Here is a 445757-nt window from a genome sequence, read left to right on the forward strand (position 1 = left end):
GATCGACCAGGTCGATGCGGCCCGTATCGTGGTGCGCGTCAACGAGGAAGAGGTCGGCGACAACGACGCCGGCGTCGACATCTACACGCTGACCAAGTACACCCGTTCCAACCAGAACACCAACCTGAACCAGCGTCCGCTGGTGAACGTGGGTGACGTGGTGGCGAAGGGCGACACGCTGGCCGACGGTTCGTCGACCGACCTGGGCGAGCTCGCGCTCGGCCAGAACATGCTGATCGCCTTCATGCCCTGGAACGGCTACAACTTCGAAGACTCGATCCTGCTGTCCGAGCGCGTCGTGCAGGAAGACCGCTACACCTCGATCCACATCGAGGAGCTGTCGTGCATCGCGCGTGACACCAAGCTGGGCGCCGAGGAAATCACCGCCGACATCCCGAACGTGGGCGAGCAGGCGCTGGCGCGCCTGGACGAGAGCGGCATCGTGTACATCGGTGCCGAGGTCAAGGCCGGTGACATCATGGTCGGCAAGGTCACGCCGAAGGGCGAAAGCCAGCTGACCCCGGAAGAGAAGCTGCTGCGCGCGATTTTCGGCGAGAAGGCGTCCGACGTGAAGGACAGCTCGTTGCGCGTGCCGCCGGGCATGGACGGCACCGTCATCGACGTGCAGGTGTTCACCCGCGACGGCATCGAGAAGGACAAGCGCGCCCGCCAGATCGAGGAGACCGAGGTCAAGCGGATCCGCAAGGATCTGGATGACCAGTTCCGCATCCTCGAAGGCGCGATCTACAGCCGCATGCGCACCCAGTTGCTCGGCAAGTCCGCGATGAGCGGCCCGGGTGGCCTGAAGCGTGGCACCGAGATCACCGACGCCTACCTGGACGGCCTGAAGAAGGACGACTGGTTCAAGATCAACGTCAAGGACGAGGACGTCACCGAGTTCCTCGAGCGTGCGGCCGACCAGATCAAGCGCCACCGGGAAGAGTTCGACAAGCGCTTCAAGGAGAAGCAGGGCAAGATCACCCAGGGCGACGACCTCGCGCCGGGCGTGCTGAAGATGGTCAAGGTGTTCCTGGCCGTGAAGCGCCGCATCCAGCCGGGCGACAAGATGGCCGGTCGCCACGGCAACAAGGGCGTGGTGTCGAACGTGGTGCCGGTGGAAGACATGCCGTACTCCGCCGACGGCGTGCCGGTCGACATCGTGCTGAACCCGCTGGGCGTGCCGTCGCGCATGAACATCGGGCAGATTCTGGAAGTGCATCTGGGCTGGGCTGCCAAGGGCCTGGGCAAGAAGATCCAGAAGATGCTCGAGGCGCAGGAGAAGGTCGCCAAGATCCGCGAGTTCCTCGACCAGATCTACAACACCCACGTGGCCGGTGCCGTGCAGCACGTCGACCTGAAGTCGCTCACCGACAAGGAGATCTTCACGCTCGCCACCAACCTGCAGGTGGGTGTGCCGATGGCGACGCCGGTGTTCGACGGTGCCGAAGAGACCGAGATCAAGGCGATGCTGAAGCTGGCGGATCTGCCCGAGTCGGGCCAGACCACGCTGTACGACGGCCGCACCGGCGAGGCGTTCGATCGCCCGGTCACCGTGGGCTACATGCACTACCTGAAGCTCAATCACCTGGTTGACGACAAGATGCATGCGCGCTCCACCGGTCCGTACTCGCTGGTCACCCAGCAGCCGCTGGGCGGCAAGGCGCAGTTTGGTGGCCAGCGCTTCGGCGAAATGGAAGTCTGGGCGCTGGAAGCCTACGGCGCGGCTTACACCCTGCAGGAAATGCTGACGGTGAAATCCGACGACGTGCAGGGCCGCAACCAGATGTACAAGAACATCGTCGACGGCAACCACGAGATGTCCGCGGGCATGCCGGAGTCCTTCAACGTGCTGGTGAAGGAAATCCGCTCGCTCGCCATCAACATCGATCTGGAAGAGGTCAAGTGACTGGCGGGATTCGGGCATCGGGACACGGGATTTGCGAAAGCAGACCCGGCTCCCGGTCCCGGATCCGGCGAACCTGATCCTGTTCGAATCGCGGACCTCGACCCAAGACAAGCTCCGACCGGAGATTCAAATGAAAGACTTGCTCAACCTCTTCAACCAGCAGCGCGCGACGCCCGACTTCGACGCGATCAAGATCGCGCTCGCGTCGCCGGAGCTGATCCGCTCGTGGTCGTACGGCGAAGTGAAGAAGCCGGAAACCATCAACTACCGCACGTTCAAGCCCGAGCGTGACGGCCTGTTCTGCGCTGCCATCTTCGGTCCGGTGAAGGACTACGAGTGCCTGTGCGGCAAGTACAAGCGCATGAAGCATCGTGGCGTGGTCTGCGAGAAGTGCGGCACCGAAGTGACGCTGGCCAAGGTGCGCCGCGAGCGCATGGGCCACATCGAGCTGGCCAGCCCGACCGCGCACATCTGGTTCCTGAAGTCGCTGCCCTCGCGCATCGGCCTGATGCTGGACATGACCCTGCGCGACATCGAGCGCATCCTGTACTTCGAGGCCTTCGTGGTGATCGATGCAGGCATGACCGCGCTCGAGCGCGGCCAGCTGCTCAGCGAAGACCAGTACCTCGAGGCGACCGAAGAGCATGGCGACGAATTCGACGCCCGCATGGGCGCCGAGGCCGTCTTCCACCTGCTGAAGTCGCTGGACCTGCCGGGCGAGGTCATCCGCCTGAAGGAAGAGATCACCTCCACCAATTCCGAGACCAAGCTGAAGCGCCTCACCAAGCGCGTCAAGCTGATCGAGGCGTTCCTGGAATCCGGCAACAAGCCGGAGTGGATGGTGCTGACCGTGCTGCCCGTGCTGCCGCCGGACCTGCGTCCGCTGGTGCCGCTGGATGGTGGCCGTTTCGCCACCTCCGACCTGAACGACCTGTATCGCCGCGTGATCAACCGCAACAACCGCCTCAAGCGGCTGCTCGAGCTCAACGCGCCTGACATCATCGTGCGCAACGAGAAGCGCATGCTGCAGGAATCGGTCGATGCGCTGCTCGACAACGGCCGCCGCGGCCGTGCCATCACCGGCACCAACAAGCGTGCGCTGAAGTCGCTGGCCGACATGATCAAGGGCAAGCAGGGCCGCTTCCGCCAGAACCTGCTCGGCAAGCGCGTGGACTACTCCGGCCGCTCGGTGATCGTGGTCGGTCCGACCCTGCGCCTGCACCAGTGCGGTCTGCCCAAGAAGATGGCGCTTGAGCTGTTCAAGCCGTTCATCTTCGCCAAGCTGCAGGCGCGTGGCGAAGCCACCACCATCAAGGCGGCCAAGAAGCTGGTGGAGCGCGAGGAAGCGCAGGTCTGGGACATCCTCGAAGAGGTGATCCGCGAACATCCGGTCATGCTGAACCGCGCGCCGACCCTGCATCGCCTCGGCATCCAGGCGTTCGAGCCGAAGCTGATCGAAGGCAAGGCGATCCAGCTGCATCCGCTGGTGTGTACCGCGTTCAACGCCGACTTCGACGGCGACCAGATGGCCGTCCATGTGCCGCTGTCGATCGAGGCGCAGCTGGAAGCGCGCACCTTGATGATGTCGACCAACAACATCCTGTCGCCAGCCAACGGCGAGCCGATCATCGTGCCGACGCAGGACGTGGTGCTGGGTCTGTATTACCTGACCCGCGAGCTCATCAACGCCAAGGGCACCGGCATGGTGTTCTCCGGCATCGGTGAGGCACGTCGTGCATACGACAACCGCGCAGTGGAATTGCACGCCAAGGTCAAGGTGCGCATGAAGCTGGTGCACATCGCCGAAGACGGCACCCGCACGCAGCAGACCCGGATCGTCGACACGACGGTGGGTCGTGCCCTGCTGGCCGAAATCATGCCCGAGGGTCTGCCGTTCGAGCTGGCCAACACCGAGCTGACCAAGAAGAACATCTCGCGCCTGATCAACTCCAGCTACCGTCTGCTGGGCCTGAAGGACACGGTCGTGTTCGCCGATCAGCTGATGTACGCCGGCTATCGCTACGCGACCCGGTCGGGCATCTCGATCGGCATCGACGACATGCTGATCCCGGACGAGAAGAAGCCGATCCTGGAAGAAGCCGAGAAGGAAGTCGTCGAGATCCAGCAGCAGTACCAGTCGGGTCTGGTCACCGCCGGCGAGCGCTACAACAAGGTGGTCGACATCTGGTCGCGCACCAGCGAACTGGTCGCCAAGGCGATGATCGACGGCATCGGCACCGAGAAGGTGAAGGATGCCGACGGCAAGATGGTCAACCAGAAGTCGATGAACTCGCTGTACATCATGGCCGACTCCGGCGCCCGTGGCTCGGTGGCGCAGATTCGCCAGCTGGCCGGCATGCGCGGCCTGATGGCCCGTCCGGATGGCTCGATCATCGAGACCCCGATCAAGGCCAACTTCCGCGAAGGCCTGAACGTGCTGCAGTACTTCAACTCGACCCACGGCGCTCGAAAGGGCCTGGCGGATACCGCGTTGAAGACGGCGAACTCCGGTTACCTGACCCGTCGCCTGGTCGACGTGGCGCAGGACGTGGTCATCACCATGGATGACTGCGGCACCGAGGACGGCATCCTCATGCAGCCGATCGTCGAAGGCGGCGATGTGGTCGAGCCGTTGCGCGAGCGCGTGCTGGGTCGCGTGGTGGTCGAGGACGTCTACGCCCCCGGCGACGACGACCAGCCGATCGTCACCCGCGACACCCTGCTCAACGAGGCCCTGGTCGAGAAGCTCGACAAGGCCGGCGTACAGCTGATCAAGGTGCGTTCGCCGATCACCTGCGAAGCCGAGCATGGCGTGTGCAAGCTGTGCTACGGCCGCGATCTGGCCCGTGGCCATCTGGTCAACATGGGTGAAGCCGTGGGTGTGGTGGCCGCGCAGTCGATCGGCGAGCCCGGCACCCAGCTGACCATGCGTACGTTCCACATCGGCGGCGCGGCTTCGCGTGCGGCGGCGGTGGACAACGTGACGGTGAAGACCACCGGCTCGCTGAAGTACAACAACCTGAAGTCGGTGCAGCACAAGGCCGGCCACCTGGTCGCGGTGTCGCGTTCGGGCGAACTGAGCGTGATCGACGCCAGCGGTCGCGAGCGCGAGCGCTACAAGGTGCCGTACGGCGCCACCATCGCGGTCAAGGACGGTGCGGCGGTCAAGCCTGGCCAGACCGTGGCCAACTGGGACCCGCATACCCATCCGATCGTCACCGAGGTGGCCGGCGTGGTGCGCTTCATCGACTTCCTCGATGGCGTCACCGTGCAGAGCCAGACCGATGAACTCACCGGCCTGGAGTCGGCGGTGGTCACCGATCCGAAGCGCCGCGGCGCGCAGGCGAAGGACCTGCGTCCGATCGTGCGCCTGGAAGATGCCAAGGGTCGCGAGCTGAAGCTGCCGGGCACCGACATCGCCGCGCAGTACTTCCTGCCGGCCGGTGCGATCGTGTCGATCCAGAACGGTGCCGAAGTGGGCGTGGGCGACGTGGTGGCCCGTATCCCGCAGGAATCGTCGAAGACCCGCGACATCACCGGTGGTCTGCCCCGCGTGGCCGACCTGTTCGAGGCACGCAAGCCGAAGGAACCGGCGATCCTGGCCGAGCGCTCGGGCATCATCAGCTTCGGCAAGGACACCAAGGGCAAGCAGCGCCTGGTGATCAAGGACGTCGACGGCAATGAGCACGAAGAGCTGATTCCGAAGTGGCGCCAGGTCATCGTGTTCGAAGGCGAGCATGTGGAGAAGGGCGAAACCGTCGTCGACGGCGAGCCGAGCCCGCATGACATCCTGCGCCTGCTGGGCGTGGAGCCGCTGGCCTCGTACCTGGTCAAGGAAATCCAGGACGTGTACCGCCTGCAGGGCGTGAAGATCAACGACAAGCACATCGAAGCGATCATTCGCCAGATGCTGCGCAAGGTCGAGATCGTCGAGCCGGGTGACAGTCATTACCTGCGCGGCGAGCAGATCGAGCGCGTGCGGATCAATGGCGAAAACGATCGTGCCGAAAGCAAGGGCGAGCGTCCGGCGCAGTATCAGTCGATCCTGCTGGGCATCACCAAGGCCTCGCTGGCGACCGAGTCGTTCATCTCGGCGGCCTCGTTCCAGGAAACCACCCGCGTCCTCACCGAGGCGGCGGTTCGTGGCACACGCGATACCTTGCGTGGCCTGAAGGAAAATGTTATTGTCGGCCGTCTAATTCCGGCAGGTACAGGCTTGGCGTACCACGCATCGCGTCGTCGTCAGGGCGGTTTGTCCGCCTCGGATCTGGAAACTCTCTCCAGCGCCACGCCTGCAGCTTCGTTCGCCGAGGCTCCGGTCGGTAGTGAAAACGGTGTCGAGTAAGTCCCTCGGGGGCGTTGCTCGCTGACATACGAAATGAGGTGCATGGACGCACCTCGTGTTCGGGTCCAGGACGACTGAGCGTTGGCTTGCCTATGGCAAGCTGCTCATGTTAAATTCCCGCTTCTTGGCAGACCGAGCTTGATCGGGCTGCCTTTATGTTTTCAGGAACAGCTACGCATGACGACAGTCAATCAGTTGGTGCGCAAATCGCGCAGCCCCAAGACCTACAAGAGCGGGTCGCCGGCCCTGCAGAGCAGCCCGCAGCGTCGTGGTGTCTGCACCCGCGTCTACACGACCACCCCGAAAAAGCCGAACTCGGCGTTGCGCAAGGTTGCCAAGGTGCGCCTGACCAACGGTTTCGAGGTCATCAGCTACATCGGTGGCGAAGGTCACAACCTGCAGGAGCACTCGGTGGTGCTGATCCGCGGCGGTCGCGTCAAGGACCTGCCCGGTGTGCGTTACCACACGGTGCGCGGCAGCCTGGACTGCGCTGGTGTCACCAAGCGTCGTCAGTCGCGCTCGAAGTACGGCGCCAAGCGCCCGAAGAAGTAATGTCGCGCGGCCCTCGCTGGCCGCTTTACAGGCGGGCAGGAATGTCCGCGAAAATAACGGACAACAAACATGTCGCGTAAAGGTTCACATCCCGCCCGTCTGGTTCTGCCGGATCCCAAGCATGGCAGCCAGCTGATCGCCCGCTTCATCAACATGGTGATGAAGAGCGGCAAGAAGTCGGTCGCCGAGAGCATCGTCTACGGTGCCCTGCAGCACATTGGCGAAAAGAACGCCGAGCCGGTGGCTCTGGTCGAGAAGGCGCTGAACAACATCGCTCCGGCGGTCGAAGTGAAGTCCCGTCGTGTCGGCGGCGCCACCTATCAGGTGCCGGTCGAGGTGCGTCCGGGTCGCCGCATGGCGCTGGCCATGCGCTGGGTCATCGATGCGGCGCGCAAGCGCGGCGAGACCTCGATGCCGCGCAAGCTGGCTGCCGAGCTGCTGGAAGCCTCCGAGAGCCGCGGCGGCGCTGCCAAGAAGCGTGAAGAAACGCACCGCATGGCCGAGGCCAACAAGGCCTTCTCGCACTACCGCTGGTAAGTGCGTTTTCCGTGCCGCCTTCATCAGCGGCACGAGTTGGCTGATGGCTCTGTGCCTCGCCGATGGCGGCAAAAGGATCCGGCGCCCATGCCGGACTTTTCATAAAAGCTGCAGCCGGATGGCTGCGTGAATCCTGGGCAGGATCGCCCGATACAGGTAGATATCCATGGCACGTACCACTCCCCTCGCGCGCTATCGCAACTTCGGCATCATGGCGCACATCGACGCCGGCAAGACCACCACGACCGAGCGCATCCTGTTCTACACCGGTGTCAGTCACAAGATTGGCGAGGTGCACGACGGTGCGGCCACGATGGACTGGATGGAGCAGGAGCAGGAGCGTGGCATCACCATTACGTCGGCGGCAACGACGGCGTTCTGGAAGGGCATGGACGGCTCCATGGAGCAGCACCGCTTCAACATCATCGACACCCCGGGACACGTCGACTTCACCATCGAGGTGGAGCGCTCGCTGCGCGTGCTCGACGGCGCGGTGTTCGTGCTGTGTGCGGTCGGTGGCGTGCAGCCGCAGTCCGAGACGGTGTGGCGCCAGGCCAACAAGTACCGGGTGCCGCGGCTTGCGTTCGTCAACAAGATGGACCGCACCGGTGCCAACTTCGACAAGGTCGTCAGCCAGCTGAAGGCCCGCCTGGGTGCGCACCCGGTGCCGATGCAGGTGCCGATCGGCGCCGAAGACGGTTTCGAGGGCGTGGTCGACCTGCTGAAGATGAAGGCGATCATCTGGGACATGGAATCCCAGGGCATGAAGTTCGAGTACCGCGACATCCCGGCGGATCTGGTCGACGCCGCCACCGAAGCGCATGCGTTCATGGTCGAGTCGGCGGCCGAAGCCACCGAAGAGCTGATGAACAAGTACCTGGAAGGCGGCGACCTGTCCGAGGCCGAAGTCATCGCCGGTCTGCGTCAGCGCACGCTGGCCAACGAGATCATCCCGGTGTTCTGCGGTACCGCGTTCAAGAACAAGGGCGTCCAGGCGATGCTCGACGCAGTGGTGCAGCTGCTGCCGTCGCCCGCCGACCGCCCGCCGGTGGCCGGCATCGACGAGGACGACAACGAGGCCAGCCGTCCCGCGGACGACAAGGCGCCGTTCTCCGCGCTGGCATTCAAGATCATGACCGACCCGTTCGTGGGTTCGCTGACCTTCTTCCGTGTCTATTCGGGCACGTTGAACTCCGGCGATGCCGTGTACAACCCGGTCAAGAGCAAGAAGGAACGCGTGGGCCGCATCCTGCAGATGCACGCCAACGAGCGTCACGAGCTGAAGGAAGTGTGTGCTGGCGACATCGCCGCCGCGGTTGGCCTGAAGGACGTGACGACCGGTGACACGCTGTGCTCGCAGGAACACATCATCACCCTGGAGCGGATGTCGTTCCCGGAGCCGGTGATCTCGATGGCGGTCGAGCCGAAGACCAAGTCGGACCAGGAAAAGATGGGCATCGCCCTCGGCCGTCTGGCCGCGGAGGATCCGTCGTTCCGCGTGCGTACCGACGAGGAATCGGGCCAGACCATCATCTCCGGCATGGGCGAGCTGCACCTGGACATCTTGGTCGACCGCATGCGCCGCGAGTTCAACGTCGAGGCGAACGTCGGCAAGCCGCAGGTGGCCTACCGCGAAACGATCCGCCTGGCGGACGTGAAGTCGGACTACAAGCACGCCAAGCAGTCGGGCGGCAAGGGCCAGTACGGTCACGTCGTGATCGAGATGTCACCGATCAGCGAAGCGGATCGTGCAGACGAGAAGATCGCCGCGCTGATCAAGGACGACTTCCTGTTCATCAACGACATCACCGGTGGCGTGATTCCGAAGGAATTCATCCCGTCGGTCGAAAAGGGCCTGCGCGAGACGATCACCAGCGGTCCGCTGGCCGGCTTCCCGGTGGTGAATGTGAAGGCCAAGCTGGTCTTCGGTTCCTACCATGACGTCGACTCGTCGGAAATGGCGTTCAAGCTCGCTGCGTCGATGGCGTTCAAGCAGGGCTTCAACAAGGCCAGCCCGGTGCTGCTCGAGCCGATCATGAAGGTCGAGATCGTCACCCCCGAGGACTACATGGGCGACGTGATGGGCGACATCAGCAAGCGTCGCGGCATGCTCACCGGCCAGGAAGACACGCCGTCGGGCAAGACCATCAACGCCGAAGTGCCGCTGGGTGAAATGTTCGGTTACGCGACCACGATTCGTTCGCTGACGCAGGGCCGGGCTACCTTCACCATGGAATTCGATCACTACGCCGAGGCGCCGACCAACGTCGCCGAACAGGTGATGAAGAAGGCGTAAGCCGTGCGATCTTCTTGATCGCGTTAGCAGGGATCAAGGCGCGGCACCCGTGTCGTCGCCTCCAACGGCGCCCCTTCGTGGACGCATTATCAAATTCAAGTTATCTCAGAGGTTTGAGTCATGGCAAAGGGTAAATTCGAACGCACCAAGCCGCACGTCAACGTCGGCACGATTGGTCACGTGGACCACGGCAAGACGACGCTGACGGCCGCACTGACGAAGGTCGGGGCGGAACGTTTCGGTGGCGAGTTCAAGGACTACAGCGCGATCGACGCGGCGCCGGAAGAGAAGGCGCGCGGCATCACGATCTCGACCGCCCACGTGGAATACGAGTCGCCGCTGCGCCACTACGCGCACGTGGATTGCCCGGGCCATGCCGACTACGTGAAGAACATGATCACCGGTGCGGCGCAGATGGACGGCGCGATCCTGGTGTGCTCGGCCGCTGACGGCCCGATGCCGCAGACGCGCGAACACATCCTGCTGTCGCGCCAGGTGGGCGTGCCGTACATCGTGGTCTACCTGAACAAGGCGGACATGGTGGACGACGCCGAGCTGCTCGAGCTGGTAGAGATGGAAGTGCGCGAGCTGCTGTCGAAGTACGAGTTCCCGGGCGACGACACCCCGATGATCCACGGTTCGGCCAAGCTGGCGCTGGAAGGCGACCAGAGCGACATCGGCGTGCCGTCGATCATCAAGCTGGTGGACGCGCTGGACAGCTACATCCCGGAGCCGGTGCGCACGATCGACAAGCCGTTCCTGATGCCGGTGGAAGACGTGTTCTCGATCTCGGGCCGCGGCACCGTGGTGACTGGTCGTATCGAGCGCGGCATCATCAAGGTGGGCGACGAAATCGAAGTGGTCGGCATCCGCGACACGCAGAAGACGACCGTCACCGGCGTGGAGATGTTCCGCAAGCTGCTGGACCAGGGTCAGGCGGGCGACAACGCCGGTCTGCTGCTGCGCGGCCTGAAGCGTGACGACGTGGAGCGCGGCCAGGTGCTTGCCAAGCCGGGCACGATCACCCCGCACACCGACTTCGAGGCCGAGGTCTACGTGCTGTCGAAGGACGAGGGTGGCCGTCATACGCCGTTCTTCAAGGGTTACCGTCCGCAGTTCTACTTCCGCACGACCGACGTGACCGGTGCCGTGACCCTGCCGGAAGGCGTGGAGATGGTGATGCCGGGCGACAACGTGAAGATGGTGGTGAGCCTGATCCACCCGATCGCGATGGACGAAGGCCTGCGTTTCGCCATTCGCGAAGGCGGCCGCACCGTCGGCGCCGGCGTGGTGGCCAAAGTCATCAAGTAATACGCTCTTATGAGTAGTCCGGCATGGATGCCGGTTTGATCTTCGCCATCAGGGAGGATGGCTGAAGTAAATTCACGGGACGGGCGGATGCAAATGCCGCTCGCTCCCGGTGCCTTGACCGGCCGGTGAGGCGACGATCTCCGGATCGCGCTGCACCCCTTCACTTGTTGAAGTTTTGTCGGTATACTTGGCAGCTCACTCGTCAGCCAGACATGTTTTGGCTGACCTACCGCGAAATGAGACACAGGATGTGTTTCGAGTTCGCTGGCCGTGGATCGGCCCTCGCAAGTCGACGTGATGACGGGGAGAAGCCTGTCGACACGTCGTTTTGCGCGAGATTCGGATTGTGCCAGGCGAGCGTTCCGTTGCTCGCCTGGCGTTTTTCAGAGGGGTCATGCAGTTCACCGCGCGGCGCCGATGCAGTGGCAAAAGGTAGTGCGGGGCGGTGAGAAGCCGCTTCGTTTCACATTACGTTCTTTAGACAACAGGACACGGTTATGGCGAACCAGAAGATTCGGATTCGGCTGAAAGCGTACGATCATCGACTGATCGACCGCTCCGCCAGCGAGATCGTCGAGACGGCAAAGCGCACGGGTGCCACGGTACTCGGCCCGATTCCGCTTCCGACCAAGATCGAGCGTTACACCATTCTGACGTCGCCGCACGTCGACAAGGATGCACGCGACCAGTACGAGACCCGTACCCACAAGCGTGTGCTCGACATCGTCGACCCGAACGACAAGACCGTGGACGCGCTCATGAAGCTTGATCTCGCCGCTGGCGTCGATGTTCAGATCAAGCTCGGTTGAGCGACAGACAGGATACGAATATGAGTATCGGATTGGTTGGCCGCAAGTGCGGCATGAGCCGGCTCTTCACTGAAGATGGCCGCTCGATTCCGGTGACGCTGATTGAAGCGACGCCGAACCGGGTGACCCAGCTGAAGACGGACGATAACGATGGCTACAGCGCCGTCCAGGTTTCCGCGGGCAGCAAGCGCGCAAACCTCCTGACGCAGCCGCTGAAGGGCCACTACGCGAAGGCGAAGGTCGAGCCGGGTCGTGGCTTGTGGGAATTCCGCGTGTCTGCCGATGACCTCGGCAAGTACGAGGTGGGCGCCGAGATCAAGGCTGACGACGTGTTCACCGTCGGCCAGATCGTCGATGTCGCCGGCGTGTCCAAGGGCAAGGGCTTCCAGGGCACGATCAAGCGCTGGAACTTCAAGATGGGTGATGCCACCCACGGTAACTCGCTGTCGCATCGCGCGCCGGGCTCCATCGGCCAGCGCCAGACTCCGGGCCGCGTGTTCCCGGGCAAGAAGATGTCCGGCCACATGGGTGCGGTCAACCGCACGCAGCAGGGTCTGGAAGTGGTCAAGGTCGACGCCGAGCGTCATCTGATTGCGGTGAAGGGCGCGGTGCCGGGTGCAACCGGTGGCGACGTCATCATCCGCCCGACGACGAAGAGCTGAGGAGAGACGCCATGGAACTCAATGTTATTGGCGCCAAGCCGCTCAGCGTGTCGGACGAAGTGTTCGGCGGCGAGTACAAGAAGGCCCTGGTCCACCAGGTCGTGATCGCCTACCAGGCGGCCGGTCGTGCAGGTACCCAGTCGCAGCTGTCGCGCGGCCAGATGTCCGGCACCACCAAGAAATTCAAGAAGCAGAAGGGCGGTGGCGCCCGTCACGGCGACTATCGCGCTCCGATCTTTGTCGGCGGCGGTCGTGCGTTCGCGGCAAAGCCCCGCAGCTACGAGCAGAAGGTCAACCGCAAGGCTTACCGCGTGGCGATCCGCTCGATCTTCTCCGAGCTGGCCCGTCAGGGTCGCCTGAAGGTCGTCGAGAGCTTCGGCGTCGAGTCCCCGAAGACCTCGTTGATGGTTGCCAAGCTGGCCGAGCTGGAAGTTTCCGGTCGCGTGCTGCTGGTGTCCGAAGACGCCTCCGAGGCAGTGTTTCTGGCTGCCCGCAACATCCCCTACATCCATGTGCTGGATGTGATGGGTCTGAACCCGGTCAGCCTGGTCGGTTCCGACCATGTGGTGATGACGGTTGACGCCGTGAAGAAGGTCGAGGAGTGGCTGGCATGAACAACGAACGCATTCTCGACACGCTGCGCGCGCCGCACATCTCCGAGAAATCGGCGCGTCTCGCCGAGCACAACCAGTACGTATTCGTGGTCGCCCCCACGGCAACCAAGGCCGATGTCCGTTCTGCCGTGGAGAAGCTGTTCGACGTCAAGGTCGAACAGGTGAACCTCGTCAACACCAAGGGCAAGGTCAAAGCCTTTCGTCAACGCGCTGGCAGCCGCCAGGGCAAGCGCAAGGCCTACGTGCGTCTTGCCGATGGCCAGACCATCGACGTCGCCGCCAAGGCCTGAGCCAGGAGTTCTGTGAGATGGCACTAATCAACCACAAGCCGACCTCGCCGGGTCGTCGCGACGCAGTCAGCGTCAAGACGGAAGGCCTGTACAAGGGCGCGCCGTACGCGGCGTTGACCGAGTCGCAGTCCCGCACCGGCGGCCGCAACCACCACGGTCGCATCACCGTGCGTCATCGTGGCGGCGGTCACAAGCAGCATTACCGCATCATCGACTTCAAGCGCGACAAGGAAGGCATCGCCGCCCGCGTCGAGCGCATCGAATACGATCCGAACCGCACCGCGCACATCGCGTTGCTGTGCTACGCCGACGGCGAGCGTCGTTACATCATCGCGCCGAAGGGCGTGCAGGTGGACGACCGCCTGGTGTCCGGTCGTGACGCGCCGATCAAGGCCGGCAACTGCCTGCAGCTGCGCAACATCCCGATGGGCAGCACCATTCACTGCATCGAACTGCGTCCGGGCAAGGGTGCGCAGATCGCCCGCAGCGCCGGCGCCTCCGTGCAGCTGGTGGCCCGTGAGTCCGGCTACGCCACGTTGCGTCTTCGCTCCGGCGAGATGCGTCGCGTCTCGGTCGATTGCCGCGCCACCATCGGCGAAGTCGGCAACGGCGAGCACAGCCTGAAGAAGCTCGGCAAGGCCGGCGCCAAGCGCTGGCTGGGTATTCGCCCGACCGTTCGCGGTGTGGTGATGAACCCGGTCGACCATCCGCACGGTGGTGGTGAAGGCAAGACCTCCGGCGGTCGTCATCCGGTCAGCCCGTGGGGCACGCCGGCCAAGGGTTACAAGACCCGTAACAACAAGCGCACGCAGCAGTTCATCGTGCGTCGTCGTACCAAGTAACAGGAAGCCGACATGCCTCGCTCTTTGAAGAAAGGTCCGTTCGTCGACCTTCACCTCGTAAAGAAGGTGGAAGCTGCGGTTTCCGCCAACAACAAGCGCCCGATCAAGACCTGGTCGCGTCGCTCGATGATCCTGCCGGAAATGGTCGGCTTGACCATCGCCATCCACAACGGCCGTCAGCACGTGCCCGTCCTGATCAACGAGAACATGGTCGGGCACAAGCTCGGCGAGTTCGCGGTGACCCGCACGTTCAAAGGCCATGTCGGCGACAAGAAGGGCAAGTGATGAGCACTGAAGCCAAAGCGATCCTGCGCGGCGCCCGCATTTCGGCGCAAAAGGCACGCCTGGTGGCTGATCTCGTCCGCGGGCTTCCCGTGGGCCGGGCCAGCGACGTGCTCACCTATACCAACAAGAAGGCCGCACACCTTGTCCGCAAGGTGCTGCTGTCGGCCGTCGCCAACGCCGAGAACAATCTCGGTGCCGACGTCGACGAGCTGAAAGTGGCCAGCATCTTCGTCGACGAAGGTCCGGCGATGAAGCGCATGTATGCCCGCGCCAAAGGCCGCGGTTCGCGCATTCTCAAGCGCACCAGCCACATCACTGTGGTTGTTGGTAACTGACCGGGGACATAGACGATGGGTCATAAAGTTCATCCCACCGGTATCCGCCTCGGCATTGCCAAGGACTGGAACTCGAAGTGGTACGCCAACAAGGGCGATTACGCGAAGTATCTCGTGGCCGACATCAAGGTCCGCGACATGCTGAAGAAGAAGCTGGCTGCCGCCGGCATCTCGAAAATCCAGATCGAGCGTCCGGCCAAGACCGCACGCGTGACGATCCACACCGCCCGTCCGGGCGTGGTGATCGGCAAGAAGGGCGAGGATATCGAGAAGCTGCGCAAGGAAGTCAGCGACATGATGGGCGTTCCGACGCACATCAACGTCAATGAAGTGCGCAAGCCCGAGCTGGACGCGCAGCTGGTTGCCGAGTCGATCGCGCAGCAGCTTGAGCGTCGCATCATGTTCCGCCGCGCGATGAAGCGCTCGGTCGGCAACGCGATGCGCCTGGGCGCCCTGGGCATCAAGATCAACGTGTCCGGTCGTCTGAACGGTGCCGAGATCGCCCGTTCCGAGTGGGCTCGCGAAGGTCGTGTGCCGTTGCACACGCTGCGCGCCGACATCGACTACGGCACGGCCGAGGCGAAAACCACCTACGGCATCATCGGCATCAAGGTCTGGGTCTACAAGGGCGAGATCTTCGATCTGGCCGCTGCCAGCCAGGAGTCGAAGGATGAGCCGTCGCAGCCGCGCCGCGAAGGTGGCGAAGGTCGTCGTAACGATTCGCGTCGCGAGGCCGGTGACGGCCGCCGCGAGCGGTCTGCGAAGTAAGGAGAGTTGCCATGTTGCAACCTAAGCGAACCAAATACCGCAAGCAGTTCAAGGGCCGCAACGACGGTCTGGCTCAGTGCTCCAACCTCGTCAGCTTTGGCGAGTATGGCCTGAAGGCGACGACCCACGGCGCGCTCACCGCGCGCCAGATCGAAGCCGCCCGTCGTTGCATCACCCGCTTCGTCAAGCGTGGCGGCAAGTTGTGGATCCGCGTGTTCCCTGACAAGCCGATCACCAAGAAGCCCATCGAAGTCCGCATGGGCGCCGGCAAGGGCAGCGTCGAGTTCTGGGTCGCTCCGATCCAGCCTGGTCGCATGCTTTACGAGATCGAGGGCGTCGACGAGACGACGGCACGCGAGGCGTTCCGCCTGGCCGCCGCCAAGCTCTCGGTGCAGACCCAGTTTGTGACCCGGGCGGTGATGTGATGGCCAGCAAAGATATCAACAACCAGTCGGCCGACGAGCTGAAGCAGCATCTGCTGGACCTGCGCAAGGAGCAGTTCAATCTGCGCATGCAGAAGGGTTCCGGCCAGCTTACCCAGCCGCACCAGCTGCGCCGCGTTCGGCGCGACATCGCCCGCACGAAGTTCGTGCTCGGCAGCAAGAAGTAAGGGACGGCCGACATGAGCGACAACCAGATTCAATCTGACAAGAAGCAGGCGCGTACCCTCGAAGGTCGCGTCACCAGCAACAAGATGGACAAGACGGTTACCGTCCTGGTCGAGCGTCAGGAGCAGCATTGGCTGCTCGGCAAGATCATCCGCCGGTCGACCAAGCTGCATGCGCAGGACGACCTGGGTGCGAACGAGGGTGACCTCGTGCGTATCGCCGAGTGCCGTCCATTGTCCAAGACCAAACATCACCGCGTGGTCGAGATCATCACGCGCGCCAACGTCTAAGGGAGGGTGCAGACATGATCCAGATGCAAAGCACGCTTTCCGCAGCGGACAACAGCGGCGCGAAGGAACTGATGTGCATCAAGGTGCTCGGCGGCTCCAAGCGTCGTTACGCCGCGATCGGTGACGTCATCAAGGTCACCGTCAAGGATGCGATTCCCCGCGGCAAGGTCAAGAAGGGCGAGGTGTACAATGCCGTGGTGGTTCGCACCGCCAAGGGTGTCCGCCGTCCCGATGGTTCGCTGATCCGTTTCGACGGCAATGCAGCGGTCCTCCTCAACAACAAGCTCGAGCCGATCGGCACCCGTATTTTCGGACCGGTCACCCGCGAGCTGCGCAGCGAGAAGTTCATGAAGATCGTCTCGCTTGCGCCCGAAGTGCTCTGAGCGGAGTCAAGATATGAACCGTATCCGCAAGGGTGATCAGGTCCTCGTGATCACCGGCAAGAACAAGGGTCAGCGCGGCGACGTGCTGCGTGTTGCAGGCGAGCGTGTATTCGTCTCCAACGTGAACCTGGTCAAGCGCCACACCAAGCCGAATCCGCAGGCCAATCAGGCCGGTGGCATCGTCGAGCGTGAGGCCTCGATCCATCTCTCCAATGTGCAGCTGTTCAACCCCGCCACGAACAAGGGTGAACGCGTCGGCACCAAAACGCTCGAAGATGGGCGCAAGGTCCGCGTGTTCCGTTCGAATGGCGAGGTCGTGGACGCGTAAGGAATCACGATCATGACCCGCCTCGAAAATTTCTACAAAGAGAAGGTAGTCGCCAAGCTCACCGAGCAGTTCGGCTACCAGAACGTGATGCAGGTTCCCCGCATCACCAAGATCACGCTGAACATGGGCGTGGGCGAAGCTGCCGGCAACAAGAAGATCCTGGAGAACGCCGTGGCCGACATGGCCAAGCTCTCGGGTCAGAAGCCGATCACGACCAAGGCCCGCGTTTCGGTGGCCTCGTTCAAGATCCGCGACGGCTGGCCGATCGGCTGCAAGGTCACCTTGCGTCGCGCCCAGATGTGGGAGTTCATGGATCGCCTGATCAACATCTCGCTGCCGCGCGTGCGCGACTTCCGTGGTGTCTCGGCGAAGGCCTTCGACGGCCGTGGCAACTACAACTTCGGCATCAAGGAACAGATCATCTTCCCTGAGATCGACTTCGACCAGGTTGACGCGCTGCGCGGCATGGATATCTCCATCGCCACCACCGCCAAGACCGACGAAGAGGCGAAAGCCCTGCTGGCAGCGTTCAGCTTCCCGTTCCGCAACTGATAGGCGTTATCCATGGCCAAGACATCAATGGTGAACCGCGATATCAAGCGGACCAAACTCGTCGAGAAGTTCGCCGCCAAGCGCGCCGAGCTCAAGGCGATCGTGCTGAGCCCCAAGGCCTCCTACGAGGAGAAGATGGAAGCTCAGACCAAGCTGCAGAAGCTGCCGCGCGATGCGAGTCCGGTGCGCCAGCGTACCCGTTGCGCGCTGACCGGTCGTCCGCGTGCGGTCTATGCGAAGTTCGGCCTGGGCCGCAACAAGCTGCGTGAAGCGACCATGCGCGGTGACGTGCCGGGTCTGCGCAAGGCCAGCTGGTAACCCAACAACGTTCCGCACTGACATGCGGGCAGATTGCCCGCCTCGTCGTGGCCAGCCGCAACGGTTGTTGCGGTTGCCGGATGCGACTACCGCATCGTTATTCGCCAAAACCTGAAATTGCTGTTATAGTCGGCGGTCTGCGCAACGCAGGCTGGCGTCTTGCCAGCTCACAATCTGATTGATTTCCGGTTTTATCGGATATCGGTGCACTCTGAAGGATGTTTTCATGAGCATGACTGATCCCATCGCCGATCTGTTCACGCGCGTCCGCAATGCCCAGGCCATGGGCAAGCCGACCGTGCGTATGCCGTCGTCGAAACTGAAGGTGGCGATCGCCGACCTTCTCAAGAACGAGGGCTACATCCTCGACGCCAAGACTTCCGCCGAGGAAGGCAAGCCGGTGCTCGAGATCAAGCTCAAGTATTTCGAGGGCCAGCCGGCCATCGAGCGCATCTCCCGTGTCAGCCGCTCCGGCCTGCGTGTGTATCGCGGCAAGGACGAGCTGCCGAAGGTCCTTGGTGGCCTGGGTATCTCGATCATCTCGACTTCCGCTGGTCTGTTGACCGATGCGCAGGCCCGTGCCAAGGGCCTGGGCGGCGAAGTCATCGGCCAAGTGGCATAAGGAGTCTTTCGATGTCACGTGTTGCCAAACAACCCATTTCCCTGCCGAAGGGCGTCGAGCTGACCATCAGCGACGATCAGATCTCGGTGAAAGGCCCGAAGGGCACCCTGTCCGTGCACCATCTGCCGGGCGTCACCGTGGCGGTCGAAAACGGTGTGGCGAACATCAGCCTGGACGAGGGCGCCGACGACAAGTTCGGTGGTACCGCTCGTGCGCTGCTGGCCAACATGGTCACCGGCGTGTCCACCGGCTACGAGCGCAAGCTTGAGCTGGTCGGCGTCGGCTACCGCGTCTCCATGGCCGGCAAGTCGCTGAACCTGAGCCTGGGCTTCTCGCACCCGGTCGTCTTCGATGCGCCGGAAGGCATCAGCATCGAAACCCCGACCCAGACCGAGGTCCTGATCAAGGGCGCGGACAAGCAGGTGGTGGGCCAGGTCGCTGCCAAGATTCGCGGTTTCCGTCCGCCGGAACCCTACAAGGGCAAGGGCGTGCGCTACTCCGGCGAGAAGATCACCCTGAAGGAAGCCAAGAAGGCATAAATGCGCTGTCCCTGCGCGAAGACCGGCCATCCGTGGCCGGACTCTTCACCTGAAGCAGTTACCAGCCATTTCAAGCCGATCCGCTTTCGAGGAATACAGAAATGAACAAGAACGAAAATCGCCTGCGCCGCGCCAAGTCCACGCGTTCGCACATTCGCAAGCTGGCTGTCGCCCGCCTGTCGGTGCATCGCACGGGCCAGCACATTTACGCCCAGGTGTTCGACGCCTCCGGCACGAACGTGGTGGCTGCCGCCTCCACCGTGCAGAAGTCGGTCTCCGAGGGCCTGAAGGGCACCAAGAACCTCGCTGCCGCTGCGGCAGTGGGCAAGGCCGTCGCCGAGCGCGCCATGGCAGCGGGCATCGAGTCGGTCGCGTTCGACCGTTCGGGCTTCCGCTATCACGGTCGCATCAAGGCGCTGGCCGAAGCCGCTCGTGAGGCAGGTCTGAAGTTCTGAGTAGCACCGGGTCGGGTCATCCCGATTGCCACCGCGTCACCTACAACTCCAAGCGGCTCAGCCGCAAGCAAAGTCCCGGTGTTCCGGGCACATGGAAAAGAACATGTCTTCTACCGATCGCGAAAATTCCGACGGCCTGCTGGAAAAGTTGATTGCCGTCAACCGTGTGGCCAAGACCGTCAAGGGCGGCCGCCAGATGAGCTTCACCGCACTGACTGTTGTCGGTGACGGCGAGGGCAAGGTGGGTTTTGGTTATGGCAAGGCGCGTGAAGTGCCGGTGGCCATTTCCAAGGCCATGGAGCGCGCCCGTCGCCAGATGGTCGACATCGAGCTGAACAACGGTACGTTGTGGTACGCCGTCAAGGCGAATCACGGCGCGGCCCGCGTCTACATGCAGCCGGCCTCCGAAGGTACCGGCGTGATCGCCGGCGGCGCCATGCGTGCCGTGCTGGAAGTGGTTGGCGTGAAGAACGTGCTGGCCAAGGCCGTCGGTTCGCGCAACCCGATCAACCTGGTGCGCGCGACGATAAAGGGCCTGCAGGCGGTCGCCTCGCCCAAGAAGATCGCCGCCAAGCGTGGCAAGACCCTGGATGAGGTGTTGGGTAATGGCTAAGAAGAACGAAACCGCCGCCGCCACGGTGCGCGTGCGCCTGGTCAAGGGCCTGCGCGGCGTGCAGGCGCGTCATCGCCTCAGCGTCAAGGCGCTGGGTCTGGGCAAGCTCAATGACGTCCGCGAGTTGAAGGACAGCCCGCAGGTTCGTGGCCTGATCAACACGGTCTACTACCTGGTCCGGGTCGAGGAGTAATCATCATGCGTTTGAATGACATCAAGCCGGCCGCCGGTTCCCGCAAGTCGCGTCTGCGCGTCGCTCGCGGTATCGGCTCGGGCATGGGCAAGACCGCCGGTCGCGGTCACAAGGGTCAGCATGCCCGCGCGGGCGGCACCCACAAGTTCGGTTTCGAAGGCGGCCAGATGCCGCTGAATCGCCGGATGCCGAAGATCGGTTTCCGTTCCAAGAAGCTGGTCGCGAGCCAGGAAGTGTTCCTGTACCAGCTGGCCAACCTCAAGGCTGACGTGATCGACGTCGTCGTGCTGCATCAGGCAGGCCTGATCAACAGCCGTGCGAAGCGGGTCAAGGTCGTCCTCAAGGGTGAAATCGGTCGCGCGGTGAAGCTGTCTGGTCTGCTGGCTACCGCCGGCGCCAAGGCAGCCATCGAGGCGGCCGGCGGCAGCGTGGAGTAAGGCCGGTGGCAGCAGCCAAGGGCAACGCACTCGGCAAGCTCGGCAAACTCACGGAGCTTCGCCAGCGCATCTTCTTCGTGATTGGTGCGCTGGTGGTGTTCCGGCTCGGTTCGTTCATTCCGGTTCCCGGCGTCAACCCCGAGGCGATGACCAGCCTGGTCAGCGGCAACGGCCTTATGGACATGTTCAACATGTTCTCGGGTGGTGCGCTGGCGCGGTTTTCGGTGTTTGCGCTGGGCGTGATCCCGTACATCTCGGCATCCATCGTGTTCCAGATGATGGGCGCGGTCGTGCCAAGCCTGCAGACCTTGCGCAAGGAAGGCGAGTCCGGCAAGCGCAAGATGACCATGTACACGCGCTATGCGACGGTGGCGCTGGCGGCTTTCCAGTCGTTCGGCATCGCGGTGGCATTGCAGGGTCAGGTCGCGGCGGGTGGTGCTCCGGTCGTCTATACGCCTGGTTTCGGTTTCGTCCTGTCGTCGGTGGTGGGTCTGACCGCCGGCACGATGTTCCTGATGTGGCTGGGCGAGCAGATGACCGAGCGCGGTGTCGGCAACGGCATTTCGCTGCTGATCTTCGCCGGCATCGTGGCCGGTCTGCCTGGGGCGGTGGTGCATACCCTGGGCATGGCCAGCAACGGCGAGCTGTCGTTGATCAAGCTGTTGATGGTGTTCGGCCTGGCGCTGGCGGTGACCGCCTTCGTGGTGTTCATGGAGCGGGCGCAGCGGCGGATCACGGTGAACTACGCACGGCGGTCCGGTGGGCAGAAGGCCTACATGAACCAGAGCTCGAATCTGCCGCTGAAGATCAACATGGCGGGCGTGATCCCGCCGATCTTCGCCTCGAGTCTGCTGATGTTCCCGGCGACCGCGGTGAGCTGGTTCAGCACCGGCCAGCAGTCGCGCTGGGTGCAGGATCTGGTGCAGGCCCTGAGCCCCGGCAATCCGCTGTACGAAATCGTGTTTTCGGTACTGGTGATCGGTTTTGCGTTCTTTTACACCGCGATCGTTTTCAACGCGGACGAGACCGCCGACAACCTCAAGCGATCGGGTGCCCTGATTCCGGGTATCCGCCCGGGCAAGGGAACGGCCAACTACATTGATGCGGTGATGACTCGTCTGACCGGTGTCGGTGCGTTGTATCTGGTGCTGGTGTGTCTGGTGCCGTCGTTCATGCAGAGCGCCTGGCATGTTCCGTTCTATTTCGGTGGCACGTCGCTGCTGATCGTGGTGGTGGTGGTGATGGACTTTACCTCTCAGGTGCAGGCGCACCTAGTCAGTCACCAGTACGAAAGTCTGCTCAAGAAGGCCAATCTTCGTCGCAACTAGTGGCTGCTGGTGTGGACGCGGTTTTGGTCAAAGGTAGGAAGCTGGCGGCGCCCCGGTGCCGCAGGGCTTTCCAGTCAGGGTAATTCAGGTTAAAATTGCGCGTTTACCGCGCACGAAACGCATCGGAGAAAGTACATCATGGCGCGCATCGCGGGTGTCAATTTGCCGGTCCAGAAGCATGTCTGGGTTGGTCTGCAGAGCATTTACGGTATCGGCCGCAGCCGAGCCAGGAAGGTCTGCGTGGATGCTGGCGTGGTTCCGACCACCCAGATCAAGTCCCTCAGTGAAGGCGAGGTGGAGAAGATCCGCCACGAGATCGCCAAGTACACCGTCGAGGGCGATCTTCGCCGCGAGGTGGGCATGGCCATCAAGCGTCTGATGGACCTGGGTTGCTACCGTGGCCTGCGCCACCGTCGTGGCCTGCCGGTGCGCGGTCAGCGCACGCGTACCAACGCACGTACCCGCAAGGGTCCGCGTCGCGCGATCAAGAAGTAATTGAACAGTGCGATCATTCCTGATCGCGACGATCAAAAAGCGGCCTTGCATGGTCGCACTGATTACTAAGAGCCTCAAAAATTATGGCTAAGCCGGTTAAAACCAAGAAGAAGATCAAGCGCGTTGTCACGGATGCCGTGGCCCACGTGCAGGCCTCCTTCAACAACACCATCGTGACCATCACCGATCGCCAGGGCAATGCCTTGTCGTGGGCTACTGCCGGCGGCGCCGGTTTCCGTGGCTCGCGCAAGTCGACCCCGTTCGCAGCGCAGGTTGCCGCCGAAAAGGCTGGCCGCGCTGCCGGCGACTACGGCGTGAAGACGGTGGAAGTGCGCATCAAGGGCCCCGGCCCGGGCCGCGAGTCGGCGGTGCGTTCGCTGAACGCGTTGGGCTACAAGGTGCTCAACATCATCGACGTCACGCCGATTCCGCACAACGGCTGCCGTCCCCCCAAGAAGCGTCGAGTCTAAGGAGTAACCCATGGCCCGTTATCGTGGAGCTACCTGCAAACTCGCCCGTCGCGAGGGAGCGGATCTCAGTCTGAAGAGCCCGGCGCGCGCGCTGGATTCCAAGTGCAAGCTGGAAAACAAGCCCGGCCAGCATGGTGCGAACAAGCGCATGCGCATGTCCGACTATGCCGTGCAGTTGCGTGAGAAGCAGAAGGTCAAGCGCATCTACGGCGTGCTTGAGCGCCAATTCAGCAACTACTACACCAAGGCGTCGACGACCAAGGGCAACACCGGTGAAAACCTGTTGCGCCTGCTCGAGAGCCGCTTGGACAACGTCGTCTACCGCATGGGCTTCGCGGTCACCCGCGCCCAGGCCCGCCAGCTGGTTGCCCACAAGGCGATCCTGGTCAACGGCAAGAAGGTGAACATTCCTTCCTACCAGGTTCGTCCCGGCGACGCGATCGCGCTGACCGAGAAGGGTCGCACGCAGCTTCGTGTACAGGAAGCCGCGACCGTGTTCGACACCATGGATCTGCGTCCGATCTGGGTCGAAGTCGACGCCAAGAAGTTCGAAGGCACGTTCAAGTCGGTGCCGGATCGCGGTGATCTGCCGTCCGACATCAATGAAGCATTGATCGTCGAGCTTTACTCGAAGTAATTACCGGAGTTCTGCATGGCAGTTTCGTCAACTAGCGTGCTGCGGCCTCGTGGCCTCAGCGTCGAACAGCTCGGAGCCAACCGCGCCAAGGTGGTGGTCGAGCCGCTCGAGCGTGGCTTTGGCCATACCCTGGGCAACGCGCTGCGTCGCGTGCTGCTCTCGTCGATCCCTGGCAGCGCCATCGTCGAGGTTGAGATCGATGGCGTGCTGCATGAATACACCACCCTGGAAGGCCTGCAGGAGGACGTGATCGAAGTCCTGCTCAACCTGAAGGACGTGGCGATTCGTCAGCACACGGGTGATGAAGTCACCCTGACCCTGTCCAAGAAGGGCAAGGGCGTGGTCACGGCCGGCGACATCGTCGTCGACCACTCGGTGGAAATCATCAACCCCGAGCACGTGATCTGCCACCTGACCAAGGACATCGCGCTCAACATGCGCCTGAAGGTGCGTCGCGGCGTCGGCTATCAGCCGGCCAGCCAGCGCCAGCATCCGGATGACGAGGCGCGCCCGATCGGTCGCCTGCAGCTGGATGCGTCGTTCGCGCCGGTGCTCCGCGTGGCTTACGAAGTGGACGCCGCTCGTGTCGAGCAGCGCACCAACCTCGACAAGCTGGTGCTGGACATCGAGACCAACGGCACCATCGGTGCGGAAGACGCGGTGCGCAAGGCCGCCGAGATCATCAACGACCAGCTGTCCGTGTTCGGTGACTTCTCGCGTCGCGAGAGCGCCACCGACAAGGCCGAGAAGAGCGGTTTCGATCCGCTGCTGCTGCGTCCGATCGACGATCTGGAGCTGACCGTGCGTTCGGCGAACTGCCTGAAGGCCGAGAGCATCTACTACATCGGCGACCTAGTGCAGAAGACCGAAGTCGAGCTGCTGAAGACGCCGAACCTGGGCAAGAAGTCGCTGACGGAAATCAAGGACGTGCTGGGCGGGCGTGGGCTCGCGCTGGGCATGAAGCTCGAGAACTGGCCGCCGCCGGGTCTGTCGCACGGCATGCAGTTGGGTTGATCGTCGATTCGCGATCATTCGTGATCGCGTGCGATGCCGGTGTACTGGCGGGTTCGAGTCTCGGCTCATCCCGCCAGGCGCCACCAGCGGCCTTCATGGTCGCATTGTTTTTTTGGCGATCCCGTTTGATTGCCGGTCATTGCGCTTGGCGAGCACGGTTCTGCGTGCTGCGCCGGTCGCCAGAGGCGGTCGTCCATGACGACCGTGCTTTCGAACAAGAGCCCGGTTCAAAAAGGCTCCTCATAGCGGGTAACCGCGGGAATCCGGACATGCGTGCCGGCTTTTCATAACAACAGACCTTCAAGAGTATCCAGTCATGCGCCATCAAAAATCCGGACGCAAACTCAATCGCACCAGTTCGCATCGCGAAGCGATGTTCAAGAACATGGCGTCGTCGCTGATCAAGCACGAGCTGATCCGCACCACCCTGCCCAAGGCGAAGGAACTTCGTCGCGTGGCCGAGCCGCTGATCACGCTGGGCAAGGTCGATGGCGTCGCCAACCGTCGTCTCGCTTTCTCGCGCCTGCGCGACAAGGAAGCGGTCGGCAAGCTGTTTGTCGAGCTGGGGCCGCGCTACAAGGAGCGTCCCGGTGGTTACCTGCGCATCCTCAAGTGCGGCTTCCGCGCCGGCGACAACGCGCCGATGGCGTATGTCGAGCTGGTCGGCCGTCCGCAGGTCGAGGCCGTCGACGCCGAGTAAGCCGCCCCGGCTGAGCAGCCGTGGCATGCAAAGTGAAAACCCGGCCGGGCAACCTGCCGGGTTTTTTTTTGTGCGATCCGGTCGGGTGCGCATGCGCTTTTGCGCCAAATGCCGGGGACAGGCTGACAGCGCACCGGCGAACCGGTAATGTCACGGGTTCCGCAACGCAACAATCCGCCATGAATCCATTCCGCTGGTCGTATCGCCTCACTTTCTTCGTCGGCTTCCTGGTCTGCGCGGCGCTGCTGGCGTTTGCCCTGTACGCCGAGTACGGGCTGGGCATGACGCCGTGCCCGCTGTGCATCTTCCAGCGCATCGCCTTCCTGGTGATGGCCTTGTTCTTCCTGCTAGGCGCCATCCACGCGCCGAAGGGCAGGGCGCGCTGGGCATACACGGGGCTGGTGCTGGCGGGCGCCGTGGGCGGCATCGCCACCGCCGGTCGCCATCTGTGGCTGCAGAGCCTGCCGGCTGACCAGGTGCCCTCCTGCGGCCCCGGCCTGGGCTACATGCTGGATGCGTTTCCGTTCGCCAAGATGCTGAAGCTGGTGTTCACCGGTTCGGGCGAGTGCGCCAAGGTGGAGCCGATCCTGGGCTTGCCGATGCCGGCCTGGACCCTGTTGTGGTTCGTGTTGCTGGCCGTGCTGGCGGTCGTCGCCACCCGTCGGCGTCGGGTGACGTCGTCCAGGTGAATGCTCTTGTCGCCCCTGAAGGCCATGCCATGAATCCCGTCGTGTCTGATGTCCACATCCCGGATCACTGGGCCCCTGATTCCTGGCAGCAGCGCGTGGCCCTGCAGCAGCCACAGTACGACGATGCGGCCGAGCTGGCCGCTGCCGGCGCCCACCTTGCGCAGTTGCCGCCGCTGGTGACTTCGTGGGAGGTGCTGGCGCTGAAGCAGTCGCTGGCCGAGGCGCAGGAAGGTCGGCGTTTCCTGCTGCAGGGCGGTGATTGCGCGGAGAGCTTCGCCGACTGCACCAGTCCGGTGATCTCGAACCGGCTGAAGGTGCTGTTGCAGATGAGCCTGGTGCTGGTGCACGGGTTGAAGAAGCCGGTGCTGCGCGTGGGCCGTTTTGCCGGCCAGTACGCGAAGCCGCGTTCGACCGACATGGAAACCCGCGACGGCGTGAGCCTGCCGAGTTTCCGCGGCGACGTGGTCAACGGCCCGGAATTCACGGCCGCGGCGCGTCGGCCCGATCCGCAGCGGCTGATCACGGCGCATGCGCATTCGGCGCTGACCATGAACTTCGTGCGGGCCCTGATCGACGGCGGCTTCGCCGATCTGCACCACCCGGAATACTGGGACTTGGCCTGGGTCGAGCATTCCCCGCTGGCCGCCGAGTATCGGCAGATGGTCGCCGGCATCGGCGATTCGCTGCGCTTCATGGAGACTCTGGCCGGTCCGATCGCGGGCTTCTCCAAGGTGGATTTCTTCACCTCGCACGAAGCGCTGCTGCTGCATTACGAACAGGCGCTGACCCGCCAGGTGCCGCGCCATCCCGGCTTCTTCAACCTGTCCACCCACTTCCCGTGGATCGGCATGCGCACTGCCGCGCTGGATGGGGCCCACGTGGAGTATTTCCGCGGCATCCGCAATCCGGTCGCGGTCAAGGTCGGTCCCTCGGTGACCCCGGAGCAGTTGCTGCCGCTGATCGACGCGCTGAACCCGCACGACGAGCCGGGCCGGCTGACCCTGATCCATCGCATGGGCAACGCGAAGATCGCCGCCGCGCTGCCGCCGCTGCTGGAAGCGGTGAAGCGTGAAGGTCGCCGCGTGCTGTGGGTGGCCGATCCGATGCACGGCAACACCGAGAGCACCTCGAACGGCCACAAGACCCGGCGTTTCGACAACATCCGCGGCGAACTGGAGCAGGCCTTCGACCTCCATGCGGCGGCCGGCACCCGGCTGGGCGGCGTGCACCTGGAGCTGACCGGTGAAGACGTCACCGAATGCATGGGCGGCGCCCGCGACCTGTCCGAGAGCGACCTCGATCGGGCCTACAAGTCGATGGTCGATCCGCGTCTGAACTACGAGCAGTCGCTGGAACTGGCGATGCTGATCGTGCGCAAGTCGGCCGGTTCCTCCGTGCACGCCGACGCTTGAGCGCCTGACAGTTGTCATGGCGCGGAACTGGCAGTCTGCACTGAAGAGCGTCTTCCGAACGCGCGAATAATGCCTCCAGCGAACAACGGAGGCGCGAGCGATGAGCGAATCCATGGGCACCACCCCGCGAGTCGATCCCTGGACGCTGGCCGGCCTGGCGCTGCTGCTGTTGCCGCTGCTGACCATGGCGCACGAGCTGGGCGGCCACGCGCTCACCTGCGTCGCCAGCGGGCATCTGCCCAGCCAGCTTGGCGCGTACTACATCGAATGCCCCGGCACCGGTCCCTGGGCACGACGCCTGGTGGCAATGGCCGGCACCGGCATGGACGTGCTGCTGGCCGTGTTGGCGCTGCTCGGCTGGCATCGCGTGCGGCGGCCGCTGCCGCGGCTGGTGCTGTGGATCGTGTTCACCGTGAAGGGCATGGTGGCCGCCGGTTACTGGATGTTTTCCGGCGTCTCCAACCTGGGCGACTGGGGCCCCGCTGCCGGTGGCGGCATCGGTCCGCTGCCGTGGCCCTGGCTGTGGCGCGCAGTGATGTTCGCGATCGGTCTGGCCGTCTATATCGGCGTCGTGAAGCAGTCGATCCGGATGCTGCGGGCGATGCTCGGTGGCGGCGACGTGGCCGGTCGCACGCAGTGGCGCATCGCCATGGCGATCTACCTGATCGGCGGCGTGTCGGCGGTGCTGGTCAGCCTGTTCAATCCGCTGGGCATCGTGATCACCCTGATGTCGGCGGTCGCCTCGTCGTTCGGCGGCACCGCGGGCCTTTTCAACGTCGCCTGTGCGAAGCCCTGCGACGAGCCGCCGCGGGGATTCGTGATCGACCGGAGCTACGCCATCTTCGTGGCTGGTGTGCTGATGACGCTGGCCTTCGCGGCGGTGCTGGGGCCGACGGTCTACCTGCGCTGAGGGATAGGTCAGTCCACCGTCTCCAGCGACGGCTCCCGTTCGCCGACGTGACCTTGGTCCGGCCGCGGGAAGTGGTACCACTGCGCGTGTGGCGAGGCCCGCCGGCACGACAGGCACTGGGTCACTTCCCAGTAGTGCCCGCAGCCGGGGCAGCAGCCTGCCGTCCAGATCGTGTTCCACAAGGTGCCGCAGCCCGAGCCGGGTTCGCGCGAGGTGCAGCACCACCGGCTGTCCGGCCGCGGCTCCCACGCGCAATGCGGACAGTGGATGTGCGGTTGGTGTTCCATCGGTCGCGACTCCGGGCCGGCGCTTCAGCGGCCCGGCAGCACCGGTTTGCCTTCCACGGTGTCGAGGAACCGCGGCGGCTGCCAGGCTTGTGCATGCTGTTCGAAACCATAGGCGATCGCGATCAGCGTCGGTTCGCTCCACTGCGCACCGAACAGCACGATGCCGACGGGCAGGCCGTGGGCGAAGCCTGCCGGCACGGTGATCGACGGATAGCCCGAGACGGCCGCCGGCTGCGAGGCACCGCCCACGGTCGGGTCGCCGCTGACGATGTGGTCACCCAGCACCGGATCGGTCATGAAGGCCGGCCCCCACGACGGCGCCAGCAAGGCATCCAGGTGCTGCGACTTCAGCGCTGCGTCGATGCCTTGCGGGCCGGACAGCCGCTTCGCCCGGGCCAGCGCATCGGTATATGCCTTGTCGCCGAGCGGGCCCTTCTCTTCCGCCTGTTCGAACAGCTCCTGGCCGAACCACGGCATTTCCTCGCTGGCGTGCGTGCGGTTGAACGCGATCAGGTCGGCCAGCGTCTTCACGCTGAGGCCTTGCCGGGTGGCGAGGTAGGCATTGATGTCGTGCTTGAAGTCGTACAGCAGCACGGTGATTTCCGGATCGCCGAGCTCGGCCAGGTGCGGCAGCTTCACCGGGTCGACGATGATCGCGCCCTGCGCCTTCATCAACGCGATCGACTTTTCGAGCACGCGATCGGCATTCGGCTCGGCCCCGGCCAGCTGGCGCACCACGCCGATGCGCTTGCCCTTCAAGCCGTTCGGATCGAGGAACTTCGTGTAGTCGGTGGCGTGCCTGTCTGCGTCGCGGGTGGCCGGGTCGCGCGGGTCGCTGCCGGCGATCACCGAGAGCAGGGCCGCGGCGTCCGCCACGCTGCGCGCCATCGGGCCGGCGGTGTCCTGGCTGTGGCTGATCGGCACGATGCCGCTGCGGCTGACCAGGCCCAGGGTCGGCTTGATGCCCACGATGCCGTTCATCGCCGCGGGGCAGATGATTGAACCGTCGGTCTCGCTGCCGATCGCCACCGTGGTCAGCCCGGCCGCCACCGCCGCCGCGGAGCCGGCGCTGGAACCGCAGGGATTGCGGTCCAGCACGTAGGGATTCTTCGTCTGCCCGCCGCGGGCGCTCCAGCCGCTGCTGGCGTGGTTGGAACGGAAGTTCGCCCACTCGCTGAGGTTGGTCTTGCCCAGGATCAGCGCGCCGCCCTTGCGCAGCCGTTCGACCAGGCCGGCGTCGTGGGGCGCGGGTGCGCCGGCCAGCGCCAGCGAGCCGGCCGTGGTCAGCATGCGGTCGCCGGTGTCGATGTTGTCCTTGAGCAACACCGGAATGCCGTACAGCGGGCCGCGTTCGTCACCAGCACCGCGGGCCGCGTCCAGCGCGCCGGCCAGTTGCAGCGCATCCGGATTGGTCTCGATCACCGCGTGCAGGCTCGGGCCGGCGCGATCGATCCGTTCGATCCGTTGCAGCAACTGGCCCGTCAACTGGCGGCTGTCCAGCGTGCCGGCCTGCATGCGCTGCTGCAGCTGATCGATCGAGGCGTAGGCGGTGTCGGCAGGCGGTGTCGCCGGAACTTCCGCGGCCAGCGCAGGACCGGCGAGCATGGCGGTGACGAGCGTGGCGAGATGGACGGCTGAACGATTCACGGTAACCCCCGGTCTGGTGGAAGCGGCTGCTGTCGCAAGACTGCAGCTTAGCGCCGCTGCGGCTTGGACGTCGCAGCGGCGCGCGTACAATGGGCGGATGACCAAGACCCGTCGCCCGCTCCGTCCCCGCTGGTTTGCCGTTGCCTCCCTGTTTGCATTCGCGCTGATCGGCGCCAGCGCCAGTCGCGCCGCCGACGCGCCGGTGATTCCCGACACCTTGCAGCAGCGCATCGCCGCCTGCACCAGCTGCCATGGCGTGCACGGCGAAGGCACCCCCGGCAGCGGCTACTTCCCGCGCCTGGCGGGCAAGCCGGCCGCGTACCTGGCGCGGCAGCTGCAGGACTTCCAGAACGGCCTGCGCAAGTACGCGCCGATGGAATACACGGTGCGCCAGTTGCCGCCGGCGTACCTGCGCGAGATCGCCGAATACTTCGCGGCGCAGCAGGTGCCGTACAGCCGCTCGCCGCTGCCGCCGGTGTCGGCGGCGGCGCTGCAGCGTGGCGAGGAACTGATCGGCAAGGGCGACCCGGCCCGCAGGATTCCCGCGTGCAGCAGTTGCCACGGCAGCCAGCTGACCGGCGTCGAACCGTCCACGCCCGGACTGGTCGGCTTGCCGTATGACTACCTCAGCGCGCAACTGGGCTCGTGGCGCACGCATACCCGCTCCACCGTGGCGCCGGACTGCATGGCCACGGTGGCGAGCCGGCTCAGCCCCGCCGACATCACCGCCGTGGCTGCCGCGCTGGCCAGTCGCGAGCTGCCGGCCGACACCCATGCGCAGCCGGCCGGCTCGGTGACCCCGCCGCTGGCGTGCGGGGTGCTCGGCGCCACCGGGGACGACTCATGAAAGCGCTGCGTTGGCTGCTGCTGGCGGTCGTGCTGCTGATCGTGGCGCTGCTGGCCTGGTGGTGGTTCGGTGGCGGCCACGCGCCCACGCCGCGTTCGGCCAGCAAGGTTTCCGCGGCCACGCTGGCGGACCCGCAGCGGATCGCGCAAGGCCGGTACCTGGCCATCGTCGGCGACTGCGCCGGTTGCCACACCGCCCAGGGCGGTGCGCCGCTGGCCGGCGGTCGGGTGATTGTCACGCCCTTTGGCGACATCCCGGCGCCGAACATCACGCCCGATCGCGAGACCGGCCTGGGCGACTGGAGCTTCGAGGACTTCTGGCAGGCGCTGCACGTCGGCAAGGGTCGTCACGGCGAGCTGCTGTATCCGGCCTTCCCCTACACCTCGTATACCCATGTGAGTCGCGACGACGCGCTGGCGATGTTTGCCTGGTTGCAGTCGCTGCCGCCGGTGCACCAGCCCGACGGCCAGTCCTCGCTGGCCTTCCCGTACAGCGTGCGCAACAGCCTGAAGGCCTGGCGCGCGCTGTACTTCCGCGAAGGCGGGTTCACGCCCGACCCGGCGCGATCGGCCGAATGGAATCGCGGCGCCTACCTGGTGCAGGGACTGGGTCATTGCAATGAATGCCATGCGGCCCGCGACTCGCTGGGCGGCACGCCGGCGGACGTGCACCTCACCGGCGGCCAGATTCCGGTGCAGAACTGGTACGCGCCGGATCTGGGCACCCGCCGCCACGGTGGCCTGGAAGGCTGGAGCGCACAGGACATCGTCGACCTGCTGAAGACCGGACAGTCGGCCAAAGGCGCAGCCTTCGGCCCGATGGCCGCGGTGGTTTCCGGCAGCACCCAGCACATGAGTGATGCCGACCTGCATGCGATCGCCAGCTACCTGCAATCGCTGCCACCCCGCGCCGCGGCCGCCGAACAACCGGTGCTGTTCGATGCCAAGGTGCTGACCGAACAGGGCGGGAAGGTCTACACCCAGCATTGCGCGGAATGCCACGGCAAGCGCGGCGAAGGCGTGGCCGGCGTCTATCCGCCGCTGGACGGCAACTCCTCGGTGACCGAGCCCAGCGGCATCAACGCCACGAGGATGGTCCTGCTCGGCGGCTTTGCCCCCGCCACCACGGCGAACCCGCGGCCGTACTCGATGCCGCCGTTCGCCCAGCAACTGAGTGACCAGGAAGTGGCCGCGGTGGTGACCTATCTGCGCCGCAGCTGGAGCAACCAGGCTTCGATCGTGCGCGCCGAGCAGGTGCGGGCTTCGCGGCACACGCCCGTCGATTGACCGGCCGGCTCAACCGCTGGCGCGAGCCGCGCGATAGTGCGCGGCCAACGCCCGCCACGGGCCGATGTCCCAGTGCCCGCGCGCCTGGCCGGACGGGGAAGGCAGCACGAACAGTCGGGTCTGGCCCAGGGTTTCCTCCTGCATGCCGTAGCCCACGGCGTGGCCGAGCGCGGCGCGTGCCGCGTTCTTGCTGGTGAAGGCGAGCAGGCGCGGGGCATGGCGTTCGACCCTGGCGCGCAGCGCCGGCGCGTCGAAGGCATCGCGTGGCAGGTCGGCGTCGTTGCCGCTGTGGCGCTTGGCCAGGTCGGTGAGGCCGATGCCGTAGCCCGTCAGCAGCGGGAATTCGGCCGGTGCCAGCAGGCGGGGCGTCAGCCCGGCCTCGAACAGGGCGCGCCAGAACAGGTTGCCGGGGTGGGCGTAGTAGGCGCGCTCGGCGGCCGAGCGCCGGCCCGCCGCGGTGCCGCAGAACACCAGCGCCAGGCCCGGTTGCAGCAGGTCGGGCAGGATCGGATCAGTCCGTCGCGGCATGGTCGTCGAGCAGGAAGTCGGTGAACTGGAAGCGTTCGTCGCGCAGCACCGACTCGCCGCGGCGCAGCTTCAGCGGCTGGCGGAACAGCGGTCCGGCGTAACTGAGCGTGTGGAACTCGCCGCGCTCGCCGCAGGGATCGACCCCGGCCGGCAGCGCGTCGAGCAGGGCCGCGTCGTAGTCGCGGCCGCAGAAGGCGGCGTCCAGCTGCCGGGTGTCCACGCAGCACAGCACGGCGCGATGGCCCTCGCTGACGAAGCGCCGCGACAGGGCCGCAGTGTCCTCGCCCCACAGCGGGAACACGGCGCGCCAGTTCTCGCGGCCCAGCTGGCGCACGCGGTAGTCGCGCACGTCCTCCAGGAACAGGTCGCCGAAGGCGCAGTGGCGGATGCCCGGCCAGCGCATGCGCGCCTCGACCAGTGCCTGCGCGTGGGCCTGCTCGTAGGCCTCGTTGCTGCCGGGCCAGTCCAGCATCACCTCGAGCACCGGCAGCCCCAGCGCATCGGCCTGCGCCAGCAGCACCTCGCGCGGGGTGCCGTGCATGGCCACCCGCTGGTAGTTGCGGTTGAGCGTGGTCAGCAGCCCGACCAGCTGCCATTGCGGGTCCGCCCGCAACCGCTGCAGCGCCAGCAGGCAGTCCTTGCCGCCGCTCCAGGCCAGCAGAATGGGTGTCGTCATGCGTTCAGCTCCGGGGAACGGGCGGGTGTCCATTTTGCGTCATCCGCGCCGACGGGACGGATTCCATGGCTTGGTTCATCGACAGCCCGCGGCCGCACCGCTATAAAGATGCTCTGTCCGGGGAGTATGCAGTGAGCGAAGAAATCCTGATCAACGTGACCCCGCGCGAGACGCGGGTCGGGGTGGTCGAGAACGGCATGTTGCAGGAAGTGCACGTCGAACGGGCATCGAAGCGGGGCTATGTCGGCAATATCTACAAGGGACGCGTGCAGCGGGTGATGCCGGGCATGCAGGCGGTGTTCGTGGAGATCGGGCTGGAGCGCGCGGCGTTCCTGCATGCCTCGGACATCGTGCGGCCCGCCGCGGGCGACGGCGGCGAAGGCAATGGCCACGGCCACGTTCCCTCGATAAGCGAACTGGTGCACGAAGGCCAGGAGATCGTGGTGCAGGTGGTCAAGGACCCGATCAGCAGCAAGGGCGCCCGGCTGTCGACCCACCTGTCGATCCCGTCGCGCTACCTGGTGCTGCTGCCGTATGCGCGCACCCTGGGCATCTCCGCCCGGATCGAGGACGAGACCGAACGCCAGCGCCTGCGCGACGTGCTCAATCCGCTGATCGGCGACGACACGCCCGGCACGAGCCGGCTGGGCTACATCGTGCGCACCAATGCCGAAGGGCAGAGCGCCGAATCGCTGGCCTTCGACGTGACCTACCTGGGCAAGGTCTGGCGCGTGGTGCAGGAGAACATCGCCAAGGCGAAGATGTGCGAGCGTGTCTACGAGGAGTTGTCGCTGCCGCTGCGCAGCCTGCGCGACATGCTCAACGACGACATCGAGAAGGTGCGGGTGGATTCGCGGCTCACCTTCGACAACGTGGTGAAGTTCGTGCACAAGTTCATGCCCAGCCTGGACGACCGCATCGAACACTATGACGGCGAGCGGCCGATCTTCGACCTGTACGGCGTCGAGGACGAGATGCAGCGCGCGCTGAAGAAGGAGGTGCCGCTGAAATCCGGCGGCTACCTGATCGTCGACCAGACCGAGGCGATGACCACGATCGACGTCAACACCGGCGCCTACCTCGGCACCCGCAACCTCGAGGAAACCGTCTACCGCACCAACCTGGAAGCGGCGCAGGCCGCCTCGCGGCAACTGCGCCTGCGCAACCTGGGCGGCATCATCATCATCGACTTCATCGACATGGTCGACGAGGAACACAAGCGCCAGGTGCTGCGCATGCTGGGCAAGGGGCTGGCGCGCGACCATGCCAAGACCACGGTGTACCCGATGTCGGCGCTGGGCCTGGTCGAGATGACCCGCAAGCGCACCACCGAAAGCCTGGCGCGCCAGTTGTGCGAACCGTGCCCGGCCTGCAACGGCCGCGGCCTGCTGAAGACCGCCGAGACGGTGACCTACGAGATCTTCCGCGAGATCACCCGCGCGGTGCGCCAGTTCAACGCGCAGCAACTGCTGGTGATGGCCAGCCCAGCGGTGGTCAACCGGATACTCGAGGAGGAATCCAGCGCAGTGGCCGAACTGGAAGAGTTCATCTCCAAAAGCATACGCTTCCAGGCCGAAGAGCATTACTCGCAGGAACAGTTTGATGTCGTCTTGCTGTAAATCCCGCGGCGGCGCCCCCGGCCGGGGTTGCCGCGCGTGAACGTGTCGTGGCAGCGACGGCTGCATCGCTGCGCCCGCGCGTCGGGCTGGGTGGTCGGGATCGCGCTGATCCTGCTGGCCGTGGTGGCGGCGCTGGCGCAGCTGTTGCTGCCGCTGCTGGCGCGGCACCCGGAGTGGGTGGCGGCGCAAATGAGTGCGCGACTGCAGCGGCCGGTGAGCTTCGATTCGATGGAAGGCCGCTGGACGCCGTCGGGCCCCGAATTCCTGCTGCACGGGATGAAGATCGGTGCGGCGGCGGGCCAGGCCGGCGCCGTGCTGCAGCTGCCCGAGTCCGAACTGAAATTCGATTTCGGCGGCTGGTTGTTGCCGTCGCGGCACCTGATCAACCTGCACGTGCGCGGCCTGCAGCTGGACCTGCAGCGCCAGGCCGATGGCTGGCATGTCAACGGCATCGGCGTGGCCGGTGGCGACCAGCGCGAGCCGCTGTCGCTGGGCCGGATGTCGGCCGACCTGTGGCTGGAGGACCTGCGCGTGTCGGTCACCGACGCGGTGCTGGACAAGCACTACACGCTGCTGTCGAAGCGGCTGCGGCTGAGTCACCAGGGCCAGCAGCTGCGTTTTGGCGGCGTGCTGCGGCGCGAGGGCGTCGACGCCGCCGTGCACAGCGCGGGCCGCTTCCGCGAGGATGGCAGCGCCGGCCAGGTCTGGGTCAGCGTCGACGGCGCCGAACTGAAGCCCCTGCTGGACGGCATCGACATGGGCGGCTACGCGGTGCAGCAGGGCCACGGCAGGCTGGGCGCCTGGATGGACTGGCGGCAGGGGCAGCTCACCCGCAGCCTGGTCCGCTTCGACCTGGACACGCTGGCCGTCAGCGCGCCCGGCGGCGGCCAGGCTGGCGTCAGCGCCCTGCACGGGCTGGCCGGCGTGAGCCAGACCGCCGATGGCTACGAACTGCGCTGGGCCGGCGACGATGGCAGCGCGCTGGCGCTGAGCCTGCACCAGCCGGGCAGCGCCGGATTCGCGGTGAACGCGGTCGCGCGCAAGTTGCAGCTGGCGCCGCTGCTGCCCTGGCTGGCGCTGAAGCCCGGGCTGGCGCCGGCGCTGTCGCAGTGGCTGGGCAAGGGCCAGCCGCATGGCGTGGTGGACCGGCTGCGCCTGCAGTGGAGTCGCAGCGCCGGCCTGCGCGCGCTTGATCTCTCCTTTGCCGAGGTGGGCATCGAGGCGGTCGGCAAGCTGCCGGGAATCAGCCGTCTGGACGGCCAATTGCGGGGTGACGCCGAAGCGCTGTCGCTGACCCTGCCGAGCCAGCCCGCCACGCTGAATCTGCCACAGGCCTTCCATCAGCCGTTCGTGCTGTCCTCGCTGGGCGGCACGCTGGCGTTCTGGTCGCAGGATGGCCAGTCGCACATCGGCATCGACGCGCTGGATTTCGCCGGCGCCGGTTACGCCGGGCAGGCCCGTGGCGAACTGGTCTTGCCGGCCGGGGGCGGCGCGCCGTTCGTGGATCTCTACGCCAGCCTGGACCACGCCGACGTCACCGCCGCCAGGCAGTTCTGGCCGTTGTCGATGTCGCCCGGCACCGTCGAGTGGCTCGATCGCGGCTTGCAGTCGGGCCAGCTGGACGAGGCGCAGGTGCTGGTGCACGGCGACCTGCACGACTGGCCGTTCCGCCACAACGAAGGGCGCTTCGAGGCGCGTGCGGTGATCAGCGACCTGACCCTCGACTACGGCAAGGACTGGCCGCATGCCGAAGGCATCGACGCGGTGGCCAGCTTCATCAACGGCGGCATGCTGGTCGAGGCCGGTGGCGGCCATGCGCTGGGCGTCAAGGCGGAACATGCGGTGGCGCTGATCCCGGATTTCGGCGATCCGCTGCTCGACCTCAACGTGCAGGGCAGTGGCAGCGGCGCCAGCCTGATGGAGTTCGTGCGCAAGAGCCCGATCGGCAGCCGCGAAGCCGACACGCTGGCCAAGCTGAAACTGGGCGGCAGCGGCAGCTTCGGCTTCCACCTGGTGCTGCCGCTGAAAAGCGGCGAGGGTGCCACGCCGCAGCTGGACGGACAGGCCCGGCTGAAGGACGCCGACCTCAGCGCGCCGGAGTGGAAGCTGCAGCTGGACAAGCTCAACGGCCCGCTGAAATTCGACCTGCACGGCATGCAGGCCGGTCCGCTGGACGCCGGCTTCCGCGGCCAGCCATCGAAACTGCAGCTGGCCATCGCCGGCGCCAACAGCGATCCGGCGACGGTGCTGTCGGCGCAGTTGCAGGGCAACTATCGCGTCGACGAGCTGCTGGCGGACTACCCGACGCTGGGCTGGCTGGGCAAGCTGTCCGACGGGCGCGGCCCGTTCGACATCGGCTTCAGCATCGCCCATGTCGCCGGCAGCGACGCGCTGAGCCAGACCCTCAGCGTCGATTCGCCGCTGCAGGGCATCGCGCTGGACCTGCCCGCGCCACTGCACAAGCCCGCCGCGGACGACCTGCCGCTGCACCTGACGCTGAACCTGCCGATCGCTGGCAGCGAGCTGCGCTTCGGCCTGGGCGACACCTTGCGCGGTTACCTGCGCCTGGCCGACGGCGACCAGCATCCGCTGGCCGGCACCCTGTCGCTGGGCACGCAGATGCCGACCACGCTGCCCGATCGCGACCTGCGCATTCGCGGCCACGCCAGCCAGCTCGACGTCACCGGCTGGGTGCAGCACGTGGCGGCAGGCAGCGGCAGCGGCGGTCCCGGGCTGGAAAGCCTCGACATCAGCACCGACCAGGCCGAGTGGTTCGACAGCCGGCTGGGACCGTTGAAGCTGCAGGCCAAACCGCAGCCCGACCTGCTCAGCGTGGACGTGGACGGCCCGGCGATGGCCGGCAACTACAGCGTGCCCACGCGCGAGCTGGACAAGCGCGGCGTCACCGCGCGACTGACCCGCATGTACTGGCCCAAGAGCGCCGCGTCGCAGACCACCGCCGGCAAGCACAAGGCCGCCGGCCAGACGGTGGCGGCAACGCCGGCCGCGGCGCCGGCCGCGCCCGCGGCGGTGCCGCCCGACCCGGCCAATACCGGGGTCAATCCCGCCGCGCTGCCGCCGTTCCACCTCTGGGTGGGCGACCTGCGCCTGGGCGACGCGAAGCTCGGCGAGGCGCGGCTGGAATCCTGGCCCACCGCCGAGGGCATGCACATCGAGCAACTGCGCGCGCTGTCCAGCCGGGTGCAGATCAACGGCAGCGGCGACTGGAACGGCAATGCCAGCTCCAGCCACACCCACATGCGGATCAACTTCGCCGCCGAGGACCTGGGCAACATGCTGGCCGCGCTGGGTTTCGACGGACTGGTCAATGGCGGCAAGACCCGCGACCAGCTCGACGCGAGCTGGCCGGGTTCGCCCAGCGGACTGTCGCTGGCCACCATGGACGGCACGCTCAGCATCCAGGTCAACGACGGCCGCATTCCCGAAGCCGCCTCGCCCGGCGTGGGCCGGTTGCTGGGGCTGGTTTCGCTGGCCGAGCTGCCGCGGCGGCTCACCCTGGATTTCGGTGACGTGTTCGGCAAGGGGCTCGCGTTCGACTCGATCAGCGGCGACTTCAGGCTCGCCGACGGCAACGCGACCACCAGCAACCTGCGCATCGAAGGGCCGGCCGCGAATATCAGCGTGACCGGCCGCACCGGCCTGCGCAGCAAGGACTACGACCAGCAGATGCTGGTGGTGCCGCATGTCGGCAACAGCCTGCCGCTGGTCGGCGCGGTGGTGGGCGGCCCGATCGGCGCAGCCGCGGGCTTCGCGGTGCAGGGCTTGCTGGGCAAGGGCCTGAACCAGGCCGCCAGCGCCCGCTACAAGATCACCGGCAGCTGGGACGAGCCGGTGATCACCCTGGTCGAGAAGCACGGCACCGCACCGCCGCCGTCCGCACCCCTGCTCAACGCGCCGGCCGGCCAGCCGGCGGCAGCGGGCAGTGCGATCACGCCGCCGACCACACCGCAGATCCCGCTGCCGCCCGCCGCCGCTGGCAGCGTCGCGGCGCCGGCGGCTTCTTCATCCGTGCAGCCCTGAAGCGGCGGGGCTTCAGGCCGCCGGACCGTCGTCGGCCTGCTTGCCCCGGAACGGAAACAGCTGCTGCTTCACGAAGCCATCCGGCATGTAGTCGCCGACCACGCCGTAGCGCTCGGGGAACTTGTTCTTCGACTTCACCGCGGTGCCGAACAGGTAGTCCAGGAACGCGTAGTGCGCGGCGTAATTCCTGTCGATCGCCTCGTCGTCCGAGGCGTGGTGCCAGTGGTGGAAATCCGGCGTCACCAGCACGTACTTCAGCGGCCCCCACGGCAGGTGCACGTTGGCGTGGTTGAACACCGCCTGGAAACCCACGATCAGGATGTAGCCGTTCATCGCCGCCTCGGAAAAACCGAGGATGTACAGCGGCGCCAGCACGCACACGCGGGTGAAGATCAGCTCCAGCATGTGCTGGCGCGAGCCGGCCAGCCAGTCCATCGTCTTCACGCTGTGGTGCACCGCGTGGAAGCGCCACAGGAACGGCACCTCGTGATACGCGCGGTGCGTCCAGTATTGCGCCAGGTCGGCCACCAGCACGCACAGCAGCAGCTGCGGCACGAACGGGATGTCGCGCACGGCCTGCTGGAAGTGGCTGCTGACCAGCCAGCCGAACAGGTGGTGCAGCAGGAAGTTCACCGTCAGCAGCGCCAGCCCCACGATGAAATGGTTCACCGCGAAATGCTTCAGGTCGGTCTGCCACTCCTTGCGGAAAATCGCCTGGCCCTTGTACAGCGGGAACAGCTTCTCGATCACCACGAAGATCAGCGTCGAGCCCAGCAAATCCAGGATGAACCAGTCCAGCCCGATGTACGGCGTGTGGTCGGGGAACTCGCCCACCGGCACCCGCGAACCGCCCAGCGCCACCGCCGCGATCACCAGCACGAAGGCCATGATGTTGAGGTTGCGCTGGCGATTGAGAATGACGTTGCCCAGCGACATGCCGCCGGCCACCAGCAGGCCGACCAGCAGCACCTGGCGCAGCACGTCCACCGAATACTTGTGGCGCAGGTCGGGCGTGGTCAGGTATTGCGGAAAGTGGAACGCCATCACCGCCAGCAGGCACAGGAAGCCCAGCGACAAGGCGATCACGCCGCTGATCTTGCCCAGCCCCGGCTTCAGCTCGCCGTCGCGATGCAGCAGCTCGCGGGTCTCGGCCACCGGTTGCACGGCCCGCTCGATGGCCTCGCGGGCCGCCTCACGCTTGGAATGTTCGCTCACGGGTGATCCTTCACTGATGGGCCGACTGGCGTTTCCGCATGGTAGTGGAAGACGGCGGCGCAGGCTTTAAAGCGCGGCGCCGCAGCCCCATGTGGGATAGTTCCGGAATTACCGCAGACCGACCGCATCCCATGGATTCATTGATCGCCCTCGCCGAAAGCAAGCTGTTGTCCCCCGGCGGCATCGCCACCGGCGACCTCGACCGCGTGTTCGCCCAGCTGATGGGCCCGTCGATCGACGCCGCCGACCTGTACTTCCAGCATTCGCGCAGCGAGTCGTGGACGCTGGAAGAGGGCATCGTCAAGGACGGCAGCCACTCGATCGAGCAGGGCGTGGGCGTGCGCGCGATGTCCGGCGAAAAGACCGGCTTCGCCTATTCCGACGAGATCGTGCTGCCGCAGTTGCTGGAAGCGTCGAAAGCCGCCCGCGCGATCGCCCACGACGGCAACGGCGCCGGCAAGCCGCTGGCGCTGCACAACGCGCGCGCGCTGTATCCCGCGATCGACCCGGTCGAGAGCCTGCCCAACCCCGACAAGATCGCCCTGCTGCGCGAAGTCGACGCGTATGCCCGCTCGCGCGATCCGCGCATCAAGCAGGTCATCGTCAGCCTCGCCGCGACCATGGACACCATCCTGATCGCCGCCTCCGACGGCACCCTGGCCGCCGACGTGCGCCCGCTGGTGCGCATCAACGTGCAGGTCATCGCCGAAGCGAACGGCCGCCGCGAGCAGGGCTATTCCGGCGGCGGCGGTCGCTACGGCTACCGCGAACTGATCGAGAACGGTCGCGCGCTCGCGTTCGCCGACGAAGCGGTGCGCCAGGCCCTGGTCAACCTCGACTCCGTCGACGCACCCGCTGGCAACATGACCGTGGTGCTCGGCCCCGGCTGGCCCGGTGTGCTGCTGCACGAGGCGATCGGCCACGGCCTGGAAGGCGACTTCAACCGCAAGGGCAGCTCCGCGTTCTCCGGCCGCATCGGCCAGCGCGTGGCCGCGAAAGGCGTCACCATCGTCGACGACGGCACCCTGGCTGGCCGCCGCGGCTCGCTCAGCATCGACGACGAAGGCACGCCCACCGAGTGCACCACCCTGATCGAGGATGGCATTCTGAAAGGCTATATGCAGGACAAGCTCAACGCGCGCCTGATGGGCATGGCCCCCACCGGCAACGGCCGCCGCGAATCCTTCACCGCGCTGCCGATGCCGCGCATGACCAACACCTACATGCTGGCTGGTCAGCACGATCCGCAGGAAATCATCCGCTCGGTGAAGAATGGCCTGTACGCGCCGAACTTCGGCGGCGGCCAGGTCGACATCACCAACGGCAAGTTCACCTTCTCGGCCAGCGAGGCGTATCTGATCGAGGATGGAAAGATCACCCGTCCGGTGAAGGGCGCCACGCTGATCGGTTCGGGTCCGGAAGTGCTCCATCGCGTGTCGATGATCGGCAACGACCTGGCGCTGGATGAGGGCGTGGGCGTGTGCGGCAAGGACGGCCAGAGTGTGCCCGTCGGCGTGGGTCAGCCGACCTTGAAGATTGATTCGATGACGGTGGGCGGCACCGCCTCCTGATCATCGCAGCAGCCGTAGGAGCGCACCCTGTGCGCGATGCTCTTTTAGTCGACCTTGTGCACCGCTCACCGTAGGGTGGGTACTGCCCGCCGGCCCTTCCGCGCGTCACCTCGTCCCCGGCAACGCTCGCGGGAGCGCGCCCTTGCCTTGTCTGCCATCGACGCGGGTTCGAAAGTAGTTGCGAGCGAGTGTCCGGCCGGCGTGGAAGTTCCGCGAGTCGTCCCCCGGGTTGCTTGATCGAAGTCAACATGAGTTGCACCCATCGGCGCAGGCTGACGACGTTGTCCTTCCTGACGATGGAGCGAATGCGCATGAACGAGCACTGCAAGGGCCGCGCCGGGAGCCGATTCGCGTCCATGCGCCTGCCACGGCGCTGGATGCTGCTGGTCGTGCTGGCGTGGCTGGCGGTCGTGCCCACGCTGGCATTGGCGGTTCCCACCTATGCGCGGCAGACTCAGCTCCCCTGCGCGGCGTGCCACGTCGGTGCCTTCGGTCCGGAACTCACCGCGTTCGGGCGCCAGTTCAAGCTGATGGGTTACTCCATGAAGGTCGGCGACGGCAAGCAGGTGCCGCTATCGGCGATGTTGGTGGAGTCGTTCACGCATACCCGGAAAGCGCAGACCGATATTCCTGCCACGGGCTTCGGCCGCAACGACAATGCCGAGTTGCAGCAGGCTTCGGTATTTCTGGCCGGACGGCTGAGCGAACACATGGGCGTGTTTGCGCAAGCCACCTATTCCCAGAACGGCGGTTTGCTCGGCTGGGACAACATGGACGTGCGCTACGCGCGCATGTTCAGTCGTGGCAACCATACCGGCATCTGGGGCATCTCGGTCAACAACAACCCCACCGTCAGCGACGTATTCAACACCGCACCGGCCTGGATGTATCCCTACCTGTCGGCGGATCTGGCGCCAGGCGCACCGGCGCAACCGATGCTGTTCGGTGGTCTGGGTGGCCAATCCATCGGCGCCAGTGCCTACGTGCAACTGGATGGCGCCTGGTACCTGGAGGCCGGCGGCTATCGTTCGCTGTCGCCGTCGTTCCTGCGTCACGTCAACGCCGGTTACGACGGTCGCCTCAGTGGCATCGCGCCGTACGCGCGCGCGGCCTATACATGGCAACTGCCCAACGGTGATCTCTCCATCGGCGGATTCCTGCTCAGCATGCGTCGGGGTCTGGTCGGCGCGAACCCCGTCGGTGACGCAGTGGCGTTGACTGGCCCCTCTGATCGCTTTCGCGATGTCGGAGTGGATTCCAGCTACCAGTACACCAAGGGCGATCACAGCGTCTCCGTGGACGCGCTGTATGTACGTGAGCAGCAACGGCTGGACGCCACCTACGCCGACGGCGGCGCCGACCACCTGCACAACAGCCTGCAGGCATTCAACCTCAAGGGCAGCTACTGGTATCGCGACACCTACGGCGTGACGCTGGCCTCGTTCGCCGACAATGGCAGCAACGATGTCACGCTGTACGGCAACAACGGCTCACCCGATACGCGTGGCGAATCCGTCGAGTTCAACTACAACCCGTTCGGCCAGTCCGCTTCGTGGCGGCAGCCATGGGCCAACGTGCGACTGGGCTTGCAATACACGTATTTCACGCGCTTCAGCGGGCTGGTGCACAACATCGACGGGGCGGGGCGCAGCGCCAGCGCCAACAACACGCTGTACTTCTACGTCTGGCTGGCGATCTGAGCAGCCAAGAGCTTTCGTCTGCCTGCGGCAGCCGAGCCACCTTTCTCTGTTTGGCCAGAGAAACGTGGCCCACTGCGCCGCAGGAGCGGCGCGAACGGCGAAGCCGGCCCGAAGGGCGGAGGGCAGGATGCCCGGAGTAAAGAGAGGCCACCCCGCTTCCGCGCCTTGCGGACATCGGGCAACTGCTCCTGCGTTGCCTCAACTCGGGCATCCATGCCCTCGCCTGTCCGCAAGGTTCGCGAGTCGGGGCCGGGCTTTTCGAGCGGGCTCCTGCCCGCGCGAAAAGGCGTTGCCATCCTAGGCAACGCCCGCTACGCGGCCTGTCGCCCCCGCCTCGCCGCTGCAGAGGGGCCCCCGGGTAGAGCAGCGGGCCATCGTGGCCCGCACTCGGTGCGCAACCGCTGCGCGGTTGCGAGAGCGGGTCGGCGCATATTTGACCGACCGCTATTTCTGGTTCGAGATTTGCGTAGTGGAAGTCCACCCGTTTTGAGGGGCTATGATGTTTTCATATCAAGGGGGCCGACATGGAACAGGCGATAGCAGCGGTAACTAACTTGCGTGATCAGTGGTCGGGGCTGCTTGCGGCACGGCCGAGCGAAATTGATTTGAGCACGATCGGTTTCAATGCCCCCACTGAGTCGCTCACGGCTCTATTCCAAGGGTGGCTAGATACGCTCACGTTTCTTTCAGGCAAAGCAAATCGGCTAGATCCGACCGAAGGTGCTTTAGCCAACGCGCAGTTGACAAAATGGATAAGCGAACTGGCCAATAACGTTGCCGCCGCCAGAGGCAATGGTGGCCCGTGGCTGATCCAGCAACCTCTATTTCTCGACCGGCTGGTTTCTATTTCTGGGGTTGTCTCCCTGCTTGCAGGGCGACGTACAGAGATTGCCAAGCATCTTGCCAAGCGACTAGCCGACGGGAGCGTTGAAGGCGCGAGCACGTTGCTTGAAGTGGCACCGAAGGCGGCTGCATTCCTGGAAAAGAGCTCTGATATAACGATGGCGCTGGCCGAAATTGAAGTTCAGCAGACCAAAATGCAGAAAGAGCTCAAGACGTGGGACGACACGGCTGCAGGTTTTAGCGACGTACAGCAAGAGATTGAAGATGCGCAAAAGACCGTGTTGGGGCGCAATGCCGAGGTCGAGCAACTTTACAAAGACATCGTCGGCTACCGCTCGCAGGCCGAGCTAAAGTCGACCGAACTTGAGAAACGTATAACGGAGCTGAATTCCGAAGTAGAAACGGCAAAGTCTGAGGCAAGTGCTGCCGTCGCATCGTTGCAAGCTGCACTCATCGATGCACGTAAGCAAGGTCTCGCCGGTGCGTTTACTGATCGAGGAGCCCAAGTAAAGAGTGAGCGTCGTACATGGGGAATCGTATTCAGTGGTGCCGTTGTTGTTCTTTTGGTTCTCGCGCTCGCATTTGTTAGTGATCTGACCACATTCACTTACGAAGCTCTTATCGTAAATCTCTTGAGGCGACTCGCGGTTGCGGGCCCCATGATATGGGTTGGCTGGTATGCAGCCAAGCAGATTGGTCGTCTGGGTCGTGTGCAAGAAGACTACGAATACAAAGCGGCGACCGCGCTTGCCTTCCAGAGCTACAAGGCGGAGGTCGCTTCGGTCGGAGACGGCGCCCTGACGGCTGAACTACTTCAGCGGGCCATCGCAACATTCGGCGAGAATCCCGTAAGACTCTATGGGACTGAACACCACGATCCTGTCTCCCCCGTCAGTGAACTCCTGAAACAGATAGACAAGGATGAGACGTTCAAGCTTCTCAAGAAATTTTCAGAGATCGTGAGATAGCCTTCTGACACACCAACATCAAAAGGCCTCGCACTGCGGGGCCTTTTAATTTCTATCCGGTCACTTGGCGAGGATGTCGAGCGCTGGAAGGCGGTTGACGATCTTCATGGTTTCCAGGCTGACGGTGATCACGAGTTATCGCAGGGCTGCTTCGGTTAGCCGGGTGCCGCCGGTGAAGTCTTCGGGGCATAGACTGATTCGACCGACTGCTCTGCCACGCGCGAGGCAATGGGTGTTGCGGTAAACAGGCCGGCCTGCGGATTGGTGGAGCCTGGCTGCCATTCTTCGGGAGTTGCGCGATCATGCAGGTCGATGCGCAACTCGTCGCTGCATCCGTCAAGGAATGTATCCCAGTCTTGCGTTGATTTCAGGGTGAACGATGCGGCAGAGCCGTGGATCAGCACGACGGCCTTGCCGGCGCGTATCAGACGCAACACATTCAACACGGTGCCGGGACTCTTGCCGTCCCAGATCATCAGGCCGAAGTCGGCCGCCGCAGCCATCTCGCGATCCTTGGCGGCATAGAACTGGAATCCCCTGGCCGACTTGGGCGGCGCGACCGGATGCAGGTCCCACTGCCCGAGGTTGTTGCGCGGTCGATCGCCGGAGCAATACACAGTGACCTTGCGGTAGCCAGCTTCGTGCAGAAATTTTTGCGCTGCTTTGTCGGCACCGTTGGCATCGCCGAGGACAACGTCATGGCCCTTGCTTATGACGTTGTTGATCCGCTCCCTGACCTGGCTGGACAGGTGCGATACGTGACGCGAACCTCCGATAAAGATCGTGCTCACTGATGGTTCTGCGTGCAGGTGATGGCATTCATGGTTGACTCCGCGCGGAACAAATCCTCGAACAACAGTGCGCTGTGTGGCGTGCGCCCACGTTGTAGAGCCCGTCCAATAGTCGACGTGATGATAGCCCGCGCTGCGCCGTGCTCACCGTTATCGGGACTGCCCTCAGCAATAGAGTCACATCCGCGCACGGCGTCTGCCGTGCGCAGATGCTTCGGCTCCGCTCTGGCTGTCGCCTTTCGGCTTCATCATCGAGTGCGGGCCACGATGGCCCGCTGCTCTACCCGGGGCCCCCCTGCAGCGGCGAGGCGGGGACGACAGGCCGCGTAGCGGGCATCGGCATGGATGCCGATGCCTTTTCGCCAGCACAGGGATGTGCTGTCGAAAAGCCCGGCCCCGACTCGCGAACTTTCCGGGCAGGAGGCCCGGAAAGCGCGGAAGCGGGGTGGCCTCTCTTTGGGCCACGTTTCTCTGGCCACACAGATAAAGGTGGCTCGGCTGCCGCAGGCAGACGAAAGCTTTTGCTCTGAATGCCATAGGCAAAGCAAGAGCATCGCGCACAGGGTGCACTCCTACAAAAAAGCTGGAGCGCGGAGCGAGTCAGAGTTAGCGACGTGAGGTAACGCGCGTCAGAGCCGGCGGGCAGTGCCCGCCCTACGCCGGCCGATGCACGAATCGGCGAGCAAAAGCGCAGCGATCAGCCTTCGGCCGAATCATCCTTCTGCGCCAGATCCTTCAACAGCTGAAAGATATCCCGGTACGCCTTCGGCGGCTTGTTCGGCGTGTCCTTCTCGACGCGCGCCTGGCGCACCAGCGAACGCAGGTGCTGGCGATCGACCTGCGGATGCTCCGCGATCAGTTCGGACAGGGCGGCTTCATCCTCGGCGATCAGTCGATCGCGCATGGACTCCAGACGATGCATCGCGGCGGTTTCCTGGCGCTGCTTCTCGCGGTTCTCGCCGAGCTCGGCGCGCACCGCGGCGAAGTCGTCGTCGTCGTAGCGGCGCATCACCTTGGCCAGGAAGGCGAGCTGGCGCTTCTTCGCGCCGTGCGAGCTGATGCGGCGGGTCACGTCGATCTCGTGGCGCACGTCGTCGGGCAGGGGCAGCTTGGCCAGGCGGCTGGGCGGCAGGTCCACCAGCTGCTGGGCCAGCGCCAGCACCGCCAGCGCATCGCGGCGCTGCTGGGTGCGGCTGGGACCGTAGTCCGCTTCTTCTTCGAGTTCGTACTGGTTGCGGCTGCGGCTCGGGCTCACGGTGTCATTCCAGGATGGGGTGGATCAGCGCTGCGGGTCTTCGCGGTCCGCGGCGCCTGGTGTGTGGTCGAGCGCCAGCGTGGTCTCGGCCTGCTCCAGCGCGAAGCGGGGCAGGGGTTCGCCATCCAGTTCGACGGTTTCGCAGAACATCGTCGCCGGGCGCACCCACAGGCCGAAGTCGCCGTAGAGCGCCTGGTAGACCACCAGCGGCTCCATCGTTTCGCTGTGCTGCGCGGTGCCCAGCACGCGGTAGCGCTGACCCTTGTAGTGACGATAAATGCCGGCGGCAGGTTGCATGGACGTGCTCCGCAGCTCTTTCAATCCGCGCTCGCGCCCCCAATTCGGGAGCCGGCGGTCGCGAACCGCTTATTCTACCCGCCTAATCCCCAGGAATGCCCAACGTGAGCGAAGTTGCCCTCAGCCAGACGCCGGATCGCAGTGAACAGGACATGGAGCGACTGGCCGATCTTGCCGCTGACGTGATCCGCCGGGCGCGCGCCGCGGGCGCCAGCCAGGCCGAGGTGGCGGCCAGCATCAGCAGCGGCCTCAACGTGAACGTGCGGCTGGGCGAGGTGGAGACGGTCGAGCACACCCGCGACCGCGGCTTCGGGCTGACCGTGTATTTCGGCCAGCGCAAGGGTTCGGCCAGCACCGCCGACCTCAACCCCGATTCGATCCAGGCCACGCTCGACCAGGCCTGCGCGATCGCCCGCTACACCGAGGAAGATCCCGCCGCGGGGCTGGCCGATGCGGCGCGCATGGCCACCTCGTTCCCCGACCTGGACCTGTGGCATCCGTGGAGCATCGACAGCGCGCAGGCGATCGAGCTGGGCATCGCGATCGAGGATGCCGGCCGCGCCCACCCGGGCATCAGCAATTCCGACGGCGCCAGCGTGCAGGCCGGCGAGGGCTTGTCGGTGTATGCGAATTCGCACGGCTTCGTGGGGCGCGAGCGCGGCACCCGGCATTCGCTGTCGCTGGCGCTGATCGCCGGCGACGACGACGGCATGCAGCGCGATTACTGGTACGACAGCGTGCGTGCCGCCGGCGATTTCATGACGGCGCAGGCGCTGGGCGACCAGGCGGCCGAACGCACCCTGGCGCGGCTGGGCGCGCGCAGCCTGTCGACGCGGCAATGCCCGGTGCTGTTCGTGCCGGAGCTGGCGCGCGGACTGATCGGCCATCTGCTGAATGCGGTCAGCGGCGGCGCGCTGTATCGGCAGGCCAGTTTCCTGCTCGACCAAGTCGGCAGGCCGGTGATGCCCGCGTGGCTCGACATCAACGAGCGGCCGCATCTTGCGCGCGGCCAGGGTTCGGCGAACTTCGACGCCGAGGGCGTGGCCACCGTCGACAGTGCGCTGGTCGAAAAGGGCGTGCTGGCGCGCTACATGCTGAGCAGCTATTCGGCGCGCAAGCTGGGCCTGTCGTCGACCGGCAACGCGGGCGGCATCCACAACCTGGTGGTGGACGCGGGCGCGGCCGATGGCGAGCGATCCGATTTCGACGGCATGCTGGCGCGGCTGGGCACCGGTCTGCTGCTGACCGAGGTGATGGGGCAGGGCGTGTCCACCGTCACCGGTGATTATTCGCGGGGCGCCGCGGGCTTCTGGGTCGAGAACGGCGTGATCGCCTACCCGGTGGAAGGCATCACGATTGCCGCCAACCTGCGCGACATGTTCAACGGCATCGTGGCCGTGGGCAGCGACGTGGACATCCGCTCGCACCTGCTCACCGGCTCGATCCTGCTCGACCGCATGACCGTCGCCGGCGAATAGCCACCAACTGCATGCAACGCCGCTCGTCTCCCCCCCCCTACATGCAGGGGAGGAGCAAAGCGCTGCTTGTCTCCCTCCCCTGCAAGCAGGGGAGGGTTGGGGTGGGGTCGCTCTTGATCGTGGTTTTTTCGCCACCCTGCGCAACCTCCTCCCTGCCTCCCCCTGCACGCAGGGGGAGGAGCAGAGCGCGGCTCGTCTTCCTCTCCTGCACGCAGTGGGGAAGGAGCAAAGCGCCGCTTGTCTCCCTCCCCTGCGTGCAGGGGAGGGCCGGGGTGGGGTCGCTCTGCCGGTCTTTCGCAGATTCCTGCGGCAAAGCGCCTCCAGCCTTGCTAGCATCGGTGCAACCGGCAAGCGGCCGGCGAACTTTTGACGTAGAAGGAGATGCGCATGAGCGTTCCACCCGAATCCGTGATTCCGCCCCCGCCGAGCGAACCGCCGATGGCCGGTGCCCCTTCCGCCGAAGAGCGCCAGTGGGCGATGTTCGCGCACCTGTCCGCGCTGATCGGTCTGATCATTCCGTTCGGCAGCATCGTCGGGCCGCTGGTGATCTGGCTGATCAAGAAGGACACCATGCCGTTCGTCAACGACCAGGGCAAGGAAGCGCTGAACTTCAACATCACCGTGGCGATCGCCGCCATCGTGGGCTGGATCCTCTGCTTCATCCTGATCGGCTTCCTGGTGCTGGCCGTGGTGTTCGTGGCCTGGCTGGTGCTGGCAATCATCGGCACGATCAAGGCCAATGAAGGCACGGCGTACCGTTATCCGTTCACGCTGCGGCTGGTGAGTTGAGCCTGCGGCAGGCATGAGGAAAGGGCGGCGCAAGCCGCCCTTTTTTTGTGGCCGTCATTTCCAGCCGTTGATGAAGCCGGTGATGACCAGGGCGTTGGTGAAGTCGATCAGGAACGCGCCCACGATCGGCGCGACCAGGAAGGCGCGTGTCGCCGGGCCGTAACGCTCGGTCAGCGAACTCATCACCGCCATCGCGTTGGCGGTGGTGCCCAGCATGAAGCCGATGAAGCCGCTGGCCATCACCGCCGCGTCGTAGTCGCGCCCCATCAGTTGCAGCAGCGGCCAGCAGCAGAACGCCACCACGATCAGCGACTGCACGCCGAGGTTGACCAGCAGCGGCAGCGCCAGCCCGCTGAGTTCCCACAGGTGCAGGTCCATCAGCGCCATCACCAGGAACAGCGACAGGCAGGTGTTGCCGATGATGTCGATGGTCGGCATCGACAGGCCGAACCAGCCGTGGCGGTCGTCGATGTTGCGGATCAGCGCGCCGACCAGCATGGCGCCGATGTAGGCCGGCAGGGTCAGCCCGAGCTGGCCCAGTCCGCCGCTGATCCAGGCGCCCAGTCCCATCGCGAGCAGCAGCCAGACGAAGTTGCGCAGTCCCGCATAGGCGGCCTCCCCGACCCGCGGCGCGCTGGCGGGAGGCTCGTCGGCCAGCGCCACGGCGACCGCGCTGGCCGTGCGGGGCGAGCCGATCGGCGTGCGCAGCTTCATCCGCTCGATCAGCATCGTCGCCACCGGCGCGCCGATCACCGAACCGAGCACGATGCCGGCCATGGCGTTGGCCAGGGCCACGCTGGCCGCGCCATGGACGCCGGCCTCGGCGAACACGGGAGCAAACGCCATGCCGGTGGCCGGGCCGCCGGTGAGCGTCACCGAGCCGGTGATCACGCCGAACAGCGGCGGCAGGCCGAAGGCGGTCGCCAGGCCGATGCCGACCAGGTTCTGCACCACCGCCAGGCCGCTGGCCAGGCCCAGGAACAGCAGCAGCTGGCGACCGCCGATCCTGAGCAGGGACGTGCTGGCGTTGAAGCCGATCGCGGTGAAGAACGCGATCATCAGCGGCTGCTTGAAGGTGGTGTCGAAGCGCACCGGGGCCACCTCCCACTGGCGGCAGGCCAGCAGGGCCAGCGCCACCAGCAGGCCGCCGATCACCGGCGCCGGGATGCTGAAGCGCGCCAGCAGCGGCACGCGCTTGCGGATCGCATAGCCGACCAGCAGGAACAGGCCGCCGCAGGCCAGGCTCTGGATCGCGTCGAGGTTCAGCATGGCGTGCTGCCCGGCCGCGGCATCGTCAGCCGCCCCAGAAGGCGGGCGCGGGCGGCAGCAGGAAACCGTCGTGCAGGCTCACCCCGTCGGCGTAGTCGTGCTGCAGCCAGAGCGGGCCATCCAGGTCGATGAACTCCGCCTCGCGGGCGATTTCCAGTGCCGGGGTGATGCCCAGCGACGAACACACCATGCAACCCACCATGATCTTGAATCCGTCGGCACGCGCGGCGCGCAGCAGTCGCCAAGCCTCGGTGAGTCCGCCGGTCTTGTCCAGCTTGATGTTGACCGCCTGGTAGCGGCCGCGCAGTCGCGGCAGGTCGGCGGTGACGTGGCAGGCTTCGTCGGCGCAGATCGGGATGCGGCTGTGGAAACCCAGCAGGGCCTCGTCGGCATCGGCGGGCAGCGGCTGTTCCAGCAGTTCCACGCCGGCGCGTTCCAGCAGCGGCTGCAGGTCGCGCAGGATCTCGATGGTCCAGCTTTCGTTGGGATCGACGATGAGGTGCGCGCGGGGCGCGGCCTGCCGCACGGCCTCGATCCGCGCGGCCGGGTCGTCGGCGTCCACCTTGATCTTGATCAGCCCGGCGTCGGCGATGCGCGCGGCCGCCTCGCCCATGCGCGCGGGCGTGTCGATGCTGAGGGTGATCGCGCTGCGCAGGGTGGCGCGTGGCGGTCGTCCCAGTTGCACCCACACCGGCACCGAGCTCAGCTGCGAATCGAGGTCCCACATCGCCGCGTCCAGCGCGTTGCGCGCCGCGCCGGGCGGCAGCCGCAGCTGCAGTTCGTCGCGGCCCATGCCGGCGGCCAGCTCGGCCCTCAGCGACTCGATCTCGTCGAGCACCGAGGCCATCGATTCGCCGTAGCGCGCATACGGCACCGATTCGCCGCGCCCGGTCCGTCCTGCCTGGTGCAGTTCCACCGTGACCACGTCGGCGGCGTACTTCACGCCGCGCGCGATGCGGAAGGGTGCCACCAGCGGGAAGCTGCGCTCGCTGATGTTCAGTTCGCGAAGCATGCGAGCAACTGGTCCACGATCGCTTCGACACCCATGGTCACCGGGTCCTGGCAGGGCAGCTGGAGCAGGTCGCTGATTCGCTTGCAGGCGTCGGCGGCTTCGCCCGCCGCCATGCCGGAGGTATTCAGCGCGACGCCCACCGGCTTCACCGCCGGATTGGTGAGGCGCGCGGCGACCAGGTTCGCCTCCAGGCACGGCTTCAGCTCGGGCAGCGGGTAGTCGGGCAGGCCGCGCATGTGGCGCCGGGTGGGTTCGTGGCACAGCACCAGGGCGTCGGGCTGCGAGCCGTGCAGCAGGCCCAGCGACACGCCCGCGTAGGAGGGATGGAACAGCGAGCCCTGGCCTTCGATGAGGTCCCAGCCGCCATCGTGGCGCGCCGGCGAGATCCACTCCGCGCCCCCGGAGATGAAGTCCGCGACCACCGCATCGATCGGCACGCCGGCGCCGGCGACGAAGATGCCGGTCTGGCCGGTGGCGCGGAAGTCCGCCAGCAGGCCGCGCTGGCGCATCGCGCGTTCCAGCGCCAGCGTGGTGTACATCTTGCCCACCGAACAGTCCGTGCCCACGGTGAGCAGGCGCCGGCCTGCCCGCGGCCGGCCGTTGCCGACCGGGATGCCGGGCGCGGGATCGCGGGCGTCGAACAGCACCCGGCCGTTGCGCTGCGCCGCGGCCACGATGTCGGGGTTCTCGCGCAGCTTGTGGTGCAGGCCGGCGACCACGTTGAGGCCGCTGTCGAGCGCCTCGATGGCGGCGGCCACGATCTCCGGCGCCATCGTGCCGCCCGCGTTCGCGGTGCCGATCAGCATGGTGTTCGCGCCGAGGTCCTTCGCCTCGGCCATGCTCATGTCGGGCAGGTCCAGCGTGGGCTTGCAGTCGGGATGGCGCAGCTGGCCCACGCACCATTCCGGGCGCCAGTAGGCCACGCCCCTGGCCGTCTTGATGGCCAGGTCATCGGCCGCGTTGCCCAGGTACAGCAGGTACGGCGGACGCCATTGCGCGGAAGGCTTCGCATCGCCTTGGGTGGACATGAAAGAGGACTCCAGGTGGCGGCGGCGCCGTCGATCAGGGGGAAGTGGAAGGAGGCGGAAGATCGGGCACGTGAACCCTGGCTGGGCAACCGCCAGCAGCTCGCGGTGTCGCAACCGGCCTTGCGGCCGGCTGCCTCAATGGGCGGTTTCGACCTTGCCCAGGCCGTTGGGATTGCGCGGGTCGCTGGCGGCGGTCTTGGTGTTGCTGGTCTTGTCCCACACCACCACGTTCATGTTGCCCCAGGTCTCGGTGTCGTTGATCTCGTAGCCCATCGCCTTCAGCTTGGCCAGCACGTCGGCGGGGATGTCGCTGCCCTTTTCGATGTCGATGCGGTCGGGCAGGAACTGGTGGTGGATGCGTTTCTGCGCGGTGATCTGGCCCGCGTCCTTGCCGTCGACGAAGGCGAGGATCGCCTCGAACACCTGGGTGATGATGGTGGAGCCGCCGGGCGAGCCGATCACCGCGAGGCGGTCCTTGCCGACCACGATGCTGGGCGACATCGACGACAGCATGCGCTTGCCGCCGACCGGCGCGTTGGCGCTGCCGCCGATCAGGCCGAACGCGTTGGGCTGGCCCGAGACCAGGGCGAAGTCGTCCATCTCGTTGTTGAGCAGGATGCCGGTCTTGCCCGCCACGAAGCTGGAACCCAGGGTCGTGTTCACCGTGGCGGTCATCGAGACCATGTTGCCGTCCTTGTCGATGATCGAGTAGTGCGTGGTGTGCATGCCGGGGCTCTTCGCATGCACCGACGGCAGCCACGCCGACTTGGTCGCCTGCTCGGGCAGGATGCTCTGGCGCAGGCCGTCCGCGTAGTAGGGCGACAGCAGCATGTCCAGCGGCATCTTCACGAAGTCGGGATCGCCGAGGTATTCGTTGTGGTCGCGGAACGCGCGGCGCATCGCCTCCACCAGGTAATGGATGCGGTGTGCTTCATCCATGCTCTTGAGGTCGAGCGGGGCGAGGATGTTGAGCATCTCGGCGATCGCCACGCCGCCGGAGGAGGGCGGCGGCGCGGTGATCACCTTGTAGCCGGCGTACTGCAGCTCGATCGGCTGGCGTTCCTTCGCGCGATAGTTCGCCAGGTCGACGAGTGTCCAGGTGCCGCCGGCGGCGCGCACCGACTTCACCAGTTCCTTCGCCACCGCGCCCTTGTAGAAACCGTCCGCGCCGTTGGCGGCGAGCGCCTTCAGCGTGCGTGCCTGGTTCGGATCGCGGAACAGGTCCGCTTCGACCGGCGCCTTGCCGCCCGGCATGAACTTGCCCGACGAGGCGGGGTAGCGGCGCAGCACTTCGGCCTTGTAGCCGATCGAACGAACCAGTGCACCACTGGGATGGAAACCCTGCTCGGCGATCCGGATCGCCGGACTCAGCGACGCCGCCAGCGGCAGCTTGCCGTACTTGCCCGACATGTAGGCGACGCCGGCGGGGAAACCGGGGATGCCGGCAGCCAGCGGGCCGTTGAGCGAGGTGTCGCGGTTCGGCGTGCCGTCCGCCTTCAGGTAATCCTTCTCGCTGACCGCCTGCGGCGCCATCTCGCGCGCGTCGATGAAGGTGTCCTTGCCGGTGGCCGCGTCGTGGATCACGGCGAGGAAGCCGCCGCCCATGCCGGACGCTTCCGGCTGCACCACCGACAGCGTGCTGCCCACCGCAATCGCTGCATCCACCGCGTTGCCGCCGCGCGCCAGCACTTCGAAGCCGGCCTCGGTGGCCAGTGCGTTGGCGCTGGCGATGGCGGCGGTCTTCGACGCGGTGGTCGTCGATGTCGCGGCGTCCTGCGCGTGGGCCAGGGCGCCCAGCGCCGGCAGCAGCGCCAGCGCCAGCAGGGTGCGGCGCCAGCGCGACCGGCTGCGCGTCGTGGTGCGGCGGGCGATTCCGGCATCGCTGCGCAGCGTGTGTTGTTCGGTCATTCGTTCACTCTCCACGATGAGGTTCGAGCATAGTCACGGGCGGTCGCGTGCCACCAATGAAAAGACGCTTGCCTTGCATAACTGATGGTTGGGGCATGCCGGCGATGGCCGTCTGCATGGAGCGTCGGCGAAGGTCCCGGCGTGCAGCGGGACCTTCGCCGCAGCGGGCTTGCCTACCAGTGGTACTGCACCTTGCCGTACACGTAGGCACCCATGAAGCCGAACGGCGAGCTGGACGAATACGGGAAGGCACCGTTCTGGTCGTCGCTCTGCGGCACCTTCTTCGGATAGGTGTCGAGCACGTTGTCGCCGCCCACGGTGAAGGTCCAGCGGTCGCGGTTGTAGCTGACCGCCAGATCGAGCAGCCATTTGTGCGGGTAGACGATGTCATTCAGATAGCTGGTCGAGCCGTACGTCGTGATGCGGCCGTAGCGCGTCAGCGTGCCGTTGAAGGCCCAGTGGCCGAGGCTGTAGGTTTCGTTGAGGATCAGCTTGCTGCGCGGCGCGGTGTCGGCCAGCAGGCCCTTGATCGCGCTGCGGTTGAGGCGCTGGAAGATCACGCCCAGCGAGTCCAGCACCGGAGGGTTCGGCTTGACGTCGGTGACCTTGTTCTTGTGGTAGCCGTAGCTGAGCGTCGACATCAGGCTGCCGTTGTCGCCGAAGTCGCTGCGGTAGCTGGTCACCACATCGGCACCCTGGGTGCGCACCGTGCCGGCGTTGGTGAAGTAGGACAGGCCGCTGTACTGCAGGTTGGTGACGCCGTTGGCGGCCAGGTAGGCGACCACCGAAGGCGTCGACAGCGAAAGCGAGCTGGACAGCGCGATGCGGTTGGTGACGGTGATCTGGTAGGCATCGAACGACATGTTCAGCGCGTTGGTCGGGTTCCACACCACGCCGGCGGTGAAGTTGCGCGACTTCTCCGCCTTCAGCGGCTCGCTGCCCAGCAGCTTTGCCAGCGGGTTGTCCACCGGCACCAGGCCGCGCAGGTAGATGCCCGGCGGCAGACCCAGCGAGTTGCCGGCGCCGTAGGCGGCGGAGGTGGTTTCCGAATAGTGCTGCTGGCCCAGCCCCGGCGCGCGGAAGCCGGTCGAGGCGCTGCCGCGCAGGGCGAACGAGTCGGTGAAGTCGAAGCGGCCGGACAGCGCAGCCGAGGTGGTGGTGCCGAAGTCCGAATAGTCCTCGTGGCGCAGCGCGGCGGAGAAGCCGAAGCGGTCGGTGAGGTTGCCTTCCAGCTGCAGGTATTCGGCAACGTCGTGGCGCGCCACCGAGATCGCGTCCTGCGGGCCCCAGCCGGCAAAGCCCTGGGCGCCGCCGCGCACGCCGGAGGTGCCCACGTAGTACGAGCCGAAGTCGCCGGCCTCCACGTCGTAGCTCTGCCGCAGGTACTGCGTGCCGAAGGACAGGGTCAGCGGATTGGGCAGCCAGCCGAACGCGACTTCCCTGGAGATATCGATGTCGAAGGTCTGCTGCTTGGCGGTGAGGATGCCGTCGTGGAAGCTGGTCGGGCTGCTGCCGAAATCATTGAGCATCGCGTAGTTGGTGGAATTGCGCGTGCTGTAGGAGACGCGGTTGCCGCCGTAGTTGCCGCTGACGTCCCAGCGCCAGCCGTTCCAGGTGCCGCGCAGGCCGGCCACCAGCGAGGTATCCGCCGAGTCGCCGTGCTCGCGCGGCAGGAAGCCGTCCGGATAGACCAGGCCGATCAGCGGGTTGTTCGGGTAGGCGGTGTTGCTGCCGTAACGATAGAAGCCGCGCGGTTCGCCCACGCGGCGGCCGTAGTGACCGAACGCATAGAACTGCACGCCGGGCGTGATGTCGTACTGCGTGTTGAGGAACAGGTTCTTGTTCTTGAACGAGACGGTGCCGAAGTGGAACTTCACGCCGAGCTGGGCCAGGCCGGGGCGGCGGTCGACACCGGCGCGGTTGCTGGGGCTCTGGTTGCTGTCTTCGGCGGTGATGCGCAGCCAGCCGCTGTCGCCGCCCAGCGGAATGCCGAAGTTCGCCGCACCCTGCCACTGGCGACCATCGCCGGCGGAGAACTGGCCGCCGCTGACCTGCACGTCGCCGCCCTTGGCGCCCTTCTTCAGGATGATGTTGACCACGCCGGACAGCGCGTCGGAACCGTACTGGGCGGAGGCGCCGTCACGCAGCACCTCGATGTGATCGATGGCCGACAGCGGGATCGTGTTGAGGTCGATGCCCTGCGAGCCCTGGCCGATCTGGCCCAGGCTCAGCACCAGCGCGCCGGGATGCCAGCGCTTGCCGTCCACCAGCACCAGCACCTGGTCCGGCGACAGGCCGCGCAGTTCGAACGGGCGCTGGAACGCGAACGTGTCGGAGGCGGGCGCGAACGGGAAATTCAGCGAGGGGATGGCGCGCTCGAGCGCCTGGGTCAGGTCGATCGTGCCGGTCTGCTTCAGCACGTCGGCGGAGATCACGTCGATCGGCGTCAGCGACGAGCTTTCCGTGCGGTTGCCGGCGCGGGTGCCGGTAACCACCACCGGCCCGAGGTCCTTCGCCTTGGTCGGCGTGGCGGCGGGCGCCCCGCCTTGCGGATCGGCCTCCTGTGCCGTGGCGGCGCTGGCCAGTACCAGCAGGATCGCGGCAGACAGCAAGGTCGGAACGAGCCGACCGGAACGCTTGTTCATGAACATTCTCCCCGGATGTTTTGCAACAGGATGCTGTCGGCCCGGGCGGTGAGACCGTCCGGTCGGCGGGCGACGACTTCGCAGCGAATCGTTGACTTACTGCATCGGGAATCGAGGCGGCCCCTTCCGCCCCGTGGGTGCTGCCGCCGGCTCGGGTGCATGCCGCGTCGGCGTGTCGCCACCGCGCGGACTGGCCCTGCATCTGATCGAGGCGTGCTCCGCTCGGACATCCACTCTCCCCCTCACGACACGGATCGAGGATAGTCACAGCCCCGCGCCGGCCTCCAATGAAAAGACCGGCACCAGGCATAACCAAAGGTTGTGGGTGTGGCTGAGGCCGGAGCGCCGCGCCGGGCGCCTCAGGCCTGGCCCAGCATCTGCTGGGCCAGCTGGCGGACGAGGCCGAGGAAGCGCTTCTGCAGCGGATTCAGCGGGCTGTCCAGCCGATAGAGCGCGTGGAGCACCACGTCCAGCTGCAGTTTCAGCGGGCGCGTCTGCACGGTTTTCCCGCCGCCCCACGATGCAGTGAACGGATCGACCAGGGCCAGGCCCTCGCCTTGCGCGACGAGCGAATACGCCAGCTGGTAGGTCTGCACCCAGACTGCGGTGCGCGGTGCCGGCACCACCTGGCTCAAGTGGCCTTGCAGCATGCGGCCCAGCGCATCGTGCACCGCGATGCCGACCATCGGCTGGTCGGCCAGCGCGGTGACCGGCAGCGGCTGCGCCAGTTCCTCCGGCGACCACCAGCCGGGCGGGGCGATGACCATGATGTGGCCGCGGCACAGCGGCTCCTGGTGCAGGCCCTGGTGGCCGGCGTTCTGCAGGGTGAGCCCGATGTCCGCTTCGTGGAGCATCAGCGATTCGCACATCTCCGCCGAGTGCTGGGTGAACAGTTCGGCGGTGGTGTTGGGAAAGGACTTGCGCAGCAGGGTGGTCGCGTCGGGTACCAGCGCATGCGCCAGGGTCGGCGTGCAGGTCACCCGCAGCGGCGAGCTTTCAGGGTCGCCGATGTTCGCCGTGAGGCGCTGCAGGTCGTGCAGATCCTGGATGATCTTGTCGACGCGATGACGCAGCAGCAGTGCTTCCTGGGTCGGCTGCAGGCGTCCGCGCACCCGGCTGAACAGGGCGAAGCCCAGTTGCTGTTCGGCATGCTGCAACGCCTTGCTGGCGGCAGGCTGCGAGATGTTCAGCAGGTCCGCCGCCCCGGTCAGGCTGCCGGTGGTCAGCACCGCATGGAACACTTCGATGTGGCGCAGACGCATCGGTTGACGACCCCTTGCCGCGATGGCGACAGTGTCCGAGTGCAGCACAGGAACCGTTGTGCAGCAAGTTGCCGCGCGCGGCGAACGGCTCAGCGCACCCGCAGCGCGGAATACAGGGCCAGCTCGCGCAACAGCTCGCCGCGCGTGCCCAGCGGCGCGATCGCGGCCAGGGCCTGCTCGGTCAGTTCGGCCAGCCGGGCGCGCGAGGCGTCGAGGCCGATGATCGACGGGAAGGTGGGCTTGTCGGCGGCGGCGTCCTTGCCGGCGGTCTTGCCGATCACCGCCGACTCGCCTTCCACGTCGAGGATGTCGTCGCGCACCTGGAAGGCCAGGCCGACCGCGTGGGCGTAGCGGTCGAGCGACTGCAACATGCCGTCGTCGGCGCCGGCGGCCAGCGCGCCCAGCTGCACCGATGCGCGGATCAGCGCACCGGTCTTGCAGGCGTGCATGTGTTCCAGTTGGTCCAGGCCCAAATGCCGGCCGACCGCGGCGAGGTCGAGCGCCTGGCCGCCGGCCATGCCCTCGGCGCCGCAGGCCCGGCCCAGTGCACGCAGCATGGCGATGCCGGTGGCGGCCTCGACCTGGCGCGCGGCGTCGTCGGCGAGGATCTCGAACGCCAGCGCCTGCAGCGCGTCGCCGGCGAGGATCGCCATCGCCTCGCCGAACACGATGTGGCAGGTGGGCCGGCCGCGGCGCAGGGCGTCGTCGTCCATCGCAGGCAGGTCGTCGTGCACCAGCGAATAGGCGTGGATCAGCTCCACCGCGCAGGCTGGCGCATCCAGCGTGGCGCTGTCATGGCCCAGCGCCTGCGCGGCAGCGTAGACCAGCAGCGGACGCAGCCGCTTGCCGCCGCTCAGCACGGCGTAACGCATCGCGCGGTGGAGTTCGGCGGGGGAATGTCCGGCGGACGGCAGATGCCGATCAAGCGCCTGTTCGGCGCGCTGGATCAGGGACTGCAGGGCAGGGCCGAGCTCGGCGTGATCAGAGTTCGGGTTCAAACGGCTGGGCGCTGTCGGGGGCATCGGGATCAAGCAGCAGGCGCACGCGCAATTCGGCTTGTTCCAGCGACTGCTGGCAATGACGGAACAGACCGATGCCGCGCTCGAACGAGGCCAGCGAATCGTCCAGGCTCATGTCGCCACCTTCCATCTTCGCGACCAGTTGCTCCAGCTCGTCGAGCGAGTGTTCGAAGTCGGCGACGGGCGGGGTCTTGCTGGTTGCGGGAACGGTCTTGGCCATGGCCCGCAACGCTAACGCAGCAAGCCCCCCGAATCAATCCGGAAAGCCAATCCACCACCGAAACCCGACCCACCGAGCCAAGCCGAAGCACGAAGCCCGACTCCCGCTCGGCACGTCAGCCTCCTCTCCCGCCCGCGGGAGAGGATTGAGGTGAGGGCCGCCCCGCCCCGACTCACCGCCCCGCCCGCCAAAGCGGCCACGCCCCCACCTTCCGAAACAGCTCCGCCCCCTGGCCACTGAGCCAACAATCCGCCACCGCCACCAGCTCATCGCCGGCAAGGATCAGCGGACAACACGCTCTCCGCCACGGCGGCATCCGCGCCTGTTGGAACAGGTCGCGCAATTCCCGGGTATGCGCGTCGCCCTCCGGCTTGATGCGCTCTCCGCCGCGCCGCAGCCGCACGCGCAAGGGTTCGGCGAGGCGGACGGCAGGATCGTCCAGGGTCAGTTCGCCCCCATCGGGCAGGGCCAGAGGCTCGCCATGCCAGTCAGTCTGCCACCGGTCATCGATGTCGACGGCGGCCGGCAGCGCCCACAGCCGGCCCTTCCAGATATGCAGCTCGGTATCGTCCCAGCGAATGCAGGGCAGCCGGCCGGCACGTGCCGCGCATTGACGCTCGATCTGCCGGCGTTGCGCCGCGGTGGGCGCGCTGCGACCACGCGCGTGCAGCCAGTGGTCGAGCAGCGGTTCGCGCAGCGCCGGCGCCAATGCCAGCCAGCCAGGGGCGTCCAGGCTGCCGCTGGATGCGTCGTGCAGTTCGTCGAACGCGGCCAGCCATTGCGTGCGCAATGTGTCCGCCGCCGCGCGGCTCAATGCGGCGCTGTGCAGGATCGAATCCGGCGCCTGCGGCCAGAAGCGCAGCAGCCGTGGCAGGATCTCGTGGCGCAGGCGATTGCGCGCCAGGTGGATGTCGGCATTGGACGGATCGTCGATGCAGGCCAGCCCCTGTGCCGCCACGTAGTCGTGCAGCTGCTGGCGGGACAGTTCCAGCAACGGGCGCCACAGCTGCCCACGACCGAAGCGGCGCAAGACACGCATGCCGCCCAGCCCCTCGGGCCCGGCGCCGCGCAGCAGTTTCAGCAGGACCGTTTCGACCTGGTCGTCGCGGTGATGGGCGAACAGCAGCAGCTCGCCTTCGCGCAGCCCGGCCGCCAGCGCGGCGTGGCGCGCCTCGCGTGCGGCCGCTTCCAGGCCGCTGCCGCTGCCGCGTCGCACCTGCACCGGCAAGACCTCGCAGGGGATGTCGAGCGTGGCGCAGAACGCCCGGCAATGTTCCGCCCAGAGCCCGCTGTCCCCATGCAGGCCGTGATCGACATGCAATGCCCGCAGCCCGCGTTGGCGCGCCGGCGCCAGTTGCGCCAGCGCATGCAGCAGGGCGGTGGAGTCGGGGCCGCCACTGAAGGCCACGCACAGCGGTGCGGGCGGCAGGGTTTCGAGCGCGCGGCGCAGGTGCCGGTGCAGCGTGTCGCTCACTTCCGGTTGCTCATTTTTTTGCGATGCGCTGGCGCACGTAGATGTGCTTGCCGTTGCCGATGTGGCGTTCCTCGGCGTCGAACAGGCCGATGCCCTTGATCAGTCCGCTGAGCTTGGCGTAGCCGTAGTTGCGCGAATCGAAATCGGGCGACTGCTTGTTGATGATGCTGCCGATCGCGCCCAGGCCGGCCCAGCCGGTGTCGTCCGAGGCGGCCTCGATGGCGCCGCGCAGCAGGTTCATCAGGTGGGTGTCGCCGCGCAGTTCCTTGGCCGAGCGCTGCTTCGGTGCCGCCTCGGCCTCGGCGGTCGCCGCGGTGCCGGCCAGCACTTCGGTGTAGATGAACTTGTCGCAGGCGGTGCGGAACGGTTCGGGCGTCTTGCGCTCGCCGAAGCCGTACACGGTCAGCCCCGATTCGCGGATGCGCGAGGCCAGCCGGGTGAAATCGCTGTCGCTGGACACGATGCAGAAACCGTCGAAGCGCCCGGCGTAGAGCAGGTCCATCGCATCGATGATCATCGCCGAGTCGGTGGCGTTCTTGCCGACGGTGTAGCGGAACTGCTGGATCGGCTGGATCGAGTGGCGCAGCAGCACTTCCTTCCAGCCGTTCAAGTCGGGCTTGGTCCAGTCGCCGTAGATGCGCTTGACGTGGGCGGTGCCGTATTTCGCGATTTCAGCGAGCAACCCTTCGACGATGGCCGGGCGGGCATTGTCGGCGTCGATCAGTACGGCGAGCTTGTCGTGGGCCATGGCGTTTCCGGTGAAAAGTTCGGTGACGCGATGGTATCGCGCCCTGACCCGGCGTTGCGGTCCGTCCGGACCCCTGAGCGACTCGCCGGTCTTGCGCCAACGCCACGGCATTGCCACGCGAGCGGGCCCCGCATGCTCCGCGCACGCTCCAGCCCTTGTGCTGCCGGCAATGGCGGGGCGCCGTGGCGATGGCTGTGCTGTCGGTTCCGTCAGCGGCCGTTGACCGGGACAGCCGGCAGAAAGGCTGATGCCGGCGCGGCGGTCATGGTCGCGATGTCCATGGCCGGCTTGAGCTGCATGCGCTGGGCTACCAGCCGGTAGCCGACGCTGTAGCCGGCCCATTGCGGGATCTGCTGACGAGGGTCGCCGAACATCACCGCCCGCATCATTGCGAAATCGGTGCTGTCCGCGTCGCCGCGCAGCCGTGGCCACAATGCCGCGAACTGGCTATCGGTCAGGGCTTCGTCCCACGGCGCGAACGTGTCGGGATAGAGCAAGTGGGCGAAGTAGTCCGCGCGCCCCTCGAAGACCATGTAGTCGAGCAGGGAGAACGGCTTGGCGGGATCGAAATCATGGCTCGCCCAGTAACTGTGGTGCAGTTCGTGCGCCAATGCGTACGGCAGCATGCGCGCCCAGTCTGCATCGACCGACACTTTGAGCATGATCCGGCCGCTGCCTGCGGTCAGGCCGGTCACGCCATGCATTGCCTTGGTGATGAATTCGCTGTGCGCGTCGACCAGTTCGACGCACAGGTTCAGTGGTGCTGCCTGGGGGAGTGTCGCGTTGGCTTTGCGCCATGCCGCCGTGGCCAGGGCCTCGAAACGGGCCTGGTCGAAACGCTTCGACAGGGCTTCGCGTTCCTTGGCCGAAAACGAGGGGTTCGGGGCGAAAGTGGCGGCGAGACTCGCGAACTGGCCGCCCTCCGAGCACTGCGCCACCCAGCGCTGGCCGAGCGCTTGCAAGGATTTGGTGTCCAGCGGATGAGCCGGGCTGGACGTCAGCCCGGCATCGAAATAATGAAAATGGATCGGGGCGGGCCCGGTCGCCGCCTTGGCGAGCGGCGCGGCTTGTTCGCTCCGGGGAGATTGGGCACGTGCGTCACCCGGTAGCTGGCATACGCAGGCGGCAACGAGTACGAACGTCAGACTGATGAATTTCATGCTCGCATTCCCCTTGCGGCCGTCATGTCCAGGATCAAAATGCGCTCGATGCTTCAGGAGCCCATGGCGTGATGGGCGAGAGCGCTGGCGAACTCCCGCCCATTGCGCACATGCGTGCGGACACCAGCGGGTCACTTCAGTTCAGTCGCGTCCGCACGAATGCATTGGCGCCTGACGGATCATGGTATCCAAGCCATTTTGCTGGCGCTACGTGACTGCCGGCATGTTCCGGCCATGCCGGAGACGACGCCTCGGCCGAGGCCGGCGCGCCCCTGCGACAGGGTTTCGCGCCTATCCCTGGTATGCGCCGTAGCTGCGCAGGCGCTGGTAGCGCTGTTCGAGCAGGTCGGGTACGGGCATCGCCTGGAGTTCGTCGAGCTGCTTCAGCAGCACGGCCTTCAGGCGGATCGCCATCGAGCGCGGGTTGCGGTGGGCACCGCCCAGCGGTTCGCGCACGACCTTGTCGACCAGGCCCAGTTCGAACAGGCGCGGGGCGGTCATGCCCAGGGCCTCGGCGGCGTCCTTCACCTTGTCGGCGCTCTTCCACAGGATCGAGGCACAACCTTCGGGCGAGATCACCGAATAGGTCGAATACTGCAGCATGTTGGTGCGGTCGCCCACGCCGATCGCCAGCGCGCCGCCGGAGCCGCCTTCGCCGATCACGGTGCAGATGATCGGCACCTTGAGTTCGGCCATTTCCAGCAGGTTGCGGGCGATCGCCTCGCTCTGGCCGCGCTCCTCGGCACCGACGCCGGGGTAGGCTCCGGGGGTGTCGATCAGGGTCAGCAGCGGCAGGCCGAAACGCTCGGCCATCTTCATCAGGCGCAGCGCCTTGCGATAGCCTTCCGGGCGCGGCATGCCGAAATTGCGGCGTACCTTGTCCCTGGTGTTGCGGCCCTTCTGGTGGCCGATGATCACCATCGGCCGACCGTTCACGCGGCCCAGGCCGCCCACGATGGCGGCGTCCTCGGCGTACATGCGGTCGCCGGCCAGCTCGTGGAATTCCTCGCAGATCACGCCGATGTAGTCGAGCGTGTAGGGACGCGCCGGGTGGCGCGACAGCTGGGTGGTCTGCCACGAGTTGAGGTTGCGGAAGATCTCGGCGGTCTTGATCTTCAGCTTCTCGCGCAGGCGGCCGACCTCGTCCTCGATATTGAACGCCTGGCCATCGCTGGCGTGGCGAAGCTCTTCGATCTTCGCGTCCAGTTCGGCAATGGGTTGTTCGAAATCGAGGAAGTTGGGGTTCATTCGCTGCAATTCACGGTACTGAAGCGCTCCAGTATAGCGTCCCGCAGCAAAACGCGAGAACGCCGCCGTATGGCTGTGACGGGGTCGACACCCGGCCTGCCACGGGCAGCGCGATTGCGCTATCGTCCGCCCCGTCACGCCCCCGCACCCGCCACCGGATCATCTGCATGTCAAGCAAGCCCATCGACAACGCGAAACTCGACCGCATCGTGGCCGAGGCCCGGCACGCCGCCGAGCAGCGCGAGCTGGGCTACCGCGAGCGCGCCCTGAAGATGTATCCGTGGGTGTGCGGCCGCTGCGCCCGCGAGTTCACCCGCACGAACCTGTCCGAGCTGACCGTGCACCACCGCAACCACGATCACGACTTCAACCCGCCCGACGGCAGCAACTGGGAACTGCTGTGCGTGTATTGCCACGACAACGAGCACTCGCGGCACATCGACCACGTGCGCGGCGGGGTGATGGCGGTGGAGGAAGCGCCGCCGGCGACGGGCAACCCGTTTGCCGACCTGAAGGCGATGATGGAGCGGGGCGGCAAGTAATCCCGCGAAGGCCTACCGGCGTCGATAGATGCCGTCGAAGCGGACGTTGAGTCCGCCGCATTGGTGATTGTCGCTGACCACCAGAAACTTCCCGACCAGGAAGGCGCTCACCTCGCACGCATCGTCGACAAAGGTTGCGTGATGGCCGCTGGGCCGTGCCTCCCCGCCCATGGCGCCCAGGTTGGGGCCGCCGGGGAACTGGTCCGGCGGCGGGTCGGCCATCGGGTAATAGGCTTCGCCGTCGGCACGCAACATGCCGTTGTCATGGCGGATCGTGATGCGGTTGTCCCCCTGCACCCAGTCGCCTTCCCATGCCGACGGTGATGGCTGCGCCAGCACCGGCCGCAGGCGGTTGCGCGGCAGCCAGCCGGCGTGTCCATCCTGGTTGTCGGGAAACATGACGCAGGCGTAGTCGCCGCGGACGTCGCCCGCCAGTACCTGGTCACCCGGGATCAGGTAGGCCTTTTCCCGGCAGCGATCCGCCGTGGAAGGGCAGTCGTCGGTGCCCGCGACGAAGTGGGCGCGTCCGTCGCCGACGACTTCGGCGAGTGTCGTCCGGTCGGTGCTGCCGTCGCCTCCCTCGCACAGAAACGGCGCGTCGGGATGTGCCTGCTGCGCATGGACGCCGCCGAAAGCGACCAGGCCGAACAGCGCGAAAGTCCATTTGTGGGCAACGGTCATCGGTCTCTCCATGCGTGCTCGCAGACAGTGGTTACATGCGCCCCGGCGGTATCTCAATCCTGCTGCTTGACGATGCGCAGGCGGGCGGCTTGCACGCCGGGCAGTGCGCGGACGGCGCGCAGCAGGTCGGGGATGGCGTCGACGCGCCAGGCTTCGCCCAGTTCCAGGTCGGCCTGGGCGCTGCGGTTGCGGTAGCCATGCAGGGTGACGCTGGCGCGACCGCCGCGGTAGCCGGCCAGGGTGCGCTGCAACTGGGCGGCAAAGTCGGGGCCGATGCCGTTCAATTTCAGCTGCAGCAGGCGTGCATGCTTGCGACAGGCGTCTTCCAGCGACAACGCGCTGCGTGCACGCAGCTGGAAGCCGCCGCCGGAGAAGTCATCGATGCGCAGGCCGCCATCGACCACCAGCATCTGGTCGCGGGTGAGCAGCGGCGCCATCTGCTGGTACAGCTCGCCGAAGAAGCTGACCTCGATGATGCCGGTGCCGTCTTCCAGCCGCACGAAGGCGTCGCTGTCGCCGCGCTTGCGCACGGCGGTGACCATGCCAGCGACGGTCCATGGCGTGTCGGGGCCGCGGCGGAAACGGTTGTTGTCGCCGTCGTCGTTCTTGCGCGGTTTCGGCGGCTGGTAGCGATCGACGATCTCGCCCAGCGGACAGGTCGACAGCTGCGCCAGCTCTTCCTTCCACGGGTCGGTGGGGTGGCCGGAAAGGTAATGGCCCAGGGTGTCGCGCTCGCCTTGCAGCTTCTGTTCCAGCGGCCATTCGGGCACGGTCGGCAGGTCAATTTTCACTACTGGCGTGGTATTGCCCATCGCCGCGCCGAACATGTCGTTCTGGCCGGACTGCCTGTCGCGCAGGTGCTGTTCGGCGGCCTTGATCGCGTCGGGCAGTTGCAGCATCAGGCTGGCGCGGTTGGCCGCCAGCGCGTCCAGCGCGCCGGCCATGATCAGCGCTTCCAGCACGCGCCGGTTGAGCCGGGTCGGATCGACGCGGCGACAGAAGTCGGCCAGGTCGGTGTATTTGCCGTGCGCGCGCTCGGCCACGATGGCCTCGCACGCGCCCTGGCCGACGCCCTTGATCGCGCCGAGGCCGTACTGGATCACCTTCGGTTCGATCGCCACGAACATGTACTCGGACGCGTTGACGTCCGGCGGCTGCACGGCGATGCCGATGGCGCGCGATTCGTCCAGGAAGGTCACCACCTTGTCGGTGTTGTCCATGTCCGAGGAGATCGTGGCGGCCATGAATTCGGCCGGGTAGTGCGCCTTCAGCCAGGCGGTCTGGTAGGAGACCAGCGCGTAGGCGGCGGCGTGCGACTTGTTGAAGCCGTAGCCGGCGAACTTCTCCATCAGGTCGAAGATCGCGTCGGCCTTTTCGCCGGAAAGGCCGTCCTTCGCCGCGCCCTCGCGGAACTTGGCGCGCTCCTTGGCCATTTCCTCGAGTTTCTTCTTGCCCATCGCGCGGCGCAGCAGGTCGGCGCCGCCGAGCGAGTAGCCGCCCACGATCTGCGCCATCTGCATCACCTGCTCCTGGTAGACCATGATGCCGTAGGTCTCTTTCAGGATCGGCTCGACGCGCGGGTCGGGATATTCCACTTCCTCGCGGCCGTGCTTGCGCGCCACGAAGCTGGGGATCAGGTCCATCGGGCCGGGGCGGTACAGCGCCACCAGCGCGATGATGTCCTCGAAGCGGTCGGGCTTCGCGTCCTTCAGCATGCGCTGCATGCCGGAGGATTCGAGCTGGAACACGGCGACGGTCTGCGCCTTCTTCAGCAGCTCGTACGACGCCGGGTCGTCCAGCGGCAGCGCCGAGATGTCGAGCAGGGCCTCGCCGGCTTTCGCGCGGCGCGCGTTGATCGCCTTGACCGCCCAGTCGATGATGGTCAGCGTGCGCAGGCCGAGGAAGTCGAACTTCACCAGGCCGACCGCCTCGACGTCGTCCTTGTCGTACTGGGTCACCACGCCGCCGCCGCCGGCTTCGCAGTACAGCGGCGCGAAGTCGGTCAGCGGGGTCGGCGCGATCACCACGCCGCCAGCGTGCTTGCCCGCGTTGCGGGTGAGGTTTTCCAGGCTCAGCGCCAGGTCGATCAGGGCACGGGCGTCCTCGTCCTGCTCGTACGTTTCGCAGAACTCCTTGACGACGCGGTCGGTCTCCTTCTTCGATTTCTCGGAGCGGCCGAGCGCGTCGGAAAGTGTCAGGTCGAGCGGTCGCGGCGGCACCATCTTGGCCAGCCGGTCGACCTGGCCGTACGGCATGCTGAGCACGCGACCGGAATCGCGCAGCACGGCCTTGGCCGCCATCGAGCCGTAGGTGATGATCTGGCTGACGCGGTCGCGACCGTACTTGCGCGCCACATAGTCGATCACCTCGTCTCGGCGATCCATGCAGAAGTCGATGTCGAAGTCGGGCATCGACACGCGTTCGGGGTTGAGGAAGCGCTCGAACAGCAGGTTGAACTGCAGCGGGTCGAGATCGGTGATCTTCAGCGCCCAGGCCACCAGCGAGCCGGCGCCCGAACCGCGCCCGGGGCCGACCGGGATGCCGTTCTGTTTGCCCCAGTTGATGAAGTCCGCCACGATCAGGAAGTAGCCGGGGAAACCCATCTTGACGATGACGTCCAGCTCGCGTTCCAGCCGGGCGTGGTAGTCGTCCAGCGTGTGATCGGCTGCCAGCGGCGCGTGTTCCAGGCGCTCGCGCAGGCCTTGCCGCGACAGCTCGCGGATATGGCTGTCGAGGTCGTGGCCCTCGGGCACCGGGAAGTCGGGCAGGTAATACGTGCCGAACTTCAGTTCCAGCGTGCAGCGCTTGGCCAGTTCGACGCTGTTTTCCAGCGCCTCGGGAAGATCCGCGAACAGCGCGGCCATCTCGGCGGGCGTCTTCAGGTATTGCTGGTCGCTGTATTCGCGGGGGCGCTTGGGATCGGCCAGCACGCGGCCCTGGTTGATGCACACGCGCGCTTCGTGCGCGGCGAAGTCGTCCTGCTTGAGGAAGCGCACGTCGTTGCTGGCCAGCACCGGCAGCGCCAGTTCGCCGGCCAGGGCCAGTGCGGCGGTGTTCCAGTTTTCCTCGCCGTCGCGGCCGCAGCGGGTCAGCTCCAGGTACAGCCGGTCGGGAAACAGCCGGGCCAGCGGACGCAATCTGGCCTGTGCCGCGTCGATGCCCTGGCCGATGGCGAGGCGAGCGGTCTCGCTGTCGCGTCCGAGCAGGGCGATCAGGCCCTCGGTGGCGCCGGCGGTGAGCCACGACGCGTCGACCAGGGCGCGTCCGCCATGCTGGCCCTCCTGCCACGCGCGCGAGACCAGCCGCGACAGGTTGAGATAACCGTCGCGGTTCTGGCACAGCAGGGTGAGTCGCCACGGACGCGGGTCGTCGCTGGAGGAAATCCACAGGTCGCAACCGCCGATCGGCTTGATGCCGGCGGCGCTGCAGGCCTTGTAGAACTTCACCAGCGCGAACATGTTGCTGTCGTCGGTCAGTGCCACCGCCGGGATGCCGTCGCGCACGCAGGCGGCGACCAGCGCCTTGATGCGGATGGTCGAGTCGACCAGCGAATATTCGCTGTGCAGGTGCAGGTGGGTGTAGCTGACGGTCATGCCGGTTTACGCACTGAATTCATGCAGGCTACCCGGCGGCCGGGGCAGCGGCAAGATTGACTTCCGCGCGGTTTGCGCGAAGCGCGCTGGCGCCCCGCCCGATCGGCTCAAGGCCCGATCAACTCAAGGCCTGGCGACGGCCGCCGTCGCGGCAGGCTGTTCGAGCAGCAGGGCGTTGATCTCGCCGACCAGCGTGTCCAGCATGTCGGCACCGTAGCCGACATGGACGTGGGCGATGCTGCCGTCGCGACGCAGCATCACCATCACCGGAATGCCGCTGACGCCGTAGGGCTTGCCGATCGCGCCGTCACGGTCCCAGGTGACCAGCAGTTCGGGCAGGCTCCTGCGCAGTACGCGCGAGGTTCGCACGAAGGTGTCGCGGTCTTCGCGGTGATTGACCGCCACCACCTGCAGCGGCAGGCCGCGCCGGGTCGCCAGCAACTGCAGCTTGGCCAGCACGGGAATCTCTTCCATGCAGTAGCCGCACCAGGTGGCCCAGAAACTGATCACCACGACCTTGCCGTGCAGCGAGGAGACGGTCACCTCCTGGCCTCGCTGCGTGGTGCCCAGCGTATCCGGCGGCGTGTCGCCCGGCTGGAGCCGCGGCCTGTCGCCGGCCACGGCATGGCAGCAAAGCAGCAGGCCAAGCAGCAGGCCTGGCAGCATGATCGCGATTCGGCGCATCTCTTCCATTTCCCCCTGGGCACGCGCCAGCGTAGCAACATGCCGCGGAGCGAGGAAGTCGGGCCGCGTGGCCTGATCGGGACGGCCTTCCGGCTCAGCGGATGAAGAAGCGCTCGTCCTCGCCGGCGGTGTCCACGTAATGATCGAGAGCCTGTACCCGCAGCGGCTGCAGGTTGTAGTCGGCGTGCGACAGCGGGGGTTCGTCGATGCGCTCGGTCGTGTCGGGAAGCGGGTTCCATGCGGACGCCGCGGTCGATGGCGACGGGGTGGTCGGGTGGCTTTGCGGATGCATCATGGCGTGACTCCTGCGTTCCCTGGGAACGCGTGCGAGTTCGCTGGCGAGCGGGCCGGCAGGTCAGTACGGGCCGGTGCAACGGGCGCATCCGTGCTGTGCGGGTTTCCTTGGAGGTAATGATGCGCGCGCGCGGGGGAAAGTTGCATAGACCGATGGCCTATGCGGATCAATCTCATCGGGATGCGCGATCGTGGCTGGAACGGGAACAAGCGCCCCGGTCGGTCAGAACAGCCTTGCCTGATCCAGCAGCAGCCGCACCGGGGCGAAGCTGCGGCGGTGCTGGGCGCAGGGACCGAGCATCTGCAGCGCGGCCAGGTGCGCCGGGGTGGGATAACCCTTGTGCGCGGCGAAGCCGTAGCCGGGATGGAGGTTTTCCATGGCCACCATCAGGCGGTCGCGGCTGACCTTGGCCAGGATCGAGGCGGCGCTGATGGCCGGTTCCAGCGCATCGCCGCCGACGATCGCCCGGCCGGGGCAGGGCAGGTCCTTCGGCAGCCGGTTGCCGTCGACCAGGGCTTCGTGCGCACCCGGTGCGAGGCCGGCAACGGCGCGGCTCATGCCGGTCATGGTGGCCTGGAAGATGTTCAGGCGGTCGATCTCGTCCGGTTCGATCAGCACCACGCACCAGGCCCGCGCGCGCTCGATGATCAGGGGGTAGAGCGCCTCGCGTTTCGCCTCGCTGAGCTTCTTCGAATCGTCCAGACCGGCGATCGGGCGGGACGGGTCGAGGATCACCGCGGCGACGGCCAGCGGGCCGGCCAGCGGGCCACGTCCCGCTTCGTCCACGCCGGCCACGAACAGGCTCGCCTCCATCGGGTTCCGCGCTTCTTCTTGCGTTTGCCTCCACCCCCCTGAGGGAGAGGATTGAGGTGGGGCGCAGGTACTCGCGGAACGCTCAGCCATGGCCGGGATTCCGTGCATCGATCAGTTCGGCGATGGCTGCCGCGGCGCGATCGCCGGCCTGATCGTCCAGTCCGCCACGCAGCGCCTGGTGCAATTGCTCGAAGGCGGCGACCACCGCGCCACGCCGTTCGCTGTCCTTGAACAGCGACAGGGTGGCGGCAGCGAGCTTCTCCGCGGTGCAGTCGTCCTGCATCAGTTCCGGCACCAGCAGGCCGCCACCGATATCGATGCCGCTGGCGCGTGCGAGGATGTTCGGCAGCGAGTAGATGTCGGTCTTCAGCATCTTCAGCGCGCGGGCGATGCGATAGCTCATCGGCGCCACGCGATAGCCCACCACCATCGGCCGCTTGGCCAGCATCGCCTCGAGCGTGGCGGTGCCCGACGCCAGCAGCACCACGTCGGCCGCCAGCATCGCCTCGTGCGCATGGCCGTCGAGCAGCAGCGGGCGGGATTCACCCTGGGGGACGCGGGCGAGCAGCGCGTCGAGCTTCGCGCGGACCCGGGCATTGGCCGCGGGAATGACCACGCGCAGGCCCGGGACGGCCGCGGCGACGCGACTGGCGGCCTCGATGAACGGCTGGCCCAGCCGGCTCAATTCGGAAAGCCGGCTGCCGGGCAGCACGGCGAGCACGGGCGCAGCTTGCGGCAACTGCAGCACGTCGCGCGCGCCCACGCGGTCGGACACCAGGGCGAAACGGTCGGCCAGCGGGTGACCGACGAAGCGCGCATCGATGCCGTGCTTCGCGTAGATCGCCGGTTCCATCGGGAACAGGCAGAGCACCCGATGGGCGCTGCGGCCGATCTTCTCGGCACGCTTTTCGCGCCACGCCCAGACCGAGGGGCTGACGTAATGCACGGTCAGCAGGGCGGCCTGTTTCAGGCGCTGTTCGACGCCGAGGTTGAAATCCGGCGCGTCGATGCCGACCACCACGTCGGGCTTCAGCTCGAGCAGGCGCGCGACCAGCGCCTTGCGCAGGCGCAGCAGCCGGGGCAGGTGGAGGATGACTTCACTGAAACCGAACAGCGACAGCTCGTGGATGTCGTACCAGGACTCGAAGCCTTCGCGCTGCATGCGCGCGCCACCGATGCCCACGAAACGCGCCTGCGGATAGCGTCGGCGCAAGGCGGCGATCAGGTCGGCGCCGAGCTGGTCGCCGGAGTCTTCGCCGGCAATGATGGCGATGGTTTGAGAGCCGGGAATGGGGAATCGGGAATCGGGAATCGGGGGCGCCGCGGATTCCGGCTGCTTCGTGGAAGTCATGGCGTCAGCACGAACGCAGGCGAAGAATGCTGGTGGCTGCTTTGGCTTGTAACCATTCCCGATTCTCCATTCCCGATTCCCGCGCAGCGCAAGTGTCAGCGCGCGAGCGCGCGCTCGCTGTGGTCGAGGAACTCCAGCATGGCGCGCACGTCGTCGCTTTCGCGGGCCTGCTCGGCCAGCTTTTCGCGGGCTTCGGGCAGCGACAGGCCGGCCATGTACAGGGTGCGGTAGGCACGCTTGATCGCGGCGATCCGCGGCGCGTCGAAACCACGGCGCTTCAGGCCTTCGCTGTTGATGCCCCGCGGCCGGCCGTGCTGCTCGTTGGCCATCATCACGAACGGCGGCACGTCGTGGCCGACCAGGCAGCCCATGCCGATGAAGGCATGCGCGCCGACCTTGCAGAACTGGTGCACGCCGGAGTAGCCGGACAGGATCGTCCAGTCGCCGATGCTGACGTGCCCGGCCAGCGCCGAGTAGTTGGAGAACACCACGTTGTTGCCGATCTGGCAGTCGTGCGCGATGTGCACGTAGGCCAGCACCCAGTTGTCGTTGCCGAGTCGGGTGATCGCGCCACCGTCACCGGTGCCGCGGTTGATGGTGGTGAATTCGCGGATCAGGTTGCGGTCGCCGATCACCAGTTCGGTGCGTTCGCCCTGCCATTTCTTGTCCTGCGGATCGCCGCCCAGCGAGGCGAACTGGTTGATCCGGTTGTCGCGGCCGATCCGGGTCGGCCCCTCGATCACCACATGCGGCCCGATCACGGTGCCTTCGCCGATCTCCACCTCGGCACCGATCACGCTGTACGCGCCGATGCTGACGTTGGCGCCGATGATGGCGGAGGGGTCGATCAATGCGGTGGGATGGATCATTTGCCCGACCTCGCGGCGCACATCAGTTCGCAACTGGCCACCTCCTTGCCATCGACCAGGGAGCGAGCCTCGAAAATGCCCATGCCGCGCATCAGCCGCTTCAGGCTGACTTCCATGCGCAACTGGTCGCCGGGAACCACCGGGGCGCTGAAGCGCGCGTTGTCGACCTTGACCAGATAGAACAGCGGGCTGACCTTGTCGCCCTTCATGTGGCGGCTGACCTGGGTCAGCAGACCGGCGGCCTGCGCCATCGCCTCGATGATCAGCACGCCGGGCATCACCGGATGGCTGGGGAAATGGCCCTGGAAGAACGGCTCGTTGATGGTCACGTTCTTGATCGCGACCACGCTGACCTCGGGCACGATCTCGATCACGCGGTCCACCAGCAGGAACGGGTAGCGGTGGGGCAGCAGTTCCCGGATCTGCTCCACATCGATCGGCAGGGTCATGAAGTCGCTGTTTTCACTCATTGTCGCTGTCCTTCTCCAGCGTCGACAGGCGACGCGCGTACTCGTCCAGATGTTTGAAGCGTGCCGCGTTCTTCCGCCACTGGCGGTTGTCCTGCAGGGGCACGCCCGATGAATATTCGCCAGGTTCGCGGATCGAATGCGTGACCAGGCTCTTGGCGGTAATGGTAACCCGGTCGGCCAGTTCCAGATGGCCGAGCACGCCGGCGTTGCCGCCGATCATGCAGTAACGGCCGATCCTCGCACTGCCGGCGACCGCCGCGCAGCCGGCCATCGCAGTGTGCGCGCCGACATGCACGTTGTGGGCGATCTGGATCTGGTTGTCCAGCCGCACGTCTTCTTCCAGCACGGTGTCGTCCAGCGCGCCGCGGTCGATCGTGGTGTTGGCGCCGATCTCGCAGTCGTCGCCGACGCGCACGCCGCCGAGCTGGGGCAGCTTGATCCAGTGGTCCCGCTCGAAGGCCAGGCCAAAGCCGTCCGAGCCGATCACCGCACCGGGGTGCACCAGCACGCGCTGGCCCAGCGTGACCCGGGTCACCAGGGTGACCCGGGCGACCAGCCGCGAATGCGCGCCGACCGTGCAGTCCTCGCCGACGATGCAGTGCGGACCGAGTACCACTCCCTCCGCGATCACCGCGCGCTCGCCGATCACGCAGCCCGGTCCGACGCTGGCGCCGGGATCGACCTGCGCGCTGTCGGCCACCACGGCACTGGGGTGGATGCCCGCTGCGGCGGCAGGCATCCGTTCGAACAGGGCGGCAAGTTTCGCGTAGGCCACGTAGGGGTCGGAGGCGACCAGCGCCGCTGTCGGGCACGTGGCGAGGTCCGCTTCGCGCAGCACCACCACGCCGGCGCGGGTGGCCGCCAGCTGGCTGCTGTACTTGCTGTTGGACAGGAAGCTGAGCTGACTGGGGCCGGCGCCCGCCAGGGTGCCGACACCGTCGATCACCCGCGCGCCATCGCCGCTTGCGACCAGGCCGAACCGCTCGGCCAGCCCAGCCACCGTGTAATGGATTGTGCTCATGCTTGCTCCGGAACCTGCCGGCCATTGTAGAGGGTGGCGGCGCGGCGTGCAGTCGAACCATCCGGCAAAAGAAAGCGCGGCAGGGCCGCGCTTTCCGGTTCGCCTGGGGATGGAATCAGAACTGGCTGCCGAAGGTGAACTGGATGCGTTCCTCGTAATGGCGATCGGCGTCCTTGGAGCGGAACGGCACGGCCAGGCTGATGATCAGCGGGCCGATCGGCGCCTGCCACTGCAGCGAGATGCCGGTCGACGCGCGCAGTTCGGAGGCATCGAAGCTCTTGTAGTCCTTGAACACGTTGCCGACGTCCATGAACCAGGACACGCGCGCGGTGTTGACGTCCTTCAGGAACGGCAGCGGCAGGAAGACCTGGGCCGTGCCCAGAACCTTGAACGCGCCGCCGATCGGCTGGGAGTAGTAGGCGCCGTTGTTGCACATGCCCTTGGCATCGGGCGTGCTGCCATCGATGCACACGCGCGGACCCAGGGTGTTGTCCTGGAAACCGCGTACGTCGCGCACGCCACCGGCGTAGTAGTTCTGCCAGAACGGAAGATCCTGGCGCATGTCGGTGATGATGTGGTTCTGGTTGACATTGTCGGCCTTGCTGGCCGCGGCCAATGCATCGTAGGCATCGTCGCTGAGGCCGTTCTTGCCGTAAGTCTTGCCGTAGCCGACCTGGCCATCCAGGTACAGCACGAAGCCCTTGCCGATCGGCCAGTAGTGGTTGAGTTCGGTGCTGAGCTTCCAGTACTGCACGGTCGAGCCGGGCAGGGCGACGTCGGTCGAGGCCGAGATCAGGCCGCCGCGGGTCGGCGCCCAGTAGCCGTTGCGGGTGTCGTGGTTCCAGCCCAGCGTGCCGGTCCAGGTGTGGATCGTCTTGTTGCCGATCTCGTTCTGGTAGTCGATCAGCACCAGCGGGCTGTAGCCCGGGTACAGGTTGACCTTGTTGCTGCTGATGCCCAGGCCCACGCGCAAGCCGTCGGTTTCGCTGATCGGGATGCCGAGGTAGGAAGAGAAGCTCTTCGCACTGGTGGCGTAGTTGGCGAAGTCGGTGTTGCCGTAGTCGGTCTTCGAGTACGAGGCGCTGTAGCCGATGCCGATGCCGCTGTCGGTGAGGTAGGGGTTGTAGTAGTTCATCCCCAGGCGCGTGTAGTACGTGCTGCGCTCGCCGCTGATCGAGAAGCTGTCACCGGTGCCGAACAGGTTGTTCTGCGACACCGAGGCATTCAGGATGATGCCCGAATACTGCGAGTAGCCGATGCCGAACTGCATGCTGCCGGCGGACTGCTCCTCCACCTTGACGGTGACGTCCACCTTGTCCTGGGTACCCGGCACGCGGGACTTGTCGATGTCGACCGTCTTGAAGTAGCCCAGCCGCTGCAGGCGGACCTTGGAACGGTCGATGGCGGCCTGCGAATACCAGGAACCCTCCAGCTGGCGCAGCTCGCGGCGCAGCACGCCGTCCTCGGTGCGCGTGTTGCCCTGGAAGATCACCCGGCGCACGTAGACGCGCTGGCCGGGCTCGATGTACATGGTCAGGTCGACCGTGCGCTTTTCCTTGTCCAGCTTGGGAATCGGCGTGACCTTGGCATAGGCGTAGCCGATATTGGCCAGCACGGCCTTGATCGCCTTGCTGCTGGCTTCGATCGCGCCGCGATTGAAGGTGTCGCCCGCCTTGGTGAAAACCAGCTGGCGCATGGTCTTTTCAGGCAGGATCAGGTCGCCCAGCAGCTTCACGTCGCTGACCTTGTAGATCTCGCCTTCCTTGATGCTGGCGTCGATGTACATCGAACGCTTGTCCGGCGCGATCGCCACCTGGGTGGAGTCGACGCCGAAGTCGGCGTAGCCGCGATCCATGTAGTAGGACTGCAGCTTCTCGAGGTCGCCGGACAATTTTTCGCGCGAGTACTGGTCGTCCTTCGAATACCAGGACATCCAGTTGCTGGTGTCCGATTCGAAACCGTCGCGGATTTCCTTGTCGCTGAAGGCGTGGTTGCCGAGGATGTTCAGTTCCTTGATCTTTGCGGCCTTGCCTTCGCGGATCTCGATCTCGACGGCGACGCGGTTGCGATCCAGCCGGGTCACGTGGGGCTCGACCGAAACGTTGTACTTGCCGCGGTTGTAATACTGCCGGATCAGCTCCTGCTGCACGTTGTCCAGCGCCAGCCGGTCGAAGGTCTCGCCCTCGGTGAGGCCGATTTCCTTCAGGCCCTTCTTGAGGTCGTCGGTCTTGATGTCCTTGTTGCCGCGCAGGGTCAGCTTGGCGATCGAGGGGCGCTCGACCACCTTGATCACCAGGATGCTGCCTTCGCGATCCATCTCGACATCGCTGAAGAACTTGGTCTGGTACAGCGCGCGGATGGCGCGTTGTACCCCGTCGTTGGTCAGCTGGTCGCCCTTGTTGATCGGCAGGTAGTTGTAGACGGTACCGGCGGAAATGCGGCTGAGGCCGTCAATGCGGATGTCCGACACCACGAAGGGGTCGAACGCGAACGCATTGGCGGAGAGGGAGGCAAGCAGGATCAGCGCGGCGATACGCTTCATCGTCGATTCCGTTGGTTATTTCGATGAAGCGGCCAGCGCGGCCGCCCCGATCAAGAGCATGGGGCAGGGACGAACCCCTTCCCGAAAAAGAAACGCGCCCTGCCGAGACAGGGTGCAACCTGAAACACCGCTGCAGCTTGCCGCGGCTGGCGCAGTCAGGCCTGACATCGTGATCCCGTTGTCGCCGTGCGTCGGCATCACGACGGCAGCATGCGATGGATGTCGTTGTAGAAAGCCAGTCCCATCAGGGTGAACAGCAGGGCGATGCCGATGTACTGGCCGATCACCATCGTCTGTTCGCTGACCGGACTGCCCTTGACCAACTCCACAAGATAATACAGCAGGTGCCCGCCATCCAGGACCGGGATCGGCAGCAGGTTGAGGATCGCCAGGCTCAGCGAAACCAGCGCCAGAAAGTTGAGGAACCAGGGCAGGCCCATGCTGGCGGACTGGTTCGCCACCGAGGCGATGCCGATGACGCCGGACAGATTGTTGGTCGAAGCCTGGCCGCTGATCATCTTGCCGATCAGGTTGAAGGTCTGCGCGGTATTGCGCCAGGTGGCGTCGAGCGAGGCGGAAAATGCCTTGAGTGGCCCGTAACGCAAGGTGACCTGTTCGGGGCCGGGGCCGTTGACGCCGATGATCCAGGTGACCGGCTGGCCTTCGATCGACTCGTGCCGCGCGTCGACCGCCAGCTCCAGCGGCTTGCCGCCCCGCTCGATCGCCAGCTTCAGGTGCGCCGATTTCGCTGCCTCGATCGGCACCAGCTTCTGGAAGGTGGCGTAGTCGTTCACCGGCTGGCCGTTGATCGAGACGATCCGGTCGCCGTCCTGCATGCCGCCCAGCGATGCCGGCTTGCCGGGCAGGACGTGGTCGGCGATGGCCGGGGACGAGGCCAGCTTCAGTCCCAGTTGATCCAGATAGCTGGCCACGCCTTCGCCGGGGGGAAGCTCATCCAGTGGCAGCACCAGTTCGCGCTGGCGACCATTGGTGCCCCGAACGGTCAGCGGCAGCGGCGAACGTCCCAGCAAGGCGTTGACCACGCCGTCCATCGCATCGGTGTAGGTGCCGACCTCTTCACCATCGACGCGGAGAATCCGGTCGCCGGGCTGGATGCCGGCCCTGGCCGCGATGCTCTGCGGCGTGGCGGTGACCAGCGGGGCGGCATCGGGCCGGCCCAGCATGAACATCAGCCAGAACGCGGCGACGGTGAAAATCAGGTTGAAGCCCGGGCCCGCGGCGATGATGGCGATGCGCTTCCACACCGACTTGCCGGTGAACTCCCGCGACTGCAACGCCGGGTCGACCTCGCCCTCGCGGGCGTCCAGCATCTTGACGTAACCGCCCAGCGGAATCGCGGCGATCTGGTATTCGGTGCCGTCGCGCCCGATGCGTTTCCAGATCGCGTTGCCGAAGCCGACCGAGAAGCGCAGCACCTTGACCCCACAGCGGCGCGCGACCCAGTAATGGCCAAACTCATGGAAGGTCACCAGCACGCCGAGCGTGACCAGCAACCAGAACACCGAGCCGAAGAAGGAAGTCATCAAGTACCGGGGCAGAAAGTCATCGGAGCAAGAATATCAGCAAGCATCGCGCAGGACGCGCCGGGCGGCCTCCCGCGCCATGCGGTCGCGTTCACAAAGCGTTCCAACATCGACCACGGCTTGCGCCGGCAGTTCCGCAAGTACCGCCTCGACCACGTCGGCGATCGACAGGAACGGCAGCGCGCCGCCGAGGAAGGCTTCCACGGCGACCTCGTTGGCCGCGTTAAGGATGGCCGGGGCGTCGCCGCCGGCACGCAAGGCCTGGAAGGCCAGCGCCAGGCAGCGGAAGGTGGTCAGGTCCGGCGGCTCGAACTGCAGCGGGGCGCAGCGGGCCAGGTCCAGCGACGGCACGCCGGATTCGATCCGCTCCGGCCAGGCCAGGGCATGGGCGATCGCGGTGCGCATGTCCGGATTGCCCAGCTGGGCCAGCACCGAGCCGTCGACATACTCCACCATCGAGTGGATCAGGCTCTGCGGGTGCACCACCACCTCGATGACCTCGGCCGGCGCGGCGAACAGGTGGTGGGCTTCGATGACTTCCAGGCCCTTGTTCATCAGGGTGGCCGAGTCGACCGAGATCTTGCGCCCCATCACCCAGTTCGGGTGCTTGCAGGCCTGGTCCGGCGTGATGCCGGCCAGTTCGGCCCGGGTGCGGCCGCGGAACGGGCCGCCCGAGGCGGTCAGGACCAGCCGGCGCACGCCGCTTCGAGCCAGCTCGGGTCGGCCACCGGGCAGGCACTGGAAGATCGCATTGTGTTCGGAATCGACGGGAATCAGCGCGCCCTTGCCGGTGGCGACGGCCTCCAGCAGCAGCGGGCCGGCCATCACGATGGATTCCTTGTTGGCCAGCAGCAGGCGCTTGCCCGCGCGCGCGGCGGCCAGCGTGGACTCCAGCCCTGCAGCGCCCACGATGGCGGCCACCACGGTGTCGCACAGCTGGCCGGAGGCGGCCGCGGTCAGCGCGGCATGGCCGCTGGCCACCTCGCAACGCACCCCCGCGGCGGTCAGGCGACGGGCCAGTTCCCCTTCCAGCGCCGGATCGGCGATCACCGCCAGTTCGGGCCGGTGTTTCGCGCACAAGTCGACCAGGGCTTCGACCTGGCGGTGCGCCGTCAGCACCGTGGCGCGAAAGCGCCCGGGATGACGGGCGATCACGTCGAGCGTGCTGCCGCCGATCGAGCCGGTGGCGCCCAGTACGGCAATGTCGTGCATGTCAGATGTCCAGCAGCAGCAGGCCGGCGGCGAACACCGGCAGCGCGGCGAACACGCTGTCCAGTCGGTCCATCAGGCCGCCGTGGCCGGGAAAGATGCTGCCCGAATCCTTCACCTGGGCGTGCCGCTTCATCAGGCTTTCCAGCAGGTCGCCCACGATCGATATCGCCACCGTGGCAGCGGCCAGCAGCGCCAGCGCCAGCAGCGCGCCCCCGCGCACGCCGAGCAGCCAGCCTCCCACATCGGCGACCAGCACGCCGGCCACCATCGCGCCGTACGCACCGGCCCAGGTCTTGCCGGGACTGATCTGCGGCGCCAGCTTGCGCTTGCCGAAGGTGCGGCCGCTGAAATACGCCCCGATGTCCGAGGCCCACACGATCACCAGGGCCAGCAGGGTCCACCAGTGACCGTGCGGCAGGCGGCCGTGGATGCTGGTGAGTGCGACCCAGGTGGGAAAGATCACGAAGGCGCCGGCGATCAGCTTCAAGATCAGGTTCTCGCGCGTGGGCGCGGCGCCAAACGCGAAATGGCGCAGCCACAGGCAGGCCACCACCCACCAGGCCACGCCGACGGCCAGCAGCCACGGCGTCCATGCGCTGCCCCGGGCAAGCCAGAGCAGGATGAAGACGCCGGCGGCCGCGAGCAGCAGCACGATGCGCGCCGAACGGTTCTTCAGTCCGCTCAGCTGGGCCCATTCCCACCAGGCGGCGAGGAAGGCCAGCGCGACGATCGCACCGAAGATGCCGGTGGTCGGCAGCAGGATGATCAGGATCGCCAGCGGCGCGAGCACCAGGGCGGTGAGAATGCGCTGAAGCAGCATGGGAATCCTCTAGGAAACTGGGGTGACCTGCTCGCCGGTACGGCCAAAACGGCGCTCCCGGCGGGCATAGTCTTCGATGGCCCGGCGCAGGCAAGCCTGGTCGAAATCGGGCCACAAGGTATCGGTAAAGTACAGCTCGGCGTAGGCGACCTGCCACAGCAGGAAGTTGCTGATGCGGCATTCGCCGCCGGTGCGGATGAACAGGTCCAGCGGCGGCAGTTCGGCCAGGCTCATCCACTGGCCAAGACGGGCTTCGTCGATCTCTTCGGCGCGCAATTCGCCGCGAGCCACCGCGGCGGCGGCCTGGCGGCTGGCCTGCACGATGTCCCAGCGGCCGCCGTAGCTCACCGCAATGTTCACCTGCAGCCGGTCGTTGCCGGCGGTGCGCGCCATCGCCGCCTGCATCCGCTCGCGCAGGTTCGCCTCGAAGGCGTCGAGATTGCCGATGAAGCGCAGCCGCACGCCGTGGCCGTGCAGTTCGTCCACTTCCTTGTCCAGCGCCCGCACGAACAGCCCCATCAGCGCGCCCACTTCTTCCTGCGGGCGTTGCCAGTTTTCGCTGGAGAACGCGAACAGGGTCAGCGCCTGCACGCCTTCGCGCAGGCAGGCCTCGATCACTTCGCGCACGGCCTTGCGGCCGGCGTTGTGGCCGAAGCTGCGGGGGCGGTGGCGGGCCTTGGCCCAGCGGCCGTTGCCGTCCATCACGATGGCGATGTGGCGCGGAACGGCTTCGGCGCCGGGCATGGGGAATGCGATGGCGCTCAGAGCGCCATCAGCTCCTCTTCCTTCGCCTTGACCACGGCATCGACGTCTTTCACCGCACGATCGGTGAGCTTCTGGATCTCGTCGTCGGCGCGACTTTCGTCGTCCTCGGTGATCAGCTTCTCCTTGAGCAGATCCTTGACCTGCTGCAGGGCGTCGCGACGGACGTTGCGGATCGCGATCTTGGCGTTCTCGCCCTCGTGGCCGACCAGCTTGGCCAGTTCGCGGCGGCGCTCCTCGGTCAGTGCGGGCATGTTGAGGCGGATCACGGTGCCGGCGGTGGTCGGCGTGATGCCCAGGTCCGAAGCCATCAGGGCCTTCTCGATCGGCGCCACCATGTTCTTTTCCCATGGCGTGATCAGGATGGTGCGCGCATCGGACAGCGAGACCGACGCGACCTGCGCCAGCGGCATGTCCGAGCCGTAATAGGACACCTTGATGCCGTCCACCAGCGAGGTGCTGGCGCGGCCGGTGCGGATGCGGGTGAGGTCGTGCCTGAGCGAGTCGATGCTCTTGCCCATGCGGGTCTGCGCATCGTTCTTGATGTCATTGAGCATGTCGTGCTTCCCGGTGAATCGTGCAACGCGTGATTATAGCAGTGGCCGCCGTGGCGGCTTGTTGCGGCGCGGTCAGCCGCCGTCGACCAGGGTGCCGATCGACTCGCCGCGCATGATCCGCATCAGGTTGCCGGCCACGGTCATGTCGTAGATGCGCAGCGGCATCTGCTGGTCACGGCACAGGGCGATCGCGGCGGTGTCCATCACCGCCAGCTTGCGCTCGATCACGTCGTCGTAGCCGAGCCGATCATAACGGGTCGCGTCGGCATGCTTGGCCGGGTCGGCGGTGTACACGCCATCGACCTTGGTCGCCTTCAGCAGCAGGTCCGCGCCGATCTCCACCGCGCGCAGGGCGGCCGCGGAATCGGTGGTGAAGAACGGATTGCCGGTGCCGGCGGCGAACAGCACGATGCGGCCTTTCTCGATGTGGCGAATGGCGCGGCGGCGGATGTAATCCTCGGCCACGTCGTGGATCTGGATCGCGCTGGTGACTCGCGCGTAGCCGCCGCGCTTCTCGATCGCGTCCTGCATGGCCAGCGCATTCATCACGGTGGCCAGCATGCCCATGTGGTCGCCGGTGACCCGGTCCATGCCGGCGGCAGCGAGGCCGGCGCCGCGGAAGATATTGCCGCCGCCGATCACGATGCCGATCTGCACGCCGGTCTTCTGTACCTCGATGATTTCATCGGCCAGCCGGCCGATCACCTTGGGATCGATGCCGTAGTCGGCATCGCCCATCAGGGCTTCACCGGAGAGCTTGAGCAGGATGCGGCGGTACTTGGGCTGGTCGCTCATGGGGGCTCCGGATTGTGTGGGGTAAACCGGCTTATTGTAGCGGCAGCTGCCCATGGTCGGGGCGTTCGCCGTGGCCATCCGCGAAATTTTCCGCGAATCGGGAAGCGGGGCCCCGGGTTCAGGTGGTAGTAAATGGAAAAGGCCGCGATTGCTCGCGGCCTTTTCGTCGTGCAACGACTTGCGGGGGGTTCAGCCCTGCATCGCCTTGGCCACTTCGGCCAGGTAGTCTTCCTGCACCTTCTCGATGCCTTCGCCAACCGCCAGGCGAGCCACCGAGATGACGTCGGCGCCTTCCTTCTTCAGCGCTTCAGCCACGGTGACGTTGGTGTCCAGCACATAGGGCTGGCCCAGCAGGGTCACTTCGGAGACGATCTTCTGCACCTTGCCGGAGATGATCTTCTCAAGGATGTCGGCCGGCTTGGCCTTTTCCTTGTCGGACATCAGGCTCAGCGCGATGTCCTTTTCCTTGGCCAGGAATTCCGCCGGGACGTCCTCGGCGCGGATGTGCGCCGGGTTCATCGCGGCGACATGCATCGCGATGCCCTTGGCCAGCTCCTCGGAGCCACCCTTGAGCGCCACCAGCACGCCGATGCGGCCGCCGTGGGTGTAGCTGCCGATCACGCCGTCATTCTTGACGACCGCCATGCGGCGCACGTCGATCTTTTCGCCGATGGTGGCGATCAGGCTCTTGGCGGCTTCCTCGACGTTGCTGGCACCCGGGAAGGGAGCAGCCTTCAGTGCGTCGATGTCGGCGGCGCCGGAGTTCAGCGCGACGTCGGCGACGGTGTCGCTGAACTTCAGGAAGCTCGCGTCCTTGCCCACGAAATCGGTTTCGCAGTTGATCTCGACCAGCACGGCCTTGCCGGCGCTCTGGGCGGCCACGATGCGACCTTCGGCAGCGATGCGGCTGGCCTTCTTGTCAGCCTTGGCCAGGCCGGACTTGCGCAGCCATTCCATCGCGGTTTCGATGTCGGCGTTGTTCTCGACCAGGGCCTTCTTGCATTCCATCATGCCGGCGCCGGACCGCTCGCGCAGCTCCTTGACCAGTTGTGCGGAAATATTGCTCATCGTCAATCCTCTAATGCTTGGATGGCGCGGTGGCGAACGGCGCCGCCGCGCGGTGATCTCGGGCAGGGCCTGACGGCGGTCGGTGACCGCCGTCGGCGCGCTTACCTGGCGTCGTTGCGCGAACCACGACCGCCGTCACGGCCACCATCACGACCGCCTTCGCGGCGCGGGGCGGACTTGCGCGGGGCGGCTTCGCGACGCGGGCGGTCGATCTTGGCGACCGGGTTGCCTTCCTCGTCCAGCTCGACGAAGTCGTTGCCGTCGCCCTGGGCGGCGGCCGGCGCGGCGGCCTTGCCTTCCAGGATCGAGTCGGCAGCGGCGCGGGCGTACAGCTGGATCGCGCGGATCGCGTCGTCGTTGCCCGGGATGGCGTAGTCGACCAGTTCCGGGTTGTAGTTGGTGTCGACCACGGCGATCACCGGGATGCCCAGCTTCTTGGCTTCCTGCACGGCGATGTCTTCGTGGCCGATGTCGATCACGAACAGCGCGTCGGGCAGGCGGTTCATGTCCTTGATGCCGCCCAGCGAAGCCTGCAGCTTGTCGCGCTCACGGCGACGGGCCAGCACTTCGTGCTTGACCAGCTTGTCGAACGAACCGTCGGTCTCGGCCGCTTCCAGCTCCTTCAGGCGCGAAACGGACTGCTTCACGGTGCGGAAGTTGGTCAGCATGCCGCCGAGCCAGCGCGAGGTGACGAACGGCATGCCGGCGCGTGCGGCTTCCTCGGCCAACGGCTCGCGGGCCGAACGCTTGGTGCCGACGAACAGGATGGTGCCGCGCTTCTGCGCCAGGCCCGACAGGAAGTTCATCGCGTCGGTGAACAGCGGCAGGGTCTTTTCGAGATTGATGATGTGGATCTTGCCGCGGGCGCCGAAGATGTACGGAGCCATCTTGGGGTTCCAGTAACGGGTCTGGTGACCGAAATGGACGCCGGCTTCCAGCATCTGACGCATGGTGACTTGTGCCATGGGGTGTCGCTCCGATTGTCGGTTCCCTCGAGAAGGAACCTGGGGGTTGGGACCTCCACGCATCCCCGGCTTCGACCGCGACTGGCCCGATCTTGATGGTGGGCAAGGCGCGGCACCCCGAAGGCGGTGCCGATGCGTGTGTGGCGTTGGTTTGGGTGTTGTACCGCGGAGGGTTACAATTCCCGTTCGCTTTGCGCTGGCCACTGCAGATATCGAGCTGTGGGGCCTGCAAAACTCCGAAATTGTAGCCGGTACGCCGGTAGTGCGGCAAGTCGCTGGATTTATTTGGCTTTTGCCGCCACATGAGTGGAACCGATGGCCATTACCCTGAAATCCCCGCAAGACCTCGAAGGCATGCGCGTCGCCGGCAAGCTGGCCGCTGAAGTGCTGGCGATGCTCAAGGACTACGTCAAACCCGGCGTCACCACCGAAGAGCTGGACCGGCGTGCCTACGAGCACATCGTCAACGTGCAGAAGGCGATCCCCGCCAATGTCGGCTACCACGGCTTCCCCAAGACCTTGTGCGCCTCGGTCAACCACGTGATCTGCCACGGCATCCCGAACGAGGGCAAGGTGCTCAAGGATGGCGACATCGTCAACCTCGACGTTACCGTGATCAAGGATGGCTGGCACGGCGATACCAGTCGCATGTACATCGCCGGCACCCCGTCGGTGCTGGCCAGGCGGCTGGTCGACACCACCTTCGAGGCGATGATGCGCGGGATCGAGGCGGTGCGCCCGGGCGCCACGCTGGGCGACGTCGGCCATGCGATCCAGCAGCATGCCGAGGCGGCCGGTTTCAGCGTCGTGAAGGAGTATTGCGGCCACGGCATCGGCAAGATCTACCACGACGAGCCGCAGGTGCTGCACTACGGCAAGCCGGGTACCGGCATCGAACTGAAGAAGGGCATGACCTTCACGATCGAGCCGATGATCAACGCCGGCAAGCCGCAGACCCGCCAGTTGCCCGATGGCTGGACCGTCGTGACCAAGGACCACTCGCTGTCGGCGCAGTGGGAGCACACCATCGCGGTAACCGACGACGGCTTCGAGATCCTCACGGCGTGGCCGGATGCGTGAAGCGGTAGCGAGTGCCGAGGAGTGAGCGGGAGTCAGGCGCGCGGCGCTGGCGCCGAATGCCATGGAGACATGGCAGACTGTTTTCTCTCACTCCTCTCCACTCGTTTCCCGCTCCCATGAATTCAGCGCTTCCCCCTTTGCCGCGCCTGCCGGTGGCGGTGCCCCGTTCGGGTGTCTCCACCGAGGCAAGGCGTGCGCTGCGGCAGTTGCTGGGTGATGTCGATCGGGCGCTGGCCACCGCGTTCCGCGACGGCGCCGATGCCAGCATGCTGGCACGCCGTCGCGGCGAGTCGGTGGCGCGTGTCGTCGCCCACGTGTGGATGGCCTGCCTGGGCGAGGTTGCTGGCACCGCATTGTTCGCGGTCGGCGGTTTCGGCCGCGGCCTGCTGTTCCCCTGCTCCGACGTGGACCTGCTGGCCCTGGCGGAGGCACCGGAGCCGGCGCGCCTGCGGGCCCTCGAACAGTGCTTCGCCACCTTGTGGGACATCGGCCTCAAGGTCGGTCATGCCGTGCGTGATCCCGCCCAGTGCCGCGCGCTCGCGGCCCGGGACGCCAGCGTGTTCACCAGCCTGCTGGATGCGCGTCGGCTGGCGGGAGATCCGGAAATGGAAGGCGTTTTGCGCGCGATCGTCGATGATCCGGCGCTGTGGCCGCCACGCGAGTACCTGGCCGCGCGGCTGGCCGAACGCAACGCGCGCCATGCGCGTTACGACGACACCGCCTACAACCTCGAGCCGAATCTGAAGGACGGCCCCGGCGGCCTGCGCACGCTCGATTCGCTGCGCTGGATGGGGCGACGGCTGGCGCACGCCAATGATCTCGCCGACATGGTCACCGAGGGCCTGCTCGACCCGGCGGAACAGTCGGTGCTGGAGGAGTCCGAGGCGACCCTGCGCCGCTATCGCTATGCGCTGCACCTGGAGGCCGGGCGCGCCGAGGAGCGGCTGCTGTTCGACTACCAGCGGGCGCTGGCCGAACGACTGGGCTTCGAGGACGAACACGCCAAGAACCTGGGCGTCGAGCAATTCATGCAGGGCTACTACCGCGCGGCCAGCCAGGTGGAGCGGCTGGGCGTGCAGGTGGCCGAACGGTTCGAGGAAATGCTGGAGGCGCCCGGCGAGGCCTTGCCGGTGGGCGAGGCGTTCGTGCGCTACGGCACGCGGCTGGCGGCGATCGACCCGCAGCTGTTCATGCGCCGTCCGGCCGCGCTGGTGGAGATCTTCATCGCCCGGCTGGACCAGCCGGGGGTGGTCGGCTTCACCGCCGATTCCATGCGCCGCATCCATCAGGCCACCGCCGTGCATGGCGATGCTCTGGCCGACGATCGCGAGGTGCTGGCCGCCTTCCTGCGACTGCTGCGTCGCGGCGCGCCGGCGGTGGAGGCGTTGTGGCGGATGAACCGGCACGGCCTGCTGGCGGCGATCCTGCCCGCGTTCGGCAAGGTGTTCGGGCGCATGCAGTACGACCTGTTCCATGTCTACACGGTCGACGAACATACCTTGCGCGTGCTGCGCAACCTGGCGCGGTTCGCCGACCCGGCGGCGCAACGCGAGTTCGCACTGGGCTGCGAGATATGGGCCAGCCTGCCCACGCCAGAAGTGCTGCTGCTGGCGGGCCTGTTCCACGACATCGCGAAGGGGCGCGGTGGCGATCACTCGCTGCTGGGCGAGGAGGATGCGCGAGCCTTCTGCAGCCGTCTGGGGCTGCCGCCCGCCGATGTCGAGCGCGTCGCCTGGCTGGTGCGCCACCATCTGCTGATGAGCACCACGGCGCAACGTCAGGACATCACCGACCCGGACGTGGTGCACCGTTTCGCCGAGGTGGTCGACAACCGCGAGCAACTGGGGCAGCTCTACCTGCTGACCGTGGCGGACATCATCGGCACCAGTCCGCGCTTGTGGAACGGCTGGAAGGACCGCCTGTTGGCCGACCTCTACACCGGGACCCGCTATGCATTGCGCAGCGATGTCCAGTTGCCCCGCGATATCGGCCAGCGCGTGCGCGACTGTTCCGAATATGCACTGGCGCTGCTGCTGGACCAGGGGTTTGCCGAGGCCGACGTGATCCGCGTGTGGGCCGACTTCCCGCAACTCAGTTTCCTGCGCCACCGGCCGGAGCAGATCGCGTGGCAGACCGCTGCCATCCTGCAGGCCGATGGAGCGGTGCCGCTGGTGGCGGTGCATCCACTGTCGGTGCGCGGCAGCACCGAGCTGTTCGTCTGCACGCCCGACCGGGATGGCCTGTTCGCCACGGTGACTGCCGTGCTGGATCGTCTGCGCTTCTCGGTGATGGAGGCGCGCATCCTCAGTTCGTCGACCGGCATGGCACTGGACACCTTTCTACTGCTCGATGCAGACAGCCAGCAGCCGGTCAGCGCGGCCCGCGCCCAGGAATTGCAGCAACGGCTGCAGCGCGCGCTGGCGCAGTCGGCGGGCGTGCAGCCGAGCAAGCGCGGCATGTCGCGCCATCAGAAGCATTTCCAGATGACCCCGCGGATCAGCTTCCACGCCGCCGGCGACCGGACCCAACTGGCGCTGGTCGGCACCGATCGGCCGGGCCTGCTGGCCGCGGTGGCCCAGGTGATGTCGAGCACCGGGGTGCGCGTGCACGACGCCCGCATCGCCACGTTCGGCGAGCGCGTCGAGGACTTCTTCCAGCTCACCGACCGGCATGACGAGCCACTCGATGCAGGCATCCAGCAACGGTTGCTGCAGGCCCTGCTGGAACGCATGGGACCCGCATCGGCCTGAGCGGCGGGGCCGCGTTATCATGCCCCTCGCTGCATGCCGCAGCGGCCATCCGTTTCCGTCATGACCTACCTGCTGATCAAGTCGCTGCACCTGCTGTTCGTGATCGCCTGGATGGCCACGGTGTTCTATCTGCCGCGGATACTGGTGAACCTGGCCGAAAGCGCCGGCGAACCCGTGGTGCAGGCGCGCTTGCAGCTGATGGGCCGGCGCCTGTACAAGTTCGGCCACAACATGTTCGGCCTCGCCTTCGTGTTCGGCCTGACCCTGTGGCAGGGTTGGCGGGTATTTCCGCAAAGCTTGCCGAACGTCGCCTCGGGCATGCACTGGATCGACGCCAAGCTGACCCTGGTGGCGCTGCTGCTGGCGTATTTCATCTGGGCTGGCCGCATGCTCAAGAACAACGCGAAGGGTGCGGCGCTGCCGTCATCGAAGGCCCTGCGCTGGCTCAACGAACTGCCGGTGCCGCTGCTGCTGGCTGTGATCTGGCTGGTGCTCGCCAAGCCGTTCTGAGCAGGAGTGAGTGGAGAGGAGTGAGAAGTGAGAGTTGCTTCGACCCGGCTCTTCTCTCACTTCTCACTCCTCTTCACTCACTCCTCGCGCCCTGGTATTCCCGATACCACTCGGCAAATTTCGCCACGCCGTCCTCGATCGAGGTGCTCGGCGCATAGCCCACGTCGCGGCGCAGCGCCGACACGTCGGCCCAGGTGTCGGGCACGTCGCCGGGCTGCATCGGCAGCAGGCGTTTTTCCACGCTGCGCCCCAGGTTCTGTTCCAGCAGTTCGATGAAACGCAGCAGCTGCACCGGCTGGTCGTTGCCGATGTTGTAGACGCGATAGGGCGCGTTCGACGTGCCCGGATTCGGCAGCTCGGCGTCGTAGGCGGGGTCGGGCGTGGCCGGCTGATCCAGCGTGCGGATCACGCCTTCCACGATGTCGTCGATATAGGTGAAGTCGCGGCTGTGGTGGCCATGGTTGAACACGTCGATCGGCTCGCCGCGGCTGATCCGGTCGGCGAACAGGATCGGCGACATGTCCGGCCGACCCCACGGTCCATACACGGTGAAGAAGCGCAGGCCGGTGGTCGGGATGCCGTACAGATGGCTGTACGTGTGCGCCATCAGCTCGTTCGCCTTCTTGCTGGCGGCATACAGGCTGACCGGGTGGTCGACCGCATCCTCCACCGCGAACGGCAGTTTGCGGTTGGCGCCGTAGACCGAGCTGGAGGAGGCATAGACCAGGTGCTCGACGCCGCCGTGGCGACAGCCTTCGAGAATGTTGACGAAACCGGCCAGGTTGCTTTGCACGTACGCGCGCGGGTTGACGATCGAATAGCGCACGCCGGCCTGGGCGGCCAGGTTCACCACGCGCTGCGGCTTGAAGTCGGCAAACGCCTGATCCACCGCCTCGGCATCGGCCAGGTCGGCGCGCTGGTGGCTGTAGTTGGGGTGGTCGATGAAACGGGCCAGGCGCGCTTCCTTCAGTGCCGGGTCGTAGTAGCTGTTGTGGTTGTCGAAGCCGTGGACCACGTCGCCGCGTGCCAGCAGGCGCTGGGCCAGGGCGGCGCCAATGAAGCCGGCGGTGCCGGTAACCAGGATGCGCATGGAAAGTCCTCGGAAGATCGGGCTGCATTCTATCGCGCACCTCGCGCGCGCCGCCCCGAAAGCGGAGGATTGACAGCCGATTTGGGCTAAACTAGCGTTTCTCCAATCCACAAGATCAAGGTGGCCCGCGTCACGCCGGCCGAGTGTGCGACATGGCAACTACCCGCTGCTCCCGCTGACCCCGCCACGCCTTGTGCTTTTTGAAGAAGGGCGGATGCCCTTTTTTGCTTTTCAGAGAACGCTTCCCATGATCGAGATCACGCTACCCGACGGCAGCAAGCGGCCGTTCGACCATCCCGTCACCGTGCAGGACGTGGCCGCCTCGATTGGCGCCGGCCTGGCCAAGGCGACCCTGGCCGGCAAGGTCGACGGCAAGCTGGTCGATGCCAGCTTCCCGATCGAACACGACGCCAGCCTGCAGATCGTCACCGAGAAAAGCCCCGAGGCGCTGGAGATCCTGCGCCATTCGACCGCCCACCTGATGGGGCAGGCGGTGCAGCGGCTGTTCCCGGGCGCGCAGGTCACCATCGGTCCGGTGATCGACAACGGCTTCTACTACGACTTCGCCTACGAGCGCCCGTTCACCCCGGACGACCTGCCGAAGATCGAGGCGGAGATGCACAAGCTCGTCGCCGAGCAGTTGCCGGTGACCCGCAGCGTGAAGTCGCGCGACGAGGCGGTGGCGTTCTTCCGCGGCCTGGGTGAGAACTACAAGGCCGAGATCATCGAAGGCATTCCGGCCGACCAGGACCTGTCGCTGTATTCGCAGGGCGAGTTCACCGACCTCTGCCGCGGTCCGCACGTGCCGAACACCGGCAAGCTGCACTCGTTCAAGCTGATGAAGGTGGCCGGCGCGTACTGGCGTGGCGATTCCAACAACGCGATGCTCAGCCGCATCTACGGCACCGCCTGGCTCAACGACAAGGATCTGAAGGCCTACCTGTTCCAGCTGGAAGAGGCCGAGAAGCGCGACCATCGCAAGATCGGCAAGCAGCTCGACCTGTTCCACCAGCAGGAGGAAAGCCCCGGCATGGTGTTCTGGCACCCGAACGGCTGGGCGATCTGGCAGCAGGTCGAGCAGTACATGCGCGGCGTGTACAAGAAGAGCGGCTACCAGGAGGTGCGTTGCCCGATGGTGCTGGACGTGTCGCTGTGGAAGCGCTCGGGCCATTGGGACAACTACGCCGAGAACATGTTCTTCACCGAGTCGGAGAAGCACACCTTCGCGCTGAAGCCGATGAACTGCCCCGGCCACGTACAGGTGTTCAACACCGGCCTGCACAGCTACCGCGAGCTGCCGATCCGCTACGGCGAGTTTGGCGGCTGCCATCGCAACGAGCCGTCCGGCGCGCTGCACGGCATCATGCGCGTGCGCGCGTTCACCCAGGACGACGGCCACATCTTCTGCACGCCCGAGCAGGTCGAGGCGGAGGTCACCGCGTTCCATCTGCAGGCGATGAAGGTCTATGCCGACTTCGGCTTCACCGACCTGGCGATCAAGCTGGCGCTGCGCCCCGAAAAGCGCATCGGCTCGGACGAATTCTGGGATCGCACCGAGGAAATGCTGCGCAATGCGCTGGGTGCCGCCGGCGTGGCGTGGGAGGAGCTGCCGGGTGAGGGTGCGTTCTACGCGCCAAAGATCGAGTACCACCTGAAGGACTCGATCGGTCGCGCCTGGCAGGTCGGCACCATGCAGGTCGATTTCATGATGCCGGAGCGGCTGGACGCCGAATACGTCGACGAACACTCGCACAAGCGGCATCCGGTGATGCTGCACCGGGCCATCGTGGGTTCGATGGAGCGCTTCATCGGCATCCTGATCGAGCACCACGCCGGCCTGCTGCCGGCCTGGCTGGCGCCGGTGCAGGCGGTGGTGTTCAATATCACCGACGCGCAGGCCGATTATGTCCGCGAAGTCACGCAAACCCTTGTCGACAAAGGTTTCCGGGTACAATCGGATTTGCGCAACGAGAAAGTCGGCTATAAAATCCGCGAACATACGATGCAGAAAGTGCCGTACCTGCTCGTGGTCGGTGACCGCGAGAAAGAAACGGGGTCGGTTTCTGTGCGTACCCGTTCCGGTGAGGACCTGGGCAGCATGAAGCTGGCCGATTTCATCGAGCGACTGGAGACCGAAACCCGGCGCTGAGCGAAAACGCTCAGCCCTGGCGGTCAGTGACATTACTTCTTCTGGAGGATCGTGGTATCGCAACCACCGACAACAAGGGCAATCGTCGTAACCTGGAAATCCGTGTGCCGCGGGTGCGTGTCATTGGTGCCGATGCGGAACAGCTTGGCATCCTGACCCGTGACGAGGCACTGGCGCTGGCGCAGGAAGCCGGCATGGATCTGGTCGAGATCCAGCCCAACGGCGATCCGCCGGTCTGCCGCATCATGGATTACGGCAAGTTCAAGTTCGAAGCCCAGAAGAAGGCGCAAGCCGCCAAGAAGAAGCAGAAGCAGGTCGAGATCAAGGAAGTGAAGTTCCGTCCGGTCACGGACGTGGGCGACTACCAGATCAAGCTGCGCAACATGCTCCGCTTCCTGGAAGAGGGCGACAAGGTCAAGGTCACCATCCGCTTCCGCGGTCGCGAGATGTCGCACCAGGATCTGGGCCAGAACCTGGCCAAGAAGATCCAGGAAGACATCGGCGAGAACGGCCAGGTCGAGTCCTTCCCGCGTCTGGAAGGCCGCCAGATGGTCATGATGATCGGGCCCAAGAAGAAATAGGCTGCTTGCTTTTGTGGGAGTTCGCTGGCGGGCGATGCTCTTCGTGTCGCTGGGCTTACAGGCGTCGTTTCCATGAACTGTGGGCGAACTCCGCACCCTCACCTCGATCCTCTCCCGAAGGGAGAGGAGGCCATCGTCAGCACTTCGTGCTGGCGTTTGGCTTGATGAACCCGTATGATCACGGGTTCGACCCGCCTGGATGGGTCGTGCACCGATCATGGCAGGACGGAAAGCGTGGCTCTCGGGGTCACCGCCAGATCAGTCAGAAACCGGGACGTCCACATCGGAGTCGTCCCACTCAAGGAGCATTCCATGCCCAAGATCAAGACCAACCGGGCGGCTGCGAAGCGTTTTCGCAAGACCGCATCGGGCAAGATCAAGTGCGGTCACGCGTTCAAGTCGCACATCCTGACCAAGAAGTCGACCAAGCAGAAGCGTGGTCTCCGTGCACCGAACCACCTGAAGGCGTGTGATGCGCCCGGCGTGGCTCGCATGCTGCCCTACTTGTAAGGAGATAGACCATGGCTCGTGTAAAGCGTGGCGTCACCGCCCGTCGTCGCCACAAGAAAATCATCGGCCGCGCGAAGGGTTACTACAATGCCCGTCGCAAGGTCTTCCGCGTAGCCAACCAGGCCGTCATCAAGGCTGGCCAGTACGCGTACATCGGCCGCAAGCAGCGCAAGCGCCAGTTCCGTGCCCTGTGGATCGTGCGTATCAACGCCGCCGCTCGCATGTTCGGCCTGTCCTACAGCCGCCTCATCAATGGCCTCTCCAAGGCCGGCATCACGGTGGACCGCAAGGTTCTCGCCGATATCGCCGTGCACGACATCAAGGCTTTTGGTGTGATCGCCGAGAAAGCAAAGGCCAGTCTGGCTGCTTGATCGTCGGGCGCTCCTGCGCCAGCACGATATGATGTAAAGCAAGCGGGGAGGAGGCCACAGCCTCCTCCCCGTTTTCGTTTGGACAAAGGTTTTTTGCGGTTGCCTCCTCCCCACCTTGGGGGAGGGCCGAGGTGAGGGTACGGGTACTTGCCCTGACTTCAACCGGAGCGTGCTCCGGTCAGGCGACAACGCAAGAGTGGCTCCTCAACCCACCCTCTCCCTGAAAGGGGAGTGGAAGCAGCGAGAAGTGCATCACTATGGACGATCTGGACAGTCGCGCTGCAAAAGCGCTGATGGATATCGACAAGGCCGACACGCTGGATGCGCTCGAGGGGCTGCGCGTGGGCCTGCTGGGCAAGAGCGGCATCGTCACCGCTGCGCTGAAGACGCTCGGTGCACTGGCGCCGGACGAGCGCAAGGCGCGCGGCGCCGAGGTGAACCGGGTCAAGGAGCAGTTGGCCGATGCGCTGGCGGTGCGCAAGCGGGTGCTGGAGCAGGCCGAGCTGGAACGTCGGCTCGCCTCCGAGAAGCTCGACATCAGCCTGCCCGGGCGCGACGGCGAGCGCGGCGGCATCCACCCGATCACCCGCGCGCTGGAGCGCATCAGCGCGATCTTCGCGCGACTGGGCTACCAGCGTGCCGACGGTCCGGAGATCGAGGACGACTGGCACAACTTCGAGGCACTGAACTTCCCGCCGCACCATCCGGCGCGCGCCATGCACGACACCTTCTACTTCGGCGACGGCCGCCTGCTGCGCACGCACACCTCGCCGGTGCAGATCCGCTCGATGGCCGGTCGCCAGCCGCCGATCCGGATCATCGCGCCGGGCAAGGTCTATCGCAGCGATTCGGATCAGACCCATTCGCCGATGTTCCACCAGATCGAGGGATTGCTGATCGATGAAACCTCCAGTTTCGCCGACCTCAAGGGCACGCTGGCCGAATTCATCCGTGCATTCTTCGAGCGCGATTTCGAGATGCGCTTCCGTCCCAGCTACTTCCCGTTCACCGAGCCGTCGGCCGAGGTGGACATCCGCTGGGACGCCGAGGATGGCTCGACGCGCTGGCTGGAGGTTCTGGGCTGCGGCATGGTCCACCCGAACGTGCTGAAGAACTGCGGCATCGATCCGGAGCGTTATACCGGCTTCGCCTTCGGTCTCGGCGTGGAGCGCTTCGCGATGCTGCGCTACGGCGTTTCCGACCTGCGGGCGTTCTTCGACAACGATCTGCGGTTCCTCAGGCAGTTTGCCTGAGAAGTGAATCGGGAATAGGGAATTTGGGAATGGTAAAGGCAGCGGCCTGCGATCTTCCGATTCCCCATTCCCTACTCCCCATTCCCGGACTTCAAACATGAAATTCTCCGAAAACTGGCTGCGCGAACTGGTGGATGTGCAGGCTGACCGAGCCGAACTGGCCCATGCATTGACCATGGCCGGTCTGGAAGTGGAAGAGCTCACGCCGCTGGGCGACGACCTGGCAGGCGTGGTGGTGGCTGAGATCGTCGCCGCGGAAAAGCATCCCGAGGCGGATCGCCTGCAGGTCTGCAAGGTGGAGGCAGGGCAGGGCGAGCCGCTGCAGATCGTCTGCGGCGCGCCGAATGCGCGCGTGGGCATCAAGGTGCCGCTGGCGATGGTCGGTGCGAAGCTGCCCGGCGACATTTCCATCAAGGCGGCGAAACTGCGTGGCGTCGAATCGTCCGGCATGCTGTGCTCGGCGAAGGAGCTGGGCATCGATGCCGATGCGTCGGGCTTGCTGGAGCTGCCGCTGGACGCACCGATTGGCCAGCCATTGGCGGATTACCTGGGACTGCCTGACGCCAGCTTCGAGCTGAAGCTCACCCCGAACCGTCCGGACTGCCTCGGCCTGGTCGGTCTGGCCCATGACGTGGCCGCTCTTTTCGGGAGCGCCGTGAAGGTGCCGGCTCAGGTCAGCGTGCCGGTCACCAGCGAAGCGCGCCGTGGCATCCGCCTGGAGGCCGGCAAGGATGCGCCGCGCTACCTCGGTCGCATCATCGAAGGCATCGACCCGGCCGCGCGCACGCCGCTGTGGCTGGCCGAGCGCCTGCGCCGTGCCGGCCTGCGTCCGATCAGCGCGGTGGTCGACGTCACCAACTACGTGATGCTGGAGCTGGGCCAGCCGATGCACGCGTTCGACAATGAGGCACTCGAAGGCGACATCGTGGTGCGCCACGCCCGCGCCGGCGAGACGCTGAAAATCCTCGATGGCAGCGAGGCGAAGCTCGATCCGGGTTTCGTGCTGATCGCCGACGAGGCGAAGGGTCTGGCGGTGGCTGGCGTGATGGGCGGCCACGATTCGCGGGTCACCGACACCACGGTCGACATTTTCCTGGAATCCGCGCACTTCGCGCCGGCCGCCATCATGGGCCGCGCGCGCAAGCTGGGCCTGCACACCGATGCCTCGCACCGCTTCGAGCGCGGCGTCGACCCGGAGTTGCCGCGGCGTGCGCTGGAACGTGCCAGCGAACTGCTGCTGGCGATCGCCGGCGGCAAGGCCGGGCCGGTGCTGGTGGCGGAGAACCTGGCCGACCTGCCGACGCCGGCGGCGGTGACCTTGCGCCGTGCGCGCCTGCAACGCGTGCTGGGTGTCGCGGTGGCCGATGCCGAGGTCGCGCGCATCTTCACCGCCCTGGGCATGCAGGTGGTGACGGTGGCCGCAGGCTGGCAGGTCACCGCGCCGAGCAGCCGCTTCGACATCGAGCGCGAGGAGGATCTGGTCGAGGAAGTCGCCCGGATCTTCGGCTACGACAACATCCCCACGGCCACGCCGGCTGGCGCGCTGACCCTGGCGGTCGAGCCGGAGGCAAGGATCAACGAGCTGGCCTTGCGCGAGCAACTGGCCGCTCGCGGCTATCACGAAGCGGTCAACCTGTCCTTCGTGGCGGCCGAGCTGCTGGCAAGCTGGGGTTTCCGCCAGAACCTGGTGCCGCTGGCCAACCCGCTGTCCGCCGACCTTGCGGTGATGCGGCCATCGCTGCTGCCCGGGTTGATCGAGGCCTTGCGCCACAATCGCGCACGCCAACAGGAGCGGGTGCGCCTGTTCGAGGTGGCGCGGGTGTTTGCCGCCGGCGATCCTCCGCTCGAAACTCCCAGCCTGGCCATCGTGGCCTGTGGCAACGCGCGTGCCGAGCAATGGGGCGAGCCGTCGCGGGCACTGGATTTCCATGACCTCAAGGGCGACCTCGACGCCCTGATCGCCTGGGGTGGCGAGCCGCAGCGCTGGTCGGTGCATGCCGACGGCCTGCCGGACTGGCTGCATCCCGGACGCGCTGCCCGGGTGGCCCGCGATGGCGAGACGGTGGGGTATCTCGGCGCGTTGCACCCGCAACTGGCCAGGACGCTGGACCTGGGTGCTGACGTGCACGTGCTGGAACTGGCGCTGGAGCCCGTGCTGCAACGCCGCGTGCCGCAGGCGCGAGCGGTGCCACGCTTCCCGCTGGTGCGTCGCGACATCGCGATCGACGTGCCGGAAACGGCGCCCTGGTCACAGATCGGGCAGGTGGTTCGCAGCACGCTGGGCGAGCGGCTGAAGGAACTGCGGCTGTTTGACCGTTACAGCGGCAAGGGGGTCGAAGCAGGCCGAAAAAGTCTCGCTATGGGCTTGATTTTGCAGGACGCTTCACGCACCCTTACTGACGACGACGCGGACCGTTGCGTACGAGAAGCGATAGCTGCGTTGGAGCAAACATGCAAGGCGAAGTTGCGAGGATGAGATGGCGCTGACCAAGGCGGAAATGGCCGAGCGGCTATTCCTCGATGTGGGCCTCAACAAGCGTGAGGCGAAGGAATTCGTGGACGCCTATTTCGAGGTCGTTCGCGGAGCGCTGGAAAACGGCGAGCAGGTGAAGTTGTCCGGTTTCGGCAATTTCGACCTGCGCCTGAAGAACCAGCGACCAGGGCGCAATCCCAAGACCGGCGAGGAGATTCCGATCTCCGCCCGCCGCGTGGTGACGTTCCGACCGGGACAGAAACTCAAGGTAAGAGTCGAGGGCTATGCTGGATCAAGGGAATAACACCGAACTGCCTGCCATCCCGGCCAAGCGCTATTTCACCATCGGTGAGGTCGGCGAGTTGTGCGGTGTGAAGCCCCACGTCCTGCGTTACTGGGAGCAGGAGTTTCCGGCCCTCAACCCGGTCAAGCGTCGCGGCAATCGTCGCTACTACCAGCGCCACGACGTGCTGATGATCCGCCAGATCCGCTCGCTGTTGTATGACGAGGGTTTCACCATCACCGGCGCGCGCGCGCGGCTGGAGGGCCCGCAGGCCCGGATGGAAGCAAGCATGTCGCACCAGATCGTGCGTCAGGTGCGGATGGAGCTGGAAGAAGTTCTGACCCTGCTGCGTCGCTGAAGGCTTCCGAACATGCCGTGCAAGCTGCTAGACTTGCCAGCTTGCCGTTTCGTCGGGGCGTAGCGCAGCCTGGTAGCGCATCTGCCTGGGGGGCAGAGGGTCGTCGGTTCGAATCCGGCCGCCCCGACCAATTGGCAAGAAATTAAAAAAGCGCCCTTGGGCGCTTTTTTGTTGGGAACGGGGAACGGGGAACGGGGAACGGGGAACGGCAGAGCATCGCCGCTTCGCATCTGTTCCCCATTCCCTGTTCCCCGTTCCCCGCCTCACTCAATACAGCACCCGGCTGCGCAAGGTGCCCGGAATCGCGGCCAATTGCGACTTCAGCTGGTTGGCCTGTGCCTCGTCGGCGCTGACGTCGATCACCACGTAGCCCACTTCGCTGTCGGTCTGCAGGAACTGGGCGTCGATGTTGATGTTGCCGGCCGAGAACAGCTCGTTGATCCGCGACAGCGTGCCCGGCACGTTGCGGTGGATGTGCAGCAGGCGGCGGCTGTGCGGGTGTTCGGGCAGGGTGACTTCGGGGAAGTTCACCGCCGACAGGGTCGAGCCGTTGTCGCTGTAGCGGACCAGCTTGCTGGCCACCTCGATGCCGATGTTGTCCTGCGCCTCCAGCGTGCTGCCACCGATGTGCGGGGTCAGGATCACGTTGTCCATGCCCAGCAGCGGCGACACGAACGGGTCATCGTTGCCCTTCGGTTCGACCGGGAACACGTCTACCGCGGCGCCGGCCAGGTGGCCGTCGCGCAGCGTCGCGGCCAGCGCGTCGATATCCACCACGCTGCCCCGCGAGGCGTTGATCAGCATTGCGCCCGCGCGCATCCTCGCCAGCTGTTCCTGGCGGATCATCAGCTGCGTGGCCGGGGTTTCCGGCACGTGCAGGGTGACCACGTCGGAACGCTCGAGCAGGTCGTCCAGGCTGGCTACGGCACGGGCGTTGCCCAGCGATAGCTTGGTCTCGATGTCGTGGAAGATCACCCGCATGCCCAGGCTTTCGGCCAGCACGCCGACCTGGGTACCGATGTGGCCGTAGCCGACGATGCCCAGCACCTTGTCGCGTGTTTCGTAGCTGCCGCTGGCCGACTTGGACCAGCCGCCACGATGGCACTGCGCATTCTTCTGCGGAATGCCGCGCAGCAGCATGATGGCCTCGGCAATCACCAGCTCGGCCACGCTGCGGGTATTGGAGTAGGGCGCATTGAACACCGGCACGCCGGCCCTGCGTGCGGCGCCCAGGTCCACCTGGTTGGTGCCGATGCAGAAGCAGCCCACGGCGATCAGCCGCTTGGCGTGGCCAAGCATCTCGTCGGTCAGCTGGGTGCGTGAGCGGATGCCGACGATGTGCGCGTCGCTGATGCGTTGTCTCAGCTCGGCTTCCGGCAGCGACTTCGCATGCAGTTCGACCTGGCTGTAGCCCGCCCGATGAAACACGTCGACCGCACTGGCGCTGACCCCTTCCAGCAGCAATACCTTGATGTCCTGGCGGGGGTAGGAAGTCTGCATGGTTCGTTCCCTGGGAGTGAGAGGCGGGTCAGGCCAGAGTAGGCGAGGATTTGCGGCACCGCAACACTGGACTCGCCAGCGTGCGGCTGGCAGTCTTTGCGGACACTTGGAGCCGAAGCATGTCCGATCCCCGTCTTGCCGACCTGTCATGTCGTCTGCCCGAGCTGCGCCTGCTCACGGCCGCAGGCGACCTCGAACATTACGGACGCGACTGGACCCGCCGCTGGATTCCCGCCCCCCTGGCGATCGCGTTGCCGGCCACGGTGGACGAGGTGCAGGTGATCGTGCGCTGGGCGAACGAGCATGCCGTGGCGATCGTGCCTTCGGGCGGGCGCACCGGTCTTTCCGGTGGCGCGGTGGCGGCGAACGGGGAGCTGGTGCTGAGCCTGGAACGGATGAACCGGGTGCTGGATTTCAACGCGGTCGATCGCACGCTGACCGTGCAGGGGGGCATGATCCTGCAGCAGGTGCAGGAGGCGGCGCGGGGGCACGGCCTGTTGTATCCGGTCGATTTCGCCGCCCGCGGATCGTGTTCGATCGGCGGCAACATCGCCACCAATGCCGGAGGCATCCGGGTGATCCGGCATGGCAACACCCGCGAGTGGGTCGCCGGGTTGAAGGTGGTGACCGGCGGCGGCGACCTGCTCGAACTCAACCGCGGCCTGGTCAAGAATTCCAGCGGCTACGATTTTCGCCAGCTTTTGATCGGTTCGGAAGGCACCCTGGGCATCGTGGTGGAGGCGACGCTGAAGCTGACCGATCCACCGCTGCCGTCACAGGTGATGCTGCTGGCGCTGCCGGACATGGATGCGCTGATGGAAGTGTTCGCCCTGTTCCGCGCGCAGCTGTCCCTCCAGGCGTTCGAGTTCTTCACCGACCAGGCGTTGCAGCACGTGCTGGCGCACGGGGCGCAGCGGGCGATCGATGGCGAGCACCCGTATTACGTGGTCACCGAGTTTGATGCCGTCGACGAACAGCAACGGGAAGCCGCGCTGGGCGTGTTCGGGCAGGCGCTGGAGCGGGGCTGGGTCAGCGATGGCGTGATCGCCCAGAGTGAGGCCCAGGCGGCTGCGTTGTGGCGCCTGCGCGAGGGGATTACCGAAAGCCTGGCGCCGCGACGGCCGTACAAGAACGACGTGTCGGTGCGCATCAGCGCGGTGCCGGGTTTCCTGTGCGAGATGCAGGCCTTGCTGGCGAACGAATACCCCGGCATCGAGGTGATCTGGTTCGGCCACATCGGCGACGGCAACCTGCACATCAACGTGCTGCGGCCACACGACCTGGACGAGCCGGCCTTTCTTGCCCGCTGCGAGAAAGTCACCCGGCTGCTGGCGAACACCCTGCATTGCCACGGCGGCAGCATCTCGGCCGAACACGGCATCGGCCTGGTCAAGCGGGCCTATCTCGAAAGCACCCGCAGTGCGGCGGAAATCGCCCTGATGCGGGGCGTGCGCAAGGTGTTCGACCCACGGGGCATCCTCAACCCCGGCAAGCTGTTCACCGAGAGCTCGTGAGTTTTCAGGCTCCCGCAGGCACCGGTTCAAGGCTCAAACTGCGCCCATGCTAATCTCGACGGCTGTTCGTTGATCACGAGGAGCCCTCATGCCGTCGCCGCTGCTGCGTTCGCTGTATCCCGAAATCGAGCCGTTCGACAGCGGCATGCTGCGGGTGTCGCCGCTGCACACCTTGTACTACGAGCAGAGCGGCAACCCGAACGGCAAGCCGGTGGTGTTCCTGCATGGCGGCCCGGGCGGCGGCACGAATCCGAAATGCCGGCGCTTCTTCGATCCGGCGATCTACCGCATCGTGCTGTTCGACCAGCGCGGCTGCGGCAAGTCGACGCCGCATGCCGAGCTCACCGACAACACCACCTGGGACCTGGTCGCCGACATCGAACGCGTGCGCGAGCACCTGGGCATCGATCGCTGGCAGGTGTTCGGCGGATCGTGGGGTTCGACCCTGGCGCTGGCCTATGCGCAGACGCATCCGGACAAGGTCACCGAGCTGGTGCTGCGCGGCATCTTCATGCTGCGCCGCGCCGAGCTGGAATGGTTCTACCAGAGGGGCTGCGACGCGCTGTACCCGGACGCGTGGGAAACCTATCTCGCCGCGATACCCGAAGTCGAACGCGGCGACCTGATGAGCGCCTACCATCGTCGCCTGACCAGCGAGGACGCGAAGATCCGTACGGACGCGGCGCGTGCGTGGTCGGTATGGGAGGGCGCCACCAGCTTCCTGTGGCAGGACAAGTCGCACATCGAATCCAGTGCCGAGGACGAATTCGCGCTGGCGTTCGCCCGCATCGAATGCCACTACTTCGTCAATGGCGGCTTCTTCGAGCACGACGACCAGCTGCTGCGCAACGTCGACCGCATCCGCAACATCCCGGCGGTGATCGTGCAGGGGCGCTACGACGTGGTCTGTCCGCTGCGCAGCGCCTGGGACCTGCACCGTGCCTGGCCGGAGGCCGAGCTGCACATCGTGCAGGACGCCGGCCATTCCGCGTTCGAGCCGGGCATCCTGCACGAACTGGTGGAAGCGACCGACCGCTTTGGAAGTTGAGCGCCATGGGCGCTCCTCATCTTTTCCTCTTCCACCGGGGAGGGGGCAGGGTGAGGGTCGGGGTGGCGAAAAGGTGATCGAAGTTTTCTTGGCAACCCAAAGCCGACGGGCGGGTCAGTCGTTCGCCGGCAGCTGCTTGGTGCCGAAGATCTTGTCGCCGGCGTCGCCGAGGCCGGGCAGGATGTAGCCGTTCTCGTTGAGGCGCTGGTCGATCGAGGCGGTGTAGATCTCGATGTCGGGATGGGCGGCGGTGATGCGATCCAGGCCTTCCGGCGCGGCGACCAGGAACAGTCCCTTGATGCGCCTGCAGCCAGCGGCTTTCAGCATGTCGACGGTGGCGACCAGGGTGCCGGCGGTGGCCAGCATCGGGTCGACGATCAGTGCGATGCGCTCGTCCATGCGGCCGGTGAGCTTCTCGTAATAGGTGACCGGCTTCAGTGTCTGTTCGTCGCGTTGCAGGCCGACCACGCTGACCTTGGCCGCGGGGATCAGGTCGAGCACGCCCGGCAGCATGCCCAGGCCCGCGCGCAGGATCGGCACGATGGTGATCTTGCGGCCCTTGATCCGGTGAACCTTGATCGGCCCGGCCCAGCCCTCGATCTCTTCCTCGACGGTTTCCAGGTCCTTGGTGGCCTCGTAGGTCAGCAGGGCGGCGACTTCGGAGGCCAGTTCGCGGAATTCCTTGGTGCTGATGCCGGCACGGCGCATCAGGCCCAGCTTGTGCTGGATCAGCGGGTGGCGGACTTCGACGATCTTCATGGGCAGAGGCTTCACTGGCGGGCGCGTGGCGCAACAACCAGTGAGCTTAACGAAGCGCCGCTGCCCACGCACGCATGCAGCGTGGGCAGCGGCGGGCAGGCGTCAATGCGTGGCGGGGGTGGCGTCGCTCTTCAGACAGCTGCTCATGAACGTCTTGCGCTCGGCACCCTTGAGCGCCTTGGTTTTGGCGTCGGCGTTGCAGGTCTTCATCTTTTCCTGCTGGGCGGCCCTGGCCGACGGTGCCGCCGCCGCGCTGTGACCTTTCAGGCAGGAGCTCATGAACGCCTTGCGCTCGTCGCCCTTCTTGCCGGTGGCCTGCTTGTTGCAGTCCGCCATGCGCTGCTGTTGCGCGGTGCGTGGCTTGGCCGGCGCGGCGGTGCCCGCTTGCGGCGTGGCGGCGAAGGTGGCGCCGGCGAAGGCGAAGGCAGCACTGATTGCGAGCAGACGTAGTGACATCGACATCGTTGAGTCCTCCCTGGGTAACCGGCTGCTGCCGGCCCGGGCAGTCTAGGCAGGAGATACCTTCCGCGTCTGCAGGCAAGATCTTGCGTGCATGAAGTATTCAGCTGAAGCGCCATGTCGTGCCTGGCCGGCGCCGGCGTGGGCCGATGGCTGCGCCCGTCCACAAAAGACGAGGCCGCGCCGGACAAGCCGGCGCGGCCTCGAAGTCAGGAACAGCAGGCTCAGGCGGCTTCGGCCTTGGCCTTGCGCGGTCCTTCCAGCAGTGCCTTGCGCACGTGGGACACGATCAGGTCGATCTCCGCGCTGGTCACCTTGAAATGCGGGGTGAAGCGCAGCGAGTTGGTGCCGCCGTGGATCACGCCGACGCCGTGCTCGCGCATGTACTCCTCGGTCGAGTCGGCGCCGTAGCACTTGTACTCGGGCGCCAGTTCGCAGGAGAACAGCAGGCCGGTGCCCTGCACCTTGGTGATCAGGCCGCCCAGTTCGTTCTTCAGCGCATTGAGCTTGTCCACGAATTCCTTGCCGCGCTCGCGGATGTTGCTGCGCACCTCGTCGCTGAGCTCGCCCAGGGTGGCCAGCGCCACGTCCAGCGCGCGGGGGTTGGCGGTCATGGTGTTGCCGTAGATGCCCTTGCGGTACAGCCCGGCGGTGTGTTCGGTGACGGCCAGCACCGACAGCGGATACTGCCCGGCGTTGAGCGCCTTGGAGAAGGTTTCCATGTCCGGCGGCGGCAGGCCCTCGAAGCCGGGGTAGTCGACGAAGGACAGCACGCCATGGGCGCGCAGGCCGGCCTGGATCGAGTCGATCAGCAACAGGCTGCCATGGGCGGAGGTGAGTTCGCGTGCCGCCTTGTAGAACTCGGCGGTCACCGCGCGGCCAGGGTCGCCTTCGCCCATCACCGGCTCCAGGAACATCGCCTCGATGAACCAGCCATGCTTGTCGGCATCGGCGAAGGCTGCTTCAAGCTGGGCCACGTCGTATGGCGCCACCGTGATCACGCTGTCCTCGTGGCGGTAGCTGGCCAGGTTCTGCTGGTAGGCCTTGCGGCTGGAATCGGAGTACAGCGCCGGCTTTTCGGTGCGGCCGTGGAAGGCGCCCTTCACCGCCAGGCGCTTGATCGTGCGGCCGGCATAACGACCGCCTTCGTCGGTCATCGCCTTGGCGTTGACGTCCGCGATGCGGCAGGCCAGGGTGACCGACTCGGAACCGGAGTTGAGGCACATGTAGCTCGTGTACGGGCTGCCGCCGCGGCTGCGGCCGAGTTCCCTGTCCAGCGCCCTGGTGAACTGCAACTGCGCCACGCTGGGCGACATCACGTTGGCCATCACCTGCGGGCGGCCCAGCGCAGCGAGAATCGCCGCGTCGTTGTGGCCGAAACCGAGCATGCCGTAGCCGCCGTTGTCGTGCACCACGGCACCCTTCAGGGTGACGATCCACGGGCCGCGGGCCGCGGCCGGCAGATAGGGGTTGATCGCGTCATCGGGATAGAAGTTGACGAAGCCCGCCTGCGCCTGGGCCAGCTGTTCGGTTTCGTCCAGCTTGAGGAAGTCGGCCAGATCGGCACGCAGTTCATGATGGCGGGCGACCGCTTCGGCAATCGCCTGGACCAGCAGCGGATCGTTCGCCGCCATGCGTTCGATGCTGGCGTCGTCCAAGCCGGTGGTACGCGGCTTGCCGCCGAAATCGCGCAGTTCGCGCAGCTGGTTGATCACACCCATGATGAATCCTCCGTAGCTCCGCCGGGCGGCACGCATGGCCGGATGGCGGATTGGTGAATGCGTGGCGAAAAACGCGAGCGTCTGCGTTTTTCCAATGACTTCAGTCGTTTGAGATCGCCGCACGGGGGCTTTCAGGGCGGCCTTATCCCTCACAGGATACCTTGGCCGCTCAGCCACCGTAACCCCCGGGGCCAGGTGACGGCTGTCATCCCGGATGGCTGACGAGGGCGACTGCCGCCAGCCGGCGGCGGCGCGCAGCATGCATGGCACTGGAGGATTTCCCATGCCGCATGCCGAAAAACCGATCGCCCGCCTCGCCGGCGCCGTCAAACGTTATGGCTCGCTCACCGCGCTGGACGGTGCCGAGCTGCAGGTTCATCCGGGCGAGCTGCTGGCCCTGCTTGGCCCCAATGGCGCCGGCAAGACCACCGCCATCGCCTTGCTGCTGGGCCTGGTCCGCGCCGACTCCGGCAGCGTGCAACTGTTCGGCGAGGACCCGCAGTCGATCGAGCCACGCCGCCGCATCGGCGTGATGCTGCAGCACGCCGAGCTGCCGCCTACGCTGCGCGTGGGCGAGTTGCTGCGACTCACCGCCAGCTACTACCCGAACCCCCGCTCGCTGCAGGAATCGGCTGCGCTGGCAGGCATCGGCGACCTGCTCCGGCGTCCTTACGCGAAACTTTCCGGCGGCCAGCAGCGGCGCGTGCAGTTTGCGCTGGCGTTGTGTGGCCGGCCCGAGCTGCTGTTCCTGGACGAGCCCACCGTGGGCATGGACATCGATGCGCGACAGAAGCTGTGGGCGGCGATCCGCCAGCTGATCGATGAAGGCTGCGCGGTGCTGCTGACCACGCACTACCTGGAGGAAGCCGAGGCGCTGGCCGACCGGGTCTGCGTGATGTCGCACGGCAAGGTCATCCACGAGGGCACGGTGGAAACGCTGCGTGCCCGGGTCGCGCAGAAGCGCATCCGCTGCCGTACCACGCTGCCGGCCGAGCTGATCCGCGACTGGCCCGGGATCGGCGAGGTCCGCCAGGAAAACGGCCGCACCTACATCGTCACTGCCGAAGCGGAGCCAGTGGTGCGGCGCCTGCTGGAAGCCGATCCGCAGCTCGGCGAGCTGGAAGTGCAGCGCGCCGGCCTGGCCGAGGCGTTCACCGAACTGACCCGCGATGCCGACGAGGCATCGACCAATCCGCAGCGCGAGGCCGCCTGAAATGGACATCGTGATGACTGAAGCACCTGTTTCGTTCCCCGCCACCATGCCGCGCCGCCGCGTGCTTGGCGCGTATCTGGAGGAGGCGCGCAGCGAATGTCTGCGCTACATGCGCAGCCCGAGTTTCATGCTGCCGATCATGCTGTTCCCGGCGATGTTCTACCTGCTGTTCGGGGTGTTGATGGCCAAGTCCAACGGCGCCGATGCGGCGCGCTATCTGCTGGCCAGCTATGGCGTGTTCGGCGTGATGAGCCCGGGGCTGTTCGGCTTCGGCGTATCGCTGGCGCTGGAACGCGACAGCGGCCTGCTGACCTTCAAGCGCGCGCTGCCGATGCCGCCCGGCGCCTACCTGATCGGCAAGATGATCATGGCGATGGCCGCTGCCGCCGGGGTAGTCGTGTTGCTGCTGGCGATGGCTCTCACCCTGGGCCACGTGACGCTGGCCGCGTCGCAGGCCGCCGCGTTGCTCCTGGTCGGGGTGCTGGGCGTGCTGCCGTTCTGCGCTCTCGGCATGTTCGTGGGCACGCTGTTCAAGGGGCAGGGCGCGCCGGGCGTGCTGCAACTGGTCTACCTGCCGATGTCGTTCATGTCCGGCCTTTGGTTCCCGCTGCCGATGCTGCCGAAGTTCCTGCAGCAGATCGCGCCGATCTGGCCGAGCTATCACCTGGACATGCTGGCGCTGGCCGCCGTGGGCATGAACACGCAGCCTCTGCTGGGCCACGTGCTGGTTTTGCTGGCGTTCGCCGCGGGCTTCCTGCTGCTGGCGGCGCGGCGCCTGCGTCGGCACGGTTGAAGTAGCATGCAGGGCAGCCCGCATTTTCAGCGAAGCACCACGCCATGATCCCCGCCTTCATCGCCCGATGGTTCGTTCCGGCCCCGGATTCCGCCGTGGCCGAGGATTTGCGACGCGGCAAGTCGCCGTGGGCCGACAGCGTGCACCTGCTGTGGTCGCTGTGGATCTTCATCACGCCGATGTTCGATCACGGCCTGCGTGGCTACACGCAGACCTGGCTGCTGTTCACGCTGGTCTCGTATCCGGTGTTCCTGCTGTTGTTTGCCAAGCTGCAGCTGGCTTCGCGGCGGACCGCCCATTTCTATGCCTGGGGCATGGCGGTGCTTTGCTTCGCCCTGTTGCGCTGGTATCCCAGCGGCCTGAGCTATTTCGTCTACGCCTGCGTCATGCTCAGTCATTGCGACAGGAGGCAGTTCCGGAACTATGTCCTTCAGGTGCTGGCGATCAACGCGATCTACGTGGCACTGGCCTGGTGGATCGGCTACCCGTCCGTCTTGATGGTGATCATGCCGGTCACCGTGTTCGTGATCTGCATCATCGTCACCGTCGAGCAGCTCCACAAGGAAAAGGATGCCGCGCTCAGTCTTTCGCATGACGAAGTGCGCCGGCTTGCCGCGACCGCGGAGCGCGAGCGGATCGGCCGCGACCTGCACGACCTGCTGGGCCACACGCTGTCGCTGATCACGCTGAAGCTGGAGTTGTCGCGCAAGCTGTTCGACCGCGACGTCGAGGCGGCCAGGCGCGAAGTGGAGGAGGCCGAGAAGGTCGCCCGGCACGCGCTGGCCGAAGTGCGCAGCGCCGTCACCGGCATCCGCGCCACCGACCTGGCGGCGGAACTCGCGTCGGCGCGACTGCTGCTGGAATCGTCGCGTGTGCACCTGGAATACAACGCCCCGTCGATCGACATGCCGGCCGAGATCGAGCGTGGGCTCTCGCTGGTGCTGCGCGAGGCGGTGACCAATATTGCCCGCCATGCGGCGGCCACCTGCGTCCAGGTCGAGCTGCGACGCGAACACGCGGCCGTCTGCCTGCAGGTCAACGACAACGGTCGCGGTGGCATCGCCACCGATGGCAACGGCATCAGCGGCATGCGCGAGCGCGTGCGCGCCCTGGGTGGAACCCTGGAGGTGCAATCGCCGCTCGGCGGCGGCACCCGGTTGCGGGTGGTGGTGCCGGTGCCCGTGCTGCGTCTGGTCGAGCCGTCGCGCGCGGCACCGGCAGCCCCGCCAGCGCAGACCGGCTCCGGTTATCCTGCGGCCTGACCGGCCATCGCGCCGGCTTTCCCTTTACGATAGACGGGCAAAACCATGATTCGTGTGTTGCTGGCCGAAGACCAGGCGATGGTGCGCGGGGCGCTGTCGGCCCTGCTCAAGCTGGAACCGGATATCGACGTGCTCGGCTCGGCGGCGGACGGCGAGGCGGCGTGGCGTGACATCCAGAAGCACAAGCCCGATGTGCTGGTCACCGACATCGAGATGCCCGGGCTGACCGGGCTGGAGCTGGCCCAGCGCATCCAGCGGCAGGAGTTGCCGATCAAGGTGGTGATCGTCACCACCTTCGCCCGCCCCGGCTTCCTGCGCCGCGCGCTGGACGCTGGCGTGTCCGGCTATCTGCTGAAGGATGCGCCAGCGGAGAACCTCGCCGATGCGCTGCGCACCGTGCATCGCGGTGGTCGCGCCATCGATCCCCAACTGGCGCTGGAAGCGTGGTCGGAAGCCGATCCGCTGAACGACCGCGAGCGCCAGGTATTGCGCCTGGCCGGCGAAGGTCAATCGGCCGGCGACATCGCCGCGCAATTGAATCTGTCGCATGGCACCGTGCGCAATTATCTTTCCGAGGCGATCGGCAAACTCGGCGTGGCCAATCGCATCGAGGCTTATCGACTGGCACGGCAAAAAGGCTGGTTGTAGGAATTATTCGGGTATTCGACAAAATCGCTTGCACTCCGAAAATGATCCGCGTATTGTTCGCGTCCTTCGCCGCCGTGGCGATAATCCGATGAAGAAACTTTCCATGTCATTCCGTCTCGTTCCCGCAAACAAGCCAGGCATGTCGCGCGACCATCGCGACGCGGGCCTGTTTGCGCGCGATGAAAGGCACGACCTGGCAACCGCTTTCCGATAATCGACTGATCCCTTCGCGGAGATCGGTCACCCCGATCTCCCGAGGCAACGCGAACGCCCTCGGGTCGCCATGCCCGGGGGCGTTTTGTTTTGGCGTTCGCCGGGGATGCGCATGCATCGAACCACCTTGCAGGAATTCGCTACGCCCTGAAGCATCCGGCTCGTGCAGCCGAGGCAGGGGCACGGCTGCAGACCGGCGCATGTGCGCTGCGTCCCGATGCTTCGGCGCGGGCTGTGTGCGGATCGGATTCCACACGAACAGGGTCGTCAAGGCCCGCACGAATGTCCGGTTGGCGACAGCCGGGCATGTGGAACGTCAGCCACAAGGGCTTTCAGCGGCGCGGGTTCCCAAGACCCGCCCGGTGCGCGCGGCTTTGCCGGCAGCGTATGCCGGGGCCTGCGGGGAGATGTTCCGCGATGACGTTGGCTCAGTGGTAGAGCGGCAGCGAACGCTGCAGGTCGCCGGTTCGAATCCGGCACGTCAGCCACTGGATAGCTCAGATGGGTAGAGCATCGGTCTCATAAACCGAGTGTCGCGGGTTCGACTCCCGCTCCAAAACCATGACCTGTCACGTCATGACACCAGGAACGAAAGTTCCGACCAGGAAACGCCTCGTGTGGAACGCGGCACGCCCGTCAGGGATGAGGGCGGACCGAGTGACGCAGCGAGGATTGAGCCGGGCCGGCCCCCTGCAGGCGGACGGTCGGTCGTCGAACGACATCGCGGCAATGCATCGCCGTGATCAGCTGATGACCGACTCTCTTCCGAAGCGTGCGGGCTTCGCTGGATCCATCGTCGGGAGGCGTTTCCGCCTTTTTAAATAAAGCTTTCGGTTATTGAAGATAATCGCGCGTTTATCCTGGAAGGGAGGGGTGATTGCACCCCGAAGTAAATCACGGTCCGCATCGATCCGGCGGCCCTGATTCATTCAGTACGGATCGAAACCGGGAATATCGACAAGGAGTATCGCCATGTTCTGGCTCAAGCAAATCGTGATCGGCGACGGCGAGCGCGGTCTGCTGTATCGCAACCGTCGTTTCGAGCGCGTGCTGTCGCCGGGCGTGCATCGCCTGTTCGACCCGCGCAAGCGCATCGCCGTGACGGTGCACAACCTCACCCGCCCGGAATACGCCGGCAGCGATGCCGAGGTGTTGACGGCGCAGATGGACGGCCCGCTGGCCGAGTGCTTGCTGGTGGCCGACATCGGCACCGACCAGGTCGGCCTGGTGCTGAAGAGCGGCAAGCTGGAAGACGTGCTGGCGCCGGGTACGCGCAAGCTGTACTGGAAGGGCATCGTGCCGGTCGAAGTGCAGGCGGTCTCGCTGGTGGAAACGCTGGAGATCGATGCGCACGTGGCGAGTCGTCTGCGTCAGCTTGGCGTGCTCGGCAAGGTGGCGGTGACGGTGGACGTGCCGGCGGAATCGACGGGCCTGCTGTTCGTCGACAACAAGCTGGTGCGCACGCTGGCGCCGGGTGCCTGGGCGTTCTGGAATTTCCGGAAGAACGTGGCGGCGGAGGTGATCGAGCTGCGCGTGCAGTCGCTGGAAGTGTCGGGCCAGGAACTGCTGACCCGCGACAAGGTGAGCCTGCGGGTGAACCTGGCCGCCAGCCTGCGCGTGACCGATCCGGTCGCCGCGCGCACGAAGGTGGCCAAGTATGGCGACTACCTCTATCGCGAGCTGCAGTACGGCCTGCGCAAGGCGGTCTCCGGCAAGACGCTGGACGAGCTGCTGGGCGACAAGGCCTCGCTGGATGCGGACATCTTCGCCTACGTGCGCGGCCGTGTCGTCGAGCTGGGCATCGAGGTGCTCGGCGTGGGCGTCAAGGACGTGATCCTGCCGGGCGACATGAAGGACATCCTCAACAGCGTGGTGCAGGCGGAGAAGGCGGCCCAGGCCAACGTGATCCGCCGGCGCGAGGAGGCGAACGCCACCCGTTCGCTGCTCAACACCGCGCGGCTGATCGAGGAAAGTCCGGTGCTGATGCGTCTGAAGGAGCTGGAGGCCTTGGAAAAGGTCACCGAGAAGATCGACAAGCTGACCGTGTTCGGCGGCCTGGACGGCGTGCTGAACCAGTTGGTCAGCCTCAGGCAGTAACCTCGTGGCGCGCGCACGGATGCGCTCGCCACGATCCATTCAAGGAAAGATGTGATGAGCAACCAACAATACGAACTGCTGCACGCCGAAGGCAGCGCTACGCCGATCAAGGGCTGGGTGCACGGCGTGCCGCTGGAAGACTCCGCGAAGCAGCAACTGCGCAACATCGCCACGCTGCCGTTCGTCGGCCCGTGGGTCGCGGTGATGCCGGACGTGCATCTGGGCAAGGGCGCCACGGTGGGTTCGGTGGTGCCGACGCGGGGCGCGATCATCCCGGCCGCGGTCGGCGTGGACATCGGCTGCGGCATGGCCGCAGTGCGGACCACCCTGCGCGCCGGCGACCTGCCGGACAACCTGGCCCAGCTGCGCTCCAGCATCGAGCGCGGCGTGCCGGTCGGCAACGGCCGTGGCGGCGAGCATGGCAAGCCGTCGGACGGTATCCACACGATGCTGGTCGAATCCCGGCTGGCCGAGCGGCTGGAGGCGATCAAGGCGAAGCACCGCAAGATCCGCACCGACAAGGTCGACCGGCAGCTCGGCACGCTCGGCGGTGGCAACCACTTCATCGAGGTCTGCCTGGACGAATCGGGCGCGGTGTGGGTGATGCTGCACTCCGGTTCGCGCGGCACCGGCAACCTGATCGGCAGCTACTTCATCGAGCGGGCGCGCGAGGAGCTGGCGCAGCGCGTGCTGGGCTTCGACCTGCCGGACAAGGACCTCGCGTTCTTCCTGGAAGGCGAGCCGCTGTTCGACGACTACGTCGAAGCGGTGTCCTGGGCGCAGGATTACGCCCGGGCCAACCGCGAGGCGATGATGGCGCGGGTGCTGGCCGAGATGCGCCACCGGCTGCCCAAGTTCCAGCTGGAACAGATGGCGGTGAACTGCCACCACAACTACGTGCAGAAGGAGACGCACGGTGGCGAGGAACTGCTGGTGACCCGCAAGGGCGCGGTGAGCGCCCGCGCCGGCGAGCTCGGCATCATCCCGGGCAGCATGGGCACGTGCAGCTACATCGTGCGTGGCAAGGGCAGTCCGGACAGTTTCCACAGCTGCAGCCACGGCGCGGGCCGGGTGATGAGCCGTACCGCGGCGCGCCAGCAGATCACCCTGGCCCAGCATCGGGAAGCCACCGCCCACGTCGAATGCCGCAAGGACGCGGCGGTGATCGACGAGTCGCCGGCGGCGTACAAGTCGATCGACGCGGTGATGGCCGCGCAGACCGATCTGGTCGAGGTGGTGCACACGCTGCGCCAGGTGCTGTGCGTGAAGGGATGAGCGCTGCCCCGCGAGGGGCGGCGTTTTTTTGCAGACGTGCCCCGGCGCGCCTGCTGCGGGATAATGCTCCGTTTCCCGATGCCGGCCACACCCGCCTTGAAGAAGTCCGATTTCGATTTTGACCTGCCGCCCGAGCTGATCGCCCAGGCCCCGCTGCCCGAACGCTCGGCCAGCCGGATGCTGCTGCTCGACGTGGCGGCGCAGTCGCGGGAAGACCGCATGTTCCGCGAACTGCCGGACTTCCTGCGGCCGGGCGACCTGCTGGTGTTCAACGACACCCGCGTGCTGCCGGCGCGGCTGTACGGGCGCAAGGACACCGGCGGCGCGGTGGAGATCCTGATCGAGCGGGTCACCGGTGCGCACGAGGCCACCGTGCAGCTCGGCGTCAGCAAGAAACCGAAAGAGGGCGGCCGGATCGAGCTGGCCGACGGCAGCCATGCGGTGGTGCTGGGCCGCGACGAGGGCTTCTTCCGGCTGCGTTTCGAGGCACCGGAACCGCTGGAAAAATTGCTGCTGAAACTGGGCGAGATGCCGCTGCCGCCGTACATCGAGCGGCACGCCGACGCCAGTGACATGGAGCGCTACCAGACCGTGTTCGCCCGCGAGCCCGGCGCGGTGGCCGCGCCGACCGCGGGCCTGCACTTCGACGAGGCGACCCTGGCCCGGCTGCGCGAGCGCGGCGTCGAGTTCGGTTACGTCACCCTGCACGTGGGCGCGGGCACGTTCCAGCCGGTCCGTGCGGATGACCTGAAAGACCATCACATGCATACCGAGTGGCTCAACGTCGGGGCGCACCTGATCGGCCAGATCCGCCGCACTCGCGCGAACGGCGGGCGGGTGATCGCGGTGGGTACCACCGTGGTGCGCGCGCTGGAAAGCGCCAGCAAGGACGGCGAACTGCATCCGTTCGCAGGCGAGACGCAGATCTTCATCTTCCCCGGCTACCGCTTCAGCAGCATCGACGGCCTGCTCACCAACTTCCACCTGCCGCAGTCGACCCTGCTGATGCTGGTGTCGGCGCTGGCCGGGCGCGAGTACATGCTCGACGCGTATCGCCACGCGGTGGAGCAGCGGTACCGGTTCTTCTCGTATGGCGATTCGATGCTGATCCTGCCGAAGGGCGTCTAAACCCGCGATAATGGCCGGATGACTTCCCTCCAGTTCAACGTTCACGCCACTGACGGCGCCGCCCGCCGCGGCCGCCTGACTTTCGCCCGCGGCACCATCGAGACCCCGGCCTTCATGCCGGTGGGCACCTATGGTTCGGTCAAGGCGATGACCCCGCGCGACGTCACCGAGACCGGCGCCGAGATCATCCTGGGCAACACGTTCCACCTGTTCCTGCGGCCGGGGCTGGAGATCGTCGGGAAGTTCGGTGGGCTGCACCGCTTCATCGGCTGGGACAAGCCGATCCTCACCGACTCCGGCGGCTTCCAGGTGTTTTCGCTGGCGCACAAGCGCAAGATCACCGAGGAGGGCGTGACGTTCGCCTCGCCGGTGGACGGTTCGAAGGTGTTCCTGTCGCCGGAAGTGTCGATGCAGATCCAGAAGACGCTGGATTCTGACATCGCGATGATCTTCGACGAGTGCACGCCGTATCCGGCCACCGAGAAGGTGGCGTCCGACTCGATGGAGCTCTCGCTGCGCTGGGCCGCGCGTTCGCGCCGCGCGTTCGACGACCTGAAGAACCCCAACTCGCTGTTCGGTATCGTGCAGGGCAGCGTCTACGAGAACCTGCGCCGGCGTTCGGCCGCGGGCCTGATCGACATCGGCTTCGACGGCTACGCGGTCGGCGGCCTGGCGGTGGGCGAGCCGGAGGCCGAACGCAACCACGCGCTGGACTTCACCGTGCCGCTCTTGCCGGTGGACAAGCCGCGCTACCTGATGGGCGTGGGCCGTCCCGAGGACATCGTCGAGGCAGTGCGCCGCGGCATCGACATGTTCGATTGCGTGATGCCCACGCGCAACGCCCGCAACGGCTTCCTGTTCACCGCCGAGGGCACGCTGCGCATCCGCAACGCCAAGTACGCCACCGATACGGCGGTGATCGAGGAAGGCTGCGACTGCTACAGCTGCAGCAATGGCTTCAGCCGCGCCTACCTGCGCCATCTTGACCGCTGCAACGAGATCCTCGGCAGCCAGCTGGCCACCATGCACAACCTGCGCTATTACCAGCGGCTGATGGCCGGGCTGCGCGAGGCGATCGCCGGCCAGGCCCTGGAAGCGTTCGTGGCGGAGTTCTACGCCCGTCGCCGGGTAGCCGGGACGGGGTCAGGGTCAATTTCCGCAGGCGAAAAGTGACCCTGACCCCCTGAAGGACCCTCGCGGCCGCTGCCGTGCACGCTCCGGGGGTGCATGGCATAATCGGGAATCTTTTCCCAGGCGTTCTGTCGAAAACCTCGACAACGCCCAGACTTGCGAGACAGACCCATGAGTTTTCCGATCTCCCCCGTGCTGGCCCAGGCCGCGGCTCCGCAGCCCGCCGGCGGCGGCATGTCCATGATCATCATGATGGTGGTGCTGTTCGGCCTGATGTATTTCATGATGATCCGTCCGCAGGCGAAGCGGCAGAAGGAGCATCGTGCGCTGATCGCGGGCCTGGCCAAGGGCGACGAGGTGGTCACCAACGGCGGCATCGCCGGACGGGTGGACGAAGTGGGCGAGACCTTCATCACCGTCGAGATCGCCAGCAACGTCAAGGTGAAAGTGCAGAAGGGCGCGGTGCAGCAGGTGTTGCCCAAGGGCTCGCTGAAATCCGTCTGAAGAAGTACCGGACGCCGCCAGGGGGCCTGGGCGGCGACTTGCGACGTGGCCATTCCCGATTGTTGCTACCGCCGCGGCCTGGTGCCGCGGCTTTGATGGATGCAAGGCATGAGTGATTTTCCTCGCTGGAAGTACGCGCTGGTCGCGCTGGTGATGTTGTTCGGCGTGATCTACGCGCTGCCGAACGCCTTCCCGCCGGTGCCGGCGGTACAGGTCACCGCGAACCGAGATGCGCCGCCGATCAACACCGCCTTCCAGCAGAAGGTGGAAGCCGGGCTGAGGGCGAAGAAGGTCGCCGTGAACGAGGTCTTCGTGGAAGGCGACCACCTGCTGGTGACGTTCGCCAACTCCGACGTGCAGAAGACCGGCTCCGACGAGATCAAGGCGCTGGTGGGCGATGGCTACACGGTCGCGTTCAAGCTGCAGTCCAACGTGCCGCACTGGCTGGGCGTGATCGGTGCCCGCTCGATGCCGCTGGGCCTGGACTTGCAGGGTGGCGTGCACTTCCTGATGCAGGTCGACCAGAAGGACGTGATCGAGAAGCAGGAAAACAGCTACGCCGATGACGTGCGCAGCCTGTTGCGCCAGAAGAACATCCGCTACGAGTCGGTCACCCGCAGCGCGGTCGATGGCCAGGGCATCTCGGTGATCCTGCGCTCGGCCGAGGACCGCAAGACCGCGTCCGACGCGATTGCCAACGAATACACCGACCTCAACGTGTCCGACGGCGCCAGCACCGGCGACCGCTTCATGCTGAAGGTGACGGTCAAGCCGGAAAAGCTGCGCGAACTGGCCCGCGGTGCGATCACCCAGAACCTGGGCACACTGCGCAACCGCATCAACGCGCTGGGCGTGTCCGAGCCGCTGATCCAGCAGCAGGGCGACAGCCGCATCGTGGTCGAGCTGGCCGGCGTGCAGGACCCGACCGAAGCGAAGAAACTGATCGGCGCGGTGGCCACCCTGCAGTACCGCCCCGGCATCGGCCAGCCTGGCGATGCGCGTGCGGTGGAAGCAGCGCGCACCGGCAACATCCCGCCGGATGCCAACCTGTATTACATGCGTGGCGACAACCGCCCGGTGCTGGTCAGCAAGCAGATCATCGTGACCGGCAACCAGCTGATCGACGCCTCTTCCGGCATCGACCAGAACAGCGGCACGCCGAAGGTCGACGTGACCCTGAACGCCGCGGGCGCCCGCAAGATGGGCGACTTCACCAACGCCAATGTCGGCAAGCCGATGGCGGTGGTGTACGTGGAGCAGGTCTACGAGACCAAGGTCGTCGACGGCAAGGAAGTGCGCGTGCCCAAGATCACCGAGACGGTGATCAACGACGCGACCATCCAGGGCGCCTTCAGCAAGCAGTTCCAGACCAGCGGCCTGGGCAGTCCGAAAGAGGCATCCGACCTGGCCCTGCTGCTCAAGGGCGGCGCGCTGGCCGCACCGATGGACATCGTCGAGGAAGGCGTGATCGGCGCCAGCCTCGGCCAGGACAACATCGACAAGGGCTTCAAGGCGGTGCTGCTGGGCCTGGCGCTGGTGCTGCTGGCCGCGGCGATCTACTACAAGCTGTTCGGCCTGGTGGCGGACATCGCGCTGTTCTTCAACCTGGTGATCCTGGTGGCGGTGATGTCGCTGATCGGCGTCACCCTGACCATGCCCGGCGTGGCCGGCATCGTGCTGACCCTGGGCATGGCGATCGATGCGAACGTGCTGATCTGCGAACGCGTGCGTGAGGAACTGCGCAACGGCTCCAGTCCGCACGCCTCGATCCGCGCCGGTTACGAGAAGGCCTGGTCGACCATTCTGGATGCGAACGTCACCCACCTGATCGCGGCGCTGGCACTGACCACGATGGGTACCGGTGCGATCAAGGGCTTCGGCGTGACCCTGCTGATCGGCATCCTGACTTCGCTGTTCACCTCGGTGACGTTGACGCACGCGTTCACCGCGGCGATCCACGGTCATCGCAAGCTCAAGACGCTGTCGGTCTAAGGAATCCCCATGGAAATTTTCAATCACGACAGCGATATCCACTTCCTGGGGATGCGCAAGTACACCGTGGCCATCGCCATCTTCCTGATGGTGGCCTCGATTGGCCTGATCGCGTTCAAGGGCCTCAACTACGGCCTGGACTTCACCGGCGGCGTGTCGATGGTCGTCGACTACGGACAGTCGGTGGAAATCGCCGACGTGCGTGGCGCGCTGGAGAAGGGCGGCATCCACAACGCGATGGTGCAGAGCCTCGGCGGTACCCGTGAGGTGTCGATCCGTCTGCAGCCCAAGGACGATCCCGGCGCCGTCGATGCTGCCGGCAAGTTCAACCTCGACAAGATCGCCGCCGACGTGCTCAAGGTACTGCACGTGAGCCGCCCGGACGCGAAGCTGAAGAGCCGCGACTACGTCAGCGCCCAGGTCGGCCAGGAACTGCGCAGCGACGGCACGGTGGCCGCCGTGTTCGTGATCCTCGGCATCATGGCCTACCTGTGGATCCGCTTCGAGCGTCGCTTCGCGATTGCCGCGGTGGCCACCGAAGTCCATGACACCCTGGTCACCCTGGGCATCCTGGCGCTGGTCCAGCGCGAGTTCGACATGACCGTGCTGGCCTCGGTGCTGGCGGTGATCGGCTACTCGATCAACGACAAGGTGGTGGTGTTCGACCGCATCCGCGAACTGTTCCGCCTGGCGCGCAAGGCCGAGCCGGAGGAGATCCTCAACCGCTCGATCAACAACACGCTGTCGCGCACCATCATCACCTCGCTGTTCACCGGCATCACCATGGGCGCGCTGTACTTCTTCGGCGGCACCGCGGTGCACGGCTTCGCCGTCACCATGCTGATCGGCATCGTGGTCGGAACGCTGTCCTCGATCTTCGTCGCCAGCCCGATCCTGCTGTGGCTGGGCGTGTCGAAGAAGGACCTGATGCCGGTGACCAAGGAAAACCCCGAGCTGGCGCGGCGTCCCTGAAGCAACCATCGCTCGCGTTGCGAGCGATTCCAAATGATCTTCCCCTGCATGCAGGGGAAGATGCCCGCAGGGCAGCCGAACGAAAACGGCCCGGTGCAATCCGGGCCGTTTTTTTTGCATGAGACGCGCCTCACCTTACCCCCGTAACCCGTCCTCCAGCTCCGCCAGCCGCTCCGGCGTGCCCACATCGGTCCACGCGCCCCGATGATGCGTACCGTCGATCTGCCCCCGCGCCATCGCCTTCACCAGCAGCGGCCGCAGCCTGAATCGTGGCGGCTTCGCATCGGCGCCTGCTGCGGCGCCGACCGCCCCGGCCCAGTCGTCCAGCAACTCGCGGCGGAACACGCCGATGCCGCTGTAGGTCAGCCGGGGTTCGCCGTCGCCGTGCACTTGTCCCGTCGCATCCAGCCGGAAGTCGCCGCCGGGATGATGGGCGGGATTGTCGGTCAACAGCAGATGCGCAAGGCCGCGAGGTTCGGCGGGCAGCCGGTCGAAGTCGGCGTCGCACCACACGTCGCCGCTCACCACCAGGAACGGCTCGCTGCCCAGCAGTGGCAGCGCATTCAGCATGCCGCCACCGGTTTCCAGCGGTATCGGCCCTTCGTAGGCGTAGCGGATGCGCAGGCCCCAGCGCGAGCCGTCGCCCAGGGCCTCGGGAAACTGTTCGGCCAGATGCGAGGTGTTGATCACCACGTAGTTCACGCCGGCGGCGGCGAGCTTCTCCAGATGCCACGCGATCAGCGGCTTGCCGCCGACGCGGAGCAGCGGCTTGGGCGTGTGGTCGGTCAACGGGCGCATGCGTTCGCCGAGGCCGGCGGCAAAGATCAGCGCGTGCCTCATGCCGCTGTCGCCTGGCGCAGGTCGCGTGCGCCGACCTGGCGTTGCAGGAAGGCCACGAAGTCGGCCAGCTCGGGGTAACGCGCCGCCACCTCGATCACGTAGTCGTAGACGCGGGGCAGGTCGTCGAGATAGCCGGACTTGCCGTCGCGGTAGTACAGCCGGCAGAAGATGCCCAGCACCTTGACGTGCCGCTGCAGGCCGATCAGGTCGAACCAGCGCAAAAAGCGTTCGCGACTGACCGCCGGTTCGATCAGGCCGGCGCCGAGCAGGCGCAGGCGATGGCCTTCGGCCCAGGCCTCGACCCGCGCGCGGTCCCACGCGATGTAGCAGTCGCGCAGCAGCGAGGCGAGGTCGTAGGTGATCGGCCCGTGCAGTGCGCCCTGGAAGTCGATGATGCCCGGGTTGTCATGCGCGGTGATCAGCAGGTTGCGGCTGTGGTAGTCGCGATGCACGAAGCACCGCGGCTGCTCCAGCGCGCTTTTCAGCAGCACGGTGAAGGCCGATTCCAGCACGTCCCATTCCTCGCATTCGGGCGTGCAGCCGAGGTGCCGGCGCAGGAACCACTCCGGCATGATCTCCAGTTCGCGTTGCAGGAAGGCGTGGTCGTACGCAGGCAGGCCGTTCGTGTCCGCCTCGCGCTGCATGCGCAGCAAAGCTTCCAGCGCGTCGCCGTAGAGCGCGTCCACCGTGCCCTCGTTCAACGCGGGCAGGTAGAGCCGCGAGCCGAGATCCTCGATCAGCAGCAGGCCCTGTTCGAGGTCGTGCGCCCGCACCTGTGGCACGTGCAGCCCGGCGGCGGACAGGCGGGCGCCGATTTCCAGCCACGGGCGCGGGTCCTCCTGCGCCGGCGGCGAATCCATCACGATCCAGCTCTGGCCGGCATGCCGGGTGCGCCAGTAGCTGCGGAAGCTGGCGTCGGCCGAGGCGGGTTCGAGGGTCAGCGAGGCATCGTCGAGGACGCTTCGTGTCCAGGCGAGACGGGTGGTGGCGCGATCGGCGATCAGGGTCATGGCAACGCTGGGCTACGGGAGAATTCCAGCTTAGCGATCCGCTGCCGTCGTGACGAGACGGCAGGGCTTTATTGACCGCGATGGCTCTAATCAGTACCATTTCAGTCCTGATTCAAACCCGTTCCGAGCGCCCCATGCTCCGCGTCAGCCGACTGACCGATTACGCCACCGTGGTGATGACCTGCATCGCTGCGCACCCGACCGAGGTGCTGAGCGCGGTGCAGATCGCCGACGAGACGCGGCTGGAGCTGCCCACCGTGAGCAAGTTGCTGAAGGCGCTGGGCCACGCCGCGCTGGTCGAGTCGTTCCGCGGCGTCAACGGCGGCTACCGGCTGGCGCGTGCCGCCGCCGACATTTCGCTGGTCGAGATCGTCGAGGCGATCGAGGGCCCGATCGGCATGACCGAATGCAGCATGGCCGAAGGCCAGTGCGACCGCGAGGCGCAATGTGGCGTGCGCGGCAGCTGGCAACTGGTCAACAACGTGCTGGACAACGCGCTGCGCGCGGTCAGTCTGGCCGACATGCTGAAGCCGCAACCGCCGCGGCCGTCGCGACGGATCGCCGCCGTGGCCATCAGCGACATCGCGATGCCGGCCAAATCCCGCCGGGTCACCACCGAATGAACGAGATCATGAACGAGCAGAGCAGCACCGCCACCGCGTTGCGCGACAACGCCGCCGTTGCCGAGGCACTGGGCCGCAGCTACAGCGCCGGCTTCGTCACCCAGATCGAGATGACCGGCCTGCCGCCCGGCCTGGACGAGGACACCGTGCGCGCGATCTCGGCGGTCAAGGGCGAACCGGAGTGGATGACGAACTGGCGGCTGGACGCGTTTCGCCATTGGCAGACCATGCCCAAGCCCGACTGGGCCAAGCTCAACATCGATCCGATCGACTACCAGGCGATCAGCTACTACGCCGCGCCGAAGAAGCAGCCCAAGTCGCTGGACGAAGTCGACCCGGCCCTGCTGGAAACCTACGAGAAGCTGGGCATTCCGCTGCACGAGCGCGCCGCGCTGGCCGGCGTGGCGGTGGATGCGGTGTTCGACTCGGTCTCGGTCGGCACCACCTTCCGCAAGCAGCTGGCCGACGCCGGCGTGCTGTTCTGCTCGATGAGCGAGGCGATCCGCGAGTATCCCGGGATCGTGCAGAAATACCTGGGCAGCGTGGTGCCCACCGGCGACAACTTCTTCGCGGCGCTGAACTCGGCGGTGTTCTCCGACGGCAGCTTCGTGTTCATTCCGAAAGGCGTGCGCTGCCCGATGGAATTGAGCACGTATTTCCGCATCAACGCGCAGAACACCGGCCAGTTCGAGCGCACCCTGATCGTGGCCGAGGAGGGCGCCCACGTGTCCTACCTCGAAGGCTGCACCGCACCCAAGCGCGACGAGAACCAGCTGCACGCGGCGGTGGTCGAGCTGGTGGCGCTGGAGAAGGCGCAGATCAAGTATTCCACCGTGCAGAACTGGTACCCCGGCGACGAGAACGGCGTGGGCGGCATCTACAACTTCGTGACCAAGCGCGGCGACTGCCGCGGCGACGATTCGAAGATCAGCTGGACCCAGGTCGAAACCGGTTCGGCGATCACCTGGAAATACCCGTCCGTGGTGCTGCGCGGTGATCGTTCGGTGGGCGAGTTCTACTCCGTCGCGCTGACCCATCACTTCCAGCAGGCCGACACCGGCACCAAGATGGTCCACCTGGGCAAGCACACCAAGTCGAAGATCGTCTCCAAGGGCATCAGCGCCGGCAGGAGTTCCAACAGCTACCGCGGCCTGGTGAAGATGGAGAAGGGCGCCGAGGGCGCGCGCAACTACACCCAGTGCGACAGCCTGCTGATCGGCAAGCAGTGCGGTGCCCACACCTTCCCGTACATGGAAGTGAAGAATCCCAGCGCCATCGTCGAGCACGAGGCGACCACCTCGAAGATCTCCGACGAGCAGATGTTCTACTGCCGCAGTCGCGGCATCGCCGAGGAAGACGCCGTGTCGATGATCGTCGACGGCTTCTGCAAGCAGGTCTTCCGCGAGCTGCCGATGGAGTTCGCGGTGGAGGCGAAGAAGCTGCTTGAGGTGTCGCTGGAAGGTGCGGTGGGCTGACTTCGTGACACGACATTCCCACGGGCGTCATTCCCGCGACAGCGGGAATCCATTTTGACTTTGTCGCAAGAATGCCCATGGATTCCCGCGTTCGCGGGAATGACGGCAGTCGAAGCAGTAAAAGGTACGAGATCATGCTGAAAATCGAAAACCTGCACGCCCGCGTCGAGGGCAAGGAAATCCTCAAGGGGCTCAGCCTCACCGTGAACGCGGGCGAGGTGCACGCGATCATGGGGCCGAACGGCGCGGGCAAGTCCACCCTGGGCAATGTGCTGTCCGGGCGTGACGGCTACGAGGTGACGGCGGGCACGGTGAGCTACAACGGCATCGACCTGCTGGCGCTGGAACCGGAGGCGCGGGCGGCGGCCGGCGTGTTCCTGGCGTTCCAGTACCCGGTGGAGATTCCCGGCGTCAACAACACCTATTTCCTGCGCGCGGCACTCAATGCGCAGCGCAAGCAGCGCGGCGAGAAGGAGCTCGATTCGATGGCCTTCCTCAAGCTGGTGCGCGAGACGCTGAAGGTGATGCAGATCTCCGACGAGCTGCTGCACCGTGCCGTCAACGAAGGTTTTTCCGGCGGCGAGAAGAAGCGCAACGAGATCTTCCAGATGGCGGTGCTGGAGCCGCAGCTGGCGATCCTCGACGAGACCGACTCGGGCCTGGACATCGACGCGCTGAAGCAGGTGGCGCAGGGCGTCAACACGCTACGCTCACCCGGTCGCGCGTTCCTGATGATCACCCACTACCAGCGCCTGCTCGACTACGTGGTGCCGGATTTCGTGCACGTGCTGGCCGACGGCCGCATCGTCGAGAGCGGCGACAAGTCGCTGGCGCTGCGGCTGGAAGAACAGGGCTATGCCGGCGTGAGGCACGGAGCGGTGGCATGACCCAGCCGGCCACCTTGCCCCTGGTCGAGTCCCTGCTCGACGCGCCGCTGCCGGCCAGCGGCATTGCCTGGCTGGATGCCGCGCGGCAGGAAAGTCGCGACGCGTTCGCCAGCACCGGCCTGCCGGATACCCGGGTCGAGGCGTGGAAGTACACCGCCTTGCGCGGCCTGGCCCAGCGCCGCTTCGCCCACGGCGACGCGACCGCGTCCGGCCGCGCCGTCGATCCTTCGCTGCTGGCCCTGCCCGGCGTCGAGGGCGCGCGACTGGTCTTCGTCAACGGCGTGTTCCGCGCCGACCTGTCGACGCTGGACGCGCTGCCCGACGGACTCACCCTGCAGCCGCTGTCGCGCGTGTTGAAGGACGACGCCGAGCCGTTGCGCTTCGGCTGGTCGCGATCCGCTACCCGTGCCGAGGCGCACGGTGCCGCCGATGCCTTCGCGCGGATCAACGCGGCCAGCGCCGCCGACGGTATGGTGCTGCGCGTGGCCGCCCGCGCCACGATCGCGGCGCCGGTGCAGCTGGTCTTCATCGGTGCGGACGGCGAGGGGGAACTGGCCTGGCATGCGCGCAACCTGATCGAGCTGGGCGAGGGCGCGTCGCTCACCCTGATCGAGCAGCACCTCGGCGACGGCGGTCAGGCGCAACTGGCCACCTTCGTCAGCGACATCCACGTGGGCGCGGGCGCGAAGCTGCATCACGTCACGCTGCAGAACGCGGCGTCGGCGGCGAACCTGATCCGGCACAGCCACCTGCGCCTGCAGGCGCGCAGCGAAGCGACCCTGCACGTGGTCGAGCTGGGCGGCGCCCTGGTGCGCCACGACCTGCAGGTCGAACTGCTGGGCGACGGGGCGAAGCTGCACACGCGCGGCGTATTCATGCCGCACGGGCGCCAGCACATCGATACCCAGCTGGCGATCCGCCACCAGGCGCTGAACACCGCCTCCAGCTCGAACTGGCGCGGCGTGGCCAACGATCGTGCCCGTGGCGTGTTCCGCGGCGCCATCGTGGTGGCGCCTGGCGCCGACGGCAGCGACGCCAGCCTCAGCAACAAGAACCTGCTGCTGTCGGCGGGTGCCGAGATCGACACCAAGCCCGAACTGGAGATCTACGCCGACGAAGTGCAGGCCGCCCACGGCGCCACGGTCGGCCAGCTCGACGAGCGTTCGCTGTTCTATTTGCGCTCGCGCGGCGTCCCGCTGGCCGAGGCGCGCGCGCTGCTGACCGCCGCGTTCTGCCGTGCCATGCTGGATGACCTGCCGAACCCCGAACTGCGCGAACACCTGGCGGGCCTGCTGATCGCGCAGTTGCCTGCCTGATGACTTTCTCCTCCACCTGCTCGCAGGGGGAGGCCGGGAGGGGGTAAGGCTTTTGACTTTCAGATCAAGAGCGAACCCCACCCCAGCCCTCCCCTGCGAGCAGGGGAGGGAGCCAACCGGATTCCCTTGAATGAACACCACAGCCAGCCCCGCCACCGTCTTCGACATCCAGCGCATCCGCGCGGACTTCCCGCTGCTGTCGCGCACGGTGCATGGCAAGCCGCTGGTGTATTTCGACAACGCGAACACCAGCCAGAAGCCCTTGCCGGTGATCGAGGCGATGAACGAGCACTACCGCGAGCACAACGCCAACGTGTCGCGCGCGGTGCACCAGTTGGGCGAGGAAGCCACCGCGGCGTACGAAGGCGCGCGCGACAAGCTGGCGCGCTTCATCAACGCGCCGTCCCGCAACGAACTGGTTCTTACCTCCGGCACCACCCAGGCCACCAACCTGGTGGCCTACAGCTATGCCCTGCCGCGGCTGCAGCCGGGCGACGCGATCCTCACCACGGTGATGGAGCACCACGCCAACATCGTGCCGTGGCAGCTGGTCGCCCAGCGCAGCGGCGCCACGGTGAAGGCGGCGCCGATCGACCAGCGCGGCGAGCTGATCCTCGAACAGTACGTCGCGATGCTGACGCCGGAAGTGAAGCTGGCCTGCGTCACCCAGGTGTCCAACGTGCTGGGCACGGTCAACCCGGTGCGCGAGATCGCCCGCGAATGCAGGAAGCGGGGCATCGCGCTGCTGGTGGACGGTTCGCAGGCGGTGCCGCACCGGCCGGTCGACGTGCAGGCGCTGGGTTGCGACTTCTACGCGCTGACCGGGCACAAGATGCTCGGTCCCACCGGCACCGGCGCGCTGTGGGCCAGGCGCGAGCATCTCGATGCGATGCCGCCGTTCTTCGGTGGCGGCGAGATGATCCGCGAGGTGCGTTTCGACGGCACCAGCTTCGCCGAGGCGCCGCACAAGTTCGAGGCGGGCACGCCGAACATCGCCGGCTTCGTGGGCCTGTCCGCCGCGATCGACTACTACCAGTCGGTGGGCTTCGAGGCGATCCATGCATGGGAGCAGCAGTTGCTGGCCTACGCCACCGAGCGCCTGCGCGAGATCCCCGGCCTGCGCATCATCGGCGAGGCGGCCGAGAAGGAACCGGTGATCTCGTTCCTGATCGATGGCACCCAGGCGACCGACCTGGCCACCCTGCTGGACCTGCAGGGCGTGGCGGTGCGCTCCGGCCACCACTGCGCGCATCCGCTGATGCAGTTCTTCGGCGTGCCGTCCACCTTGCGTGCCTCGCTGGCGTTCTACAACACGCGCGAGGAGGTCGATGCCTTCATCGTGGCCCTGCTCAAGGTGCGCAAGCTGCTGATGTGACGCCAGTCCGCAAGCATGGCTCTTCGGGGCCGCTCAGGGCATCATGGTCGGCAGTTTTCCCTGCGTAGTCCATCCATGCTTGCCTTCCTGCCTTCCGTGCTGCGCATCCCGCTGGCGATGCTGCTGCTCCTGCTGAATATCCTGTTGCACGTGCTGCCGCTGTTCGCCCTTGCGCTGCTCAAGGTGGTCATTCCGCTTGGCTTCGTGCGGCGCCCGCTCTCGCGCGCGCTGGTGCTGATTGCGGAAAGCTGGATCGGCGTCAACAACGTTCTGTTCGGCGTGTTCACCCGCATCCGCTGGCAGGTCGAGGGGCTGGAAGGCCTGCACCACGACCGGAGCTACCTGGTGCTGAGCAACCACCAGAGCTGGGTCGACATTCCGGTGCTGCAGAAGGTGTTCAACCGCCGCATTCCGTTCATGCGCTTCTTCCTGAAGCAGGAACTGATCTGGGTGCCGTTGCTGGGGCAGGCATGGTGGGCGCTGGATTTCCCCTTCATGAAGCGCTATTCGCGGCAGACCCTGCTGCGGCATCCCGAACTGCAGGGCAAGGATCGCGAGGCCACCCGCAAGGCCTGCGAGAAATTCCGCCACATGCCGGTGTCGGTGATGAACTTTGCCGAGGGCACGCGCTTCACGCCGGCCAAGCACGACGCGCAGTCGTCCCCGTACCGCTACCTGCTGCGGCCCAAGGCCGGCGGCGTGGCCTTCGTGCTCGACGCGATGGGCGAGGCGCTGCACGCGATCGTCGACGTCACCATCGTCTACCCGGAAGGCCCGTGCACGATGATGGACCTGATCGCCGGACGCGTGCACGACATCCGCGTGCACGTGCGCGAGCGCACGATCGCTGCCGGCCTGATCGGCAGCTACGACGAGGACGCGGCCTTCCGTGGCCGGGTCAAGGCATGGATGAACGGCTTGTGGCGCGACAAGGACGCCCAGGCTGCACGCATGCAACCGCCCACCGCGGGCGTGGGCAGAGGAGACTGACATGCGCATCCTGATCGTGGGCGCCGGCGCCACCGGCGGCTATTTCGGCGGACGCCTGCTGCAGCACGGACGCGACGTGACCTTCCTGGTTCGCGAAGCCCGCGCCCGGCAACTGGCGCAGTACGGCCTGGTGATCCGCAGCGCCACCGGTGACGCCGAGCTGGCGGCACCGCCCACGCTGACGGCGGGCGAGCTGCGCGATCCGTTCGACCTGATCGTGCTCGGCTGCAAGGCGTACGGGCTGGAGCAGGCGATGACCGACATCGCCCCGGCGGTCGGGCCGCAGACGGCGATCCTGCCGCTACTCAACGGCATGCGCCAACTTGACCTGCTGGACGCGAAATTCGGCGCCGGACACGTGCTGGGCGGCCAGTGCGTGATCTCCGCCACGCTCGACGCGCACGGCGCGGTGCAGCACCTCAACACGCTGCATGGACTCACCTTCGGCGAGCGCGACGGCAGCGCCTCGCCGCGGATGCAGGCCATCACCGCGGCCCTTGCCGATGCGGGATTCGACTCGCGCCCCAGCAGCAACGTGGTGCAGGAGATGTGGGACAAGTGGATCTTTCTCGCCACGCTGGCCGGCATTACCTGCCTGCTGCGCGGCGCGGTCGGCGAGATCGTCGCCGCTCCCGGCGGTCGCGCGGCGACGCTGGCCCTGCTGGAGGAATGCCGCGCGGTGGCGGAGCGGGCAGGACATGCGCCCGGCGAGCGCGTGCTGGAACGGGCCCGCGGCATCCTCACCGATCCGGCATCGACACTGGCCGCCTCGATGCTGCGCGACCTGCAGCACGGCCACCCGATCGAGGCCGACCACGTGATCGGCGACATGCTGGCACGCGCCGAGCGCGCAGGCGGCGAGGCTTCGTTGCTGGCCGTCGTCTACGCGCATCTGAAGGTCTACGAAGCGGGGCGCAAGCCGAACGCGTCCGGCTGAGCGGCAGGCTGCTCCAGATCATGGTGGAAACGCCGGGCCACGCACTATGATTCGTGCATGACCGAACAGACGTCTCCCGTTTTCCGCCTGGCATCGAGTGCCGATGTCGACACCATCGTGGCCCTGGTCGAATCGGCCTATCGCGGCGAGTCCGGCCTGCGCGGCTGGACCACCGAATCGCACCTGCTCGACGGCCGGCGCACCGATGCAGCCGACGTCGCTGCGTTGATCGGACGCCCCGACAGCCGCATCCTGCTCGCCGAATGCGATGGCCGGATCAAGGCCAGCTGCCACATCGAGCGCCAGGGCGACGCCGGCTATTTCGGCATGTTCGCGGTCGACCCGAGCGGACAGGGCAGCGGCCTGGGCAAGCAGGTGCTGGCCGAGGCCGAGCGGATCGCGCGCGAGGAGTGGCGCTGCCGTGCGATGCGCATGACGGTGATCGTGCAGCGCGAGGAGCTGATCGCCTGGTACGGCCGTCGCGGTTACCGCCGCACCGGCGAATACCAGCCGTTCCCCTATGGCGACGAGCGCTTCGGCATTCCCCGTCGCGACGACTTGCGCTTCGAGGTGCTGCGCAAGGACTTCGACGAGGTGGCGGCATGAATGGCTGGGTGAAAGTCGGCACCCGCAGCGACTTCCTGCCGGGCGAATACAAGGTGGTATGGGACGGCGACACGCCGATCGCGGTGTACAACATCGACGGCGCACTGTACGCGGTCGAGGACACCTGCACCCACGACGGTGGCGACCTGGCTGGCGGCGAAGTGTTCGGCTTCGAAGTGGAATGTCCGCGCCACGGTGCCCGCTTCGACCTGCGCACCGGCGCGGTGACCAAACCACCGGCGTACGAGCCGATCGCCAGCTTCCCCGTGCGCGAGGAAGACGGCGCGATCTGGACCCGCGACGACCGCTGATCCGCTGGCTTTCGCGGCCCCCCGCGTGGCGACTGCCCGGGGCACGCGATCACGGCCCGGCATCTTCTTCCGCGCCACCGGACAAGCTGGTCCAAGCCTTTCGCAAGCCAGTTGTTGCATAGTCACGGCAGGTTCGGACGCGACATCGCGCTTCGGCCTTCACGTCGCGACATGCAGGGAGATCCGGTGCACATCATCCTGGTGGAAGACGATCCCCAACTGGGCGCGGCGATCCAGCGCGCCCTGGAGCGCCTGGCCTACACGGTCAGCTGGCTGCGCAACGGTCGCGAGGCCCTGATTGCGCTGCGCGACGAAACGGCGGACCTGGTGCTGCTCGATCTCGGGTTGCCCGGCATGGACGGCCTGGACGTGCTGGTGGAGACGCGCCGTGCGCACGTGAGCACGCCGATGATCGTGATGACGGCCCGCGACGGCCTGCAGGCCCGCGTGCACGGACTGGATGCCGGGGCGGACGACTATCTGATCAAGCCGTTCCATCTGGACGAGCTGTGCGCGAGGATCCGCTCATTGAGCCGGCGCGCGCAGGGACTGGCGGTCAATCGCATCGAGATCGGAGCGCTGGCGCTCGACCTGGGCACGTCGCAGGTGACATTTCGGGGTGAGCTTGTCGAGCTGACTCGCCGCGAATTTGCCCTGCTGCAGATCCTGATGGAGCGCGCCGGCAAGCTGGTGCGCCGCGAAAGCCTGGTCAACTCGCTGTATGGCCTGGACAACGTGGTGGGCGACAACGCGCTGGAGGTGCTGGTGCATACGTTGCGCAAGAAGCTCAGCTACGACACCGTCCGCACGGTGCGCGGATTCGGCTACATGATCCCGCGGGAGGTCGAATGATCCGGTCGAGCCTGCGTGGCCGGTTACGCTGGCTGATCATCCTGGTGATGGTCGCCGTACTGTTGCCGCTGGCGGTGCTCAGCTTCCAGCGCACCATGCAGGAGGTCAACGAACTTTCCGACGGCCGGCTGGCGCAATCGGCCCGCACGCTGCAGGTTCTCATCGGGGAGGAGGGCGCCGAAGCGCTTGACGGTGGCGATCAGGACGACAAGCTGATGCCGATCGAGGTGCCCGAGGCGCCGACCGTGCAGCGACACCGGTATTCGTTCGAATCCGAAGTCGGCTTTCAGGTGTTCGACACTTCCGGCAGATCGATCATGGCTACTGCGAATCTCGCCGCGTTGCCTCCTCCCGGCGCCGGGGACGCAAATTTCCGGGACATCGATGCCGGCGGCTATCGCTGGCGCCTGTTCACCCTCCGGGACGAAACGCATGGCGTGGTGATCCGCACCGGCGAACGTTACGACAGCCGTCACGACATCCTGCGTGCGTTGTGGTTCGACCATGCCCTCTCCCTGCTGATCGGCCTGCCGCTGCTGGGGTTGCTGGTGGGCTGGGCGGTCAAGCGCGGGCTGCGACCGCTGGAGTCGTTGACCGACGCGCTGGGCTCGCGTGCGCTGGGCAGCCGCGAGCCGATCGTGCTGGAACAGGCGCCGCTGGAATTGCAGCCCGTGCTCGACGCATTGAACGGACAGTTGCAGCGCCTCGCCGATGCACTGGAACGCGAGCACCGCTTCAGCGCCGATGTCGCGCACGAGCTGCGCACGCCGCTGGCCTCGATCATGCTGAACATCGAGAGCGCCACGGCCACCGGTGATCCCGACGAGGCCGCCACCAGCCTGGCCGGCGCAAGACACAACGTGGCCGCGCTGGCCAGGCGCGTCGAACAGTTGCTGGTGCTGGCCCGGCTGGAGTCCGGCGCGGCGCTGGAACAGCGCCGGTCGATCGACCTTGTCGGCGTCGCCATCGACGTGATCGAGGAGCTGACGCCGGTGATTGCCGAGTGCGGCGCGGAACTGGGTTTCATCCATGACAGCCAGGCGGCGTGGGTGCTCGGCCACGAGGCGGCGCTTGGGGCACTGCTGCGCAATCTCATCGAGAACGCCATGCGCCATGTGCCGGTCGGCGGCCAGGTACAGCTGTCGCTGTCGCAGGACGCCCGGTTCACCACCATCGAGGTGGCCGACGACGGGCCGGGCATCCCTCTGGAACGGCGTGCCGCCGTATTCGCCCGTTTCCATCGCGAAGCCACCGGCCGCGGCGAGGGCTACGGCCTGGGATTGTCGATCGTGCAACGGGCGGCCGAGCTGCATGGCGCCAGCATCGATCTGCTCGATTCGCCGTTCGGCCGCGGGCTGCGGGTGAAGGTGAGCATCCCGCGCAGCAGCTGACCCGCTGGACGAGCTCGTCCAGCGGATGTTCCCCGTTCCCGCGGCGAGCAGGCCCGCCGGATCGAAGCGCGGCGTGATCGACGATGATCCTGCCGGGTGCCGCGTTGGGCCCTGTCAGGCCCTGGCCGGGAGGGCCAGGCATGGTCGGAGCCTGTTCGGCGAAGCTGTCTGTTTCCGCACGACGTGACACGGTGGTCGCGGCGCCCACTTCCTGCCGGCGTGTGCCCGGCGTGTGCCGGTTAACCCGATACTCACGAGCCGATAAGCGTGCTGAAAGCGACGCGCTTCATGCTGCTGCCATGACCGTTCCCGATACCGTCCGTTCCCTCGTTGCCACGCCGCTGCCGGCTGCCGACTCCACCAAACCACCCGTGTCATGGGATGCGCGGGGACGGGCGTGGGCGGCCTCGATCCTGCGCCGCAGGTTTCGTCGGGTCGGCCGCGCCTTGTGCGAGCCCGGCGGCTTGCCGCCAACCGGCATCCACCGGGTGCTGGTGTGCCGGCCAAACCATCGGCTTGGCAACAGCGTGCTGATCAGTCCGCTGATCGCGGAAATCGAGGCGCTCTATCCCGGTGCTGAAATCGACATCCTGGGCAGCTACGCCAGCGAATGCCTGTATGCCCATCGATTCAGCGTCCGCACGGTGTTCGCGCTGCCGGCCAAGATCGCCCGTCATCCGTGGTTGTCGGCAGGCGTGCTGCGTGCACTGCGGCGATGCCGGTACGATCTCGCGATCGATGCCTGCAACGGATCGCAGTCCGGCCGCATCGCGCTGGCCCTGGCGCAGGCCCGCTACAAGCTGGGATTTCCCGACCCGACCTTGAATCCCGCATCGGCGTGGCATGCGCTGAGCTGGCCCGATCACCTGGCGCATCGCGGCGTGTTCCTGCTGCGGCAGGCCTGTGCCCGGACGTCGCGGCCGGACTATCCGCCACTCAATCTCGACCTGGCGCCCGATGAAAAGCGTGCGGCGGCCCGGGTCATGGCCAGGCTGTGCGATGGCTCGCGCGCACGCGGCGGGGCAACGGTGGCGATCTTCCCCAACGCGACCGGCGCCAAGTGCTATGGCGAGGACTGGTGGCAAAGTTTCGTGGATACCTTCGAGTCGCTGTGCCCAAAGGTCAGGCTGGTGGATCTGCTGGCGGCGCACGGGCGCTCGCAACTGGGTTCGCGGCTGACGCCGTTCTATTCGCAGAACCTGCGCCGGCTGGCCGCGATGACGGCCTGCATGGATGGCGTCATCAGCGCCGACTGCGGCGTCATGCACCTGGCTGCCGCCAGCGGAACACCCACGCTGGGCCTGTTCTCGGTCACCGACCCGGCCAAGTACGCACCCTACGGTGGCGCCAGTGCTGCGCTGGACACGCGCGGGATGGATGCGGTGGCCGCCGCAACGGCGGCCGCGCAGTGGTGCAGCCGTCTGTTGCCGCGACAGGGTTCGGAGTCACTTCCCGCCTGCGGAAAGTGACGCCCACCCTTCGCGTATCCGGCGATCAGTGCTGCCCGACCACCAGGACGCCGAAGCTGTCCGGCACCATCGCGTGCCGGCCATTCGGCTGCAGCGTGCTGCCGAAGCGCGCGGCGGACAGGTAGAGCCGGTGCAGCTTCGGGTCCAGCGCCAGCGTGCGTGCGCTGGTCCGGGTGGGGATGGTCGCCGCGACGCTGAAGTGATCCGCATCGTCTTCGTGCACGGCGGTGATCGTGCCGCTTTCGCCGTTGGCGCTGTAGATCATCGACTGCGCGGCGTCGAACACCACGGCATCCGGGCCGTCGCCGATCGGCACGATCGCGACCTGGTGGCCGTCGAGCGCATCGGTGATGGCCATCTTCCGGTTGTCGCACACCGAGAACAGGCGATGGCGGCTGACGTCGATGGCCAGGCCGCTGGGTGATTCGCACGGCGACAGCTGCCACACATGCAGCAACTTGCTGCTGGCGGTATCGATCTGCACCAGTTCGGACCGGTCCTCGATGTTCGCGTAGACGTGGCCTGCGCCATCGGAAACGGCGAACTCGGGTTTGCCGGGCAAGCCGATCGTGGCGACTACGGCGCCCTTCGCCGGATCGATCACGCTGGCCGTGCGGCTCCTGCCGTTGAAGGTCAGCACATGGTGCGAGGGTGGGTCGTAGACGATGGCGTCGGGGTTCTCGCCGGTGCCGCTGATGGTCGCCAGCGTCCTGAAACTGCCCAGGTCGAATTCGGTCACCGACGCGTCCCTGCCATTGCTGGTGAAGCCGCGCTGCAAATCGTCGGCGATCGCGATGCCATGCACGCCGGCTGTACCGGCAATCGTGCCGATCTGCTTCTGTTGGTCGACATCGATCACCAGCACGCGATCGCCGCGGCTGACGAACAGGTGCCGGTGCGGCGCGTCGAAACTGAGGTAGTCCCAACCGCCCGGGCCACCCAGCGACAGGGTCGACAGCAGCCGCGGCGCAGCTGACGGCGAGGCGGTGTGGCCGGCCGCCGGAATGGCCAACAGCAACAGCAAGGCGGGCAGGAGGGAGTGAAGCAGCTTTCGCATGGCGGTCACCTTGGGTGGGGAGCGGGAATCAGCCGGCGGGCGCGGGCGCGGTGGAAGCTGGAGGCGTCGCCTTGCCGCGGCGATGCAGCAGCGCGTACAGCACCGGCATCACCAGCAGCACCAGCGGCAGTTGCAGCAGCATGCCGGCGATGATCGCCACCGCCAGCGGCTGCTGCATCTGCGAACCCTGGCCGAGCGCCAGCGCCAGCGGCAACAGGGTCAGGATCGCGGCGAGGGTCGACATCAGGATCGGCCGGGTGCGGTGCGTGCCGGCGTCGTGCAGGGCGTCGTGCAGGGCGAGCTCGCGCTGCGCATCGTCCAGCTCCGAGAAGTAGAAGATCGCCACCTCGGTGACGATGCCGACGATCATCGTCATGCCCATCATCGAGGAGATGTTCAGCTCGATGCCGGTCAGCCACAGCCCGACGAAAATGCCGGGCAGGGCCAGCAACGGCATCGCCATGATCGCCAGCGCCACGCGAAAACTCTCGTACAGGAACAGCAGCAGGGTGAACACCAGCGCGATAGCGGCCAGCATCACGATGGTCAAACCGCGGAAGGCCTGCTGCTGTTGCTGGTAGACACCGCCGAGCTGATAGAACATGCCCTTCGGCAGCAGGCCCGGTTGCGCCAGCACATGCTTCACGTCGCCGATCACCGCGCCGAGGCTGCGCCCGCTGATGCGTCCGGTCACCGCCACCATGCGCTTGAGGTTGTCGCGGGTGATTTCCGGCTGGCCCTGCACCTGCTTCAGCGCGGCCACTTGCGACAGCGGAAACAGATGGCCATCCGCGGCGCGGATCGGCAGCGCCGCCACCTGTTCGAGCCGCTGGTGCGCACCGTCCGGCAGGCGTACCCGCACGCCGACCACCTTGCCGTCCACCGGCAGTTGCGCGGCGACGGTGCCGTCGATCGCGGCGGCGACCTGGTCGGTGACCGCGGCGGGATCGAGCCCCTGCAGCGCGGCCCTGGCCGGATCGACCTGCACGGTCAGCGCGTCACCCGCCGGGTTGATGCCATCCAGCACGCCGACCACGCCGGTGATCCTGCCGATGGCCGCAGCCACCTTCGTGGCGGTGGCATTCAGCTGTTCCGGGTCGTCGCCGTACAGCTGCACCTCGATCGGTTGCGGCACTGCCACCAGGTCGCCGATCAGGTCCTCCATCAATTGCGCCAGGTCGATGTCGAGCCCTGGCACCTGCGCTTCCACCGCCGTGCGCACCTGGGTCATCACCTCTTCGGTCGAGGGTCGCGAACCACTCTTCAGGCGCACGAAGAAATCGCCCTGGTTCGCCTCGGTGAGGCCGCCGCCCAGTTGCAGGCCGGTGCGCCGCGAGTAGGTGTCGACGTGGGGATTGGCGCGGATGATCGCCTCGACCTGGTTGAGCAGGCGATTGGTTTCCTGCAGCGAGGTGCCGGGTCTGGACAGGTAGTCGAGGATGAAGCCGCCTTCGTCCATCTTCGGCATGAAGCCGGTGTTCACCCGGGTAAAGGCGAAGACGCCCACCAGCAACAACGGCAACACCAGCAGCAGTGTGAGCACGGGTCGCCTGAGCCAGCGATCCAGTAGATGGTGGTAGCCGTCCATCATCCGCGTGGTGAAACGAGACGGCGGATGTTCGGCCAGGTGACGGCGGTCGAGGAAGCGTTCGGCCAGCAGCGGCACGGCCACCCACGTCAGCAACCAGGAAATGATCAGCGCGCTGGCCATGGTCAGCGACAGCGCCTTGAAGAACGCACCGGTGACGCCGGTGAGGAAGGCCAGCGGCAGGAAGATCACCACGGTAGCTGCACTGGAACCGGTCAGCGGGCGGGTGAACTCCCACGCCGCCCCGGCGATGCGCTCATGCACGTGGCCTTCGCCCTGGTGGAGCCGCCGCATGATGTGTTCGAGCATCACGATCACGTCATCGATGATCAGCCCGACCGCCGCGGCCATGCCGCCCAGGGTCATCATGTTGAAGCTCATGCCGAGCACGCGCAGCAGCAGTACGGTAATCGCCAGCACCGCCGGCACCACGATCAGGGCGATCAGGATCACCCGCGTGTTGCGCAGGAACACGAACAGCACCAGCGCGGCCAGCACGATGCCGATCAGGATCGCGTCGCGCACGCTGCTGGCCGCACCGGTGACCAGGCGGGTCTGGTCGTACCAGTTGGCGACCTTCACGCCCGCCGGCATCTGCGGGGCGAACTCGGCCAGGCGCTGCTTCACGTCGCCGGCAATCTGCACGCTGTTGCCGGCTGGCTGCTGGTAGACCTGCAGCAGCACGGCGTCCTGTCCGTCGGCATTGACCCGGACCCACTGCGGCACGTGGCTCAGGCTGAGGCGCGCCACGTCGCCCAGCCGCACCATGCCGCCCGGGCCCGCGCGCAGCACGATGTGGCGCAAGCTGTCGAGGCTCTTCGGCTGGTTGTCGGCCAGCAGCAGGTAGAGCTTGTAGTGATCGGAAACCCGCCCCATCGCCTGGATCGTGGCGGCGTGACTCACTGCGGCCGACACCTCGGCCAGGCTCAGGTCCAGCGCGCGCAGCTTGCCCGGATCGACGTCCACATGGAACTCGGCCACGTCGCCGCCCTGCACGTCGACGTGGGCGACGCCGGCGATGCCGCTGAGCAACGGCCGCAACTGGTATTCGGCCAGGTCGTGCAGTGCCGCGGGCGACAGCGTGTGCGAGCGCAGGCTGTAGGCCAGGACGGGAAAGGTGGTCGGGTCCATGCGCCGGGTCGACATCTGGGTGCCGGCCGGCAGTTGCGGCAACACCTGGCTCGCGGCGCCGTTGACCTCCTGCAGCGCAGCGGCCATGTCCGCGCCCCAGTCGAAGCTGATCGCGATGTCCGCGCTGCCGCGGCTGGTGGTGGAGCGCACGTCGCGCACGCCGCGCACCCGCCGCACGGCTTCCTCCACCGGCGTGGTCACCTCGATCGCCATCTGGTCGGCCGGGCGGTCGCCCGCGTCGAGGGTCAGCTGCACCCGCGGGAAGGCCACGTTGGGGAACAGCGCCACCGGCATCAGGAAGGCGCTGGCGATGCCGCCGAGTGCCAGCATCAGGGCGAGGAACAGCAGTGAGCGCCGGTGCTGCTGCATCCATGCGGTGAGACTCACTTGGCCGACTCCCGCACCGCATCGCCGTCGTTGAGTTCGTACACGCCGAGCACGACGACCTTCGCCCTTGCGTCGAGCGGGCCGTCCACGCCGACCGGATCGCCTTGTGCACTGCGCAGTTTCACGTCGACCCGCTTGGCATGGCCTTGCTCGACCTGGAACAGGTAATCGCCGTGGTCGTCATGCAGCACGGCGGCGCGCGGCACCGACCAGGCGGTGAAATCCTCGGTGCGGATCTGTGCATCCAGCGGCGCGCCGGCAACCAGGCTGGCGCTGGCGGTGGCCGGCAACTCGACCTGGGCGTCCAGCAGACGAGTCTGCGGATCGATCGCCTGGCCGACCATGCGCAGCGTGCCGATGAAAGTTTCCCGCGCGCCGTATACCGGCTGCAGCTGCACCGGCATGCCCGGCTGCAGCCGCGCGGCATCGTCCGGCTGCACGCCGAGCACGGCCAGCAGCGCGTGCGTGGGAGTGAAGCCGAGCAGGGGCGCGTTCGCGGCCACCCGTTCGCCCAGTCCTACCTGCAGACCGGTGACCACGCCATCGGCCGGTGCGTCGACGGTTTCACTGGCTGCTCCACCAGCCAGCGCGCGCTGTGCATCGAGCGCCGACTGCGCATCGGCCAGTGCCTTGCGCGCCGTCGCCAGTTGCGATTGCGTGGCCAGTCGCTGGGCGGCCAATTGTTCGGTGCGCCTGAGCTCCCCGCTAGCCAGGGCCAACGCGGTCTGCGCTTGCTGAAAGGCGCTGCGCGCCGCCGGGTCCGGGGCGATCGTCAGCAGTGGCTGGCCGCGCTTCACGGTCTGTCCCGCCGACACCTGCAGCGCGGTGACCTGGCCGCCGTGGGCGAGGCTGATCGAGCGGGCATGCCGGGGGTCGCCGGCCGCGCTGCCCCAGGCTTCGATGCTGTCGTGGAAGGTCTGCCGGGTCGGCGTGGCCGTGGTCACCAGGACTTCGCCAGCGGCGGCGGTGGCTTCGTCTTCGTCCGGCGTGGTCTTGCCGCAGCCGGACAACAGGCCAGAAAGAATGGCCATGCCAAGAACGGAAATGATGACGGAACGATTCATGGCGGAGATGCTTGTGTGGAGGCGGGTGGAGTGGCAGCCAGATCGGTGTTGCCCAGCAGCGCTTCCAGCGCGATCGACTGTCTGGCGCGCTCCAGTTGCGCGCTCAGCAGGTCGAGGTCGGCGCCGAGCGCGCTGCCGCGTATCGCCAGGTAGGTGGGCCAGTCCAGCGTGCCGGCCTGCCAGGCCTGTTCGGCGGACGCGCGTGCCTGATCCAGCCGCCGTGCGTGCGCGGCGAGGGTGACGAGCTGAGCGTCGAGCGTGGCGAGGTCGCTGCTGATCCGCTGCATGTCGCTGCGCGTGCCCAGCACCCGTGCTGTGTAGTCGTCATGCAGTTGCTGGCGGGTGGCGCGCTCGATCGCGATGTTGCCGCGGTTGCGGTCGAACAGCGGCAGGGTGATGCCGATGCCGAGGCCGTTGGTGTACACCGCACTGGTGTCCCGCGCGGTGTTGAAGCCGATGTTCAATGCGGGAAACTGGGCCAGGATCGCGCTGCGCAACCTGGCCTGCTGCGACTGGTAACCGGCCTGCAGGGCCAGCAGGTCCGGCCGTCGCCGAGGCAGGTCGTCGAATGCCGCCCGCACCTGTTCCGGGGTGGGCTGGCCGAGCCAGGGCGCGCCGACCAGGTCGAGCTTCGCCGTCGGTGCCAGCCCCAGCAGCAGGTGCAGGTCGGCCTGTGCCTGATGCAGTGCGATCGTCGTGTCGGCCAGCCGCTGGTGCACGTCGGCCTCGGCATTGAGCCCGGCGCTGGCGCTGTCGTAGGTGAGGTTGCCCGCGTCCAGCGCGCTGCGGATATGGCCAGTGACCGTGGCGAGGGCGGTTTGCTCCTGCTCCAGTCGTGCCCGCTGCGCGCGCATGCTCAACACCTGATCGAACAGCAGTCGCGCCTGCGCCACGGTCTGCCACTCGGCCCACAGCAGGTCGAGGTTGACCTGGCTGGCCTGGCTCCTCGCCGCGGCCTTGCGCGAGGAGCGCGTCAACAGGGCGGTGATGTCCTCGCTCAGCCCCAAGCTGTAGGCCGTGCTCAGGCCGGCGCCCGAATGACGCGGGAAATCCGCCGACAATGCCAGCTGCGGGTCGGGCAGCAGGCCGGCGGCGAAGGCCTGCGCCCGCGCGATGCCCAGCTCGTCGCGCTTGATGCGCAGTTGGGGGCTGTTGGCCACGGCCAGCATCGCCACCTCGGCGACGTCGAGGCCATCGGCGGCGTCAAAGCGATGCGTCGACAGCGCCGGCAGCGGCATGTTCGAGGTCGGCGCCGCCAGCCCTGCCACGTCGGCCGCACCGGCACCGCTGTCCAGCGGCAGGTCGGCATAGGTGGCGCAGCCGGACAGGCCCAGTGCCGTGGCGAGCATCAGGCCGACCCATCGCTCAACCCGGCGCGCGCGATCGTTGCGCACGCGCGCGGGATCTGCGGTGGCGCGGTGTCTGTCTCGCATCACTTGAAATGGTGGATGAAGCCGACCTGGAAGCCGCCTGGCAGCCAGCCGACGATCAGCGGCGACTTCCGGTGCGAGGCCCACAGGCCCACGCCGGTGCCGACCGCCGCACCCACCAGGACATCGCTCTGCCAGTGGCCGCGGGTCTTCACCCTGGCGATGGCGTCATAGACCGGCAGCAAGGCCAGCGCGTAGACCGCCGGGTGATCCTGGCCGTAATTCACCATGAACGGCGTGACCGCTGCCGAGACTGCCGCCACCTCGCCACTCGGAAAACTCTGTGCGTGGCTGCCGGCAAAGAAGCGGTCGGGGTTGCTGGTCTGCGAGGGACGTTCGCGCTGGAACGCCAGCTTCAGTCCCTCGGTGCCGAGGCTGGTGACCGCCAGCGCATCCACCGAGCGCCAGAAGGTGTCGCCCAGCTTGTCCTGATCGCCAAACACCAGTGCGCCGCCAACCACCGTGGTGATCGTGCCGTACATCAGCACGTTCTGGTTCGAGCGCTTCCAGATGCCGCTGTTGTCGTAGTGGACGCGATGATCGATGCCCAGCGGTCCGCCGGAAGCGAAGGCGCCGCCGGGGGCGAGGAGGGCAAGGCACAACAGGAGCGATGACAGGATGCGCATGTCTTTTTCCTCGCCAGGCCGACACAGCTGGCTTGCACCTGCCAAAGCTACGCAGGCCGGCTTTCGGTTTGCTTAGAGACCGGTTTCGCGCGCGTCGCGGCTGGAAAGGCGCTGGAAAGGCGGGCTGCCTAAGCTGCGCAGCCATTGCTGCTGATGCGAGTTCGCGATGCGCGTGCCTGGCTGGACCATCCTGTGTGATTTCGACGGCACCATTTCCGTCGAGGACGTGATCGACTCGCTGCTCGATCGCTTCGGCCGGCCCGGCTGGGAAGTGCTGGAGCAGGACTGGCGCGCCGGCCGCATCGGCTCGCGCGAATGCATGGCCGGCCAGGTCGACCTGCTGCAGATGACCCGCGCCGAACTGGATGCACACCTGGCCGGGATCTGGATCGATCACGCGTTCCCGGGCTTCGTGGCGAAGGCGCGCGAGCTTGGCGTGCCGATCCGCGTGGTCAGCGATGGACTCGACCATGCGATCCAGCAGATTCTCGCGCGCTACGGCCTGGACCATCTGCCAGTGGCGGCGAACCACCTGGCGCCGGCGCGACCGCCGAAGCAGTGGCAACTGACCTCGCCATTCCAGGCCGAGGGTTGTCGCAGCGGCACCTGCAAATGCGCCTGCGTGGCGCAGGCACGCGAAGGCGGCGCGAAGACCTTGCTGATCGGTGACGGTGCCTCCGACTTCTGCGCGGCCGATCGCGTGGACTTCGTGTTCGCCAAGCATCGACTGATCGAACATTGCCGCGCCGCCGGCATTCCCTACGTGCCGATCACCGGCTTCGAGGACGCCCTCGACCTGTTGCCCCGGCTGCTCGACGGCAGCCTGGCCAGCCATGCGGTTCCCGCGCTGGCCACCACTTCCCACTGACCCCGGATTCCCCCATGAATGCTTTCGACAAGAACACCTCGGTGGTGATCGACGACGCGCAGCTGCTCGCCGACGAGGCGAAATACAGCTCGTTCGGCGACACCGTCCATTACGTCGACCCGCCGAAAATCTTCCGTACCTGCGAAGGCAGCTACATGGTCGACAGCGCCGGCACGCCGTTCCTCGACCTGCAGATGTGGTACTCGGCGGTCAATTTCGGCTATGGCAACAAGCGCCTCAACAACGTGCTGAAGAACCAGATCGACCTGCTGCCCCAGGTGGCCAGCCAGTACCTGCACCAGAGCCGCATCGAGCTGGCGAAGACGGTGGCGCTGGATGCGAAGAAGAAGTTCGGCCTGGACGGCCGCGTGCACTTCAACGTCGGCGGCGCGCAGGCGATCGAGGATTCGCTGAAGATCGTGCGCAACGCGCGCAACGGCAAGAGCCTGATGTTCGCCTTCGAGGGCGGCTACCACGGCCGCACCCTGGGCGCCTCGTCGATCACGTCGAGCTACCGCTACCGCCGCCGCTTCGGCCACTTCGGCGAGCGTGCGATGTTCCTGCCGTTCCCGTACCCGTTCCGTCGTCCCAAGGGCATGACCGCGGAGGAATACTCGGACAGCTGCGTCAACCAGTTCGCCCGCCTGTTCGAAACCGAATACAACGGCGTGTGGGACCCCAAGACCAACCAGTGCGAATACGCCGCGTTCTACGTCGAGCCGATCCAGGGCACCGGCGGCTACGTGATCCCGCCGCCGGGCTTCTTCAAGGGCCTGAAGAAAGTGCTCGACCAGTACGGCATCCTGATGGTCTCCGACGAGATCCAGATGGGCTTCTGGCGCACCGGCAAGCTGTGGTCGATCGAGAACTTCGGCGTGACGCCGGACATCGTGGTGTTCGGCAAGGCGCTCACCAACGGCCTCAACCCGCTGTCCGGCCTGTGGGCGCGCGAGGAACTGATCAACCCCACCGTGTTCCCGCCCGGTTCGACCCACAGCACCTTCAACTCCAACCCGCTCGGCACCTCGCTCGGCCTCGAAGTCATCAAGATGGGTTACGAGCTGGACTACGAGACGAGCGTGCCGAAGAAGGGCGCGCACTTCCTCGACGGTCTGCGCGAGTTGCAGAAGAAGCACAAGGAAATCGGCGACGTCGACGGCCTGGGGTTGGCGCTGCGCGCCGAGATCTGCACCGACGACGGCTTCACCCCGAACAAGGCGCTGCTCGACAGGATGGTCGACATCGGTCTGGCTGGCGACCTCACGCACAACGGCAAGAAGATCGGCCTGGTGCTCGACGTGGGCGGCTGGTACAAGAACGTGATCACCTTCGCACCGTCGCTGGACATCACCCACGAGGAGATTGATCTGGCGATGAGCCTGCTGGATCAGCTGCTGACGAAGGCCAAGAAGGGCTGATTTGCGCGGTGTGGATTGAAGGCCCGGCGGGCGACTGCCGGGCCTTCTCATGCCCGCGACTTTCTCCCTCTCCCCGCCATGCCTGCGAGATGCTTTTCAACAGCCGAAGGCTGGTCAGGCAGGCATCGCACTTCATCCATCATGTCTGCGGCAGAGTCTCCAGCCAGAGCAAGGGCTTTCGTCTGCCTGCGGTAGCCGAGTTACTTTCTCTTTGCGTGCTCAAAGAGAAAGTAACCAAAGAGAAAAAGCACCCCGCTTGGCGCTTGCCGGGCATCGTGCCCGGCAAGTCCGTGAGCCGGGGCCGGGCTTTTCGAGCGGGCATCCTGCCCGCGCGAAAAGGCGAGTCCGTCCATGGACTCGCCCGCTGCGCGGCCTGTCGACCCCGACTCACCGCCGCGCAAGGGACCCCGGGTAGAGCAGCGCGCCATCCTGGCGCGCACTCGGTGCGCAACCGCTTCGCGGTTGCGAGAGCAGGGCGCGGCGGCAAGGGGAACGTCTTCTATCGGCCAGAAGCGGCCGTTGAAAAAAGTGCACTCTGACCCGGGTTTTCGACCCGGGTTTTCGCATGCAAAAGTTGAATCTGCCGGGTGATCTTCTGCACGAACATCAACCCTTAGTGCGCTGCCCCAGCGCTTTTAAAAGGTTCTGTGCCTCGGGAAACCCCACATGGATGTACAAATCAATCCACCAGCGAAGAGCGCCAGCGTAGACGTCGTTGTCGGACGACCGCTTTCCGTCCAGGCAGATCCACACACTGGACTGATTTTTGTCCTCGTTGTGCTCGACTTCAATGCTTAGATTTTTCATCTCGCCGCGCTTCACTGAGACATGCTTTCCTGCGGTCGCGAGTTGTCGACAAATGGCGACGTCCAAGCTTGCCTCCCGAACAGCAGACGCGAAGTCAGAGAACTGGTCACCCTTACATCTAACGGCAGCTCGAAGATCATCTAAGCGCTCAGGAGGGCACCGCACCCATATCCAATCTGTAAGATGCCAAGCCGACGCCGCGGCGTTTTGCGACATGAACATCCGCACCAACGGATCGACGTCCTTAGCAGCGTGAATTTGCTGGCATTCCCACAACAGCTTGGAGAGAGGACCGATCGGATCCTTGCCGACAAGCGTCTTACTGAAATCTATCTCTTCGTCAGGAACAATGACCATGTCTGTGGACTCCATGAAGAAGATGCCGCGAACGTAACCGCGACTGCTGTCAATCGCAAGGAGCGGTCTATGTCTTCCGCGCCAACTTGACGACGTCAAACTTTCTTAAGTTTCCGCGCGGCCCGATATCGGCCAGAAGCCGCCGTTCAACTTCTACCTGTCTGGCAACTACGGCTGCAATTGCTGCGGCCTTCATTGACCTGATATCCAGCATGTACTCCGAAAACCGGGTCAGAGTGCACTTTCGAACGTTCGCCTCAGATCGCAAGCGGCCGATCAGCGACCGGTTCTGCAACTCTTGCCCTTGTGAAGGAACATGAAAGGCCACGCGCAGTGCTTTAGCTTTGCTCCCGTTTTTTTTGAAAGTGCGGGCCAGGATGGCCCGCTGCTCTACCGGGGTCCCTTGCGCGGCGGTGAGTCGGGGACGACAGGCCGCGCAGCGGGCGAGTCCATGGATGGACTCGCCTTTTCGCGCGGGCAGGAGCCCGCTCGAAAAGCCCGGCCCCGGCTCACGGACTTGCCGCCCATGGATGGGCGGCAAGCGCCAAGCGGGGTGGCCTTTCTCTTTGGTTATCTTTCTCTTTGGCCACGCAAAGAGAAAGTAACTCGGCTGCCGAAGGCAGACGAAAGCTCTTGCTCTATAGAGCCGGTGCGCCGAACAAGAGCATCGCGCGCGAGCGTGCTCCTAGGCATTCGTCGTCTTGCGCGACGGCTGAAGTGCGATTCCTGCCTGACCAGCCTTCGGCTGTTGAAAAGCGTCTCGCAGGAATGACGAGCGAGAGGCGGGCTTGTTTGAGGCGACGCCGCTCAGGGCGCCCGCTTCAACGCCAGCACCGCGTTCAACCCGCCGAACGCGAACGAGTTGGAGATCGCGGCACGCACCGGCATCTCGCGCGCCACGTTCGGCACGTAGTCAAGGTCGCAGGCGGGGTCGACCTGGTCCAGGTTGGCGGTGGGTGGCACCACGCCGTCGCGCAGCGCGCCGATCACGGCGACCAGTTCGAGTGCGCCGGAGGCGCCCAGGGCGTGGCCGTGCATCGACTTGGTGGAGGACACCGCGAGGCGGTCGGCGTGTTCGCCGAAGGCGAGGCGGATGGCCTTCGTCTCGGTGACGTCGTTGGCCTGGGTGCCGGTGCCGTGGGCGTTGATGTAGTCGACGTCCTGCGGGGCGAGACCGGCATCGGCCAGCGCCTGGCGCATGGCTGCGGAGGAGCCTTCCGCGCTGGGCATCACGATGTCGGTGGCGTCGGCGCTCATGCCGCTGCCAGCCAGTTCGGCGAGGATGGTGGCGCCGCGCGCGCGCGCGTGTTCCAGCGACTCCAGCACGAAGATGCCGGCGCCTTCGCCGAGCACCAGGCCGCGGCGGTTCGCGCTGAACGGGCGGCAGGTGTCGTCGGCCAGCACGCGCATCGCTTCCCATGCGCGCATCGCGCCGTAGGTGAGGCAGGCTTCGGTGCCGCCGGTGACGGCCGCGTCGACCATGCCGTAACGGATCATCTGCGCGGCCTGGATGATCGCGTGGTTGGCCGACGCGCAGGCGCTGGCCACGGCGAAGGTGGGGCCACGCAAGCCATGGGCGATGCTGATCTGGCTGGCCGAGGCGTTGGTCATCAGCCGGACGATCGTCAGCGGATGCGTGCGCTGGGCGTTCTCCGCATACAGCCGGCGGCTCTGCTCGTCCTGGGTGGTCTCGCCGCCGACGCCGGTTCCGACCACCACCGCGGTGCGCAGGCCGAGCGCGGACTGGCCGAAATCGATGCCGGATTGCCCGATCGCCTCGCTTGCCGCGTGCAACGCGAATTCCGATGTACGGTCGAGCAGCGGCACGGTGCGTTCGTCGATGTTCGCGGCGGGGTCGAAGTCTGCCGGCACCTGGGCGGCGATCTTCAGCTTCAGCCGGTCGGCATCCGGATGACGCAACGGGCCGATCCCGCTGCGACCCTCGCGCAGACCTTGCCACAAGGCTTCGGCACCGATGCCAAGCGCGCTGATCGCGCCCATGCCGGTGATCACCACCCGTTGCAACGATGGCGTGGACATCAGGCGTCGCCTTCGCTGCCGGCGGCCTTGTCGTCGAACGCCTTCTGCACCGCGTCGACCAGGCTTTGTGCGGTATCGGTGCCGAAGTTGGCGCCTTGCTGGTCGGGGAAGTTGATGTTGAATTGTTCCTCGATGTCGAAGATCAGCTCGATCGCCTCCAGCGAGGCGATGCCCAGGTCCTTCAGGGTCGACTCGGGCTTCACGTTGGCCACGTCGGTCTTGGCCTGCTTGGCGATGATCTCGAACACTTGCTGCTGGATCGTTGCGGTCATGGGATGTCCTCGGGTGGCAGGCACTATGGAAGGCTCGCGCAAGGTGCCCCGTGCAAACTGCGCCGGCACAGTCTAGGTACCCTCGCTTACGCATGCCTTTCATCGCACAACTGGAGCCGGACGCTTTGCTGGCGGCGTTCATGCGGGAGCCGCCGGCCGGCTTCGCGGTGGATCATTCCCCGCAGGGCATGCCGGCGTTCGTGGCGCCGTTCGACCTGCTGACCACGGCCGACGGCACGCTGCGCCGCCGCGTGGAAGCGTTGCCGCTGTACCGCCACTGGCGCCGGCTGCTGCGCTGGCGCACCCGCTTTGCCGGCACCACCGTGACCGAATATGCGCCGCTGCCGCCGGCGGTTTCCCCCGCCGCGCTGGCGCATGGGCTGAAGGCGGCGTACGGGCGTGAATGCCGGCTGCTGATCGTGAAGGACATCGCGCAGGACTCGCCGTTGCTGGATGCCGCCGGCAATGCGCATGCGCGTGCGTTCGCCAGCGCCTGCGAGGCCGAGGGCTTCGTGCTGCTGGAAGGCCAGGTGCTGGCCTGGGTGCCGATCGACTTCGCCTCGAACGACGAGTATCTGGCCCGGTTGTCGGCTGGCCGGCGCAAGAACATCAGGCGCAAGTTGCGCTCGCTGGCGGATCTCGACATCGAGGCGGTGCCGACCGGGGACGGGCGCTTCGATGACGAGGCCACCCTGACGGCTTTCCACGCGCTGTTCGACAACGTGTACGCGCAGAGCGAAACCCATTTCGACCGGCTCACGGCACCGTTCTTCCGCGCGCTGCTGCAGGACGCCGACAGCGGCGGCGTGGTCTTCGTCTACCGTCACGCCGGGCAGGTGATCGGCTGGAATCTCTGTTACGCATACGCCGGCAAGCTGATCGACAAGTACATCGGCTTCGCCTACCCCGAGGCGCGCGAGCACAACCTGTACTTCGTCAGCTGGATGCACAACCTCGACTACGCGCGCCGACGCGGACTCACGCATTACGTGGCCGGCTGGACCGACCCCGAGGTGAAGTCCTTCCTGGGCGCCAGCATGACCTTCACCCGCCACGCGGTGTACGCGCGCAATCCGCTGTTGCGCGGCTTGCTGCGCCGCCTCGGCAATCATTTCGAAGGCGATCGTCCATGGCAGTTGCCGAAGGATGCCGCCGATGACTGAGATCGCCAACCGCCCGGTGGTGCTCGACATCGACGCATCGGTGGGCCCGCTGCGCGACCGCCTGGTGCTGCCGCTGGCGCGCTGGCAGGAGTCGCTTCGCTTCGCCAGTTCGCTTTCGACCATGCGGCGGTTTGCGATGGTGCTGGACGAGTTGCTGCCGGCCGATCACGGCACCGTGTTCCTGGGCAGCGGCGACTTCCATCACCTGAGCTGGCCGCTGATCGCACGGCTGCCGCAGGAAAAGCCCTTTCAGGTCGTCGTGCTGGACAATCACCCGGACAACATGCGCTTCCCGTTCGGCGTGCATTGCGGTTCGTGGGTGCGCAAGGTGGCGCTGCTGCCGCAGGTGGATCACGTGCATGTGCTCGGCATCACCTCGACCGACATCGGCGCGGCGCACGCGTGGGAAAACTGCCTGGCGCCGCTGCGTGGCGGCAAGCTGAGCTACTGGAGCATCGGCGTGGACACGGCTTGGTCGCGCCGACTCGGCCTGGCGCAGGCCTTCCGCAGCTTCGATACCCCCGCCGCGATGGTCGATGCCTTCGTCGAGCTGCAACGCTCGCGGACCATGCCCAGCTACCTTTCGATTGACAAGGACGTGTTTGCTCCCGAGGTGGCGCATACCAACTGGGACCAGGGCCAGCTGCTGACCGATCATGCACTGGAGCTGATCGGCAGCCTGCGGCGCGGCCTTGTCGGCAGCGACATCAATGGCGAGGTTTCTCACTATCGCTACCGCAGCTGGTGGAAACGCCGGCTGTCGGCGATGGATGCGCAACCGGCAATCGACCCCGCGCAACTCGTCGGCTGGCAGGCGCAGCAGCACGCGCTGAACCTGCGGTTGCTGGACGCCATCTCGGCCGTATCCGCCTGAGTTCAGGCCAACACTGCTTCCAGCGTGCGGCAGATCGTTTCGAAGTCCTCGTCATCCAGCCATGGACTGTTGCTGACGGTGAGGCTGCGTGCGGCGAAATCGCGGGCTTGCGGCACGTCCTGCGCGGCAACCATCTCTTCGAGATAGGCGTAGTCGGGCAGGGCATGGATGAACAGGCGGCTGACGCCGTAACCGGATGACCACAGCTGCGCCAGCGCCGCGTCGCGGTGTTGCCGATCGGGCAGCAGCAGCAGCAGGAACGGCCAGGTTCCCTGCGCATCGGGCGGGTCGCCCAGCACCCGCACGCCCGGGATGCGGCGCAGGCGCGGCAGGCGACGCTGCGCCTGTGCGGACAACTGGTCGAGGAACGCCGGCAGGCGGACGGCGGCGTGCGCGCCCACGTCCTGGCGCCAGCGGCCGACCCGATGCAGCGGAATCGTCAGCGGGAAATCATCACCGACCGCGGCGACCGGATCACCGCGGCGCAACGCGCGCCGCAACGGACGGCCGTACGCCAGCCGCAGTCCGGCCGGGCGGTACAACGCGGCGTAGCCCAGCAATTCGATGCAACGCCGCCATTCCGTGCCGATGCGGTTCGGCACGATGCGTGCGGCGGTGCGCGCCAGTCGCTCGCGCAGTTCCGGTTCCCGCGCCAGCAGCAGGCCGCCTTCGTAAATTGACAGCCCCTTGCCGGCGGCCAGGCTGAAGAATCCGATGTCGCCGGTCATGCCGACGCTGCCGCCATCGCGTCGTGCGCCCAGCGCCTGGGCGGCATCCTCGATCACCCGGGCGCCGACGTTGCGGGCAACGGCAAGCGCATCGCCGACATCGGCGACGCGGCCGGCAAGATGGGTGGGGATGATCGCCAGCGTGCGTTCGTCGCAGGCCGCGCGCAGGGCGACCGGGTCCATGTCGTGGTGACCGGGGCGCAGATCGCACAGCTGCAGTTCGAGCCCGGCGGCGTGCACCGCGATGGCGACCAGGGGACAGGTGAAGGCGGGTACGACCACGCGCCGGCGCGTCGGTTGCAACGCACTCAGCGTGGTCAGCGCGATCAGCAGGCAGGCGGTGCCGGAACACTCCAGTTGCAGTGGTGGCGTGCCCAGTTGCGCGGCGATAACGGCGGCCAGCGTCGGCGCACCGGGTCGCAGGTCGCCCGGCCGCAGCGGCAGTCCGGCGGTGGGCGGCAGTTCGTGGCGGCGACGAGGCGGCATGGGCGCAGCGCTCAGACCCGTGCCGGCGCAGGCTCGTCGTCGGGCAGCTGCTCGCGGCTTTCGGCCAGGCCCAGGCAGACGATGCCGGCGATGATGGCGATGGCGCCGAGCACGCGCGCAACCGTGAGGTGTTCGTCGAACAGCCAGATCGACAGCAGCATCACCGACACCACTTCCAGGTGCGAGGCGGCAAACGCGGGCCCGATCGGCGCGTGCTTGAGCAAGGCCATCCAGGTGAAGAACGCGCCGACGTAACCGACCACCGCGCCGTAGATCCACGGCTGGCCGAACACGCGCAACAGCCACGCGACGCTGGCCTGCACCGGCAACGCCTGGCTGCCGGCGACCTTGAAGCTGATCTGCGCCAGCGTGTCGAAGGCCATCAGCAGCAGGAAGCCGAACAGGTAGAAGCGCCTCATCCGCCGAGCCCCACGATCGCCACGCCCAGCGTCACCAGGGCGATGCCGATGACGCGCAGGCGGGTCAGTTTCTCGCCGAACAGCAGGCGACCGGCAAGCATGATCGCCACGATGTTGATCGAGCCCAGCAGCACGCCTTCGGACAGCGGGATCAGCGACAGGAAGGCGATCCACACCAGGAACTCGACGGCGTAGCAGCCGATGCCGAGCCACAGCCACGGCCGCGCCGCCATGTGCTTCCAGCGGGCGAGGCCATCGCCGGCGTCGCTGTCGCCGGCAGCGGCCTTGAAGGCGAGCTGGCCAGTCGTGTCCAGCACGATGTTGAGCAGCCAGAGGCCGACGACCAGGGTGGAAGGGGAGCCGGTCACGGGCCGGCTCAGGCGGCGATGCGCCCGGCATTGCCGGCGGTCACGACGCGGTCGAAGAAGGCGGCCGAATGTTCAATCAGGGTGCGCCGCTCCCTGTCGATGGTGATCATGTGGTAGCTGTCTTCGAGCAACAACAGCTCGGTGGGCGCGTTGACGCCGCGCACCACCAGTTCGGCGTTGCGCACGCTGGCCACGTCGTCATCGCTGGCATGCGCCACCAGGCACGGCGCATTCACCTGTGGCAGTCGGCGCCGCACATCGGCGGCCAGTCCATACATTTCGGCCAGCGAATACCAGGGGTTGCCGGGCAGGCCGGCGGCGGCGCTGTCGCCGCTGAGCATCGCCGTGCTGACCTGGGCACGCAGCCGCTCGTCGCGGATGCCGTAGGGTGGCTGCTCCATGAAGCTGCGGTGGCGGCCAATGCCGAGCCTTTTAAGCAGCGGCAGCAGGAACGACAGCCGCGCCATGTGCGGAATGCTCCAGCCGTCGTAACGGAAGGTGGCGCCGTAGACGCCGACGCCGGAAACCTGTGCGGGCCGATCCGCGGCCAGCTTCAGCGCCAGCAGCGCGCCCATCGACAGCCCGCCGACGAACAGGTGGTCGACCTTGCCGAGCAGGTCGTCGGCCGCCGTTTCCACGCTGGCGTACCAGTCGCGCCAGCCGGTGGCGAGCAGGTCGTCGGCGTTGCCGCAGTGCCCGGCCAGCTGCATGCCGTGCACCGTGAAGCCGGCCTTGTGCAGTCCCTTGCCGAGCAGCCGCATTTCCATCGGCGTGCCGGTGAGGCCGTGGATCAGCAACACGCCGCTGCGGCCACCTTCGAAGAAGAACTCGGTTTGCTGGATCACGCGGTTGTCCTGCGGTGTGTGCGGCGAGTGGAGGCGTGTCCGCCGTACGTGCCGGAGGGCAGCGTGGCAGAACGCGGTTTCCTCAGTCTTTCGATGGCGCCCCGGTGGTCGCCGGGGCGGTGCCGAAGCGCACGATCACCCGCTGGCCGATGCGCAGCGTCTGCGGCTTGTCGAAGGCGAGCACGCACTCCACGGTGCGTGCACTGGCGCGGATCTGCGGATCGTTCTCGAGCTGGGCCGGGCCGTAGACCTCGCCGATGCGCAGCACGTGGGCACGCCACGGGGCCTGCCGATCCGCGCTGTCGGCCACGATTTCGGCCGGCATGCCGGGCCGGATCGCGCCGATGAAACTTTCGTTGAGTTCCGCGCGAACGATCCGCGGCTTGTGCGGCAACAGCACGAACAGCGGCGGCGAGGCGGGCGACATGCCGGCACCGGGCTGCGCCGATACGCGGATCACCTCGGCATCGAACGGGGCGAACAGGCTGCGCTGCTTCACCTCGTAGCGGGCCTGCTCCAGCTTCTGGCTGGCGATGTCGATGGCGGCATGGTTGGCCTGCCGGTCGGCGTCGAGCAGGGCGGCGGCCTCGCGCGCATCGTCCGCGCTCTGCCCGTCGCCGGCACCGGCGGCGACGGCCTGGGCGAGGCGTTGCGCCCGTTGTCTTGCCGCGGCCAGCTTGATGCGGAGCAGGGTCGCCTGCGCCTGCGCCTGTTCCAGTTCTGCCTGGGCGGCCGCCACGGCGAGCCGGGCCGACTCGCTGTCCAGCGTGGCCAGCAACTGTCCCTGCCTGACCTGTTCGCCCTCGCGCACCGCCACGCTGGCGAGGATGCCTTCGCGTGGCATGCCCAGATTCAGCAGGCCGCCTTCGATGTCGACGCGGCCGCGGGCGACCGCCGCATAGGCGGGCGTGGCTTGGCTGGTGGCCGCCGGCGGTGCATCGGCGGCGGAGCAGCCGGCGAGCAGGGCGGCGATGGCGAACGCGGGGCCGCGGCAGCGCGTTCGCCAGGGCCACGGCCGTGATGAGGAAGGAGCGGGCGGCTTCATGATGGAGTTCCCCGGGAATCGGAAAGTGGCGCCTGGTTGCGCCGGTCGCTGAGGATGCGGCCGTCTTCCATCCCCAGCACGCGATCGGCGTGGACGACCAGGCGCGGGTCGTGGCTGACGCACAGCACCGTGGTGCCGTGGGAGTGCGCGATGCGGTGCAGCAGGTCGATGATGATCTGGCCGTTGGCGGCATCGAGCGCGCTGGTCGGCTCGTCGGCGAACAGCAGCTCCGGTTGCTTGGCCAGCGCGCGGGCGATCGCCACGCGCTGCTTCTCGCCACCGGACAGCTCGGACGGGCGCAGCCGCATGCGCTGCCCCAGGCCGACTTCCTCCAGCGATTGCCGGGCGCGCCGACGTGCCTCGTCGCGGGTGAGGCCCATGTGGTTCAGCGGCAGCTCGACCTGCTCGAACGCGGAGAGCGCGGGGAACAGGTTGAAGCCCTGGAAGACGAAGCCGGTGTGTTGCAGGCGGAAGCGTTCCAGCGCGCGCAGGTCGAGCTGGCCCAGTTCGCTGCCCAGCGCGCGGACCTGCCCGCCATCGACTTGCTGCAGCCCGCTGAGGATCGCCAGCAAGGTGCTCTTGCCGCAGCCCGAGGGGCCCGAGATCAGGGTCAGTTCGGCCGCCTCGATGGCCAGGCTGAGTCGATCGAGCACCTGGGTGCGCTGGTGGCCGGAGACGAAGGCCTTGCTGACCTCGACGGCCTGCAGGGCGGGCCGTCGCGCCGGTTCGATGAGGTTGCCGGAATGCATCGTGTTCATCTCAGCAAGGTGGCCGGATCGGCGCGCCTCAGGCTGCGCATCGCGGCCAGTCCGGACACGGCGGCCAGACCCATCACCAGGATGATGCAGGCCAGCGCCGAGGGCGCGTTCAACACCACCGGGACATCCTGGCTGCGCGCCAGCAGCAGCAGCACGATGCCCAGCACGCTGGCGCCGAGCAAGCCGAGTGCGCCGACCCAGAACGCCTGTTCCAGCACCACTTTGCGCAAGGCGCCCACGCCGACGCCGAGCGCATTGAGGGTGGCGTATTCGCGGATCGAGCCGTTGACGGCGGCGACCAGGGTCTGGCTGGTGATCGCGGCGCCGACCAGGAACACGATGCCGGCCAGGAACATCACGCCGGCGCCGGCGCCGGTATCGAACAGCCAGTAACGCACGGACCGTTGCGCAAAGTCGCTGGCACTCCAGGTCGTGTACGGGCCGAACGACGTGGCGCCGCGCAGGCGCGCGGCCACGGTGGCGGCCCGGGCCGGGTCACGCAGGCTGGCGACCAAGTAGGTCGGGCCGTTGTCGGTGACGTCGTTGTCGAGTCGTCGGGCGGTGTCCAGCGAGCACAGCACGTTGACGCCGCCCAGCGCGCGCAGGCCGGTGCCGATCCCGACCACGCGCACGCGCCGGCCGTTGATGGTCGCGCTCTGGCCGATGCCGATGCCCAGCTGATCCAGCGCCGAGCGATCAACGATGATGGCGTCGGGTTCGACCAGCCGGGCGCGCAGGGTAGGCGACAGGACCTTGGAGAACATCAGCCCGTCGGCCGCCGGATCGATGCCGGAGACAAACACCGATGCACCACCGGTCTCGCGTGGCCCGCGCCAGTCGCCATCGACCCACAGATACGGTTCGACCCGCAGCACCTGCGGGTCCATCAACAGGCGCGACTGGAGGTCGGCGTCGATCGAACGCCCCAGGCCGACGCTCTGGGTGCCCGGGTAACCCACCCAGACGTCGGCCGACGAACCGGTGACGTAGAGACTGGTGCTGCCGAAGATGCCCAGCACCAGGGCGATCTGCAGCAGTTGCAGCAAGCCCGCGAAGCCGACCGCCAGCATCGCCGGCAGGAAGCGCCGCCATTCGTAGACCAGGGTCTTGCGGGCCAGGGCGACCATCAGTGGCGCGCTCCGGACCCGGCATCGGCCTGGCCGGTTGCAACGGTCTCATCCGGGTCGCCGGCAGCTGGCAAGGGTGCACCGCCGAGTGCCTTGAACAGGGCGACGTAGGCAAGGTCGTGTCCGGCTCGTGCCTCGCTCAGGTCGAGTGCGGCCTGGTCGACGGCGAGCTGGCTCCCGTTGCGATCGAGCGGGCTGGCCAGTTGCAGGCTCGCCCGTTTGCCGGTGGCCTGATCGACCCGTTGCAGCGCCTGCCAGGCCTGCAGGCTGTGCTGCTCGCGCTGGCGTTGCTGTTGCATGCTGCCGAGTGCGGTTTCCACCTCGGCCACGCCTTGCAGCACCGCTTGCCGGTAGGCCAGCACGCGGGCTTTCAACTGGTGATCCCTGGCGTGCTCGGCGGCCAGGCGAATGCCCCAGTCGAACAGCGGGATGCTGACCTCCGGTCCATACGAGTCGATCGCGTTCGGCGTGCTGCTTTTCCGGTGGTTGTTGTCGATGTCGGTGGACCAGTTGATCGAGCCGCCGAGGCCGATGCGGGGAAACCGGTCGGCGTGGGCCGTTGCCAGCTCGCCGGCGGCGGTCAGCACGTCGGCTTCGGCACGGGCGATCTCCGGCCGGCTGCGCAGCAGTTCGGCCGGCGTGGCGTCGAGGTTCCACGGGCCCAGTTCGGGTATCGGGCCGATTTTCAGCCAGGCAGGATCGGGATGGTTCTGGCCGAGCAGCACCGCCAGCTGCCATGCGCTGGCATTGATCGCCTCGCGCGGCGCGACGAGTGCCGACTCGGCCTGGTCGAGGGCCGCCTGTGCGCGGTCTGTCGCGTCGGGCGGGGCAAGCTGGAGCTGCTGTCGCGTTCGCACCAGTTGCAGGGCGTGCCGGCGCGACTGGCTGATCCGCAGCAACAGTTGCTCCTGCTGCTGGGCGGTACGCAGGCTGATCCACTGCCGCACGACTTCGGCCACCAGGCTCACGCGGGCGCCGCGCAGGTCCGCGACGCCGGCGTCGAGCTGCCCCTGCGCTTCGCGGCGGGTTCCTTCGGCGCGGCCGAACAGGCCGAGTTCCCAGCTGGCGTCGAAGCCGACCAGGAAATAGGAGGCGCTGGCGTCGGGATCGATCACGTCGTTGGTGCTGGCACGCAACGCGGGCAGGTAGCGTGCGCCCGAACGCGCGTGCATCACGCGCACGGCACGCAGGCGTTCGACGGCCTGCGCCAGGTCGAGGTTGGAGGCCAGCGCACGCTCAACCAGGGTGTCGAGCGCGGGATCGTTGAAGTTGCGCCACCAGCCATGCAGGTCGGTGGGCTGCGCCGCGTTGCCGGCGAGCCGATGCTGAAATTGCGCGGGTATCGGCGGCCTCAGCTTCGGCAACGGCGCCGCGCAACCGGCGAGCAAGGTGAGCACGGCGGCGCACGACCAGAGATGCCAGCGCGGGTTCCATGCTGCCTTGTGGAATCGAAATGGCACGGCGCGCTGACTCTTCGGGAGGGTTGCGTGGAATACCTGATTGTGGCCGGGGAATCTTTCTTCCCCCTTTGCAACGACGGCGGGCGAGGGGGCTTATGCGGAATCGTCGTGGCGATCCTGGTCGCCCGACGATGGCGGGCGTGGCGCGTCGAGTGGCGGGAAGCACACCTCCACGCGCAAGCCGTGCGGCGCGATCAGGCTGCAGGTCAGGCGAGCCTGGTGTCGTTCGGCGATGCGCTGGACGATCGCCAGCCCCAGTCCGCTGCCTTCCTCGTTGTTCCCGGCGGCACGGAAGAAGCGTTCGCTCAGGCGCGGCAGCAGTTCGGCCGGCACGCCGGGGCCGTTGTCCTCGACGCTGAGGCAGCAGCTGCCATCGGCGTGTCCGCCCAGCTTGACCGTGACCACGCTGCCGCGGCCGGCATAACGCATCGCATTGTCGATCAGGTTGTCCAGCAGGTCGCCGAGGCTGGCCGCATCGCCGATGATCGGCCACGTTCCCGGGGCGCCTTCGTAACCGAGATCCACGCCCGCGCGGATCGCCTCGTGCACGCGCTGGGCCACGGTATCGGGAACCAGTCGGGCCAGGTCGAGCAGGCGGCTTTCTCCGGTATCCAGCGAGGGCGCCTGGGCCCGGGTCAGCGCCAACAGCTGTGCCGAGGTGCGCGCAGCGCGGCGGGTCAATTGCTGGATGTGTTGCAGGGCCTCGTTCACCGCTTCGGGGCGGGATTCCGCCAGCGCGTGTTCGACGTGCAGGCTGAGCCCGGTCAACGGCGTGCGCAACTGGTGTGCGGCATCGGCGATGAAGCGGTCATGCAACGCCAGCATGTTGCGCAGGCGTCCGAACAGGGCATCGATGGTTCGGGTCAGCGGCTGGATCTCGGCAGGCACGTCGGCGGCATCGATCGGGCTCAGTTCATGACTGCGCGCGGCCAGCCGCGCGGTCAGCGGCTCCAGCACGCGCAGGCCGCGACCCACGCCGAACCAGACCACCGAGAGCACGCAGACGATCAACAGCGTCTGCATCACCGTGGCCATCAGCAGGATGTCGCGCGCCTGCTCGTGCCGGTCGTGCAGGGTTTCGGCAAAGCTGACGACCAGGCTGTCGCCAGGCTCCCGGGTCGCCTCGATCTGCATGGCGGCCGCGCGCAGCGGACGCTTCGCCAGTCGGGTGTCGTAAAGGATCGGCCGCGCATCGATCGGCGGCATCTGCGTCGGCTGCGGCAGCGTTCCATTGCCGGCCAGCAGGCCGTGCAGGCGGCTGCGCACGCTGAAGTAGCTGCGGCCATCCGGATCGTACTCCAGCAGGAACCGCGCCTGCGGCGACAACTCGTCGCCCGGTTGCAGGTTGCCGACCATCATCGCCAGGCTCTGCGTGTCCTCGCGCAGATCCTGGTCATGGACGCGGTTGGAGTAGGTAAGGGCGACGCCGTAGCTCAACAGTGCATCCAGCACCAGCAGGACGCCCATCGGAACGAGCAGCAGCAACAGCAGGCGTCGCCGCAGGCTGGGGCGCGGGGAGCGCGTGGGAGGTGATGTCATGAGGAGGTGATCCGGGCCTCGTTCACTTCTTCCAGCAGGTAACCCAGCCCCCGGATGGTGCGCACGCTGGTGCCGCTGTCACGCAGTTTGCGGCGCAGGCGATGGATGGCGATGTCCAGGCCGTTGTCGGTCAGTTCCTGGTCCCAGTTGCACAACGCGGCCACCAGCTGCGCCCGGCTGGTCACCCGGTCGGCGCGCAACGCAAGCGCCTCCAGCAGACCGAATTCGCGGGCGGTCAGGTCCAGCGGAGTCTGTTCGATCCAGGCGCGATGGCCGGGCAGGTCCACGCGCAACCGGCCCAGCTGCAGTTCCGGCTTGCCCTGGCTGCTGGCGCGGCGCAGCAGTGCGCGCACCCGCGCTTCGAACTCGGCCAGTTCGAAGGGCTTCACCAGGTAATCGTCGGCGCCGAGGTCGAGCACGCGGATGCGCTCGGCCAGGCCATCGCGTGCGGTGACCACCAGCACCGGCATGCTGGTGCCGCGGTTGCGCAACCGCCTGAGCACCTCGCTGCCGTCCAGCGCGGGCAGGCCCAAGTCCAGCACCAGCAGGTCGTACTCGTAGTCGCGCAGGGCTGCGTCGGCCAGGTTGCCGCGCGCAGCGTGGTCTACCGCGTGGCCGCCATGATGCAGGGACGCACAGATGCCTTCCGCGATGGAGGAGTCGTCTTCGGCCAGGAGAATCCGCATGGGTGACTCCAGAGTGGGCGGCGGGCAGCGGCGTGTTGCGCCTCCCGTAGTTGCGATTGATTCTTGTTTACTAAATAATGTCGACCATCCGGAAGCCCGCAACACGGGCCTCCACGCCCTTCCAGACCTTGCCCGCTCGCCGCAGTTCCCGGCCGAGAGGCAAGCGCGAAACACGGATAACCATGGGTCAGCTACAGGCAAACGCCGAATCGATGCGTCCGCAGCGCCGCGCGTTCTGGATGCGGCAGCTGCACCAGTGGCACTGGATCAGTTCGGCGCTGTGCCTGGTCGGCCTGCTGCTGTTCGCGCTGACCGGGATCACGCTGAACCATGCGCGGCAGATCGAGGCCACGCCGCGGGTGACCCATCGCAACCTCGCGTTGCCCCCGGGGCTGCGTGTTGCGGTCGATGGCGATGACGCGCGCAAGGCCGCGCTGCCGACGGCGGTGGCTGCGTGGCTCGACGATCAGTTGCGGGCGCACGTGGCCGGCCGCGTGGCCGAGTGGTCGGCGGACGAGGTCTACCTGTCGCTGCCGCGCCCCGGTGGCGACGGCTGGCTCAGCGTCGACCGCGCCAGCGGCGCCGTCGAATACGAACTGACCCGGCGCGGCGCGATCGCCTACCTCAACGACCTGCACAAGGGACGCAACGCGGGCGCGGCGTGGAGCTGGTTTCTCGACGTGTTCGCGCTGGCCTGCCTGGTGTTCGCGATCACCGGCCTGTTCCTGCTGAAACTCCACGCCGCGCGGCGCACCTCCACCTGGCCGCTGGTGAGCCTGGGTCTGGTGCTGCCGGTGGTGCTGGCGCTGATCTTCATCCATTGAACGGAATTCCCGCGATGCGTCGTCTGCTGCTTTGCTGTTTCGCCCTGGCCCTGGCCACGCCGCTGGTCGCGGCCGAGCTGAACCTCACCGTGCAGATTCCCGAGCAGAAGGTGGCCGAATACCACCGGCCGTATACCGCGATCTGGATCGAGCGCGCCGACCGCAGCGTGGCTGCCCAGCTGGCCGTGTGGTACGCGCAGAAGGACGGGAAGGAGGGTGCCGGCAACAAGTGGTTGCCCGACCTGCGCCAGTGGTGGCGCCGCGGAGGTCGCGAGCTGGCGTTGCCGGTGGATGGCGTCTCCGGCGCCACCCGGCCTGCCGGGCAGCACCAGTTGAACTTCGTCGACGGACAGGCGCCGCTGGGCACGCTGGCTGCGGGTGATTACGTGCTGGTGGTGGAGGCCGCCCGCGAAGTCGGCGGGCGCGAAGTGGTGCGTGTGCCGTTCACCTGGCCGGGTGCCACCACGCAGCACCTGACCGCGCGGGGCAGCAGCGAACTCGGCGCGGTCAGCCTCGACATCAACCCGTGAATCCCGTTCCCGAATTGTCCGGAGTGAACATGCACAAGCGCACCCTGAAATGGATCGTCCTGGCCGCGGCGATCGCCGCGCCGCTGGCCGTGCAGGCGCACAAGATGTGGCTGTTGCCGTCGGCCACCAATGTCGCCGGCGCCGATCCGTGGGTCACCGTGGATGCGGCGATCTCGAACGACCTGTTCCATCCCGACCACCACGCGGCGTCGCTGGAGCAGCTGGTGATCACCGCGCCGGACGGCCAGACGGCCAAACCGGCGAATGAGGCCGTCGGCAAATATCGCAGCGTGTTCGACCTGCAACTGAACCAGCAGGGCACGTACAAGCTGGCACTGGTCAGCAGCGGCCTGTCTGCCAGCTACGAGCTGGATGGCCAGAAAAGGCGCTGGCGGGGCAAGGCCGACGAACTGCGCTCGGCCATCCCAGGGGCGGCGAAGAACGTGCAGGTGACGGCCTCCAGCAACCGGGTGGAAACCTTCATCAGCAACGGCAAGCCGAACGACACCGCACTGAAACCCACCGGGCAGGGCCTGGAGCTGGTGCCGGTTACCCGCGTCACCGACCTGGTCGCCGGCGAGCCGGCCACGTTCCAGTTGCTGCTGGACGGCAGGCCGGCCGGCGACCTCAAGGTCAGCGCGATCGCCGGTGCCACCCGCTACCGCAACGCACAGGACGCGATCACCGCGCAGACCGGCAGCGACGGCAAGTTCCGGCTGACCTGGCCGCATGCGGGGATGTACTGGATCAACGCCACGACGCAGGACGACAACAGCGGCAGCAAGTTCGCCAGCAAGCGCCGCCTGTCGTATACGGCGACGCTCGAAGTGCTGCCCGAGTAGACATGATGTCGTTGCCGCGTCTGGCCGTCTGTCTGATTCTGCTGGCTGTTTCCGCTCCGTTGGCGGCGACGCAGCTGCAGCGTATGGACGGGCAGACCATGGGCACCACCTGGTCGGTGCAACTGGTGCTGCCGTCCGCCCAATCGACGGAACAGGTGCGGCGGGGTATCCAGGCCGAACTGGATCGCGTGGACGGCCAGATGAGCACGTACCGGCCGCAGTCGGAGCTGTCGCGCTTCAACCGCGCGCCGCCCGGCAGCTGGCAGGCCTTGCCGCCGGAGTTCTTCGAGGTCCTGCAGCATGCGTTGCAGCTGGCCAAGGACAGCGATGGCGCGTACGACCCGACCGTGGGGCCGCTGGTGAACCTGTGGGGTTTCGGCCCCGACCAGCGGCCGCGGCAACCGCCGACGGTTGCGGCGATCGAGCAGGCGAAGGCGCGAGTCGGCTGGTGGAAGCTGAGGCTCGACCCGGTCGGTCATCGGGCATGGCAGCCGGGCGGGGTCTGCGTGGATCTTTCTGCGGTGGCCAAGGGTTACGGCGTGGACCAGGTTGGCCGCTACCTGCAGCGGATCGGTGCGACGACGTGGCTGGTCGAGGTCGGTGGCGAACTGAAGGCACGCGGCCGCAAGCCGGATGGCATGCCATGGCGGGTCGGCATCGAGCGGCCCGATGCGGCGGCCGGCGCGGTGAGCGCCGCCGACGAACTGGTACGCACGATCGAACTGGACGACCGCGCGGTCGCCACCTCGGGCGACTATCGCCACGTGTTCGAGGACAACGGACGGTTCTATTCGCACCACATCGATCCGCGCAGCGGCTGGCCGGTGCCGCACGAGGTGGCGTCGGTCAGTGTGCTGGCGAACGAATGCATGCAGGCCGATCCGCTGGGCACCATGCTCAGCGTGCTCGGCGCCGAGCACGGCATGGCCTACGCCCGCGAACATGGCCTGGCCGTGCTGATGATCGTGCGCACCGCGCAGGGTTTCGAGCAGCGCATGTCGCCGGCGTTCGCGGCGGAGTTGCGCCGATGAAACCGGGCGACGCGATCACCGCACGGCGCACGCTGCTCGGCAACGCGATCCTGCTGGGCGGCTTCGGCCTGCTTGCCGCGCTGCTGCTGTTGCTGCATGTGGATGGCCTGCACTGGCGCGATCCGGGTGGCGAGCGCTGGCTCGATGCCGCGCTGGTGCTGCTGGCATGGCTGGGCCTGCTCGGCTGGCTGCGTCATCGGCCGGCGGTGGCACCGCGCAAGCCCGCGAAGATGCTGGACATGGCGGCTGGCCAGGCCACCACCGCGGCCGAGCGCGCCGCCGTCATCCCGCAGCTGGTGGCGGACACCACGGTGCGGGTGATCTACGCCAGCCAGACCGGCTTCGCCGAACAACTGGCGCGGCAGACCCTGCAAAGCCTGCAGGCAGCCGGCATGGCGGCGCGACTGGACGGCATCGACGGCGTCACCGTCGAGGATCTGCATCGCGCCAGCCGCGTGCTGTTCGTGGCCAGCACCACCGGCGACGGCGAACCGCCCGACATGGCGCTGGCTTTCAGCCGCCAGGTCATGTCGCAAGCGCAGACGCTGGCTGGCCTGCGCTACGGCCTGCTGGCGCTGGGTGACAGTGACTACGAGGAGTTCTGCGGCTTCGGTCGGCAGCTGCAGCGCTGGTTGCAGGCCAGCGGCGCACAGGCCTTGTTCGATCCGGTCGAAGTGGACAGCGAGGACGAGGGCAGCCTGCGCCACTGGCAGCATCACTTGGCGACGCTGTCCGGCGTCAACGATCTGCCCGACTGGCAGGCGCCGAAGTACCAGCGCTGGCGACTGGTCGAGCGCCGCCTGCTGAATCCCGGCAGCGTGGGCGATCCCTGTTTCCACCTGGCATTGCAGCCGCTGCAGGGCAGTGCCAGCTGGCAGGCCGGTGACCTGGTCGAGATCGGCCCCTGCCATCCGGCCGAACGGGTGGCGGCATGGTTGTCGGCACGGTCGCTGGATGGCCGCGTGCCGGTGTCGTACCGCAGGCAGCGGCAGCCGTTGGCCGGACTGCTGGCGCGTTGCCGCCTGCCCGAAGCGGATGAGGTCGACGGGCTGGATGAAGAGGCGGTGGCAGCATTGCTGCAGTGGCTGCCGCATCGCGAGTATTCGATCGCCTCGCTGCCGGACGATGGCGCGATCTACCTGCTGGTGCGCCAGATGCGCGGCCGCGGCGGTTACCTCGGGCTCGGTTCGGGCTGGCTGACCGGGCATGCACCGATCGGTGCCGAGATCGCCTTGCGCGTGCGCGGCAACAGCAACTTCCATGTGCCGCGGGATGGGCGGCCGATGATCCTGATCGGCAACGGCACCGGCCTGGCGGCACTGCGCGCCTTGCTGAAGGCGCGCATCGGTGCCGGGCACCGGCGCAACTGGCTGCTGTTCGGCGAACGGCAGCGGGCGCACGATTTTCTCCATCGCGACGACATCGAACGCTGGCTCGCGCAGGGCTGGATCGAGCGCGCGGATTTCGCCTGGTCGCGCGACCAGGCCGAGCGCATCCACGTGCAGCAGCGACTGCGCGAGGCGGCCGATGACTTGCTGGCATGGGTCGACGCGGGTGCGGCGATCTACGTCTGCGGCAGCCTCGACGGTCTCGCGCCCGGTGTCGACGCGGTACTGAACGAGGTGCTGGGCGTGGCGCGGGTCGACCAGTTGCGCCAGCACGGACGTTATCGGCGCGACGTCTACTGAAGCCTCCGCTGCCCGCGGCAGGAACTTTCGCTTGCCGCGCATGACCTATGGCCTATGCCCCGTTTCCCTGACGGGCGCAATCTGTGGGGATTGTCCAGGGGAGTGGCAAACATGCGGCGAATTGCACGCAAGTGGGGGTATTTGTGTGCCGTGACCTTGTCGGTCGCGGCATGTCCGGTCATGGCGCAGACGCCTGCGTCTGCCAGCACGATGGCCAGCGCGCCGGCCGGTCAGGTGATGGCTCCGGCCAGTGCCGGCGCAGTTGCCGCCGACATTCCGTTCGTCTCGGCGGATGCGGCGAACTTCCAGGTGCCCAGCGCGCCCGACGCGTGGGGTGGCCCGCGCGGCGATCATCCGGCCACGCTGTCCGACCAGGTGGTGGGCTACACCATCCAGGCCACGCTGGACCCGGCCAGGCACACGGTCGACGCGAAGCAGACGATGACCTGGCGCAACCGCAGCAACCAGCCGGTCAGCAAGATCTACTTGCACCTCTACCTCAACGCGTTCGAAGGCCCGGGCAGCACGTTCTTCACCGAGCGGCGCCTGTTCTCCGGCAGCGGCCACTCGCGCGGCAACGCCGACCTGAAGAAGGGCGAGTGGGGCTATATCGAGTTGAACAAGGTGCAGCAGGGCGGTCAGAACGTGAGCTGGCGTTTCGTGCAGCCCGACGGCGGCCCGAAGACCGACAGGACGGTGGTCGAGCTCGACCTGCCGCAGGCGGTGCCGGCCCAGGGCACGCTGAGCCTGGACATCGACTTCCACGACCAGCTGCCGCGCGTGGTCGAGCGCACCGGCTGGTTCGGTGACTTCCATCTGGTCGGCCAGTGGTTCCCGAAGATCGCGGTGCTGGAATTGCCCGGCGAGCGCGGTGCCACGGCGCCGCGCTGGAACGCGCACGAGTTCCATTTCCACAGCGAGTTCTATGCCGACTACGGCAACTACGACGTCCAGCTGACCGTGCCGAAGGGCTACACCGTGGGCGCGGTGGGTGAGCAGCAGGGCACGCCGGTCGAGAGCGGCGGCAAGGTCACCCACCACTTCGTGCAGACCGATGTGGAGGACTTCGCCTGGGTCGCTGCGCCTGGCTACAAGGTGCAGCGCACCAGCTGGACCGGGCCGGGCAGCCCCAAGGTCGACGTGCAGGTGATCTATCCGCCCGAGTACGAGGCGAGCGCGCAACCGGTGCTGAAGGCCACCACCGATTCGCTGACCTATTTCTCCGACACGCTGGGCCCGTATCCGTACAGGACGATCACCGCCGTGGTGCCGCCGTACAACGCGGGCGAGGCGGGCGGCATGGAATACCCGACCTTCTTCACCGCCGAGGGTTACGACAAGGTCACGCCCGACACGCTGACCCAGTACGCGATCGACTTCGTCACCATCCACGAGTTCGGCCATGGCTATTTCATGGGCCTGCTCGGCTCGAACGAATTCGAGGAGCCGATGCTCGACGAGGGCATGAACCAGTACTGGGACGATCGCATGCTGGTCGATCGCAAGCAGGACATCTGGGTCACCACGCCGCTGCTGAGCAAGCTGGGTTTTGCACCGCAGCTGACCCCGTTCGAAGCCGAGCGGCTGTCCGGTGTCGTCGGCATCGGCGTGCCGGCCGATTCGCTCGACTCCAACTCGTGGGACCGCATGTCCAGCAACAGCTACGGGTCGGTGTACGCGCGTACCGCGGCGACCATGCGCACGCTGGAAAACCTGCTCGGTCACGAGGTGATGGGCAAGGCAATGAAGCTGTACTACGAGCGCTGGAAGTTCCGCCACCCCGACGCCGCCGACCTGCGCGATGCGCTGGCCGAGGGTTCGGGCCAGCCCGAGCTGGTGCATGCGATCTTCGCCTCGCAGGTCTACGGCACCGACAAGGTCGACGCCAGCGTGGTCTCGATCGACAACGAGGAGCAGGTGCCGCGCACCGGTACCGTGATCCGCGACGGCAAGCGCGTCACCCTCTCCGCGAAGGACGTCGACAAGCAGATCGACGACGCCCGCGCGGCCTGGGACAAGGCCCACAAGGACGCCAGGCATGGCGGGCCGTATCCGTGGCTGTCGACGATCACGGTGCGCCGCACCGGTGCGGCGGTGCCGCGCACGGTGCTGGTGAAGTTCGCCGACGACAGCAGCGAGACGGTGAAGTGGGACGACGCCAGTCGCTGGAAGCGGATCAGCTTCACCAGGCCGGCCAAGGCGGTGTCGGCCACGGTGGACCCCGACCGGAAGATCGTGCTGGATGCCAATTCGCTCAATGACAGTCGGACGATCAAGGCCGATGGCGCAGCCTCGCGCCGCTGGAGTGCGGATGTCGCCTCCTTCTTTCAGACTTTCTACGCCTTGATGGGGACGCTGTGATGAAGACCGGACGCATTTCACGCCGCGTGGATTCGGCTGCGCTGATGCGCGCGCCGTTCGCCGCCATGCAGTGGCGCTTGCTGCTGCTGTGGGTATTGCTGCTGCTGTTGCCGACGGCGGTGGTCAGCCTGCCGATCTGGCGCGCGCTCAGCAGCGTGCTGGATCATTCGATCCATGCGCAGGAGTGGGCGGCGCGCTTCAACGGCAGCATGTTCAGTGATGTCATGACGGCACTCAACATGTCCAACTGGTTCGGCGGCATCGCCTTGCTGGGCATGGTGCTGACAGCCCTGCTGTCGCCATTCCTCACCGGCATGGTGGTGGGTACCGGCCGCGCGGGTCGCACGCTGGGCTTCAGTCATCTGCTCCAGTGCGGCATCGTCGAATACGGTCGCATGTTCCGCCTGATGCTGTGGTCGATCCTGCCCTACGTGGTGATGGGCGCCGTGGTCGGCGTGGCGATGCACATGGCCGACGACGTTGGCGACAAGGCCGTCCTGCAGTCGCAGGCTGATCGGGCCTCGCACCTGGCGCTGTTCGTCGCCGGCGTGCTGTTCGTGCTGGCCCAGTCGATTGTCGAGTCCAGCCGCGCCGCGTTCATCGCGGACGCCGGGCTGCGTTCGGCCACCCGCGCCCTGGGTCGCGGCTTCATGCAGTTGCTGCGTCGTCCGCTCAGCACCTTGCTCAGCTATCTGCTGATCAGCGTGATCGGCTACGTGATCGCCATGGCGATCGGGATCGGGCGGGTGAACACGCCCGCAGTGGGCGTGGCCGGACTGGTCATCGCCGTGCTTCTGGCCCAGTTGGTAGTGCTGGTGATCGGCTGGATGCGGGTGGCACGCCTGTTCGCGCTGGCCGAGGTGGCCCGCTCGCTGGTCTCGTCGCGCTCAGCCAGCGGGTTGCCGCCGGCGCTTTGACGAGGGGGCGGAGGGCGCTCACGCCCTCCGCCATCCGATGGCGCGGGTTTTCCGGCGCGCCCGCGAAGAGAAATCGTGGAGCTCAGCCGTAGGCGCGGTGCGGCTCGCGATGCGGCGGGTAGTAGGCAAACACGTGGCTGTGGCTGCCGTAGAAGTCCATGTCTTCGATGTGCTCGCCGCCCAGTCGCTCGGCGACCCGGTCCGAAGCTTCGTTGCCGATGCGCACCAGGCTGATCACCCGCTGCGCGTGCAACTGGTTCCAGGCGAATTCCAGCACCGCCGTGCCCGCCTCGGTGGCGTAGCCGTGGTGGCGGTGTTCGGGCTTGAGCATCCAGCCCATTTCCAGGTCGGGCCAACCGTCGGGATACATCAGGCCGGCGCGGCCGATGAACTCGCCGGTGGCTTTCAGTTCCAGCGCCCACATGCCGCAGCCGCGAAGTTGCCAGTGGCCCAGCAGCATGGCCAGCGAGCGCCAGGCATTGGTGCGGTCCAGTGGCTGGCCGTCGCCGATCCAGCGCGTGCTGGCAGGGTCGGCCAGCATCGAGGCGTAGTCGTCGAAATGACGTTCGGTCAGCGCAGTCAGGCGCAAGCGCGCCGTTTCAATGGTTGGAATATCAAACATCACGATCAGCGGTGGGCGGCAACCAGCAGTTCGGCCAGTGCATGAGTGCTGCTGGCGAGACTTTCTTGCCAGGACAATCCGGTGATTGTCTCACCTGTGACCGAATCGACAAAATCCTCGGCCTGGCCCGGCGGCAGCAGGTGCCGGTAATCCACCGTGATCTCGGTCCCCGGCGGGAGCTCGGCCAGGGCAAACACGAAGCCCAGGTGCCACAGCCCGTTGGGTGCGAAGCTGTGGTTGATGTAGCACTCGTCGGGCCAGTCCGGCGACAGCGTGTAGCGATCCTCGAACCAGCGGGCGCTGGCGTGGAACTGCGCACGCAGCTCCGCCGAGGCCATGATGTCGGCGTAGCGGAAGGTCTGCGTGATGGCGTCCGGTGCGGTGATGATGCTGCCCGCGGCCACCGTTTCGTCGAGGAACAGCCCCTTGCCGGCGCCGTGGATGGCCGAGGCGGCGATGTGATAGCGCGGCAGGATCATGACCGGGGTGGCGATGGGCTGGGCGCGCGAGTGTAACGCAAGCGGCGCGGCCCGCCATGGACCGCGCCGCCGCCGCCGATCTGCCCCGGCCGCTTATTTCTCGCTCGCTGCCTTCCTGCCCTTGTGGGCGGGTTTGGCGGGCGCGTCGGCCTGGGCGACCGCCTCGGGCGTGTCTCCCGCCTCCAGCTGGATCGCGCTGCGATTGCGCTCGATCGTGGCCTTGCCGATGCCCTTGACGTGCTTGAGGTCGTCGGCCTTCTTGAACGGGCCGTGCGCCTCGCGCCAGGCCACGATGGCCTCGGCCTTGGCCTGGCCGATGCCGTCCAGCGACTTGGCGATGGTGGCCGCATCCGCCTGGTTGATGTTGACCGGGGTGGCCGCCAGCAGCAGGCCGGGCAGGGCGAGCGTCAGCGCGAGTGCAACAGCGACGAGTTTGTTGAACATGGGCTTTCTCCTTGGGCGGTGGTCACGGCATCCGTGTGCCGTCGGCGAACTATCCCGCCGCCGCCCGGCCCGCACAGTCGGAAGCGCGGCAGGCCGCGCGTGCGTGGTCGTCGTGCGCCCGTGTGGGGCGCGGCCCGTCGGTTGTCGGTGCGACGGAAGCGCGCTGGTACAATGGCGCACTTGTCTGCCTGCTGGAGTGATACCGATGGATACTGCCCGCCTCTCGCGTTTTGTCAGTGGCCTCTGGGACGACGAGATCGTGCCGCAGCTGGTGGAGTACATCCGCATCCCCAACAAGTCGCCGATGTTCGACAAGGACTGGGTGGCGCACGGCTACATGGATGCGGCGGTGAAGCTGATGGGAACCTGGGCGCGCTCCAAGCTGGGCCAGCTGCCGGGTGCCACGCTGGAAGTGGTGCGGCTGGAAGGGCGCACGCCGCTGATCTACATCGAAGTGCCGGGCCAGGGCGACGACACCGTGATGCTTTACGGTCACCTCGACAAGCAGCCGGAGATGACCGGCTGGGCCGAGGGTCTCGGGCCGTGGACGCCGGTACTCAAGGGCGACAAGCTGTACGGCCGCGGTGGCGCTGACGACGGCTACGCGATCTTTGGCTCGCTGGCCGCCTTGCTGGCGCTGCACGAGCAGGGCATCCCGCACGCGCGCTGCGTGGTGATGATCGAGGCCTGCGAGGAATCGGGCAGCTACGACCTGCCGTTCTACGTCGACCACCTGGCCGAGCGCATCGGCAGCCCGTCGCTGGTGGTCTGCCTGGACTCGGGCTGTGGCAACTACGATCAGTTGTGGCTGACCACTTCGCTGCGTGGCATGACCGGCGGCAACCTCAGCGTGCAGGTGCTGGAAGAGGGCGTGCACTCGGGTGACGCGTCCGGCGTGGTGCCGTCCAGTTTCCGCATCCTGCGCGACTTGCTGTCGCGGCTGGAAGATCCGGAAACCGGCACGATCAAGGCGAAGGAGCTGTACGTCGACATCCCGCAGCAGCGCATCGACCAGGCCAAGCTCTCGGCCGAGGTGCTGGGCGACGACATCTACGACAAGTTTCCCTGGGTCGACGGCATGCAGCCGGTCACCAAGGACCTGGCCGAGCTGGTGCTCAACCGCACCTGGCGTCCGCAGCTGGCGGTGACCGGCATCGGTGGCATCCCGCCGCTGGAAAGCGCCGGCAACGTGCTGCGTCCGTTCACCTCGGTGAAACTGAGCCTGCGCGTGCCGCCCACGCTGAGCGGCGCCAAGGCCGGCGAATTCGTCAAGCAGTTGCTGGAGAAGGACCCGCCGTACGGCGCCAAGGTCAGCTTCACTCTGGAAAAGGACGGTTCGGGCTGGAATGCGCCAGCGCTGTCGCCGTGGCTGGAGCGGGCGGTCAGCGACGCCTCGCAGAACCACTTCGGTGCGCCGGCCGCTTACATGGGCGAGGGCGGCAGCATCCCGTTCATGGGCATGCTGGGCGAAAAATTCCCCCAGGCACAGTTCCTGATCACCGGCGTGCTCGGCCCGCATTCCAACGCGCATGGTCCCAACGAGTTCCTGCATATTCCCACCGGCAAGAAGGTCAGCATGGTGGTGGCCGAGGTGGTGGCGAAGCACTTCGCGCAAGGCTGAGAGCGAGGAGTGAGAGGAGAGGGGTGAGGAGTGGGAGAAGGCCGCGTCACGCTTCGCTCCTCCCTCACTCCTTGCTCCTCATTTCTCACTCCTTTCCCGTGGAGTCCGCAAGATGCCTACCCCCTCCCATCTCGCCGCCAACTGGGCCGACATCCGCCGCCGGGTGGATGAGGCCTGCCGTGCCGCCGGGCGCGACCCGGCCGAGGTCGACGTCCTCCCGGTCAGCAAGACCTTCGGCCCGGAGCTGATCCGGGCAGGCGTGGCATTGGGCATGCATCGGTTCGGCGAGAACAAGGTGCAGGAGATCCGCGACAAGGCGCCGCTGCTGGCGGACTGCGGCATCGACTGGGTGATGATCGGTCACCTGCAGACCAACAAGGCGAAGGACGTGGCGCGGCTGGCCGCCGAAGTGCAGTCGCTGGACCGGCTGGAGTTGGCGGAGGCGCTGGACCGGCGGCTGCAGCACGAGGGTCGCGCCATCGACGTGCTGGTGCAGGTGAAGACCTCGACCGAGCCCAGCAAATATGGTCTCCCGCCTGAACAGCTGGCCGGCTTTCTGAACACGTTGCGCGGCTGCGACAGTTTGCGCGTGCGCGGCCTGATGACCCTGGCCATCCACTCCGACGAGGCCGCGGAGGTGCGTGCCTGCTTCCGCCTGCTGCGCGAGCTGCGCGACCGTTCCATGCTGCAAGGCCATGATATTCCAAGGTTATCCATGGGGATGAGCGGTGATTTCGGACTGGCCATCGCCGAGGGGGCGACTGAGGTACGGATCGGCACGGCGATCTTCGGCCAGCGTGCCCACCCGGACTCGCATTACTGGCCCGAAGCCGGTGCCTGAGTCATTATTTCAATAGAAATCATTGGCTTGTACAAAGTGTGCGCGCTATCCCGATTTTTCGGAACGGCAGAGTTCAGTTAACCTCAATCCAACATCTGCACGCCATCTTCTTGTTAAGTTCACTCCATCGTCACGTCGTCGGCACCTGCTGAGCGGCCAATCCTGTGAACAACAAGGGATTTTTCCCAGCATGTCCTTCAAGCACCTGACTGCCGCCACCGCGCTCCTTTCCGTGCTGCTGGTTTCCGCTCCGCTTCAAGCCAAGTCCCTCGCCCCCCTCGCCGTCGTTGCCGGCCAGACCGCCACGGCGGCTCCCGCCGTGCTCGATGATGCCGCGATCGCGCGCGTCAGCGCACCGCTGCTGGGGCAGTTGCCGCTCTTCAACCCGGTGGCCGGGCTGGCCCAGGCCGTGGTTCCCGACGCCGGCGCCATGATCGTCGAGAAGGCCGCCGTTGCCGCCGACACCAGCGAGCAGAGCGACGCCGCTGCCAGGGTCAGCGCCAACATCACCGACCTGCGCAAGTCGCTGCTGGTCGTGGCGATGGGCCTGCGCGACACCCGTTACGTCCGCGGCGGTCGCGACCCGTCCACCGGCTTCGACTGCAGCGGTTTCGTGCGTTACGTGTTCGCCCATGCGGTGGGCATGCAGCTGCCGCGCAACTCGGCCTCGCAGTTCTTGGCCGGCCTCAAGGTCAAGCGGGCCGACATGCAGCCGGGCGACCTGGTGTTTTTCCGTACGCACGGCAAGCGCGCCATTTCGCACGTGGGCATCTACATCTCGAACGGCCGCTTCATCCACTCGCCGGCCACCGGCAAGTCGGTGGAGATCTCCAGCCTGAAGGAAGGCTACTGGGCCAAGCGCTTCGCCGGCGCCAAGCGCCCGGAAGCCATGGCGCAGGTGGCCGACAAGGGCTGAGCACGGCCGCATACGTTTTCCGTGGAGCCGCCGCAAGGCGGCTTTTTTCTGCCCGCCGTGGCTGAACGAAAGCGGCGCGGCGCGGTCATCAAGCGAGCCACCCACGCCTTGCCAAGCCACCTTCCGGAACCTGTTGATGCCTTTTGACCTGCCGCCCGTGACCCGCAACCTGCTGATCGCCAACGTCGCGGTGTTCCTGCTGCAGCAGGTGATGGGGCAGGTGCTGCTGATAAACTTCGCGCTGTGGCCGCTGGGCTCGGGCCTGTTCGGGGTGTGGCAGGTCGTCACCAGCGCGTTCATGCATGGCAGCCTTACCCACATCGCGTTCAACATGATCGCGTTGTACATGTTCGGTGGCACCATCGAGCGCACCTTCGGCGCACGCAATTTCACCATCTACTACTTCGTCTGCGCGATCTCTGCCTCGCTGCTGCAGCTGGCCGTGCTGTGGTTCTTTCCGGGCCAGGTCGGCCCCACGCTGGGCGCGTCGGGCGCGATCTTCGGCTTGCTGCTGGCGTTCGGCATGCTGTATCCGCAGGAGAAGGTGATGCTGATGTTCCTGCCGATTCCGATGCCGGCATGGCTGTTCGTGAGCCTGTACGCGGTCGCGGAGCTGACCATGGGCGTGACCGGCATCGAGCCGGGCGTGGCCCATTTCGCCCACCTCGGCGGCATGCTGGGCGGCATCGTGCTGATCCAGTTCTGGCGCGGGCGGCTGCCGTGGAAGCCGCGGCGGCGCCTGCTGCGCTGAGAGGTTGTGATTTTTCAACCTCGAAGCCCGGCCATGGCGAGGGCATGGCGAGGACATGGATGCCCGAGTTGAGGCAACGCAGGGAGCAGTTGCCCGATGCCCGAATTGAGGCAACGCAGGAGCAGTTGCCCGATGGCCGGACGCGGATCGGTCACGCAAGTGACTGATTCACGTGAGCACGTCTGGGCATGTACCGGACGTGCGATATGAAGAAAACCACGGGAAGTGGTTTTCTTCACGGGCTCTGAGCGGTGAAGCGGGCCTGCGGGGTTCGGGCAGGGGCCGGCGTCAGCGCAGGGCGAGGAAGTCCGCGCTGACCACGAAGCGTACGGCGTCCAGGCGCAGCCGCGACTGCGGCAGGGCCTCCAGCAGTTCGGAGCGTTCGGCGACGACCGCGGCGATTTCCGCCTGGCTGACCGACGGATTGACCGCACGCAGCGCCAGCAGGCGCGACAGCTCGGCATCCAGCGTCGTGGTGGCCAGGGAGGTGGCTTCCTCGATCCGCGTCTTCGCCTGCACGCCGGCGAGGGCCTCGGCGCGCTCCAGCATCGGCGGCACCAGCTTGCCCAGGAACTTGCGGTAGCGCACCACTTCGATGTTGCGATCGCCCGCCTTGCGCAAGGCGATGTCGCTGGGTTCGAAGTCGGCGCGTTCGGCGAGTCGGGTGTCCACCGTGACCACGATCGGCAGGATCGGCAGGAAGCGCTCGGCGTCGAGCCGGCGATCGGCGACGCATTCAAGCAGGAACACCGCCTGCAGCAGGGCGCTGCGCGGCGGCAGCGCATCGTCGACCATGAACGCGGCGTTGCCCTGTTCACCGGACAGCGCCAGGTCCATCGCGCCGGCGACCAGCGGATGGTCGAGCCGCAACAGCGGCAGCTCCTCGCGGGCCAGCGCCACATCGCGCACGAAGGTGACCGATTGCGGACCGTCGGCGAAACCGGGCAGGGCATCGGTGGACAGGTATTGCGGATCGAGCAGCAGGACCTGGCCGCCCAGCTCCTCGGGATGAATGCCGAACGCTTCCAGCAGCCGCTGCACGAAGGCGTCGCGACCCGGGTCGTGGTCTTCGCGGGCGAACGCCTGCTGCAGTTCGTCGGCGTGCAGGTCGCGGGTGGCGGCCAGTTCCAGCAGGTGGTCGCGGCCGCCGCGGATCAGCTCGGCCATCTGCTCATGGCTGGCACGGGTCTCGGCCAGCAAGGCGTCCAGCTCCTGGTCACGGTTGTCGTCGCCGCGGGCGTGCTCGTCGGCCAGCCGGGTCAGCAGCTCGCCGTAGCGGCGCAGCAGTTCGCGGCCGTCGGCCGGGCTCATGCGGAACGCGTCGACGCCTTCGTCATACCAGCGGGCCAGCACGTGCTGGGCGCTGTCGGCCACGGCCAGGATGTGGATGTTGATGTCGTGCTGCTGGCCGATGCGGTCGAGCCGGCCGATGCGCTGTTCGAGCAGGTCGGGGTCCAGCGGCAGGTCCCACAGGATCAGTCGATGCGCGAACTGGAAGTTGCGCCCCTCCGAGCCGATTTCCGAACACAGCAGCAATCGCGCGCCGTCAGGCTGGGCGAAGTAGGCGGCGTTGCGGTCGCGCTGGATGATGCCGAGGCCTTCGTGGAAACGCGCCACGCCGACGCCGCTGCGGGTGCGCAGCACTTCCTCCAGCGCCAGCACCTTGGCCTGGCTGCGGCAGATCAGCAGGAACTTGTCCTGCGGGTGCTGCTCCAGCAGGCCGATCAGCGCATCCACCCGCGGGTCGGCGCTGTAGTCGATCTCGATCAGCGCCGGTGGCTGCAGGATGTCGGCATGGAACTCGGCCAGCAGCGACTGGCGCGTGCTTTCGTCCACCGTGTCCGCGTCCAACAAGTGCCATTCGGGCAAGCGCCTGGGGAAACCGCCCACGCCGGCGCGGTTGTTGCGGAACATCGCGCGGCCGGTGCCGTGGCGGTCGATCAGCGCGGCCAGCAGTTCGCGGGCGTTGGCCGGTTTGGTCGAATCGGCGAGTTGTGCGGTGAGTGCGGCGTCACCGTGGAAGGCGTCGGCGAGGGTGGCGCGCTGCAGGTCGTCCAGCGGCTCGCCGTCGAGCAGCCGGTCGGCGATCTTCGACAGCGCCTGGTAGGTATCGGCCTCGGCCAGATAGCCGCCCAGATCGTGGTAACGCTGGGGATCGAGCAGGCGCAGGCGGGCGAAGTGGCCGCTGCGGCCGAGCTGTTCGGGGGTGGCGGTGAGCAGGATCACGCCGGGAATCGCCGCAGCCAGCTGCTCCACCATCGTGTAGCGCGGGCTGGCCATGTCCGGTGACCACGCCAGGTGATGGGCTTCGTCCACCACCAGCAGGTCCCATGGCGCTTCCAGCAATTGCTTCGCGTATTTCGGCGAGCTTTCCAGGAAGCCGAAGTCGGCGATCACCAGTTGCTCGTCCTCGAACGGATTGCCGGCGTCGCCAGCCTGTTCGAGGGCCTCGCAGCGCTCCTCGTCGTAGATCGCGAAGCTGAGGTTGAAGCGGCGCAGCATCTCGACGAACCACTGGTAGACCAGGGTGTCGGGCAACAGCAGCAGCACCCGCGAGGCGCGGCCGGTGGCGAGCTGGCGCGCGATGATCATGCCCGCCTCGATGGTCTTGCCCAGGCCCACCTCGTCGGCCAGCAGCACGCGGGGCGGGCGGCGGGCCGAGGCGATGCCGGCCACGCGCAGCTGATGCGGCACCAGTCCGATCCGTGCCGCGCCCAGCCCCCACATCGGCGAACGGCGCGCCTCGGCGCGTCGCTTCAGGCCTTCCAGGCGCAGCTCGAAGTGCGCCACGGTGTCGGTGCGACCGCCGATCAGGCGATCGTCGGCCTGGCTCACGCTCTGCTCGTCGTCGAGCTGGCCTTCTTCCAGTTCGCGGCCTTCGCCCCGATAAATCAGCAGTTCATCGCGGATTTCCACCCGTTCGACCAGGAACGCGATGCCCTTGCCGGCCACGCGCTGGCCGGCGCGGAACTCGGCGCGCAGCAGCGGCGCCGAGTCGATCGCGTAGGGGCGCAGTACGCCGGCCTTGGCGAACAGCACCTGCACCCCGCGTCCTTCGACGCGCAACACGGTGCCGAGGCCCAGCTCGGGTTCGGCGGAGGAGATCCAGCGTTGACCAGGGACAAACATGTTTCAGCCGCGTTTTGCAGGGGGTCGACAATTATCCGCTCCGCGGCGCGCGGTGGGAACCGTTGTCTGCCGTCGGCCCGGCTCAGCGCCGGTGAAGAACATCACTTCCTGTGGTTTTCTTCCATCGCATGTCCGGTACATGCCCGGACCTGCTCACGCGAATCAGTCACTTGCGTGACTGCTCCGCGACCGGCCATCGGGCAACTGCTCCTGCGTTGCCTCAATTCGGGCATCGGGCAACTGCTCCCTGCGTTGCCTCAACTCGGGCATCCATGTCCTCGCCATGCCCTCGCCATGGCCGGGCTTCGAGGTTGAAAAACTCACAACCTCTCAGGTCTCTGACCACTGCCGCAGCAGGTTGTGGTAGACGCCGGTCAGTTGCAGCACCGCCGCCGGGTCGGCCGCGGTCTGCGTCAGGCGCTGGATCGAGCCGTCCAGTTCGAACAGCAGGCGACGGCGGCTGTCGTCGCGAACCAGGCTTTGCACCCAGAAGAACGAGGCCACCCGCGCGCCGCGGGTCACCGGGGTGACCCGGTGCAGGCTGCTCGACGGGTAGACGATCAGGTCACCGGCCGGCAGCTTCACCTCGTGCTCGCCGTAGGTGTCGTTGACGATCAGCTCGCCGCCGTCGTATTCGTCCGGTTCGCTGAGGAACAGCGTGCAGGACACGTCGCTGCGCAACTGCGCGTCGGCGGACAGCGCCATCACCGCGCCGTCGACGTGGTAGCCGTATTCGCCGCCGCCTTCGTAACGGTTGAAGCGCGGCGGCAGGGTGCGCAGCGGCAGGGCTGCCGCGTGATAGAGCGGGTTCTTCGCCAGCGCCGCCAGCACCAGCTGGCCCAGTTGCAGGCGCAGTGGCGAGGCGTCGGGCAGCTGCAGGTTGCGCTTGACCTTTGCCCCCTGCACGCCGACGGTCTCGCGGCCGTCGGTCCACGCCGCCGCATCCAGCTCGGCGCGAATCCGGGCGACCTGCGCGGGATCGAGTACCTCAGGGATGTGCAGCAGCATGAAGCACCTTGGACCTGGGCGGGAGGCCGAGGATCAGAAACGGATGTTGGCAGTGAGCATCGCCGCGCGCGGTGTGCCCGGGGTGTAACGGTAGCCGCTCTTGTTGATCGCCGCGACGTAGTCCTTGTCGAACAGGTTGTACAGGTTCAACTGCAGGTCGAAATGCCGGTTGACCGGATAGCTGGCCATCGCGTCGAACACCCAGTACGCCTCGGTGAAGGCGGGCGTGCCGATCGCGCCGTCGGTGCCGCGCTTCATTTTGCCGGCATAACGGGCACCGCCGCCGATGGTGAGGTTGAACGGCAGGTGCCAGGTGGTCCAGGCGGTGAACGCGCTCTTCGGCGTATAGGCCAGGTCGCTGGAACCGTCGTTGGCGACGGCCGTGCCGCTGGTCACTCTGGCGTCCATCGTGGTGTAGCCGGCGCTGACCGCCCAGTTGTCGCTGAGCTTGCCGACCATGCTCAGCTCGATGCCCTGCACGCGTTTTTTGCCGACCTGGTAATACTGCAGGTCGACCGGGTCCTGCACCAGGTCGTTGGTGACGGTGGTGCGGTACAGCGCGCCGGTCAGCAGCAGTCTTTCGTCGAGCAGGTCCCACTTGCTGCCCAGCTCGACGGTGCGGGCCTTCTGCGGATCGAAGTCGGGGTTGTCGGCGCTGTTGGCCGAACCGCTCAGGGTCAGCGTGTTGCCGCCCGGCGGCTCCTGCGACACGGCGAAGTTCGCATAGATGCTGCCATTGGCGGCCGGCTTGTACAGCACGCCGAGCTTGTAGCTGGGCAGGTTGCCGGACTTGTCGGCGTCCACGCCCGGCAGCACGCTGCCGGCGGGCAGGGTGCCACAGGCCGGGGCGTTGCGGGAGCCACACACGACCATGCTGTCAAAGTCGGTCTGGTAGTGGTCCAGGCGCAGGCCGGCATTGACCTGCCACTGCTCGTTGAACTTCAGGGTGTCGAACAGGTAGGCCGCTTCGGTATCGGTCTGGCCATGCGTGTCGGCGCCGTTGTCGCCGTAGAGCAGCCCGCTGACGTCGGCCTCCGGGTGGTAGAGATTCGCGGCGGGCCAGGCGCTGCCGGCCAGCGTGGCCATGCCGATGGTGTCGGCCTTTTCGCGGCTCAGCTCGATGCCGGCGCTGAGGTCGTGCGTGACGCTGCCGGTGTCGAAGCTGGCGGTGAGGTTGGTCTGGTTGGTGACGATGCGGTTGGTCTGGTTCTTGTACGTCGGCAGGCTGCGCGCGATGGACCAGGTCGAGGGATCGGCGGCGTCCGGGGTCAGCAGGTTAGCGGCGTCGCCCCGGAACGAGGTCAGCAGGTAATCCTGGTGGGTGCGGCCCCAGCGCGTGGTGTTGTGCAACGCCACGTCGGTCGAGAAGTCGTGCTCGACGATGATGGTGAACATGTCCGCCTTGACGTCGTCATGGTCGGAGGTGGTGCCGTAGAAGTTCGACGGATCGACCATCGGCGCGTCGGCGAGGAACGGCCGGGTGGCATCCGGGCTGCTGTAACCGGGCAGGCCCAGGGTCGGCACGCCGCCGTCGGGCAGGTTGTTCTGCTGCACGTGCAGGAAGTCGATGTAGACGCGGGTCGGCGTCTTCAGGCCGAACGCCAGTGACGGCGCGACGCCCCAGCGGTTCGCTTCGACCTTGTCGCGCCCCGGCGAGCCGCTGTCCTGGCCCATCAGGTTGAGGCGGAACGCGGAGGTGGCGCCCAAGGTCTGGTTCCAGTCGGCGGTGGCACGGCGGTGCTGGCCGCTGCCGTAGCCGATCGATCCGGAAATGCCGTCGCCCAGTTGCGGCTGCTTGCTGGCCAGGTTCACCGAGCCGGTGGGCGCGGTGCGGCCGTAGTCGGTGCCGGCCGGACCCTTGGCCACTTCCACCTGTTCGATGTTGAACACGTCGCGCGAGATCGAGCCGAGGTCGCGTACGCCGTCCACGAAGATGCTGCCCGAGGTGTCGAACCCGCGCATGTAGATGCTGTCGCCGGTGTTCGTGCTGCCGTTCTCGCCGACGTAGAAAGTGCCTACGCCCGGGCTGTTGCGCAGCGCTTCGGTCAGTGTGGTGGCGCCCTGCTGCTGGATCAGCTCCTTGGTGATCACGCTGATGGTCTGCGTGGTGTCCAGCAGCGGCTGGGTGTATTTCGGCGAGGACAGCTTGTCGACGCGGTAGTCGTTGCCGGTGACCGCTTCCACCTGCACGCCGGGCAGGCTCTTGGCCTGCGCCACTTGCGCGGTGGTGAAGCCAGCGGGCGCGCTGTCCGTGGCGGCCGCGGGGAAAGCCAGCGCCAGGCCGGTGAACAGGGTTGCCGCCTTCAGCGCGCTCGTCGCCGGGGCCTGCCGCGGCGAGGCGACGGGATGCTTGCGCGATTTGATCGGTGTCATGAGGGCTCCATGGATGAACGGGACTTGCATGGGGACAGGGCCTGGCGGGTCTGGCGCATGCAAAGCTCTTGCATTGGCTGGATGCAGGTTTCGGGGCCAGCCGAACGCGCACCGAAGTCAATCAGCGTGCGTCGTGTCGTTCGACGGGAAACAGCCTGGAAATGGCGGAACATTCCGGCTTGCTGCGCGAATGCGCTGACGGCCGGGGAAGGCGCCTAAGATACTTTAATGAGAATGATTTGCAATACCCGGCGAGCCCGTGCAGGCCATTTCGCACCGGGATGACGGGCGCGCCCCATGAAAAAAGGCCCCGCATTCGCATGCGAGGCCTTCGTTTCAAGCCGCGATGGACTGCGGCCGGTGTCGATAGGGCATTACCAGATCTTCACCTGCTTGTCGGCCGGGGCCACCATCGCGTCGCCGCTCTTGCACTGGAACGCGCTGGCGAAGGTCGGCATGTTGGACGGTGCGCCCATCGCGCGGAACTTCATCGGCGAGTGCGGATCGGCATTCAGATAGACCATCTGCGCCTTTTCGCGGATGTCGCCGCGCCACACGCGGGCCCAGTTCAGGAAGAAGCGCTGGTCCTGGGTGTAGCCCTCGATCTTCGAGGCCGCTTCGGCCGGGTTCTTCTTCAGCGCGGTCTGCAGCGCGTCATAGGCGATGTTGAGGCCACCCAGGTCGGCGATGTTCTCGCCCAGGGTCAGCTTGCCGTTGACGTGCAGCTCGGGGTGGTCGGCCAGTGGCGCGTAGCCGTTGAACTGGTCGACCAGCTTGCCGGTGCGGGCCTCGAACTGCTTCTTGTCCGCGTCGCTCCACCAGTTGAGGTTGTTGCCGTCGCCGTCGAACTGGCTGCCCTGGTCGTCGAAGCCGTGGCTGGCCTCGTGGCCGATCACCGCACCGATGCCGCCGTAGTTGATCGCGTCATCCGCCTTGGCGTCGAAGAACGGCGGCTGCAGGATCGCGGCCGGGAAGTTGATCGTGTTGTCGGTGGGGTTGTAGTACGCGTTGACCGTCTGCGGGGTCATGCCCCAGTCCTGGCGGTCGGTCGGCTTGCCGATCTTGGCGATGTCGTACTCGTAGTTGAACTTGCTGGCCGCCTGCATGTTGGCGTAGTAGTTGTCCTTGGTGATGGTCAGGCCATCCCAGTTGCGCCAGGTTTCCGGATAGCCGATCTTCGGCAGGAATTTCGACCACTTGTCCAGCGCCTTGGTCTTGGTTTCCGCGCTCATCCAGTCGAGGTTCTCGATGCGCGTCTTCAGCGCGTCACGCACATTGGTGACCAGCTCTTCGGCGCGGGTCTTCGCCTCGGGGGTGAAGTACTTGGCCACGTACAGCTGGCCCAGCGCCTGGCCCATCGCGCCGTTGACCGAACCCAGCGAACGCTTCCACTGCGGCTGCTGCTGCGGCTGGCCGCGCAGAGTCTTGCCGTAGAAATCGAACTGCGCATCGACGAACGGTTCGGACAGGGCGGCGGCCGAGTTGGAGATCGTGCGGGCCTTCAGGTAGGCCTTCCATTCGTCCATCGGCGCGCTGGCGACCAGCTTGTCGAACTCGGCAAAGAACTTCGGCTGCGACAGCGAGAAGCCCTTGTCGATGGTGACGCCCTGCGCCTTGAAGAACGCATTCCAGTCGAAGTGCGGGGTGACCTTGTTCGCTTCGGCCACGGACACGAAGTGGTACTGGTTCTCCGGCTTGCGCATCTCCACCCGCGGGATCGAGTGCTGCGCCAGGTCGGTCTCGAACTTCATCGCCAGCGCGGCCTGCTTGGCGGCATCGGCGGCGCTGCTGCCGGTCATCTCGAACAGCTTGGCGAGGTATTTGACGTAGGCGTCGCGGACATCCTTGTTCTTCGCGTCGGTGTAGTAGTCCGGCGTGGGCAGGCCCAGGCCGCTCTGCTCGGTGTAGGCGATCTGGATCTTGGCATTCTTGAAGTCGGCGCCCGAGCCGAAGTTGAACACCGCGCCATCGCCCTTGGCGAAGGACTGGTTCAGCCAGGTCGAGAGATCCCTGTTGGTCTTCAGCGCGTCGATGCCGGCCAGGTCGGCCTTGATCGGCTCGAAGCCGGCCTTGTTGCGCGCGTCCATGTCCATGCTGGAGTGGTACAGCCAGCCGATCTTCTGCTCGATCGATCCGGCCTTGGCGCTGTCGGCGTTCTTTTCCGCGTCGTCCACCAGCTGGTGCTGGTCGGCCAGGCTCTTCTCGTGCAGCACGCTGAAGGCTCCCCACACGGTCTGGTCGGCCGGGATCGGGTTGGCCTTGACCCACTTCGCGTTGACGAAGGCGTTGAAGTCCTGGCAGGCCAGCGCGCTGTCGCCCAGTTCGCTGACGTCGAAGATGCTCTTGCCGAGGTCGGTCGCGGCGGTGGTGCTGGCCGCTGCCGGCGCGGAACTGGCCGGCGCCGGCGCGTTGTCGGCGGCGTCGTGCTTGCCGCAGGCGGCCAGCGCCAGGCTGACGGCGAGCGCCAGTGCCACGGGCTTCAGATACTGCTTGGTCATGGATGTCCCTTGTAGGTGGTGGTGAGTGTGCTTGTCTGGCCGCGTCGCTGGTCCCCCCGGACGCGGACGCATGCCCATCCACGCTAGGCCAAACGTCATGGGCCAGACAGTGTCAAAGGTCAGGGGCTGCGGCCGGCAAGGAAAAGGCCCCGCATCTGCATGCGGGGCCCTTGGGGTTGCGTCAGGTCGCGATGCATCGCGACCTGGGTGACCGCCGGATTACCAGATCTTCACCTGCTTGTCGTCGCCGCGCACCATTGCGTCGCCGGGCTTGCACTGGAACGCGGTGGCGAACGCCGGCATGTTCGACGGCGCACCGATCGCGCGCAGCGAGGCCGGTGCGTGAGGATCGGTGTTCAGGCGCAGCAGCGCCTGCTTCTCGCGGATGTTGCCGCGCCACACGCGGGCCCAGTTGAGGAAGAAGCGCTGGTCCTCGGTGTAGCCGTCGATCTTCTTGCCCGCTTCCTCCGGGTGCTGCTTCAGGGCTGCCTGCAGTGCGTCGTAGGCCACGTTGAGGCCGCCCAGGTCGGCGATGTTCTCGCCCAGGGTCAGCTTGCCGTTGACGTGCGCGTCCGGCTGGTCCTTGATCGGCGTGTAGTCGTTGAACTGCTGCACCAGCTTGGCGGTGCGGGCGTCGAACTTGGCACGGTCGGCCTCGCTCCACCAGTTGACGTTGTTGCCGGCGCCGTCGAACTGGCTGCCTTCGTCGTCGAAGCCGTGGCTGGCCTCGTGGCCGATCACCGCGCCGATGCCGCCGTAATTGATCGCGTCGTCGGCCTTGGCGTCGAAGAACGGCGGCTGCAGGATCGCGGCCGGGAAGTTGATCGTGTTGTCGGTGGGGTTGTAGTACGCGTTGACCGTCTGCGGGGTCATGCCCCATTCCTTGCGGTCGGTCGGCTTGCCGATCTTGGCGATGTCGTACTCGTAGTTGAACTTGCCGGCCGCTTCGAGGTTGGCGTAGTAGTTGTCCGGCACGATCGTGAGGCCGGTCCAGTCGCGCCACTTGTCCGGGTAGCCGATCTTGGGCAGGAAGGTGTCCCACTTGGCGATCGCCTTGGCCTTGGTCTCGTCGCTCATCCAGTCGAGGTTCTGGATGCGTGCCTTCAGCGCGTTGCGCACGTTGGTCACCAGCTCCTCGGCGCGGCTCTTCGCTTCGGGGGTGAACTCGGTCTTGACGTACAGCTCGCCCAGCGCCATGCCCATCGAGCCGTTGACCGCGCCCAGCACCTGCTTCCAGCGCGGCTTCTGCTCCGGCTGGCCGGACAGCGTCTTGCCGTAGAAGGCGAACTTGTTGTCGCGGAAATTCTTGCTCAGCGCGTCGGAGGCGTCATCGATGGTGTGGAAGCGCAGGTAGGCCTGCCACTGGCTGATCGGCGCGCTGGCCAGCAGCTTGTCGAACTCGGCGAAGAACTTCGGCTGCGACAGCGAGAAGCCCTTGTCGATGGTCACGCCCTGGGCCTTGAAGAAGTTCTCCCAGCTGAAGTGCGGGGTGACCTTGTCCGCTTCGGCGACGCTGACGAAGTGGTACTGGTTTTCCGGCGTGCGCAGCTCGACCGGCGCCAGCGAGGCGGCGGCCAGCTTGGTCTCGAACGCCATCACTTCATCGGCCTGCTTCTTCGCGTCGGCGGCGGAGACGCCGGTCAGCTGCAGCGTCTTGGCGATGTAGTCGAGGTAGGCCTTGCGCAGGTCGGCCTGCTTCGGGTCGGTGTAGTAATCCTTGGTCGGCAGTCCCAGGCCCGCCTGGAAGGTGTAGCCGATCTGGGTTTCGGCGTGCTTGAAGTCCGCGCCGGAGCCGAACTGGAACACCTGCATGTCGCCGCCGGCGAAGCTCTTGTCGAGGTATCCGGCCACGTCCTTGCCGTTCTTCAGCTGGTCGATCGCGGCCAGTTTCGGCTTGATCGGATCGAAGCCGGCCTTGTCGATGGCGGCCTCGTCCATGCCGGACTTGTACAGGTTGCCGATCTTCTGCTCGATCGAGCCGGCGGCGGCCTGGTCGGCGCCCTTGGCGGCGTCCTCGACGATCTTGTGCTGGGTGTTCAGGCTGTCCTCGGCCAGCTTGTCGAACGCGCCCCAGCGGGTGCGGTCGGCCGGGATCGGGTTGGCGGCCACCCACTGGTTGTTGACGAAGCCGTTGAAGTCGGCGCAGGCGTTGATCTTCGGATCCAGTTCGCTGACGTCGAAGATGCTCTTGCCGAGGTCGGCTGCCGCGGTGGTGGCGGCTGCGGCGGGCGCGCTGGTGCTGGCGGCCGGTGCCGGCGCCGAGTCCTGCTTGCCGCAGGCGGTCAGGGCGAGCGCCACGCTGATCGCCAGCGCGATGGGCTTCAGATACTGCTTGGTCATGGATATCCCTCTGTTTGGATGGATGCCGGCGGTGGCCGGGGAGCTTTCATGATCGTGCCCCCGCGTTCCCCCCGGCGGCCGTCAAGACCGCCGACGCTAGGCCAAACGTCATGGGCGATACAGTGTCATAGGTCAGGGGTGGGCAGGGGAAGCGTGGCCCGGCAGTGCCCCGAGCTGCGCCGGGTCCAGCCGCAGCACCGGGTAGGCGCCCACCTGCTGGTCGGCGTACCAGGGCGAGCGCCGGTAGAACCAGTTCAGGCGGGCGTAGCTGTCGGCGGCGAAGGCGGGGTCGTCGTGCAGCTTCTGTTCGAACGCGGCCTTCAGCGCCGGGTCCTTCGCGATCATTTCGCGCGCCAGCTTTTCCAGCACGCGCGGTTCGCCGTATTCCTTGGCTTCGAAGACCGCATCGAGCTCACCCCATTGCAGCAGCGAATCGGGTGCCTGCGGCTCGAGCAGGTTGATCGCCACGTTGGCCGCCCGCTGGTTCATCGGCACGATCACCGAACCAGCCGGCAGGGTGGCTTCGCGCGACACCGAATGCAGCTTGAAGTCGCGCAGCATCACGTGCCCTTCGAACGACTTGTTCGCCCACTGCGGATCATCCAGCTGATAACCCGTGGCGCGGATCGTGATCGGCGCGCTGGTGCGCCGGTAGACGATGCCGTGCGCGTCGAGCCGGTCGATGATCCGTGTCCACTGCGCGGGCACCACGTAGGCCGCCGGCGGCGTCACGGAAATGGCGGGCAGCAGGCCATTCCGGTTCGGGATGGTGTAAGTCTCGGGGTGGCTCGGGTCGTAGTGGATCCATTCGCTGTTGGAGATGTCGCTGTGGCTCAGCGTGAACGCGAAACCCTTCAGCGTGTACGGCGTGGATTGCGGATCGGGCCGGAAGGTGAGCGGCACCACGGCTTCGGCGTTGCCCGCGCGGGCGACGGTATCGGCATCGGCCTTCGCGGTGGCGGCCAGCAGGGTGGCGGGATGGCGGCTGACCTGCTCCAGCATCAGCTCGACCAGGTCGTACACCGCGTGCACGCGGTTCGCGTAGGGTTTCAGCATGTGCGTTTCGATCAGCAGCGCCGGCCGGTTCTGCAGCGCCGCGTAGCCGGTGGAAAAGCGCGGTCCCGAACCGAAGTTCACGATGCCCTGGCGTGGATCGGTGCCGTTCTTGAACTCCAGGTAGATCGAGGCGAGGTGGCCGCGCTTCTCGTACGCCGGCAGCGCGTGCCTGACGATCGCGTCCTGCTGCCACCGGCTCACCGCCGGGTCGAGCTTGTGCGGGTCCTCGGTGTACCAGGTGAGGTCGTACTGGTAGTCCGCGCCGTCGGTGGTGTGCACGTCGATCAGGAAATCCGGCAGCCAGCGCTGCCACAGCTTCAGCCACGCGCGCATTTCCGGCGCATCGGCCTTGACGTAGTCGCGGTTGAGGTTGAGGTACTGCGACTGGCCGCGGAAGCCCATGCTGGCCGGGCCGTTCTGGTTGATGCGGTGGTACGGGCTGGAGTTCTCGTGGCCGTCCACGCTGAACACCGGGATGTAGACCAGCACCACATGGTCGAGCACGTGCGGATACTTCTTCGTGATCGCGATATCCCGCAGCAGCATCAGCCCCGCATCCTTGCCCTCGATCTCGCCCGGGTGGATGCCCGCCTGCACCAGTACCACCGGCTTGTGCATGGCGCGTGCGGCGGCCGGGTCGAACGTGCCGTCGGCGCTGGCGATCACCACCGTCATTGGCCGGCCCTCCGGCGTGGTACCAAACGTTGCCACGCGGATCATGGCGGGCGCCGCCTGCTGCAGCCGCTGCAGGTAGTCCAGCGTGTCGGCGTAGCTCGGCGTGGTGCGGAACTGCGCGGCTTCGGCCGGTGTGGTCCAGTCGGTGCCGGTGGCGCGGGCGCCGCAAGCTGCTGCGCCGAGCAGGACGAAAGCCAGCACGTGGCGAAGATTCATGCGTGCGGCTCCGGGGTGTCCTGGCGCAACTGGGGCGGCGAGGCCGGCAAGGTGTCGGGCGCCACCGCGCCGCCGGAAATGATGAAGGCCATCGCCTGGTCCATCGTCCAGTCGGTCGGCGTCAGTTCGTCCACCGGCACCAGTTCCAGATAGCCACCGGTGGGATTGGGCGTGGTCGGGATATAGACGGCCGCCATCTCCCGACCGCTGCCTTCCTCGATCATCACTCGGGTGACGAAACCGACCACCTTCATGCCGCGACGGGGAAAGTCGATCAGCACCACCCGCTGCATGCCGCTGGGCTTGTTCTGCAGCACCGCCATCAGCTTCTTGGTGCCGCCGTAGATCGTCTGCACCAGCGGAATGCGCGCCAGCAGTCCATCGAACGCCGTGAGGAAGCGCTGGCCGATCACCCGGTTTGCAATGAAGCCCAGCAGGTACAGCGCCACCAGCGTGATCACCAGCGCAAGAATGAAGTTGAGCCATTCCATGTTCAGTGATTCGGCCGTGCGCGGCGCCACCAGCGCCAGTGTGCCGAGCAACCCCGCCACCAGCGGCGCGCCGATGCCGGCCAGCATCCCGAGGATGAACTTGAACACCAGCCAGGTCACCCACAGCGGGATGAAGGTGAGCAGGCCGGTGAGCAGGTAGCGCTTGACGCGAAACGGTCGCATGGGGTGATGGTCCGGGGTGCGGGGGATGCCCGCATTGTAGGCGGGGGCGAGTCGCTGCGTCGCAGGTAGGAGCGCACCCTGTGCGCGATGCTTTTGACCCCGGAAAATCCCACAAGACAAAAAATTGGCCGCTGCGCGCAGCGCGCAGCGCCAGACGCCAGCGCGAAATCGCGAGTGCCGCGCATCAACGCCCACCAGCACGAAGGTACGACCAGTGCGTGCGATCCGTTAGGCTAGGCGCCAGCATCACCCAGCCACACTCACACCGCCAAGGAATGCCCATGTCGAACGCCACTCCCCGAAATCAGTCTGCGTTGGCCATCGTTGCCGTCGCCGTGTTCTTTGCCGCGCTGGTCAGCGGTCAGCCCCTGGCCGGCCTCGTCGGTGTCACGATCGCCCTGGTGGGCATGGCGTGGCGGCGGCAGCCGGCGCATCGCAAGGCCGGCACCGCGCTGGTCTTCGGCGGCTTCGTGTTCGCGCTGGTGGCGACGATGTTCAACGTGGGCTACCAGTTGGGCAAGGACATGGCCCATCGCGACCAGATGCGGGAAACGGCCGCGCAGACCCTCCCGCACTGAGCGCGCGTCCGACCGGGGCGACGCCGCTTCATTGAAACAGGCGCTGCTGGCCCGATCAGAGGACCGTGACGACGCGCGGATGGCGAGGTCACGAGGTCGAGGCACCCACCACCGCGCGACGGAGCACTGCCGCGAGCACCCGCAGCAGGCTGACGCAGGCGCCGACGGCCGGGATCGCGCGCAGGCATTCGAGCCTGGCGCTCGCGCCGATCCGTACGTGCCGGCCGCGCACATGCCCGGTGGAAACATGATGTCCCAGTCATCTCCCCTCGCTGCGTGGCGGCAAGCCGCCGTGATTTTTTTCGCGGCCGTGCGAATCATGGGATGAACAAGGGGAAGATCAGCATCCATGATGGCCAGACCACACCAGCAACGCTTCGAATCACTGCTGCACGAACATCGCCGGATCGTGTTCAAGGTCGCCGGCCTGTACAGCCGCAGCGCCGCCGACCGCGACGACCTGGTGCAGGAGATCAGCGCCCAGCTGTGGCGCTCGTTCGGCAGCTATGACGAGGCGCGCGCGAAGTTCTCCACCTGGATGTACCGCATCGCGCTGAACGTGGCGATCTCGCAGGCGCGGCGCGAGCGCTGGTCGGAATCCGACCGTTTCGAGCCGCTGGAAACGCATCACCTGGAGACGGTCGGCGGGGGCGAGGGCATCGCCGAACCGGACGAACGGCTGACCGCGCTGTACGCCTTCATCGGCCAGCTCGATCCACTCAATCGCGCGCTGATCCTGCTGTACCTGGAAGACCGCAACTACACCGAGATGGCCGAGATCCTCGGCATCAGCGAAACCAACGTGGCGACCAAGATCAGCCGCATCAAGCAGAAACTGCGCGGCCAGATGACCGCTGCACAAACCACCGGAGCATGACGATGGAACTGGATGAACTGAAGCAGGCGTGGGCACGCATGGAAGTCCGCCAGGAAGGCATGGAGGCCCTGTTGCGCCAGGATTTCCGCGAGCGCCGGATGGAGAAGTCGCGCGCTTCGCTGCGTCGCACGCTGTGCTGGCTGGGGCTGGAAGTGGTCGGCTGGATCGTCTTCGTGGTGTGGGTGGCCTCGTTCTGGGTGGCGCACCGGAACGTGCCGCATTTCCTGGTGATGGGCTTGTTGCTGCACGTGTATGGCGTTGCCGCGATCTGGTCGTGTGCCACGCAACTGTTCCTGCTGGCGCGGATCTACCTGTTCGATGCGCCGGTGCTGGTCTTGCAGCGGTGGCTGGCGCAGCTTCGGCGGTTCCGCGTCTACAGTACGCTGGGACTCGGCCTGCCATGGTGGTGCCTGTGGTTGCTGGTGCCGCTGGTGGCGATCGCGGACTTTGCCGGCGTGGATCTCTACGCGGCGGGCGCGTCCTGGATCTGGGCGAACATGGCTGTGGGACTGCTCGGGATCGCCTTCAGTGTGTGGCTGGCGCGTCGCGTGGCGGGGCGACCGATCCGCTCGCCGTTCCTGCAGCGCATCGTCGATGACATGAGTGGCCGCAACCTGCTCGGTGCGTCGCGCCAGCTGGACGAAATCGCGCGCTTCGAGCAGGCGTGACGGTTCGCACGGTCACCGCGCCTTCGGTTTCAGCCGCACGTAGATCTGCTTGCGCACCACCGCGATGACCTTGCCTGACGCGGTGGTCACCTCGGTCTCGAACCAGCGCAGCACCTTCTCGCCGCCGGCGGCGGCCGCGCGCAGTTCATCTACCACGCCGGGTTCGAGCTTGAAGTGGGCGTAGACGTCTTCGTAGCCCGGCGCCACGAAGTCGATCGTGCCGGCCTTGTCCCACACGTAGTAGTCGCTGCCCAGTTGGTGCATCGCCAGCAGCATCCAGAACGGATCGACCATCGCGAACAGGTTGCCGCCGAACTGGCTCTTCACGTAATTGCGATTCCACGGCCGCAGCCGCAGCACCACCTTCGCCTCGGTGTAGTCGTCGCTGAGCGACTGCAGGTGGATCGCGTTGAACAGGAACGGCGGCCACAGGTTGAGCAGGCGGCGGAAGGTGGAGGCGCGCATGGGGATTCGTCGGATGCCGGGGGAATGACGAATCTTACATGAGCATACGGTGGCGTACGGAATGGCATGCCTTGCCTCGCGCCGCCTTGCGCCTCCCCCTGCTTGCCCGGAGGGCGAGCAGGGGGAGGTCGGGAGGGGGTGCTTCAGTGCTCGGGGATTTGAAAACCAGGAGCGAGAGCGACCCCACCCCAGCCCTCCCCTGCAGGCAGGGGAGGGAGCAGTTGGCCTTGTGGCGGGTGGAATGCTCTGGCGTTCCCCGTTCTCCAACAATCAGAACAACAGCGACGCCATCTTCCGCCGGTAGCGGCTGACCAGCTCGGCGTCGTCGAGGGTGGCGAAGGCCGCCAGCAGGCGCTTCCTGCCCTGGCCGTCGTTCCAGTCGCGCGCCTTCTGCAGGATCAGCAGGAACTGGTCGAGCCCGCCGGCGGCGTCGCCTTCGAGCAGCAGTCGCACGCCGAGTTGATCGTGGGCTTCCCAGTCTTCGGCGTTGGCTTGCAGGCGCTGCAGCAGCGCCGCCCGTTCCGGCGCGTCCTGCAGCGAATGGGCCAGCTCCAGTTCGCTGCGCAGGCGCACGGCGCGTGCGTCGGTGGCGAGGTTGGCAGGCAGGGCGGCGAGTTCGGCTTCGGCCGCGTCGATCAGCCCGTTGCGCATCAGCGCCACGGCCAGGTCCAGTTTCAGTTCGGGCTTGTTCGGCTCGGCGGCGATCGCCTGCTGCAGGCGGTTCACGGCCTGGGCGGGTTCCTCGGCGGTGGCGGCGGCTTCATTGCCCGCCGCTGCTTCCAGCGGCTGAACGTGGCGCAGCAGGAATTCGCGCAACTGGCCTTCGGGCAGGGCGCCGGCGAAACCGTCGAGCACCTGGCCATCCTTCACCAGCATCACGGTGGGGATGCTCTTGATGCCGAACATGCCGGCCAGCTCCTGCTGGGTGTCCACGTCGACCTTGCCCAGCCGGAACGCGCCGTTGAATTCGGCGGCGAGCTTTTCCAGCATCGGGCCCAGCGTCTTGCACGGTTCGCACCAGGTGGCCCAGAAGTCGACCAGGATCGGCGTGCTCAGCGAGGCCTGCAGCACGTCGGCTTCGAAGGTCTGCTGGTCCACGTCGAAGACGTGGGAAACGGTGGCAGCATCGGTCACGGGAAACTCCAGCTTGGTGAATGTCGGTTCAGATCAGGGCTCCCGCGCAGCATATCAAGCAGCGCGTTCACGCCAGATTTGCGAGAATCCACGGACTGTCACGCCGAAGCAAGGCACCGGTTGCATGGGCAAGGCCTTTCCAGAAAAGCTGCTGATCTGCGAGCACTGCGACACGGTCTATCGCCGGCGCGTGCTGGAGCGTGGGGAAGTGGCGCGCTGCGCGCTGTGCGCCGCAGAGCTGGAGCGCTACCACCTGCTGAGCGTGAACGCGATGCTGGCGCTGATCCTGACCGCGGCGATCGTGTTCGTGCAGGCCAACCTGTGGCCGATCGTGACCTTGGGTCTGAGCGGCCAGCACAGCAGCACCACCTTGTGGGGCGTGATCCTGGCGATGTGGCGCGAGCATTCGCAGGTCGTCTCGGTGCTGGTGGCCACCACGCTGTTCTTCTTCCCCTTGCTGAAAATGTCCCTGCTGGGCTGGCTGCTGTGGTTTGCCCGCGGCGGTCGCCGCGCGCCGGGTTTCGTGCCGCTGATGGTGATCCTGCACCGGCTGGGCCCGTGGACGATGAGCGAGGTGTTCGTGCTCGGCGCGCTGGTGGCGATCGTCAAGGCGCACACCTATTTCGACGTCACCGCCGATCCGGGTATCTACGCCTACGCGGCGCTGACCCTGCTGATCACCATCTTCGCGGGCGTGGACCTGCGCCAGTTGTGGGACGAGGACCTGGAGCCGGCCGCATGAGCGCCCTGCCGCGCGCCGCCGAGCTGGGGCTGATCGCCTGCACCGTATGCGGGCTGGTGTGCCGCAACGTGCCGGGCGACGCGCAGCTGGACGGCGACGGCGTGGACGACGCGATGGCCTGCCCGCGCTGCGCCAGCACGCTGCGCCGGCGCAAGCCGGACAGCTTCGCGCGGACCTGGGCGCTGCTGATCGCCGCGTTCCTGATGTACATCCCGGCCAACGTGCTGCCGATCATGCGCACCGCCAGCCTCAACGACATCGACGACAACACCATCATCAGCGGCGTGGTGGAGTTGTGGCGGGCCGGCTCGCCGAACCTGGCGGTGATCGTGTTCACCGCCAGCATCGTGGTGCCGGTGCTGAAGTTCCTTGCCCTCAGCGTGTTGCTGGTGAGCAGCCAGCGGGGCAGCGGCTGGGCCCGGCTGCAGCGTGCGAAGCTGTACCGGCTGGTCGAGCTGATCGGCTACTGGTCGATGCTGGACGTGTTCGTGGTGGCGCTGCTGACGGCGCTGGTGCGCTTCAGCGTGCTGAGCCTGGTGGAACCGCTGCCGGGCGTGATCTTTTTCGGGCTGACCGTGGTGCTGACCATGTTTGCCTCGATGAGTTTTGACCCCCGCCTGATCTGGGACGGCAAGGATTCAGATGACTGACGAAAAACAGAGCGAATCGGCGCAAACCGGTCAGGCGGCGTTGCCACGCCCGGTGGTGAAGCGGCGCCGCTTCAATGCCTCGCTGATCTGGCTGATTCCGGCACTGGCCGCCGTGGTCGGCCTGTCGCTGGTGGTCAGCAACTGGCTGCAGGCCGGCCCGCACGTGGTGATCAGTTTCCAGAGCGCCGAAGGGCTGGAAGCGGGCAAGACCCCGGTGAAGTACAAGAACGTGGTGATCGGCCGGGTCAGCAAGATCCACCTCAGCGGCGACCGCAGCCACGTGCTGGTCAACGTGGCGCTGGAGAAGAGCGCCGAGGGTTTCGCCACCGCCGACACCCGTTTCTGGGTGGTGCGCCCGCGCATCGGGCTGGGCGGGGTGTCCGGCATCGACACCTTGCTGTCCGGCGCGTTCATCGGCGCCGACGTGGGCGACTCGACCGAGTACAAGGACGAATTCAAGGGCCTGGAGATTCCGCCGCCGGTGACCCACGGCGCGCCCGGCCGCAGCTTCGTCCTGCACAGCGACGACCTGGGTTCGCTGGACATCGGTTCACCGATCTATTACCGGCGCATCCAGGTGGGTCGGGTGGTGTCCTACCAGCTGGACAAGGACGGCAAGGGCGTCTCGCTGCAGATCTTCATCGACGGTCCGAACGACCGCTTCGTCACCCGTTCCTCGCGCTTCTGGAATGCCAGCGGCGTGGACGTGTCGCTGGGTGCGAACGGACTGACCCTCAACACCCAGTCGCTGGCCACCGTGCTGGCCGGCGGCGTGGCTTTCCAGGACCCGCCCGGCCCGCACGACGGCACGCCGGCGCCGGAAGACAACGCCTTCAAGCTGTTCGGCGACCAGGCCACCGCGATGGCGCCGCCGGATGGCACACCGCACTATATCCGCATGCGCTTCGAGCAGTCGGTGCGTGGCCTGGCGGTCGATGCGCCGGTGGAGTTCCTCGGCATCAACATCGGCAAGGTGGTGTCGGTGCGGCTGGATTACGACGAGCAGAAGCAGCGCTTCCCGGTGGTGGTGGGTGCGGTGATCTATCCGCAACGACTCGGCGCGGCCTACGACAAGCTGGAGGCGCTGGCCCGGGAGCGCGGGGAGAATCCCGACCTCTCGCAGATGATCGGCCGGCTGGTCGATCACGGCCTGCGCGCCCAGGCGCGCACCGGCAACCTGCTCACCGGGCAGTTGTACGTGGCGCTGGACTTCGTGCCGAAGACGCCGAAGGTGGCGTTCGACCCGAGCGCGAAACCGCTGACCCTGCCGACCGTGCCGGGCAGCTTCGACAAGCTGCAGGAGCAGCTGGCCGAGATCGTCGACAAGCTCGACAAGATCCCGTTCGACAGCATCGGCAAGAACCTGGACCAGACACTGGCCGGGCTCAACACCACGATCGGGAAGGTCAACGGCGAGACCCTGCCGGCGGTGAAGGACACCTTGCACGGCGTGCAGCAGACCATGGGCACGGCCAACGATGCGCTGGCCAGTGATTCGCCGCTGCAGCAGAACCTGGGCGCCACGCTGGAACAGGTGCAGCGCATGGCCCGCTCGCTGCGCGTGCTGACCGATTACCTGGGCGGCCATCCGGAGTCGCTGATCCGCGGCCGCCGTCCGGACCCGGCGCCGTCGACCCCGAAAACCACCGCACCGAAAACCGCCGCGCCGGCGCCGCAGCCGGCCTCAGGGAGCAAGCCATGATCCGTCGCGTCACGCAGGTTTCAGCCACGCTGGCGGCGGCCCTGCTGCTGGCCGCCTGCGCCTCCGCACCGCTGCATTACTACACCCTGGTGGCGCCGGCCGATGCGGGTGTGCCGCCCCCGGCCGCCGGGTCGCTGCCGTTCGAGCTGCTGCCGGTGGGCATCCCCGCCCAGGTCGACCAGCCGCAACTGGTCGTGCGCGAGGGTGCCGAGGGCATGGCCGTGCTTGGCAGCGAACGCTGGATCGCGCCGCTGGGCGACGAAGTGCGCAGTGCGCTGGCCGCTGACCTGGCGCGCGAACTGCACAGCCAGGATGTCAGCGGCATGCCGGCCGGCAGCCAGCCGTTGCTGCGGATCAAGCTGGACCTGCGCCGGTTCGATTCGCAGCCCGGCGGCCAGGCGCTGATCGAAGGCGGGTGGAGCGTGCGCCTGCTGCACGGCGGGCAAGCGGCCACGCTGTCGTGCACCAGCCTGGTCAGCGAGCCGGTGGGGGCGGGCTATCCGGCGCTGGTGCAGGGCCACCAGCGGGCGATCGCCCGCATCGCGGCGCAGATCGCCGCGGCCGGGCGTGCGCTGGGCGCGGGGCAGGTCGCGGCGTGCCCGCAGGAATAGCGTTCCAGCTTGGCGGCCGGCCCGCGCTGGGCTAGTCTGACCAGTTCCCTCGGGCCGGCTTTCGCCGGTCCGCATCAATCGCATATGGCAGCATGATCATGCAGGACACCCAAGCCCCGACCACCCCCGAGCAGGACGAAGCCGGCTACCGCCCGCAGGCCGTGGAGGCCGCTGCCCAGCGCTACTGGACCGCGCAGCGCGCGTACGAAGTGGTCGAGGACGACTCGCGGCCGAAGTTCTACTGCCTGTCGATGCTGCCGTACCCCTCCGGCGCGCTGCACATGGGCCACGTGCGCAACTACACCATCGGCGACGTGATCAGCCGCTACCAGCGCATGCAGGGCAAGAACGTGCTGCAGCCGATGGGCTGGGACGCGTTCGGCCTGCCCGCCGAGAACGCCGCAATCAAGAACAGGACCGCGCCGGCCAAGTGGACCTACGCCAACATCGACCACATGCGCAGCCAGCTTAAGTCGCTGGGCTACGCGATCGACTGGACCCGCGAGTTCGCCACCTGCCGGCCGGACTATTACCGCTGGGAACAGCTGATGTTCACCCGCCTGCTGAAGAAGGGCATGGCGTACCGCAAGAACGCGGTGGTGAACTGGGACCCGATCGACCAGACCGTGCTGGCCAACGAGCAGGTGGTCGACGGCCGCGGCTGGCGCTCGGGCGCGGTGGTGGAGAAGCGCGAGATCCCGCAGTGGTTCCTGAAGATCACCGACTACGCGCCCGAATTGCTGGACGGCCTGGACACGTTGCCGGGCTGGCCCGACGCGGTGAAGACCATGCAGCGCAACTGGCTGGGCCGCAGCGAGGGCCTGGAAATCCGTTTCGACGTCAATGACGACGAGGCGCCGGTCGAGCCGATCACGGTGTTCACCACCCGGCCGGACACGCTGATGGGCGTGACCTTCCTGTCGATCGCGGCCGAGCACCCGCTGGCACAGTACGCGGCGCTGGCGCGTCCGGCGCTGGCCGAGTTCATCGCCGGCCTGCGCCAGGGCGGCGTCTCCGAAGCGGAAATGGAGACCCAGGAAAAGCGCGGCATGGACACCGGCCTGCGTGCCGTCCACCCGATCACCGGCGAGGCGCTGCCGGTGTACGTGGCGAACTTCGTGCTGATGAACTACGGCACCGGCGCGGTGATGGCGGTGCCCGGCCACGACCAGCGCGACTGGGAATTCGCCAAGCGCTACAGCCTGCCGATCAGGATGGTGGTGGTCGACCGCAGCGTGCTCGACGCGGTGCGCGAAATCGGCCACGACCTGTCCCTTGGCGTCGGCGCCGATCCGATGCGCGCGGCGCTCGGTGGCGGCGATACCGATGCCTACGATACGAAGTCCGCGGTGCAGGTCATCGAGGATTTCGAGCAGCGGGTGATGGAGCAGTGCGCCTTCACCGAGCGCGGCATCCTGGTGAATTCCGGCGAGTACGATGGCCTCGACTTCCAGCAGGCGCTGGACGCGCTGGCCAGGCGCTTCGAGGCCGAGGGCCGCGGCCAGCGCCGGGTCAACTTCCGCCTGCGCGACTGGGGCGTCAGCCGCCAGCGCTACTGGGGCTGCCCGATCCCGGTGATCTATTGTCCCAAGTGCGAAGCGGTGCCGGTGCCGGAAGACCAGCTGCCGGTGGTGCTGCCCGAGGACGTGGCGTTCAGCGGGGTGCAGTCGCCGATCAAGGCCGACCCGGAATGGCGCAAGACCACCTGCCCGCAATGCGGCGGCCCGGCCGAACGCGAGACCGACACGTTCGACACCTTCATGGAGTCGAGCTGGTACTACGCGCGCTACACCAGCCCCGGCGCCAATGCCCAGATCGACGAGCGCGCCAACTACTGGCTGCCGGTCGACCAGTACGTCGGCGGCATCGAACACGCGATCATGCATCTGCTTTACTTCCGCTTCTATCACAAGCTGCTGCGCGACGCGGGCATGGTGCATTCGGACGAGCCGGCGCAGAACCTGCTGTGCCAGGGCATGGTGATCGCCGAGACGTTCTACCGCGACAACGCCGATGGCTCGAAGGACTGGATCAATCCGGCCGATGTCGAGATCCAGCGTGACGACAAGGCGCGCGTGATTGGTGCGGTACTCAAGGCCGATGGCGAGCCGGTGAAGATCGGTGGCACCGAGAAGATGTCGAAGTCGAAGAACAACGGCATCGACCCGCAGACCATGGTGGACAAGTACGGCGCCGACACCGTGCGGCTGTTCTCGATGTTCGCCGCGCCGCCGGAACAGTCGCTGGAATGGAGCGAGGCCGGCGTCGAAGGCATGGCGCGCTTCCTCAAGCGGTTGTGGCGTGAAGTGACCACGCATGCCGGGAACCCGGATCATCCCGAAACGAACCCGGCCACGCTGGACGCCGGCCAGAAAGCCCTGCGCCGCCAGCTGCACGAAACCATCCAGAAGGTCAGTGACGATTTCGGTCGCCGCCACGCGTTCAACACCGCGATCGCGGCGCTGATGGAACTGCTCAATGCGCTGGGCAAGTTCGCCGACCAGAGTGACCAGGGCCGCGCCGTGCGCCACGAGGCGCTGGAGGCGATGGTGCTGCTGCTGAACCCGGTGGTGCCGCACGTCAGTCACGCGCTGTGGCAGGTGCTGGGTCATCCCGAAAGCGTGCTGGAGGACCAGCCGTGGCCGCGGGTCGATCCGGCCGCGCTGGTGCGCGACACGCTGACGCTGGCGGTGCAGGTCAACGGCAAATTGCGCGCTACCATCGAGGTCGCCGCCGGCGCCTCGAAGGAAGACGCCGAGGCCATGGCGCTGGCGCAGCCGCAAGTGGCCCATTTCCTGGAAGGCCTGACCGTGCGCAAGGTGATCGTGGTGCCCGGCAAGATCGTCAACATCGTCGCAGGATGAACTTCATGAAAACCGCTCGCCTGTTCCAGCTCGCGTCGCTGCTGGCCACCACGCTGGCGCTGTCCGCCTGCGGCTTCCACCTGCGCGAAAACGCGAACCTGCCCGCGCAGATGCAGCGCATGCACGTCACCGTCAACGGCGGTGGCGAACTCGAGCGCCGGCTGACCCGTGCGCTGGAAACCTCGGACGTCACGATCGAGGATGCCGCCGGCCCGGGCATCGCCGAGCTGCGCGTGCCGACGGCCAGGTTCAGCACCGAGACGCTGAGCGCCGGCGGTTACGTGCGGATCACCGAGTACGCGGTGCGCTATCACGTCGAGTTCGACGTGACCGATGCGGACGGCCATCCGCTGCTGCCGGTCCAGCGCATCGACATGTCGCGCGAGTACAGCTACGACGCCAGCAATACCGTCGGCAACGAATCGCAGGTGCAGGAGTTGCAGCGCAGCCTCAATGACGACATGGTGCAGGCGATCCTGTTCCGCCTGCAGGCGGCCAGCAAGCACCAGCTGGCCGAGCCGGCCAGCGCCGCCAGCACGCACTGATGCCGCTCAACCCCGGTCAGTGGCAGAAGGCGCTGGCGGGCGACAGCCTGCAGCCGGTCTACCTGCTGGCCGGCGAGCAGTTGCTGGTGCTCGAAGCTGCCGACGCCCTGCGCGCGCAGGCGCGCCGGCTCGGCTACGGCGAGCGCGAGGTGCTCGAGGTTGGCCAGCACTTCGACTGGAACGACCTGGCCCGTTCCGGCGCGGCGATGTCGCTGTTCGCCAGTCGGCGGCTGATCGATCTGCGCCTGCCCACCGGCCGCCCCGGCATAGAGGGCGCCAAGGCGATCACCGCGTTCTGCGCCGATCCGCCGCCGGACGTCACCTTGCTGATCACCGCGATGGAGTGGAGCAACAAGCATGACGGCGCCTGGAGCAGGAAGCTCGACGCCAGCGGCACGATGGTGGTGTTCAACGCGCCGCGACCGAACGAATGGGCCAGCTGGCTCACCGCACGGCTGGCTGCGCGCAAGCTGTCCGCCACGCCTGACGCGGTGGCCCTGCTGGCGGAGCGCGTCGAGGGCAATCTGCTGGCCGCCGCGCAGGAAATCGACAAGCTCGCGGTGCTGCACGGCGAAGGCCGCATCGACGCCGCCGAGATGGAGAACCTGGTCGCCGACAGCGCCCGCTACGACGTGTTCAAGCTCACCGATGCGGCCTTCCTGGGTGACGGCGCCCGCGCGCTGCGCATCCTGGCCGGGTTGCGCTCGGAAGGCGACGAGCTGCTGGCGCTGATGGGCTGGCTGGTCAATCAGCTGCAGCTCGCCTTGCGCCTCGCCAACGCATCGGATCTGGCTGCCCAGTTCCGCGCCGAACACCTGTGGCAGGCGCGCGAGAACCTGTTCCGCCAGGCGCTGCGCCGGGCGCCCCGCGAACACTGGCTGCAATGCCTGGCGCGCGCCTCGCGCATCGACCGCATGGTCAAGGGCCGCGAGCAGGGCAATCCGTGGCAGGAGGCCGAACGGCTGATCGCCGCACTGGCGGAGCCGCGGGCTGCCAGGGCGCTGGCGTGACCCTCGCGATCTTCGGCGGCACCTTCGATCCGGTGCACCTGGGTCATCTCAGCGTGGCATGGGAAGCGGCCGAACTGCTCGACGCCGAAGTGCGCCTGATGCCGGCCAGCGTGCCGCCGCATCGCGACGCGCCGATGGCCTCGGCGATGCAGCGGGTGGCGATCCTGCGTGCGGCGCTGCATGGCCAGTCGAGGCTCACCCTGGACACGCGCGAGCTGGATCGCGCCGGCCCTTCGTACACCATCGACACCCTGCACGAGTTGCGTGCGGAGCAGGGCGAGCGGCCGCTGGTGCTGCTGGTCGGTGCCGATGCCTTCGCCAACCTGGCCAGCTGGCATCGCTGGCGCGAACTGTTCGCGGTGGCCCATGTCGGCGTGCTGAGCCGGCCCGGCGTATCGGCCAGCTTGCCGGTTGAACTGGAAGACGAGGTGGCGGGCAGGCGCGTCGTCGACGCCGCGGACTTGCGTCGCGCGTCGGCCGGCAAGGTCATCGAACTGGCGGTGACCCCGCTGGAGATCTCCGCCACCCGCATCCGCGAGTTGCTGGCCGCCGGTCGCGATCCGCGTTACCTGCTGCCGGCCGGGCTGTTCGACGAGCCCGCCTTGCTGGCCCCTTACCGGGCCTGATCCGCCCATACGCTGTTGGCGTCGCCGCTGCGGCTGCGCCGTGACGCCGCACGTGCCAGCGAGGCGAAGCCCGCCGCCAGCGCCAGCGCGCCCAGGTCGATCGCCAGCAACGCGCCGTGACCGGCCGCGGCGCTGCGCCAGAACCACCCGCCGGTGACGAGGCCGTGGGCCAGCGGAACCAGCGCGGTGACGATCGCGGCGAGCCACAACAATTCCCGGGCAGCACGCAGGGGCGCGCGCCGCGCTGCCCAGGCCACGCACAGCGCCCAGCTGCCGAAGCAGATCCAGCGTTCGCCGGCATCGACGCGCCAGCCCAGTGCAGGCAGCAGTTGCGCCGCCACGAACGCCGCGGAGATCGCCACGCAGACGCCGATGCACACGCCGACGGTGGCGCGCGCCATGATGATCGAGGAGCGCCCCTGTTCGGCCTGCCGCCGCTTGCGCCGCGACTCGATCCACAACAGGTTGCCGGAATAGAACAGGAAGGCACCGCCCAGGCCCAGCAGGAAATACAGCCATCGCACCGCGACATTGCCGTAGTCGCCGAAGTGCAGCGCGTAGACCGCCGTGAGCACCGCGTGGTTGGCGTCGCGCGAACCGGGCAGCTGGGTGGCCAGCACCGCGCCGCTGGTGGCATCCAGCGCCACCGCGCCGGCACCGAGTCCGCGCGGCGAAGTGCCGGTGATCTCGACCACGGCATGGGCATCGCCGGCATGGGCGAGCTTCAGATAGCCAGGCACGAAATCGGCGACGCCATGTTCCGCCGCCACCGCGATCGCGCGCGCGTGCCAGCTTGCCAGTGGCGACAGCGGCCGGGAAACATCCGCCTTCTGCACGATCGGCGCGGTGTCCATCGCAGCGGCCGACGCGGCCATCAGCTTGCCGTCGTGGACCAGCGGATTCAGCGCCAGCATCAGCACGACCAGCAGGCACAGCAGCGCGCCGGTGACCGCGAACACGATGTGGAACGGCAGGCTCAGCACGCCGATCACGTTGTGTGCGTCCTGCCAGAAGCGCTTGAGGTTGCGCCCCGGGCGCAGCGCGAACAGATCCTTGAACAGCCGCGGCAGATGGATCACGAAACCCGACACCAGCGCGACGCCGTACAGCAGGCTGACCAGTCCCATCAGCCAGGTGCCGACCAGCGGCAGACCCAGCGTGTAATGCAGTTCGTTGACCAGCTCGGGCAGGCTGGCGCCTGGCGGGGTCGGGCTGCCGGCCAGTTGCTGCGGGGTGGCGAATTGCCAGACGCCTTGCGCGTCCTGCCAGTACGCGGTGGCCTCGGCCAGCTCGTAGCCGGGGAAGGTCATGCCCAGGTGTTCGCGTGCTTCCGGGTGGCGCGCCAGCACCTGGTCGAGCAGTTGTTGCGCATCGTCCAGCGAGGCGGTGGCGGCAAGCTGCGGGCTCGCCCATTGCTGCAGCGAGTGATGGAACACGGTGATCGCGCCGGCGTAGAACGCCACGAACAGCGCGAAGCCCGCCAGCATGCCCACCCACGAATGCAGGGTGGTGAAGGTGCGCAAGGTGGCCGGTTTCAATTTCATCGTGACATGTTCAGCCGACCCAACCCGATGCTTGCAGCAACCGCAGCAGGCTTAAGCCCGCCACGGCCGCGATGCCCAGGCAGAGCCACGCGCGCCGTCCGCTGGAAAACCGCAGCGCGGCGCAGACAATGCCGATCCACAGCGGGAAGAACGCCAGCAGGCCGACCATGATGGTCGATTCCCACCTGCCGGGCAGCAGCCAGCTGACCAGCCCGAGCAGCGCGGCGGCGAGGAAGAAACCCGGCACGATGCCGGCGCTGAGCCGCGCCCACATCAGCACGTTTTCCTGCGGTGGTGGCGGATCATGCCTTGTCGTCCGCCGTGGTGTCGGCATCCGGACTGCCGATGAACAGGGCCAGGTATGGCTGCGCGACCAGCACCAGCATCAGGCTGGCGAGCGTGGCGCCGAGGCCGGCGGCGACGCCGAACAGCTGCGCCCAGGCAAGCAGGGACGCCAGCGCGAGCAGCGTGCCGATCAGCCGTGCGCTGCACGGCCGGCCGCGCAGTACGCGCCACATGCAGTGCGGCGAGCCGGCGTACAACGCGACGGCGGACAGTGCCGCCATCGCGAAGGCCACCACGCCGAGCCAGGCCGTCATGCGCTTACCAGCGGTAACGCGCGCTGGCGGTGACCGTGCGCTCGTAGCCGTAGTAGCACCACGCGGCGCTGTTGCAGGCCGAGACGTAGGTCTTGTCGGTGAGGTTGCTGACGTTCAACTGCAGCCGCCAGCCACCGGTGTCGTAGTGCACGGCCGCGTCGAGCAAGGTGTACGACGGCGTCTTCCAGTCGTTGTAGATGTCGCCGTAGTGCTCGCCCACGTAACGCACGCCGCCGCCGAAACCGAGCCCGGCCAGGGTTCCGCCCACGATGGTGTAGTCGGCGCCCAGCGAGGCCTGCTGTTTCGGCAGCAGGGCGATCTGCCTGCCCAGCGAGGGCAGATCGTTGCTGCGCGTCACTTCCGAATCGCTGTACGTGTAGTCGCCATACACGCTGAGGTTGCGGCCGATGTTCCAGCGGCCTTCCAGCTCCACGCCGCGCAGGCGCGTTTCACCCTGTTGCACCTGGTACAGCGTGTGATTCGGGTCGATCGTCAGCGAGTTCTGCTGGGTGATCTGGTAGACGGATGCGCTGAGCAAGCCATTGCCGCCGGCCGGCTGGTATTTCAGGCCCGCTTCGTACTGGTCGCCGGTGGTCGGGCTGAACGCCTTGCCGGCGAAGTCGGTGCCCACGGTGGGCTGGAACGAATGCGACCAGGACACGTATGGCGCCAGGCCGCTGTCGAACAGGTAGTTGACGCCGACGCGGCCGGAGAATGCGTCGTCGGTCTGGCCTGTGGTGGTGCCGCCGATCAGGTTGTCGGTGTCGGTTTTCACGTGATCCTGGCGACCGCCGAGGGTGATGCCCCAGCGACCCAGCCTGATCTGGTCCTGCAGATAGACGCCCAATTGCGTTTGCGTCTGCAGCGTGTGGCTGGTGTACGCGGGCACCGTCACCGGACTGCCGTAGACCGGGTCGAACACGTCCAGTCCGCCCACGTTGAAGTCGAACGCCGAGGCGTAGTCGTCCTTTGCGCGGCGATAGTCCACGCCGGCCAGCACGATGTGCTGCACGCTGCCCGCGTCGAAGGTGTACTGCAGGTTGTTGTCGACGCCGAAGGTCTTCGTGTGGTTCTCGTTCGGGAACAGATAGCGCAGCAGGGTGCGACCGTCGCCGAGCAGGCCGAACGCGCCCACGTTGCCGCCGTTATTGTCGACGTCGGCCTTGCCGTAGCGCAGGTTCTGGTTGAAGGCCAGGCCGCTGGCGAAGTCGTGGTGGAACTCGTAGCCGATCGAGGCCAGCGTCTTGTCGTAATCGTTCTGACCCGGCTCGCCGGTGAAGCGATGGCGCGGAATCCTGCCGTTGGGGCTGGGCAGCAGGGTGCCTTCGGCGGGCAGGAAGCCACCGCCGGACGCAGTCGCGGATTTCTGGAAATGCGACAGCACGGTCAGCGAAGTGCTGTTGTCGGGCTTCCAGGTCAGCGCCGGCGCCAGGTAATAACGATCGTCCTTGATGTGGTCGACCATGGTGTCGCTGTTGCGGGCCAGGCCCGTGAGCCGATACAGCAGCGTGCCTGAATCATTCAGCGGGCCGCCGAAGTCGAACGTGCCCTGGCGCAGGTCGAAGCTGCCGACTTCCACGCCCACCTCATGCAGCGGCTGTTCGGTCGGTCGCTTGCTGACCATGTTGACCATGCCGCCCGGCGGCATCGCGCCGTAGACCACCGACGAGGGGCCCTTCAGCACTTCCAGCCGCTCCAGCCCGTACGGCTCGATGCGGGTGATGCCGGTGCCCGAGCCTTCGGCCAGCGCCAGCCCATCCATGTAGCGCGCCGGGGTGAAGCCGCGCACCAGCAGCCAGTCGCTGCGCGAGTCGGGGCCGTAGCCGCCGCCCTGGGCGCCGGCGGTGTACCACACCGCTTCCTCGATGCCCTGGATGCCGCGAAGGCTCATCTGCTCGTCGGTGATCACCGAGACCGACTGCGGTATCTCGATGATCGGCGTATCGGTCTTGGTCACCGAATTGCTGTCTTTCGCGATTGGCGCGGTGACCTGTACGCCTTCCAGCGTGGTCGCGGTGTTCTGTTGCGCGTCGCCGCTGGTGCTCGTGGCGGCCGGGATGTCGGCGGCATGGGTGGAGACGCCGAAGCTGACCAGCGTCGCCAGCCATGCCATGCGGATCGCGTGCGGCAGCGCGGAGCGGTGGCGCGGAGCGGCGCTCGCCACGGACGAAGAGGAGATCGATGACATCGGAAGCCTTGTCAGCAGGTTGGCGGGAAGCGGCTGCACGCGTCGAGGCGGACCGGGATGGCGACCCGGCCGCCATCGCGCGATGGCTGTGTTCCTGCACCGGATGGCGACAGGCGCGCGTCGACCGCCACGCCATGCCGGGGAGTCATCAGGTGAGAATGATTCTTATTGTATGAGTGGCCGGCTTGCCCGGCAACCGGTGTCGCGCAGTTGCCCCGCGGCGCAATGCCGCGGGGCAACGTGGCTCGTCAGCCGGACAACTGTGCGCTCACGTCGTTGATCGAATCGCGGATGCGCTTGCTGAAGACCGAGTCGTCGTGGTGGATCAGCAGCAGGTGTTCGGTGGCGCGGGTCATCGCCACGTAGAGCAGGCGGGCTTCGTCGGCTTCGCTCTGGCCTTCCTTGGGCAGGCCGCCGATGCCGGGGATGATCACGAACGGGAACTCCAGGCCCTTGCTGGAGTGCATGGTGACCAGCTTCACGCTGTCCTCGACCACGAACAGGGTCTGCTTGCCGGCGTTGTCGGCGAGCCGGCTGGGAATGTCCAGGCGCTTGAGCACTTCGTGCAATTTCTCGCCTTCCCACTGGTTGCGATAGATCACCGCCATCTCCGAATACGGACGGCCGTGCGCGTGCTCGTCGCGCAGCCGGGCAATCAGCACGTCCATCTGCGCGCGGGCGGTGTCGGTGCGCACCAGCTCGGGCACGGCGCCGCGGCGGCCGGCGCTTTCCGGGGCGATCAGCGGCACGCCGTCGCCGTCGGCATCGTCGAGGCGCGCGGCCAGCAGGTCCTGCGCGAAGGCGCGCGCCACCGAGAGGATTTCCAGCGTGTTGCGGTAGTTGAGCTTGAGGATGGTGGTGCGGCCCTGGGCCTGCACGCCGAGGCTTTTCCAGCTGATCTTGCGCCGGTTCGGGTTGCCGTAGATGTTCTGCGCGTCGTCGTACAGCACCAGCAGCGAATTGGTGGCCGGGTCGATCATCTGCACGATCAGCTTGTACCAGTCCGGCTCGAAGTCGTGGCCTTCGTCGACCAGCACCGCGCCGTACTGGGCGCGCGGAATCTGGCCGCGGTCGACGCCGGCGATCACCGCCGGCGGCAGCGCCTCGATGAAGGCCCTGCCGCTGCCAGCCGGCAGCGGCTCGTTGTATGCCACCAGCATCTTGCGGCACCACTTGTGGAAGTTGTAGACCTGCACCTTCTCGCCCAGGCCGCGCTCGCCGATCAGCTGCTCCAGTCGCGCGGCGAGCGTCTTGTTGTAGCAGAGCACCAGGATCGGCTTGGTCATCTCACGCGCCAGCTGCATGGCGCGGAAGCCCAGGATCATCGTCTTGCCCGAGCCGGCCACGCCGTGGATCACGCGATGCTCGCCGCCCAGCGAACGCGCCAGTTGCTCCTGCTGCCCGTCCATCACCTTGATCAGGTCGGGAATCTCCAGCGGACGCACCGCGGCATCGGTGGGGCCGAACAGGCCGAACTGGCCGCTGCCGGCCTCCACCCGCAGTTCGGGGAACAGGTGCCAGCGCACGCGATCGATCTGGGGCAGGGTCATGGTCACCGGAAACACCTGGGGGAACATCGCCCACAGCCGCTCCTGGAACGCTTCGGCGTCGACCGTCTCGTACAGCTCGTCGCGACAGAGCACCAGATGTTCGGGCAGCACCTCGCCCAGCGCACCTTCGTCGAATTGCTTGCGGGTGATGTTGGCCAGCACCACGCCCCAGCCCCACGGCATGATCAACTTGCCCGCGTAGCGCGAGCCTTCCGGGTAACGCAGCGCCGGATCGCGTTCCAGCACCACGCCGATCTCCAGCGCATACGCGCGCGCCTGCAGCAGCGGGCTGGTTTCCTTGATCAGGCCGCGCTCGGTGACCAGGGTGAACTGGGTGCTGTCGGCATGGCGGATGGTGTCGGCCTTCCAGTCCTTCACCTCCAGCACCAGCAGGCCTCGGCGCGGATGGAAAATCACGAAGTCCGGATGGCGCTGTTTCAGTCCGACCGGTACGTCGTACCACAGCAGGTAGTCGTCCTCGAGTTTCTGCTCGAGCCGCTCGGAGACGCGCTTCTCGCCGCCGGTCATCCGCGGCAGGCAGCTGTTGCGGGTGGGGATGAGTGATGCCACGGGCGCACCTGACTGACGTATCCAGGTGACGTTAGCCGATAGCGTGGAAGTGTCAATCCTGCATCGTCGGCCGGGGCCGCTCGACGTTCGCGCCATCGCCGGGGACGCTTCCCGGTGGTCGTGGCGGAGCTGGCAAGTCAGCGAGCTTGCAATGAGAGGGCGCAGCACGCCCGCCAGCAGGCAGTCGGGGATATCCGGATCATTCCGCGCGTACGGCGGGGTCACGATGTCGCGCGCCGGCAAGCGGCATATCGAGCCATCCACTCATGTCCGGATTCGCCCGCTTCGATCGAGTCCTTGTCCGCCCGTGAATACCTGTCGTGCCTTGGGCATTCCCGTTCGACGGCGAGGCTTGGTCAGCGACGGGCGATGCGTGCGGCAGCGGACATCCCCAGGGCTGCGGTGTTTCGGGCGCTCAATCATGCGAGGGCGACGTCGGCGGTTGCCAGTCGTGCCTCGGCGTCAGACATCGATTGCCAGCAGCGATCGCCGGCATACCGCCAGGCCATCCGGCCCCGCTCATCCAGTGCAAAGAGATGCATCCAGCGGTGCTCAAACAGCGAGCGCAGGTTGCCGTGACGTTCGAGGATGGCGCTGATGGCCTCGCGCGGCGCATCCACCAGTACCGACAGGCGCCGTGGCTGGTGCATCAGCCGTTCGCCGTCGTGCACCGATTGCCACGGTAGTCCCGCACGCAGCAGGCCGCCGTTGCCTTCCACCACGCCGATGCCGCCGGTGACGTTGTGCAGCAGTTTGTTGCCGGCACCGAACAAGGTCGGTGCCACGCTGGAACCGTAGTATTGCAAGCTGATCCAGCTGGCGACGACGACCGGTGCAGTGAGGATCATTTCCAGTACGCCGAAGCCTTCGTCCTGCTGCCATTCGTACTCCTGCAGGAACGCGCGCCCGCCAAGGTCACGCGTGGCTGTGCGCCGGCGCGGAGCGACGATGAAGGACTGGCATCCAGCCAGCGCCCACTCGGGGCGTACCTCGGACCAGTCGCTGGCGCGTCGCAAGACATCTTCGCCGCTGGCGGCACCGGGCAGGCGCAGCATGCGCTCGCTGCGCGCGAACCGGCCTGCGGCGGCCATCCAGCAGTTCGCCTGGGCGAGATCGGCGGCATGCGCACTGGATGGATGATCCGTGTCGTACAGGATCACGGTGTCCGTGGTGCTGACATGCAACGCGCCCACGAACAGCGTATCCGCTGGAATCGCGATGCCGTGCGAGGCCAGCCCCGCACGGACGTCCGGATCGTTGAGCAGGCCGGCCATCAAGCGCGCGTTGACGTCGCCGGCATGGCCGCCGCAGGCGCCACAGTCGAGCCCGCTGCCATGTGGATTGTTGACCACCTCGGCGCCATGCCCGGCGAGCACGACCAGCCGCGCAAAGTTTCGGGTCAGCGACATCGTGCGCAGCGCCGCGGCCGCTGCGGCAACGCGTGCTTCGAGGTCTGGCGCGGACTCGATCCGTGGCATCGGTTCGACAGGTTTCCTGGCATGCCCGAAGCCGAGCCCGTCGCGCAGCAGCTTGCCGATGTAGAGCGGGCCGGTGGCTTCGACGAAGGCAAACGACGAGATCGCCGCCAGCTTGAAACGCCCCCAGGCGCGGGTGGCCCGATGGTCGATGCGTCGATCCCGATCGCGCTGTGCGGTGTGGTCGTCCGCGGCGCCCGCGCAGCTTCTCCATTGAGGGTGCAGCAATGCCGGCAGGCGCGCTTCCGCCACGTCGGAAGCAAACCGCCGGTGGGCTACGCCGATGCCGAAGAAACCTGCCATTCCCAGCGTCTGGATCCGCGGATCGACGCGTTCCAGCGCGCGCCGGAATACCTCGGATCGCACGTCGATGCAGAACGCCATCTGCAGCGGTGCGCGACCTGGCGAGGACACGGCGATGTCGCGCGACAGCTCGACCGCCAACTGGCGTTGTCCCGCGCGCTCGAAGGCTTCCTGCAGGACGGCGTCGATCAGGTCGTCGCGCGTCGGGGCGAGTGGCTCGGCGTACGCCGAGATCGCCGCGTGCCAGTCCGGCTCGATGGCGGCGGCATGTTGTCGCCACAACGCCACTTCCCATGCCAGCCGGATCGCCAGCAGGTCGGTCACGGTACGGTCGCTGCCGCCGGCCAGTTCGGCCTGCCATTGTCGGTAGCGCGCCATCTGCGACCAGCCGCCAAGACTGACCAGCAAGCGGTGGAAATAGCTCTCCAGCGCGGCGTCGCCGAGGCCCAGATCGGCGACGCCCGCGGCGATGGCCTTTTCGGCGGTCTCCGGAAGCCGCGAAACCTGACTGGCGAAACCTTTCAGTCCGGCGATCTCGGGTGTCAGGTCCAGGCTGGCGAAGGCACGCCAGGCTTCATAGGCATTGCGTCCCCGGGGTGCTGACCACAAGGCCTGGCCCTGGTCGAAATAGCCGGCTGCCCAGTGGCTGATGCGTGCGGCGACGATTCCGGGCCAGTCGCTGCCGCTGGCGGCGCTGGCCAAGGCTGCGACCGTGGGATGCGCGCCGAGGATCCGCGAGTCCATCGATGCGCTCGCTTTCAGTTGCGCCAGGGTTTCGATGGCGGGGATTGTCGGAGCCGCTTTCCACGCGGCGGCAAGGTCGGCATCGCTGATCTCGCCGGCGCGCATGCGTTCGGCATACCAGCGACGCGGCATGGTGCTGCGCACGCCGGCCGCGCGCCTGAGGCGCACGGAGGTCATCGCCAGTGTTTCATCGACATGACCCAGATACGGGTTCACCGCGACGCTGGTGGCCAGTGGCCATAACGGTGGAATCAATCGGGCCGCACGTTGCGCCGCGTCGTGAACGGACGCGGCGGCGGTCGACTGATCGGGGCAGACGGACATCAGCATGGCGGAGTTCCTGGCGCCGGGATTCACGGGGCTTTGCGGGTGGACCAGCCGCCAAGCAGCCGCTCGAAGGCTGCATTGACGTAGAGGCCGTTCGACAGGTGCACGCGCAAGCCGCGGGCAGCGGGATGCCCGGCCCACAGCGGCAGCAGGGCCTGTGCCACCGCGACTGCACCGAAACTGAGGATCGCCAGCATCATCAAGGTCCAGGCGAGCCGATCGGGCGCAGGTGTGGCGGGCAGGGTGCCGGCGGCAAGCCAGCCGGCCGTGACTTGCAGGCTGAAGTAGCCGATGGCGGCGGCCGTGGACCAGAGCACGGTCTTGCGGGTGAGCGAGCGGGGCGCGGCGTCGGCCAGGCCCTGGGCCAGCAGGTAGGCCACCCCGAAGATCAGGATCGCGCCCAGTGCCAGCGCCTGTGGCGACTCGTGCTGCATGCCGAACAGCCGTCCAGACGCCGTGCCGATCAGCGCGTAGATGGTGATGGCCAGCACGAAGGCGCGACCCACGGCAGCACCATCGGGTACAGCGACCGGCCCGGGTCGGCGGGTGGCGGCGACCTGCTCGACGGCGCCGCCGGAGGAGAGGAACGAGTGTGCCTTGTACAGCGAATGCGCGACTATGTGCAGCAAGGCCAGCGGGAACAGCGCCAGCCCGCATTGCAGCGTCATGAAGCCCATTTGCGCCACCGTCGACCAGGCCAGCGAAGTCTTCACCGCCGGCTGGGTCAGCATCACCAGTGCGCCGAAGATCGCGGTGAAGCCGCCGACCATGGCCAGCACGGCCAGCACGCCCGGGGCCAGCAACATCACGTCGGCGAAACGGATCAGCAGAAAGCCGCCGGCATTGATGACGCCTGCGTGCAGCAAGGCGGAGACCGGCGTGGGCGCCTCCATCACCTCGGTCAGCCATCCATGGGTGGGAAATTGTGCCGATTTGAGCAGGGCGGCCACGGCCAGCGCCGCCGCGGCCAGCGTCACGAGTACGGGCCTGTCGCCGGTGCGGGCCGCGGCGTTGATGACGGCGATGTCGGTGCTGCCATAGCCATGGGCAAGCAGGCCGGCGGCGAGCAGCAGCGCCCCCGCGCCGATGCTGGAAAACAGCAGCTTCTTCCGCGCGGCGCGCCGGGCGGCATCACGCTCGGCGTAGAACAGCAGCAGTTGGCGCAGCGCGACACTGACGGCGATCCAGGCGAGCACCAGCTGGATCAGGTTGCCGGCGCCGACCAGCAGCAGGACCGCCGCCAACGCCGCGCATAGCCAGCCGGTGAAGGCACCCTGGCGCGCTTCGCCATCGAGGTAGTTGCGGGTGTAGCGCGCCACGATCCAGCCGACGAAGCCGACCAGCAGCAGCATGCTGGCGCTCACCACGTCGAGGCGTGCCGACAGGCCGATGCCGTGGCTGCCGATGAGCATGCTGTCGCCCGGCCCCTTCATGACCAGCAGCACCACTGAGGCCAGTGCGATCAGCAGTGCCAGCAGGGCGCCAAGCTCGGCGACTCGCGGCACGAGAAGCGGACGTCGTCCCGGTCGCACGGCCGAGAAAACCGCGGCAAGCAACAACGGCAGCGGTGCAGCCAGCGGGAGCAGATAGAGCGACAAGGCAGATCTCCGGTCAGGGTTTCGCTGGCGACACGGTAACGGTCGAATCGGCAGGATGAAAATTCATTGTTTGACGGATTTGATTCGATATAAACGAACGATGATGCAGCGTCGAGGCAGGCCGATGCAGCCCGGGTTGCTCAGTGCCATCCGGGAGGGCGAACGTCAGGACGCCAGCACTAGTCCGTGCCACCCTCGAATACGCGGCCGTCGCCGAGGCCTGCCGCGCGCAGCAGACGATCGCGCAACGCAATGCCGAGCCCTTCGTCCGGCGGCGTCACCACCACCAGCACGTCCAGCGCCAGCGCATCGGCCTCGCGCAGCCGTGCGTAAAGTCGCCGGGCCTGTTCCTCACTTGCCGATCCCAGCGACAGCCAGGTGACGTCGGCAGGCAGGCGGGTTGGCGGTTGTGCCGAGAGCACGCCCGCACGGGCGCCGCGCCGGCGCCATGCTTCCACCACACCGGCGAGCTCCGTCGGCGTGGTCAGCACCACTTTGGCGCGGGGTGCGTAGTGCGAGGTCATCGCGCCGGGACGTCGAACCTCGGGCGCCAGCCTGGCTACGGGCGCCAGGCCTGTGGCCCGCTGCAAATCATCGGCGGTAATCCGACCGGGTCGCAGGATGCGCGGGCCTGCCTCCGGGAAGTCGACGATGGTCGACTCGATGCCAACCTGGCATGGACCGCCGTCGAGCACGACATCGACCGCGTCGCCCAGTTCCGCCAGGACGTGCTGCGCCGTGGTGGGGCTGACTCGCCCGTGGCGATTGGCCGAAGGTGCGGCGACACCATCGCCGAACTTTTCGAGGACGGCGAGCGCCAGCGGGTGGGCCGGAACGCGCAGCGCCACCGTATCCAGTCCGCCGGTGACCTGGTCAGGCACGCCGGGCAGGCGTGGCAGCACCAGGGTCAATGGTCCGGGCCAGAACGCTTCGGCGAGGCGCCATGCTGCTGACGGCACCTCGCGCGACCATTGCGCAATCTGGTCGCGGTGACGGATATGCACGATCAGCGGATGATCGACGGGGCGGCGCTTGGCCGAAAAGATTTCCGCCAGCGCGTCGGCATTGCGTGCGTCGGCGCCCAGGCCATAGACGGTTTCCGTGGGCAGGCCGATCAGGCCGCCCGCGCGTAGAACGCGGGCGGCGCGTTCGACGTCGGTAGTCAGCCGGGCCTCGTGCCGGTTCAAGAACGTGCAACCGGCAGGTGGCCGGTCCATCGGGCGGCCGCGCGGGAAGCACGCTTTCCCATGGCAGCGGATGAGGAGCGGTTGGGCGAGGGGCTCGGTGGCAAGGCGGTTCTCCGGGACGCGGCGTTGCTGGCAGCAGCTTAGCCACTTCCAGGTCCTGAAAAAAATTCATTGTCTGCTTGATCATGTTCGCTAAAATCGAACGTCATGAGTGCACTGAACTACAGCCATCTGCGCTACTTCTGGGCGGTCGCCCACGACGGCAATCTGACCCGTACGGCGGCGCGCCTCAACGTGACGCAGTCGGTGCTGTCCGTGCAGATCCGCAAGCTGGAAGAGCGGCTGGGGCATGCGCTGTTCGAGCGGCGGGGTCGGCAACTGCATCTCACTGAGGTGGGCCGCATCACGCTCGATCATGCCGATGCCATCTTCGCCACCGGCGAGGAACTGCTGGGCACCTTGCGCGATGCCGGTGCCAGTCGGCGCGCGCTGCGTGTAGGCGCCCAGGCCACGTTGTCGCGCAACTTCCAGATGGAGTTCCTGCAGCCCGTGCTGGGCCGGCCGGACATCGAGCTGATCGTCCGCTCGGGGCAGCCGGGCGAACTGCTCGCCTCATTGCAGTCGTTGAGTCTGGACATCGTGCTGATCAACCAGCCGCCGGCGCGCGATGCGCTCACGCCGTTTGTCTCCCATCGGCTGGCCGAACGGGCGGTCAGCCTGATCGGCACGCCCAAACGATTCCGCAAGCCATGCAGTCTGGCCGAGCGCTTGCAAAAGCATCCGGTGATTTTGCCGACCCGCGAGACCAGCATACGAACCGGCTTCGATGCGCTGGTGGATCGCCTCGGCGTGCGGCCCCACATTGTTGCCGAGGTGGACGACATGGCGATGATGCGCCTGCTGGCGCGCGAGGACATCGGTCTTGCCGTGTTGCCGGCGATCGTGGTGAAAGACGAAATCGGCGCCGGCACGCTGGTGGAGGGCGATCCGCTCAAGGGCATCACGGAAGCCTTCTATGCGGTGACCATGGACCGGCGATACCCCAATCCGCTGTTGCGCGAGTTGATCCAGCACGAGCGGACGCTGTCCCGGCAGAACGAGCGGGCTCCGCAGGGCGCCGGCCAGGAGCGTGGGCGCTAGAAACCGAGCGAGCGAGGCAAAACCACGCAGCCGCAGCCGCTCGCGTTATTACTGCCCACGCTCCTGGGGCCAGTGCTGCAACCATTCCGCGGCGACGCCCATGCGTCGACAGGCGTGGCTGGCGATGCCGTCACGCAGTGCGGCACGGAACACGGGCGCCACGAACCACAAGGCGCCTGCCGCCAGACGGGCGCGGCGCTGCTGACGCAAGGAGCGCCCCAGCATCGCGATCGCCCAGTCCGGCAGCAGGGCGCTGCCGGCAAGCAGGAACAGGTCGCGCGACAGTCCGGCGGCCGGCACCGGCAGGCGCACTTCGCCAAGCAGGCCGAGCACCACGCGCGAGCGCCCGGTATAGGCCAGTTCCGGCTGGATACGCCTGAAATAGCCGGCAACCTCGTGTTCGCTGGCCGGTACCTCGCGCGCCCCCAGCGCCTCGGCGATACGGCGTACCTCGTCGTAATAGCGATCCGCTGCGCCGGCCGGCATCGTGATGTGGCTGTAGCGACGATAGCCCTGCAGGAAGCAATACGCTTCGCTGACGTGCACCCAGGTCAGCAGGTCGGGGTCGTTGGCGCTGTATGGACGTCCATCCTCGCCGTGGCCGGTGATGTGGCCGTGGATCATCCGCACGTGTTCGATCAGCGCCTCGGCCTGCGCGCGCGGCGCGTAGGTGGTGCCGCCGACGAAGGCGGTGGTGCGGCGCAGCCGGCCGACCAGGTCGTCGCGGAAGTTGGAGTGATCCCAGACCCCGGCCAGGGCCTGCGGATGCAGGGTCTGCAGGGTCAGCGCCGCAAGGCCGCCCGCCAGCATGCCGGGGAAGTCCGAATGCACGCGCCAGGTGGCGCTGTCCGGCCCGAACAGGCCCGGATCGCCGTGCGGATGGTCGTAGTCGAGGCTGCCGGTGTCGGCGCGCGGAAAGGCGCGCAGCACCCAGTGGCGGATCGGTTGGCGGAGCACGTCGATGGGCGATGGCATGCGCCCAGTCTATCGTCTGGATGACGGGAAGTTTGATTTGGACGTCCATTGTGTTATCAATGACGCCATGCATTCCGCCACCGCCCGCCTGTTCTTCTGGTTTTACGGCTATCCGAAGCCAACGGCGGCGGCGCGGGCGCGATCGTTTTGAACTGATCGACACAACCTCACCGAACCGCCAGCCTCCCTGGCGGTTTTTTTTCGGCCGCCTCCGGGGAACCCACCAGGAGCACCGCCGCCATGCACACCACCGACGACCTGCGCATCCGCGCACTCACCCGCCTCAGCACGCCGGCCGAGGTCATGCGCGACTGCGCCGCCACGGCGCCGGCGATCGCCACGGTGGAAGCGGCGCGACAGGCGCTGCACGGCATCATCGGCGGCAGTGACGACCGCCTGGCCGTGGTGATCGGGCCGTGTTCGATCCATGACCCGAAGGCAGCGCTGGAGTACGCCGGCCGACTCGCGCCGTTGCGCCGTGAACTCGGCGACGCGCTGGAAATCGTGATGCGGGTGTACTTCGAGAAGCCACGCACCACGGTGGGCTGGAAGGGCCTGATCAACGACCCCGACCTGGACGGCAGCTTCCGCATCGACAAGGGCCTGCGCATCGCTCGCGTCCTGCTGCGCGACATCAACGCGCTGGGCGTGCCGGCCGGCTGCGAATTCCTGGACATGATCACGCCGCAGTACATCGCCGACCTGGTGGCCTGGGGCGCGGTCGGCGCGCGCACCACGGAAAGCCAGGTGCACCGCGAACTGGCGTCGGGACTGTCCTGCCCGGTGGGTTTCAAGAACGGCACCGACGGCAATGTGCGGATCGCGGTGGATGCGGTGCAAGCGGCGGCCCAGCCCCACCACTTCATGGCCGTCACCAAGGACGGCCAGGCCGCGATCGCCAGCACCAGCGGCAACACCGACTGCCACGTCATCCTGCGCGGCGGCAGGCAGCCGAACTACGACGAGGCGAGCGTGGAGGCCGCCTGCGCCTCCATCGGCAAGGCCGGCTTGCCCGCCCGCGTGATGATCGACGTCAGCCATGCCAACAGCGGCAAGCTGCCGGAGAACCAGCCGAAGGTGATCGATGACCTCGCCCAGCGCATGGCCACCGGCGAACGGCGCATCCTCGGCGTGATGGTGGAAAGCCACCTGGTCGGTGGTCGCCAGGAACTGCTTGTCGGGCAGCCGCTGCGTTACGGCCAGAGCATCACCGACGGCTGCATCGACTGGGACACCTCGGTCGGCGTGCTGACGACGCTGGCACAGGCCGTGCGCCAGCGTCGCCAGCACGAAGTGTCCGCTGCCACGGCGGAGGCCATGGCGGCGGCCTGAGTCGCGCGTCAGAGCAGGCGCGCCTCCAGCGTGATCTTTGCATTGAGCACCTTGGATACCGGGCAACCCTGTTTGGTCTCCTCGGTGATGCGCTTGAACGAGCCCGCTTCCGCGCCGGGCACGCGAGCCTCGCAGTCGAGGTGGACGGCGGTGATCGAAAAGCCGTCGCCATCCTTGTCCAGCGTCACCACGGCTCGGGTGTCGATGCTGTCGGCGGTCAGTCCGGCGTTGCCCAGGCCCAGCGACAGCGCCATCGAATAGCAGGCGGCATGCGCCGCGGCGATCAGCTCCTCCGGATTGGTGCCGGGGCCGCTCTCGAAGCGGGACTTGAATCCGTATGGCGCTTCGCGCAAGGCGGCGGTCTCGGTCGAGATCGTGCCCTGGCCATCCTTGATGCCACCGGACCAGTGGGCGGATGCGGATTTCTTCATGGCATGCTCCTGTGCGGCTGTGGGGTGAAGGCCGACTGTGCGCCCTCGGCCATGCAACTGGCGCGAACGAAGTCGGTGCGGCGCTTCACGCGGGGTTGCCCTGGGCGCCGTACCATCGCCGTTTGCGCCCCATCAGGAACCGCCATGTCCTGCGTCATCCGCCACGACCGTATCGCCCACCGTTTCCAGACCGAGGTGGAGGGCGTGCCCTGCGTGCTCGACTACCTGCTCGCCGGCGGCGTGATGACCATCACCCATACCGGCGTGCCGGCCGAAGTGGGTGGCCGCGGAATTGCGGCGGCGCTGGTCCAGACCGCGATGGACACGGCGCGCAGCGAGGGCTGGAAAGTCGTCCCGGCCTGCTCCTATGCTGCCGCATGGATGCAACGCCACCCCGACTACGCCGACCTGCTGGCCTGATCCCGCGCTGGCGGGCCGCGTCATGAGCGGGCGTTCCGTGCCGGACAAGGCGGGAAAGTCGCGTGGGCGCGCATCGCGCGGCTGGCGCCCATGGGGATTCGCCCGGGGCCGCCCGCGAACGATCGGTTCGATGCTGGTTTTCGTGGTGACGGTTGCCGTGTTGCTGGTCAGTGGCATGCCGCTGACCAACGCCGTATTGCTGGCCTTCGATCTCGCCGCGATGATCTTCCTGGGCGTGATGCTCCATCTGTTCAACCAGTCGACGCCGGACACGATGCGCAGCCAGGCGCAGGCGATCGACACCGGTCGCTGGGGCGTGCTGCTGGGTGGGGTGCTGCTGTCGGGTGTGGTGCTGGGTGCACTGGGCATGGAGCTGCATGCGGCACGCAGCGGTGGCGTGCTGGCGCTGGGGGTGGGCGTGCTCAGCGTGATCCTCAGCTGGCTGTTCCTCAACGTGATGTTCGCGATCCACTATGCGCATGGCTACTACGGCGATGTCGGCACGCAGCATGCCGGCCTGGAGTTTCCCCACACGCCCGACCCGGACTACTGGGATTTCGCCTATTTCTCGATCGTGATCGGCATGACCTTCCAGGTCTCCGACGTGCAGATCACCAGCAACTACCTGCGCCGCGTGGTGCTGATGCACAGCGTGATCGCATTCTTCTTCAACGTGTTCATCATCGCGATCACGGTCAACATCGTGGCCGGGCAGGGCGGCTGAGCAGGCCAGGTAACTCGGGCGCAAGTCATGGCGAATGAAGGGACGGGGCGGCCCGACCGTTCCATCCCTTTTCGAGGAATGACCGATGAATGCACGCCTTGCCCTTGTTCTCGCCGCCGCCATGACCTGCGGCCTCGCCACCAGTGCCGCGTTCGCCCAGGACGCGATGGCTGCCAGCTCCAGCACCGCGATGTCGCACGACGCCATGTCGAAAGATGCGATGAAGCAGGATTCGATGAAGATGGGCGCCATGAAGCACGATGCGATGAAGCGCGGTTCGATGAAGCATGACTCGATGAAGCACGACTCGATGAAGCACGGTTCGATGAAAGGGGAGGCGATGAAGGAGGACGCGATGAGCTCCGGCGGCTGACCGGGCACCGCCGACGGGGCATCGCTCGGCGACGTTCCGTCGGCGGCTTCAGTTGCCGTGGATGGCGGTGGATACTTGGCCATCCTTCCCGCAGGCCATCCCCCATGAGCGCGTCGTTCGCCAGCCGGCTCGGCATCGAGCATCCGCTGATCCAGGCGCCCATGGCCGGATCGACGTCACCTGCGCTGGTCGCGGCGGTGTCGAATGCCGGCGCGCTGGGCTCGCTGGGCGCCGGCTACCTGGAACCGCAGGCGATCCTCGATCAGGCCGCGGAGATCCGCGCGCTGGGCGACCGGCCGCATGCGATCGGCCTGTTCGTGTTGCCGGATGAATTCGAGGCCGACATGGCGGCGGTGACGCGAGCGCGCGAACAGCTCGACGCGCTGATGATCCGCGAAGGGCTCGATGTCCGCACCTCCGTGCCCGCGCGCTGGGCGCCGCGATTCTCCGACCAGTTCGCCGCCCTGTGCGAGGCGCGTCCAGCGGTGGCCAGTTTCGCCTTCGGGGTGGTTGGCCCCGCGCAGATGCGCGAGCTGCGGCAGCGCGACATCTACGTGATCGGCACTGCCACCACGGTGGCCGAGGCGCGCGCCTGGGTTGAGGCGGGCGCGAACGCGGTTTCGATGCAGGGAGCCGAGGCGGGTGGTCATCGCGGCAGCTTCCTGCATGACGCGGAGGACGCGATGATCGGCCTGTTCGCATTGTTGCCGCTCACCGTGCGCGCGCTGGCGGCCAGCGGCCGGGAGGTGCCGGTGATCGCCGCCGGCGGCATCATGGATGGTCGCGGCATGCTGGCGGCCGAGGCGCTGGGCGCGGCCGCCAGCCAGCTGGGCACCGCCTTCCTGACCTGCCCGGAATGCCCGGCGGCTACGGCGTGGAAGCAGGATCTGCCAGGGGTCGAAGAACACCGGGTCACCACCATCCGCGGCTTCTCCGGCCGCGCCGCCCGCGGCCTGCGCAACCGTTTCGTCGAGGCGATGCCGGCGGCGGCCCAGGGCCTGCCATACCCGATCCTCAACGCGCTCACCGCGCCGCTGCGTCGCGCCGCCGCTGCGGCGGGTCGTGGCGACCTGTTGTCCGAATGGTGCGGCCAGGCCGCCGCCCTGGTCCGTCCGCAACCCGCCGCCGAACTGGTCGCGCGACTGATGCACGAGTACCGGCTGGCCCGCCGTTCCCTGGCGCATTGATCCACATGCGACAAGACGGCAGGGTGCGCCTCGCTCGCCGTGGCGGCAAGCTGGCCGTCCGGTCCGGGTTTGGCTAGCCTAGTCATCACTTTGTCATGATGGTGACCGGGGCATTGACCATTCCTCGAAGCAAGGTCCGGCGCGGCAGTTTGCGCCCACCGTGGATTTACGTGGCGCTGCTGTTCATGGCGTACATCGTGATCCTGACAGTCTATTTCGCCCGCCTGCCCGCGCTTCCCGGGGCGAGGCTGATATCGAGCGTGCTGCTGGCCGGCATGCTCGAAGCCCTGGCGTTCGGCTGCGCGTGCACGCTGCTGCTTGGCATGGGACCGCTGCGCGGAAGCCTGTCGCGCACCGCGCTTTACGCCGCCATCGTCATGGTGTTCACCATGACCGCAGTGGTGCAGGGCTATGCCCTGTTGATCTCCAACAGTTTTGTCAGCGTGCTGGCGCTGGAAAACACTGAAGAGGCTTTCCTCACCGCCAGCTTGGCAAGAAACGCACTGCTGGTGGCAGCGGGAGTGGCCTGCGTCGTGATGCTCGTGTACTCGTGGCGCAGGGCCGGAAGGCAGCTGCCACGACGACCGCTGCTCGGTTTGCTGCTTGCCGCGCTGCTCTGTTGCGCAGGCGTAGCCGCGCTCAATGCCGGTACCTCATCGGCTGGCAGCGAAGCTCATCTTGCATCCGGCCAGTCGCCGCTCGCCGCCATGCTTCGCGCCGGCCTCGACTTGTACGACCCCGATGACGCGCCGGATGGATCGACTGTGCTGTCCGCAGGGGAATCCGTTTGCGGCGTGACTTTGGGTTCAGGCCATTATCCATTTCTCCGGGACGGCCTGGGTGCTCCGCCGTCGCTGCCGTTTCCAGCGACGCAGGCGGTGCAGCAGCCAAACGTGATCGTGCTGTTCATCGAAGGGGAATCGGCCCGCCTGTTTGAAAGCTATGGGGGACGCTATCCCGGTCTCACGCCGAACGTGTCGCGGATGGCCGGCCAGGCGATGGTGGTCGACAACTACTTCAACCACACCGCTGCCACGTTTCGCGGCCTGCAAGGGACGCTGACTTCCGGCTATCCGTTCCACGGCGGGGCGGACGGCGGGGCCGGCTGGCGCGAGGGGAATGCGTCGTCCTACGCAAGGCGTTCTTACGCCTCGTTGCCGAAAATGTTGCAACGGCGCGGCTATGAAACGGTGTTCTTCTCACCGCACCCGCGATCTGATGCGTTGACCTCGCTGGTGGGCATGCTGGGCTTCGACAATATCTACACGGCGACTCGAAGCCGCAGCGAGCTGCTGCATGTGCCCGAACCCCTGTTTCGCCAATCGCTGACCGATCGGGAGGCGTATGGTTCGCTGGTTCGGTTCCTGCGACAACGAAATGACGCGACGCCGTTTTTTGCCAGCCTGTACTCGGTCGGTACGCATGCCTTCCTGGACATTCCCGCCGACGGCATTCCGTATCGGGACGGGGGTGAGCTCAGTCTGAATACGCTGCACACGACCGATGCGGAATTCGGCGCGTTCTACGACTACTTCATGTCGTCGCCGTATGCCGCCAACACGATTCTGGTGCTGACGGTCGATCATGCGCACTATGCCGAGCCGCCGTACGTTCGCGTGGCGGGCGACCATTACAAGCCGTATTTCGTCGATCAGATACCGTTGCTTATCCACGCGCCATGGCTGCAATTGCCGGCGCGGCTGGACGCCCACGGGCGCACGTCGGTGGATCTCGCTCCGACCCTCCTGCAGTTGCTCGGGATCGACAAGATCCGCAACAGCTTCCTGGGGTACTCGCTTTTCGACCGCCGCCACGATCGGGATTTTTCCGTGGCGGCGATCGGCCGCGCGGTCTATGCGATCTACCACGGACAGGTCTACGCCCCGGGTGAGATACCGGATCAGATCGCGCCTGGTTATGCGCAATGCAGGGCGCTGGTGAAAGCCTATTACACGCACGAGGTAGCCAACACGGTCTTTCCGGCGGGGGCTGGCCACGGCGAAACGGCGGCGCCTGCGCCTGCCGATGCCGTGCTGGATGGCTATGCCCTTCGCCTGCCGGCGCCCGTGCTGGCCGCAGCCAGGCCAGCCGGCCACTGCGCGCTCGATCGCGTGGATGGCAAGACCCTGACACGGGGAGTGGCTACGACGATCCGGCCGGGACAACCGTTTACTACCGGCGGCTGGGTAGTGGATGGCGACGGCACCGCGCCGGCACAGTTCAAGCTGCTGTTGCGGGGCGACAGCGAGGCATATGGCTTTCAGGCCCGCACCGGGGTGTCGCGCCCCGATGTGGCCCGGGTGCTGCGGGCCAGCGCGGCAGTGCGTTCCGGGTTCAACATCACCGTTTACCCCGACGACGTGCCGGCGGGGACGTACCGGATGATGAGCCTGGTGGATCGCGGGACGGCTGGCATGGAAATCTGCGACATGCAGCGGCAACTGCTCGTCGGCCCCGGGCATGCGCCCTGATCTGCGGGCGCGCCGGAAGGGCGGTTATACTGCGCCCGCGCCATCCTGCGCTGCGACTCCGCACCGAGGCCCATCCTCTTGAGCACTGCCCGTACCAACAAGTCCGTCACCACGGCCACCCTGCGCAAGTCGGTCATCGACGCGCTGGAAGAACTGAAAGCCAAGGACGTGCGCGAGATCGACGTCCGCGGCAAGACCTCCATCGCCGACCTGCTGGTCATCGCATCGGGCACCTCCGCCCGCCACGTCAAGTCGATTGCCGACGAAGTCACCAAGTTCGCCAAGAAGGCCGGCGTGATGCCGCTGGGCGTGGAAGGCGAGACCGAGGGCGAGTGGGTGCTGGTCGACCTGGGCGACGTGATCGTCCACGTGATGCTGCCGCGCATCCGCGAGTTCTACGGCCTGGAACGGCTGTGGACGGTGGGCGACCACGGCCACGAAGGCGAGGCGGGCGGCGAAGCCGCACAGGCAGGCTGAGTCGCTGCGCCGATGCGTGCCCGCCTGATCGCCGTCGGGGAGCGCATGCCCGGTTGGGTGGCGGAAGGTTTCGCCGAATACCGCAAGCGGCTTTCCCATGACCTGCCGCTGGATCTGGTTGAGCTGAAACCCGGCACCCGCGGCAAGGGCCGCGACGATGCGCGGGCGATCCAGGACGAAGGCGCGGCGATCCTCGCCGCCCTGCCGCACGACATCCATGTGGTCGCGCTGGACGGCCGCGGCAAGACCTGGTCCAGCGAAGAGCTGGCTGCGCAACTGGAGAAGTGGCGCATGACCGGGCGCGACCTGGCCTTCCTGATCGGGGGACCCGACGGTCACGCGCCCGAGGTACTGCAACGCGCCGACCAGCGCTGGTCGCTCGGGCCGCTCACCCTGCCGCACATGCTGGTGCGGCTGGTGCTGGCCGAGCAGCTGTATCGCGCGACCACGATCATGAGCGGCCACCCCTATCATCGGGCTTGATGCTTCCAGGGAGCGCGTATGTCCTTTTCCGTCCGTTCGGCAACCCGTTCCGATCTCGATGCGCTGGTGCCGCTGTTCGATGGCTACCGGCAGTTCTACGGCCAGCCGTCCGATCCGGCGGGCGCCCGCGAGTTCCTGGCGGCGCGGCTTGCCCGCCATGAATCGCTGATCCTGCTGGCCTGCGACGAACGCGGCGAAGGGCTTGGTTTCACCCAGTTGTATCCACTGTTTTCCTCGGTGCGCATGGTGCGCACCTGGCTGCTCAACGACCTGTTCGTGAGCGCGTCGGCGCGCCGACGCGGCGTGGCGGCGGCATTGCTGCGCGCGGCGGCGGACCAGGCGCGCGCGCTGGGGGCAGCCAGTCTGTCGCTGTCCACCGCGCTGGACAATGCCCCGGCGCAAGCGCTCTACGAATCACTGGGCTGGCGGCGTGACTCGCAGTTCTGCGAGTACGGGCTGACCCTCTGACTTTCCCCGCATCCGTCGGAATTCGCATGCTGTATCTCGCCTCGCAATCGCCACGCCGCCGTCAGTTGCTGGAGCAGTTGGGCGTGGCCTTTGCGGTGATCGATGTCGAGGTGACCGAGCAGCGCGAAGCGGGTGAATCACCGCAGGACTACGTGAGCCGGGTCGCTCGCGACAAGGCCCGTGCCGGCCTGGCGGCGCTGACGGATGCATCATCGGCGTGGGTGCTGGGCGCGGACACCGAGGTGGTGCTGGACGACGAGGTGTTCGGCAAGCCTCGCGATGCCGCGGATGCGGCCGCGATGCTGCGGCGGCTCTCCGGTCGCACGCATACGGTGATTTCGACGCTGTGGCTGGTTGGCGGGCAGGGCGAGTACCGGGAGGAATGCCTTTCCCGGGTGCGGTTCGGCGCGCTGGATGATGGGCTGATCCAGGCTTACGTAGCCAGCGGCGAACCGTTCGGCAAGGCCGGCGCCTATGCCATCCAGGGACGCGCGGGGGCCATGGTCGAGCATCTGGCCGGCAGCTATTCCGGGGTGATGGGGCTGCCGCTGTTCGAAACGGCGCGATTGCTGCGTCGTGGCGGTATCAGCCCGTCGCCCTGACGGCGATGAACCAGCCGACGACGGCCAGCAGATTGTTGATGCCGTGTGCCAGCACGCCGGGCCAGATCGACTTTGAACCCAGGCGCAGGACCGCCAGCAGCACGGCCAGCAGCAGCAGGTTCGGCAGCGCATACCACTGGTAATCCAGCCCCGGCAGATGGATCAGCGCAAATGCCAGAGAACTGAGCGCCACCGCCAGGCCGGCACGGCAATGCCTCATCAGGGCCGACAACAGCACGCCGCGAAACAGCAGTTCCTCCACGACCGGCCCCACGCCGACCACCACCAGCACCAGCAGGAGGCGCGATGCCAGCGGAGTCCGCGCGCCGATCTGCTCGATGTCCTGGGTCACCGGATGGCCATGCGCCAGCCACTGCGTCAGCAGCGAACCGATCCACGGCAGCAGCAGGCCGGTGGCGATGGCCAGTGCGAAGAACCAGGTCCGGCTGGGCGCAACGAAACCCAGCCCCGGCGGCTGAGCCGTCGACCACCACGCGCCCCACTGCCGATGCGCCAGCCACAGGGTCAGTGGCGCGGCCACGCCCAGCGAGACGATCGCCAGCCAGGCCTGCATGCCTGGCCGGGCGAGGGTGGTGCCGACGGCAACTTCCAGGCCGGTCGCCGGGTGATCGAACATCGCGGCGAACATGGCTACCAGCGCAAACGCGAATCCGGCCAGCAATTGCAGCGCAAAGTAGCCCGCGATGATGCCTACCGCGCCGCCCAGGCCCGGTGGCAGTCGATATGTCGTGCTGGAGGGCAGGGCGGGTGGCCGGGGTGTCTGGGTACCACTGACTTCCATGCGTTGATCATGCCTGCGGGATGCTGGTGAAGGCGCGGCGCGCGCTTCGAGGTGTCACCCGCCGGACAGGTCTTCACCCGTGCCGGGAGCGTGCGTGGGCCACGGCTTGCAGCGCGGGGTCATGCCGCTACTATGCCAAACAGCAGAAGCTTGCGTCACCAGTGGCTACAGGGGGTGTGATGGCTATCGACTTCGGCAGGACGGCCGCTGACTACGCGCGCCATCGGGCAGGGTTCCCCGAGATCTTCTTCGATCGCCTGCTCAGCGACGGCTGCGTCCATACCGGTGACGTCGTACTGGATCTGGGTACGGGCACCGGCACGGTGGCCCGCGGGATGGCCTTGCGCGGCTGCGAGGTCACCGGCCTGGATCATTCCGCTCCGCTGCTGGCGCAAGCCGCGGAGCTGGATCGCGCCGCGGGTGTGCAGGTGAAACAGGTCAGGGCCAGGGTCGAGAACGCCGACTTCGCACCGGCTTCTTTCGACGTGGTGACGGCCGGACAATGCTGGCACTGGTTCGAGCGCGCCCGCAGCGCCGCGCTGGTGCGCAAGTGGCTGCGGCCCGGCGGTCGTTTCGTGATCGCGCATTTCGACTGGGTACCGCTGAACGGCAACATGGTGCAGGACACCGAGCGCCTGATCCTTGCCTACAACGCGGGCTGGACCATGCACAGCGGCAGTGGCCTGTATCCGGCATGGCTCAAGGACCTGGCCGAAGCCGGCTTCAGCGACCTGCGCACCTGGTCGCTGGACGTGGAGGTTTCCTACAGCCACGCGGACTGGCGGGGGCGCATCCGCGCCAGTGCCGGCATCGGTGCCAGCCTGGACGAAACAAGAGTCCAGCGCTTCGATGCCGAGCTGGCCGCGTTGCTGGCCGCGCGTCACGCCGGCGAGCCGATGGCGGTGCCGCATCGTCTGTGGGTATTGAGCGGCACCGCTCCGGGTTTGCTCGGCTGACTTCAGCCGACCATCATCGCGCGGGCCACGCCGATGCAGGCCATCACCAGTGCCGCAGCCCAGCCCAGCATGCTCACCAGATAACCCGGTCCGCGCTTGCCGGCGTCGCGCAGATAGGCCAGGGCATACCACACGCGGCCAGCCAGCCAGACCAGGCCCGCGATGCCGGCCCATCCGGTGAAGCCGTAGTGAGCCGCCAGCCACAGTGTCGGCAGGAACATCACCGTGGCCTCCAGCGTGTTCATCTGTACCCGATAGGCCCGCTCGAAGGCCGGGTCGCCGGTGGTCGCGGGTGCCTTGACGCCGTACTTGCCGCGGGCGTGGCCAACCGCCCACATGGTGCCGAACATCAGCAATACGGTGAGCAGGGTAACCAGGGCGGGCAGATGGGTCATGCTGAAATCCTCACGAAGGGTGGCCTACTTTAGCCGTGATGTCCGACGTGGCGCGATGCGCGGCAGCGCGCTATCGTCGCCGGACAGCGCCGAGGCGCACGTACCAGCACTGCGGGGGATCTATGGATTGGCGGAAGGGTGGCAGCAGCAACAACGTCGAGATCGATAGTGGCGGCGGCGGCGGTGGCGGCCGGCGCTTCGGCGGTGGTCGTGGCATGGGCCTGGGCACCATCGTGGTGCTGGCGCTGATCGGCTGGATCTTCTTCAAGAACCCGATGGCTTTGCTGGACCAGGGCGGCATCCAGCCCGGCGCCGGCGGCCAGACCGGCGTGCCGGCCCAGGTCGATCCCGAGCAGAAGGATTTCGTCAGCGCCGTATTGCATTCCACCGAGCAGAGCTGGGGCGAGATCTTTCGCGAACACGGCGCCACCTATGTCGAGCCGAAACTGCACCTGTTCAGCGGCGGCGTGAGTACGGCCTGCGGCAGCGCCAGCACGGCGGTGGGCCCGTTCTATTGCCCGGGTGACCAGAAGGTCTACCTGGACGTGGCGTTCTTCCAGCAACTGCAGGACGAACTGCATTCCTCCGGCGACTTCGCCCGCGCGTACGTGATTGCGCACGAGGTCGGCCATCACGTGCAGAAGCTGACCGGCGTGTTCGACAAGGTCGACCAGGCCCGGCGCCAGGGCGCCCCGATGGATGGCGCCGACGGCCTGTCGGTGCGACAGGAACTGCAGGCGGACTGCTATGCCGGCGTGTGGGCCAACCACAGCCAGCAGGAGTTGAACTGGCTGCAGCCGGGTGACATCGAATCGGCGCTCAACGCCGCCAGCCACATCGGCGACGACACCCTGCAGCAGCAGGCGCAAGGCCGCGTGCGTCCGGACACCTTCACCCACGGCACCTCGGCCCAGCGCGTGAAGTGGTTCAAGACCGGGTTCGCCAGCGGCGACATGGCCCGGTGCAATACCTTCGCCGGAGAGCCCTGAAGCAAGCAAGCGCTCGACCTTGAGGTCGAGCGCTCTCCGTCTACCTCCCCTGCAAGCAGGGGAGGGCAAGGGTGGGGTCGCTCTTGCCGCACGGCCTCCCGCAAAAAGGGGAGCGAGGCGACATCGCTCCCCCATTCCCCAGCCGCGTCCCCGCGCACTAGAATCCGCTCCCTGCGCGCCTCGGGGCGCCCCTGGTCGGTTCGATGGATCATCCCTGCCTGCGTTGCGGTGCCTGCTGCGCGTTCTATCGCGTGGCCTTCCATTGGTCGGAAGCGGAGGCGTTCCTCGGCGGCTGCGTGCCGCCCGAGCTGACCGAGAAACTTGATCCGCACCGGCTGGCCATGCGCGGCACCAACGCCGCGCAGATACGCTGCGTGGCGCTGCAGGGCGTGGTGGGCGAGGCCGCCCATTGCGGCATCTATCCGCAACGACCGTCGGTATGCCGCGAAGTGCAGCCGTCATGGGAGTTCGGCGCGGTCAGCCCGCAATGCGACAAGGCGCGGCTGGCCCATGGCCTGCCCGTGCTGACGCCCGGAGACTGGCTCGATCCCTTCGATGCCGGCCTGCCGCCGTTGCCGCAAAGTGCCTGAAGCGCTGCCGGTTGGTTTTGCCTGATCGGTGCGGTCAGCCGGCCCTGGGCAGGCCCAGGCCGAAACGCAGCGGATCGAGCAGGGCGCCGTAATTGCCGGCGCGTGCCGTGTCGCGACGCAACGGCTGGCGCACCTGCGCCGCGCTGGCCGTGCGCACGTTGCGCGAGGCGCGATGGTAGTCGAGGCAGTCCGGGTCGAACGGCAGGTCACAGAACGCCAGCAGCGCACGGATCTCGTCTTCCGGTGTGGCCAGCAAGGCCTCGTAGCGCTGGATGCGGATGCGCTGCGGCGCCGCTGCCTGCCAGGCGCCCATGATCCGTTCGTAGTCGCGGACATAGGCGGCGATGTCGGTCAGCGTGCAGGCGAAGTGCGGCAACTTGTAGAACTGCTGCTTGTAGCAGGACCAGCCTGCTTCCAGCGCATCGCGGCGAGCGTCGATGACCGGGGCGCCCGGCAGCATCGCGCCCAGCACGCCGGCCAGCAGCCAGTTCGACGGCAGCTTGTCGGTATGCCGGGGCTTGTGTCGGCGCCAGCGGGCGGTGAGCTCCAGATAGCGCCGGCCCAGTCGTTGCCAGTCGTCCGCACCGGCCTCGTCGATCCATTGCAGCAGGGGTTTCCGGCGCCGCGCGGATTCCTCGCCGAGCACCTGTTCCAGTTCGGTGAGCTCGCTGGCGCCTTCCACCTCGGGATGGGCGGCGAGGATCTGCTCGAACAGGGTCGACCCCGAGCGTGGCAAGCCCACGATGAAGATCACTTCACGCCCGAGGCCCGCGTCGATGGGCGGCGGCAGCCGCCGGGATGCCGCAAGCAGGGCCTCGGCGTGGGCATGGAAGGCGGACGCCTGCCACGGCCTGATCTCGCGCAGTTCGGCGTTGGCGCGATTCAGCGCGTGGAAGGCCTCCTCGTAGCGTTCCTGGTCCTCGCAGACCTTGCCCAGCGCGAAACCCATCGCGATGCGATCGGCCGGGGCGATGCCGGGCTGTCGCATGGCGGCACCCAGCTGTTCCCGATCCGCGTCCGACAGCGGTCGCGTCTTCATGTTTGCCAGTCCGCGCCAGGCATCGCCGCAGGCCGGATGCAGGGCCAGCGCGGCGCGGTAGCGTGCATCGGCTTCGTCGAAGCGGCCGGCGTGGACCAGGGCATCGCCGAGCAGGATCAGCGCCGGCAGGAAATCCGCCGCCAACGCATGCGCCTGCTGCAGCGCCTCGATCGCGGCGTCGGTGTCGCCATGCAACTGCAGGTTTCGGCCCAGGTTGAACCACGGCATCGGCGCAGCCGGCGCCAGCGCGCAGGCTTGCCGCCAGCTGGCGAACGCCGCTTCCATGTCTCCGCGTGCCTGCTGCACCCCGCCCAGGTCCGACCAGGCCAGCGCATAGTCGGGCCATCGCGCCAGCACCTGCTGCAGGCAGGCCTGCGCCTCGTCCTGGCGTTGCGCGCGGGTGTGCAGGATGGCGTACAGGCGCAAGGCCTCGGGATGTTCCGGGGCGAGTTCGAGGGTCGTGTCCAGCGCCATGCGCGCCGGCGCTTCGGCGCCATCGCGAATGGCGCGCGCGGCCGCCTGCAACTGTTGCAAGGCCGCCGGCGACAGGCCATCGATGCGCGGCTGGGAGCCGCTGGGCGGTTGCTGTTCGGCGTTGCGGCTGGGCATGCGACGGGTTCGCGGTGGCGATGATCCGCCGATGTTACGTGGTCGCGCCGCCGCTTATCGAGCGGCGCGACCCGAAGCGCCTACTTGCGCTTTGGCGGCTTGCCGCCGGCGGGGCGTGGCTTGAAGCCGCCGGGCTTCCTGGGACCGCCCGGCTTGTGGGACGGCGGCGCGCTGGTGCCGGTGTCGGTGCCATCCCACTCGTGGATGCGCAACTGCTGCTGCACCACCCAGACCTTCTTCAGGTGCTCGAACACTTCCTTGGGCATGCCGTCGGGCAGGTCGATCAGGCTGTAGTGGTCGCGGATGCTGAGGCGGCCGATGTACTGGCTTTCCAGACCGGCCTCGTTGGCGATCGCGCCCACGATGTTGCCCGGCTTCACGCCATGCTCGTGACCCACCTCGATGCGATAGGTGCGCTTGCCTTCCTCGGTGGCGTGCGCGCGCACCGGGCGCTGGCCGAACTCGCGCGGCGGGGCGCGGTCATGGGCGCCGTGCTCGCGCGGGCGATGTTCGGCGGGCCTGGATTCGTGCGCCGACGGGTGGCTGGCAGCCCCGGCTTCGCGTGCGTGGGGTGGACGGCGTTCGCTGCTGCGCTCGCGCGGCGCGGCGCGTTCGACCCGCTCGCGCGAGGCCGGTTCGTACTTCTCGCGCTTGGGCGGCGGCGAGAGCAGCAGCGGCTGGTCGCCCTGGGCGATGCGCGCCAGCGCGGCGGCGATCTCGATCGCCGGCACGTTGTGTTCCTGCTCGTACTGCTCGATCAGTTTCTGGAATTCGCCGAGATCATCCTGCGCCAGGATGTCGGTGATGCGCTGCTTGAACTTGCCGATGCGCACGTCGTTGACCACCTCGACCGACGGCAGCTGCATCTGCTCGATCGGCTGGCGGGTGGCACGCTCGATCGCGCCCAGCATGCCGCGCTCGCGCGGGCTGACGAACAGGATCGCCTCGCCGCTGCGGCCGGCGCGGCCGGTGCGGCCGATCCGGTGCACGTAGCTTTCGGTGTCGTACGGAATGTCGTAATTGAACACGTGGCTGATCCGCTCCACGTCGAGGCCGCGCGCGGCCACGTCGGTGGCGACCAAGATGTCGAGCTTGCCGTCCTTGAGCTGCTGGATCACCCGCTCGCGCTGCGGCTGGGCGATGTCGCCGTTGATCGCGGCGGCGGCCAGGCCGCGCGCCTGCAGCTTGCCGGCCAGCTCCTCGGTGGCCTGCTTGGTGCGCGCGAAGATGATCATCGCGTCGAACGGCTCGGCTTCGAGGATGCGGGTCAGCGCATCGAGCTTGTGCATGCCGCTGACGAACCAGTAGCGCTGGTGGATGTTCGCCGCGGTGGTGGTGGAGGACTTGATGGTGACCTCGACCGGATCCTTCAGGTGCCGCTGGGCGATCTTGCGGATCACCGTGGGCATGGTCGCCGAGAACAGCGCGACCTGGCGCTGCGGCGGCGTCGCCTGCAGCACCTTCTCGACGTCGTCGATGAAGCCCATGCGCAGCATCTCGTCGGCTTCGTCGAGCACCAGGTACTTCAGCTCCGACAGGTCCAGCGTGCCCTTGTCCAGATGGTCGATGACGCGGCCGGGCGTGCCGACCACGACGTGCACGCCGCGCTTGAGCGAGTGCAGCTGCGGGCCGTAACTCTGCCCGCCGTAGATCGGCAGCACCTGCAGCCCGCGCATGTGGGTGGCGTATTTCTGGAACGCTTCGGCCACCTGGATGGCCAATTCGCGCGTGGGCGCCAGCACCAGCGCCTGCGGCTTGCCGGGCTTCAGGTCGATGCGCGAGAGGATCGGCAGCGCGAACGCGGCGGTCTTGCCGGTGCCGGTCTGCGCCTGGCCGAGCACGTCACGCCCCTCCATCAGCGGGGGAATGGTCGCTGCCTGGATCGGCGAGGGCGACTCGTAGCCGACGTCGGTCAGCGCGCGCAGGACGTCAGGGTGCAGCTCAAGCGCGCCAAAGCCGGATGGTACCGGGGCGTTGTCGGAAACGGGGGATGACATGGGGGATACCTCTAAAACAGAAAGTGGTCGGGAAAGCGACGCACAAGGCGTGCATTCTACCAGTGCGGAGCATTGTTGAAGCTGGCGCCAGTCGACTGCGGGCCTGGAAGCTGCGGCTATGCTTGGTCGACGACTGAAGGACGATGAACATGTTTGAGACGATTTCCGAACAGCGACTGCACGGCGGTGTACAAGGCTTCTATCGCCATCACTCCGAAACCTGCGGCGGACCGATGCGCTTCGCGGTCTACCAGCCACCACAGGCGGCTGATGGGCCGTGTCCGGTGCTGTACTTTCTCGCCGGGCTGACCTGCACCGAGGAGACCGCCACCATCAAGGCCGGCGCGCAACGCCTGGCTGCCGAACTGGGCCTGGTGCTGGTGATGCCCGATACCAGTCCGCGCAACACCGGTTTCGAAGGCGCCACCGGCGACTGGGAATTCGGCGAAGGCGCAGGTTTCTACCTCGATGCCACCCAGGCGCCCTGGTCGTCCCGCTTCCGCATGTACAGCTACGTGGCCCGCGAACTGCCCGAACTGATCGCCGCCCGGTTCCCGGTCGATGCCTCGCGCAGCGGCATTTGCGGGCATTCCATGGGCGGACTCGGTGCGCTGGTCATCGCCTTGCGGCATCCGTCTCGGTACCGCTCGGTGTCGGCCTTCGCCCCGATCGTGGCGCCCAGCCAGGTGCCCTGGGGACACAAGGCGCTGCCGCATTACCTGGGCGACAATCGCGACAGCTGGGCAGAATACGATCCCTGCGAACTGGTGCGACAACAGACCTTTCCCGGAACCATCCTGATCGATCAGGGCGAAGCCGATGGCTTCCTCGAAACCCAGCTGAAACCCGAGCTGTTCGACCAGGCCTGCGCTGAAGCGGACCAGTCGCTGCTGTTGCGCCGGCATGCCGGCTACGATCACAGCTACTGGTTCATCGGCAGCTTCATCGACGACCATCTGCGCCACCATGCGGCGGCGCTTGGCCTGTCGTAGCGGCTCGCGAACGGACCCCTACGGGTTCAGGCCTTGGCCGCCGGACGCGAGTTCGAACGGCGGCGCTGGTTGCCGGCAGCATGGTCACCGCGGCCCTGGGGCGCGTAGCCGTTCGGTCGCGCTGCACCGGCGGGCTTGCCCTGACGCGGCGCGCGCTGCTGCTGACGCTGACCACCGCCACCCTGCTTGGGACGTGGCGCGCCGGCGTCCAGGCGCAGCGGTGCGGAGGGCTCGTAACCGGTCACCGCGGTGATCGCGATGTCCTGCTTGAGCAGCTTGCGGATGTCGAACAGCAGGCCGGACTCGTCATGGCTGACCAGCGACAGTGCCAGGCCTTCCATGCCGGCGCGCCCGGTGCGGCCGATGCGATGCACGTAATCCTCGGCCACTGACGGCAGGTCGAAGTTGATCACGATCGGCAACTGCTCGATGTCGATGCCGCGGGCGGCGATGTCGGTGGCGACCATCACCGTGACGCGGCCGCTCTTGAAGTCGCTGAGCGCACGGGTGCGGGCGTTCTGGCTCTTGTTGCCGTGGATCGCGGCACTGCGCAGGCCGGAGGCGTTGAGGAAGGTCACCAGCTTGTCGGCGCCGTGCTTGGTGCGGCTGAACACCAGGGTCTGGCGGCGGCTGTCCTGCGACAGCACGTGCAGCAGCAGGTCGCGCTTGCGCGAGGCGTCGACCGGATGCACCTGGTGGCTGACCAGGGTGGTCACGGTGTTCGGCGCGGAGACCGAGATCTCCTTCGGGTTGTGCATGAACTCCATCGCCAGCGTCTTGATCGCCGGCGCGAAGGTGGCCGAGAACAACAGGGTCTGGCGGCGCTTCGGCACCGACTGCAGGATGCGCTTCAGCGCCGGCAGGAAGCCCATGTCCAGCATGCGGTCGGCTTCGTCGAGGATCAGCGTTTCCACCGCGGACAGATCCAGCGTGCGCTGCTGCATGTGGTCGATCAGGCGGCCGGGGGTGGCGATGACGATGTCTACGCCGCGACGCAGCGCGTTGATCTGCGGGCCCATGCCGACGCCGCCGAAGATGGTAGTGGCGCTGATCTGGATGAACTTGCTGTAGTCCCGGATGTTCTCGTGGATCTGCGCCGCGAGTTCGCGGGTCGGCGTGAGGATCAGCGCACGCGGGCGCCGGGTCATCGTCTGGCCGCTGGTGGACAGCTTTTGCAACAGGGGCAGCGCGAACGCCGCGGTCTTGCCGGTGCCGGTCTGGGCGGCAGCAAGCAGGTCGTGACCTTCCAGCACGGACGGGATCGCCGCGGCCTGGATCGGGGTGGGCTGGGTGTAGCCGTAATCGGCAAGCGCACGCAACAACGCGGGCGCAAGGCCCAGCGAATCGAAAGACATGGAACACTCCTGAGCAACCCGGAGTGTTCATACCGTGTTGCAGACTAAGGGAAAGGGGCGACGGTGTGTCGCAACGTTCGTGGGGGCGAACGCGGAGCGGAGTATAGCCGATACATCGGCGCCGTGCGCGCGGACCGTTCGTGAAACTGAACGGCCAGCCGATCAGGCCTGCGGTCGGCGCGCCACGATCAGGTAGCTGTTGAACGGCGTGCGGCCGCGCAAGGGCTCAATGCGCACGTCCAGCCCGACGTCCTCCAGGGGCGCCCGCAGCTCGCTGGCGCTGGGATAGTGCTGCGGGCCTCCGGGAATCCAGCCCGATGCATGCAGGAAGAACTCCTCGATGCGGGTGGCGTGAAACCGCCAGTTCCGTTCGCGCAGCACGTTGCGGATGATCAGTCGACCGTCCGGGGCAAGATGGCGCGCGGCCGAACGCAGCAGGTCGGACTGGCGGGAAGCGGGCAGGTAGTGCAGCACGTCCAGCACGGTGACGTCGCCCTGCACCGACGGCAGCTCGGCCGCGTCGGCGTGTTGCAGTTCCATCAGGTCTTCCAGTCCGCCGCGCCGGGCGGCCAGCCGGCCGGAGGCGATCTTGCGCGGATCGTGGTCCAGCCCGAAGTAGCGCCGCTTCCGGCCCTGGGTGTTCAGATACTGTCCGAGCAGGCCGATGCCGCAACCGATGTCCAGCAGGGGCAGCGAGCTTTCTTCCAGCAGCGCCGCGGTGGCGGCGTAGACCGGGTCGCCGGCCAGCTTGCCGCGGACATAGCCACGCTGGATGACGTTGTCATAACGGCTTGCGATGCGCTGGCGGCTGCGATGATCCATCCGGGTCCCGCGTCTGGAGAGGTTCCTGCAGCCTAAGACATCCGCGCGATGCAGGCCATGCGGGCCGATTCCGCCCGTTTGGCCGTCTACCGGCATAGGATGGCGGCCAGTCCACGATCCGCTCCTGACCCGGCGAGGCCACGATGTCACTGCTTGCACCCCTGCGTGAACTCGATTCCACCCAACGCCATACCGTGCTGGCAAGTTTCCTCGGCTGGACGCTGGATGCCTTCGACTACTTCCTGCTGACCTTCGTGATCGTCACGGTGGCGAAGGAGTTCGAGGTGGCCACGACGCAGGTGATCTATGCGCTGTTCCTGACCCTCTCCGCTCGGCCACTGGGCGCCTTGCTGTTCGGGCGACTGGCCGATCGCTTCGGACGACGCCCGATCCTGATGCTGGACGTGGTGCTGTTTTCGCTGTTCGAGCTGGCCACCGCGTTTGCGACCTCGCTCACCATGTTGCTGGTGCTGCGTTTCCTGTTCGGGGTCGCGATGGGCGGCGAATGGGGCATCGGCGCATCGCTGGCGATGGAGTCGATCCCGGCGAAGGCGCGCGGGGCCGTGTCCGGCCTGCTGCAGAGTGGCTACCCGTGCGGGTTTTTCCTGGCGGCCCTGGCGAACTGGCTGCTGGTGGATCACATCGGCTGGCGCGGGCTGTTCGTGGTCGGCGCGATTCCGGCCTTGCTGGTGCTGTACATCCGGCGCAAGGTGCCGGAATCGACGGTATGGCAGGCGGGCCAGGGCACCGGTCGTCGCCCCGGCCTGCTCGAATCCATGAAGGGGCACTGGAAGCTGGCGATCTACCTGATGCTGCTGATGATGGCGTTCAACATGTTCAGCCACGGCTCGCAGGACCTCTATCACACCTTCGAGGAATCCAGCCTGCATCTGCCGACGGGTTCGACCGCGGCCTTCGTGCTGGTGGCCCTGCTCAACCTCGGTGCCCTGGTCGGCGGACTCTACTTCGGTGCGCTTTCGGAGCGGATCGGTCGGCGCAAGGCGATGATGATCGCGGCCCTGCTGGCGATTCCGGTGATCCCGCTGTGGATGCATGGCGGTTCGCTGATCCTGCTCGGACTGGGTGCCTTCCTGATCCAGGTGATGGTGCAGGGCGCCTGGGGCGTGGTGCCGAGCCATCTCAACGAGCTGTCGCCGGCTCTGGTGCGGGGCACCTTGCCCGGTTTCGCCTACCAGATGGGCAACCTGCTGGCGGCGGTCACCGCAACCGCGCAGAACTGGCTGGCGCAGCGGCATGGCGGGGACTTCGCGTTCGCCATGTCGTGGTGGATGGTCGGGGTCGCCCTGCTGCTGGCGCTGCTGCTGTGGCTGGGGCCGGAGGCGCGCGGGGTGGGGCTTGCCGCCGAGTCCTGAGGCCGGTGGCCATCCCGCCGCCGACGGGCTGCTAGAATCCCCGGTTTGATCCCATCGACGAGACGCGCAATGAAGGCTGGCAAGGACAAGGTCATCGCAATCCACTACACGCTGACCGTGGATGGCGAGAAGGTGGAAAGCTCGCATGACCGCGATGAACAGTTGTGGATACTGCTGGGCCACGGCCAGCTGATTCCGGGCCTGGAAACCGCGCTTGAAGGCCGCGAAGCGGGCGACACGCTGTCGGTGGACGTGGCTCCCGCCGATGCCTACGGCGAGCGTCAGGAAGGCCAGATCCAGCGCATGTCGAAGAAGTATTTTCCGCAGGCAAACCGCCTCAAGCCGGGCATGACCACCGTGCTCAGCCTCAAGGAAGGCGGCCAGCGCGCGGTGACCGTGCACAAGGTCGGCATGAGCGCGATCGATGTGGACCTGAATCACCCGATGGCCGGCAAGACCCTGCATTTCGACGTCACGGTTGGCGAAGTGCGCGACGCCACCGAAGAAGAAGTCCAGCACGGTCACGCCCACGCGCCGGGCAGTGCGGAGCACTGACCGGCGCGTCAAAAAGCCAAAGTAAAACGGCGCCCATGGGCGCCGTTTTTCGTTCGCCCTCTCCCCTCCCGGGGGAGAGTTGGAGTGGGGTCGCCACGGTCTACCCGAAACCTTCTTCCCAACACTCAATCCAGCACCCGCCTCCCATAGGCAAAGTGATCACCCCAGTACGGCCCGTCGATATCGTCCAGCCGCACCGTGCCGCCGCTGTTCGGTGCATGCACGAAGCGTCCCTTGCCCACGTACACGCCGACATGGCTGATCGCGCCGCCGATGTCGAAGAACACCAGGTCGCCGCTGGCCAGCTGAGTCATCTTGCGCACCTTCCTGCCGTCCGCTGCCATCTCGTGGGAGGTGCGCGGCAGCTTGATGCCGGTGGCCGTGCGGTAGATGTAGTCGACCAGACCACTGCAGTCGAACCCGCCCGCCGGGGTGTTGCCGCCCCAGCGATACGGTGTGCCGACGAGTCCGATCGCGCGGAACAGGATGTCGTTCGCCTCGCCTGCGCTGGCCGCCGAGGGCGCGCGCGGCGGCAGGTCGGCCAATGCAGAGTGCGAGGTCCTGTAGGCGGGTTGCGGCCGGCGTGGATTGCCGGAGCAGGCGGCCAACGCGGCTATCGCCAACATCGGCAAGGCAAGATGCGCAGCTCGTGAGAGCGTGCGCGAGGCGACATGGCTGGCGGCGGGCTGCGTACTCACAAGACAACCTCGGCAGGGATGTGCCGAGGTTATCAATTCAATAATTCACATGCAAATCAAAAGGATTTTCAGCTTTTTGAATTTCGTTTCTCAGCTTCAACCCTGTTTGGGCCATCGGTGAGAGGGTCCAGCATGAATTTCACGGGTACGCGTGCATAGCCTTCGACCGGCTGGCCATTCTTCATCTTCGGGTTGAAACGCCATTGCCTCGCCGCATGGGTTGCCGCCGCGATGAGGTCGCCGGACACCGTGCTGCTGTACTGCGGATCGTAGGTGATGCTGCCCACCGTGCCATCGGCATGAACCATGACCTTGAGCACGACCGTGCCTTGTTCGTGGTTCTGGATCGATGCGGCCGGATACCGCGGTTGCATGTTCACGTTGTGGGCGACGTCCGAGGACGCACTCTGGGCGATGCAGGAGTGGATTGGGCCTGTGCTTTTCGACGCCAAACGACCGCTGAAAGTCACTGGAAATGGGCGAATCGACCCTGGCGTAGCGAGAGTGGCGGTCTGAAGAGGCGGCCCTGGCCCCCACAGATCATCGATCTGTCGAGAGCCTTTGCGGGATGGCAGAGTGCACTTGCCGGCTCGGGTTGCTAGCAGGATCCCCGCCCACAAACTACTGCTGACCTATGCTGATGATCCGTTCGGACAATGTCTTGTCCCGGATATCCCAGGCACGCAGCCGATAGCGGCCCGGCCGAAGATACAACTTGCTTATGGTGTCACCTTGCATGAAAGCGTAGCGGTCGGCAGCGATGGCCTCGTCGTTTTCAACGATGTAGTGCGCGTCGACGACGCAGGGCGTGGTGACCCGGCACAGTGTCGTGCTGATCTCGTAGGGGATGCGTTCGTCGTGCAGGGTGAGCCATTCCGGTCGTTGCGTATTGACGAAATGCGCGAGCATGGATTGATTCCGAACCATGTCGTGGACGATCGTTGATGGTTGGGTGTAGCCACTCTCGAGCGCGCGCTGGCCTGCGGCTGGGGGCAGCAGCACGTTCATGTCGTACTGCTTCGGATGTGAGCTCCACGGCTTGCCCGTGATTCGGTTGACAAGAACGAAGGGCTCCCTGGAAGGAAAGTTCTTGACCAGTTCCGAGTAAGCATCTGGTTCTGCCGGGATCTGCTCGCGGAACTGGGTCTGGTCGATCGACAGCGGTTCGAAATCGGTCATCTGCTGCAACTGCATGGCCATCGGCATGATGTTGCCGAGGCGTCCCTTCGCCTTGTCGATATGCGCGTAGCCTGCGTGAACAAACAGTCGGGCGTCAGGGTCTTTTGCAAATACTTTCTCGTACAGGTTCTTCGCCTGCCCGGTTTCGCGTTCAGACATGTCGCGACTATCCACATCGTAGGACACGATCTTGAAGCCAAGCTTGATTGCCGTGCGCACGATCTCGCCATAGGAAGGTTCGTGCAGATAATCGCTGCCGCTGGTTCTGGTCGGATACCCCCGATGCATCAATCTGGCGTCCTCGTCGAGCAAGGCCTCTGCAGCAAAATAGTTGAATCCTAGCGCGTGCAGGCGTGGCAGCAGAGCCAGCGTAAGTTGCCTGGTATGGGCGTCGTGGTGCGCCTCGTTGATCAGTACGATGTGGTGATCGGCGGCCTGTCGGACAATCACGTCCACGGCATCCGCCGCTTTCCATTGAGCTTCCGTCGGAATGGTTGTATCTGCCGCAACGTGGCTCTTCAGCGGGAAATCACGAAGTGCCTCGTTGTAGAGACCCAGTTCGTTCTCGACCGAGGCGAACATCTGCATCGCAAGGGGCCGGTCGGCGGCGGGGAGCGTTTGCATCGTCTTGACCAGATAGACGTAGCGGGCCAGGTCATTGGGCTGCTGCTTCAATCCGTGGAACATCTCGATGGCTGCCGCACTGAAATCCTGGGCATGTACCGCAGGAATGGGCGCGGCGATCATGCAGGCCACGATGGAAAACGTTCGGAACAGCGCTCTGACTGGCATGCTCAAGCTCCCGGAAGGCTCCTTCGGCTAGCGTGCCTGCCTCCGGTGTGGCAGGCAAGCTTCGACTGAAGCTGGAGGGCAGACTGGATACAATGCCCGGATGACGACTTTCACTGTGCAGCCCGGCCGCGTGCCGCTGTTGATCAGCCTGCCGCACGACGGCTTCTTCATTCCTGCCGATATCGCGGAGCGGATGCATCCTGCCGCGCGGCGATCGCCGGATACGGATTGGCATGTGGCGCGACTGTACGAGCCGCTGGCGCAGGCGCTGGGCGCCAGCGTGCTGAAACCGCAGGCATCCCGTTACGTCGTTGACCTGAACCGTCCCGCCGATGGCCATGCCCTGTACCCGGGGCAGCGCGAGACCGGGCTGGTGTCGACCATCGGCTTCGATGGCGAGGCACTCTATCGTGACGGGCTGGAGCCGGATCAGGACGAAGTGCGGCGCCGGATCGACGAATACTGGCGGCCTTATCACCAGGCCCTCGCGCAGGAACTGGACCGGTTGTGCGACGAGCATGGTCGGGCGGTGCTGTGGGAAGGACATTCCATCCGCAGCCGGGTGCCCATGCTGTTCGAGGGGCGCTTGCCGGATTTCAACCTCGGCACGGCGAGCGGTGCGAGCTGCACGCCAGCCCTGCAGGAACGCCTGCAGTCCTGCCTGGCGTCACAGTCACGCTTCAGTTTTGCGGTCAACGGGCGCTTCAAGGGCGGCTACATCACCCGCCATTACGGTGCGCCGGAGACGGGCGTGCAGGCGGTGCAACTGGAACTGGCCCAGCTCAACTACATGGACGAAGACAGCTTCGCCTACGACGAGGCCAGGGCATCGTCGGTGCAGGAACTGATCGGGCTGTTGCTGCAGACCTGCCTGGCCTGACGGAGCGCTTGCGCCGGGCGAACACGCTGCTGCGGATCAGCGCGGCTCGGCGGGAAGGGCGGCCACGCACTTCAGCTCGATCGCGATCGGCGTCGGCAGGGCCACGATGCCGACGGTGGTGCGGCAGGCATCCACGCCGGCGAAGCATTCCGCATACAGCCGGTTGTAGGTCGCGAAGTCGCGCTGCATGTCGGTGAGGAACACGGTGATGTCGACCAGGTCCGTCCACGCGGCGCCGCTGGCTTCCAGCACGGCTCGCACATTGGCGAACACCTGCCGGCATTGCGCCTCGATGTCGTAGTCGATCACCCGGCCGTCGGCATCGAGCACGTTGCCGGGAATCGCATGGCTGCCGGGCTGGCGCGGACCCACGCCGGACAGGAACAGCAGGTTGCCGACCCGCCGCGCATGCGGATATGCGCCCACCGGCGCGGGGGCCGCGTCGGTGCGAATGCCTGTGTCGCTCATGCGCCGCCTTCCCAGCGCCGGGTCAGTTCGGTGATCGCCTGGTGATAGGCGTCGGGCAATTGCTCGCGGCCACGCACGTCGAGGCCCAGGTCGTGGATATGGCCGTTGTCCAGGCCGTAGATCCACGCATGCACGGCCAGCGGCTGGCCGCGTTCCCACGCTTCGCGAACCACCGTGGTGTGGCATACGTTGAGTGCCTGCTCCAGCGCGTTCAGTTCGCACAGGTGGGCATGGCGCATCGCGAATGACTGGGCCGGGTCGAGCTTGTCGGCGTGCTTCATGGCGATGTCGGTGATGTGCCGCAACCAGTTGTCGATCAGACCCAGCCGGCTTTCCTTCAGCACCGCCCCCACGCCGCCGCAACCATAGTGGCCCACCACCAGGATGTGTTTCACCTGCAGGACATCGACCGCGAACTGGATGGTGCTGAGCGCGTTGAGGTCGGTGTGCACCACCACGTTGGCCACGTTGCGGTGCACGAAAATCTCGCCCGGCGGCAGGTCGACGATCTGGGTCGCAGGCACGCGCGAATCCGAGCAGCCGATCCACAGGTAGCGCGGCGCCTGCTGCTGCGACAACTGTTCGAAAAAGGTCGGGTCCTGCGCGGTGACCTGATCGGCCCAGCGTCGGTTGTTGGCAAGCAGGTCTTTCAGTGAATTCATCGGGACTCCATGGGTGGGACCGACGCGTCCTGGCGAGGTACGGGAGGCGCGCCATAGGCGATGCAGATGTTTTTTGGCTCGGTGAAGAAATGCAGCGCCTCGCTGCCACCCTCGCGACCGACTCCGGATTGCTTGACGCCGCCGAACGGCGTGCGCAGGTCGCGCAACAGCCAGCAGTTGATCCAGACGATGCCGAATTCGAGCTGGCCGGCCATGCGATGGGCGCGGGACAGGTCCTGCGTCCACAACGAGGCGGCCAGGCCGTAGCGGCTGTCGTTGGCGATCGCCAGCGCCTCGGCTTCGTCCTCGAAGGGAATCAGGCACACCACCGGGCCGAAGATTTCCTGCTGGTTGGTCTGCGCCGCCGAAGGCAGGCCCTCGATCACCGTCGGGGCGATGAACCAGCCGTCGGCGCAGCGCCCGGGCAGGGTGAGCGCGCCGCCACCGCAAAGGATCTGGCCGCCCTCGTGGCGGGCCTGTTCGATGCAGCCGAGCACCTTGTCGTGGTGCGCTTGTGACACCATCGCGCCGAGGTCACTGTCGGCCGCATCCGGATCGCCCACGCGCAAGGCTCGTACCCTGGCCAAGTACCGCTGGCGGAAAACGTCGTAGATCGATTTCTGCACCAGCAGCCGCGAGCCGCACAGGCAGATCTCGCCCTGGTTGGCGAAGCCCGAGCGCACGATGGTGTCGAGGTTCGCGTCGGAAAGCTCGGCATCGGCGAACACGATCGCGGGGTTCTTGCCGCCCATTTCCAGCGACAGCTTCTTGAACTGCGCGGCGGCGATGCCGGCGATCCGCGCCCCGGTGGCCGTACTGCCGGTGAAGGAGACGGCCTTGACCACGGCATGTTCGACGATCGCCTGGCCCACGTCCGGGCCGCTGCCGTGCACGATGTTCAGCACGCCTGCCGGAAAACCGGCTTCGATGCTCAGTTCACCCAGCAGGGCGGCCGTGCACGGCGTGACTTCCGAGGGCTTGGCCACCACCGTGTTGCCGGCGGCCAGGGCCGGCGCGATCTTCCAGGTGAACAGGTACAGCGGCAGGTTCCACGGACTGATGCAGCCGACCACGCCCAGCGGCTGGCGCAAGGTGTAGTTGACTGCGCCGCTGCCGGGCGCGCCGGTTTCCATCGCGTGCGATTCGCTGCCCCAGCCGATGATCGCCGCGGCGAAATGGCGGAGGTTGCTGACGGCACGGGGAATATCCAGTCGGCGCGCCAGGCTCAGTGGCTTGCCGCTGTCGCGCGACTCCAGCGCGGCAAATTCTTCCAGTCGCGCCGCGATCAGGTCGGCCAGCCGCTGCAGGTGATGCGCGCGCTGATCGATCGGCGTGCTTGCCCATGCGGGCGCCGCGCGGCGGGCCGCTTCCACTGCGGCAGCGACGTCGCCGGCGTCCGAGGCGGGGCATTGCATGAAGACCGAACCGGTGGCGGGTTCGTGCACGTCGAGCCAGGTATCGCGGTGCGACGCCTGCAGGCGTCCGTCGATCAGATTGGCTAGGCGCGGTATGGACATCCGCAGCAGTCTAGAACCAGCCGGCGATGATTGCACCGGACGCCGGCGTATGCGCGACGTCCCGGGCGACCCGGTGGCTCAACTCAAGGCGCGGGTGCGACCGCCGTCCACGGCGATGCTGACGCCGTTGACGTAGGCGGCGGCCGGGGTGCACAGGAACGCGATCACCGCCGCCACCTCGCTGGCCTCGCCGAAGCGCCGGGCCGGAATGGTGGCGATCAGGCCTTGGGCAATTTCGTCTTCGCTCTGACCACTGGCCGCGGCTTTGGCGCCCAGCAGGCTGTCCAGCCGATCGGTGCGGGTGTAGCCAGGCAGTACGTTGTTGACGGTGATGCCATCGGCGGCCAGTTCGCCGGACAGGGTCTTGGCCCAGCCCGCCACCGCGGCGCGCACGGTGTTGGATACGCCCAGTCCCGCGATCGGTTCCTTCACCGAGGTGGAGATCACGTTGACGATGCGGCCATAGCCGCTCCCGCGCATGCCGGGCAGCAGTGCCTGCAGCAAGGTCTGCCCGGCCAGCAGGTGCTGGCGGAACGCGGTCTCGAAAGCCGTGTTGGTCGCGCTGCTGGCCAGGCCGCCCGGCGGGCCGCCGCTGTTGTTGATCAGGATGTGCACGGCTGAGGCGCTGGCAACTTCCGTGGCGGCGGTCTGCAAGGCCGCCGTATCCAGCATGTCGACGCCGCGCCATTGATGCCGCTGCCCCGCATGGTTGCGCGGCAATTGCGCGGCGAGCTGTTCGAGCTTGTCGACCGACCGCGCCAGCAGGGTGACGCTGGCGCCCAGTTCGGCCAGCTCGATTGCGGTCGCGCGACCAATGCCTTGCGAGGCGCCGCAGACCAGCGCGTGGCGTCCACCCATATCCAGTTGCATGATCATTCTCCGCGAGTCAGTGCAGCCACAGGCGCATCGCCAGCGCGCCGAGCCAGCAGGCCCAGCCCAGCCACTGGCTGTATCGCCAGATCGCCCCCCAGCGGTTGATCGCCACATCGCCAAGCGCGGGTAGCGCCGGTGAGCGCAGCACCTGCTGCATGCTGGCCCAGGTGCGAAAGCCCGAGAGGCGGCCGCCGGCGGCGTCGGTGATGACGTGCCAATGCTGCGGGTAGCGCTGGCGCAGGAGTGCGGCGACGCGAAACGGGGCCACGTACGACAGCACGAACAGGCCGACGCCGCAGGCCAGCAGGCCGAGATAGAGGATGATCATGGCGGGCTGCTGTGGCGGCTGGCGTTGTCGCTGCCGGCCCAGGGCAGGGGCAGGGCGGTACGCAAGGTGTTCAGCACGCCATCGCCCTTCGCGGCCTTCTTGCACACCGCGTTGTCGAGCGCTTTCTCATACGTCTTGTTCATCAGGCCGACCCACAGGGTGCCGTCCGGGCCGTGCGGAATGCTGAAGCTGCCAGTGGAGTTCATCTGCAGCGAGGCGGCGGTCGAGGTGGAAATCGAGGCGGGCGACTGCTCCCAATAGGTCTTGCCGGATTGCTGCTCGGCCGAGCTGTAGACCAGCAGGTAGCGCGCCTTCGCGTTGTCGATCTTCAGACTGCCGAACGCACCGGTGGTTTCGTCGCTCCAGCCCATGTGTTCGCACAGGCCGATGTCTTCCGAACGCAGCGGCTGGAACGCCTCGTCCAGCAGCACGGCGGTGGGCGCGAACAGATAGCTGGCGTGCAGCCAGCGGCCGTTCAATTCCGATTTCAACGCGACCTGGTAGGGCAGCTTCACGCCGATCGGCAACCGGAAGGCCAGAAAGTAGCTCTGCGTGCCGTTGAGATTGGCGACCATGCTGCCGCTGCCCAGCACGAACTTCTGCGGTTCCCACGGCAACATGCTGCGGTAGGAGAAATCGGCAAAGCTGCTGCAGCAGGGGCTGGCCTGCATCAGTTGCGCCTGCGCCAGCTTCAGCGCGTCGCCGGTGTTCTCCGACGGCGGGCGCAGGTTGGGTGGCAGCAGGGACTTGGCCGTGTGGCAGCCGCCCAGCAGGACGCTGAAAAACAGTGCGGCGATGAGGGCGGGGAGTCGAAGCTGCATGGCGAGGGTTTGCTCAGAATTCCGCCGTGCCGGCGGCGCGGGGGTAGGGGATGGCATCGCGGATGTTGGCCAGGCCGCAGATGTAGACCAGCAGGCGCTCGAAACCGAGGCCGAAGCCGGCATGCGGCACCGTGCCATAGCGGCGCAGGTCGCGATACCAGCCGTAGCTGGCCGGGTCCAGGCCGAACTGCACCATGCGACGATCGAGGTAGTCGAGTCGTTCCTCGCGCTGGCTGCCGCCGATGATCTCGCCGATGCCCGGCGCCAGCACGTCCATCGCCGCCACGGTTTTCTCGTCGTCGTTCAGGCGCATGTAGAAAGCCTTGATCGCCTCGGGGTAGTTCATTACGACCACCGGGCGGCCGATATGTTTCTCGGCCAGGTAGCGCTCGTGCTCGGTCTGCAGGTCGATGCCCCAGGCAACCGGGTATTCGAATTTCTCCCCCGATTTCCTCAGGATCTCGATCGCATCGGTGTAGTCGATGCGTTCAAAGGGCTTGGCGATGAACGCTTCCATCCGGCTGATCGCGTCCGGCTGCACGCGTTCGGCGAAGAACGCCATGTCATCGGCGCGTTCGTCCAGCACGGCCGTGAAGATCGCCTTGAGGAAGGCTTCGGCGCAGTCCGCGTCGGCGGTGAGGTCGGCGAAGGCGATCTCCGGCTCGACCATCCAGAACTCGGCCAGATGGCGCGCGGTGTTGGAATTTTCGGCGCGGAAGGTGGGACCGAAGGTATAGACCTTGCTCATCGCCAGGCAGTACGCCTCGACGTTGAGCTGGCCGGACACGGTGAGGAACGCCTCGCGGCCGAAGAAATCCTTGCGGAAGTCGATCTTGCCCTCGGGCGTGCGCGGCAGATTGGCCAAGTCCAGGGTGGACAGCCGGAACATGTCGCCGGCGCCTTCGGCGTCGGAGGTGGTGATGATCGGCGTGTTGATCCAGAAGAAGCCCTGCTCGGTGAGATGGCGATGGATCGCCGTCATCATCGTGTGCCGCACCCGGGTCACCGCGCCGAACAGGTTGGTGCGCGGACGCAGGTGGGCAACCTCGCGCAGGAACTCCATCGAATGCTGCTTGGGCTGGATCGGGTAGGTTTCCGGGTCGTCGACCAGGCCGGTGACGATCACCTCGTCCGCCTGCACCTCGAAGCTCTGGCCCTTGCCCTGCGAAGCAACCAGGGTGCCGCTGACGATCACGCCGGCGCCGGCAGTGAGGTGCTTCACCTCGCTTTCGTAGTTGCCCAGGGTCGCCGGGACCACCGCCTGGATCGGATCGAAGCAGGAGCCGTCGGTGACGTTGACGAAGGACAGGCCGGCCTTGGAATCGCGGCGCGTGCGCACCCAGCCACGCACGGTCACCGTGCTGCCGGCTTCGAGCTTGCCGGAAAGAGCCTGCTTCACACTGACCACGGCCATCGGTTGAAACTCCTGCTGCCACGCCGCATCTGGACGTGTAATGGGTGAGTGCTCCCTCCACGGCGGCGCCTGGGAGCAAACCGCCATGATAATGTAGCTGCCGCCCGTGCTGCGACTTTCCGGGTCATCTCCGAGGTTCGATCTGCCACCATGAGCATCACCATCACTTCCGCCGCCAACGAGCGCATGCGCCACTTCCTGGCGGCTACGCCGACCGCTGCCGGTGTGCGCTTCGGCGTCAAGCGCACCGGCTGCTCCGGCTTCGCCTACGTGGTGGACCTGGCCGAGTCGATGGGCGAGGGGGATCGCGTGGTCGAGGTCGACGGCCTGCCGCTGATCGTCGACGACAAGAGTCTGGCGCTGGTCGACGGCACCGTGATCGACTTCCAGCGGCAGGGCCTGAATGCCAGCTTCGTGTTCCACAACCCGAACGCCACCGGCGCCTGCGGCTGTGGCGAGAGCTTCACGGTCAGCTGAGACAGGCCAGGGGCTGCGTCTGACTGGCGGGTTCCCGCGCCGTACCCGGCGCCAGCCCTGTTTCATCAATGACTTGCACGGGCCTCCGTCGGCACCGTACAATTCCGCTTCTGTCCGCACCCCAACCGGCGCCGGCAGGACACTTGCCTCACCGCAACGGCGGGAGGCTGCGAGGCCGCAAGGCCGCATCCACAAGGAGTCAACCCACAATGACCCTGCGTCATTACGAAGTTGTGTTCATGGTCCATCCGGACCAGAGCGAGCAGGTCCCCGCGATGCTCGAGCGCTACAAGGCGCTGATCGAGACCGACGGCGGCAAGATCCACCGCCTGGAAGACTGGGGCCGCCGTCAGCTGGCCTATCCGATCGTCAACCTGGCCAAGGCACATTACGTGCTGCTCAACATCGAAGTCAGCCAGAACGCGCTGAACGAGCTGGAGTCGGGCTTCCGCTTCAACGACGCCGTGCTGCGCCATCTGGTGGTTCGTCGTGACGAGGCCGACATCGAGCCGTCCTTCATCCTGAAGTCGAAGGAAAAGGATGACGCCAAGTCCACCCGTCGTCGCGACGACGAGGGTGATGGCGAAGGCCGCGGCGGTCGTGACGACCGCGACAACGATCGCGACAGCGACGACTGATCAGGAGCACAGCCATGTCCAAGTTTTTCCGCCGCCGCAAGTTCTGCCGCTTCACTGCCGAAGACGTGAAGGAGATCGACTACAAGGATCTCAACACCCTGCGCCAGTACGTCACCGAGAACGGCAAGATCGTGCCGAGCCGCATCACCGGCACCAAGGCGCGCTACCAGCGCCAGCTGGCCACCGCGATCAAGCGCGCCCGCTTCCTGTCGCTGCTGCCGTACACCGACAACCACGACGTCTAAGACACGTCAGGGGCGGGGAGCAGGAAACGGGGAACGTTGGCATCGCGCCAGCCTTTCCGTTCCCCGATCCCCGATCCCAGCTCTTCGGACACCCGTCCTCTGGCTGCGCCGGGCCACACCGGCGCTAACGAAAAGAGAAGCATCATGGAACTCATTCTTCTGCAGAAAGTCCGCAACCTCGGCACGCTCGGTGACAAGGTCACCGTGAAGCCGGGCTACGGCCGCAACTTCCTCCTGCCGCAGGGCAAGGCCGTTCGCGTCAACGCCGCCAACCTGGCTGCGTTCGAGCAGCGTCGTGCCGAGTACGAAGCCAAGGCCAACACCGCCTTGTCCGAGGCCGAAGCACGCAAGGCCAAGCTGGCCGACGCGTCGGTGACGATCACCGCGCACGCCAGTGCCGAAGGCAAGCTGTTCGGTTCGGTCGGCCCGCGTGACATCGCCGAGGCGCTGACCACCGCAGGTCACGAAGTTCACAAGAACGAAGTGATCCTGGGCGAAGGTCCGCTGCGCAACACCGGCGAATTCGACGTCGTAATCAGCCTGCATGCCGACGTCCAGACCACCGCCAAGGTGATCGTGGTCGGCGACAAGTAAGTTCCGGATCATCGGACAGGCACCGGGCGCCGCGAGGCGCCCGTTTGCTTTTGAGGGGCAGGGAGTCGGAACGGGCAATGGGGAATGGCGACAGCCAGACCGCCGTGGCTCCTTGGCTCTTTCCGAAGCGCCGATCCCCGCCCTCCAGCCTTATCCCCATCCATCCCCAGCTTATCCACAGACTTGTTGTCTCGACGGGCGAGACGCCGCCGCGCATGATGGTGTCGGTATGAGCAGCCACGAAGCGTCGGCGCATTGCAGGCCGCCCGTGGGGCAATTCTCCTGAGGTCAGTCCATGTCTTTCGTGCCCGAACGCAAACCTTCCTCTCCGGCCATCGAGGCGTTGCGGGTGCCGCCGCATTCCATCGATGCGGAGCAGGCGGTGCTGGGCGGCCTGATGCTGGCGCCGGACGCGCTGGACAAGGTGGCCGACCGGCTGGCCGAGGATGATTTCTATCGCAAGGACCACCGGCTGATCTGGCGTGCGATCAACGAGCTGGCGAACAAGGGCATGCCGTGCGACGCGGTGACCCTGGGTGACTGGTTCGAGAGCAATGGCCTGGCCGAGATGGTCGGCGGCGCCGGCTACCTGATCGAGCTGGCCAACAGCACGCCCAGCGCGGCCAACATCGCGGCCTATGCCGAGATCGTGCGCGAGAAGTCGGTGATGCGCCAGTTGATCGACGCGGGCACCTCGATCACCGAGGACGGCTACCGGCCCGAAGGCAAGAGCGTGCAGGAAGTGCTGGAAAGCGCCGAGCAGCGGGTTTTCCACATCGCCGAATCCGGCGCACGGGGCAAGAAGGATTCCGTCTCGATGCGCGAGGCGGTGAAGGACGCGTTCCGCCTGCTCACCGAGCGCTACGAGAACCGCGGTCAGCTCACCGGCATTTCCACCGGCTTCGTCGATCTGGACAACCTCACTTCCGGACTGCAACCGTCGGATCTGATCATCGTGGCGGCGCGCCCCTCGATGGGCAAGACCGCGTTCTCCGTGAATATCGCCGAGGCCGCCGCAATGCGCGGCAAGAAGGCGGTGGTGATCTTCTCGATGGAAATGTCCTCGTCGCAGCTGGCGTTCCGCCTGATTTCGTCGGTCGGACGCATCCACCAGCAGCACCTGCGCAACGGCACGCTGGAGGAGGAGGACTGGCCGCGCGTCTCCAACGCGATCGCCCTGTTGTCCGAGGCCAAGATATTCATCGACGACACGCCCGGCCTGTCGCCGGTGGAACTGCGCTCGCGCGCGCGCCGCCTGCACCGCGAGCACGGCGGGCTGGGCCTGATCGTGATCGATTACCTGCAGCTGATGCAGGTGCCCGGCAACAAGGAGAATCGCGCCACCGAAATTTCAGAAATTTCGCGTTCACTGAAGGGACTTGCCAAGGAGCTGAACGTGCCGGTGATCGCCCTGTCGCAGTTGAACCGCTCGCTGGAACAGCGAGCGGACAAGCGTCCGATGATGTCCGACCTGCGCGAATCCGGCGCCATCGAGCAGGACGCCGACGTGATCATGTTCATCTACCGCGACGAGTACTACAACAAGGAATCGCCGGACAAGGGCATGGCCGAGATCATCATCGGCAAGCAGCGCAACGGCCCCACCGATACCTGCAAGCTGACCTTCCTCGGTCACTACACCAAGTTCGAGAACTACGCCCCGGATTCGTTCGTCGGTTCATTCGATTGATGCTGCGCTTCCGTCCACGATGAGCCGCGCCACCGTTGCCACCATCCATCTCGGTGCCTTGCGTCACAACCTGGCGCGGCTGAAGGCGCTGGCTGCGCCGGCGCAGGTGATGGCCGTGGTCAAGGCCGATGCCTACGGGCATGGACTGGAACGGGTCGCACGTGCGCTCGACAGCGAGGCCGATGCCTTCGCCGTGGCGGCGCTCGGTGATGGCCTGCGCCTGCGCGCTGCCGGACACCGCCAGCGCATCGTGGTGCTGTCCGGTCCGGACAGCGCCAGTGACATCGCCGAGATGCAGCGGCTCCAGCTGGAGGCGGCGATCCATCATGACGTCCAGTTGCAGTGGCTGGCCGGGGCCGACGCCGCGCGCGGACGCCTGCGCGTCTGGTTGAAGGTCGACAGCGGCATGCACCGGCTCGGCTTCGCGCCCGCACGGGTGGCTGAGGTGCACGCGCGGCTGGCCTCGATGACGGGTGTCGATCCGGAAATCGGCCTGCTGACCCACTTCTCCGACTCCGAAGTGTTCGGTGGCGGGCAGACGGCAGCCCAGGTCGCGTGTTTCAACCGGGCCACGCAGATGTTCGGCGGCCCACGTTCGCTGTCCAATTCCGCCGCCGTGCTCGGCTGGCCCGAGGCGCGCGGTGACTGGGTGCGCACGGGCGGCCTGCTTTACGGCTTGTCCGTCGTGGAAGGCAGCAGCGGCGAAGACTTCGGCTTCCGTCCCGCCATGACGCTCTCCACGCGGCTGATTGCGATCAACCGCATCGGCAAGGGCGAGCGCATCGGCTACAACGGCACCTGGACCTGTCCGGAAGACATGCCGATCGGCGTCGCCACCGTCGGCTACGGCGATGGCTACCCCCGCAGTGCCGCCGCGGGCACGCCGGTACTGGTCGGTGATCGACGGGTGCCGCTGATCGGCCGCGTCTCGATGGACCTGATCACCCTGGACCTGCGCAGCGTGCCGGGGGCGAAGATCGGTGATCGCGTGGTGCTGTGGGGACCGGAGCTGCCGGTGGAAATCATCGCCGCGCAATCGGCCACGATTTCCTATGACCTCACCTGCGGCATGACGCGCCGGGTGCTGTTCGTCGAAGACGAGCATTGATCGATCGGTCCGCGTTCGAAGACGAAGGCTGACAGCGTGGCGCGCGTTGCCGTCTCGCGGTTTGCGATGGCCGCAGGCTAAGCTTCCCGCATCGCATCCCGCTGGAAAACTTTCATGGCCAAGGCCAAGACCGCCTACGTCTGCACCGAATGCGGCGCCGAGCACAGCAAGTGGCAGGGCCAATGCATCGAGTGCGGGGTGTGGAACACGCTCAGTGCGATCGTGCTGGAGCCGGCCACGGCGGGCAAGTCGTCGGTGGGTGCGCAGCGTTCCAGCTATGCCGGCGCTGCTGCCGGCTCGCCGAAGATCACGCCGTTGACGGAGGTGATGTCGACCACCGAGGCGCGCACGCTGACCGGCATCGGCGAACTCGACCGCGTATTGGGCGGCGGGCTGGTGCAGGGTTCAGTGGTGCTGATCGGCGGCGATCCCGGCATCGGCAAATCGACCCTGTTGCTGCAGGTGCTGGGCACCCTGGGCCTGCAGTTGCCCAGCGTCTACGTCACCGGCGAGGAATCGCTGGCGCAGGTCGCCTCGCGGGCGCAACGCCTGGGCCTGTCGCTGGACCCCTTGCGGGCGCTGGCCGAGACCTGCATCGAACGCATCCTCGAGCAGGCGATGACGACCCGGCCGAAGGTACTGGTGATCGATTCGATCCAGACCATCTGGACCGAGCTGCTCACCGCGGCACCCGGCTCGGTGTCGCAGGTGCGCGAGTCCGCGGCCAAGCTCACCCGCTTCGCCAAGGAGACCGGCACGTCGGTGTTCCTGGTCGGTCACGTCACCAAGGAGGGCGGCATCGCCGGCCCCCGCGTGCTCGAGCACATGGTCGATGCGGTGCTGTACTTCGAGGGCGAATCGGGCAGTCGCTTCCGCGTGCTGCGCGCGTTCAAGAACCGCTTCGGCGCGGTCAACGAACTGGGCGTGTTCGCGATGTCGGACAAGGGCCTGCGCGAGGTGCCCAACCCTTCGGCGATCTTCCTGTCCTCGCATGCGGGGCCGACCTCGGGCAGCGCGGTGATGGTCACCCGCGAAGGCACCCGGCCGCTGCTGGTCGAGGTGCAGGCGCTGGTGGACCAGTCCTCGCTGGGCAATCCGCGCCGGGTCACGCTGGGACTGGAGCAGAACCGCCTGGCGATGCTGCTGGCCGTGCTGCATCGGCACGGCGGCGTGGCCGCGTACGACCAGGACGTGTTCGTCAACGTGGTGGGCGGCATTCGCGTGCAGGAAACCGCGGCCGACCTGCCGGTGCTGCTGGCGGTGCTGTCCAGCTTGCGCGATCGGCCGTTGCCCGAGCACATGATCACGTTCGGCGAGGTGGGACTGTCTGGCGAGATCCGCCCGGTGCCCAATGGCGAGGAACGCCTGAAGGAGGCGGCGCATCACGGATTCAGGCGTGCCATCGTGCCGAAGGCCAACACGCCGAAGAACGGCAGGGTCGGCGAGATGGAGGTGGTGGGTGTAGAGCGTCTGAGCGAGGCGATCGACGCCTGCCGTTGAGCGCGGTCTATACCGGGCGGTGCAACACCAGCTCCAGCACCGCCTTGCTGCCGAAGAACGCCAATACCAGCACGGCCATGCCGATCAGGGTCAGGTTCACCGCGCGCGAGCCGCGCCAGCCATGCCGCCAGCGTCCGTAAAGCAGCACGCCGAAGACCAGCCACGCCACGATGGACAGCACGGTCTTGTGCACCAGGTGCTGGCCGAACAGGTTGTCGACGAACAGCACGCCGGTCAGCAGGGTCAGCGAAAGCAGCACGAAGCCGGCGCTGATCAGGCGGAACAGCAGGGTTTCGGTCAGCGTCAGCGGCGGCAATGCGCGCAACCAGCGGCCGAACTGGCGATGCCGCAAGGCCCGTTCCTGAATGGCCAGGAGGATCGCCAGCACGGCGGCGATCGACAGCACGCCAAAGGCGACCAGCGCCACCGTGACATGCAGCTTGATCTGCCAGTCCATCGACTGTGGCAGGGTGGGCGGGGCCAGGAAGCTGTCCACCGCCACCAGGGCAGCGGTCAGCGGAAACACGATGACGCCCAGCGCGGCGACCGGGCGCGAGGCATTCACCAGCAAGGTCAGCGCAGAGACGACGAAGGCGACCAGGGACAGGGCGGCGAAGAAATGCAGGTCCAGCGCGCCTCGGTGAATGCCGAGCAGGATGCCGGCATGCAGCAACACGGCCACCCCGGCCAGGCCAAGTGCCAACCGGTTCAGCGGCTGGCCGCTGCCCAGCAGCGGACGGGCGAGCACCCCCGCCGCGGCGAGGTAGAGCACGATGGCGATCAGTGCAAGCAGGTGTGTGGTCATAGCCCGGCAGTGTCGCACAGGCCCTTGCCGGCTTGCATGCCAAGCTGGTCGCCGCGTCCGTTATAATCGGCCCTTTCCCGTTTGCCGGTTCCGCCATGTTCGAGTCACTCAGCCAACGTCTTTCCACCACCATCAACCGCCTGCGTGGCCGCGGCCGGCTGACCGAGGAGAACATCCGCGAAGCGCTGCGCGAAGTGCGCATCGCGCTGCTTGAGGCGGACGTGGCGCTGCCGGTGGTGCAGGCGCTGATCCAGCGGATCAAGGTGCGCGCGGTCGGTCAGGACGTGGTCAAGAGCCTGTCGCCGGGCCAGGCACTGATCAAGGTGGTCAGCGACGAGCTGACGGTGGTGATGGGGGCGGCCAACAGCGAGCTGAATCTGGCCCAGCAGCCTCCGGCGGTGGTCCTGATGGCTGGCCTGCAGGGCGCCGGCAAGACCACCACGGTGGCGAAGCTGGCGCGGCTGCTGACCGAGCGCAAGAAGAAAAAGGTGATGGTGGTCAGCTGCGACGTCTACCGTCCGGCGGCGATCGAGCAGTTGCGGACGCTGGCCGAGCAGGTCGGGGTGAAGTTCTTCCCGTCCGAGGCGGGTCAGGACCCGGTGGCTATCGCGAAGGCCGCCGTGGCCGCGGCGCGCCGCGAAGTGGTCGACGTGCTGATCGTCGACACCGCCGGTCGCCTGCACGTGGACGAGGCGATGATGGCCGAGATCAAGGCCTTGCATGCCGCGATCACCCCGATCGAGACCCTGTTCGTGGTCGACTCGATGACCGGCCAGGATGCTGCCAACACGGCCAAGGCATTCAACGAGGCGCTGCCGCTGACCGGCGTGGTGCTGACCAAGACCGACGGTGATGCCCGCGGTGGCGCTGCGCTGTCGGTGCGCTACGTCACCGGCAAGCCGATCAAGTTCCTGGGCGCCGGCGAAAAGAGCGACGCGCTGGAACCGTTCCATCCCGATCGCCTTGCCCAGCGCATCCTCGGCATGGGCGACGTGCTGTCGCTGGTCGAGGAAGTCGAGCGCAAGGTCGATCAGGACAAGGCGCAGAAGCTCGCCCAGAAGGTGATGAAGGGCAAGCGCTTCGACCTGAACGACATGAAGGACCAGCTGGAGCAGATGGGCAACATGGGCGGTCTGGCCGGCCTGATGGACAAACTGCCTGGCGTTTCGAGCCTGCCGGACAGCGTCAAGTCCAAGGTCAACGACGGCGAGATGAACAAGATGATCGCCATCATCAATTCGATGACCAAGAAGGAACGCCGTCATCCCGATCTGCTGAACGGCTCCCGTCGCGCCCGCGTGGCGCGCGGGTCAGGTACCCAGCCGGCCGACGTCAACCGGGTGCTGAAGCAGTACATGCAGATGGAAAAAATGATGTCCAAGCTGTCCAAGGGCGGCACCAAGGGCCTGATGCGCCAGATGCGCGGGGCCATGAAGGGCATGGGCGGCATGGGCGGCGGTCTGCCTCCGATGCGCTGAGGGCGAGAAGTGAGTGAAGAGGAGTGAGAAATGAGAGAAGTGCGCCGGAGCTGCTGCTTTCTCTCTCTTCTCACTCCTCTCCACTCACCTTTGCCCCAAAACTCTTCCCTTTTCCCGAAAAACCGCTAAAATGCCCCGTTTACCGCGCACGGCTCTCGTGTGCCTGCCGCCGGTTCGGCAATTCTGGAGTTTTACCATGGTCAAGATTCGTCTTTCGCGCGGTGGCGCCAAGGGCCGTCCGTTCTACCACGTCGTCGTGACCGATCAGCGCAACAAGCGCGACGGCCGCAACATCGAGAGCGTCGGTTATTACAACCCGGTTGCGTCGGGCAAGGACAAGCGCCTTGAGCTGAACGTCGAGCGCGTGAAGGAATGGGTTGGCAAGGGCGCCCAGCTGACCGACAAGGTCGCTGCCCTGGTCAAGGAAGCCGGCAAGCAGCAGGCTGCCTGAACGTGACCACGGCCGGTCGACGCGTCCTGATCGGGCGCATCGTCGGCCTGTATGGCGTGCAGGGCTGGCTCAAGATCGAATCCTGGGCCGAGCCGCGCATGCGGATCTTCGACTACCAGCCGTGGCTGCTCGGTGCAGCGCCCGGTGCGGAGCTGGAGATCACCGGAGCGAAGGGTCGCCTCCAGGGCAAGGGCATGGTGGCCCAGTTGCCCGGGATCGACGATCGGGAAAAGGCGGCGGCGCTGATCGGTACCGACATCCATGTCGCCCGTGAGCAGCTGCCCCCTCCGGCGAAAGACGAGTATTACTGGGTCGATCTCGAGGGACTCGAGGTCGTCACCACGCAGGATGTGCAGCTGGGGCGGGTGAGTCACCTGTTCGCCACGGGTGCCAACGATGTGGTGGTGGTCCGGGACGGTGCGCGCGAGCGCCTGATTCCCTTCATCCAGGGTTCGTATGTGCGTTCGGTGGACTTGTCCGCAGGGCGCATGGTGGTGGACTGGGATCCCGAATTCTGACGTCGCCGTTTTTGCGGACCAAAGGATCAAGGATCATGCGCATCGACGTCGTCAGCCTGTTTCCCGACTTCGTGCGCCAGTGTGCCGAGGTCGGTGTGGTGGGACGCGCGCAGCAGCGCAAGCTGCTCCAGGTGGAAACCTGGAATCCGCGCGACCATGCCACCGACAGGCATCGCAGTGTGGACAGCAGCTCGTATGGCGGCGGTCCGGGCATGGTGATGATGATCGAGCCCTTGCGCACGACCTTGCAGGCCATGCGTGGGGCGGCACCGGAGCCGGTGCATCTGGTTTATCTCAGTCCGCAGGGAGCGCGGCTGACGCAGGGCAGGGTGGAGGCGCTGGCGAAGTTGCCGCGCATCGGCCTGCTGTGTGGGCGTTATGAAGGTGTGGACGAGCGTCTGCTGGCGCACGAGGTCGACGAGGAGCTTTCCATCGGCGATTATGTGCTGTCCGGCGGCGAGCTCGCCGCGGCGGTGATCATCGACGCGGTGGGGCGTTTGCAGGATGGCGCGTTGAATGACGCGGCATCGGCCGAGCAGGATTCATTCTCGAATGGATTGCTCGATTGCCCGCACTATGCAAAACCGGTGCAGGATGCACTGGGTTCGGTACCGGAAGTGTTGCTGTCCGGTGACCATGCGGCGATTGCCCGCTGGCGCCTCAAGCAATCGCTGGGACGGACCTGGTTGCGCCGCCCGGACTTGTTGTCACGGCATGGACTGGATGCAGTTTCCCGGGCCTTGCTGGATGAATTCCGTCGTGAACATTCCCTGCGGGGACAACCACGGCAAGACGATGCGGCCGAATGACCGCAACATTGCTTTCGATTTAAGTGAACCGACAGGTGCGCCATGAACAAGATCATTGAACAGTTTGAATCCGAGCAGATCACCCGCCAGCTGCCGGAATTCGGCCCCGGCGACACCGTAGTCGTGAACGTCAAGGTGAAGGAAGGCAATCGCGAGCGCGTGCAGGCTTTCGAGGGCATCGTCATCGCCCGTCGCAGCCGCGGCCTGCATTCGGCCTTCACCGTGCGCAAGATCTCGCACGGCACCGGCGTGGAGCGGGTGTTCCAGGCGCACAGCCCGGCCATCGACTCGGTGTCGGTCAAGCGCAAGGGCAAGGTTCGCGGCGCCAAGCTGTATTACCTGCGCGGCCTGGAAGGCAAGGCTGCGCGCATCAAGGAAGACGTGGCCGCCGCCGCTGCCGCCAAGGCGAACGCCAAGGCCGCCGCTGCTGCCGCCGCCGCCGAGTAATTCCGGCACTGCGCGGTTGCGCTTGAAAAACCCGCGGATCACTCCGCGGGTTTTTTGTTGCCTGCCGTCTGCGCGGGCTCGCCGGGCGCCCCGGCGAGCGCCAGCATCAGTCCAGCCGCTGCGGGATCTGCAGGAAGTTGCCCTGCACGAAGTCCACCCCACAGGCGAACAGCAGCGAGGTGCTGGTCGCGTCCTCGACCCATTCGGCAATCGTCTGGCGCTTCAATTCGTGAGCCTGCTGGCAGATCTCGGTGATCTTCTTCTGGCTTTCCGGGTGCTGCGGCAGATCGGCCATGTAGCTGCGGTCGATCTTCAGATAGTCCGCATCGATGTGGTTGAGCAGCTGGAACGAGTTGAGGCCTGAACCGAACTGCTCCAGTGCAAAGCGTCCGCCGATCTTCTTCCAGCCCTTGAGGAACTCCTGCGCCGGGCGCAGCAGGGTCATGATCTTGCTTTCCGTCATCTCCAACACCAGCTGACCGCGCTTCAGCCCCGCCTGTCCCAGCCGCTGGCCCAGCCATGGCAGCAGGCTTTCATCCTGCAGCGAGGCGGCCGTGAGCTTGACGAAGAAGGTGGTCTGCTGGCCCTGCTTTTCGCGTTGCTGCAGGGCCGTGATGGCCTGGTCGAGCACCCAGCGGTCGATGGCTGCGGTGAGGTTGTGCTTTTCGGCGATCGGCATGAAGAAGCCAGGCAGCACCTCGCCCTGCGGACCGTTCATGCGCAGCAGGATCTCGGAATACTCGCCCTCGACGTCCTGCAGGCTGATCGTCTGCTGGTGATACAGCACCAGTCCCTCCCCGGTCAGCGCCTTCTGCAGCAGTTCCAGCCAGTGACGATCCTTTTCCGCATCCGCCTTCTCGCGTGCCGCCGGGTCGTGCAGCTCCACCTGGCTGCCACCCAGGCTCTGCGCCGTGCGCAAGGCATGGCTGGCCTGGTTGAGCAGCGATTCCGCGTTGGCGTTCTTCTCGCCGAGCAGGCTGCCGCCCACGCTGGCGGTGACCGTGATCGAACGGCTGCCGGCGTCGAAGATCTCGCTGCTGATGCTGTGTTGCAGCTTGGCGATCCACTCGCGGACATCGTCGTCGGTGCGTGAATCGAGCAGCACGCCCAGGGTGTGTTCGGCCAGCATGCCGGCCACGTCGTCCGCTCCCAGCAGCATGCGGATGCGGTCGGCGAAGCCGGACAGCAGCTCGTCGGCCTTGCCCAGGCCGATGCCGCTGACCAGCGAGGCCCAGTTGTCCGGTTCGATCAGCAGCAGTGACTGCCCCTTCTTGCCCTTGGCTGCGGCGGTGACCGCATCGTCCACCTGCGCCAGCATGTGCGAGCGGTTGTACAGCCCGGTCACCGGGTCGCGCTGCAGCTGCTCCATCACGGCAGGGTCGACCATCTGGCGGCGGAACACGATCTGCAGGCAGCGCTCGCCCTCGAACGTGGCGGGGGTGAACTCGACCGTGGCGTCGAAGCGGGTCTCGTCGGCGCGGCGCGCGCGCAGGGTGAGCTGCGCGGGGAACTTGCCCTGGTGCGCCTGCCCCTTGAGCAGCGCCTTCATCTCGTCGGCGTTCGCCGCGTCGACCATGTCCAGCAGCGGCAGGCCGAGCAGGTCGTCGAAGCTGTCGTAGCCGAAGGTGTCCAGATAGGACTGGTTGGCACGCACGTGCATGCCTTCGTGGACGTAGGCGATCGCATCGGTGGATGAGTCCAGCAGGGCGTCGCAGCGGCGCTCGGTCTCGCGCAGCGCGGTGTGCAGCCAGCGAACCTGGCGGCGCGTCTGCAGGGCATCGAACTCGCGCTTGAGCACGGCGATCAGCTGCTTCGGATGGTTTCGCGAGGCGACCCCGCGGGCGCCATGCACGAACAGGTCGGCGACCTGTTCGCTTTCCATCTCGTTGACCAGGGCCAGCAGCGAAAAGTCGCGTCCATACGCGTCCAGCACCTTCATCGCCTCGTCCAGGCTGATCGTGGTGACGGCCGGGTCGAACATCACCAGATCCGGCTCCAGCTCGTTCACCGCCGCCTGCATCTGCTCGACATTGGTGGCGCGTGCGGGCCGCACGGCGATGCCGCTGTTGCGCAGCAGGCTGATGATCTGTTCGGCCTCTTCGAGCGAGCTTTCGACGAAGAGAATCTTGATGACGTATTCTTTTTTCATGGGGCGTGCGGCAGTCCGGTGATCATCGCGGGCGGTTCGGGGGTCGGACATGGCCTTCTTCGGCCATTCGTGTTTGTAACGGATTCCGCCTGCAGCCGCCAGCAGGAAGCAGCGTAAAGGTGACGGCGGCGGGCTTCACAGGGGGCGTTTGGACGTATCGCCGCCCACTTCGCGGACCAGCCGCGGCACCAGGTAGCCGGGAAGTCGCGCGCGCAGGGACTCCATCAACGCGAGGGCGCGGGAATCGTTGACCTCGAAATGGGCGGCCCCCTGCACGTGGTCGAGCTGGTGCAGGTAGTACGGCAGCACGCCGGCGGCAAACATCCGCTCGGACAGGGCGGCCAGTGCGTCCGCGTCGTCATTGACCCCGCGCAGCAACACCGACTGGTTGAGCAGGGTGGCGCCGGCCGCCTTCAGCCGGGCACAGGCCGCATCGACGGCGGCGTCGAATTCGTTGGCATGGTTGGCGTGCAGCACCACCACTTTCTGCAGCGGGAGGGCACCAAGCCAGCTCACGAATTCGTCGTCGATCCGTTCGGGCAGCACCACCGGAAGGCGGGTATGGATGCGCAGGCGGATCACCTGGGGCAGCTCGACCAGGCCGTCGCCAAGTTCGTTCAGCTTGTGGGTGGCCAGCGCCAGCGGATCGCCGCCGGACAGGATCAGTTCGCGAATCGACGGGTCGGCCCGGAGCCGGGCCAGGGCGTCCCGCCATTGCGAGGCGGCGGCGATCTCCTCGCCATAGGGAAAGTGGCGGCGGAAGCAGTAGCGGCAATTCACCGCACAGCTGCCGCTGGCGATCAGCAGGGCGCGGCCGTCGTACTTGTGCAGGAAGCCCTGACCGGCTCTCGATGCCATGTCGCCCACCGCGTCGGCCGTATAGCCCTCGACCTGGTCGTGTTCGGCCCGTTGCGGCAGCACCTGCAGCAGCAGGGGGTCGGTCGGGTCGTTGCGGCGCATCCGCGCCACGAAACCGCGTGGAACCCGCAAGGCGAAACCGGCGTCGTCCGCCGGCAACAGATCGGTGCGGTGCCCCAGGCCGACCGCCCGCAACAGCTCGCCGGAGTCGGTAATGGCATCCCGCCACAGTTCGCGCCAGCCGGCTGCGGCGGACGATAGGCGGGAATGGGGGCTTGCGGTTATCATGTCGGGCCTTGGATCGGGCAGTGACGCCCGTGACAGACACCCATTTTAGCCGCCCCTCGGGCGAAAACGACTCCGGAGCAGATAGCGCATGGCGACCCTTGGCCTCAACGACGTCAAAACGGGCAAGAAGATCCTTCACAACGGCGATCCCTGGATCATCACCGAAGCGGACTTCATCAAGCCCGGCAAGGGTCAGGCGTTCACCCGCATCCGCATCCGCAACCTGAAGGACGGCCGCACCACCGAGCAGACGCTGAAGTCCAGCGATTCGTTCGAGGAAGCGGACGCCACCGACACCGACATGCAGCTGTCCTTCATCGACGGCATCGGCAAGGACAAGGTGTGGCACTTCATGAACATGGAGACCTTCGAGATGGTGCCCGCCTCGCTGGCTGCCATGGGCGATGCGTGGAAGTGGCTGAAGGGCGAGGAGGAGTGCGTGGTCACCCTGTTCAACGGCGGCATCGTCGCGGTGCAGGCGCCGAAGTTCGTCGAGCTGAAGATCGTCGAGACCGATCCGGGCGTGCGCGGTGACACCTCGGGCGGCGGCGGCAAGCCGGCCACGCTGGAAACGGGAGCCGTGGTGCGTGTGCCGCTGTTCGTCAACCAGGATGAAGTCATCAAGGTCGATACCCGCACCGGCGAATACGACAGCCGCGTCAAGTGAGTGATGGGAGCCTGGTGCTCCCGTCGCCGGTCAAGGCGGACATGCCCACCGGCATGACCGACAACGCGAATGGGGCGGGCGCCGCAAGGTGTGCCGCCCCATGTCGTATTCAACAGCAGCCGCTGCATGGAGCAGAACTATGAGCCAGTCCCATCCGCAACCCGTCGACCTGATCATCGAGGCACGCTGGGTGGTGCCGGTCGAGCCGCATGCGGTGGTGCTGGAGGATCACGCGGTGGCGGTCGACGGCGACCGCATCGTGGCCTTGCTGCCGATTGCTGACGCCCGCGCGGCCTACGCGCCGCGCGAGCGCGTGGAACTGACCGAACACGCCTTGATCCCCGGCCTGGTCAACAGCCACACGCACAATCCGATGACCCTGCTCCGTGGCCTGGCCGACGACCTGCCGCTGATGGTGTGGCTGCAGCAGCACATCTGGCCGGCCGAGGCCAAGGTGATCGGGCCGGAGTTCGTGCGCGACGGCGTCGAGCTGGCGGTAGCCGAGATGCTGCGCGGCGGCACCACCTGCGCCAACGAAAATTACTTCTTCCCCGACGTGATCGGCGCCACCTACCGCAAGCTGGGTTTCCGCGCGGTGGTCGGCCTGCCGGTGATCGAGTTTCCCACCGCCTGGGCGAAAACCCAGGACGAATACTTCGAGCGCGCCGGCGAAGTGCATGACAGCTTCCTCGGCGACAGCCTGCTGACCACCGCGTTCGTGCCGCATGCGCCTTACACGGTGTCGGACGAAAGCTTCGAGCGGATCCGCGTGCTGGCCGACCAGCTCGACATTCCGATCCACCTGCACACCCACGAAACCGCGCAGGAGGTGGAGGACGAAAGGGCCAAGAGCGGGCTGCGACCATTCCAGCGCCTGCAGAAGCTGGGCCTGGTCAACGACCGGCTGGTCGCGGTGCACATGACCCAGCTGACCGAGGGCGAGATCGCCGCCTGCGCGGCCGCCGGCGTGTCGGTGGTGCACTGCCCGGAGTCGAACCTCAAGCTGGCGTCCGGCTTCTGCCCCGCCGAGAAGCTGCGCGCCGCCGGCGTCAACGTGGCGATCGGCACCGATGGCTGCGCTTCCAACAACGACCTGGACATGTTCGGCGAAATGCGTACCGCGGCCCTGCTGGCCAAGGCAGTCGCCGGCGATGCCGCCGCGTTCGATGCGGCCTTCGCGTTGCGCGCGGCCACGCTCAACGGCGCCAGGGCGATCGGACTGGAAGCGAAGATCGGCTCGATCGAGGTGGGCAAGCAGGCGGACTTCGCCGCCGTGCGGCTGAGTGACCTGGAGACCCAGCCGATGTTCCACGTGATCTCGCAGCTGGTCTATGCCACCGGCCGGCACCAGGTCAGCGACGTGTGGATTGCCGGCGTGCGCAAGCTCGCCGGGCGCGAACTGGTGGGCATGGACACCGGAGCGATCCTGGCCCGCACGCGCGCCTGGCGCGAGCGCATTGCCTCGGCTTGAGGGAGACCTTCCATGCACCGCTACCTGATCCTGTTGATGCGCCGCCCCCATCCCGATCCCGCCGTGCTGCCGCTGCATCGGGCGTATCTGGAGGGCCTGCGCGGACAGGGGCAGGTCGAGCTTTACGGCGGCTTCGGCGACAAGTCCGGCGGCGCCTACGTGTTGCGCGCCGGTGACCTGGCGCAGGCGACGGCCATCGCGCACAACGACCCGGCGCACATCAGCGGCGGTTGGGACATCACCGTGCATGAATGGCTGACCTGAATCGCTGCGCCCGTTCGCGAGCGAGAGAATCCTGGAACGGCCATGCCAAGTCGCACTCTTCAACAAACCCATCCCCATCGTGGATTCGAACATGACCACCACCAATGTCAGCCCCGAGGAAATCGCCCGTTTCGACAGCCTGGCGGCGCGCTGGTGGGACCCGGACGGCGAGTCGCGGCCGTTGCACGATCTCAACCCGGTGCGCGCGGCGTACATTGCCGCGCGCACCGACCTGCGTGACGCGAAGGTGGCCGATGTCGGCTGCGGTGGCGGCCTGCTCAGCGAAGCGCTGGCGCGCGCCGGTGCCCGGGTCACCGGCATCGACCTGGGCAGCAAGGTCATCGACGTGGCGAGGCTGCACCTGTACGAATCGAAGCTGAGCGTGGATTACCGCGTGCAGTCCTCGGCCGAACTGGCGGCAGTCGAAGCAGGGAGTTTCGACGTGGTGTGCTGCATGGAGCTGATCGAGCACGTGCCGGACCCCGAAGCCCTGGTCAGCGACCTCGCCGCGATGCTGAAACCGGGTGCGCGCCTGTTCATGTCCACCATCAACCGCACCCCGGCCGCGTTCGGCGCGGCCATCATCGGGGCGGAGTACGTGATGCGCATGCTGCCGCGCGGCACCCACCATTACGCCCAGTTCCTGAAGCCGTCCGAACTGGGCCGGCTGCTGCGTCATGCCGGGCTGGAGCTGGAGGATGTTTCCGGGCTGGGCTACAACCCGCTCACGCGCAAGGCGTGGCTGGGCAGGATCACCGCGGTCAACTACGTGCTGTGCGCACGCAAGCCGGCATGAGCCGTCCGCTCCCGGAAGACGTTCAGGGCGTGCTGTTCGATCTGGACGGCACCCTGCTCGACAGTGCGCCGGACCTGTACGCGGCACTGCTCGCCCAGTGCACGGAGGAAGGTGCGGCCCCGCCGCCTTACGCACCGGTGCGCGAGGTGGTGTCGCGCGGCGCGCGTGCCGTGCTGCGCTGCGCATTCGCCGAACGCGGCGAGGATGGCGTGCTGGCCCTGGTGCCCCGTTACCTGGAGCTCTACCGGCAGGTCATGGCCCGGCAGACCCGCGCCTTCGAAGGCGTGGACGACTTGCTGGCGCGGATCGAGGCGCGAGGCTTGCGCTGGGGCATCGTCACCAACAAGGCCGCCTTCCTCACCGATGAACTGGTGCGACGCATCGGCTGGAACGAGCGGGCCAGCGCCGTGATTTCCGGCGATACCCTGCCGGTGAAGAAGCCCGATCCGGCGCCGGTGCTGCTGGCCTGCGAACGGGCGGGGCTGACGCCGGCACGCTGCCTGTTCGTCGGCGACGATCAGCGTGACATCGCCGCCGGCGCCGCGGCCGGCCTGTACACGGTGGCGGTGAGCTGGGGCTATCTCGATGGCGGCGATCCGCATGGCTGGGGCGCCGACGCGGTGCTGGACCATCCGGCCGAACTGGCGGCATTGCTGCAACTGGAATCGAGCGTCGCATGATCGAGCTGGTCGAACAGAGTGCGGTACTCCAGGGCTTCATCGACAAGTGGCTGGCGGTGCAGCCGCAGCAGCGGATCGCCCTGGCGTTTGTCGACGGCCGCCGTTACCCGGGCCATGTCGCGCTGGCCGCGCTCGAACAGGAACTGCTGGGCGCCGCCTACGGCATCCGCGAACCGCAGGTGGCCGCGGCCAAGCTCAACTGGTGGGCCGAGGAGCTGGCCGGTGCCGCGGCCAGCGGCGGTCGCCATCCGCTGAGCCAGGTGCTGTTCGACGACGAGCGGGCGCACGCCATCGCCAGCGAACTGTGGCTGGCGCCGGTCATCGCGGCCATGGCACAACTGGAGCAGGGCACGGCGGCGGACTTCACGGCGCAGGTCGCCGCGGCGATGCCCCTGCATGGCGCGCTGGCGGCGCTGGAAACGGCCTGGTGGTATGGCGCGTCGGCGTCGGCCGAGCGGGCCGCCCGGGTCGCCGTGCTGAATCACCTGCTGCATGCGCTGCTGCGGCTGGATGCCGATGCCGAGCGCGACCGCCTGCCGCTGCCGATGGCGCGGCTGGCGCGACACGGCCTGGATCGCACGCAACTGCGCAGCGCCAGCACCGCGAGGCAGCAGGCGATCCAGGCGCAACTGGACGACCTGCTGGACAGCTGGCGCGTGTCGACGACACTCAGTGGTCCGCTCAGCGTATTTCGCTCACTGGAGTCCCGCCACGCCAGCAGGCTGGCACGGCGCGCGGTGCGCTCCGGCGATGCGCTGGCCACGCTGCAGGCCGGCCAGCCGCGCACCGGGCTGTCGACCACCTTGCAGGCGTGGCAGGCAGCACGCGCGTGGCAGCGCCAGCGGCCGTAATTCGTTCAAGACGCAGCGTTTCCCCCGCGCCACTATTGCGCCGCGGGCTGCGTGCCCCAAGATTGCTTGCTTCACCGGCGAGTTGCTTCGCCGAGATCAGGACCCGCCATGCCGAACCAGGAAAATACCGCCCGTCTGCTGCCCGACGTTGCCGTCCATGCACAGCCCCATCTGGCCGGCGCGCTGGACTGGGTCGGCATGGCCGACATCCAGGTGCCGGTGCTGTTCGACGCCGGCGACGGCCAGCCGCAGCGTGCCAGCGCGCGGGTGGGCGCCTTCGTCAACCTGAAGCGGCCCGACAAGCGCGGCATCCACATGTCGCGGCTGTACCTGCAGGTCGAGCAGGCGCTGAGCACGCAGGCGCTGGGTGCCGACATGCTGCACGCGCTGCTGCGCGGCTTCCTCGATTCGCACGGCGACCTGTCCGACCGCGCCTGCCTCAGCATCCGCTTCGAACATCTGGTGCGTCGCCCCGCACTGAAGAGCGCCAACAGTGGCTGGCGCGCCTATCCGGTCTGCATCGAAGCCAGCCTCACCGGTGACGAGTTCCTGCTCGAATTCGGCACCGAGGTGATCTACTCCTCGACCTGTCCGGCATCCGCCGCCTTGTCACGCCAGTTGATCCAGGACCAGTTCGCCACCGACTTCACCGCAGATCAGCCGCTCGACCATGCCGCCGTGCTGGCCTGGCTGGGCAGCGAGAAGGGCATCGTGGCCACGCCACACGCCCAGCGCAGCGTGGCGCGTCTGCGCGTGCGTCCCGTGCCGGGTGCCGGCTTCCACCTGGTCGGCCTGATCGATGGCGTCGAGCACGCGCTGGGCACCCCGGTGCAGACGGCCGTGAAGCGCGAGGACGAGCAGGCCTTCGCGCTGGCCAACGGCGGCAACCTGATGTTTTGCGAAGACGCCGCGCGGCGCATCCAGAAGTCCCTCGATGCGGATGCCACGCTCAGCGACTTCCATATCCGCGTGGAGCACCAGGAAAGCCTGCACCCGCATGATGCGGTGGCCTATGCCAGCAAGGGCGTGGAAGGGGGCTACGGCTCCGCGCCGTGACTGACGGCTGCTGCAGGCGTCGCGCAGCGTCGCCCGCTCACTGCGGGTCGACGGAATCTCCCTGGTGCCGGCAGCGGGAGAAATGAAAGTGCTCGGGCACCGGATCATCGCCGCCGTCGCATAGCGGCTGGCAGCGCAGCAGCCGCCAGCCGGTCAGCAGGCTGCCCCGCCAGGGGCCGAAGCGCGTGACGGCAATCCGTGCATAATCGGAACAACTGGGGTGGAAGCGGCAGCGCGGGCCGAGCAGGGGGCTGAGCCAGCGCTTGTACAAATGCAGCAACCACAGTATGAATCGGCTTGGGATATTCACGGTGCCGGAACGGCCTGCATCGGGTAGTGGTACAAGTATTCCAGAAGCAGGCTTGCTGGTGCAGGATACATGGGCTATAACACCCGGCCGCCACGGCCACCAACGGTGAAGGGATATGGCGAAAACGACGCGTAGTTCGACCGCCGCCAAGGCGCAGAAAGCCGGGGCTTCGTCTGGAAGCAAGGCCGGCAAGTCGACAGTTGCAGGCAAGGGAGCGACCGTGAAGAACGCGAGCAGGACACCGGCCAGGGTGGCGTCGAAGGCCGCGGCCAAGACCAAGCCAAAGGCCGCAGCCAAACCCGCAAGCAAGCCGGCGGTGAAGAAAGCCGCGTCGAAAAAAGTGGTCGGCAAGCCCGTCGCCAAGTCATCCGCCGCCAAGTCGCCGGCCAGCAAGTCGCCGATGAAGAAGTCCGCCCCGGTCAAGGCTGCCGCCACGAAGAAAGTTGCCACCAAGGGCGCCACGAAGAAGGCTGCCGTGAAGAAGGCGCCACCCGCCAAGGTCGTCGCGAAGAAGCCTGCCGCCGGCAAGGTGGTCGCGAAGAATGGCAAGGCTGCCGCAGGCAAGGCCCGCAGCGCAGCCACCAAGCCGGCCAAGGTGGTCGCCAAGCCGGCCGTGGTGGCAAAGCCTGCGGCGAAGCCGGCAGCCAAGCCAGCAGCCAAGCCGGCCCCGAAAACGATCCAGCCCGCTGAAAAGGCGGTCGCGAAGCCGGCACCGGTAGCCGCCGCAAAACACGTATCCCCGGCACCCGCCAGCACCCTGTTCAAGGGCAAGGTGGCGAGTGCAACCGCCATGGTGACACCGCGTGCGGAAGCCGCTGCGCCCCATGCCTCTTCCTCCAAGAAACAGAAAACGTCGTCTTCAATGAATAAACTTGCTGCAAAAAAACTCGATAACGGCATTACCCAGGAAGACGGGCGATACGCACTGTCCTCCACCACCATCATCAGCTTGCCCAAGGGTTACCGCCCCTCGCCCGACGAGGAGTACATGAACCCGATGCATCTGGCGTACTTCCGCAACAAGCTGCGCGACTGGCGCGACCAGCTCGTCGAAGAGTCGCGTCAGACCATGGACAACCTGCGCGAGGAAGTTCGCGACGTCGGTGACGAGGCCGAGCGCGCCACCCGCGAAACCGAGAACTCGCTGGAACTGCGCACGCGTGACCGCTACCGCAAGCTGATTTCCAAGATCGACAAGGCGCTGCGCCGGATCGAGGAAGGCAGCTACGGTTTCTGCGAAGAGACCGACGAGGAGATCGGCGTCGATCGTCTCGATGCGCGACCGATCGCCACCTTGTCGCTGGATGCGCAGGAGCGTCGCGAGCACCTGCAGAAGCAGATGGGCGACTGAGGGCTGTGCCTTTGCGCTCATCCTGAGCGCAAAGATCAAACCGGCATCCAGGCCGGACTCTTCAAAAAAAGCCCCGCTTCGAGCGGGGCTTTTTGCGAGAAGTGAGTGGAGAGGAGTGAGAGAAGGCAACGGCGTCTCGCGCTCCGGCTTTTCTCTCCCTTCTCACGCCTCTTTACTCACTCCTGGCTCGCCATCGCCTTGGCGTATTCCTTCAGTTTCGTTAGCGTTGCGGCCAGGCCGTTCGAGCGCGTGGGCGACAGGTGCTTGGCCAGGCCGATGGAGCCGATGAAGCTGGGTTCGGTGGCGAGGATCTCGGCCGCCGGACGGTCGGAATAGACGCGCAGCAGCAGGGCGAGCAGGCCGGACACGATCGCCGAATCGCTGGCTGCCTCGAAGTGCACGTTCGCGGCATCACCGGAAGGCACCAGCCACACCATCGACTGGCAGCCGTGCACGCGGTAGACGTCGTTCCTGTGCGCCTCGGGAAAGTCCGGCAACTGCTTGCCGAGGTCGATCAGGTACTGGTAGCGCTCGGTCCAGTCGCCGAAGAAGGCGAACTCCTCGGCGATCTGCTGCTGCGCCTGCTCGGCGCCGGTGCTGGCAATGGCATTCATCCGGGCATTATCGCGCGCACCGGGGCGGGAAATGAAATCCGTGGCATCGGCGGCCCGATGCATCAGGCCTTGACGATGCTCCAGCGGGTGCCCTGGGCACCGTCCTCGATGGCGATGCCGAGCGCGGCAAGTTCGTCGCGAATCGCATCGGCCCGGGCGAAGTCGCGCGAGACGCGGGCGACGCGGCGCTGTTCGAGCAGGTCCTCGATGCGCGCCTCGTCGATCGCCTCGTCGCCGCGCCGGAACCATGCTTCCGGCGACTGTTGCAGCAGGCCGAGCAAGGCAGCGCCACCGAGCAGCGCGGCCTTGGCCTCGGCACTCCCGGACTGACGCGCGGCATCAGCCAGCACGGACAGTTCGGCCAGCGCCTGCGGCGTGTTGAGGTCATCGCACAACGCGGCCTCGATCCGCGGCGGCACCGGCAGCTCGCCCGCCGGCAACACCACGTCGGCCAGGTCGCGCAGCACGCGATACCAGCCATCGAGCGTGCTGGTGGCCTGCTGGATGGCCGCTTCGGACCAGTCCAGCGGCTGTCGGTAATGGCCGCTCAACAGGCGCAGCCGCAGGGCCTCGGCCGGATGCAGCTTGAGCAGTTCGTGCAGCAGCAGCACGTTGCCCAGCGACTTGGACATCTTGCGACCATCGAACGTCAGCATGCCGTTGTGCATCCACCAGCGTGCGAACAGCTTGCCGCCGTGGGCGCAGGTCGACTGCGCCACCTCGTTCTCGTGGTGGGGAAACAGCAGGTCGACGCCACCGGCGTGGATGTCGATCGTTTCGCCCAGGTGCGCAGCGCTCATCGCCGAGCACTCGATGTGCCAGCCGGGACGGCCGCGACCCCAGGGGCTGTCCCAACCCGGCAGTTCGGGGGTGGATGGTTTCCACAGCACGAAGTCGCCGGCATTGCGCTTGTACGGCGCCACTTCCACCCGCGCGCCGGCGATCAGTTCATCGGGATCGCGGCCGGACAGCTTGCCGTAATCGGCGAACGAACCGACGTCGAACAGCACGTGACCCTCGGCGGCATAGGCATGGCCACCGTCGATCAGCGCCTCGATCATGGTGACGATCTGCGCGATATGGGTGGTGGCGTGCGGCTCGATGTCGGGCGGCGCCACGCCGAGCCCGGCCATGTCGTCGCGATAGGCCTGGGCGAAGCGGTTGGTGATCGCGTCGATCTGCACGCCCTGTTGCTGGGCGGCGGCGTTGATCTTGTCGTCCACGTCGGTGATGTTGCGGGCATACACGACGTGGGGATAATGCCGCCGCAGCAGGCGCACCAGCACGTCGAACACCACCGGTCCGCGCGCGTTGCCGATGTGAACGTAGTTGTAGACGGTAGGGCCGCACAGATACATCGTCACGCGCTCGGGGTCGAGCGGGGCAAACGGTTCGGCGCGACGGGTCAGGCTGTTGTAGAGCGATATCGGCATGGTGGAGTCCGCGGCATGGGCCGTCCGGGCAGGGGTTCGGCCAGCCAGGCATCTTAACAAGGTGTAAGTGGCCGAGTCGCGCAAGCGCCCCGGTGGCTGATTCTAAGGGTGTATTCAGCGTGAATTTGCTGCAATGGCCACCAGAACGCGCACCTGCGCGATTGACGCTCAAGTAATCGGGAGGTCGTGATGACCAAGCTGTGGATATCCGCGCTCGCACTCGCCCTGGCGGCGGGCGGCGCTTGTGCGCAGGATGTGCGTTACGCGAACTCCGGCACGGATGACAATGCCCATTACGGCTGGGCCGATGTGTTGCGCGCCGACCCGGTGCAGGGCGTGACCCGCACCGAAGTGCCGCGGCAGGAATGCTACGAGCAGCCGGTGGTGCGCCATGAAGGCGGCAACAGCACCGCGGGCACCGTGCTCGGCGCCGTGATCGGCGGCGTGCTGGGTAATACCGTGGGCAAGGGCGACGGGCGCAAGGCTGCCACCGTGGCCGGCGCCGTGGCCGGTGGCGCGATCGGCAACCGGGCCAACCGTGGCCGCGACTACGAAACCACCCAGACCCAGTGCCGCGAGGTCAGTTCGGTCAGCGAGCAGCGCCGGATCATCGGCTACGACGTGGAGTACCGCTATCGCGGCGAGGTCTACACCTCGCGCCTGAGCTACGACCCCGGCGAGCGCCTGCGCGTCCGGGTGCGGGTCGATCCAGCCGACTGACCATCCGTCAGCCACGCCGCCACCTGTTGGCGGCGTGGCTTTTCGGTACACCCGAATTTTCTGTTGCATGGCAGCGAAATTGCCGGCATGATGCCCGGCATTCACCCGGAATCCTCATGTCGACAGCCGTCTATACCGCCACCGTACTGACCAGCGCCCGCGCGGCCGCTGGCATGACGTCGCGTGCGCGCCGACCGTTGCATGGATACTCGGCCGGGTAGGCAGTCGCACGCGTTTCAAGGTGCATCGACGACAAAACCCGGCCTCTGCGCCGGGTTTTTTTGTTTTGATCAAAAGCTGGTCGGCCCTTGCGCCGGGTTTTCCGTTTCGGGTTGTACTTCGCGCGGGTCCAACGCAACGCCCCGTCCACCCATGGCCGGACTCTTCAAACAAGAGCATTCACTCATGACCATCAGGCACTTCCTCACCACCCAGGACTACAGCCGCGCCGAGATCGACGCCTTGCTGGAGCAGGCTGCCGCCTTCAAGCGGGATCGGCTTGGCCCGCAGCTCGCCGGCAAGTCGATCGCCTTGCTGTTCTTCAATCCGTCGATGCGCACCCGCACCAGCTTCGAGCTGGGCGCGTTCCAGCTCGGTGGTCACGCCGTCGTGCTGGCGCCGGGCAAGGACGCGTGGCCGATCGAGTTCGAGGTCGGCAGCGTGATGGACGGCGACACCGAGGAACACATCGCCGAGGTGGCGCGCGTGCTGAGCCGCTACGTCGACCTGATCGCGGTGCGCGCCTTCCCGAAGTTCCAGGACTGGGCGGTGGACCGGCAGGACAAGGTGATCAAGGCGTTCGCCCAGTACGCCACGGTGCCGGTGATCAACATGGAGACCATCACCCACCCCTGCCAGGAACTGGCTCACGCGCTGGCGATGAAGGAGCACCTGGGCGACCTCACCAGGAAGAAGTACGTGCTCACCTGGACCTACCATCCTAAGCCGCTGAACACCGCGGTGGCGAACTCCGCGCTGCTGATCGCCACCAAGATGGGCATGGACGTGACCCTGCTGTGCCCCACGCCCGACTACGTGCTGGACGAGCGCTACATGGCGTTTGGCCGTCTGAACGCCGAGCAGAACGGCGGTTCGCTGAAGGTCAGCCACGACATCGAGGAGGCCTACGCCGGTGCCGACGTGGTCTATGCCAAGAGCTGGGGCGCGTTGCCGTTCTTCGGCCAGTGGGACAAGGAGAAGCCGATCCGCGAGGCGAACAGGCACTTCATCGTCGACGAGGCGAAGATGGCGCTGACCAACCACGGCCTGTTCAGCCATTGCCTGCCGCTGCGCCGGAACATCAAGGCCACCGACGCGGTGATGGATGCGCCGTACTGCATCGCCATCGACGAGGCCGAGAACCGCCTGCACGTGCAGAAGGCGGTGATGGCGTCACTGATCGGGCAGGGCTGAGTCGGCATGTACACGCCGAAGCATTTCCATGAAACGCGGATCGAGCTCCTGCACGGGCTGATCCGCGCGTACCCGTTCGCTGCCGTGGTGACCCGCGGAAGCGGTGGGCTGGCCGCCAATCACCTGCCGTTCGAGCTGGTCGATGGCGTGCTGCATGGTCATGTCGCTCGCGGCAACGAGCTGGCACAGCAGGACGGCGCCGAGGTACTGCTGATCTTCCAGGGGCCGGATGGATACATCAGCCCGAACTGGTATCCGAGCAAGCACGAGACCGGGCGCGAGGTGCCGACGTGGAACTACGCCGTGGTGCACGTGCATGGTCGCTTGAACGTGATCGATGACGCGGCCTGGTTGCGTCGGCTGCTGGAGACACTGACCGACCACCATGAGGCGGTTCAGCCCCAACCGTGGAAGGTCGGTGACGCGCCGGAAGACCACGTCGAAAAGTCGCTGCGCGCCATCGTCGGTCTGGAAATCGGCATCGACCGCATCGAAGGCAAGTTCAAGCTGAGCCAGAACCATCCTGCCCGCAATCGTGCCGGCGTGATTGCCGGCCTGCGCGAGCGGGACGGCGATGGCGACCTGGAACTGGCCGCACTGATGACCCGACAGGAGCCAACGCCGTGAACCACCAGCATCGCTATCGCGTCGACGTGGAATGGACCGGCAACCTCGGCACGGGCACCGACGGCTATCGCAACTACAGCCGCGACCATGTGATCCGCATCGCGGGGAAAGCCGAACTGGCCGGCTCGTCCGATCCGACCTTCCGCGGCGATGCCACCCGACACAATCCGGAAGACATGCTGGTCACCGCGCTGTCGACCTGCCACATGTTGTCCTACCTGCACATGGCCACCGTGGCCGGCGTGGTGGTGACGGCTTATACCGACGCCGCCGAAGGCACGATGGTCACCGAAGGTGACGGCGGCCGCTTCGTCGAAGTGGTGCTGCGTCCCTTGGTGACGATCAGCGCTGCCAGCGATCCGGCCAAGGCCGAGGCCGCGCACGAAGCGGCCCACCACGCCTGCTTCATTGCCAACTCCGTGAATTTCCCGGTGCGCTGCGAGCCGCGCATCGTCGTGGAGCAGGGAATGGCGAATCGGGAATAGGGAATCGTCAAAAACAGTCCTTCGCACTCTGCTCGTTGCGCTTCACCCATACCTTCAGGATTACCACCATGTCGAATGCTCCCACCATTCCCGATTCCCCATTCCCCGTTCCCTCCAACGGAGAAGGCAAGGACATCGTCCTCGCCTTCTCCGGCGGCCTCGACACCAGCTTCTGCGTGCCCTACCTGCAGGAGCGCGGCTGGGCCGTGCACACCGTGTTCGCCGACACCGGCGGCGTCGACGCCGATGAGCGGGCCTTCATCGAGGCCCGCGCGAAGGAACTGGGCGTGGCCAGCCACGTCACCATCGACGGTGGTCCGGCGATCTGGGCGGGCTTCGTCAAGCCGTTCGTGTGGGCGGGCGAGGGCTACCAGGGCCAGTACCCGCTGCTGGTCTCCGATCGCTACCTGATCGTCGAAGCCGCGCTGAAGCGCGCCGCTGAACTGGGCACGAAGGCGATCGCGCACGGCTGCACCGGCATGGGCAACGACCAGGTGCGTTTCGACCTGGCGGTGAAGGCGCTGGGTGATTACCAGATCGTGGCGCCGATCCGCGAGATCCAGAAGGAACACACGCAGACCCGCGCCTACGAGCAGAAGTACCTGGAGGAGCGCGGCTTCGGCGTACGCGCCAAGCAGCAGGCCTACACCATCAACGAGAACCTGCTGGGCCTGACCATGTCCGGCGGCGAGATCGACCAGTGGCAGGCGCCCGGTGCCGGCGCGGTGGGCTGGTGCAAGCCGCGCGCCGAATGGCCGTCCAAACCGCTGCAGGTGAAGATCGGTTTCGTGGGCGGCGAAGCGGTGACGCTGGATGGCGAGAAGATCGCCGGACATGCCATGCTGGCGAAATTGAACCATCTGTTCGCCCGGTACGGCGTGGGTCGTGGTCTCTACACCGGCGACACCACCATCGGCCTGAAGGGCCGCATCATCTTCGAGGCACCGGGCCTCACCGCCCTGCTAGCCGCGCACCGCGCGCTGGAAGAGGCGGTGCTCAGCAAGCAGCAGAACCGCTTCAAGCCCGAGGTGGCGCGCAAGTGGGTGGAACTGGTCTACGAAGGCTTCTTCCACGACCCGCTGAAGACCGACCTGGAAGCGTTCCTGGCCTCCAGCCAGTCCACCGTCAACGGCACGGTGACGCTGGAGACGAACGGCGGCAGCGTGGGCGCAGTCGCCGTCGAGTCGAAGCACATCCTCAACGCCAAGGGCGCTACCTACGCCCAGTCGGCCGACTGGGGCGTGGAGGAAGCCGAAGGCTTCATCAAGCTGTTCGGCATGAGCAGCACGCTGTGGGCCGAGGTCAATCGCGGATGAGCGCGCTGCTGGACGCCACGCTGGAGCATCTGAAAGCGCTGGTCGGTTTCGACACACGCAATCCGCCGCGCGCGATCGACACCGGCGGCATCTTCGACTACCTGCGCGCGCAGCTGCCCGGCTTCGCAGTCACGGTGACCGACTTCGGCGCCGGTGCGGTGGCGCTGCATGCGGTGCGCGGCGAGCCGAAATACCTGTTCAACGTGCATCTGGACACGGTGCCGGACTCGCCGGCGTGGACGGCCGATCCGCATGCGTTGCGGGTGACCGCGGATCGCGCGATCGGCCTCGGCGCCTGCGACATCAAGGGTGCGGCCGCGGCGTTGCTGGCGGTGGCGAATGCCGGTGATGGCGACATGGCGTTGCTGTTCAGCACGGATGAAGAGGCGAACGATCCGCGCTGCATCGCCGGCTTCCTGCGCGATGCGCATGCCTACGAGGCGGTGATCGTGGCCGAGCCGACCAGGGGCGAGGCGGTGCTGGCGCATCGCGGCATCCAGTCGGTGCTGATGCGCTTCGCCGGCCACGCCGGGCATGCCTCGGGCGAGCAGCAGCCCAGCGACAGCGCGTTGCACCAGGCGATGCGCTGGGGCAATGCGGCGCTGGATTTCGTGGCGGCGCAGTCGCACGAGCGCTTCGGCGGACTCACCGGCCTGCGCTTCAACATCGGCCGGGTCGAGGGCGGCATCAAGGCAAACATGATCGCGCCCGCGGCGGAAGTGCGCTTCGGTTTCCGTGCGCTGCCGACGATGGACCCGGACCAGTTGCTGGCGCGCTTCCGCACGCTGGTCGACCCGCAGCCGGTGGAGTTCACCGAAACCTTCCGCGGCGCCTCGCTGCCCGCCGGCGACACCGCGAACGCCGAAGCGAACCGGCTGGTCGCACGCGATCTCGCCGACGAGCTGGGCATTCCGGTAGGCAACGCGGTGGACTTCTGGACCGAGGCGGCGCTGTTTTCCGCTGCCGGCTACACCGCCTTCGTCTACGGCCCCGGCGACATCGCCCAGGCACACAGCGCCGATGAGTGGGTCGCGCTCGACCAATTGCAGCAGTACGCAGAAACCATTTACCGGATCGTCACCAGTGGAAACGCATAAGCACACCCGCAAGACCATCGTGCGCCTGCTTTCGAGCATGGGCAGTGCGAAGGAAATCCAGCAATACCTCAAGCGCTTCTCCGAGGTCGATGCCAAGCGTTTCGCCGTGGTCAAGGTCGGCGGCGCGGTGTTGCGCGACGAGCTGGCCGACCTCGCCTCGTCGCTGACCTTCCTGCAGCAGGTGGGTTTGACCCCGATCGTGCTGCATGGCGCCGGTCCGCAACTGGATGAGGAGCTGGCCGCTGCCGGCATCGAGAAGCAGACGATCAACGGCCTGCGCGTGACTTCGCCGAAGGCACTGGGCATCGTGCGCCGCGTATTCATGCAGCAGAACCTGAAGCTGGTGGAAGCGTTGCAGTCGATGGATACCCGCGCCACCGCGGTGCCGTCGGGGGTGTTCCTGGCCAGCTACCTGGATCGCGACACCTACGGCATGGTCGGCAAGGTCGACAGCATCAACCTGGCGCCGATCGAGGCCAGCCTGCGCGCGAATTCGATCCCGGTGATCGCCAGCCTCGGCGAGACCGACGAGGGACAGATCCTCAACGTCAACGCCGACGTCGCCGCGAACGAACTGGTACGCATGCTGCAGCCGTACAAGATCGTGTTCCTCACCGGCACCGGTGGACTGCTCGACGAGCACGGCAAGCTGATCGACTCGATCAACCTGTCGACCGAGTTCGACCACCTGATGGCGCAGCCGTGGATCAACGGCGGCATGCGCCTGAAGATCGAGCAGATCGCCGACCTGCTGGCCGATTTGCCGTTGACGTCATCGGTGTCGATCACCCGTCCGGCGGAACTGGCCAAGGAGCTGTTCACCCACAAGGGTTCCGGCACCCTGGTCCGGCGCGGCGAGAAAGTGCTGACGTTCGACTCGTGGGACGGCATCGACCTGCCACGCATGCGCACGCTGATCGAATCGAGTTTCGGCCGTGCCCTGGTGCCGGATTACTTCGAGCGCACGAAGCCGCTTCGCATCTACGTCAGCGAGAACTACCGCGCCGCGATGGTCCTCACCGAAGAGGACGGCTTGCCGTACCTGGACAAGTTCGCCGTGCTCGATGACGCCCAGGGCGAAGGCCTGGGCCGGGCGGTGTGGCAGGTGATGCGCGAGGAAAATCCGCGCTTGTTCTGGCGTTCGCGCCACGGCAACCAGGTCAACATTTTCTACTACGCCGAGTCGGACGGCTGCATCAAGCAGCCGCGTTGGAAGGTGTTCTGGTACGGCATCGAGGACCTCGACACGATTTTCCGCTGCGTGGCGCATTGCGCGCAGCGCCAGCCGACACTGGTGGATTGAGCAAGACCAACTCCCTCCCCTGCATGCGGGGGAGGGCTGGGGTGGGGTCGCTCTTGATCTTGCTGTGAAGATCAAAAGCCTCACCCCCTCCCGACCTCCCCCTGCCATGCAGGGGGAGGAGAAAGAAGCATCGCAGGAGTGGATCGGTGACACACGACAAGAAAACCATCGGCATCGTCGGCGCGCGGGGCCACACCGGCACCGAGCTGATCCGCCTGATCGCGGCGCACCCGGCGCTGGAGCTGAGCTTTGTCTCCTCGCGCGAGCTGGACGGCCAGCGCGTCGACGCCCACGTGCCCGAGTATCGCGGCGAACTGCGTTATAGCGCGCCGGCACACGAGGACCTGCCGAAGCTCGGTGCCGACGTGGTGATCCTGGCCCTGCCCAACGGCAAGGCGGCGGCCTGCGTGGAGGCGTTCGACCAGGCCGGTGTCGATCCGATCATCCTCGACCTCTCCGCCGACTATCGCTTCGACAAGCGCTGGTATTACGGCCTGCCCGAACTCGCCCGCGACCAGTGGCGGGGCGAGCGGCGCATCAGCAACCCCGGTTGCTACGCCACCGCGATGCAGCTTTCCATCGCGCCACTGAAGGACCTGCTGGCAGCCCCGCCGGTATGCTTCGGCGTGTCCGGCTACTCCGGCGCGGGCACCACGCCGTCCGACAAGAACGATCCGGAAAAGCTGCGCGACAACCTGATGCCGTATGCACTTACCGGCCACATGCACGAGAAGGAGGCTTCCTTTCAGCTCGGCGTGCCGGTGGAATTCATGCCGCACGTGGCGCCGCATTTCCGCGGCCTCACCGTCACCAGCAACCTGTACCTCAGCCGTCAGCTGAAGCGCGAGGAAGTGCTGCAGCGCTTTCATGCTGCCTACGCGGGCGAGAGGCTGGTCACCGTCCTGGATGATGCGCCGTGGGTCAGCCGCATCGCCCACCAGCACCACGCCGAGATCGGCGGCTTCGCGATGTCTACCGACGGCAAGCGGGTAGTCGTGGTGGCCACGCTGGACAACCTGCTGAAAGGCGCCGCCACGCAAGCCATGCAGAACATCAACCGCGCGATCGGCGTGGATGAATACACCGCCATCCCGCTGCTACAGGACACTTCACGATGACTCAGCCGTTGTGGCAAAAATCCGGCGTCCGGATCGACGCGAAGATCATGAAGTTCCTCGCCGGCGACGACGTGTTGCTCGATCGCGAGTTCTTCCCGCACGACATCACCGCCAGCAAGGCGCACGTGGAAGGCTTGGCCAATATCGGCGTGGTCAGCGCCGACGAGGCCGCGGCGCTGAAGCGCGAGCTGGATGCGCTGGCGGTGGATTTCGCCAGTGGCGCGTTCGTGCTGGACGAGCGTTTCGAGGACGGCCACTCGGCGATCGAGGCACGCCTCACCGAGCGCCTGGGCGACGCCGGTCGCCGCGTGCATACCGGCCGCAGCCGCAACGACCAGATCCTGGTTGCCACGCGATTGTGGTTGAAGTACAAGCTGGTCGCGCTTGAAGCGCATTGCCGCGCGATCGCCGAAGTCTGCCTCGATCGTGCCGCGCAGCCGGCCGTGCCGCTGCCGGGTTACACCCACCTGCAGCGGGCGGTGGTGTCCTCCACGGCGATGTGGTTTGCCGGCTTCGCCGAAGGCTTCATCGACAATGCCCTGCGTGCGCGGCAGACGCTGGGGCTGATCGACGCCAACCCGCTCGGCACTGCAGCCGGTTACGGCGTGAACCTGAGGCTCGACCGCGAGCACACCACGCAGGCGCTGGGATTCGCCCGCATGCAGGTCAGCCCGATCTACGCCCAGCTGTCGCGTGGCAAGTTCGAGATGGCGGTGCTGGAGGCGATCGGCGGCGCGCTGCTCGATCTGCGCCGGCTGGCCTGGGACCTGTCGCTGTTCACCACCGCCGAGTTTGACTTCGTCAAGCTGCCGTCCGAGTACACCACCGGCAGCTCGATCATGCCGAACAAGCGCAACCCCGACGTGATCGAGCTGCTGCGCGCCAGCTACGCCAGCGTGGCCGCCGCGCGCACCGAGATCGAGCAACTGCTGTCGCTGCCCTCCGGCTACCAGCGCGACCTGCAGTTCTCCAAGGGCTCGATCTTCCACGGCGTGCGCCACGGCCTGATGGCGCTGGAACTGGTGCCTGACTTGCTGGCGCGATTCGCCTGGAACGAAGCGGCCATGCGCGCGGCGATCGAACCGGCGATGTACGCCACCGACGTGGCGATCGAGCAGGCCGCCGCCGGCGTGCCGTTCCGCGACGCGTATCGCGCCGCGGCGGAGTCGGCTGTATCAGCCGGCGAAGGACGTACACCGGAAAGCAGCCTGGCGCAGCGCGTGTCACCTGGTGCGGCCGCCGATCTTCGGCTGGACGAACTGGCCGCGCGACTCGCCGCGATTGCGCGCGTGGCAGACTGAGGCGACACTCGATCCATGTCACGTCAGCACCCATCCAACAACTTCGACGCGGTGCGGTTGGTGGCTGCATCCACGGTGCTCTGTGCGCATCAGGCCGCATTGAGCGGGCGTCCGGAACCTCAGCCGTTTGGACTGCTGACGCTGGGCACCATGGGCGTCCTCGTGTTTTTCGCGGTCAGTGGCTACCTGGTGGCGCAAAGCTGGGACCGGGACCCGCATGTCCTGCGTTTCGCCGCCAAGCGTTTCCTGAGGGTATGGCCGGGGTTGGCCGTGGTCACGGTCGTCGCGGCACTGGTGCTGGGACCTTTGGTCACGCAGACCCCTCTGGGTGACTACTTTCGCTCACCGGTCACCTGGGACTATTTTTCCCAGCTGTATTTTGGCATTCGCCTGTTCTTGCCTGGAGTATTCGAGCACGCATTGTTTCCGGGGGTGAATGGCTCGCTGTGGACCATTCCGATCGAAGTGCGCTGGTACGGCATTCTCATGCTGGCCGGACTGTGCGGTCTGCTGCGCCCCCGTTTTCGCTACCTGCTGCTGTTGCTGATCATCGGATATGCGGCTTACATCTTCTTGGTCTTCGACGTCCAGCACAATCCCCAGGCACGGTTCCTTCGGCCGGATTTTGGCTGCGAGTACGGCAGTTACTTCTGCTACGGCGTGCTGCTCTACCACTTCCGCGACATTTGGCGCAAACGCGGCCTGTGGATGACTGGCGCGCTCGCGGTGGCTGCCGCCGGAGCGGTGGCGCTGGACCACGGCTATACCGCGCTGTTCCTGCTTTTGCCCTGGCTGGTCATCCGCCTTGGCACATTTTCCACCCCGGTGATACGCCGTTTGGGCCGTTTTGGAGACTTCTCCTACGGCATCTACATCTACGCGTACATGCTGCAGCAGCTGACCTTGTCGCTGATGGGCATCCATCACCCGTACTGGTTGGGTCTGCTGGTGTCGGCCGTCTGTGTCATGGTTTGTGCGGTGCTTTCATGGCACTTCGTCGAACGGCCGGCACTGGATCTCAAGCGCTATCTGCCCGGTGCGCTGCGCCCGGCAGGTGAACAGACCAAGCCGGATGCAGCGCTATCGTTGCAGGGCATCCCGGGTACAGGTGCTTCGGTTATTGCATTGCCTGCCTCCGGCGATCGCGCGCCATGAGGACGTCGCGGGAAATCACCAGTCAGTCTCTGCCGCCATGGCGCCGCGCCGTGCTGAAGGTGGGCAGCAACCTGCTTGCCGCCGATGGTGGCGGCCTCACGCCGCGCTACGCCGAAGCGCTGGCGGGTTTCATCGCGGCCAGCCATGCCGATGGCCGTGAAGTGGTGCTGGTGTCTTCCGGTGCGGTGGCGGCGGGACGGGCGTTGTTGCGGCAGCATGCGAGCGACAGTGGCGGGTTGGTCGCGCGGCAGGCGCTGGCGGCGCTGGGGCAGGCGCCGATGATCGCGCTGTGGCAGTCGTTGTCCGCGCGGCCGGTGGCGCAGGTGCTGCTGACCCACGACGACCTGCGCAACCGCCGTCGTTACCTCAACGCACGCGCCACGCTGCGCGAGCTGCTGCAGCTTGGCGTGCTGCCGGTGATCAACGAGAACGATACCGTGTCGGTGGACGAGCTGAAGCTTGGCGACAACGACAACCTCGCCGCGATCGTGGCGGCGCTGGTCGATGCCGACCTGTTGCTGATCGCCTCCGACGTCGATGCGCTGTATAGCGCCGACCCGCGCCGCGACCCGGCCGCCACGCCGATCACGCATGTGGCCGCGCTGACGCCGCAGATCCTGGCGATGGCCGGCGACAGCGGCAGCGTGGCCGGCACCGGCGGCATGCGCACGAAACTGGAAGCCGCGACCAAGGCTGCGGCCGCTGGCATTGCCACCGTGCTGTTCAGCGGTCGCGAGGCGGCCACCGTGCAGGCGCTGCGCGACGGCCAGTTGCGCGGCACCCTGATCGCCGCGTCGTCGAGCCGGATGCAGGCACGCAAATACTGGTTGCGCCATGCCCCGGCGGCCAGCGGACGGGTTCGCGTCGACGCGGGCGCGGCGCGCGCACTGGCCGGCGGTCGCGTCTCGCTGTTGCCCGGCGGCGTGCTGGACGCGCAGGGCGAGTTCCATCGCGGCGACCTGGTCGAGATCGCCGATGCCGACGGCCGCGCCATCGCACGCGGCATCAGCCAGTACGGCGCCGCCGAGGTGCGTCGACTGGCCGGCCGGCACAGCCGCGAGATCGACGGGGTGCTCGGCTACAGCTACGGCGACGAAGTGGTGCATCGCGACGACCTCATCACCATGGACAGCCCGGTCGCGCCGGGCCAGGAGATCAGCGCATGAGCACGATCAGGGAGCAGGCGCTGGCCTGTCGCGATGCCGCCCAGGTCGTCGCCGCGCTGGACAGCGACGCGAAGCGGGCCCTGCTGCGCGACATGGCCGGCGCACTGGAAGCACGTTCGGCCGAGGTGCTGCGGGCCAATGCGCGCGACATGCAGGCGGCCGCCGACAAGGGCGTGCAGGGTGCGATGCTCGACCGCCTGCGGCTGGACGAGGCGCGCATCGCCGGTATCGCCAGCGCGCTGCGCGAGGTGGCCGAGCTGCCCGATCCGGTTGGCGTGACGACCCGCCGCGAGACGCGGCCGAACGGCCTGTCGATCGAGCGCGTACGCATCCCGCTCGGCGTGATCGCGATGATCTACGAGGCGCGCCCCAACGTCACCGCCGACGCCGCTGCGCTGTGCCTGATGGCGGGCAACGCGGTGATCCTGCGCGGTGGTTCCGAGGCGATCCATTCCAACACCGCGATCGCCGCCGCGTTGAAGTCCGCCCTGGAAGCGCACGGCGTGCCTGCTGCCGCGCTGACCCTGGTCGAGGACCTGCGCCGCGAGACGATGGTGGAATTGCTGCAGCTCATCGACGTCGTCGACCTCGCGATCCCGCGCGGCGGCGAAGGCCTGATCCGCTTCGTGGCCGAGCACGCGCGCGTGCCGGTGATCAAGCACTACAAGGGCGTCTGCCATCTGTACGTGGATCGCGCCGCCGATCCCGAGCTCGCCTTGAACCTGCTGATCGACGGCAAGACCTCACGTCCCGGCGTGTGCAATGCGCTGGAAACCCTGCTGGTTCATCGTGCTGTCGCCGCCAGCTTCCTGCCGCGCGCGGCGCAGGCCTTGCGCCAACGTGGCGTCGAACTGCGCGGCGACGAAGCCAGTCGCGCCCTGGTACCCGACATCCAGCCCGCGACCGACGACGACTACGCCGCCGAATTCCTGGACCTGATCCTGGCGGTGCGCGTGGTCGACGATCTCGATGCAGCGATCGCCCACATCCGCCGTTACGGTTCGGACCACACCGAAGTCATCGCCACCGCCGACGAAGCGGCTGCTTTACGTTTCGTGCAGGCGATTCGTTCCGCCGTGGTGATGGTCAACGCCTCCTCGCGTTTCAGCGATGGTGGCGAGCTGGGCCTCGGCGCCGAGATCGGCATTTCCACCACTCGCCTGCACGCCTATGGCCCGATGGGCGCCGAGGCGCTCACGGTGGAGCGCTTCGTGGTGCGCGGGGAAGGGCAGGTGAGGCATCCGCAGAGCCGGATCTGAACGGGGGCGCTCAGCCTTCCAGATGTCCCTGCTTGCCCAGATCGCCGGGTTCGTCGTCGAGCATGCCGCGCGCGAGGTCGAAGGCCCGTGCGATGAAATTGCCTTCCGCTTCCCAGTAGTTCGCATCGCGCACCCGCACGCGCAGGACCATCAGGTTCGGATCGTCTCTCCCTTCCGGGAAGAAGACCTTCTGCACCGGTGACCACAATTCGCCGATGGTGTCCTCGTCGCGATCCATGCGCGCCCGCCCCCGCACCGAAACGTAGCGCGCTTCGCCCGGATGCGCATACGCGAGGTTCACTTCCGCGTCGTCGGTAAGTTCCTCGACCTTGTGGCTGTTGGCGGCGGTGAAGAAGATGATCTCGCCGTTGGCATCGATCTTCAGCGTCTGCAGCGGACGGCTGACCAGCGAGCCGTCCGCTGCATGCGTGGTCATCATCGCCACCTCGATGTCATCGATCATCTCGCCCAGCTTGTACAGGTCGCTGTCACGCGGTGCTTCGTTCTTCATGAGGTTTCCTGCCGGTTGAAAACCGCATCATCAACGGGCAGGGCTCAATATCCGATGAAATCGACGTGCAGCCGGTGGCAACTGGGTGATGCGCCGCGAGTCGGAGTCAGCCGGTTCGATGCCACTGGCCGACCGCCTCCGCAAACGCCAGGCAATCCGCGAACCGGTTGTACAGCGGCGCGGGAGAGATGCGGATGACGTCGGGTTCGCGCCAGTCGCCGATGATGCCGTTGGCCATCAGGTGTTCGAACAGGGCGCGGCCTTGTTCGCGGCCGGCGATGACGCGGATGGAGAGCTGGGCGCCGCGGCGGTCGGGTTCGGCGGGAGTCACCACTTGCAGCACGTCGGCGAGCCGGGTCTGTACCAGCCACTCGAGGTAGCCGGTGAGCTGCAGGGATTTTTCGCGCAGTGCCGCGATGCCGGCGCGGCGGAAAATTTCCAGCGATACGCGCAGCGGGGCCAACGCGAGGATCGGTGGGTTGGAGAGCTGCCAGCCGTCGGCGCCGATGGTGGGCTGGAACTCGGGGCCCATCTGGAAACGGGTGGTCTTGTCGTGGCCCCACCAGCCGGCGAAGCGCGGCAGCACGGCCTTGGCGTGGCGTTCGTGCACGAAGGCGCCGCCGACGGCGCCGGGGCCGCTGTTGAGATATTTGTAGCTGCACCAGATCGCGAAGTCGGCGCCGCTGTCGTGCAACTGCAGCGGCAGATTGCCGACGGCGTGGGCGAGGTCGAAGCCGACGGTGCAGCCGTGGCGGTGGCCGAGTTCGGTGATGGCCTTGAGGTCGAACGCCTGGCCGGTGCGGTACTGCACGCCGGGCAGCATCACCAGCGCGATGCGCGAGCCGTGTTCGGCCAGTGCGCGTTCGATCGCGGCGAGCGAGGTGGTGCCGTTGGCTTCGTCCGGCTGCAGTTCGATCAGCGCGGTGGCCGGATCGAAGCCGTGGAAACGGATCTGCGACTCCACCGCGTAACGGTCGGTGGGAAACGCGCCGCCCTCGATCAGGATCGCCGGACGCTCGGCAGTGGGGCGGTAGAAGCTGACCATCATCAGGTGCAGGTTCACGCCCAGGGTGTTCATCGCCACCACTTCGACGGGTAGCGCGCCGACCACGGCGGCGAGGTCGTCGCGCACGAACTCGTGGTAGTCCATCCACGGCAGGCGGCCCTTGAAGTGGCCTTCGACGCCCAGCTCGCCCCAGTAGTCCAGTTCCGCGTTGACTGCTTCGCGCACCGCGCGTGGCTGCAGGCCCAGCGAGTTGCCGCAGAAGTACACGCTGTCCGACGGCCGGCTGTCGCGACCTTCGTGCGGCGGGATCAGGAATTCGTCGCGGAACGCGCGCAACGGATCGGCGGCGTCGCGGGCATTGGCCCAGTCGTGGGTGGCTTCGAACGTGACGGACATCGGGATTTCTCTTGGAGTCGGAGCCTCCGGCTGCTTTCAGGGGAGGTCGGGTGAGGCGAGGAGCCAGAGCGACCCCACCCCAACCCTCCCCTGCGTTGCAGGGGAGGGAGCGGTACGAGTTACTTCAATTGCGCGGCGAGCGCGGCGCAGCCCTTGTCGAACTCGGCTTTCCAGGCGGCACCGGCCTGGGTTTCGCTGGGGCGCATGCAGCGCAGCTGGATGGCGTGGCCGTTCTTGAACCAGTAGTGCTCGGTGTAGCTGAAGGCGGTGCCGTTTTCCTGCGCGGTGTAGATGTTGCTGTTGGGACCGGGCGGCGTGTCGGCGACCTTGTAGCCGGGCAGCGCCATCGCCTTGGCGGTGGCTTCGCTGCGGTACTGGTTGAAGCTGTTGACGTCGGCGACCTGCTTCACCGTGACGGTGACGCGGGCGAGGCTGTTCCTGCCGGTGGGCGAGGGGTCGGGCACCTGGAACACGTGGGCTTCGGGGTCGCCCTGGGTTTCCATGATGCCCAGCCAGCTGTCGGGCGTGCTGAAGGTGACGGTGCCGTCCGCCATGCTGACGTCGGTGGCGTGCACGCCCGTGGCGAGCAGGGTGGCGGCGAACGCGATGGCGAGGGTGGTGCTGCGCAGGAGGTTCATGCGGATGCCTTCGAAAGGGAATCGGGAGCGAAGCGATGGAGAGGCAGGCCCAGCCATTCCAGCGCGGTGCCGTGGAACAGCCGCGCGCGGTCGGTGTCGTCCAGGCCCAGCGCCTCGATGCCGCTGCCGGGTTCCTGCTCCCCCAGCGGGAAAGGATAGTCGGTGCCCAGCATTACCTGGCGGACCCCGGTCACATCCAGCAGGTAGCGCAGCGCCTGGTCGTCATGCACGCAGGAGTCGAAATAGAAGCGCTTGAGGTATTCGCGGGGGTTGCGCGGGTTGTCGGTGGCGACCAGGTCCGGGCGCATCTTGAAGCCGTGCTCGATGCGGCCGATGGTCGAGGGGAAACTGCCGCCGCCGTGGGCCAGCATCACGCGCAGTTTCGGCAGGCGTTCCAGCACGCCGCCGAAGGCCAGGCAGCAGGCGGCGCGCGATTGCTCGGCCGGCATGCCGACCAGCCACGGCATCCAGTATTTCGGCATGCTGGCCATGCCCATCATGTCCCACGGGTGCACCAGGATCGCCGCGCCGAGGTCGGCGGCGGCCTCGAAGAAGGGAAACAGCTCGGGCGCGTCCAGGTTCCAGTCGCCACAGTGCGAGCCGATCTGCACGCCCTGCAGGCCCAGCTCGTCGATGCAGCGCTCCAGCTCGCGGATGGCCAGGTCCGGCGCCTGCAGCGGCACCGTGCCGATGCCGGCGTAATGGCGCGGGTAGTCGCGGCACAACCCGGCCATGTGGTTGTTCAGATGGCGATGCAGTTCCAGTGCCTGGTGGCCCGGTGCCCAGTACGAAAACAGCACCGGCACGGTGGAGATCACCTGCACGTCGACGCCGAAGCGGGCGTAGTCGTCGATGCGCGTCTGCGGATCGAACGCCGAATCCCACACTTCGCGGAAGAAGCGGCTGTCCTTGTAGATGCGGTGTCGCCCGTCGGTATGGGTCATCACCGGAAAGCGGTCGTCGCCGTACTTGGCGGCCAGGTTCGGCCAGTCGCGGGGCAGGATGTGCGCGTGGGTATCGATCTTGAGCATCCGCGCAGTGTAAAACCTCCGCGCCGCGGCGTCGCGCCGCAGTGCGGAGGCGTGCGGCGGGATGGTTTACGGGGCCGGCGCGCCGTCGGAGCGGCTGCGGTTCATCACGTGGGCCAGGGTGTTGATGTTGTCCACCAGACGGTCGCTGATCCGCGCCAGCAGGTCGGCGGCGACGCGGTCGTCGCTTTCCCGCACCGAGGCGACCAGGGCGCGCTGCATGGCGCGCAGGTCGGGCAGGGCGTCGGCCATGCGCTGTTCGCGCAGCGCGTTGGCGAGGTCCTGCAGGTTGCCGGCAGCCTGTTCGACGAAGCGGCCCAGGGCCGCCTGGTCCAGGGTAGAGAGATCGTCGAGGGTGGCCTCCAGCGTCATCGCGGTGCGCGCCAGCCGGTTGCCGTTGGCGAACAGCGCGCGTGCCAGCGCCAGCAGTTCGGGTGGCGTGGCCGGTTCAGTGCGCATGCGGTCGATCGAGGCCTGCGCGTTGGTGCGGGCGGTGCGCGCCGCGGTGCGCGTGTCGCGATGGGCGGCAGTCTGCGCGGGTTGCGCCAACGCGTGCAGATAGCTGGCGTAGGCATCCAGCATCACCGCCAGCGCGGCACGGGCGCGACCGCGCTCCCAGGTCGGCCACGCCACGTAGGCGAGCAAGGCCATGCCGCAACCCAGGGCGGTGTTGATCACCCGGTCCGACACCGCCAGTCCGGGATTGACGCCCTCGAACGACAGCAGGATCACCACGGTGCCGGTCAGCGTCGCCACCGCGATGCCGTAGTGGGCGCCGGCGAGATAGCGGAAGGCCATGCACAGCACCGCCATCAGGGCCAGGTGCGCCCAGGGTTCGTCGGGCGTGATGTGCAGCAGTACCGTGGTCAGCACCAGGCCCAGCACGGTGCCGAGCACGCGCAGCAGGCCGAAATTGAAGGTGGCGGCGAAGTCGGGCCGCAGCACGATCGCCGCGGTCATCGGCAGCCAGTAGCCGTGGGGCAACTGCAGCAGACGCGAGACCCACAAGGCGACGCTGAGGCAGACCGCCATCCGCACGGCATGCCGGAACGCCACCGAGCGCGGGGTGAGGCTGGCGCGCAAGGTGGCCAGGGCCGAGCTGCTGCGCAAGGCCTTCGGCAGGCGGGTTTCCGCCGCGCTGGCACGCAGCTCGCCGCGGCTGCCGGCCCAGTCGGCGTTGCGCACGGCGGCGGCCAGCTGGCCGGCCAGCGCATGGATGTGCGCGGCCAGTCCGTGCAGCGTGCCACCGCCATCGAGCAGCGCCTGCTCGCTGGCGCGCAAGGTCTGCAGTGCACGACCGGCCTGCTCTGGCGACTCGCCCTGTTCCAGCGCGGTGGCAATGGCCGCCAGCACCCGCGCGGCGTCGTCGCGGAACAGGCCGTGGATTGCCGGGTCCGCGTGCAGCTCGCTCATCGCGGTGAGTTCCAGCCGGATCCGCTCGGCCAGTTCCAGCAACACGCCGAAGGCCTCCATCGCGCGGCCATGGGCGCGGTGGCGACCCAGCAGGGTCTGCTGCAGCGTGGTCATCGCCTCGGTCAGCGCCGGCACCTCGGCGTCGTCGTGGTTCTGTTGCCGGGCCAGCGCGGCCAGACCGCTGTAGACATTGGCCAGTGCCAGACGCTCCGGCCAGTAGCGCTGCAGCGGCCACGCGGCCAGCGAAAACGAGGTCAGCAGCAGGCCACCGGCGAAGATCAGCGCGGCGCCGCCAAAGGCGTGTCCCAGCGAGCTCGGCGTGGAGGCGGTGATCACCAGCAGGATCATGCTGGTCATGCCGACCCGCGCGGTGTCGGTGCCGAACACCACCAGCAGCCCGCCAAAGAAACCGCAGGCGGCCGTGGCGATCAGCATGGGCAGCAGCTGCCCGCCGATCAGGAAGCCGACCAGCGCGGCGAGCCCGGCTGCCAGCGACGCCAGCAGCAGCTGGCGCATGCGCTGGCGATATGGCCCCGGCTGGTCGGAGAACATCGTGTCCAGCGCACCGGCGGCCACGCCCAGGCCGATCTGCGGATAGCCGGTGGCCATGCCCACGGCCAGTGGCAGCACCACCGCCGCGGTATTGCGCACCACCACCCGCCACGGCACGTCCGGCCGCTTGATGACGGTGAGGCTTTCGATCGCGTGGGCGCGTAGCGAATAACCGCTGGGGGGCATGGATATCGGGTCGCGGTGACGTGGGAACGTTGATTCTGCACTACGCGGGCGCAGGTCGTGGCGCGCAGCCGCTCAGGGCCTGTGAAGAAAACCACGTCCTGTGGTTTTCTTCTATCGCGCGTCCGGTACGTGCCCGGACGTGCTCACGCGGATCAGTCACTGGCGTGCCCGATCCGCGGTCGGCCGTGCCTGGCCGACCTGAGAGGTTGAAAAACTCACAACCTCTCAGTCGTCCGCCCCGGCGTCCGCCGGCATGCCGTCTTCGTCGAAGGCGCCCAGCCGCTCGCTGATGCGTGGATCGTTGCGGTAGCGTTTGCGCAGTGTCTTGAGGTCGCGCGGCAATGCGTTGCAGCGCAACTCGTCCATCCGGCGATTGACCGCGACATCGCGCGCGGAGCCGTCACCGCCGAATTCGCCTGCGAAATGCAGGCAGTTTTCGCTGCGTGCGATGAACTTCGTCACCGGTCGGGGCCAGTCCGCGTCGCCCGCCCGGGCGGGCAACGCGGAAGCCGCCTGGATGACCAGCGCGGCGAACAGCAGGGCCAACCTGCTGCCTCGCCCGCGCCGGTTCGCCTGCATCAGCGGCCTCAGGCGCGCCCGGCGAACTCGCCGGTGAGCGTGTTCACCCATACCTTCTCGTCGTTGCTGATGTACTCGGGCACCTGCACCTCGATGCCGGTGTTGAGCTTCGCCGGCTTGTTGCGCTTGGTGGCGCTGGAGCCCTTCATTTCCGGAGCCGTGTCGACCACGGTCAGCACGATGCTGGTGGGCACCTGCAGGCCGACCGGCGCGTCGTCGATCAGCTGCACGTAATAGCCTTCGGTGTCCTCGACGACGTAGCCGGCGTTGTCGCCGACCAGTTCGGGCGAGAGCAGGTACTGGGTGTAATCCTCCGCGTCCATGAAGACGAACGCGTCGCCATCCATGTAGGAGAAGTTCGCCGCGCGGCGAACCAGGTCCATCTCGCGCAACTCGTCATCGGCGCGCAGGCTGAGATCGAACTTGCGTGCGCCGGGGATCGAATACAGGGTGAAGCGGAAGGTGACGTTGCCGCCACGCGCGCTGGGCGAGCTGCGCTCGATGTCACGCACCTGGTAGACGGTGCCGTCATGCTCGACCACGTTGCCTTTCTTGACGTCGGAAGCTTTCATAAATTCACAAGGGCGTTGAAGTGAGGTCAGGGAGGGAGACAGGGCGAAAGGAGGGGCGCGCTGACAATGATGTTTCAGATGGACTGGGCAATTTGCCCAGAGCTCGTGAAGATGATCCCTCCTGTTTTCTTCACGACTATTCGTTTTCAACCTAGAATAAGTTGGTACTCTTCCTTTGCAGCAATCTTGAGTGACTGCAAGATCCCTTGCAAATCCTGGATTTTCTCGTCGTATTTCAACTGTTGATCTTCGTCAGTGGACATGGCCGAGAGCTTCTCGAGTCGACTTTCGTAGTGCTTGAGCGCTTCCCAGAGCAAATGATATTCGCTGACGATGGGATGGAATCCTTTAGCCGACATTCGAAATACTCCCGGAGGCGAGCAACTGAACGCGAGTTCTGTCCAGTCCAAGCTCTTCGAGTGCCCCCAGATACTTTTTCAGCGGCATATTATTTGCGGGGGCGATCATGTAATGGCCTTCATGGCCGGGGCGTTTATCTTTGACCAACTTGAGCTCGGAAGGAATTTGTGCTCCTTTCTTGATGCGCCATATCTTCTTGCCAGGCTTCCTCATGATCGGCGTCAAATGATCAAATGCTGAAAAACCATTGCCATTGGCTTGAACGGTCTCGATGCCATCCTGTTTGATGATAACTATATCGGTGCGTGCCCGATCTTCCGTAAACGCCGGCCATGTACCGTTTCCCATTCGGTAAAGGTCTTTTGTGAATTCGGCTACATCCAAAATGTAGATGTCTTCTGGACTGATCATTTCGCTTCTCCTTGTCGCAGTGACTTGCTGCCTGACCGGGTCGATATCTTACTTCGCTGCCAAGCGCACTGCGCCGTCCAGCCGGATCGTCTCGCCGTTGATGTAGCGATTGCCCAGGATGAAGGCGACGGTGCTGGCGTATTCGTTGGGCTGGCCCAGGCGCGGGGGGAACGGGATCGAGGCGGACAGCGACTGCTGCACGGACTCGGGCATGCCGTCGACCATCGGCGTCCAGAAGATGCCCGGGGCGATCGTCGCCACGCGGATGCCGAAGCGGGCCAGTTCGCGCGCCATCGGCAGGGTCATGCCGACCACGCCGCCTTTCGATGCCGAGTAGGCGGCCTGGCCGATCTGGCCTTCGTAGGCGGCGACGGAAGCGGTGTTGATGATCACGCCGCGCTCGCCGTCTTCGCCCGCTTCGTTGTTCTGCATCAGCGCGGCGCCGGCCTTGGCCACGTTGAAGCTGCCGACCAGGTTCACCATCACCGTGCCGGAGAAGGTGGCCAGCGGCATCGCGCCTTCCTTGCCCAGCACGCGGCCGGCGCCCAGGATGCCGGCGCAGTTGATCACCACGTTGAGGCCGCCCATCGCGTGATGCGCGGCGGCCACGTTGGTGGCCACGCCGTCCTCGGAGGTGACGTCGGTGCGGAAGAAGCGGGCGGTGGCTCCCAGTTCCTTCGCCGCGGCGTGGCCCTTGTCCTCGTTGACGTCGAACAGCGCCACCTGGCCGCCATGGGCCACCAAATGCTGCGCTACCGCGTTGCCGAGGCCGGAAGCCCCGCCGGTGATGATTGCCTTGACCTGATCGAGCTGCATGGGAATCCTTGGAGCCAGTGCCGAAAACCGCCATGTTAGCCGACCGGCGCCCGCCACTGCAGGCTGAACGCCAAAGCCTGTCGCGACAGGGGATTCACGCGGCGTTGGGGTGATCCCGGCCATGTTGGCGTCGAGCCTCCAGGTCGGATCGGTCAGGTCGGTCGGGTCGGTATAGGACTTTCGGGGTTCATTCCATCATTGCGGGAGCGACACCATGAAGAAGCTGCTGAGTCTGTCTGCCGTGTTGGGTGCGATGCTGATGCTGGCCAGTGGCTCCGTGCTGGCGCAGGACCACGGTCATGGCCGGGGTCATGGCAATGACCATGGCCAGAACGACCAGGGCGATCGCGGCCATGGCCATGATCGGGGCCGTTACGAGGGCCGTCACGATCGGGACGATCATCGCGATGGCGGCTACGACCATGATCGCTACGTGCGGCGTGATGGTCCTCCCGGCCATGCCTACGGCCATTACAAGAGCTGGCACGACCGTGGTCGCCACGAAGGCTGGTACCGGCGCGGTGGCTACCTGCCGGTGGAATACCGCACCCGCTACGTGGTGACCGACTGGCATCGCGACCACCTGCGCCCGCCGCCGCGCGGCTATCACTGGGTGCGCAGCGACAACGGCGATTTCCTGCTGGTGGCGATCGCCACCGGGGTGATCGCGGACCTGCTGCTCAACCAGTAAGCCCGTTTCGCCGTGATGCATGAGTGCGTGCCCGCCAGCGCGGGCACGCACTTTTCGCGTTTGCCGCAGGGCAGGCACCGCCCGCCGATCTTCTCTCGACACCGGAGAATCAGCGCGGGCGGACAGGGCCAGCCCTATGCATGCCGGTTTTCCAGCAACTCCCGCAACGATGCCGGCGGCAGCTGCGGGAACGGCGTGACGGCTGCGGGCGGATTCGCCGCTGCCTGCAGCTCCTTCTGCCACACGCCCACGTCCCACCACTGTCCGAGCTTGTAGCCGCACTGCCGCCACACGCCCGCCGGCGTGAAACCCATCGCCTCGTGCATCGCCACGCTGACCGTGCCGGGCAGGGTGATCACGCCCACGGCCTGGGTGATGCCCTGCAGGCGCATCACGTCCAGCAGCACGCCGTAGAGCTTGCGGGCGATGCCGCGGCGATGCGCGTCGGCGCGCACGTAGATCGAGGTTTCGGCCATCCAGTCGTAGGCGGCGCGTTCGCGGAAGCGCCCGGCATAGGCATAGGCCAGGACCTCGCCGGCCTCCTCCCACACCAGCCACGGGTAGTGCTGCAGGCGCGTGCGCAGGCGTTCGCGCATCGCGTCCACGCCGGGCAGTGCGGTCTCGAAGGTGGCCACGCCGTCGCTGACCGACGGCGCGTAGATGGCATGGATGGCGGCGGCGTCGTCGTCGCGGGCGGTGCGGATCATCGGGCGGCCTTCAGCATTTCTCGTACTTCCAGTTGCGCTTCCTGCCTTCGGCCAGCCACTCCAGGGTGGTGGCGAGGCGTTTCTGGCGGGTGGCTTCGGTCTTCGCCTCGGTGATCCAGTCGACGTACTCGCGCTGCGCGCCGGGGCCGAAGCCTTCCCAGGTCTTGCGCGCGGCGGCGTGCTGCTTCCGGGCGAGCGCCGCGGCCAGTTCGTCCGGCGGGGTCGGTGCGGGTTTCGCAGCGGCCTTCGGACGGGCCTTCTTCACGCCCGCTTCGTTCAAGGCCATCGCCTTTTTCAGGTACGTGGCCAGTTGCTTGTCTGCCGGCAGATCCTTCGGCGTCGCGAGCTTGCCGAACTGCCCCATGCCGTCCTCGTCGCTGCCACCGGTCACTTCCTTCGACAGCCAGAAACCGAAGCTGCAGTGCTGCTTGAACGCGGCCATCATGCACATCGGCGCGGCCTTGTAGCTGAAGAACGGCATGCTCCACTTGATGCCTTCCTCCACCTCGGGGCAGGCGGCGTGCACGCGTTTGCGCAGGTGCTCGAGAATCGGTCGGGCGAACTCGGCGGATTTCGCGATATAGGCATCGATGCGCGGATCGTGGTTCGACATGGCCCACCTCACAGGTCGCGGATGAAGAAGCGGTCGCAACTGAAATGCCCGGTGCCGCCCATCGGCGCGCACAGCGCGGTGAAGCCGCTGCGCTTGTACAGAGCCTGCGCCGCGTCCATCCCGGTCAGCGTCTCCAGGTAGCAGCGGCGAAAGCCGTGCGTGCGGGCCGCGTCGAGGCAGCGCTCCATCATCGCCGTGCCGGCGCCGATGCCGCGCGCGGCGGGCAGGAAGTACATCTTGCGCAGTTCGCACACATCCGGCTCGGCGTTCTGCAGGGGCGCCACGCCGCCACCGCCGATCACCGTGCCGTCGCGCTCGACCACGAAGTAGCTGCTGCGCGGTTGGGCGTAGGACTCGTGCATCGTGTCGACTTCGGCGTCGTGGATCGCGAAGCCGGGGCCGTCGGCGCCGAACTCGGGCATCACGGCGCGGATGATCGCGGCCATCGCCGCGTTGTCGGTTGGTGCGATGGGGCGGATCAGGAATGCGTCAGTCATGGGGTCGCTGCGGGAGTCAGATAGGGGAGGCCGGCCTTCATCACGAAGACCGGGTGTTGCAGCGCATCGATCTGCGTGCTCGGATCACCGCTGAACGCCGCGAGATCGGCAGCCAGGCCGGGCGCGATGCGACCGAAACGCTGCGACTGGCGCAGGATCTTCGCCGCCACGTCGGTGGCCGCGTGCAATGCCTGCGCGGGGGTCATGCCGTCGGCCACCATCGCCGCCGGTTCGCGCCAGTTCTCGCCGTGGCGGAACACGCCCACGTCGCTGCCGTTGCCGATCGTGACGCCCAGCTTCAGGGCGCTGCGGAAGGCTTGTTCGGCTTCGCGCATGCGCTCGGTCGGCTCACTCTTGCCCGGCACGTAGTTCTGGAAATATTCGGCGGTGGACTCGACCGCGGTGAGCGTGGGCTCGTAGGCGGTGCCATGTTGCTTCATCAGCTTGAAGGTGGCCTCGCTGGCGCCGTAGCCGTGTTCCACGCTGTCCACGCCGGCCTCCACCGCCATCCGTACGCCGGCATCGCTGGCGGCGTGCACGGCCACCGGGCGGCCGATCTGGTGCGCGGTATCGATCAGCGCCCTCAACTCGGCCGGGGTGAAGGTGGGTGCGGTGGCACCATCGGGGCCGACGCGGTAGTCGCCGTAGATCTTGATCCAGTCGGCGCCGCGCGCGGCCTGTTCGCGCACCGCCGCCATCGCCTGGTCGACGCCGCTGATTTCCTGCGCGCCGCCGACCAGGGTGAGGTCGGGACGGAAACCCCGCGGGCCCGGGCCGTAGCTGGCGGTGGCGACGATCGCGCGGGTGGCCACGAACAATCGCGGGCCGGGGATCAGGCCTTCCTCGATCGCGCGCTTCACCGAGACATCGGCAAAGCCGGCTCCTTCGGTGCCCAGGTCGCGCAGCGTGGTGAAGCCGGCGAGCAAGGTGTCGCGCGCGTGTTTTGCCGCCAGCAGCGTGCGGTAGTCCTGCGGCTCGGTCAGCACCTGGTCGTTCCACAGCGTCTCGTTGTACGGATGCAGGAACAGGTGCGAGTGCAGGTCGATCAGGCCCGGTGTGAGCGTGGCGCCGGGCAGCTCGACGCGGCGTGCATCGGCGGGCGCGTGGAGGGAGGCGGCCGGACCGACTGCGGCGATCGTGCCGTCGTGCACCAGCACGGCCCAGCCTGCGTGCACGACATCGCCGTCGGCGGTCCAGACACGTTCGGGCAGCAGCAACCAGTCGCCCTTAGGCGTGGCGGCACCGGCGGACAGGCTGCAGGACAGGATCAGCACTGCCGCCGCCGTCCGCCACCAGGTCATCAGGCTTGTGCGCATCGCTTCATCTCGTCGACCGAAAGCCGATGATAGTGATCGCGATCGGGATTTCGCGAGTGGCTCAGGCCACGGCCGTCCGCGCGCGGGTGACCCGGCTGGCGGTGTCCTTGTGCAGTTGCGCGGCGAGCCAGGCGCCGGTGGCGACCAGCAGGTCGAGGTCGATGCCGGTCTCGATGCCCATGCCGTGCAGCATGTAGACCACGTCCTCGCTGGCCACGTTGCCGGTGGCGCCCTTCGCGTACGGACAGCCGCCGGTGCCGGAAACGGCGCTGTCGACCACTCGCACGCCTTCTTCCAGGCAGGCCAGGATGTTCGCCAGCGCCTGGCCGTAGGTGTCGTGGAAATGCACGGCCAGCGCCGCCATCGGCACCTCCTGCGCCACCGCGTGCAGCATCGCGCGTGCCTTGGCCGGCGTGCCCACGCCGATGGTGTCGCCCAGCGAGATTTCATGGCAGCCCAGCTCGTGCAGGCGCCGCGCCACGCGCACCACGTCGCTGAGCGGCACCTCGCCCTGGTACGGACAGCCGAGCACGGTGGAGACGTAGCCGCGTACCTGCACGCCGTCGGCCCGGGCCTGTTCCATCACCGGGATGAAGCGTTCGATGGATTCGTCGATCGAGGCGTTGATGTTCTTGCGGTTGAACGCTTCCGATGCGGCGGTGAACACGGCGATCTCGGTGGCGCCGACTTCGCGCGCCCGCGCGTAGCCCTGCAGGTTCGGCACCAGCACCGGGTAGCTCACGCCTGGCAGCTTGCGGATGCGGGTGAACACCTCGGCGGCGTCGGCCAGTTGCGGCACCCATTTCGGGCTGACGAAACTGGTCGCCTCGATGGACTTGAGGCCAGTGGCGGAGAGCCGGTCGATCAGCGCGACCTTCACCTCGGCCGGCAGCAGGGTCTTCTCGTTCTGCAGGCCGTCGCGGGCGCCGACTTCGACGATGCGGACGTGGTTGGAGGTGTTCATGAAAAAGCTCCGGAGGACATCATTTCCCTTCTCCCCTCGGCGACTATAAGGAGTCCCCTTGTGGGTGAGAAGGTGCCCCCGAAGGGGCGGATGAGGGTGCGGGGTCGAAGTGAACTCCCTGGCCTGCCCGAACCCTCACCCCAACCCCTCTCCCGAGGGGAGAGGGCTTTAAAGCTCAGTCGGCAAAGCGGACCAGCACGGCGTCGGCTTCGACAAACTCGCCCTGCGTGGCGTTGATGCTTTCGATGGTGCCGGCGCGCGGTGCCTTCAAGGCCAGTTCCATCTTCATCGCTTCCATCACCAGCAGTTCCTGGCCCTGCTCGACCGTGTCGCCGGCGTTGGCTTTCACCAGCACGATGCGGCCCGGCATCGGGGCGATGATCTGGTTGCCGCCGGCGGCGTCGGTCGCTTCCCAGGCGAAGGCGGCGGCCCGGCTGAAGCGGTAGCGCTGGCCGTGGGCGTCATGCAGCAGCACGTGGGCGGCATCGACACGCAGAGGCACACGCTGTGACTCGCCGGCGAAGCGGGCGCTGAGACCATCGTCGAGCAGACGCGCGCCACGCACTTCGCAGGCGGCTGCGCCGCGGCGCAGCTGGTAGTTGCCGGCGTGGCCGTGGGCGTCGATGTCGTAGCGCTGTTCGCGCCAGGTCAGCGCCACGATGCGCTTGCCGGCGTGGCCGATGCGCCAGGCGTCGGCACGGGCCCAGGGCGAATGCGGGTCGGTCGCGTTGCCCCTGATGCTGGCTTCGTCGTGGAGCAGGACAGCGGTGGCGGCGGCGAACAGCACGGTGTCGCCCGGCACCACGTCGCCGACCAGGAACTCTTCAAGGTGGCGATCGAGATATCCGGTATCGATGTTGCCTTCGACCACGACGGGATGGCGCACCAGCCGCTCGAGGAAGCCGATGTTGGATTTCGGGCCGATGATCTCGCTGGCGGCCAGCGCTTCGCGCATGCGCTGCAGGGCCTTCGGGCGGTCCTCATCCCACACGATCAGCTTGGCGATCATCGGGTCGTAGAAGATCGTCACCGTGTCGCCCTCGATCACGCCGCCGTCGAGGCGCACGTGCTGCGAAGGACTCGGCAGGCGCAGCGTCTGCAACTTGCCGGAGCCGGGCAGGAAATTCTGGTCAGGGTCTTCGGCGTACAGGCGTACTTCGATCGCGTGGCCCCGCGAAACCACGTCTTGCTGGGCCAGCGGCAGCGGTTCGCCATCGGCGATGCGCAACTGCCACTCGACCAGGTCCACGCTGTGGGTCAGCTCGGTGACCGGGTGCTCGACCTGCAGCCGCGTGTTCATTTCCATGAAGTGGAAATCGCCCGCGGGGCCGACGATGAATTCCACCGTGCCGGCGCCCACGTAGTTAACCGCGCGGGCGGCGGCCACCGCGGCGGCGCCCATGTCGGCGCGCTTTTCCGGGGTGAGGAAGGGCGAGGGCGTTTCCTCCAGCACCTTCTGGTAGCGGCGTTGCGCGGAACATTCGCGCTCACCGAGGTGGATGATGTTGCCGTGGCGGTCGCCGAAGATCTGGAACTCGATGTGGCGCGGGTGTTCCACATAACGCTCCAGCAGCATCGAGGCGTCGCCGAAGGCGGCCTGCGCCACGCGTTGGGCGGTGGCCAGCGCCTCGGGGAATTCGGCGTCCGAGCGCACGATCTGCATGCCCTTGCCGCCGCCGCCTGCCGAGGGCTTGATGATCAGCGGATAGCCGACCTGGTGCGCCTGTTCGGCGAGGAAGACGTTGTCCTGCTGGTCGCCGCTGTAGCCGGGTACCAGCGGCACGTCGTGCCTCGCCATCAGCTGCTTGGCGGCGGCTTTCGACCCCATCGCCTCGATGCTTTCGGGGTCCGGACCGATGAACACGATGCCGGCGTCCCTGCAGGCGCGCGAGAAGGCGGTGTTCTCCGACAGGAAGCCGTAGCCGGGATGGATCGCCTGGGCGCCGCTGTTCTTCGCCGCATCGAGAATGGCGTCGATGCGCAGGTAGGAATCGGCCGGCAGCGGACCGCCGATCGGCCACGCCTCGTCGGCCAGCCGCACATGCTGCGCGTCCTGGTCCGCCTCCGAATACACCGCGATGGTGTGGATGCCGAGGCGGCGGCAGGTGCGGATCACGCGGCAGGCGATCTCACCGCGGTTGGCTATCAGTACACGTTCGAACATGCGAGTCCCTGGAAGCGTTCGTGTCGATGCAAAGCGTCTAAAACTAGCAGATCGCGGCGCGCTTACGGTTGCGCCACCCATGCCGGCGCGCGCTTGTCGAGGAAGGCGCCCAGCCCGTGCTGGCCTTCGGGAGAGACGCGCAGGCGGGCGATCAGTGCGGCGTTTTCGGTATCGATGCGTTCGGCTTCGGCCGGATCGGCGCCGCCGATGCGCAAGGCCAGCTGCTTGGCCTCGCGCTGGGCCAGCGGACCGGCCTTGGCCAGGAAATGCAGCTGGCGCTCGATCGCCTCGTCCAGTTCGCTGCCGGTCGACACCGCATGCAGCAGGCCGATCCGGTGCGCCTCGGCGGCGTCGAAGACCTCGCCGCTGACGAACAGCCGGCGTGCCTCGCGCAGGCCGATCGCGGCGATCACGTAGGGCGAGATCACTGCCGGCACCAGGCCCAGCTTCACTTCGGACAGCGCGAACTTGGCGGTGTCCACGCCGATCGCGATGTCGCAGCAGGCGACCAGGCCCACGCCACCGCCATACGCGGCGCCGTTGACCCGCGCGATGGTCGGCTTGGACAGGAACTGCAGGTTGCGCATCAGCCGCGCCAGGCGCAGCGAATCCTCGCGGTTTTCCTGTTCGCTGGCGCCGGCCATGCCGCGCATCCAGTTCAGGTCGGCGCCGGCGGAGAAACAGCTGCCGCTGCCGGTGAGCACCACCGCGCGCACGGCCGGATCGGCGTCGGCCCGGGCCAGCGCCTCGGTCAGCGCGGCGATCAGCGCGTCGTCGAACGCGTTGTGGATCTGCGGGCGGTTCAGCGTGAGCCAGGCGACCGCGCCGCGGCGTTCGCTGAGGATGGAATCGGTCATCAGGTCGTCCCCGCAAATAACGCGATGATAAACGTTGTCGCAGGGGTGGCCCGGGGTGCTGCAGCCGTATCGACAAAAGGACTACAATGCGAATTGTTCTTATTTGAGATTTTCGCCCGTGCGTCTGTCCGAATTGCCCAAGGGTGCCCCCGCCGTGGTCGACCGCGTGCACGATGCGCATGCGGCCGATCCGATCGCGCAGCGCTTGCGCGACCTGGGCTTTGTCGATGGCGAGCCGGTGCGCGTGGTGGCGGTGGGGCCGATGGGTGGCGATCCGGTGCTGATCCAGATCGGCTTCACCCGCTTCGCGCTGCGCAAGGCCGAGGCCAGCCGGGTCAGCGTGCGCAGCGAGGCGGCGGCATGAGCGCGTCGACCCTGCGCATTGCCCTGGTCGGCAATCCCAACTGCGGCAAGACGGCCCTGTTCAACCTGCTCACCGGCGGCCGGCAGAAGGTGGCGAACTATGCCGGCGTCACCGTGGAGCGCAAGGAAGGCCGCTTTACCGCGCCGTCCGGCCGGGTGCTGCAGATCCTGGATCTGCCGGGCACCTACAGCCTGGACGCGAACAGCCCGGACGAGATGATCACCCGCGACGTCTGCGCGGGCAATTATCCGGGCGAGGCGGTGCCGGACCTGATCGTCTGCGTGGCCGACGCCACCAACCTGCGCCTGCACCTGCGCTTCGTGCTGGAGGTGAAGCGCCTCGGCCGCCCGGTGGTGCTGGCGCTGAACATGATGGACACCGCACGCCAGCGCGGCATCGTGATCGACGTGCCCGAATTGCAGCGTCGGCTCGGCCTGCCCGTGGTCGAAACGGTCGCGGTGAAGCGCGGCGGCGCGCAGGCGCTGATCGAGCGGGTCGATGGCGAGGTTCCCGCGGCCGCGCCGGTGCAGCCCGATGACGCGGCCAGCCGCGCCGACCTGCACGCGCAGGTGCGCGAGCTGCTGGCGGCCACGCTGACGATGCCGCGCGCCACTGCCGCGATCGACGACACGCTGGACCGCTGGGCGCTGCATCCGGTGTTCGGCCTGGCGATTCTTGCGGTGGTGATGTTCCTGGTGTTCCAGGCGGTGTACTCGATCGGCAAGCCGATGACCGACGCGATCGCCGACGGCTTCGACTGGATGGGCGGACACGCCGCCACGCTGATGCCGGCGGGGCCGCTGCAGAGTCTGGTCACCGATGGCCTGTTCGGCGGCCTGGGCACGGTGCTGGGTTTCCTGCCGGAAATCCTGGTGCTGTTCCTGTTCATCATCGTGCTGGAGGAGTCGGGCTACCTGCCGCGCGCCGCGTTCCTGCTGGATCGGCTGATGCTGTCGGTGGGGCTGACCGGACGCTCGTTCATCCCGCTGCTGTCCAGCTTCGCCTGCGCGATCCCCGGCATCATGGGTACGCGCAGCATCACCGATCCGCGCGACCGGCTCACCACCATCCTGATCGCGCCGCTGATGACCTGTTCGGCGCGGCTGCCGGTGTATGCGCTGCTGATCGGCGCGTTCATCCCGATCCGCTACGTGTTCGGCGTGTTCAACCTGCAAGGCGTGGTGCTGTTCACCTTGTATCTGGCGGGCATTCTCGGCGCGATGCTGGTGGGCTGGGTGATGAAGCACATCCGCCGCGACAAGAGCGAGCACGCGCTGATGATGGAGCTGCCCTCGTACCGCGTGCCGAAGCTGCGCGACGTGGCGATCGGCCTGTACGAGCGCGGCATGATCTTCCTGAAGCGGCTGACCGGCGTGATCCTGGGCCTGACCGTGCTGATGTGGTTCCTGTCGACCTTCCCCGGTGCGCCGGAAGGCGCGACCCGGCCGGCTATCGAATACAGCTTCGCGGGTTACATCGGGCGCGGCCTGCAGTACATCTTTGCGCCGATCGGCTTCAACTGGCAGATCAGCCTGGCGCTGATCCCGGCGTTCGCCGCCCGCGAGACGGCGGTGGCGGCGCTGGCCACGGTCTACCTGGTCGGCGGCGAGGCGGCCGGCGGGCTGGGTCATGCGCTGGCCGGGCAGATCTCGCTGGCCAGCGCGCTGTCGCTGCTGGTGTGGTTCGCATATGCGCCGCAGTGCATGTCCACGCTGGCGATCATCAAGCGCGAAACCGATTCCTGGCGCAACGTGGCGATCTCGTTCGGCTACATGTTCGTGATGGCCTATACCGCGTCGTTCATCGTCTACCAGGTGGCGAGGGCGCTCGCATGAGGACGCGTCCATGAGTGCCGGTCTGCTGCTGCAGTACGTGGTGATCGGCCTGGCCGTGCTGGCCAGTGTGTGGATCGTGCTGCGCAAGCTGGCCCGGAAAACCACCAATCGCTGGATGGCTGCCGCGTCGATCCACTTCAGCCAGTCCGGTCGTGGCGCCCTGGTGAGGGCGTTCGGCCGCCGCCTGCAGCCGAAGGAAGCCACCGGCGACTGCAGCGACGGCTGCAGCACCTGCGGCGCCTGCGGGCCAAAGCCGCCAGCCGCGGCGCATCCGGGCGAGCCGATGCCGCTGGAGTTTCGCCCGCGGCAGTGACGCGTTTGGCGTCTTGCTCCCTCCCCCTGCGCGCAGGGGGAGGAGCCAGCACTGGGGACCGGGCACGAAAAAGCCGGCTTGCGCCGGCTTCTCGTGCAACGTGGATCGCGCCCCGGCTTACGCCAGTTCGCGGATCTTCGCGTTGAGGCGGCTCTTGTGGCGGGCGGCCTTGTTCTTGTGGATCAGGCCGCGGGCGGCGTAGCGGTCCATCACCGGCTGGGCGGCGGTGAAGGCGGCAACGGCGGCTGCCTTGTCCTTGGCCTCGATGGCCTTGACGACCTTCTTCAGGGCGGTGCGGACCATGGAACGTGCGCTGATGTTGCGCAGGCGGCGCTGTTCGGACTGGCGCGCGCGCTTCTTCGCGGACTTGATGTTGGCCAAGGTAGAACTCCGGAATGCAGGGTTGAGGTTGGAAAAAGACGCCAATTATGCGGGCGATTCGCCGATGCGTCAATCATTTACGCCGCCGGAATGGGCCGGCGGGGGCGTGTCGCCATCGAGGTGTCGCCATTCTGCCATATCCGGGCTGTCATCCGGCCCGCACGGGCTGTCAGACTGTGCGCCCTGCGCGATCGGCGCCCCAGGCAGAAACCAGGCACTCATGAAGTCACCCAGCATGCTCCGCGGACTGCTCTCGTTCAGCAGCATGACGATGATTTCGCGGGTATTGGGCCTGGTGCGCGACATCTCGATGAGCCACGTGTTCGGCGCCACGGTCGCCACCGATGCGTTCGTGGTGGCGTTCCGCATCCCCAACTTCATGCGCCGGCTGTTCGCCGAAGGGTCGTTCTCCACCGCCTTCGTGCCGGTCTTCACCGAGGTGAAGGAAACCGGCAGTCACGATGACCTGAAGCGACTGATGGCGACCGTGGCCGGCACCTTGGGCGGCGTGCTGCTGATGGTGACGGCGCTGGGGCTGATCTTCGCGCCGCAGCTGGCCACCGCCTTCATCCCCGGCGCGCTGGACCAGCCGCACAAGTTCGACCTGACCACCGAGCTGGTGCGCTGGATGTTCCCGTTCCTGCTGTTCGTGTCGCTGACCGCGCTGGCCGGCGGTGCGCTGAACAGCTTCCATCGCTTCGCGATGCCGGCGCTGGCGCCGGTCATCCTCAATGTCTGCATGATCGTGGCGGCGCTGTGGATCGCGCCGCACCTGCATGTGCCGATCCTGGCGATGGGCTGGGCGGTGCTGCTGGCCGGCGTGCTGCAGTTGCTGTTCCTGCTGCCGGCCCTGCGCCAGCTGGACCTGCTGGTGCTGCCTCGCTGGGGCTGGCGCCATCCGCAGGTCAGGAAAATCATGCGGCTGATGGTGCCCACGCTGTTCGGCTCGTCGGTGGCCCAGATCAACCTGCTGCTGGACACCATCGTGGTGTCGCTGCTGGTGACCGGGTCGCAGACCTGGCTGTGGCAGTCGACGCGCTTCCTCGAACTGCCGCTGGGCGTGTTCGGTGTCGCGCTGGGCACGGTGATCCTGCCGTCGCTGTCGCGTCACCACGTGGGCACCGATCGGGCCGGATTTTCGAAGGCACTGGACTGGGGGCTGCGCATCACGCTGCTGATCGCGGTGCCAGCGGCGATCGCGCTGGCGCTGCTGGCCGAACCGCTGGTGGCCACGCTGTTCCAGAACGGCCAGTACACCGCCTTCGACACCCGCATGACCGCCGCCGCCGTGCTGGCGCTCAGCTGCGGTCTGCCGGCCTATGCGCTGGTCAAGGTGGTGCTGCCGGCGTTCTATGCGCGCCAGGACACCCGCACGCCGGTGAAGGCGGGCGTGGCCTCGCTGGTGATCAACATGATCTTCAACGGCTTGCTGATCGCGTTGTTCTTCGAGCTGTGGGCGCCGGCATCGGTGAAGCAGGGCAGCTGGCTGGACGGCATCGCCCAGGTGCCCGGCCTGCACGTGGGCCTGGCGCTGGCCAGTGCGCTGGCCAGCTACGTGAACTTCATGCTGCTGTGGCGCTGGCTCAAGCGCGCCGGCGTGTACCAGCGACAGCCCGGCTGGGCGCGGCACTGGCTGCGGCTGGGCTCGTCCTGTCTGGCGATGGCCGCGGTGCTGCTGCTGGGACGCTGGCTGTGGCCGGAATGGGTTAACGGCGTCGCGGTGGCCACCCGGCTGTGGCGCCTGGCCGTGCTGGTGGTCGCGGGGGCGGGCACTTATGTCGCGGTGCTGTTTGCCGGCGGCTTCCGCCTGCGCGATCTGCGCGGGGCGTGAACCGCGCCCGCGCGATTATCGGCAGGCGTCCGGCCGTTATACTCGGGCGATGACGAAACTTTCCAGGGATGTCGCGGGCCCTTGCCTGACGCCGCGCGGCAGCGTGATGGCGGTCGGTGCATTCGATGGCCTGCACCGTGGCCACCAGGCCTTGCTGGCGCAGGTGCGCGAACGTGCGCAGGCGCTTGGCTGCAACCCCGTGGTGGTCAGCTTCGAGCCGCTGCCCCGGGCGTTCTTCTCGCCCGAACCGGTGCCGCGACTGTCCAGCGTGCGCGAAAAACTTCGCGGCTTTGCCGCCGCTGGCATGGAGCAGGCCCTGCTGCTGCGCTTCAACCGGGCGCTGACCGCGATGTCGGCCGAGGATTTCGTGCGGCGGGTGCTGGTCGAGCGCCTGGCTGCGCGCGAGGTCTGGGTGGGTGGCGACTTCCGCTTTGGCCACAAGCGCGGCGGCGACGTGGCCTTGCTGGAGCGCATGGGCGCCGAACTGGGCTTCAGCGCCTGCACCATGCCGGTGATCCAGCTGGAGGGCGAACGGGTTTCCGCCAGCCGCGTGCGCGCCCTGCTGGCCGCGGGCGATTTCGCCGGCGCCGAGCCACTGCTGGGTCGTCCGTTCGTGATCGACGGCAAGGTCGAATACGGCAACCAGCTCGGCCGCACGCTGGGCTATCCCACCGCCAACATCCACCTGCAACAGCGGGTCAGCCCGATCCAGGGCATCTTCGCGGTGCGCGTGGGCCTGGGCGAGAGCGAGTGCAGCTGGCCCGGTGTGGCCAGCCTCGGCGTGCGCCCCACGGTGAACCAGGTCAGCCAGCCGCTGCTGGAAGTGCATCTGTTCGATTTCGACGGCGACCTGTACGGCCAGCGCATGGCGGTGGAGTTCGTCGCCAAGCTGCGCGACGAGCAGAAGTTCGACGGGCTGGAGACGCTGAAGGCACAGATGGCGCTGGACTCGCGCCAAGCGCGCGAGCTGCTGGGCATGAACCCGCGCCTGGTCGGTCCGTGAGGCGGCTTCCGGCAGGCGCCGGTATCGTTTAACTTTGAACTCTTTGTCCGCGCTGGCGGACGGCAACGCTTCCATTACGGCACCCAGGCAATGACCCACGACTACAAGAGCACCATCAACCTGCCGCAGACGGACTTTCCGATGCGCGGCGATTTGCCGAAGCGCGAGCCGGGCTGGCTGGCCGAGTGGGAGCGGGTGGGGCGCTACGCGCAGATTCAGCAGAAGACCGCGCACCGCGACAGCGTGTTCGTGCTGCATGACGGCCCGCCGTACGCGAACGGCCCGATCCACATCGGCCATGCGGTGAACAAGATCCTCAAGGACATCGTGGTCAAGTCCAAGCTGCTGGCCGGTCAGCGCGCACCCTACGTGCCGGGCTGGGACTGCCACGGCCTGCCGATCGAGATCGCCGTGGAGAAGAAGTTCGGCAAACCGGGCGACAAGCTCGATGCGGCGGCGTTCCGGCAGAAGTGCCGCGAATACGCCGCCGAGCAGGTCGACACCCAGCGCAACGACTTCAAGCGCCTGGGCGTGCTGGGCGACTGGGAGCACCCGTACCGCTCGATGGATTTCCGCTTCGAGGCCGACATGCTGCGCGCGCTGGCGCGGATCGTTTCCAACGGCCACGTGCTGCGGGGCGCCAAGCCGGTGTACTGGTGCTTCGACTGCGCCTCGGCGCTGGCCGAGGCGGAGATCGAATACGCCGACAAGGTCTCGCCCGCCGTCGACGTCGCCTATGACGCGCTGGATGCGAAGGCGCTGGCGAAGAAGTTCGGCGTGGAGGCCGGTGACGCCATCGTGGCCATCCCGATCTGGACCACCACGCCGTGGACGCTGCCGGAAAGCCAGGCGGTGTCGCTGGGTGCAGATCTCGAATACGCGCTGATCGAAGGCCCTGCGCGCGACGGCAAACGCGTACTGCTGGTCGTCGCCAGTGCCTTGGTCGACAAGGTGGCCGCCCGCTATTCCCTTCTCCCTCCGGGAGAAGGTGTCCGCAGGACGGATGAGGGTGCTCAGGTCCTCGGCCATGCCACAGGTTCTGCCCTGGAAGGCCTGAAACTCCGCCACCCGTTCTATCCGCGCGAAGTGCCTGTGATCCTCGGTGAACACGTATCGGCGGACGACGGCACCGGCGCCGTGCACACCTCGCCCGATCACGGCGTGGAGGATTTCGTGGTGGCCCGCGAGTACGGCATCGGCCTGCTCAACTACATCGAACCGCGCGGCACCTATCGCATCGACACACCGCAAGCGGACAGCCTCGCGCTGGGCGGCATGCACATCTGGAAGGCCAACGAGGCGCTGGTCGACCTGCTGCGCCAGCGTGGCGTGTTGCTGGCGTTCTCGAAGATCGAGCACAGCTACCCGCACTGCTGGCGGCACAAGACGCCGGTGATCTACCGCACCACGCCGCAGTGGTTCATCTCGATGGAGCAGCAGGACCTGCGCCAGACGGCGCTCACCTCGATCAAGTCCGTGCGCTGGGTGCCGGGCTGGGGCGAGGAGCGCATCGCCGGCATGGTCGCCGGGCGGCCGGACTGGTGCATCTCGCGCCAGCGCACCTGGGGCGTGCCGATCGCGCTGTTCGTGCACAAGGCGACGCAGGAAGCGCATCCGCATTCGGTCGAATTGCTGGAGCAGGTCGCGCAGAAGGTGGAGCAGGGCGGCATCGATGCCTGGTTCACCCTGGATGCGGCCGAGTTGCTTGGCGACGACGCGCAGGATTACGAGAAAGTCACCGACGTGCTCGATGTCTGGTTCGACTCGGGCGTCACCCACTACACCGTGATCGACCAGCGTCCCGAACTGCAGCAGGGCGCGGCCACGCATTACAAGGTGATGTACCTGGAAGGTTCCGACCAGCATCGCGGCTGGTTCCAGTCGTCGCTGCTGACCTCGGCGGCGATCCACGGCCGCGCGCCCTACAACGAAGTGCTCACCCATGGCTTCGCGGTCGACGCGAACGGCCGCAAGATGTCCAAGTCGCTGGGCAACGTGGTGGCGCCGCAGAAGGTGATGGACACGCTGGGTGCCGACGTGCTGCGTCTGTGGGTGGCCTCGGCCGACTACCGCAACGAGATGACCGTCTCCGACGAGATCCTGAAACGCGTCTCCGACAGCTACCGGCGCATCCGCAACACCGCCCGTTTCCTGCTCGGCAACCTCGACGGTTTCGATCCGGCCACGCACCTGCTGCCGGTGGCGGACAGCCTGCTGCTCGACCAGTGGGCCGTGCAGCAGGCGCATGACGTGCAGCAGGCGGTGACCGCCGCGTACGAGCGCAACGATTATCCGGACGTCATCGCGCGCATCCAGAATTTCTGCACCAACGAACTGGGCGCGCTGTACCTGGACATCACCAAGGACCGGCTCTACACCATGCCCACCGACAGCCGCGGCCGGCGCAGCGCGCAAAGTGCGATGTACCGCATCGCCGAGGCGCTGGTGCGCTGGCTGGCACCGGTGCTGAGCTTCACCGCCGAGGAAATCTGGCAGCAGTTGCCGGGCGAGCGCGGTGACAGCGTGCTGTTCGAAACCTGGTACGACGGCCTGAGCGCGGCCCAGGCTTCGCCGGAACAACGGCGCTGGTGGACCGATCTGCTGGCGATCCGCGATGCCTCCTCGCGCGTGCTTGAGGGCATGCGCAAGGCCGAGCAGATCGGCGCGGCACTGGAGGCGAAGCTGGTGGTCCACGCCGATGCGGCGCTTTCGACCCGCTACGCCGAAGCCGCCGACGAGCTGCGCTTCTTTTTCATCACCTCCGACTTCACCCTGGCCCCGCTCGCCCCGCGTGCGGACGACGCGGTGAAGGTGGAGCTGGAAGGCGCCGAAGCCTGGGTTTCCGCCAGTGTCAGCGGCGCGGCGAAATGCGTGCGCTGCTGGCACCGCCGCGACGACGTGGGCAGCCACGCCGCGCATCCGGAACTGTGCGACCGCTGCATCAGCAACATCGAAGGGCCGGGTGAGGATCGCCGCTGGTTCTGATTTGCGCTATGCCTCCCTCCCCTGCGCAGCAGGGGAGGGCCGGGGTGGGGTCGCTCCTGATCTGAATCTCGCAAGATCAAGAGCACCCCCTCCCAACCTCCCCCTGCGTTGCAGGGGGAGGAGCCATTCCCAAGCGAGTTTCCGTAGATGATCAGCAAACCCAACGCCCTCCCTTGGCTCTGGCTGTCCGCCGCGGTCATCGGACTGGATCAATTGAGCAAATGGTGGGCGCTGCATGCGCTGCAGCCGATGGGCGTGCCGCACCCGGTGATTCCCGGTTTCCTCAACTGGACGCTGGCCTTCAACAAGGGCGCCGCCTTCAGCTTCCTGGCCAGCAGCGCGGGCTGGCAGCGCTGGTTCTTCGTGGTGCTGGCGCTGGTGATCAGCGCGGTGCTGGTGACCTGGCTGGCGCGCACGCCACGGCGCGACTGGCGCACCAGCCTGCCGCTGGCGCTGATCGTGGGCGGCGCGATCGGCAACCTGATCGACCGGCTGCACGCCGCGCAGGTCACCGACTTCATCCACGTCTACTTCCGCCAGTGGGATTACCCGGTGTTCAACCTGGCCGATTGCGGCATCACGGTCGGTGCGGTGATGCTGGTCGTGTTCGGCCTGTTCGCCGGCAAGCCGGCGGACGGCGTGCGATAATTCGCCGCTGCAGCCTTTCGCATCTGCGAAGCGCACTCCTCCATCTCCCCATGCTTCGCAGGGGGAGGGACAAGGTCACGAGTTCCCATGGACATCCTGCTTGCCAACCCCCGCGGCTTCTGCGCCGGCGTCGATCGCGCCATAGCCATCGTCGAGCGCGCGCTGGAATCGTACGGCGCGCCGATCTATGTGCGGCATGAAGTGGTGCACAACCGCTACGTGGTCGACAAGCTGCGCGCCGACGGCGCGGTGTTCGTCGAGGAACTGCACGAAGTGCCCGATGGCGCCACGGTGATCTTCAGCGCGCACGGCGTGTCGCAGGCGGTGCGCGAGGAGGCCGATCAGCGGCATCTGAAAGTGTTCGACGCCACCTGTCCGCTGGTCACCAAGGTGCACATGGAAGTGGCGCGGCTGGGCCGCATCGGTCGCAGCGTGGTGCTGATCGGCCACGCCGGGCATCCGGAAGTGGAGGGGACGATGGGTCAGTGGAACCCCGCCAACAGTGGCGAGATCCTGCTGGTCGAGTCGCTGGAAGACGTCGCCACGCTGGCGCCGGCGTTCCCGCAGCTGTTGTCCTACGTCACCCAGACCACGCTGTCGGTGGACGACACCAAGGCGATCATCGACGCCCTGCGGCTGAAGTTTCCCGACATCGAAGGCCCGCGCAAGGACGACATCTGCTATGCCACGCAGAACCGGCAGGACGCCGTGCGCCGGCTGGCCGACGCGGTCGACCTGATGCTGGTGGTCGGCTCGGTCAACAGCTCCAACTCCAACCGCTTGCGCGAGCTGGCCGAGAAGCAGGGCGTGCGTTCGTTCCTGATCGACGGCGCCGAACACATCGAGCGCAGCTGGCTGGATGGCGTGGGCCGCATCGGCCTCACCGCCGGCGCCTCCGCGCCGGAAAAGCTGGTGCGCGACGTGATCGCCCGCCTGCAGTCGTGGGGCGCCGGCGCGGTGCGCGAACTGGATGGCGAGCCGGAAAACATCACCTTCGCCCTGCCCAAGGAGTTGCGCGTGGTCGGCGACAACAGCTCCAGCCTCTGACCCGCAGCGCGTGCGGCCCCACGGGGCGCTTACCGCCCGCCGCTTGCGCCACCCTGCCGCGACAACGTAAAATCCGCGGCTCTTTGCCGGAATAGCTCAGTTGGTAGAGCGGCGCATTCGTAATGCGTAGGTCGCAGGTTCGACTCCTGTTTCCGGCACCAGAACTTCAAGGGCCCGCGCAAGCGGGCCTTTGCTTTTCCGGAGCGAGCCCCGTCGCCCGTGATCCCCGTCACCCTTTCCGGCGTGCCAGTGGCCGCTTGTCGGCCAATCCCTACCGCTGGTCGGCTGGGGGCTGGCTGGCGCGGGCGGCATGGGTACAGTGCGCTCAGGGGTATCAGGGAGAATTCCATGCAAGTCTTGTCGTGTCAGCGAGCCGTCTCGCTGGTCGCATCGCCCAGGCGGACGCGCACGCAGCGCGGCTTCACGCTGGTCGAGCTGATGATCACGCTCACCATCGCCGTGGTGCTGCTGATGATTGCCGTGCCTAGCTTCAAGAACCTCACGGCTTCCAACAGACTCACGACGGCCGCCAACGACATCGTCCACGCGATCAGCGTGGCGCGCATGGAGGCGGTCAAGCGCAACTCCAGTACGCAGTTTTGCAGCGATTCGTCCAGTGCGAACTCCAGCAGCGACCTGGGCAAGGCATGCGGCAACGAGACCGCCGCGGTTTGGGCGATGAACAGCGCCGGGGTCACCCAGGTGCTGGCGGGTGCCCCGGGTCTGGTCGCACCGCTGCAGCTGAAGGGCAACGCGACGGCCCTGATGTTCAACGCGCAAGGACTGGCCCACAAGCCCGGCGACAGCACCCTCTATGGAGGCGCCGTGGTGGATATCTGCACCAGCCAGATGAAGGGAAACAAGGACAATCATCGGGTGATCACGATGACGGCCGGTTCGATTCTCGCCACCACCACTACCTCGGGAACTTGCCCCTAGTGATGAACATGACGATTGATTTCATGCCCAACCGTCCGGCGCGGAAGTCTGCGGCCGGCAAGCGCTCCCGGCAATCCGGTGTCGGCCTGATCGAGGTGCTGGTCGCCGTGCTGGTACTCTCCATCGCCTTCCTCGGCATCGCCGCCCTGCAGGCGATGTCGCTGTCCACCAACAACAGCGCGATGGCGCGCTCCATGGCGACGATCTCCAGCTATTCGATCCTCGATGCCATGCGGGCGGACATGGCGGCAGCTCAAGGTGGCAGCTACAACCGCACCGGCACGTCAGCGGTCAAGGCCAGTGCCTGTCCCGCGGGGACGGGTTCGCTGGCCAACTACCAGATCAGCCAGTGGTGCGGTCAGCTGGGCAAGGCATTGGGCACGGCTGACACGACCAAGGGCGACATCAGTTGCACCGCGGTGGACAAGAGCGCGAACTGCACCATCACCATCAGTTTCGACGACAGCCGCGCCGGAGTCGGTGGCAGCAACGTGCAGCAAGTCATCACCAGGGCCATGCTATGAGCCGCCGTCCCGCATTCCGCCGCCCGGCCGTTGCCGCGCAGGGTTTCACCCTGATCGAACTGATGGTGGCCATGCTGCTGGGCCTGATCGTGATCGGCGGCGTGGTCAGCGTGTTCATCGCCAACCAGCGCACTTATCGCACCAACCAGGCGCTCGGTGACGTGCAGGATGGTTCGCGCACCGCGTTCGAGATGATGGCGCGCGACATCCGCGATGCCGGGCTCAACGGCTGCAACAACAATGGTCGCGTGGCCAATGTTCTCAACGCCCGTCCTGGCGGTACTGCGACGGCGAAGTGGTGGGCGAACTGGGGCAACGCGCTGATCGGTTACGACCACAGCCAGACCGACGTGGCCGTGGCCAACGGCACGGCGGAGAAGGCGAGGGTGAACGGCACCGATTCGCTGATGCTGCTGAGGGCGGAAGGCTCCGGCGTCACGGTGAAGCTCAATACCGAACCGGCGGCCACGTTCACCATCAACGAATCCAGTTCGGATCTGCAGGCGGGTGACGTGATCATGGTGTGCGACCCGGATCATGCCGCCCTGGTGCAGATCACTTCCCTGGCCGGCGGCACCATCACCCACGCTGCCAGCGGATCGCCGGGCAACTGCAGCACCGACTTGAGTTTCCCCACGGTGTGCACCAGCACCAGCAGCTACGTGTTCACTCCCAACGCGCAGATCAGCAAGCTGGCCGCAGTCGACTGGTACGTCGGCGTGAATCCGTTGGGTGGCAGTTCCCTGTACCGCATCGGCTTGGAGAACGTTGCCGGCGTCCCCACCCCGAAAGCCCAGGAAATGGTACGTGACGTCACTGGCATGACGCTCACTTATCACCAGTCCGGCAACGCCACTTTCGTCCCCGCCTCCACGGCCGGCATCAACTGGGCCCTGGTCGACGCCGTACGGGTAACCCTCACCCTGGAAAGCGTCGACAAGAAATCCGGTACCGACGCCAAACCGATCTCGCGAACCTTCACCGCCACCACCACCATACGCAACCGGGTGATCTGACATGAAACCTGCCCGTTTTTCCGGCCTTTCCGTTTCTGCCCGGCACCAGCGCGGCGTGGCCCTGGTGGTGGCACTGCTGCTGCTGATCGTGATCACCCTGGTCGGCCTGGCCGCCGTGCGCGGCACGATCATGCAGCAGCGCATGGCGTCCAACCAGTTCGATCGGCAGATCGCCTTCCAGAGTGCGGAAGCCGCGATGCGTGCCGCGCAGGCATTGGTCGCCACCAATCCGGGCGACATTGCGCGCAACTGCCAGGCCGGTGGCGTGTATTGCCAGGGCAATCCATTCGATGATCCGAACCTGGATCAGACCAAGATCATCACCGTCCCCTCGGGCACCGCCGCCGGCCAGTTCGCCGCCGGCAGCCTGGCGGTCAGCCAGCCGCAATACGTGATCGAGAACATGGGCAACTGGTACGACCCCAGCACCAGCACCGGGTACGGTCAGAGCGCCAATGCGCACAACTATGGCGCCCAGGGTACGTCCACCACCTCGGTGTACTACCGCGTGACTGCGCGCAGCGGCAGTCCTGCCACGGTCGGTGATCGTGCCGTGGTGACCTTGCAGTCCATGATCAAGCGGGGCTGACCTGCCGTTTCACCTTGACCCGGCGCATGGGCCTTTCCATGACGCATCCTTCGAGAGCGCTATCGTCATGAACACATCCTTCCGTCCACGCAGCAAGTCCGCCGGCTTCTTCAGCCGCCTGCTGTATACCTGCCTGTCGATCTGGATGCTGGGTGCGGTCTACACCCCGGCGCTGGCGGCCGTCACCGTGGATCAGTCGCCACTGATCATCCAGCGCTCGCTGCCACCGAACGTCACGCTGATGCTGGACGATTCGGGGTCGATGGCTTGGGACTACATGCCTGATTGGGGATATCTGAGCGACACGTCCAACGATGGCGTGCGCAATTCCTCGGTCAATGGTGTGTACTACAACCCTTCCGTTACCTATTCAGCGCCTCCCAAGGCGGACGGCAGCTTTTATCCCGACTCGCCGAGCCTGACGGGGGCCTACAAGGACGGGTTTCGTGACACGAGTACCACGGACATTACCCAGTATTCGGGAAGTGTGCCTTACTACACGCAGTTCACTTTTGCCAATACAGACTCGTACACGACGACTACGCTTGGCTGCAATGATGGTGACACGTTGAGGACCTCCAGTCCTAATAAAGGAAAGTGCCAACATATAGATTGGTGGGGCAACTCCAGTTATTACAATCCTTCCTATGTCTGCAAGACGGGTTACAGCGGCCCGAACAGCAACAACGTCTGTACGAAAACTACATATACGTACAAGAATTTCTTTACGTACACCACGGGTTCTGGCAATGCTCAGCATTACGTCGGCAATACGGGTGACTGTGCGGCACTACCCGACGCGAGCAAGGCTGTTTGTGACGACAGCAGCAAGACACAACAAAATGTGGCCAACTGGTTTTCGTATTACCGCACTCGCATGCTGATGGCGAAGAGCGGCCTGATGAGCGCGTTTTCGACGATGGATCCCACGTTCCGCGTCGGCTTCGGTTCGATCAACGGCCGTAACAATGATGGATTGCCGTCTGACTCGGTCACGTTCAACAGCAGAAAGATCGCGCAGGTCGCACCCTTCGGTAACGACTATTCCGCCAAGCAGAAGACCAAGTTCTGGAGCTGGTTGAACGACATCAATCCAAACAGCGGCACGCCCCTGCGTCTGTCGCTGGACGCGGTGGGCCAGTATTACCAGTCGGCACAGCCCTGGAAGGGCATGGAGTCCGATCCGGACTACACGACCGCCGCTGCCAGTGCACAGCTTGCCTGTCGCCAGTCGTACACCATCCTGACAACCGACGGTTTCTGGAATGGTGATACCCCAGACAATATCGGCGACGTCGACGGCACTGACGGTCCGACGGTCACGGGTCCCAATGACCAGACCCTGACCTATGCGTCGGTCTTGCCGTTTGCTGACGGTATCGGAACCACGGTGACCGATACAAAACCTGCATCATGCAGCAACAATTACAAGCTCATGCCGCCGGATAAAAATAACTCGACGTATTATTGCTACCGCAGCAGTAATGGCAGCACGGCTAAACCTTCTTGCGATAATGGTTATACGCGCAGTGCTGATCGGAGCACTTGCACCAAAATCACCACCACCGGCAAGCACTACGCTGATACCCTTGCCGACGTGGCGATGAAATACTGGAAGGCTGATCTGCAGCCAGACATCTCCAACGAAGTGCCGACCAATGCCGACGACAAGGCGTTCTGGCAACACATGGCGACCTTCACGCTTGGCCTTGGTTTCTCGCCAGTGGACAGCAAAGGTACTGATAGCACCAGCGACGACACGGCTCTGGACATTCCGCGCATAGCGGCATGGGCCAATGGTGATGCCACCAAGGCCATCACCAACTTTTCGTGGCCCCAGCCTTCCGGCGACAGTTTGAACAACATCGCCGATCTGGCTCATGCTGCGGTCAATGGCCACGGTGGCTTCTATTCGGCCAAGAGTCCCGACGAATTTGCCAACGGCCTGAAGGATGCACTGAAGCGTGCTTCTGAGCGCGTGGGCACCGGCGCCAGCCTGGCGGCGAATTCCACCCAGTTGCAGACCGGTACGGTCGCCTATCAGGCCAACTACTGGACGGCCAAATGGAAGGGTGACCTGAAGGCGCTGGCGGTGAGCTCGGACGGCGCCATTGCGGGTACGCCGGACTGGAACGCCGCCAGCAAGTTGCCGGCAACTTCCAGCCGGAATATCAAGACCTACAACCCGACCGCGGCCGCAGGTAGCCAGTTCGTGGCTTTCAAGGTCGCCTCGGATGGCACGCTGCCTGCGCTTTCCACGGCGCAGAACACCGCCCTGAGCGCGGTGGCTGGTACGGCGACCAACGAGAGCAACCTGATCAATTATCTGCGAGGTGATTCGGCGAACGAGCAGACCAACGGCGGCAGCTACCGCAACCGGGACAGCGCCATCGGCGACATCGTGAATTCGCAGCCGGTCTACGTGGGTGCTCCCAATCCCAACCAGTTCTACACGGAGTCATTTACCGGTTCGAACGTGTTCTCGACCTATGCGAGCAACAACGCCAGCCGTGCGGGCGCCATCTACGTGGCGTCGAACGACGGCATGCTGCATGCGTTCAATGCGAGCACAGGCGCGGAGAATTTCGCCTACCTCCCAGGCGCGGTGATCACTTCCGGCATCAGCGCCCTGGCCAGCGTCGATTACGGCGGTTCGGTGGCGCATGGCTTCTTCAACGATGGCGAGTTGACCGTAGGCGATGCCTATATCGGCAGCACGCCGGGCTGGAAGACCGTGCTGGTGGGTACCACCGGTCGCGGCGTGGCCAAGACGGTCTATGCGCTGGATGTCACCGATCCCGCCGACGTGAAGTTCCTGTGGGAGCGTTCGGCGGCCGATGGCAAGACCGACAGCAACTACATTGGCCAGATGGTCGGCAAGCCGGTGATCGCGCAGAGCGCCAACGGCACCTGGGCGGTATTGATCGGCAACGGCTACAACAGTGCTGCGGGAAAATCGGCGCTGCTGCAGTTCGATCTGGCTGACGGCACCTTGCACGTACACGCCACCACCGATACCAGTGGCCTCGCTGCTCCGGCCGTATGGATGGATCCCTCTGGCAATGGCGTCAGCACGGTGGCCTACGCAGGCGACGCCAACGGCAACCTGTGGTCGTTCGCGATCAATACCAGCGCCGGCACCAGCAGCACCGCCACGCCTACCAGCGCTGGCGTCAAGCTGTTCACCGCCAAAGACAAGGATGGCAAGGCCCAGCCGATCACCGGCGGCATGCTGGCAGGCAAGGACCCGGCCACCGGCAACACTTGGGTGTTCTTCGGCACGGGTCGATATCTGACCACGGGCGATCTTGCCGATGTCAGCACGCAGAGCTGGTACGGGTTGATCGTACAGTCGGGCACCGACGGTCTGGCGGTCACCTCCGACATGACGCGTGCAGACGATCTGGCGAAGCGCAGCATCACCGCTGAAGTCGGCGATGGACGCACCGAGACCACACTTGCCCAGGCTACGGCCGCCGGGACGTCGATCGAAGGGAAGTCTGGCTGGTACATGGACCTGACTTCGCCGGTCAACGGCGCGGAGGGTGAGCGGATGGTCACTCCCAACCAGTTCCAGGGCAACCTGTTGCTGGGCACCACACGAATTCCCAAGGCAAGTGACCCGTGCAATCCTTCCGGTCGTGGCTGGATCATGTCGATCGATCCGTTCACGGGCACCAATCCGGATGGTCCGTTCTTCGATGTCAATAACGACGGCAAGGTGGATTCGTCCGACTCGATCAACGGCACGCCAGTGGCAGGCGTCGGCTACAGTTCGCTGCCGAACAACCCGATCTTCGTCGGCAGCACCATGCTGGTCAGTTTCGATAACGGCACGACCGCCAGCAAGAAGACCTCGAGCTCGACCGGACAAATCCAGCGCGTCTCCTGGCGAGAGCTGATCGCCCAGTAAAGGACTGAATGATGAAATCGCTCTCGAATCAAAACAGTTGTTTCTCGAACCTCGGGTCTCCAACGACCCGAGGCCGGGCTGGATCGCGTCGCATTGGCGGCTTCACCCTGATGGAGCTGATGATCACCGTGGTGATCATCGCCATCCTCGCGGCGATCGCATGGCCGATCTACAGCAAGTACGTGACCAAGACCCGGCGCGTGGCGGCCGAGGGTTGCCTGTCGGAGTATGCGAATTACATGGAGCGGTATTACACGACCAATCTTCGTTACAACAAGGACAGTGCGGGCACGGCCAATACATTGGCATTGGCCAGCCTGAGCTGCGCCGGCAATTCGCAGACTGGGCGCTTCTACAGCTACGATCTGCCCGCGGCGTCGCTGACCGTTTCTGCTTATGTGTTGACGGCAGATCCGCAGGGCGTGCAGGCCACCGGGGACACGAAATGCGGCAAGCTGTCACTGAATCAGAAGGGTGAGCGCGATGCCGGCGGCACCGATCCGGGCTCATGCTGGTGACGGGGAACGCGACGCGTGCATAGCCGCGCGTGGCACAACTCGATAGTGATTCAAGACGTCGGCCTTCCGTTGCAAACAGCGGAAGGCCGGTTTCTTTTTGCGTCGTCGCCTCCTTTTCGAGCTGGCGGATCGGGCGCGAGCCGCTGCTTTCGTCGCGATCGTTATTGCCAGTGCTGGCGGACGGTGTCCACCCTACGGGGCCTGGGCGTGCCGATGCGCAGGAGCGCAGCTTGTGCGCGGGCTCATCGTGACGTGACAGGAAAGGATCGCGCACAGGGGCGCGCTCCTATGCATGGCGATGTGTGTTGCGCTGGCGTCGTGGCAATGCTTTGATCGACGGCCATGAGCCAGACTGATACCCATCGCGCCATCGATACCGTGTGGCGAAGCGAGTCCGCGCGGTTGATCGCGGGATTGACCCGCATGCTGCGTGACGTGGGGCTGGCCGAGGAGCTGGCGCAGGATGCCCTGGTGACGGCGCTGGAGCAGTGGCCGCGCAGCGGTGTGCCGGAGAACCCCGGTGCCTGGCTGATGACCACGGCCAAACACCGCGCGATCGACCGCCTGCGTCGCAGCAAGCTGCTGGAGCGCAAGCATGCGCAGCTGGTGCATGAGCTGGAGCACGAGCAGGAGCACGCCCACGCGGCGGCGGAGGCGGCGCTGGATGATCCGTTCGGCGATGACCTGCTGCGGCTGATCTTCGTGGCCTGTCACCCGCTGTTGTCGATGGAGGCCCGCGTGGCGCTGACCCTGCGCCTGCTCGGCGGCCTCAGCACCGAGGAGATCGCGCGCGCCTTCCTGATTCCCGAGCCCACCATCGCGCAGCGCATCGTGCGGGCCAAGCGCAGCCTGGCCAGGGCCGAGGTGGCCTACGAGGTGCCAAGGGGCGACGAGCTGCACGAACGCCTGTCCGCCGTGCTCGGGGTGATCTACCTGATCTTCAACGAAGGCTACTCGGCCACCGCCGGCGGTGACTGGATGCGACCTGCCTTGTGCGAGGACGCGCTGCGGCTCGGGCGCGTGCTGACCGGCCTGATGCCGCGCGAAGCGGAGGTGCACGGGTTGCTCGCGCTGATGGAAATCCAGGCGTCGCGCTCCGCCGCGCGGGTGGATGCGCAGGGCGAACCGATTTTGCTGCTCGAACAGGATCGCCGCCTGTGGGATCACCTGCAGATCCGCCGCGGACTGGCTGCGCTGGAGCAGGCCGGCAGGCTGGGCGGGGCCGATGGCCCGTACGCACTGCAGGCGGCGATTGCCGCGTGTCACGCGCGCGCCTCATCCAGCGAGCAGACGGATTGGGATGGCATCGCTGGCCTGTACTCGACGCTGGCCGAAGTGGCGCCGTCGCCCGTCGTCGAGCTCAACCGGGCGGTGGCGGTGGGCATGGCGGCGGGCGCCGCCGCCGGGTTGGCGCTGGCGGATGGGCTGGTCGACGAGCCGAGCCTGCAGAAGTACCACCTGTTGCAGGCCGTGCGGGGCGATCTGCTCGAACGACTCGGCCGTCGCGAGGCGGCGCGGGAAGCGTTCGAGCAGGCGGCTGCGCTGACCATGAACCGGCGCGAACGCGAGCTGATGCTTGGCCGCGCCCGCCGGTGTGCGGACGAACTGCCGCCGTGAGCCGGCGGCATCGCCCTTGTTCCCAGCCCACTGCACGTCATGATGGATTCCTGCCTGCGGGCGTGCTGAAGTAGGCCGCAAGGGGAAGCATCGTCCACGCGTACCGGACACTGGCGAACGGATGAACAACCAGGAACAGGCCCGCGCCGAACTCAGGGAACGCTTCTACCGGAGCGTGGCCGAGACCCTCGCGTTGCTGCATGCCCAGCCCGATCGCGATCGCGAAGGGGTCATGCAGACCATCGCCGGCATCCTGGCCTCGACCATGGATCTGCCGCTGGTCTGGATCGGCCGGCGCGAGCCGGTCGGCGATGCCGTCCAGGTGCTGGCAGCGGCCGGCCCGGCGGCGGCTTACGCGACGGCGCTCAAGCTCAGCGCGGATGCCTCCATGCCGGGTGGTCGTGGCCCGGTAGGCATCGTGCTGCGGCAGGAACAGGCCCGCACCACGCCGATCGATGCACCGGAATTCCAGCCGTGGCGCGAGGCGGCACAACCCTGGGGCTTCGGCTCCTGCATCGCGGCTGCATCGAGGACACGCGACCAGGGCCAGCTGGTGCTGGTGGCCTATTCCGCCGATGGTGGCCCGAGCCTGAGCGGTGAACTGCTCGACTGGGAGCAACGGCTGGTCGATGAGCTGGCCCGTTTCTGGGACCACCACCTGCTGCTGCAGCGCAGCCTGCGGATGAGCCGCTACCGCGACGCGCAGCGCACGATCCAGCGCGCGCTGCTGGAGCAGCCCGACCCCGAAGCGGTCTACCGCACGCTGGCGCAGGCGCTGGCCGGAATCGCCGGTGCCGCCGCGGTCGACGTGTTCGCCGCCGACGGTGACGACGGCCTGTTGCGCCGGGTGGCTCTGGTCGGACCGCTTGCCGAGGCCATGCTGGCCTTGCCGTTGCCACCGATGCGCACGGACGCCGGCGCGGTGCCGGCACCCACGCTGGCCTTCATGCAGGGCACGCCGGTGATCCGGCGGCTGGGCGTGGCTCCAGCCGAAGGCGACGTCTACGAGGGACTGTCGGCGCGCGCCGGGGCGCTGGGTTGCTGGCCGCTGTTTTCCGCACCGAACGATACGACGGCAAATCGGGCGCCGGTCGGCGTATTTGCCGTGGCCACCGTCGAGCCGGATGCGTTCGACGACGAGATGTGCCGTCTGCTGGACGAAATAGCCGAAGCCGCCGGGCTGGCCTTGAAGCAGCATGCCCAGCGCGATGCGCTGCTGCAGGAGCAGCAGCGGCAGACCTACCTGGCGCTGCATGACGACCTCACCGGGCTGCCCAACCGGCGCGCGCTGGATCAGTACCTCGACAAGGTGCTGGCGCAGGCCCGCCGGCAGTCCCGCCAGGTCGCCGTGGGCCTGCTCGACCTGGATGACCTGAAACCGATCAATGATCTTCGCGGCCACGCGGTGGGCGATCGCATCCTGGTCGAGGTCGCCAACCGGTTCCAGCAGGTGCTGCGCGCCAGCGATTATGCAGCGCGCCTGGGCGGCGACGAATTCGTGCTGGTGTTCGGTGATCTGGAGGACGAGTCCGAGCTGGACGAATTGCTCGGACGCGTCGACGCGGCGCTGCGCCGGGCGATACGGATCGACGATGCGGTATTTTCGGTCGGCGCCAGCCTGGGCATCGCGATGTATTCCAGCCAGACGATCGCCACCGGCGAACAACTGCTGCGGCGCGCCGACCAGGCGATGTACCAGGTCAAGGCGCGCAAGCGCAGCCGTTCGCGCTGGTGGGGCATGGCCTTGCCCGAAGGCCAGCGGGATCACACGGTCGAGCTGGATGTAGTCGCCTCGCCTTATGGCGATCACGCCGGCATTCTGCTGCAGGCCTGCCGGGAAACCTGGGAACGCCAGTTGCCGGCGGTGGTGGAGCAGTTCCACGCCGGATTGGGCCTGCACGAAGGCATCGCCAGGCTGCTCGACGTGTTGCCGGCGGCCGACCTGGAAATCTTGAAGATACGTGTCCTGCAGCACCTGCAATTCCTGTTGCGCCCGGACCTGGACATGGACACCCACCGAACGCGGGCCAGCCGGACCGGTCTGTTCCACGCCGGTTGCGGGCTGGAAGAGGTGTGGCTGCTGGAGGCGATCGAACAGTTGCGCGACATCCTGGCGGTGCAGCTGGGCGGCAGCGGACCGAACGATCGCCGCGCCCTGGCCATCCTGTTGCAGCGCCTTGGCATGGAGCGCCAATGGCAGCTGGAGAGCATGCGCGAGCTGCAGCGTCGCCGGGTGGCCCTGCTGGCCCGGGTCAATGCGCTGGCGTGGTCGGCCGAAAACTATCTCGAGCTGATCCAGGGCGTGGTCGATGCGCTGGTGTCGCATCGGGAAATCGCCGCCTGCGCAGTGGGCCGCCCCGACACATCGGGTGAACTGACCTACGAGGCGGTGGCCGGCGTGGCGTTTGCCGAATACCTGCACGCGCTGGGCACCGGCAAGGCCATGCCGATCCGGGTGCAGGCCGGCAGCCAGGACGGCGAGGGGCCCAGCGGCCGGGCCTGGCGCAGTGCGACCATCCAGCGCTGCACGCATTACGGCAGCGATCCATCGATGCTCGGATGGCGCGACATCGCGCTGAGCCTGGGGGTGGTTTCCAACGTGGCGATTCCGCTGTCGCCGGTGCCGGCGACGCCGGCCGTACTGCTTACCCTGTACAGCCCGTATGCCGGCGGTTTCCAGGGCGAGGACCAGCAAGCCTTCGTGGGCCAGATCAAGAGCGTGCTCGACCTCGCGCTGGCGCGCCTGGCGCCGCCGAGGCAGGGCACCGAGCTGTTGCCGTTCTTCGTGCGCGAGCGCTGGCGCGCGCGGGTCGCGACCGACGCATTGCAGATGCACTACCAGCCGCTGATCCGCCTGGCCGATGGCTCGATCAGCGAGTTCGAGGCGCTGGCGCGCCTGCGCGACGACAGCGGCGAACTGCTGTCGCCGGCGCGCTTTCTTCCCGCGCTGGGCGCCGACGATCTGCTGGCGCTGTTCGGCCAGGGCGTGCGGCAGGCGCTGGCCTGCCGCGAAGCCCTGCTGCAGGCCGGCCACCCGCTGGACATGTCGGTGAATGTACCCGCGGCCGCGCTGGAGGATGTGCGCTACGCCGGGGTGCTGTCCGGCCTGCTGTCCGGCAGCAGCTGTCCGCCGCCTTCATTGCTGCTGGAAATACTCGAGTCGCCGATCGGCACCGAACATGACGTGGTACTGCACGGCCCCGGCATGCAATCGCTGCGGGCGCTGGGCATACGCCTGGTCGAGGACGACCTGGGCGCCGGCTACAGTTCGCTGATCCGTCTGCGCCAGTGGCCGTTCGACCGCATCAAGATCGACCAGGCCATCGTGCTGCAGGCGCGGCAGGACCCGCTGGGCACCTTGCGCTTCATCCGTCAGCTGATCCGCATCGGGCACGACCTGCAACTGGAGGTGGTGGTGGAGGGGCTGGAGTCCGCCGACCTGTTCGAGGCCGCCGCGATCCTGGGCGCGGATTTCGGCCAGGGTTATGCGCTGGCCCGCCCGATGCCGGCCGATGCGCTGGCGAACTGGCTGGTCGGCCATCGGCATCCGCCGCGCCGGGGCGGGCCGCGAACCGGGCTCGGCGCACTGGCCGGCGAGTTGCGCTGGGAAGAACAGTTCGTGGCGCTGCCGCCGGAGCCGGCGTTCTGGGCAAGGCATGCCGAGGGGGACTGCGATCCGGGCGAGTACCTGCACGGTGCGAACCTGGGCACGGCGCTGAATGCGAGTCATCAGGCGATGCACGAGGCAGCCCTGGCCGGTCCGCTGGACCCGGTCTATCGTCGCCGGCGCGAGACCTTCCTCGCGTTGCTGGTCGAACACGTGCTGGAGCGGGAAGGCGGTTGAGTGGGTTTGCGTCGGCGCGCGTCAGTCCGCGCGCTTGCCGCGGACGCGTTTCCTGCTGCCGCTGGCGCGCGCGCTCTGCGGTGCTCCGAACGCACCGGCTTCCTTCATCTGCTCCATCCACGACAAGGCGTCGAGGTAGGCCAGGAAATGCTGGAGATAACCGGGCGAGAGTTCGCGCATGAGGGTGAGCGAACGGTGCACCAGGCTGCCGGAATTGAGCGGGCCGGCGTTGGCCGGCACCTGCTCGAGCGATTGCCGCAACTGGCTGCGGGCGCGCACGTGCGTCCACAGGCTCCTGAATTCGCCCAGTGATTCGAGCACGGGCAGGGCGGCCGGCGCGGGCGCTTTTCCGGTGAAGGCGGAGTCGGCACGAACCGCGGCGATTTCCTCGACCAGCCGGCCCAGTGCACCAGCCCCGGAGGGCCGGGCTGGTGTCGCGGCGTCATCGAGTGCGCCGGTCGAACGCTCGACCTCGTTCGCATAGGCCTCGACCAGACGGGCCAACCGTTCGTCCAGCATGCGGCGCGCCGTGCCCTGCCGATGTGCCGCGTGCCGCTCCAGCGCGTCGATGAGCTGGAAGCGGACGGGGTCCAGCCGATCGGCCTGCCGCTCGCGCCACGCGTCGAGCATCGCCCGGGTTCGCGAGCAGGACTCAGTCACGGGGCGGGGCCGGCTGCTTCGGGATCGGCGACATCTCCACGCGCCGGTTGCGCGCCCGTCCGTCCTCGTCGACATTCGGACTCACCGGCTGCTGTGCGCCGAACGCGGCGGCAAACACGGCAGAGGCCGGCAGGCCATCGGCGATCAGGGCGCGCGTCACGGTCAGGGCGCGCTGAGCGGACAGCTCCCAGTTGTCGGCGAACTGGCGGTTGCCGTCGCTGATCGGGCGGTCGTCGGTGAAGCCGCTGACCATCAGGATTTCATCGCGCGAAGCGAGATACGCGGCCAGCGGCGCGGCCAGGCTCTTCAGCAGGTCGCGCCCCGCGGGTTGCAACTGGTCGGAGTTCAGCGCGAACAGCACGCTGCCGCGGATGCCGATGCGTCCGTTGACCAGGGTGACCCGACCGGCGGCCAGCGGCACGGCCAGCGCCTGCTCCAGCGTGATGCGGCGCTGCGCCTCGATCTGGCGCTGACGCACTTCCTCCTGAAGCTTGCTGGACAGCTGCAGCTGCATGCCGATCACGCCCACCAGGATCAGCACGAACACGCCGAGCAACACCGACATCAGGTCGCCGAAGGCGGCCCAGATCGGCGCGCCCGTGTCCTCGATGCCATCGGTCTCCCCGCTCATGCAGTTTCGGCCCCGGTGCTGGCGGCGAGCTGCTGCATCTCGCCGATGATCTGCTTCTGCGACAGCATGCTGAGGTCGATGACTTCCCTGGCTTGCGCCACGTAGTAGGCCAGTTGTTCGTCACTGCGTTCCAGCGACTTGTCCAGCGCCGCCTGGATGCCAAGCAGGCGATCCATCAACATGTCGTTGGCCATGCCGAAGCTGTGCACCGCCCCGGTGAGCACTTCGCCCAGGCTGGCCACTTCGGTCGCGCTGCTGCTGACCTGGACGGCTACTGCGCCGAGCTTGCCGGTTTCGTTTTCCACGTGCTCGGTGAAGCGGCTGCTGACCCGTTCCAGCAGATCCGCCGAGGTGGCCACCAGTGCATCGACGGCTGTGCGCTGCTCGGTGGAGGCGTGGTTCACGGCGTCGAGCAAGGTGTCCAGCGTGGCCAGCAGGCGGCTGCGTTCCTCCAGCATGGCGTTGTCGCGGACCATGCTGTCGGACAGTTTCTGGCGCAGCTCGGCAACCACTTCGGCTGCGGCGCGAGGCGCCTCGGAGGCCGCCTGCACCAGCCGGGAAATCTCGGCGATGGTGTCGCTGGCGTGGGCGCGGGTCTGCGCCGAGATGTCCTGCGCGGTGCTGGCCAGGGTGTCGCAGATCTGCTGCTGGCGGCTGGCGGTCTGCTCGCCTGCAAGCTCCCATTGCCGGCCCAGGGTGGCGGTCATCGCCGCGAGCTGCTCGGCCCACTGTGCCAGGCGTGCGCTGTCCCGTTGTTCCAGGGCCGTCTGCAGGTCGGCGTGCGACTGCTGCACGACGCGCACCAGCGACGTCGCGTGCTCCTCGAAGCTCGCCGCCGCCCCGCTCATGGCCTGCTGGTTCCGTGCGATCAGGTTCTCGTTGGTGGCCTGCTGCGCCGACAGCGCCGTGTTCCACGCTGCGGCCGTGCTGTCCGCGGTGGCGTCCAGTCGCGCAGAGACGCTTTCGACCAGGCGGGCCGAGCGGTGTTCGAAGGTGTCGGCGAAGCGCTCCAGCGTGCGGTGCAGCTCCTCGTTCAGCGCATCGTTCGACTGGCGCTGCGCGTCCAGCGCATCGCGCCAGCGTTCCGCCAGCGCATGGGTGCTGGCGGCCAGCCCGCTCGATACGCCGTCCAGCTGCTGCTGCACGGCCCGGCTCACGCTGTCATGCAGCGTGGCGGTTTCGCGCGCCAGGCCCGCCATCGTGGCTTCCATCGCGGGCTGCAGCGCGGCGCCTACGGCCCTCGCGTTCGCCGCCACGCTGTCCTGCATGGCGGCCTCGATGGCAAGGGCCAGGCGTGTGTGGGTCGCCTCGGCGGCGGCGTTGAAGCTTTGCTGGCTGGCCAGCTGGCGCTCGCTGGCGGCAAGTCCCTGTTGCTCGATGGCCGTCATCATCGCCTGCAGGCGATCGACCAGCGCCGGCATCAGTTCGGTCTGTTGCTGCAGCAACTGGAACGAGGCTTCGCGCTGGTGGCTCTGCGAATGGACGCGCAGGGTCGTGGCGATCTTCGTGTCCAGCGCTTGCACTGCCTGCAGGCGCTCGTGCCGGCACAACGCGGAAAGCAGGCCCAGCATCGCCGAACTCGCCACGCCGGCGATCGAGGTGCCGAACGCAAAGCCCAGGCCCTTGACCGGTGCGGCCAGCGACTCGCGGATGGCCTGCAGGTCGGTGGCGCTTTCCAGCGCCATGCCGGTGCCGCGCAGTGTCGCCATCATGCCCAGCAAGGTGCCGAGCATGCCCAGCAGCACCAGCAGGCCGACCAGGTACGGGGTCAGCACCGGCACTGGCAAGGCCACGCGTCCGCCTTCGATGCGCAGGCGCGTGGCGTTGCGCAGACCCGGGTGCAGCTCCGCGAGCCAGTCGGTCAAGCGCTCCGGCGCGGCGGACAGCCCGCTGACCGCGCGCGTCAGGGTCGAGGTGGCCTGCCGATAGCGAAGCAGTTCCAGTGCGCCGGCCAGGTAACACGCGGCAATCAGCGCTGCGACCGCGGCGCCTGCCGGATTGCTGCCAAGGTAGCCGGCGCCGATCCAGCAGACGACGGCGAGGCCCGCGCCGAACACGGCGAGATGGAGAAAATTTCTGAACATGACTTCCCGGTTAGCAGGTGCGAAGGGCTGCAAGCAGGCCTTCGACGGGTTGAAAACGAACATCCAGTTCGGCGAGCAGCACGCTCTGCCGGTCCCGGCGGAAGACCTCCAGCCAGGCGTCGGGTGACGTCGATGCGACCCTCGCCGATGCAGCCTGGTGCAGGCGCTCGAAGTGTTGCCCGAGCAGGTCGGGCACGTGGGCCAGCAGCGACTGCTCGCGCGGGCTCAGCGCCGCTTCCATGGCGGCGTCCACGGCAGCCAGTCGCGTCATTGCGACCGACTTCCCGGCCAGCGTGTCGCGCAGGCGGCTGCGCAGTTCACCGGTGGCGGCCTGCATCGACCGCTGCAGGGACAGGTGGTGCTGACGGAACATCGGATAGTCGACGGCTTCCGGCGCATCGGCTTGCCCGGCCTGGCCACCGGCGCGCCGCGACGGGCTGGTCGGCTTGGGGTCGCCGACGATGGCGCCGGCCAGCGAGCGGCGTATCCGGGCGCATTCGTCCTCCTCGCTGCCGCAGTCGTGCGTGGCGGGTTCGGCCGGGGCAGGCTTGCCGTCGAGTGCGGTGGACAGGGCAATCGCGTGGCTCCAGTCCAGCCACCGGCCCAGATGGTCGGCGAGCGAAGGCGGGGAGGGCGGTACGTCGGCGTCCACCAGGCTCGCCAGCAGGCGAATGAACGTCGGGCCATGGACCGGGGGCCGTTGAGGAGCTTGCACCATGCGTTTCGCTTGAGAAAACCGCCAGTTTACATGCTGCCGGGGCCGCGGCTGTCGCCGTGATCCGTGCCGCGGCATGGTCACTTCGCGGTCTCCCGCGCAAACGAGAGAAACCTCCCTGGGGATCGCTTCGGATCCATCGGGAGGCGGTGGGCGATGCAGGGATCGTTGTGCGACACCTGCCGCATGAACTGCCCGTCGCTGCACGCACGCTGTGCTTTGGTGGCCCAGTCGAGGTGCCTAAACGACGAAACCGGCCACGGGGGCCGGTTTCCTGTAACGATGGTGGGCGATGCAAGGATCGAACTTGCGACACCTGCCGTGTGAAGGCAGTGCTCTACCGCTGAGCTAATCGCCCGCCGAGAACGCGCAATTTTAGGGATAGTCGCGGGGCGGGTCAATGCCTTTTGCAGCGGCGGCCGTCGCGACGGTCACGGAGCGCTGTGGCGGCCTTGCTAGACTTGCGCCCCTGTCTTCCGCCCAGGCGCGCCGCCGTGCTTCTTTCCAGCCCTCATTTCGATCACATCCTCCATGCGCTGCAGCAGTTCGAGCTGACGCCGTGGAAGATGGTCGGTTTCGCCGGAACCCTGCTGTTCACCAGCCGCTGGTTCGTGCAGCTCTACTACACGCGCAAGTACAAGCGCGTGGTGATGCCGCTGGCGTTCTGGTGGCTGTCGGTATGCGGCAGCGTGCTGCTGCTGGCGTACTTCACCCTGGGCAAGAACGACTCGGTGGGCATCATCTCGAATTTCTTCCCGGTTTTCGTCTCGGTCTACAACCTCATCGTGCATCTGCGCCACCGCAGGCACAGCCTGACCGACGACGCGACCGCGTGAGTCACTCCGGGTCGTAGTCGAGGTTGGAGGCGAGCCAGCGCTCGGCCTCGGCCAGGCTCCAGCCCTTGCGCTTCGCATAGTCCTCGACCTGATCCCTGCCGAGCCGGCCGACCACGAAATACTGGCTGTCCGGGTGCGAGTAGTACCAGCCGGACACGGCGGCGGCCGGATACATCGAGAAGCCCTCGGTCAGTTCGATGCCGGTGTTCCTGGTGACGTCGAGCAGCTCGAACAGCGTGGTTTTCTCGGTGTGGTCGGGGCAGGCCGGGTAGCCGGGTGCGGGGCGGATGCCCCGGTATTTCTCGGCGATCAGCGCGTCGTTGTCGAGCGCTTCGTCGGGCACGAACCCCCAGAATTCCCGGCGCACGCGCTCGTGCATGTGTTCGGCGAATGCTTCGGCGAGCCGATCGGCCAGGGCCTTGAGGATGATCGAGGAATAGTCGTCGTAGTCGGCCAGGAAACGGTTGAGGTGCTCCTCGATGCCGATGCTGGCGGTCACGGCAAAGCCGCCGATCCAGTCGGGTTTGCCGAAGTCCTTCGGCGCGATGAAATCGGCGAGACAGAGGTTGGGGCGCTCGGGCGGCTTGTCCGCCTGCTGGCGCAGGCTGCGCAGCATGGCCAACGGCTGTGTACGGGCAGCGTCGGTGTAGACCTCGACGTCGTCGCCGACGTTGGCGGCGGGCCACAGGCCGATCACCGCGCGGGCGGTCAGCCACTTCTCGGCGATGATCCTGTCCAGCATGGCCTGGGCGTCACGGAACAGCTCGCTGGCCTGCTTGCCGACGACTTCGTCGGTGAGGATGGCCGGATAGTGGCCGGCCAGTTCCCAGGCCTGGAAGAACGGGGTCCAGTCGATGTACGGGCGGATCATCGACAGGTCGTAGTCGTCGAACACGGTGATGCCGGGGCTGGCCGGCTGCGGCGGGTCGTAGTGGGCCCAGTCGCAACGGAAGCGCTGCGCGCGGGCCTGTTCCAGCGACACCAGCTTCTTGCCGGGACCGCGGTTGCGATGGCGTTCGCGCACGTCGGCGTAGTCGGCGCGCACCTTCGCCAGGAAGTCGTCGACCAGTTCCTTGCTGACCAGCGACTGCGCCACGCCGACCGCGCGCGAGGCATCCTTCACCCAGACGCACCCCGCCTTGTAGTGCGGCTCGATCTTCAGCGCGGTGTGCGCGCGCGAAGTGGTGGCGCCGCCGATCAGCAGCGGGATGTGGAAGTCCTGCCGCTGCATCTCGCGCGCGACCTGGCTCATCTCTTCCAGCGACGGCGTGATCAGGCCGGACAGGCCGATCATGTCGGCGTTCTCGGCGATCGCGGTTTCGAGGATCTTCTGCGCCGGCACCATCACGCCGAGGTCGATCACCTCGAAGTTGTTGCAGCGGAGCACCACGCCGACGATGTTCTTGCCGATGTCGTGCACGTCGCCCTTGACCGTGGCCATCACGATCTTGCCGTTGTTCTTGCCGGTGTCGCCGGTGCGCTCCTTCTCGGCCTCGATGTAGGGCAGCAGATAGGCCACCGCCTTCTTCATCACGCGGGCGGATTTCACCACCTGGGGCAGGAACATCTTGCCGGCGCCGAACAGGTCGCCGACCACGTTCATGCCGTCCATCAGCGGGCCCTCGATCACGTCGAGCGGGCGCGTGGACAGCTGGCGCGCCTCCTCGGTGTCCTCGACCACGTACTGGTCGATGCCGTGCACCAGTGCGTGGCTGAGCCGGGCCCGCACGTCGTGCTCGCGCCAGGCCAGCGTCTCGACCTCGGCGGCGCCGCGCTTGCCCTTGTAGTTGTCGGCGATCTCCAGCAGGCGCTCGGTGGCGTCCTCGCGGCGGTTCAGCACCACGTCCTCGACGCGCTCGCGCAGCGGCGGGTCGATGTCGTCCATGATGGTCAGTGCGCCGGCATTGACGATGCCCATGTCCATGCCGGCGCGGATCGCGTGGTACAGGAACACCGAATGGATCGCCTCGCGCACGATGTTGTTGCCGCGGAACGAGAACGACACGTTGGAGACGCCGCCGGACACGTGGCAGTCGGGAAAGTGCTTCTTCAGTTCGCGGGTGGCCTCGATGAAGTCCACCGCGTAGTTGTTGTGTTCCTCGATGCCGGTGGCGATGGCGAAGATGTTGGGGTCGAAGATGATGTCTTCGGGCGGAAAGTCGAGTTCCCTGGTGAGCAGCTCATGGGCGCGCGAACAGATCTCCACCTTGCGCTCGATGGTGTCGGCCTGGCCCTGTTCGTCGAACGCCATCACCACCGCGGCGGCGCCGTACTGGCGCACCTTGCGCGCCTGTTCGAGGAACGCCGCCTCGCCTTCCTTCATCGAGATCGAGTTGACGATGCCCTTGCCCTGCAGGCAGCGCAGGCCGGCCTCGATCACCGTCCACTTCGACGAGTCGATCATGAACGGCACGCGGGCGATGTCCGGTTCGGACGAGATCAGGTTGACGAAACGGGTCATCGCCGCCTCGGAATCGATCAGGCCCTCGTCCATGTTGATGTCGATCACCTGGGCGCCGTTGGCGACCTGCTGGCGGGCGACTTCGACGGCCTCGTCGTAGCGGTCTTCCTTGATCAGCTTCTTGAACTGCGCCGAGCCGGTGACGTTGGTGCGCTCGCCCACGTTGATGAACAGCAGGTCGGGGGTGACAACCAGTGGTTCGAGGCCGGACAGGCGGGTGTGGCGGGGAGTGCTCATGGGGTTGCTGTTGCCTTGTTGCTCTTTTGCTCGTCATTCCCGCGAAAGCGGGAATCCATCTTGATCGCCTCAACAGCAACATGGATTCCCGCTTTCGCGGGAATGACGCCGGGATATAAATGGAATGTCAGTCGGTGCGTGCTCATGCCGCTTCCGCGTCACGCGCAGGCAATGCCCGCGGCGCGTAATCGCGCACCGCTTCGGCGATCGCCCTGATATGCGCCGGCGTGGTGCCGCAACAACCGCCGACCAGGTTCAGCAGGCCGTCGCGGGCGAAGCCGCCGATCACGCCGGCCATGTGTTCGGGCGTCTCGTCGTACTCGCCGAACGCATTGGGCAGGCCGGCATTCGGGTGCGTGCTGACGCAGCTTTCGGCGAGGTTGGCCAGGGTCTGCACGTGCGGGCGCAGGTCTTCGGCGCCCAGTGCGCAGTTGAAGCCCACCGATAGCGGGCGGGCGTGGCGCACCGAGTAGTAGAACGCTTCGGCGGTCTGGCCCGAGAGCGTGCGGCCGGAGCGGTCGGTGATGGTGCCGGAGATCATCACCGGCACGCGGGCACCGCGCTGGTGGAACAGTTCGGCGAGGGCGAACAGCGCGGCTTTCGCGTTCAGCGTGTCGAAGATCGTCTCGACCATGATCACGTCGGCGCCGCCGTCGATCAGGCCATGGGCGGACTCGGTGTAGTTCGTCGCCAGTTCCTCGAAGGTGACGTTGCGGAAGCCGGGGTCGTTGACGTCGGGGGACAGCGAGGCGGTGCGGCTGGTGGGGCCGAGTACGCCGATCACGAAGCGCGGCTTGTCGGGGGTTTTCGCGCTCATCGCATCGCAGGCGGCGCGGGCCAGCCTGGCGCCTTCGAGATTCAATTCGTGCGCCAGGTGCTGCAGGTGATAGTCGGCCTGGCTGATCCGGGTGGAGTTGAAGGTATTGGTTTCGATCAGGTCGGCGCCGGCTTCGAGATACGCGTCGTGCACGCCGCGGATGATGTCCGGCCGGGTCAGCGTGAGCAGGTCGTTGTTGCCCTTGAGGTCGCAGCTGCCGGCGTGGTCGTGCGCGTGGCCATCGTGTCCGTGTTCGAAGCGTTCGCCGCGGAAGCCGCTTTCGTCCAGCTCGTGGGCCTGCAGCATGGTGCCCATGCCGCCGTCGAGGATCAGGATGCGCTGGCGCAGTGCATGCTCCAGCAAGGCGACGCGTTCGGGGTGGAGCCAGGGGAGGGTGCTCATCGAACTTCCTTGCAGGTTCAGGCGGGCTTGCGCGCGAGCAGGCTGATCACTTCGAAATGCGGCGCCTTGCGCTCGCGGCTGAGCCTGTTGCAGCTCAGCACGTCGAGCCTGGCGGCCCGGGCATAGCCGTCCAGCTGGTCGCTGCTGAAGCCGAGGTTGCGGTGGTCGAACGGTTCGACCGCCTTGCCGTGGTCGTGCTTGCCCAGGGTGACAGCAAGCAGGCGGCCGCCCGGGCGCAGCAGGCGCGCAGCCTCGGCCACCGCCCTGGCCGGGTGTTCGGCATAGGTCAGCGCGTGCAGCATCAGCACCAGGTCGAAGCGCTGGTCGCCCAGCTCCAGCGCGTGCATGTCGCCCTGGATCACGCGCACGTTGGTGAAGGCCTGCAATCGCTTCGCGGCGGCCTCGACCACCCGCTCGCTGGAATCCACGCAGACGATGGAGTGCGCGTGGGGCGCCAGCAATTCCGCGGTGATGCCGTCGCCGGAAGCGATGTCCAGCACGTCACCGGTGCCCAGCAACTGCAGCAACGAACGGGCGAGGGTTTCCCAGGTGCGGCCGGGCGAGTAATGGCGCTCCATGTCGCCGGCCACGGTGTCGGCCCAGCCTTCCTCGCGGGCGCGGTTGGCCAGCACGCCGGGCAGGCGGGCGGCATCTTCGCGCAGCAGGGCGTCGTCGATGCTGGCGCGCAGCGAGGCGAGCAGGTCATGCTGCGCCTCGTCGCCTTCGTTGTTGGCGCGATAATAGGCGGAGACGCCGGCGCGACGATCGCGCACCAGCCCGGCCTCCTTCAGCTTGGCCAGATGGGTCGACACGCGCGGCTGGGCCAGGTGCAGCACGGCCGCCAGTTCGGCCACCGTGAGTTCCTCGTTTTCAAGCAAGGCGAGCAGGCGGACCCGGGTGGGGTCGGCAAGCAGGCGCAGCACGCTTGAAGCGGTTGCCAGATCCATAATCATCCCTGTATCGCGATACAAAGATGTGTAGGCTAGGCCCCGTTCGGGCAAGCGTCAAGCGCCGGTGCGCGAGGTCGTTGCCACCTCGCACGTCCCGCCACCGGCCATCCCGGCTAAAATGTCCGGCTTTCCCCGTTGCCGGAGCTCCTCATGGATTTCAGCTTTACCGAAGACCAGTTGTCGATCCAGTCGATCGCCCGTGATTTTGCTTCGAGGCGCATCGCACCGGTGGCCGCCGAGCTCGACGCGAAGGGCGAGTTCCCGCTGGAGAACATCCGCGAGATGGGCCAGCTCGGCCTGATGGGCATCGAGGTGCCCGCGGAGTACGGCGGCGCCGGCATGGACCCGGTGGCCTACGTGCTGGCGATGATCGAGATCGCCGCGGCCGACGCCGCCACCTCGACCATCATGTCGGTGAACAATTCGCTGTTCTGCAACGGCATCCTCAAGCACGGCAACGAGGAGCAGAAGCAGAAGTACGTGCGGGCGATCGCCACCGGCGAGGCGATCGGCGCCTATGCGCTGACCGAGCCGCAGTCCGGCTCCGACGCTTCGGCGATGCACACGCGCGCCACGAAGAACGCCAACGGCGACTGGGTGATCAACGGCAAGAAGAGCTGGATCACCTCCGGCCCGGTGGCGCGCTACATCGTGCTGTTCGCGATCAGCACGCCCGGCATCGGCGCCAAGGGCGTGTCGGCCTTCATCGTCGACACGCAGCTGCCCGGCTTCCACGCCGGCAAGACCGAACCCAAGCTGGGCATCCGCGCCTCGGCCACCTGCGAGATCGAGTTCACCGATTACGTGCTGCCGAAGGAGAACCTGCTCGGCGAGGAAGGCAAGGGCTTCTCGATCGCGATGGGCGTGCTCGATGCCGGCCGCATCGGCATTGCCTCGCAGGCGGTGGGCATCTGCCGCGCGGCGTATGAGGCCACCTTGCAGTGGTCGCGCGACCGCAAGGCGTTCGGCGCGCCGATCGGCACGTTCCAGATGACCCAGTCCAAGATCGCCGACATGAAGTGCAAGCTCGACGCGGCGACCCTGCTGACCCTGCGTGCGGCCTGGACCAAGGGCGAGGCGGAAAAGAATGGCGGACGCTTCGGCACCGAGGCCGCGGTGGCCAAGCTGGTCGCCTCCGAGGCGGCGATGTGGATCAGCCACCAGGCGGTGCAGATCCATGGCGGCATGGGTTACTCGAAGGAGATGCCGTTGGAACGCTACTTCCGCGATGCAAAGATCACCGAGATCTACGAAGGCACCAGCGAGATCCAGCGCATGGTGATCGCGCGGGCGGAGACCGGCTTGCGCTGAAGCCGGTCAGGAGTCGGGAGGTCGGGAGGTCGGGAGGTCGGGAGTCGGGAGTCGGGAGTCGGGAGTCGGGAGTCGGGAAGAGCGGTGCCACCCGATGCGGTCCGGCTGATCGACGTTCCTCGCTTCTGATAGAAACAGAAACGCCCCGGCTGATACCGGGGCGTTTCTGTTTGGAGCGTGTGGGGCGAGGGGTTATTGCTCGCCGTTTCCGGTCATCAGTGTCCGCGACGGGGATCCGAATCGAACGACTGCATGCCATTGCCGCTGCGCACGGCGGCTGGCGTGTCGCCGTCCAGCTTGTCGCCCAGCAGGCGGCGCACCACCACGTAGAACACCGGGATCAGCAAGACGCCGAGGAAGGTGGCGAACAGCATGCCGCCGATCACGCCGGTGCCGATCGCATGGCGGGCATTGGCCCCGGCGCCGCTGGAGATGAACAGCGGGAACACGCCCAGGATGAAGGCCAGCGAGGTCATCAGGATCGGCCGCAGGCGCAGGCGGGCCGCGTCGACGGTGGCCTCGCGCAGGGTGCGTCCGGCTTTCTGCTCGGCCACCGCGAACTCCACGATCAGGATCGCGTTCTTGGCGGCCAGGCCGATCACCGTGATCAGGCCGATCTTGAAGTAGATGTCGTCGGGCAGCCCGCGCAGCAGCGAGAACACCACCGCACCGAGCAGGCCCAGCGGCACTACCAGCATCACCGACACCGGGATTGACCAGCTCTCGTACAACGCCGCCAAGGCCAGGAACACGATCACGATCGACAGCAGCATCAGCAGGGTGGCCGCGTTGCCGGACAGGATTTCCTGGTAGGACTGGCCGGTCCAGTCGAAGCCGAAGCCCTTGGGAAGATCGTTGTTGACGATCCGCTCCATCTCGCTCATGGCTTCGCCCGAGGCGTGTCCCGGCGCCGGCGAGCCGACGATCTCCACCGCCGAATAGCCGTTGTAGCGGGTCAGCGAGGGCGAAGACACCTGCCATTGGCTGTGCACCACGGTGGACAGCGGGATCATCTCCGGCGCGGCGCCGGCGGCACCCAGCGTGCTCGGGGTGAAGATGTGCTGCAGTGCCTCCGGGCCCATGCGATAAGGCGCGTCAGCCTGCATGATCACCCGCTTGATGCGGCCGCCGTAGGTGAAGTCGTTGACGTAGACCGGCGCCAGCATCAGGCCGATCGCGTTGTAGATGTCACCGACCTGCAAGCCCATCGACTGCGCCTGCACGCGGTCCACGTCCAGGTGCAGCTGCGGCGAGTCTTCCAGTGCATTGGGGCGCACGCCGACCAGCGCCTTGTCCTGGCTGGCCTTGCCCAGCAGCATGTTGCGGGCCTGGGTCAGCGCCTCGCGACCGGCGCCGCCGCGGTCCTGCAGGTACATGTCGAAGCCGCCGAACTGGCCCAGTCCCTGCACCGTCGGAATGTTGGCCACGAAGATCCGCGCGTCGTGGATCTGCTGCATGGAGCCGTTGGCACGCTGGATGAACTCGGCCGCCGTGTCGTCGCGCTTGGCCCAGTCCTTGAGCTTGATGAAGGCCATGCCGGCGTTCTCGCCCGAACCGATGAAGCTGAAGCCGGTGACCTGCAGCACGCCCTCGACGGCCGGGTCCTTGTTGAGGATCTCGCGCATCTGCGCCATCACCGCCGAGGTGCGCTGCTTGGTGGCGCCCGGTGGCAGCTGGATCACCGACAGCGCGTAGCCCTGGTCCTCCTCGGGCAGGAAGCTGCCGGGCAGGCGCGTGTACAGGAAGCCGCCCAGCACGGCCAGCAGCACGAACACCAGCATCCAGCGTGGCGCGTGGCGCACGGCGCCGCCGATGTGGCCGGTGTAGGTGTGCGTGGTCCAGTCGAACAACTCGTTGAACTTGCGGAAGACGACGTTCTTCTTCTTGTGGTGTTCCGGTTGCAGGAAGCTGGCGCACAGCGCCGGCGTGAACGACAGCGCGAGGAAGGCCGAGAAGCCCATCGACACAGCGATGGTCAGCGCGAACTGCTTGTAGATGATGCCCGACGCGCCCGGCTGCAACGACGAGGGCACGAACACGGCAGCCAGCACCACGGTGATCGCCACCACCGCGCCGGTGATCTGGCCCATCGCCTTGCGCGTCGCATCCTTCGGCGACAGGCCTTCCTCGGTCATGATGCGCTCGACGTTCTCGATCACCACGATCGCGTCGTCCACCACGATGCCGATCGCCAGCACCATGCCGAACAGGGTCAGCTGGTTGATGCTGAAGCCGAGCACCAGCATGCCCAGGAAGGTGCCCAGCAGGGCCACCGGGATCACCAGGGTCGGGATGATGGTGGCGCGGATGTTCTGCAGGAACAGCAGCATCACCAGGAACACCAGGATGATCGCCTCGACCAGCGTGTGCACCACCTCGTTGATCGAGATGGTGACGAAGGCGGTGCTGTCGTACGGGCTGAACCAGGTCACGCCCTGAGGGAAGCTCGGCGCCAGCTCGTCCATCTTGCCGCGCACCGCGGTGGCCACGTTGAGCGCGTTGGCGCCGGGCAGCAGCTGGATCGCGAACGCACCGATCGGCTTGCCCTGGTACTGCGTGTCGAAGCCGTAACCGCCGGGACCGAAGCTGATCCGCGCCACGTCGCCCAGCTTGACCGTGGTGCCGTCGGGATCGGCACGCAGGATGATGTCGGCGAACTGTTCGGGCGTGGTGAAGCGCCCCTCGGTGGATACCGTGGCGGTGAAGCCGTGGCCCGGCAGGGCCGGGTCCGCGCCCAGCGAACCGGCCGCGAACTGCACGTTCTGCGCCTTGATCGCCGCCAGCACCTGGGTGGCGGACAGACCGTAACCGTGCAGCTTGTCGGGGTTCAGCCAGATCCGCATGGCGTATTCGGAACCGAACTGCTGGGTGCTGCCGACGCCGGGCACGCGCGAGATCTGGTCGAGCACCTGCGAGCCGACGATGTCGTTGAGACGGTCGCGGTCGATGTTCTTGTTGTCCGAGGTCAGCGCGACCACCATCAGGAAGCCGGCGTTGGCCTTGGCCACCACCACGCCCTGCTGGGTCACTTCGGACGGCAGTCGCGGCGTGGCCAGCGCCACCTTGTTCTGCACCTGAACCTGGGCGATGTCCGGATCGGTGCCGGACTCGAAGGTCAGCGTGATGCTGGCGCGGCCGCTGGCGCTGGACGAGGAGTTGAAGTACAGCAGGTGGTCGATGCCGGTCAGCTGCTGCTCGATCACCTGGGTGACGGTTTTCTCGGTGGTTTCGGCGCTGGCGCCGGGGTAGGTCGCGCTGACCGTCACCGAGGGCGGCGCGATCGTCGGATACGACTCCACGCCCAGGTTGAGGATGGCCAGCACGCCACCCAGGGAAATCAGGATCGCCACCACCCAGGCGAAGATCGGGCGGTCAATGAAGAAACTCGGCATCGTCCGGCTCCGTTACTTGCCGCTGTGCGCGGCTGGCGGCTGGCTCGATGACGAGCTGGCGGGTTTCCACGGGCTGGCCTTGGCCGGCGCACCCGCCTTCACGTTCTGGATGCCCGACACCACCACCTGGTCGCCGGCGGCGAGGCCATCATTGATGACCCAGTTGCCGTCGACCATGTCGGCGGTGCTGACGTCCTTGCGCACGACCTTGCCATCGGCATCGACGGTCATCACGTAGGCGCCCACGGTGTCGCGCTGCACGGCCTGTTGCGGCACCAGGAACACCTTGTGCTGCTGGCCCAGGTTCGCCTTCAGCGTCACGTACATGCCGGGCAGCAGGCTGCGCTTCGGATTGGCCACCTTGGCGCGCAGGTTGACCGAACCGGTGGACGGGTTGACCGTGGTGTCGGAGAAATCCAGTACGCCGGGTTCGGGATAGTCGCTGCCGTCGGGCAGGGTGATCTTCACGCTGGCCTTGTTCGGATCGGCCAGGGTGACGTTGCCGCTGCTCTGTGCGCGGCGCATCTGTTCCAGCGAGTCGACGCCCATGGTGAAGTTCACGTACAGCGGGTCCATCTGGTCGACGGTGGTGAGCAAGGTGGCCTCGCCGTTGCCGACCAGGGCGCCTTCGGTGACCTGCTGCTGGCCGGCGCGGCCATCGATCGGCGAGGTCACGTTGGCGTAGCCGAGGTTGATGCGGGCCGTCTCGACGTTGGCCCGGGCTGCCTGCACCGCGGCGGCGGCGCTGCGTTCGGCGGCCAGCGCGTTGTCCAGGTCGGACTTCGACACATAGCCCTTCGGCGCCAGTTCGCGCACCCGCCGCGCGGTGACCTTGTTGTTGGTCCAGGTGGCCTGCGCCTGGGCCAGTGACGCCTGGGCCGCGCTCAGCGAAGCCTTCAGCGGTGCGGGATCGATCTGAAACAGCAGTTGCCCCTGCTTGACGTTGGTGCCTTCCTCATACGTGCGCTTGAGCAGCACGCCGGCCACGCGGGCGCGGACATCGGCGCTGCGATAGGCGGACAGGCGCCCGACCAGGTCGCGGGTCAGTGGCGAGGTCTGCGGCTGGACCTTGATCACGCCCACGTCGGGAGGCGGCATCTGCGGCGGACCCTGTTCCTTGCCCTTGCCGCAGGCGGTCAACGCCAGCAGGCCCAGGCACAACAATGGCGTGCGCAACAACGAGGAATTCATGGAAGCTCCAGAACTGGCTTGAACGGGGGAGGGGGTGCCGACGCGCGCTGCGATGTCGTCAGGAACGAGATACCGCATCTTGCGTCACATGTCCTGTGTCAAAGGTTGCGGGCCTGTCGGCCCGCGTTTCGAACCCGCCGACACGGCGAGAAGCGCCATGCGTAGCGCTTTGCCTGCAAGACTATACCGGCGAGTTTACATTTTATCCGGGGCGCGAATCCAGTCATTGACAGCTGTTTCAAACCGTGGACAGCGCAGCGGCGTCCACCGGCGCCTTCATGCGCGACGCAGAACCGCGTGCGGTGGCCGCGATGCTGTCCAGCGGCGTGGACGTCGCGCATCGATGGAGGCGGTGCACACCGGCTTGTCGCGCCAGCTGTACCAAGGCTGACGACGAGCCCCGAACATGCGCTGCAGCATGGTCGGGCGGGCGCTGCGTGGGTGGATTCGCCCGGGTGCGCGGCGTATCCTTTCAAGGCTTTTTACCCGTGTTACCCACCATCGTCTCCACTGAACAGTAGATGCCATGAATGCGACCCATGCGGCGAACGATCCTTCCCTTCCGTCAGTAGTGCTTGCAGAGCTGAAAATGGGCGGTTTCTCGCCCGAGCGCCTCGGTGAGGCGCAGGTTTTCTGCGAGGCTTTCTTTGCGCGAGTGGGGGGCGGCGACGCTCATCTGCACACGCCCGTTCAATGGGCCGCATTGGTCGGCAGCCTGCTGGAGTTCATGCAGCAGCGGCAGCGTGGCAGCGCCAGCGTGCGCGTGCTCAATCCCGCCGACGCGAATTCGGGCCGCAGCATGTTGCAGATCGTCACCGACGACATGCCGTTCCTGGTCGACACGGTCAGCATGATCGTGTCGGCGAAGTTGCAGATCCACGCCGTGATCCATCCCGTGCTGAAGGTGACCCGCGATGCCTCGGGCAAGCTGCTGTCGCTGGGCGACGCGGCCGGCCAGGGCGAGTCGCTGATGCATTTCGAGATCGACCGGGTCGCCGATGCGGCCGAACAGGAGCAGCTGACCGCCCACGTCGAGGCCGCCCTGGATGACGTGCGCGCCGCGGTCAGCGACTGGTCGGCGATGCGCGACAAGGCGCTGGCGATCGCCAACGAGCTGCCGCAGCGCAAGCTGCCGATCGATGCCGCCTCGGTGCAGGAGGCCAGCGAGTTCATGAACTGGATCGCCGCGGACAACTTCACCTTCCTGGGTTACCGCGAATACGAAGTGGCCGACGCCGAAGGCGATCGCGTGTTGCGTGCCATCGATGCGTCGGGCCTGGGCATCCTGCGCGCCAACGAGCGCTCGATGGCGCCCCGTTCGCTGCGCACGCTGGCGGCCAGCGAATTGCCGCAGTCCGGTTCCACCGATGCGATCATCCTGACCAAGACCAACGCCCGTTCACACGTGCATCGCGCCGGCTACATGGATTACATCGGCGTGCTGCAGTTCGGTGCCGACGGTCGCGCCGTGGCCGAGCAGCGCTTCCTGGGCCTGTTCTCCTCCAATGCCTACATGGCTCGCCCGCAGGACGTGCCGCTGGTGCGGCACAAGGTCGAGGCGGTGCTGGCGCGTTCGGGCCTCAAGCGCGATTCGTACTCGGGCAAGTCGCTGCGCCACATTCTCGAAACGCTGCCGCGCGAGGAACTGCTGCAGGGCACCGAGGACGAGCTGTTCGCCACCGCGATGGGCATCCTGGAGCTGCGCCAGCGCGCGCATACGCGCCTGTTCATGCGCCGCGACCGCTACGGGCGCTTCTTCACCTGCATGGTGTTCGTGCCGCGTGACCGCTTCAACACCTCGGTGCGCGAACGCATCGAGGCGCTGCTGGGTTCGGCGCTGCACGCCGAGCAGATCGATTCGTCGGTGCTGATGGGCGAGGCCGCCCTGGCGCGCCTGCACATCGTGCTGCGGCCGAAGATCGGCGACCAGCCGAACTATGATCTCGCCGAGCTGGAAAACGGCGTCGCCGGCATCGTGCGCAACTGGCACGACGAGGTGCGCGATGCGCTGGTGGCCCAGCGTGGCGAGCACGAGGGCGTGGTGCTGGCCAACCGCTACGCTCGCGCGCTGCCCGCCGGTTATGTCGAGGACGTGAGCCCGGCGGTGGCCGCCGACGACGTGCACGAGCTGTCCCTGCTCAAGGGCGACAACGCCTTGCGCATGTCGTTCTACCACCCGCCCGAAGAGCCCGAGACGCTGCGCTTCAAGGTCTACCGTTCCGGTGGCGACATCGCGCTCTCCGAGGTGCTGCCGCAGCTGGAGAACCTCGGCCTGCGCGTGCTCACCGAACATGTCTACGACATTCCCGGTGAGGCTTCGCTGTCGATCCAGGACTTCGAGGTGCAGCCGGTCGGCAAGCTCACCTTCGGGGTGGAGCAGGTCGGTGCGCTGTTCGAGGACGCCTTCGAGCAGATCTGGCGCGGCCACGCCGAGAACGACGGCTTCAACCGGCTGGTGCTGGGCGCCAAGCTGAGCTGGCGTCAGGTGGCGATGCTGCGCGGTTACTGCAAGTACCTGCTGCAGACCGGCGCCACCTTCTCGCAGTCGTACATGGAGGAAACGCTCAACCGCTATCCGGCGATCGCCGGCCTGCTGGTCGAGCTGTTCCTGGCCAAGTTCGATCCTCGTCGCGAGGCGCTGTCCGCCGACGAGCTGAAGGCCGCCGGTGCGACCCTGGTCGCCGAAATGCAGGCGCTGATCCCGGCCAACGTACAGGCTGCCCAGCCGGGCCTGATCGACGGCCTGGGCGCGGCGCTGTCCAAGCCGCGCGCCGACCAGGTGGCGATGGTCGAAAGCGCCATCCACGTGCTGCTGGAGAACGTGGCCAGCCTCGACGAAGACCGCATCCTGCGCAGCTTCGTCAACCTGATCCGTGCCACCTTGCGCACCAGCTTCTTCCAGCAATGGGAGGGCGCTTACCGCGACTACATCAGCTACAAGATCGATTCGCACAAGGTGCCCGAGCTGCCCAAGCCGGTGCCGTATCGCGAGATCTGGGTGTGCGCCCCGCGCGTCGAGGGCATCCACCTGCGCTTCGGCGCGGTGGCCCGTGGCGGCCTGCGCTGGTCGGATCGCCGCGAGGATTTCCGCACCGAGGTGCTGGGCCTGGTCAAGGCGCAGATGGTGAAGAACACGGTGATCGTGCCGGTCGGCTCCAAGGGCGGCTTCTTCGTCAAGAAGGCGCCGGTGGGCGGCGACCGCGACGCGCAGCTGGCCGAGGGCATCGCCTGCTACAAACTGTTCATCAACGGCCTGCTCGACATCACCGACAACCTGATCGAGGGCAAGGTGGTCAATCCGCATGACGTGGTGCGCCACGACGCGGACGACCCCTACCTGGTGGTGGCTGCCGACAAGGGCACGGCGACCTTCTCCGACATCGCCAACGCGATCTCGATCGAGCACAACTACTGGTTGGGCGACGCGTTCGCCTCCGGCGGTTCGCACGGTTACGACCACAAGGGCATGGGCATCACCGCCAAGGGCGCGTGGGAATCGGTCAAGCGCCACTTCCGCGCGCTCGGCCGCGACAGCCAGACCCAGGACTTCACCTGCGTCGGCATCGGCGACATGTCCGGCGACGTGTTCGGCAACGGCATGCTGCTGTCCGAGCACATCCGCCTGCTGGCCGCGTTCGACCATCGCCACGTGTTCCTCGATCCGAACCCGGATGCGGCGCGCACCTTCGTCGAACGCCAGCGCCTGTTCGCCGTGCCGCGATCGAGCTGGGACGACTACGACAAGTCGCTGATCTCGGCCGGTGGCGGCGTGTATCCGCGCAGCGCCAAGTCGATCCCGATCTCGCCCGAAGTGCGCACGGCGCTGGGCCTGAAGCCCGACGTCGAGCAGATGGCGCCCAGCGACCTGCTCAGCGCAATCCTGAAGGCGCCGGTCGACCTGCTGTGGAACGGCGGCATCGGCACCTACGTGAAGTCGTCCGCCGAGACGCATGCCGACGTGGGCGACCGCGCCAACAACGCGCTGCGCGTCAACGGCGGCGAGCTGCGCTGCAAGATCGTGGGCGAGGGCGGCAACCTCGGCTTCACCCAGAAGGGCCGCATCGAAGCGGCGCAGAAGGGCGTGCTGCTGAACACCGATTTCATCGACAACTCCGCCGGCGTGGATACCTCCGACCACGAAGTGAACATCAAGATACTGCTGAACGATGCCGTGCAGCGTGGCGAACTGAGCTTTGATGCGCGCAACGTGCAGCTGGCCGCGATGACCGACGAAGTGGGCCAGCTGGTGCTGTGGGACAACTACCGGCAGAACCAGGCGATCACCCTGATGGAACACCAGTCGGTGGGTCGCATCGGCTCGATGGCGCACTTCATCCGCACGCTGGAAGCCGAAGGCACGCTGGATCGCCAGGTCGAGAACCTGCCGTCCGAAGCCGAGCTGACCGAGCGCAAGAGCCGCGGCATCGGCATGACCCGGCCGGAACTGGCGGTGTTGCTGTCGTACGACAAGCTGCGCCTGTTCCAGCAGCTGCTCGACTCCGACGTGCCGGAAGATCCCTACCTGTCGAAGGAACTGGTGCGCTACTTCCCGCTGCCGCTGCACGACAAGTATGCCGAGCACATGCAGCGCCATCGCCTGAAGCGCGAGATCATCGCCACCTCGGTGACCAACTCGACGATCAACCGCATGGGCGCCACCTTCATGATGCGCATGCAGGAAGACACCGGCCAGGGTCCGGCGGCGATCGCCAAGGCGTATACCGCGGCGCGCGAGATTCTCGACGCGCGCGCGTTGTGGTCGCAGATCGAGGCGCTCGACACCAAGGTCGCCGAGGACACCCAGATCGACGCGATCAAGCAGATCTGGTCGCTGCTGCGGCACATGACGCGCTGGCTGCTCAATCGCCCCGGTGGTTCGCTGGACATCGCGGCCAACGTGGAGCGCTACCAGGCGGTGGTGTCGAACCTGCGCAATGCCTTGCCGCAGGTGCTGACGCCGACTGGCCAGGGCGACTTCGCCTGCAACCGCGAAAAGTGGGAGGGCCTGGGCCTGCCCGCCGACCTGGCGCTGCGCCTGGCGCGCATGCCGGTGCTGCGTGCCGCACTGGACATGGTCGAGGTGGCCCAGCAGAGCGGCCAGCCGGTGGACAAGGTGGCTGGCGTGTTCTACGAGCTGGGCCAGGCGCTGGACCTGGAATGGTTGCGCGACCAGATCGAGGCCTTGCCGGTGGAAGGTCACTGGCATGCGCAGGCACGCGGCTCGCTGCTGGATGAACTCAACCACCAGCACCGGGCGCTGGCCCTGCAGGTGTTGAACCTCAGCGGCGCCAGCAAGGACGTTTCGCCGGTGCAGGCATGGCTGCAGCGCGACGACGCCACCCTGAAGTACACCCGCAGCATGTTGGCGGAAATCCTCACCCAGAACGCGGACTACCCGATCGCCTCGGTGGCGGTGCGGCGGTTGGCGCAGCTGGCGCAGGTGCCGGTGTGAGCTGCCTGCACTGAGGGTTGTGATTTTTTCAACCTCTCAGGTCGGCCAAGGACGGCCGGGCATGAAGCAGTCACGCAAGTGACTGTTTCATGTGAGCGAGTCCGGACATGCGCCGGACTCGCGACAGAAGAAAACCACAGGAAGTGGTTTTCTTCACAGGCTCGGAGGGTTCGGCGCGGCGTGGACCCCAGCCCTTCCCTCCCCTGCGAGCAGGGGAGGGTATCCCGGTGCTCTCGAACTTCGCTGTCGTTTGCTCTGCTCCTCCCCCTGCTTGCCCCAAAGGGACTTCCTTCGGTCGCAGGGGGAGGTCGGGAGGGGTGCTCTTTGCGGGGAGTCACGAACTGGCCTCTCTGTCGTACTCTTGGGCTCTTTCCGCCACCTCGGGGTTGCCATGCGCCTAGCTTTCGTTGCCAGTGATGCGGGCGTCGCGCAGCAGGCGCGGCGCAAGCTGGTGGAGCGTTATGGCGACGTGCCGCCGGAGCAGGCCGAGCTGATCGTGGCGCTGGGTGGCGACGGTTTCATGCTGCGCACGCTGCATGACTGGCGCGAACTGGAAGTGCCGGTGTACGGCATGAAGCTGGGTCGGGTCGGTTTCCTGATGAACAAGCACAAGCTCGATGGCCTGCCCGAGCGGATCGCCCGTGCCCACACGGCGTCGCTGTTCCCGCTGCAGATGCAGGTCACCGATGGCGCCGGCAACGAACACGCGGCGCTGGCTTTCAATGAAGTCTCGCTGCTGCGCCAGAGCAACCAGGCGGCACACCTGGAAGTGCAGCTCAACGACATCGTCAAGCTGCCGAACCTGATCTGCGACGGCATCATGGTGGCCACGCCGGCCGGCTCCACCGCCTACAACCTCTCGGCGCACGGCCCGATCCTGCCGCTGGACGCCAACGTGCTGGCGCTCACCCCGATCAGTCCGTTCCGCCCGCGTCGCTGGCGCGGCGCGATCCTGCCCCATCGCACCGCGGTCGTTCTGCGCGTGCTCGATCCGGGCAAGCGACCCGTCAGCGCCACCGCGGACTTCCACGAAGTGCGCGACGTACGCACCGTGTCCATCCGCCAATCGGGTGACCAGGGCGTACGGCTGCTGTTCGATCCGGAACACAACCTGGAACAACGCATCCTCGATGAGCAGTTTGCGGCGGAGTGAAAGGCGTTTGCTCCCCCGCAACCACCCCGGCTTTGCTAGATTCAATGCCGTCCCCTGACCCGATGCGGAACGCATGACCACTCCCACCGCCGATGCGCACGATCCGGCCGCCGTTGGCGACAACCGACTCGTCGTGGCCATTTCCTCGCGCGCGCTGTTCGACCTCGGCGACAGCCACGCCTTGTTCGAGCGCGATGGCCTGGACGCCTATCGCGCATTCCAGATCGATCACGAGAACGAGATCCTGCAGCCCGGCGTGGCCTTTCCGCTGGTGCAGAAACTGCTCGGCCTCAACAAGCTTGCCGGCGACGTGCCGCCGGTCGAGGTGATCCTGCTGTCGCGCAACTCCGGCGACACCGGTTTGCGCATCTTCAACGCGATCCAGCACCACGGACTGGAGATCAGCCGCGCGGCATTCACCAGCGGGGCGCCTACGTCCGATTACATCGCACCGTTCAAGGCGGATCTGTTCCTCTCCGCCAATGCCGAGGATGTCGGTCGCGCGCTGGCCGCCGGCGTGGCTGCGGCCACCATCCTGCCCAGCACCGCGCCGCCGCGTGCCAGCGAACAACTGCGCATCGCGTTCGATGGTGACGCCGTGCTGTTCGGCGACGAGGGCGAACGGGTGTCACGCGAGGAAGGGCTGGAAGCCTTCCATCGCAGCGAGACCGAGCACGCCGCCGAGCCGTTGTCGGTCGGTCCGTTCCGCGGCTTCCTCACCGCGCTGCACCGGCTGCAGGCGGCGTTTCCGGCCGAGAACTCGCCGATCCGCACCGCTCTGGTCACGGCGCGCTCCGCGCCCGCGCACAAGCGGGTCATCCTTACCCTGCGGCGCTGGGGTGTGCGCATCGACGAGGCGCTGTTCCTCGGCGGCCGCGACAAGGGTCCGTTCCTCGATGCGTTCGGCGCCGACATCTTCTTCGACGATTCCCCGGCCAACGTGGAGTCCGCGCGCAAGCACGTGGCGACCGGCCACGTGCCGCACGGCGTAAGCAATCACTGAGGCCCGGTTCAGGGCTGCATGCCCCTCCACCCCTCGACGCCCGTGAACATCGCGGCCGCGACCAGCAGCGCGCCCACGCAGCGCGTCGCCATGGTCCCGGCGGCAGGCTTGCCGTGCAGCCATTGCCGCGCCCGATCGGCCAGCAAGGTCACGCCGCCGTAAACGCACAACTGGTTGAGCGCGATGATCAGCCACATCACCAGTGCCTGCAGCCAGATCAATCCATCTTCCGGGTGCAGGAACTGGGGGAAGATCGCCAGCATGAACAGGTAGGCCTTGGGGTTGAGCAGGCTGGTCAGCATGCCCTGGCGAAACGTCGCGACACGCGAGCGTGGCTGGGTATCCGGCTGCAAGCCGAACGAGACGCCGCTGCGCATCAGCGAGACGCCGATCCACGCGATGTACAGCGCGCCGGCCAGCAGCAGGGCGTTGAACGCGCCGGGCACCAGCTTGATCAGCACGCTGATGCCCAGCGCCGTCATCAGCACATGGCAGATCCCGCCGGCGACGATGCCGGCCACGGCGGCGAAGCCGCGGCGGCGTCCGCCGGCCAGCGCGCTGCCCAGCACGAAGGCCATGTCCAGCCCGGGCAGCACCACGATGCCAAAGACCAGGGCGAAGAACAGCCACAGCTGTTCGTAGTGGCTCATGGCGCGCCCTCCGCATTCGGATCGGACAACCAGCGCAGGCGCGAGCGCGGGGTCGGGTCCATCACCACGCGCTCCGGCGTGCCGCGCAGCAGGCCGCTGGCGGCGAGCGACTGTTCGGCGGCCGCCAGCCGTGGCATCAGTTGCTTGTCCAGCGTGGCGTTGTCGCGGACCACGCCCAGCCACACCAGGAACGGCCCGTCGTTGCGTATCGGCAGCTGCGGGAAGTTGTTCGGCACGTCCAGCGACACCAGCACGCCGGCCGGGTGCACGCCTTCGACGCGATAGGCGTCGAACGCCGCCTCGGCCTGTTTCGCGAAGGCTTCCTCGCTGCCCTTCTTCACCGCGAAGATCTGCGCGACCACGACACCCCGTGCGCCGCTTTCTTCGGTGACCGGGTCCACCGCAGGCAGCACGCTGACGCCCTGATCCGCGTGCAGCGGGCGCAACAGCATCACGTTGTCGCTGTCGGGCAGGATCGCGTTGACCTTGGCCCGGTGTTCCTTCCACAGCGGCCCGTAGTAGAACGCCGCGTTGACGATCGCTCGCGCGTTGATGTCGTGGAAGCCGCGCAGCCAGGTGAAGCGGTCCGGATGCCCGCGCTCGGCGAACTGACCGAACACCATCGCGCCGAGCTGCTCGAAGGCCTCCGGGAAGTACGCGTCGAAATATTTGACGAAGTGCGCCAGCTCGCCGTCGCTGGTGACGTAACGACGGAACTCGACGACCTGGTAATCCTGCAGATGCTGCACGCTTTCCATCGTGGGGGCCTCGTTGGTGGCGTGTGCCGACAGGGCGGGACCGAGCGCGATGGCCGCGACGGTGCCGGACAACAGTCGTTGGACGTGGTTCATGGGGATTCCTGGCTGAGCGCCGAGTCGCGCGAGACCTACGCTAAGGCACATACAGGGCAATAATCGCCCTGATTTGCCGTTACCATGGCGACCATGGCCAAACCCACCACCCGCGTGCTGGCGGTGCTCGACCTGTTGCAGAGCCACGGCCGCATGAGCGGGCCGGAACTGGCGCGCCGGGTCGGCGTCGACGTGCGCACGCTGCGGCGCTACATCGTGGCGCTGGAGGACCTCGGCATCCCGCTCACCACCGAGCGCGGCCGCGCCGGTGCCTACATGCTGGTCGCCGGCTTCAAGTTGCCGCCGATGATGTTCACCAACGACGAGGCGGTGGCGCTGTCGGTCGGCCTGGTGGCGGCGCGGGGGCTGGGCCTGGCCGAAGCGTCACCGGCGGTGGAAAGCGTGCAGGCCAAGCTGGCGCGGGTGATGCCCGACAAGTTGAAGCGCCACGCGAATGCGATTGCCGACACGGTGAAGGTGGACCTGTTGCCGGCCTCGGGCACGCCGGGCAGCAACGCGGCACTGATCGCGTTGGCGGGTGCCGCGCAGGCGCAGCGGCGGGTGCGGATGCATTACGAATCGGCCGCGGGCGTGCGCACCGAGCGCGAGTTCGATCCCTACGGCCTGGCCTGGCGGGCCGGTGCCTGGTACGCGCTGGGCATGTGCCACCTGCGTCATGGCCTGCGTTCGTTCCGGCTCGATCGCGTGGGCGAGGTGAGCCTGCTCGAACCGTCGTTCCGGCGACCGCTGGGTTTCGATGCGCTGGGTCAGCTGCTGCAATCCATCGGCGCGATCGCCCATGCCCACCCGATCGAGGTGCTGCTGCACACGGACCTGCAGACGGCGCGCCGGGTGTTCTCGCTTGCCTTCGGCGTGCTTGAGCCGGTCGAAGGCGGCATGCTCCTGCGCAGCAGCGCCGATGATCTCGACTGGTTCGCCCGCCAGCTGGCCGGGCTGGCGTTCGACTTCGAGATCCGCAGGCCTGCGAAGCTTCGCGTCGAACTGGCCCGTTGCGCAGCAAGGCTGCAGCGCCTGGCCGCGACGGCCGCCGGCTGAGCCCTGGCGGCCCTCACACCACCCGCGCGCGCCTCCACCAGCGCGTGACCCTGTCCTCGCGCACGAAGGTGAACAGGCCGGCGCCCAGGATGATCGCGATGCCGATCGCCATCGGCCAGTCCAGCGCGTCGTGGAACAGCACGTAGCCCAGCAGCACCGCCCACAGCATCTGGCTGTACTGGGTCGGCGCGACGTGGTTGGCCGGCGCGCGCTGGGTGGCCAGCATCAGCAGCACCGAGGCCAGCGCGGCGAGCAGGCCGTAGCCGAGCAGGAACAGCCACTGCGCCAGTCCGGGCCAGCGGAAGTCGGCCAGCATCATCAGCCCGGCGAACAGCAGCGAACCGATCATGCCGGCGCCGTACAGGGTGAGGCGTTTCTCGTGGGGGCCGGCCAGGCGCAGCGCGATCATCGAGATCGCACCCGAAAGTCCGCAGAGGATCGCTGCAAGATGGCCGATGCCCAGCACCCGGAATCCCGGTCGCAACACCACCAGCACGCCGATGAAACCGGCCACCACCGCCGACCAGCGGCGCCAGCCCACGTGCTCCTTCAGCACCAGCACCGACAGGATGGTGACGAAGATCGGCAGCAGGAAGATCAGCGCGAACGCCTCGGCCATCGGCAGCGCGGTGAACGCGACCACGGCGGAAATGCTGCCGATCGCGCTGGCCACCGCGCGCACCAGCCACAGGCCCTGGCGCTGCGCCTGCACCACGTCGCGCCAGCGGTCGCCGGGGCCCTTGATGAAGGGCAGGGCGGTCAGCCCCAGCATCGCGCCGAAGAACACCGCCTCGTAGGGTGGCAGCGAGCCCCGCAGCAGCTTCACGAAGGCATCGCTGAGGGCGAACGCGGCGAAGGCCATGAAGCCTAGCAAGACGCCTTTGAACATGGGATTCCGGAGCGGCGGGGTGACCGGCGGGAATTGTACGCGTCGCAAGCCCGCTTTCGGCCTGCGGGGCAGGTCAGCCCGCGCTACAATGCCCGCTTTACGTGCCCTTGCCGGAGCTTCCATGGCTGTCAGTCTGAATCCGCTCGATCTGTACGATGTCCGCTCGCTGCTCACCGACGAGGAGCGCATGGTGCAGGACTCCGTCGGCCGTTTCGTCGACGAGCGCGTGTTGCCGATCATCGGCGACTGCTTCGACCAGGGCCGCTTCCCGAAGGAGCTGATCCCGGAGATCGCCGGACTGGGCCTGCTCGGCGCCACCATCCCCGAGGAATACGGCGGCGCCGGCATGAACGGCGTCAGCTACGGCCTGATCTGCCAGGAGCTGGAGCGCGGCGATTCGGGCCTGCGCAGCTTCGCCTCGGTGCAGAGCTCGCTGTGCATGTACCCGATCTACGCGTACGGCAGCGAGGAGCAGAAGAAGCACTACCTGCCGCAGATGTCGGCCGGCGAGGTGATCGGCTGCTTCGGCCTGACCGAACCGCACGGCGGCTCCGACCCGGCCAACATGAAGACCAACGCCAGGAAGGATGGCGGCGACTGGGTCATCAACGGCGCCAAGATGTGGATCACCAACGGCAACCTGGCGCACATCGCGATCGTGTGGGCGCAGACCGAGGACGGCATCCAGGGCTTCGTGGTGCCGACCGACACGGCCGGCTTCAAGGCGCAGGAGATCCACAAGAAGATGAGCCTGCGCGCCTCGGTCACCAGCGCGCTGTTCTTCGACAACGTGCGCGTGCCGGACAGCGCGCGCCTGCCCAACGTGAAGGGCCTGAAGGGCCCGCTGGGCTGCCTGACCCAGGCGCGCTACGGCATCACCTGGGGCCCGATCGGCGCGGCGCAGGCCTGCCTCAAGGAAGTGCTGGACTACACGGCCGAGCGCGTCCTGTTTGGCCGTCCGCTGGCGTCGAACCAGGCGGTGCAGTTGAAGATGGCCGACATGGCCAGGCGCATCACCACCGCCCAGCTGCTGTCGCTGCAGCTCGGTCGCCTGAAGGATGCCGGCAAGATGCAGCCGACCCAGGTTTCGCTGGCCAAGTGGAACAACTGCCGCATGGCCATCGACATCGCGCGCCAGTGCCGCGACATCCTCGGCGGCGCCGGCATCACCACCGAGCACGGCGCGATCCGCCACGCGCTGAACCTGGAATCGGTGATCACCTATGAAGGCACCGAGACCGTGCACGAGCTGGTGGTCGGCCGCGAACTGACCGGCATCAACGCGTTCTGACAGGGGTTTGCCGCGCATGGATTTCGATTCGCTGCGCATCGACACCGAACGCCTGATCCTGCGGCCGCCGCGGGCAGAGGATTTCGACGCCTATGCCGCCAACATGGCCGACGCCGAAGCGGCCCGCTTCATCGGCGGGCAGCAGGTGCGCGCCGTGGCGTGGCGTGGATTTCTGGCATCGAGCGGGGCGTGGATGATCCAGGGCTTCTCGATGTTTTCGGTGATCGAGAAAAGCAGCGGCCAGTGGATCGGCCGGCTCGGCCCCTGGCATCCGGAAGGCTGGCCCGGCACCGAGGTGGGCTGGGGCCTGGCCCGCAGCGCCTGGGGCAAGGGCTATGCGCTGGAAGGCTGCATTGCCGCGATCGACTGGACCTTCGACCGGCTTGGCTGGGACGAGATGATCCATTCCATCCATCCGGACAATCGCGCCTCGCAGGCGTTGGCGCAGCGGCTGGGTTCGACCTGCCGCGGCCCCGGCAGGTTGCCGGCGCCGTATGAGGATTCGCCCAACGAAGTCTGGGCACAGACCCGCGAGCAGTGGCGCCGGCGTCGCGCATGAGCCACCTGTCGCCTGCGCTTTACGCCACCCTGGCCGAGATCGTGCCCGACCTGCACGTGCAGTGCGCCGATCCGTGGTGCCTGATCGGCAGCACCGCGGCGCTGCTGCTGGGTGCGCAGACCGGCGCGGCCGATGTGGATGTGCTGACCTCGCGGGCGGACGCGGAACGCCTGATGGCGCACTGGGCAGCGCGCCGCGAGTCCGCGTTTGCGCCAGCCGACGACGATCGCTTCCGCTCGCATTTCGCCCGTTTCCGTTTTCCCGGTGCGCCGGTCGAGGTGATGGGCGCGCTTGAACTCCATGTCGATGATCGCTGGCAGCCCGTGCTGCCGGGAAAGCTGGTGCTGGCCGGCGTGAATGGCCTCGCCGTGCCGGTGCCTTCGGTCGACGACCAGATCCGTCTGCTTGCAAGCTTCGGTCGCGAAAAGGACGCGCCCCGCATTGCCGCCTTGCGCGTCCTGGCCGCTCCGCTCTTCAGCGTGCCCGTCGTATCCCTCCATTGATGCCGCCTTGCGGCTGCCTGTCCACCCACACGAATTCGCCATGACCGCCATTCCGTTTGCCATCAGCGCTCGCCACAAGGGTTTCAACCGTGCCGAGGTCGTCGACCAGAACTTCATCGAGTTCGTGCAGTTGTGGAATGGCGAGGTGCGCGCCGCGCCGCGCGATGACGCTGCGGTGCTGCCGGGCAGCGCGCTGGATGCCCGCGGTTTCCGCGAGCTTCTCGAGTCGCAGCTGATCTCGCGTCACCTCGACCTGATGGCGCGCGTGCTGCGCGTGCAGAACAAGGTGTTCTACACCATCGGCTCGTCCGGCCACGAGGGCAACGCGATGGTGGCGCGGCTGACCCGCCACACCGATCCGGCCTTCCTGCATTACCGCTCCGGCGGCTTCATGGCCGAGCGCTTCCGCAAGATTCCCGGCATGGACCCGGTGATGGATTCGGCGCTGTCCTTCGCCGCCAGCAAGGACGACCCGGCTTCCGGCGGTCGCCACAAGGTCTGGGGGTCCAAGCCGTTGTGGGTGCTGCCGCAGACCTCGACGATCGCCTCGCACCTGCCCAAGGCGCTGGGCACCGCAGTGGCGATCGAGCAGGCGCGCCGCATCGGCCATCAGCTGCCGATTCCCGATGACAGCATCACGATCTGTTCGTTCGGCGACGCCTCCAGCAACCACGCCACCGCGCAGACCGCGTTCAACACCGCGGCGTGGACGGCCTACCAGAAGCTGCCCGCGCCGGTGTTGTTCGTGTGCGAGGACAACGGCATCGGCATCTCGGTGAAGACGCCGTCGGGCTGGGTCGCGAACAACTACCAGCATCGCGCCAACCTCGACTATTTCTTCGCCGACGGCCTCGACGTGGCCGAAGGCTACGCCCAGGTGCAGCGCGCGGTGGAGCATTGCCGCACGACGCGCCGGCCGACCTTCCTGCACCTGAAGACCACCCGCGTGATGGGCCACGCCGGCACCGACTTCGAGATCGAGTGGCGCAGCATCGAGGAGCTGTTCGCGGTCGAATGCTCCGACCCGCTGCTGCGTTCGGCCGGCATCGCGCTGGAGTCCGGCCTGTATTCGAAGGACGAACTGCTGAACCTGTACGAAGCCACCCGCAAGCGTTGCTTCGCTGCCGCCGAGGATGCGGATTCGCGCCATCGGTTGACCTCGCTGGACGACGTGATGGCCCCGCTGGCGCCGTACACGCCGGCCGCGGTGAAGGCCGAGGCCACGCGCGCCGACTACGCCGAGAAGCGCCTGGCGGTGTTCGGCGGCGAGGCGAAGCTGCCCGAGAAGCTGCCGCCGCGGCATTTGGCCATCCAGATCGGCCAGGCCCTGCACGACCTGCTGGCGAAGTATCCCGAGGCGCTGCTGTTCGGCGAGGACGTGGCGCAGAAGGGCGGCGTGTATACCGTCACCAAGGGCCTCAACAAGACCTTCAAGGGCAGCCGCGTGTTCAACACGCTGCTGGACGAAACGATGATCCTGGGCCTGGCCCAGGGCTACGCCAACATGGGCATGCTGCCCATGCCGGAGATCCAGTACCTGGCGTACTTCCACAACGCCTGCGACCAGATCCGCGGCGAGGCGGCCTCGCTGCAGTTCTTCTCCAACAACCAGTACCGCAACCCGATGGTGATGCGGGTGGCCTCGCTGGGCTACCAGAAGGGTTTCGGCGGCCACTTCCACAACGACAACTCGATCACTGCGCTGCGCGACATCCCCGGCCTGGTGGTCGGCTGCCCCAGTCGCGGCGACGACGCGGCGATGATGCTGCGCACGCTGATGGCGCTGGCCAAGGTGGACGGCCGCGTGTGCGCGTTCCTTGAACCGATCGCGCTGTACATGACCAAGGATCTGTACGAGGCCGGCGACGGCCAGTGGCAGTTCGAGTATCCGGCACCGGACCAGGCAATGACGCTGGGCGAGGGCCGCGTCTACGACGAGGCGGCGAATGACCTGGTGATATTCACCTTCGGCAACGGCGTGCCGATGGCGTTGCGCGCCGCGCGCACGATCGAAGCGGAGTTGAAGTGGCAGGTGCGCGTGGTCGACCTGCGCTGGCTGGCGCCGCTCAACGATGCCTTCATCGCGGCACAGGCACGGACGGCCAAACGCATCCTGGTGCTGGACGAGGGTCGCAAGAGCGCGGGCGTGGGCGAGGGCGTGATCACCGCGATCGTCGAGGGCGGCTGCGGCGCCACGCCGCTGCATCGCGTGGTCGGTGCCGACACGTTCACGCCACTGGCCGGTGCGGCGCTGCTGGTGCTGCCTGGCGAGGCCGACGTGGTGGCCGCGGCGAAGGAGCTGGCGGCGAGGTCCTGACGGACGGCGCGGCGCGATGGCCTACTTGTCCGATTCGCGCCGCTCCACGATGTGCAGGCGCCGGCCCGGAGACGGGGCGGCGCCGCGCAGCTCGCCATCGTCCTGGCGATACATGCAGACCCGGTTGCGCCCCTTGAGCTTGGCGTCGTACATCGCCTGGTCGGCGCGCTCGACCAGCGATTCCACGTCGTCGTCATGCTGGCGGATGGTGATGCCGATGCTGATGCTGAGCAGCGCCTCGGCACTCACCGGAATCTCCAGACGGTGAATGCGGCGACACAGGCGGGTGGCCACGTGCATGGCCTGTTCCGGCCGCGTGTTGTCGAGCAGGGCGACGAACTCCTCGCCGCCGTAGCGGCCGAACAGGTCGCCGGGCCGGAGCTCGGCGGTCAGCGCATTGGCGACCGCGACCAGGGCGCGGTCGCCGGTGTTGTGGCCTTGGCGGTCGTTCAGCAGCTTGAAGTGATCGAGGTCCAGGAACAGCAGGGCCATCGGTTGCGCCGTGCCGGCCGATAGCAGGGTGTTGACCCGTTCGGTCCAGCCGCGGCGGTTGAGCACGTTGGTCAGCGCGTCGCGGTCGGCCAGCACGCGCACCACGTCGCGGTCGTGGCGCAGGCGCAGCGCACGGTCGGCCAGTCCCAGCGACAGGACCACCGCCTCGAAGGCGCCGCCGGCCACGCTGGCGTCATTGAGCCAGTCCAGTTGCGGCAGGGCGCCGTTGACCTGGGCGCTGCTCAACGCGGTGAGCAGCAGCAGCGGCGTCCACCCGACCAGGAAGAACCAGGCTTGCCGCGAACCGCGGGCGGCCGCCACGATGGCGGCTATCAGCAACAGCGCCGCGCCGATCATCAGCAGGGGGTTCAGCAGGATCTGCGCCACGTGCACCAGCAGCGGGATCTGGCTGCTGCGCATCAGCACCAGCTGGATCATGCCCACCGCCAGCGCGGTGATCGGCACCCGCAGCAAGGGCGCATAACGCTGCAGTTCGCAGAAGCGGGTCATGAACAGCGAGGCAAACGCCACCGACAGTGCGACCGCGGCGGGGCCGACCATCACGGCCATGCCTGACAGCCATTCCCATTCGAGCGGATGGAACACGAAGCCGGTCTGGATGCCCTGGATCAGGCAGTAGCAAAGGATGTAACCCGCGTACCAGGCATAGGTGACGTCCCGCAGCATGCCGGCAAAACACAGGGCCATCAGCACCATCGCCAGCATCACCGCGAAGCAGGCACTGGCGAACACCAGCCATTGCGCGTCCTGCTGCAGGTACTCGCGCATGGGCTGGATCTCGAAGCGCACCGGCGCCACCAGGGTTGCCGAGGGCTCGAAGCGCAGCAGGATCGGTGCGGACGCGGCCATGCCGGCGGGAACCTGCCATGCCAGCCGGCCATGACCGTGGAAGGATGCGCTGAAGTCGTCCAGCGCCAGGGCGGTCGACGTGCTCCCGGCGAACACGGCGACGTTGGCCAGGGTGGGCGGGTAGATCGTCAATACGCGCTCGCTGTTGTCCCAGGGCGGTTGCGGCGCGATGACCACCCAACTGCCGTCGCCGTCGTGGGGAAAGCGCTGCAGCAGCGAAGGGTCGAAACTCTTCAGTGCGCCCTCGCGGTATTCCGCGATCACCGCCGCCGGCGTGTCTCCGTTGCGCACCTGGCGCCAGGCCCCATTCAGCGGCGTGGCAGCATGGGCCACTCCCAGGGCGAGCCAGAGCAAGGTCGACAGCAGGGCGCGCCATGCAAGTGGCGGATGCCGTGGTGTCAGAAGTGTGAGCAGCCTCTCCATCTGCCTTTCTCCGCCCTGCCGAATTCCTGCGGGATCGCACGCGCTGGATCGTGTTGCCGGAAAACATGGGTAAGGTGGCACCGGCGCATCCCCTGCGCCGGCCGACGGGCCACGGACCCACCGCGCAGCATGCTCCCGACGGGTCGACTATCCAACCTGCCGACCTTTGCGGCCAGTGTCAAGCACGCCCCGTGCCAGTGCTCCGGCGGCGCTCGCAAACCTCGGCGCGAGCGCGCTGCGGCGCCCCGTCCCGGTGGCCCCCGTCGCGACGCGGGCGCCGGGACGGGTCCAGTCCGGACCCTGGGCGTCAGCAATGTGGCGCCGTCAGCCCGGTCGGCGCGCGCCCAGCAGCACCAGCACTTCCTGGGCACTGCGGATGCGCTCGCTGGCGCCGGGCAGGTCGAGGATCACCTTCAGTTTGTCCTGGCCGTCCAGCTTGTAAACGCGGGGCAGTTGCTGGATCAGCCTGATGATGGCCATCGGGTCGATCTCGGGTTTCTCGCGGAAGGTGATGCGGCCGCCGTTGGGGCCGAAGTCCAGCTTGCGGATACCCAGCGGGGTGGCCATCAGTTTCAGGCTGGCCACCGCGAACAATTGCTTGGTGGCATCGGGCAGCAGGCCGAAGCGATCGATCATCTCGACCTGCAGGTCGCGCAGGTCGTCCTCGCTGCGGGCGCTGGCGATGCGCTTGTACAGGGTCAGGCGGTGGTGCACGTCGCCCAGGTAATCGTCGGGGATCAAGGCGGGCAGGTGCAGCTCGACTTCGGTCTCGTGCTCGGAGCTCAGGTCGAAATCCGGCACCTTGCCGGACTTCAGCGCGCGCACCGCCCGGTCGAGCAACTCGGTGTACAGGCCGAAGCCGATCTCCTGGATCTGGCCGGACTGCTCGTCCCCGAGCAGTTCGCCGGCACCGCGGATTTCCAGGTCGTGGGTGGCCAGGGTGAAGCCGGCGCCGAGTTCCTCCAGCGAGGCGAGTGCTTCCAGCCGCTTCTGCGCGTCGGCGGTGATCGACTTGCGGTCGGGCACCACCAGGTACGCATACGCCCGGTGATGCGAGCGACCCACGCGACCGCGCAGCTGGTGCAATTGGGCCAGGCCGAAGTGGTCGGCGCGATTGATGATGATGGTGTTGGCGCTGGGGATGTCGATGCCGGTTTCGATGATCGTGGTGCACACCAGCACGTTGAAGCGCTGGCGGTGGAAATCCGCCATCACGCCTTCCAGTTCGCGCTCGGGCATCTGGCCGTGGGCGATGCGGATGCGCGCCTCGGGCACCAGCTCCTCCAGTTCGCGCACGATCCGCTCGATGCTCTGCACCTCGTTGTGCAGGAAGTACACCTGGCCGCCGCGCGACAGCTCGCGCTGCAACGCCTCGCGGATCGTGGCCGGGTCCCACGCCGAGATGAAGGTCCGCACGGCGCTGCGATGCGCCGGCGGCGTGGCGATCAATGAAAGGTCGCGCAGGCCGGCCATCGCCATGTTCAAGGTGCGCGGGATCGGCGTGGCGGTCATCGTCAGCAGGTCGACCTCGGCACGCAGCTTCTTCAGCTGCTCCTTCTGGCGCACGCCGAAACGCTGTTCCTCGTCGACGATCACCAGGCCCAGGTTCTTGAACCGGATGTCCGGCTGCAGCAGCTTGTGGGTGCCCACGATCACGTCGATCTGGCCGTCGGCAAGACGCTTCAGCGCCTCGTTCACTTCCTTGGTCGACTTGAAGCGCGACAGCACGTCGACCCGTACCGGCCAGTCGGCGAAGCGGTCGGCAAAGTTGCGGTAGTGCTGCTGGGCGAGCAGGGTGGTCGGCACCAGCACGGCAACCTGCTTGCCCGCGGTGGCGGTGGCAAAGGCGGCGCGCAGCGCCACCTCGGTCTTGCCGAAACCCACGTCGCCGCAGATCACCCGGTCCATCGCGCGGGGCGCGGCCAGATCCTCCAGCACGGCCTCGATCGCGGTTTCCTGATCGGGGGTTTCCTCGAACGGAAAGGTGCTGCCGAACTGTTCGACCATCTGCCGGTCGATCGGCATCGACTCGCCGCCGCGTGCCTGGCGCTGGGCATAGATCGCCAGCAGTTCGGCGGCCACGTCGCGCACTTTTTCCGCGGCCTTCCGGCGCGCGCGTTCCCACGCATCGCCGCCCAGCGAATGCAGCGGCGCCAGTTCCGGCGCGGTGCCGGAGTAGCGGCTGACCAGGCCCAGCTGTGCCACCGGCACGTAGAGCTTGTCGCCCTTGGCGTATTCGATGGTGAGGAACTCGCCATCCATGCCGCCCACATCCATCGAGGCGAGGCCCTGGTAGCGGCCCACGCCGTGATCCACGTGCACGATCGGCGCGCCGATGGTGAGCTCGGTGAGGTCGCGGATGATGCTTTCCGGGTCGCGCGCGGTGCCACGGCGGCGCTTGCGGTCGCGCTCGCTGCGCACCCGCTCGCCGTAGAGCTCGCGCTCGGTGAGCACGGCGAGCGCGGGTTTGGTCAGCGCAAAACCCTGTTCCAGCGGCGCGATGGTGATCGCGAACCGGGGCCCCCCAATCTTGGCTCCCTCCCCTGCACGCAGGGGGAGGAGGAAAGTGCTCCAGTCCTCGATGACTTCGGGTTTCAACCCCGCCGCGGCCAGCGTCTCGATCAGCGCCTCGCGCCGCCCCGCCGAATCCGCCGCGATCAGTACGCGGCCGGGATAGCTGGACAGGAAATGCCGCAGCGACGTGCCGGGTTCCTCGCCCTTGCGATTGAGCGGCAGCTCCGGCGCCGGCTGGGTGCCGGTGTCGATCGCGTGCTCGTGGCCGGCTTCGACCACTTCCACCCGCAGCCGCCTGTTGAGCTGTTCGCGCAGTTTCTCCGGCGGCAGGTAGAGCTCGGCCGGCGGCAGCACCGGGCGCTCGATGTCGTGCGCGCGCTGGTCGTAGCGTTCGGCGGTCTGCGTCCAGAACTGCTCGGCCGCTTCGCCGGCGCCTTCGCCCAGCACGAACAGCGCGTCGTCGGCGAGGTAGTCGAACAGCGTGGCGGTTTGTTTGAAAAAGAGTGGCAGGTAGTACTCGATGCCGCCGGGCGTGACGCCTTCCTTCATGTCCTGGTACAGCGGGCAGCGGCGCACGTCGATCGGGAAGCGTTCGCGCAGGTTGCCCCGGAATTCCTTCGCCGCTTCGTCGGTCAGCGGAAACTCGCGTGCCGGCAGCAGCTCGACCTTGTCCACCTGCTGCTGCGAGCGCTGGGTTTCCGGATCGAAGCTGCGGATCGAATCCACCTCATCGTCGAACAGCTCGATGCGATACGGCTCGGCCGTGCCCATCGGGAAAACGTCGAGCAGGGCGCCGCGCACGGCGAAGTCACCGGGCTCGGCCACCTGGGGCACGTGACGGTAACCGGAGGCCTCAAGCCGGCGCTGTTCGGCGGCCAGGTCGAACTTCTGGCCCCTGGACAGCACCAGTCCGGAACCGGTGATGTGCGCGCGTGGCGCGATCCGCTGCATCAGCGTGGCGATCGGCACCACCAGCACGCCGCGTTTCACGCCGGGCAACCGGTACAAGGTGGCGATGCGCTGCGAGACGATTTCCGGATGCGGGCTGAACACGTCGTAGGGCAGCGTTTCCCAGTCCGGGAAATGCAGCACCGGCAGACCGCCGGCGAAGATCTTCAGCTCCGATTCGAGCGCCTGGGCGCGCTGGGTATCGCGGGTTACCGCCACCAGCAGGCCTTCGTGCGAACGCGCCGCCTCGGCAATCAGCAAGGCCCGGCCGGAGCCATGGGGCGGCGTCCAGTAGCGGCGTTGCTTCGGGGTGGTCGGCAGGGGCGGATGCTTGATCGGGCTGGTCATGGGGACGCGTGTGCAGGGCGCCGCCAGAAGTGCCGCGCCGGGGAAAGCGGGCAAGTGTAACGCGATGTGCCGGAGCGCCTGCCGAGCGGGCGAAAAATCTGACGGCGTTGCTCCCTCCCCTGCAAGCAGGGGAGGGCCGGGTGGGGTAGAGCCTTTCAGAGCTTCAGCGTGATCTGCGCCGTGCCCGGTTCGTCCGGCATCATCCGCTGGGTGAAGCCCAGCTCCCGGCACAGCTGCAGCATCGGCCGGTTTTCCAGCAGCACGTAGCCCCACAGTTCGGCGAGGCCGCGCCGGCGGCAATCGTCGACCAGGCGCTGCATCAGCAGGGCGCCCAGGCCACGACGGGACCAGTCCTGCTCCACCAGCACCGAGAACTCGGCACTGTCGGTGGCCTCGTCGACATAGATCCGGCCCACGCCACGCATCTCGGCCGGTTGCTCGGACTCGTCCATCAGCACGCAAGCGGTCTCGAGCGCGGGGTTGATGCGGCACAGGCGTTGGGCCATCGGCGCAGGCAGCTCGGACATCGCGTGCAGGAAACGGCGGCGGATGTCCTCCGGCGACAGCCGGGTGAAGCAGCGCTGCATCGCGGCCACGTCGCTGGCCTGGATCGGTCGCAGCACCAGTTCCCGCCCATCCTGGGTGCGCACCTGCTCACCCTGCGGGGACGGCGCCACGCGGGGACGGGCGAAGCGTTCGCTGCTGCGCGGCGGCAGTGCGGCGTAGCGGGTGGGGGCGGCGAAGTCGATGGCAGGGATCATGGCAGCTCCATACTTTTGCGTATTGTGTGCACCGCAGCATGAATTTGCAATGACGGAAGCTGCGGTGGGCTGTCACATGGTTGCGCGCCATGGCATCGACCGGTTCACGGATGGTGCAGCACGGGAGATACAGACAGAAATGCCTTGGCCCTCCACAATGCGGGCCGAAATCCCCACCGGAGCGATGGCATGGCCCGCAAACCCGTTCGCGGCCTAACGGCGGCCCAGCTGCAGGCGCTCTGCGGCCACTGGCCGGGAGTCACCCGTGACACCAAATGGGGTGTCGACATGGTATTCAGCGTGGGCGGCAAGATGTTTGCGGTGATGCCGTCCGATGGCAGCGAGGGCGGGCGGCTGTCGTTCAAGGTGGACGACGACCGTTTCCTCGCGCTCACCGATCAACCCGGCATCATTCCGGCGCCGTATCTGGCGCGGGCGCACTGGATATCGATCACCGAACCGCAGCGCTTCGCCACCGCCGAACTGGCCGCGTACATCCTCGACGCGTACACCCTGGTCCGCGCGAAACTCACCAAAAAATTGCAGGCGGAGCTGGGGCCGCTGCCGACACTCAAGGCGGAAAGGGCATGAAACAGCATCTGGGCGCGCTGGCGTTGCTGGTCGCCGATTACGACGAAGCGATTGCCTGGTACACCCGGGCGCTGGGCTTCGAGCTGATCGAGGACACCGACATGGGCGGCGGCAAGCGCTGGGTCTTGCTGGCGCCGCCGGGCTCGCACGAAACGCGCCTGCTGCTGGCGAAAGCGAGCGGCGACGAACAGGCCTCGCGCATCGGCAACCAGACCGGTGGCCGCGTCTTCCTGCTGCTGCACACCGACGACTTCCAGCGCGACTGGCAGCGCATGCGCGCCCAAGGCGTGCATTTCCGCGAGGAGCCGCGGCACGAGAGCTACGGCACGGTGGCAGTGTTCGAGGATCTGTACGGGAACGGCTGGGATTTGCTGGAATTGAAGCGCTGATGCGCTACCAGATCAGGTCGTCCGGCACTTCGAACTGCTTGTAGTACTCGTCGTCGGCCTCGTTGCCGGCCGTGGCTTCCGCGTGGCCGTGGTCGAGCACGATCATCGCCGCGTCACGTTCGCGCACCTTGTCGGCGGCCACGCGGGGCAGCAATTCGTAGCCCTCGCCGTGGCACACGATCACCAGCGTGCCGGCGGCCAGCTGCGCGCGCAGCGGTTCGTTCACCAGCACGTCCCTGATCCGGTTGCCGTCGGTGAAGCGGTAGGCGATCTCGCCTTCGCGTTTGATCTTGTGCGCCTCGACGATCTGGCGCACCTGCGCGCGTGCCTCGTTGAGGCGCAGCTGCGCATTGCGTTCGGCGGCGATGGCCCGATCGCGCTCGGCCTTTTCCGCCTGCAGGCGCTGCGCCTCGAGCTGTTCGGCGCTGGCGGCTGCGGGCGCCTTGCCCTTGTGCTTCTTTGCCTGTTCGCGCACGACCTGGGCGGCCTTGGCCTTGTTGACCAGGCCGGCCTTGAGCAGTTGTTCCTGCAGCGGATTGCGCATGTTCGGGAGGTCCCGGTTTTGCTGGGCCGGCCATTGTAGACCGGGCCGCGGCCCGCTTCAGCCACCGGCCACGGGCGTGGCCGGGCCGCGGCGACGGATGCGCACCTCGAACTCGGCGTGTCCGTCGATGTTCCGTGCGCTGGCTTCGCCACCATGCGCCCGGGCGAACTGATCGACGATGTACAGGCCCAGGCCCAGGCCCTCGCTGCGGCTGCCGGCACCCTTGAAGGGTTCGAAGATGCGCGGCAGCAGGGCGTCCGGCACCTGGCCGGCGTTGCGCACGACGATGCGCAGCTGTTCGGCCTCGCTGCCATCGACGGTCACTTCGACCGGTGCGTCGACGGCGCCGTGCTGCAGCGCGTTGCCGATCAGGTTGGAGAACACCTGGCCGAGCCGGTCGGTATCGAAGCACCCCTGCAGCGCGCCGTGGGTCGCCAGCTCGATGACCCGATCCGGATGGGCCTGCTGCGCTTCGCTGACGGCGTTGCCGGCGATGGTGCCGAGGTCGCCCTCGCGCCATTCGAGGTGCAGGATGTCCGAGCGGATGCGCGAAAAATCGAGCAGCTGGCCGATCATCCGGCCCATCCGCATGATGCTGGCCTCCATCGCCGCCACGGTCCTGGCCAGCGGGCCGTCCTTGACGTGGGAACGCAGGCTGTCGGCACCCAGCATGATCACGGTGAGCGGGCTGCGCAGGTCGTGGGTGAGCACGGCGATCATGGTTTCGTTGAGCGTGAGCGAGCGCTCGAGCATCTCGTTGCGGGCGCGCAGCAGCACCCGGTTCCGGTGCAGCTCGATGAAGACGTTGACCTTGCTCTGGATCACGTGCGGGTCGATCGGCTTGTACAGGAAATCCACCGCGCCACTCTCGTAGCCCTTGAACGAGCGCGTGGGGTCGTTGGGCGAGGCGGTGAGGAAGATGATCGGCACGTTGCAGGTGCGCTGCGAGCCGCGCATCAGCTCGGCCAGCGTGAAGCCGTCCATTTCCGGCATCTGCACGTCCAGCAGGGCCAGCGCCACGTCGTGGACCAGCAGCAGTTCCAGTGCCTCGGCGCCGGAGGCGGCCTTGAGGATGTGCATGGTCTCGCTCTGCAGCAGCGCTTCCATCGCCACCAGATTCTGCGGAACGTCGTCCACGATCAGGATGTTGGTGGTCGGCGTCGCGCCGGTGGCAAGTTCGTCGGAGAAGTGTTCTTTCATGCTAGGCAGCGGCCATCCGTTCGCACAGGTCTTTCAGGGTCAGTACCGCCTCGGCGCCGGCGTGCGCCAGCGCGGCGGCCGGCATGAAGCTGGCAACCGCATCGTCCGGTTGCTGTATCCACACGGTGCCGCCGGCACGCCGGACCGCGGCCACCCCTTCGCTGCCGTCGGCGCTGGCGCCGGTGAGCAGGATCGCCAGCAGCCGGCGCGAGAACACGGCGGCGGCGGAGACGAACAGCGGATCGATCGCGGGGCGCGAAAACAGCACCGGCTCGTCCATCGACAGCGCCAGGCTGGACTCGTCCTCCACCAGCAGGTGGTAGTCCGGCGGCGCGAAGACGACGCCTTGTTCCAGCGGCATCTTGTCGATCGCCTCGCGTACCGGCAGCGCGCAATGCGTGGCCAGCAGGTCCGCGATCTGGCTGGGCCGGTCGCGGGGCAGGTGCAGCACCACCAGCACCGGCACCGGGAAGTCGGCGGGAAGTTGCGCCAGCAGTGCGTGCAGCGCCTGCACACCGCCGGCCGAGCCGCCGATCACGATGGCGTCGACGTCGTGGCGCAAGTCGAGGTGGCCGTTCACGCGACCACCTTGCGGTACAGCCGCTGCGCCGGCACGCACAGCTCGAAGTCGTGTGCATGCATGCCGAACTGCAGCGACTCCTTGCTGCCCAGGCCCAGGAAACCGCGCGGCACCAGGGCATCGCGGAACAGGCCGACGGCACGGTCCTGCAGGCCGCGGTTGAAGTAGATCAGCACGTTGCGGCAGGACACCAGGTTCACTTCCGAGAACACGCTGTCGGTGGCCAGGCTGTGGTCGGCGAACACGATGCGCTTCTTCAGGCCGCGGTCGAATACCACGCCCTGGTAGGCGCCGGTGTAGTAGTCCGACAGCGAGCGCTTGCCGCCGGCGGCAACGTAGTTGCGGCTGAACCCGGCGATACGGTCCAGCGCAAACGCACCGGCCTCGGCGAGTTTCAGTGATTCGGGGTTGATGTCGGTGGCGTAGATCAGCGAACGCTCCAGCAGGCCTTCCTCGGCCAGCAGGATCGCCAGCGACCACACTTCCTCGCCGGTGCTGCAGCCGGCCACCCACAGCTTGATCGACGGATAGGTGCCAAGCACCGGCAGCACCTGCTGGCGCAGCGCCAGGAAATAGCCCGGGTCGCGGAACATTTCCGAGACCTGCACGGTGAAATATTGCAGCGCCTGGGCGAACACGTCCGGCTCGTGCAGCAGGCGATGCTGCAGGTCGCTGGGCCGCTCGCAGCCGAAGCGCATCATCGCGTGGCGCATGCGCCGGCGCAGCGAGCTCACCGCGTAGTTGCGAAAGTCGTAGTGGTAGCGCAGGTACACCGCCTCGATCAGCAGCCGCACCTCCATGTCGAACAGCTCGACTTCCTGGTCCTTCATTATTTCGGGCACCACACACGGCACAGCGAAACCAGCTTGTCGACGTCGATCGGCTTGGCGATGTAGTCGTTGGCGCCCGCCTCGATGCAGTGTTCGCGGTCGTCGGCCATTGCCTTGGCGGTGAGCGCGATGATCGGCAGGCTGGCCAGCTTCGGCTGCTCGCGGATCCTGCGCATCGCGGTGAGCCCGTCCATCTCCGGCATCATGATGTCCATCAGCACCAGGTCGACCTCGCTCTTCGCCAGATACTCCAGCGCCTCGCGGCCGTTGCGGGCGATTTCCAGTTTCACGCCCAGCGGCTCCAGCACGCTGGACAGCGCGAAGATGTTGCGCACGTCGTCCTCGGCCAGCAGGAAGGTGCGGCCGTCGAGCATTGAATCGCGCTGGCGCGCGCGACGCAGCAGGCGCTGCTGGTCAGCCGGCAGCGACGCCTCGACGCTGTGCAGGAACAGGGTGACTTCGTCGAGCAGCCGCTCGGGCGAGCGCGCGCCCTTGATGATGATGGTCTTCGAATAGCGTCGCAGCCGCTGTTCCTCGTCACGGGTCAGCGAACGGCCGGTGTAGACGATCACCGGCGGGAACGCGTATGCCTCGCTGGCGGCCATGTGCTCGAACAGGTCGTAGCCGGTGCCGTCGGGCAGCGAAAGGTCGGTGACCATGCAGTCGAAGGTGCTGGCGGACAGTTGCTGCAGCGCCTCGCCGACCGTACCCACCGCGACGATCTCCAGCTGGTCGCGTGCCAGCAGCAGCTTGAGGCTGTCGCGCAACCGGGTGTCGTCCTCGACGATCAGCAGGTGGCGCACTTCGCGCTGGTGGCGATCTTCCAGTTGCCGGATGGCGCCGATCAGCACGTCGCGCGTGGCCGGCTTCAGCACGAAGCCGACGGCGCCCAGTTCCATCGCCACCTGCGTGCGCTCCAGCGCCGATACCACGTGCACCGGAATGTGCCGCGTCACCGGGTCACGCTTGAGCCGTTCCAGCACGCTGAGTCCGGAAATGTCGGGCAGGCCGATGTCGAGCAGGATGCCGCTGGGCGACAGTTCGTGGGCGGTCTGCAGCGCCTCCTGGGCGGAGCGGGCCACCACGCAGTCGAAATCCATCTCGTGGGCAAGGTTGACCAGTGCCTCGGCAAACGCCGGGTCGTCTTCCACCGCCATGATCAGGCGGCTGGGACGATGGCGTTCGGCGCGGTCGTCCTTCACCGCCACGCCGACGTTGTCTGCCGCCGGAGAGGCCGGCGTCACGGCCTTCGCTGCGGCGGCTGCCGGTGCCGCAACGGGGACAGCTGCCGCAGGCGTTGGCGGCATGCTGGCGTGGCCTTCCACCGGCAGCTCCAGGGTGAAGCAGCTGCCGCGTCCCGGTTCGCTGTCGACGGTGATGTCGCCGCCCATGCGCTGGGCCAGTTCGCGCGAGATCGACAGGCCCAGTCCGGTGCCGCCGAAGCGGCGACTGGTGCTGCCGTCGGCCTGGCGGAATGCCTCGAAGACCACCTGTTGCTGGTCGTGCGGGATGCCGATGCCGGTGTCGCAGACCACGAAGCGCAGGCGTTGGCCCCGCGCCGGTTCGATGCGCAGCGAGACCTGGCCGGCATCGGTGAATTTCACCGCGTTGGCCAGCAGGTTGTTCAGCACCTGCTGCAGGCGCTGGGCGTCGCCGGTGATCTGGTCGGGCGTGCCGGGCAGGGCCTCGATCACGAAGGACAATCCCTTTTGCCGGATCAACGGATCGAAGGTGTCGTGCAGGCGCTGCGTCACCGTGGACAAGGCCATCGGCTCTGCCACGATTTCGATGTGGCCGGCCTCGATCTTGGAAAGGTCGAGGATGTCGTTGATCAGCGCCAGCAGGTCGTTGTTGGAGGCGTGGATTGCCTGCGCGTACTTCACCTGTTCCGGTGTCAGCGTTTCGTCCTTGTTGTCGGACAACAGCTTGGCCAGGATCAGCGAGCTGTTCAGCGGCGTGCGCAGCTCGTGCGACATGTTGGCGAGGAATTCGGACTTGTACCGGCTGGTGGCTTCCAGCGAGGCGGCGTTCTTCTTCAGTTCGGCCTGCGCCAGCAGCAAACCCTTGCGCTGGGCTTCCAGCTCGTGGGTACGCTCTTCCAGGTGCACGTTGGTCTGTTCCAGTTCGGCTTGCTGGGTCTCCAGCTCCGCCTGCGATTGCTGCAGCACGCGGGCCTGTTCCTCCAGCTCCTCGTTCGACACGCGCAGTTCCTCCTGCTGTGCCTGCAGTTCCTCGCTCTGTCGCTGGGTCTCCTCCAGCAGTTCGCCCTGTCGCTGGCGGAACGCCGCGGTACGCATGGCCACGCCGATGATCTCGGCACTTTGCTGCAACAAGGCTCGTTCGACGTCCAGCGGATCCTCGCGCGGGATGCGGCCCAATTCCAGCGCGCCGATCAACTCGCCGTCGGCGGTGACCGGGGTCATCAGCAGCTCGCTGGAGGGGCTGCGGCCCAGCGTCGAGGAGAGCGCCAGGTGGTCGACGGAAAGGTTTGCCAGTCGGCGGGCTTCACCCAGTTGCAGGGTCTCGCCCAGCAGTCCGGCGTCGGCCGGCAGTCGTGCCGGCTGGTCACCGTCGAGCGCGATGCCGCCCAGCAACACCAGCTCACTGCCGCGCAGGTGGTAGAGCGCGCCGACCTGGGCGCCCAGTTGCCGGGCCAGGCAGCGGGTGGCGTTGACCGCCAGCTCGGCCGGCGTCTGCTCGCCGCGCAAGGTCGTGCCCAGCTCGTTCTCGGCTTCCTGCAGCCACAGCAGTCGCCTGGCGTTGCGCCGTGCGTGCAAGGCCTGCCACACCACGATGGCCACGGCCCAGGTCGATGCCGCGCCGATGGCCCGGTTGACCAGAGCCACGCCCGAGCGCATGCCGTCCGGCGAATACCTGGCGCCCACGACCATCAGCAACGCCGCCGCGAAGGCCACGACGAAGGGCGCGGCCAGTCGCCGCTGGAACAGGGTCAGGCCGACACAGACGAAGTAGAAGCACCAGACGGCGTAGCCCAGCGGCGTGAACAGGTCGGCGACAAGGGTCAGCAGGACCAGCACCCCGACCAGGCCGATCAGCAGGGAATCTCGGGTAGTAACGGGGTGCTCCATGGGGTGCTCTGAGTGGGCGAGCCTTTCATGCTAGATGAACGAAGCCGACTCTGTGTGCACGCGGCCTTCACGGTTGTCGCGCCGCGGGGGTCGCCGCCACGCATCGTGCCCGCGGCGGAACGCGGACGGGTGCCTGTTCCTGCACTCCGGAAGGGGGCTTTACAGCACGAAAGGTGCTGTGCATACTGTGTATATGAAGTATGCACAGATCGACCCCGAGCTGTTCCTGTCGACCAGCGACAGCACCCCGATGTACCAGCAGATCGTCAACCAGATCACCACCAAGGTGATGGCCGGCGACTGGCCGGCGGGCCAGCCGTTGCCGTCGATCCGCGAGCTGGCCAGTGCCAGCCGGGTCAGCGTGATCACGGTCAAGCGCGCGTATGCGGAGCTGGGCCAGGCCGGGGTGATCGTGACGCGGCACGGCATGGGCTCGTTCGTGGCCGATTCGCCAAACCTTTCCGACAGCCTGTTGCAGGCCGAATTCACCCAGCACTTCGACGCCATGCTGGCCTGTGCGCGACGGCTGGGCCTGTCTGTCGATGACATCCGCCAGTTGCTTGACGACGAACAGGCCCACGGGTCTGCCGAACCCACCAGGGGATCAACACCATGAGCACCGCCTTCGCCCTGTCCGGGGTGACCAAACGCTACGAGAACTTTGCGCTGCGGGACATCGACCTCAGCATGCCCGAGGGGCAGGTGATGGGTCTGGTGGGCGTCAATGGCGCCGGCAAGACCACCTTGCTGCGCATCCTTGGCGGCCTTGCGCTGGCCGACACGGGCACGGTCGAAGTGCTTGGCCACGACATGCCGGCGCAGCAGGTGGCCGCGAAGTCCGATCTGGGATTCGCCACGGAAGACATGCGCCTGTTCAAGACCCGCACGCTGCGCTGGCACATGGATTTCGTGCGTTCGATCTATCCGGGCTGGGATGAGGTCTACGCGGCCGATCTGCTTCGCCGTTTCGACCTGCGCGCGGAGCAGAGGCTGGCCGGCTTCTCGCACGGGCAACGGGTCAAGGCGCTGCTGATGCTCAATTTCGCCCGCCGGCCAAAACTGCTGCTGCTCGACGAGCCCACCACGGGGCTGGACCCGGTCGCCCGCGACGAGGTGCTGGAGGTGCTTGCCGACGTCTTGCGCGACGAGGCGCGCAGCGTGCTGTTCTCCTCGCACAACACCAAGGACATCGAGCAGATGGCCGACACCATCACCTTCGTCCACAACGGCACGCTGCTCGCCTCGCGGGACAAGGAATCCTTCCTCGACGACTGGCGCCGTGTCATCTGCCACGGGTCGTGGGTGCCGGACAAGGCCGCCTGGCCGGAGGTCGCCGCGGTGCGCCAGAACGGCTCGATCGTGGAGCTGAAGGTGCGTCAGTTCAGCGCTGGCCTGCTTGAGCGCATGCAGACGCAAGGCGCGGAGATCCGCAGCGCCGATCCGATGAACCTCGAAGACATCTTCGTCACCACCGTGCGCGCTGGAGGTGCGGCATGAATCGTTCCCCACTCAACTGGCCGGTGATCAGGCTGCTGGTGGCCAAGGACTGGCAGCTGTTCCAGCAGCAGCTGGCGGCATGCGTGCTCGGCGGCATCGTGGCGTTGTGCCTGATCGGCATGGCCACCGGCTGGAGTTTCTACCTGGGCTCGCTGCTGCTGATCGTCATGCTGGTGTGCACCTCGTGCTTCTCGATTTCCAACTCGCTGCTGGTCGAACGCAAGGAGCACACGCTGGCCTTCGTGATGAGCCTGCCGGTGACGCCGCTGGATTACTACCTGTCGAAGCTGATCGGCAACCTGGTCACCTTCCTCGTGCCGTTCCTGGCGATGCTGGCCGGAACCGTGCTGGTGATCCTGTACACGCCGCTGCCGGACGGGTTGGTCGTGCTGTCCTTGCTGATCTTCGGACACGTGTTGCTGGCTTATGCCGTGTCCCTGAGCGTGGCCATGGCGGTGGAGTCCGAGGGCTGGAACATCTTCTCGATGATCGGCAGCATGCTGCTGATCAATCCCCTGATCATGCTGCTGGGGCAGATCCCGGCGATCAATGATCACGTCAAGGCCGACACGATTTATTTCGCTCCCGTCGCGGTGGCGATCCTGCTGGCCCAGGCGACGCTGAGCGTGGTGGTGCTGGCGGCCACCGGCTGGGTGCACTGCCGGAAGAAGTCCTTCTACTGAGCTGATCCACCGTTCCCGCTGAGCGCAGTCCGCGCAGCGGGCGGAGTCGAAGCGCCTTCGCGTCTCTGGCCGTGCTGGAATCCGGCCAGGGAAAGGCGGGGCGCAAGGCAAGAACCCTCTCGTGAGTCCGACAGATCCGTTCGGAGGTTTCGCCATGCACGACACCGTGCGTTTTCACTACATGGACAACCTGCGCGCGCTGGCGATGCTGGCCGGGGTGGTCTTCCACGCCGCGCTGGCCTACAGCCCGCTGCTGCACCCTTATTTCCCCACGGCCGACCGCGCGCAGTCGCCGGCCATCGACCTGGTCATCTGGTGGCTGCACCTGTTCCGCATGCCGCTGTTCTTCGTGGTCGCCGGCTTCTTCGCCGCGATGCTGCTGAACAAGCGCGGCATGGCTGGCCTGTTCCTCAACCGGCTCAGGCGCATCGGGTTGCCGCTGGTGATTTTCTGCCCGCTGGTGATCGCCGCGATGAGCTACAGCACGCTGCATGCCGCGGCGTACGTGCGGAACCCTTCGCCGGTGTTGCTGATGATCCGGCAGTTCTCGCAGATGGCGAACCCGCCAGCGCTGCCACCCGGCACCGGACATCTGTGGTTCCTTTACTACCTGCTGTTTTTCTACGTGCTGACCTGGGTGGCCAGAAGCCTGGTGCCGGGCAAGCCGGGCAACTTCGTGCGCGGCCTGAAGCCGGCGTGGCAACTGGTGCTGTTCCCGATGCTGCTGGCGCCGGCGCTGGCCTCGGTGAGCGCGCCGCATCCGGCCCCGGAAAGCCTGTTTCCCCAGTTCTGGGCATTCGGGTTCTACGGGCCGTTCTTCGTCTTCGGCTACCTGCTGTCTGGCCACGAAGCGTTGATCGACCGGTTCCGTCGTTTCGCGCCGTGGCTGCTGCTGGCCAGCGTCGCGCTTTACGGTGCATTCCTGTACCTGCTCCGGCGCCACGTGCCCACCGCCGCGGACCCGTCCGCCAGCGTGCCCATCGCGCTGATCGAGGCGTGCATCAGCGTCTGGATGACCTGCGTGTGCCTGGTTGCCGGCCGCTCACTGCTGAACCGCAGCAACCGGCTGTTGCGTTACCTGTCCGACGCGTCGTACTGGGTCTACATCGTCCATCTGCCGATCCTGTTCGTGATCCAGTACCGGCTGATGGACATGGCGTGGGGGTGGGGCGCGAAGTTCACGGTCTCCGTCGTCGCAACCTTCGCGGTCTGTCTGCTCAGCTACCACCTGCTGGTGCGCAAGACCGTGGTCGGCCGACTGCTCGGTGCCCGAATGCCGGTGGCGGGATCGGCCGCGGGGGCCTGACCGGCGTCGCCGCCGCCCTGGCGCAACCGCTCAATCCGCGTTGTCCGGCTCGAAGAAGCTCCAGCGTATGTCGGTGAATTCCGCCTTCATCGCGGCCTCGACGGTGTTGATCGCGGCGATCAGTTCGGGGTTGCCGGCGGTGGGCTGCATCCGTGCCTTCACCGCGACCATCACGTCGGGGCCCATCTGCAGGGTGATCAGGTTCAGCACGTCGGCGACTTCGGGGCGGCTTTTCAGGAAGCCCATCAGCTCGTCGCGACGACGGGGTTCCATGCCCTGGCCGATCAGCAGGGCCTTCACCTCGATCGCCACCAGCACCGCCACCACGATCAGCAGCAGGCCGATCGCGATGGTGCCCGCGGCATCGAACATCAGGTTGCCGGTGAGCATGGTGGCGCCGACGGCGAGGGCGGCCAGGCACAAACCGACGAGCGCGGCCAGGTCCTCGCCGAAGATCACCAGCAGCTCGCTGGAACGGGTCTGCCGGAACCACGTCCACAGATCCTGCCCGCCGCGGGCCTTGTTCACTTCCTCAAGGCAGCCGCGCATCGAGATGCCTTCGACGACGATGCCGAACACCAGCACGCCCAGCGCCAGCCACGGCCATTTCAGCGGTTCCGGATGGGTGAGCTTGTGCACGCCCTCGTAGATCGAGAACATGCCGCCCACGCTGAACAGCAGGATCGCGACCAGGAACGACCAGAAATACAGGGCGCGGCCCCAGCCCAGCGGAAATTCGTCCGACGGCGGCCGTTTGGTCTGGCGGATGCCGAGCAGCAGCAGGCCCTGGTTGCCGCAGTCGGCCAGCGAGTGCACGGCCTCGGCCATCATCGCGCCGGAGCCGGTCACCATGGCGGCGACGAGCTTGGCCACGAAGATGGCGAAGTTGGCACCCAGCGCGAGCAGGATGGCCTTGATCGGGTTGGCGTGGCCGGAAGACATGCAGCTTCAATCCATGGAATGAGGCTGCCCAGTTTACCGGTGGCGCAGAATTTTGCGGGGGTTGGGCGATGACGGACGATCAGTGGATGCCCACGCCCACGCCCAGGCCGAAGCGGATGTTGTTGCGGCCCTTGTTCATTTCCTCGGCGGTCCACACGTGCGAGTGCGTCACGCCGACCAGCGGGAATACGTAATCCGCCTCGCCGACCTTGCCGGCACGACTGCCGTCGAGCTTGCCGTCGACGGTCATCATCGCGCCGGCGGGATAGTCCAGCGGCTCCACGTAGCCCGGCATCACCGCGACGAAGCGGCCACTGCCGCTGTCGTTCGCCTTCGGCCGCTGCGAGGAGTCGAGCGGGTAGGCCAGCAGCTCGATCTCGCTGTGATCGGCGAACACCTTGACCTGCACGATGCGGCCACCCCACACCACCTCGTTGCCGCTGAACTTCTCGGGCGTCTGGGCCACTTCGAATGGCGCGGCAGTGACGGTGCCGGTGCTGGTCTTGTAGATCGGCGCGGGTGCGCAGGCGGCCAGCATCAGCAGGGCGGCGGGCATGGCGAGGCGGGTCAGCAGGGAAGCAGGACGGATGCGCATGGACGTGCTCCTGGAGGAAGCCGGATGGGTGGATGCACCGAGCTTAGCGGCGGCCCGGCGGTCGCGGTAGTCGCGAGGCGGGCAGCGGGCTGGGCACGTTCAGCTGGCTGCCGGCTTCGTCCAGCAACCAGTCGAGTTTCACTTCGGCCGGACGCTCCTGTGACAGCAGGCTGGCCAGCACGCGCAGCGGTTCGCGCAAGCTGTCGTCGAGATTCCACGGCGCGTTGAGGATGACCATGCCCGAGCCGTTGAGGCGCAGCGGCGAATCGTCCGGGTGCACCAGCAGCTCGGCGCGCAGGATGCGCTTGACGCCGCTGTGCTGCAGCTTGCGCAGGAACGGCTGCACCTGGCTGCGCAGCTTGATCGGATACCACACGGCATAGATGCCGGTGGGCCAGCGCAGCAGGGCCGACTTCAGCGCCTGCTCGATCAGCTTGTACTCGGCTTCCTGCGCCTCGTACGGCGGGTCGATCAGCACCAGTCCGCGTTTCTCTTTCGGCGGCAACAGCGCCTTCAGTGCCTCGTAGCCGTCGCGCTGGTGCACATGCACCTGCGGGTTGCCGCGGAACAGGTCGCGCAGCCTGGATGCTTCCTCGGTGTGCAGTTCGCACAACTGGGCGCTGTCGTCCGGGCGCAGCAGGCGGGCGACCTGCAGCGGCGAACCGGGGTACTGCTTCAGTCCCTGCTCGTTGCCCTCGCCACCCAGGATGCTGGCGCGCCAGCGCTGCAGCAGCGCTGGCACCTTCTCGGCCGGATGCAGGCGGGAGATGCCGTCCTTGTGTTCGCCGGTCTTCTTCGCCTCGAAACCGTCCAGCGGATAGTTGCCGCTGCCGGCGTGGGTGTCGATGTAGCAGAACGGCGCGGGCTTGGCCTGCATCGCCTCAATCAGGGCGAACAGCACGGCGTGCTTCAGGACATCGGCGAAATTGCCGGCGTGATAGGCGTGGCGATAATTCATGGCGGTCACGGCGGGCGGGGTGGCCGAGTATAGAGCGCCCGGCCCGATGTTCCCCGTGATCGACCGGGCAGCCCGGGCGGAGCCTGCTCCAGAGTTGAGCCCGTCCACGGCAGTCCGTAAGCTGCCGCGATGAGTCTTTCCCGGCGCCAGCTGTCGCATTCCCGCCCCTGCCTTGCGCTGGCCTGGCTGGCCTGGCTGCTCCTGCTGGTCAGTCCGCTGCAGGCTGCACCGATGGCCATGGCTGCCGGTGTTGCGCATGGTGGCCATGCGGCGATGGCGCAGCATGGCGAGCTTGCCGCCGATGCCGGGATCACGCACGACTGCTGTACGGAACAACCGCTTCCGGCGGGTGACGTCGCACCACACGCCTGTCACTGCGCCACATGGTGCGGCAGCGCCTTGCCGGCATGGGCGCTGCCGATGCCCGATCGCGTCGCCATGCAGACGCCGCGGGCGACGCCGCGAAGCCCACTCATGCCGCACGGCGTGCATCCGCCGTTGCTGCGGCCACCCGCCGCCTGACTTTCCTGCGTGTCCCAACTCCCGTGACGACTTGAGCGGTCGAGGCAACCGTGACCGGCGTCGCGCGTCGACGCCGTGCTGGAGAGCTCCATGAAACCTCTTTCTTCCCGCCCCGATCTGTCGCGGCGGCGTTTCGTGCAGGGCGTCGCGCTGGGCAGCGTGGCTGCCGGTGCGGGACTGCTGCGGCCTACCGGCGCCTGGGCGCTGAACAGTCCCGGCCAACCGGTGGTGTTGAGCGGCACCGACTTCACGCTGGACATCGTCGAGCGCAGCGTCAACTTCACCGGTGCGGCGCGGCCGGCGATCACCGTCAACGGCGGCGTACCCGGCCCGCTGCTGCGCATGCGCGAAGGCAGCACGGTGAGCCTGCGCGTGAGCAACCGCCTGCGCGTGCCCACCTCGATCCACTGGCACGGCATCGTGCTGCCGTTCCGGATGGATGGCGTGCCCGGCCTCAGCTTCGACGGCATCGCGCCGGGCGAAAGTTTTCTCTACCGGTTCCAGCTGCGCCAGAGCGGCACCTACTGGTATCACTCGCACTCGGGTTTCCAGGAACAGAACGCGCTGTACGGCCCGCTGGTGATCGAGCCGGCCGGCCCCGAGCGCCATCCGACCGATCGCGACTACGTGGTGATGCTCAACGACTGGACCGACGAGGACCCCGCGCGCATCTACGCCAGGCTCAGGAAGCAGAGCGACTACTACAACTTCGCCCAGCCGACCGCGGCGGATTTCTTCCGCGACGTGCGCGCGAAGGGACTCGGCCAGGCGTTGGCGATGCGCCGGATGTGGAACGAGATGCGCATGAACCCGACCGACCTGGGCGACGTCTCCGGTTACACCTACACCTACCTGATGAACGGAGCGGCCCCCGCGCAGAACTGGACCGGGCTGTTCCGGCCAGGCGAGAAGCTGCGCCTGCGCTTCATCAACGGCTCGGCGTCCACGTTCTTCGACGTGCGCATTCCCGGGCTGAAGATGACCGTGATCGCCGCCGACGGGCAGGACGTCGAACCGGTGCCGGTCGATGAGTTCCGCATCGCGGTGGCCGAAACCTATGACGTGATCGTCGAGCCCCGGGAGGAGCGCGCATACACGGTGTTTGCCCAGTCGATCGATCGCGGCGGTTACGCGCGCGGCACGCTGGCGCCGCGTGCGGGAATGACGGCGGAGGTGCCGCCGGTGGACCGGCGCGTGTGGCTGGACATGCGCGACATGATGGGCGCCATGCCCCACGCCGGGCACGACGGTGGCCATGCCGCGATGCCCGGCATGGATCATGGCCGCACGGATCACGGCGGCATGGCCGCCGCACCGGCCGTGCACCACGCTCGCAGCGAATACGGTCCCGGCGTGGACATGCGCGTCGACACGCCGCGCAGCAACCTCGACGACCCGGGCGTCGGCCTGCGCGACAACGGTCGCCGCGTATTGACCTATGCGGATCTGCACACGGTCGACGGTCCGCTCGACGCGCGCGAGCCCGGCCGCGAGATCGAGCTTCACCTGACCGGCAACATGGAGCGCTTCATGTGGTCGTTCGACGGCATCCGGTACGCCGACGCCAGGCCGGTCCATTTCAACACCGGCGAGCGCCTGCGCATCGTGCTGGTCAACGACACCATGATGAATCACCCGATCCACCTGCACGGCATGTGGAGCGAGCTGGAGAATCCGGATGGCCAATTCCAGGTGCGCAAGCACACCGTCAACGTGCAGCCGGCCCAGCGCATCAGCTACGCGGTGACCGCCGATGCGCCGGGCCGCTGGGCCTGGCACTGCCATCTGCTGTACCACATGGAGGCGGGGATGATGCGCGAGGTGGTGGTGTCATGACCATCCATCGCCGCGAACACGGGCTCATTCCTTCGCGCTCGGCATGGCTGATCGCGCTGTTGCTGTTGCTGCCGCCGACGGTCGAGGCGCAGAGCGCACCGGCCACGTCGGGCAGCACGGCGCCCATGGCCATGCCGGCGATGCCCGGGATGGATCACGGCGAGATGCCGGGAATGGATCACCCAGCGGCGCCCATCGCGCCGACGGCAACCGACATGCCGGCGCTGGAGCCGCCGCCGACGCCGGGCATGCCCAAGGCGCCGATGCAGGGTGGCCGCCCGCCCGCGGACGCTCGCAGCGGCGATTACTCCGACGGCATCGCCGCCAGCCCGATGCACGCGATGCCCGCGCACGGACGCGCATCGTCCGGCCTGCTGCGGATCGATCAGCTGGAGGCCTTCCACGGCGACGAAGGCAACGGCCAGCGCTGGGAGATCCGGGGTTGGTACGGCGGCGACAGCGACAAGCTGTGGCTACGCAGCGAAGGCGTGCGCAGCGGTGGCGAGCTCGAGGACGGCGAGCTGGAGCTGCTCTGGGGCCACGCCACCAGCAGCTACTGGAGCCGCCAGCTGGGCGTCCGCCACGACTTCGGCAACGGCCCGGCACGCAGCTGGGTCGCCGTTGGCGCGCAGGGCCTCGCGCCGTACTGGTTCGAGCTGGAGGCCACCGCTTACGCCGGGGCCGGCGGACGGACGGCCGCGCGTCTGCGCGTGGATTACGAGTTGCTGTTGACCCAGCGGCTGGTGCTGCAGCCGGAGCTGGAGGTGAATCTGTACGGCCGGCGCGATCCGCAGCGCCGGTTGGGCGAGGGCGTGTCCGACATCCAGTTCGGCCTGCGTTTGCGCTACGAGATCCGGCGTGAGTTTGCGCCCTATCTCGGCGTGAACTGGACACGTCGGGTCGGCGCGACCGCCGACTATGCGCGGCACGACCAGCGGGCGGTGCGGGAGTGGCAATGGCTGGCCGGGGTACGGTTCTGGTTCTGAGAGGTTGTGAGTTTTCAACCTCGAAGCCCGGCCACGGATGGCCGGACGGGAATCGGTCACGCAAGTGACTGATTCACGTGAGCACGTCCGGGCATGTACCGGACGTGCGATGGAAGAAAACCACAGGAAGTGGTTTTCTTCCCAGGTTCCGAGATCGCGTATCGTCAGGGTGAGTCGACCCTTGTGGTCCGGTTGACGTATAACGACATGGCACGCGTGGCGTGCCTTCGACGAACCAACGGCAGGCGAGCTTGCAACTGATGCGACGGAGACGGACCTCATCGGGGTGGAGCCAACGCTGCGTGCTGCTGATGATGGCCGTGCTGCTCTCGCTGGTCAGCCTGTCCGCGTCGGCCCAGCAGTATTCGCTGACCACCTACGACCGCAAGTCGGGCCTGGAGAGCCAGGCGATCAACGTGCTGTTGCAGGATCGGCGCGGCTTCATCTGGGCCGGCACCGAGATGGGCCTGTACCGCTTCGATGGCGGCAGCTTCGAGCGCATGGGTGAGGCGCAGGGCTTCAGCCGGGGCGAGTACGTCACCGCGATGGTGCAGAACCCGCGGATCGGCCAGCTGTGGGTGGCCACCCAGTCCGGTCTGCGCGTCGGCGATGGCCTGCACTTCAGCAAGGTGGAGCCCGGGGAGCAGCCGCTGGTGGTCGACGTGGGCCGGCAGATGGTGGCGCCGGATGACGGACGGCTGCTGCTGGTGAAGAACGACCGGCTGATGGTGCTTTCCGGTAGCGATGGGCAGGGCTGGCAGTTGCAGCCGATGTTCGACGAAGCGCAACTCGCCGCCGTGCCGCAGCTGCGCCGGATCACCGTGATCCACGCCACGCCCGGGCGCCTGTGGATCGGCTGCGATGGCTCGCTGTGCAGCGTCGATGACGCGGGCAGGGTGACGGTGTACGCAGAGGCCGAGGGCGTGCCCCGTGACACCTGGACGGGCCTGCTGCTGGACTGCCATGGCAGCCTGTGGCTGCGCGGCGTACACCACATGCGCGAGCTGCCGGCCAGCGCCACCCGCTTCCTCCCGCGCGACCTGCCGGCGGCCGACATGGGCGTGGTGAGCGACAACGAAATCCTGGTGGAGGATGCGCAGGGCCGCGTGCTGACGCCGACCAATCGCGGCCTGGCACGCTGGGAAGGAACGGCCTGGACCCTGATGGACAGCGCCAACGGCCTGCCCGACATCGAGATCACCGCCCTGTTGTTCGACAGCCACGGCACCCTGTGGCTGGGCACCTACGGTCGCGGCATCTCGCGCTGGAACGGCTATGGACTGGTCCAGGGCTGGGGGCGCGGGCAGGGTTTCGAGAGCGTGCCGAACTGGTCGATCCTGCGTTTCGACGCGCAGCACATCTGGTTCGCCAATGAGCTCGGCGGCAGCGTGCTGGCCGACGGCCAGGCACGTCTGCAGCCGTGGCCGATCCGCTTCGATCCGGCGCCGCGCCAGATCCTCAGCCTTGCCCGCGCCAATGACGGCGCGATCTGGGCCGGCCTGTACGACCGCCGGGTGCTGCGCTACGACCCGGCCAGCCAGCGCACCACGCTGGCGGCCGAACTGCCCGCGTTCGTGAAGTTCCTGCATTTCGATCGGCAGGGCCGGCTGTGGATCGCCACCGTCAACGGCATCTACCGCATCGATCAGGTCGACGCGCCGGCCGTGCGCATCCCGGCGACGCAGACCACCGACCAGCAGTGCTCGGACATCGCCGAAGCCGCCGACGGAACCTTGTGGTTTGCCTGCAACGCCGGACTGCTGCGCTTTGCCAGCGGGCAGTGGACGCGCATGGACACCGGCAGCACGAGCATCGCCTCGGGCTTCAGCGCGGTGGCGTTGGGCACCGACGGCAGCCTGTGGCTGGGCGCAAACGAGCCCGGTCTGTTCCACGCCGCGGTGAGCGGCAGCCGGCTGTCGCTCACGCGCATCGTCGACACCTGGCTGGACAACACGCTGGTGTACTTCGTGCGGCGCGACCACCGGGGCTGGATCTGGGTGGGCGGCAGCGGCGGCGTGGACGTGTACGACGGCGCCCGCTGGACGCACCTGTCGCAGGCCGATGGCCTGCTGTGGGACGAGACCAGCCAGAACGGATTCTTCGAGGATCGCGATGGCTCGATCTGGATCGCCACGGCGATCGGCGCCAGCCACATCCTGCAGCCGCAAGCCATGCTGGCCTACCAGCCCGGCAAGGTGCTGATTACCTCGGTGATGCAGGGATCGGCGCCGGTGAAACCCGGTGACAGCATCCGTCTCGGCGGCCGGCACGCCGCGTTGACCGTGCACTACGCGCTGCTGGGGAAATCCTCGGGCGGCCAGCCGCGCTACCGGTATCGGCTGCAGGATTCGGAGTGGATCGAAACCGGCGCGAACGTGATCAATCTCGCCGGCCTGCCGTCCGGCGACTACCGCCTCGAGATCGAGGCGATCGACGACGACCACCGGACCGTCTCGCCGCCCGCCCAATTCGATTTCGGCGTGCCGCCGCCGTGGTGGCTGAGCTGGTGGTCCGGCCTGCTGGCGGTCTCGCTGCTGGCCTTGCTGATGGCGCTCAGCTGGCGCTGGCGTTCGCGCCGACTGCGTCGGCACAACCGCCGGCTGGAAGCGATGGTCGCCGATCGCACCGTCGAGCTCACCGAGGAGAAGCGCGAGCTGGAACGGGCCCGGGCCGAGCTGTACCACCAGGCCACCCACGACAGCCTCACCGGCATCCACAACCGGCGGGCGATCCTCGACCAGCTGGCGGCGCTGCTGGAACCGGGCCGGCGTCCGCTGCCCGGGCTTGCCGTGGGACTGATCGATGCCGATCACTTCAAGCGCATCAATGACACCCTGGGCCACCAGGCCGGCGACGCCGCGTTGCTGGCGATCGCCCGTCACCTGCAGTTGCACGTGCGCGGAGACGACCGGCTGGGACGCTACGGCGGCGAGGAGATCCTGCTGCTGTTGCCCGGCATCGATCGCCCGCATGCCGAGCAACGCATGCGCGACATCCAGACGGCGGTGAGCGCGGTGCCGCATCACTGGAACGGGCATGCGTTTGTGGTGACGCTAAGCATCGGCATGGTCTGGATCGGCACCGAGGCGACGTCGGTCGAGGACCTGATCCGGCGCGCCGATGCGGCGCTGTACCAGGCCAAGAGTGGCGGTCGCGACCGCGTCGTGGTCGAGGCAGCGCGTGCCGACTGACGCTCAGTCGATGATGTTGTGGCTTTCGGTGGTGCCCAGCAGCTCCGCCTGTTCCGGCCTGCGCCGGCGCCGATGCAGCAGCGGGTGCATGAACACCGCTGCCAGGATCACCGCCACGCCGGCGTAAAACCAGTGATCCAGCTCGTGCTGCTCGCCCAGCAGCACGATCGCCAGCACGATCGCGTAGACCGGTTCCAGGTTGGTCACCATCTGCGTGCCGAACGCGCTCATGTGGCGCAGCGCCACCAGCGCCAGCGCGAACGGCAGCAGGGTGCAGCCGAACGACAGCGCCAGCAACAGCAGCGCGTCGTGCAGGCCTGGCAACACGAAGGCCGGCCCGACGTGCGGCAGCAGCGGCGCCAGCAGGGCTAGGAACACGGTGCCGGTGCCCAGCTCGATGAAGGTCACCGTGAGCGGATCGCCGTGTTCGACCAGGCGCTTGTTGAGCGAACCGAAGAACGCCACGAACAGCGCCGACAGCACGCCCACCGCAATTCCCGCGCGCATGTCGTGCGGCACGCCGCCCACCACCATCACCACGCCCGGCACCACCGCCACGCCGATCAGCAGTTCGCGGGCGTCAAACCTGCGCCGGGCAATCCACGGTTCGACGAAAGCGAGGAACACCGGGCCGAGCGCGATGCAGGTGGCGCCGACCGAGGCGTTCGAAAGCTTGATCGCCGCGTAGAAACTGAGCCAGTGCAGCGACACCAGCACGCCGATGCCGGCATACGCCCAGATCAGTCGCGCAGGCATCGCGCGCAAGCCGCGCCAGACCCGGGGCACCAGCAGCAGCGCCAGCGTGACCAGGGCCATCCGCCACAACACCAGGGGCAGGGCCGGCAAGGTGATCAGCTTGCCCAGGATCGCGGTGAAGCCCCACAGCAACACGCAGAAGTGAATCTGCAGACGGGCCTGGCTGACGGGTTGCATGAACGGCATCGCACGAGGAGATGCGGCATTCTAGCGCTCGCCAGCAGTCTTCCGGACGCTGCCCGGCTGCTTCTGCGACGGCATCATCCGGCCGGACTGGCGCAGCTGCTGCAGCACGGTGCGGCAGGTGTTCTCGCCGTTGTCGTCGTGGCTGGGCGCGACCAGGGCGAGCAGGGCGGCAGCCGGCGCCGCGACCACGCTCAACGCCACCGCGCCGGCGCCGCGGGCGATCAGCGGGCCGGGGTGCACGCCGACGTTGGGGTTCTTCAGCGTGCCGTTGACGTACAGCGGCGAGCGCAGCGAGAACACGCGGAAGCCCTTGGTGTGGGGCGTCACGTCCAGGTCGAGCTTCTCGCTGGCCAGGTTCACCGTGCCGGTCACGTTGACCACCGCGTCGTCGGTGTCGAACACGAACAGGCGCATGTCGAACAGGCCGTTGCTCGCAGCCATGTCGGTGGCGGCGCAGTTGATCTCCACGGTCTTGTCGCCGAACAGCTTGCCGATGATGATGTTGCCCACGTTGAGGCCGGCGGTTTCCAGCAGGGTCTTGCTGATCGCGCCGTCGTTCATCAGCAGCTTCAACTCGCCGTCCGCGCTGCCGAGCAGGGCGGCGATGGAATTGCCCTGGGCGCTGAGGTCGGCGTCGCCGTTGATCTCGCCGAAGCTGGTGTGCATCGGCTCGAAGGCGGGGAACAACTGCTTGAGCTTGAGGTGGCGCGCGTCGAGTTTCAGCAGGCCGCGCATCGGCGTGCGGCTGCCGTCCAGGGTGATGTTGCTGCGCACCTTGCCGCCGGCCACGCCGAAGCTGAGCGGGTCCAGGTACAGCGCGCCGTTGTTCATCACCAGGTGGGTGGCCAGCGAGTCGATCGGCAGCGCCTCGCCATGCACGATGCGCTCGCTGCTGAAGTTCACGTCGGCGTCCATCGCCTGCCAGCGTTCGGTGCGGAACGGTGCGACCGGCAACAGTTTGTCGGTCGGCTGGGCGGGGCGATCATCGGCGGGCCCGGCCTTCGAACTGCCGCCGATCAGCGGCGCGAGGTCGGCGAACTGCAGCAGCTTCGAATGCAGCGTGCCGGTGAGTTTGGGGCGCTTGCCGCCGGTGACGAACAGCAGGTCGCCGGACAGGTCGCTGCCGCCGACCCGGCCGCGGAAATCCTGATAGTGATAGCGGCTGCCGTTGCGGCGCAGCTCGGCGCCAAGATGGCCCTCGGTCGCGTACGGCGGGGTGTCCGGCAGGGTGACGCCGGTGAGCGGATACAGCTTGGCCATGCTGGAGCCGGAGAACCACAGCTGCACGTCCAGCGCGCCCAGGTGCAACGGATCGGTCAGGGTGCCGACCAGCGCGATATGCGTGTCGCCCAGGTTCACGTCGGCCTGCACGGGGAATGGCCGACGGGTGTCCTGCAGGGCGAGCACGGCGCCGGTCTTGCCGTGGCCCTTCAGCGGATTGCCCTGGTAGCTGCCCTCGGCGGTCCAGCCGAACTGGTAGGTGATCGCGCTGTCCGGGCGGTGCTGGCGGTCGGCGGCCTGGTTGTTTGCGCCGTCCGGCGCAGCCTTGGACGTGCTCTCGGGCAAGGCCTTGCCCACGGCCTTGCTGGCCTGCTCGCGGGCGTCGGCGGTCTGCTGCGCCACGATCTGGTCATAGGGGATCGCCCCCTGCAGCGGTTCGATGGTGGCCTCGAGCCGGGTGCGGCTCGGCGCGTCGTCCAGGCTCAGCTGGCCCCGGTCGAAGCCGACCGTGCCCACGTCCAGCGTCCAGCTCGACGGTGGCTGGTTCCGGGGAAAACTGAAGTCCCAGCTGGCGCGGCCCTGCTTGTCGCGCTCCAGGTCCACGCTGGGCTGCACCAGTTGCAGCGACGGCACCTCGATGCGATGGGCGATCAGCGGCAGCGGCGAAAGCCGGAAACGCAGCGCCTGCAGTCGGGCGAACTGCGGCTGCTGCGCCCACGGGGGATTGGCGATGCTGATGTCGCGTGCGGTGAACTCGGGCCATGGCAGCAGCGAGGCCAGCCCGCTGCCGTTGCGGTCGCGCCGCCAGTCGACGGTGAGGTCGCCGTTGATCGCGAATGGGCGTCCGATCGCCTTGCTCACCTTGTCGCTGATGAACGGGCGCATCCGGTTCCAGTCGAAGGTCGCGATCACCACGACCAGGATCAGCACGACAGCCAGCACGACTCCCACGATCCATGCGAGGACTTTGCGGCTGCGCTTCATGCTGATCTCCTGTCACGGGGTCGCGAAGTCCATCCATAGCCCCCCGCGTGACAAGATTTCGTGGTGAAGTCCCCGCCGGCGTCAGCGGGGATTCATCCGGGCAGCGGCCTTGAGTGCGCCCGCCCTGGCTTCAGTGCACCGGTTTGGCGTCGCGCACCGGCACGGTGAGGCTGCACAGGCCGACCTTGCCCACCGGCTCGGGGTAGAACGCATTGTGGCCATGGCGACTGGCATCGATCAGGGCCGCGAAGCTGGCGCTGTCGGTGCGCAGCACCTCGATCGCCGGTCGCTCCGGCGCCGGCATGTCGGCGGCCAGGCGCACCGACTCGATGCGGGTGCGGCGGGCGGGATCGGCATAGAAACCCATCGGCTCGGGCCCGCGCGGCAGGCCGGACAGCAGGGGCATGCCTTCCAGCACGCGGCCGGCGACGGCGAGGTTGTGATCCAGTTTCCGCGCCTGGCCGATCACCGCGTACAGCGAACTGCCGCTGCCGCTGTCCGGCGCCACGTCGCGCGCCACGCCGACCGTGCCATAGCAGTGCGCCACCCACTCCTGGCCGCTGGCCGGATCGCGGCCCACCGGGAAGCCCCCGCTGAAACCGACTTCGGGTGCGTAGACATCGCCATCCGGCAATGGCGTCCACGGCTGCTTCGCAGCGATCGCGCGGCTGAACTCCGGCGTCAGGGTCTTGCTGGCCTTGCCCAGTGAACGGATCTTGTCCTTGTCGCCGTTCTCGTCGTCGTTCGGATCGCCCCACTGGGTGACGAAGTTGTCCTGCACGCGGATGATCGCCAGCCCGTCGAAGTAGTGCTGGCGCACCAGGGTGCGAATGTTCGCTGCATGCAGCGGGGTGAAATCCTGGGCCAGCTCGATCACCACGCGACCCGTCGGTAGCTGCATCACCAGCAGGTTCTGCGGGTCAGGCCTGCGCCATTCGGCCGGCGCGGATTTCGCCAGGATTTCCTTGGTCGTCGGCGTGGGCTTGCCCTGCTCGGCAGCGAGGGCAGACAACGCGGTCAGGCTGCTGGCCAGCGCGAGACCGGCGATGAGATGGCGACGACGCATGGCATTCCCCTTGAGTGACCGATAGGCGAGGGCTGCAACTTAGCAGAGTGCCACCACCAGTTGATCGCAGGCATGACTTCAGGCCCATGTACTAGTGTCAACTTAATACTATGATTCACATCAGTCTAAGCGGCAGTGCGGGTGAGCGGGATGGACGACAGCGTCAGCCAGTTGAAGAAGTTCCAGAAGGAGCTTTCCAGCGGCACCGTGTCGCTGGTGCTGCTGGCCGTGTTGGGGCAGTCGCGCCAGCCGATGTACGGCTACCAGATCGCCAAGCGGCTGGAAGAGGTGGGCGAGGGCGTGCTGGCCGGCAAGCAGAGTGCGCTGTACCCGGTGCTGCGCAATCTCGAAGCCGCCGGCCTGCTGGGCAGCGAAGTCGAGCCGTCCGTCAGCGGGCCGCCGCGCCGCTATTACCGCATCACCAGGCCGGGGCGCGAAGTCCTGCGCGAGTGGACCGCCGCGTGGAACGCCACCCGCGATTCCGTCGATAACGTCTTGCAAGGAGGGGTGTCATGAACGCGCCACGCAGCATCGCCGAGTATCTTGAACAACTGCGCGCCGCCCTGCGTGGCGCCGACCCCGCCCTGATCCAGGATGCGTTGTACGACGCCGAGGAACACCTGCGCTCGGAACTGGCCGAGCAGCCCGAACGCGGCGAAGCGGCGATGCTGGAGCACGTGGTGGGCAGCTACGGCGCGCCGGACGAGGTGGCCGAGATCTATCGTGATCAGGAAATCCGCATCCAGCGCGCACTGCGCCCGCCGCCGCTGCCGAAGCGGCGTTCGCTGGCGGGGCGCTTCTTCGGCGTGGCGGCCGATCCACGCACCTACGGCGCGCTGTTCTACATGCTGCTGTCGCTGGCCACGGGCATCTTCTACTTCACCTGGGCCGTCACCGGACTGTCGCTGTCGGCAGGTCTGTCGGTGCTGATCATCGGCCTGCCGTTCATCGTGCTGTTCTTCGGCAGCGTGCGCGTGTTGTCGCTGGTCGAGGGGCGCATCGTGGAGGCGATGCTGGGCATGCGCATGCCGCGGCGGCCGGTGTATCCCACCCAGGGCATGAGCCTGATGCGGCGCATCGGTCGCATGTTCACCGACGTGCACACCTGGACCACGCTCTGCTACATGTGGCTGATGCTGCCGCTGGGCATCGTGTATTTCACGCTCGCGGTGACCTTGCTCAGCGTATCCGTCGCCTTCATCGGCGCGCCATTGGCGATGATGTTCCACAACGACTGGATGACCGGGCTGTACGTGAACCACCAGGTTCTCGTGGACTGGGGCTTCGGCGCGCACGCGCCGGGTTGGGGCGACGCGATCGCGATGTGCGTGATCGGCATCGTGCTGCTGTTCGCCACCCTGCATCTGGCGCGCGGCCTGGGCCGGCTGCATGGTTACATCGCCAAGCACATGCTGGTGCCGCGCACGACTGACTGAACGCCCGGGCGCCGGTCAGACCAGCCGCAGGTCGCGCGGTCTGGCCTGCGGGAAGACGCTCTGCAACTGCTTGTTCGACAGCGCCCAGGTTCGCGCCAGCAAGCCGCCCAGGACGTCGCGGTAGTTGTTGAGCACCGGGTAGTCGCGATTCTGCAGCAGGCCGGCGGCGTTCACCGCCGCCTGTTCGCCGGCGATGCGGCCGCCGTTGACCTTGCCGCCCAGCACCCAGTGCACGGTGCCGTGGCCATGGTCGGTGCCCTTGTCGCCATTCTCGCGGAAGGTGCGGCCGAACTCGGACAGCACCACCACGACGGTGTTGTTCCATTCGTCGCCCAGGGCGTCGGCATAGGCGGCCAGGCCTTCGCCCAGGTTGCGCAGGTTGTTGGCCAGGCCGCCGCTGACGCTGCCCTGGTTGACGTGGGTGTCCCAGCCGCCGACATCGACGAAACCCAGCCGGTACTGGTCGCGCATCAGGGTGGCGATGCGTCGCGTCTCGGTGGCGAAGCTGCGGGCGCTGGGCGCGCCGCCGCTGGCCTTGACCATCTCGTTGCGCAGGTCCTCGGAGATCGACGCCGGCAGCGCGAGCCCGTCGGCGGTGGCGGCGGCCAGCGGCGTGCCCTTGTACATGTCGCCGAGGATCGTCGACTGCCGCGCGTTGAAGCGGGCCTTCGGATCGGCCTTCATCGAGATGTTGGGGATGTCCTTGCCGGCGCCCTGGAAACTCAGTGGCAGGTTTTTGGTGAAGGCGATCGCGGGCACGCCGCTGAGTTGGCCGGACAATCGCGCCAGGAAGCCCGAACGGAAGCTGCCACGGTGTGCGGTGGGCTGGCCCGATTCGATGTTGTTCTGGGTCTCGAAGTGGCTGCGCGACAGGTCATCGGTGCCGGCGAACGGCACGAAGGCGAGCTGCTTGCGCTGCCACAGCGGCAGCAGCGATTCGCGCAATACCGGGTTCAGTCCCCACTGCGCGTCCAGCGCGATCGCGCTGTCGGGATTGGCGGGGTCGGGCCTGGCGATCGCCAGGCTAGGTCGTGACTCGTAATAGAAGTCGCTGGCGCAGGGCACCAGCAGGTTGTTGCAGTCGTAGCCGCCGCGCAGGAACACCAGCAGGAAGCGCGGCGAGCTGGCTGGCGCGGCGAACAGGTTGCCGCTGAAGGACAGGGCGGGCAGGGTTGCCGCGGAGGCGGCGGCGAGCAGGAATTGGCGACGGTTCATCATGGCTGTGCGGGAACCTCAGCGGTAATTGAAATCCGGCGACGACAACAGGTAGGTATTCCATTCCGCTGCCGAAGTGGCCTTGCCCAATGCCACCCGGGTGGCTTGCGACAGGCGCGGTTCCACCACGGCGCGGTAGAGCGGCGAGTCCAGCGCGGGCACGGCCGGGCGTGCCCGCGGCGTGGCCGGGTTCGGCTCGTCGGTGTCGGTCATGAACAGCTTGTTGCGGCCACTGCCGATCGCGCGGGCCACGTCGAATCGGGTCGCCATCTGGCCCGAACCCGACCAGCTGGCGCTGTCCAGTGGCCAGCCGTCGGGCGTGACCCGGCCGAACACCGGCTCGCCCATCTGGTTGAGCCAGTTGACCAGCGGCTGCGCGTTGCTGATCGGCTGCCCGTCGTAGGCGAGCTTCATCGCGGAAACCAGGAAACGGGTGGGGTCCTTGAACTTGGCCGCCTCGCCGCCGGTCAGCTCCGGCGAATCGAACATCGTGCGCAAGACCGCGGCGACGTCGCCGTCGCTGCGCTGGAAGGTTTTCGCCATCGCTTCGATCAGGGCCGGCGGTGGCTGGTCGGCCACGAAGTATTCGGCCAGCTGGCGCGAGACGAAACGGGCGCAGGCCGGTTGCCGGGTGATCAGGTCCACCGCCTGCTCGATCTCGCGATAGCCGCTGCCGCGGATGCGCTGGCCGAGCAGGGTCTTGTCGCTGAAGTCGTGCCGGTCCGGATTGAACACGAACAGGCCGTCGCGCACGAAGCCCGGCCGTGTGCGGCCGAAGCGGCCGGCTCGGCGTGGTGCCGCCGGCGCGATGCCGGCGCCGGTAAGGATCAGCGCCAGTTGCTGCACGTCATGCTGGGTGTAGCCGGAGCCGACGCCCAGCGCGTGCAGCTCCATCAGCTCGCGGGCGTAGTTCTCGTTGGTCTTGCCCTTCACGTTCTTCGCGTTGTCGAGGTATTCCAGCATCGCCGGGCTTTTCAGCGTGGCCAGCAGCAGGTCGCGGAACTTGCCCAGTGCATGCGGCCGGATCGCGTGTTCCTCATAGTCGGCGGCAACCAGGCGCACGCGGCCCTTGGCCGCGTACACGCTGAAGTGGTTGAGCCAGAACCATACGACCTGCTCCTTCAGCGGGTTGCTGCCGTAGATCGCATGCAGCAGTTCGGCCTGTTGGGCCTGCTGGGCCAGTGCACGGGCCTGTTTTTGCAGGTTCTTCTTCGCGGCGACCCTGGCGTCGCCCTCAGGCATCGACTTCAGCTGGCGCCGCGCTTCGGCGGCCTGGGCCAGCAGTTCCTGCGGCGGCGTGCTGATCGCCGGGTAGCTGGCGATCAGGCGGGCGATGGCTGGCGGCAGCGTGTCGTCGTGATCGGCCAGCTGGACATCGAGCCAGCGCTGGCGGCCGAGTTTGCGGTAGCTGGCCAAGCTGGCCGAGTCGATGCCGAAGGTCGCCCGCTGCAGCCAGCGCACGTCGGAAGGAGCCAGTGCTCGGCCCGCGGAGTCCGGCGCGTGCGCCGAGGCGGCGAGCGACAGCAGCAGGGTCGCGGTGAATGGAAGCAGGCGGCGATGGAACCTGCGGTGCCGAGCTTCAGATCGGGCAGAAGAGGGTTGCATGGCGGAACCTTGGCTGGGAGGCGCTGCGCGTCACGGCACCACAGAAGGTTTCAACGCCGTGCCCGCCCAACGGATGACACAGGCGTGGTTCCCGCCGTTCAGAACTCGTCCACGAACTCGATGCCGGCGGCCGCTTCCCCGGCTGCCTCCTCGGCGCGGGCGCGCACGTCGTCCGCGACCCCGTCATCGGGCGTGTCCACTTCGATGCGGTAGACGTGGCCTTCGCTGTCGCTGACCGAGTCGCTGGAGCTGGAGTCGTCGCGCATCCCGGAGATCAGGTCGTCGATCTCCTCGACGTGCTCGATGCGATCGAGGCCGTGCAGGGTCGCGATGACGGCATCGGCGTCGGCGCGGCTGCCGATCAGGCGGAAGCGGACCATGGGCATGGGGTTCTCCTCGGGGCGGGGACGAAAGCTGGGGGGATGCTGGCATCGGCAGCGCATGCAGAAAGTGATGCCGCATCCGGATCGGCGGGTCGGGCGGGATACCATGGACGCTGCCCACGCTTGCCCGGACCTCCGCATGACCAAGACCTACGACCGCGCCTATTTCGACAAGTGGTACCGCGACCCGCGACATTCCGTGGCATCGGCGGCCGAACTGCGGCGCAAGGTGGCGATGGTGGTGGCGCAGGCCGAGTATTACCTGGGGCGTCCGATCCGCAACGTGCTCGACGTGGGCTGTGGCGAGGCGACCTGGCGCGCGCCGCTGCGCGCCTTGCGGCCGGGGATCACCTACCGCGGCCTGGACGCCAGCGAGTACGTGGTGGCGCGCTACGGCCGCAGCCGCAACATCGGACTGGCGCGCTTCGGCCAGCTGGAATACCTGCGCTTCGACGAGCGTTTCGACCTGATCGTGTGCACCGACGTGCTGCACTACCTGAAACCGGCGGAAATCCGCGCCGGCCTGCACGGCATCGGCGAAATGCTCGAAGGCGTGGCCTTCCTCGAAGTGTTCACCAGTCGCGACGACGTGGCCGGCGACCACCAGGGTTTCGTCTCGCGCGCGCCGGCCTGGTACTTGCGCGAGTTCGGCGAAGTCGGCCTGCTGCCATGCGGCTCGCACTGCTACCTGGGGCCGCGGCTGGAACGGCACATCGCGGCGCTGGAGCGGGCGCAGTTGGCGGGGTGACGAGCGAGGAACGCGGCTCCTTCCTCACTCCGCCGTCTTGTCCCTGTACCGGCACAAGTCGCGGATCACGCAGTGCGGGCAATCGGGCTTGCGCGCCTTGCACACGTAGCGGCCGTGCAGGATCAGCCAGTGATGGGCATCCTGCTTGAATTCGGCCGGCACCACTTTCTCCAGCTTGTCCTCGACCGCACGCACGTCCTTGCCCGGGGCCAGGCCGGTGCGGTTGGAGACGCGGAAGATGTGCGTGTCCACCGCGATGGTCGGTACGCCGAAGGCGGTGTTGAGCACCACGTTGGCGGTCTTGCGGCCCACGCCGGGCAGCGCTTCCAGCGCCTCGCGGGTGCGCGGCACCTCGCCGTCATGCTGCTCGATCAGCAGCCGACACAGCGCAATCACGTTCTTCGCCTTGGCGTTGAACAGGCCGATGGTGCTGATGTAGCGCTTCAGTCCTTCCTCGCCCAGGGCCAGGATGGCCTGCGGCGTGTTCGCCACCGGATAGAGTTTGCGGGTGGCCTTGTTGACGCCGACGTCGGTGGCCTGCGCCGATAGCACCACCGCCACCAACAGTTCGAACGGCGTGGTGTACGCCAGTTCGGTGGTGGGATGCGGGTCCAGTTCGCGCAGCCGCGAGAACAGTTCGATCACCTCGGCGCGCTTCACGGTGTCGACTCCTGCTGCTTCGCCCTGGCGCGGGCCAGCGCGGCCTGCACCGGGTTCACCGGTCCGGCCGCCGCTTCCACGGCAAGCTTGCGCGCCGCCAGTTCGGTCTCGCGTTCGGCGCGCTGGCGTTCGAGGCGCGCTTCACGGCGCCGGAAGTGTTCGCGCGCCGCATCGGCATGGGCGACATCGATCTGCGCGGGCGGCATCGGTTCGAGCACGATGCAGTCGACCGGGCAGGCCGGCACGCACAGTTCGCAACCGGTGCAGTCGTCCGCCACCACGGTGTGCATCAGCTTCGAGGCGCCGATGATGGCGTCGACCGGGCAAGCCTGGATGCACTTGGTGCAGCCGATGCAGTCGGCCTCGACGATGCGCGCCAGCGTGCGCGGATGTTCGATGCCGCAGTCGGGATCGAGTGGCAGGGCGGGGCGATCGAGCAGGGTGGCCAGCTTTTCGATGCCGGCGCCGCCGCCTGGCGGGCACCGGTTGATCGGCGCCTCGTCGCGGGCGATCGCTTCCGCATACGGCCGGCAGCCGTGGTAGCCGCATTGCTCGCATTGGGTCTGCGGCAGCACGGCGTCGATGCGGTCAGCGAGAAGGGTGACGGGATCACTCATGCGCGATGGTGGGGCGGGCGATAATCGGCGCCCATTGTCACGCAATTGCCGCCGCCTGGAGTGTCGCCATGAAATCGTCGTTTCCCGCTTCGTTGTTGCTTGCCGCCGTGCTGGGCGCCGGTGGCGCGATCGTGCTGACCCATGCCGCCCCCGCGCAGGCGGCGTCGTCCGAAGTCGCGGGCGACACGGTGACCGTGTTCGTCGATGCCACCCTGGGTTTCCGCAAGAAGCACATGGCGAATCAGCTGACCAAGTCGCACGCCGACTACGCCGCGCGTGGCTACCGCTACGTGGACATGGCGCCGTACGACGAGAACGGCGACCTGGTCGGATTCTTCGTGACTTACACGAAGCAGTAGCGGGCGGGCATGGCGCACGGCAAAAGCTGGCGGGCGTGCGGCTTTGCCTGACCGATTCAGCGGACGGTGGCGCCGGGCTTCGCGCCCTGGTCGGCGTCGAGCAGGAACAGGTCGCTGCCGCCGTCGCCGGCGGACAGGATCATCCCCTCGGACAGGCCGAAGCGCATCTTGCGCGGCGCCAGGTTGGCGATGAACACCACGTTGCGGCCGACCAGCTTTTCCGGCTCGGCGTAGGCCGCGCGGATGCCGGAGAAGATCTGCCGCGTGCCCAGCGGGCCGGCGTCGAGTTCGAAGCGCAGCAGCTTGTCCGAACCCTCGACGAATTCGCACGCGCTGACCTTGCCGATGCGCAGGTCGAGCCTGGCGAAGTCGTCGATGCCGATGATGCCGGCGTCGGCGTTCTGCGGCGCCGGATTCGATGCGGCAGGCTTGGGGTCTTCGGTCATGGGTTTCTTCTTCGGGGTTTTGGGGGCTTCGGCAGGGGCGCCGAGTGAATCCTTCGACGATTCGATCATCGCCTCGATGAGCCTGGGGTCGATGCGGCCCATCAGCGCCTCGAATGGCTCGATGGTGTGATTGTGCAGGCTGCTGCGGGCGTCGTCGAAGTCGACGATGGGTGCGGCCAGGAATTTCTCGGCAGCGCCGACCGTGGCCGGCAGGATCGGCTTGAGCATGCCGGCCAGCAGGCGGAACGCGCCCAGTGCAAACGAACAGACCTGGTGCAGTGCCTCGCGCTGGGCCTCGTCCCTGGCCATCGTCCATGGCGCCTTGGCGGCGATGTGGCCGTTGACGATGTCGGCCATCAGCACGAAGCGGCGGGTCACCTCGGCGAATTCGCCGCTGTCGTAGAGTTCGGCCACGCCGTCGTAGTGCTCCAGCAGGCTGTTCCACAGGTCCGCTTCCTCGGTGCCGAACTGCGCGGCCAGGCGGCCGTCGAAGAACTTGTGCACGAAGCCGGCGGTGCGGCTGGCGATGTTCACCCACTTGCCGACCAGGTGCGAGTTGACCCGCTCCTCGAAGGCCTTGAGGTCGAGATCCACGTCGACCGGCGTCTCGTTGAGCATGCTGGCGAAGTAGTAGCGCAGGAACTCCGGATGCAGGCCCGAATCGAGATAGGTGCGCGCCTGGATGAAGGTGCCGCGCGACTTGGACATCTTCGCGCCGTTCACCGTGAGGTAGCCGTTGACGTGCAGCGCGGTGGGCGTGCGGAAACCGGCGCCGTGCAGCATCGCGGGCCAGAACAGGCCGTGGAAGTTGATGATGTCCTTGCCGATGAAGTGATGCATCTCGGCGTTGCTGTCGGCGGCGAGGAAGTCGTCGAACTGCAGCTCGGTCCGGTCGCACAACGCCTTGAAGCTGGCCAGGTAGCCGACCGGCGCATCCAGCCACACGTAGAAGAACTTGCCCGGCGCATCGGGGATCGGAAAGCCGAAATAAGGCGCGTCGCGCGAGATGTCCCAGTCCTTCAGGCCGCCGTCCAGCCATTCGCGCAGCTTCGCGGCCACGCCGCTGTTGGCCACTGGCTTGCCGCCGGTGAACGCGCCGGCGAACCAGTCGCGCAGCAGGCCCTCGAACTTGCCCAGCTCGAAGAAGTAGTGCTCCGAGTCGCGCAGCACCGGGGTGGCGCCGGACATCACCGAATAGGGATTGATCAGGTCGGTCGGCGCGTAGGTGGCGCCGCAGTTCTCGCAGTTGTCGCCGTACTGGTCCGGTGTCTTGCAGACCGGGCAGGTGCCCTTGATGTAGCGGTCCGGCAGGAACATCTGCTTTTCCGGATCGAACAGCTGCTGGATGCTGCGCCGGGCGATGCTGCCGGCATCGCGCAGGCGCGTGTAGATCAGCGTGGCCAGCTCGCGGTTCTCGTCGGAATGGGTGGTGTGGTAGTGGTCGAACGCCACGCCGAAGGCGGCGAAGTCCGCCTCGTGGCCCTGGCGGATGCCTTCGATGTAGTTCTCCGGGGTCATGCCGGCCTTTTCGGCCGCCAGCATGATCGGCGTGCCGTGGGCATCGTCGGCGCAGACATAGGCGACTTCGTTGCCGCTCATCCGCTGCGCGCGCACCCAGATGTCGGCCTGGATGTAGCCCAGCAGGTGGCCCATGTGCAGCGGGCCATTGGCGTAGGGCAGGGCGTTGGTGACGAGCAGGCGGCGACTCATGGTGGGCGTGCACTCCGGGATGACTGCGCATTATGGCATGGCCGTCCAAATCGCCATGCGTTGGTAGCGGGCCTGCCGCAAAGAAAAAGCGCGCCGGAGCGCGCTTTCGTGGAGCACTTGCCGATGGGGCTCAGGGTTGGCGTTCCCAGGTCTGACTGCGGCCGACCCACGAGAAGCCGATGTAACCGCGCACATTGAGCTTCTGGCCGCCGTCGAGCATCGACAGTTTCACCTTGTAGATCTTGCCGGACTTCGGGTCGAGGATCCTGCCGCCATCCCAGACGTCGTCGTCGCGGTGCACGCCCCACATGATGTTCATGCCTTCGACCGGCTTGTCCTTGCGTTCGCCGTCGCATTTGCGGCACATCGCCACGGCGCCGTCGCGGGCGATGTCTTCCGGGCTGCGATTGAGCAGCTTGACGATGTGCGCCTGCAATTCGCCGTTGTTGTCGGTGATCTCGACGATCGACTTGGCCTGGCCGGACTCGTCGTCGATGGTCTTCCAGGTGCCGACCGGGGTGTCATTGGCTGCCATTACGGTACCGGCGCCAAACAGCAGGCTGGCGGCGATGACCCAACGAAATGCGTGCTTCATGGTGTTCCTCCCGTACGAAAGCGTATGGATGGGAGACTGGCGAGGATGGGGAAAGCCGTCAAGCTGCATTGCGCAAATGCTTGCGGCGCCCCGCGGCGCGCCGGCCACGGCCGGTTCGCGCTGATCTGGGTCAGCCGACCGTGGCCGGCGGGCTGGCATAATGGCGGCCCCGCAAATCCCCGAGCAGACATGACACAGGCGAACGAAGCCCTGGTCCGCCAGATCCTTGGCGGCCTCATCGATACCCACACCGGCGCGTCGCTGGGCGAAGCCGTGCGCGCCGTCGGCGTGGACGGCGGCAAGGTGTCGGTGGACCTGCAACTGGGCTATCCGGCGGCCGGCGCCATCGACGCCATCGTCGGCCGGGTGCGCCTGGCACTGGAGGCCGATCCGGCGATCGAATCGGCCTCCGTGTCGGTCACCAGCCGCGTCCACGTGCACAAGGTGCAAGGCACGCTGGGGCCGCTGCCGAACGTGAAGAACATCATCGTGGTGGCGTCAGGCAAGGGGGGCGTGGGCAAGTCCACGGTGTCGGCCAACCTGGCGCTGGCGCTGCAGGCCGAGGGTGCGAAGGTCGGCGTGATGGACGCGGACATCTACGGCCCCAGCCAGCCGACCATGCTCGGCGTGCACGGCAAGCCGGCCTCGCCTGACGGCAAGAGCATCCTGCCGATGCAGGCGCACGGCATGCCGGTGATGTCGATCGGCTTCCTGGTGGAAGAAGACACGCCGATGATCTGGCGCGGCCCGATGGTCACCCAGGCGATGATGCAACTGCTTACCGACACCCGCTGGGAGCAGCTCGACTATCTGATCGTCGATCTGCCGCCGGGCACCGGCGACATCCAGCTCACGCTGTCGCAGAAGGTGCCGGTGGCTGGCGCGGTGATCGTCACCACGCCGCAGGACATCGCCCTGCTCGACGCGCGCAAGGCGCTCAAGATGTTCGAGAAGGTCGAGGTGCCGGTGCTGGGCGTGGTGGAAAACATGGCCACCCACGTCTGCTCCAACTGCGGCCACGAGGAGAACATCTTCGGCGAAGGTGGCGGCGAGCGCATGGCCAGCCAGTACGGCGCGGCCTATCTCGGTTCGCTGCCGCTGGACATCCGCATCCGCGAGCAGGCCGACAGCGGCAATCCCACGGTGGCGGCAATGCCCGAATCCGAGCTCGCCATGCGCTATCGCGAGATTGCCCGCAATGCGGCGGGACGGTTGTCGCGGCAACCGCGCAACAAGTCGCTGGGCCTGGGCAAGATCGTGGTGCAGGGCGTGCCCGCGGCATGAGGGTGGCGGCGCAGGTGTTGTGCCTGTCCGGCAGCCTGCGCCGCGTGTCGTCGAATTCGGCGGCGCTTGAGGCGGCGTACCGGCTGGCGCCATCGACGCTGGAGCTGTTGCTCTACAGGGGGCTCGGCGACCTGCCGTTGTTCAATCCCGATGCGGAGACCGATCCGCTGCCGCCCGCGGTTGCCGAATTGCGCGAAGCGGTGGACTCGGCGGACGCCTTGCTGATCGCCTGTCCCGAGTACGCCCACGGCGTGCCCGGCGCGTTCAAGAATCTGCTGGACTGGCTGGTCGGCAGCCCGGACTTCCCCGGCAAGCCGGTGTTGCTGCTGAACACGGCGGCGCGTGGCTCGTATCACGCGCAGGAGGCGCTGGCCGAAATCCTCACCACCATGTCCGCGCAGCTGCTGGCGGCCCAGCCGGTGATGGTGGCCTTGCCTGGTGCCGGCTGCTCGGTGACGCAGGTGCTGGAAAATGCCGACCGCTGCGCCGAATTGCAGGCGGCGCTGCGGTTGCTGGTGGAAGCACTGGCGATGCATTGACGGGCTTCGGCTGGCGCCGCGATGCCCTGACCGTGTATTTTTGCCGACTGCGCGGGCCGTTCCGGGCCGCCGAGCCAACCAGCGGAGACAGCGTGAGCATCAAACCCGACAAGTGGATCCGCCGCATGGCCGAGAGCCACGGCATGATCGAGCCGTTCGAGCCGGGCCAGGTGAAGCTGCGCGACGGCAGCAAGCTGATTTCCTACGGCACGTCGAGCTACGGCTATGACGTGCGCTGCGCCCGCGAGTTCAAGATCTTCACCAACATCAACTCCACCATCGTCGATCCGAAGTCGTTCGATCCGACCAGCTTCGTCGACGTGGAGGCTGACGTGTGCATCATCCCGCCCAATTCGTTCGCGCTGGCGCGCACGGTCGAATACTTCCGCATCCCGCGCAAGGTGCTGACGATCTGCCTGGGCAAGAGCACGTACGCGCGCTGCGGCATCATCGTCAACGTGACGCCGCTGGAGCCGGAGTGGGAGGGCCACGTGACGCTGGAGTTCTCCAACACCACGCCGCTGCCCGCAAAGATCTACGCCAACGAAGGCGTGGCGCAGATGCTGTTCCTCGAATCCGACGAGGAATGCGAAACCAGTTACAGGGACCGCGGCGGCAAGTACCAGGGCCAGCAGGGCGTGACCTTGCCGCGTACCTGAATGCGGAGGCTGGCCAGCGGATACGCGAGTCGTGCCGTCGCATCAAGCCGCGCTACACTCCCACCGATTCAGTCGTTTGATTGCAAGGAGACCCGCATGATCCGTTTTTCCATACTGCTGAGACGTGCCGCGGCTGTGCTCATGTTGGGCGGTTTGCTCGTGCTCGCGGGCTGCCATCGAGGTGATACCAGGGACGCGGCGGGTACGGCTTCGATGCAGGGCCAGTTCGATACCACCATCAAGGCCTACAAGAGCGGGCAGTTCTTGGTCGATGGCGCGGTGTTGTCGGCACTGGATACGGGCAGCCACTTCGCTTATCTGAAGGATCAGGGCAAGCTGCCGAAGACGATTCTGCTCGAGCGCAGCGACGACTCGAAAGTCCGCAAGCAACACTTGCAGTACATGGCGCGGATGCAACTGGATTATGGCTTCACCGTTTACTACGACGATGACGGCACGCTGACGAAAATCAACCCGGTTGTGGTGAAGGCTCGCAACCTTGAAGACTATCGCGGGCCGGTGACCATGCCTGATCGCCTGGAAGGCAAAGATGCGGCGGGCAGCAGCGCGGTGGAACAGCAGCAGCAACGACAGCAGCAGCAACAGTAACGCTGGAGCTGCCCGGACTACTCTGTCCGGGTCAGTGCCGGGCGCAGGTCATTGATCAGCGCCGTGCGCGTGGCCGCCTCGTAAGCTTCAGCCTTGCCGTTTCCCCATACCGGTCCGGGCCAGGCGGCGTCACCATCGCGGCGCCCGACCACGTGCACATGCAGTTGTCGCACGATGTTGCCCAGGGCGCCCAGGTTGAGCTTGTCGAATGGTGCCACGGCACGAAGCGCAGCGCCCGCGCGGGCCACCTCCTGCCACAGCAGGGCCTGCTCGTGGCTGCCGAGGTCGCCGACCTCGACCAGACCGGCTCGGCGTGGCACCAGGATCAGCCACGGGTAGCGCGCATCATCCATCAGCAGGATGTCACACAGCGGCAGCGAGGTGACCGGATGCGTGTCGGCCGCCAGCCGCGGGTCGAGGATGAAGTCTGCGGCGCTCATGCGCCGGCCAGGTGCTGGTCGAAGAAGGCCAGCGTGCGCTGCAGTGCGAGCCGGGCGCTGGCCTCGTGGTAGTTCGGGCTGCCATCGCGGTTGAACGCGTGGTCGGCCGGATAGGTGAAGGTGTCCATTTGCGGCAACGCCTCGCGATGCTTCGCCACCGCTTCGGCCGTGATGCTCTGGTCTTTTTCGCCGAAGTGGAACATCACCGGCGCCTTCGGTGTTTCGCGCAGGAACGGCAGGTTGCGCGCGCCGTAATAGCTCACTGACGGCAGCCCCAGGCGCAGTGCGGCGAGCAGGGCGACGGTGCCGCCCCAGCAATAGCCGACCGTGCCGATCCTGCCGGCCGAGCTGATCGATTCGGCGGCGCTGGCCACGTCCTCGAGCGCGCGCTCGAGCCCCAGTTCCGCCACCAGCTGTTTGCCGCGATTCGCGCCGACCATGTCACAGGGCAATTCGACGCCGCTCTCCAGCCGGTCGAAGAACGCGGGCGCGATCGCGGTATAGCCGTAGCCGGCGAAGCGGTCGGCCAGGTCACGGATGTGCGCGGTGACGCCGAAGATTTCCTGGATCACCACGATGCCGCCCTTCGGCGTGCCCGCCGGTTGGGCCAGGTAGGCGCCGATGCACTGCGTGCCGGAGGTGGGGATGTTGATGGACTGGCCCATGGTGCGGCTCCTGTGGGGGAAGTCGATTCTAGGCATTGTGGCGAGCAGGGAACAGGGAACAACGGCGAACGCGAAGGCGGCGATGCTCCGGCCGTTCCCCATTCCCCATTCCCCATTCCCCATTCCCCGTTCCCGTATAATCGCCTGTTGCCCCGCAGCTTTTCACGGTAACCCTGCCATGTCCCAGGCTTCGCACAAGATCGGTTTCGTCAGCCTCGGCTGCCCCAAGGCGCTGGTCGATTCCGAGCGCATCCTTACCCAGCTGAAGGTCGAGGGTTACCAGATCGTGCCCAGCTACAACGAGGCCGACGCGGTGGTGGTGAATACCTGCGGCTTCATCGACGCGGCGGTGCAGGAGTCGCTGGATTCGATCGGCACGGCGCTCAACGAAAACGGCAAGGTCATCGTCACCGGTTGCCTGGGCAAGCGCGAGGCGCTGATCCGCGAGGCATATCCGGACGTGCTGTCGGTCAGCGGCCCGCAGGACTACGCCAGCGTGATGACGGCGGTGCACAAGGCGCTGCCGCCGGTGCGCAACAAGTTCATCGACATTGTGCCGGACACGGGCGTGAAGCTGACCCCGAAGCACTATGCCTACCTGAAGATTTCCGAAGGCTGCAATCACCGCTGCAGCTTCTGCATCATTCCCTCTATGCGCGGCAACCTGGTCTCGCGACCGGTCGACGAGGTGCTGCTGGAGGCCGAGCGCCTGGTCAAGGGCGGCGTGAAGGAATTGCTGGTGATCTCGCAGGACACCAGCGCCTACGGCGTGGACCTGAAATACGCCGAGCGCGAGTGGCGCGGCAAGGCGTATCGCACGCGCATGACCGAGCTGTGCGAAGGCCTGTCTGAACTTGGCGCGTGGGCGCGCCTGCACTACGTCTATCCGTATCCGCACGTGGACGAGGTGATGCCGCTGATGGCAGCCGGCAAGCTGCTGCCGTACCTGGACATCCCGTTCCAGCACGCCAGCCCGCGCATCCTGAAACTGATGAAGCGCCCGGGCAACATCGACCGGACGCTGGAGCGCATCCAGAACTGGCGCAGGCAGGTGCCGGACCTGACCATCCGCAGCACCTTCATCGTCGGCTTCCCCGGCGAGACCGAGGCGGAGTTCGAGGAGCTGCTGGACTTCCTGCGCGAGGCAGAGCTCGATCGCGTGGGGGCGTTCGCCTATTCGCCGGTCGATGGCGCGAAGGCGAACGAGCTGCCCGACCCGGTCTCCGAGGAGCTGAAGGAAGACCGGCTGGAACAGTTCATGGCGGTGCAGGCGGAAATCTCCGCGGCGAAACTGCAGCGCAAGATCGGCCGCACGATCAAGGTGCTGGTCGACGAGGCCGGCGCCGATGGTGCGGTCGCGCGTTCGGCCGCCGATGCGCCGGAGATCGACGGCAGCGTGCTGATCGCCGACGGCCAGGCGCTGCGTCCGGGCCAGTTCGTCGAGGTGGTGGTGGAGTCGGCCAGCGAGCACGACCTGCACGCACGGCTGGCCCATCCGCAGCTCACGGTCGTCTAGTACCCGCCATGCGCTACGTCGCGCCGGCTCGCGACTGCGTCGATCCGGCGGTGTTCGCGCGGATGCCACTGGCGGCCTGGCGCGAATGGGCCGATCTGCTCGAAGGCGCGCGCTGGCCACCGATCGACGCGTTGAACCGACACTGGCCTGACGACAGCCGCCCGCGATTCGTGGCGCAAACCGCCTCCTTGCTGGGCGACGGCCTGCATTACGAACAGCGCATCGCCGAGCGTGGCCAGATCGCCACCCGTGAAGGCAACTGGCACGACCTTCTCAACGCGCTGGTCTGGCTGCGCCATGCCGGCCTGAAACAGGCGCTCAACGATCGCCAGGTTGTCGAGATCGCACGGATGGGTCCCAAGCGTCGTTCGCGCGCCCAATATGCATTGACCCACTTCGACGAGGGCGGCGTCATGGTGGGCACCCGCGATCCCTCGCTGCTGGAGCTGTGGGATGCCCATGACTGGCACGGCCTGTTCTGGCGCAGGCGGCAGGCCTGGCTGGACGGAACGATCAGGCTGGAGCTGTTCGGTCACGCCCTGCTGGAGCTGGCGTTGAACCCGGGCAAGCTGCTGGTGGCCAAGGCACTGGTGTTTCATGCCGACGCCGGGAGCGATCTGGCGGCGGCGTGCGCCACGGCCATCCGCGCCGGCCAGCTGTTGAATGATCCGCTCGAACTGCGACCGCTGCCGCTGTCCGGACTGCCGGGCTGGGGCGAGCACAGCGCCGATGAAGCCTTCCATCTGAGCACGCCCTGCTATCAGCCGCGTCGCGCGGGGCGCCATTATCCGCCGCCCTTCGTGGCGGGCCAGGCCTGAGCCCACGCCTTGCCCCGCCGGCCGATCACGACTATATACAGTGCATCGGGACGCGGCTCGGGGAGTGCACGGCATTGGCCATCGCAAGCGCTTGGTGGTGCCATCGGCGGGGCAGACGCTGGTTGATGTCACTGGTCGTGGCGCTGTGCATGGCGCTGGTCGGCATTGGCCCTGCAGCGGCGGCGAAGGTGCCTGCTCCCGCGGAGACACCGATCCGTTTCGGCATCCTGCCGATCGGCAGCGCCGCCGAGTCCCTCGAGCAATGGCGTCCCCTGCTGGATGACGTCAGCCGGCGACTGCACCGCGAGGTGGTCACGGTCTCGGTGGGCAGTTATGCCAGCCTGTCCAGCGCGATCGGCGGCCAGCGGGTCGACGTCGCATTCCTGTCCGGCCGGCTGGCCGTCGAGGCGGTGACCCGGCAGAACATGCAGGTGTTCGCGCAGTTCCAGCGCAGCGACGGTGCGCGAGGCAACGTGGCCACCCTGGTGGTGCGCGACGACAGCCCGATCCGCAACCTCGACGACCTGCTCGCCACGCCCGGCCAGGGCTGGCGTTACGCCCGCAGCGAGCACCTGTCGGTGACCGGCTACATCGCGCCCGAGGCCTATGTCTTCGCGCCGAAGGGACTCAACTCGGACACCTTTTTCGCCAGCGTTCGGGTGGGCGATCACCAGAGCAACCTGCTGGCCGTGGTCAATCGAGAGGCGGACGTGACCAGCAGCAACAACCCCGACATGGATCTGTTCCGTCGCAACTTTCCCCGCGAAGCGGCCCAGCTCCGGGTGATCTGGCGTTCGCAGCTGATTCCCTCCGGCGTGCTGGTGATCCGCGACGGCATGTCCCGGCGGTTGCGCCAGAAACTCACCGCGATCCTGCTCGGCTACGGCAAGTCGCGCGGCGACGCGGGCGAGCGGGAGCGCGCCGCGCTGGCGCGCATTCCGGATCTCGGCGGCTTCGTGGCGGTGGACAGTCGCGTGCTGACGCCGTTTGTCGACATGCAGTACACGCTGTTGCGGCAACAGGCCAGCCACGGTCAATGGATCAGCCCGCAAGCCCTGCAGAATCGACTGGCGAAGATCGAGCAGGAACATCGGCAGGCCTTGCGGTTGCTGTCGCCGCATGGGGATGCAGACGGCCAATAGGCTGGCGGGCCATCCGGATTGCCGTTCAGACCCCGTCGTCGGCGTAACTCACGGTGACGATCGCGAACTCCGTGGGGCCACCGGGAAGCTCCGCCACGAATTCGTCCTCGACGCGCCGTTTCAGCACCGCCCGCGCCAGCGGCGAATCGATGCTGATGAAGCCACGCCGTGCATCGGTCTCGTCCGGGCCGACGATGCGGTAGCGGACGAGCTCGCCGGTGTCGGTGTTCTCCAGCTCGATGTGCGCGCCAAAGAACACCGCGCGGCGATCGGCCGGTGCGCCTTCGGCCACCTTCAGCGCAGGGATGCGCTTGCTGAGATAGCGCGCCCGGCGATCGATTTCGCCGAGCTGCTTCTTGCGATAGGTGTACTCGGCATTCTCCGAGCGGTCACCCTCGGCCGCTGCCGCGGCCAGCGCCTTGACCACCTCCGGCCGGCGCACGTGCCACAGATGATCGAGTTCGGCCTTGAGCCGTTCGAAGCCCTCGCGGGTGATGATCGCGGTGGAGCCGGGTGAGGGTGGTCGCCAGCGGCTCACGCAGCAACGCGCCTCAACGCTTGCCGCCGAAGATGCCGCCCAGCACGCCGCGCAGGATCTGCCGGCCGAGCTGACTGCCCGCGGTGCGCACCATCTGCTTGCCCATGGTCTCGATCATGCCCTGGCGGCGCTTGGTGCCGAACAGGGCGTCGTGCACCGCGCCGCCCCAGCCGCTTTCCGCTTCCTTCGCGGCGCCCTTGGCCGGCGCATCGGCCGCCACGGTGGCGGCATCGGCGGCCTTTTCCCCGGCGCGCCTGGCCAGCATCTCGGCGGCCGATTCGCGATTGACGGCAGTGTCGTATTTCGCGCCCACCGGCGAGCGCTGGCGGATGGTGCCGCGCTCCGCGTCGGTGATCGCGCCGATGCGGCAGCACGGCGTGGTCACCAGCACCTGTTCCACCGGCGTGGGCACGCCGCCATTGGCCAGAGTGGAGGCCAGTGCCTCGCCCACGGCCAGCTTGGTGATGGCCTCGGTGACGTCGAGCTTCGGGTTGACGACGAAGGTTTCCGCCGCCGCCTTGACCGCCTTCTGGTCACGCGGGGTGAACGCGCGAAGGGCGTGCTGGATGCGGTTGCCGAGCTGGCCGAGGATCACGCCGGGCACGTCGTCGGGGTTCTGCGAGCAGAAGTACACGCCCACGCCCTTGGAGCGGATCAGCCGCACCACCTGTTCCACCCGCTGCAGCAGGGCAGGCGAGGCGTCGTCGAACAGCAGGTGCGCCTCGTCGAAGAAGAACACCATCTTGGGCTGGTCGAGGTCGCCGACTTCGGGCAGCTGCTCGAACAGCTCGGACAGCAGCCACAGCAGGAAGGTGGAGTACAGCCGCGGCTTCATGATCAGCTGGTCGGCGGCCAGCACGTTGATGATGCCGCGGCCGCTCATGTCCTGGCGCATCAGGTCGGCCAGTTCCAGCGCCGGCTCGCCGAAGAACTGGTCGGCGCCGTCACTTTCGAGTTTCAGCAGCGCGCGCTGGATTGCCGCGATGCTCTGCGTGCTGATCAGGCCGTACTGGGTGGACAGCGCCTTGGCATTTTCGGCGGCGTAGGTGAGCAGGGCGCGCAGGTCGGCCAGGTCCAGCAGCAGCCAGCCCTGGTCGTCGGCGGCCTTGAACACCACTTCGAGCACGCCTTCCTGGGTGTCGTTCAATTCCAGCACGCGGCCGAGCAGGGTCGGGCCCATCTCGCTGACGGTGGCGCGCACCGGGTGGCCGAGCTTGCCGTAGATGTCCCAGAACACCACCGGGTTGGCCTGCGCCTTCCAGTCGGTGAGCTTGAGCCTGGCCAGCCGCGCCTTGAGCTTGTCACCCGGCTCGCCGGCGGCCATCGCCAGGCCGGCCAGGTCACCCTTGGCATCGGCCAGGAAGCATGGCACGCCGAGCCGCGAGAACCCTTCGGCCAGCACCATCAGCGAGACCGATTTGCCGGTGCCGGTGGCGCCGGCGATCATGCCGTGGCGGTTGCCGTAGTGCGGGTCAAGACTGACGCTGGTGCTGTCGTTGCGGCCGATCAGGATCTCGGTCATGGCGTTCCATCCGGTGGTGTTTGCGTGATTGTAGCCAGAGCGTCGCGTGGTCGCGTGCGTTGAGTCGAACCCCTGCGCCCGCTATGGTGGGCGTTTTCCGGGGGTGGTGTTTCTGATGTTGTCGTGTTCGGTGATGCGTTCCATCCGCCTGGCGTCGATCGCCGTGGCGGCCAGTCTTCTCGGTGCCTGTGCCAGCGGCCCGGCCAAACCTTCGGCCCAGGTCGGTGCGCTGTATGGCGAACTCGACGTCGCCGGCAAGGGTTACGAAACCGCCTTGCAGCAATCCCGCGAGGGTGACCTGCAGGCTTCGCAGGCGAGCCTGACCCGGTCGCTGGATCGCCTGAAGGATGCATCGGCACGTTGCGGGAATACCGCAGGCTGTGATCCGCAGCGCTTCTTCTCGACCTTTGATCACCTGCTGCGCCTGAAAGACGGCGATTTCGGCGGCGCGCAGGACCTGGACAGCGATGTCGATCCCGCGCAGGCGGCGCAGGCCATCGCCGGCAAGACCGGCGCGGCCAGCCTGCCGCAGGCCCAGCGCAGCGTGACCCTGCTGCATGGCCAGAAGCTTTCGCAACTGATCGCGATGAACGGCCCGGTCAAGGCCGCGCTGGAGATGTGGCTGACCCAGTGGCGGCCGCAATTGATGGACGCGTACGTCAACTATCAGTACATGCGCTACCAGATGTGGCCGGCCTACGAGAAGGCCGACCTGCCCGAGGCGCTGCTGTTCGGCATCATGGCCAAGGAATCCGGCGGCAAGGTCCACGCGGTTTCGCGTTCGGGTGCGGCAGGTCCGCTGCAGTTCATGTACGCCACCGGCATGCGCTTCGGCCTGGTCAGCGACGACGGCTTCGACACCCGCTTCGATCCGGCGGCTTCGGCGCGTGCGAATGCCGAGTACATGAACGAGCAGCTGCGGATCTTCAACGACAACCTCGAACTGACCATCGCCGCCTACAACGGCGGCGAGGGCCGCATCCGGCGGCTGGTCGGCGACGACACCTCGGTGAGTTTCTACGATCCGCGGATCTACAACGACCTGTCGCAGGAGACCCGCGACTACGTGCCCGCGGTGCTGGCCGCGGCCTGGCTGTTCCAGCATCCGGACAGCTACAACCTGCGCTTCCCCCGACTCGACAGCGTGCCTGGCACGATCACCCTGAAGCGGCCCGCGTCGCTGTCGGAGCTGACCGTCTGCCTCGGTTCGGCGGGCGGCATGAGCGACGGCTGGTTCCGCACCCTGCGCAATCTCAACCCCCGGCTCGATCCGCAGGTGAGCCAGCCGGCCGGCACCATGTTGCAGTTGCCGAAAGTCCTGGAGCAGGCCTACGCCTCGCGTTGCGTCGACGGTCCGTGGCCGATCCTGGCCAGCGACCTGCACAAGGCGGTCATCCCGGTGGTCGCCGCACCGGTGGCCAAGGCACCGGCCCGGAGCCGGGGCACGAAGAATTATCGTGTGCGCCGCGGCGATACGCTGATCAGCATCGTGCGCAAGCTGCAGTGTTCGAGCGTGCAGGAGATTGCCGAGATGAATGGCATTCGCCACCAGCACCTGCGCATCGGTCAGCAGCTGAAATTGCCGGTCTGTCGCTGAGGGGTTGTGATTTTTTCAACCTCGAAGCCCGGCAAGGGATGGCCGGACGCGGATCGGGCACGCAAGTGCCTGATTCGCGTGAGCGAGTCCGGGCGTGTACCGGACTCGCGATAGAAGAAAACCACAGGATCGTGGTTTTCTTCACAGGCGTTGAGCGGCGCGACCGGCGGCCGTTCAGGCGACGGCGGTCTGCTGCATCCAGCTGTCGACCGTGCTGCCCTGGCTCTGCGCTTCCTTCAGTTCGCGCAGCAGCTGCATCAGCTGGCGGTACTGCGGCTGCAGGCTTGCGTGGGGCGAGTTCTTGGTCTCGTGGTAGGCCACCGCCAGCCACAGCGCGATGCCGCGCATCGCCACTTCGGCATTGCCGGAACGGGCGCGCTCGTAGCCGGCTTCGGTGCCCTGGCCCCAGGGCAGGTAGCGCGCTTCGGGGGCGGTGCCGTGCAGGTGCGGGAAGTCGCTGCGTGAGGCCTGGCCGATTTCGCGCAGGGTGAGGGTGCTGAGGCGCTCATGGCTGCGTTTGGGCAGCGCCCGGACGATGCGTTCGATGTCGCGGAATTGGCGGCCAAGCTGGCGCGCGCGCATCATCACAAGGAATGGCGTCAATATTTGCATGAGATCCCCTCGGCGCTTGAATTCAACCGTGCCCCCTGCGCACGATTCCGACGCGGAGTGTAGCGGGTCAAGGCGGTCAATTGCGCGCAGGGCGTCACATACTGACGTTTCGCGTCAGGTTGGCGGGCCGTGCCGGCGACTTTTCGGCGGGTCGACCCTCCGCCAACGGTGCTGCTTCAGCCCGGGCGGTGGCCCAGCCGCTGACCGACCTGCACCGCCTGCTGCGGCGCGAGCGGATCCAGCTCGGCCGTGCCTTCGGGCAACAGCATGATCACGGTGGAACCCATGTTGAAGCGCGCCATCTCGGCGAAGCGCTCCAGGGTGATGTTCTGGCCGGCGAACGACTTGCGCCTGATCGACGAGGCGTAGGGCGGAATCACCAGGCCGTCCCACACGGTAGCCACCGACGAGACCAGGATCGCGCCCACCATGACCACCACGAACGGCCCGTGTTCGCCATCGAAGTGGCAGACCAGCCGCTCGTTGCGGGCGAACAGGCGGGGGATCGCGGCCACCGCGAACGGCGCCACGCTGAAGATCCGGCCTGGCACATGCACGGTTTCGCGCAGGGTGCCCTGCAGCGGCATGTGCACCCGGTGGTAGTCGCGGGGCGACAGGTAGACGGTGACGAAACGGCCGTTGCGGAAGGGCGCGGCCGCGGCTTCGTCGCCGCCGAGCAGTTCGGCGGCGGTGTACTCCTGCCCCTTGGCCTGAAAGATGCGCCCTTCGACGATGGCGCCCGACTGGCTGATGCGGCCATCGGCAGGCGAGACCAGGGCGGCCGGATCGGCGTCGGCACGGCGTGCGTCCGGACGCAGCTTGCGGGTGAAGAAGGCATTGAAGTGCTGGTAGGCCAGCGGATCGGGCTGCGCCGCCTCGGCCATGTTCACCTGGTAATTGCGCACGATGGTGGTGATCAGCCAGTTCTTCCACGGCACGAAGGTCCAGCGCGTGGCCCAGTAGACCAGGCGCGACAGGAAGCGGTGGGGCAGGGCGTACTGGAGGAATACTTTGAAAGTCATCCGCCCAGTATAGAGGGATACCGGCGCTGTTCACCCCGGGCACAGGCTTGCGTACGGAAGGATCGGCCACTCGTGGTGGAGCCCCTCGGCCCCGCTGCGCTCGGGGCGAACGATTGAGGTTGCTGCTGGCCCGAAGGCCAGCCGGTCCCGCTCCTGGCCGTATAATGCCCGGCCCCTCGCCGCACCCATGGATCGCCGTGACTGCCGAACTTGCCACCATCATCGACTTCATCCGTTATGGCGCCAGTCGCTTTTCGGCCGCCGGGCTGACCTTCGGCCACAGCCATGACAACCCGATCGACGAGGCCACCCACCTGGTGCTGGCCAGCCTGAACCTGCCGCCGGATATCCCGCCTGCCTACGGCGCGGGTCGGCTCACGGCCGAGGAGCGGGCGAACGTGCTGGCGTTGATCGATCGGCGTGTCAACGAGCGCCTGCCGGTGGCCTATTTGGTCGGCGAAACCTGGTTCGCCGGGCTGAAGTTCAAGAGCGACCGCCGCGCCCTGGTGCCGCGTTCGCCGATCGCCGAACTGATCGAGTCGGGCTTCGCGCCATGGCTGGACGAGCGCCACGTCGAACGGGCGCTGGACCTGTGCACCGGCTCGGGCTGCATCGGCATCGCGATGGCCGAGTACAACCCGGAGTGGCAGGTCGACATCGTCGACATCAGCGACGAGGCGCTGTCGCTGGCGCGCGAGAACATCGTGTTCCAGCACGTCGAGGGCCGGGTCGAGGCGATCCGCTCCGACCTGTTCGCCGGCGTGGCGGGGCGCCAGTACGACCTGATCGTGTCCAATCCGCCTTATGTCACCGAGGATGAGTACGCCGCGCTGCCGGGCGAATACGCACACGAGCCGAAGCTCGGCCTCACCTCCGGCATCGACGGCCTGGACCTGTGCCTGCGCATGCTGGACGAGGCGGCCGACTACCTCACCGAGGACGGCCTGCTGATCGTCGAGGTGGGCGAGAGCGAGCACGCGCTGGCCGCGCTGCTGCCCGAAGTGCCGTTCATCTGGGTCGAGTTCAAGGTCGGCCAGATGGGCGTGTTCGCGCTGGAGCGGCGCGATCTCGTCGAGCATGCCGCCGCCATCAAGGCCGCGGCTGCCGCGCGCCGCCCGGGCTGAACGATGGAGCTGGTCACCGCGCGACTGCGGATCGACGCGCTGCGACCAGCCGACGCGCAAGCCCTGTTTGCCTGCCGCGCCGATCCGCGGGTGGCGCTTTATCAGGGCTGGTGCCCGGCCGATCTCGCCGCGGCCGACGAGTTCATCGCGGCGCAGCCGGCGTCGCCTGTGCAGGGCTGGTTCCAGCGCGCGATCCGCTTGCGCGAAGACGGCGCCCTGGTCGGCGACCTGGGTGTGTGCCTGCCCGAGGATCCGCGGGATTCGGTCGAGTTCGGCGTCAGCCTTGCCCCGGCCCGCCAGGGGCTGGGCTACGCCAGCGAGGCCGTGCGGGCGCTGCTGGGCTTCGTCTTCGGCGAACTTGGCCGCCATCGCGTCCACGCCTCGGTCGATCCCCGCAATCTGGCCAGCATGGCCATGCTGCGGGCGCTGGGCATGCGCCAGGAGGCGCATCATCGCGAAAGCCTCTGGTTCAAGGGCGAATGGGTCGATGACGTGATTTTCGCCATGCTCGACCACGAGTGGCGCGCACGGCAGGCAGGCGAGGCCCATCACGGTTAAGCTGTGCCGGTTTCCCTGTGGACGTCCAAACCCCGTGTCCAGCAACGCGTTCGGCAAACTGTTAACCGTCACCACCTTCGGCGAGAGCCACGGGCCGGCGATCGGCTGCGTGATCGACGGCTGCCCGCCGGGGCTGGCGATCGGCGCCGATGAATTCCGCGCCGACCTCGATCGTCGCGCCACCGGCCGCAGCCGCTACACCTCGCAGCGGCACGAGGCGGACGAGGTGGAGATTCTTTCCGGCGTGTACCAGGGCAAGACCACCGGCACGCCGATCGCGCTGCTGATCCGCAACACCGACCAGCGCAGCAAGGACTACGGCGAGATCGAACAGACCTTCCGCCCCGGCCATGCCGACTACACCTACTGGCAGAAATACGGCATCCGCGACCCCCGCGGCGGAGGGCGTTCGTCTGCGCGCGAAACCACCATGCGCGTCGCCGCCGCGGTGATCGCCAAGAAATGGCTGGCCGAGCGTCATGGCGTGCGCGTGCGCGGCCACCTGGCGCAGATCGGCGAGATCCGGCCCGCCGCCTTCGACTGGGATGCGGTGGAGCAGAACCCGTTCTTCTGGCCGGATGCGGCCCAGGTGCCGGCGCTGGAGGACTACATCAACGCGCTGCGCAAGTCCGGCGATTCGGTGGGCGCCCGCGTCGACGTGGTCGCCGAGGGCGTGCCGCCGGGCTGGGGCGAACCGATCTACGGCAAGCTCGACAGCGAGCTGGCCAGTGCATTGATGTCGATCAACGCGGTCAAGGGCGTGGAGATCGGCGACGGTTTCGCCGCCGTGGCCCAGCGCGGCAGCGAGCATCGCGACGAGATGCATTTGGACGGCTTTACGTCCAATCATGCCGGCGGTATTCTCGGTGGCATCAGCAGCGGTCAGCCGGTCACCGCCTCGATCGTGCTGAAACCCACCTCCAGCATCCTGATTCCCGGCCACAGCCTGAACCTGGCCGGCGAGCCGGTGGACGTGGTCACCAAGGGGCGACACGATCCCTGCGTCGGCATCCGCGCCACGCCCATCGCCGAAGCGATGATGGCGCTGGTGCTGATGGACCACGCGTTGCGCCACCGGGCGCAATGCGGCGACGTGGGTGCGGTCGCGCCGCGCATCGCCTGACTTCAACCGCAGCAACCGGAATCACGCCGATGACCGACAAGCCGCGCGTCTGGGTTTCCCGGCCCACCTTTCCGGGGGTCATTGCCCGGCTGGAGCCGCATTTCCAGGTGACCGTCGAGGCGGAGGAGCGCAAGTTCAGCCAGTCGGAACTGGCGGCTCGTCTGGCCGGCCAGGACGCGGTGATCGTCGGGCTCAAGGATCGCATCGGAGCAGCCGAGATCGGCGCGGCGGAGCGCCTGCGCATCGTGGCCAACCTGGGCGTGGGCTACGACAACATCGACCTGGACGCCATGAGCGCCGCCGGCATCGCGGTGTCGAACACCGCCGACGTGCTCAACGAGAGCGTGGCCGACTACACCTGGGCCCTGTTGCTCGGTGCCGCGCGCCGGATGAGCGCCGCCGAGCGCTGGTTGCGCGCCGGACACTGGCAGGCCACCGAATTCAAGGCCTGGCTTGGCACCGACGTGCGCGGGCGCACGCTCGGCATCCTGGGCATGGGTCGCATCGGGCAGGCGATCGCGCGGCGCGCACTCGGGTTCGGCATGCCGGTGATCTACCACAACCGCACGCCGCTGCCCGAGGCGGACGAGCGGGGCTGCAACGCGCGTCATGTCGACAAGCAGCAACTGCTGCGCGAATCCGACTTCCTGGTGCTGGCGCTGCCGCTGACCACGCAGACCCGCCATGCCGTGGGCGCCGTTGAACTGGCGCAGATGAAGCCGACCGCGATGCTGATCAACATTGCCCGCGGCGGCATCGTCGACGACGCGGCGCTGGCCACGGCGTTGCGCGAACGCCGCCTGGCCGGTGCGGCGCTGGATGTTTTCGAGGGCGAGCCGAAGGTTCATCCGGCGCTGCTAGCGCTCGACAACGTGGTGCTCAGCCCGCATATCGCCAGCGCCACCACCGAAACCCGCCGCGCGATGACCTCGGTGGCGGTGGACAATGTGCTGGCCATGTTCGGCCACGGTCCGCAGGCCGGGCGTCCGCCCAATATCCTCAACCCGAACGTGCTGTGAGCGGCACGGTCTTCCTATTCCGAGAGCAAGCCACCCCATGAGTCAGAAGAGCAGTTACAAGGTCGCCATGGTCGGCGCCACCGGTGCGGTCGGCGAGACCGTGCTGGCGATCCTCGCCGAGCGCGATTTCCCGGTCAGCGAGCTGGTGCCGCTGGCCAGCGAGCGTTCGGCCGGCGGCAAGGTCAGCTTCGCGGGCCGGGACATCACCGTGCAGTTGCTGGACACCTACGATTTCGAAGGCGTCGACATCGCGTTCTTCTCCGCGGGCGGTTCGGTCAGCCGCGAATACGCGCCGCGGGCAGCGGCAGCCGGCGCGGTGGTGATCGACAACACTTCCGAGTTCCGCTACCAGGACGACATTCCGCTGGTGATCAGCGAGGTCAACCCGCACGCGATCGCCCAGTACACCAGCCGCGGCATCATCGCCAACCCGAACTGCTCGACCATGCAGATGCTGGTGGCGCTGGCGCCGATCCATCGTGCGGTGCAGATCGAGCGGATCAACGTGGCCACCTACCAGTCCGTTTCCGGCGCGGGCCGCAGCGGCATGGAGGAGCTGGGGCGGGAAACCGCGGCCCTGCTGAACTTCCAAAGCGTGGAGCCGGGCAAGAAATTCCCGGCGCAGATCGCGTTCAATGTCATCCCGCAGATCGACGACTTCCAGCCCAACGGCTACACCAAGGAGGAAATGAAGCTGGTGTGGGAGACCCGCAAGATCCTGGAGGACGAGTCGATCCAGGTGAATCCGACCGCGGTGCGGGTACCGGTGTTCTATGGCCATTCCGAGGCCGTGCACATCGAGACCAGCGAAAAGATCACCGCCGAGCAGGCCCGCGAACTGCTGCGCCAGGCGCCGGGCGTGGTGCTGGTGGATGAGCGCAAGCCGGGTGGCTATCCGACCCCGGTGGGCGAGGCTGCCGGGGCGGACGGGGTCTTCGTGGGGCGGGTGCGCGAAGACATCTCGCACGATCGCGGGCTGGACCTGTGGATCGTGTCGGACAATATCCGCAAGGGCGCGGCGCTCAATGCGGTTCAGATCGCCGAGTTGTTGATCGAGGACTATCTCTGAAATGCGTTTGATCCAGGTATTTGTATTTGCATGCCTTGTGTCGGCCGGTGCCGCCTGGGCGACGGCCCAAGCTCCGGCCCCGGCCTCGGCGCACGCGCAGCCGGGAGCCGCTGCTGCCGCCCGGGACGGGGGCGGGGTGCAGCGCAAGGTGGCGCGCAGCGAGGCCGAGGTCAAACGGCTGGAACGCGACGTGCAACGGCGGGAATCGGACAGCAAACGGGCCGGCGAACGCCTGCAGGAGCAGGACAAGACGATCGCCGAGCTGCAGAAGCAGCTGCAGGAATTGCAATCCGGCCAGTCCGGCGGGCAGCATTGAAAGGCGTTGCCGGGGTGAGAACACACCGCAGCAATGCATCGCAAGTATTCGTCGCGCCTATTGTTGATTGGCCTTCATGTAACTAAAGTGGCACCTCGATTGGGGTCGTGGTCGTCAATCGCGGCAACGCCAACCTAGAGAGTTGCGTCAGGATCGTTCGGGGGAACACGCATGAATCGTTCGTTGAAATTGTCGGTGCTGATCGCGCTGGCGCTGGGCACCAGCCAGGCGATGGCCATGGATCTGGGCCAGATCCAGGTCAAGTCGGCGCTGGGCCAACCGCTGCTGGCCGAGATCCCGCTGCATTCGGACAATCCGGCGGAGCTGCAGAATCTCAGCGTCCAGCTGGCTTCCACCGAGGAATTCGCGCGCGCCGGCATCGTGGGCGGGCGCACCTCGATCCCGCTGCATTTCAGCGTGGCCAACGCCGGCGGCACCCATCCGGTGATCCGCATCACCAGCAGCACGCCGGTGGACGATCCCTTCCTCGACCTGTTGCTTGAGGTGAACGGCAAGGCCGGCAAGAGCGTGCGCGAGTACGCGATCCTGCTCGACCCGCCGAATGCCGCCGCGAAGGCCCCGGTGGCGGCGACTCCCGCCCCCGTCCGGTCCGCGCCCCACCCGAAGGCTCCCGTCGCCATGGCGCCGAAGGCGACTGCGCCTGCGGCAAGGCCGGCCGCGCCCGTGGCCGGCAACGGCCAGCTCGGTCCGGTCGAGCGCGGCCAGACCCTGTCCGGCATCGCGCGCGAGGTGGCTCCGTCCGGCGTCGACGTGCAGCAGATGATGCTGGCGCTCAAGCAGGCCAACCCTGATGCGTTCTACCGCGACAACATCAATGCATTGAAGAGCGGCGCGGTGCTGCGCGTGCCGACCTCGGCCGAGGCGCAGGCGATGACCATCGCTGCCGCTGCCGCCGAAGTCCGTCGCCAGAACAGCGACTGGCGCGCCGGCGTGCCCGGCAAGCCCACGATCGTGGCCGATGCCGCTACCCGTGCGTCGAGCTCCGATGCTTCCACCGCCGCTGTCGGCAACGGCGACCGGCTCGCGCTGGTGCCTGCCAGGCAGGGCAGTGGCGCCGGAACCCAGGGCACGGGGGCTGGCGACAAGTCCTCTGCCAGCCTGCGCCAGGATCTGCTGCGGAGCCAGGAAAGCCTGGCCAGCCTGCAGCAGCAGAGTTCGGACCTGAAGACCCGGCTGAAGGACCTCAGCGACATCAACAGCAAGAACGAACGACTGCTGTCGCTGAAGGACAACGAGATCGCCGAACTGCAGGCCAAGCTGGCCGCAGCAAGGAAAAGCGCCGGCATGCCGGCGGTTGCCGCCAGTGCGGCCAAGGTGGCAGCTGCTCCCGCACCTGCCGCGGCCGCGCCGGCTGCCAGGACCGAGCTTGAAGCGACCCATGCCGGCACGACCATGACGCCGCCTGCGACCGCCACGCCGGCGTTGGCATCCACTGCGGCCAGTGCGCCGGTTTCCTCCGCCACCACGGTGACCACGCCGCTGGCGGACTCGGCGGCCGTCAAGCCGGTCGAGCCGGTCAAGCCGCCAGTGACCAGGCCGGTCGCGCCGCGTCCCGCGCCGACTCCCGCGCCGGTCGAGGAACAGCCGTGGTACATGCAGACCTGGGCATGGGCTGCCGGTGCTGCCGCGGTCGCGCTGCTGGTCCTGCTGGCGATGCTGGGCCGTCGGCGCAAGCCGGCTGCCGCCGCGGCAGCCAAGTCGTCCACCTCGCTGGCCGACCGTTTCGGAGCCGTCCCCGGCGCTGCCGAGCAGGATCTGCTGGGCGACGATGTCGACCAGGAAGAGCTGCTCGACCAGCTGGCCGAGCATCCGGATGACATCGGCCTGCACCTGGAACTGGTCACGCTGTATTACTCGCGCCGCGACGTCGACCACTTCGAGGCGGCTGCCGAGGCAATGCATGCCCACATCACTGACCCGCAGCAGGACGAGTGGCAGGACGTGCTGCACATGGGCGAGGACCTGGTGCCCGGTCACCCGCTGTTCGACCACCACGAGGCGTCCACCACGCACGACGAGGCCGACGCCCATGGCGAGTTCAACATCGACGACTACGCCGATGCGAGCGACGCGCCCACCGTGGTCTCCTCGATGCCGCCGCTGCCCGGCGCCGGCCCGAAGAAGGTCAGCGAGTACAACTTCAACTTCGACCTGACCCATCCCGCCGCGACGCCGCCGGCGCGTCCGGAAGCGGCGCCGGAAGATGTCACGGTGGTGGCGCCCCGCGCTCCCACAGCACCGGCGGAGCCGGCTTCGGACTGGAATTTCGAGGAGGCCGAGCGTGCCCCGGCGAGCCACGACGATGACCGGGATCTCGGTGACTTCAACGACGATCCGGTGGACACCAAGCTCGACCTGGCACGTGCCTACGTCGACATGGGCGACGCCGAGGGCGCCCGCGCCATGCTGGGCGAGGTGATGAAGGAAGGCAGCCAGATGCAGCGTGACGTGGCCAAGCGGCTGCTGGACAGCCTGCACTGAGTTTCCTGCTTTGCTTGTGTGGCATCGGGCCGGCCTAGCCGGCCCGATGCCGTTTTGGCCTGCTAATCTTCGACGTTTCCCCCTCAGGTTCTGCACGATCCATGCGTATCGCTCTGGGCATCGAGTACGACGGCACCGACTTCTGCGGCTGGCAGCGGCTGAAGCAGGATGTCAGCGTGCAGGGTGCGCTGGAGCGGGCGCTGTCGATGGTGGCCGCGCATCCGGTCGAGGTCAGCTGCGCCGGGCGCACCGACGCGGGCGTGCATGGCCGCTGCCAGGTCGTGCATTTCGATACCGACGCCAACCGCGACATGCGTGGCTGGATACTGGGCAGCTGCTCCAACCTGCCGAACAGCGTGGCCGTGCTGTGGGCGCAGCCGGTACCGGACAGTTTCCATGCGCGTTACGCCGCGCGCAGCCGGCGCTACCGCTATCACCTGCTGAACCGGCCGGTGCGCGCGGCGCTGGATGCGCGCTACGTCACCTGGGAGCGCCTGCCGCTGGACGCCGAGCGCATGCATGTCGCCGCCCAGTCCCTGCTGGGCGAGCATGATTTCAGCGCATTCCGCGCCTTGTCCTGCCAGGCGGCGCACCCGCGGCGAAGCGTGCTGGCGGTGAGCGTGCGACGTGAGGGCGAGCAGCTGTTCGTGGAGATCGAGGCGAATGCCTTCCTGCATCACATGGTGCGCAATATCGTCGGTTCGCTGCTGCCGATCGGCCGCGGCGAACAGCCGGTCGAATGGATGGGCGAACTGCTGGCCGGCCGTGACCGCCAGGTGGCCGGCCCCACCGCGCCGGCTTCCGGCTTGACCTTCATCGGTCCACGCTATGAGCGCCACTGGCATCTGCCGGACGAGGTCAGCCAGCCATGACCCGGATCAAGTGCTGCGGCATGACCCGGGTCGACGACGCCGTGCTCGCCGCACGGCTGGGTGTCGATGCGATCGGGCTGGTGTTCACCGCGCGCAGTCGACGGCAGGTCGGCCTGGCGCAGGCCCGCGACATCGTCGAGTCGTTGCCGCCTTTCGTGGCGACCGTGGCCTTGTTCATGGACGACGAGGCGAGCCTGGTGGAGCGGGTGCTGGAGCAGGTGCGGCCATCGCTGCTGCAGTTCCACGGCGAGGAAACCGACCCCTGGTGCGCGCAGTTTGGCCATCCATTCCTGAAGGCGCTGGCGATGGGCGAGGGCGCCGCCGGTCTGTCGCGCCGGCACGACTATCCGCATGCCGTCGGCCTGCTGCTGGATGGCCATGCCCGTGGCGAGGCCGGCGGCAGCGGCAAGGCGTTCGACTGGTCGCTGCTGCCGCCAGTGCGCGAAAAGCCGCTGATCGTTGCTGGCGGGCTGGGGCCGGGCAACGTGGCGGAAGCCGTGCGCATGGCCCGGCCATGGGCGGTGGACGTGGCCAGTGGCGTGGAATCCGCGCCCGGCATCAAGGATCCGGCACGGCTGGAAGCCTTCGTTCGCGCGGTGCGCGCGGTTGACGCGGAGTAGACCGCATGCCGGCTGCGATCGAGGAATATGGCCAGCGTGGCCAGCCACTCGAACTGGACGACCTGGTCGGCGGTGAGCGGCCTCGGGTCATCCGCGGGCTGTGCCGCGACTGGCCGCTGGTGGGCTGGGCGCGGCAATCGGATACGGCGCTGGCGCAAGGCCTGGCCGCGTGGGACAACGGCAGCGACGTCGATGCCTTGCTGATGGCGCCGGCAGAGGGCGGCGTGATCGGCTACAACAGCGCCTTCGACGGTTTCAACTATCAGCATCACCGGGTCTCGGTCACCCAGGTGCTGCAGCGGCTGGCCGCCTGCAGCCGACTGCCCGACCCGCCCGGTCTGGCCTTGCAGAGTGCCTTGATCGCCGAGTGCTTGCCGGGTTTTCTCGAACACCATGCACTGGCTTTCCTCGATCCGCAGGTCCAGCCGCGCCTGTGGATCGGCAATCGCGTCACCACCCCGGTGCATTTCGACGAATACGCCAACATCGCCTGCGTGGTCGGTGGCAGCCGGCGCTTTACCCTGTTTCCCACCGATCAGGTGCGCAATCTCTACATCGGGCCGCTGGATTTCGCTCCCACCGGGGCGGCGATCAGCCTGGCCCGGCTGGACCATGTCGATGATCCGCGTTTCCCGCGCTTGCGCGAGGCGCTGACCCATGCACAGGTGGCCGAACTGCAGCCGGGCGACGCGATCTACATCCCGCCGCTGTGGTGGCATCACGTGGAGTCGTTGCAGCCGCTCAACGCGCTGGTGAATTACTGGTGGATTCCCGGCAGCGGCCGTGGCCGCGCCATGCCGACGGCGCTGGATGGCCTGCTTCACGCCATCCTCAGTTTCAAGTCGCTGGACCCGGCCGATCGCGCGGCCTGGCGCACGCTGCTGGAGCACTACGTATTCGGCGAAGAAGACCCCGCGGCACACATTCCCGCATCGGCGCGCGGCGTGCTGGGGCCGCTGACGCCAGCGCGGGCCGAGCAGCTGAAAGAGATGGTCCGTCGCTATCTGTAACGCGTCGCCGCGGCTCAGCCGCCGGCCAGTTCCTGGCGCAGCCACTGGGCCAGTGCGTCGGCGCGACGGTCGCCGGAGCGCTGCGGCTTGGCCAGGATCCAGTGGCCCGTGGTGGGCTGGAATCCCCACGGCGCCAGCAGTCGCCCGGTCGCCAGGTCGTCGGCCACCAGCGGCGCCGGCGCGATCGCCACGCCCAGCCCGGCGATGGCCGCTTCCAGCAGATGGTAGAGGTGCGGAAAGCCCGCGCCGCCAGGTGGGCGCGAGGGCGGCAGATCCATGCCACGCAGCCAGTCCGGCCAGGCCTGCGGGCGCGAGGTGGTGTGCAGGACCGGCTCGTCGAGGAGGCGGGCGGGCGGCTGTCCCTGCAGCTGCGGCCAGCCGCTGTAGCGCGGGCTGACCACCGGGCCGATCCGTTCCGGCGCCAAGGTGTCGACCTGCCAGCCCGCGGGCCACGGCGGCGCCGACAACAGCAACAGGGCGTCCAGCGTGCCCAGTTCCGCAACGGGCGATGACTCCTGTGCCGACAGATGCAGGCGCAGCCCGGGCAGGTCGTGCGCCAGCCGGTCCAGCCGCGGGATCAGCCAGCGCGCCAGCAGGCTGCTGGCGCAACCGAGCACGAACGGTGAGTGCTCGTGGTGATGACGCAGGGCAGCCCAGCTGTCGCGCAATTGCTCGAAGGCGAGGCCGGCGCCCGCGTGCAGCTGTTCGCCCGCCTCGGTCAGTGCCAGTCCGCGGCCCTGGCGCGAGAAAAGTGGTCGGCCCAGCGCTTCGTCGAGCAGGCGCAGTTGCCGGCTGACCGCGCCATGGGTGACGTGCAGTTCCGTCGCGGCCCGGCCCACGCTGTGCAGTCGCGCCACCGCCTCGAAGGCGCGCAAGGCATTCAACGGCGGCAGTTCGCGCCCTGACATGATTGAGTTTTCCTGAGGTATGGAGGCGATCTTATCGCTTTTCCGCACGGTCAACACTGCGATAACCTTCAGGGCATTCCCGACCCGATGATCGGGATCTTCAGTTTTTCGCACAGGAATCCCGCCATGCCCACGATCCAGGACTACCACCGCTGGCCCGACGAGCACGGCCGCTTCGGCAACTACGGTGGCAGTTATGTCGCCGAGACGCTGATGGCGCCGCTGGCCGAGCTGGGCGAGGCCTACGAGCGCCTGCGCCAGGATGCAGGCTTCCTCGCCGAACTCGACCGCGACCTGCAGCACTACGTGGGGCGGCCCAGTCCGGTCTATCACGCCGAGCGGCTGTCGCAGCATGTCGGGGGCGCGCGCATCCTGCTCAAGCGCGAGGACCTCAACCACACCGGCGCGCACAAGATCAACAACACCGTCGGCCAGGCGCTGGTGGCCCGGCACATGGGCAAGCGGCGGATCATCGCCGAGACCGGGGCCGGCCAGCATGGCGTGGCCAGCGCCACCGTGGCCGCCCGCCTGGGCATGCAGTGCGTGGTCTACATGGGCGCGGTGGACATCGAGCGGCAGAAGATCAACGTCTACCGGATGAAGCTGCTGGGCGCCGAGGTGGTGCCGGTGACGTCCGGTTCGAAGACGCTGAAGGATGCGCTGAACGAGGCGATGCGCGACTGGGTCACCAACGTGGCCGACACTTTCTACATCATCGGCACGGTGGCCGGCCCGCATCCATACCCGAAGATGGTGCGCGACTTCAACGCCATCGTGGGGCGCGAGGCGCGGGCCCAGGTGCTGGCGCAATACGGCCGCCTGCCCGACGTGCTCACCGCCTGCGTGGGCGGCGGCTCGAATGCGATCGGCCTGTTCCACGCCTTCCTCAATGATGCCGATGTGCGCATCGTCGGCGCCGAGGCGGCAGGCGAGGGCATCGCCACCGGTCACCACGCCGCTTCGCTGGCTGCGGGTCGCCCCGGCGTGCTGCATGGCAACCGCACCTATGTGCTGTGCGACGACAACGGCCAGATCACCGAGACGCATTCGATTTCGGCCGGACTCGACTATCCCGGCGTCGGCCCCGAGCACGCGTTCCTGAAGGACGCCGGGCGCGCCGAGTATGTCGGCGTGACGGATGACGAGGCGATGGAGGCATTCCACCTGCTGGCCCGCACCGAAGGCATCCTGGCCGCGCTGGAGTCAAGCCATGCGGTCGCCCAGGCGATGAAGCTGGCGCGCGAGCTGCCGAAGGACGGCATCGTGCTGTGCAACCTCTCCGGTCGCGGCGACAAGGACGTGCACACGATCGCCGCGCGCGAAGGAGTCGAGGTATGAGCCGCATCGATCGCCGCTTCGCCAAACTCAAGGCCGCCGGCCGCACCGGGCTGATCCCCTTCGTCACCGCCGGTGATCCCGCGCCCGCGCACATGGTCGCCCTGATGCATGCGCTGGTCGATGCCGGCGCCGACCTGATCGAGCTGGGCGTGCCGTTCTCCGATCCGATGGCCGACGGTCCGGTGATCCAGCACGCCAGCGAGCGGGCGATCGCCCAAGGGGTCGGACTGAAGGAGGTGCTGGACTGGGTCGGCGAGTTTCGCGGGCGCGATGCAGACACGCCGATCGTGCTGATGGGCTATCTGAATCCGGTCGAGATCCATGGCTACGCGCGCTTCGCGCAGGAGGCCGTGGCGGCCGGCGTCGATGGCGTGCTGCTGGTGGATTGCCCGCTGGAGGAATCGGCCGTGCTGCAGCCGCTGCGCGTTGCCGGATTGCAGCAGATCCTGCTGGCCGCACCCACCACCGCACCCTCGCGTATGGCGCAGCTGTGCGGTTCGGCCGAGGGTTTCCTGTACTATGTCTCGTTCGCCGGCATCACCGGTGCGGCACACTTGAGTACCGGCGATATCGCCGCACGCGTGGCGGACATCCGCACCCGGGCGAAGGCGCCGGTGGCGGTGGGCTTCGGCATCCGCGATGCGGCAAGCGCGAAGGCGATTGCCGGTTTCGCCGATGCGGTGGTGATCGGCAGTGCGCTGGTCGAGCGGTTGTCGGGTGCCACCGACGCGGCGGAAATCACCGCCCGTGCGCAAGGTTTCCTGCAGCCGATCCGTGCGGCGCTGGATGCACACTGAAACGGTCGCCTGGCCGTTTCGGGTCAGGAACGTTTGAGGTGTTGCGATGAATTGGCTGCAGAAGATCATGAACCCGCGGACCCGTCCGCAGGGAACCAACGGCGGCAAGGGTTCGGTGCCCGAGGGTGTGTGGGAGAAGTGCGGTGGTTGCGGCACCGTGCTGTACAAGCCGGAGCTGGAGCGCAACCTGATGGTGTGCCCCAAGTGCGGCCATCACCATTACATCAGCGCGCGGATGCGGCTCGATGCACTGCTCGACGATGGCTCGGCGCAGGAACTGTGGGCCGGCCTCGAGCCCACCGATCCGCTGAAATTCCGCGACTCCAAGAAGTACCGCGACCGCATCACCTCGACCCAGAAGAAGGTCGGCGAGAAGGACGCGATGGTCGCCATGAGCGGCAAGCTCAAGGGCCGGCCGTTGATGGCGGCGGCCTTCGAGTTCGCCTACATGGGGGGCTCGATGGGTTCGGTGGTCGGCGAGAAATTCGCCCGCGCCGCCGAGCGCGCGCTGGCCGACAGGAGCGCCCTGGTGTGCTTCTCCGCCACCGGCGGCGCGCGCATGCAGGAGGCGCTGTTCTCGCTGATGCAGATGGCCAAGACCTCGGCGGCGCTGGCGCGCCTGCGCGATGCCGGCGTGCCCTACATCAGCGTGCTGACCAACCCCACCACCGGCGGTGTCTCCGCCAGCCTGGCGATGCTGGGCGACATCAACATCGGCGAGCCGAAGGCGCTGATCGGTTTTGCCGGTCCGCGGGTGATCGAGCAGACCGTGCGCGAGACCTTGCCGGAGGGTTTCCAGCGTTCGGAGTTCCTGCTCGACCACGGCGCGATCGACATGATCGTCGACCGCCGCGAGATGCGCGACAAGCTGGCCGACCTGCTCGGCATCCTGACCCGGGCCGATCGCGCGGCCTGAGTCGAGGCATTCGATTGGTCATGAGCGATGCCGCCTGCGGGCGGCATCGTCGTATCCGCCGCAGGGTTTTCCACAGCGGCTGTGGAAGTGTTGCGGCAAACCCTGTGGACAAGCACGATTGCCCACTTGCCGATCAGTGACTTGCTACGCGCTGGTCACCAATTGTCCAGCTCGCGGTGAGCGGTTTCGCGCGTTCCCCGCATGCGTGCGGCGCAAGTTGTCCACAGTTGGTGTGGGTGTCTTCTGTACAAGCCTGTGGACAACCGTCGTTCGCCTTTTGCCGGCAGACACTTGGCTCACTTTGTCGATTTCTTGAGCGGTCGCGCGAAGTTCTCCACAGCGATTGTGGAGCGCGCCGGGTAAAGCCTGTGGACAAGTAGGCTATCTGCCTGAGCGCAAAGGAACTCGCTACGGCGTGCGCAAAGCCTGCACAGCGAGCCGGCTCGGTGAGGCGGCTCAGATCGTCATCGGCCACAGCCAGATCGACGCGCCACCCACGCCGCCGCCAAGCACGATGGCGGCGAGCACGTCGCTGGGATAGTGCAGCCCCAGGACCACGCGCGAAACTCCCACCAGCGTGGTGAAACCCAGCAGCAAGGGTGCCAGCTGCGGATACCAGGCCAGTGCCACCACGGTGAACCCCACGGCCTGCAAGGTATGCCCGGAAGGGAAACTGAATTCGTCCAGCGGCGGCATGCGGGCGATCACGCCGGGGCAGGCGCGGTAGGGGCGCGGTCGCCGGGTCCAGCGCTTGAGCACGCGGTACAGCAGCAGGGCCGCCAGGCCGGTGAGTGCCATGTGCAAGGCCGCTGCCAGGCCGCGCTGACCACCGAGCATGGCCAGTGCAAGCATCAGTGTGTACCAGAACACGCCGTCGCCGAGCCGGCTGACGATGCCGAAGAGCATGCCTACCACGCGTCGCCCGCCCCAGTGATTGGCGAACACGCAGACGCGGCGATCCAGGGCGAAACGCGGCCCGGGCAGGAGATCAGAAGTGGGCAGTGACGGCGGCGTGCTCATGCAGGTTCTCCTCGGCCATCTCGCGCAGCAGGGTTTCGAAATCGCGGATCACCGATTCCGGTGAAAGCCCGGCCACGCTGGCGCGGGCGGCGCGGCCCATGTGACGGATCAGGGCCGGGTTGCCGGCCAGCCGCACTGCCGCATCGATGAAGCCCTGCGCGTCGCCGGATTCGATGCCATAACCGTTGACGCCGTGGTCGAGATGTTCGCGTGCCGCGCCTTGCGCATACGCGACCACCGGCAGGCCGGCGGCGAGAGCCTCGATGATCACGTTGCCGAAGGTTTCGCTGAGGCTGGGGAACGGAAACAGGTCGGCGCTGGCGACGTGGCGCGCCAGCGCTTCGCCGCGCTGCATCCCGGCGAAGATGAAGTCCGGGTGCGCCGCCTGCAGTGCGGCCCGCGCCGGACCATCTCCTACCCAGAGGTAGCGCGCCTGCGGCTGTCGATGGCGGATCGCGTCAAAGGCCTCGATCGCCAGTTCGAGATTCTTTTCCGCCGCGATGCGTCCCACGTAAAGCACCACGGGTGTGGCGGCGTCGACGCCCCAGCTGGCGCGCAGGGCGTCGTCGCGCCGACCCGGATGGAAGAGCTGCGTGTCCACGGCGCGACGCAGCACGCGCGCGTTGGCGATACCCATGGCGTGCAACTCCCGTGCGAGCGTGTCGGTCGGCACCAGCGTGGCGGCGGTGCGCTGGTGAAAGCGGCGCAGGTAGCCGCGCAGCAGCGGTGCGAGAAGGCCCGCGCCGTAGTGGCTGGCGTAGTGATCGAAGCGGGTGTGGAAGCCACTGCACAGCGGGATATCCAGTTGCCTGGCGGCGCGTGCCGCCGACCAGCCGAGCGGGCCTTCCGTGGCGACATAGACCACGTCGGGCCGCTGCTGCATCCATTGCCGCTGCAACGCACGTCCGGCTGGCCAGCCGAAGCGCAAGCCGGGATAGCGGGGCAGGGCGGCGCCGCGCAACTCGATCACATCGATGCCCGGTTCGGCGCGGGATGGTTGCGGCTGATGCGGCCGCACCAGCTGGATCTCATGTCCGCGCGCGGCAAGACCAGTGGCGAAGCCATGCACGGTCAGCGCGACCCCGTTGATCTCGGGTGGATAGGTTTCGCTGACAATCCCGATGCGCATGACCATGTCCGTGCCGGTTTGCCGCAGCATCGCCGCCCGGCGTTGCGACGGCATGGCGGAGGCATGACGTGGTGCTTACACTGAAGCCTGTTTTCTTCCGCTGGAGACCGACGATGAAACGCATCCTGCTTGCCCTGGCGCTGACGGGCCTGACCGCCACCGCGGTCGCCGCCGATGCTCCCGTCCTGCCCGCCACGGCCGCGCCGGCCGGTGCGGAGGTCTACATCATCTCGCCCGTCGATGGCGCCACCGTGGGTCAGGAAGTCACCGTGCGATTCGGCCTGAAGGGCATGGGCGTGGCGCCGGCCGGCATCGGCAAGGAGCACACCGGCCACCACCACCTGCTGGTCGACGTGAAGGATCTGCCCGCCGCGGGCCAGCCGATTCCCGCCGATGCCAACCACATCCACTTCGGCGGTGGCCAGACCCAGGCCACGCTGAAGCTCGCGCCGGGAACGCATACGCTGCAACTGGAACTGGGCGACCAGCATCACGTGCCGTTCAAGCCGGCGCTGGTGTCGAAGAGGATCACCATCCACGTCAAGTGATCAGGCGCGGACGGGTGTCGCAGATCGGTTAAAATCGGCAGCTTCGCCTTCGCTGCCGATATCCCGATGACCGTACGCACCCGCTTCGCCCCCAGCCCCACCGGTTTCCTGCACATCGGCGGTGCGCGCACTGCGCTTTATTGCTGGCTCGAATCGCGCCGTCGCGGCGGTGAATTCATCCTGCGCATCGAGGACACCGATCGCGAGCGTTCCACCGACGAGGCCGTGCAGGCGATTCTCGACGCCATGCACTGGCTGGATCTGGACGCCGACGAGGGTCCGTTCTACCAGACCCAGCGACTGCAGCGTTACAAGGAGGTTGCCGACCAGCTGCTCGCCGCCGGCCACGCCTACTACGCCTACGAGAGCAAGGCCGAAATCGAGGCGATGCGCGAGGCCGCGATGGCGGCGGGCGAGAAGCCCCGCTACAACGGTCACTACCGCGACCGCAACGAGCCTTTCCGCGAAGACCCCAACCGGGTGATCCGCTTCCGCAACCCGCACGAGGGTTCGGTGGTGTTCGAGGACAAGGTGAAGGGCCGCATCGAGTGGGCCAACACCGAGCTGGACGATCTGGTGATCTTCCGCTCCGACGGCTGGCCGACCTACAACTTCGCCGTGGTGGTCGACGACATCGACATGGGCATCACCGAGGTGATCCGTGGCGACGACCACGTCAACAACACGCCACGCCAGATCAACATCTACAAGGCGTTGGGCGCGCCGGTGCCGGAGTTCGCGCATCTGCCGATGATCCTGGACAAGGAAGGCAAGAAGCTGTCCAAGCGCACCAGCGCGGTCAGCGTGATGGACTATCGCGCCGACGGCTTCCTGCCTCACGCGATCCTCAACTACCTGGTGCGGCTGGGCTGGTCGCATGGCGACCAGGAAATCTTCTCGCGCGAGGAGATGATTGCGCTGTTCGACATCGGCCACTGCAACAAGGCCGCCTCGCGTTTCGACACCGAGAAGCTGGCCTGGCTCAACCAGCATTATCTGAAGACCGACGAGCCGCAGTCGCTGGCGGCCGAGTTCGAATGGCACCTGCAGCGCGCCGGCATCGATTTCAGCCAGGGCCCCGCGCCGGTCGACGTCATCGTGGCCTTGCGCGACCGGGTGCACACGCTGAAGGAAATGACCGAGCGCGCGGCGATCTGGTACGGCCCGATCACCGAGTGGGACGACAAGGCCGTCGCCAAGCACCTGAAGAACGACAGTGCGCCGACCGTGCTGGAAGCGGCGAAGTTGCTGCTGGCCGAATGCGAATGGCAGCCCGGGCCGATCCACCAGGTGATCGAGCAGGTGGCGGCGAAGCTGGAACTGGGCATGGGCAAGATCGCCCAGCCGTTGCGGGTGGCGATCACCGGCACCCAGGTATCGCCGTCGATCGATCAGACCCTCTATCTGGCCGGTCGCGCCGAGGCGCTCAGGCGCATCGACGCCGCCATCGCGATGGCCCGCGGCTGATGCGGCTTCGGTCGATGGCGCACTGAGCGCGGCATGGACGAATGGCTGGCCAGGGCCACCCACGGCGTCGATCCCGACGCACCGGGCGCGTTCTGGCACGTCTTCTTCAACCTGTTGAATATGCTGCCGTGGGCAGCCATGTTCTGGTGGAACCTGCTGTTTGTCGCGGTGGGAGCCTTGCTGGGCTGGTGGCGCGGACGCCTGCTGGAAAGCATCGTCTGGGCCTGGGTGCTGGGGCCGATCGGCTGGATCGTGATCCTGCGCAAGTCCCGCCGGCCGCCACTGGCGAAGCCACCGCCGCTGCCACAGGGCCGCCGCCCGGTACCACGCAGGTAGCGGTGTATGATCCCCATGAGGTGACATCTTGAGCCACGACGCCGCCAACAACCATCCGCGCCACGCGCACCACCACGACGACGCGAAGGGCTTCGTGCGTGCCGTGGAGCATGCCAGCGAGGAGCGCGGTCTGCGCCTCACCCCGCTGCGCAAGGAAGTGCTGGAACTGATCGCCGCCGCGCACAAGCCGGTGAAGGCCTATGACCTGCTCGACCAGTTGCGCGAGAAGCACGGCAATGCGGCGCCGCCCACCGTCTACCGCGCGCTCGACTTCCTGCTCGAGAACGGCTTCATCCACAAGCTGGAATCGATCAACGCCTTTGTTTCCTGCCATCACCCGGCCGAGGCGCACCAAGTGCCGTTCCTGATCTGCGACGTCTGCTCCAGCGCGCAGGAAGTTTGCGACGAGCGGGTGGCGGACCTGATCGAGGCGCAGGCGAAGGCGCTGGGGTTTCGGCCGCAGGCGCAGACCCTGGAAGTGCACGGCACCTGCCGGAACTGCCGCAAGGGCTGAGGTGCTTCTTCGGGGCTGGCGAAGCGAAGTGTTATAAAGTAACATGTGGTCACCGGACATGGAGTCGCCCCGTCGGGCGGCGCCGGGTCAATCGATGAATCCCGAGCAGTCGAACAAATCCCGCTGGTGGCACCTGGCCGATCGCGTTGGCGCGATGGCCTCGTTCCTGTGCGCGATCCACTGCGCCTTGCTGCCGTTCGTGCTGGCCCTGCTGCCGCTGATCGGCCTGGAATTCCTGGCCGACCACCGCTTCGAGCGCATCTTCGTGCTGTGCGCCTGCGTGCTGGCATCGCTGGTGCTGGTGCGCGGTTTTCGTCGGCACCGGCGCAGCCTGCCGCTGCGCCTGGCGGTGCCGGGACTGTCGCTGCTGCTGCTCGGCATCGCCTTCATCGACCTGGGTTCGCCGATCCTGCACAGCGTGCTGGTGACTTGCGGCGGCATGCTGCTGGCGGCGGCGCACTTCGCCAACCTGCGGCTGGACAGCCTCGGCGACAGCGTTCACGAGCACGGTCCGCAGTGCGCGCATTGATCACGGGTGATTGTGTAACGGCGAAGCCCGTTCCTAGCATGCGGGGATGAACATGCCGCACCACGACCATTCTCACGACCATTCCCACGGCCGTCGCCATGATCACGCGCATCAGGCGAAGCATGCCGGGGGCGGCGCCCACGACCACGACCACGGCGCCGCAGGCGCCGGAAACAGTCGCAAACTCCTGCTGGCGCTGGTGTTGACCGGCATCATGATGATCGTCGAGGTGATCGGGGGGCTGTGGTCCGGCTCGCTGGCCCTGCTGGCCGATGCAGCGCACATGATGGTCGACACGCTGGCCCTGTTGCTGGCCGTGGTTGGTGCGTGGATGGCCACCCGACCCGCCGATGCCAGGCGCAGCTACGGTTATGGCCGGATGGAAGTGCTGGCCGGTTTCGTCAACGCACTGAGCCAGTTCGTGCTGGTGGCGTGGATCGCATGGGAGGCGGTGATGCGCCTGCGCCATCCGGGCCAGATCCTTTCCGGCGTGATGCTGGTGGTCGCCGTCGCCGGTCTGCTGGTCAATGCGCTGGTGCTGCGCACCCTGCACGGACATGCGCATGACGACGTCAATCTCGCCGGCGCCAGCCTGCACGTGCTTGGCGACCTGCTGGGTTCGCTGGCGGCGGTGCTGGCGGCGCTGGCGATCCGCTGGTTGGACTGGTTGTGGGCCGATCCGCTGCTGTCGCTGCTGGTCTCGCTGCTGATCCTGAACAGTGCGTGGCGCTTGCTGCGGAAGTCCGCGCACATCCTGCTGGAAGGCGTGCCCGACGGCCTGGACACGACCGAGATGGAGCGCTCGCTGCGCACGGCGGCGCCGGGCATCCGCGACATCCACCACCTGCACGTGTGGCAGCTCGCCTCGGGGTCGCGCATGGCGACCGTGCATGCCGAGCTGGACGAGCAGGCGGACGGCGCCCTGGTGCTGCAGTCGATCAAGCGCCTGTTGCTGGAGCGTTTCGAGATCCGCCACGTGACCGTGCAGATCGATCCCGGGGCATGTGCCGACCCGTCCGCGGACTGTGCCGGACATGGCCATCGCTGACTATCCCGCCGTACCGGGACACTGCTATGATGGCAGGCCGTTCATCCAATAAATCAAGGAGTTCCCATGGGTAAGGGCGATCGCAAGACCCGTCGCGGCAAGACCTACCGCGGCAGCTACGGCAATACCCGTGCACACGGCGCGCTGCCGGCCGTGGTTGGTGCCAAGCCGACCGTGACCAAGCCGGCCGCGGCCAAGAAGGCGGCGCCGAAGAAGAAGTCGGCCTGAGCCAGCTTCGCCCGGCATTGCTGCAAGAAAACCCCCGCCTCGGCGGGGGTTTTTGCTTTTGGAGATCCGGGAATCGGGAAGAGACCGGCTGCTGGCTGAACCGTCAGGGCAGGGGTTCGACGGGGGTTTGCCGCGTGGTCGTCTGCCATGTATGATGCGATCCATTGTGTTAACGCGTTAGTACATTATGAAGCGACGATCGCTCGATCCCGAATCCCCGCCCGGCTCCGCCGAGCAGAGTCTCTGCGAGGCCTTGCTGTCCCTGCGCAACAGCGAGGAGATGGGCGCCTTTCTCAGCGACCTTTGTACGCCCGCCGAACTTGAAGTGCTGGTCGATCGCTGGCGGGTGGTGCCATACCTGCTCGAAGGCGTGCCGTACCGCGAGATCCACGAGCGCACTGCGGTCAGCATCACCACCATTGGGCGGGTCGCGCGCTACCTCAACCAGGGCAGCGGTGGCTATCTGGCCGCGGCAGCCCGGGCGGCCAGGAAGCAGGCCCATCTGGCAAGGAGAAAGGCATGAAGCCGCGTGACCGCCTGCGCATCGCGATGCAGAAATCCGGCCGACTGACCGAGCCGGCGCTGGACCTGCTGACCCGTTGCGGACTGACTTTCCGGCAAAGCCGCGACAAGCTGTTCTGCTTCGGCGAAGGCGAGCCGGTCGATCTGCTGCTGGTGCGCGACGACGACATTCCCGGGCTGATCGCCCAGGGCGTGTGCGATCTCGGCATCGTCGGGCGCAACGTGCTGGGCGAGTTCCAGCTCACCGCCGGGCGTGACGGCGAGCCGCTGGACGAGTTGCGGCCACTCGGTTTCGGCCGCTGCCGCCTGTCGATCGCGGTGCCCCAGGACATGGCGTACGAAGCGCCGAAGGATCTGGCCGGCACCCGCATCGCCACCTCGTATCCCGGCCTGCTCGGCGAGTGGCTGCGCAGCCGCGGCATCGATGCGGGCGTGGTGACCCTGGCCGGTTCGGTCGAGATTGCGCCGAAGCTGGGCACCGCCGACGCGATCTGCGACCTGGTCCAGAGCGGCGGCACCCTGGTGGCGAACCAGTTGCGCGAAACCGACGTGCTGCTGGAAAGCGAAGCGGTGCTGGCCGGTCCGCTGACCCTGCCGGTGGACGAACGCGGCGACATGCTGGAGCTGCTGCTGAAGCGGCTGGATGGCGTGATCCAGGTGCGTGAATCGCGGTTGCTGCTGCTGCAGACCTCGCGCCACACGCTGGACGCGGTGACCCGGCTGTTGCCCGGCGGACCGCAGCCGACCCTGCTGCCGGTGGCCGGCCAGCCGGACCAGCTGATGCTGCAGGCGCTGTGCGCCGGCGAGGTCAGCTGGCGGCAACTGGAAGAGATCAAGAAGGCCGGCGCGCGCGAGATGTTCGTGCTGCCGGTGGAGAAGATGCTTGCATGAAAAGCCTGGCCTGGAACCGAATGGACGAAGCCTCCCGCCGCGAGGCACTGGCGCGCCCGGCGCAGGCGCGTGCCGACGAACTGCGTGGCGGTGTCGAACGGATCATCGCCATCGTGCGCGAAGGTGGCGACACCGCGTTGCGTGGACTCAGTGCGAAGTACGACCGCTGCGCGCTGGAGGCGATCGAAGTCGACGAGTCCGAGTTCGCCGCGGCCGAAGCGGCGCTGGATTCGGTACTGAAGGCCGCGATTCGCGAAGCGGCCGCGCGCATCGATTTGTTCCACCGTGCGGCCGCACCGCAGCCGGTCGCGGTGGACACTGCCATCGGCGTGAGGGTGGAGCGGATATTGCGGCCGATCAGCCGCGTCGGCCTCTACGTGCCGGCCGGCAGTGCGCCGTTGCCGTCGACGGCGCTGATGCTGGGTGTGCCGGCGCGGATCGCCGGTTGCCACGACGTGGTGCTGTGCTCGCCAGCGCGCGCCGATGGCCGGTGCGACGAGGCCGTCTTGTATGCCGCGCGCCTCACCGGCGTGCACAAGGTGTTCAAGCTCGGCGGTGCGCAGGCGATTGCCGCGATGGCCTATGGCACGGCCAGCGTGCCGAAGTGCGACAAGCTGTTTGGCCCCGGCAACGCCTGGGTCACCGAGGCGAAGCTGCAGGTGTCGTCCGACCCGGATGGCGCCGCGATCGACATGCCGGCCGGGCCGTCCGAAGTGCTGGTGATCGCCGATGCCGATGCGAACCCCGTGTTCGTCGCCGCCGATCTGCTGTCGCAGGCCGAGCACGGGCCGGATTCCCAGGTGATCCTGCTCAGTCCGTCGGCCGATCTGCTGGCCAGGGTGGCGGCGGAAGTCGAGCGGCAGTGCGCTGCCTTGCCGCGCGCCGACGTGGCGCGGCAGGCCTTGGCGCAGAGCCGGCTGATCCTGGTCGAATCGCTGGCGCAGGCGGTCGAGGTGAGCAACCGCTACGCACCCGAACACCTGATCCTCCAGGTTGCCGAGCCGCGCGCGCTGCTCGATCGCATCGACAGCGCCGGCTCGATCTTCCTCGGCCAGTGGACCCCGGAATCCGTCGGCGACTACTGCAGCGGCAGCAACCACGTGCTGCCCACGTACGGTCACGCGCGCAGCTACAGCGGCGTGTCGGTGGCCAGTTTCCAGAAGCAGATCAGCGTGCAGGAAGTCTCTGCCGACGGCCTGCGCCAGATCGGCCCGTGCACCGCGACGCTGGCGGCGGCCGAGCAACTGGAGGCGCACCGCCGCGCCGTGACCCTGCGACTGGAGGCCCTGGCATGAGCGTGCTCGAGCTGGCCCGGCCGGAGATCCGCGCGATGCAGCCGTATTCCTCGGCGCGCATGGAGGCCAGTGGCGGCCAGGTTTTCCTCAACGCGAATGAATCGGCCTGGCCGCCGCCGGGCGACGATGGCCTGGGCTGCAATCGTTACCCGGAACCGCAACCGGCGGCCCTGGTGGCAACCCTGGCCGCGCTGTACGGCGTGCGCCACGAGCAACTGCTGGTCGGCCGCGGCAGTGACGAGGCCATCGATCTGCTGATTCGCGCGTTCTGTCGAGCGGGCGAGGACGCGGTGCTGATCCAGCCACCGACCTTCGGCATGTACGGCGTCTGCGCCCGTATCCAGAACGCGGCAGTGGTCGAAGTGCCGCTGGCGGATGACTTCACGCTGGACGTGGATGCGGTGCTCGCCGCGGTCACGCCCGCGGTGAAGCTGATTTTCGTCTGCACGCCGAACAATCCCAGCGGCCAGTGCGTGCCACGCGAAGATGTCGAGCGTCTGCTGCAGCAGCTCGACGGGCGCGCCCTGCTGGTGGTGGACGAGGCGTACATCGAGTTTGCCTTCGAGCGCAGCGTGGCCGATCTCATCGATCGCTACGAAGGCCTCGCCGTGCTGCGCACGCTGTCCAAGGCCTGGGCGCTGGCCGGCGCCCGCATCGGCTGCCTGCTGGCCAATCCCGCGGTTATCTCGCTGCTGCGGCGGATCATGCCGCCCTATCCCGTGCCGCTGCCGTGCGTGGCCGTTGCGATGGCTGCGCTTTCGGAAGCGGGGCAGGCGCAGGCGCGCGAACACCTGGCGGTGCTGCGCAACGAGCACGAACGGGTGCGCGGCGCGTTGGCTGCGCTGGCCTGCGTCCGCGCCGTGCTGCCCTCGCAGGCGAATTTCCTCGCCGTGCGCTTCGCCGATGCCGGCGCGACCTACCAGCGCCTGCTGGCCGCCGGTGTGGTGGTGCGCGACGTGCGGCGCTATCCGAAGCTGGGTGACGCCCTGCGCATCACCATCGGCGCGCCGGCCGAGAATGACCGGATGCTCGCCGTTCTGGAGGGGGCTGCGCAGGATCGGGGTTTCTCCGGAGGATCGGCATGAAGCAGACAAAACTTCTCTTCGTCGACCGCGACGGCTGCCTGATCGAGGAACCGGCCGACGAGCAGGTCGACAGCTACGCGAAGCTGGCCTTGCTGCCGGGCGTGATCGCCGCGCTGCAGCGCTTCATGGCGGCCGGCTATGAACTGGTGATGGTCACCAATCAGGATGGCCTGGGCACGGACAGCTTCCCGGAGGCCGACTTCAGCGGGCCGCACGAATTGCTGCTGAACATCCTCGCCTCGCAAGGCATCCGCTTCCGCGAGGTGCTGATCGACCGCAGTTTCCCGCATGAAGGCCTGGACACGCGCAAGCCCGGCATCGGCCTGGCGCGCCATTACCTGGCCGATGACGGCTGGAGCCGGGCCGCCTCGGCGATGGTCGGCGATCGCGAGACCGACCTGCAGTTCGCCGCCAACCTCGGCGTGCGCGGCTGTCGCGTCGGTCCGCACGGGGTGAGCTGGGAGGCGCTCGCCCACGAACTGCTCGACGCGCCGCGTACCGCCACGGTGGTGCGCAACACGAAGGAAACCCGCATCACCGTCAGCGTGGATCTCGATCGCGTGGCCGAACCGAAGGCACATACCGGCCTGGGCTTCTTCGACCACATGCTGGAGCAGATCGGCAAGCACGGCGGCTTCGCGCTGGAGCTGGCCTGCGCTGGCGACACCCACATCGATGAACACCACACCATCGAGGACTGTGCACTGGCGCTGGGCCAGGCGCTGAAGCAGGCGCTGGGCGACAAGCGCGGCATCGGCCGTTACGGCTTCACCTTGCCGATGGACGAGGCGCAAGCCAGCGCGGCGCTCGATTTGTCCGGCCGTCCCTGCTTCGTGTTCGAAGGCAGCTTTCCCCGCGAGCGCGTGGGCGAGGTGCCGACCGAACTGGTGCCGCATTTCTTCCGCTCGCTGTGCGAAACGCTGGGTGCAAACCTGCACCTGAGCGTACGCGGCGACAACGCGCATCACATGGTCGAGGCCTGCTTCAAGGTGGTGGCGCGCAGCTTGCGCCAGGCGTTGCGCCGCGAAGGCAGCGAGCTGCCCAGCACCAAGGGTGCGCTGTAATGAGCGTGGTGCTGGTCGACGCGGGCGGTACCAATATCGGTTCGGTGCGCTATGCGCTGCAGCGGCTCGGCGTGGATGCGGCGCTGACTTCCGACGCAACGACGATCCGCCGTGCCGACAAGGTGATCCTGCCCGGGGTCGGCGCGGCCGGCCCCGGCATGGCGCGGTTGCGCGAGCTGGGCCTGGTCGAGGTTTTGCGCGGGTTGACCCAGCCGGTGCTCGGCGTGTGCCTGGGCATGCAGTTGCTGTGCGCGCATTCGGAGGAGGGCGACACGGCATGCCTCGGCGTGATTCCCGCGCCGGTGCGCCGCTTCGTCGATGCCCCCGGCCTGCGCGTGCCGCACATGGGCTGGAACACGTTATCGATCCGGCAGAAACATCCGTTGCTGGCCGGGCTCGATGACGGCGAGCAGGCCTACTTCGTGCACAGCTACGCGGTGCCGACGGGGGACTACACCCTCGCCAGCAGCGGACACGCCGATGAGTTTTCGGCCATCGTGGCCCGTGGGAATTTCCACGGCATGCAGTTCCACCCCGAGCGCTCCGCCGCTGTCGGCGCGAGGCTCCTGCGGAATTTCCTCAGCCTATGAGCTTCCACATCATTCCCGCCATCGACCTGCGCGAAGGACGCGTGGTGCGCCTGCGCCAGGGCGACTACGCCCAGCAGACCACATATGCGCTCGATCCGCGGGAGCTGGCGCTGCGTTACCTGCATGCCGGCGCGCACTGGCTGCATGTCGTCGATCTCGACGGTGCGCGTTCGGGCAACCTGGACAACCTGGCCGTGATCAAGGCGATTGCCGATCACGGCATCGATGTTCAGGCCGGTGGTGGCGTGCGTGACGAGGCCGACTTGCGGCGATTGTTCGACGTGGGGGTTCGGCGCGTGGTGCTGGGCAGCGTGGCCATTCGCGATCGGGAACGCGTCGCTGGCTGGCTCGAGGCATTCGGCAGCGAACGCATCGTCCTGGCGCTGGACACCCGCCGTGTCGGCAATGACTGGCTGCTGCCAAGCGCCGGCTGGACCGAGGTCGAGGCAGCCACACTGGACGAGTTGGCGCCCTGGTACGCCGAACATGGCGCACGCCATCTGTTGTGCACCGACATCGAGCGCGACGGCATGCTCGCCGGTTTCAATCTCGAGTTGTATCGGCACCTCACCGATCGCGTTCCCGAGCTTGATCTGCAAGCGTCGGGCGGCGTGCGCTCGCTGGCCGACATTCGCGCCGCGCGCGAAGCCGGCGCGAAGGCGGTGATCCTTGGACGCGCGCTGCTCGAAGCACGCTTCTCGCTGGAAGACGCACTCACATGCTGAGCCGCCGCATCATTCCCTGTCTCGACGTGCGCGACGGCCAGGTGGTCAAGGGCGTCCGTTTTCGCGATCACGTGGTGATGGGCGAGATCGTCGATCTCGCGCTGCGTTATCGCGACGAGGGCGCCGACGAACTGGTGTTCTACGACATCACCGCCAGTCCCGAGGGACGCGGAGTGGATCGTGGCTGGGTCGAGAAGGTCGCACGCGTGATCGACATTCCGTTCTGCGTCGCCGGCGGCATCCGCTCGGTCGACGAGGCCCGCGCCGTGCTGCACGCCGGCGCCGACAAGATCTCGGTGAACTCGCCCGCGCTGGAACGCCCCGCGCTGATCGACGAACTGGCTGCCGCGTTCGGCGTGCAGTGCGTGGTGGTCGGCATCGACTCGCTGCGCGACGCCGACGGCGAATGGCGCGTGCGCCAGTACACCGGTGACCCCACGAAAACCCGGGCACTGGCACGCCGCACGCTGGACTGGATGGTCGAGGCGCAGCGGCGGGGCGCCGGCGAGATCGTGCTGAACTGCATGGGCAGCGACGGCGTGCGCGCGGGCTATGACCTCGAACAACTTTCCGCCGCCCGGGTGATCTGCCAGGTGCCGCTGATCGCTTCCGGCGGCGCCGGCGCGCCGGAACATTTCCGCGATGCCTTCGTCGACGCCGACGTCGACGGCGCGCTGGCCGCCAGCGTGTTCCACTCCGGTGCCATCGCCATCCCCGCACTCAAGCATTACCTGCACGAATGTGGCGTAGCGGTGCGCCGGTGAGCCACGAGGAAGCAACGATGAGCGACAACACCGATACCAGCCGCCTCGACTGGGCCAAGGGCGATGGCCTGCTGCCGGCGATCGTGCAGCATTGGCTCAGCGGCGAAGTGCTGATGCTGGGCTACATGACGGCCGCGGCGCTGGCCGAAACGCAGCGCAGCGGCCACGTCACTTTTTACAGCCGCAGCAAGCAGCGGCTGTGGACCAAGGGCGAAAGCTCGGGTCACGTGCTCGTGCTGAAATCGCTCCGCATCGACTGCGACGCCGACACCTTGCTGATCCGGGCCGACCCGCGCGGCCCCACCTGCCACACCGGCACCTCCAGCTGCTTCGGCGACGGCGCCGACATGCGCCCGCCGCTGGGCTTTCTCGCCGAACTCGATGCGCTGGTGGCGCAGCGGCACGCCGAACGCCCCGAGGGCAGCTACACCACCAGGCTGTTCGACGGCGGCATTCGCCGCATCGCGCAGAAGGTGGGCGAGGAGGGCGTCGAGACGGCGCTGGCGGCGGTGGCGCAGGGAGATGACGAGTTGCTTGGCGAAGCGGCGGACCTGCTGTTCCATCTCACCGTGGCGTTGCGGGCACGCGGACTGTCGCTTGGGGATGCGGTGAACGTGCTGGCTGACCGGCATCGTGACGGGTAGGGATGCGGGCGCATCGTCGTGTTGCCGATCTCAATCGGCCAGCCGCGCCACCACCAGATCCAGCAACGCCCTCAGCCGCGCCAGTCGTCGCATGTCGCGGTGATAGCCAATCCAGGTCTCGCGCGCCGGCGGGTCTTCGCCCAGGTCGATGCGCCGCAAGCCGGCGAGCGCGTCGCCAAGCGGGAGCGGCAGGACCGCGACGCCGGCACCCTGCATGCACATTCTTGCCTGCACGGCGCGCGCGTTGCTGCGAAACGCCACGCGGGCATTCGGGAGCACGCGCTGCAACCACGCGACGTCGGGCATGTTGCCGAAGGCGCTGTCCATGGTGATCAGCAAGGCACCTTCGCCATCGCCGGCGCGGGGCGGGGGATAGTCGGCGGCCGTATAGGCGCCGTACGGCATGTGCAGCAGCTTGCGCGACACGATGTCGGGTTCGTCGAACGGCCTGATGCGAAACGCCAGGTCGGCTTCGCGGCGTGACAGGCTGAGGAAGCGCGTGTCGGTCAGCAGTTCGACGGTGACGCGCGGATAGGCCCGAGCGAATTCCGCGATGACCGGTGTCAGCAGGTGTTCGGCGAACCAGTCCGAGGCGGTAATCCGCAGCAGGCCGTCAAGTTGCCGTTCCTGGCCGGCCAGCTGACGCTGGAACGCGAGTGCTTCGTCCTCGATGCGTTCGGCGTGGTTGAGTACCGCCGCCCCCTCGTCGGTGAGCACGAAACCTTCCGAGGTGCGCTGGAACAGCTTGTGTCCCACGGCGTTTTCCAGCGCCTGCAACCGGCGGCCCATGGTGGGCTGGGTTTGTCCCAGCTTGCGCGCGGCGGCACCGAGCGTGCCCTCGCGTGCGATGGCCAGGAAGACACGCAGATCGCTCCATTCCATCGCGGCACCTCGTTGGGAAGCCCGGTTGGGACTCATGCAATTATGCATGGAGGACGTGCAGAATCTTGGATTTTCAGACGCAATTGGCGGGCGTAACTTGGCGATCACTTCCTCCCACGCCGAGTACGCCATGACCATCGCTTCCTCCATGCAAGCCGCCGTTCTTGAAAACCACGGTGCTCCGTTCCGCCTGACCAGCATCGCCCGGCCCGTGCCGCAGGCGGGCCAGGTGCTGGTGCGCATCATGGCCAGTGGCGTCAATCCGCTGGACCTGAAGATCCGCAGCGGTGCCGCCGAACACGCCCGTCATCCGCTGCCGGCGATCCTGGGCATCGACATGGCCGGCGTCGTCGTCGCGCTGGGTGCGGGCGTCACCGGCTTTCGGGTGGGTGACGAGGTCTATGGCATGACTGGCGGTGTCGGTGGCGTGCAGGGTTCGCTGGCCGAATATGCGGCCGTGGATGCCAGCCTGCTGGCGCTCAAGCCCGCGCACTTCAGCATGCGCGAGACGGCCTCGCTGCCGCTGGTCTTCATCACCGCGTGGGAAGGCCTGGTGGACCGCGCTCACGTAGGCGCTGGCCAGAACGTGCTGGTGCAAGGCGGCGCGGGCGGCGTGGGCAGCATGGCGATCCAGATTGCCCGTGCTTTCGGCGCGACCGTTTTCGCCACGGACACCGCGGCGCGCGGCAGCATCAGCCAGCAACTGGGCGCGACACCGATCGACCACGAGCAGATGCCGGTCGAAGAACAGATAGCCGTCCATACGGCCGGTCGCGGTTTCGACGTGGTGTATGACACCGCCGGCGGCGCGAGCCTGGATGCGTCGTTCAGGGCCGTGGCGCGTTTCGGCCACGTGGTCAGCTCGCTGGGTTGGGGTACGCACGCGCTGGCGCCCCTCTCGTTCAGGGCCGCCACCTATTCCGGCGTGTTCACCTTGCTGCCCCTGCTGACCGGCGAAGGCAAGCCGCATCACGGCGAGATCCTGCGCGAAGCCACGCGACTGGCCGAGGCAGGGATGATCAGGCCGCTGCTGGACGCGCGCCAGTTCGAGCTGGCCACGGTCGGCGAAGCCCATGCCTTGATCGAGCAGCGACAGGCGCGCGGCAAGGTGGTGGTCAGCATCCGGGGATGAAGCATCGCGACGGATGGCCATGCCGGAACGCCTGGCCACCCGTCGCCTCAAAGCCCGTGAAGAAAACCACTTCCTGTGGTTTTCTTCCATCGCACGTCCGGTACATGCCCGGACGTGCTCACGTGAATCAGTCACTTACGTGACCGATTTCCGTCCGGCCATCCGTGGCCGGGCTTCGAGGTTGAAAAACTCACAACCTCTCAGTGCTTGTCAGTTGTTTCGACGAGATCGTGAAGCGCAGATGTCATCGATGCGGGACGGGGGCATCCCCGCGATCGTCAGAGAAACATGCCGCCCGAAGCCTCCACGCGCTGCGCGTTGATCCAGCCGCTGCCCGGCGCGAGCAGCGCCGCCACGGCGCCGCCGATGTCGTCGGGCAAGCCGGCGCGGCCCAGCGCCGTGTTGCCGGCGATCAAGGCGTTGAGTGCCGCGTTGTCGCGTACCGCACCGCCACCGAAATCGGTTTCGATCGCGCCGGGAGCCAGCGTATTGACCCGGATGCCGTGCACACCCAGTTCCTTGGCCAGGTAACGGGTGAGCACCTCCACCCCGCCTTTCATGCTGGCGTAGGCCGCATAGCCGGGCAGCGCGAAGCGGGTCAGGCCGGAGGAGACGTTGATGATGCGGCCGCCATCGGCGATCAACGGCAGCAAGGCCTGGGTCAGGAAGAACGGGCCTTTCAGATGGACGGCCATCATCGTGTCGAACTGCTCCGGCGTGGTGTCGGCGATGGGTGCGACCAGGCCCATGCCGGCGTTGTTGAGCAGGAAGTCGAAGTGCTCGCGTTGCCAGTGGTCGGCGAGGAGCTTGCGTACCGCGCCGGCGAACCCGGGAAATCCGCTTGCGTCAGACACATCCAGCTGCAGGCAGGCGGCGCGGCGGCCGAGCGCCTCGATCTCGGCCACGACCGAGCGGGCGTCGTCGAAGCCGCTGCGGAAGGTAATGATCACGTCCGTGCCCTGGCGGGCCAGGGCGATGGCGGCGTTGCGACCGAGGCCTCGGCTGCCGCCGGTGATCAGGGCGATGGGGGTCGGGAAAGTCATGGCAGATCCTTGGTGTTGGCCGGAACGGTCCGGCGTGATTGGTTGGGTGCCAGACTATTGGTGGTCACGATTGCCATAAATGTTCAGGTTATGATTTGAATGTTCATTTATGGATAACAATGCACATGCACGACATCGAGGCCATGAAAATCTTCGTCCGCGTGGCCGAGCGCGGCAGCTTCACCCAGGCCGCGGCCGACCTGGGTTTGCCCAAGGCCAGCGCATCGAATGCCGTGCAGCGGCTGGAGGCGCTGCTGGGAACACGCCTGCTGCATCGAACCACGCGCCGGGTCGAGCCGAGTCAGGACGGCCTGGCCTTCCTGGAGCGCTGCCGCGACACGCTGGATGCGTTCGATGAACTGCAGTCGATGTTCCGCGACGACGAACGGCAGCTGCGTGGGCGGCTGCGCGTGGACATGCCGACCACCGCGGCTCGCGCCTTCGTGCTGCCACATCTGCCGGAGTTTCTGGCTGCGCATCCCGGCATCGAGCTGGAGCTGAGCTGCGCGGACCGACGCGTCGACCTGGTTCGCGAGGGTTTCGATTGCGTGCTGCGGGTCGGCGTTCTGGAGGATGTCGACAATCTGGTGGCGCGGCCGCTGGGCCGTTACGACATCGGCACGTTCGCCAGCCCTGCCTATCTGGCGGCGCGTGGCGAGCCGCGCACTCCGGCCGAACTGGACGGCCATCGCATGGTGCATTACGCGCAGAACTTCGGCGGCACGCCCGACGGCTTCGAATACGTCGATGCAGCGGGCGTGCACGTGCTCCCGCTCGCCGGCGCGCTTACCGTCAACAACACCGACAGCTACCAGGCCGCGTGCGTGGCTGGCCTGGGCCTGATCCAGGCTCCGGTGGCGGGCATGCGGCATCTGGTCGACGCCGGTCTGGTGAAGGAAATACTGCTGGATCATCGCGCCGAGCCGATGCCGGTGAGCCTGCTGTATGCCAGTCGCCGGCACTTGCCCCGGCGCGTGCGCGTGTTCATGGACTGGCTGGCCGAATGCGGCGAGTGGAACGCAGGAACCTGAGCCAGTGCGACGTCACGCCGTCGAGTGCGCCGAGCTGGCACGGCAATCCAGCCGGGCTGCCGACATCCGTGGAGACCCGAAACGCGGGCGGTAGCCGTTTCCTCCGCGCAGGGTCGCAGATGCGCCTTCGGTGTCGGAATAGACGGCTGGCACGGTGCGTCCGTCATCGCAGGTACAAGCCATCGGCTTGGGCGCAGTGGACACAGACGCCGCGGCGGGCGTGAACGGGCTCAACGCATAGGTGGATGGTTGGCCGCCGGCACCGCACAGGCGGCCGGTGAATGCGGTGGAAATCTGCTGCCGGCCGAGCACGAGCGTGAGCCGGGTCGGTGCTTCGCAATGGCCGTTGTCGTAGACGTCGCCCGACACCCAGTGCATGTCGCTGGTGACGACCGCGCCCGGCGCGAGCGTGATCGGGGAACGCGAGGCGGCATCCGTTCCGGTCGAAGCCTGCGCCACGATGTTCAGCGTCTGCCCGCGTGAATCCGCGAAGCTCGGCAGCGGGCGCGCAGGGATCGTGCAGGCGGCCGCGCCGGTGTTGCGCAGGACCAGCATCGTGCCCGAATGCGACATGCCGTTGAAACGCCCGCCGTCGGGATCGAGGGCGAAGGCGAGCTGCGACGGTGCGCAGGCGCTGATTCGCGCCCTGGTCGTGCCTGGCGGGGCCGCGTCGGCCCGGGTGGCGTCGGTCTGCGGCGACTGCGAAGTACAGGCCATCAGTGCCAGCGCCAGGGCGGCGGCCAGGGAGGTGCGCAGCAGCCTCCGGCCCGAGGCAGCACCCGGCAGATGAGGGCCTGCTCCGGAAGGCATCCTGCTGGCGGCTGGTCTTTTCATTGCCGGGTTCGCTGGAAGACGGTCGACGACGTTAGCACCCGGATCGCGAAGCTCTTGTCAGAGCCCGGCGATCACCGCGTTACTTCCGGCACTCAAGGGACGATCTCGCAGCATCGACACTGCCGGGAGGACGCCGCAGGGCGAGGTGATGGATCGCGGGGGTTTCACATGACGCACGAAAACCGGCTGGCCCGCTGCGCGGGGCTGGTCTATCTGGTGGTGGTCGTGACCGGCTTCTTCAGCCTGGGCTATGTGCCGGGCAGGCTTGCCGCGCCGGGCGATCCGCCAGCCATGCTGGCCAATGTCGTGGCGCACGAAGCCTTGTTCCGCGCGGGCATCGTCTCTTTCATGATCGAGCAGGTGGCCTTCCTGCTGCTGCCGTTGTTGCTGTTCCGCCTGCTTCATCGCGTCCACCAGCGCGTGGCTGTCGCGATGGTGGCGCTGGCGGTCACGGCCGTGCCGGTGGCGCTGATCGGGGTGATGCATCGACTCGATGCACTGTGGCTGCTGACCGACAGCCACGGCTTGCCGGTGGCGACGGCGACGGCGCTGGCATCGCTTGCGCTGAAGTCGTATGGCCATGCCATTTTCGTGGCCAGCCTGTTCTGGGGACTGTGGCTGTTGCCGTTCGGCTATCTCGTGTTCACCAGCAGGATGCTGCCGCGCGTGGCTGGCTTGCTGCTGATGCTGGGCGGCATCGGCTACCTGGTGGACGTGTTTGCCGACTTGTTGCTGCCGGGATATGCAGACATGGCGTTTTCCAACTACGTCCACCTGCCCGCAGCCCTGGGCGAGATCGGCACCTGCCTGTGGCTGCTGCTGATGGGCGTGCGGACAGGTGGCGGGCAAACTCATCCTGGGATTGCGACATGAGCCCCGCATCGCTGGTCGACATCAAGTTGCACGTGCGCTTCAAGCTGTCGGCGCTGTGGACGGCGTTGATGTTCTGCTACATCTACGGTGACTATTTCGGTCTCTACGTGCCGGGCAAGTTGCAGGGCATGCTGGACGGGGATGGACCGGTCGGCCCGGTGAGCGAGGCGACCCTGGTCGGTACCGCCTTGCTGCTGGCCGTACCGGGGCTGATGGTGTTCCTGTCGCTGCTGCTGCCGCCCCGGCTGTGCCGCTGGCTGAACATCGGACTGGGTGTGTTCTATGCCGCGGTCATGCTGCTGACCATGCCCGGCGCATGGTGGTTCTATGTCGCGCTGGGCGTGATCGAAGTGGCGTTGTCACTGCTGATCGTGGCTTATGCATGGCGTTGGCCCAGGGCTTGATCCCCCGCATCGAGGCGCTCACAGCGGCAGCGCATGGGACTGCTTCACGATCTGGCTGGGCAGGTCGGTCTTGATGTTCTGGATGCCGTTGGCGCGGGTGAGATGGGTGGTCTGGAAGCGGCGGTAGTCGTCCAGGTTCGCGACGACCACGCGCAGCATCGCGTCGCTTTCCCCCAGCATGATGTAGCACTCCACGACCTGGGGAAGCTGCTTCATCGCGTCGATGAAGTGCTCGATCGTGTCGGCATCCTGGGCGGTCAGCCAGACGCGGGTGAACATGGTCATGCCGATGCCGACCATCGCCGGGTTGAGCACGGCGACATAGCGCTCGATCACGCCGGCCTCTTCGAGCAAACGCACGCGGCGCAGGCATGGGGAGGGCGACAAGCCGACTTCCCGAGCCAGTTCGTTGTTCTGCAAGCGACCATTGCGCTGCAGGGCGCGCAGTATCCGTCTGTCGATGTTGTCGAGCTTGATGGGCATCGGTCTTTCTGCCGTCTTGGCATCATGTGCCAATAGATAACTTGATCATGGAATATTTGGCACCCGATTGCGAGCGCCGCGGCTTAGCATGCCTGCCATGAATCCGACTTCGATCCTGCTGTTTGCTGCCACCGTACTTCCGCTGATTTGTACGCCGGGCCCCGACATGCTGTTCATTGCCTCGCAGGCGATTTCCGGCGATGCGTCCGCCGGACGTCGTGCCACCGCCGGGGTCTGCGCCGGCTACGTGGTGCATTCGCTGCTGGTGGCGCTGGGCCTGGCGGCGATCATCGCGACATCGCCGCTGTTGTTCGAAGCGATGCGCTGGATCGGCGTGGCGTATCTGGTTTATCTGGCATCCAGGCTGATCCGGTCCGCGCTGTCGGCGGGCAACTTGGCCCTGCAGCCGGGGGTGGGCGGGGCGCCATTCAAGCGTGGTTTCCTGACGGCCGTGTTGAACCCCAAGGGCATGCTGATCTATTTCGCGATCCTGCCGCAGTTCATGCACGGCAACGGATCGACGACATCGCAGGCACTGATCCTGTCGGCCATTTTCATCGGCCTGTGTGGTGTCGTTTACCTGGTGCTGAGCAGCGTGATCGCTTCGACCGGGGCGACCGGCAACTTCAGCGACCGACGCCGTCGCTGGATCGAAGGCGTGTCGGGCGGTTTCCTGCTGCTGGCGGCGGGCAGGATCGCCGCGGGCTGAGGCTTGGCCAGGCTGCATCTGCCGAAGCCAGTCGGCGTGGCGGGTTACTGCACCCTGGCGGCTGTCGCGGCCGGCGCCCGCGGCTCGAACGGTACCGTCGGCCCGGGCTTGAGGCCCTTGCGCCATCGCCCCAGCTGGTCGCGGATGCCGCTGCCGATATCGATCTGCGGCTCGGACGGGGTGAGCCTGTCCTGTCTTTCCCACGCGGCGATGTCGTTGCGGGCCCGGGTGAATGCATCGGCGAAGTTGTCGCTGTGGTTCAGCGCATCGACCAGCCAGGCCTTGCCGAAATAGGTGATGTCCGCATCGCTGCCGCAGCCGAACGAGCTGCGATCGCTGCGGGCGGCGGTGAGCACCATAGTGCCGGGGCCGCGCAGTGGCGGCAGGAAGCCACCGGAATAGCAGGCGTTGATCACCACGACCTTCCACTTGAACGGATGCAGGGCGAGGATGCCGGCGAGGTCGCTGGCGCCGATCGGATCCAGCGGCAACGGGTCCATGTCGACCAGCAACTGGTGATCCTCGCTGCCGTGGCTGGTCACGTAGAGCAGCAGGATGTCGTCGGGCTGCATCGCCTTGCCCAGTCCGTCGAGCGCCGTTTCCAGATTGCTCCAGCTGGCCAGCGGACGGGTGGACAGGGTGGCCGGGTTGTTCTCCAGCACCAGGCTGTGCGTGCCGGGCCCGAAGCGACGGGTGAACAGCCGGGCGGCGTATTCGGCTTCGTTGCGGAACACGTCCTCGCCGCCATCGCCGGCGAAGGTCAGCAGGTACAGGTTTGGCCTGCCGGGCGCGCGCGGGCCGAGTTCGGCCAGCGCCTGGCGCATCATACGTGGCTGCGCGTAGAGGACCTGTTCCGGGGTCGGCGCCTGGTCGGGCCAGCGCTCGACATCGGCAACCGTCGTGTCCGGGTCAGCCAGGTCCTGCGGCAGGATGGCCGACGCGGCGACTGCGGGCGAGGCCTGCGGCGGGACGGCGGAGCGGCCCGACCACCATGCATTCAGCAGCACGCCGGCGGCGAGTGCGAGCAGGACGGTCAGGGCGTTGCGCATGACGGCGTGCGTGATCTGTCAGAAGCTGATCGCGTCGAAATCGCGATGGACCGGGTGGCGCGGCGTGGCCGGCAGCGCCTGCGGTTCGCGCACCAGCCATGCGGTCTGGAAACCTGCCTCGCGGGCGGCGTCGAGTTCCTCGACGATGTCGGACAGGAACAGCAGGTGTTGCGGCTGTTCGCCGACCGCCTCGGCGATGCGCCGGTACGACCCGGCTTCGCGCTTCGCTCCGGTTTCGGTATCGAAGTAGCCGGCGAACAGCGGGCCCAGGTCACCTGCCTCGCTGTACCTGAAGAACAGCTGTTGCGCGGGCACCGAGCCGGAGGAGTAGACGTACAGGCGCAGGCCGTCGGCGCGCCATTGGCGCAGTCGTGCCGCGACTTCCGGGTACAGGTGGGCGCGGTAGTCGCCGGCCTCGTAGCCATCCTTCCAGATCATGCCCTGCAGCGCCTTCAGCGCGGTGGACTTGCGGTCCTGGTCGATCCAGCCCAGCAGCAGTTCGATGATGTCCTGGCGACTGGCCTCGATCAGCCCCGCTTCGCGGGCCGCCTCATGCAGCCAGTGCTGCACTTCGGGCCGGTCGCCGTGGGTTTCGACGAAGGCCGGCAGGCGTTTGCGCGCGTACGGGAACAGCACGTCGCGGACGAAGTCGATCGAGCTGGTGGTGCCCTCGATGTCGGTGACGATGGCGCGGATTTCGGTCATGGATTCGGGTTTCGGGATACGCGGGAGCGGGGCGTCGTCCGGGTGCGAGCCGGTTACTGCTTCGCCTGCATGCGGGGAAAGCCGGCGGCGATGTCGTCGCCGGTGAAGTTCGCCACCCAGCCTTCCTTGTTGGTGAACAGCCGGATCGCCACGAAGTACGGCGACTCGCTCATGTCGAACCAGTGGCGGGTGCCGTCGGGCACGCCGATCAGGTCACCCTGTTCGCACAGGATGTCGTAGACCTTGCCGTCGACGTGAAGGGTGAACTGGCCGGAGCCGGCGACGAAGAAACGCACCTCGTCCTCGCTGTGGGTGTGCTCGCTGAGGAATTTCTGGCGCAGCACGGCGCGGTCGGGGTGGTCGGGGGTGAGGCTGATCACGTCGACTGCCTGGTAGCCCTTCTCGCCCATCAGGCGGTCGATGTCGCTGCGGTAGGCGGCGATCACCTCGTCCTGGCTGGCGCCGGGCACGATCGGCTGGGTGGCGGCCCACTGCTCGAAGCGCACGCCGATCCCGCCGAGCTCGGCGGCGATGGCGGCGTGGTCGTCCAGCACGGCCAGCGGGGATTGCGGGCGGCTTTCGTCGAAGATGCGCAGTCGGCTCATGATGCCCTCAGTCGTTTCAGGTCCAGTTCGCAGGCCAGCAGGAACTCCAGCGCTTCCAGGTGGCGCCGGGTTTCGGCCATGTCGCGGCCCCAGGTGTAGATGCCGTGGCCGTCGATCAGGTAGGCATGCAGGGGCTTGCCCGCCTCCAGCCAGGCATCGACCCGGGCGACCAGTTCCGGCATGTGCTGGGTGTTGGGGAATACCGGGATTTCCAGCACGCTGTCGTGGCTGTGATAGCCGCTGATGGCCTTCTGCAGCTCCCAGCCCTGCAGGCGGATCACGCCCTCGCCGGCGTACAGGCGCGAGGCGACGCTCTGCGTGCGCGAATGCGTGTGCAGCACTGCCTGCATCGCGGGCCAGCGCCGGTAGATCTGGGTATGTAGCGCCGTTTCCGCGCTGGGACGCGCATCGGTGCCCACGGCGTTGCCCGCCAGGTCGATCAGCATGATGTCGTCGCGACCGAGCCGGCCCTTGTGCTTGCCCGACACCGTGATGGCAGCGTGTGCGTCATCGACGCGCATCGAGAAATTGCTGCTGGTCGCAGGCGTCCAGCCGAGATCCGACAGTTCGCGCGCGGCTTCGACGATGGCATCGGCGCGCTGTTCGAACAGGCTGGCAGGTATCGTGGCCGGAAGTGTCTGGGTCATGCGTTTTGGACGTCCAAATGGGGGTCGACTATACCACGCGGCCATCGCCGCCCTGGCTGTAATGAGAGCCATTCTCGCAAGTCAGGAAAGATTTGCCCGCGACGCGTAACATCGGCGCGAGTCCGGGGCAGGGTGCGCCGGATAGTTACGACGGAGGCTTGCCCATGTCGAAAGAACAAGATATCGAATCGCGTCGCCGATTCCTCAAGGTTGCCGCCGGGACCGCCGCTGCGGCCGTGGTCGTCGGTGGCCTGCCGCGCCTTGCGCGTGCAGCCGACCTGCCGCCGGTGACCGAAGCGGATCCAACCGCCAAGGCGCTTGGCTATGTCGAGGATGCCACCAAGTCGACGAACGCGAAGTACAAGGCCGGTGACGACTGCACCAACTGCCAGTTCTATACCGGTGGCGCGACCGGCCGTGGTCCGTGCCAGCTGTTCCCGGGCAAGTCGGTGAATGCCAAGGGCTGGTGCGTGTCGCACACGCCGAAGAAGGCCTGATCGCGCGCATCAGCGGTCGCGTCATCGCTCATGAAAAAAGCCGGCTCTCGCCGGCTTTTTTCATGAGCCCTCGCATGGGGCGAAAGCACGACGCAGATTCCGGACAAAAGTGCGGCTCGGACACGTCAGGCTGAGGAGCTACCCACCTGACAAGCCGAGCCGCGATCCGGGGCCCACTGCCAAGTGATCAACCCGCGGACTGGCGATGATACTCCCGACTTCGCCGAATGGGCGGTCAACCTCTCGATTTCTCTTGAAAAGTTATCGTTAAACTCATTTTAAACAATGAGTTACAGATCAACTTCTCAGAAAAATTGTGAACCAGGCCTCGCGCGAACCATTTTTCGCGAAACCGTCATTTCGACGACTTTGAGCACCTTTTGACGACATTCACCGCCAATCGACGATTTCAGCGTTCAGCGCCGGCTGCTGCTGCGGCCAGCCGCAAGGCGCTGTGCTGGCGGCTGTACAGGAAGTAGATGGCGAAGCCGAGCAGGGTCCAGATCCCCAGGATGGCCCAGTTGAACCAGTCCAGGCTGAACAGCAAGGCGAAGCAGCTGGCCACGCCGGCCAGGCAGGTGAACCAGACCCACGGCACGCGGAACGTGCGTGGCAGATCGGGCAAGGTGTGACGCAGGATCAGCACGCCCGCGCACACCGCGGAGAAGGCGATCAGCGTGCCCATCGAGGTGAGGTTGGCCAGCAGGTCCAGCGGGAACACCGCGGCGAGCAGGGCGATCATGGCGCCGGTGATCAGGGTGTTGATGTGCGGCGTGCGATAGCGCGGATGAACCTTGGCGAACACCTTCGGCAACATGCCGTCGCGGGCCATGATCATGAAGATGCGCGGCTGCGCGATGATCATCACCAGGATCACCGAGGACAGGCCGATCATTGCGCCGATCTCCACCACCAGGCGCAGCCAGCCCAGTTGCGGGATGGCCGCCACTGCGGTGACCACCGGCTCGGAGGTATCGAGCAGGGAATACGGCACCAGTCCGGTCAGCACCGCGGCCATGGCCAGGTACAGCACGGTGCAGATCACCAGCGAGACCAGGATGCCGAAGGGCAGGTCACGTTGCGGATTCTTGCACTCCTGGGCCGCAGTCGAGGTTGCCTCGAAACCGATATAGGCGAAGAACACCATGGCTGCGCCGCGCATGATGCCGGACCAGCCGTACTTGCCGTCGCCCTGCGGTTCCGGAATGAACGGATGCCAGTTCTCCGGGTTCACGTAGCGGTAGCCGGCGACCACCACGATGACGATCAGGCCCACCTTGACCAGCACCATCAGCGCGTTGAGGCCCGACGACTCGCGAATGCCGATGTAGCACAGCCAGGTGAGCGCCATCACGATGGCGACCGCTGGCAGGTTGAACAGGTGGCCGGTGACCACCAGGCGCCCGTCGGTGAACGCCAGCGGCGCCTCGGTGAGCGCCACCGGCAGGTGCAGGCCCATGTGGTCGAGCAGGCTGGTGAAATAGCCGGTCCAGCTGGCCGCCACGGCCGAGGCGGAGATGCCGTACTCGGCCACCATGTTCCAGCCGATGAACCACGCAGCCAGCTCGCCAAGCGAAGCGTAGGCATACGAATAGGAGCTGCCGGAGATCGGGATCACCGTGGCGAATTCGGCGTAGCACAGCGCGCTGAAGCCGCTGCAGATCGCCGCGATGATGAAGGAGATCAGCACGGCCGGGCCGGCATGTTCCGCCGCCGCCGTGCCGGTGACCACGAAGATGCCGGTCCCGATCACGGCGCCGATGCCCAGCGCGGTGATGCCCCACGGCCCCAGGGTGCGGCGCAGTCCCGGGCCGTGACCGTGGTCGTCATTGCTGAAATCGGTCTTGCGGGCGAGCAACTGCTTGAGCATGGGATTCGTC

Annotated in this window: 420 protein-coding genes and 5 tRNA genes (1 of these 425 running past the window's edge); 247 read left to right on the forward strand and 178 right to left on the reverse strand. The window is 66.9% G+C overall.

The features are described from left to right. The 36 genes from rpoB to ABNK63_RS04920 form a co-directional block, all read left to right on the forward strand. Positions 1–1906, forward strand: the end of a protein-coding gene (gene rpoB, locus ABNK63_RS04745; RefSeq protein ID WP_193385092.1) for a DNA-directed RNA polymerase subunit beta. 2258 nt of this gene lie to the left of the window's left edge; the window shows 1906 of its 4164 coding nt (coding positions 2259–4164); the start codon falls outside the window, past its left edge; its stop codon occupies positions 1904–1906. A 130-nt stretch (positions 1907–2036) separates the two neighbouring features. Continuing rightward, entirely contained in the window at positions 2037–6251 is a 4215-nt protein-coding gene (rpoC, locus tag ABNK63_RS04750; protein ID WP_007810193.1) for a DNA-directed RNA polymerase subunit beta', read from the forward strand. Positions 6252–6428: 177 nt separating this feature from the next. Continuing rightward, positions 6429–6803: a 30S ribosomal protein S12 gene (gene rpsL / locus ABNK63_RS04755; protein WP_007810190.1), complete on the forward strand. Its 375-nt coding sequence runs from the start codon at positions 6429–6431 to the stop codon at positions 6801–6803. Positions 6804–6872: 69 nt separating this feature from the next. Continuing rightward, the gene (rpsG, locus tag ABNK63_RS04760; RefSeq protein WP_007514548.1) at positions 6873–7340 is read left to right on the forward strand and encodes a 30S ribosomal protein S7; all 468 of its coding nucleotides are present in this window, start codon (positions 6873–6875) and stop codon (positions 7338–7340) included. Positions 7341–7506: 166 nt separating this feature from the next. Beyond that, positions 7507–9636 (forward strand): elongation factor G, encoded by a 2130-nt coding sequence (gene fusA / locus ABNK63_RS04765; protein WP_007810188.1) that lies wholly within the window; start codon positions 7507–7509, stop codon positions 9634–9636. Positions 9637–9756: 120 nt separating this feature from the next. Beyond that, positions 9757–10947 (forward strand): elongation factor Tu, encoded by a 1191-nt coding sequence (tuf, locus tag ABNK63_RS04770; RefSeq protein WP_350016834.1) that lies wholly within the window; start codon positions 9757–9759, stop codon positions 10945–10947. A 497-nt stretch (positions 10948–11444) separates the two neighbouring features. Further along, positions 11445–11756 carry a 30S ribosomal protein S10 gene (rpsJ, locus tag ABNK63_RS04775; RefSeq protein ID WP_007082173.1) on the forward strand — a complete coding sequence of 104 codons (312 nt, stop codon included), beginning with the start codon at positions 11445–11447 and terminating at the stop codon, positions 11754–11756. A gap of 20 nt (positions 11757–11776) precedes the next feature. Continuing rightward, complete coding sequence (gene rplC, locus ABNK63_RS04780; RefSeq protein WP_007808204.1) at positions 11777–12418, forward strand: 50S ribosomal protein L3; 642 nt, start codon at positions 11777–11779, stop codon at positions 12416–12418. Positions 12419–12429: 11 nt separating this feature from the next. Then, the gene (rplD, locus tag ABNK63_RS04785; protein ID WP_007808203.1) at positions 12430–13032 is read left to right on the forward strand and encodes a 50S ribosomal protein L4; all 603 of its coding nucleotides are present in this window, start codon (positions 12430–12432) and stop codon (positions 13030–13032) included. After that, positions 13029–13322, forward strand: coding sequence for a 50S ribosomal protein L23 (rplW, locus tag ABNK63_RS04790; protein WP_007808202.1), 294 nt, complete (start codon positions 13029–13031; stop codon positions 13320–13322). Before rplD ends, rplW begins: the two co-directional genes overlap by 4 nt. A 17-nt stretch (positions 13323–13339) precedes the next feature. Continuing rightward, positions 13340–14164 carry a 50S ribosomal protein L2 gene (rplB, locus tag ABNK63_RS04795; RefSeq protein WP_007808200.1) on the forward strand — a complete coding sequence of 275 codons (825 nt, stop codon included), beginning with the start codon at positions 13340–13342 and terminating at the stop codon, positions 14162–14164. A 12-nt stretch (positions 14165–14176) separates the two neighbouring features. Then, the gene (gene rpsS / locus ABNK63_RS04800; protein WP_007082178.1) at positions 14177–14449 is read left to right on the forward strand and encodes a 30S ribosomal protein S19; all 273 of its coding nucleotides are present in this window, start codon (positions 14177–14179) and stop codon (positions 14447–14449) included. After that, positions 14449–14784 carry a 50S ribosomal protein L22 gene (gene rplV, locus ABNK63_RS04805; RefSeq protein ID WP_007513348.1) on the forward strand — a complete coding sequence of 112 codons (336 nt, stop codon included), beginning with the start codon at positions 14449–14451 and terminating at the stop codon, positions 14782–14784. Before rpsS ends, rplV begins: the two co-directional genes overlap by 1 nt. Before the next feature lie 15 nt (positions 14785–14799). Next, positions 14800–15552 carry a 30S ribosomal protein S3 gene (gene rpsC / locus ABNK63_RS04810; RefSeq protein ID WP_007808196.1) on the forward strand — a complete coding sequence of 251 codons (753 nt, stop codon included), beginning with the start codon at positions 14800–14802 and terminating at the stop codon, positions 15550–15552. Between the two features lie 11 nt (positions 15553–15563). Beyond that, positions 15564–15977, forward strand: coding sequence for a 50S ribosomal protein L16 (gene rplP, locus ABNK63_RS04815; protein ID WP_007808195.1), 414 nt, complete (start codon positions 15564–15566; stop codon positions 15975–15977). After that, positions 15977–16162, forward strand: coding sequence for a 50S ribosomal protein L29 (rpmC, locus tag ABNK63_RS04820; protein ID WP_007808194.1), 186 nt, complete (start codon positions 15977–15979; stop codon positions 16160–16162). Before rplP ends, rpmC begins: the two co-directional genes overlap by 1 nt. Positions 16163–16174: 12 nt before the next feature. Continuing rightward, positions 16175–16450, forward strand: a complete 276-nt coding sequence (rpsQ, locus tag ABNK63_RS04825) for a 30S ribosomal protein S17 (protein ID WP_007808193.1) — start codon at positions 16175–16177, stop codon at positions 16448–16450. A 14-nt stretch (positions 16451–16464) separates the two neighbouring features. Next, positions 16465–16833: a 50S ribosomal protein L14 gene (gene rplN, locus ABNK63_RS04830; protein WP_007513359.1), complete on the forward strand. Its 369-nt coding sequence runs from the start codon at positions 16465–16467 to the stop codon at positions 16831–16833. Positions 16834–16846: 13 nt separating this feature from the next. Continuing rightward, the gene (gene rplX / locus ABNK63_RS04835; protein WP_007082185.1) at positions 16847–17161 is read left to right on the forward strand and encodes a 50S ribosomal protein L24; all 315 of its coding nucleotides are present in this window, start codon (positions 16847–16849) and stop codon (positions 17159–17161) included. Between the two features lie 9 nt (positions 17162–17170). Next, the gene (rplE, locus tag ABNK63_RS04840) at positions 17171–17713 is read left to right on the forward strand and encodes a 50S ribosomal protein L5 (RefSeq protein ID WP_193385070.1); all 543 of its coding nucleotides are present in this window, start codon (positions 17171–17173) and stop codon (positions 17711–17713) included. Between the two features lie 12 nt (positions 17714–17725). After that, complete coding sequence (gene rpsN, locus ABNK63_RS04845; RefSeq protein ID WP_007808191.1) at positions 17726–18031, forward strand: 30S ribosomal protein S14; 306 nt, start codon at positions 17726–17728, stop codon at positions 18029–18031. A gap of 226 nt (positions 18032–18257) precedes the next feature. Further along, positions 18258–18653: a 30S ribosomal protein S8 gene (rpsH, locus tag ABNK63_RS04850; RefSeq protein ID WP_007808190.1), complete on the forward strand. Its 396-nt coding sequence runs from the start codon at positions 18258–18260 to the stop codon at positions 18651–18653. Positions 18654–18664: 11 nt separating this feature from the next. After that, positions 18665–19192, forward strand: coding sequence for a 50S ribosomal protein L6 (gene rplF / locus ABNK63_RS04855; protein WP_007808189.1), 528 nt, complete (start codon positions 18665–18667; stop codon positions 19190–19192). A gap of 101 nt (positions 19193–19293) precedes the next feature. Continuing rightward, positions 19294–19647 carry a 50S ribosomal protein L18 gene (gene rplR / locus ABNK63_RS04860; protein ID WP_007808188.1) on the forward strand — a complete coding sequence of 118 codons (354 nt, stop codon included), beginning with the start codon at positions 19294–19296 and terminating at the stop codon, positions 19645–19647. A 91-nt stretch (positions 19648–19738) separates the two neighbouring features. Further along, the gene (gene rpsE, locus ABNK63_RS04865) at positions 19739–20260 is read left to right on the forward strand and encodes a 30S ribosomal protein S5 (protein WP_193385068.1); all 522 of its coding nucleotides are present in this window, start codon (positions 19739–19741) and stop codon (positions 20258–20260) included. Next, positions 20253–20453 carry a 50S ribosomal protein L30 gene (gene rpmD, locus ABNK63_RS04870; RefSeq protein WP_007808186.1) on the forward strand — a complete coding sequence of 67 codons (201 nt, stop codon included), beginning with the start codon at positions 20253–20255 and terminating at the stop codon, positions 20451–20453. Before rpsE ends, rpmD begins: the two co-directional genes overlap by 8 nt. 5 nt (positions 20454–20458) lie before the next feature. Beyond that, entirely contained in the window at positions 20459–20890 is a 432-nt protein-coding gene (gene rplO / locus ABNK63_RS04875) for a 50S ribosomal protein L15 (RefSeq protein WP_007808185.1), read from the forward strand. A 5-nt stretch (positions 20891–20895) separates the two neighbouring features. Further along, the gene (gene secY / locus ABNK63_RS04880) at positions 20896–22218 is read left to right on the forward strand and encodes a preprotein translocase subunit SecY (protein ID WP_007808184.1); all 1323 of its coding nucleotides are present in this window, start codon (positions 20896–20898) and stop codon (positions 22216–22218) included. A gap of 138 nt (positions 22219–22356) precedes the next feature. After that, positions 22357–22713 (forward strand): 30S ribosomal protein S13, encoded by a 357-nt coding sequence (gene rpsM, locus ABNK63_RS04885; RefSeq protein ID WP_007513382.1) that lies wholly within the window; start codon positions 22357–22359, stop codon positions 22711–22713. Between the two features lie 83 nt (positions 22714–22796). Next, positions 22797–23183 (forward strand): 30S ribosomal protein S11, encoded by a 387-nt coding sequence (gene rpsK / locus ABNK63_RS04890; RefSeq protein WP_007513384.1) that lies wholly within the window; start codon positions 22797–22799, stop codon positions 23181–23183. 10 nt (positions 23184–23193) lie between these two features. After that, positions 23194–23820 (forward strand): 30S ribosomal protein S4, encoded by a 627-nt coding sequence (gene rpsD, locus ABNK63_RS04895; protein WP_007808182.1) that lies wholly within the window; start codon positions 23194–23196, stop codon positions 23818–23820. Positions 23821–23835: 15 nt separating this feature from the next. Then, positions 23836–24834 (forward strand): DNA-directed RNA polymerase subunit alpha, encoded by a 999-nt coding sequence (rpoA, locus tag ABNK63_RS04900; protein WP_007808180.1) that lies wholly within the window; start codon positions 23836–23838, stop codon positions 24832–24834. A gap of 316 nt (positions 24835–25150) precedes the next feature. Then, positions 25151–25534, forward strand: coding sequence for a 50S ribosomal protein L17 (gene rplQ / locus ABNK63_RS04905; protein ID WP_007808179.1), 384 nt, complete (start codon positions 25151–25153; stop codon positions 25532–25534). A gap of 179 nt (positions 25535–25713) precedes the next feature. After that, positions 25714–26223 carry a disulfide bond formation protein B gene (locus ABNK63_RS04910; protein WP_350016835.1) on the forward strand — a complete coding sequence of 170 codons (510 nt, stop codon included), beginning with the start codon at positions 25714–25716 and terminating at the stop codon, positions 26221–26223. Positions 26224–26252: 29 nt separating this feature from the next. Next, entirely contained in the window at positions 26253–27635 is a 1383-nt protein-coding gene (locus ABNK63_RS04915; protein ID WP_350016836.1) for a class II 3-deoxy-7-phosphoheptulonate synthase, read from the forward strand. Positions 27636–27735: 100 nt separating this feature from the next. Beyond that, entirely contained in the window at positions 27736–28545 is an 810-nt protein-coding gene (locus ABNK63_RS04920; RefSeq protein WP_350016837.1) for a hypothetical protein, read from the forward strand. A gap of 8 nt (positions 28546–28553) precedes the next feature. Here the strand turns inward: ABNK63_RS04920 and ABNK63_RS04925 are convergent, their stop codons facing one another. Beyond that, a complete protein-coding gene (locus ABNK63_RS04925; protein WP_350016838.1) occupies positions 28554–28832 on the reverse strand; it encodes a hypothetical protein in 279 nt (92 codons plus the stop codon). A gap of 24 nt (positions 28833–28856) precedes the next feature. After that, on the reverse strand, positions 28857–30479 hold the full coding sequence (locus tag ABNK63_RS04930) for an amidase (RefSeq protein WP_350016839.1): 1623 nt from the start codon (positions 30477–30479) through the stop codon (positions 28857–28859). A gap of 97 nt (positions 30480–30576) precedes the next feature. On the opposite strand from ABNK63_RS04930, the gene ABNK63_RS04935 reads away from it, so the two are divergent. Further along, complete coding sequence (locus ABNK63_RS04935; protein WP_350016840.1) at positions 30577–31326, forward strand: c-type cytochrome; 750 nt, start codon at positions 30577–30579, stop codon at positions 31324–31326. After that, positions 31323–32612, forward strand: a complete 1290-nt coding sequence (locus tag ABNK63_RS04940) for a cytochrome c (RefSeq protein WP_350016841.1) — start codon at positions 31323–31325, stop codon at positions 32610–32612. Before ABNK63_RS04935 ends, ABNK63_RS04940 begins: the two co-directional genes overlap by 4 nt. A 9-nt stretch (positions 32613–32621) precedes the next feature. On the opposite strand, the gene ABNK63_RS04945 is transcribed toward ABNK63_RS04940, so the two are convergent. Beyond that, positions 32622–33140 carry a mismatch-specific DNA-glycosylase gene (locus ABNK63_RS04945; protein ID WP_350016842.1) on the reverse strand — a complete coding sequence of 173 codons (519 nt, stop codon included), beginning with the start codon at positions 33138–33140 and terminating at the stop codon, positions 32622–32624. Then, the gene (locus ABNK63_RS04950) at positions 33124–33816 is read right to left on the reverse strand and encodes an ATP-binding protein (protein WP_007808165.1); all 693 of its coding nucleotides are present in this window, start codon (positions 33814–33816) and stop codon (positions 33124–33126) included. Before ABNK63_RS04950 ends, ABNK63_RS04945 begins: the two co-directional genes overlap by 17 nt. A 131-nt stretch (positions 33817–33947) precedes the next feature. Between ABNK63_RS04950 and rng the strand changes: the two genes are divergently transcribed. Both rng and ABNK63_RS04960 read left to right on the forward strand, forming a co-directional pair. Further along, positions 33948–35435: a ribonuclease G gene (rng, locus tag ABNK63_RS04955; RefSeq protein WP_350016843.1), complete on the forward strand. Its 1488-nt coding sequence runs from the start codon at positions 33948–33950 to the stop codon at positions 35433–35435. Between the two features lie 36 nt (positions 35436–35471). Beyond that, positions 35472–39476, forward strand: a complete 4005-nt coding sequence (locus tag ABNK63_RS04960) for a YhdP family protein (protein ID WP_350016844.1) — start codon at positions 35472–35474, stop codon at positions 39474–39476. Positions 39477–39488: 12 nt separating this feature from the next. Here ABNK63_RS04960 and ABNK63_RS04965 read toward each other — a convergent pair whose 3' ends face one another. Further along, entirely contained in the window at positions 39489–40691 is a 1203-nt protein-coding gene (locus tag ABNK63_RS04965) for a sterol desaturase family protein (RefSeq protein WP_350016845.1), read from the reverse strand. 131 nt (positions 40692–40822) lie between these two features. On the opposite strand from ABNK63_RS04965, the gene tldD reads away from it, so the two are divergent. The 3 genes from tldD to ABNK63_RS04980 all read left to right on the forward strand — a co-directional run bounded on the left by tldD (position 40823) and on the right by ABNK63_RS04980 (position 45773). After that, positions 40823–42262: a metalloprotease TldD gene (gene tldD / locus ABNK63_RS04970; protein WP_350016846.1), complete on the forward strand. Its 1440-nt coding sequence runs from the start codon at positions 40823–40825 to the stop codon at positions 42260–42262. 356 nt (positions 42263–42618) lie between these two features. Next, positions 42619–43962 carry a cytochrome C gene (locus tag ABNK63_RS04975; RefSeq protein ID WP_350016847.1) on the forward strand — a complete coding sequence of 448 codons (1344 nt, stop codon included), beginning with the start codon at positions 42619–42621 and terminating at the stop codon, positions 43960–43962. Positions 43963–44486: 524 nt separating this feature from the next. Then, positions 44487–45773: a hypothetical protein gene (locus ABNK63_RS04980; RefSeq protein WP_157582393.1), complete on the forward strand. Its 1287-nt coding sequence runs from the start codon at positions 44487–44489 to the stop codon at positions 45771–45773. 155 nt (positions 45774–45928) lie between these two features. Here ABNK63_RS04980 and ABNK63_RS04985 read toward each other — a convergent pair whose 3' ends face one another. The 3 genes from ABNK63_RS04985 to ABNK63_RS04995 all read right to left on the reverse strand — a co-directional run bounded on the left by ABNK63_RS04985 (position 45929) and on the right by ABNK63_RS04995 (position 48116). Continuing rightward, positions 45929–46564 (reverse strand): putative addiction module antidote protein, encoded by a 636-nt coding sequence (locus tag ABNK63_RS04985; RefSeq protein ID WP_350016849.1) that lies wholly within the window; start codon positions 46562–46564, stop codon positions 45929–45931. Positions 46565–47261: 697 nt separating this feature from the next. Beyond that, positions 47262–47819, reverse strand: coding sequence for a ribosome biogenesis factor YjgA (gene yjgA / locus ABNK63_RS04990; protein WP_350016850.1), 558 nt, complete (start codon positions 47817–47819; stop codon positions 47262–47264). A gap of 24 nt (positions 47820–47843) precedes the next feature. Continuing rightward, the gene (locus ABNK63_RS04995; protein WP_350016851.1) at positions 47844–48116 is read right to left on the reverse strand and encodes a DUF1653 domain-containing protein; all 273 of its coding nucleotides are present in this window, start codon (positions 48114–48116) and stop codon (positions 47844–47846) included. A 104-nt stretch (positions 48117–48220) separates the two neighbouring features. Here ABNK63_RS04995 and pmbA point away from each other — a divergent pair, with 104 nt between their 5' ends. Both pmbA and ABNK63_RS05005 read left to right on the forward strand, forming a co-directional pair. Further along, the gene (gene pmbA, locus ABNK63_RS05000; RefSeq protein WP_350016852.1) at positions 48221–49594 is read left to right on the forward strand and encodes a metalloprotease PmbA; all 1374 of its coding nucleotides are present in this window, start codon (positions 48221–48223) and stop codon (positions 49592–49594) included. Positions 49595–49981: 387 nt separating this feature from the next. Further along, positions 49982–50383, forward strand: a complete 402-nt coding sequence (locus ABNK63_RS05005; protein WP_007804411.1) for a DUF4870 domain-containing protein — start codon at positions 49982–49984, stop codon at positions 50381–50383. A gap of 54 nt (positions 50384–50437) precedes the next feature. Here ABNK63_RS05005 and gltS read toward each other — a convergent pair whose 3' ends face one another. The 12 genes from gltS to ABNK63_RS05065 form a co-directional block, all read right to left on the reverse strand. After that, positions 50438–51652: a sodium/glutamate symporter gene (gene gltS, locus ABNK63_RS05010; RefSeq protein ID WP_350016853.1), complete on the reverse strand. Its 1215-nt coding sequence runs from the start codon at positions 51650–51652 to the stop codon at positions 50438–50440. A 25-nt stretch (positions 51653–51677) separates the two neighbouring features. Further along, positions 51678–52664 (reverse strand): N-acetyl-D-Glu racemase DgcA, encoded by a 987-nt coding sequence (gene dgcA / locus ABNK63_RS05015; protein WP_007804416.1) that lies wholly within the window; start codon positions 52662–52664, stop codon positions 51678–51680. Continuing rightward, entirely contained in the window at positions 52649–53692 is a 1044-nt protein-coding gene (dgcN, locus tag ABNK63_RS05020) for an N-acetyltransferase DgcN (RefSeq protein ID WP_350016854.1), read from the reverse strand. The genes dgcA and dgcN overlap by 16 nt, the downstream gene beginning before the upstream one ends. A 135-nt stretch (positions 53693–53827) precedes the next feature. Further along, positions 53828–55600: a gamma-glutamyltransferase gene (gene ggt / locus ABNK63_RS05025; protein WP_350016855.1), complete on the reverse strand. Its 1773-nt coding sequence runs from the start codon at positions 55598–55600 to the stop codon at positions 53828–53830. 173 nt (positions 55601–55773) lie between these two features. Then, positions 55774–58245 carry a TonB-dependent receptor gene (locus ABNK63_RS05030; RefSeq protein WP_350016856.1) on the reverse strand — a complete coding sequence of 824 codons (2472 nt, stop codon included), beginning with the start codon at positions 58243–58245 and terminating at the stop codon, positions 55774–55776. Between the two features lie 359 nt (positions 58246–58604). Then, positions 58605–59507: a LysR substrate-binding domain-containing protein gene (locus tag ABNK63_RS05035; RefSeq protein ID WP_007804424.1), complete on the reverse strand. Its 903-nt coding sequence runs from the start codon at positions 59505–59507 to the stop codon at positions 58605–58607. Between the two features lie 89 nt (positions 59508–59596). Then, positions 59597–60505: a (2E,6E)-farnesyl diphosphate synthase gene (gene ispA, locus ABNK63_RS05040; RefSeq protein WP_007804426.1), complete on the reverse strand. Its 909-nt coding sequence runs from the start codon at positions 60503–60505 to the stop codon at positions 59597–59599. Next, positions 60489–60746: an exodeoxyribonuclease VII small subunit gene (locus tag ABNK63_RS05045; protein ID WP_007804428.1), complete on the reverse strand. Its 258-nt coding sequence runs from the start codon at positions 60744–60746 to the stop codon at positions 60489–60491. The genes ispA and ABNK63_RS05045 overlap by 17 nt, the downstream gene beginning before the upstream one ends. A 172-nt stretch (positions 60747–60918) precedes the next feature. Continuing rightward, positions 60919–62220, reverse strand: a complete 1302-nt coding sequence (gene tilS, locus ABNK63_RS05050) for a tRNA lysidine(34) synthetase TilS (RefSeq protein ID WP_350016857.1) — start codon at positions 62218–62220, stop codon at positions 60919–60921. A 10-nt stretch (positions 62221–62230) separates the two neighbouring features. After that, positions 62231–62968 carry an NYN domain-containing protein gene (locus ABNK63_RS05055; RefSeq protein WP_350016858.1) on the reverse strand — a complete coding sequence of 246 codons (738 nt, stop codon included), beginning with the start codon at positions 62966–62968 and terminating at the stop codon, positions 62231–62233. A 209-nt stretch (positions 62969–63177) separates the two neighbouring features. After that, on the reverse strand, positions 63178–64128 hold the full coding sequence (locus ABNK63_RS05060; protein ID WP_350016859.1) for a DUF2268 domain-containing putative Zn-dependent protease: 951 nt from the start codon (positions 64126–64128) through the stop codon (positions 63178–63180). 291 nt (positions 64129–64419) lie between these two features. After that, positions 64420–65376, reverse strand: coding sequence for an acetyl-CoA carboxylase carboxyltransferase subunit alpha (locus tag ABNK63_RS05065; protein ID WP_007804435.1), 957 nt, complete (start codon positions 65374–65376; stop codon positions 64420–64422). A gap of 167 nt (positions 65377–65543) precedes the next feature. On the opposite strand from ABNK63_RS05065, the gene ABNK63_RS05070 reads away from it, so the two are divergent. After that, the gene (locus tag ABNK63_RS05070) at positions 65544–65918 is read left to right on the forward strand and encodes a YajD family HNH nuclease (protein WP_007804437.1); all 375 of its coding nucleotides are present in this window, start codon (positions 65544–65546) and stop codon (positions 65916–65918) included. Positions 65919–65930: 12 nt separating this feature from the next. Here the strand turns inward: ABNK63_RS05070 and ABNK63_RS05075 are convergent, their stop codons facing one another. From ABNK63_RS05075 to rpsB, 18 genes are all read right to left on the reverse strand, one after another. Continuing rightward, positions 65931–66599, reverse strand: a complete 669-nt coding sequence (locus tag ABNK63_RS05075; RefSeq protein WP_350016860.1) for a hypothetical protein — start codon at positions 66597–66599, stop codon at positions 65931–65933. 53 nt (positions 66600–66652) lie between these two features. Beyond that, positions 66653–70192: a DNA polymerase III subunit alpha gene (dnaE, locus tag ABNK63_RS05080; RefSeq protein WP_007804441.1), complete on the reverse strand. Its 3540-nt coding sequence runs from the start codon at positions 70190–70192 to the stop codon at positions 66653–66655. Positions 70193–70315: 123 nt separating this feature from the next. Next, on the reverse strand, positions 70316–70876 hold the full coding sequence (locus tag ABNK63_RS05085; RefSeq protein ID WP_007804443.1) for a TlpA disulfide reductase family protein: 561 nt from the start codon (positions 70874–70876) through the stop codon (positions 70316–70318). A 94-nt stretch (positions 70877–70970) separates the two neighbouring features. Continuing rightward, positions 70971–71171, reverse strand: coding sequence for a hypothetical protein (locus tag ABNK63_RS05090; protein WP_007804445.1), 201 nt, complete (start codon positions 71169–71171; stop codon positions 70971–70973). 222 nt (positions 71172–71393) lie between these two features. Then, positions 71394–71984 carry a ribonuclease HII gene (rnhB, locus tag ABNK63_RS05095; RefSeq protein WP_007804447.1) on the reverse strand — a complete coding sequence of 197 codons (591 nt, stop codon included), beginning with the start codon at positions 71982–71984 and terminating at the stop codon, positions 71394–71396. A gap of 82 nt (positions 71985–72066) precedes the next feature. After that, the gene (gene lpxB / locus ABNK63_RS05100) at positions 72067–73335 is read right to left on the reverse strand and encodes a lipid-A-disaccharide synthase (protein WP_007804449.1); all 1269 of its coding nucleotides are present in this window, start codon (positions 73333–73335) and stop codon (positions 72067–72069) included. Between the two features lie 95 nt (positions 73336–73430). Next, the gene (lpxA, locus tag ABNK63_RS05105; protein WP_007804451.1) at positions 73431–74204 is read right to left on the reverse strand and encodes an acyl-ACP--UDP-N-acetylglucosamine O-acyltransferase; all 774 of its coding nucleotides are present in this window, start codon (positions 74202–74204) and stop codon (positions 73431–73433) included. Next, on the reverse strand, positions 74201–74674 hold the full coding sequence (fabZ, locus tag ABNK63_RS05110; RefSeq protein WP_007804453.1) for a 3-hydroxyacyl-ACP dehydratase FabZ: 474 nt from the start codon (positions 74672–74674) through the stop codon (positions 74201–74203). The genes lpxA and fabZ overlap by 4 nt, the downstream gene beginning before the upstream one ends. Then, entirely contained in the window at positions 74667–75695 is a 1029-nt protein-coding gene (lpxD, locus tag ABNK63_RS05115; RefSeq protein ID WP_007804454.1) for a UDP-3-O-(3-hydroxymyristoyl)glucosamine N-acyltransferase, read from the reverse strand. Before lpxD ends, fabZ begins: the two co-directional genes overlap by 8 nt. 115 nt (positions 75696–75810) lie before the next feature. Beyond that, positions 75811–78237, reverse strand: coding sequence for an outer membrane protein assembly factor BamA (gene bamA, locus ABNK63_RS05120; RefSeq protein WP_007804456.1), 2427 nt, complete (start codon positions 78235–78237; stop codon positions 75811–75813). A 197-nt stretch (positions 78238–78434) separates the two neighbouring features. After that, on the reverse strand, positions 78435–79781 hold the full coding sequence (rseP, locus tag ABNK63_RS05125; RefSeq protein WP_350016861.1) for an RIP metalloprotease RseP: 1347 nt from the start codon (positions 79779–79781) through the stop codon (positions 78435–78437). A gap of 36 nt (positions 79782–79817) precedes the next feature. Then, positions 79818–80993: a 1-deoxy-D-xylulose-5-phosphate reductoisomerase gene (locus ABNK63_RS05130; RefSeq protein ID WP_007804460.1), complete on the reverse strand. Its 1176-nt coding sequence runs from the start codon at positions 80991–80993 to the stop codon at positions 79818–79820. A gap of 1 nt (position 80994) precedes the next feature. Beyond that, complete coding sequence (locus tag ABNK63_RS05135; RefSeq protein WP_007804462.1) at positions 80995–81813, reverse strand: phosphatidate cytidylyltransferase; 819 nt, start codon at positions 81811–81813, stop codon at positions 80995–80997. Positions 81814–81822: 9 nt separating this feature from the next. Then, positions 81823–82557: a polyprenyl diphosphate synthase gene (uppS, locus tag ABNK63_RS05140; RefSeq protein ID WP_350016862.1), complete on the reverse strand. Its 735-nt coding sequence runs from the start codon at positions 82555–82557 to the stop codon at positions 81823–81825. Positions 82558–82574: 17 nt separating this feature from the next. Continuing rightward, positions 82575–83132 carry a ribosome recycling factor gene (gene frr / locus ABNK63_RS05145; protein ID WP_350016864.1) on the reverse strand — a complete coding sequence of 186 codons (558 nt, stop codon included), beginning with the start codon at positions 83130–83132 and terminating at the stop codon, positions 82575–82577. Positions 83133–83204: 72 nt separating this feature from the next. Beyond that, the gene (gene pyrH / locus ABNK63_RS05150) at positions 83205–83927 is read right to left on the reverse strand and encodes a UMP kinase (protein WP_007804467.1); all 723 of its coding nucleotides are present in this window, start codon (positions 83925–83927) and stop codon (positions 83205–83207) included. A 189-nt stretch (positions 83928–84116) separates the two neighbouring features. After that, positions 84117–84995, reverse strand: a complete 879-nt coding sequence (gene tsf, locus ABNK63_RS05155; protein ID WP_007804469.1) for a translation elongation factor Ts — start codon at positions 84993–84995, stop codon at positions 84117–84119. A gap of 101 nt (positions 84996–85096) precedes the next feature. After that, positions 85097–85960 (reverse strand): 30S ribosomal protein S2, encoded by an 864-nt coding sequence (gene rpsB, locus ABNK63_RS05160; RefSeq protein WP_007804471.1) that lies wholly within the window; start codon positions 85958–85960, stop codon positions 85097–85099. Between the two features lie 315 nt (positions 85961–86275). Between rpsB and map the strand changes: the two genes are divergently transcribed. The 3 genes from map to ABNK63_RS05175 all read left to right on the forward strand — a co-directional run bounded on the left by map (position 86276) and on the right by ABNK63_RS05175 (position 90300). Further along, positions 86276–87040: a type I methionyl aminopeptidase gene (map, locus tag ABNK63_RS05165; protein ID WP_007804473.1), complete on the forward strand. Its 765-nt coding sequence runs from the start codon at positions 86276–86278 to the stop codon at positions 87038–87040. Between the two features lie 116 nt (positions 87041–87156). Next, positions 87157–89790 carry a [protein-PII] uridylyltransferase gene (glnD, locus tag ABNK63_RS05170; RefSeq protein ID WP_350016865.1) on the forward strand — a complete coding sequence of 878 codons (2634 nt, stop codon included), beginning with the start codon at positions 87157–87159 and terminating at the stop codon, positions 89788–89790. A 60-nt stretch (positions 89791–89850) separates the two neighbouring features. Beyond that, positions 89851–90300 (forward strand): CopD family protein, encoded by a 450-nt coding sequence (locus tag ABNK63_RS05175; RefSeq protein ID WP_350016866.1) that lies wholly within the window; start codon positions 89851–89853, stop codon positions 90298–90300. A 73-nt stretch (positions 90301–90373) separates the two neighbouring features. Here ABNK63_RS05175 and ABNK63_RS05180 read toward each other — a convergent pair whose 3' ends face one another. Next, the gene (locus tag ABNK63_RS05180) at positions 90374–91390 is read right to left on the reverse strand and encodes an NAD-dependent epimerase (protein ID WP_007804479.1); all 1017 of its coding nucleotides are present in this window, start codon (positions 91388–91390) and stop codon (positions 90374–90376) included. A 247-nt stretch (positions 91391–91637) separates the two neighbouring features. Here ABNK63_RS05180 and thrS point away from each other — a divergent pair, with 247 nt between their 5' ends. The 9 genes from thrS (at position 91638) to ABNK63_RS05225 (ending at position 99498) form a co-directional block, all read left to right on the forward strand. Next, positions 91638–93539, forward strand: a complete 1902-nt coding sequence (thrS, locus tag ABNK63_RS05185; protein WP_350016867.1) for a threonine--tRNA ligase — start codon at positions 91638–91640, stop codon at positions 93537–93539. Between the two features lie 56 nt (positions 93540–93595). Beyond that, the gene (infC, locus tag ABNK63_RS05190; protein WP_304437728.1) at positions 93596–94120 is read left to right on the forward strand and encodes a translation initiation factor IF-3; all 525 of its coding nucleotides are present in this window, start codon (positions 93596–93598) and stop codon (positions 94118–94120) included. 312 nt (positions 94121–94432) lie between these two features. Continuing rightward, on the forward strand, positions 94433–94630 hold the full coding sequence (gene rpmI, locus ABNK63_RS05195) for a 50S ribosomal protein L35 (protein WP_007512063.1): 198 nt from the start codon (positions 94433–94435) through the stop codon (positions 94628–94630). An 11-nt stretch (positions 94631–94641) separates the two neighbouring features. After that, entirely contained in the window at positions 94642–95001 is a 360-nt protein-coding gene (gene rplT / locus ABNK63_RS05200; protein WP_007804486.1) for a 50S ribosomal protein L20, read from the forward strand. A gap of 257 nt (positions 95002–95258) precedes the next feature. Then, a complete protein-coding gene (gene pheS, locus ABNK63_RS05205) occupies positions 95259–96254 on the forward strand; it encodes a phenylalanine--tRNA ligase subunit alpha (protein WP_350016868.1) in 996 nt (331 codons plus the stop codon). A gap of 97 nt (positions 96255–96351) precedes the next feature. Then, positions 96352–98730, forward strand: a complete 2379-nt coding sequence (gene pheT / locus ABNK63_RS05210) for a phenylalanine--tRNA ligase subunit beta (RefSeq protein ID WP_350016869.1) — start codon at positions 96352–96354, stop codon at positions 98728–98730. Position 98731: 1 nt separating this feature from the next. Continuing rightward, entirely contained in the window at positions 98732–99031 is a 300-nt protein-coding gene (ihfA, locus tag ABNK63_RS05215) for an integration host factor subunit alpha (RefSeq protein ID WP_007804491.1), read from the forward strand. Then, positions 99012–99368 (forward strand): MerR family transcriptional regulator, encoded by a 357-nt coding sequence (locus ABNK63_RS05220; RefSeq protein WP_007804493.1) that lies wholly within the window; start codon positions 99012–99014, stop codon positions 99366–99368. The genes ihfA and ABNK63_RS05220 overlap by 20 nt, the downstream gene beginning before the upstream one ends. Before the next feature lie 53 nt (positions 99369–99421). After that, positions 99422–99498: transfer RNA gene (locus ABNK63_RS05225), tRNA-Pro, on the forward strand. A 137-nt stretch (positions 99499–99635) separates the two neighbouring features. On the opposite strand, the gene serA is transcribed toward ABNK63_RS05225, so the two are convergent. Then, positions 99636–100868, reverse strand: a complete 1233-nt coding sequence (gene serA / locus ABNK63_RS05230) for a phosphoglycerate dehydrogenase (protein ID WP_007804496.1) — start codon at positions 100866–100868, stop codon at positions 99636–99638. Between the two features lie 119 nt (positions 100869–100987). On the opposite strand from serA, the gene ABNK63_RS05235 reads away from it, so the two are divergent. Continuing rightward, positions 100988–102382: an FAD-binding oxidoreductase gene (locus ABNK63_RS05235; RefSeq protein ID WP_350016870.1), complete on the forward strand. Its 1395-nt coding sequence runs from the start codon at positions 100988–100990 to the stop codon at positions 102380–102382. Positions 102383–102470: 88 nt separating this feature from the next. Beyond that, a complete protein-coding gene (gene pip / locus ABNK63_RS05240) occupies positions 102471–103430 on the forward strand; it encodes a prolyl aminopeptidase (RefSeq protein WP_350016871.1) in 960 nt (319 codons plus the stop codon). 114 nt (positions 103431–103544) lie between these two features. Here the strand turns inward: pip and upp are convergent, their stop codons facing one another. From upp to ABNK63_RS05255, 3 genes are all read right to left on the reverse strand, one after another. After that, positions 103545–104189, reverse strand: a complete 645-nt coding sequence (gene upp / locus ABNK63_RS05245) for a uracil phosphoribosyltransferase (RefSeq protein ID WP_007804504.1) — start codon at positions 104187–104189, stop codon at positions 103545–103547. Between the two features lie 102 nt (positions 104190–104291). Then, the gene (locus ABNK63_RS05250; protein WP_350016872.1) at positions 104292–104651 is read right to left on the reverse strand and encodes a PsiF family protein; all 360 of its coding nucleotides are present in this window, start codon (positions 104649–104651) and stop codon (positions 104292–104294) included. 221 nt (positions 104652–104872) lie between these two features. Further along, positions 104873–106369, reverse strand: coding sequence for an aminotransferase class III-fold pyridoxal phosphate-dependent enzyme (locus ABNK63_RS05255; RefSeq protein ID WP_350016873.1), 1497 nt, complete (start codon positions 106367–106369; stop codon positions 104873–104875). A 283-nt stretch (positions 106370–106652) separates the two neighbouring features. Between ABNK63_RS05255 and ABNK63_RS05260 the strand changes: the two genes are divergently transcribed. The 13 genes from ABNK63_RS05260 to secF all read left to right on the forward strand — a co-directional run bounded on the left by ABNK63_RS05260 (position 106653) and on the right by secF (position 119597). Beyond that, on the forward strand, positions 106653–107582 hold the full coding sequence (locus ABNK63_RS05260; RefSeq protein ID WP_350016874.1) for an ABC transporter ATP-binding protein: 930 nt from the start codon (positions 106653–106655) through the stop codon (positions 107580–107582). A gap of 13 nt (positions 107583–107595) precedes the next feature. After that, on the forward strand, positions 107596–108375 hold the full coding sequence (locus ABNK63_RS05265) for an ABC transporter permease (RefSeq protein WP_040672718.1): 780 nt from the start codon (positions 107596–107598) through the stop codon (positions 108373–108375). Positions 108376–108419: 44 nt separating this feature from the next. Further along, positions 108420–109637, forward strand: coding sequence for a sensor histidine kinase (locus ABNK63_RS05270; protein WP_007804514.1), 1218 nt, complete (start codon positions 108420–108422; stop codon positions 109635–109637). A 45-nt stretch (positions 109638–109682) separates the two neighbouring features. After that, complete coding sequence (locus ABNK63_RS05275) at positions 109683–110285, forward strand: response regulator transcription factor (RefSeq protein WP_007804516.1); 603 nt, start codon at positions 109683–109685, stop codon at positions 110283–110285. A 631-nt stretch (positions 110286–110916) separates the two neighbouring features. Next, positions 110917–110986 (forward strand) — tRNA-OTHER (locus ABNK63_RS05280). After that, a tRNA-Met gene (locus tag ABNK63_RS05285) sits at positions 110987–111056 on the forward strand. It begins immediately after the preceding tRNA gene. Positions 111057–111470: 414 nt separating this feature from the next. Then, complete coding sequence (locus ABNK63_RS05290) at positions 111471–112595, forward strand: slipin family protein (RefSeq protein WP_350016875.1); 1125 nt, start codon at positions 111471–111473, stop codon at positions 112593–112595. Positions 112596–112646: 51 nt separating this feature from the next. Further along, positions 112647–113870, forward strand: a complete 1224-nt coding sequence (locus ABNK63_RS05295) for an RtcB family protein (protein WP_350016876.1) — start codon at positions 112647–112649, stop codon at positions 113868–113870. A gap of 96 nt (positions 113871–113966) precedes the next feature. Continuing rightward, on the forward strand, positions 113967–114998 hold the full coding sequence (gene queA, locus ABNK63_RS05300; protein WP_040672649.1) for a tRNA preQ1(34) S-adenosylmethionine ribosyltransferase-isomerase QueA: 1032 nt from the start codon (positions 113967–113969) through the stop codon (positions 114996–114998). Between the two features lie 18 nt (positions 114999–115016). Then, positions 115017–116171, forward strand: coding sequence for a tRNA guanosine(34) transglycosylase Tgt (gene tgt, locus ABNK63_RS05305; RefSeq protein ID WP_007804524.1), 1155 nt, complete (start codon positions 115017–115019; stop codon positions 116169–116171). A 129-nt stretch (positions 116172–116300) separates the two neighbouring features. After that, positions 116301–116633, forward strand: a complete 333-nt coding sequence (gene yajC / locus ABNK63_RS05310; RefSeq protein ID WP_007804525.1) for a preprotein translocase subunit YajC — start codon at positions 116301–116303, stop codon at positions 116631–116633. A 108-nt stretch (positions 116634–116741) separates the two neighbouring features. Further along, positions 116742–118625, forward strand: a complete 1884-nt coding sequence (secD, locus tag ABNK63_RS05315) for a protein translocase subunit SecD (protein ID WP_007804527.1) — start codon at positions 116742–116744, stop codon at positions 118623–118625. Between the two features lie 9 nt (positions 118626–118634). Then, positions 118635–119597 carry a protein translocase subunit SecF gene (secF, locus tag ABNK63_RS05320; protein ID WP_007804529.1) on the forward strand — a complete coding sequence of 321 codons (963 nt, stop codon included), beginning with the start codon at positions 118635–118637 and terminating at the stop codon, positions 119595–119597. Between the two features lie 135 nt (positions 119598–119732). Here the strand turns inward: secF and murU are convergent, their stop codons facing one another. Continuing rightward, the gene (murU, locus tag ABNK63_RS05325) at positions 119733–120437 is read right to left on the reverse strand and encodes an N-acetylmuramate alpha-1-phosphate uridylyltransferase MurU (RefSeq protein ID WP_007804530.1); all 705 of its coding nucleotides are present in this window, start codon (positions 120435–120437) and stop codon (positions 119733–119735) included. Beyond that, on the reverse strand, positions 120434–121447 hold the full coding sequence (locus ABNK63_RS05330; RefSeq protein ID WP_007804533.1) for a phosphotransferase: 1014 nt from the start codon (positions 121445–121447) through the stop codon (positions 120434–120436). Before ABNK63_RS05330 ends, murU begins: the two co-directional genes overlap by 4 nt. A gap of 134 nt (positions 121448–121581) precedes the next feature. Between ABNK63_RS05330 and ABNK63_RS05335 the strand changes: the two genes are divergently transcribed. The 12 genes from ABNK63_RS05335 (at position 121582) to ABNK63_RS05390 (ending at position 133679) form a co-directional block, all read left to right on the forward strand. Continuing rightward, positions 121582–122070 carry an SUF system Fe-S cluster assembly regulator gene (locus ABNK63_RS05335; protein ID WP_007804535.1) on the forward strand — a complete coding sequence of 163 codons (489 nt, stop codon included), beginning with the start codon at positions 121582–121584 and terminating at the stop codon, positions 122068–122070. 8 nt (positions 122071–122078) lie between these two features. Continuing rightward, positions 122079–123545: a Fe-S cluster assembly protein SufB gene (gene sufB, locus ABNK63_RS05340; protein ID WP_350016877.1), complete on the forward strand. Its 1467-nt coding sequence runs from the start codon at positions 122079–122081 to the stop codon at positions 123543–123545. Between the two features lie 134 nt (positions 123546–123679). Beyond that, the gene (gene sufC, locus ABNK63_RS05345) at positions 123680–124432 is read left to right on the forward strand and encodes a Fe-S cluster assembly ATPase SufC (protein ID WP_350016878.1); all 753 of its coding nucleotides are present in this window, start codon (positions 123680–123682) and stop codon (positions 124430–124432) included. Further along, positions 124429–125748 carry a Fe-S cluster assembly protein SufD gene (gene sufD / locus ABNK63_RS05350; RefSeq protein ID WP_350016879.1) on the forward strand — a complete coding sequence of 440 codons (1320 nt, stop codon included), beginning with the start codon at positions 124429–124431 and terminating at the stop codon, positions 125746–125748. Before sufC ends, sufD begins: the two co-directional genes overlap by 4 nt. 130 nt (positions 125749–125878) lie before the next feature. After that, on the forward strand, positions 125879–127123 hold the full coding sequence (locus ABNK63_RS05355; RefSeq protein WP_350016880.1) for a cysteine desulfurase: 1245 nt from the start codon (positions 125879–125881) through the stop codon (positions 127121–127123). A gap of 75 nt (positions 127124–127198) precedes the next feature. Beyond that, a complete protein-coding gene (locus ABNK63_RS05360) occupies positions 127199–128113 on the forward strand; it encodes an acyltransferase (protein ID WP_007804544.1) in 915 nt (304 codons plus the stop codon). Position 128114: 1 nt separating this feature from the next. Next, a complete protein-coding gene (panE, locus tag ABNK63_RS05365; protein WP_350016881.1) occupies positions 128115–129050 on the forward strand; it encodes a 2-dehydropantoate 2-reductase in 936 nt (311 codons plus the stop codon). A 57-nt stretch (positions 129051–129107) separates the two neighbouring features. Continuing rightward, the gene (locus tag ABNK63_RS05370; RefSeq protein ID WP_350016882.1) at positions 129108–129656 is read left to right on the forward strand and encodes a GNAT family N-acetyltransferase; all 549 of its coding nucleotides are present in this window, start codon (positions 129108–129110) and stop codon (positions 129654–129656) included. Next, positions 129653–129967, forward strand: a complete 315-nt coding sequence (locus ABNK63_RS05375) for a non-heme iron oxygenase ferredoxin subunit (RefSeq protein ID WP_007804550.1) — start codon at positions 129653–129655, stop codon at positions 129965–129967. The genes ABNK63_RS05370 and ABNK63_RS05375 overlap by 4 nt, the downstream gene beginning before the upstream one ends. Before the next feature lie 186 nt (positions 129968–130153). Next, positions 130154–130819 (forward strand): response regulator, encoded by a 666-nt coding sequence (locus ABNK63_RS05380; RefSeq protein ID WP_007804552.1) that lies wholly within the window; start codon positions 130154–130156, stop codon positions 130817–130819. Next, positions 130816–132210, forward strand: a complete 1395-nt coding sequence (locus ABNK63_RS05385; protein WP_007804554.1) for an ATP-binding protein — start codon at positions 130816–130818, stop codon at positions 132208–132210. Before ABNK63_RS05380 ends, ABNK63_RS05385 begins: the two co-directional genes overlap by 4 nt. Positions 132211–132509: 299 nt before the next feature. Beyond that, on the forward strand, positions 132510–133679 hold the full coding sequence (locus tag ABNK63_RS05390) for a glycosyltransferase family 9 protein (RefSeq protein ID WP_350016883.1): 1170 nt from the start codon (positions 132510–132512) through the stop codon (positions 133677–133679). A 25-nt stretch (positions 133680–133704) separates the two neighbouring features. On the opposite strand, the gene ABNK63_RS05395 is transcribed toward ABNK63_RS05390, so the two are convergent. From ABNK63_RS05395 to ABNK63_RS05415, 5 genes are all read right to left on the reverse strand, one after another. Beyond that, on the reverse strand, positions 133705–134736 hold the full coding sequence (locus ABNK63_RS05395; protein WP_350016884.1) for a YncE family protein: 1032 nt from the start codon (positions 134734–134736) through the stop codon (positions 133705–133707). A 28-nt stretch (positions 134737–134764) separates the two neighbouring features. Further along, positions 134765–137842 carry an efflux RND transporter permease subunit gene (locus tag ABNK63_RS05400; RefSeq protein ID WP_350016885.1) on the reverse strand — a complete coding sequence of 1026 codons (3078 nt, stop codon included), beginning with the start codon at positions 137840–137842 and terminating at the stop codon, positions 134765–134767. After that, the gene (locus ABNK63_RS05405) at positions 137839–138906 is read right to left on the reverse strand and encodes an efflux RND transporter periplasmic adaptor subunit (protein WP_007804560.1); all 1068 of its coding nucleotides are present in this window, start codon (positions 138904–138906) and stop codon (positions 137839–137841) included. The genes ABNK63_RS05400 and ABNK63_RS05405 overlap by 4 nt, the downstream gene beginning before the upstream one ends. Continuing rightward, a complete protein-coding gene (locus tag ABNK63_RS05410; protein ID WP_350017190.1) occupies positions 138903–140255 on the reverse strand; it encodes a TolC family protein in 1353 nt (450 codons plus the stop codon). Before ABNK63_RS05410 ends, ABNK63_RS05405 begins: the two co-directional genes overlap by 4 nt. Before the next feature lie 83 nt (positions 140256–140338). Continuing rightward, entirely contained in the window at positions 140339–140962 is a 624-nt protein-coding gene (locus ABNK63_RS05415; protein WP_007804564.1) for a phosphatase PAP2 family protein, read from the reverse strand. 166 nt (positions 140963–141128) lie between these two features. Between ABNK63_RS05415 and ABNK63_RS05420 the strand changes: the two genes are divergently transcribed. Next, on the forward strand, positions 141129–141830 hold the full coding sequence (locus tag ABNK63_RS05420) for an MtnX-like HAD-IB family phosphatase (RefSeq protein ID WP_007804566.1): 702 nt from the start codon (positions 141129–141131) through the stop codon (positions 141828–141830). 14 nt (positions 141831–141844) lie between these two features. Further along, complete coding sequence (locus tag ABNK63_RS05425; RefSeq protein WP_350016886.1) at positions 141845–143248, forward strand: aminotransferase class III-fold pyridoxal phosphate-dependent enzyme; 1404 nt, start codon at positions 141845–141847, stop codon at positions 143246–143248. A gap of 606 nt (positions 143249–143854) precedes the next feature. Here the strand turns inward: ABNK63_RS05425 and ABNK63_RS05430 are convergent. From ABNK63_RS05430 to ABNK63_RS05440, 3 genes are all read right to left on the reverse strand, one after another. After that, entirely contained in the window at positions 143855–144412 is a 558-nt protein-coding gene (locus ABNK63_RS05430; protein WP_350016887.1) for a hypothetical protein, read from the reverse strand. Positions 144413–145219: 807 nt separating this feature from the next. Next, a complete protein-coding gene (locus ABNK63_RS05435) occupies positions 145220–146452 on the reverse strand; it encodes a beta-ketoacyl-[acyl-carrier-protein] synthase family protein (RefSeq protein ID WP_350016888.1) in 1233 nt (410 codons plus the stop codon). Next, positions 146452–146724, reverse strand: coding sequence for an acyl carrier protein (locus ABNK63_RS05440; protein WP_007804574.1), 273 nt, complete (start codon positions 146722–146724; stop codon positions 146452–146454). Before ABNK63_RS05440 ends, ABNK63_RS05435 begins: the two co-directional genes overlap by 1 nt. Positions 146725–146816: 92 nt before the next feature. On the opposite strand from ABNK63_RS05440, the gene ABNK63_RS05445 reads away from it, so the two are divergent. Together ABNK63_RS05445 and ABNK63_RS05450 are read left to right on the forward strand one after the other, a co-directional pair. Next, complete coding sequence (locus tag ABNK63_RS05445) at positions 146817–147887, forward strand: GNAT family N-acetyltransferase (RefSeq protein WP_350016889.1); 1071 nt, start codon at positions 146817–146819, stop codon at positions 147885–147887. Beyond that, a complete protein-coding gene (locus ABNK63_RS05450; RefSeq protein ID WP_350016890.1) occupies positions 147880–148761 on the forward strand; it encodes an arginase family protein in 882 nt (293 codons plus the stop codon). The genes ABNK63_RS05445 and ABNK63_RS05450 overlap by 8 nt, the downstream gene beginning before the upstream one ends. 2 nt (positions 148762–148763) lie before the next feature. On the opposite strand, the gene ABNK63_RS05455 is transcribed toward ABNK63_RS05450, so the two are convergent. The 10 genes from ABNK63_RS05455 to ABNK63_RS05500 all read right to left on the reverse strand — a co-directional run bounded on the left by ABNK63_RS05455 (position 148764) and on the right by ABNK63_RS05500 (position 158222). Then, complete coding sequence (locus ABNK63_RS05455; protein ID WP_350016891.1) at positions 148764–149975, reverse strand: DegT/DnrJ/EryC1/StrS family aminotransferase; 1212 nt, start codon at positions 149973–149975, stop codon at positions 148764–148766. An 11-nt stretch (positions 149976–149986) separates the two neighbouring features. Then, positions 149987–150394, reverse strand: coding sequence for an EamA family transporter (locus tag ABNK63_RS05460; protein WP_350016892.1), 408 nt, complete (start codon positions 150392–150394; stop codon positions 149987–149989). Beyond that, positions 150391–150762, reverse strand: a complete 372-nt coding sequence (locus ABNK63_RS05465; RefSeq protein WP_350016893.1) for an EamA family transporter — start codon at positions 150760–150762, stop codon at positions 150391–150393. The genes ABNK63_RS05460 and ABNK63_RS05465 overlap by 4 nt, the downstream gene beginning before the upstream one ends. A gap of 8 nt (positions 150763–150770) precedes the next feature. Continuing rightward, a complete protein-coding gene (locus tag ABNK63_RS05470; protein ID WP_007804586.1) occupies positions 150771–151607 on the reverse strand; it encodes an alpha/beta fold hydrolase in 837 nt (278 codons plus the stop codon). A gap of 82 nt (positions 151608–151689) precedes the next feature. Continuing rightward, on the reverse strand, positions 151690–152652 hold the full coding sequence (locus ABNK63_RS05475; protein WP_007804588.1) for an HlyD family efflux transporter periplasmic adaptor subunit: 963 nt from the start codon (positions 152650–152652) through the stop codon (positions 151690–151692). Continuing rightward, on the reverse strand, positions 152649–153401 hold the full coding sequence (locus ABNK63_RS05480) for an ABC transporter ATP-binding protein (RefSeq protein ID WP_350017191.1): 753 nt from the start codon (positions 153399–153401) through the stop codon (positions 152649–152651). The genes ABNK63_RS05475 and ABNK63_RS05480 overlap by 4 nt, the downstream gene beginning before the upstream one ends. A gap of 5 nt (positions 153402–153406) precedes the next feature. Beyond that, entirely contained in the window at positions 153407–154537 is a 1131-nt protein-coding gene (locus tag ABNK63_RS05485; RefSeq protein WP_007804591.1) for an ABC transporter permease, read from the reverse strand. Further along, entirely contained in the window at positions 154537–155997 is a 1461-nt protein-coding gene (locus ABNK63_RS05490; protein ID WP_350016894.1) for a TolC family protein, read from the reverse strand. The genes ABNK63_RS05485 and ABNK63_RS05490 overlap by 1 nt, the downstream gene beginning before the upstream one ends. A 93-nt stretch (positions 155998–156090) precedes the next feature. Continuing rightward, positions 156091–157536, reverse strand: a complete 1446-nt coding sequence (locus ABNK63_RS05495; RefSeq protein WP_007804595.1) for a sensor histidine kinase — start codon at positions 157534–157536, stop codon at positions 156091–156093. Continuing rightward, positions 157533–158222: a response regulator gene (locus ABNK63_RS05500; protein ID WP_350016895.1), complete on the reverse strand. Its 690-nt coding sequence runs from the start codon at positions 158220–158222 to the stop codon at positions 157533–157535. Before ABNK63_RS05500 ends, ABNK63_RS05495 begins: the two co-directional genes overlap by 4 nt. Positions 158223–158404: 182 nt before the next feature. Here ABNK63_RS05500 and ABNK63_RS05505 point away from each other — a divergent pair, with 182 nt between their 5' ends. The 7 genes from ABNK63_RS05505 to ABNK63_RS05535 all read left to right on the forward strand — a co-directional run bounded on the left by ABNK63_RS05505 (position 158405) and on the right by ABNK63_RS05535 (position 166415). After that, entirely contained in the window at positions 158405–159046 is a 642-nt protein-coding gene (locus ABNK63_RS05505) for a PepSY-associated TM helix domain-containing protein (RefSeq protein ID WP_350016896.1), read from the forward strand. A gap of 14 nt (positions 159047–159060) precedes the next feature. After that, positions 159061–159576 carry a DUF2271 domain-containing protein gene (locus tag ABNK63_RS05510; protein WP_350016897.1) on the forward strand — a complete coding sequence of 172 codons (516 nt, stop codon included), beginning with the start codon at positions 159061–159063 and terminating at the stop codon, positions 159574–159576. Between the two features lie 29 nt (positions 159577–159605). Then, positions 159606–160418 carry a DUF4198 domain-containing protein gene (locus ABNK63_RS05515; RefSeq protein ID WP_350016898.1) on the forward strand — a complete coding sequence of 271 codons (813 nt, stop codon included), beginning with the start codon at positions 159606–159608 and terminating at the stop codon, positions 160416–160418. 2 nt (positions 160419–160420) lie between these two features. Next, positions 160421–161449: an FAD:protein FMN transferase gene (locus ABNK63_RS05520; RefSeq protein WP_350016899.1), complete on the forward strand. Its 1029-nt coding sequence runs from the start codon at positions 160421–160423 to the stop codon at positions 161447–161449. After that, positions 161446–163137 (forward strand): sulfite reductase flavoprotein subunit alpha, encoded by a 1692-nt coding sequence (locus ABNK63_RS05525; RefSeq protein WP_350016900.1) that lies wholly within the window; start codon positions 161446–161448, stop codon positions 163135–163137. Before ABNK63_RS05520 ends, ABNK63_RS05525 begins: the two co-directional genes overlap by 4 nt. Before the next feature lie 180 nt (positions 163138–163317). Next, the gene (locus ABNK63_RS05530; RefSeq protein ID WP_350016901.1) at positions 163318–165498 is read left to right on the forward strand and encodes a M1 family metallopeptidase; all 2181 of its coding nucleotides are present in this window, start codon (positions 163318–163320) and stop codon (positions 165496–165498) included. Next, on the forward strand, positions 165498–166415 hold the full coding sequence (locus ABNK63_RS05535) for a hypothetical protein (protein WP_350016902.1): 918 nt from the start codon (positions 165498–165500) through the stop codon (positions 166413–166415). The genes ABNK63_RS05530 and ABNK63_RS05535 overlap by 1 nt, the downstream gene beginning before the upstream one ends. An 82-nt stretch (positions 166416–166497) precedes the next feature. On the opposite strand, the gene ABNK63_RS05540 is transcribed toward ABNK63_RS05535, so the two are convergent. The 3 genes from ABNK63_RS05540 to ABNK63_RS05550 form a co-directional block, all read right to left on the reverse strand. Continuing rightward, positions 166498–167037 carry a GNAT family N-acetyltransferase gene (locus ABNK63_RS05540; protein ID WP_056764307.1) on the reverse strand — a complete coding sequence of 180 codons (540 nt, stop codon included), beginning with the start codon at positions 167035–167037 and terminating at the stop codon, positions 166498–166500. 5 nt (positions 167038–167042) lie between these two features. Continuing rightward, a complete protein-coding gene (locus tag ABNK63_RS05545) occupies positions 167043–167516 on the reverse strand; it encodes an SET domain-containing protein (RefSeq protein WP_007804613.1) in 474 nt (157 codons plus the stop codon). 93 nt (positions 167517–167609) lie between these two features. Continuing rightward, complete coding sequence (locus ABNK63_RS05550) at positions 167610–167960, reverse strand: helix-hairpin-helix domain-containing protein (RefSeq protein WP_007804614.1); 351 nt, start codon at positions 167958–167960, stop codon at positions 167610–167612. A 205-nt stretch (positions 167961–168165) separates the two neighbouring features. Between ABNK63_RS05550 and ABNK63_RS05555 the strand changes: the two genes are divergently transcribed. The 4 genes from ABNK63_RS05555 to ABNK63_RS05570 all read left to right on the forward strand — a co-directional run bounded on the left by ABNK63_RS05555 (position 168166) and on the right by ABNK63_RS05570 (position 172089). Then, positions 168166–169581, forward strand: a complete 1416-nt coding sequence (locus tag ABNK63_RS05555; protein WP_350016903.1) for a M20 family metallopeptidase — start codon at positions 168166–168168, stop codon at positions 169579–169581. Between the two features lie 112 nt (positions 169582–169693). Then, a complete protein-coding gene (locus ABNK63_RS05560; RefSeq protein WP_350016904.1) occupies positions 169694–170422 on the forward strand; it encodes a YggS family pyridoxal phosphate-dependent enzyme in 729 nt (242 codons plus the stop codon). Positions 170423–170612: 190 nt separating this feature from the next. Next, a complete protein-coding gene (locus ABNK63_RS05565) occupies positions 170613–171338 on the forward strand; it encodes a C40 family peptidase (protein ID WP_350016905.1) in 726 nt (241 codons plus the stop codon). Between the two features lie 136 nt (positions 171339–171474). Beyond that, entirely contained in the window at positions 171475–172089 is a 615-nt protein-coding gene (locus ABNK63_RS05570) for a rhomboid family intramembrane serine protease (RefSeq protein WP_350016906.1), read from the forward strand. A 288-nt stretch (positions 172090–172377) separates the two neighbouring features. On the opposite strand, the gene rapA is transcribed toward ABNK63_RS05570, so the two are convergent. The 7 genes from rapA to ABNK63_RS05605 all read right to left on the reverse strand — a co-directional run bounded on the left by rapA (position 172378) and on the right by ABNK63_RS05605 (position 186058). Next, a complete protein-coding gene (gene rapA / locus ABNK63_RS05575) occupies positions 172378–175218 on the reverse strand; it encodes an RNA polymerase-associated protein RapA (protein WP_350016907.1) in 2841 nt (946 codons plus the stop codon). 330 nt (positions 175219–175548) lie between these two features. Continuing rightward, the gene (locus tag ABNK63_RS05580) at positions 175549–176226 is read right to left on the reverse strand and encodes a Fe2+-dependent dioxygenase (RefSeq protein WP_350016908.1); all 678 of its coding nucleotides are present in this window, start codon (positions 176224–176226) and stop codon (positions 175549–175551) included. Positions 176227–176259: 33 nt separating this feature from the next. Continuing rightward, positions 176260–178599, reverse strand: coding sequence for a catecholate siderophore receptor Fiu (locus ABNK63_RS05585; protein WP_350016909.1), 2340 nt, complete (start codon positions 178597–178599; stop codon positions 176260–176262). 374 nt (positions 178600–178973) lie between these two features. Further along, the gene (locus tag ABNK63_RS05590; protein WP_350016910.1) at positions 178974–181097 is read right to left on the reverse strand and encodes a M13 family metallopeptidase; all 2124 of its coding nucleotides are present in this window, start codon (positions 181095–181097) and stop codon (positions 178974–178976) included. Between the two features lie 219 nt (positions 181098–181316). After that, the gene (locus ABNK63_RS05595) at positions 181317–183437 is read right to left on the reverse strand and encodes a M13 family metallopeptidase (RefSeq protein ID WP_350016911.1); all 2121 of its coding nucleotides are present in this window, start codon (positions 183435–183437) and stop codon (positions 181317–181319) included. Between the two features lie 132 nt (positions 183438–183569). Further along, the gene (locus ABNK63_RS05600; protein WP_350016912.1) at positions 183570–185384 is read right to left on the reverse strand and encodes a M14 family metallopeptidase; all 1815 of its coding nucleotides are present in this window, start codon (positions 185382–185384) and stop codon (positions 183570–183572) included. Continuing rightward, positions 185381–186058, reverse strand: coding sequence for a DUF502 domain-containing protein (locus ABNK63_RS05605; protein ID WP_007804625.1), 678 nt, complete (start codon positions 186056–186058; stop codon positions 185381–185383). Before ABNK63_RS05605 ends, ABNK63_RS05600 begins: the two co-directional genes overlap by 4 nt. A gap of 281 nt (positions 186059–186339) precedes the next feature. Between ABNK63_RS05605 and ABNK63_RS05610 the strand changes: the two genes are divergently transcribed. From ABNK63_RS05610 to ABNK63_RS05620, 3 genes are all read left to right on the forward strand, one after another. Next, entirely contained in the window at positions 186340–186636 is a 297-nt protein-coding gene (locus tag ABNK63_RS05610) for a hypothetical protein (RefSeq protein ID WP_350016913.1), read from the forward strand. Positions 186637–186985: 349 nt separating this feature from the next. Beyond that, a complete protein-coding gene (locus ABNK63_RS05615; RefSeq protein WP_350016914.1) occupies positions 186986–187513 on the forward strand; it encodes a sigma-70 family RNA polymerase sigma factor in 528 nt (175 codons plus the stop codon). A gap of 2 nt (positions 187514–187515) precedes the next feature. Beyond that, the gene (locus ABNK63_RS05620; RefSeq protein ID WP_350016915.1) at positions 187516–188181 is read left to right on the forward strand and encodes a hypothetical protein; all 666 of its coding nucleotides are present in this window, start codon (positions 187516–187518) and stop codon (positions 188179–188181) included. Between the two features lie 12 nt (positions 188182–188193). Here ABNK63_RS05620 and ABNK63_RS05625 read toward each other — a convergent pair whose 3' ends face one another. Both ABNK63_RS05625 and trxA read right to left on the reverse strand, forming a co-directional pair. Continuing rightward, complete coding sequence (locus ABNK63_RS05625) at positions 188194–188646, reverse strand: DUF4442 domain-containing protein (protein ID WP_350016916.1); 453 nt, start codon at positions 188644–188646, stop codon at positions 188194–188196. A gap of 270 nt (positions 188647–188916) precedes the next feature. Next, on the reverse strand, positions 188917–189780 hold the full coding sequence (trxA, locus tag ABNK63_RS05630; RefSeq protein ID WP_350016917.1) for a thioredoxin: 864 nt from the start codon (positions 189778–189780) through the stop codon (positions 188917–188919). Between the two features lie 124 nt (positions 189781–189904). Between trxA and ABNK63_RS05635 the strand changes: the two genes are divergently transcribed. The 8 genes from ABNK63_RS05635 to nadD all read left to right on the forward strand — a co-directional run bounded on the left by ABNK63_RS05635 (position 189905) and on the right by nadD (position 198530). Continuing rightward, a complete protein-coding gene (locus ABNK63_RS05635; RefSeq protein WP_007804636.1) occupies positions 189905–190522 on the forward strand; it encodes a paraquat-inducible protein A in 618 nt (205 codons plus the stop codon). Beyond that, on the forward strand, positions 190519–191172 hold the full coding sequence (locus tag ABNK63_RS05640) for a paraquat-inducible protein A (protein ID WP_007804638.1): 654 nt from the start codon (positions 190519–190521) through the stop codon (positions 191170–191172). The genes ABNK63_RS05635 and ABNK63_RS05640 overlap by 4 nt, the downstream gene beginning before the upstream one ends. Next, positions 191165–192874: an MlaD family protein gene (locus ABNK63_RS05645; RefSeq protein WP_350016918.1), complete on the forward strand. Its 1710-nt coding sequence runs from the start codon at positions 191165–191167 to the stop codon at positions 192872–192874. The genes ABNK63_RS05640 and ABNK63_RS05645 overlap by 8 nt, the downstream gene beginning before the upstream one ends. Beyond that, positions 192871–193485, forward strand: coding sequence for a PqiC family protein (locus ABNK63_RS05650; protein WP_350016919.1), 615 nt, complete (start codon positions 192871–192873; stop codon positions 193483–193485). The genes ABNK63_RS05645 and ABNK63_RS05650 overlap by 4 nt, the downstream gene beginning before the upstream one ends. A 98-nt stretch (positions 193486–193583) precedes the next feature. Continuing rightward, positions 193584–196349, forward strand: coding sequence for a leucine--tRNA ligase (gene leuS / locus ABNK63_RS05655; RefSeq protein WP_083845919.1), 2766 nt, complete (start codon positions 193584–193586; stop codon positions 196347–196349). 5 nt (positions 196350–196354) lie between these two features. Next, on the forward strand, positions 196355–196894 hold the full coding sequence (gene lptE / locus ABNK63_RS05660; protein ID WP_007804646.1) for an LPS assembly lipoprotein LptE: 540 nt from the start codon (positions 196355–196357) through the stop codon (positions 196892–196894). Then, entirely contained in the window at positions 196894–197904 is a 1011-nt protein-coding gene (holA, locus tag ABNK63_RS05665; RefSeq protein WP_350016920.1) for a DNA polymerase III subunit delta, read from the forward strand. The genes lptE and holA overlap by 1 nt, the downstream gene beginning before the upstream one ends. Continuing rightward, a complete protein-coding gene (gene nadD, locus ABNK63_RS05670) occupies positions 197901–198530 on the forward strand; it encodes a nicotinate-nucleotide adenylyltransferase (RefSeq protein WP_007804649.1) in 630 nt (209 codons plus the stop codon). Before holA ends, nadD begins: the two co-directional genes overlap by 4 nt. On the opposite strand, the gene ABNK63_RS05675 is transcribed toward nadD, so the two are convergent. The 8 genes from ABNK63_RS05675 to ABNK63_RS05710 all read right to left on the reverse strand — a co-directional run bounded on the left by ABNK63_RS05675 (position 198518) and on the right by ABNK63_RS05710 (position 210615). Next, positions 198518–200074 carry a PepSY-associated TM helix domain-containing protein gene (locus tag ABNK63_RS05675; protein WP_350016921.1) on the reverse strand — a complete coding sequence of 519 codons (1557 nt, stop codon included), beginning with the start codon at positions 200072–200074 and terminating at the stop codon, positions 198518–198520. The two genes, nadD and ABNK63_RS05675, sit on opposite strands and share 13 nt — an antisense overlap. 10 nt (positions 200075–200084) lie before the next feature. After that, a complete protein-coding gene (locus ABNK63_RS05680; protein ID WP_350016922.1) occupies positions 200085–200348 on the reverse strand; it encodes a hypothetical protein in 264 nt (87 codons plus the stop codon). Between the two features lie 28 nt (positions 200349–200376). Continuing rightward, positions 200377–200673, reverse strand: coding sequence for a hypothetical protein (locus ABNK63_RS05685; protein WP_350016923.1), 297 nt, complete (start codon positions 200671–200673; stop codon positions 200377–200379). Between the two features lie 4 nt (positions 200674–200677). Continuing rightward, a complete protein-coding gene (locus ABNK63_RS05690; RefSeq protein ID WP_350016924.1) occupies positions 200678–202861 on the reverse strand; it encodes a TonB-dependent siderophore receptor in 2184 nt (727 codons plus the stop codon). Between the two features lie 248 nt (positions 202862–203109). After that, the gene (locus tag ABNK63_RS05695; RefSeq protein WP_040672657.1) at positions 203110–204981 is read right to left on the reverse strand and encodes a 3'-5' exonuclease; all 1872 of its coding nucleotides are present in this window, start codon (positions 204979–204981) and stop codon (positions 203110–203112) included. Positions 204982–205400: 419 nt separating this feature from the next. Beyond that, positions 205401–207833, reverse strand: a complete 2433-nt coding sequence (locus ABNK63_RS05700) for a DUF2309 domain-containing protein (protein WP_350016925.1) — start codon at positions 207831–207833, stop codon at positions 205401–205403. A 23-nt stretch (positions 207834–207856) separates the two neighbouring features. Next, positions 207857–209428, reverse strand: coding sequence for a proton-conducting transporter membrane subunit (locus ABNK63_RS05705; protein ID WP_007804663.1), 1572 nt, complete (start codon positions 209426–209428; stop codon positions 207857–207859). 179 nt (positions 209429–209607) lie between these two features. Then, a complete protein-coding gene (locus tag ABNK63_RS05710) occupies positions 209608–210615 on the reverse strand; it encodes an L-threonylcarbamoyladenylate synthase (RefSeq protein ID WP_007804665.1) in 1008 nt (335 codons plus the stop codon). Between the two features lie 207 nt (positions 210616–210822). Between ABNK63_RS05710 and ABNK63_RS05715 the strand changes: the two genes are divergently transcribed. Beyond that, complete coding sequence (locus ABNK63_RS05715) at positions 210823–211755, forward strand: LysR family transcriptional regulator (RefSeq protein ID WP_007804666.1); 933 nt, start codon at positions 210823–210825, stop codon at positions 211753–211755. Between the two features lie 48 nt (positions 211756–211803). On the opposite strand, the gene ABNK63_RS05720 is transcribed toward ABNK63_RS05715, so the two are convergent. Continuing rightward, a complete protein-coding gene (locus ABNK63_RS05720; protein WP_350016926.1) occupies positions 211804–212730 on the reverse strand; it encodes an oxygenase MpaB family protein in 927 nt (308 codons plus the stop codon). Here ABNK63_RS05720 and ABNK63_RS05725 point away from each other — a divergent pair. Both ABNK63_RS05725 and ABNK63_RS05730 read left to right on the forward strand, forming a co-directional pair. Further along, positions 212729–212881, forward strand: coding sequence for a hypothetical protein (locus ABNK63_RS05725; protein WP_204110882.1), 153 nt, complete (start codon positions 212729–212731; stop codon positions 212879–212881). The two genes, ABNK63_RS05720 and ABNK63_RS05725, sit on opposite strands and share 2 nt — an antisense overlap. A gap of 89 nt (positions 212882–212970) precedes the next feature. Then, on the forward strand, positions 212971–214062 hold the full coding sequence (locus ABNK63_RS05730; RefSeq protein WP_007804670.1) for a 3-deoxy-7-phosphoheptulonate synthase: 1092 nt from the start codon (positions 212971–212973) through the stop codon (positions 214060–214062). Positions 214063–214070: 8 nt separating this feature from the next. On the opposite strand, the gene ABNK63_RS05735 is transcribed toward ABNK63_RS05730, so the two are convergent. Then, positions 214071–214493, reverse strand: a complete 423-nt coding sequence (locus tag ABNK63_RS05735; protein WP_007804672.1) for an OsmC family protein — start codon at positions 214491–214493, stop codon at positions 214071–214073. Positions 214494–214637: 144 nt separating this feature from the next. On the opposite strand from ABNK63_RS05735, the gene ABNK63_RS05740 reads away from it, so the two are divergent. The 9 genes from ABNK63_RS05740 (at position 214638) to ABNK63_RS05780 (ending at position 221698) form a co-directional block, all read left to right on the forward strand. Further along, entirely contained in the window at positions 214638–214913 is a 276-nt protein-coding gene (locus tag ABNK63_RS05740; protein ID WP_350016927.1) for a GNAT family N-acetyltransferase, read from the forward strand. A gap of 130 nt (positions 214914–215043) precedes the next feature. Continuing rightward, positions 215044–215637 (forward strand): DUF1345 domain-containing protein, encoded by a 594-nt coding sequence (locus tag ABNK63_RS05745; RefSeq protein WP_007804676.1) that lies wholly within the window; start codon positions 215044–215046, stop codon positions 215635–215637. A gap of 85 nt (positions 215638–215722) precedes the next feature. Then, a complete protein-coding gene (locus ABNK63_RS05750; protein ID WP_007804678.1) occupies positions 215723–216010 on the forward strand; it encodes a pentapeptide MXKDX repeat protein in 288 nt (95 codons plus the stop codon). A gap of 104 nt (positions 216011–216114) precedes the next feature. Next, on the forward strand, positions 216115–217197 hold the full coding sequence (locus ABNK63_RS05755) for a nitronate monooxygenase (protein WP_007804679.1): 1083 nt from the start codon (positions 216115–216117) through the stop codon (positions 217195–217197). A gap of 170 nt (positions 217198–217367) precedes the next feature. Continuing rightward, complete coding sequence (locus ABNK63_RS05760; protein ID WP_350016928.1) at positions 217368–219668, forward strand: LTA synthase family protein; 2301 nt, start codon at positions 217368–217370, stop codon at positions 219666–219668. 78 nt (positions 219669–219746) lie between these two features. After that, entirely contained in the window at positions 219747–220145 is a 399-nt protein-coding gene (gene rsfS, locus ABNK63_RS05765; protein ID WP_007804683.1) for a ribosome silencing factor, read from the forward strand. A 12-nt stretch (positions 220146–220157) separates the two neighbouring features. Next, positions 220158–220628 (forward strand): 23S rRNA (pseudouridine(1915)-N(3))-methyltransferase RlmH, encoded by a 471-nt coding sequence (gene rlmH, locus ABNK63_RS05770; RefSeq protein WP_007804685.1) that lies wholly within the window; start codon positions 220158–220160, stop codon positions 220626–220628. Positions 220629–220646: 18 nt separating this feature from the next. Continuing rightward, positions 220647–221096: a GNAT family N-acetyltransferase gene (locus ABNK63_RS05775; RefSeq protein WP_007804687.1), complete on the forward strand. Its 450-nt coding sequence runs from the start codon at positions 220647–220649 to the stop codon at positions 221094–221096. A 26-nt stretch (positions 221097–221122) separates the two neighbouring features. Next, positions 221123–221698, forward strand: a complete 576-nt coding sequence (locus tag ABNK63_RS05780; protein ID WP_007804689.1) for a nucleoside triphosphate pyrophosphatase — start codon at positions 221123–221125, stop codon at positions 221696–221698. On the opposite strand, the gene ABNK63_RS05785 is transcribed toward ABNK63_RS05780, so the two are convergent. Then, entirely contained in the window at positions 221682–222500 is an 819-nt protein-coding gene (locus ABNK63_RS05785; protein ID WP_350016929.1) for a CPBP family intramembrane glutamic endopeptidase, read from the reverse strand. The genes ABNK63_RS05780 and ABNK63_RS05785 overlap by 17 nt on opposite strands. A gap of 179 nt (positions 222501–222679) precedes the next feature. Between ABNK63_RS05785 and ABNK63_RS05790 the strand changes: the two genes are divergently transcribed. After that, the gene (locus ABNK63_RS05790) at positions 222680–223456 is read left to right on the forward strand and encodes a class I SAM-dependent methyltransferase (protein WP_007804692.1); all 777 of its coding nucleotides are present in this window, start codon (positions 222680–222682) and stop codon (positions 223454–223456) included. A gap of 2 nt (positions 223457–223458) precedes the next feature. On the opposite strand, the gene ABNK63_RS05795 is transcribed toward ABNK63_RS05790, so the two are convergent. Further along, positions 223459–223851, reverse strand: a complete 393-nt coding sequence (locus ABNK63_RS05795) for an MAPEG family protein (RefSeq protein WP_007804694.1) — start codon at positions 223849–223851, stop codon at positions 223459–223461. Between the two features lie 122 nt (positions 223852–223973). Between ABNK63_RS05795 and ABNK63_RS05800 the strand changes: the two genes are divergently transcribed. Next, complete coding sequence (locus ABNK63_RS05800) at positions 223974–224840, forward strand: neutral zinc metallopeptidase (protein ID WP_350016930.1); 867 nt, start codon at positions 223974–223976, stop codon at positions 224838–224840. 203 nt (positions 224841–225043) lie between these two features. Continuing rightward, on the forward strand, positions 225044–225430 hold the full coding sequence (locus tag ABNK63_RS05805) for a YkgJ family cysteine cluster protein (protein ID WP_350016931.1): 387 nt from the start codon (positions 225044–225046) through the stop codon (positions 225428–225430). A gap of 34 nt (positions 225431–225464) precedes the next feature. Here ABNK63_RS05805 and ABNK63_RS05810 read toward each other — a convergent pair whose 3' ends face one another. Then, positions 225465–227078: a sulfotransferase gene (locus ABNK63_RS05810; protein ID WP_350016932.1), complete on the reverse strand. Its 1614-nt coding sequence runs from the start codon at positions 227076–227078 to the stop codon at positions 225465–225467. Positions 227079–227158: 80 nt separating this feature from the next. Next, positions 227159–229075: a DEAD/DEAH box helicase gene (locus ABNK63_RS05815; protein WP_350016933.1), complete on the reverse strand. Its 1917-nt coding sequence runs from the start codon at positions 229073–229075 to the stop codon at positions 227159–227161. Between the two features lie 143 nt (positions 229076–229218). Between ABNK63_RS05815 and fghA the strand changes: the two genes are divergently transcribed. Continuing rightward, complete coding sequence (fghA, locus tag ABNK63_RS05820) at positions 229219–230067, forward strand: S-formylglutathione hydrolase (protein WP_350016934.1); 849 nt, start codon at positions 229219–229221, stop codon at positions 230065–230067. Positions 230068–230093: 26 nt separating this feature from the next. Here the strand turns inward: fghA and ABNK63_RS05825 are convergent, their stop codons facing one another. After that, positions 230094–231422 (reverse strand): DEAD/DEAH box helicase, encoded by a 1329-nt coding sequence (locus ABNK63_RS05825; RefSeq protein ID WP_007804707.1) that lies wholly within the window; start codon positions 231420–231422, stop codon positions 230094–230096. Positions 231423–231584: 162 nt separating this feature from the next. Next, a complete protein-coding gene (locus ABNK63_RS05830; RefSeq protein ID WP_007804710.1) occupies positions 231585–232244 on the reverse strand; it encodes a class I SAM-dependent methyltransferase in 660 nt (219 codons plus the stop codon). A gap of 143 nt (positions 232245–232387) precedes the next feature. Here ABNK63_RS05830 and ABNK63_RS05835 point away from each other — a divergent pair, with 143 nt between their 5' ends. Continuing rightward, complete coding sequence (locus ABNK63_RS05835) at positions 232388–233617, forward strand: MFS transporter (RefSeq protein WP_007804712.1); 1230 nt, start codon at positions 232388–232390, stop codon at positions 233615–233617. A 69-nt stretch (positions 233618–233686) separates the two neighbouring features. After that, positions 233687–234172: a peptidylprolyl isomerase gene (locus tag ABNK63_RS05840; protein ID WP_007804713.1), complete on the forward strand. Its 486-nt coding sequence runs from the start codon at positions 233687–233689 to the stop codon at positions 234170–234172. Between the two features lie 125 nt (positions 234173–234297). On the opposite strand, the gene ABNK63_RS05845 is transcribed toward ABNK63_RS05840, so the two are convergent. The 3 genes from ABNK63_RS05845 to ABNK63_RS05855 all read right to left on the reverse strand — a co-directional run bounded on the left by ABNK63_RS05845 (position 234298) and on the right by ABNK63_RS05855 (position 236841). Further along, on the reverse strand, positions 234298–234798 hold the full coding sequence (locus ABNK63_RS05845) for a C40 family peptidase (RefSeq protein ID WP_040672661.1): 501 nt from the start codon (positions 234796–234798) through the stop codon (positions 234298–234300). Positions 234799–234938: 140 nt separating this feature from the next. Beyond that, complete coding sequence (locus tag ABNK63_RS05850; RefSeq protein WP_007804717.1) at positions 234939–235244, reverse strand: energy transducer TonB; 306 nt, start codon at positions 235242–235244, stop codon at positions 234939–234941. 247 nt (positions 235245–235491) lie between these two features. Next, positions 235492–236841, reverse strand: a complete 1350-nt coding sequence (locus ABNK63_RS05855; protein WP_007804719.1) for a hypothetical protein — start codon at positions 236839–236841, stop codon at positions 235492–235494. Positions 236842–236941: 100 nt separating this feature from the next. Between ABNK63_RS05855 and hutG the strand changes: the two genes are divergently transcribed. Then, positions 236942–237721, forward strand: a complete 780-nt coding sequence (hutG, locus tag ABNK63_RS05860; RefSeq protein ID WP_350016935.1) for an N-formylglutamate deformylase — start codon at positions 236942–236944, stop codon at positions 237719–237721. 36 nt (positions 237722–237757) lie between these two features. Here hutG and ABNK63_RS05865 read toward each other — a convergent pair whose 3' ends face one another. The 7 genes from ABNK63_RS05865 to asnS all read right to left on the reverse strand — a co-directional run bounded on the left by ABNK63_RS05865 (position 237758) and on the right by asnS (position 243804). Then, positions 237758–238189: a Rid family hydrolase gene (locus ABNK63_RS05865; RefSeq protein ID WP_007804722.1), complete on the reverse strand. Its 432-nt coding sequence runs from the start codon at positions 238187–238189 to the stop codon at positions 237758–237760. Continuing rightward, positions 238186–238851 carry a carbonate dehydratase gene (gene can, locus ABNK63_RS05870; protein ID WP_007804724.1) on the reverse strand — a complete coding sequence of 222 codons (666 nt, stop codon included), beginning with the start codon at positions 238849–238851 and terminating at the stop codon, positions 238186–238188. The genes ABNK63_RS05865 and can overlap by 4 nt, the downstream gene beginning before the upstream one ends. Beyond that, complete coding sequence (locus ABNK63_RS05875; RefSeq protein WP_350016936.1) at positions 238848–240368, reverse strand: aldehyde dehydrogenase; 1521 nt, start codon at positions 240366–240368, stop codon at positions 238848–238850. The genes can and ABNK63_RS05875 overlap by 4 nt, the downstream gene beginning before the upstream one ends. A 78-nt stretch (positions 240369–240446) precedes the next feature. After that, positions 240447–241238 (reverse strand): SDR family NAD(P)-dependent oxidoreductase, encoded by a 792-nt coding sequence (locus tag ABNK63_RS05880; RefSeq protein ID WP_350016937.1) that lies wholly within the window; start codon positions 241236–241238, stop codon positions 240447–240449. A gap of 16 nt (positions 241239–241254) precedes the next feature. Continuing rightward, the gene (locus ABNK63_RS05885) at positions 241255–241569 is read right to left on the reverse strand and encodes a hypothetical protein (RefSeq protein ID WP_350016938.1); all 315 of its coding nucleotides are present in this window, start codon (positions 241567–241569) and stop codon (positions 241255–241257) included. Continuing rightward, positions 241566–242390 carry a MalM family protein gene (locus tag ABNK63_RS05890; RefSeq protein WP_007804733.1) on the reverse strand — a complete coding sequence of 275 codons (825 nt, stop codon included), beginning with the start codon at positions 242388–242390 and terminating at the stop codon, positions 241566–241568. The genes ABNK63_RS05885 and ABNK63_RS05890 overlap by 4 nt, the downstream gene beginning before the upstream one ends. Before the next feature lie 13 nt (positions 242391–242403). Next, on the reverse strand, positions 242404–243804 hold the full coding sequence (gene asnS / locus ABNK63_RS05895) for an asparagine--tRNA ligase (protein WP_350016939.1): 1401 nt from the start codon (positions 243802–243804) through the stop codon (positions 242404–242406). A 150-nt stretch (positions 243805–243954) separates the two neighbouring features. Between asnS and ABNK63_RS05900 the strand changes: the two genes are divergently transcribed. The 7 genes from ABNK63_RS05900 to radA all read left to right on the forward strand — a co-directional run bounded on the left by ABNK63_RS05900 (position 243955) and on the right by radA (position 250056). Then, positions 243955–244281 carry an iron-sulfur cluster assembly accessory protein gene (locus ABNK63_RS05900; RefSeq protein ID WP_007804736.1) on the forward strand — a complete coding sequence of 109 codons (327 nt, stop codon included), beginning with the start codon at positions 243955–243957 and terminating at the stop codon, positions 244279–244281. 209 nt (positions 244282–244490) lie between these two features. Next, complete coding sequence (gene rpsF, locus ABNK63_RS05905) at positions 244491–244919, forward strand: 30S ribosomal protein S6 (protein ID WP_007804738.1); 429 nt, start codon at positions 244491–244493, stop codon at positions 244917–244919. A 14-nt stretch (positions 244920–244933) separates the two neighbouring features. After that, positions 244934–245164, forward strand: a complete 231-nt coding sequence (gene rpsR / locus ABNK63_RS05910; protein WP_007081973.1) for a 30S ribosomal protein S18 — start codon at positions 244934–244936, stop codon at positions 245162–245164. Between the two features lie 144 nt (positions 245165–245308). Continuing rightward, positions 245309–245758 (forward strand): 50S ribosomal protein L9, encoded by a 450-nt coding sequence (gene rplI / locus ABNK63_RS05915; protein ID WP_007804740.1) that lies wholly within the window; start codon positions 245309–245311, stop codon positions 245756–245758. Positions 245759–246053: 295 nt separating this feature from the next. After that, entirely contained in the window at positions 246054–247448 is a 1395-nt protein-coding gene (locus tag ABNK63_RS05920) for a replicative DNA helicase (protein WP_007804742.1), read from the forward strand. 19 nt (positions 247449–247467) lie between these two features. Then, the gene (gene alr, locus ABNK63_RS05925; RefSeq protein ID WP_350016940.1) at positions 247468–248556 is read left to right on the forward strand and encodes an alanine racemase; all 1089 of its coding nucleotides are present in this window, start codon (positions 247468–247470) and stop codon (positions 248554–248556) included. Positions 248557–248670: 114 nt separating this feature from the next. Beyond that, the gene (gene radA, locus ABNK63_RS05930; protein WP_007804745.1) at positions 248671–250056 is read left to right on the forward strand and encodes a DNA repair protein RadA; all 1386 of its coding nucleotides are present in this window, start codon (positions 248671–248673) and stop codon (positions 250054–250056) included. Positions 250057–250063: 7 nt separating this feature from the next. On the opposite strand, the gene ccsA is transcribed toward radA, so the two are convergent. Further along, positions 250064–250861: a cytochrome c biogenesis protein CcsA gene (ccsA, locus tag ABNK63_RS05935; RefSeq protein ID WP_007804747.1), complete on the reverse strand. Its 798-nt coding sequence runs from the start codon at positions 250859–250861 to the stop codon at positions 250064–250066. A gap of 95 nt (positions 250862–250956) precedes the next feature. On the opposite strand from ccsA, the gene ffh reads away from it, so the two are divergent. The 5 genes from ffh to rplS all read left to right on the forward strand — a co-directional run bounded on the left by ffh (position 250957) and on the right by rplS (position 254564). Next, complete coding sequence (gene ffh, locus ABNK63_RS05940; protein WP_007804749.1) at positions 250957–252339, forward strand: signal recognition particle protein; 1383 nt, start codon at positions 250957–250959, stop codon at positions 252337–252339. A 196-nt stretch (positions 252340–252535) separates the two neighbouring features. After that, a complete protein-coding gene (gene rpsP, locus ABNK63_RS05945) occupies positions 252536–252790 on the forward strand; it encodes a 30S ribosomal protein S16 (RefSeq protein ID WP_007804750.1) in 255 nt (84 codons plus the stop codon). A 2-nt stretch (positions 252791–252792) separates the two neighbouring features. After that, complete coding sequence (rimM, locus tag ABNK63_RS05950; protein WP_007804751.1) at positions 252793–253308, forward strand: ribosome maturation factor RimM; 516 nt, start codon at positions 252793–252795, stop codon at positions 253306–253308. Positions 253309–253343: 35 nt separating this feature from the next. Beyond that, positions 253344–254117 carry a tRNA (guanosine(37)-N1)-methyltransferase TrmD gene (gene trmD, locus ABNK63_RS05955; RefSeq protein ID WP_350016941.1) on the forward strand — a complete coding sequence of 258 codons (774 nt, stop codon included), beginning with the start codon at positions 253344–253346 and terminating at the stop codon, positions 254115–254117. A 42-nt stretch (positions 254118–254159) separates the two neighbouring features. After that, positions 254160–254564 (forward strand): 50S ribosomal protein L19, encoded by a 405-nt coding sequence (gene rplS / locus ABNK63_RS05960; RefSeq protein WP_007804753.1) that lies wholly within the window; start codon positions 254160–254162, stop codon positions 254562–254564. Between the two features lie 106 nt (positions 254565–254670). Here rplS and ABNK63_RS05965 read toward each other — a convergent pair whose 3' ends face one another. Then, positions 254671–256713 carry a GGDEF and EAL domain-containing protein gene (locus tag ABNK63_RS05965; protein ID WP_007804754.1) on the reverse strand — a complete coding sequence of 681 codons (2043 nt, stop codon included), beginning with the start codon at positions 256711–256713 and terminating at the stop codon, positions 254671–254673. A gap of 135 nt (positions 256714–256848) precedes the next feature. Next, positions 256849–257859, reverse strand: a complete 1011-nt coding sequence (gene epmB, locus ABNK63_RS05970) for an EF-P beta-lysylation protein EpmB (protein ID WP_350016942.1) — start codon at positions 257857–257859, stop codon at positions 256849–256851. A gap of 88 nt (positions 257860–257947) precedes the next feature. Between epmB and efp the strand changes: the two genes are divergently transcribed. The 7 genes from efp (at position 257948) to folE2 (ending at position 263644) form a co-directional block, all read left to right on the forward strand. Then, on the forward strand, positions 257948–258526 hold the full coding sequence (efp, locus tag ABNK63_RS05975; protein WP_007804756.1) for an elongation factor P: 579 nt from the start codon (positions 257948–257950) through the stop codon (positions 258524–258526). A gap of 139 nt (positions 258527–258665) precedes the next feature. Continuing rightward, on the forward strand, positions 258666–259997 hold the full coding sequence (locus ABNK63_RS05980; RefSeq protein ID WP_350016943.1) for a TRZ/ATZ family hydrolase: 1332 nt from the start codon (positions 258666–258668) through the stop codon (positions 259995–259997). A 12-nt stretch (positions 259998–260009) separates the two neighbouring features. Then, entirely contained in the window at positions 260010–260261 is a 252-nt protein-coding gene (locus tag ABNK63_RS05985) for a YciI family protein (protein WP_350016944.1), read from the forward strand. 91 nt (positions 260262–260352) lie between these two features. Further along, on the forward strand, positions 260353–261057 hold the full coding sequence (gene ubiG / locus ABNK63_RS05990; RefSeq protein WP_350016945.1) for a bifunctional 2-polyprenyl-6-hydroxyphenol methylase/3-demethylubiquinol 3-O-methyltransferase UbiG: 705 nt from the start codon (positions 260353–260355) through the stop codon (positions 261055–261057). Continuing rightward, positions 261054–261737 carry a phosphoglycolate phosphatase gene (gene gph / locus ABNK63_RS05995; protein WP_350016946.1) on the forward strand — a complete coding sequence of 228 codons (684 nt, stop codon included), beginning with the start codon at positions 261054–261056 and terminating at the stop codon, positions 261735–261737. Before ubiG ends, gph begins: the two co-directional genes overlap by 4 nt. Further along, positions 261734–262588, forward strand: a complete 855-nt coding sequence (locus tag ABNK63_RS06000; RefSeq protein WP_350016947.1) for a phytoene synthase — start codon at positions 261734–261736, stop codon at positions 262586–262588. The genes gph and ABNK63_RS06000 overlap by 4 nt, the downstream gene beginning before the upstream one ends. Before the next feature lie 108 nt (positions 262589–262696). Next, a complete protein-coding gene (gene folE2 / locus ABNK63_RS06005) occupies positions 262697–263644 on the forward strand; it encodes a GTP cyclohydrolase FolE2 (RefSeq protein WP_350016948.1) in 948 nt (315 codons plus the stop codon). 37 nt (positions 263645–263681) lie between these two features. On the opposite strand, the gene yidD is transcribed toward folE2, so the two are convergent. Next, positions 263682–263954, reverse strand: a complete 273-nt coding sequence (gene yidD, locus ABNK63_RS06010; protein ID WP_083845920.1) for a membrane protein insertion efficiency factor YidD — start codon at positions 263952–263954, stop codon at positions 263682–263684. A gap of 400 nt (positions 263955–264354) precedes the next feature. Between yidD and dksA the strand changes: the two genes are divergently transcribed. Continuing rightward, complete coding sequence (gene dksA, locus ABNK63_RS06015) at positions 264355–265305, forward strand: RNA polymerase-binding protein DksA (protein ID WP_350016949.1); 951 nt, start codon at positions 264355–264357, stop codon at positions 265303–265305. Between the two features lie 176 nt (positions 265306–265481). Here the strand turns inward: dksA and ABNK63_RS06020 are convergent, their stop codons facing one another. Both ABNK63_RS06020 and cysS read right to left on the reverse strand, forming a co-directional pair. Beyond that, on the reverse strand, positions 265482–265919 hold the full coding sequence (locus ABNK63_RS06020; protein ID WP_040672738.1) for a SufE family protein: 438 nt from the start codon (positions 265917–265919) through the stop codon (positions 265482–265484). 62 nt (positions 265920–265981) lie between these two features. Further along, positions 265982–267352, reverse strand: coding sequence for a cysteine--tRNA ligase (gene cysS, locus ABNK63_RS06025; RefSeq protein WP_350016950.1), 1371 nt, complete (start codon positions 267350–267352; stop codon positions 265982–265984). Between the two features lie 189 nt (positions 267353–267541). Here cysS and ABNK63_RS06030 point away from each other — a divergent pair, with 189 nt between their 5' ends. The 12 genes from ABNK63_RS06030 (at position 267542) to ABNK63_RS06085 (ending at position 280312) form a co-directional block, all read left to right on the forward strand. After that, entirely contained in the window at positions 267542–268072 is a 531-nt protein-coding gene (locus ABNK63_RS06030) for a glycine zipper 2TM domain-containing protein (RefSeq protein ID WP_007804775.1), read from the forward strand. Between the two features lie 405 nt (positions 268073–268477). Next, positions 268478–269485: an N-acetylornithine carbamoyltransferase gene (locus ABNK63_RS06035; RefSeq protein WP_007804777.1), complete on the forward strand. Its 1008-nt coding sequence runs from the start codon at positions 268478–268480 to the stop codon at positions 269483–269485. A gap of 6 nt (positions 269486–269491) precedes the next feature. After that, complete coding sequence (locus tag ABNK63_RS06040; protein ID WP_350016951.1) at positions 269492–270112, forward strand: FMN-binding negative transcriptional regulator; 621 nt, start codon at positions 269492–269494, stop codon at positions 270110–270112. Beyond that, entirely contained in the window at positions 270109–270597 is a 489-nt protein-coding gene (locus ABNK63_RS06045) for an OsmC family protein (protein WP_007804781.1), read from the forward strand. The genes ABNK63_RS06040 and ABNK63_RS06045 overlap by 4 nt, the downstream gene beginning before the upstream one ends. A gap of 68 nt (positions 270598–270665) precedes the next feature. Further along, entirely contained in the window at positions 270666–271913 is a 1248-nt protein-coding gene (locus tag ABNK63_RS06050; RefSeq protein WP_350016952.1) for an argininosuccinate synthase, read from the forward strand. After that, the gene (locus ABNK63_RS06055) at positions 271910–273010 is read left to right on the forward strand and encodes an acetylornithine deacetylase (protein WP_350016953.1); all 1101 of its coding nucleotides are present in this window, start codon (positions 271910–271912) and stop codon (positions 273008–273010) included. The genes ABNK63_RS06050 and ABNK63_RS06055 overlap by 4 nt, the downstream gene beginning before the upstream one ends. Before the next feature lie 37 nt (positions 273011–273047). Then, positions 273048–274313: an acetylglutamate kinase gene (locus ABNK63_RS06060; RefSeq protein WP_350017192.1), complete on the forward strand. Its 1266-nt coding sequence runs from the start codon at positions 273048–273050 to the stop codon at positions 274311–274313. 146 nt (positions 274314–274459) lie between these two features. Next, on the forward strand, positions 274460–275431 hold the full coding sequence (argC, locus tag ABNK63_RS06065; RefSeq protein WP_007804788.1) for an N-acetyl-gamma-glutamyl-phosphate reductase: 972 nt from the start codon (positions 274460–274462) through the stop codon (positions 275429–275431). Next, positions 275428–276732 (forward strand): argininosuccinate lyase, encoded by a 1305-nt coding sequence (locus ABNK63_RS06070; RefSeq protein ID WP_350016954.1) that lies wholly within the window; start codon positions 275428–275430, stop codon positions 276730–276732. Before argC ends, ABNK63_RS06070 begins: the two co-directional genes overlap by 4 nt. Positions 276733–276747: 15 nt before the next feature. After that, positions 276748–277887: an acyltransferase gene (locus ABNK63_RS06075; RefSeq protein WP_350016955.1), complete on the forward strand. Its 1140-nt coding sequence runs from the start codon at positions 276748–276750 to the stop codon at positions 277885–277887. Then, the gene (gene proB / locus ABNK63_RS06080) at positions 277884–279053 is read left to right on the forward strand and encodes a glutamate 5-kinase (RefSeq protein ID WP_350016956.1); all 1170 of its coding nucleotides are present in this window, start codon (positions 277884–277886) and stop codon (positions 279051–279053) included. The genes ABNK63_RS06075 and proB overlap by 4 nt, the downstream gene beginning before the upstream one ends. Further along, positions 279050–280312 (forward strand): glutamate-5-semialdehyde dehydrogenase, encoded by a 1263-nt coding sequence (locus ABNK63_RS06085; RefSeq protein WP_350016957.1) that lies wholly within the window; start codon positions 279050–279052, stop codon positions 280310–280312. Before proB ends, ABNK63_RS06085 begins: the two co-directional genes overlap by 4 nt. Before the next feature lie 10 nt (positions 280313–280322). Here the strand turns inward: ABNK63_RS06085 and ABNK63_RS06090 are convergent, their stop codons facing one another. The 10 genes from ABNK63_RS06090 to ABNK63_RS06135 all read right to left on the reverse strand — a co-directional run bounded on the left by ABNK63_RS06090 (position 280323) and on the right by ABNK63_RS06135 (position 288780). Continuing rightward, on the reverse strand, positions 280323–280823 hold the full coding sequence (locus ABNK63_RS06090; protein ID WP_007804798.1) for a pyridoxamine 5'-phosphate oxidase family protein: 501 nt from the start codon (positions 280821–280823) through the stop codon (positions 280323–280325). Between the two features lie 106 nt (positions 280824–280929). Further along, positions 280930–282225 (reverse strand): kynureninase, encoded by a 1296-nt coding sequence (kynU, locus tag ABNK63_RS06095; RefSeq protein ID WP_350016958.1) that lies wholly within the window; start codon positions 282223–282225, stop codon positions 280930–280932. Between the two features lie 119 nt (positions 282226–282344). Next, a complete protein-coding gene (locus tag ABNK63_RS06100) occupies positions 282345–282863 on the reverse strand; it encodes a hypothetical protein (protein ID WP_007804802.1) in 519 nt (172 codons plus the stop codon). After that, a complete protein-coding gene (locus tag ABNK63_RS06105; RefSeq protein ID WP_350016959.1) occupies positions 282860–283894 on the reverse strand; it encodes an amidohydrolase family protein in 1035 nt (344 codons plus the stop codon). Before ABNK63_RS06105 ends, ABNK63_RS06100 begins: the two co-directional genes overlap by 4 nt. A gap of 66 nt (positions 283895–283960) precedes the next feature. Further along, positions 283961–286042: an FUSC family protein gene (locus tag ABNK63_RS06110; protein ID WP_350016960.1), complete on the reverse strand. Its 2082-nt coding sequence runs from the start codon at positions 286040–286042 to the stop codon at positions 283961–283963. Between the two features lie 225 nt (positions 286043–286267). Then, positions 286268–286588 (reverse strand): hypothetical protein, encoded by a 321-nt coding sequence (locus tag ABNK63_RS06115; RefSeq protein ID WP_050981404.1) that lies wholly within the window; start codon positions 286586–286588, stop codon positions 286268–286270. 41 nt (positions 286589–286629) lie between these two features. Beyond that, the gene (gene yeiP / locus ABNK63_RS06120) at positions 286630–287193 is read right to left on the reverse strand and encodes an elongation factor P-like protein YeiP (RefSeq protein WP_007804811.1); all 564 of its coding nucleotides are present in this window, start codon (positions 287191–287193) and stop codon (positions 286630–286632) included. A 146-nt stretch (positions 287194–287339) separates the two neighbouring features. Continuing rightward, complete coding sequence (locus ABNK63_RS06125; protein ID WP_007804813.1) at positions 287340–287552, reverse strand: hypothetical protein; 213 nt, start codon at positions 287550–287552, stop codon at positions 287340–287342. Next, positions 287542–287964: a hypothetical protein gene (locus tag ABNK63_RS06130; protein ID WP_007804815.1), complete on the reverse strand. Its 423-nt coding sequence runs from the start codon at positions 287962–287964 to the stop codon at positions 287542–287544. Before ABNK63_RS06130 ends, ABNK63_RS06125 begins: the two co-directional genes overlap by 11 nt. A gap of 48 nt (positions 287965–288012) precedes the next feature. Next, entirely contained in the window at positions 288013–288780 is a 768-nt protein-coding gene (locus ABNK63_RS06135) for an SDR family NAD(P)-dependent oxidoreductase (protein ID WP_007804817.1), read from the reverse strand. A gap of 214 nt (positions 288781–288994) precedes the next feature. Between ABNK63_RS06135 and ABNK63_RS06140 the strand changes: the two genes are divergently transcribed. Next, a complete protein-coding gene (locus ABNK63_RS06140) occupies positions 288995–289471 on the forward strand; it encodes an RcnB family protein (protein WP_350016961.1) in 477 nt (158 codons plus the stop codon). Positions 289472–289605: 134 nt separating this feature from the next. On the opposite strand, the gene ABNK63_RS06145 is transcribed toward ABNK63_RS06140, so the two are convergent. From ABNK63_RS06145 to ABNK63_RS06175, 7 genes are all read right to left on the reverse strand, one after another. Then, positions 289606–290178 (reverse strand): N-acetyltransferase family protein, encoded by a 573-nt coding sequence (locus ABNK63_RS06145; RefSeq protein WP_350016962.1) that lies wholly within the window; start codon positions 290176–290178, stop codon positions 289606–289608. Between the two features lie 10 nt (positions 290179–290188). After that, positions 290189–290791, reverse strand: a complete 603-nt coding sequence (locus tag ABNK63_RS06150) for a YdeI/OmpD-associated family protein (RefSeq protein ID WP_007804823.1) — start codon at positions 290789–290791, stop codon at positions 290189–290191. An 8-nt stretch (positions 290792–290799) separates the two neighbouring features. After that, positions 290800–291288, reverse strand: a complete 489-nt coding sequence (locus ABNK63_RS06155) for a GNAT family N-acetyltransferase (protein ID WP_007804825.1) — start codon at positions 291286–291288, stop codon at positions 290800–290802. Continuing rightward, positions 291285–292604, reverse strand: a complete 1320-nt coding sequence (locus tag ABNK63_RS06160) for an amidohydrolase family protein (protein WP_007804827.1) — start codon at positions 292602–292604, stop codon at positions 291285–291287. Before ABNK63_RS06160 ends, ABNK63_RS06155 begins: the two co-directional genes overlap by 4 nt. A 61-nt stretch (positions 292605–292665) precedes the next feature. Next, positions 292666–293568 carry a hydroxymethylglutaryl-CoA lyase gene (locus ABNK63_RS06165; protein ID WP_007804829.1) on the reverse strand — a complete coding sequence of 301 codons (903 nt, stop codon included), beginning with the start codon at positions 293566–293568 and terminating at the stop codon, positions 292666–292668. Positions 293569–293743: 175 nt separating this feature from the next. After that, positions 293744–295732: an acetyl/propionyl/methylcrotonyl-CoA carboxylase subunit alpha gene (locus tag ABNK63_RS06170; protein WP_007804831.1), complete on the reverse strand. Its 1989-nt coding sequence runs from the start codon at positions 295730–295732 to the stop codon at positions 293744–293746. Positions 295733–295794: 62 nt separating this feature from the next. Beyond that, complete coding sequence (locus ABNK63_RS06175) at positions 295795–296589, reverse strand: enoyl-CoA hydratase/isomerase family protein (RefSeq protein WP_007804833.1); 795 nt, start codon at positions 296587–296589, stop codon at positions 295795–295797. Positions 296590–296707: 118 nt separating this feature from the next. Here ABNK63_RS06175 and ABNK63_RS06180 point away from each other — a divergent pair, with 118 nt between their 5' ends. Genes ABNK63_RS06180 through ABNK63_RS06190 form a run of 3 tightly spaced genes read left to right on the forward strand, consistent with a single transcriptional unit; the run spans position 296708 to position 299101 of the window. Further along, positions 296708–296953, forward strand: a complete 246-nt coding sequence (locus ABNK63_RS06180; protein WP_007804835.1) for a FeoA family protein — start codon at positions 296708–296710, stop codon at positions 296951–296953. Further along, positions 296950–298788: a ferrous iron transporter B gene (locus ABNK63_RS06185; protein ID WP_007804837.1), complete on the forward strand. Its 1839-nt coding sequence runs from the start codon at positions 296950–296952 to the stop codon at positions 298786–298788. Before ABNK63_RS06180 ends, ABNK63_RS06185 begins: the two co-directional genes overlap by 4 nt. A gap of 10 nt (positions 298789–298798) precedes the next feature. Continuing rightward, positions 298799–299101 carry a DUF6587 family protein gene (locus tag ABNK63_RS06190; protein WP_350016963.1) on the forward strand — a complete coding sequence of 101 codons (303 nt, stop codon included), beginning with the start codon at positions 298799–298801 and terminating at the stop codon, positions 299099–299101. A 117-nt stretch (positions 299102–299218) separates the two neighbouring features. On the opposite strand, the gene rpsT is transcribed toward ABNK63_RS06190, so the two are convergent. Further along, entirely contained in the window at positions 299219–299482 is a 264-nt protein-coding gene (rpsT, locus tag ABNK63_RS06195) for a 30S ribosomal protein S20 (RefSeq protein WP_007804840.1), read from the reverse strand. Between the two features lie 220 nt (positions 299483–299702). Between rpsT and murJ the strand changes: the two genes are divergently transcribed. The 14 genes from murJ to ABNK63_RS06265 all read left to right on the forward strand — a co-directional run bounded on the left by murJ (position 299703) and on the right by ABNK63_RS06265 (position 319956). Continuing rightward, entirely contained in the window at positions 299703–301313 is a 1611-nt protein-coding gene (gene murJ / locus ABNK63_RS06200; protein ID WP_350016964.1) for a murein biosynthesis integral membrane protein MurJ, read from the forward strand. A gap of 106 nt (positions 301314–301419) precedes the next feature. Beyond that, positions 301420–302316: a bifunctional riboflavin kinase/FAD synthetase gene (locus ABNK63_RS06205; protein WP_007804844.1), complete on the forward strand. Its 897-nt coding sequence runs from the start codon at positions 301420–301422 to the stop codon at positions 302314–302316. A gap of 90 nt (positions 302317–302406) precedes the next feature. Beyond that, a complete protein-coding gene (gene ileS, locus ABNK63_RS06210) occupies positions 302407–305301 on the forward strand; it encodes an isoleucine--tRNA ligase (RefSeq protein ID WP_350016965.1) in 2895 nt (964 codons plus the stop codon). Between the two features lie 147 nt (positions 305302–305448). After that, the gene (gene lspA / locus ABNK63_RS06215; protein WP_350016966.1) at positions 305449–305949 is read left to right on the forward strand and encodes a signal peptidase II; all 501 of its coding nucleotides are present in this window, start codon (positions 305449–305451) and stop codon (positions 305947–305949) included. An 87-nt stretch (positions 305950–306036) separates the two neighbouring features. Then, a complete protein-coding gene (gene ispH, locus ABNK63_RS06220) occupies positions 306037–306996 on the forward strand; it encodes a 4-hydroxy-3-methylbut-2-enyl diphosphate reductase (RefSeq protein ID WP_350016967.1) in 960 nt (319 codons plus the stop codon). Between the two features lie 85 nt (positions 306997–307081). Continuing rightward, positions 307082–307157, forward strand: a tRNA-Thr gene (locus ABNK63_RS06225). A gap of 277 nt (positions 307158–307434) precedes the next feature. Beyond that, on the forward strand, positions 307435–307935 hold the full coding sequence (locus ABNK63_RS06230; protein WP_350016968.1) for a GspH/FimT family pseudopilin: 501 nt from the start codon (positions 307435–307437) through the stop codon (positions 307933–307935). Positions 307936–307958: 23 nt separating this feature from the next. Then, complete coding sequence (pilV, locus tag ABNK63_RS06235) at positions 307959–308459, forward strand: type IV pilus modification protein PilV (protein WP_350016969.1); 501 nt, start codon at positions 307959–307961, stop codon at positions 308457–308459. After that, positions 308456–309475 carry a prepilin-type N-terminal cleavage/methylation domain-containing protein gene (locus tag ABNK63_RS06240; RefSeq protein WP_350016970.1) on the forward strand — a complete coding sequence of 340 codons (1020 nt, stop codon included), beginning with the start codon at positions 308456–308458 and terminating at the stop codon, positions 309473–309475. Before pilV ends, ABNK63_RS06240 begins: the two co-directional genes overlap by 4 nt. 1 nt (position 309476) lies before the next feature. Then, positions 309477–310064 carry a PilX N-terminal domain-containing pilus assembly protein gene (locus tag ABNK63_RS06245; RefSeq protein WP_350016971.1) on the forward strand — a complete coding sequence of 196 codons (588 nt, stop codon included), beginning with the start codon at positions 309477–309479 and terminating at the stop codon, positions 310062–310064. Positions 310065–310131: 67 nt separating this feature from the next. Beyond that, positions 310132–313977, forward strand: coding sequence for a PilC/PilY family type IV pilus protein (locus ABNK63_RS06250; protein ID WP_350016972.1), 3846 nt, complete (start codon positions 310132–310134; stop codon positions 313975–313977). A gap of 11 nt (positions 313978–313988) precedes the next feature. Continuing rightward, the gene (locus ABNK63_RS06255; protein WP_350016973.1) at positions 313989–314495 is read left to right on the forward strand and encodes a type IV pilin protein; all 507 of its coding nucleotides are present in this window, start codon (positions 313989–313991) and stop codon (positions 314493–314495) included. Between the two features lie 342 nt (positions 314496–314837). Then, positions 314838–316112, forward strand: coding sequence for an RNA polymerase sigma factor (locus ABNK63_RS06260; protein ID WP_350016974.1), 1275 nt, complete (start codon positions 314838–314840; stop codon positions 316110–316112). 121 nt (positions 316113–316233) lie between these two features. Continuing rightward, positions 316234–319956 (forward strand): diguanylate cyclase, encoded by a 3723-nt coding sequence (locus ABNK63_RS06265; protein ID WP_350016975.1) that lies wholly within the window; start codon positions 316234–316236, stop codon positions 319954–319956. 21 nt (positions 319957–319977) lie between these two features. Here ABNK63_RS06265 and ABNK63_RS06270 read toward each other — a convergent pair whose 3' ends face one another. From ABNK63_RS06270 to ABNK63_RS06290, 5 genes are all read right to left on the reverse strand, one after another. Continuing rightward, the gene (locus tag ABNK63_RS06270) at positions 319978–320586 is read right to left on the reverse strand and encodes a DUF2894 domain-containing protein (RefSeq protein ID WP_350016976.1); all 609 of its coding nucleotides are present in this window, start codon (positions 320584–320586) and stop codon (positions 319978–319980) included. A 22-nt stretch (positions 320587–320608) separates the two neighbouring features. After that, positions 320609–321247, reverse strand: coding sequence for an OmpA family protein (locus tag ABNK63_RS06275; RefSeq protein WP_350016977.1), 639 nt, complete (start codon positions 321245–321247; stop codon positions 320609–320611). After that, positions 321244–323331 (reverse strand): DUF802 domain-containing protein, encoded by a 2088-nt coding sequence (locus tag ABNK63_RS06280; protein WP_350016978.1) that lies wholly within the window; start codon positions 323329–323331, stop codon positions 321244–321246. The genes ABNK63_RS06275 and ABNK63_RS06280 overlap by 4 nt, the downstream gene beginning before the upstream one ends. Before the next feature lie 10 nt (positions 323332–323341). Continuing rightward, the gene (locus ABNK63_RS06285) at positions 323342–324049 is read right to left on the reverse strand and encodes a DUF3348 domain-containing protein (RefSeq protein ID WP_350016979.1); all 708 of its coding nucleotides are present in this window, start codon (positions 324047–324049) and stop codon (positions 323342–323344) included. Between the two features lie 280 nt (positions 324050–324329). Beyond that, positions 324330–324404: transfer RNA gene (locus ABNK63_RS06290), tRNA-Val, on the reverse strand. Between the two features lie 208 nt (positions 324405–324612). Between ABNK63_RS06290 and ABNK63_RS06295 the strand changes: the two genes are divergently transcribed. Next, the gene (locus ABNK63_RS06295) at positions 324613–324882 is read left to right on the forward strand and encodes a lipid-A-disaccharide synthase N-terminal domain-containing protein (protein ID WP_083845922.1); all 270 of its coding nucleotides are present in this window, start codon (positions 324613–324615) and stop codon (positions 324880–324882) included. 1 nt (position 324883) lies between these two features. Here the strand turns inward: ABNK63_RS06295 and metH are convergent, their stop codons facing one another. Genes metH through ABNK63_RS06315 form a run of 4 tightly spaced genes read right to left on the reverse strand, consistent with a single transcriptional unit; the run spans position 324884 to position 329746 of the window. Continuing rightward, entirely contained in the window at positions 324884–327580 is a 2697-nt protein-coding gene (gene metH, locus ABNK63_RS06300; RefSeq protein ID WP_350016980.1) for a methionine synthase, read from the reverse strand. Beyond that, on the reverse strand, positions 327577–327726 hold the full coding sequence (locus tag ABNK63_RS06305) for a hypothetical protein (protein WP_157581804.1): 150 nt from the start codon (positions 327724–327726) through the stop codon (positions 327577–327579). Before ABNK63_RS06305 ends, metH begins: the two co-directional genes overlap by 4 nt. After that, positions 327723–328799: a homocysteine S-methyltransferase family protein gene (locus tag ABNK63_RS06310; protein WP_007804878.1), complete on the reverse strand. Its 1077-nt coding sequence runs from the start codon at positions 328797–328799 to the stop codon at positions 327723–327725. The genes ABNK63_RS06305 and ABNK63_RS06310 overlap by 4 nt, the downstream gene beginning before the upstream one ends. Positions 328800–328816: 17 nt before the next feature. Beyond that, the gene (locus tag ABNK63_RS06315; protein ID WP_350016981.1) at positions 328817–329746 is read right to left on the reverse strand and encodes a metalloregulator ArsR/SmtB family transcription factor; all 930 of its coding nucleotides are present in this window, start codon (positions 329744–329746) and stop codon (positions 328817–328819) included. Positions 329747–329899: 153 nt separating this feature from the next. Between ABNK63_RS06315 and ABNK63_RS06320 the strand changes: the two genes are divergently transcribed. Continuing rightward, positions 329900–331060, forward strand: coding sequence for an acyl-CoA dehydrogenase family protein (locus tag ABNK63_RS06320; RefSeq protein WP_350016982.1), 1161 nt, complete (start codon positions 329900–329902; stop codon positions 331058–331060). Positions 331061–331275: 215 nt separating this feature from the next. Here ABNK63_RS06320 and ABNK63_RS06325 read toward each other — a convergent pair whose 3' ends face one another. Both ABNK63_RS06325 and ABNK63_RS06330 read right to left on the reverse strand, forming a co-directional pair. After that, positions 331276–334452, reverse strand: coding sequence for an efflux RND transporter permease subunit (locus ABNK63_RS06325; RefSeq protein ID WP_350016983.1), 3177 nt, complete (start codon positions 334450–334452; stop codon positions 331276–331278). A 12-nt stretch (positions 334453–334464) separates the two neighbouring features. After that, positions 334465–335643, reverse strand: coding sequence for an efflux RND transporter periplasmic adaptor subunit (locus ABNK63_RS06330; RefSeq protein ID WP_350016984.1), 1179 nt, complete (start codon positions 335641–335643; stop codon positions 334465–334467). Between the two features lie 655 nt (positions 335644–336298). On the opposite strand from ABNK63_RS06330, the gene ABNK63_RS06335 reads away from it, so the two are divergent. The 3 genes from ABNK63_RS06335 (at position 336299) to ABNK63_RS06345 (ending at position 343251) form a co-directional block, all read left to right on the forward strand. After that, positions 336299–341095, forward strand: coding sequence for an NAD-glutamate dehydrogenase (locus ABNK63_RS06335; protein WP_350017193.1), 4797 nt, complete (start codon positions 336299–336301; stop codon positions 341093–341095). Positions 341096–341486: 391 nt separating this feature from the next. Then, positions 341487–342248, forward strand: a complete 762-nt coding sequence (locus ABNK63_RS06340; RefSeq protein ID WP_007804890.1) for an NAD kinase — start codon at positions 341487–341489, stop codon at positions 342246–342248. 73 nt (positions 342249–342321) lie between these two features. After that, a complete protein-coding gene (locus tag ABNK63_RS06345) occupies positions 342322–343251 on the forward strand; it encodes a 5'-nucleotidase (protein WP_007804892.1) in 930 nt (309 codons plus the stop codon). 8 nt (positions 343252–343259) lie between these two features. Here the strand turns inward: ABNK63_RS06345 and ABNK63_RS06350 are convergent, their stop codons facing one another. After that, the gene (locus ABNK63_RS06350) at positions 343260–343901 is read right to left on the reverse strand and encodes a LysE family translocator (protein WP_007804893.1); all 642 of its coding nucleotides are present in this window, start codon (positions 343899–343901) and stop codon (positions 343260–343262) included. Then, entirely contained in the window at positions 343898–344752 is an 855-nt protein-coding gene (locus tag ABNK63_RS06355) for an NIPSNAP family protein (RefSeq protein ID WP_007804895.1), read from the reverse strand. The genes ABNK63_RS06350 and ABNK63_RS06355 overlap by 4 nt, the downstream gene beginning before the upstream one ends. Positions 344753–344845: 93 nt before the next feature. Here ABNK63_RS06355 and ABNK63_RS06360 point away from each other — a divergent pair, with 93 nt between their 5' ends. Further along, complete coding sequence (locus ABNK63_RS06360; protein ID WP_350016985.1) at positions 344846–345808, forward strand: YafY family protein; 963 nt, start codon at positions 344846–344848, stop codon at positions 345806–345808. 13 nt (positions 345809–345821) lie between these two features. Here ABNK63_RS06360 and ABNK63_RS06365 read toward each other — a convergent pair whose 3' ends face one another. Continuing rightward, the gene (locus ABNK63_RS06365; RefSeq protein WP_007804898.1) at positions 345822–346697 is read right to left on the reverse strand and encodes a DMT family transporter; all 876 of its coding nucleotides are present in this window, start codon (positions 346695–346697) and stop codon (positions 345822–345824) included. A gap of 121 nt (positions 346698–346818) precedes the next feature. On the opposite strand from ABNK63_RS06365, the gene ABNK63_RS06370 reads away from it, so the two are divergent. The 4 genes from ABNK63_RS06370 to ABNK63_RS06385 are packed head-to-tail and all read left to right on the forward strand — an operon-like array spanning position 346819 to position 351367. Next, the gene (locus tag ABNK63_RS06370) at positions 346819–347988 is read left to right on the forward strand and encodes an acyl-CoA dehydrogenase family protein (protein WP_350016986.1); all 1170 of its coding nucleotides are present in this window, start codon (positions 346819–346821) and stop codon (positions 347986–347988) included. 16 nt (positions 347989–348004) lie between these two features. Continuing rightward, on the forward strand, positions 348005–348547 hold the full coding sequence (locus tag ABNK63_RS06375; protein ID WP_007804902.1) for a GNAT family N-acetyltransferase: 543 nt from the start codon (positions 348005–348007) through the stop codon (positions 348545–348547). Beyond that, positions 348544–349050 (forward strand): hypothetical protein, encoded by a 507-nt coding sequence (locus ABNK63_RS06380; protein ID WP_350016987.1) that lies wholly within the window; start codon positions 348544–348546, stop codon positions 349048–349050. The genes ABNK63_RS06375 and ABNK63_RS06380 overlap by 4 nt, the downstream gene beginning before the upstream one ends. 40 nt (positions 349051–349090) lie before the next feature. Then, the gene (locus ABNK63_RS06385) at positions 349091–351367 is read left to right on the forward strand and encodes a thiamine pyrophosphate-dependent enzyme (RefSeq protein ID WP_350016988.1); all 2277 of its coding nucleotides are present in this window, start codon (positions 349091–349093) and stop codon (positions 351365–351367) included. Between the two features lie 21 nt (positions 351368–351388). Here the strand turns inward: ABNK63_RS06385 and ABNK63_RS06390 are convergent, their stop codons facing one another. The 3 genes from ABNK63_RS06390 to ABNK63_RS06400 form a co-directional block, all read right to left on the reverse strand. Continuing rightward, positions 351389–353152, reverse strand: coding sequence for a diguanylate cyclase (locus ABNK63_RS06390; protein WP_350016989.1), 1764 nt, complete (start codon positions 353150–353152; stop codon positions 351389–351391). 324 nt (positions 353153–353476) lie between these two features. After that, positions 353477–356962 carry a transcription-repair coupling factor gene (mfd, locus tag ABNK63_RS06395; protein WP_350016990.1) on the reverse strand — a complete coding sequence of 1162 codons (3486 nt, stop codon included), beginning with the start codon at positions 356960–356962 and terminating at the stop codon, positions 353477–353479. Between the two features lie 155 nt (positions 356963–357117). Beyond that, positions 357118–357723, reverse strand: a complete 606-nt coding sequence (locus tag ABNK63_RS06400; RefSeq protein WP_007804913.1) for a GNAT family N-acetyltransferase — start codon at positions 357721–357723, stop codon at positions 357118–357120. Between the two features lie 189 nt (positions 357724–357912). On the opposite strand from ABNK63_RS06400, the gene ABNK63_RS06405 reads away from it, so the two are divergent. Both ABNK63_RS06405 and ABNK63_RS06410 read left to right on the forward strand, forming a co-directional pair. Then, entirely contained in the window at positions 357913–358314 is a 402-nt protein-coding gene (locus tag ABNK63_RS06405) for an MmcQ/YjbR family DNA-binding protein (RefSeq protein ID WP_007804914.1), read from the forward strand. Continuing rightward, on the forward strand, positions 358311–358703 hold the full coding sequence (locus ABNK63_RS06410) for a VOC family protein (protein WP_007804916.1): 393 nt from the start codon (positions 358311–358313) through the stop codon (positions 358701–358703). Before ABNK63_RS06405 ends, ABNK63_RS06410 begins: the two co-directional genes overlap by 4 nt. Positions 358704–358707: 4 nt before the next feature. Here the strand turns inward: ABNK63_RS06410 and ABNK63_RS06415 are convergent, their stop codons facing one another. The 5 genes from ABNK63_RS06415 to ABNK63_RS06435 are packed head-to-tail and all read right to left on the reverse strand — an operon-like array spanning position 358708 to position 364946. Further along, positions 358708–359247 (reverse strand): DUF2058 domain-containing protein, encoded by a 540-nt coding sequence (locus tag ABNK63_RS06415; protein ID WP_350016991.1) that lies wholly within the window; start codon positions 359245–359247, stop codon positions 358708–358710. 57 nt (positions 359248–359304) lie between these two features. Continuing rightward, the gene (locus ABNK63_RS06420) at positions 359305–360447 is read right to left on the reverse strand and encodes a hybrid sensor histidine kinase/response regulator (RefSeq protein ID WP_350016992.1); all 1143 of its coding nucleotides are present in this window, start codon (positions 360445–360447) and stop codon (positions 359305–359307) included. Between the two features lies 1 nt (position 360448). Then, complete coding sequence (locus ABNK63_RS06425) at positions 360449–361027, reverse strand: chemotaxis protein CheB (protein WP_007804921.1); 579 nt, start codon at positions 361025–361027, stop codon at positions 360449–360451. After that, positions 361024–361857, reverse strand: a complete 834-nt coding sequence (locus ABNK63_RS06430; RefSeq protein WP_007804923.1) for a CheR family methyltransferase — start codon at positions 361855–361857, stop codon at positions 361024–361026. The genes ABNK63_RS06425 and ABNK63_RS06430 overlap by 4 nt, the downstream gene beginning before the upstream one ends. Further along, positions 361857–364946: a response regulator gene (locus ABNK63_RS06435; RefSeq protein WP_350016993.1), complete on the reverse strand. Its 3090-nt coding sequence runs from the start codon at positions 364944–364946 to the stop codon at positions 361857–361859. The genes ABNK63_RS06430 and ABNK63_RS06435 overlap by 1 nt, the downstream gene beginning before the upstream one ends. A 193-nt stretch (positions 364947–365139) precedes the next feature. Between ABNK63_RS06435 and ABNK63_RS06440 the strand changes: the two genes are divergently transcribed. The 4 genes from ABNK63_RS06440 to ABNK63_RS06455 all read left to right on the forward strand — a co-directional run bounded on the left by ABNK63_RS06440 (position 365140) and on the right by ABNK63_RS06455 (position 368432). Continuing rightward, the gene (locus tag ABNK63_RS06440; protein ID WP_350016994.1) at positions 365140–365562 is read left to right on the forward strand and encodes a GntR family transcriptional regulator; all 423 of its coding nucleotides are present in this window, start codon (positions 365140–365142) and stop codon (positions 365560–365562) included. Beyond that, positions 365559–366443: an ABC transporter ATP-binding protein gene (locus tag ABNK63_RS06445; RefSeq protein ID WP_350016995.1), complete on the forward strand. Its 885-nt coding sequence runs from the start codon at positions 365559–365561 to the stop codon at positions 366441–366443. The genes ABNK63_RS06440 and ABNK63_RS06445 overlap by 4 nt, the downstream gene beginning before the upstream one ends. After that, positions 366440–367126: an ABC transporter permease subunit gene (locus tag ABNK63_RS06450; protein WP_350016996.1), complete on the forward strand. Its 687-nt coding sequence runs from the start codon at positions 366440–366442 to the stop codon at positions 367124–367126. The genes ABNK63_RS06445 and ABNK63_RS06450 overlap by 4 nt, the downstream gene beginning before the upstream one ends. 154 nt (positions 367127–367280) lie before the next feature. Continuing rightward, on the forward strand, positions 367281–368432 hold the full coding sequence (locus ABNK63_RS06455) for an acyltransferase family protein (RefSeq protein WP_350016997.1): 1152 nt from the start codon (positions 367281–367283) through the stop codon (positions 368430–368432). A gap of 30 nt (positions 368433–368462) precedes the next feature. On the opposite strand, the gene ABNK63_RS06460 is transcribed toward ABNK63_RS06455, so the two are convergent. The 3 genes from ABNK63_RS06460 to rlmJ form a co-directional block, all read right to left on the reverse strand. Next, a complete protein-coding gene (locus tag ABNK63_RS06460) occupies positions 368463–369374 on the reverse strand; it encodes a cation transporter (RefSeq protein ID WP_350016998.1) in 912 nt (303 codons plus the stop codon). A gap of 79 nt (positions 369375–369453) precedes the next feature. Next, entirely contained in the window at positions 369454–369969 is a 516-nt protein-coding gene (locus ABNK63_RS06465; protein WP_350016999.1) for a Slp family lipoprotein, read from the reverse strand. Between the two features lie 43 nt (positions 369970–370012). After that, positions 370013–370927 (reverse strand): 23S rRNA (adenine(2030)-N(6))-methyltransferase RlmJ, encoded by a 915-nt coding sequence (rlmJ, locus tag ABNK63_RS06470; protein WP_350017000.1) that lies wholly within the window; start codon positions 370925–370927, stop codon positions 370013–370015. Between the two features lie 129 nt (positions 370928–371056). Here rlmJ and ABNK63_RS06475 point away from each other — a divergent pair, with 129 nt between their 5' ends. From ABNK63_RS06475 to ABNK63_RS06490, 4 genes are all read left to right on the forward strand, one after another. Then, on the forward strand, positions 371057–371449 hold the full coding sequence (locus ABNK63_RS06475; RefSeq protein WP_007804940.1) for a hypothetical protein: 393 nt from the start codon (positions 371057–371059) through the stop codon (positions 371447–371449). A 90-nt stretch (positions 371450–371539) separates the two neighbouring features. Beyond that, positions 371540–373285 (forward strand): copper resistance system multicopper oxidase, encoded by a 1746-nt coding sequence (locus tag ABNK63_RS06480; protein ID WP_350017001.1) that lies wholly within the window; start codon positions 371540–371542, stop codon positions 373283–373285. Further along, complete coding sequence (locus tag ABNK63_RS06485; RefSeq protein ID WP_350017002.1) at positions 373282–374271, forward strand: copper resistance protein B; 990 nt, start codon at positions 373282–373284, stop codon at positions 374269–374271. Before ABNK63_RS06480 ends, ABNK63_RS06485 begins: the two co-directional genes overlap by 4 nt. Before the next feature lie 311 nt (positions 374272–374582). Beyond that, complete coding sequence (locus ABNK63_RS06490; RefSeq protein WP_350017194.1) at positions 374583–377462, forward strand: diguanylate cyclase; 2880 nt, start codon at positions 374583–374585, stop codon at positions 377460–377462. Between the two features lie 3 nt (positions 377463–377465). On the opposite strand, the gene ABNK63_RS06495 is transcribed toward ABNK63_RS06490, so the two are convergent. The 3 genes from ABNK63_RS06495 to ABNK63_RS06505 all read right to left on the reverse strand — a co-directional run bounded on the left by ABNK63_RS06495 (position 377466) and on the right by ABNK63_RS06505 (position 381675). Then, the gene (locus tag ABNK63_RS06495) at positions 377466–378395 is read right to left on the reverse strand and encodes a DMT family transporter (RefSeq protein ID WP_350017003.1); all 930 of its coding nucleotides are present in this window, start codon (positions 378393–378395) and stop codon (positions 377466–377468) included. Positions 378396–378425: 30 nt separating this feature from the next. Continuing rightward, positions 378426–380609, reverse strand: coding sequence for an AsmA family protein (locus tag ABNK63_RS06500; protein ID WP_350017004.1), 2184 nt, complete (start codon positions 380607–380609; stop codon positions 378426–378428). 130 nt (positions 380610–380739) lie between these two features. Further along, positions 380740–381675 carry a peptidylprolyl isomerase gene (locus tag ABNK63_RS06505; RefSeq protein WP_350017005.1) on the reverse strand — a complete coding sequence of 312 codons (936 nt, stop codon included), beginning with the start codon at positions 381673–381675 and terminating at the stop codon, positions 380740–380742. 150 nt (positions 381676–381825) lie between these two features. Here ABNK63_RS06505 and ABNK63_RS06510 point away from each other — a divergent pair, with 150 nt between their 5' ends. Then, positions 381826–382191, forward strand: a complete 366-nt coding sequence (locus ABNK63_RS06510) for a PadR family transcriptional regulator (protein WP_350017006.1) — start codon at positions 381826–381828, stop codon at positions 382189–382191. Beyond that, a complete protein-coding gene (locus ABNK63_RS06515; protein WP_350017007.1) occupies positions 382188–383111 on the forward strand; it encodes a sensor domain-containing protein in 924 nt (307 codons plus the stop codon). The genes ABNK63_RS06510 and ABNK63_RS06515 overlap by 4 nt, the downstream gene beginning before the upstream one ends. Before the next feature lie 15 nt (positions 383112–383126). Here the strand turns inward: ABNK63_RS06515 and ABNK63_RS06520 are convergent, their stop codons facing one another. The 3 genes from ABNK63_RS06520 to ABNK63_RS06530 form a co-directional block, all read right to left on the reverse strand. After that, positions 383127–384326, reverse strand: coding sequence for a DUF1501 domain-containing protein (locus ABNK63_RS06520; RefSeq protein ID WP_350017008.1), 1200 nt, complete (start codon positions 384324–384326; stop codon positions 383127–383129). 18 nt (positions 384327–384344) lie between these two features. Continuing rightward, positions 384345–385931 (reverse strand): DUF1800 domain-containing protein, encoded by a 1587-nt coding sequence (locus tag ABNK63_RS06525; RefSeq protein WP_350017009.1) that lies wholly within the window; start codon positions 385929–385931, stop codon positions 384345–384347. Between the two features lie 98 nt (positions 385932–386029). After that, positions 386030–386317, reverse strand: coding sequence for a hypothetical protein (locus ABNK63_RS06530; protein WP_007804962.1), 288 nt, complete (start codon positions 386315–386317; stop codon positions 386030–386032). A 136-nt stretch (positions 386318–386453) separates the two neighbouring features. Here ABNK63_RS06530 and ABNK63_RS06535 point away from each other — a divergent pair, with 136 nt between their 5' ends. After that, complete coding sequence (locus tag ABNK63_RS06535) at positions 386454–387062, forward strand: class I SAM-dependent methyltransferase (protein ID WP_007804964.1); 609 nt, start codon at positions 386454–386456, stop codon at positions 387060–387062. A gap of 24 nt (positions 387063–387086) precedes the next feature. Here ABNK63_RS06535 and nth read toward each other — a convergent pair whose 3' ends face one another. After that, positions 387087–387722, reverse strand: coding sequence for an endonuclease III (nth, locus tag ABNK63_RS06540; protein ID WP_007804966.1), 636 nt, complete (start codon positions 387720–387722; stop codon positions 387087–387089). Then, a complete protein-coding gene (locus ABNK63_RS06545; protein ID WP_350017010.1) occupies positions 387719–388339 on the reverse strand; it encodes an RnfABCDGE type electron transport complex subunit B in 621 nt (206 codons plus the stop codon). The genes nth and ABNK63_RS06545 overlap by 4 nt, the downstream gene beginning before the upstream one ends. Before the next feature lie 68 nt (positions 388340–388407). Here ABNK63_RS06545 and ABNK63_RS06550 point away from each other — a divergent pair, with 68 nt between their 5' ends. Further along, positions 388408–388698 carry a hypothetical protein gene (locus ABNK63_RS06550; protein WP_350017011.1) on the forward strand — a complete coding sequence of 97 codons (291 nt, stop codon included), beginning with the start codon at positions 388408–388410 and terminating at the stop codon, positions 388696–388698. 56 nt (positions 388699–388754) lie between these two features. Here the strand turns inward: ABNK63_RS06550 and metG are convergent, their stop codons facing one another. Then, a complete protein-coding gene (gene metG / locus ABNK63_RS06555; RefSeq protein WP_350017012.1) occupies positions 388755–390854 on the reverse strand; it encodes a methionine--tRNA ligase in 2100 nt (699 codons plus the stop codon). Positions 390855–390984: 130 nt separating this feature from the next. Beyond that, positions 390985–391449, reverse strand: a complete 465-nt coding sequence (locus ABNK63_RS06560) for a DUF2147 domain-containing protein (protein WP_007804976.1) — start codon at positions 391447–391449, stop codon at positions 390985–390987. Positions 391450–391638: 189 nt separating this feature from the next. On the opposite strand from ABNK63_RS06560, the gene apbC reads away from it, so the two are divergent. From apbC to ABNK63_RS06580, 4 genes are all read left to right on the forward strand, one after another. After that, the gene (gene apbC / locus ABNK63_RS06565; RefSeq protein ID WP_007804979.1) at positions 391639–392733 is read left to right on the forward strand and encodes an iron-sulfur cluster carrier protein ApbC; all 1095 of its coding nucleotides are present in this window, start codon (positions 391639–391641) and stop codon (positions 392731–392733) included. After that, positions 392730–393272, forward strand: coding sequence for an NADPH-dependent FMN reductase (locus ABNK63_RS06570; protein WP_350017013.1), 543 nt, complete (start codon positions 392730–392732; stop codon positions 393270–393272). The genes apbC and ABNK63_RS06570 overlap by 4 nt, the downstream gene beginning before the upstream one ends. 92 nt (positions 393273–393364) lie before the next feature. Further along, positions 393365–393931 (forward strand): dCTP deaminase, encoded by a 567-nt coding sequence (gene dcd / locus ABNK63_RS06575; RefSeq protein ID WP_007804983.1) that lies wholly within the window; start codon positions 393365–393367, stop codon positions 393929–393931. A 96-nt stretch (positions 393932–394027) separates the two neighbouring features. Then, positions 394028–394540 (forward strand): hypothetical protein, encoded by a 513-nt coding sequence (locus ABNK63_RS06580; RefSeq protein ID WP_040672673.1) that lies wholly within the window; start codon positions 394028–394030, stop codon positions 394538–394540. Between the two features lie 17 nt (positions 394541–394557). Here ABNK63_RS06580 and ABNK63_RS06585 read toward each other — a convergent pair whose 3' ends face one another. Both ABNK63_RS06585 and ABNK63_RS06590 read right to left on the reverse strand, forming a co-directional pair. Further along, positions 394558–394980, reverse strand: a complete 423-nt coding sequence (locus ABNK63_RS06585; protein WP_007804987.1) for an HIT domain-containing protein — start codon at positions 394978–394980, stop codon at positions 394558–394560. After that, positions 394977–395645: a dienelactone hydrolase family protein gene (locus tag ABNK63_RS06590; protein ID WP_350017014.1), complete on the reverse strand. Its 669-nt coding sequence runs from the start codon at positions 395643–395645 to the stop codon at positions 394977–394979. Before ABNK63_RS06590 ends, ABNK63_RS06585 begins: the two co-directional genes overlap by 4 nt. A gap of 178 nt (positions 395646–395823) precedes the next feature. Here ABNK63_RS06590 and rimO point away from each other — a divergent pair, with 178 nt between their 5' ends. The 3 genes from rimO (at position 395824) to ABNK63_RS06605 (ending at position 399121) form a co-directional block, all read left to right on the forward strand. Then, positions 395824–397161 (forward strand): 30S ribosomal protein S12 methylthiotransferase RimO, encoded by a 1338-nt coding sequence (gene rimO / locus ABNK63_RS06595; RefSeq protein WP_350017015.1) that lies wholly within the window; start codon positions 395824–395826, stop codon positions 397159–397161. Between the two features lie 8 nt (positions 397162–397169). Continuing rightward, positions 397170–397979, forward strand: coding sequence for a DUF3025 domain-containing protein (locus ABNK63_RS06600; protein ID WP_350017016.1), 810 nt, complete (start codon positions 397170–397172; stop codon positions 397977–397979). 125 nt (positions 397980–398104) lie between these two features. Further along, positions 398105–399121 carry a phosphate/phosphite/phosphonate ABC transporter substrate-binding protein gene (locus ABNK63_RS06605; RefSeq protein ID WP_007804997.1) on the forward strand — a complete coding sequence of 339 codons (1017 nt, stop codon included), beginning with the start codon at positions 398105–398107 and terminating at the stop codon, positions 399119–399121. A 25-nt stretch (positions 399122–399146) separates the two neighbouring features. Here ABNK63_RS06605 and greB read toward each other — a convergent pair whose 3' ends face one another. Continuing rightward, entirely contained in the window at positions 399147–399659 is a 513-nt protein-coding gene (gene greB / locus ABNK63_RS06610; RefSeq protein ID WP_007804999.1) for a transcription elongation factor GreB, read from the reverse strand. A gap of 13 nt (positions 399660–399672) precedes the next feature. Continuing rightward, complete coding sequence (locus tag ABNK63_RS06615) at positions 399673–401181, reverse strand: helicase HerA-like domain-containing protein (protein WP_007805001.1); 1509 nt, start codon at positions 401179–401181, stop codon at positions 399673–399675. Positions 401182–401296: 115 nt separating this feature from the next. Between ABNK63_RS06615 and ABNK63_RS06620 the strand changes: the two genes are divergently transcribed. Continuing rightward, positions 401297–402778: a lytic transglycosylase domain-containing protein gene (locus ABNK63_RS06620; RefSeq protein WP_007805003.1), complete on the forward strand. Its 1482-nt coding sequence runs from the start codon at positions 401297–401299 to the stop codon at positions 402776–402778. 174 nt (positions 402779–402952) lie between these two features. Here the strand turns inward: ABNK63_RS06620 and ABNK63_RS06625 are convergent, their stop codons facing one another. After that, on the reverse strand, positions 402953–403390 hold the full coding sequence (locus ABNK63_RS06625; RefSeq protein WP_040672675.1) for a hypothetical protein: 438 nt from the start codon (positions 403388–403390) through the stop codon (positions 402953–402955). Positions 403391–403566: 176 nt separating this feature from the next. Then, complete coding sequence (gene asd / locus ABNK63_RS06630; protein WP_007805006.1) at positions 403567–404412, reverse strand: archaetidylserine decarboxylase; 846 nt, start codon at positions 404410–404412, stop codon at positions 403567–403569. Positions 404413–404609: 197 nt separating this feature from the next. Here asd and prmB point away from each other — a divergent pair, with 197 nt between their 5' ends. The 10 genes from prmB to ABNK63_RS06680 all read left to right on the forward strand — a co-directional run bounded on the left by prmB (position 404610) and on the right by ABNK63_RS06680 (position 414625). After that, a complete protein-coding gene (gene prmB, locus ABNK63_RS06635) occupies positions 404610–405536 on the forward strand; it encodes a 50S ribosomal protein L3 N(5)-glutamine methyltransferase (protein ID WP_007805007.1) in 927 nt (308 codons plus the stop codon). Between the two features lie 3 nt (positions 405537–405539). Then, positions 405540–406094, forward strand: coding sequence for a GNAT family protein (locus ABNK63_RS06640; RefSeq protein WP_007805008.1), 555 nt, complete (start codon positions 405540–405542; stop codon positions 406092–406094). A gap of 34 nt (positions 406095–406128) precedes the next feature. Beyond that, complete coding sequence (gene aroC / locus ABNK63_RS06645; RefSeq protein ID WP_007805009.1) at positions 406129–407217, forward strand: chorismate synthase; 1089 nt, start codon at positions 406129–406131, stop codon at positions 407215–407217. A 29-nt stretch (positions 407218–407246) separates the two neighbouring features. Further along, complete coding sequence (locus ABNK63_RS06650) at positions 407247–408236, forward strand: D-glycerate dehydrogenase (protein ID WP_007805010.1); 990 nt, start codon at positions 407247–407249, stop codon at positions 408234–408236. Positions 408237–408273: 37 nt separating this feature from the next. Further along, entirely contained in the window at positions 408274–409305 is a 1032-nt protein-coding gene (locus tag ABNK63_RS06655) for an aspartate-semialdehyde dehydrogenase (RefSeq protein ID WP_007805011.1), read from the forward strand. Position 409306: 1 nt separating this feature from the next. Beyond that, positions 409307–409621 carry a hypothetical protein gene (locus ABNK63_RS06660; RefSeq protein WP_050981405.1) on the forward strand — a complete coding sequence of 105 codons (315 nt, stop codon included), beginning with the start codon at positions 409307–409309 and terminating at the stop codon, positions 409619–409621. A gap of 171 nt (positions 409622–409792) precedes the next feature. Further along, the gene (locus tag ABNK63_RS06665; RefSeq protein WP_007805013.1) at positions 409793–412123 is read left to right on the forward strand and encodes a FimV/HubP family polar landmark protein; all 2331 of its coding nucleotides are present in this window, start codon (positions 409793–409795) and stop codon (positions 412121–412123) included. 101 nt (positions 412124–412224) lie between these two features. Then, positions 412225–412995, forward strand: coding sequence for a tRNA pseudouridine(38-40) synthase TruA (gene truA / locus ABNK63_RS06670; RefSeq protein WP_007805014.1), 771 nt, complete (start codon positions 412225–412227; stop codon positions 412993–412995). Further along, positions 412992–413615, forward strand: coding sequence for a phosphoribosylanthranilate isomerase (locus ABNK63_RS06675; RefSeq protein WP_007805015.1), 624 nt, complete (start codon positions 412992–412994; stop codon positions 413613–413615). The genes truA and ABNK63_RS06675 overlap by 4 nt, the downstream gene beginning before the upstream one ends. Before the next feature lie 5 nt (positions 413616–413620). After that, complete coding sequence (locus ABNK63_RS06680) at positions 413621–414625, forward strand: cupin-like domain-containing protein (protein ID WP_350017017.1); 1005 nt, start codon at positions 413621–413623, stop codon at positions 414623–414625. A 14-nt stretch (positions 414626–414639) separates the two neighbouring features. Here ABNK63_RS06680 and ABNK63_RS06685 read toward each other — a convergent pair whose 3' ends face one another. Next, on the reverse strand, positions 414640–415533 hold the full coding sequence (locus ABNK63_RS06685; RefSeq protein WP_007805017.1) for a LysR family transcriptional regulator: 894 nt from the start codon (positions 415531–415533) through the stop codon (positions 414640–414642). Between the two features lie 126 nt (positions 415534–415659). Between ABNK63_RS06685 and trpB the strand changes: the two genes are divergently transcribed. The 3 genes from trpB to accD are packed head-to-tail and all read left to right on the forward strand — an operon-like array spanning position 415660 to position 418584. Then, positions 415660–416871 carry a tryptophan synthase subunit beta gene (trpB, locus tag ABNK63_RS06690; RefSeq protein ID WP_007805018.1) on the forward strand — a complete coding sequence of 404 codons (1212 nt, stop codon included), beginning with the start codon at positions 415660–415662 and terminating at the stop codon, positions 416869–416871. Beyond that, a complete protein-coding gene (trpA, locus tag ABNK63_RS06695; protein WP_007805019.1) occupies positions 416868–417668 on the forward strand; it encodes a tryptophan synthase subunit alpha in 801 nt (266 codons plus the stop codon). The genes trpB and trpA overlap by 4 nt, the downstream gene beginning before the upstream one ends. Before the next feature lie 46 nt (positions 417669–417714). Continuing rightward, positions 417715–418584, forward strand: a complete 870-nt coding sequence (gene accD, locus ABNK63_RS06700; protein ID WP_350017018.1) for an acetyl-CoA carboxylase, carboxyltransferase subunit beta — start codon at positions 417715–417717, stop codon at positions 418582–418584. Between the two features lie 456 nt (positions 418585–419040). Here accD and ABNK63_RS06705 read toward each other — a convergent pair whose 3' ends face one another. Both ABNK63_RS06705 and ABNK63_RS06710 read right to left on the reverse strand, forming a co-directional pair. After that, the gene (locus ABNK63_RS06705) at positions 419041–419604 is read right to left on the reverse strand and encodes a phosphatase PAP2 family protein (protein WP_007805021.1); all 564 of its coding nucleotides are present in this window, start codon (positions 419602–419604) and stop codon (positions 419041–419043) included. After that, positions 419573–420733 carry a glycosyltransferase family 1 protein gene (locus tag ABNK63_RS06710; protein ID WP_040672752.1) on the reverse strand — a complete coding sequence of 387 codons (1161 nt, stop codon included), beginning with the start codon at positions 420731–420733 and terminating at the stop codon, positions 419573–419575. The genes ABNK63_RS06705 and ABNK63_RS06710 overlap by 32 nt, the downstream gene beginning before the upstream one ends. Before the next feature lie 113 nt (positions 420734–420846). Here ABNK63_RS06710 and ABNK63_RS06715 point away from each other — a divergent pair, with 113 nt between their 5' ends. The 16 genes from ABNK63_RS06715 to hisIE all read left to right on the forward strand — a co-directional run bounded on the left by ABNK63_RS06715 (position 420847) and on the right by hisIE (position 432983). Continuing rightward, positions 420847–421281, forward strand: a complete 435-nt coding sequence (locus ABNK63_RS06715) for a DUF4399 domain-containing protein (protein WP_007805023.1) — start codon at positions 420847–420849, stop codon at positions 421279–421281. 66 nt (positions 421282–421347) lie between these two features. Beyond that, positions 421348–422748, forward strand: a complete 1401-nt coding sequence (gene gltX / locus ABNK63_RS06720; protein WP_350017019.1) for a glutamate--tRNA ligase — start codon at positions 421348–421350, stop codon at positions 422746–422748. A 33-nt stretch (positions 422749–422781) separates the two neighbouring features. Beyond that, positions 422782–423084, forward strand: a complete 303-nt coding sequence (locus tag ABNK63_RS06725; protein WP_007805025.1) for a hypothetical protein — start codon at positions 422782–422784, stop codon at positions 423082–423084. A 28-nt stretch (positions 423085–423112) separates the two neighbouring features. After that, on the forward strand, positions 423113–423598 hold the full coding sequence (locus tag ABNK63_RS06730; RefSeq protein WP_007805027.1) for a transcriptional repressor: 486 nt from the start codon (positions 423113–423115) through the stop codon (positions 423596–423598). 94 nt (positions 423599–423692) lie between these two features. Continuing rightward, complete coding sequence (locus ABNK63_RS06735) at positions 423693–424127, forward strand: MerC domain-containing protein (RefSeq protein WP_007805029.1); 435 nt, start codon at positions 423693–423695, stop codon at positions 424125–424127. A 46-nt stretch (positions 424128–424173) separates the two neighbouring features. Then, positions 424174–425175: a cation diffusion facilitator family transporter gene (locus ABNK63_RS06740; protein ID WP_007805031.1), complete on the forward strand. Its 1002-nt coding sequence runs from the start codon at positions 424174–424176 to the stop codon at positions 425173–425175. A gap of 66 nt (positions 425176–425241) precedes the next feature. Beyond that, positions 425242–425403: a 30S ribosomal protein THX gene (locus tag ABNK63_RS06745; protein ID WP_007805033.1), complete on the forward strand. Its 162-nt coding sequence runs from the start codon at positions 425242–425244 to the stop codon at positions 425401–425403. Between the two features lie 187 nt (positions 425404–425590). Continuing rightward, entirely contained in the window at positions 425591–425926 is a 336-nt protein-coding gene (locus ABNK63_RS06750) for a YerC/YecD family TrpR-related protein (protein WP_040672678.1), read from the forward strand. Continuing rightward, positions 425923–426816, forward strand: a complete 894-nt coding sequence (gene hisG / locus ABNK63_RS06755; RefSeq protein ID WP_007805037.1) for an ATP phosphoribosyltransferase — start codon at positions 425923–425925, stop codon at positions 426814–426816. The genes ABNK63_RS06750 and hisG overlap by 4 nt, the downstream gene beginning before the upstream one ends. Further along, on the forward strand, positions 426813–428111 hold the full coding sequence (hisD, locus tag ABNK63_RS06760) for a histidinol dehydrogenase (protein WP_350017020.1): 1299 nt from the start codon (positions 426813–426815) through the stop codon (positions 428109–428111). Before hisG ends, hisD begins: the two co-directional genes overlap by 4 nt. Further along, on the forward strand, positions 428108–429196 hold the full coding sequence (hisC, locus tag ABNK63_RS06765) for a histidinol-phosphate transaminase (protein ID WP_007805040.1): 1089 nt from the start codon (positions 428108–428110) through the stop codon (positions 429194–429196). The genes hisD and hisC overlap by 4 nt, the downstream gene beginning before the upstream one ends. Further along, complete coding sequence (gene hisB / locus ABNK63_RS06770) at positions 429193–430260, forward strand: bifunctional histidinol-phosphatase/imidazoleglycerol-phosphate dehydratase HisB (protein ID WP_350017021.1); 1068 nt, start codon at positions 429193–429195, stop codon at positions 430258–430260. Before hisC ends, hisB begins: the two co-directional genes overlap by 4 nt. Next, entirely contained in the window at positions 430260–430850 is a 591-nt protein-coding gene (gene hisH / locus ABNK63_RS06775; protein ID WP_007805044.1) for an imidazole glycerol phosphate synthase subunit HisH, read from the forward strand. Before hisB ends, hisH begins: the two co-directional genes overlap by 1 nt. Next, a complete protein-coding gene (gene hisA / locus ABNK63_RS06780; protein WP_007805046.1) occupies positions 430847–431575 on the forward strand; it encodes a 1-(5-phosphoribosyl)-5-[(5-phosphoribosylamino)methylideneamino]imidazole-4-carboxamide isomerase in 729 nt (242 codons plus the stop codon). Before hisH ends, hisA begins: the two co-directional genes overlap by 4 nt. Then, positions 431569–432339, forward strand: a complete 771-nt coding sequence (gene hisF, locus ABNK63_RS06785; protein ID WP_007805048.1) for an imidazole glycerol phosphate synthase subunit HisF — start codon at positions 431569–431571, stop codon at positions 432337–432339. Before hisA ends, hisF begins: the two co-directional genes overlap by 7 nt. A gap of 17 nt (positions 432340–432356) precedes the next feature. Continuing rightward, complete coding sequence (gene hisIE / locus ABNK63_RS06790; RefSeq protein WP_007805050.1) at positions 432357–432983, forward strand: bifunctional phosphoribosyl-AMP cyclohydrolase/phosphoribosyl-ATP diphosphatase HisIE; 627 nt, start codon at positions 432357–432359, stop codon at positions 432981–432983. Between the two features lie 30 nt (positions 432984–433013). On the opposite strand, the gene ABNK63_RS06795 is transcribed toward hisIE, so the two are convergent. Then, on the reverse strand, positions 433014–434003 hold the full coding sequence (locus ABNK63_RS06795) for a LysR family transcriptional regulator (protein WP_350017022.1): 990 nt from the start codon (positions 434001–434003) through the stop codon (positions 433014–433016). Between ABNK63_RS06795 and ABNK63_RS06800 the strand changes: the two genes are divergently transcribed. Then, positions 433996–434997, forward strand: coding sequence for a zinc-dependent alcohol dehydrogenase family protein (locus tag ABNK63_RS06800; protein WP_007805054.1), 1002 nt, complete (start codon positions 433996–433998; stop codon positions 434995–434997). The genes ABNK63_RS06795 and ABNK63_RS06800 overlap by 8 nt on opposite strands. A gap of 278 nt (positions 434998–435275) precedes the next feature. Here ABNK63_RS06800 and ABNK63_RS06805 read toward each other — a convergent pair whose 3' ends face one another. Continuing rightward, entirely contained in the window at positions 435276–436040 is a 765-nt protein-coding gene (locus ABNK63_RS06805; protein WP_007805056.1) for an SDR family oxidoreductase, read from the reverse strand. A 143-nt stretch (positions 436041–436183) separates the two neighbouring features. Here ABNK63_RS06805 and ABNK63_RS06810 point away from each other — a divergent pair, with 143 nt between their 5' ends. Beyond that, complete coding sequence (locus ABNK63_RS06810) at positions 436184–437071, forward strand: LysR family transcriptional regulator (RefSeq protein WP_338000495.1); 888 nt, start codon at positions 436184–436186, stop codon at positions 437069–437071. 12 nt (positions 437072–437083) lie between these two features. On the opposite strand, the gene ABNK63_RS06815 is transcribed toward ABNK63_RS06810, so the two are convergent. Continuing rightward, positions 437084–437905 (reverse strand): DUF4232 domain-containing protein, encoded by an 822-nt coding sequence (locus ABNK63_RS06815; protein WP_083845908.1) that lies wholly within the window; start codon positions 437903–437905, stop codon positions 437084–437086. A 168-nt stretch (positions 437906–438073) separates the two neighbouring features. Between ABNK63_RS06815 and ABNK63_RS06820 the strand changes: the two genes are divergently transcribed. Both ABNK63_RS06820 and ABNK63_RS06825 read left to right on the forward strand, forming a co-directional pair. Then, on the forward strand, positions 438074–438778 hold the full coding sequence (locus ABNK63_RS06820; RefSeq protein ID WP_007805061.1) for a DUF4386 domain-containing protein: 705 nt from the start codon (positions 438074–438076) through the stop codon (positions 438776–438778). Continuing rightward, the gene (locus ABNK63_RS06825) at positions 438775–439182 is read left to right on the forward strand and encodes a DUF6326 family protein (protein WP_007805063.1); all 408 of its coding nucleotides are present in this window, start codon (positions 438775–438777) and stop codon (positions 439180–439182) included. Before ABNK63_RS06820 ends, ABNK63_RS06825 begins: the two co-directional genes overlap by 4 nt. 18 nt (positions 439183–439200) lie before the next feature. Here ABNK63_RS06825 and ABNK63_RS06830 read toward each other — a convergent pair whose 3' ends face one another. After that, a complete protein-coding gene (locus ABNK63_RS06830) occupies positions 439201–439665 on the reverse strand; it encodes an Lrp/AsnC family transcriptional regulator (protein WP_007805065.1) in 465 nt (154 codons plus the stop codon). A gap of 67 nt (positions 439666–439732) precedes the next feature. On the opposite strand from ABNK63_RS06830, the gene ABNK63_RS06835 reads away from it, so the two are divergent. Continuing rightward, entirely contained in the window at positions 439733–440374 is a 642-nt protein-coding gene (locus ABNK63_RS06835; RefSeq protein ID WP_350017023.1) for a LysE family translocator, read from the forward strand. 44 nt (positions 440375–440418) lie between these two features. On the opposite strand, the gene ABNK63_RS06840 is transcribed toward ABNK63_RS06835, so the two are convergent. From ABNK63_RS06840 to ABNK63_RS06855, 4 genes are read right to left on the reverse strand one after another with little or no spacing between them, the layout of a single operon-like run. Further along, complete coding sequence (locus ABNK63_RS06840; RefSeq protein ID WP_007805068.1) at positions 440419–441423, reverse strand: C13 family peptidase; 1005 nt, start codon at positions 441421–441423, stop codon at positions 440419–440421. Between the two features lie 18 nt (positions 441424–441441). Next, positions 441442–442128 carry an acireductone synthase gene (mtnC, locus tag ABNK63_RS06845; RefSeq protein ID WP_007805070.1) on the reverse strand — a complete coding sequence of 229 codons (687 nt, stop codon included), beginning with the start codon at positions 442126–442128 and terminating at the stop codon, positions 441442–441444. 53 nt (positions 442129–442181) lie between these two features. Next, a complete protein-coding gene (locus ABNK63_RS06850; RefSeq protein ID WP_007805072.1) occupies positions 442182–442733 on the reverse strand; it encodes an acireductone dioxygenase in 552 nt (183 codons plus the stop codon). After that, on the reverse strand, positions 442730–443380 hold the full coding sequence (locus ABNK63_RS06855; protein WP_007805074.1) for a methylthioribulose 1-phosphate dehydratase: 651 nt from the start codon (positions 443378–443380) through the stop codon (positions 442730–442732). The genes ABNK63_RS06850 and ABNK63_RS06855 overlap by 4 nt, the downstream gene beginning before the upstream one ends. 164 nt (positions 443381–443544) lie before the next feature. Here ABNK63_RS06855 and ABNK63_RS06860 point away from each other — a divergent pair, with 164 nt between their 5' ends. Beyond that, positions 443545–443877, forward strand: coding sequence for a high-potential iron-sulfur protein (locus ABNK63_RS06860; RefSeq protein ID WP_007805075.1), 333 nt, complete (start codon positions 443545–443547; stop codon positions 443875–443877). Between the two features lie 409 nt (positions 443878–444286). On the opposite strand, the gene ABNK63_RS06865 is transcribed toward ABNK63_RS06860, so the two are convergent. Then, positions 444287–445747 carry an amino acid permease gene (locus tag ABNK63_RS06865; protein ID WP_007805077.1) on the reverse strand — a complete coding sequence of 487 codons (1461 nt, stop codon included), beginning with the start codon at positions 445745–445747 and terminating at the stop codon, positions 444287–444289. Positions 445748–445757 lie beyond the last annotated feature (10 nt).

Origin of the sequence: Rhodanobacter sp. IGA1.0 (assembly GCF_040208325.1) — a bacterium.
GTDB classification, from domain to species: Bacteria; Pseudomonadota; Gammaproteobacteria; order Xanthomonadales; family Rhodanobacteraceae; genus Rhodanobacter; species Rhodanobacter spathiphylli.

Excerpts from the sequence above, each read along its gene's own strand:
- ABNK63_RS06330 (WP_350016984.1), bottom strand. The coding sequence starts at position 335,643 with ATGAATTCCTCGTTGTTGCGCACGCCATTGTTGTGCCTGGGCCTGCTG.
- trpA (WP_007805019.1), top strand. The coding sequence starts at position 416,868 with ATGAGCCGCATCGATCGCCGCTTCGCCAAACTCAAGGCCGCCGGCCGC.
- ABNK63_RS05535 (WP_350016902.1), top strand. The coding sequence starts at position 165,498 with ATGAAGACCGGACGCATTTCACGCCGCGTGGATTCGGCTGCGCTGATG.
- ABNK63_RS04920 (WP_350016837.1), top strand. The coding sequence starts at position 27,736 with ATGAGCGAATCCATGGGCACCACCCCGCGAGTCGATCCCTGGACGCTG.
- ABNK63_RS06795 (WP_350017022.1), bottom strand. The coding sequence starts at position 434,003 with ATGGTCATGGCGTACTCGGCGTGGGAGGAAGTGATCGCCAAGTTACGC.
- ABNK63_RS06450 (WP_350016996.1), top strand. The coding sequence starts at position 366,440 with ATGAATCGTTCCCCACTCAACTGGCCGGTGATCAGGCTGCTGGTGGCC.
- ABNK63_RS04950 (WP_007808165.1), bottom strand. The coding sequence starts at position 33,816 with ATGACGACACCCATTCTGCTGGCCTGGAGCGGCGGCAAGGACTGCCTG.
- ABNK63_RS05520 (WP_350016899.1), top strand. The coding sequence starts at position 160,421 with ATGATGTCGTTGCCGCGTCTGGCCGTCTGTCTGATTCTGCTGGCTGTT.
- dgcN (WP_350016854.1), bottom strand. The coding sequence starts at position 53,692 with ATGTCCACCCAAGGCGATGCGAAGCCTTCCGCGCAATGGCGTCCGCCG.
- ABNK63_RS05545 (WP_007804613.1), bottom strand. The coding sequence starts at position 167,516 with ATGATCCTGCCGCGCTATCACATCGCCGCCTCGGCCATCCACGGCGCC.
- rpsN (WP_007808191.1), top strand. The coding sequence starts at position 17,726 with ATGGCCAAGACATCAATGGTGAACCGCGATATCAAGCGGACCAAACTC.
- ABNK63_RS06840 (WP_007805068.1), bottom strand. The coding sequence starts at position 441,423 with ATGCGCAACGCCCTGACCGTCCTGCTCGCACTCGCCGCCGGCGTGCTG.
- yeiP (WP_007804811.1), bottom strand. The coding sequence starts at position 287,193 with ATGAAAGCTTCCGACGTCAAGAAAGGCAACGTGGTCGAGCATGACGGC.
- pilV (WP_350016969.1), top strand. The coding sequence starts at position 307,959 with ATGCCCAACCGTCCGGCGCGGAAGTCTGCGGCCGGCAAGCGCTCCCGG.
- proB (WP_350016956.1), top strand. The coding sequence starts at position 277,884 with ATGAGGACGTCGCGGGAAATCACCAGTCAGTCTCTGCCGCCATGGCGC.
- rpsB (WP_007804471.1), bottom strand. The coding sequence starts at position 85,960 with ATGGCACAAGTCACCATGCGTCAGATGCTGGAAGCCGGCGTCCATTTC.
- ABNK63_RS05635 (WP_007804636.1), top strand. The coding sequence starts at position 189,905 with ATGGGCAAGGCCTTTCCAGAAAAGCTGCTGATCTGCGAGCACTGCGAC.
- ABNK63_RS05785 (WP_350016929.1), bottom strand. The coding sequence starts at position 222,500 with ATGGAAGTCAGTGGTACCCAGACACCCCGGCCACCCGCCCTGCCCTCC.
- rplI (WP_007804740.1), top strand. The coding sequence starts at position 245,309 with ATGGAACTCATTCTTCTGCAGAAAGTCCGCAACCTCGGCACGCTCGGT.
- ABNK63_RS06850 (WP_007805072.1), bottom strand. The coding sequence starts at position 442,733 with ATGAGCCGACTGCGCATCTTCGACGAAAGCCGCCCGCAATCCCCGCTG.
- ABNK63_RS06815 (WP_083845908.1), bottom strand. The coding sequence starts at position 437,905 with ATGAAAAGACCAGCCGCCAGCAGGATGCCTTCCGGAGCAGGCCCTCAT.
- ABNK63_RS05460 (WP_350016892.1), bottom strand. The coding sequence starts at position 150,394 with ATGAGGCGCTTCTACCTGTTCGGCTTCCTGCTGCTGATGGCCTTCGAC.
- ABNK63_RS06240 (WP_350016970.1), top strand. The coding sequence starts at position 308,456 with ATGAGCCGCCGTCCCGCATTCCGCCGCCCGGCCGTTGCCGCGCAGGGT.
- alr (WP_350016940.1), top strand. The coding sequence starts at position 247,468 with ATGAGCCGCGCCACCGTTGCCACCATCCATCTCGGTGCCTTGCGTCAC.
- ABNK63_RS06310 (WP_007804878.1), bottom strand. The coding sequence starts at position 328,799 with ATGAGCACCCTCCCCTGGCTCCACCCCGAACGCGTCGCCTTGCTGGAG.
- ABNK63_RS06355 (WP_007804895.1), bottom strand. The coding sequence starts at position 344,752 with ATGAACCACGTCCAACGACTGTTGTCCGGCACCGTCGCGGCCATCGCG.
- ABNK63_RS06615 (WP_007805001.1), bottom strand. The coding sequence starts at position 401,181 with ATGACCGAGATCCTGATCGGCCGCAACGACAGCACCAGCGTCAGTCTT.
- ABNK63_RS05585 (WP_350016909.1), bottom strand. The coding sequence starts at position 178,599 with ATGACACCGATCAAATCGCGCAAGCATCCCGTCGCCTCGCCGCGGCAG.
- ABNK63_RS05455 (WP_350016891.1), bottom strand. The coding sequence starts at position 149,975 with ATGCCGCCTCGTCGCCGCCACGAACTGCCGCCCACCGCCGGACTGCCG.
- ABNK63_RS06165 (WP_007804829.1), bottom strand. The coding sequence starts at position 293,568 with ATGAACACCTCCAACCACGTCCGCATCGTCGAAGTCGGCGCCCGCGAC.
- rpsJ (WP_007082173.1), top strand. The coding sequence starts at position 11,445 with ATGGCGAACCAGAAGATTCGGATTCGGCTGAAAGCGTACGATCATCGA.
- asnS (WP_350016939.1), bottom strand. The coding sequence starts at position 243,804 with ATGGCCGTGGTCAGTGTGAAGCAGGCTCTTTCCGGCAAGCTCGAAGCC.
- ABNK63_RS06725 (WP_007805025.1), top strand. The coding sequence starts at position 422,782 with ATGGACGAATGGCTGGCCAGGGCCACCCACGGCGTCGATCCCGACGCA.
- rplW (WP_007808202.1), top strand. The coding sequence starts at position 13,029 with ATGAACAACGAACGCATTCTCGACACGCTGCGCGCGCCGCACATCTCC.
- lpxD (WP_007804454.1), bottom strand. The coding sequence starts at position 75,695 with ATGAGCACAATCCATTACACGGTGGCTGGGCTGGCCGAGCGGTTCGGC.
- sufC (WP_350016878.1), top strand. The coding sequence starts at position 123,680 with ATGCTGAAAATCGAAAACCTGCACGCCCGCGTCGAGGGCAAGGAAATC.
- ABNK63_RS05385 (WP_007804554.1), top strand. The coding sequence starts at position 130,816 with ATGATCCGGTCGAGCCTGCGTGGCCGGTTACGCTGGCTGATCATCCTG.
- rpsH (WP_007808190.1), top strand. The coding sequence starts at position 18,258 with ATGAGCATGACTGATCCCATCGCCGATCTGTTCACGCGCGTCCGCAAT.
- lpxB (WP_007804449.1), bottom strand. The coding sequence starts at position 73,335 with ATGACTTCCACGAAGCAGCCGGAATCCGCGGCGCCCCCGATTCCCGAT.
- metG (WP_350017012.1), bottom strand. The coding sequence starts at position 390,854 with ATGAGTCGCCGCCTGCTCGTCACCAACGCCCTGCCCTACGCCAATGGC.
- ABNK63_RS06105 (WP_350016959.1), bottom strand. The coding sequence starts at position 283,894 with ATGCTCAAGATCGATACCCACGCGCACATCCTGCCCCGCGACTGGCCG.
- ABNK63_RS06710 (WP_040672752.1), bottom strand. The coding sequence starts at position 420,733 with ATGCGCATCGGGATTGTCAGCGAAACCTATCCACCCGAGATCAACGGG.
- ccsA (WP_007804747.1), bottom strand. The coding sequence starts at position 250,861 with ATGACCACACACCTGCTTGCACTGATCGCCATCGTGCTCTACCTCGCC.
- ABNK63_RS06600 (WP_350017016.1), top strand. The coding sequence starts at position 397,170 with ATGCGCTACGTCGCGCCGGCTCGCGACTGCGTCGATCCGGCGGTGTTC.
- ABNK63_RS05845 (WP_040672661.1), bottom strand. The coding sequence starts at position 234,798 with ATGTTGGCGATAGCCGCGTTGGCCGCCTGCTCCGGCAATCCACGCCGG.
- ABNK63_RS05560 (WP_350016904.1), top strand. The coding sequence starts at position 169,694 with ATGCCTACCCCCTCCCATCTCGCCGCCAACTGGGCCGACATCCGCCGC.
- rpmI (WP_007512063.1), top strand. The coding sequence starts at position 94,433 with ATGCCCAAGATCAAGACCAACCGGGCGGCTGCGAAGCGTTTTCGCAAG.
- ABNK63_RS05525 (WP_350016900.1), top strand. The coding sequence starts at position 161,446 with ATGAAACCGGGCGACGCGATCACCGCACGGCGCACGCTGCTCGGCAAC.
- rplD (WP_007808203.1), top strand. The coding sequence starts at position 12,430 with ATGGAACTCAATGTTATTGGCGCCAAGCCGCTCAGCGTGTCGGACGAA.
- tsf (WP_007804469.1), bottom strand. The coding sequence starts at position 84,995 with ATGAGCAATATTTCCGCACAACTGGTCAAGGAGCTGCGCGAGCGGTCC.
- ABNK63_RS06205 (WP_007804844.1), top strand. The coding sequence starts at position 301,420 with ATGGCGGTCGGTGCATTCGATGGCCTGCACCGTGGCCACCAGGCCTTG.
- ABNK63_RS05405 (WP_007804560.1), bottom strand. The coding sequence starts at position 138,906 with ATGAATCGTTCCGTCATCATTTCCGTTCTTGGCATGGCCATTCTTTCT.
- ABNK63_RS06280 (WP_350016978.1), bottom strand. The coding sequence starts at position 323,331 with ATGTTCAGAAATTTTCTCCATCTCGCCGTGTTCGGCGCGGGCCTCGCC.
- ABNK63_RS06530 (WP_007804962.1), bottom strand. The coding sequence starts at position 386,317 with ATGCCCATGGTCCGCTTCCGCCTGATCGGCAGCCGCGCCGACGCCGAT.
- murJ (WP_350016964.1), top strand. The coding sequence starts at position 299,703 with ATGAAGTCACCCAGCATGCTCCGCGGACTGCTCTCGTTCAGCAGCATG.
- rpsC (WP_007808196.1), top strand. The coding sequence starts at position 14,800 with ATGGGTCATAAAGTTCATCCCACCGGTATCCGCCTCGGCATTGCCAAG.
- ABNK63_RS06270 (WP_350016976.1), bottom strand. The coding sequence starts at position 320,586 with ATGCTCGACGCGTGGCGCGAGCGGCAGGCCGATCGGCTGGACCCCGTC.
- sufD (WP_350016879.1), top strand. The coding sequence starts at position 124,429 with ATGACCCAGCCGGCCACCTTGCCCCTGGTCGAGTCCCTGCTCGACGCG.
- ABNK63_RS06505 (WP_350017005.1), bottom strand. The coding sequence starts at position 381,675 with ATGCGTCGTCGCCATCTCATCGCCGGTCTCGCGCTGGCCAGCAGCCTG.
- ABNK63_RS06385 (WP_350016988.1), top strand. The coding sequence starts at position 349,091 with ATGACCGCCATTCCGTTTGCCATCAGCGCTCGCCACAAGGGTTTCAAC.
- can (WP_007804724.1), bottom strand. The coding sequence starts at position 238,851 with ATGAATTCACTGAAAGACCTGCTTGCCAACAACCGACGCTGGGCCGAT.
- ABNK63_RS05920 (WP_007804742.1), top strand. The coding sequence starts at position 246,054 with ATGTCTTTCGTGCCCGAACGCAAACCTTCCTCTCCGGCCATCGAGGCG.
- ABNK63_RS05235 (WP_350016870.1), top strand. The coding sequence starts at position 100,988 with ATGTCCGATCCCCGTCTTGCCGACCTGTCATGTCGTCTGCCCGAGCTG.
- rplQ (WP_007808179.1), top strand. The coding sequence starts at position 25,151 with ATGCGCCATCAAAAATCCGGACGCAAACTCAATCGCACCAGTTCGCAT.
- bamA (WP_007804456.1), bottom strand. The coding sequence starts at position 78,237 with ATGAAGCGTATCGCCGCGCTGATCCTGCTTGCCTCCCTCTCCGCCAAT.
- rpsM (WP_007513382.1), top strand. The coding sequence starts at position 22,357 with ATGGCGCGCATCGCGGGTGTCAATTTGCCGGTCCAGAAGCATGTCTGG.
- folE2 (WP_350016948.1), top strand. The coding sequence starts at position 262,697 with ATGCCGAACCAGGAAAATACCGCCCGTCTGCTGCCCGACGTTGCCGTC.
- ABNK63_RS05425 (WP_350016886.1), top strand. The coding sequence starts at position 141,845 with ATGAATGCTTTCGACAAGAACACCTCGGTGGTGATCGACGACGCGCAG.
- ABNK63_RS05725 (WP_204110882.1), top strand. The coding sequence starts at position 212,729 with ATGCGCCCAGTCTATCGTCTGGATGACGGGAAGTTTGATTTGGACGTC.
- ABNK63_RS05675 (WP_350016921.1), bottom strand. The coding sequence starts at position 200,074 with ATGAAATTGAAACCGGCCACCTTGCGCACCTTCACCACCCTGCATTCG.
- ABNK63_RS05505 (WP_350016896.1), top strand. The coding sequence starts at position 158,405 with ATGGGTCAGCTACAGGCAAACGCCGAATCGATGCGTCCGCAGCGCCGC.
- ABNK63_RS06170 (WP_007804831.1), bottom strand. The coding sequence starts at position 295,732 with ATGTTCGAACGTGTACTGATAGCCAACCGCGGTGAGATCGCCTGCCGC.
- ABNK63_RS05645 (WP_350016918.1), top strand. The coding sequence starts at position 191,165 with ATGACTGACGAAAAACAGAGCGAATCGGCGCAAACCGGTCAGGCGGCG.
- ABNK63_RS06455 (WP_350016997.1), top strand. The coding sequence starts at position 367,281 with ATGCACGACACCGTGCGTTTTCACTACATGGACAACCTGCGCGCGCTG.
- ABNK63_RS04980 (WP_157582393.1), top strand. The coding sequence starts at position 44,487 with ATGGAACAGGCGATAGCAGCGGTAACTAACTTGCGTGATCAGTGGTCG.
- epmB (WP_350016942.1), bottom strand. The coding sequence starts at position 257,859 with ATGATAACCGCAAGCCCCCATTCCCGCCTATCGTCCGCCGCAGCCGGC.
- rplT (WP_007804486.1), top strand. The coding sequence starts at position 94,642 with ATGGCTCGTGTAAAGCGTGGCGTCACCGCCCGTCGTCGCCACAAGAAA.
- ABNK63_RS06440 (WP_350016994.1), top strand. The coding sequence starts at position 365,140 with ATGAAGTATGCACAGATCGACCCCGAGCTGTTCCTGTCGACCAGCGAC.
- ABNK63_RS05810 (WP_350016932.1), bottom strand. The coding sequence starts at position 227,078 with ATGCCCAGCCGCAACGCCGAACAGCAACCGCCCAGCGGCTCCCAGCCG.
- ABNK63_RS05430 (WP_350016887.1), bottom strand. The coding sequence starts at position 144,412 with ATGGTCATTGTTCCTGACGAAGAGATAGATTTCAGTAAGACGCTTGTC.
- rpmD (WP_007808186.1), top strand. The coding sequence starts at position 20,253 with ATGGCTAAGAAGAACGAAACCGCCGCCGCCACGGTGCGCGTGCGCCTG.
- ABNK63_RS05815 (WP_350016933.1), bottom strand. The coding sequence starts at position 229,075 with ATGTCATCCCCCGTTTCCGACAACGCCCCGGTACCATCCGGCTTTGGC.
- ABNK63_RS05855 (WP_007804719.1), bottom strand. The coding sequence starts at position 236,841 with ATGCCAGTCAGAGCGCTGTTCCGAACGTTTTCCATCGTGGCCTGCATG.
- ABNK63_RS05885 (WP_350016938.1), bottom strand. The coding sequence starts at position 241,569 with ATGATCATCCTCTATCTCGGCCTGCTGGCCTGCGGCGTCGGCCTGTTC.
- ABNK63_RS05830 (WP_007804710.1), bottom strand. The coding sequence starts at position 232,244 with ATGGATCATCGCAGCCGCCAGCGCATCGCAAGCCGTTATGACAACGTC.
- ABNK63_RS05415 (WP_007804564.1), bottom strand. The coding sequence starts at position 140,962 with ATGCGCATCCTGTCATCGCTCCTGTTGTGCCTTGCCCTCCTCGCCCCC.
- ABNK63_RS06865 (WP_007805077.1), bottom strand. The coding sequence starts at position 445,747 with ATGCTCAAGCAGTTGCTCGCCCGCAAGACCGATTTCAGCAATGACGAC.
- ABNK63_RS06625 (WP_040672675.1), bottom strand. The coding sequence starts at position 403,390 with ATGCAAATATTGACGCCATTCCTTGTGATGATGCGCGCGCGCCAGCTT.
- asd (WP_007805006.1), bottom strand. The coding sequence starts at position 404,412 with ATGACTTTCAAAGTATTCCTCCAGTACGCCCTGCCCCACCGCTTCCTG.
- hisD (WP_350017020.1), top strand. The coding sequence starts at position 426,813 with ATGAAAAGCCTGGCCTGGAACCGAATGGACGAAGCCTCCCGCCGCGAG.
- ABNK63_RS05620 (WP_350016915.1), top strand. The coding sequence starts at position 187,516 with ATGGAACTGGATGAACTGAAGCAGGCGTGGGCACGCATGGAAGTCCGC.
- ABNK63_RS04945 (WP_350016842.1), bottom strand. The coding sequence starts at position 33,140 with ATGCCGCGACGGACTGATCCGATCCTGCCCGACCTGCTGCAACCGGGC.
- ABNK63_RS05495 (WP_007804595.1), bottom strand. The coding sequence starts at position 157,536 with ATGACATCACCTCCCACGCGCTCCCCGCGCCCCAGCCTGCGGCGACGC.
- ABNK63_RS05690 (WP_350016924.1), bottom strand. The coding sequence starts at position 202,861 with ATGTCATCGATCTCCTCTTCGTCCGTGGCGAGCGCCGCTCCGCGCCAC.
- fabZ (WP_007804453.1), bottom strand. The coding sequence starts at position 74,674 with ATGAGTGAAAACAGCGACTTCATGACCCTGCCGATCGATGTGGAGCAG.
- ABNK63_RS06155 (WP_007804825.1), bottom strand. The coding sequence starts at position 291,288 with ATGACTGACGCATTCCTGATCCGCCCCATCGCACCAACCGACAACGCG.
- ABNK63_RS06100 (WP_007804802.1), bottom strand. The coding sequence starts at position 282,863 with ATGAACCTCCTGCGCAGCACCACCCTCGCCATCGCGTTCGCCGCCACC.
- ggt (WP_350016855.1), bottom strand. The coding sequence starts at position 55,600 with ATGACCGAACAACACACGCTGCGCAGCGATGCCGGAATCGCCCGCCGC.
- ABNK63_RS05965 (WP_007804754.1), bottom strand. The coding sequence starts at position 256,713 with ATGAAAAAAGAATACGTCATCAAGATTCTCTTCGTCGAAAGCTCGCTC.
- ABNK63_RS05510 (WP_350016897.1), top strand. The coding sequence starts at position 159,061 with ATGCGTCGTCTGCTGCTTTGCTGTTTCGCCCTGGCCCTGGCCACGCCG.
- ABNK63_RS05720 (WP_350016926.1), bottom strand. The coding sequence starts at position 212,730 with ATGCCATCGCCCATCGACGTGCTCCGCCAACCGATCCGCCACTGGGTG.
- ABNK63_RS05980 (WP_350016943.1), top strand. The coding sequence starts at position 258,666 with ATGAGCCAGTCCCATCCGCAACCCGTCGACCTGATCATCGAGGCACGC.
- ABNK63_RS06150 (WP_007804823.1), bottom strand. The coding sequence starts at position 290,791 with ATGTCGAACCACGATCCGCGCATCGATGCCTATATCGCGAAATCCGCC.
- ABNK63_RS05500 (WP_350016895.1), bottom strand. The coding sequence starts at position 158,222 with ATGCGGATTCTCCTGGCCGAAGACGACTCCTCCATCGCGGAAGGCATC.
- ABNK63_RS05130 (WP_007804460.1), bottom strand. The coding sequence starts at position 80,993 with ATGCACGACATTGCCGTACTGGGCGCCACCGGCTCGATCGGCGGCAGC.
- rpsS (WP_007082178.1), top strand. The coding sequence starts at position 14,177 with ATGCCTCGCTCTTTGAAGAAAGGTCCGTTCGTCGACCTTCACCTCGTA.
- ihfA (WP_007804491.1), top strand. The coding sequence starts at position 98,732 with ATGGCGCTGACCAAGGCGGAAATGGCCGAGCGGCTATTCCTCGATGTG.
- ABNK63_RS05060 (WP_350016859.1), bottom strand. The coding sequence starts at position 64,128 with ATGAAATTCATCAGTCTGACGTTCGTACTCGTTGCCGCCTGCGTATGC.
- ABNK63_RS06580 (WP_040672673.1), top strand. The coding sequence starts at position 394,028 with ATGATCCGTTTTTCCATACTGCTGAGACGTGCCGCGGCTGTGCTCATG.
- ABNK63_RS06605 (WP_007804997.1), top strand. The coding sequence starts at position 398,105 with ATGTCACTGGTCGTGGCGCTGTGCATGGCGCTGGTCGGCATTGGCCCT.
- ABNK63_RS05530 (WP_350016901.1), top strand. The coding sequence starts at position 163,318 with ATGGCGCAGACGCCTGCGTCTGCCAGCACGATGGCCAGCGCGCCGGCC.
- ABNK63_RS06075 (WP_350016955.1), top strand. The coding sequence starts at position 276,748 with ATGTCACGTCAGCACCCATCCAACAACTTCGACGCGGTGCGGTTGGTG.
- ABNK63_RS06750 (WP_040672678.1), top strand. The coding sequence starts at position 425,591 with ATGAAGCGACGATCGCTCGATCCCGAATCCCCGCCCGGCTCCGCCGAG.
- hisG (WP_007805037.1), top strand. The coding sequence starts at position 425,923 with ATGAAGCCGCGTGACCGCCTGCGCATCGCGATGCAGAAATCCGGCCGA.
- dgcA (WP_007804416.1), bottom strand. The coding sequence starts at position 52,664 with ATGCTTCGCGAACTGAACATCAGCGAGCGCAGCTTCCCGCTGGTGGCA.
- ABNK63_RS05045 (WP_007804428.1), bottom strand. The coding sequence starts at position 60,746 with ATGGCCAAGACCGTTCCCGCAACCAGCAAGACCCCGCCCGTCGCCGAC.
- ABNK63_RS06275 (WP_350016977.1), bottom strand. The coding sequence starts at position 321,247 with ATGAGCGGGGAGACCGATGGCATCGAGGACACGGGCGCGCCGATCTGG.
- ABNK63_RS06485 (WP_350017002.1), top strand. The coding sequence starts at position 373,282 with ATGACCATCCATCGCCGCGAACACGGGCTCATTCCTTCGCGCTCGGCA.
- gltS (WP_350016853.1), bottom strand. The coding sequence starts at position 51,652 with ATGCTGAACCTCGACGCGATCCAGAGCCTGGCCTGCGGCGGCCTGTTC.
- ABNK63_RS05275 (WP_007804516.1), top strand. The coding sequence starts at position 109,683 with ATGATTCGTGTGTTGCTGGCCGAAGACCAGGCGATGGTGCGCGGGGCG.
- map (WP_007804473.1), top strand. The coding sequence starts at position 86,276 with ATGGCCATTACCCTGAAATCCCCGCAAGACCTCGAAGGCATGCGCGTC.
- ABNK63_RS06535 (WP_007804964.1), top strand. The coding sequence starts at position 386,454 with ATGACCAAGACCTACGACCGCGCCTATTTCGACAAGTGGTACCGCGAC.
- ABNK63_RS06185 (WP_007804837.1), top strand. The coding sequence starts at position 296,950 with ATGAGCGCGTCGACCCTGCGCATTGCCCTGGTCGGCAATCCCAACTGC.
- ABNK63_RS06145 (WP_350016962.1), bottom strand. The coding sequence starts at position 290,178 with ATGATCCGCACCGCCCGCGACGACGACGCCGCCGCCATCCATGCCATC.
- ABNK63_RS05390 (WP_350016883.1), top strand. The coding sequence starts at position 132,510 with ATGACCGTTCCCGATACCGTCCGTTCCCTCGTTGCCACGCCGCTGCCG.
- rpsE (WP_193385068.1), top strand. The coding sequence starts at position 19,739 with ATGGAAAAGAACATGTCTTCTACCGATCGCGAAAATTCCGACGGCCTG.
- ABNK63_RS06400 (WP_007804913.1), bottom strand. The coding sequence starts at position 357,723 with ATGATCCCTGCCATCGACTTCGCCGCCCCCACCCGCTACGCCGCACTG.
- ABNK63_RS05180 (WP_007804479.1), bottom strand. The coding sequence starts at position 91,390 with ATGCGCATCCTGGTTACCGGCACCGCCGGCTTCATTGGCGCCGCCCTG.
- rplC (WP_007808204.1), top strand. The coding sequence starts at position 11,777 with ATGAGTATCGGATTGGTTGGCCGCAAGTGCGGCATGAGCCGGCTCTTC.
- ABNK63_RS05410 (WP_350017190.1), bottom strand. The coding sequence starts at position 140,255 with ATGCTCGCCACGGCACTGGGCCTGTCCGGCTGCGCCACCTATGCCGAC.
- ABNK63_RS05440 (WP_007804574.1), bottom strand. The coding sequence starts at position 146,724 with ATGACCGCAACGATCCAGCAGCAAGTGTTCGAGATCATCGCCAAGCAG.
- ABNK63_RS06285 (WP_350016979.1), bottom strand. The coding sequence starts at position 324,049 with ATGGTGCAAGCTCCTCAACGGCCCCCGGTCCATGGCCCGACGTTCATT.
- ABNK63_RS06090 (WP_007804798.1), bottom strand. The coding sequence starts at position 280,823 with ATGAAGAACGAAGCACCGCGTGACAGCGACCTGTACAAGCTGGGCGAG.
- ABNK63_RS05355 (WP_350016880.1), top strand. The coding sequence starts at position 125,879 with ATGAACACCACAGCCAGCCCCGCCACCGTCTTCGACATCCAGCGCATC.
- ABNK63_RS05480 (WP_350017191.1), bottom strand. The coding sequence starts at position 153,401 with ATGCATTCCGGCAACCTCATCGAACCGGCGCGACGGCCCGCCCTGCAG.
- ABNK63_RS06515 (WP_350017007.1), top strand. The coding sequence starts at position 382,188 with ATGAACGCGCCACGCAGCATCGCCGAGTATCTTGAACAACTGCGCGCC.
- ABNK63_RS05900 (WP_007804736.1), top strand. The coding sequence starts at position 243,955 with ATGAGCATCACCATCACTTCCGCCGCCAACGAGCGCATGCGCCACTTC.
- ABNK63_RS05565 (WP_350016905.1), top strand. The coding sequence starts at position 170,613 with ATGTCCTTCAAGCACCTGACTGCCGCCACCGCGCTCCTTTCCGTGCTG.
- ABNK63_RS06855 (WP_007805074.1), bottom strand. The coding sequence starts at position 443,380 with ATGACCCAGACACTTCCGGCCACGATACCTGCCAGCCTGTTCGAACAG.
- ABNK63_RS06745 (WP_007805033.1), top strand. The coding sequence starts at position 425,242 with ATGGGTAAGGGCGATCGCAAGACCCGTCGCGGCAAGACCTACCGCGGC.
- gltX (WP_350017019.1), top strand. The coding sequence starts at position 421,348 with ATGACCGTACGCACCCGCTTCGCCCCCAGCCCCACCGGTTTCCTGCAC.
- rplS (WP_007804753.1), top strand. The coding sequence starts at position 254,160 with ATGAACAAGATCATTGAACAGTTTGAATCCGAGCAGATCACCCGCCAG.
- gph (WP_350016946.1), top strand. The coding sequence starts at position 261,054 with ATGAGCCGTCCGCTCCCGGAAGACGTTCAGGGCGTGCTGTTCGATCTG.
- trmD (WP_350016941.1), top strand. The coding sequence starts at position 253,344 with ATGCGCATCGACGTCGTCAGCCTGTTTCCCGACTTCGTGCGCCAGTGT.
- ABNK63_RS06295 (WP_083845922.1), top strand. The coding sequence starts at position 324,613 with ATGGTCGGTTTCGCCGGAACCCTGCTGTTCACCAGCCGCTGGTTCGTG.
- ABNK63_RS06500 (WP_350017004.1), bottom strand. The coding sequence starts at position 380,609 with ATGAAGCGCAGCCGCAAAGTCCTCGCATGGATCGTGGGAGTCGTGCTG.
- ABNK63_RS05580 (WP_350016908.1), bottom strand. The coding sequence starts at position 176,226 with ATGCTGCTGCACATCCCTGAGGTACTCGATCCCGCGCAGGTCGCCCGG.
- rnhB (WP_007804447.1), bottom strand. The coding sequence starts at position 71,984 with ATGGAGGCGAGCCTGTTCGTGGCCGGCGTGGACGAAGCGGGACGTGGC.
- ABNK63_RS05840 (WP_007804713.1), top strand. The coding sequence starts at position 233,687 with ATGAAGGCTGGCAAGGACAAGGTCATCGCAATCCACTACACGCTGACC.
- ABNK63_RS05835 (WP_007804712.1), top strand. The coding sequence starts at position 232,388 with ATGTCACTGCTTGCACCCCTGCGTGAACTCGATTCCACCCAACGCCAT.
- ABNK63_RS06800 (WP_007805054.1), top strand. The coding sequence starts at position 433,996 with ATGACCATCGCTTCCTCCATGCAAGCCGCCGTTCTTGAAAACCACGGT.
- ABNK63_RS06520 (WP_350017008.1), bottom strand. The coding sequence starts at position 384,326 with ATGAACCGTCGCCAATTCCTGCTCGCCGCCGCCTCCGCGGCAACCCTG.
- rpoA (WP_007808180.1), top strand. The coding sequence starts at position 23,836 with ATGGCAGTTTCGTCAACTAGCGTGCTGCGGCCTCGTGGCCTCAGCGTC.
- rpsL (WP_007810190.1), top strand. The coding sequence starts at position 6,429 with ATGACGACAGTCAATCAGTTGGTGCGCAAATCGCGCAGCCCCAAGACC.
- ABNK63_RS06305 (WP_157581804.1), bottom strand. The coding sequence starts at position 327,726 with ATGAGCACGCACCGACTGACATTCCATTTATATCCCGGCGTCATTCCC.
- ABNK63_RS06190 (WP_350016963.1), top strand. The coding sequence starts at position 298,799 with ATGAGTGCCGGTCTGCTGCTGCAGTACGTGGTGATCGGCCTGGCCGTG.
- ABNK63_RS06420 (WP_350016992.1), bottom strand. The coding sequence starts at position 360,447 with ATGAAAGAACACTTCTCCGACGAACTTGCCACCGGCGCGACGCCGACC.
- ABNK63_RS06820 (WP_007805061.1), top strand. The coding sequence starts at position 438,074 with ATGACGCACGAAAACCGGCTGGCCCGCTGCGCGGGGCTGGTCTATCTG.
- ABNK63_RS06370 (WP_350016986.1), top strand. The coding sequence starts at position 346,819 with ATGGCTGTCAGTCTGAATCCGCTCGATCTGTACGATGTCCGCTCGCTG.
- ileS (WP_350016965.1), top strand. The coding sequence starts at position 302,407 with ATGACCCACGACTACAAGAGCACCATCAACCTGCCGCAGACGGACTTT.
- ABNK63_RS05985 (WP_350016944.1), top strand. The coding sequence starts at position 260,010 with ATGCACCGCTACCTGATCCTGTTGATGCGCCGCCCCCATCCCGATCCC.
- hutG (WP_350016935.1), top strand. The coding sequence starts at position 236,942 with ATGACGACTTTCACTGTGCAGCCCGGCCGCGTGCCGCTGTTGATCAGC.
- ABNK63_RS04975 (WP_350016847.1), top strand. The coding sequence starts at position 42,619 with ATGCGCCTGCCACGGCGCTGGATGCTGCTGGTCGTGCTGGCGTGGCTG.
- ABNK63_RS05825 (WP_007804707.1), bottom strand. The coding sequence starts at position 231,422 with ATGTCTTTCGATTCGCTGGGCCTTGCGCCCGCGTTGTTGCGTGCGCTT.
- upp (WP_007804504.1), bottom strand. The coding sequence starts at position 104,189 with ATGAAGATCGTCGAAGTCCGCCACCCGCTGATCCAGCACAAGCTGGGC.
- rpsF (WP_007804738.1), top strand. The coding sequence starts at position 244,491 with ATGACCCTGCGTCATTACGAAGTTGTGTTCATGGTCCATCCGGACCAG.
- uppS (WP_350016862.1), bottom strand. The coding sequence starts at position 82,557 with ATGCCCGGCGCCGAAGCCGTTCCGCGCCACATCGCCATCGTGATGGAC.
- rpsP (WP_007804750.1), top strand. The coding sequence starts at position 252,536 with ATGGTCAAGATTCGTCTTTCGCGCGGTGGCGCCAAGGGCCGTCCGTTC.
- ABNK63_RS06460 (WP_350016998.1), bottom strand. The coding sequence starts at position 369,374 with ATGTCTTCCGGCCACGCCAACCCGATCAAGGCCATCCTGCTCGCGCTG.
- ABNK63_RS06250 (WP_350016972.1), top strand. The coding sequence starts at position 310,132 with ATGAACACATCCTTCCGTCCACGCAGCAAGTCCGCCGGCTTCTTCAGC.
- ABNK63_RS05475 (WP_007804588.1), bottom strand. The coding sequence starts at position 152,652 with ATGAAGCCGCCCGCTCCTTCCTCATCACGGCCGTGGCCCTGGCGAACG.
- ABNK63_RS05600 (WP_350016912.1), bottom strand. The coding sequence starts at position 185,384 with ATGAATCTTCGCCACGTGCTGGCTTTCGTCCTGCTCGGCGCAGCAGCT.
- ABNK63_RS06040 (WP_350016951.1), top strand. The coding sequence starts at position 269,492 with ATGTACACGCCGAAGCATTTCCATGAAACGCGGATCGAGCTCCTGCAC.
- ABNK63_RS06415 (WP_350016991.1), bottom strand. The coding sequence starts at position 359,247 with ATGCGCAATCCGCTGCAGGAACAACTGCTCAAGGCCGGCCTGGTCAAC.
- ABNK63_RS06350 (WP_007804893.1), bottom strand. The coding sequence starts at position 343,901 with ATGAGCCACTACGAACAGCTGTGGCTGTTCTTCGCCCTGGTCTTTGGC.
- hisF (WP_007805048.1), top strand. The coding sequence starts at position 431,569 with ATGCTGAGCCGCCGCATCATTCCCTGTCTCGACGTGCGCGACGGCCAG.
- ABNK63_RS05515 (WP_350016898.1), top strand. The coding sequence starts at position 159,606 with ATGCACAAGCGCACCCTGAAATGGATCGTCCTGGCCGCGGCGATCGCC.
- ABNK63_RS06135 (WP_007804817.1), bottom strand. The coding sequence starts at position 288,780 with ATGCAGCTCGATCAGGTCAAGGCAATCATCACCGGCGGGGCTTCCGGC.
- ABNK63_RS04915 (WP_350016836.1), top strand. The coding sequence starts at position 26,253 with ATGAATCCCGTCGTGTCTGATGTCCACATCCCGGATCACTGGGCCCCT.
- sufB (WP_350016877.1), top strand. The coding sequence starts at position 122,079 with ATGAACGAGCAGAGCAGCACCGCCACCGCGTTGCGCGACAACGCCGCC.
- ABNK63_RS05175 (WP_350016866.1), top strand. The coding sequence starts at position 89,851 with ATGACCTACCTGCTGATCAAGTCGCTGCACCTGCTGTTCGTGATCGCC.
- secF (WP_007804529.1), top strand. The coding sequence starts at position 118,635 with ATGGAAATTTTCAATCACGACAGCGATATCCACTTCCTGGGGATGCGC.
- rimO (WP_350017015.1), top strand. The coding sequence starts at position 395,824 with ATGTCCCAGGCTTCGCACAAGATCGGTTTCGTCAGCCTCGGCTGCCCC.
- ABNK63_RS06480 (WP_350017001.1), top strand. The coding sequence starts at position 371,540 with ATGAAACCTCTTTCTTCCCGCCCCGATCTGTCGCGGCGGCGTTTCGTG.
- ABNK63_RS05375 (WP_007804550.1), top strand. The coding sequence starts at position 129,653 with ATGAATGGCTGGGTGAAAGTCGGCACCCGCAGCGACTTCCTGCCGGGC.
- lspA (WP_350016966.1), top strand. The coding sequence starts at position 305,449 with ATGATCAGCAAACCCAACGCCCTCCCTTGGCTCTGGCTGTCCGCCGCG.
- hisA (WP_007805046.1), top strand. The coding sequence starts at position 430,847 with ATGAGCTTCCACATCATTCCCGCCATCGACCTGCGCGAAGGACGCGTG.
- ABNK63_RS05735 (WP_007804672.1), bottom strand. The coding sequence starts at position 214,493 with ATGAAGAAATCCGCATCCGCCCACTGGTCCGGTGGCATCAAGGATGGC.
- hisIE (WP_007805050.1), top strand. The coding sequence starts at position 432,357 with ATGAGCGACAACACCGATACCAGCCGCCTCGACTGGGCCAAGGGCGAT.
- radA (WP_007804745.1), top strand. The coding sequence starts at position 248,671 with ATGGCCAAGGCCAAGACCGCCTACGTCTGCACCGAATGCGGCGCCGAG.
- ABNK63_RS05555 (WP_350016903.1), top strand. The coding sequence starts at position 168,166 with ATGGATACTGCCCGCCTCTCGCGTTTTGTCAGTGGCCTCTGGGACGAC.
- pheS (WP_350016868.1), top strand. The coding sequence starts at position 95,259 with ATGGACGATCTGGACAGTCGCGCTGCAAAAGCGCTGATGGATATCGAC.
- ABNK63_RS05360 (WP_007804544.1), top strand. The coding sequence starts at position 127,199 with ATGCTTGCCTTCCTGCCTTCCGTGCTGCGCATCCCGCTGGCGATGCTG.
- ABNK63_RS05070 (WP_007804437.1), top strand. The coding sequence starts at position 65,544 with ATGTCAAGCAAGCCCATCGACAACGCGAAACTCGACCGCATCGTGGCC.
- ABNK63_RS06410 (WP_007804916.1), top strand. The coding sequence starts at position 358,311 with ATGAAACAGCATCTGGGCGCGCTGGCGTTGCTGGTCGCCGATTACGAC.
- ABNK63_RS05805 (WP_350016931.1), top strand. The coding sequence starts at position 225,044 with ATGGATCATCCCTGCCTGCGTTGCGGTGCCTGCTGCGCGTTCTATCGC.
- ABNK63_RS06465 (WP_350016999.1), bottom strand. The coding sequence starts at position 369,969 with ATGCGCATCCGTCCTGCTTCCCTGCTGACCCGCCTCGCCATGCCCGCC.
- hisH (WP_007805044.1), top strand. The coding sequence starts at position 430,260 with ATGAGCGTGGTGCTGGTCGACGCGGGCGGTACCAATATCGGTTCGGTG.
- ABNK63_RS05650 (WP_350016919.1), top strand. The coding sequence starts at position 192,871 with ATGATCCGTCGCGTCACGCAGGTTTCAGCCACGCTGGCGGCGGCCCTG.
- ABNK63_RS06430 (WP_007804923.1), bottom strand. The coding sequence starts at position 361,857 with ATGAAGGACCAGGAAGTCGAGCTGTTCGACATGGAGGTGCGGCTGCTG.
- ABNK63_RS06550 (WP_350017011.1), top strand. The coding sequence starts at position 388,408 with ATGAAATCGTCGTTTCCCGCTTCGTTGTTGCTTGCCGCCGTGCTGGGC.
- ABNK63_RS05030 (WP_350016856.1), bottom strand. The coding sequence starts at position 58,245 with ATGAACAAGCGTTCCGGTCGGCTCGTTCCGACCTTGCTGTCTGCCGCG.
- ABNK63_RS04925 (WP_350016838.1), bottom strand. The coding sequence starts at position 28,832 with ATGGAACACCAACCGCACATCCACTGTCCGCATTGCGCGTGGGAGCCG.
- rapA (WP_350016907.1), bottom strand. The coding sequence starts at position 175,218 with ATGTTTGTCCCTGGTCAACGCTGGATCTCCTCCGCCGAACCCGAGCTG.
- ABNK63_RS05335 (WP_007804535.1), top strand. The coding sequence starts at position 121,582 with ATGCTCCGCGTCAGCCGACTGACCGATTACGCCACCGTGGTGATGACC.
- ABNK63_RS06315 (WP_350016981.1), bottom strand. The coding sequence starts at position 329,746 with ATGGATCTGGCAACCGCTTCAAGCGTGCTGCGCCTGCTTGCCGACCCC.
- thrS (WP_350016867.1), top strand. The coding sequence starts at position 91,638 with ATGATCGAGATCACGCTACCCGACGGCAGCAAGCGGCCGTTCGACCAT.
- ABNK63_RS06825 (WP_007805063.1), top strand. The coding sequence starts at position 438,775 with ATGAGCCCCGCATCGCTGGTCGACATCAAGTTGCACGTGCGCTTCAAG.
- ABNK63_RS05330 (WP_007804533.1), bottom strand. The coding sequence starts at position 121,447 with ATGACCCTGATCGCCGATCGCGCCACCACCCGTCTCGCCTGGACACGA.
- ABNK63_RS05450 (WP_350016890.1), top strand. The coding sequence starts at position 147,880 with ATGACTGAGATCGCCAACCGCCCGGTGGTGCTCGACATCGACGCATCG.
- ABNK63_RS06140 (WP_350016961.1), top strand. The coding sequence starts at position 288,995 with ATGAAGAAGCTGCTGAGTCTGTCTGCCGTGTTGGGTGCGATGCTGATG.
- ABNK63_RS05865 (WP_007804722.1), bottom strand. The coding sequence starts at position 238,189 with ATGAGCGACACAGGCATTCGCACCGACGCGGCCCCCGCGCCGGTGGGC.
- ABNK63_RS05135 (WP_007804462.1), bottom strand. The coding sequence starts at position 81,813 with ATGCTGCTTCAGCGCATTCTCACCGCCCTGGTGCTCGCGCCGCTGGCG.
- rplP (WP_007808195.1), top strand. The coding sequence starts at position 15,564 with ATGTTGCAACCTAAGCGAACCAAATACCGCAAGCAGTTCAAGGGCCGC.
- ABNK63_RS06735 (WP_007805029.1), top strand. The coding sequence starts at position 423,693 with ATGAATCCCGAGCAGTCGAACAAATCCCGCTGGTGGCACCTGGCCGAT.
- hisB (WP_350017021.1), top strand. The coding sequence starts at position 429,193 with ATGAAGCAGACAAAACTTCTCTTCGTCGACCGCGACGGCTGCCTGATC.
- holA (WP_350016920.1), top strand. The coding sequence starts at position 196,894 with ATGCCGCTCAACCCCGGTCAGTGGCAGAAGGCGCTGGCGGGCGACAGC.
- secD (WP_007804527.1), top strand. The coding sequence starts at position 116,742 with ATGAGTGATTTTCCTCGCTGGAAGTACGCGCTGGTCGCGCTGGTGATG.
- ABNK63_RS05265 (WP_040672718.1), top strand. The coding sequence starts at position 107,596 with ATGACTGAAGCACCTGTTTCGTTCCCCGCCACCATGCCGCGCCGCCGC.
- ABNK63_RS06265 (WP_350016975.1), top strand. The coding sequence starts at position 316,234 with ATGAACAACCAGGAACAGGCCCGCGCCGAACTCAGGGAACGCTTCTAC.
- ABNK63_RS06325 (WP_350016983.1), bottom strand. The coding sequence starts at position 334,452 with ATGCCGAGTTTCTTCATTGACCGCCCGATCTTCGCCTGGGTGGTGGCG.
- ABNK63_RS06390 (WP_350016989.1), bottom strand. The coding sequence starts at position 353,152 with ATGGAGAGGCTGCTCACACTTCTGACACCACGGCATCCGCCACTTGCA.
- ABNK63_RS05445 (WP_350016889.1), top strand. The coding sequence starts at position 146,817 with ATGCCTTTCATCGCACAACTGGAGCCGGACGCTTTGCTGGCGGCGTTC.
- ABNK63_RS06490 (WP_350017194.1), top strand. The coding sequence starts at position 374,583 with ATGATGGCCGTGCTGCTCTCGCTGGTCAGCCTGTCCGCGTCGGCCCAG.
- ABNK63_RS06590 (WP_350017014.1), bottom strand. The coding sequence starts at position 395,645 with ATGGGCCAGTCCATCAACATCCCCACCTCCGGCACGCAGTGCATCGGC.
- ffh (WP_007804749.1), top strand. The coding sequence starts at position 250,957 with ATGTTCGAGTCACTCAGCCAACGTCTTTCCACCACCATCAACCGCCTG.
- leuS (WP_083845919.1), top strand. The coding sequence starts at position 193,584 with ATGCAGGACACCCAAGCCCCGACCACCCCCGAGCAGGACGAAGCCGGC.
- ABNK63_RS06650 (WP_007805010.1), top strand. The coding sequence starts at position 407,247 with ATGACCGACAAGCCGCGCGTCTGGGTTTCCCGGCCCACCTTTCCGGGG.
- mfd (WP_350016990.1), bottom strand. The coding sequence starts at position 356,962 with ATGACCAGCCCGATCAAGCATCCGCCCCTGCCGACCACCCCGAAGCAA.
- murU (WP_007804530.1), bottom strand. The coding sequence starts at position 120,437 with ATGAGGCACGCGCTGATCTTTGCCGCCGGCCTCGGCGAACGCATGCGC.
- ABNK63_RS06245 (WP_350016971.1), top strand. The coding sequence starts at position 309,477 with ATGAAACCTGCCCGTTTTTCCGGCCTTTCCGTTTCTGCCCGGCACCAG.
- cysS (WP_350016950.1), bottom strand. The coding sequence starts at position 267,352 with ATGCCGATATCGCTCTACAACAGCCTGACCCGTCGCGCCGAACCGTTT.
- ABNK63_RS06060 (WP_350017192.1), top strand. The coding sequence starts at position 273,048 with ATGGGCAGTGCGAAGGAAATCCAGCAATACCTCAAGCGCTTCTCCGAG.
- ABNK63_RS05610 (WP_350016913.1), top strand. The coding sequence starts at position 186,340 with ATGTCGAACGCCACTCCCCGAAATCAGTCTGCGTTGGCCATCGTTGCC.
- ABNK63_RS06130 (WP_007804815.1), bottom strand. The coding sequence starts at position 287,964 with ATGATCAGTCCAGAAGACATCTACATTTTGGATGTAGCCGAATTCACA.
- rpsK (WP_007513384.1), top strand. The coding sequence starts at position 22,797 with ATGGCTAAGCCGGTTAAAACCAAGAAGAAGATCAAGCGCGTTGTCACG.
- ABNK63_RS06675 (WP_007805015.1), top strand. The coding sequence starts at position 412,992 with ATGACCCGGATCAAGTGCTGCGGCATGACCCGGGTCGACGACGCCGTG.
- lpxA (WP_007804451.1), bottom strand. The coding sequence starts at position 74,204 with ATGATCCATCCCACCGCATTGATCGACCCCTCCGCCATCATCGGCGCC.
- ABNK63_RS06585 (WP_007804987.1), bottom strand. The coding sequence starts at position 394,980 with ATGAGCGCCGCAGACTTCATCCTCGACCCGCGGCTGGCGGCCGACACG.
- hisC (WP_007805040.1), top strand. The coding sequence starts at position 428,108 with ATGAGCGTGCTCGAGCTGGCCCGGCCGGAGATCCGCGCGATGCAGCCG.
- ABNK63_RS06055 (WP_350016953.1), top strand. The coding sequence starts at position 271,910 with ATGAGCGCGCTGCTGGACGCCACGCTGGAGCATCTGAAAGCGCTGGTC.
- ABNK63_RS06020 (WP_040672738.1), bottom strand. The coding sequence starts at position 265,919 with ATGAATGCCATTGCCAGCACCGGCGCCGAGCAGGCGCAGCAGCAGATC.
- ABNK63_RS06715 (WP_007805023.1), top strand. The coding sequence starts at position 420,847 with ATGAAACGCATCCTGCTTGCCCTGGCGCTGACGGGCCTGACCGCCACC.
- tgt (WP_007804524.1), top strand. The coding sequence starts at position 115,017 with ATGACTTCCCTCCAGTTCAACGTTCACGCCACTGACGGCGCCGCCCGC.
- ABNK63_RS06665 (WP_007805013.1), top strand. The coding sequence starts at position 409,793 with ATGAATCGTTCGTTGAAATTGTCGGTGCTGATCGCGCTGGCGCTGGGC.
- ABNK63_RS05850 (WP_007804717.1), bottom strand. The coding sequence starts at position 235,244 with ATGCAACCGCGGTATCCGGCCGCATCGATCCAGAACCACGAACAAGGC.
- ABNK63_RS05550 (WP_007804614.1), bottom strand. The coding sequence starts at position 167,960 with ATGTTCAACAAACTCGTCGCTGTTGCACTCGCGCTGACGCTCGCCCTG.
- ABNK63_RS05090 (WP_007804445.1), bottom strand. The coding sequence starts at position 71,171 with ATGATGCATCCGCAAAGCCACCCGACCACCCCGTCGCCATCGACCGCG.
- ABNK63_RS05625 (WP_350016916.1), bottom strand. The coding sequence starts at position 188,646 with ATGCGCGCCTCCACCTTCCGCCGCCTGCTCAACCTGTGGCCGCCGTTC.
- accD (WP_350017018.1), top strand. The coding sequence starts at position 417,715 with ATGAATTGGCTGCAGAAGATCATGAACCCGCGGACCCGTCCGCAGGGA.
- ABNK63_RS06740 (WP_007805031.1), top strand. The coding sequence starts at position 424,174 with ATGAACATGCCGCACCACGACCATTCTCACGACCATTCCCACGGCCGT.
- ABNK63_RS06680 (WP_350017017.1), top strand. The coding sequence starts at position 413,621 with ATGCCGGCTGCGATCGAGGAATATGGCCAGCGTGGCCAGCCACTCGAA.
- ABNK63_RS05065 (WP_007804435.1), bottom strand. The coding sequence starts at position 65,376 with ATGAACCCCAACTTCCTCGATTTCGAACAACCCATTGCCGAACTGGAC.
- ABNK63_RS06255 (WP_350016973.1), top strand. The coding sequence starts at position 313,989 with ATGAAATCGCTCTCGAATCAAAACAGTTGTTTCTCGAACCTCGGGTCT.
- ABNK63_RS06510 (WP_350017006.1), top strand. The coding sequence starts at position 381,826 with ATGGACGACAGCGTCAGCCAGTTGAAGAAGTTCCAGAAGGAGCTTTCC.
- metH (WP_350016980.1), bottom strand. The coding sequence starts at position 327,580 with ATGAGCACTCCCCGCCACACCCGCCTGTCCGGCCTCGAACCACTGGTT.
- kynU (WP_350016958.1), bottom strand. The coding sequence starts at position 282,225 with ATGTCCGTCACGTTCGAAGCCACCCACGACTGGGCCAATGCCCGCGAC.
- ABNK63_RS05255 (WP_350016873.1), bottom strand. The coding sequence starts at position 106,369 with ATGGGTGTGATCAACCAGCTGCGCGAACTGCGCGATTTCGGCGGCAAG.
- ABNK63_RS05420 (WP_007804566.1), top strand. The coding sequence starts at position 141,129 with ATGCGCGTGCCTGGCTGGACCATCCTGTGTGATTTCGACGGCACCATT.
- fghA (WP_350016934.1), top strand. The coding sequence starts at position 229,219 with ATGAACATGTTTGAGACGATTTCCGAACAGCGACTGCACGGCGGTGTA.
- ABNK63_RS05005 (WP_007804411.1), top strand. The coding sequence starts at position 49,982 with ATGAGCGTTCCACCCGAATCCGTGATTCCGCCCCCGCCGAGCGAACCG.
- ABNK63_RS05745 (WP_007804676.1), top strand. The coding sequence starts at position 215,044 with ATGCTGGTTTTCGTGGTGACGGTTGCCGTGTTGCTGGTCAGTGGCATG.
- pyrH (WP_007804467.1), bottom strand. The coding sequence starts at position 83,927 with ATGAGCGACCAGCCCAAGTACCGCCGCATCCTGCTCAAGCTCTCCGGT.
- ABNK63_RS06365 (WP_007804898.1), bottom strand. The coding sequence starts at position 346,697 with ATGTTCAAAGGCGTCTTGCTAGGCTTCATGGCCTTCGCCGCGTTCGCC.
- ispH (WP_350016967.1), top strand. The coding sequence starts at position 306,037 with ATGGACATCCTGCTTGCCAACCCCCGCGGCTTCTGCGCCGGCGTCGAT.
- ABNK63_RS06640 (WP_007805008.1), top strand. The coding sequence starts at position 405,540 with ATGGAGCTGGTCACCGCGCGACTGCGGATCGACGCGCTGCGACCAGCC.
- ABNK63_RS05875 (WP_350016936.1), bottom strand. The coding sequence starts at position 240,368 with ATGTCCATACCGCGCCTAGCCAATCTGATCGACGGACGCCTGCAGGCG.
- tuf (WP_350016834.1), top strand. The coding sequence starts at position 9,757 with ATGGCAAAGGGTAAATTCGAACGCACCAAGCCGCACGTCAACGTCGGC.
- rpsD (WP_007808182.1), top strand. The coding sequence starts at position 23,194 with ATGGCCCGTTATCGTGGAGCTACCTGCAAACTCGCCCGTCGCGAGGGA.
- ABNK63_RS05640 (WP_007804638.1), top strand. The coding sequence starts at position 190,519 with ATGAGCGCCCTGCCGCGCGCCGCCGAGCTGGGGCTGATCGCCTGCACC.
- ABNK63_RS06340 (WP_007804890.1), top strand. The coding sequence starts at position 341,487 with ATGCGCCTAGCTTTCGTTGCCAGTGATGCGGGCGTCGCGCAGCAGGCG.
- ABNK63_RS06860 (WP_007805075.1), top strand. The coding sequence starts at position 443,545 with ATGTCGAAAGAACAAGATATCGAATCGCGTCGCCGATTCCTCAAGGTT.
- ABNK63_RS05730 (WP_007804670.1), top strand. The coding sequence starts at position 212,971 with ATGCACACCACCGACGACCTGCGCATCCGCGCACTCACCCGCCTCAGC.
- ABNK63_RS05605 (WP_007804625.1), bottom strand. The coding sequence starts at position 186,058 with ATGCGACCGTTTCGCGTCAAGCGCTACCTGCTCACCGGCCTGCTCACC.
- glnD (WP_350016865.1), top strand. The coding sequence starts at position 87,157 with ATGAATTCAGCGCTTCCCCCTTTGCCGCGCCTGCCGGTGGCGGTGCCC.
- ABNK63_RS05035 (WP_007804424.1), bottom strand. The coding sequence starts at position 59,507 with ATGCGTCTGCGCCACATCGAAGTGTTCCATGCGGTGCTGACCACCGGC.
- ABNK63_RS06360 (WP_350016985.1), top strand. The coding sequence starts at position 344,846 with ATGGCCAAACCCACCACCCGCGTGCTGGCGGTGCTCGACCTGTTGCAG.
- ABNK63_RS06660 (WP_050981405.1), top strand. The coding sequence starts at position 409,307 with ATGCGTTTGATCCAGGTATTTGTATTTGCATGCCTTGTGTCGGCCGGT.
- rpsQ (WP_007808193.1), top strand. The coding sequence starts at position 16,175 with ATGAGCGACAACCAGATTCAATCTGACAAGAAGCAGGCGCGTACCCTC.
- ABNK63_RS05700 (WP_350016925.1), bottom strand. The coding sequence starts at position 207,833 with ATGCTGATGTCCGTCTGCCCCGATCAGTCGACCGCCGCCGCGTCCGTT.
- ABNK63_RS05085 (WP_007804443.1), bottom strand. The coding sequence starts at position 70,876 with ATGCGCCGAATCGCGATCATGCTGCCAGGCCTGCTGCTTGGCCTGCTG.
- rplB (WP_007808200.1), top strand. The coding sequence starts at position 13,340 with ATGGCACTAATCAACCACAAGCCGACCTCGCCGGGTCGTCGCGACGCA.
- rpmC (WP_007808194.1), top strand. The coding sequence starts at position 15,977 with ATGGCCAGCAAAGATATCAACAACCAGTCGGCCGACGAGCTGAAGCAG.
- ABNK63_RS05260 (WP_350016874.1), top strand. The coding sequence starts at position 106,653 with ATGCCGCATGCCGAAAAACCGATCGCCCGCCTCGCCGGCGCCGTCAAA.
- ABNK63_RS06435 (WP_350016993.1), bottom strand. The coding sequence starts at position 364,946 with ATGGAGCACCCCGTTACTACCCGAGATTCCCTGCTGATCGGCCTGGTC.
- apbC (WP_007804979.1), top strand. The coding sequence starts at position 391,639 with ATGACACAGGCGAACGAAGCCCTGGTCCGCCAGATCCTTGGCGGCCTC.
- panE (WP_350016881.1), top strand. The coding sequence starts at position 128,115 with ATGCGCATCCTGATCGTGGGCGCCGGCGCCACCGGCGGCTATTTCGGC.
- ubiG (WP_350016945.1), top strand. The coding sequence starts at position 260,353 with ATGACCACCACCAATGTCAGCCCCGAGGAAATCGCCCGTTTCGACAGC.
- ABNK63_RS06805 (WP_007805056.1), bottom strand. The coding sequence starts at position 436,040 with ATGACTTTCCCGACCCCCATCGCCCTGATCACCGGCGGCAGCCGAGGC.
- ABNK63_RS06560 (WP_007804976.1), bottom strand. The coding sequence starts at position 391,449 with ATGAAGCACGCATTTCGTTGGGTCATCGCCGCCAGCCTGCTGTTTGGC.
- ABNK63_RS06495 (WP_350017003.1), bottom strand. The coding sequence starts at position 378,395 with ATGCAACCCGTCAGCCAGGCCCGTCTGCAGATTCACTTCTGCGTGTTG.
- ABNK63_RS06375 (WP_007804902.1), top strand. The coding sequence starts at position 348,005 with ATGGATTTCGATTCGCTGCGCATCGACACCGAACGCCTGATCCTGCGG.
- trpB (WP_007805018.1), top strand. The coding sequence starts at position 415,660 with ATGCCCACGATCCAGGACTACCACCGCTGGCCCGACGAGCACGGCCGC.
- ABNK63_RS05055 (WP_350016858.1), bottom strand. The coding sequence starts at position 62,968 with ATGGCCCACGACAAGCTCGCCGTACTGATCGACGCCGACAATGCCCGC.
- rpsG (WP_007514548.1), top strand. The coding sequence starts at position 6,873 with ATGTCGCGTAAAGGTTCACATCCCGCCCGTCTGGTTCTGCCGGATCCC.
- ABNK63_RS05750 (WP_007804678.1), top strand. The coding sequence starts at position 215,723 with ATGAATGCACGCCTTGCCCTTGTTCTCGCCGCCGCCATGACCTGCGGC.
- ABNK63_RS06620 (WP_007805003.1), top strand. The coding sequence starts at position 401,297 with ATGTTGTCGTGTTCGGTGATGCGTTCCATCCGCCTGGCGTCGATCGCC.
- ABNK63_RS06000 (WP_350016947.1), top strand. The coding sequence starts at position 261,734 with ATGATCGAGCTGGTCGAACAGAGTGCGGTACTCCAGGGCTTCATCGAC.
- rplX (WP_007082185.1), top strand. The coding sequence starts at position 16,847 with ATGAACCGTATCCGCAAGGGTGATCAGGTCCTCGTGATCACCGGCAAG.
- ABNK63_RS06405 (WP_007804914.1), top strand. The coding sequence starts at position 357,913 with ATGGCCCGCAAACCCGTTCGCGGCCTAACGGCGGCCCAGCTGCAGGCG.
- lptE (WP_007804646.1), top strand. The coding sequence starts at position 196,355 with ATGAAAACCGCTCGCCTGTTCCAGCTCGCGTCGCTGCTGGCCACCACG.
- ABNK63_RS05680 (WP_350016922.1), bottom strand. The coding sequence starts at position 200,348 with ATGTGGGCGCGGCTCAGCGCCGGCATCGTGCCGGGTTTCTTCCTCGCC.
- ABNK63_RS05775 (WP_007804687.1), top strand. The coding sequence starts at position 220,647 with ATGTCCTTTTCCGTCCGTTCGGCAACCCGTTCCGATCTCGATGCGCTG.
- ABNK63_RS04910 (WP_350016835.1), top strand. The coding sequence starts at position 25,714 with ATGAATCCATTCCGCTGGTCGTATCGCCTCACTTTCTTCGTCGGCTTC.
- ABNK63_RS06110 (WP_350016960.1), bottom strand. The coding sequence starts at position 286,042 with ATGCCCCCCAGCGGTTATTCGCTACGCGCCCACGCGATCGAAAGCCTC.
- rseP (WP_350016861.1), bottom strand. The coding sequence starts at position 79,781 with ATGACTTCCTTCTTCGGCTCGGTGTTCTGGTTGCTGGTCACGCTCGGC.
- ABNK63_RS05780 (WP_007804689.1), top strand. The coding sequence starts at position 221,123 with ATGCTGTATCTCGCCTCGCAATCGCCACGCCGCCGTCAGTTGCTGGAG.
- rplF (WP_007808189.1), top strand. The coding sequence starts at position 18,665 with ATGTCACGTGTTGCCAAACAACCCATTTCCCTGCCGAAGGGCGTCGAG.
- ABNK63_RS05795 (WP_007804694.1), bottom strand. The coding sequence starts at position 223,851 with ATGACCCATCTGCCCGCCCTGGTTACCCTGCTCACCGTATTGCTGATG.
- truA (WP_007805014.1), top strand. The coding sequence starts at position 412,225 with ATGCGTATCGCTCTGGGCATCGAGTACGACGGCACCGACTTCTGCGGC.
- ABNK63_RS05395 (WP_350016884.1), bottom strand. The coding sequence starts at position 134,736 with ATGCGAAAGCTGCTTCACTCCCTCCTGCCCGCCTTGCTGTTGCTGTTG.
- frr (WP_350016864.1), bottom strand. The coding sequence starts at position 83,132 with ATGCTCAATGACATCAAGAACGATGCGCAGACCCGCATGGGCAAGAGC.
- tldD (WP_350016846.1), top strand. The coding sequence starts at position 40,823 with ATGGATTCATTGATCGCCCTCGCCGAAAGCAAGCTGTTGTCCCCCGGC.
- ABNK63_RS05790 (WP_007804692.1), top strand. The coding sequence starts at position 222,680 with ATGGCTATCGACTTCGGCAGGACGGCCGCTGACTACGCGCGCCATCGG.
- rplO (WP_007808185.1), top strand. The coding sequence starts at position 20,459 with ATGCGTTTGAATGACATCAAGCCGGCCGCCGGTTCCCGCAAGTCGCGT.
- pip (WP_350016871.1), top strand. The coding sequence starts at position 102,471 with ATGCCGTCGCCGCTGCTGCGTTCGCTGTATCCCGAAATCGAGCCGTTC.
- ABNK63_RS05270 (WP_007804514.1), top strand. The coding sequence starts at position 108,420 with ATGATCCCCGCCTTCATCGCCCGATGGTTCGTTCCGGCCCCGGATTCC.
- ABNK63_RS05890 (WP_007804733.1), bottom strand. The coding sequence starts at position 242,390 with ATGCAGCTTCGACTCCCCGCCCTCATCGCCGCACTGTTTTTCAGCGTC.
- rplV (WP_007513348.1), top strand. The coding sequence starts at position 14,449 with ATGAGCACTGAAGCCAAAGCGATCCTGCGCGGCGCCCGCATTTCGGCG.
- rpsR (WP_007081973.1), top strand. The coding sequence starts at position 244,934 with ATGTCCAAGTTTTTCCGCCGCCGCAAGTTCTGCCGCTTCACTGCCGAA.
- ABNK63_RS06475 (WP_007804940.1), top strand. The coding sequence starts at position 371,057 with ATGAGTCTTTCCCGGCGCCAGCTGTCGCATTCCCGCCCCTGCCTTGCG.
- ABNK63_RS06445 (WP_350016995.1), top strand. The coding sequence starts at position 365,559 with ATGAGCACCGCCTTCGCCCTGTCCGGGGTGACCAAACGCTACGAGAAC.
- ABNK63_RS06525 (WP_350017009.1), bottom strand. The coding sequence starts at position 385,931 with ATGCAACCCTCTTCTGCCCGATCTGAAGCTCGGCACCGCAGGTTCCAT.
- ABNK63_RS04995 (WP_350016851.1), bottom strand. The coding sequence starts at position 48,116 with ATGCAACCTGCCGCCGGCATTTATCGTCACTACAAGGGTCAGCGCTAC.
- dnaE (WP_007804441.1), bottom strand. The coding sequence starts at position 70,192 with ATGACCGTCAGCTACACCCACCTGCACCTGCACAGCGAATATTCGCTG.
- ABNK63_RS06160 (WP_007804827.1), bottom strand. The coding sequence starts at position 292,604 with ATGCGCACAAGCCTGATGACCTGGTGGCGGACGGCGGCGGCAGTGCTG.
- ABNK63_RS06230 (WP_350016968.1), top strand. The coding sequence starts at position 307,435 with ATGATCACGCTCACCATCGCCGTGGTGCTGCTGATGATTGCCGTGCCT.
- ABNK63_RS05595 (WP_350016911.1), bottom strand. The coding sequence starts at position 183,437 with ATGACCAAGCAGTATCTGAAGCCCATCGCGCTGGCGATCAGCGTGGCG.
- efp (WP_007804756.1), top strand. The coding sequence starts at position 257,948 with ATGGCGACCCTTGGCCTCAACGACGTCAAAACGGGCAAGAAGATCCTT.
- ABNK63_RS06175 (WP_007804833.1), bottom strand. The coding sequence starts at position 296,589 with ATGACCGATTCCATCCTCAGCGAACGCCGCGGCGCGGTCGCCTGGCTC.
- ABNK63_RS06260 (WP_350016974.1), top strand. The coding sequence starts at position 314,838 with ATGAGCCAGACTGATACCCATCGCGCCATCGATACCGTGTGGCGAAGC.
- ABNK63_RS05290 (WP_350016875.1), top strand. The coding sequence starts at position 111,471 with ATGTTCTGGCTCAAGCAAATCGTGATCGGCGACGGCGAGCGCGGTCTG.
- ABNK63_RS05755 (WP_007804679.1), top strand. The coding sequence starts at position 216,115 with ATGAGCGCGTCGTTCGCCAGCCGGCTCGGCATCGAGCATCCGCTGATC.
- pheT (WP_350016869.1), top strand. The coding sequence starts at position 96,352 with ATGAAATTCTCCGAAAACTGGCTGCGCGAACTGGTGGATGTGCAGGCT.
- ABNK63_RS04935 (WP_350016840.1), top strand. The coding sequence starts at position 30,577 with ATGACCAAGACCCGTCGCCCGCTCCGTCCCCGCTGGTTTGCCGTTGCC.
- dksA (WP_350016949.1), top strand. The coding sequence starts at position 264,355 with ATGAAGAAGTCCGCCCCGGTCAAGGCTGCCGCCACGAAGAAAGTTGCC.
- ABNK63_RS05615 (WP_350016914.1), top strand. The coding sequence starts at position 186,986 with ATGATGGCCAGACCACACCAGCAACGCTTCGAATCACTGCTGCACGAA.
- ABNK63_RS06380 (WP_350016987.1), top strand. The coding sequence starts at position 348,544 with ATGAGCCACCTGTCGCCTGCGCTTTACGCCACCCTGGCCGAGATCGTG.
- ABNK63_RS05485 (WP_007804591.1), bottom strand. The coding sequence starts at position 154,537 with ATGGTCGCCCTGGCCCGCAAGACCCTGGTCTACGAATGGCGGCGCTTC.
- ABNK63_RS06685 (WP_007805017.1), bottom strand. The coding sequence starts at position 415,533 with ATGTCAGGGCGCGAACTGCCGCCGTTGAATGCCTTGCGCGCCTTCGAG.
- ABNK63_RS06030 (WP_007804775.1), top strand. The coding sequence starts at position 267,542 with ATGACCAAGCTGTGGATATCCGCGCTCGCACTCGCCCTGGCGGCGGGC.
- ABNK63_RS06545 (WP_350017010.1), bottom strand. The coding sequence starts at position 388,339 with ATGAGTGATCCCGTCACCCTTCTCGCTGACCGCATCGACGCCGTGCTG.
- ABNK63_RS06125 (WP_007804813.1), bottom strand. The coding sequence starts at position 287,552 with ATGTCGGCTAAAGGATTCCATCCCATCGTCAGCGAATATCATTTGCTC.
- ABNK63_RS06085 (WP_350016957.1), top strand. The coding sequence starts at position 279,050 with ATGAGCACGATCAGGGAGCAGGCGCTGGCCTGTCGCGATGCCGCCCAG.
- ABNK63_RS05570 (WP_350016906.1), top strand. The coding sequence starts at position 171,475 with ATGCCTTTTGACCTGCCGCCCGTGACCCGCAACCTGCTGATCGCCAAC.
- rplN (WP_007513359.1), top strand. The coding sequence starts at position 16,465 with ATGATCCAGATGCAAAGCACGCTTTCCGCAGCGGACAACAGCGGCGCG.
- ABNK63_RS06320 (WP_350016982.1), top strand. The coding sequence starts at position 329,900 with ATGGATTTCAGCTTTACCGAAGACCAGTTGTCGATCCAGTCGATCGCC.
- rlmH (WP_007804685.1), top strand. The coding sequence starts at position 220,158 with ATGCGTGCCCGCCTGATCGCCGTCGGGGAGCGCATGCCCGGTTGGGTG.
- ABNK63_RS05075 (WP_350016860.1), bottom strand. The coding sequence starts at position 66,599 with ATGACCGTTGCCCACAAATGGACTTTCGCGCTGTTCGGCCTGGTCGCT.
- ABNK63_RS05250 (WP_350016872.1), bottom strand. The coding sequence starts at position 104,651 with ATGTCGATGTCACTACGTCTGCTCGCAATCAGTGCTGCCTTCGCCTTC.
- ABNK63_RS05715 (WP_007804666.1), top strand. The coding sequence starts at position 210,823 with ATGAGTGCACTGAACTACAGCCATCTGCGCTACTTCTGGGCGGTCGCC.
- ABNK63_RS05220 (WP_007804493.1), top strand. The coding sequence starts at position 99,012 with ATGCTGGATCAAGGGAATAACACCGAACTGCCTGCCATCCCGGCCAAG.
- rpoC (WP_007810193.1), top strand. The coding sequence starts at position 2,037 with ATGAAAGACTTGCTCAACCTCTTCAACCAGCAGCGCGCGACGCCCGAC.
- ABNK63_RS06570 (WP_350017013.1), top strand. The coding sequence starts at position 392,730 with ATGAGGGTGGCGGCGCAGGTGTTGTGCCTGTCCGGCAGCCTGCGCCGC.
- ABNK63_RS05685 (WP_350016923.1), bottom strand. The coding sequence starts at position 200,673 with ATGACGGCCTGGCTCGGCGTGGTGGCCTTCGCGATGGCGGCACTGTCC.
- ABNK63_RS05740 (WP_350016927.1), top strand. The coding sequence starts at position 214,638 with ATGTCCTGCGTCATCCGCCACGACCGTATCGCCCACCGTTTCCAGACC.
- ABNK63_RS05435 (WP_350016888.1), bottom strand. The coding sequence starts at position 146,452 with ATGTCCACGCCATCGTTGCAACGGGTGGTGATCACCGGCATGGGCGCG.
- ABNK63_RS05370 (WP_350016882.1), top strand. The coding sequence starts at position 129,108 with ATGACCGAACAGACGTCTCCCGTTTTCCGCCTGGCATCGAGTGCCGAT.
- ABNK63_RS05800 (WP_350016930.1), top strand. The coding sequence starts at position 223,974 with ATGGATTGGCGGAAGGGTGGCAGCAGCAACAACGTCGAGATCGATAGT.
- rplR (WP_007808188.1), top strand. The coding sequence starts at position 19,294 with ATGAACAAGAACGAAAATCGCCTGCGCCGCGCCAAGTCCACGCGTTCG.
- ABNK63_RS06035 (WP_007804777.1), top strand. The coding sequence starts at position 268,478 with ATGACCATCAGGCACTTCCTCACCACCCAGGACTACAGCCGCGCCGAG.
- serA (WP_007804496.1), bottom strand. The coding sequence starts at position 100,868 with ATGCAGACTTCCTACCCCCGCCAGGACATCAAGGTATTGCTGCTGGAA.
- ABNK63_RS06810 (WP_338000495.1), top strand. The coding sequence starts at position 436,184 with ATGAAAATCTTCGTCCGCGTGGCCGAGCGCGGCAGCTTCACCCAGGCC.
- ABNK63_RS06345 (WP_007804892.1), top strand. The coding sequence starts at position 342,322 with ATGACCACTCCCACCGCCGATGCGCACGATCCGGCCGCCGTTGGCGAC.
- yajC (WP_007804525.1), top strand. The coding sequence starts at position 116,301 with ATGAGTTTTCCGATCTCCCCCGTGCTGGCCCAGGCCGCGGCTCCGCAG.
- rlmJ (WP_350017000.1), bottom strand. The coding sequence starts at position 370,927 with ATGAATTATCGCCACGCCTATCACGCCGGCAATTTCGCCGATGTCCTG.
- ABNK63_RS06655 (WP_007805011.1), top strand. The coding sequence starts at position 408,274 with ATGAGTCAGAAGAGCAGTTACAAGGTCGCCATGGTCGGCGCCACCGGT.
- fusA (WP_007810188.1), top strand. The coding sequence starts at position 7,507 with ATGGCACGTACCACTCCCCTCGCGCGCTATCGCAACTTCGGCATCATG.
- ABNK63_RS06050 (WP_350016952.1), top strand. The coding sequence starts at position 270,666 with ATGTCGAATGCTCCCACCATTCCCGATTCCCCATTCCCCGTTCCCTCC.
- mtnC (WP_007805070.1), bottom strand. The coding sequence starts at position 442,128 with ATGACCGAAATCCGCGCCATCGTCACCGACATCGAGGGCACCACCAGC.
- ABNK63_RS05540 (WP_056764307.1), bottom strand. The coding sequence starts at position 167,037 with ATGTTTGATATTCCAACCATTGAAACGGCGCGCTTGCGCCTGACTGCG.
- ABNK63_RS06705 (WP_007805021.1), bottom strand. The coding sequence starts at position 419,604 with ATGAGCACGCCGCCGTCACTGCCCACTTCTGATCTCCTGCCCGGGCCG.
- ABNK63_RS06830 (WP_007805065.1), bottom strand. The coding sequence starts at position 439,665 with ATGCCCATCAAGCTCGACAACATCGACAGACGGATACTGCGCGCCCTG.
- ABNK63_RS06070 (WP_350016954.1), top strand. The coding sequence starts at position 275,428 with ATGACTCAGCCGTTGTGGCAAAAATCCGGCGTCCGGATCGACGCGAAG.
- ABNK63_RS05590 (WP_350016910.1), bottom strand. The coding sequence starts at position 181,097 with ATGACCAAGCAGTATCTGAAGCCCGTGGCACTGGCGCTCGCCGTCAGC.
- ABNK63_RS04940 (WP_350016841.1), top strand. The coding sequence starts at position 31,323 with ATGAAAGCGCTGCGTTGGCTGCTGCTGGCGGTCGTGCTGCTGATCGTG.
- ABNK63_RS05880 (WP_350016937.1), bottom strand. The coding sequence starts at position 241,238 with ATGCAACTGGATATGGGTGGACGCCACGCGCTGGTCTGCGGCGCCTCG.